The 461373-nt window shown below is 65.4% G+C and carries 407 protein-coding genes and 17 pseudogenes (2 of these 424 running past the window's edge); 239 read left to right on the top strand and 185 right to left on the bottom strand.

Annotated elements, in window-relative coordinates; translation table 11 throughout:
- Both JQT59_RS05940 and JQT59_RS05935 read right to left on the bottom strand, forming a co-directional pair.
- Positions 1-151, bottom strand: partial view of an SDR family NAD(P)-dependent oxidoreductase gene (locus JQT59_RS05940; RefSeq protein WP_213575345.1) — the 5' portion only. Its footprint begins 593 nt before the window's first position; the window shows 151 of its 744 coding nt (coding positions 1-151); it begins with the start codon at positions 149-151; its stop codon lies off the left edge, out of view.
- Positions 152-173: 22 nt separating this feature from the next.
- Positions 174-1112: a 3-oxoacyl-ACP reductase gene (locus JQT59_RS05935; RefSeq protein ID WP_213575343.1), complete on the bottom strand. Its 939-nt coding sequence runs from the start codon at positions 1110-1112 to the stop codon at positions 174-176.
- A 199-nt stretch (positions 1113-1311) separates the two neighbouring features.
- Between JQT59_RS05935 and JQT59_RS05930 the strand changes: the two genes are divergently transcribed.
- A complete protein-coding gene (locus tag JQT59_RS05930; RefSeq protein WP_213575341.1) occupies positions 1312-2784 on the top strand; it encodes an MFS transporter in 1473 nt (490 codons plus the stop codon).
- A gap of 54 nt (positions 2785-2838) precedes the next feature.
- Here the strand turns inward: JQT59_RS05930 and JQT59_RS05925 are convergent, their stop codons facing one another.
- From JQT59_RS05925 to JQT59_RS05910, 4 genes are all read right to left on the bottom strand, one after another.
- Positions 2839-3324 carry a nuclear transport factor 2 family protein gene (locus JQT59_RS05925; protein WP_213575339.1) on the bottom strand — a complete coding sequence of 162 codons (486 nt, stop codon included), beginning with the start codon at positions 3322-3324 and terminating at the stop codon, positions 2839-2841.
- A complete protein-coding gene (locus JQT59_RS05920; protein ID WP_213575337.1) occupies positions 3321-4220 on the bottom strand; it encodes a TIGR03619 family F420-dependent LLM class oxidoreductase in 900 nt (299 codons plus the stop codon). The genes JQT59_RS05925 and JQT59_RS05920 overlap by 4 nt, the downstream gene beginning before the upstream one ends.
- A gap of 836 nt (positions 4221-5056) precedes the next feature.
- Positions 5057-5845 carry an SDR family NAD(P)-dependent oxidoreductase gene (locus JQT59_RS05915; RefSeq protein ID WP_213575335.1) on the bottom strand — a complete coding sequence of 263 codons (789 nt, stop codon included), beginning with the start codon at positions 5843-5845 and terminating at the stop codon, positions 5057-5059.
- 105 nt (positions 5846-5950) lie between these two features.
- On the bottom strand, positions 5951-6985 hold the full coding sequence (locus JQT59_RS05910; RefSeq protein WP_213575333.1) for an ABC transporter substrate-binding protein: 1035 nt from the start codon (positions 6983-6985) through the stop codon (positions 5951-5953).
- Positions 6986-7231: 246 nt separating this feature from the next.
- Between JQT59_RS05910 and JQT59_RS05905 the strand changes: the two genes are divergently transcribed.
- From JQT59_RS05905 to JQT59_RS05885, 5 genes are all read left to right on the top strand, one after another.
- Positions 7232-8554 (top strand): FAD-dependent oxidoreductase, encoded by a 1323-nt coding sequence (locus JQT59_RS05905; RefSeq protein WP_213575331.1) that lies wholly within the window; start codon positions 7232-7234, stop codon positions 8552-8554.
- A gap of 465 nt (positions 8555-9019) precedes the next feature.
- Entirely contained in the window at positions 9020-9808 is a 789-nt protein-coding gene (locus JQT59_RS05900; protein ID WP_213575329.1) for an SDR family NAD(P)-dependent oxidoreductase, read from the top strand.
- Positions 9805-10971, top strand: a complete 1167-nt coding sequence (locus JQT59_RS05895) for an ABC transporter ATP-binding protein (RefSeq protein WP_213575326.1) — start codon at positions 9805-9807, stop codon at positions 10969-10971. Before JQT59_RS05900 ends, JQT59_RS05895 begins: the two co-directional genes overlap by 4 nt.
- A gap of 5 nt (positions 10972-10976) precedes the next feature.
- Entirely contained in the window at positions 10977-12668 is a 1692-nt protein-coding gene (locus JQT59_RS05890) for an ABC transporter permease (protein WP_397517710.1), read from the top strand.
- Between the two features lie 18 nt (positions 12669-12686).
- Complete coding sequence (locus tag JQT59_RS05885) at positions 12687-13451, top strand: SDR family NAD(P)-dependent oxidoreductase (RefSeq protein WP_397517696.1); 765 nt, start codon at positions 12687-12689, stop codon at positions 13449-13451.
- 107 nt (positions 13452-13558) lie between these two features.
- Here JQT59_RS05885 and JQT59_RS05880 read toward each other — a convergent pair whose 3' ends face one another.
- The 14 genes from JQT59_RS05880 to JQT59_RS05815 all read right to left on the bottom strand — a co-directional run bounded on the left by JQT59_RS05880 (position 13559) and on the right by JQT59_RS05815 (position 26869).
- Positions 13559-14575 (bottom strand): MBL fold metallo-hydrolase, encoded by a 1017-nt coding sequence (locus JQT59_RS05880; RefSeq protein ID WP_213575321.1) that lies wholly within the window; start codon positions 14573-14575, stop codon positions 13559-13561.
- Entirely contained in the window at positions 14572-14907 is a 336-nt protein-coding gene (locus JQT59_RS05875) for an EthD domain-containing protein (RefSeq protein ID WP_213575319.1), read from the bottom strand. The genes JQT59_RS05880 and JQT59_RS05875 overlap by 4 nt, the downstream gene beginning before the upstream one ends.
- Before the next feature lie 67 nt (positions 14908-14974).
- The gene (locus JQT59_RS05870) at positions 14975-15598 is read right to left on the bottom strand and encodes a TetR/AcrR family transcriptional regulator (protein ID WP_213575317.1); all 624 of its coding nucleotides are present in this window, start codon (positions 15596-15598) and stop codon (positions 14975-14977) included.
- 40 nt (positions 15599-15638) lie between these two features.
- The gene (locus tag JQT59_RS05865) at positions 15639-17135 is read right to left on the bottom strand and encodes a class I adenylate-forming enzyme family protein (protein ID WP_502939839.1); all 1497 of its coding nucleotides are present in this window, start codon (positions 17133-17135) and stop codon (positions 15639-15641) included.
- Between the two features lie 63 nt (positions 17136-17198).
- A complete protein-coding gene (locus JQT59_RS05860; protein ID WP_213575313.1) occupies positions 17199-18248 on the bottom strand; it encodes an alcohol dehydrogenase catalytic domain-containing protein in 1050 nt (349 codons plus the stop codon).
- The gene (locus JQT59_RS05855; RefSeq protein WP_213575311.1) at positions 18248-19036 is read right to left on the bottom strand and encodes an SDR family NAD(P)-dependent oxidoreductase; all 789 of its coding nucleotides are present in this window, start codon (positions 19034-19036) and stop codon (positions 18248-18250) included. Before JQT59_RS05855 ends, JQT59_RS05860 begins: the two co-directional genes overlap by 1 nt.
- A 17-nt stretch (positions 19037-19053) precedes the next feature.
- The gene (locus tag JQT59_RS05850; RefSeq protein ID WP_213575310.1) at positions 19054-19812 is read right to left on the bottom strand and encodes an SDR family NAD(P)-dependent oxidoreductase; all 759 of its coding nucleotides are present in this window, start codon (positions 19810-19812) and stop codon (positions 19054-19056) included.
- Entirely contained in the window at positions 19809-21011 is a 1203-nt protein-coding gene (locus JQT59_RS05845; protein ID WP_213575308.1) for an acyl-CoA dehydrogenase family protein, read from the bottom strand. Before JQT59_RS05845 ends, JQT59_RS05850 begins: the two co-directional genes overlap by 4 nt.
- A 29-nt stretch (positions 21012-21040) precedes the next feature.
- Positions 21041-22018, bottom strand: coding sequence for a phosphotransferase family protein (locus tag JQT59_RS05840; protein WP_213575306.1), 978 nt, complete (start codon positions 22016-22018; stop codon positions 21041-21043).
- Positions 22015-23223, bottom strand: a complete 1209-nt coding sequence (locus tag JQT59_RS05835) for an acyl-CoA dehydrogenase family protein (RefSeq protein WP_213575305.1) — start codon at positions 23221-23223, stop codon at positions 22015-22017. The genes JQT59_RS05840 and JQT59_RS05835 overlap by 4 nt, the downstream gene beginning before the upstream one ends.
- A 56-nt stretch (positions 23224-23279) precedes the next feature.
- A complete protein-coding gene (locus JQT59_RS05830) occupies positions 23280-24431 on the bottom strand; it encodes a thiolase family protein (RefSeq protein ID WP_213575303.1) in 1152 nt (383 codons plus the stop codon).
- Positions 24428-24805, bottom strand: a complete 378-nt coding sequence (locus JQT59_RS05825; RefSeq protein WP_213575301.1) for a Zn-ribbon domain-containing OB-fold protein — start codon at positions 24803-24805, stop codon at positions 24428-24430. Before JQT59_RS05825 ends, JQT59_RS05830 begins: the two co-directional genes overlap by 4 nt.
- Positions 24806-24842: 37 nt before the next feature.
- The gene (locus JQT59_RS05820) at positions 24843-25631 is read right to left on the bottom strand and encodes an enoyl-CoA hydratase/isomerase family protein (RefSeq protein ID WP_213575299.1); all 789 of its coding nucleotides are present in this window, start codon (positions 25629-25631) and stop codon (positions 24843-24845) included.
- A gap of 98 nt (positions 25632-25729) precedes the next feature.
- Positions 25730-26869, bottom strand: a complete 1140-nt coding sequence (locus JQT59_RS05815) for an acyl-CoA dehydrogenase family protein (RefSeq protein ID WP_213575298.1) — start codon at positions 26867-26869, stop codon at positions 25730-25732.
- A 94-nt stretch (positions 26870-26963) separates the two neighbouring features.
- Between JQT59_RS05815 and JQT59_RS05810 the strand changes: the two genes are divergently transcribed.
- From JQT59_RS05810 to JQT59_RS37975, 5 genes are all read left to right on the top strand, one after another.
- On the top strand, positions 26964-27338 hold the full coding sequence (locus JQT59_RS05810) for a nuclear transport factor 2 family protein (RefSeq protein WP_213575297.1): 375 nt from the start codon (positions 26964-26966) through the stop codon (positions 27336-27338).
- A 54-nt stretch (positions 27339-27392) separates the two neighbouring features.
- Positions 27393-27758 (top strand): hypothetical protein, encoded by a 366-nt coding sequence (locus tag JQT59_RS05805; RefSeq protein WP_249354547.1) that lies wholly within the window; start codon positions 27393-27395, stop codon positions 27756-27758.
- Positions 27759-27924: 166 nt separating this feature from the next.
- Positions 27925-29499, top strand: coding sequence for an MFS transporter (locus tag JQT59_RS05800; RefSeq protein WP_213575293.1), 1575 nt, complete (start codon positions 27925-27927; stop codon positions 29497-29499).
- Positions 29500-29566: 67 nt separating this feature from the next.
- Positions 29567-31498 carry an oxidoreductase gene (locus JQT59_RS05795; protein ID WP_213575291.1) on the top strand — a complete coding sequence of 644 codons (1932 nt, stop codon included), beginning with the start codon at positions 29567-29569 and terminating at the stop codon, positions 31496-31498.
- Positions 31499-31907: 409 nt separating this feature from the next.
- A complete protein-coding gene (locus JQT59_RS37975) occupies positions 31908-32546 on the top strand; it encodes a helix-turn-helix domain-containing protein (protein ID WP_349307001.1) in 639 nt (212 codons plus the stop codon).
- Between the two features lie 560 nt (positions 32547-33106).
- On the opposite strand, the gene JQT59_RS05785 is transcribed toward JQT59_RS37975, so the two are convergent.
- The 8 genes and pseudogenes from JQT59_RS05785 to JQT59_RS05755 all read right to left on the bottom strand — a co-directional run bounded on the left by JQT59_RS05785 (position 33107) and on the right by JQT59_RS05755 (position 41452).
- The gene (locus tag JQT59_RS05785) at positions 33107-33991 is read right to left on the bottom strand and encodes an MBL fold metallo-hydrolase (RefSeq protein WP_213575289.1); all 885 of its coding nucleotides are present in this window, start codon (positions 33989-33991) and stop codon (positions 33107-33109) included.
- Positions 33992-34383: 392 nt separating this feature from the next.
- A complete protein-coding gene (locus tag JQT59_RS36730; protein ID WP_249354543.1) occupies positions 34384-34575 on the bottom strand; it encodes a TetR-type transcription factor C-terminal domain-containing protein in 192 nt (63 codons plus the stop codon).
- 287 nt (positions 34576-34862) lie between these two features.
- Positions 34863-34985 (bottom strand): annotated as a pseudogene (locus tag JQT59_RS36725) (TetR family transcriptional regulator); the annotation flags it as partial.
- A 271-nt stretch (positions 34986-35256) separates the two neighbouring features.
- Positions 35257-36300, bottom strand: coding sequence for a dihydrodipicolinate reductase (locus tag JQT59_RS05775; protein WP_213575287.1), 1044 nt, complete (start codon positions 36298-36300; stop codon positions 35257-35259).
- Positions 36301-36468: 168 nt separating this feature from the next.
- On the bottom strand, positions 36469-37341 hold the full coding sequence (locus JQT59_RS05770; protein WP_283254047.1) for an NAD(P)-dependent oxidoreductase: 873 nt from the start codon (positions 37339-37341) through the stop codon (positions 36469-36471).
- 31 nt (positions 37342-37372) lie between these two features.
- Entirely contained in the window at positions 37373-38212 is an 840-nt protein-coding gene (locus JQT59_RS05765) for a phytanoyl-CoA dioxygenase family protein (protein WP_349307000.1), read from the bottom strand.
- A gap of 627 nt (positions 38213-38839) precedes the next feature.
- Positions 38840-39733 carry a phytanoyl-CoA dioxygenase family protein gene (locus tag JQT59_RS05760; RefSeq protein ID WP_249354160.1) on the bottom strand — a complete coding sequence of 298 codons (894 nt, stop codon included), beginning with the start codon at positions 39731-39733 and terminating at the stop codon, positions 38840-38842.
- 75 nt (positions 39734-39808) lie between these two features.
- Complete coding sequence (locus JQT59_RS05755) at positions 39809-41452, bottom strand: fatty acid--CoA ligase (RefSeq protein ID WP_213575282.1); 1644 nt, start codon at positions 41450-41452, stop codon at positions 39809-39811.
- 407 nt (positions 41453-41859) lie between these two features.
- Between JQT59_RS05755 and JQT59_RS05750 the strand changes: the two genes are divergently transcribed.
- Positions 41860-43311: an APC family permease gene (locus JQT59_RS05750; RefSeq protein ID WP_213575280.1), complete on the top strand. Its 1452-nt coding sequence runs from the start codon at positions 41860-41862 to the stop codon at positions 43309-43311.
- Positions 43312-43457: 146 nt separating this feature from the next.
- On the opposite strand, the gene JQT59_RS05745 is transcribed toward JQT59_RS05750, so the two are convergent.
- The 5 genes and pseudogenes from JQT59_RS05745 to JQT59_RS05725 form a co-directional block, all read right to left on the bottom strand.
- On the bottom strand, positions 43458-44066 hold the full coding sequence (locus JQT59_RS05745) for a TetR/AcrR family transcriptional regulator (protein ID WP_213575278.1): 609 nt from the start codon (positions 44064-44066) through the stop codon (positions 43458-43460).
- Positions 44067-44246: 180 nt separating this feature from the next.
- Positions 44247-44858 carry an AMP-binding enzyme gene (locus JQT59_RS05740; RefSeq protein ID WP_249354157.1) on the bottom strand — a complete coding sequence of 204 codons (612 nt, stop codon included), beginning with the start codon at positions 44856-44858 and terminating at the stop codon, positions 44247-44249.
- A gap of 729 nt (positions 44859-45587) precedes the next feature.
- On the bottom strand, positions 45588-46811 hold the full coding sequence (locus JQT59_RS05735) for an acyl-CoA dehydrogenase family protein (RefSeq protein ID WP_213575276.1): 1224 nt from the start codon (positions 46809-46811) through the stop codon (positions 45588-45590).
- Entirely contained in the window at positions 46811-47839 is a 1029-nt protein-coding gene (locus JQT59_RS05730; RefSeq protein WP_213577443.1) for a phosphotransferase family protein, read from the bottom strand. The genes JQT59_RS05735 and JQT59_RS05730 overlap by 1 nt, the downstream gene beginning before the upstream one ends.
- 140 nt (positions 47840-47979) lie before the next feature.
- Positions 47980-48113 (bottom strand): annotated as a pseudogene (locus JQT59_RS05725) (acetyl-CoA C-acyltransferase); the annotation flags it as partial.
- An 85-nt stretch (positions 48114-48198) separates the two neighbouring features.
- Here JQT59_RS05725 and JQT59_RS05720 point away from each other — a divergent pair.
- Positions 48199-48441, top strand: a complete 243-nt coding sequence (locus JQT59_RS05720) for a hypothetical protein (protein WP_213575274.1) — start codon at positions 48199-48201, stop codon at positions 48439-48441.
- On the opposite strand, the gene JQT59_RS05715 is transcribed toward JQT59_RS05720, so the two are convergent.
- Together JQT59_RS05715 and JQT59_RS05710 are read right to left on the bottom strand one after the other, a co-directional pair.
- Positions 48430-49305 (bottom strand): NAD(P)-dependent oxidoreductase, encoded by an 876-nt coding sequence (locus JQT59_RS05715; protein WP_213575272.1) that lies wholly within the window; start codon positions 49303-49305, stop codon positions 48430-48432. The two genes, JQT59_RS05720 and JQT59_RS05715, sit on opposite strands and share 12 nt — an antisense overlap.
- Before the next feature lie 121 nt (positions 49306-49426).
- Positions 49427-50881 (bottom strand): flavin-containing monooxygenase, encoded by a 1455-nt coding sequence (locus JQT59_RS05710; protein ID WP_213575270.1) that lies wholly within the window; start codon positions 50879-50881, stop codon positions 49427-49429.
- Positions 50882-51233: 352 nt separating this feature from the next.
- Between JQT59_RS05710 and JQT59_RS05705 the strand changes: the two genes are divergently transcribed.
- The 7 genes from JQT59_RS05705 to JQT59_RS05675 all read left to right on the top strand — a co-directional run bounded on the left by JQT59_RS05705 (position 51234) and on the right by JQT59_RS05675 (position 58783).
- Positions 51234-51851 (top strand): hypothetical protein, encoded by a 618-nt coding sequence (locus tag JQT59_RS05705; RefSeq protein ID WP_213575268.1) that lies wholly within the window; start codon positions 51234-51236, stop codon positions 51849-51851.
- Entirely contained in the window at positions 51844-53214 is a 1371-nt protein-coding gene (locus JQT59_RS05700; RefSeq protein ID WP_213575266.1) for a glutamine synthetase family protein, read from the top strand. The genes JQT59_RS05705 and JQT59_RS05700 overlap by 8 nt, the downstream gene beginning before the upstream one ends.
- The gene (locus JQT59_RS05695; protein ID WP_213575264.1) at positions 53211-54323 is read left to right on the top strand and encodes a Zn-dependent alcohol dehydrogenase; all 1113 of its coding nucleotides are present in this window, start codon (positions 53211-53213) and stop codon (positions 54321-54323) included. Before JQT59_RS05700 ends, JQT59_RS05695 begins: the two co-directional genes overlap by 4 nt.
- Positions 54320-55102, top strand: coding sequence for a gamma-glutamyl-gamma-aminobutyrate hydrolase family protein (locus tag JQT59_RS05690; protein ID WP_213575262.1), 783 nt, complete (start codon positions 54320-54322; stop codon positions 55100-55102). The genes JQT59_RS05695 and JQT59_RS05690 overlap by 4 nt, the downstream gene beginning before the upstream one ends.
- A 74-nt stretch (positions 55103-55176) precedes the next feature.
- Positions 55177-56427 (top strand): aspartate aminotransferase family protein, encoded by a 1251-nt coding sequence (locus tag JQT59_RS05685; protein ID WP_213575260.1) that lies wholly within the window; start codon positions 55177-55179, stop codon positions 56425-56427.
- A gap of 350 nt (positions 56428-56777) precedes the next feature.
- Positions 56778-58283 carry an aldehyde dehydrogenase family protein gene (locus tag JQT59_RS05680; protein WP_249354153.1) on the top strand — a complete coding sequence of 502 codons (1506 nt, stop codon included), beginning with the start codon at positions 56778-56780 and terminating at the stop codon, positions 58281-58283.
- 302 nt (positions 58284-58585) lie between these two features.
- Positions 58586-58783: a hypothetical protein gene (locus tag JQT59_RS05675; RefSeq protein WP_213575258.1), complete on the top strand. Its 198-nt coding sequence runs from the start codon at positions 58586-58588 to the stop codon at positions 58781-58783.
- A 765-nt stretch (positions 58784-59548) separates the two neighbouring features.
- Here the strand turns inward: JQT59_RS05675 and JQT59_RS05670 are convergent.
- Positions 59549-60595, bottom strand: a complete 1047-nt coding sequence (locus JQT59_RS05670; protein WP_213575256.1) for an alpha/beta hydrolase — start codon at positions 60593-60595, stop codon at positions 59549-59551.
- Between the two features lie 964 nt (positions 60596-61559).
- On the bottom strand, positions 61560-64805 hold the full coding sequence (locus JQT59_RS05665; protein WP_213575254.1) for a protein kinase domain-containing protein: 3246 nt from the start codon (positions 64803-64805) through the stop codon (positions 61560-61562).
- A gap of 1266 nt (positions 64806-66071) precedes the next feature.
- Here JQT59_RS05665 and JQT59_RS05660 point away from each other — a divergent pair.
- The 7 genes and pseudogenes from JQT59_RS05660 (at position 66072) to JQT59_RS36715 (ending at position 71773) form a co-directional block, all read left to right on the top strand.
- On the top strand, positions 66072-66755 hold the full coding sequence (locus JQT59_RS05660; RefSeq protein WP_213575252.1) for an MspA family porin: 684 nt from the start codon (positions 66072-66074) through the stop codon (positions 66753-66755).
- Positions 66756-66827: 72 nt separating this feature from the next.
- Positions 66828-67512, top strand: a pseudogene (locus tag JQT59_RS05655) (MspA family porin).
- 687 nt (positions 67513-68199) lie between these two features.
- Positions 68200-68454, top strand: coding sequence for an NAD(P)-binding domain-containing protein (locus JQT59_RS38290; RefSeq protein WP_502939786.1), 255 nt, complete (start codon positions 68200-68202; stop codon positions 68452-68454).
- Between the two features lie 205 nt (positions 68455-68659).
- Complete coding sequence (locus JQT59_RS05645) at positions 68660-70129, top strand: MFS transporter (protein ID WP_213575248.1); 1470 nt, start codon at positions 68660-68662, stop codon at positions 70127-70129.
- A gap of 79 nt (positions 70130-70208) precedes the next feature.
- A complete protein-coding gene (locus tag JQT59_RS05640) occupies positions 70209-70358 on the top strand; it encodes a hypothetical protein (protein ID WP_213575246.1) in 150 nt (49 codons plus the stop codon).
- Between the two features lie 96 nt (positions 70359-70454).
- A pseudogene (locus JQT59_RS36720) lies at positions 70455-70948 on the top strand (Glu/Leu/Phe/Val family dehydrogenase); the annotation flags it as partial.
- A gap of 33 nt (positions 70949-70981) precedes the next feature.
- On the top strand, positions 70982-71773 hold the full coding sequence (locus JQT59_RS36715; protein ID WP_349307030.1) for a Glu/Leu/Phe/Val family dehydrogenase: 792 nt from the start codon (positions 70982-70984) through the stop codon (positions 71771-71773).
- Between the two features lie 379 nt (positions 71774-72152).
- On the opposite strand, the gene JQT59_RS05630 is transcribed toward JQT59_RS36715, so the two are convergent.
- From JQT59_RS05630 to JQT59_RS05620, 3 genes are read right to left on the bottom strand one after another with little or no spacing between them, the layout of a single operon-like run.
- Positions 72153-72974 carry a gamma-glutamyl-gamma-aminobutyrate hydrolase family protein gene (locus tag JQT59_RS05630; RefSeq protein WP_213575244.1) on the bottom strand — a complete coding sequence of 274 codons (822 nt, stop codon included), beginning with the start codon at positions 72972-72974 and terminating at the stop codon, positions 72153-72155.
- Complete coding sequence (locus JQT59_RS05625; protein WP_213575242.1) at positions 72971-74341, bottom strand: glutamine synthetase family protein; 1371 nt, start codon at positions 74339-74341, stop codon at positions 72971-72973. The genes JQT59_RS05630 and JQT59_RS05625 overlap by 4 nt, the downstream gene beginning before the upstream one ends.
- Positions 74334-74990, bottom strand: coding sequence for a hypothetical protein (locus JQT59_RS05620; RefSeq protein WP_213575240.1), 657 nt, complete (start codon positions 74988-74990; stop codon positions 74334-74336). Before JQT59_RS05620 ends, JQT59_RS05625 begins: the two co-directional genes overlap by 8 nt.
- A 309-nt stretch (positions 74991-75299) precedes the next feature.
- On the opposite strand from JQT59_RS05620, the gene JQT59_RS37630 reads away from it, so the two are divergent.
- From JQT59_RS37630 to JQT59_RS05610, 3 genes are read left to right on the top strand one after another with little or no spacing between them, the layout of a single operon-like run.
- Positions 75300-75428, top strand: coding sequence for a hypothetical protein (locus tag JQT59_RS37630; RefSeq protein ID WP_283254046.1), 129 nt, complete (start codon positions 75300-75302; stop codon positions 75426-75428).
- A gap of 15 nt (positions 75429-75443) precedes the next feature.
- Positions 75444-76967 carry a flavin-containing monooxygenase gene (locus JQT59_RS05615; RefSeq protein ID WP_213575238.1) on the top strand — a complete coding sequence of 508 codons (1524 nt, stop codon included), beginning with the start codon at positions 75444-75446 and terminating at the stop codon, positions 76965-76967.
- A complete protein-coding gene (locus JQT59_RS05610; RefSeq protein WP_213575236.1) occupies positions 76964-78022 on the top strand; it encodes an alpha/beta hydrolase in 1059 nt (352 codons plus the stop codon). The genes JQT59_RS05615 and JQT59_RS05610 overlap by 4 nt, the downstream gene beginning before the upstream one ends.
- 457 nt (positions 78023-78479) lie before the next feature.
- Here JQT59_RS05610 and JQT59_RS05605 read toward each other — a convergent pair whose 3' ends face one another.
- A complete protein-coding gene (locus JQT59_RS05605) occupies positions 78480-79166 on the bottom strand; it encodes a TetR/AcrR family transcriptional regulator (protein WP_213575234.1) in 687 nt (228 codons plus the stop codon).
- Between the two features lie 310 nt (positions 79167-79476).
- On the opposite strand from JQT59_RS05605, the gene JQT59_RS05600 reads away from it, so the two are divergent.
- The 13 genes and pseudogenes from JQT59_RS05600 (at position 79477) to JQT59_RS05540 (ending at position 96071) form a co-directional block, all read left to right on the top strand.
- Positions 79477-81105: a class I adenylate-forming enzyme family protein gene (locus JQT59_RS05600; RefSeq protein WP_213575232.1), complete on the top strand. Its 1629-nt coding sequence runs from the start codon at positions 79477-79479 to the stop codon at positions 81103-81105.
- Between the two features lie 10 nt (positions 81106-81115).
- Entirely contained in the window at positions 81116-81919 is an 804-nt protein-coding gene (locus tag JQT59_RS05595; RefSeq protein WP_213575230.1) for an enoyl-CoA hydratase/isomerase family protein, read from the top strand.
- Positions 81920-81929: 10 nt separating this feature from the next.
- Positions 81930-83027 (top strand): Zn-dependent alcohol dehydrogenase, encoded by a 1098-nt coding sequence (locus tag JQT59_RS05590; protein ID WP_502939784.1) that lies wholly within the window; start codon positions 81930-81932, stop codon positions 83025-83027.
- Between the two features lie 26 nt (positions 83028-83053).
- Complete coding sequence (locus tag JQT59_RS05585) at positions 83054-84511, top strand: aldehyde dehydrogenase family protein (RefSeq protein WP_213575228.1); 1458 nt, start codon at positions 83054-83056, stop codon at positions 84509-84511.
- Positions 84512-84805: 294 nt separating this feature from the next.
- Positions 84806-85501, top strand: a complete 696-nt coding sequence (locus JQT59_RS05580; protein ID WP_213575226.1) for a transporter — start codon at positions 84806-84808, stop codon at positions 85499-85501.
- Between the two features lie 46 nt (positions 85502-85547).
- Positions 85548-86969 carry a flavin monoamine oxidase family protein gene (locus JQT59_RS05575; RefSeq protein ID WP_213575224.1) on the top strand — a complete coding sequence of 474 codons (1422 nt, stop codon included), beginning with the start codon at positions 85548-85550 and terminating at the stop codon, positions 86967-86969.
- A 56-nt stretch (positions 86970-87025) separates the two neighbouring features.
- On the top strand, positions 87026-88006 hold the full coding sequence (locus JQT59_RS05570; protein ID WP_213575222.1) for an NAD(P)H-dependent flavin oxidoreductase: 981 nt from the start codon (positions 87026-87028) through the stop codon (positions 88004-88006).
- Between the two features lie 68 nt (positions 88007-88074).
- Positions 88075-89733 (top strand): AMP-binding protein, encoded by a 1659-nt coding sequence (locus JQT59_RS05565; RefSeq protein WP_249354150.1) that lies wholly within the window; start codon positions 88075-88077, stop codon positions 89731-89733.
- A 735-nt stretch (positions 89734-90468) separates the two neighbouring features.
- Positions 90469-91041, top strand: coding sequence for a hypothetical protein (locus tag JQT59_RS05560; RefSeq protein WP_213575220.1), 573 nt, complete (start codon positions 90469-90471; stop codon positions 91039-91041).
- The gene (locus JQT59_RS05555) at positions 91038-91616 is read left to right on the top strand and encodes a hypothetical protein (protein WP_213575218.1); all 579 of its coding nucleotides are present in this window, start codon (positions 91038-91040) and stop codon (positions 91614-91616) included. Before JQT59_RS05560 ends, JQT59_RS05555 begins: the two co-directional genes overlap by 4 nt.
- A gap of 168 nt (positions 91617-91784) precedes the next feature.
- Positions 91785-92463 (top strand): annotated as a pseudogene (locus tag JQT59_RS05550) (transposase); the annotation flags it as partial.
- A gap of 513 nt (positions 92464-92976) precedes the next feature.
- Positions 92977-94521, top strand: coding sequence for an alpha/beta hydrolase (locus tag JQT59_RS05545; protein ID WP_349306999.1), 1545 nt, complete (start codon positions 92977-92979; stop codon positions 94519-94521).
- Complete coding sequence (locus JQT59_RS05540; protein ID WP_213575213.1) at positions 94518-96071, top strand: serine hydrolase domain-containing protein; 1554 nt, start codon at positions 94518-94520, stop codon at positions 96069-96071. The genes JQT59_RS05545 and JQT59_RS05540 overlap by 4 nt, the downstream gene beginning before the upstream one ends.
- 173 nt (positions 96072-96244) lie before the next feature.
- Here the strand turns inward: JQT59_RS05540 and JQT59_RS05535 are convergent.
- Both JQT59_RS05535 and JQT59_RS05530 read right to left on the bottom strand, forming a co-directional pair.
- Positions 96245-96938, bottom strand: a pseudogene (locus tag JQT59_RS05535) (IS6 family transposase).
- A 380-nt stretch (positions 96939-97318) separates the two neighbouring features.
- Positions 97319-97681: a WhiB family transcriptional regulator gene (locus tag JQT59_RS05530; RefSeq protein ID WP_213575211.1), complete on the bottom strand. Its 363-nt coding sequence runs from the start codon at positions 97679-97681 to the stop codon at positions 97319-97321.
- A 227-nt stretch (positions 97682-97908) separates the two neighbouring features.
- Here JQT59_RS05530 and JQT59_RS05525 point away from each other — a divergent pair, with 227 nt between their 5' ends.
- The 4 genes from JQT59_RS05525 to nudC all read left to right on the top strand — a co-directional run bounded on the left by JQT59_RS05525 (position 97909) and on the right by nudC (position 100542).
- A complete protein-coding gene (locus JQT59_RS05525; RefSeq protein WP_213578378.1) occupies positions 97909-98058 on the top strand; it encodes a hypothetical protein in 150 nt (49 codons plus the stop codon).
- A gap of 363 nt (positions 98059-98421) precedes the next feature.
- Complete coding sequence (locus JQT59_RS05520; RefSeq protein ID WP_213575209.1) at positions 98422-99165, top strand: alpha/beta fold hydrolase; 744 nt, start codon at positions 98422-98424, stop codon at positions 99163-99165.
- Positions 99166-99236: 71 nt separating this feature from the next.
- Positions 99237-99539: a Dabb family protein gene (locus JQT59_RS05515; protein ID WP_213575207.1), complete on the top strand. Its 303-nt coding sequence runs from the start codon at positions 99237-99239 to the stop codon at positions 99537-99539.
- Between the two features lie 76 nt (positions 99540-99615).
- Positions 99616-100542, top strand: a complete 927-nt coding sequence (gene nudC / locus JQT59_RS05510; protein WP_213575205.1) for an NAD(+) diphosphatase — start codon at positions 99616-99618, stop codon at positions 100540-100542.
- Positions 100543-100813: 271 nt separating this feature from the next.
- On the opposite strand, the pseudogene JQT59_RS05505 reads toward nudC, so the two are convergent.
- From JQT59_RS05505 to JQT59_RS05485, 5 genes and pseudogenes are all read right to left on the bottom strand, one after another.
- Positions 100814-101351, bottom strand: a pseudogene (locus tag JQT59_RS05505) (hypothetical protein); the annotation flags it as partial.
- Between the two features lie 58 nt (positions 101352-101409).
- Positions 101410-101902 (bottom strand): annotated as a pseudogene (locus JQT59_RS05500) (thiolase family protein); the annotation flags it as partial.
- A gap of 40 nt (positions 101903-101942) precedes the next feature.
- The gene (locus tag JQT59_RS05495) at positions 101943-102824 is read right to left on the bottom strand and encodes a crotonase/enoyl-CoA hydratase family protein (RefSeq protein WP_213575203.1); all 882 of its coding nucleotides are present in this window, start codon (positions 102822-102824) and stop codon (positions 101943-101945) included.
- Between the two features lie 19 nt (positions 102825-102843).
- Positions 102844-103818, bottom strand: coding sequence for an NAD(P)H-dependent flavin oxidoreductase (locus JQT59_RS05490; RefSeq protein WP_213575201.1), 975 nt, complete (start codon positions 103816-103818; stop codon positions 102844-102846).
- 2 nt (positions 103819-103820) lie between these two features.
- On the bottom strand, positions 103821-104720 hold the full coding sequence (locus JQT59_RS05485; RefSeq protein ID WP_213575199.1) for an SMP-30/gluconolactonase/LRE family protein: 900 nt from the start codon (positions 104718-104720) through the stop codon (positions 103821-103823).
- Between the two features lie 258 nt (positions 104721-104978).
- Between JQT59_RS05485 and JQT59_RS05480 the strand changes: the two genes are divergently transcribed.
- The 5 genes from JQT59_RS05480 to JQT59_RS05460 all read left to right on the top strand — a co-directional run bounded on the left by JQT59_RS05480 (position 104979) and on the right by JQT59_RS05460 (position 111873).
- Positions 104979-106586: a long-chain fatty acid--CoA ligase gene (locus JQT59_RS05480; protein ID WP_213575197.1), complete on the top strand. Its 1608-nt coding sequence runs from the start codon at positions 104979-104981 to the stop codon at positions 106584-106586.
- Positions 106587-106642: 56 nt separating this feature from the next.
- Entirely contained in the window at positions 106643-108433 is a 1791-nt protein-coding gene (locus tag JQT59_RS05475; RefSeq protein WP_213575195.1) for a sigma-54-dependent Fis family transcriptional regulator, read from the top strand.
- 147 nt (positions 108434-108580) lie between these two features.
- Positions 108581-109726 (top strand): acyl-CoA dehydrogenase family protein, encoded by a 1146-nt coding sequence (locus JQT59_RS05470; RefSeq protein ID WP_213577437.1) that lies wholly within the window; start codon positions 108581-108583, stop codon positions 109724-109726.
- Positions 109727-109941: 215 nt separating this feature from the next.
- A complete protein-coding gene (locus tag JQT59_RS05465; protein WP_213575193.1) occupies positions 109942-111588 on the top strand; it encodes a flavin-containing monooxygenase in 1647 nt (548 codons plus the stop codon).
- A 126-nt stretch (positions 111589-111714) separates the two neighbouring features.
- Positions 111715-111873: a hypothetical protein gene (locus JQT59_RS05460; protein WP_213575191.1), complete on the top strand. Its 159-nt coding sequence runs from the start codon at positions 111715-111717 to the stop codon at positions 111871-111873.
- A gap of 119 nt (positions 111874-111992) precedes the next feature.
- Here JQT59_RS05460 and JQT59_RS05455 read toward each other — a convergent pair.
- Positions 111993-112139: pseudogene (locus JQT59_RS05455) on the bottom strand (IS110 family transposase); the annotation flags it as partial.
- A gap of 253 nt (positions 112140-112392) precedes the next feature.
- On the opposite strand from JQT59_RS05455, the pseudogene JQT59_RS05450 reads away from it, so the two are divergent.
- Positions 112393-112692, top strand: a pseudogene (locus tag JQT59_RS05450) (IS701 family transposase); the annotation flags it as partial.
- 173 nt (positions 112693-112865) lie between these two features.
- Here JQT59_RS05450 and JQT59_RS05445 read toward each other — a convergent pair.
- Both JQT59_RS05445 and JQT59_RS05440 read right to left on the bottom strand, forming a co-directional pair.
- Positions 112866-114026 (bottom strand): iron-containing alcohol dehydrogenase, encoded by a 1161-nt coding sequence (locus JQT59_RS05445; RefSeq protein WP_213575189.1) that lies wholly within the window; start codon positions 114024-114026, stop codon positions 112866-112868.
- A gap of 12 nt (positions 114027-114038) precedes the next feature.
- Positions 114039-115529 (bottom strand): CoA-acylating methylmalonate-semialdehyde dehydrogenase, encoded by a 1491-nt coding sequence (locus tag JQT59_RS05440; RefSeq protein ID WP_213575187.1) that lies wholly within the window; start codon positions 115527-115529, stop codon positions 114039-114041.
- A gap of 113 nt (positions 115530-115642) precedes the next feature.
- On the opposite strand from JQT59_RS05440, the gene JQT59_RS05435 reads away from it, so the two are divergent.
- The gene (locus JQT59_RS05435) at positions 115643-116542 is read left to right on the top strand and encodes a LysR family transcriptional regulator (protein ID WP_213575185.1); all 900 of its coding nucleotides are present in this window, start codon (positions 115643-115645) and stop codon (positions 116540-116542) included.
- A 200-nt stretch (positions 116543-116742) separates the two neighbouring features.
- Complete coding sequence (locus JQT59_RS05430) at positions 116743-117636, top strand: IclR family transcriptional regulator (protein WP_213575183.1); 894 nt, start codon at positions 116743-116745, stop codon at positions 117634-117636.
- Positions 117637-117669: 33 nt separating this feature from the next.
- On the opposite strand, the gene JQT59_RS05425 is transcribed toward JQT59_RS05430, so the two are convergent.
- The gene (locus JQT59_RS05425) at positions 117670-118206 is read right to left on the bottom strand and encodes a flavin reductase family protein (RefSeq protein WP_213575181.1); all 537 of its coding nucleotides are present in this window, start codon (positions 118204-118206) and stop codon (positions 117670-117672) included.
- A gap of 196 nt (positions 118207-118402) precedes the next feature.
- Here JQT59_RS05425 and JQT59_RS05420 point away from each other — a divergent pair, with 196 nt between their 5' ends.
- From JQT59_RS05420 to JQT59_RS05385, 8 genes are all read left to right on the top strand, one after another.
- A complete protein-coding gene (locus tag JQT59_RS05420; protein WP_213575179.1) occupies positions 118403-119278 on the top strand; it encodes an alpha/beta fold hydrolase in 876 nt (291 codons plus the stop codon).
- Positions 119275-120978: an FAD-binding protein gene (locus JQT59_RS05415; protein ID WP_213575177.1), complete on the top strand. Its 1704-nt coding sequence runs from the start codon at positions 119275-119277 to the stop codon at positions 120976-120978. The genes JQT59_RS05420 and JQT59_RS05415 overlap by 4 nt, the downstream gene beginning before the upstream one ends.
- Positions 120978-121763 carry a 2-keto-4-pentenoate hydratase gene (locus tag JQT59_RS05410; protein ID WP_213575176.1) on the top strand — a complete coding sequence of 262 codons (786 nt, stop codon included), beginning with the start codon at positions 120978-120980 and terminating at the stop codon, positions 121761-121763. The genes JQT59_RS05415 and JQT59_RS05410 overlap by 1 nt, the downstream gene beginning before the upstream one ends.
- Positions 121764-121771: 8 nt before the next feature.
- Positions 121772-122677 carry an acetaldehyde dehydrogenase (acetylating) gene (locus tag JQT59_RS05405; RefSeq protein ID WP_213577435.1) on the top strand — a complete coding sequence of 302 codons (906 nt, stop codon included), beginning with the start codon at positions 121772-121774 and terminating at the stop codon, positions 122675-122677.
- A gap of 37 nt (positions 122678-122714) precedes the next feature.
- Positions 122715-123773, top strand: a complete 1059-nt coding sequence (gene dmpG, locus JQT59_RS05400; protein ID WP_213575174.1) for a 4-hydroxy-2-oxovalerate aldolase — start codon at positions 122715-122717, stop codon at positions 123771-123773.
- A gap of 40 nt (positions 123774-123813) precedes the next feature.
- Positions 123814-124992, top strand: coding sequence for an acyl-CoA dehydrogenase family protein (locus JQT59_RS05395; RefSeq protein WP_213575172.1), 1179 nt, complete (start codon positions 123814-123816; stop codon positions 124990-124992).
- Between the two features lie 88 nt (positions 124993-125080).
- Complete coding sequence (bphC, locus tag JQT59_RS05390) at positions 125081-125992, top strand: biphenyl-2,3-diol 1,2-dioxygenase (protein WP_213575170.1); 912 nt, start codon at positions 125081-125083, stop codon at positions 125990-125992.
- A 5-nt stretch (positions 125993-125997) separates the two neighbouring features.
- Entirely contained in the window at positions 125998-127143 is a 1146-nt protein-coding gene (locus JQT59_RS05385) for an alpha/beta hydrolase family protein (RefSeq protein WP_249354145.1), read from the top strand.
- 197 nt (positions 127144-127340) lie between these two features.
- Here JQT59_RS05385 and JQT59_RS05380 read toward each other — a convergent pair whose 3' ends face one another.
- Positions 127341-127568 carry a hypothetical protein gene (locus JQT59_RS05380; protein ID WP_213575166.1) on the bottom strand — a complete coding sequence of 76 codons (228 nt, stop codon included), beginning with the start codon at positions 127566-127568 and terminating at the stop codon, positions 127341-127343.
- 173 nt (positions 127569-127741) lie between these two features.
- Here JQT59_RS05380 and JQT59_RS38285 point away from each other — a divergent pair.
- Positions 127742-128011: pseudogene (locus JQT59_RS38285) on the top strand (aromatic-ring hydroxylase C-terminal domain-containing protein); the annotation flags it as partial.
- 153 nt (positions 128012-128164) lie between these two features.
- Here the strand turns inward: JQT59_RS38285 and JQT59_RS36710 are convergent.
- Together JQT59_RS36710 and JQT59_RS05375 are read right to left on the bottom strand one after the other, a co-directional pair.
- Positions 128165-128399 (bottom strand): annotated as a pseudogene (locus JQT59_RS36710) (helix-turn-helix domain-containing protein).
- A gap of 172 nt (positions 128400-128571) precedes the next feature.
- A complete protein-coding gene (locus JQT59_RS05375) occupies positions 128572-129606 on the bottom strand; it encodes an NADP-dependent oxidoreductase (protein ID WP_213575164.1) in 1035 nt (344 codons plus the stop codon).
- 286 nt (positions 129607-129892) lie between these two features.
- Here JQT59_RS05375 and JQT59_RS05370 point away from each other — a divergent pair, with 286 nt between their 5' ends.
- The 4 genes and pseudogenes from JQT59_RS05370 to JQT59_RS05355 form a co-directional block, all read left to right on the top strand.
- Entirely contained in the window at positions 129893-130375 is a 483-nt protein-coding gene (locus JQT59_RS05370; protein WP_213575162.1) for a nuclear transport factor 2 family protein, read from the top strand.
- A complete protein-coding gene (locus JQT59_RS05365; protein WP_159918545.1) occupies positions 130372-130833 on the top strand; it encodes a DUF3237 domain-containing protein in 462 nt (153 codons plus the stop codon). Before JQT59_RS05370 ends, JQT59_RS05365 begins: the two co-directional genes overlap by 4 nt.
- A gap of 176 nt (positions 130834-131009) precedes the next feature.
- Positions 131010-131198, top strand: coding sequence for a hypothetical protein (locus tag JQT59_RS05360; RefSeq protein WP_213575160.1), 189 nt, complete (start codon positions 131010-131012; stop codon positions 131196-131198).
- A 635-nt stretch (positions 131199-131833) separates the two neighbouring features.
- Positions 131834-131974, top strand: a pseudogene (locus tag JQT59_RS05355) (integrase core domain-containing protein); the annotation flags it as partial.
- 9 nt (positions 131975-131983) lie between these two features.
- Here JQT59_RS05355 and JQT59_RS05350 read toward each other — a convergent pair.
- Positions 131984-132922: an alpha/beta hydrolase gene (locus JQT59_RS05350; protein WP_213575158.1), complete on the bottom strand. Its 939-nt coding sequence runs from the start codon at positions 132920-132922 to the stop codon at positions 131984-131986.
- Positions 132923-133267: 345 nt separating this feature from the next.
- Here JQT59_RS05350 and JQT59_RS05345 point away from each other — a divergent pair, with 345 nt between their 5' ends.
- From JQT59_RS05345 to JQT59_RS05330, 4 genes are all read left to right on the top strand, one after another.
- Positions 133268-133831 (top strand): cupin domain-containing protein, encoded by a 564-nt coding sequence (locus tag JQT59_RS05345; protein ID WP_213575156.1) that lies wholly within the window; start codon positions 133268-133270, stop codon positions 133829-133831.
- 45 nt (positions 133832-133876) lie between these two features.
- The gene (locus JQT59_RS05340) at positions 133877-135385 is read left to right on the top strand and encodes a CoA-acylating methylmalonate-semialdehyde dehydrogenase (protein ID WP_213575154.1); all 1509 of its coding nucleotides are present in this window, start codon (positions 133877-133879) and stop codon (positions 135383-135385) included.
- Positions 135382-135852 (top strand): VOC family protein, encoded by a 471-nt coding sequence (locus JQT59_RS05335; RefSeq protein WP_249354141.1) that lies wholly within the window; start codon positions 135382-135384, stop codon positions 135850-135852. Before JQT59_RS05340 ends, JQT59_RS05335 begins: the two co-directional genes overlap by 4 nt.
- Before the next feature lie 173 nt (positions 135853-136025).
- Positions 136026-136895, top strand: a complete 870-nt coding sequence (locus JQT59_RS05330; protein ID WP_213575152.1) for a mycofactocin-coupled SDR family oxidoreductase — start codon at positions 136026-136028, stop codon at positions 136893-136895.
- A 142-nt stretch (positions 136896-137037) separates the two neighbouring features.
- Here the strand turns inward: JQT59_RS05330 and JQT59_RS05325 are convergent, their stop codons facing one another.
- Positions 137038-137712: a TetR/AcrR family transcriptional regulator gene (locus tag JQT59_RS05325; RefSeq protein WP_109325610.1), complete on the bottom strand. Its 675-nt coding sequence runs from the start codon at positions 137710-137712 to the stop codon at positions 137038-137040.
- Between the two features lie 585 nt (positions 137713-138297).
- Here JQT59_RS05325 and JQT59_RS05320 point away from each other — a divergent pair.
- The 4 genes and pseudogenes from JQT59_RS05320 to JQT59_RS05305 all read left to right on the top strand — a co-directional run bounded on the left by JQT59_RS05320 (position 138298) and on the right by JQT59_RS05305 (position 146610).
- On the top strand, positions 138298-139812 hold the full coding sequence (locus JQT59_RS05320; RefSeq protein WP_213575150.1) for a long-chain-fatty-acid--CoA ligase: 1515 nt from the start codon (positions 138298-138300) through the stop codon (positions 139810-139812).
- A 342-nt stretch (positions 139813-140154) separates the two neighbouring features.
- Positions 140155-141063, top strand: a pseudogene (locus tag JQT59_RS05315) (recombinase family protein); the annotation flags it as partial.
- Complete coding sequence (locus tag JQT59_RS05310; protein WP_213575148.1) at positions 141060-142874, top strand: zinc ribbon domain-containing protein; 1815 nt, start codon at positions 141060-141062, stop codon at positions 142872-142874. The pseudogene JQT59_RS05315 and the gene JQT59_RS05310, both read left to right, overlap by 4 nt.
- 457 nt (positions 142875-143331) lie before the next feature.
- Positions 143332-146610 (top strand): protein kinase domain-containing protein, encoded by a 3279-nt coding sequence (locus tag JQT59_RS05305; protein WP_213575146.1) that lies wholly within the window; start codon positions 143332-143334, stop codon positions 146608-146610.
- Between the two features lie 150 nt (positions 146611-146760).
- Here JQT59_RS05305 and JQT59_RS05300 read toward each other — a convergent pair whose 3' ends face one another.
- Together JQT59_RS05300 and JQT59_RS05295 are read right to left on the bottom strand one after the other, a co-directional pair.
- Positions 146761-146952, bottom strand: coding sequence for a hypothetical protein (locus tag JQT59_RS05300; protein ID WP_213575144.1), 192 nt, complete (start codon positions 146950-146952; stop codon positions 146761-146763).
- Positions 146953-147746: 794 nt separating this feature from the next.
- Positions 147747-150074 (bottom strand): ATP-binding protein, encoded by a 2328-nt coding sequence (locus tag JQT59_RS05295; RefSeq protein WP_213575142.1) that lies wholly within the window; start codon positions 150072-150074, stop codon positions 147747-147749.
- Between the two features lie 156 nt (positions 150075-150230).
- Between JQT59_RS05295 and JQT59_RS05290 the strand changes: the two genes are divergently transcribed.
- From JQT59_RS05290 to JQT59_RS05260, 7 genes are all read left to right on the top strand, one after another.
- Complete coding sequence (locus JQT59_RS05290; RefSeq protein ID WP_213575140.1) at positions 150231-151184, top strand: AraC family transcriptional regulator; 954 nt, start codon at positions 150231-150233, stop codon at positions 151182-151184.
- 40 nt (positions 151185-151224) lie between these two features.
- Positions 151225-153252, top strand: a complete 2028-nt coding sequence (locus JQT59_RS05285) for an acetoacetate--CoA ligase (protein WP_213575138.1) — start codon at positions 151225-151227, stop codon at positions 153250-153252.
- Positions 153253-153448: 196 nt separating this feature from the next.
- A complete protein-coding gene (locus tag JQT59_RS05280; RefSeq protein ID WP_213575136.1) occupies positions 153449-154360 on the top strand; it encodes an MBL fold metallo-hydrolase in 912 nt (303 codons plus the stop codon).
- Between the two features lie 431 nt (positions 154361-154791).
- Complete coding sequence (locus JQT59_RS05275; RefSeq protein WP_213575135.1) at positions 154792-155691, top strand: alpha/beta hydrolase; 900 nt, start codon at positions 154792-154794, stop codon at positions 155689-155691.
- 146 nt (positions 155692-155837) lie between these two features.
- Positions 155838-156278, top strand: coding sequence for a tautomerase family protein (locus tag JQT59_RS05270; protein WP_213575133.1), 441 nt, complete (start codon positions 155838-155840; stop codon positions 156276-156278).
- A gap of 108 nt (positions 156279-156386) precedes the next feature.
- The gene (locus JQT59_RS05265; protein WP_213575131.1) at positions 156387-157160 is read left to right on the top strand and encodes an SDR family oxidoreductase; all 774 of its coding nucleotides are present in this window, start codon (positions 156387-156389) and stop codon (positions 157158-157160) included.
- 1358 nt (positions 157161-158518) lie between these two features.
- Entirely contained in the window at positions 158519-159034 is a 516-nt protein-coding gene (locus JQT59_RS05260) for a Rossmann-fold NAD(P)-binding domain-containing protein (protein ID WP_213575129.1), read from the top strand.
- A gap of 461 nt (positions 159035-159495) precedes the next feature.
- Here JQT59_RS05260 and JQT59_RS05255 read toward each other — a convergent pair whose 3' ends face one another.
- Genes JQT59_RS05255 through JQT59_RS05245 form a run of 3 tightly spaced genes read right to left on the bottom strand, consistent with a single transcriptional unit; the run spans position 159496 to position 161705 of the window.
- Positions 159496-160287 (bottom strand): SDR family NAD(P)-dependent oxidoreductase, encoded by a 792-nt coding sequence (locus tag JQT59_RS05255; protein WP_213575127.1) that lies wholly within the window; start codon positions 160285-160287, stop codon positions 159496-159498.
- A gap of 22 nt (positions 160288-160309) precedes the next feature.
- A complete protein-coding gene (locus JQT59_RS05250) occupies positions 160310-160564 on the bottom strand; it encodes a hypothetical protein (protein ID WP_213575125.1) in 255 nt (84 codons plus the stop codon).
- Positions 160542-161705 carry a 3-ketosteroid-9-alpha-monooxygenase, oxygenase component gene (locus JQT59_RS05245; RefSeq protein WP_213575123.1) on the bottom strand — a complete coding sequence of 388 codons (1164 nt, stop codon included), beginning with the start codon at positions 161703-161705 and terminating at the stop codon, positions 160542-160544. Before JQT59_RS05245 ends, JQT59_RS05250 begins: the two co-directional genes overlap by 23 nt.
- Positions 161706-161889: 184 nt before the next feature.
- Here JQT59_RS05245 and hsaA point away from each other — a divergent pair, with 184 nt between their 5' ends.
- Positions 161890-163056, top strand: coding sequence for a 3-hydroxy-9,10-secoandrosta-1,3,5(10)-triene-9,17-dione monooxygenase oxygenase subunit (hsaA, locus tag JQT59_RS05240; RefSeq protein ID WP_213575121.1), 1167 nt, complete (start codon positions 161890-161892; stop codon positions 163054-163056).
- Here hsaA and JQT59_RS05235 read toward each other — a convergent pair whose 3' ends face one another.
- Positions 163057-164595 carry an FAD-dependent oxidoreductase gene (locus JQT59_RS05235; protein WP_213575119.1) on the bottom strand — a complete coding sequence of 513 codons (1539 nt, stop codon included), beginning with the start codon at positions 164593-164595 and terminating at the stop codon, positions 163057-163059.
- Positions 164596-164786: 191 nt separating this feature from the next.
- Here JQT59_RS05235 and JQT59_RS05230 point away from each other — a divergent pair, with 191 nt between their 5' ends.
- From JQT59_RS05230 to JQT59_RS05210, 5 genes are all read left to right on the top strand, one after another.
- The gene (locus tag JQT59_RS05230; RefSeq protein ID WP_201453489.1) at positions 164787-165398 is read left to right on the top strand and encodes a TetR/AcrR family transcriptional regulator; all 612 of its coding nucleotides are present in this window, start codon (positions 164787-164789) and stop codon (positions 165396-165398) included.
- Positions 165399-165569: 171 nt separating this feature from the next.
- Positions 165570-166733: a steroid 3-ketoacyl-CoA thiolase gene (locus tag JQT59_RS05225; RefSeq protein WP_213575117.1), complete on the top strand. Its 1164-nt coding sequence runs from the start codon at positions 165570-165572 to the stop codon at positions 166731-166733.
- A gap of 25 nt (positions 166734-166758) precedes the next feature.
- Entirely contained in the window at positions 166759-168948 is a 2190-nt protein-coding gene (locus JQT59_RS05220) for an acyl-CoA dehydrogenase family protein (RefSeq protein ID WP_213575115.1), read from the top strand.
- Between the two features lie 6 nt (positions 168949-168954).
- Positions 168955-169830, top strand: a complete 876-nt coding sequence (locus JQT59_RS05215) for a MaoC/PaaZ C-terminal domain-containing protein (protein ID WP_213575114.1) — start codon at positions 168955-168957, stop codon at positions 169828-169830.
- Positions 169827-170477 carry a PaaI family thioesterase gene (locus tag JQT59_RS05210; RefSeq protein WP_213575112.1) on the top strand — a complete coding sequence of 217 codons (651 nt, stop codon included), beginning with the start codon at positions 169827-169829 and terminating at the stop codon, positions 170475-170477. The genes JQT59_RS05215 and JQT59_RS05210 overlap by 4 nt, the downstream gene beginning before the upstream one ends.
- A 135-nt stretch (positions 170478-170612) precedes the next feature.
- On the opposite strand, the gene casG is transcribed toward JQT59_RS05210, so the two are convergent.
- Positions 170613-172274, bottom strand: coding sequence for a steroid-24-oyl-CoA synthetase (gene casG / locus JQT59_RS05205; protein ID WP_213575110.1), 1662 nt, complete (start codon positions 172272-172274; stop codon positions 170613-170615).
- Positions 172275-172429: 155 nt separating this feature from the next.
- Between casG and JQT59_RS05200 the strand changes: the two genes are divergently transcribed.
- A complete protein-coding gene (locus tag JQT59_RS05200) occupies positions 172430-173623 on the top strand; it encodes an NADH:flavin oxidoreductase (protein ID WP_213575107.1) in 1194 nt (397 codons plus the stop codon).
- Entirely contained in the window at positions 173620-175317 is a 1698-nt protein-coding gene (gene casI / locus JQT59_RS05195; protein WP_213575105.1) for a steroid-22-oyl-CoA synthetase, read from the top strand. Before JQT59_RS05200 ends, casI begins: the two co-directional genes overlap by 4 nt.
- A gap of 27 nt (positions 175318-175344) precedes the next feature.
- On the opposite strand, the gene JQT59_RS05190 is transcribed toward casI, so the two are convergent.
- Complete coding sequence (locus tag JQT59_RS05190) at positions 175345-176334, bottom strand: GlxA family transcriptional regulator (protein WP_213575103.1); 990 nt, start codon at positions 176332-176334, stop codon at positions 175345-175347.
- A 146-nt stretch (positions 176335-176480) separates the two neighbouring features.
- Between JQT59_RS05190 and JQT59_RS05185 the strand changes: the two genes are divergently transcribed.
- Positions 176481-177119: an isochorismatase family protein gene (locus JQT59_RS05185; RefSeq protein ID WP_213575101.1), complete on the top strand. Its 639-nt coding sequence runs from the start codon at positions 176481-176483 to the stop codon at positions 177117-177119.
- 43 nt (positions 177120-177162) lie between these two features.
- Here the strand turns inward: JQT59_RS05185 and JQT59_RS05180 are convergent, their stop codons facing one another.
- Both JQT59_RS05180 and JQT59_RS05175 read right to left on the bottom strand, forming a co-directional pair.
- Positions 177163-177696 (bottom strand): helicase associated domain-containing protein, encoded by a 534-nt coding sequence (locus tag JQT59_RS05180; RefSeq protein WP_213575099.1) that lies wholly within the window; start codon positions 177694-177696, stop codon positions 177163-177165.
- A 315-nt stretch (positions 177697-178011) separates the two neighbouring features.
- Complete coding sequence (locus JQT59_RS05175; protein ID WP_213575097.1) at positions 178012-179811, bottom strand: alkyl/aryl-sulfatase; 1800 nt, start codon at positions 179809-179811, stop codon at positions 178012-178014.
- A gap of 852 nt (positions 179812-180663) precedes the next feature.
- Between JQT59_RS05175 and JQT59_RS05170 the strand changes: the two genes are divergently transcribed.
- Both JQT59_RS05170 and mddA read left to right on the top strand, forming a co-directional pair.
- The gene (locus JQT59_RS05170; protein WP_213575095.1) at positions 180664-183924 is read left to right on the top strand and encodes a protein kinase domain-containing protein; all 3261 of its coding nucleotides are present in this window, start codon (positions 180664-180666) and stop codon (positions 183922-183924) included.
- Positions 183925-184059: 135 nt separating this feature from the next.
- Complete coding sequence (mddA, locus tag JQT59_RS05165; protein ID WP_213575093.1) at positions 184060-184842, top strand: methanethiol S-methyltransferase; 783 nt, start codon at positions 184060-184062, stop codon at positions 184840-184842.
- Positions 184843-184878: 36 nt separating this feature from the next.
- Here mddA and JQT59_RS05160 read toward each other — a convergent pair whose 3' ends face one another.
- The 5 genes from JQT59_RS05160 to JQT59_RS05140 all read right to left on the bottom strand — a co-directional run bounded on the left by JQT59_RS05160 (position 184879) and on the right by JQT59_RS05140 (position 189745).
- The gene (locus tag JQT59_RS05160; protein ID WP_213575091.1) at positions 184879-185685 is read right to left on the bottom strand and encodes an ABC transporter ATP-binding protein; all 807 of its coding nucleotides are present in this window, start codon (positions 185683-185685) and stop codon (positions 184879-184881) included.
- A 97-nt stretch (positions 185686-185782) separates the two neighbouring features.
- Complete coding sequence (locus JQT59_RS05155) at positions 185783-186559, bottom strand: enoyl-CoA hydratase (RefSeq protein ID WP_213575089.1); 777 nt, start codon at positions 186557-186559, stop codon at positions 185783-185785.
- Positions 186556-187470 carry a 3-hydroxyisobutyrate dehydrogenase gene (gene mmsB / locus JQT59_RS05150; protein WP_213575087.1) on the bottom strand — a complete coding sequence of 305 codons (915 nt, stop codon included), beginning with the start codon at positions 187468-187470 and terminating at the stop codon, positions 186556-186558. Before mmsB ends, JQT59_RS05155 begins: the two co-directional genes overlap by 4 nt.
- Positions 187467-188585: an enoyl-CoA hydratase/isomerase family protein gene (locus JQT59_RS05145; RefSeq protein WP_213575085.1), complete on the bottom strand. Its 1119-nt coding sequence runs from the start codon at positions 188583-188585 to the stop codon at positions 187467-187469. Before JQT59_RS05145 ends, mmsB begins: the two co-directional genes overlap by 4 nt.
- Positions 188582-189745: an isobutyryl-CoA dehydrogenase gene (locus JQT59_RS05140; protein WP_213575083.1), complete on the bottom strand. Its 1164-nt coding sequence runs from the start codon at positions 189743-189745 to the stop codon at positions 188582-188584. Before JQT59_RS05140 ends, JQT59_RS05145 begins: the two co-directional genes overlap by 4 nt.
- A gap of 225 nt (positions 189746-189970) precedes the next feature.
- Here JQT59_RS05140 and JQT59_RS05135 point away from each other — a divergent pair, with 225 nt between their 5' ends.
- Together JQT59_RS05135 and JQT59_RS05130 are read left to right on the top strand one after the other, a co-directional pair.
- The gene (locus JQT59_RS05135; RefSeq protein ID WP_249354136.1) at positions 189971-190513 is read left to right on the top strand and encodes a MarR family winged helix-turn-helix transcriptional regulator; all 543 of its coding nucleotides are present in this window, start codon (positions 189971-189973) and stop codon (positions 190511-190513) included.
- Positions 190500-191525, top strand: a complete 1026-nt coding sequence (locus JQT59_RS05130) for a LysR family transcriptional regulator (protein WP_213575079.1) — start codon at positions 190500-190502, stop codon at positions 191523-191525. The genes JQT59_RS05135 and JQT59_RS05130 overlap by 14 nt, the downstream gene beginning before the upstream one ends.
- A gap of 97 nt (positions 191526-191622) precedes the next feature.
- On the opposite strand, the gene JQT59_RS05125 is transcribed toward JQT59_RS05130, so the two are convergent.
- On the bottom strand, positions 191623-192837 hold the full coding sequence (locus JQT59_RS05125) for a CaiB/BaiF CoA transferase family protein (RefSeq protein WP_213575077.1): 1215 nt from the start codon (positions 192835-192837) through the stop codon (positions 191623-191625).
- A 36-nt stretch (positions 192838-192873) separates the two neighbouring features.
- Positions 192874-194376 (bottom strand): aldehyde dehydrogenase family protein, encoded by a 1503-nt coding sequence (locus JQT59_RS05120; protein ID WP_213575075.1) that lies wholly within the window; start codon positions 194374-194376, stop codon positions 192874-192876.
- 609 nt (positions 194377-194985) lie between these two features.
- On the opposite strand from JQT59_RS05120, the gene JQT59_RS05115 reads away from it, so the two are divergent.
- Entirely contained in the window at positions 194986-196683 is a 1698-nt protein-coding gene (locus tag JQT59_RS05115) for a PHA/PHB synthase family protein (RefSeq protein ID WP_249354133.1), read from the top strand.
- Here the strand turns inward: JQT59_RS05115 and mhpA are convergent.
- From mhpA to JQT59_RS05095, 4 genes and pseudogenes are all read right to left on the bottom strand, one after another.
- Complete coding sequence (gene mhpA, locus JQT59_RS05110; RefSeq protein WP_213575071.1) at positions 196647-198167, bottom strand: bifunctional 3-(3-hydroxy-phenyl)propionate/3-hydroxycinnamic acid hydroxylase MhpA; 1521 nt, start codon at positions 198165-198167, stop codon at positions 196647-196649. The genes JQT59_RS05115 and mhpA overlap by 37 nt on opposite strands.
- Before the next feature lie 125 nt (positions 198168-198292).
- Positions 198293-198988: pseudogene (locus tag JQT59_RS05105) on the bottom strand (AMP-binding protein); the annotation flags it as partial.
- On the bottom strand, positions 198985-199926 hold the full coding sequence (locus JQT59_RS05100; RefSeq protein ID WP_213575069.1) for a fumarylacetoacetate hydrolase family protein: 942 nt from the start codon (positions 199924-199926) through the stop codon (positions 198985-198987). The pseudogene JQT59_RS05105 and the gene JQT59_RS05100, both read right to left, overlap by 4 nt.
- Positions 199923-201056 (bottom strand): VOC family protein, encoded by a 1134-nt coding sequence (locus tag JQT59_RS05095; RefSeq protein WP_213575067.1) that lies wholly within the window; start codon positions 201054-201056, stop codon positions 199923-199925. Before JQT59_RS05095 ends, JQT59_RS05100 begins: the two co-directional genes overlap by 4 nt.
- 124 nt (positions 201057-201180) lie before the next feature.
- Here JQT59_RS05095 and JQT59_RS05090 point away from each other — a divergent pair, with 124 nt between their 5' ends.
- On the top strand, positions 201181-201849 hold the full coding sequence (locus tag JQT59_RS05090; protein WP_213575065.1) for a TetR/AcrR family transcriptional regulator: 669 nt from the start codon (positions 201181-201183) through the stop codon (positions 201847-201849).
- A 153-nt stretch (positions 201850-202002) separates the two neighbouring features.
- Here JQT59_RS05090 and JQT59_RS05085 read toward each other — a convergent pair whose 3' ends face one another.
- Positions 202003-202770, bottom strand: coding sequence for a DeoR/GlpR family DNA-binding transcription regulator (locus tag JQT59_RS05085; RefSeq protein WP_213575063.1), 768 nt, complete (start codon positions 202768-202770; stop codon positions 202003-202005).
- A gap of 189 nt (positions 202771-202959) precedes the next feature.
- Between JQT59_RS05085 and gnd the strand changes: the two genes are divergently transcribed.
- Genes gnd through JQT59_RS05065 form a run of 4 tightly spaced genes read left to right on the top strand, consistent with a single transcriptional unit; the run spans position 202960 to position 206778 of the window.
- Complete coding sequence (gene gnd, locus JQT59_RS05080) at positions 202960-203856, top strand: phosphogluconate dehydrogenase (NAD(+)-dependent, decarboxylating) (RefSeq protein WP_213575061.1); 897 nt, start codon at positions 202960-202962, stop codon at positions 203854-203856.
- Positions 203853-204857: a glucose-6-phosphate dehydrogenase (coenzyme-F420) gene (gene fgd, locus JQT59_RS05075; protein ID WP_213575059.1), complete on the top strand. Its 1005-nt coding sequence runs from the start codon at positions 203853-203855 to the stop codon at positions 204855-204857. The genes gnd and fgd overlap by 4 nt, the downstream gene beginning before the upstream one ends.
- Positions 204854-206509 carry a glucose-6-phosphate isomerase gene (pgi, locus tag JQT59_RS05070; protein WP_213575057.1) on the top strand — a complete coding sequence of 552 codons (1656 nt, stop codon included), beginning with the start codon at positions 204854-204856 and terminating at the stop codon, positions 206507-206509. The genes fgd and pgi overlap by 4 nt, the downstream gene beginning before the upstream one ends.
- Positions 206497-206778 (top strand): WhiB family transcriptional regulator, encoded by a 282-nt coding sequence (locus JQT59_RS05065; protein ID WP_159918606.1) that lies wholly within the window; start codon positions 206497-206499, stop codon positions 206776-206778. The genes pgi and JQT59_RS05065 overlap by 13 nt, the downstream gene beginning before the upstream one ends.
- A 135-nt stretch (positions 206779-206913) precedes the next feature.
- Here JQT59_RS05065 and JQT59_RS05060 read toward each other — a convergent pair whose 3' ends face one another.
- From JQT59_RS05060 to JQT59_RS05050, 3 genes are read right to left on the bottom strand one after another with little or no spacing between them, the layout of a single operon-like run.
- Positions 206914-207672: an SDR family NAD(P)-dependent oxidoreductase gene (locus JQT59_RS05060; protein WP_213575055.1), complete on the bottom strand. Its 759-nt coding sequence runs from the start codon at positions 207670-207672 to the stop codon at positions 206914-206916.
- Positions 207669-208481 carry an enoyl-CoA hydratase/isomerase family protein gene (locus JQT59_RS05055; protein ID WP_213575054.1) on the bottom strand — a complete coding sequence of 271 codons (813 nt, stop codon included), beginning with the start codon at positions 208479-208481 and terminating at the stop codon, positions 207669-207671. Before JQT59_RS05055 ends, JQT59_RS05060 begins: the two co-directional genes overlap by 4 nt.
- A complete protein-coding gene (locus tag JQT59_RS05050) occupies positions 208478-210106 on the bottom strand; it encodes an AMP-binding protein (RefSeq protein ID WP_213575052.1) in 1629 nt (542 codons plus the stop codon). The genes JQT59_RS05055 and JQT59_RS05050 overlap by 4 nt, the downstream gene beginning before the upstream one ends.
- Positions 210107-210224: 118 nt before the next feature.
- Between JQT59_RS05050 and JQT59_RS05045 the strand changes: the two genes are divergently transcribed.
- Positions 210225-210851, top strand: coding sequence for a TetR/AcrR family transcriptional regulator (locus JQT59_RS05045; protein WP_213575050.1), 627 nt, complete (start codon positions 210225-210227; stop codon positions 210849-210851).
- A gap of 181 nt (positions 210852-211032) precedes the next feature.
- Here the strand turns inward: JQT59_RS05045 and JQT59_RS05040 are convergent, their stop codons facing one another.
- Positions 211033-212895, bottom strand: a complete 1863-nt coding sequence (locus JQT59_RS05040; protein ID WP_213575048.1) for an acetolactate synthase large subunit — start codon at positions 212893-212895, stop codon at positions 211033-211035.
- Positions 212896-213386: 491 nt separating this feature from the next.
- On the opposite strand from JQT59_RS05040, the gene JQT59_RS05035 reads away from it, so the two are divergent.
- Positions 213387-213917, top strand: coding sequence for a YceI family protein (locus JQT59_RS05035; protein WP_213575046.1), 531 nt, complete (start codon positions 213387-213389; stop codon positions 213915-213917).
- A gap of 89 nt (positions 213918-214006) precedes the next feature.
- Here the strand turns inward: JQT59_RS05035 and JQT59_RS05030 are convergent, their stop codons facing one another.
- From JQT59_RS05030 to JQT59_RS05020, 3 genes are read right to left on the bottom strand one after another with little or no spacing between them, the layout of a single operon-like run.
- Complete coding sequence (locus JQT59_RS05030; RefSeq protein WP_502939781.1) at positions 214007-214261, bottom strand: DUF3263 domain-containing protein; 255 nt, start codon at positions 214259-214261, stop codon at positions 214007-214009.
- Positions 214262-214290: 29 nt separating this feature from the next.
- Positions 214291-215454: a 2-oxo acid dehydrogenase subunit E2 gene (locus JQT59_RS05025; RefSeq protein ID WP_213575043.1), complete on the bottom strand. Its 1164-nt coding sequence runs from the start codon at positions 215452-215454 to the stop codon at positions 214291-214293.
- 43 nt (positions 215455-215497) lie between these two features.
- Entirely contained in the window at positions 215498-217849 is a 2352-nt protein-coding gene (locus JQT59_RS05020; protein ID WP_213575041.1) for a thiamine pyrophosphate-binding protein, read from the bottom strand.
- A 272-nt stretch (positions 217850-218121) separates the two neighbouring features.
- Between JQT59_RS05020 and JQT59_RS05015 the strand changes: the two genes are divergently transcribed.
- Positions 218122-218598: an Lrp/AsnC family transcriptional regulator gene (locus tag JQT59_RS05015; protein ID WP_109325680.1), complete on the top strand. Its 477-nt coding sequence runs from the start codon at positions 218122-218124 to the stop codon at positions 218596-218598.
- Between the two features lie 90 nt (positions 218599-218688).
- On the top strand, positions 218689-219387 hold the full coding sequence (locus tag JQT59_RS05010; protein ID WP_249354131.1) for a GntR family transcriptional regulator: 699 nt from the start codon (positions 218689-218691) through the stop codon (positions 219385-219387).
- Between the two features lie 71 nt (positions 219388-219458).
- Here JQT59_RS05010 and JQT59_RS05005 read toward each other — a convergent pair whose 3' ends face one another.
- From JQT59_RS05005 to JQT59_RS04990, 4 genes are all read right to left on the bottom strand, one after another.
- Positions 219459-221459 carry an acetoacetate--CoA ligase gene (locus JQT59_RS05005; RefSeq protein WP_213575037.1) on the bottom strand — a complete coding sequence of 667 codons (2001 nt, stop codon included), beginning with the start codon at positions 221457-221459 and terminating at the stop codon, positions 219459-219461.
- A gap of 88 nt (positions 221460-221547) precedes the next feature.
- Complete coding sequence (locus JQT59_RS05000; protein WP_213575035.1) at positions 221548-223314, bottom strand: FAD-dependent oxidoreductase; 1767 nt, start codon at positions 223312-223314, stop codon at positions 221548-221550.
- On the bottom strand, positions 223307-224197 hold the full coding sequence (locus JQT59_RS04995; RefSeq protein WP_213575033.1) for a fumarylacetoacetate hydrolase family protein: 891 nt from the start codon (positions 224195-224197) through the stop codon (positions 223307-223309). Before JQT59_RS04995 ends, JQT59_RS05000 begins: the two co-directional genes overlap by 8 nt.
- A 58-nt stretch (positions 224198-224255) precedes the next feature.
- On the bottom strand, positions 224256-224828 hold the full coding sequence (locus tag JQT59_RS04990) for a VOC family protein (RefSeq protein ID WP_213575031.1): 573 nt from the start codon (positions 224826-224828) through the stop codon (positions 224256-224258).
- A gap of 308 nt (positions 224829-225136) precedes the next feature.
- On the opposite strand from JQT59_RS04990, the gene JQT59_RS04985 reads away from it, so the two are divergent.
- The 6 genes from JQT59_RS04985 to JQT59_RS04960 all read left to right on the top strand — a co-directional run bounded on the left by JQT59_RS04985 (position 225137) and on the right by JQT59_RS04960 (position 230395).
- Complete coding sequence (locus tag JQT59_RS04985; RefSeq protein ID WP_213575029.1) at positions 225137-226423, top strand: PucR family transcriptional regulator; 1287 nt, start codon at positions 225137-225139, stop codon at positions 226421-226423.
- A 220-nt stretch (positions 226424-226643) separates the two neighbouring features.
- Positions 226644-227141, top strand: a complete 498-nt coding sequence (locus JQT59_RS04980; RefSeq protein WP_213575027.1) for a flavin reductase family protein — start codon at positions 226644-226646, stop codon at positions 227139-227141.
- Between the two features lie 75 nt (positions 227142-227216).
- Positions 227217-227858 carry a 3,4-dihydroxy-2-butanone-4-phosphate synthase gene (locus tag JQT59_RS04975; protein WP_213575025.1) on the top strand — a complete coding sequence of 214 codons (642 nt, stop codon included), beginning with the start codon at positions 227217-227219 and terminating at the stop codon, positions 227856-227858.
- A 144-nt stretch (positions 227859-228002) separates the two neighbouring features.
- Positions 228003-229166 (top strand): acyl-CoA dehydrogenase family protein, encoded by a 1164-nt coding sequence (locus JQT59_RS04970; protein ID WP_213575023.1) that lies wholly within the window; start codon positions 228003-228005, stop codon positions 229164-229166.
- Positions 229167-229290: 124 nt separating this feature from the next.
- Positions 229291-229917 carry a malonic semialdehyde reductase gene (locus JQT59_RS04965; RefSeq protein WP_213575021.1) on the top strand — a complete coding sequence of 209 codons (627 nt, stop codon included), beginning with the start codon at positions 229291-229293 and terminating at the stop codon, positions 229915-229917.
- Between the two features lie 97 nt (positions 229918-230014).
- The gene (locus JQT59_RS04960; protein ID WP_213575019.1) at positions 230015-230395 is read left to right on the top strand and encodes a nuclear transport factor 2 family protein; all 381 of its coding nucleotides are present in this window, start codon (positions 230015-230017) and stop codon (positions 230393-230395) included.
- Between the two features lie 210 nt (positions 230396-230605).
- On the opposite strand, the gene JQT59_RS04955 is transcribed toward JQT59_RS04960, so the two are convergent.
- Positions 230606-231379, bottom strand: coding sequence for an SDR family NAD(P)-dependent oxidoreductase (locus tag JQT59_RS04955; RefSeq protein ID WP_213575017.1), 774 nt, complete (start codon positions 231377-231379; stop codon positions 230606-230608).
- Positions 231380-231620: 241 nt separating this feature from the next.
- Between JQT59_RS04955 and JQT59_RS04950 the strand changes: the two genes are divergently transcribed.
- The 4 genes from JQT59_RS04950 to JQT59_RS04935 all read left to right on the top strand — a co-directional run bounded on the left by JQT59_RS04950 (position 231621) and on the right by JQT59_RS04935 (position 235666).
- Positions 231621-233021 (top strand): MFS transporter, encoded by a 1401-nt coding sequence (locus JQT59_RS04950; protein WP_213575015.1) that lies wholly within the window; start codon positions 231621-231623, stop codon positions 233019-233021.
- Positions 233018-233905 (top strand): transketolase, encoded by an 888-nt coding sequence (locus JQT59_RS04945; protein ID WP_213575013.1) that lies wholly within the window; start codon positions 233018-233020, stop codon positions 233903-233905. The genes JQT59_RS04950 and JQT59_RS04945 overlap by 4 nt, the downstream gene beginning before the upstream one ends.
- A gap of 1 nt (position 233906) precedes the next feature.
- Entirely contained in the window at positions 233907-234899 is a 993-nt protein-coding gene (locus JQT59_RS04940) for a transketolase family protein (protein WP_213575011.1), read from the top strand.
- A 116-nt stretch (positions 234900-235015) separates the two neighbouring features.
- A complete protein-coding gene (locus JQT59_RS04935) occupies positions 235016-235666 on the top strand; it encodes a GntR family transcriptional regulator (RefSeq protein WP_213575009.1) in 651 nt (216 codons plus the stop codon).
- Positions 235667-235709: 43 nt separating this feature from the next.
- On the opposite strand, the gene JQT59_RS04930 is transcribed toward JQT59_RS04935, so the two are convergent.
- Positions 235710-236684 (bottom strand): NAD(P)H-binding protein, encoded by a 975-nt coding sequence (locus JQT59_RS04930; protein WP_213575007.1) that lies wholly within the window; start codon positions 236682-236684, stop codon positions 235710-235712.
- A gap of 242 nt (positions 236685-236926) precedes the next feature.
- On the opposite strand from JQT59_RS04930, the gene JQT59_RS04925 reads away from it, so the two are divergent.
- The 7 genes from JQT59_RS04925 (at position 236927) to JQT59_RS04895 (ending at position 243165) form a co-directional block, all read left to right on the top strand.
- Positions 236927-237427 carry a GtrA family protein gene (locus tag JQT59_RS04925; protein WP_213575005.1) on the top strand — a complete coding sequence of 167 codons (501 nt, stop codon included), beginning with the start codon at positions 236927-236929 and terminating at the stop codon, positions 237425-237427.
- Between the two features lie 103 nt (positions 237428-237530).
- Complete coding sequence (locus JQT59_RS04920) at positions 237531-238697, top strand: acyl-CoA dehydrogenase family protein (RefSeq protein ID WP_213575003.1); 1167 nt, start codon at positions 237531-237533, stop codon at positions 238695-238697.
- Positions 238694-239632, top strand: coding sequence for a bifunctional MaoC family dehydratase N-terminal/OB-fold nucleic acid binding domain-containing protein (locus JQT59_RS04915; RefSeq protein WP_213575001.1), 939 nt, complete (start codon positions 238694-238696; stop codon positions 239630-239632). Before JQT59_RS04920 ends, JQT59_RS04915 begins: the two co-directional genes overlap by 4 nt.
- On the top strand, positions 239632-240744 hold the full coding sequence (locus JQT59_RS04910; protein ID WP_213574999.1) for an acyl-CoA dehydrogenase family protein: 1113 nt from the start codon (positions 239632-239634) through the stop codon (positions 240742-240744). The genes JQT59_RS04915 and JQT59_RS04910 overlap by 1 nt, the downstream gene beginning before the upstream one ends.
- On the top strand, positions 240741-241175 hold the full coding sequence (locus JQT59_RS04905; RefSeq protein ID WP_213574997.1) for a MaoC family dehydratase: 435 nt from the start codon (positions 240741-240743) through the stop codon (positions 241173-241175). The genes JQT59_RS04910 and JQT59_RS04905 overlap by 4 nt, the downstream gene beginning before the upstream one ends.
- Positions 241172-242350, top strand: a complete 1179-nt coding sequence (locus JQT59_RS04900) for a lipid-transfer protein (protein WP_213574995.1) — start codon at positions 241172-241174, stop codon at positions 242348-242350. Before JQT59_RS04905 ends, JQT59_RS04900 begins: the two co-directional genes overlap by 4 nt.
- A gap of 2 nt (positions 242351-242352) precedes the next feature.
- Positions 242353-243165 carry a MaoC/PaaZ C-terminal domain-containing protein gene (locus JQT59_RS04895; RefSeq protein ID WP_213574993.1) on the top strand — a complete coding sequence of 271 codons (813 nt, stop codon included), beginning with the start codon at positions 242353-242355 and terminating at the stop codon, positions 243163-243165.
- Positions 243166-243170: 5 nt separating this feature from the next.
- Here JQT59_RS04895 and JQT59_RS04890 read toward each other — a convergent pair whose 3' ends face one another.
- Complete coding sequence (locus JQT59_RS04890; protein ID WP_213574991.1) at positions 243171-243953, bottom strand: SDR family oxidoreductase; 783 nt, start codon at positions 243951-243953, stop codon at positions 243171-243173.
- A gap of 116 nt (positions 243954-244069) precedes the next feature.
- Here JQT59_RS04890 and JQT59_RS04885 point away from each other — a divergent pair, with 116 nt between their 5' ends.
- From JQT59_RS04885 to JQT59_RS04875, 3 genes are all read left to right on the top strand, one after another.
- Positions 244070-244831, top strand: coding sequence for an SDR family NAD(P)-dependent oxidoreductase (locus tag JQT59_RS04885; RefSeq protein WP_213574989.1), 762 nt, complete (start codon positions 244070-244072; stop codon positions 244829-244831).
- 98 nt (positions 244832-244929) lie between these two features.
- Complete coding sequence (locus JQT59_RS04880; RefSeq protein WP_213574988.1) at positions 244930-245982, top strand: ferredoxin--NADP reductase; 1053 nt, start codon at positions 244930-244932, stop codon at positions 245980-245982.
- Positions 245983-246114: 132 nt separating this feature from the next.
- Positions 246115-247776 carry a flavin-containing monooxygenase gene (locus tag JQT59_RS04875; RefSeq protein ID WP_249354127.1) on the top strand — a complete coding sequence of 554 codons (1662 nt, stop codon included), beginning with the start codon at positions 246115-246117 and terminating at the stop codon, positions 247774-247776.
- A 73-nt stretch (positions 247777-247849) separates the two neighbouring features.
- Here the strand turns inward: JQT59_RS04875 and JQT59_RS04870 are convergent, their stop codons facing one another.
- Complete coding sequence (locus tag JQT59_RS04870) at positions 247850-248335, bottom strand: hypothetical protein (protein WP_213574984.1); 486 nt, start codon at positions 248333-248335, stop codon at positions 247850-247852.
- A 217-nt stretch (positions 248336-248552) separates the two neighbouring features.
- Here JQT59_RS04870 and JQT59_RS04865 point away from each other — a divergent pair, with 217 nt between their 5' ends.
- From JQT59_RS04865 to JQT59_RS04850, 4 genes are all read left to right on the top strand, one after another.
- Positions 248553-249713: a 3-ketosteroid-9-alpha-monooxygenase, oxygenase component gene (locus JQT59_RS04865; RefSeq protein ID WP_213577430.1), complete on the top strand. Its 1161-nt coding sequence runs from the start codon at positions 248553-248555 to the stop codon at positions 249711-249713.
- A gap of 28 nt (positions 249714-249741) precedes the next feature.
- On the top strand, positions 249742-250923 hold the full coding sequence (locus tag JQT59_RS04860) for an acyl-CoA dehydrogenase family protein (protein WP_159918644.1): 1182 nt from the start codon (positions 249742-249744) through the stop codon (positions 250921-250923).
- Positions 250924-250958: 35 nt separating this feature from the next.
- Positions 250959-251864 (top strand): biphenyl-2,3-diol 1,2-dioxygenase, encoded by a 906-nt coding sequence (gene bphC, locus JQT59_RS04855; RefSeq protein ID WP_213574983.1) that lies wholly within the window; start codon positions 250959-250961, stop codon positions 251862-251864.
- A gap of 162 nt (positions 251865-252026) precedes the next feature.
- Entirely contained in the window at positions 252027-252821 is a 795-nt protein-coding gene (locus tag JQT59_RS04850) for an IclR family transcriptional regulator (RefSeq protein ID WP_109325736.1), read from the top strand.
- Between the two features lie 31 nt (positions 252822-252852).
- Here JQT59_RS04850 and JQT59_RS04845 read toward each other — a convergent pair whose 3' ends face one another.
- Positions 252853-253608, bottom strand: a complete 756-nt coding sequence (locus JQT59_RS04845) for a GntR family transcriptional regulator (protein WP_213574981.1) — start codon at positions 253606-253608, stop codon at positions 252853-252855.
- A 161-nt stretch (positions 253609-253769) separates the two neighbouring features.
- Between JQT59_RS04845 and JQT59_RS04840 the strand changes: the two genes are divergently transcribed.
- From JQT59_RS04840 to JQT59_RS04825, 4 genes are read left to right on the top strand one after another with little or no spacing between them, the layout of a single operon-like run.
- Positions 253770-254657, top strand: coding sequence for a phosphate/phosphite/phosphonate ABC transporter substrate-binding protein (locus tag JQT59_RS04840; protein ID WP_213574979.1), 888 nt, complete (start codon positions 253770-253772; stop codon positions 254655-254657).
- The gene (gene phnC / locus JQT59_RS04835) at positions 254654-255439 is read left to right on the top strand and encodes a phosphonate ABC transporter ATP-binding protein (RefSeq protein WP_213574978.1); all 786 of its coding nucleotides are present in this window, start codon (positions 254654-254656) and stop codon (positions 255437-255439) included. The genes JQT59_RS04840 and phnC overlap by 4 nt, the downstream gene beginning before the upstream one ends.
- Before the next feature lies 1 nt (position 255440).
- Positions 255441-256262, top strand: a complete 822-nt coding sequence (phnE, locus tag JQT59_RS04830; protein WP_213574977.1) for a phosphonate ABC transporter, permease protein PhnE — start codon at positions 255441-255443, stop codon at positions 256260-256262.
- Positions 256259-256987 (top strand): tyrosine-protein phosphatase, encoded by a 729-nt coding sequence (locus JQT59_RS04825; protein ID WP_213574976.1) that lies wholly within the window; start codon positions 256259-256261, stop codon positions 256985-256987. Before phnE ends, JQT59_RS04825 begins: the two co-directional genes overlap by 4 nt.
- A 6-nt stretch (positions 256988-256993) precedes the next feature.
- Here the strand turns inward: JQT59_RS04825 and JQT59_RS04820 are convergent, their stop codons facing one another.
- On the bottom strand, positions 256994-257722 hold the full coding sequence (locus tag JQT59_RS04820; RefSeq protein ID WP_213574975.1) for a PadR family transcriptional regulator: 729 nt from the start codon (positions 257720-257722) through the stop codon (positions 256994-256996).
- A gap of 133 nt (positions 257723-257855) precedes the next feature.
- On the opposite strand from JQT59_RS04820, the gene JQT59_RS04815 reads away from it, so the two are divergent.
- From JQT59_RS04815 to JQT59_RS04795, 5 genes are all read left to right on the top strand, one after another.
- Positions 257856-258368, top strand: coding sequence for a flavin reductase family protein (locus JQT59_RS04815; RefSeq protein ID WP_213574974.1), 513 nt, complete (start codon positions 257856-257858; stop codon positions 258366-258368).
- A gap of 93 nt (positions 258369-258461) precedes the next feature.
- A complete protein-coding gene (locus JQT59_RS04810; RefSeq protein WP_213574973.1) occupies positions 258462-260129 on the top strand; it encodes an FAD-binding protein in 1668 nt (555 codons plus the stop codon).
- Complete coding sequence (locus JQT59_RS04805) at positions 260130-260384, top strand: hypothetical protein (RefSeq protein ID WP_213574972.1); 255 nt, start codon at positions 260130-260132, stop codon at positions 260382-260384. It begins immediately after the preceding gene.
- A 14-nt stretch (positions 260385-260398) separates the two neighbouring features.
- Entirely contained in the window at positions 260399-261208 is an 810-nt protein-coding gene (locus JQT59_RS04800) for a mycofactocin-coupled SDR family oxidoreductase (RefSeq protein WP_213574970.1), read from the top strand.
- Positions 261208-262038, top strand: coding sequence for a mycofactocin-coupled SDR family oxidoreductase (locus tag JQT59_RS04795; RefSeq protein WP_213574968.1), 831 nt, complete (start codon positions 261208-261210; stop codon positions 262036-262038). The genes JQT59_RS04800 and JQT59_RS04795 overlap by 1 nt, the downstream gene beginning before the upstream one ends.
- Before the next feature lie 29 nt (positions 262039-262067).
- Here the strand turns inward: JQT59_RS04795 and JQT59_RS04790 are convergent, their stop codons facing one another.
- A complete protein-coding gene (locus JQT59_RS04790; protein WP_213574966.1) occupies positions 262068-262859 on the bottom strand; it encodes an SDR family NAD(P)-dependent oxidoreductase in 792 nt (263 codons plus the stop codon).
- Between the two features lie 44 nt (positions 262860-262903).
- Positions 262904-263680, bottom strand: a complete 777-nt coding sequence (locus JQT59_RS04785) for an SDR family oxidoreductase (RefSeq protein WP_213574964.1) — start codon at positions 263678-263680, stop codon at positions 262904-262906.
- 225 nt (positions 263681-263905) lie between these two features.
- On the opposite strand from JQT59_RS04785, the gene JQT59_RS04780 reads away from it, so the two are divergent.
- Positions 263906-264850, top strand: a complete 945-nt coding sequence (locus tag JQT59_RS04780) for a tyrosine-protein phosphatase (protein ID WP_213574962.1) — start codon at positions 263906-263908, stop codon at positions 264848-264850.
- Positions 264850-265236, top strand: a complete 387-nt coding sequence (locus JQT59_RS04775; RefSeq protein WP_213574960.1) for a nuclear transport factor 2 family protein — start codon at positions 264850-264852, stop codon at positions 265234-265236. The genes JQT59_RS04780 and JQT59_RS04775 overlap by 1 nt, the downstream gene beginning before the upstream one ends.
- A gap of 9 nt (positions 265237-265245) precedes the next feature.
- On the opposite strand, the gene JQT59_RS04770 is transcribed toward JQT59_RS04775, so the two are convergent.
- From JQT59_RS04770 to JQT59_RS04760, 3 genes are read right to left on the bottom strand one after another with little or no spacing between them, the layout of a single operon-like run.
- Positions 265246-265893, bottom strand: a complete 648-nt coding sequence (locus JQT59_RS04770) for a nucleoside/nucleotide kinase family protein (RefSeq protein WP_213574958.1) — start codon at positions 265891-265893, stop codon at positions 265246-265248.
- 24 nt (positions 265894-265917) lie between these two features.
- The gene (locus JQT59_RS04765; protein ID WP_283254045.1) at positions 265918-266358 is read right to left on the bottom strand and encodes a DUF6114 domain-containing protein; all 441 of its coding nucleotides are present in this window, start codon (positions 266356-266358) and stop codon (positions 265918-265920) included.
- On the bottom strand, positions 266352-266921 hold the full coding sequence (locus JQT59_RS04760; protein ID WP_213574954.1) for a DUF6230 family protein: 570 nt from the start codon (positions 266919-266921) through the stop codon (positions 266352-266354). The genes JQT59_RS04765 and JQT59_RS04760 overlap by 7 nt, the downstream gene beginning before the upstream one ends.
- Before the next feature lie 230 nt (positions 266922-267151).
- Here JQT59_RS04760 and JQT59_RS04755 point away from each other — a divergent pair, with 230 nt between their 5' ends.
- The 3 genes from JQT59_RS04755 (at position 267152) to JQT59_RS04745 (ending at position 269811) form a co-directional block, all read left to right on the top strand.
- Positions 267152-268600, top strand: a complete 1449-nt coding sequence (locus JQT59_RS04755; protein ID WP_213574953.1) for an HNH endonuclease signature motif containing protein — start codon at positions 267152-267154, stop codon at positions 268598-268600.
- A gap of 48 nt (positions 268601-268648) precedes the next feature.
- The gene (locus tag JQT59_RS04750) at positions 268649-269368 is read left to right on the top strand and encodes a GAF and ANTAR domain-containing protein (RefSeq protein WP_213574951.1); all 720 of its coding nucleotides are present in this window, start codon (positions 268649-268651) and stop codon (positions 269366-269368) included.
- A 71-nt stretch (positions 269369-269439) separates the two neighbouring features.
- The gene (locus JQT59_RS04745; RefSeq protein WP_213574949.1) at positions 269440-269811 is read left to right on the top strand and encodes a hypothetical protein; all 372 of its coding nucleotides are present in this window, start codon (positions 269440-269442) and stop codon (positions 269809-269811) included.
- 21 nt (positions 269812-269832) lie between these two features.
- Here JQT59_RS04745 and glgX read toward each other — a convergent pair.
- Positions 269833-271944, bottom strand: a pseudogene (glgX, locus tag JQT59_RS04740) (glycogen debranching protein GlgX).
- Between the two features lie 143 nt (positions 271945-272087).
- On the opposite strand from glgX, the gene JQT59_RS04735 reads away from it, so the two are divergent.
- The 5 genes from JQT59_RS04735 to JQT59_RS04715 all read left to right on the top strand — a co-directional run bounded on the left by JQT59_RS04735 (position 272088) and on the right by JQT59_RS04715 (position 277222).
- Positions 272088-272474: an Hsp20/alpha crystallin family protein gene (locus JQT59_RS04735; protein ID WP_213574947.1), complete on the top strand. Its 387-nt coding sequence runs from the start codon at positions 272088-272090 to the stop codon at positions 272472-272474.
- A gap of 107 nt (positions 272475-272581) precedes the next feature.
- Positions 272582-274432 carry a molecular chaperone DnaK gene (gene dnaK / locus JQT59_RS04730; protein ID WP_213574944.1) on the top strand — a complete coding sequence of 617 codons (1851 nt, stop codon included), beginning with the start codon at positions 272582-272584 and terminating at the stop codon, positions 274430-274432.
- Positions 274429-275046 (top strand): nucleotide exchange factor GrpE, encoded by a 618-nt coding sequence (gene grpE, locus JQT59_RS04725; protein ID WP_213574942.1) that lies wholly within the window; start codon positions 274429-274431, stop codon positions 275044-275046. The genes dnaK and grpE overlap by 4 nt, the downstream gene beginning before the upstream one ends.
- Before the next feature lie 23 nt (positions 275047-275069).
- A complete protein-coding gene (gene dnaJ / locus JQT59_RS04720) occupies positions 275070-276245 on the top strand; it encodes a molecular chaperone DnaJ (RefSeq protein ID WP_213574940.1) in 1176 nt (391 codons plus the stop codon).
- A 95-nt stretch (positions 276246-276340) separates the two neighbouring features.
- The gene (locus JQT59_RS04715) at positions 276341-277222 is read left to right on the top strand and encodes a metallophosphoesterase family protein (RefSeq protein WP_249354125.1); all 882 of its coding nucleotides are present in this window, start codon (positions 276341-276343) and stop codon (positions 277220-277222) included.
- Between the two features lie 13 nt (positions 277223-277235).
- On the opposite strand, the gene folE is transcribed toward JQT59_RS04715, so the two are convergent.
- Positions 277236-277832 carry a GTP cyclohydrolase I FolE gene (gene folE, locus JQT59_RS04710; RefSeq protein WP_213574938.1) on the bottom strand — a complete coding sequence of 199 codons (597 nt, stop codon included), beginning with the start codon at positions 277830-277832 and terminating at the stop codon, positions 277236-277238.
- An 84-nt stretch (positions 277833-277916) separates the two neighbouring features.
- Positions 277917-278405, bottom strand: a complete 489-nt coding sequence (locus JQT59_RS04705) for a DoxX family protein (protein ID WP_213574936.1) — start codon at positions 278403-278405, stop codon at positions 277917-277919.
- Positions 278406-278497: 92 nt separating this feature from the next.
- Between JQT59_RS04705 and JQT59_RS04700 the strand changes: the two genes are divergently transcribed.
- Entirely contained in the window at positions 278498-279172 is a 675-nt protein-coding gene (locus JQT59_RS04700; protein WP_213574935.1) for a helix-turn-helix transcriptional regulator, read from the top strand.
- Between the two features lie 23 nt (positions 279173-279195).
- Here JQT59_RS04700 and JQT59_RS04695 read toward each other — a convergent pair whose 3' ends face one another.
- From JQT59_RS04695 to JQT59_RS04625, 15 genes are all read right to left on the bottom strand, one after another.
- Complete coding sequence (locus JQT59_RS04695; protein ID WP_213574933.1) at positions 279196-279324, bottom strand: ANTAR domain-containing protein; 129 nt, start codon at positions 279322-279324, stop codon at positions 279196-279198.
- 54 nt (positions 279325-279378) lie between these two features.
- On the bottom strand, positions 279379-279996 hold the full coding sequence (locus JQT59_RS04690) for a MerR family transcriptional regulator (RefSeq protein ID WP_213574931.1): 618 nt from the start codon (positions 279994-279996) through the stop codon (positions 279379-279381).
- A gap of 101 nt (positions 279997-280097) precedes the next feature.
- On the bottom strand, positions 280098-280592 hold the full coding sequence (locus JQT59_RS04685; RefSeq protein WP_213574929.1) for a hypothetical protein: 495 nt from the start codon (positions 280590-280592) through the stop codon (positions 280098-280100).
- Positions 280593-280681: 89 nt separating this feature from the next.
- Positions 280682-281017 (bottom strand): J domain-containing protein, encoded by a 336-nt coding sequence (locus JQT59_RS04680; protein ID WP_213574927.1) that lies wholly within the window; start codon positions 281015-281017, stop codon positions 280682-280684.
- 251 nt (positions 281018-281268) lie between these two features.
- On the bottom strand, positions 281269-281688 hold the full coding sequence (locus JQT59_RS04675; protein WP_109334788.1) for an Hsp20/alpha crystallin family protein: 420 nt from the start codon (positions 281686-281688) through the stop codon (positions 281269-281271).
- Between the two features lie 144 nt (positions 281689-281832).
- Positions 281833-283248 (bottom strand): MATE family efflux transporter, encoded by a 1416-nt coding sequence (locus tag JQT59_RS04670; RefSeq protein WP_213574925.1) that lies wholly within the window; start codon positions 283246-283248, stop codon positions 281833-281835.
- Positions 283245-284315: a PLP-dependent cysteine synthase family protein gene (locus tag JQT59_RS04665; RefSeq protein ID WP_249354123.1), complete on the bottom strand. Its 1071-nt coding sequence runs from the start codon at positions 284313-284315 to the stop codon at positions 283245-283247. Before JQT59_RS04665 ends, JQT59_RS04670 begins: the two co-directional genes overlap by 4 nt.
- A 9-nt stretch (positions 284316-284324) precedes the next feature.
- Positions 284325-285710, bottom strand: coding sequence for an alanine racemase (locus tag JQT59_RS04660; RefSeq protein WP_213574923.1), 1386 nt, complete (start codon positions 285708-285710; stop codon positions 284325-284327).
- On the bottom strand, positions 285707-286693 hold the full coding sequence (locus JQT59_RS04655) for an ornithine cyclodeaminase family protein (RefSeq protein WP_213574921.1): 987 nt from the start codon (positions 286691-286693) through the stop codon (positions 285707-285709). The genes JQT59_RS04660 and JQT59_RS04655 overlap by 4 nt, the downstream gene beginning before the upstream one ends.
- On the bottom strand, positions 286690-287736 hold the full coding sequence (locus JQT59_RS04650) for a TauD/TfdA family dioxygenase (RefSeq protein WP_213574919.1): 1047 nt from the start codon (positions 287734-287736) through the stop codon (positions 286690-286692). The genes JQT59_RS04655 and JQT59_RS04650 overlap by 4 nt, the downstream gene beginning before the upstream one ends.
- 228 nt (positions 287737-287964) lie before the next feature.
- A complete protein-coding gene (locus JQT59_RS04645) occupies positions 287965-289380 on the bottom strand; it encodes an ABC transporter ATP-binding protein (protein WP_213574918.1) in 1416 nt (471 codons plus the stop codon).
- The gene (locus JQT59_RS04640) at positions 289377-290183 is read right to left on the bottom strand and encodes an ABC transporter permease (RefSeq protein ID WP_213574916.1); all 807 of its coding nucleotides are present in this window, start codon (positions 290181-290183) and stop codon (positions 289377-289379) included. Before JQT59_RS04640 ends, JQT59_RS04645 begins: the two co-directional genes overlap by 4 nt.
- On the bottom strand, positions 290180-291184 hold the full coding sequence (locus JQT59_RS04635) for an ABC transporter permease (protein ID WP_249354121.1): 1005 nt from the start codon (positions 291182-291184) through the stop codon (positions 290180-290182). The genes JQT59_RS04640 and JQT59_RS04635 overlap by 4 nt, the downstream gene beginning before the upstream one ends.
- Entirely contained in the window at positions 291181-292707 is a 1527-nt protein-coding gene (locus tag JQT59_RS04630) for an ABC transporter substrate-binding protein (protein WP_213574914.1), read from the bottom strand. The genes JQT59_RS04635 and JQT59_RS04630 overlap by 4 nt, the downstream gene beginning before the upstream one ends.
- Before the next feature lie 378 nt (positions 292708-293085).
- Complete coding sequence (locus JQT59_RS04625; protein ID WP_213574912.1) at positions 293086-294096, bottom strand: 2-hydroxyacid dehydrogenase; 1011 nt, start codon at positions 294094-294096, stop codon at positions 293086-293088.
- A gap of 364 nt (positions 294097-294460) precedes the next feature.
- On the opposite strand from JQT59_RS04625, the gene JQT59_RS04620 reads away from it, so the two are divergent.
- The 11 genes and pseudogenes from JQT59_RS04620 to JQT59_RS04570 all read left to right on the top strand — a co-directional run.
- Positions 294461-296041, top strand: a complete 1581-nt coding sequence (locus JQT59_RS04620; protein ID WP_213574910.1) for an ABC transporter substrate-binding protein — start codon at positions 294461-294463, stop codon at positions 296039-296041.
- A gap of 67 nt (positions 296042-296108) precedes the next feature.
- Positions 296109-297035: an ABC transporter permease gene (locus JQT59_RS04615; RefSeq protein WP_213574908.1), complete on the top strand. Its 927-nt coding sequence runs from the start codon at positions 296109-296111 to the stop codon at positions 297033-297035.
- A 12-nt stretch (positions 297036-297047) separates the two neighbouring features.
- A complete protein-coding gene (locus JQT59_RS04610; protein WP_249354119.1) occupies positions 297048-298058 on the top strand; it encodes an ABC transporter permease in 1011 nt (336 codons plus the stop codon).
- Positions 298055-299083: an ABC transporter ATP-binding protein gene (locus tag JQT59_RS04605; protein ID WP_213574906.1), complete on the top strand. Its 1029-nt coding sequence runs from the start codon at positions 298055-298057 to the stop codon at positions 299081-299083. The genes JQT59_RS04610 and JQT59_RS04605 overlap by 4 nt, the downstream gene beginning before the upstream one ends.
- A complete protein-coding gene (locus JQT59_RS04600) occupies positions 299076-300086 on the top strand; it encodes an ABC transporter ATP-binding protein (protein ID WP_213574905.1) in 1011 nt (336 codons plus the stop codon). Before JQT59_RS04605 ends, JQT59_RS04600 begins: the two co-directional genes overlap by 8 nt.
- A gap of 144 nt (positions 300087-300230) precedes the next feature.
- Positions 300231-301571, top strand: a complete 1341-nt coding sequence (gudD, locus tag JQT59_RS04595) for a glucarate dehydratase (protein ID WP_213574903.1) — start codon at positions 300231-300233, stop codon at positions 301569-301571.
- Positions 301568-302548 (top strand): 2-hydroxyacid dehydrogenase, encoded by a 981-nt coding sequence (locus JQT59_RS04590; protein WP_213574901.1) that lies wholly within the window; start codon positions 301568-301570, stop codon positions 302546-302548. The genes gudD and JQT59_RS04590 overlap by 4 nt, the downstream gene beginning before the upstream one ends.
- 388 nt (positions 302549-302936) lie before the next feature.
- Positions 302937-306038, top strand: coding sequence for a DEAD/DEAH box helicase (locus JQT59_RS04585; RefSeq protein ID WP_213574899.1), 3102 nt, complete (start codon positions 302937-302939; stop codon positions 306036-306038).
- 328 nt (positions 306039-306366) lie between these two features.
- Positions 306367-306762, top strand: coding sequence for a low affinity iron permease family protein (locus JQT59_RS04580; protein ID WP_065488547.1), 396 nt, complete (start codon positions 306367-306369; stop codon positions 306760-306762).
- Between the two features lie 80 nt (positions 306763-306842).
- Complete coding sequence (locus tag JQT59_RS04575; RefSeq protein ID WP_213574897.1) at positions 306843-308396, top strand: succinic semialdehyde dehydrogenase; 1554 nt, start codon at positions 306843-306845, stop codon at positions 308394-308396.
- Positions 308397-308501: 105 nt separating this feature from the next.
- Positions 308502-309386 (top strand): annotated as a pseudogene (locus tag JQT59_RS04570) (alpha/beta hydrolase); the annotation flags it as partial.
- A gap of 100 nt (positions 309387-309486) precedes the next feature.
- Here the strand turns inward: JQT59_RS04570 and JQT59_RS04565 are convergent.
- Both JQT59_RS04565 and JQT59_RS04560 read right to left on the bottom strand, forming a co-directional pair.
- On the bottom strand, positions 309487-310272 hold the full coding sequence (locus JQT59_RS04565; RefSeq protein ID WP_213574895.1) for an enoyl-CoA hydratase: 786 nt from the start codon (positions 310270-310272) through the stop codon (positions 309487-309489).
- On the bottom strand, positions 310269-311258 hold the full coding sequence (locus JQT59_RS04560) for an NADPH:quinone oxidoreductase family protein (protein ID WP_213574893.1): 990 nt from the start codon (positions 311256-311258) through the stop codon (positions 310269-310271). The genes JQT59_RS04565 and JQT59_RS04560 overlap by 4 nt, the downstream gene beginning before the upstream one ends.
- A gap of 149 nt (positions 311259-311407) precedes the next feature.
- On the opposite strand from JQT59_RS04560, the gene JQT59_RS04555 reads away from it, so the two are divergent.
- The 6 genes from JQT59_RS04555 (at position 311408) to JQT59_RS04530 (ending at position 317178) form a co-directional block, all read left to right on the top strand.
- The gene (locus JQT59_RS04555; RefSeq protein WP_213574891.1) at positions 311408-312208 is read left to right on the top strand and encodes a crotonase/enoyl-CoA hydratase family protein; all 801 of its coding nucleotides are present in this window, start codon (positions 311408-311410) and stop codon (positions 312206-312208) included.
- A 140-nt stretch (positions 312209-312348) separates the two neighbouring features.
- The gene (locus JQT59_RS04550) at positions 312349-313542 is read left to right on the top strand and encodes a thiolase family protein (RefSeq protein WP_213574889.1); all 1194 of its coding nucleotides are present in this window, start codon (positions 312349-312351) and stop codon (positions 313540-313542) included.
- Between the two features lie 40 nt (positions 313543-313582).
- A complete protein-coding gene (locus tag JQT59_RS04545; RefSeq protein ID WP_213574887.1) occupies positions 313583-314344 on the top strand; it encodes a 3-hydroxyacyl-CoA dehydrogenase in 762 nt (253 codons plus the stop codon).
- Between the two features lie 53 nt (positions 314345-314397).
- Positions 314398-315000, top strand: a complete 603-nt coding sequence (locus JQT59_RS04540; protein WP_159926775.1) for a TetR/AcrR family transcriptional regulator — start codon at positions 314398-314400, stop codon at positions 314998-315000.
- A 23-nt stretch (positions 315001-315023) separates the two neighbouring features.
- Entirely contained in the window at positions 315024-316007 is a 984-nt protein-coding gene (locus JQT59_RS04535; RefSeq protein WP_213574883.1) for an NAD(P)H-dependent flavin oxidoreductase, read from the top strand.
- Between the two features lie 19 nt (positions 316008-316026).
- Positions 316027-317178 carry an acyl-CoA dehydrogenase family protein gene (locus JQT59_RS04530; RefSeq protein ID WP_213574881.1) on the top strand — a complete coding sequence of 384 codons (1152 nt, stop codon included), beginning with the start codon at positions 316027-316029 and terminating at the stop codon, positions 317176-317178.
- A 68-nt stretch (positions 317179-317246) separates the two neighbouring features.
- Here JQT59_RS04530 and JQT59_RS04525 read toward each other — a convergent pair whose 3' ends face one another.
- The 3 genes from JQT59_RS04525 to JQT59_RS04515 are packed head-to-tail and all read right to left on the bottom strand — an operon-like array spanning position 317247 to position 319389.
- Positions 317247-318206 (bottom strand): NAD(P)H-dependent flavin oxidoreductase, encoded by a 960-nt coding sequence (locus JQT59_RS04525; protein ID WP_213574879.1) that lies wholly within the window; start codon positions 318204-318206, stop codon positions 317247-317249.
- A gap of 24 nt (positions 318207-318230) precedes the next feature.
- Complete coding sequence (locus tag JQT59_RS04520) at positions 318231-318635, bottom strand: nuclear transport factor 2 family protein (RefSeq protein ID WP_213574877.1); 405 nt, start codon at positions 318633-318635, stop codon at positions 318231-318233.
- Positions 318636-318681: 46 nt separating this feature from the next.
- Positions 318682-319389, bottom strand: coding sequence for an SOS response-associated peptidase (locus JQT59_RS04515; RefSeq protein WP_213574875.1), 708 nt, complete (start codon positions 319387-319389; stop codon positions 318682-318684).
- Between the two features lie 133 nt (positions 319390-319522).
- Here JQT59_RS04515 and JQT59_RS04510 point away from each other — a divergent pair, with 133 nt between their 5' ends.
- Positions 319523-319972: a DoxX family protein gene (locus JQT59_RS04510; protein ID WP_208962998.1), complete on the top strand. Its 450-nt coding sequence runs from the start codon at positions 319523-319525 to the stop codon at positions 319970-319972.
- Here JQT59_RS04510 and JQT59_RS04505 read toward each other — a convergent pair.
- The gene (locus JQT59_RS04505) at positions 319953-320552 is read right to left on the bottom strand and encodes a hypothetical protein (protein WP_213574873.1); all 600 of its coding nucleotides are present in this window, start codon (positions 320550-320552) and stop codon (positions 319953-319955) included. The two genes, JQT59_RS04510 and JQT59_RS04505, sit on opposite strands and share 20 nt — an antisense overlap.
- A 20-nt stretch (positions 320553-320572) precedes the next feature.
- Positions 320573-321721: a zinc-dependent alcohol dehydrogenase gene (locus JQT59_RS04500; RefSeq protein ID WP_213574871.1), complete on the bottom strand. Its 1149-nt coding sequence runs from the start codon at positions 321719-321721 to the stop codon at positions 320573-320575.
- 249 nt (positions 321722-321970) lie between these two features.
- Between JQT59_RS04500 and JQT59_RS04495 the strand changes: the two genes are divergently transcribed.
- The 10 genes from JQT59_RS04495 to JQT59_RS04450 all read left to right on the top strand — a co-directional run bounded on the left by JQT59_RS04495 (position 321971) and on the right by JQT59_RS04450 (position 332147).
- On the top strand, positions 321971-323353 hold the full coding sequence (locus JQT59_RS04495) for an MFS transporter (RefSeq protein ID WP_213574869.1): 1383 nt from the start codon (positions 321971-321973) through the stop codon (positions 323351-323353).
- Positions 323350-324858, top strand: coding sequence for an aldehyde dehydrogenase (locus tag JQT59_RS04490; RefSeq protein ID WP_213574867.1), 1509 nt, complete (start codon positions 323350-323352; stop codon positions 324856-324858). Before JQT59_RS04495 ends, JQT59_RS04490 begins: the two co-directional genes overlap by 4 nt.
- Positions 324859-325035: 177 nt before the next feature.
- Positions 325036-325965 (top strand): VOC family protein, encoded by a 930-nt coding sequence (locus JQT59_RS04485; protein WP_213574865.1) that lies wholly within the window; start codon positions 325036-325038, stop codon positions 325963-325965.
- A complete protein-coding gene (locus JQT59_RS04480) occupies positions 325962-326744 on the top strand; it encodes an alpha/beta fold hydrolase (RefSeq protein WP_213574863.1) in 783 nt (260 codons plus the stop codon). The genes JQT59_RS04485 and JQT59_RS04480 overlap by 4 nt, the downstream gene beginning before the upstream one ends.
- Before the next feature lie 14 nt (positions 326745-326758).
- Entirely contained in the window at positions 326759-327265 is a 507-nt protein-coding gene (locus JQT59_RS04475; protein ID WP_109325877.1) for a cupin domain-containing protein, read from the top strand.
- 2 nt (positions 327266-327267) lie between these two features.
- Positions 327268-328017 carry a 3-oxoacyl-ACP reductase family protein gene (locus JQT59_RS04470; protein ID WP_213574861.1) on the top strand — a complete coding sequence of 250 codons (750 nt, stop codon included), beginning with the start codon at positions 327268-327270 and terminating at the stop codon, positions 328015-328017.
- A 16-nt stretch (positions 328018-328033) separates the two neighbouring features.
- On the top strand, positions 328034-328816 hold the full coding sequence (locus tag JQT59_RS04465; RefSeq protein WP_213574859.1) for an SDR family oxidoreductase: 783 nt from the start codon (positions 328034-328036) through the stop codon (positions 328814-328816).
- On the top strand, positions 328809-330458 hold the full coding sequence (locus JQT59_RS04460; protein WP_213574857.1) for a thiamine pyrophosphate-binding protein: 1650 nt from the start codon (positions 328809-328811) through the stop codon (positions 330456-330458). Before JQT59_RS04465 ends, JQT59_RS04460 begins: the two co-directional genes overlap by 8 nt.
- A complete protein-coding gene (locus JQT59_RS04455; RefSeq protein WP_213574855.1) occupies positions 330455-331585 on the top strand; it encodes an FAD-dependent monooxygenase in 1131 nt (376 codons plus the stop codon). The genes JQT59_RS04460 and JQT59_RS04455 overlap by 4 nt, the downstream gene beginning before the upstream one ends.
- 61 nt (positions 331586-331646) lie before the next feature.
- Positions 331647-332147 (top strand): MBL fold metallo-hydrolase, encoded by a 501-nt coding sequence (locus JQT59_RS04450; protein WP_249354115.1) that lies wholly within the window; start codon positions 331647-331649, stop codon positions 332145-332147.
- A 27-nt stretch (positions 332148-332174) separates the two neighbouring features.
- Here JQT59_RS04450 and JQT59_RS04445 read toward each other — a convergent pair whose 3' ends face one another.
- Positions 332175-332924 (bottom strand): IclR family transcriptional regulator, encoded by a 750-nt coding sequence (locus JQT59_RS04445; RefSeq protein WP_213574853.1) that lies wholly within the window; start codon positions 332922-332924, stop codon positions 332175-332177.
- A gap of 238 nt (positions 332925-333162) precedes the next feature.
- Between JQT59_RS04445 and JQT59_RS04440 the strand changes: the two genes are divergently transcribed.
- The 14 genes from JQT59_RS04440 (at position 333163) to JQT59_RS04375 (ending at position 347023) form a co-directional block, all read left to right on the top strand.
- Complete coding sequence (locus JQT59_RS04440) at positions 333163-334197, top strand: NrtA/SsuA/CpmA family ABC transporter substrate-binding protein (protein WP_213574851.1); 1035 nt, start codon at positions 333163-333165, stop codon at positions 334195-334197.
- A gap of 5 nt (positions 334198-334202) precedes the next feature.
- Positions 334203-335054, top strand: coding sequence for an ABC transporter permease (locus JQT59_RS04435; RefSeq protein WP_213577427.1), 852 nt, complete (start codon positions 334203-334205; stop codon positions 335052-335054).
- Positions 335051-335857: an ABC transporter ATP-binding protein gene (locus tag JQT59_RS04430; RefSeq protein ID WP_109334792.1), complete on the top strand. Its 807-nt coding sequence runs from the start codon at positions 335051-335053 to the stop codon at positions 335855-335857. The genes JQT59_RS04435 and JQT59_RS04430 overlap by 4 nt, the downstream gene beginning before the upstream one ends.
- Complete coding sequence (locus JQT59_RS04425) at positions 335854-336897, top strand: ABC transporter substrate-binding protein (protein ID WP_213574849.1); 1044 nt, start codon at positions 335854-335856, stop codon at positions 336895-336897. The genes JQT59_RS04430 and JQT59_RS04425 overlap by 4 nt, the downstream gene beginning before the upstream one ends.
- Entirely contained in the window at positions 336894-337994 is a 1101-nt protein-coding gene (locus JQT59_RS04420) for an LLM class flavin-dependent oxidoreductase (RefSeq protein ID WP_213574847.1), read from the top strand. Before JQT59_RS04425 ends, JQT59_RS04420 begins: the two co-directional genes overlap by 4 nt.
- A complete protein-coding gene (locus JQT59_RS04415; RefSeq protein WP_213574845.1) occupies positions 337991-339145 on the top strand; it encodes an LLM class flavin-dependent oxidoreductase in 1155 nt (384 codons plus the stop codon). The genes JQT59_RS04420 and JQT59_RS04415 overlap by 4 nt, the downstream gene beginning before the upstream one ends.
- Positions 339142-339849 (top strand): class II aldolase/adducin family protein, encoded by a 708-nt coding sequence (locus tag JQT59_RS04410; RefSeq protein ID WP_213574843.1) that lies wholly within the window; start codon positions 339142-339144, stop codon positions 339847-339849. The genes JQT59_RS04415 and JQT59_RS04410 overlap by 4 nt, the downstream gene beginning before the upstream one ends.
- 40 nt (positions 339850-339889) lie before the next feature.
- A complete protein-coding gene (locus JQT59_RS04405) occupies positions 339890-340831 on the top strand; it encodes an ABC transporter substrate-binding protein (protein ID WP_213574841.1) in 942 nt (313 codons plus the stop codon).
- A gap of 113 nt (positions 340832-340944) precedes the next feature.
- Positions 340945-341679 carry an oxygen-binding di-iron domain-containing protein gene (locus tag JQT59_RS04400; protein ID WP_213577426.1) on the top strand — a complete coding sequence of 245 codons (735 nt, stop codon included), beginning with the start codon at positions 340945-340947 and terminating at the stop codon, positions 341677-341679.
- Positions 341680-341810: 131 nt separating this feature from the next.
- Positions 341811-343952, top strand: a complete 2142-nt coding sequence (locus tag JQT59_RS04395; RefSeq protein ID WP_213574839.1) for a catalase — start codon at positions 341811-341813, stop codon at positions 343950-343952.
- 141 nt (positions 343953-344093) lie between these two features.
- Complete coding sequence (locus JQT59_RS04390) at positions 344094-345053, top strand: PDR/VanB family oxidoreductase (protein WP_213574837.1); 960 nt, start codon at positions 344094-344096, stop codon at positions 345051-345053.
- Between the two features lie 12 nt (positions 345054-345065).
- Positions 345066-345281, top strand: coding sequence for a recombinase-like helix-turn-helix domain-containing protein (locus JQT59_RS04385; protein WP_213574835.1), 216 nt, complete (start codon positions 345066-345068; stop codon positions 345279-345281).
- A gap of 2 nt (positions 345282-345283) precedes the next feature.
- A complete protein-coding gene (locus JQT59_RS04380; protein WP_213574833.1) occupies positions 345284-346315 on the top strand; it encodes a Rieske 2Fe-2S domain-containing protein in 1032 nt (343 codons plus the stop codon).
- 42 nt (positions 346316-346357) lie between these two features.
- Entirely contained in the window at positions 346358-347023 is a 666-nt protein-coding gene (locus JQT59_RS04375) for a TetR/AcrR family transcriptional regulator (protein WP_249354113.1), read from the top strand.
- Between the two features lie 36 nt (positions 347024-347059).
- Here the strand turns inward: JQT59_RS04375 and JQT59_RS04370 are convergent, their stop codons facing one another.
- Together JQT59_RS04370 and JQT59_RS04365 are read right to left on the bottom strand one after the other, a co-directional pair.
- Entirely contained in the window at positions 347060-347587 is a 528-nt protein-coding gene (locus JQT59_RS04370; RefSeq protein WP_109325913.1) for a MarR family winged helix-turn-helix transcriptional regulator, read from the bottom strand.
- A 138-nt stretch (positions 347588-347725) separates the two neighbouring features.
- Positions 347726-348091, bottom strand: a complete 366-nt coding sequence (locus JQT59_RS04365; protein ID WP_213574831.1) for a RidA family protein — start codon at positions 348089-348091, stop codon at positions 347726-347728.
- Positions 348092-348193: 102 nt separating this feature from the next.
- Between JQT59_RS04365 and JQT59_RS04360 the strand changes: the two genes are divergently transcribed.
- Complete coding sequence (locus JQT59_RS04360; RefSeq protein WP_213574829.1) at positions 348194-348838, top strand: UdgX family uracil-DNA binding protein; 645 nt, start codon at positions 348194-348196, stop codon at positions 348836-348838.
- A gap of 112 nt (positions 348839-348950) precedes the next feature.
- Complete coding sequence (locus JQT59_RS04355) at positions 348951-349868, top strand: NADP-dependent oxidoreductase (RefSeq protein WP_213577424.1); 918 nt, start codon at positions 348951-348953, stop codon at positions 349866-349868.
- Positions 349869-349899: 31 nt separating this feature from the next.
- Here the strand turns inward: JQT59_RS04355 and JQT59_RS04350 are convergent, their stop codons facing one another.
- From JQT59_RS04350 to JQT59_RS04330, 5 genes are read right to left on the bottom strand one after another with little or no spacing between them, the layout of a single operon-like run.
- Positions 349900-350838, bottom strand: coding sequence for a CopD family protein (locus tag JQT59_RS04350; RefSeq protein ID WP_213577422.1), 939 nt, complete (start codon positions 350836-350838; stop codon positions 349900-349902).
- A 5-nt stretch (positions 350839-350843) separates the two neighbouring features.
- Positions 350844-351377 carry a copper resistance CopC family protein gene (locus JQT59_RS04345; protein ID WP_213574827.1) on the bottom strand — a complete coding sequence of 178 codons (534 nt, stop codon included), beginning with the start codon at positions 351375-351377 and terminating at the stop codon, positions 350844-350846.
- Positions 351374-352039 carry a YcnI family copper-binding membrane protein gene (locus JQT59_RS04340; protein ID WP_213574825.1) on the bottom strand — a complete coding sequence of 222 codons (666 nt, stop codon included), beginning with the start codon at positions 352037-352039 and terminating at the stop codon, positions 351374-351376. Before JQT59_RS04340 ends, JQT59_RS04345 begins: the two co-directional genes overlap by 4 nt.
- A 45-nt stretch (positions 352040-352084) precedes the next feature.
- Positions 352085-352603 carry a hypothetical protein gene (locus JQT59_RS04335; RefSeq protein WP_213574823.1) on the bottom strand — a complete coding sequence of 173 codons (519 nt, stop codon included), beginning with the start codon at positions 352601-352603 and terminating at the stop codon, positions 352085-352087.
- 19 nt (positions 352604-352622) lie between these two features.
- A complete protein-coding gene (locus JQT59_RS04330) occupies positions 352623-353276 on the bottom strand; it encodes a DUF6474 family protein (RefSeq protein WP_159918729.1) in 654 nt (217 codons plus the stop codon).
- Positions 353277-353438: 162 nt separating this feature from the next.
- On the opposite strand from JQT59_RS04330, the gene JQT59_RS04325 reads away from it, so the two are divergent.
- Together JQT59_RS04325 and JQT59_RS04320 are read left to right on the top strand one after the other, a co-directional pair.
- Positions 353439-354995 carry a TM0106 family RecB-like putative nuclease gene (locus JQT59_RS04325; protein ID WP_213574821.1) on the top strand — a complete coding sequence of 519 codons (1557 nt, stop codon included), beginning with the start codon at positions 353439-353441 and terminating at the stop codon, positions 354993-354995.
- Positions 354996-355031: 36 nt separating this feature from the next.
- Positions 355032-355706 carry a YoaK family protein gene (locus tag JQT59_RS04320; RefSeq protein WP_213574819.1) on the top strand — a complete coding sequence of 225 codons (675 nt, stop codon included), beginning with the start codon at positions 355032-355034 and terminating at the stop codon, positions 355704-355706.
- 41 nt (positions 355707-355747) lie between these two features.
- Here JQT59_RS04320 and JQT59_RS04315 read toward each other — a convergent pair whose 3' ends face one another.
- From JQT59_RS04315 to JQT59_RS04285, 7 genes are all read right to left on the bottom strand, one after another.
- Positions 355748-356551, bottom strand: a complete 804-nt coding sequence (locus JQT59_RS04315) for a hypothetical protein (protein WP_213574817.1) — start codon at positions 356549-356551, stop codon at positions 355748-355750.
- Complete coding sequence (locus tag JQT59_RS04310; protein WP_213574815.1) at positions 356541-358826, bottom strand: TPR repeat domain-containing protein; 2286 nt, start codon at positions 358824-358826, stop codon at positions 356541-356543. The genes JQT59_RS04315 and JQT59_RS04310 overlap by 11 nt, the downstream gene beginning before the upstream one ends.
- Positions 358823-359158: a hypothetical protein gene (locus JQT59_RS04305; protein ID WP_213574813.1), complete on the bottom strand. Its 336-nt coding sequence runs from the start codon at positions 359156-359158 to the stop codon at positions 358823-358825. Before JQT59_RS04305 ends, JQT59_RS04310 begins: the two co-directional genes overlap by 4 nt.
- 54 nt (positions 359159-359212) lie before the next feature.
- Complete coding sequence (locus JQT59_RS04300) at positions 359213-359842, bottom strand: class I SAM-dependent methyltransferase (RefSeq protein ID WP_213574811.1); 630 nt, start codon at positions 359840-359842, stop codon at positions 359213-359215.
- 84 nt (positions 359843-359926) lie between these two features.
- Positions 359927-360694: an SDR family NAD(P)-dependent oxidoreductase gene (locus JQT59_RS04295; protein WP_213574809.1), complete on the bottom strand. Its 768-nt coding sequence runs from the start codon at positions 360692-360694 to the stop codon at positions 359927-359929.
- A 102-nt stretch (positions 360695-360796) separates the two neighbouring features.
- Positions 360797-361282 (bottom strand): LppA family lipoprotein, encoded by a 486-nt coding sequence (locus JQT59_RS04290; protein WP_213574807.1) that lies wholly within the window; start codon positions 361280-361282, stop codon positions 360797-360799.
- 104 nt (positions 361283-361386) lie between these two features.
- Complete coding sequence (locus JQT59_RS04285) at positions 361387-363039, bottom strand: alpha/beta hydrolase (RefSeq protein WP_249354108.1); 1653 nt, start codon at positions 363037-363039, stop codon at positions 361387-361389.
- A 79-nt stretch (positions 363040-363118) separates the two neighbouring features.
- On the opposite strand from JQT59_RS04285, the gene JQT59_RS04280 reads away from it, so the two are divergent.
- From JQT59_RS04280 to JQT59_RS04270, 3 genes are all read left to right on the top strand, one after another.
- A complete protein-coding gene (locus JQT59_RS04280) occupies positions 363119-363427 on the top strand; it encodes a type VII secretion target (protein ID WP_213574805.1) in 309 nt (102 codons plus the stop codon).
- A gap of 118 nt (positions 363428-363545) precedes the next feature.
- Entirely contained in the window at positions 363546-364136 is a 591-nt protein-coding gene (locus JQT59_RS04275; protein WP_213574803.1) for a dihydrofolate reductase family protein, read from the top strand.
- Positions 364137-364194: 58 nt separating this feature from the next.
- Positions 364195-364548 (top strand): hypothetical protein, encoded by a 354-nt coding sequence (locus tag JQT59_RS04270; RefSeq protein WP_213574801.1) that lies wholly within the window; start codon positions 364195-364197, stop codon positions 364546-364548.
- A 9-nt stretch (positions 364549-364557) separates the two neighbouring features.
- On the opposite strand, the gene JQT59_RS04265 is transcribed toward JQT59_RS04270, so the two are convergent.
- From JQT59_RS04265 to JQT59_RS04245, 5 genes are all read right to left on the bottom strand, one after another.
- The gene (locus JQT59_RS04265) at positions 364558-364905 is read right to left on the bottom strand and encodes a UBP-type zinc finger domain-containing protein (RefSeq protein ID WP_159918760.1); all 348 of its coding nucleotides are present in this window, start codon (positions 364903-364905) and stop codon (positions 364558-364560) included.
- Positions 364898-366346, bottom strand: coding sequence for an ATP-binding protein (locus JQT59_RS04260; protein ID WP_213574799.1), 1449 nt, complete (start codon positions 366344-366346; stop codon positions 364898-364900). Before JQT59_RS04260 ends, JQT59_RS04265 begins: the two co-directional genes overlap by 8 nt.
- 13 nt (positions 366347-366359) lie before the next feature.
- Positions 366360-368036 (bottom strand): NAD(P)/FAD-dependent oxidoreductase, encoded by a 1677-nt coding sequence (locus JQT59_RS04255; RefSeq protein WP_109334799.1) that lies wholly within the window; start codon positions 368034-368036, stop codon positions 366360-366362.
- Between the two features lie 100 nt (positions 368037-368136).
- A complete protein-coding gene (locus JQT59_RS04250) occupies positions 368137-368835 on the bottom strand; it encodes a TMEM165/GDT1 family protein (protein ID WP_213574797.1) in 699 nt (232 codons plus the stop codon).
- A 284-nt stretch (positions 368836-369119) separates the two neighbouring features.
- Entirely contained in the window at positions 369120-369647 is a 528-nt protein-coding gene (locus tag JQT59_RS04245) for a peptidase (protein ID WP_213574795.1), read from the bottom strand.
- A gap of 216 nt (positions 369648-369863) precedes the next feature.
- Here JQT59_RS04245 and JQT59_RS04240 point away from each other — a divergent pair, with 216 nt between their 5' ends.
- Positions 369864-371228 carry a YhgE/Pip domain-containing protein gene (locus JQT59_RS04240; protein ID WP_213574793.1) on the top strand — a complete coding sequence of 455 codons (1365 nt, stop codon included), beginning with the start codon at positions 369864-369866 and terminating at the stop codon, positions 371226-371228.
- Here the strand turns inward: JQT59_RS04240 and JQT59_RS04235 are convergent.
- Positions 371213-372649, bottom strand: a complete 1437-nt coding sequence (locus JQT59_RS04235) for an amidase (RefSeq protein ID WP_213574792.1) — start codon at positions 372647-372649, stop codon at positions 371213-371215. The genes JQT59_RS04240 and JQT59_RS04235 overlap by 16 nt on opposite strands.
- Before the next feature lie 124 nt (positions 372650-372773).
- A complete protein-coding gene (locus tag JQT59_RS04230) occupies positions 372774-373397 on the bottom strand; it encodes a superoxide dismutase (protein ID WP_109334800.1) in 624 nt (207 codons plus the stop codon).
- A 255-nt stretch (positions 373398-373652) separates the two neighbouring features.
- Between JQT59_RS04230 and JQT59_RS04225 the strand changes: the two genes are divergently transcribed.
- On the top strand, positions 373653-374846 hold the full coding sequence (locus JQT59_RS04225) for an acyltransferase family protein (RefSeq protein WP_213574790.1): 1194 nt from the start codon (positions 373653-373655) through the stop codon (positions 374844-374846).
- The gene (gene msrA, locus JQT59_RS04220) at positions 374806-375516 is read left to right on the top strand and encodes a peptide-methionine (S)-S-oxide reductase MsrA (RefSeq protein WP_213574788.1); all 711 of its coding nucleotides are present in this window, start codon (positions 374806-374808) and stop codon (positions 375514-375516) included. The genes JQT59_RS04225 and msrA overlap by 41 nt, the downstream gene beginning before the upstream one ends.
- Position 375517: 1 nt before the next feature.
- Here msrA and JQT59_RS04215 read toward each other — a convergent pair whose 3' ends face one another.
- Entirely contained in the window at positions 375518-375988 is a 471-nt protein-coding gene (locus JQT59_RS04215) for an anthrone oxygenase family protein (RefSeq protein WP_249354106.1), read from the bottom strand.
- Positions 375985-376815 (bottom strand): Rossmann-fold NAD(P)-binding domain-containing protein, encoded by an 831-nt coding sequence (locus JQT59_RS04210; protein ID WP_213574786.1) that lies wholly within the window; start codon positions 376813-376815, stop codon positions 375985-375987. Before JQT59_RS04210 ends, JQT59_RS04215 begins: the two co-directional genes overlap by 4 nt.
- 81 nt (positions 376816-376896) lie before the next feature.
- Between JQT59_RS04210 and JQT59_RS04205 the strand changes: the two genes are divergently transcribed.
- Together JQT59_RS04205 and JQT59_RS04200 are read left to right on the top strand one after the other, a co-directional pair.
- The gene (locus tag JQT59_RS04205) at positions 376897-377868 is read left to right on the top strand and encodes an AraC family transcriptional regulator (RefSeq protein ID WP_213574784.1); all 972 of its coding nucleotides are present in this window, start codon (positions 376897-376899) and stop codon (positions 377866-377868) included.
- A 100-nt stretch (positions 377869-377968) separates the two neighbouring features.
- Positions 377969-378562: an Rv1733c family protein gene (locus JQT59_RS04200; protein ID WP_213574782.1), complete on the top strand. Its 594-nt coding sequence runs from the start codon at positions 377969-377971 to the stop codon at positions 378560-378562.
- 12 nt (positions 378563-378574) lie between these two features.
- Here JQT59_RS04200 and JQT59_RS04195 read toward each other — a convergent pair whose 3' ends face one another.
- Positions 378575-379066, bottom strand: coding sequence for a metallophosphoesterase family protein (locus JQT59_RS04195; RefSeq protein ID WP_109325958.1), 492 nt, complete (start codon positions 379064-379066; stop codon positions 378575-378577).
- Between the two features lie 28 nt (positions 379067-379094).
- A complete protein-coding gene (locus tag JQT59_RS04190) occupies positions 379095-380024 on the bottom strand; it encodes an LLM class F420-dependent oxidoreductase (protein ID WP_213574780.1) in 930 nt (309 codons plus the stop codon).
- A 41-nt stretch (positions 380025-380065) separates the two neighbouring features.
- Between JQT59_RS04190 and JQT59_RS04185 the strand changes: the two genes are divergently transcribed.
- Positions 380066-380935, top strand: a complete 870-nt coding sequence (locus JQT59_RS04185) for a S49 family peptidase (protein WP_213574778.1) — start codon at positions 380066-380068, stop codon at positions 380933-380935.
- 17 nt (positions 380936-380952) lie between these two features.
- Here JQT59_RS04185 and JQT59_RS04180 read toward each other — a convergent pair whose 3' ends face one another.
- Positions 380953-382740, bottom strand: a complete 1788-nt coding sequence (locus JQT59_RS04180; RefSeq protein ID WP_213574776.1) for a hypothetical protein — start codon at positions 382738-382740, stop codon at positions 380953-380955.
- Between the two features lie 461 nt (positions 382741-383201).
- Here JQT59_RS04180 and JQT59_RS04175 point away from each other — a divergent pair, with 461 nt between their 5' ends.
- Genes JQT59_RS04175 through JQT59_RS04165 form a run of 3 tightly spaced genes read left to right on the top strand, consistent with a single transcriptional unit; the run spans position 383202 to position 385879 of the window.
- On the top strand, positions 383202-384173 hold the full coding sequence (locus JQT59_RS04175; protein WP_213574774.1) for a DUF4328 domain-containing protein: 972 nt from the start codon (positions 383202-383204) through the stop codon (positions 384171-384173).
- On the top strand, positions 384170-384931 hold the full coding sequence (locus JQT59_RS04170) for a glycerophosphodiester phosphodiesterase (RefSeq protein WP_213574772.1): 762 nt from the start codon (positions 384170-384172) through the stop codon (positions 384929-384931). The genes JQT59_RS04175 and JQT59_RS04170 overlap by 4 nt, the downstream gene beginning before the upstream one ends.
- 33 nt (positions 384932-384964) lie before the next feature.
- Positions 384965-385879: a DUF5926 family protein gene (locus JQT59_RS04165; protein WP_109325966.1), complete on the top strand. Its 915-nt coding sequence runs from the start codon at positions 384965-384967 to the stop codon at positions 385877-385879.
- Positions 385880-385947: 68 nt separating this feature from the next.
- Here the strand turns inward: JQT59_RS04165 and JQT59_RS04160 are convergent, their stop codons facing one another.
- The 5 genes from JQT59_RS04160 to JQT59_RS04140 all read right to left on the bottom strand — a co-directional run bounded on the left by JQT59_RS04160 (position 385948) and on the right by JQT59_RS04140 (position 390316).
- Entirely contained in the window at positions 385948-386493 is a 546-nt protein-coding gene (locus tag JQT59_RS04160) for a ferritin (RefSeq protein WP_213574770.1), read from the bottom strand.
- A gap of 144 nt (positions 386494-386637) precedes the next feature.
- Positions 386638-387189: a ferritin gene (locus tag JQT59_RS04155; protein ID WP_213574768.1), complete on the bottom strand. Its 552-nt coding sequence runs from the start codon at positions 387187-387189 to the stop codon at positions 386638-386640.
- 24 nt (positions 387190-387213) lie between these two features.
- A complete protein-coding gene (locus JQT59_RS04150) occupies positions 387214-388437 on the bottom strand; it encodes an LCP family protein (RefSeq protein ID WP_283254044.1) in 1224 nt (407 codons plus the stop codon).
- A gap of 264 nt (positions 388438-388701) precedes the next feature.
- Entirely contained in the window at positions 388702-389514 is an 813-nt protein-coding gene (locus JQT59_RS04145; protein ID WP_213574766.1) for a CPBP family intramembrane glutamic endopeptidase, read from the bottom strand.
- Positions 389515-389551: 37 nt separating this feature from the next.
- The gene (locus tag JQT59_RS04140; protein WP_213574764.1) at positions 389552-390316 is read right to left on the bottom strand and encodes a DUF2470 domain-containing protein; all 765 of its coding nucleotides are present in this window, start codon (positions 390314-390316) and stop codon (positions 389552-389554) included.
- Between the two features lie 93 nt (positions 390317-390409).
- Here JQT59_RS04140 and JQT59_RS04135 point away from each other — a divergent pair, with 93 nt between their 5' ends.
- From JQT59_RS04135 to JQT59_RS04120, 4 genes are all read left to right on the top strand, one after another.
- The gene (locus JQT59_RS04135) at positions 390410-391111 is read left to right on the top strand and encodes a hypothetical protein (protein ID WP_213574762.1); all 702 of its coding nucleotides are present in this window, start codon (positions 390410-390412) and stop codon (positions 391109-391111) included.
- A gap of 53 nt (positions 391112-391164) precedes the next feature.
- On the top strand, positions 391165-392082 hold the full coding sequence (gene pheA, locus JQT59_RS04130) for a prephenate dehydratase (protein ID WP_213574760.1): 918 nt from the start codon (positions 391165-391167) through the stop codon (positions 392080-392082).
- Complete coding sequence (locus JQT59_RS04125; protein ID WP_213574758.1) at positions 392079-392750, top strand: histidine phosphatase family protein; 672 nt, start codon at positions 392079-392081, stop codon at positions 392748-392750. Before pheA ends, JQT59_RS04125 begins: the two co-directional genes overlap by 4 nt.
- A gap of 64 nt (positions 392751-392814) precedes the next feature.
- A complete protein-coding gene (locus JQT59_RS04120; protein ID WP_213574756.1) occupies positions 392815-394209 on the top strand; it encodes a lipase maturation factor family protein in 1395 nt (464 codons plus the stop codon).
- Between the two features lie 17 nt (positions 394210-394226).
- On the opposite strand, the gene JQT59_RS04115 is transcribed toward JQT59_RS04120, so the two are convergent.
- The 5 genes from JQT59_RS04115 to JQT59_RS04095 form a co-directional block, all read right to left on the bottom strand.
- Positions 394227-395018 carry an ESX secretion-associated protein EspG gene (locus tag JQT59_RS04115; protein WP_213574754.1) on the bottom strand — a complete coding sequence of 264 codons (792 nt, stop codon included), beginning with the start codon at positions 395016-395018 and terminating at the stop codon, positions 394227-394229.
- Entirely contained in the window at positions 395015-396220 is a 1206-nt protein-coding gene (locus tag JQT59_RS04110; protein ID WP_213574752.1) for a PPE domain-containing protein, read from the bottom strand. The genes JQT59_RS04115 and JQT59_RS04110 overlap by 4 nt, the downstream gene beginning before the upstream one ends.
- A gap of 34 nt (positions 396221-396254) precedes the next feature.
- The gene (locus JQT59_RS04105; protein WP_159918788.1) at positions 396255-396560 is read right to left on the bottom strand and encodes a PE family protein; all 306 of its coding nucleotides are present in this window, start codon (positions 396558-396560) and stop codon (positions 396255-396257) included.
- 151 nt (positions 396561-396711) lie between these two features.
- Positions 396712-397062, bottom strand: coding sequence for a metallopeptidase family protein (locus JQT59_RS04100; protein ID WP_109326000.1), 351 nt, complete (start codon positions 397060-397062; stop codon positions 396712-396714).
- 1 nt (position 397063) lies between these two features.
- A complete protein-coding gene (locus JQT59_RS04095) occupies positions 397064-398170 on the bottom strand; it encodes a septum formation family protein (protein ID WP_213574749.1) in 1107 nt (368 codons plus the stop codon).
- Between the two features lie 81 nt (positions 398171-398251).
- Here JQT59_RS04095 and JQT59_RS04090 point away from each other — a divergent pair, with 81 nt between their 5' ends.
- The 5 genes from JQT59_RS04090 (at position 398252) to JQT59_RS04070 (ending at position 402095) form a co-directional block, all read left to right on the top strand.
- Complete coding sequence (locus JQT59_RS04090; protein WP_213574748.1) at positions 398252-398671, top strand: ankyrin repeat domain-containing protein; 420 nt, start codon at positions 398252-398254, stop codon at positions 398669-398671.
- 33 nt (positions 398672-398704) lie between these two features.
- On the top strand, positions 398705-399961 hold the full coding sequence (serS, locus tag JQT59_RS04085; protein ID WP_159918791.1) for a serine--tRNA ligase: 1257 nt from the start codon (positions 398705-398707) through the stop codon (positions 399959-399961).
- Between the two features lie 94 nt (positions 399962-400055).
- Entirely contained in the window at positions 400056-400238 is a 183-nt protein-coding gene (locus JQT59_RS04080) for a (2Fe-2S)-binding protein (RefSeq protein ID WP_208962940.1), read from the top strand.
- 77 nt (positions 400239-400315) lie between these two features.
- Positions 400316-400801 (top strand): bacterioferritin, encoded by a 486-nt coding sequence (bfr, locus tag JQT59_RS04075; protein WP_109326014.1) that lies wholly within the window; start codon positions 400316-400318, stop codon positions 400799-400801.
- 109 nt (positions 400802-400910) lie between these two features.
- On the top strand, positions 400911-402095 hold the full coding sequence (locus tag JQT59_RS04070; RefSeq protein WP_213574746.1) for an MFS transporter: 1185 nt from the start codon (positions 400911-400913) through the stop codon (positions 402093-402095).
- Between the two features lie 51 nt (positions 402096-402146).
- On the opposite strand, the gene JQT59_RS04065 is transcribed toward JQT59_RS04070, so the two are convergent.
- Positions 402147-403727 (bottom strand): Rieske 2Fe-2S domain-containing protein, encoded by a 1581-nt coding sequence (locus JQT59_RS04065; RefSeq protein WP_213574744.1) that lies wholly within the window; start codon positions 403725-403727, stop codon positions 402147-402149.
- Positions 403728-403838: 111 nt separating this feature from the next.
- Positions 403839-404717 carry a hypothetical protein gene (locus JQT59_RS04060; RefSeq protein ID WP_213577416.1) on the bottom strand — a complete coding sequence of 293 codons (879 nt, stop codon included), beginning with the start codon at positions 404715-404717 and terminating at the stop codon, positions 403839-403841.
- 90 nt (positions 404718-404807) lie between these two features.
- Here JQT59_RS04060 and JQT59_RS04055 point away from each other — a divergent pair, with 90 nt between their 5' ends.
- Positions 404808-405563: a lysophospholipid acyltransferase family protein gene (locus JQT59_RS04055; protein ID WP_213574742.1), complete on the top strand. Its 756-nt coding sequence runs from the start codon at positions 404808-404810 to the stop codon at positions 405561-405563.
- A gap of 204 nt (positions 405564-405767) precedes the next feature.
- Positions 405768-406589 carry an HAD family hydrolase gene (locus JQT59_RS04050; RefSeq protein ID WP_159918796.1) on the top strand — a complete coding sequence of 274 codons (822 nt, stop codon included), beginning with the start codon at positions 405768-405770 and terminating at the stop codon, positions 406587-406589.
- 33 nt (positions 406590-406622) lie between these two features.
- Here JQT59_RS04050 and JQT59_RS04045 read toward each other — a convergent pair whose 3' ends face one another.
- A complete protein-coding gene (locus JQT59_RS04045) occupies positions 406623-408785 on the bottom strand; it encodes an N-acetylmuramoyl-L-alanine amidase (RefSeq protein ID WP_213574740.1) in 2163 nt (720 codons plus the stop codon).
- A 236-nt stretch (positions 408786-409021) separates the two neighbouring features.
- Here JQT59_RS04045 and JQT59_RS04040 point away from each other — a divergent pair, with 236 nt between their 5' ends.
- The gene (locus tag JQT59_RS04040; RefSeq protein WP_213574738.1) at positions 409022-410584 is read left to right on the top strand and encodes a SpoIID/LytB domain-containing protein; all 1563 of its coding nucleotides are present in this window, start codon (positions 409022-409024) and stop codon (positions 410582-410584) included.
- Here the strand turns inward: JQT59_RS04040 and JQT59_RS04035 are convergent.
- Positions 410581-411690, bottom strand: a complete 1110-nt coding sequence (locus JQT59_RS04035; protein ID WP_213574736.1) for a glycosyltransferase — start codon at positions 411688-411690, stop codon at positions 410581-410583. The genes JQT59_RS04040 and JQT59_RS04035 overlap by 4 nt on opposite strands.
- Positions 411691-411837: 147 nt before the next feature.
- Between JQT59_RS04035 and glf the strand changes: the two genes are divergently transcribed.
- The 14 genes from glf to JQT59_RS03965 all read left to right on the top strand — a co-directional run bounded on the left by glf (position 411838) and on the right by JQT59_RS03965 (position 434537).
- Complete coding sequence (gene glf / locus JQT59_RS04030) at positions 411838-413085, top strand: UDP-galactopyranose mutase (protein ID WP_374432658.1); 1248 nt, start codon at positions 411838-411840, stop codon at positions 413083-413085.
- Entirely contained in the window at positions 413082-414998 is a 1917-nt protein-coding gene (locus JQT59_RS04025; protein ID WP_249354102.1) for a glycosyltransferase, read from the top strand. Before glf ends, JQT59_RS04025 begins: the two co-directional genes overlap by 4 nt.
- Complete coding sequence (locus JQT59_RS04020; protein ID WP_208962933.1) at positions 414979-415497, top strand: phosphatase PAP2 family protein; 519 nt, start codon at positions 414979-414981, stop codon at positions 415495-415497. Before JQT59_RS04025 ends, JQT59_RS04020 begins: the two co-directional genes overlap by 20 nt.
- Positions 415494-416399: a decaprenyl-phosphate phosphoribosyltransferase gene (locus JQT59_RS04015; RefSeq protein WP_213574734.1), complete on the top strand. Its 906-nt coding sequence runs from the start codon at positions 415494-415496 to the stop codon at positions 416397-416399. The genes JQT59_RS04020 and JQT59_RS04015 overlap by 4 nt, the downstream gene beginning before the upstream one ends.
- Position 416400: 1 nt before the next feature.
- Positions 416401-418317, top strand: a complete 1917-nt coding sequence (locus JQT59_RS04010; protein WP_213574732.1) for an arabinofuranosyltransferase AftB family protein — start codon at positions 416401-416403, stop codon at positions 418315-418317.
- Between the two features lie 334 nt (positions 418318-418651).
- Positions 418652-419662, top strand: coding sequence for an alpha/beta hydrolase (locus JQT59_RS04005; RefSeq protein ID WP_213574730.1), 1011 nt, complete (start codon positions 418652-418654; stop codon positions 419660-419662).
- Between the two features lie 280 nt (positions 419663-419942).
- A complete protein-coding gene (locus JQT59_RS04000; protein ID WP_213574728.1) occupies positions 419943-420938 on the top strand; it encodes an alpha/beta hydrolase in 996 nt (331 codons plus the stop codon).
- A gap of 143 nt (positions 420939-421081) precedes the next feature.
- Positions 421082-422971: an alpha/beta hydrolase-fold protein gene (locus JQT59_RS03995; protein WP_213574726.1), complete on the top strand. Its 1890-nt coding sequence runs from the start codon at positions 421082-421084 to the stop codon at positions 422969-422971.
- A gap of 107 nt (positions 422972-423078) precedes the next feature.
- On the top strand, positions 423079-423642 hold the full coding sequence (locus JQT59_RS03990; RefSeq protein ID WP_213574724.1) for a DUF732 domain-containing protein: 564 nt from the start codon (positions 423079-423081) through the stop codon (positions 423640-423642).
- 6 nt (positions 423643-423648) lie between these two features.
- The gene (locus JQT59_RS03985) at positions 423649-424629 is read left to right on the top strand and encodes a cutinase family protein (protein WP_213574722.1); all 981 of its coding nucleotides are present in this window, start codon (positions 423649-423651) and stop codon (positions 424627-424629) included.
- Positions 424630-424822: 193 nt separating this feature from the next.
- Positions 424823-425812: an LLM class F420-dependent oxidoreductase gene (locus JQT59_RS03980; RefSeq protein ID WP_213574720.1), complete on the top strand. Its 990-nt coding sequence runs from the start codon at positions 424823-424825 to the stop codon at positions 425810-425812.
- Between the two features lie 187 nt (positions 425813-425999).
- Positions 426000-427895, top strand: a complete 1896-nt coding sequence (gene fadD32, locus JQT59_RS03975) for a long-chain-fatty-acid--AMP ligase FadD32 (protein WP_213574716.1) — start codon at positions 426000-426002, stop codon at positions 427893-427895.
- 115 nt (positions 427896-428010) lie between these two features.
- On the top strand, positions 428011-432993 hold the full coding sequence (gene pks13 / locus JQT59_RS03970; protein ID WP_213577412.1) for a polyketide synthase Pks13: 4983 nt from the start codon (positions 428011-428013) through the stop codon (positions 432991-432993).
- Positions 432993-434537, top strand: a complete 1545-nt coding sequence (locus tag JQT59_RS03965; RefSeq protein ID WP_213574714.1) for an acyl-CoA carboxylase subunit beta — start codon at positions 432993-432995, stop codon at positions 434535-434537. Before pks13 ends, JQT59_RS03965 begins: the two co-directional genes overlap by 1 nt.
- 26 nt (positions 434538-434563) lie before the next feature.
- Here the strand turns inward: JQT59_RS03965 and JQT59_RS03960 are convergent, their stop codons facing one another.
- From JQT59_RS03960 to JQT59_RS03945, 4 genes are all read right to left on the bottom strand, one after another.
- Positions 434564-435601 (bottom strand): hypothetical protein, encoded by a 1038-nt coding sequence (locus JQT59_RS03960; RefSeq protein WP_249354100.1) that lies wholly within the window; start codon positions 435599-435601, stop codon positions 434564-434566.
- Positions 435602-435697: 96 nt separating this feature from the next.
- Positions 435698-439021 carry an arabinosyltransferase domain-containing protein gene (locus JQT59_RS03955; RefSeq protein ID WP_213574712.1) on the bottom strand — a complete coding sequence of 1108 codons (3324 nt, stop codon included), beginning with the start codon at positions 439019-439021 and terminating at the stop codon, positions 435698-435700.
- Positions 439022-439112: 91 nt separating this feature from the next.
- Positions 439113-442379: an arabinosyltransferase domain-containing protein gene (locus JQT59_RS03950; protein WP_502939778.1), complete on the bottom strand. Its 3267-nt coding sequence runs from the start codon at positions 442377-442379 to the stop codon at positions 439113-439115.
- A 107-nt stretch (positions 442380-442486) separates the two neighbouring features.
- Positions 442487-442756, bottom strand: coding sequence for a helix-turn-helix domain-containing protein (locus JQT59_RS03945; RefSeq protein WP_213574710.1), 270 nt, complete (start codon positions 442754-442756; stop codon positions 442487-442489).
- Between the two features lie 51 nt (positions 442757-442807).
- Here JQT59_RS03945 and map point away from each other — a divergent pair, with 51 nt between their 5' ends.
- Positions 442808-443572, top strand: coding sequence for a type I methionyl aminopeptidase (gene map, locus JQT59_RS03940; RefSeq protein WP_213574708.1), 765 nt, complete (start codon positions 442808-442810; stop codon positions 443570-443572).
- Here the strand turns inward: map and JQT59_RS03935 are convergent.
- Positions 443569-445374 carry a glycosyltransferase family protein gene (locus JQT59_RS03935; protein WP_213574706.1) on the bottom strand — a complete coding sequence of 602 codons (1806 nt, stop codon included), beginning with the start codon at positions 445372-445374 and terminating at the stop codon, positions 443569-443571. The genes map and JQT59_RS03935 overlap by 4 nt on opposite strands.
- Before the next feature lie 215 nt (positions 445375-445589).
- Here JQT59_RS03935 and JQT59_RS03930 point away from each other — a divergent pair, with 215 nt between their 5' ends.
- Positions 445590-446291: an MspA family porin gene (locus tag JQT59_RS03930; protein WP_109326058.1), complete on the top strand. Its 702-nt coding sequence runs from the start codon at positions 445590-445592 to the stop codon at positions 446289-446291.
- Here the strand turns inward: JQT59_RS03930 and JQT59_RS03925 are convergent.
- The 4 genes from JQT59_RS03925 to dprE1 form a co-directional block, all read right to left on the bottom strand.
- Positions 446288-446563: a hypothetical protein gene (locus JQT59_RS03925; RefSeq protein ID WP_213574703.1), complete on the bottom strand. Its 276-nt coding sequence runs from the start codon at positions 446561-446563 to the stop codon at positions 446288-446290. The genes JQT59_RS03930 and JQT59_RS03925 overlap by 4 nt on opposite strands.
- Before the next feature lie 108 nt (positions 446564-446671).
- Positions 446672-448510: a galactan 5-O-arabinofuranosyltransferase gene (locus JQT59_RS03920; protein WP_213577408.1), complete on the bottom strand. Its 1839-nt coding sequence runs from the start codon at positions 448508-448510 to the stop codon at positions 446672-446674.
- Positions 448511-448575: 65 nt separating this feature from the next.
- The gene (gene dprE2 / locus JQT59_RS03915) at positions 448576-449337 is read right to left on the bottom strand and encodes a decaprenylphospho-beta-D-erythro-pentofuranosid-2-ulose 2-reductase (RefSeq protein WP_159918813.1); all 762 of its coding nucleotides are present in this window, start codon (positions 449335-449337) and stop codon (positions 448576-448578) included.
- On the bottom strand, positions 449334-450767 hold the full coding sequence (gene dprE1, locus JQT59_RS03910; RefSeq protein ID WP_213574702.1) for a decaprenylphosphoryl-beta-D-ribose oxidase: 1434 nt from the start codon (positions 450765-450767) through the stop codon (positions 449334-449336). Before dprE1 ends, dprE2 begins: the two co-directional genes overlap by 4 nt.
- 99 nt (positions 450768-450866) lie before the next feature.
- Here dprE1 and JQT59_RS03905 point away from each other — a divergent pair, with 99 nt between their 5' ends.
- From JQT59_RS03905 to JQT59_RS03895, 3 genes are all read left to right on the top strand, one after another.
- Positions 450867-451343, top strand: a complete 477-nt coding sequence (locus JQT59_RS03905) for a GtrA family protein (protein ID WP_283254043.1) — start codon at positions 450867-450869, stop codon at positions 451341-451343.
- A gap of 133 nt (positions 451344-451476) precedes the next feature.
- Positions 451477-452334 carry a PIN domain-containing protein gene (locus tag JQT59_RS03900; RefSeq protein ID WP_213574700.1) on the top strand — a complete coding sequence of 286 codons (858 nt, stop codon included), beginning with the start codon at positions 451477-451479 and terminating at the stop codon, positions 452332-452334.
- 129 nt (positions 452335-452463) lie between these two features.
- Positions 452464-453501, top strand: coding sequence for an alpha/beta hydrolase (locus tag JQT59_RS03895; RefSeq protein WP_213574699.1), 1038 nt, complete (start codon positions 452464-452466; stop codon positions 453499-453501).
- Positions 453502-453504: 3 nt separating this feature from the next.
- Here JQT59_RS03895 and JQT59_RS03890 read toward each other — a convergent pair whose 3' ends face one another.
- The 9 genes from JQT59_RS03890 to JQT59_RS03850 form a co-directional block, all read right to left on the bottom strand.
- Positions 453505-454581, bottom strand: a complete 1077-nt coding sequence (locus tag JQT59_RS03890) for a S1C family serine protease (RefSeq protein ID WP_213574697.1) — start codon at positions 454579-454581, stop codon at positions 453505-453507.
- A gap of 29 nt (positions 454582-454610) precedes the next feature.
- The gene (locus JQT59_RS03885) at positions 454611-455018 is read right to left on the bottom strand and encodes a pyridoxamine 5'-phosphate oxidase family protein (RefSeq protein WP_213574695.1); all 408 of its coding nucleotides are present in this window, start codon (positions 455016-455018) and stop codon (positions 454611-454613) included.
- A 123-nt stretch (positions 455019-455141) separates the two neighbouring features.
- On the bottom strand, positions 455142-455951 hold the full coding sequence (locus JQT59_RS03880; protein ID WP_213574693.1) for an enoyl-CoA hydratase: 810 nt from the start codon (positions 455949-455951) through the stop codon (positions 455142-455144).
- A 98-nt stretch (positions 455952-456049) separates the two neighbouring features.
- A complete protein-coding gene (locus JQT59_RS03875) occupies positions 456050-457234 on the bottom strand; it encodes an alpha/beta fold hydrolase (protein WP_213574691.1) in 1185 nt (394 codons plus the stop codon).
- 90 nt (positions 457235-457324) lie between these two features.
- Positions 457325-457630: a hypothetical protein gene (locus JQT59_RS03870; protein WP_109326075.1), complete on the bottom strand. Its 306-nt coding sequence runs from the start codon at positions 457628-457630 to the stop codon at positions 457325-457327.
- 82 nt (positions 457631-457712) lie between these two features.
- Entirely contained in the window at positions 457713-459404 is a 1692-nt protein-coding gene (locus JQT59_RS03865; protein ID WP_213574689.1) for a PHA/PHB synthase family protein, read from the bottom strand.
- Positions 459401-459880 carry a MaoC family dehydratase gene (locus JQT59_RS03860; RefSeq protein WP_213574687.1) on the bottom strand — a complete coding sequence of 160 codons (480 nt, stop codon included), beginning with the start codon at positions 459878-459880 and terminating at the stop codon, positions 459401-459403. The genes JQT59_RS03865 and JQT59_RS03860 overlap by 4 nt, the downstream gene beginning before the upstream one ends.
- A 273-nt stretch (positions 459881-460153) precedes the next feature.
- Positions 460154-460534 carry a helix-turn-helix domain-containing protein gene (locus JQT59_RS03855; protein ID WP_213574685.1) on the bottom strand — a complete coding sequence of 127 codons (381 nt, stop codon included), beginning with the start codon at positions 460532-460534 and terminating at the stop codon, positions 460154-460156.
- A 9-nt stretch (positions 460535-460543) separates the two neighbouring features.
- Positions 460544-461373: the 3' portion of an acyl-CoA dehydrogenase family protein gene (locus JQT59_RS03850; protein ID WP_213574683.1), read on the bottom strand. Its footprint extends 340 nt past the window's final position; only the last 830 of its 1170 coding nucleotides appear in the window; its start codon lies beyond the right edge, outside the window — the gene reads right to left on this strand; its stop codon occupies positions 460544-460546.

The following is a 461373-nucleotide window of genomic DNA, read 5'->3' as shown; positions in this document are numbered from 1 at the left end:
CGCCGAGTTCCTTCTCGAGAGCCGTGCCGCGTTCGTCGTCGATGTCCACGAAGAGAACGTTGGCGCCCTCACGGACGAAGACCCGGGTGATGGCTCGTCCGATCCCGCCCGCGCCGCCCGTCACGATTGCTGTCTTGCCCTGCAGTCTCATGGTGTTCCTTTGCGCGTTCGGGTCAGACACCTACGGTCGCGGCGGTGGCCAGCGCCGCCTTCTCGAGCTCCGCCACGCTGAACGCGGCGTAGTTCTCGTACGGTCCGCGGCCTGCGAAATAGGGAGTCAGAAGTCCTTCGAGCTCCTCGGGTGAGAAGGCGGATCCCGCTGCATCGAAGCGATTCTCGACCTTGGGTGCCGCCATCAAGGCGACCATCTTGCCGTAGACAACGAAGACCTGCCCGTTGATCTCGCCCGAGGCGGGGGAGGCCAGGTAGTGGACGAGTGTGGCGACGCGTTCGGGCGAGAGGGGATCGGGTCCGGCGTCGCCGGCGGTATTCGCCCCGAAGGCGTCGGCCGTCATCGCAGTCCGGGCGCGCGGGCAGATGGCGTTGGCGCGCACTCCATATCGCGAGAGTCCCTGCGCCGTCGACAGGGTGAGCGCGGTGATCCCGGCCTTGGCCGCCGAATAATTGGGTTGGCCGGCCGAACCGAAGAGGAAGGCCTCGGACGACGTGTTGATCACACGTCCATACACCGGGCCTCCGGCGGTCTTGCTCGCTTCGCGCCAGTGCACCGAAGCCGCGCGCGACGTGGCGGCATGCCCTTTGAGGTGAACGCGAATCACGTCGTCCCAGTCGGATTCGGACAGGTTGAAGATCATCTTGTCGCGAAGGATCCCGGCGTTGTTGACGAGGATGTCCATCGATCCGAAGGTGCCAACTGCTTCCTGGACGAGGCGTTCTCCCAGCCTCCAGTCGGAGACGTCACCCGTGACCGCAATCGCCTGACCTCCGGCAGTCGCGATCTCCTCCGCCACGGTGTGTGCATTGTCGCCCATGTCGTTGACGACGACGGCGGCCCCGGCCGCGGCGAGGGCGAGGGCTTCGGCGCGGCCCAGTCCCGCACCGGCGCCGGTGACGACGGCAGTGCGTCCAGCCAGGTTCAGCGATTCCGTCATGCGTACTCCTCATGTAGAAAATTAGATTTCATTCTAGTTCTAACGTATGGGAGCACCGCATGTCACTACTCGAAGCGAAGTTTTGACAAGAATGATTTCTACTTTCCGCGAGGTCTCGCTCAGTGGGAATTGTGGTCGAGGTCACTGACGCGCATGCCAGGTTGAGCGTGCTGATCCTCTCGAAACACCGGAGCCTCATATGAACCACATTCCCCTGTCCCCAGGCGAGGCGGAGCGCGCACCGCTCTCGCGCGGGAAGTCGTACGCCCTACTGGCCTTGATCATTCTCCTGGTCGAAGTCATCCCCCTCGCCTACAACTTCGTCACCCCGGCACTGCCCGAGATTTCGAAGCACTTCGGAACTGCGAACGTCGGCTGGGTGATCACCATCGTCACGCTCATGCTCGCCGCCTCCACCCCGCTCGTCGGCAAGCTCGGTGACATCTACGGCAAGAAGCGGATGATGCTCGTGTCGGCCGCGGTGTTCGGTGCCGGGTCGTTGCTGGGCGCTCTGGCCCCGAACTTCGAACTCTTCCTGGTCGGCCGGGGGCTCCAGGGCGCGGGCATGGCCATTCTCGTCCTGGCCTACGGCTTGATCCGCGATATTCTGCCGCCCGCAATCATTCCCGTGGCGGTCGGATTCATCGCTACCGGCATGGGCGCCAGCACCATCCTCGGACCCATCATCGGCGGCTACCTCATCGATCACTTCGGTTATACGGGGGTGTTCTGGGCGCAACTGCTCCACGTGGCCGTGGTGGGGATTGCGGTCGCAATCTTCGTTCCCGAGACCACGTTGCGGACTCGCTCCAAGCTGGACGTACTCGGGGCGCTCATTCTCGGAGCCGGGGCGTTTCTGCTGCTGTTCGGTATCGGTAAGGCGTCCACCTGGGGATACACCTCGCCGCAGACGCTGCTCTTCCTCGGCGGGGGCCTCGCCGTCCTGGCCGGTTGGCTGGTCTACGAGCGCACCCCGAAGGAACCTCTCATCGATCTGCAGATGCTGCGGCACCCGCCCGTCGCGAAGACGTTGGCCGCCAGCGGTTTCGTCCAGTTCGTCCTGGTCAGCCACTCGATGCTGATCCCGATGTTCGTGATGACCGACCCCGACCTGGGGCTGGGGTACGGATTCGGCGCGACCGCACTTGCCGTCGCGATCTACACGGTGCCCACCGGCGTGGTGTCGATGATCGCGGGACCGGTGGGCGGGTACTTCACGCGTCGCATCGGCCCGGCTCCGGTTCTGGTGTTCGGCGGATTTGCGCTCGCCCTCGGGTCATTCCTACTTGCGACGCTGCATGATTCGACTCTTCAGCTGATGTTCGGGCAGTTGGTCATCGGACTCGGGCTGGGCTCCGCGTCGGCGACGCTCCCCAACCTGATCATGCGCACGGTGCCCGCCGAGACCCAGGGTATCGCCGGCGGGATGCTCAATCTGTCCGGTTCGCTGGGCAGCGCGATCGGCAGCCAGGTGATGATCACCATCCTCGCGATCCCCGGAGTGATGCTCGTGGGTCGTGCCTCGCACTTCCCGGAACAGGGTTTCGTGTACGCCTTCTTCACCCTCGCTGTCGCGGGTGTGCTCGCCGGAATCATGGGACTCCTGCTGACCCGCAACAGGATCGACCGTCCCACTGACGTCGCGGTACCGAAGTCCGAGATGGTGGCCTGACCCTGCCACCGACCGCGGGGCCCGCACTATGTGCGGGCCCCGCGGTCGTCTGGATCAGCTGAGGACGCCGGCGGCGAGCAGGGCCCGTGCCTCCTCACGCCCGTCGAGGAGCCGATTGGTCCGGCGGGTCACCTTCCACACGCCGTCGATCTTGGCGAGCTCCCAGCGGTTGGCCGTGATCCGGTGTACACGGAATCCGTCTTCGTCGCGAATGATCAACTGGGACTTACAGGTCGCCACCGCGGTGTCCCCATCGACCCGGATGTGTCCGGGCTCGAGCATGTGCGCGCAACCGCCGGCGATCCAGCCCTGGTGTGCCTGCGACTGCACCATCGCAGTGATGGCTGCGTGTCCGCGCAGCACGCCGGTGTCCACGTCGTACACACCGTCCTCGGTCCACAGCCGGGCCACCGCCTCGGCTGAGCCGCTGTCGATGGCGGGACCGTAGGCGGTCATCAATTCGAGGATCGCGAGCTTGTCCTCGAGCACGGCGACCCGTCCGAGGAGAGACTGGAGAAGTTGTTTTTCGGAGTCGGTCACGGATGTGTCCTGTCGTCGGGGGAAGAACTTCGGAAAGTGAGGCCGAGCTCGTCGCCGAGCTGCCGGAGGGCGCCCAGTTGCTCGCAGTAATGTCCGGCCCCGGTGGAGGCGAGGGTCGTGCTGACGATCGTGGTGCCGGCGTCGCGGCGTCGTTCGAGGGCGCGGCGCACGGTATCGGGATTACCGATCGGGTCGAGTGGTGCCCCAGCGCTGAGAACCACCTCGAAGCCGCCGGGTAGGTCGACCTTGCCGAGGAGTGCGCACAGTTCGTCGAGCGACAGACCGAACGGGACCCAGCCGTCACCGAAGGCGACCGCGCGCCGCAGAGAGCGGAGCGTGCGCCCGCCCACCCACAGCGGGACCCGTGGTTGCACGGCGTGCGGTTCCACAACCACGTCCTCGAAATCGTAGAAGGCGCCGTGATACTCCGGCCGGGAACGGGACAGCGACGCGCGCAAGGCGGCGAGGGCGTCGTCGGCCCGGTGTCCGCGGTCGTCGAAGTGGGCGCCGAGCAGGGCGAACTCCTCACGCAGGCTGCCTACGCCGAGACCGAGAACCAGGCGGCCCCCGCTGACGGCGTCGAGCGTGCCGTACCGCTTGGCGATCTCGAGCGGGTGGTGATAACCGAGCACCAGGACCTGTGTGGCGAGCCGGATGCTGCTCGTCCGTGCGGCGAGAAAGCCGAGGGTGGCGAGCGGGTCCCAGTACGTGGCGCCGCGCTCGGCCGCAACATCGATGGGCACAGCCACGTGCTCACTGCAGGTGAGGTGGTGATAGCCGAGGCGGTCCGCCGTTTCGGCTATCCGCGTCAATTCCTCGATCCCGGCGGCGGCCTCCCACTCCGCTACGACGGCGGGATGCTGGACGACGATGGGCGGCGCGATTCCTATGTGCATCTGCTTCGGTACTCCGTTGTAGGGGGATCGGTCCTGTCGGGGGATCGGTGTCCTCACCGTTGTAGTGGAGCTTCCGGCGCGGGGGTCGAGGCATTCCCGGTGACCGGACGCGGTGCCCCGTTGGTATTCGCATGTGTGGCGAGTAACGAGGCGGGCCATCGTCGGGGTTGCCGAGACTCGAGTGCATATCAGTCACATAGGTAACAGAGGACGAAACGCATGCGCCATCGGCCCAGACCGCTCTGCGCGGCAACCGTTTTCGCTAGATCTTTCCGAGGCCGCGGCGGGTGAAGCGGGGCTCGGTTGTGTGCTGTGACGACAGGACACCCTCGCGAGGGATACGCGCCTCCTGGTCGGTGTGGACACGCTCCTCGAGCGGACACTCCGCTGCCCAGCGGCAACCGGCTCGAATGCCCGAGGTGTAGACGTCGTCGACGTGCGTAAAGTCCTCCGGCGAGAGTTCCCGACGTGTCGCTGCCCCGAAAATCGCCGATGCGAGCGCAGCGACGCGGAAGACCCCGCCGGCCCCCGGAAGGAGGGCAACTTCACCGTATCGGTGCCGTATATGCTCATGGCTTCTTCTCTGGCGCGAGCGCACAGGCACCGATCCGGCAACGTCTCTGACATGGGTCAATAGGCTCGCCATCGAGTCACTTGTTTCCAGGAACCGCAGATATCCGGCCGGGCGACGCGACCTCGGCGATCATGAAATGGTCTCGGTGGGCGGGTAGGTCGGACAGATGACCCGATTTGCGGTGGTGATGGCGAAACTTCCGATGGGAGAATGCCGAGCCGGACGGTCTGTTACGGCTGTGGGGTTTGCTGTCGTTATGTTCTCAGACCGTGAAGCGACCACCGTTGCTCAACAGCACCGCGCCGACCACATTGGCTGCAGCGTCCGACGCCAGATAGAGGATGTTGTCGGCAATCTCTTCTGGTGTTGCGTAACCGCGGGCGCCACTCTTCGCCATCGTCTCCCGTAGATGTGCCGGGGTACGGCTGGCCATGCCGGTGTCCACCGGGCCGGGAGCTACGGTGTTCACGCGGATCCCGAATGGCGCAACCTCCTTGGCCACAGACTGACTCAGCGCGTGGACCCCGGCTTTGGATGCTGAATAGTGCGGGTAGCCGATGAGCGTGTCGAAGCCCGTCGACGAGCCGATCGTCACAATCGCTCCGCTTCCAATCGGTTTCATTGCGCGTACGGCCTCACGCAGAACGAAGAACGTTCCGTCGAGGTTGATGGACATGATTCGCCGCCAGTCGTCATCCTCGAGGTGCGCGAGGATATCGATCGGTTCGCCCTTCTCTGCGGCGTCGTACATGCGTTGCTTGCTCGTCGGATCATCGACGCCGGCGGCATGAACCACCACGTCGATCCGACCCTGGGCCGCTACGACTAGTCCGAAGGCGGTGGCGACCGCGGCCGAATCGCTGACGTCGAGGCTGATGGCCTGTCCCACGTCGATTGTGGCGGCTACAGCCTCGGCTGCGTCCTTGTTCACGTCACATAGATAGACGGCGAGGGCACCGCGATCGGCGAGCGCTCGGGCGGTTGCTGCGCCGATGCCGGATCCGGCGCCGGTTACGACGGCGATTTTTCCCGCGAATTGATTGTCGGTCATCAGTTTTCTTTCGGTTGGGGCCGGATCCTGGAAGTTCGGGACCTGGGCGCACGAACCCGCGTGTTGCCGGTGGTGAGAGCAGCACGCGGGGGAGCGAGCGCAGCTTCAGCTGAAGGTCTTCTCGAGTTCATCGCGGTAGCGTTGTGCACCATCGCCAGTGGTCACCTCGACGTTCTGGTCGGGGACACCCTGTGCGCGAGCCAACGATCCTTCGATGTCGGGTAGCACGGAGCTGTACCCGACAGAGGTGGCAGCCTGACCCGGCTGGCTCACCATGAAGTTGGCAAGGACTTGTGCGGCATTCGGGTGGGGCGACGTGCCCAGTGCGAACCCATACCACTTGGCACCCCAGATATGCTCACCGGCAGCCCACTCGACCGGCGCGCCGGCTTCCTTGTTGGGCAGCATCGGGTCTGCCATGAGCCCCGCGGAGATCTCACCGGAGGCGATCGCCTGGGCAAGCGGCTGATTGCTGGGATAGATGCGCGGATTCTGGTCTGCGATCTGTTCCAGCACTTTACGTCCGCCGTAATACTTTTCGATGTGTGAGTAGTAATCGAGGTATGTGGGCGACGTGGCGGGGTTCACGATGCCGATCTTGCCTTTCAGCGCCGGATCGAGGAAATCCTGAGGCGTCGAGATACCGCTCGGCAACAAGGACGTGTTCCAGCCGAATCCGAGGAGGACTGCTCCCTCGAGGAAGAAGCGGTCGGCAATGATGCTGGTGTCGCGCTCGTATTCTGGGTTGTCGAAGTTCGGACCGATCAGCTTGCCCGCAGCGTCGGTGTCTTTGTTGGCATCCATCCAGGAGACGTCGGTGATGACGGCGACGTCTCCAATGCCTTTGCCGGACTTGCTTTCGGCATCGACCTTGGACAGTAGGTCGGCGTCGACACCACGAACGACTTCGAGATCGATCGCCGGATAGGCGGCTTCGAATGCCGTCTCGAGTGCCGCGAGGCGCGGTGCGGCCTGCGTCGAATAGATCGTCACCTTGCCTTCCTCGTTCGCCGCGGCGATCACGTCGTCCCAGGAACCCGAAACCGGCTCGGATGTACCCGACGAGCCGCTACCGCACGCGGTCAGCGTGAGGGCGGCAACAGCCGCTGTCACCGCTGCGCGGATGCACTTGTGTTTCATGTCTGGTCCTTCCTGGACTGAAGTCAATTCAGTTCAACATAGAGTGATGCAGCACACAATGCAAGTGGTGTGTGTACTGGCGGTTCTCCTTTTGCCGGGGTGTTCGTTGACACGTCCCCATGTTCGTGAAAATCTAACTGAACCGAAATCAGTTCTAGTGCCGTAAGCTGCATGTCACGGCCCTATCGTGGTGGCTGGTCGGGTCGCAGGACCCGGTCGACCCGGCCGCCGGAAGTGAGGAAGATCATGTTCAGCGGAGCTTTTGACCTCCTGGTTATCGGTGCGGGTATGGCCGGGCTGACCGCCGCAGCCAACTCTGCGCGCAACGGCAAGAAGGTATGCGTGGTCGAGGTCAGCGGCGACGTCGGCGGATCCGCTCGGTTTGCCGGCTATGCCTGGACCGCGCCGACGTACGAGATCATGAACGCCGAGAACCCACGTGGAGACGAGTCACTCAAACGAGCTCTGGTTGATCGCTTCACCGACGGGATCGAGTGGATCCGATCTGTAGGTATCGACGTCGACGATGCCCAGCGCATCCTGGATTTCGGTGGTCAGGGTCATAAGTTCGACACCAACCATTACATCGACACCTGCCGGCGGATGGTCATCGAAGCCGGGGGAGAACTCATGCTCCGCGCGGATACCGAGGCTCTGCTCGTGGAGAACCGTGGTGTCGTCGGTGCGACGGTGCGCGTCGATGGCGTGATCCGCGAGATCCGCTCGCTCAACACATTGCTCGCGACCGGTGGATTCCAGGGCGACAAAGAACTTCTTGCCGAGCACGTGCACCCCGACGCCGGGAAGATGCAGCTCCGGTCGAACCCGAACAGCTGTGGTGCCGGGTACCGGCTGGCCTCGGCTGTCGGTGCTTCGACCGGATCTGAGGACGCAGGCTTCTACGGGCACCTGATTCCCAGTGGCGTCGAACTGGCCGACCCCTCTGACTTCGTGGACATGTCGCTCTACTACAGCGAACATGCACTGCTGTTCAACCTGAACAACGAACGCTTCGTCGACGAGACGCTCGGTGACCATCTGACGACTATGGCTCTCCTTGATCAGCCTGAGAGTCGTGGGCTGTTGATCGCGGACGCACGCGTCCATCGCGACTGGATGTTGGCGTCCTACGTCGAAGGCGCCATCGCTCTCGACAAGTTCGATCTCGCCAACAGGCGAGGTGGAAGGGTCGGTATGGCCGAAGATCTCGACGAGTTCGAATATCTACCGGAGGAGTGGGGATACGACGGCAAGGCCATCGCCGCGGCAGTCGCGGAATTCAACCGGGCCGCCGATGCCGGTGATCATCTCTCACCCAGCCGTACCCGTGATCGTGCGCCACTGGCGGAGGGGCCGTACTACTTCATCGAGGCTGCTCCTGCCATCACCTTTCCGTTCCATGGCATCCGGATCGATGATCACGCGCGGGTGCTGGGCGCGGACGGCGCTCCGATCGCCGGATTGCTGGCCGCCGGCTCCGACACCGGCGGCCTCTGGTATCGGGCATATGCCGGCGGGATCGCGTCCGCCTTGGTTTTCGGGCTGACCGCAGCCACCACCGCGTGCTGACCGAGCGGCTTCGCTCATTTCTGACCCGAAATGAGCGGCGCGTTCAGTCGTGCCAACTGCGATCTCTGACAAAATCGAAGCAGATTTACTTCAGTGGGGCGTTCGTGATTGACATCACAAAGATTGGCCGATAGTGTCAAACTGACATTAGTTCAGTTCAGTTCCTGCTCCGTTGTTCGTTGAAAACTCGCGTTCGGTTCGAAGGGATACGGATATGACGAGGGTGGGCCCTACCTGGATGCTGCGCAGGCGCTCGCGGACTTGCTGGTGGCCCGCGAAGGCCGGACCGCGCTGAGCGGCGGCGCCGCAGTCCTCCTCGATATCCCGGGTCCAGTTGTCCGGGCGAAGGACATCGCGTCGGCCAGGTCGCCGACCTGGCCCTGAGAAGGTCGGTCAGTACTCCCAAGGATGGGCGAATCTCTTCCCGAGCTGAGCACCGGTCAACACCCGAAAGGTATTACGACGATGGATGACATGGCGACGTCACTGCGTGGACGCACCATATTGGTGACCGGTGCATCCGGTGGTATCGGCGGAGCAAGCGCCGAACTCTTTGCCGCACAGGGTGCAACAGTGTATCTCAGCGATGTCGACGATGCTGCGGGACAGGCGCGGGCACATGCCTTGGGTCCGGATGCCCACTATCTCCATCTCGACGTGACGAGTGAAGAAGACTGGGCTGCCGCCACATCGGCGATAGCTGCCAACGGGCACGTGCTCGGGGTTTTGGTCAACAGTGCGGGGGCGGCCATCAAGGCTCCGCTCCAACAGACATTTTTGGACGGCTTTCGGAAGATGCTCGACCTCAACTTGATCGGTACATTCCTCGGGATCAAAGCCGCAGCCGAGGCCATGGTCGACGGCGGTTCCATCGTCAACCTGGCCTCCCTGCGGGGTGTTTTGGCCACCGCGGAACTCGGGGCGTACGGTGCCGCGAAGTCCGGCGTTCGGACGCTGACCAGGGTTGCCGCCCTTGAATTGGCCGACCGCGGAATCCGTGTCAACGCGGTGTGTCCAGGGAGCATCGAAACCGAGATCACTTCGGTGCCGGACTTCGCGGCGGACGACACCACCGCCTACGTGCGCAGCATCCCGATGCGGCGACGAGGTTCTTCGGAGGAGGTGGCCAAGACGATCCGCTTCCTCGCCACCGATGACAGCGCCTACATCACCGGGACCGACCTCATCATCGACGGTGGTCAGGCCGCCGGTGTACGTACACCAAGGATCTTCACAGAAAGCGTCTCTAAATGACCTCCCAATTCAAAGTTTCCGGTCTGAACAAGAGTTACGGATCGAATGTGGTCGTCGATGAACTCGACCTGGACATCGAGGAAGGCGAGTTCCTGGTCCTGCTCGGACCCAGCGGTTGCGGCAAGACCACGACCCTGCGTTGTCTGGCCGGTCTCGAGACCCCGCAAGGTGGGTCGATCGAATTCGGGACCCAGACGGTCTTCGATGCGAGCACCAAGGTCGATGTTCCCGCGCACAAGCGCAATATCGGGATGGTATTCCAGTCCTATGCGTTGTGGCCGCACATGACCGTTCGCGACAACATCAAGTACCCGCTCGAGGTCCGCAAACTCAAGAAGGCGATCTCCGGCGGAGCGGTGGAAGCGGCTGCGGACATGGTCGATTGCGGCGCGCTGCTCGATCGGTACCCCTCCCAGCTCAGTGGTGGTCAGCAGCAGCGGGTCGCGGTGGCCCGCGGACTGGTCGCCCAGCCGGACTTGATGTTGTTCGACGAACCATTGAGCAACCTCGATGCGCGTCTCCGGGATCAGGTGCGGTCGCAGATCCACCAGCTGCACCAGAAGATCGGATTCACAGCCGTTTTCGTGACGCATGATCAGGCTGAGGCCTTCGCGTTGGGCGATCGTCTGGCAATCATGAAGTCGGGCAGGATCGAACAGTATGACGCTCCCGAACGTGTCTTCGAGATGCCGGCGTCCGAATACGTCGCCGCCTTCATCGGGATGGGCAATCGACTCGAACTCAAGCGTGGCCACGAAGGCTGGAAGACCAACGCAGGTGACGGCATCGATCTCGGTGGCGCCGTGGTGCGTGACCGGGCCGACGAGGGCACCAGCGCAGTCGCCCGCTTCCGTCCGGACGACGTTTTCCTGCACGAATCGTTACAGGACGTCCCGGTGGGCAACGTTCCCCTCCATGCCGAACTCGTCGACTACGAATACGCCGGCCGATACTTCGACGTCTCGGTCAAGACCGGTACCGAGCCGTTGGCGTTGCGGGCCCGGGCATCCGACCACGGAGCGCGGTTGCGTCAGCTGACACCCGGTGCGCCGTTGGTGATCAGCTTCTCGCCCGACAGCCTGCGGGTTTACGGTGAACCCAATGGTTCTGTAGTCGCCGAGCCCGATCTGGTCGCGGCAGGCAGTGGAGGAACCGCGTCATGACGACTATGACTGCAGTGGCGCCCACACGATCGTTCTCGATCCCGACACATTGGCGCGCTCGAATCGGCTACATAGCCTTGCTCGCGGTGCTCGCGTACCTCGTTGTCCTGCCTATGATCCGTCTGCAAGTGCTGGCATTCGAGGACGGTGCTGCCGGCTACAAATCGCAGTACGGCCGATACGACATTGCCAAGACCCTCGGGACCACCGCCGCCCTGGCGGTCGGGTCGCTGGTGATCGCCATGGTTTTGGGCACGCTTCTTGCCTATGCTGCCAGTCGCCTTCCCTCGAGACTGGGATGGCTCAAGATGATCCCGATCCTGCCGATCGTCATGCCTGCAGTCGCAAGCATCGTCGGGTGGGCGTTCCTGCTGTCACCCGGACCCGGCTATCTCAACGTCTTGCTGCGCAAACTTCCGTGGTGGAGCAGTCTCGACTCCGGGCCCGTGGACGTCTACTCGGTGCCGTGGATCATTATTCTCACCGGTTTCGGCCTCACGTCTTTCGTGTACTTGTTCGTCAGCTCCGGGATGCAGAACATCAGTTCCGAACACCTCGAGGCCGCGCAGATCAGCGGGTCGTCAACCATCGGTATCTTCTTCAAAGTGGTTCTCCCGCTCCTGCGCCCGTCCCTGATCTACGGTGGTGGTATCGCGCTGTTGCTCGGGCTCGGGCAGTTCACCGGTCCATTGATGCTCGGGCAGAACAGTGGAGTCAAAGTTCTCACCACTGAGATGTACGAACGGGTCTCACAATCGCCGTCGGATTTCGCCGCCGCGGCCGCAGCAGGTTCGCCACTTGTCATCTTCGGCCTCGCGGTGGTCCTCATCCAGAAGGGCTTGCTCGGCGACCAATCCCGGTTTGTCACCCACGGTGGAAAATCGTTCGTGAACCCCACCGGCCGAGGAACCTGGGCAGCTGTGACCATCGCGGTTTTCTCCCTGTTCGCGCTGGTACTTCCATTGATCGGTTTGATCATCGTCTCACTGACGCCGTACTGGTCGGGATCGCTGGGCTGGGACCTGTTCACGCTCGCGAACTACAAAGAACTGTTCCGCACCAACGCCATAGTGGAATCGGTCATCACGAGCGTTGTGACATCCATCGGCGCCGTCGCGATCTGTATCCCCATCGGCTACGTGATCGCGAACCTGCTGATCCGTGGACGTCGATACAAGATCCTCGGCTTGATTGGAGATCTGATAACGGCACTACCGATGGGCATTCCTGCGGTGATTTTCGGTGTCGGATTCCTGATGGTGTACACCGAACCGCCATTTATCCTCTACGGCACCCGAACAGTGATAATCCTGGTGTACGTCGTCCTGATGCTGCCTTTTGCAGTCAGGATGCAGATGACCTCGATGTTGTCACTGGGCAACACCTACACCGAAGCATCCGCGACCAGTGGGGCCTCCCCGCTCGTGACGACTCTTCGAATCATGTTGCCGCTCATGCGTCCCACGATCTTCAGTGCTGTGGCACTGATCTTCATCCTGCTCACCCACGAGTTTGCGGCGTCACTCCTCGTCCGCGCGTCCACCACGCAGGTCATGGGTACCCTGCTCTACGACATGTGGCAGAACGGCTCGTACCCGATGGTGGCCGCGATGGCCTTGCTGATGACGGCGGTGACCACAGTAGGTGTAGCGATCGCAATGATCGTCGGTGGCCGCAATGTCCTGAGTAAGTTGTGACGGGAAGGGATCAGGACAGTGACTTCGATGGACACCAGACTCCGCGACAAAGTGGTGCTCGTGACGGGAGCCACCGGAGGGATCGGGATCGAGATCGTCGCGCGCCTCGCCGATGAGGGCGCCCACGTGGTGGCTACCGATGTCGACGCGCAGGCGTGCGAGAAGCTGGTGTCGGCGCAGGAACAGCCCGACCGACACCAGGGACTTGCTCTGGACATCACACAGGAGTCGCAGTGGCAGAGCGTGGTTGAGGCTGTCTCGGCCCGTTACGGGCGGCTCGACACCGTAGTGAACAACGGAGCGATCGGTAGCCTGGAGACCGTCGTCGATGAAGACCTCGACCGCTACAACCGGGTCATCGCGGTGAGTCAGACCGGAACCTGGCTCGGCATGAAGCACGCCGGCAATCTTATCGAACGGACGGGCGGCGGCTCCGTCGTCAACATCTGTTCGATCCTGGGTACCGTGGGCGGTCTGGGCAACAGCTTCGCCTACGCGGCCGCCAAGGGTGCAGTGCGCACGATGACCAAGAACGCTGCGTTGCACTGGGCCACCAAGGGCGTGCGAGTAAATTCGGTACACCCCGGTTTCATCGAGACCGAACAGCTGCTCGAACGTTTCGAGGGGACCGAACGTCATCGGGCGATGGTTGCGCACACTCCGATGGGACGGCTGGGCCGAGCGTCGGAGGTAGCCGCGATGGTGGCGTTCCTCGCGAGCGACGATTCGACGTTCGTGACCGGATCCGAACTCTACGTCGATGGTGGTTGGACTGCCGACTGAAAGAGTTTCATCCTCCCCGAGAGAGCAAGAATTCGTCCCCGTAGGGGTATCCCGGAAATCATGTACCCGGGCTACCCATACGGGGACGTAGGTGGTGTTCGACTTCCTCAGCTCATGCTGAAGACGTCCACGCCGTCTTCGGTGACTACCGACAGGAGGTCACGGTCGACGAGGACGTCGAGGTGTGCCAGTGTCTCGCAGGTAGCGACCATTTGATTGAAGCAATCGAGTGCGTCGAATGCGCGCTCGCGGCGCGTCCACCTAAGGGCCTGAGCGACTCGCAGACCGGTGCTCGGACCTAATCGTGCAACAACATTACGCGTTTGGTTCAAGCGGTGGTCGTGGTGTGCGAGCAGTTCCAGGCAGCGCGCGCGTACGTGGGTGCCGGCCGGACCGTGGGCCGGCAACATGACTCGTTCCGGCTCGTCGAGCATCAGCGTCAGAGACCGTAGGTACTGCCCCAGGGGTAGTTCCCAGTTGCCGAGTTCGAACCCGATGGACGGTGTGATCGTCGGCAGCACGTGATCGCCGGTGTAACACACACCTCGGTCGACATCGTGAAAGACCATGTGGCCCTTGGTGTGGCCGGGGGTGTGGGTGGCGATCAACGAGTGACCGGCGATGTCGACTGGGCCAGGGGACAGCCAGATATCGGGCTGTTCCCAGTCGGCGAGGGCGAAAGGCTCGGCGATCGCCGTCCGGTGCGTCTGCTCGGCGATGACGGTGTCGCCCGCACGATGAAGTTCGCGGAGCGAACTCTCGGGGACATTGCTGTTCAGCCTCGCGATAGCGGCGATTCCCGGGGCCTCGGCGCGGCCGAGGTGGATCCGGGATCCGTGGCGGCGTCGCAATTCCACCGCAAACGTGTAGTGGTCGCGATGTACGTGGGTGACGTAGATGTCGTGGATGTCCGCAGGCGAATATCCGATCCGAGTGAGCGCCGCGGAAAGTTCGTGGTGGGTCGACGGGCGGTGCCACCCACCATCGATCAGCGCCAATCCGTTGTCGGTCTCCAACGCGTACACGTTGATCGCGCGCAATCCGTCTTGCGGCATCTCCAGCGGGATTCGGTGGACGCCCTCGGCGACTTGGTGGGCACCGGCCTCGGCCCACTCGGAGGTCATTCGCCGGTGGTGACGAGGGGAATCATAGTTTTCTCGTCGCCGTACCACATCATTCGACGACCACCCATGGTTCCGACGTGGTCGACCGCAGCCTGCCATTCCGGGCTCGCCAACGCGATGTCGAGGCATTCACGTGATGCGAAGCTCAGGACCGAGAGGCCGTCCCAGCCTTCTGACCGACTGCCGAAGGATTCGAGAAGTTCGGTGTGCTGCCAACGCAGCAATCCGGGGAGCGGGTAGGTGACTTCGGCATGCTCTCCGCGCCACCACGTCATAAATTGCTCGTGGGTCCAGTCGGTGGGACGGGCGGCGATGAGAATGAGGTTGTACATCAAGTCTCCTAAGTGAATTCTGTTCATTTCAGCGCGGCGTCGGCAGGGCGCGCCGACCGCAAGATGCCTACGCGCGAACGACGCGTAGGGCCGCGTCGGTAACCAGCGCGGTAATCTCGTCGAGTGTGACCTTGCCGCCTGGGCGGTACCAGCGCCAGACGCTGATGACCAGCGCGAGTACCAAGCGGCCCTGTAGATGCGCGTCGGAATCGACGAAGTCGCCGGATTTGATCCCGCGGGTAATGAGATCGGTCCAGTCTTGTTCGATCTTGGCGACGAGTTCGCGAGACCGGAGACGCTCGGCCTCCTCTTTGACCGACTGCCGTTCGGTGGCCAGCAAATCCATATGGTTCTGCAGGATGCGACGCTGTAAGGCATCTGTCGGCGATGCCTCGAGGGACACGGCAACGGCTGCGCGTAATGCTTCGACCGGGTCGGACGTCTCGGCTGTGGCGGCGGTGAACCGTTCGGCCGATTCGGCCAACTCGAGTCGCATGATGGTCAGCAGACAGTGTGCCTTTGACTCGAAGTAGTGATAGAGCGCGGTCTGGCCGATGCCCACTTCGTCGGCAATGGATGCCCACTTGGTGTGTTCGTAACCCACCTTGCCGAATTGATCGATCGCGACCGACAGAATGAGACTGCGCTTGGACCGCGGGCTCTCCCGGCGAACCTCGGTATCAGTGCTCATGGGTCCCCCTGTAATTGGACAAGTACACGCGTGCTCGAGTCTACCTGCCCTGAGGTGAATTAGGGTCAATTTTAGTAGCCAGGGTAGACGCCATGCTCACCGCATCGGGTCGTGACAACTTACCAACACGGTTCTGAGGTAGGTCATCAACGGTGAAGACGTACTCGGGCCATTTGAACTTGGGGAAGTTTGCCGCAGCAAGCTGTTCTGTCACACGCTCGAGAGTGAGATTTTCACATTCGGTGACTACCAGCGCCGCAGCCCGCTCGCCGAGGAGGTCATCGGGAACAGGGACCACACATACTTGAACGACACCGGGAAGGTCGGCGATCGCCGACTCCATCTCGTTGACGTCGATGTTGCGGCCACCGCGGATGATGATCTGCTTTTTACGTCCTATCACCTGGACGGTGCCGTCGTTGCCGACCTCCACGAGATCGCCGGTGGGCAGGAACCCGTCCTGGGTCAGCGTCGGCGGGACCGGGATGCCGCCACGTGCGTAGCCGACAAACATCGATGGACCCTTCACCTGGGCGTCGCCGATCTCACCGGTGGGTACCGGGAGACCGTCGGAATCGACGGCCCGCACGATGGTGCCGGGAAAGGGGCGCCCGTCCCGGCCGAGGCGGACGGCCGGGGGATCGTCGAGCGCTGGTGTGGTGTGGCCCAGGCACTCGGACATCCCGAACACCCGCAGGAATGTGGTTCCCAGTGTTGTCTCGGCCTTCTCTAGTGCCCCCTCGTTCATCGGGCCACCGCCCACCGTCAGGGCCCGAACGGCCGAGAGCCTGCCTTCGGAGCTCTCGGTCACCGAGAGCTGTAGCGCCATGGTGGGCACCAGCATCGTCCACGCAACACCGTTCTTCTCCATCGCGTCGACTGCCCCGGCGGGCGACCACTTACCGATCGCCACGAGGGGTCCACCAAGGTAGGCCGGCAGATACATGCCGAAGCAGAATGCAGCTACCGAAGACAATGGGACAAACGCGCCGATCGCGTCACCCGGTTGCAGTCCGACGGTGTCGATCGTGCTCTGGCATGCGTACCGGATTGCCTCTTCGGACTGGACAACGCACTTGGGGCGTCCAGTCGAACCGGAGGTCATCGCAATCGCGGTGCCACCCTGCCAGCGTGCAATGTCGCCGAACCCTCGCGGAGCAGAACGTAGTAACAGCGTATCGAACGCCTGTTCGGAGTCGGGAAAACGCGCGGAGTCGATGCCCCATTGCGAAAGTGAGGTCGGATCGGCCACAACGATGTCAGGGGCGATGTCCTCGAGTGCCAACTCGAACTCGGCTTCGGTGGCGTGGGGGCTGAAGACGGCGACCAAGCCGCCCCGTAACCCGACGGCCACGGCGGTGGCCAAGGTATGCCAGGTGTTGTCGGCCTGGATGAGCGCGGTGGGCGGTGCCTCATCGATGCCTGCGATCCGGTCGGCGAGCGTACGGGCGGCATCGACAATCGACCCGATTGTGTGGCTCCCCAGCTGGTCGATGACGGCAACCGCATCGGGGTCGGACTCGGCCCGGGCGACCATCTCCTGTGCAAGTTGCTTCACTGCGCTGTCTCTTTCATCGTCGCGGTCGTAAAAATTATGAACTCAAAGGCCGGGGACAAGGACTCCGCGGCCGGCGAACGAGCCCGAACGTAGTTGTCGGTAGGCATCCGGAACTTCGGAGAAACCGAATCTCGTGACCTCAGCATGCAAGGTGCCGGCTTGTGCCATCGCAACCACGTTCCGGAGGTCGTCGGTAGTGCCCCAGAACGGGGCACCGACCTGCCAGCCGCTGGGGAAACCGAGGTCTTTGCCGACGGTGAGTCGTCCGCCGGCGCTGCCGACGACGACGATTCGCCCGCCGGGCGCAAGCAGCCCAGGTGCGGGTCCGATGGTCGGTGGTGCACCGACGAAGTCGAAGATCAGATCGGCTCCGCCGAGGGTCGCGATGTCGCGTGCAGCCCCCTCGAGTGTCAGATGGCATCCCTGCGCGCCCGATTCGATGGCCAGCGCGTGAGCCTGCTCGCGGGTGTCCACGGCGACGATTCGGCGGACACCGAGTGCCCGCAGGATCTGGACGGCCAGGTGGCCGAGTCCGCCTATTCCGACGACCACGGCAACAGTGTCACTGTCGATCAGGTCATTGTGCAGACGAATCGCGTGATAGGCGGTGAGTCCGGCGTCAGCCAGCGGTGCAGCCTGTTCGGCAGGCAGGGCGCCGGTGGGAACGAGTACGTCGGCAGACGGGACCACCATGAGTTCGGCGAGACCGCCGTGATGACCGAGACCGTTGCCCATCGGTGAGAGGCGACCGTCCTGCCGGGGGACGAGCTCGAGGCAGTAGTTCTGTCGACCACGTCGACAGTTCCGGCAAGCCTGGCAGGGCCAGATGCCGTGCACCACCACCGATTCGCCGATCAGGCTGCGGTCCCCTTCTGGTCCGGCGTCGATGACGACGCCGGCGACCTCGTGGCCGAGGGTCAGGGGTAGCGGATAATCGAACCGCCCGGCGGGGGAGTCCATGACGCCGAGGTCGGATCGGCACAATCCGGCCGCGCCGACCTTGATCAGGAGCTGTTTGCCGGTGAATGCAGGTTCGGGGATCTCACGAACTACAGGTGATTCGCCCCATGCTGTGAGCTGAACGGCCAACATCAGCGCGCGGTCCAGCCACCGTCGACGATGAGTGTCTGACCAGTCATGTAGATCGACGCGTCCGAGGCGAGGAAGAGCACGGCCCCGTTGATCTCACCCTCGATGCCGCCGCGGCCGAGCATGGTGTTCCGGCGTACCCAGCCTGCGGACTTGTCGTTGCTGAAGAGGCCGTCGGTCATCTCGGTATCGAACCACCCGGGGACAACCGCGTTCACACGGATACCCCGGCGGCCCCATTGACCGGCGAGTTCGCGGGTGAGTCCTAGCGTGCCTGCCTTGGATGCGGCATAACTTGCACCGCCGATCGGGGCGGTGGAGACCAAGCCGATCACCGAGGAGATGTTGATGTACGACGCCTGCTCGCCCTCGGCGAGGCGGCCGGCCGCGTATGTGGCCAGGTGGAATCCCGCCACCAGGTTGACCTCGAGAATCGAGTTGAACCCCTCGGCGGTCTCCTGTTCGGCTTGTGGGGGGCCGGGCTTGCCGGCGTTGTTGACCAGGATGTCGAGGCGGCCGGAGCGGTTGTAGCACTCGTCGACCAGGGCCTTGCGATCACTGTCGTCGGTGATGTCGCACTGCACGGGAACGATGCCGGGGATCTCGTCGGCAAGCGCGTGGAGCCGGTCGAGTCTGCGCGCGGCGGCGTAGACCGTGGCGCCGGCGCCGGCGAGTGTGCGGGCAAAGCCGAGTCCGAGTCCCGACGACGCACCGGTGACGATCGCGGCACGGCCGGATAGCCCGAACATCGAGGTGAGCATTGATTCGCGTGCGGAGCTGTTGTCGGTCATCACTTCTCCAGTCGGCATCAGTAGACCGCGGTTCGTCCACCATCAACGGGGATGATGGCACCGGTGGTGTAACCGGCTGCGTCAGAGGCCAGGTAGGTAACCACTCCGGCGATTTCGGCTGGTAGCCCGAGGCGGCCTGCCGGCAGTCGGTCGATGATCTTGCCGATGAACTCGTCGTCCCAGTTCTCTGCCATGTCGGTGGCGAAACCACCGGGCATCACACAGTTGACACGGACGGTCGGGCCGTACTCCTGTGCGAATGCGCGGGTGAGGGCGTTGAGTCCGTTCTTGGCCGCGGCATACATCGCCTCGGGCGGGCTGGGGCGCTCGGCACCGATACTCGAGATGTTGATGATCGATCCCCCGCGGGCGGCGACCATGCGGTCACCGGCAACGGCCATCAAGCGGAACGGCCCCTTGAGGTTGACCTCGATGGTTTTGTCCCACAGTCCTTCGGAGACCGAGGCCAAATTCTTCGCCAACGGTGCGATACCCGCGTTGTTGACGACGATGTCGATGCTCCCGAACTGCTCGATGATCGAATCGACGGCAGGTTCGATGCTGTCCCACTTGCCGACGTGCAGTGCAAACGGGTGGGCGGTGCCGGGGCCGGATTCATTCAATGCCGCAACGGCGCCCTCGCAGGCCTCGATCTTGCGGCTTGACACGATCACGGTGGCGCCGGCTTCGAGGAGGCCGCGGGAGATGGCCAGGCCGAGGCCCCGGCTCGCGCCGGTGACAAGAGCGACCTTGCCCGTCAGATCTGTTGTGTTCATCTGTGCTTCTTCACTTCCAGGCGTGCGATGGTCCGCAGGTGCACTTCGTTCGGGCCGTCGGCGATCTGTAGAGCACGCGTGATGGCGTGCAGGCGGGCGAGGATCGTGTCGTCGCTGACCCCTGCTGCGCCGTACGTCTGGACGGCGCGGTTGACCACGTTGTGTGCGACTTCCATCGCGGAGACTTTGATCGCGGCCACTTCTGATCGGGCGGCGGCGTTGCCCTTGGTGTCCATCAGCCAGGCCGACTTGAGGACGAGGAGACGAATTTGGTCGATCTCGATGCGGCTGCGAGCAATCCATTCGCGGACGACACCTTGGTCGGACAGCGGTCCGCCGAAGGCGATGCGCTCCAACGACCGTTTGCACATCATGTCGAGTGCGCGCTCGGCCATCCCGATTGCGCGCATCGCGTAGTGCATTCGGCCGGGGCCGAGGCGACCCTGGGCGATGGCGAAGCCGTCACCCTCGGCACCGAGCATGTTGCTCGCCGGCACCCGTACGTCGGTGAACTGGACCTCGCCATGTCCGAGGCGGTCTTTGAACCCGAACATCGGCAGATCGCGTAGGACCTCGATGCCGGGTGCGTCAGCCGGAACCAGGATCATGCTCTGCTGACGGTAGGTCGGGCCTTCCGGATCAGATTTGCCCATGAAGATGATGAGTTTGCAATCCGGGTCCAGGACGCCGGAGGTGTACCACTTGCGGCCGTTGAGCACGTACTCGTCGCCGTCACGGGTGATGGTCGAGGTGATGTTGGTGGCGTCCGAGCTGGCGACGGAGGGCTCGGTCATGGCAAATGCAGAACGAATGCTGCAGTCCAGCAATGGTTTGAGCCACTGCTGCTTCTGCTCCTCGGTGCCGAACATGGCCAGGATTTCCATGTTGCCGGTGTCGGGGGCCGAGCAGTTGATGGTCTCGTTGCCGATGATCGACCGGCCGACGACCTCGGCCAGTGGTGCGTATTCGAGGTTGGTGAGCCCGGCACCCAGGTTGTCGTGGCACATGAACAGATTCCAGAGCCCCTGTTCACGAGCGGTGTTCTGCAGCTCGCGCATGATCTGGGGTTGCAGGTGCGGGTTCTCGTTGGCCGCGATCTGTGCGTCGTACACCGTTTCGGCGGGGTATACATGCTCGGTCATGAAAGTTTCGAGCTTGTCCTTCAGTTCCTCGGTGCGAGGGGAATAGGCGAAATCCACGATGACTCCTGCGGTTTGAAGGTGCTCGTCTACGGACGCAGCAGGGCGGTACCGGTCTCGATCAAACGATTGATCGTGGCCGGGAGTCTTTCTTGATCCGGGTCGTGATGGCGGCCCTCGCGATGGCGACGCAGGTTGTGGCCCATGATGGCGGCCATCTTCAGCCGACCCAGTGCGTTGAACCACTTCTGGTCGGGCAGATTCGATGATCCACCGGTGTAGAGCGCGACGAGTTCCTCTTCGGTGGGCAGCCCAGGTACCTTTCGTCCCACACCGGGAAAGTTGCTGTCGTCGGCGAAGACGAGGAACCAGCCGAGTTCGACGCGTGGATCACCGGCACTCCAGATCTCCCAGTCGATCAGGGCGACCGGTTCGAGTCCCTGGGACAGAATGTTGCCGAGACGATAGTCACCGTGCACGAGGGTGGGGGTGACAGGCTCAGGTATATCAGCTTCGAGCTGGGTGAGCAGTGTGTCACCGCCGACCACGAGCTCGGGAGGCACCGCGCCCAGCGTCTTCGCCCATCGCGTCAATTCACCTTCGGGGGAGAGAGGTTCGGAGATCCCCGGTATCGAAGCGAGGTCGACCGCATGCAAGAGCGGGAGCACCTCGGCGGCACGACGCATACGCGCGGCGGCAAGCGTCGGCTCGACGGCAGGTTCGTCGAGTACCGGTTCCAGTGATTCGCCGGTGACGAACTCCATCGCGAACCAAGCGGGTTCCTGCTCGTCGACGGTGAGGATGCGGGGTACGGGAACGTCGGTGTGCTCGAGTGCCTGCAAGATTGTGGCCTGCCGCAGCATGTCATGCCGGCCGATCGAGCGCTGGCCTTCGGGAACGGCCTTGATCACCACGTCGGGCCCGGAGGTGCTGACCCGATAGGTGAGACCGGAGTGTCCTCCGGGAAGCACCTGGAAATCGGTCATGGTGAGCCCGCAGTCGGACTGTAGGCGCTGTGCGACCCTGAATTTAAGATCTGAGCTGATTGTGAGATTCGGGCCGGTCATGGTCGCGGCTCCCTCGGTAGCCCGAGCACTCGTTCGGCGATGATATTGTGCTGGATCTCGTCGGTGCCGCCGGCGATCTTGTACCCGGGGGCGCCCAGAACATGCTCACTCCAGGCGAAGGTTCCCCACCTCCCGGAATCGGCGGTGAGGTCGCGGCCGAGCAGCATCCGAGCGACCTCGGATGTCCGGGCCATAGTGTCGGTGGCCAGCAGCTTACCGAGCGAGGCCTCGGGGCCTGGATTGTTTCCGGCCACCAGGGCGCCTGCAACCCGCATGTTGCTGACACGCTGCAGGTAGCTGCGGGTGACGAGGTCGGCGACCTTGTCGCGCTCGATCTCGCTCAGTTCGCGACCGAGGTTCTGGGCCAGTGCCACCGCCTGATCGGCGTTGGCCAGGCCCAGATTGCCGCCGTCGAGACGTTCGGCCGCAAGTACGGTGAGCGCGACTTGCCAGCCCTTGCCGACCGGGCCGAGGCGGTAGGTGTCATCGAGGGTGACGGTGTCGAGGTAGACCTCGTTGAACGAGCTGCCGCCGGTCATCTGCCGGATGGGTCGGATGGTGACGCCGCGGGCGTCCATCGGGACCAGGAATACGGTAAGTCCGGCGTGCTTGGCGGCGGCCGGATCGGTCCGGCAGACCGCGACGCCGAAGTCGGACACCGAAGCGCCCGATGTCCAGACCTTGTGGCCGTCGATTTGCCATGTGCGGTCCGGATTCTGAACTGCCTTGGTGCGGACGGCCGCGAGATCGGAGCCGGCCTCGGTTTCGGAGAACAGCTGGCAGGCGATGAGATCGGTGCGCAGTAGAGCGCGCACGTAACGGGCCTTCTGCTCTTCGGTGCCCCACTGCGCGATAGTCGGTGCCACCAATTGTTGTGTCACCGAGAACATCTCGGTCCGACGAGGAATATCGAAGGCTTCTTCGGCCCGCCGGAAGGCGAGCACGTACGACAACGGTAAGTCGTGACCGCCATATTCGGTCGGCCAATTCAGTGCACCCCATCCGGCGTCGAACTTGAGCTTCTCGTAGCGCGAGATCTCGTCGGTGTGCTCCCGCTCCTGCTCAGCGGTCCAGTTCTCGAAGACCGCCACCGAGTCGGAACCGCTGCCCCAGACCGATGCGGTGCGGGGCGGGGCCACACTTTGAAGCCATGCGACTGCCTCATCGGTGAAGGTGGTCAGTGCGGGAAGGGTTTGTGCTGTCACTGAATTACTCTCTGTGCCCTAGTCGTAGCTGGCACGGTCATGTCGGATTCTGCGAATCACACTGTCAGAACGGTGCAGGCACTGATGCCGGGCGCACCGTACACGTGCGTGAAACCGACTCGGGGGATGCCTCGCACCTGACGGTCGCCGGCCTCGCCGCGCAGTTGGGTGACGATCTCGTGAACCTGCCGTAGGCCCGACGCACCGATCGGTTCACCGTTGGCGATGCATCCGCCGTCGGTGTTGATCGGGATCCGGCCACTGATCTCGGTGTCACCACGGGAGATCATCTCTTCTTGCTCGCCCGGCTCGCAGAAGCCGCACTCGGCCATGTGCATGATCTCGGCACCGCTCTCGGTGTCCTGTAGCTGGGCCACATCGACGTCCGACGGTGCAAGACCGGACTGTTCGAACGCGGCCCGGGCTGCGTCGGCGCTGACGCTGGTCGGTTCTCCACTGCCCTGGATTGCGGGGCTGAAGACCTCGAATGAACCGAAGCGCCTGGTGCGATGGGTGATTGCTCGCAGATGGACGGGTGTGCGATCGATGCGCCCGAGTGCCTCGGGGCTGGCAACCACGACCGCGGCGGCACCTTCACCCGGCGAGCAGAACATGTAACGCGTCAGCGGATCGTTGACCATGTCGGCGGTGGCGATGGTTTCGGCGGACATCGGTTCCTGCCGCCATGCGTTGGGATTGAGAGAGCCGTTGCGGTATGCCTTTTCGGCGACCCGGGCCAGGGTATCGGCAGAAATGGCGTACTGGCGCATATAGCGCGTGATCTTGGCGCCGAAGAACTGGGTGGTGACCATCAGGCCGGCATCACCGTAACCTTCGGGCAGGCCCCACTCTTCCGGACGGGGATCGAAGGCGCCGCGGGGGTGTTTGTCGAATCCGACCGCGAGTGCGATGTCGGCGGCGCCTGCCCGGACGGCATTGACCGCGGAGAACAGTGCGCTACCGCCGGTGGCGCAACCGTTCTTGACATTGGTAAACGGTATCCCGGTGAAACCCAATTCGGCGACGAGCGTGTCGGCCAGGCCGGATCCGTCGCTGCCGCCGAATGCGACCTGCACATCGGGCCACGACAATCCGGCATCGGCGAGCGCATTGGTGATTGCGGTGACCGCCATCTCGCGCCCGGTGACGCCGGGCTGCCTTCCGAACTTCGAGAGTCCGGCGCCGACGATGGAAACAGGCTGTGTCATTGGGAGACCCCTTGCGTGGTGAAGCGTCCGACCGTGAACCGGGGCACCGGTGAGATGGCAACCAAACTCACCGGTGCCCGGTCCAGTTCATCGAAATCATCGCAGTCGAGAATTGCCTCGACCTTGATGCCTTCAGGGAGTTCGACGTAGCCCACTGCATAGGGAGTGAAACCCTCTGCGGGGGGGACATACGGCGGCGACTTGGGCGGAAAGCGTTGGATCGTGTACGCCCACACAACACCCTCCGTACTGAGAGTCAGCGGATCCGCGGTCGGGGTGGCGCACTTGCTGCACATCGTGGACTCCGGGAATGCAACGGTGTCACATTTCGAGCACCTGCTGCCGCGGAGGACCACGGCCGACGACTCTTCCATTGTCTGTCCCTTCAGTTGAAGATCTCGTGCCGGTAGATCAGCGACCGACCCACTTCGGCTCGCGCTTTTCGAGGAAAGCGGTGACGCCCTCGCGGCCGTCTTCGGACTGCAGGGCGTTGCCCACTGCAAGGTGCTCCATGACCATGAGCGACTGGATGTCGGCGTCGAGGCCGCGGTCGATGGTCATCTTGGTGAGCTTCATCATGAACGGGCTCTTGTCCACCAGCGGTGCGATGAAGTCCTCGACCAGCTGATCGAGCTCTTCGGCGGGAGCCGAGGCGTTGATCAGATCGAAGGCGTCGGCCTCTTTGCCCGAGAGCAACTTGCCGGTCAGCATCAGCTCCTTGGTCTTGCGGATGCCGATCATGCGGGGCAGGCGATAGATGGGGCCGGCTCCACCGAACAGTGCGCGACGGATGTGGAAGTCGCCGATCTTGGCATCGTCCGCGGCGACTGCAAAGTCGCACGAGATCATCAGTTCGAAGCCACCGGCGGTAACGTAACCCTCGAGGACCGCGACCGACGGGGTGTTCATCGAGTACAAACGGTCACAGACCTTGGCCGAGAGCACGGCGACGTCCATCGCGTTGGTGCTCCCGACGTAATCCGAGAGCAGGACGTCGAGGTCGAAGCCCGAGCAGAAGGTGTTGTTGACACCGCGCAGAACCAGGACCTTGAGGTTCGGGTCGTTGTCGACCTCGACGATGATCTCGTCGAGACGGTGCAGCAGTTCGGGGGTAACGGCGTTCTTCTTGTGCGGCCGGTTCAGCCAGACGCGGGCGACGTCGCCGTCTTTCTCCAACAGGATGTGGTCGGTGTCGATCATCGTGGAGCCTTTCTGTCGATCTACAGGGAACTTGAACTGGATTCACTTCAGTATTGACCACCATGGCGACCTCCGTCAATACCCAACCTGAACTGAGTTCAGATTCCGATCAGGGAGGCGATCCGGGCGCGGTGCACCCGTGAATCACCCTGTAGAGCCTCGTTTCCCATGGCGCGACGGAAATAGGAGTGAGCGGGATGCTCCCACGTGAAGCCGACACCACCATGGAGTTGGACGGTTTCGGCGGCCGCATAGAGGGCGGCATCAGTGCAGACCGAGCCGGCCACAGCAATGGCCAGGCGGGCGGTGGCTGGGTCCTCGTCGTAGACGGCTGCGGCGTAACGGCAGGCCGAGCGCGCTCGCTCGAGCTCGACCAGGACATCGGCGAGGCGATGCTTGATCGCCTGGAACGATCCGATCGGCCGGCCGAACTGGTGCCGGGTCTGGACGTACTGCACGGTCATCTCGAGCAGCGCGTCGACGATGCCGGTGTTCTCGCAGGCCAGTGCGAGCGTCGCGAGATCCAGCAGCTGTGTGCAGACCTGGTCGTGGTCGGCCGCGGTGGTCAGTGCGAGCGCGGGGGCCTGCCGCAACGTCAAATCCGCTTGTCGCCTGGTCGGGTCGATGACCTCGCGTTCGGACGGCACCAGGTGATCGCCCGCAGTGGTGACGAACAAGCGACGCCCGGAGGCGGTGTTCGCGGAGAGGATGACCACATCGGCGCCGACGCCACCGAGCACGTGGGTCGCCATACCGGTGAGAGTCCACGCGTCGCCGGCCTCGCTCGCCTGGACGTCATCGGTCGCCGGTGTCAGTGAGGTCGCAGTGGCAATCATCGTGCCCTCGAGTACGTTTCCGAGCAGATCGGAGATGTCATCGGCGGTTGCCGCGAGGAGGGCGGACATTCCCACGACTGCCGAGGTGTAGACGGGCTCGCAGACCAGGTTGCGACCGCATTCTTCGAGGATGATCCCGAACTCGACCATGCCGTACCCCAGGCCGCCGCGGTCCTCGGGTACGGCGAGCGCGGTGATCGACATGTCCTCGACCAGTCGTCGCCAGAGGTCGGGTGAGTAACCGACTGCGGTCTCGGCCGCGGCGCGGACCTGCTCGATGCCGCTCCATTTGGTGAGCAGGCCGCGAATTGCTTCGCGAAGCTGTGTCTGCTCGACCCCTGGGGTCAGTGTGGACGGTTCCGAGCGAGGCCAGGGTGCTTCGACGGCGGTGGTGATGGGCATGACGCTCCAATTGACGTGACTTCAGTTTGGGTTAGAGCCACACTAACCCGGCGAACTCTCGACAAGAAAGGGTTTCCCGAACTAAGTTCATTTCATGAGTTGTAACATCGAGAAATACTATGCCGCCGTCGACAGCGGGCACCTCGAAGACGCCGTCGCGATGCTGGCACCGGACGTCGAGTTCGCCATGGTGCTACCTACCGGCATCACGCGCGACAAGGGGCGCGAGGTCATGCTCGGTTACCTCCAGGGGCGTCCCCCGGTGGATCGCAAGCACCACATCGAGCGGGTTGCGATTGCCGATGATCTGCAGTTCGCGCACGGTGCGGTCACCGATGACGGCGTCACAACCGGGTTCTTCGTCGGCGTGATGCACATCGGCCCTGATGGTCTGATCGACCGCTATCAGGTGTCCTTCGACGCCGAATTCTCGCTGCTGCCAACCGCCCTGACCTCCGAAGGAGCATGACCCGTGACCGATACCACGCTTTCGACCCCGATTCTCGCCCAGTGGTTCGAGTACATGGATTCCGACGATCCGGACCGGGTGCTCACCATGATTTCCGACGACTTCGAGATGTCGGTCCAGTTCTCGAAGGGCCGTGGCCAGGCAGCAGAATTCGTGGGTGACCGTGCCGGGTTGATCTTGTACCTCGCCCAGCGGGAGAAGAGCACTCTGGTTCACCACATCGACAAAGGCGCGCTGGTCGGCGATGTCGAACTGGTACTCGGGCGCACCACCCGCGGCGGTGAGTTCGAGGCATCGTTCAACGCGACTGCCCAAATCGACGACAACGGCAATGTGCGCCGGCTCCTCATCGCCCGCACTCCTGAGCTCGCGTTCGCCCAAATGCCCATCGTCGGCGCCGTGAAGAAGTCCATTGTGTAGTGGTCGTCGAGACCGTTGTTGCGGCGAGATATTCGTCTTTTCACCCGATTCCGCACGCATCGATGCCGGTCCGATTGCGGTGCACGCATCTCGTCTCGATACGACGAGATGACGTGCCCCAGATATCAAACAGCGAAGCGGATTTGAATCGAGCGAGGAGGCGGGTATGGCGGGCGTGTCGCAGATGGGGTTCTTTGCTCCCTTGCGGACCCGGCGCCTACGCCTGCTCTTGCTCGTGGAACTCGGCGCCAGCGTAGGCATATGGATACTAGTTCTTGCGGCCCAATGGATCCTGACCGAGGCGGGCGAATCCGCCACCACCGTATCGGCGGTCCAGTTCGCAATCAGTGTGCCGTTCTTCCTGTTTGCCGTGCCGATCGGCGCAATCGTCGAGTACACCAGTCATCGTCGGCTCCTGGTTGTCACGTCGGTGGTGCTACTTGCCGCATCGGTCGGCCTGGCCTTTCTGGACTTTCTGGGTCATGTAGGTGTCGCTGTACTGATGGGCAGCGTCTTCGTCGCCGGAGTGGGACTTGCGGTCGTCGCCATCGTCTGGCAAGCGTTGTTGCCCCACATTGTCAGCAAAGACATGATGGCCGTCGTCCCGGCCATCGATGGCGCCGTGTTCAACGGTGCGCGCGCTGTTGGACCGTTGATCGGCGGCGCGATTCTTGCCGGCTTGGGCTCCACCTGGGCGTTTTCATCCGTCGGTGCGATGTTTGCTGGGTGCGCGCTGATCGCGGCCCGGCAGGTACCGGCTAGCGCGGGCAGCGCTTCGATACGTCGCCCTCTCGGGCGGGCGGTGTCGAGCGGTTTGCGCTTTATCCGGTACTCCCGATGGACGCGACGGTTGCTCGTCCGGTTGACCATCTTTGGGATACCCGCGAGCTGCCTTTGGGCGCTCCTGCCACTGGTCGCCCACGACCGCCTGCACACCAGTACCTTCGAGTTCGGTGTGATGTCGGGCGCCATCGGGGTGGGAGCGGTCGTCGGCACGATCGCGCTGATGCCGCTGCGTGCCCGGATGACGTGGAATCGATATGTCGCATTGGGTTCGGCTGCCTATGCATTGGCACTTGGCGGGATGGCAGCCATCACCCGATTCGATTTGATGTTGGTACTGATGGTCGTCGCCGGCGCGGCATGGGTGGGGGTCCAGAGCACGTGGATGATCGCGGCGCACAAAGTCGTGCCGACGTGGATCAAGGCGCGTGTCATTGCGTTCATCATGTTGATGTTCCAGGGCAGTCAGGCGGTCGGGGCGATCTTGTGGGGTGTGCTGGCCGATGTCGTCGGCCTGGTTCCTGCCGTCGCGACCGCGGCCGTGCTCATGCTCGTGGCTGCCGGCGGGGTATTGCGGCGTGGCATCTTCCCCAGCGAGGGGATTGCGCCGGATCCTGCAGAGGTCGAGAATCCGGCTGCGCCTTCCGGTGACTATGGTGAGCGACGCGTGGTCATCGAGACGACTTACGTGGTCGCTCCTGCGAACCGGTCCGATTTCCTGGTCGGCATCCGGACGGTACAGCACTCACGGCTTCGGCTCGGGGCACTCCGATGCGTGGTGACGCAGTCTGCCGAACTGCCGGACACCTTCGTCGAGTACTGCATGTTCAGCGATTGGGCCGACTACATCTCGCAGGAGACCGAGCGACTCACGCGGCCGGAGAAACAACTACGTGAGCGGGTAGCGACCACGCTCGAGTCCAGACCGTCATCGCGGGTCTTGTTGGTGACCGACTGACCTCCACATCATCTACTTCGAGCACCAGGGATCGTCAGCGCGGCAGTGCGCAACGGAAGAAGGAATCATGGTAAGTCAGTTCCCGCATCTATTTTCGCCGTTTGAGGTCGGCGGGATCACCCTCAAGAACCGCCTGGTGGCACTGCCTGCCGGGACGAGTATGGCTGAGCGCGGTGTTCCCACTCACGGGGATACGGAGCATTTCGAGCGTCTTGCTGCAGGAGGCGTAGGGCTGATCGTCGGTGGTGCCACTGTCGTACACCGAACGACGACTCTGCGTTCGCGAAAGCTCGTCGAGGCCTACGGTGAGGAGTTCGTGCCTGCGACGGCGGCGAAGGTGGCGGTGATCCACCGTCACGGTGCCCGCTTTGTGGGGCAATTGTGTCACCTCGGAAGAGAATTCATCGGTGGGGAGTCGGATGCGCCGCCTTCCGCGCCGTCTCCGATCAAAACTGTGCGGGATGCTTACCCACCACACGAACTGTCAGTCGCCGAAATCGAGGACATCATCGAAGGGTGGCGTGTCTCGACGCAGAATCTGGTCGGGGCCGGCGCAGACGGGGTCGAAGTCCATGCGGCGCACGGCTATCTTCCCGCTCAGTTCATGTCGCCGTTGACCAACCAGCGAACCGATGACTTCGGTGGCTCATTCGAGAACCGGATGCGCTTCACACGGTTGGTCATCGAGGCGATGCGATCGGTCATGCCGGTTGGATTCGTCCTGGGAGTGCGCCTGAGCGGCGAAGAAGAGATTGTCGGTGGGATGGGGATCGACGAGTGCGTCCGAGTGGCGGAGAATCTGACCGAACTGGGCATCGACTACTTCAGCATCACCCACGGCACTCGCGGCAAGTATGTGAAGGACTCGTCGAACGAGGATGCGGTTGCCATCCCATCGGCCTCGAAGGTCCGGGCTGCGACAGGTGTGCCGACTCTTGTCGGCCAACGCATTCGGGATGCGGCCACCGCCGATCATGCCATCAAATCAGGTCATGTCGACATGGTCGGAATGGCGCGGGCACTGATCGCCGATCCTGATCTACCGGTCAAGTCGGAGACCGGCAGGTTGGACGAGATCAGGGGCTGCCTGGGTATCAATCAAGACTGCCGAGCGTTCGACCCCCATCTGCACTGCGCGGTGAACGCGGAAGTCGGGCGTGGCCGGCACCCGAACGTCGGTACCGCGCCGCCGCGGTCCAAGGAGGTATTCGTCATCGGGGGAGGCCCCGCGGGCCTCGAAGCAGCACGGGTAGCCGCCGGCCGTGGACATCGCGTCACCCTGTTCGAGGAGAACACGGTCCTCGGAGGCAGTGTTCGAGTGGCTGCGGCCTCACCCCACCGTGCCACGTTGATAGACATCGTCGATTATCTGGAACGGGAACTCAGACGGCTGAAGGTCGAGGTCAACCTCTCGGCGGGGATCGGGGCGGATGACCTGGACGAAATTCGTGCGGCAGCCGAGCACGTTGTCATAGCTACCGGGTCTCGGCCGGCGCAGCTTCCGAGCGGGTTGCGCGGACGGCCTGCGGCGACTGTCGACGACGTCCTGCTCGGCCGGGTGCCCGAGGTGGGAAGTCGACGGGCAGTGGTCTTCGATGAGGGGGACGGGTTCTGGCCGGCTTACAGCGCTGCCGAGGCCCTGGCGCAGCAGGGCTGGCACGTCACCTTTGTCACCCCGCTGACCGCGCTGGCCTCCCGCGTGCCGGCTGAGAGCGTGGGACCGCTGCTCGGTCGACTCGGGGACGCCGGGGTGGAGTTCAAGGTGGCGCACTCGCTGATGATTCCAAACGATTCCGCCGCGCCGTTACTCTTGCGTCCTGTTTTCGGCACCGGCGACGTCGCGTGTGATGAGGTACTGGCGGTCTGGCACCAACCGCGTGTTCCGGTGCCACTTGGGCTCGAACGTGATGAAACGGTTAGCGTCATCGGCGACTGCATCACGCCGCGGCGGATCGGTCACGCCATTGCGGAGGGTTACCGGATCGGCGCCGAACTATGAGCGCTGCGCTGTTATCGGGTGCTTGGTGCCCAACCCGCCTCATTTCCCGTCAGCCAGTTGCAGTTCGACACCGTCGGCCGGTGTTGCGAAAGCATGCTGGGTGGGACACCGTTTCTGGGCACGAGGGAAGGACGAACCCGTCCTGGAAGTTGACTCAGTTCCGGCGACCCGTTCGCGGGACTTTCGCACTCAGCTCCTGCACACAGGGCCGTGCCAGCGCTCATCGGAAATCGGAAACGCCCAACCTCGCTCTACGAAACTGTTCACCCGGTAACGCGGACCACGTCGCTACTGCTCGGACCAGCAGGTGCTCGAGGGAACGCAAGGTCTCAGCAAGCCAGGATGCGTTGGAACACGACCACGGTGATGCCTCGTCGGAAGATCCTGCCGAGGTGTCCCGCCGAGCACGATGCTGACGGAACACTGCGGTACTGCCACCACGGAAAGGCATCCGATGCCACAGTCGCAATGCACTAGATCGACACCTCCATGCTCGATCTCGGAACCACTTGCCCCCTCCGCGTCGTTCCGGGCCCGGACCTTGCTACCAGGACCGATGATCGATGCAGGGCTGTGCGACGAACGCAGGCGCTACGTGGGGACTGGGGCGAAGGCTGCGGCCGTCCCAACACGCGATCTCATCATGGCCCGAGGGCCCGGATGTCTCAATGAGGCCGAGGACGGCATCGGCTCCAGCACAGTCACTTCGCGAGTTCGGGACATTATTCGCGATTCACCGACGCCAGCTGTCTCCTGCGCGATGGTCGCGCAGGCGCTGTTCGTGAGCGAATCCCACCTTCGCCGACTTCTGGCGGCGGAGGGAAACTCGTTTCGCCGCATTCGTGACGAGCACAGGACTGGATTAGCTCTCGAGGCACTACAGAGTGGTCGACCCCTCGAGGTGTTGTCCAACGAACTAGGATTTTCAGATAAGCGAGCGTTCCGACGGGCCTTTCGTCGGTGGACGGGGGACAGCCCGACATCGATGCGTGCGTTGATGTCCAACGAAAGGTGCAGTCAGGCAAAATGTGCGTGCTGGTTTACCTAATATGAAGTATCGGCGTGTGGAAGTAATTGGCGGAAGGGTACTTTCAATTCTTTCAGTCTGCCGTCCTTGATCTGAGCGTTACGGTTCGGTCCAGCCCACGCGCCACGCACTCGCCAACGACTGCACTACCGCGCGCCGCTGAGTCTTGTCGAGCGACCATGAATGATTCATGATTTTGGTCAGAGGGCGTCGTCCGGTCCCGCGCAGAAGCCGAGTCGATCATCAGCAGCGTCGACACGTATCCCTTATGGCGGCTCGACCTCGATCAATCACCGCATCACTAACCTCGCCCTCTCTCCCCACGCGATCGAGGAGCGCTGTTCCCGGTCGGCGCACTTCGAGGAACATGAAATTTAGGTGGGCGTTAGGCGTATCGGTCTCGATGTAGGCCCGGACCCGCCGCCGTGCTGCGGACATCGTTTCGTCGTCTCTGCCCGGTGACCGTCGGAACGCTGCGCCGAAAGGACGGCAGCCGGCTTCGAAGGCCAATTGCCGGACCGCTAAAGCCTTCCGGCTTCGGAGGTGGCGTCGTTCTCTCCTGAAGCTGCGTCCCGCGATGGTCACGGTGCGCGCCGAAATTCTCCATCCTCGGCTGCGGTGACGACGCCTGCCGTTACGAGTCGTTCGAGGTGCAGTTGTGCGGTGCGCCGTTCGACGGCATCGACATACGGAGCCTTGACGTGCGGGCGGTATACGAGGCGGTGGGCCACGATATCGTCGATTGTCCGTGGCTCGCCGAGGAACTCGAGGAGTCGGTCCTCGCGGCGGAAGGTCTTGTCACGGTAGATGGTCAGTCGTTTACGAAACTCGTCGCTGCCCATGATCACGCCCTTGTGGTGGAAGGTGCCGTACCAGCGGGCGCCGATGGTCGCCGCGTGGTCGATCGACGCCAGGAAATCGTCAATGCTGCTGCCGAGGTCGCCGTACATCGGGCCGAACGACGTGAGATCGATATCGGCGACGTAGAGGAAACCGTCGGGCTCGATGAGAACGCCAGAATGTCCGGGGGTGTGGCCCGGTAGGTGGATGACCGTCGCGGTGCGGTCCCCGAGATCGAAGACGTGACCGTCGCCCACCTCGGCCACGCGTTCGTGGGTTGGAGGTATGCCGTACTCCTGGGTAATCACCCGCTCGACTTCGAGGCGCTCGGCGGGACCGAGTCCGTATTGCGTCAGCATCGTCTCGAGGGAGGCGACCGACGGCGCGTCGAGGTGGTGCGCGAAGGTCGGTGCGTCGAAGTGGCGCAGCCCCGCAAAGTGGTCTTCGTGGCCGTGACTGATCAGGACGAGGTCCGCGCCGACGGGGTCGCGGTCGAGTGCCAGCGAGGGGTCGATCACGAGTGTGCCTTCGGATCCGCGGACCACCACGGTGTTTCCGTACGGAACGACCCCACCATTGTCGGGGACGAGGACCGAGACTTTGCCGTAAGCCTGTGCGTTGAACATCTCCCAGTTCCCTTTCCGGCGACGATCGCGATGTCCGTGCGCCTCTGGCGGCCCAGGTCGGTACTGTCAGCATGTCCGGTCACGCAACATGTCCGGTCACGGAAGATCCGGTGGCGAGTGCCAGCTGAGTGCACCGTACAGAGATTCGGCATTTATAACAATAAATGCTATTTAATTTTTGTGACAGTGCAGGCGATCGGCTTCGTCAGTGGGCTGGCCAGGCGCTCGGTTACCAACGCGACCCTGGCGACCCGTCACGAGTTCACCCGCGGCGCGGGGAATTGTGCGGCGCAGGAGGCGTCAGGACCACGAAGAGGTGAAGCGCAGGGGTGTGGGCGCGACGATCGAGGAGATGGTGCGGACGCTTCGCCACGTTGGGCCGGTGGCCGGGCTCAGCGGGCGCCGACGATGCGCAGCGCCATGTCGGCGTAGCGGTGGGCGATGTCTTCCGGGCTCCAGAGGTTGTCGTCGCGGTACCACCGGGCGATGTCGATGCCCAGCGAGAGTAGGGCCACACTGGCCATGCGCGGGTCGGGTGTGTCGAAGACGCGGTCTGTGACGCCGCGTGTGACGAGCTCGAGGATCTCCCCGTCGATGCTGGGCGGAGGTCGCGGATTTCGGCGTAGTGCTCGGGAGTGAGCGCGGCCAGCTCGTAGTTCACGATCCGTGCGCTGGTGTGTCCGCGAGCGTGGTGGACGGCGAAGTCGTGGACCACCGTGCGGAGTGCGGCGGCGGGGATCGTCCGAGGACGCGATCCCCGCCCGTACCAGCTGCAGCGTGTTCTCGTGGCGCCGGTCCGGGATATCAGGTAGAGCAGTTCCTCTTTGGACTTGTGGTGCACATAGAGCGCGGCGGAGCTCATCCCGGCGGCGGCGGTGGCGATGTCGCGTGTGGCGGTGCCGTGAAAACCCTTCTCCGCGAAAGCGGCTGTAGCCGCGTCTAGTAGGCGGGCGCGGGTGGCGTCGGCGCGGGGGAGGTCGGAGGTGTCGGTCATCGCGGATCCATTATCTCGTCTCGCTCGGAGATGAATACCACTGGGTGCAGGTGTGAGCTAGTTCAATTCAGCGCACTGCGCTACTTCGCGCTCGACGGCGCCGACCATGTGAGCCATCGCGCGTCGCGTCGACCGCCACGATGCCGAGCGTTGTATCGCGTGGGTCGACTGCGCTATTCGTCCTCCACTTCGATGTAGGTTCGGCGAGGACAGCCGCCGGTCCAGGTCGACAGCACTGCGCACCGTGTGCGACTTCGGTGTACCGCGGGTACTACGCCACGGTCGGGGACTGGATTCGATGGGCACCTTTCGACGCAACTGCCGCGACCGGAAGATCGGCCATGGTGCGCAGTCCCGGCATCGCATCGACGATCGCCGTGACCGCGTTGGACGCGACCGCGACCGTCGACTGCAGGCTGTCGAGCCCACGTGGCGCGAGGAACTCGAGAGTCTGCTCCTCGCCCTCGATGAGCCACCGGTCGCCGGGGACGACCGGATCACCGTCTTCGAAGAAGCCGAAATGGATGGCAACCTCGATGACGGGTTCGCCGTCTCGAATCCCCCGGGCGGCATGGCGGACCGCTGCAATAGTTCCTGGCGCCACAATGATGTGGTCACCGATCCGATCACTGTCGGTGAGAAAAGCCGGTGCCGGATTATCGACCTCGATCGTGTCCAGCACCCACCCCAGGCCCGATGCCAACGCGGCGACACTTTCGGTGAACCCGACATGGCCGATGACCCGCCCCTCGTCCTGGGCCTGAGCGAACTCCAGCTCGGTCAAGCCGATGCCGAACTTCCCAAGAATGTGGCCGTAATGCACCATCTGGGTGGCCCGCTCGATGTGCACGCTCTCGACGCGCTGAGTCAAGCTGCTGAGCAGCAACGGCAGGGTGTCCATCAGCATCCCCGGATTACAGCCGGTACCGACCACGCTGCGGCCGTTGACGCGGGCCACCTCGTCGACCCGCGCAGAGAACTCCGGATGAGCATGCGCCGGGTACCCCAATTCCTCACATATCGACACGACGTTGTAGCCATGCGAAAGCAACTCTGTGATCAGCGGCTCGATCGGCTCGACGAAGGATGTGGTCGCGACGAACGCCACATCCGCCCTCGGCAATGCGTCGATAGAGCCGACCACGACGCCCTGACGCCCATCCACGCCAAGTACCGCACCGACGTCGCGGCCATGCATGGCAGGCTGAATGTCCAGCGCGCCCACGACGACGCAGTCATCGCGTCGGCACAGCGTCCGACCGACGTCGACGCCAACACTGCCGAGTCCCACGAGGACAACTGATGTAGTGCGCATAATTTCTCCCGAATCTGTACGAGCCCAGCCGATCCGACGCGTCGCGTCACCGGGATCGGCAGGTCTTTAGCGTTGTGGCCGTGGGCCGGTGTCGCCCACAGCACGTTTGCGGGCACACCCGCGTGAATCTCTGATATGGATCTGATTGCTCGACATTTCAATTGTCGTCTAATTTGGCGGAAGCTTCGCCAGTACTGCGAGCGCCTGGTCGCCGTATCCGGCGGCGACGCCATCCGCCAGATTCTTCGTCAGCGCTCCGATCAGAACCGATCGGCTGCCGGCCGAGTCGAAAGCCTCCATGAACTTTTCAAATCCCTCGAGGTAGGTCCGCAGTGCGGCCTGATCAGTCTCGAAGTCACCGGCCTGGATCGCCCGAGCCGACTCGGCTATGCCGCTCTCGACAACGCCGAGTACCGTGTCGGTCACATCACCCAGCTTGTCGAGCGCGACGCCTTCGGACTGAACGAAGGCGATCGCCTCGATATACGCGGTGATGGCGCCGACGCAGAACCCACCCAATGCGGCGATGGTCGCCGCTGCGCCGCCAAGCTTCTCGCTGACCAGGCTGGATCGACCACCCAGCTTGACCAGCGTGTCCTCCAACTCGTTATAGATCTCCGACGATCCCGAGAAGACCAGGGCCCCATTCGCCGCGCCGATGTCCTGTGGGTACCCGGCGATGGCGCCGGCAAGATAACGCCCACCGCGCGAGGTGACCATCTCGCCCAGGCCGGCCATTTCGCCCGGCGTGCCGGTTACCAGGTTCACGACCGTCCTTCCCACCAGATCCACCCCCGCAAATGCGGCCTCGACGTTGGCGCTGGTAAGCAGCACGACGATTGTCACATCGGAGGAGGCCACCGCGTCGGCGACCGTGTCCACGGCGGTGATGCCCTCCAACTCAGCCAACACCTGCGCCTTCTCCGCAGTCCGGTTCCAGACGGTCACCGCGCAACCGGATTCCGCCAACACCCGGGCGATCGCGGCACCCATCAGCCCAGTTCCGAGTACCGCCACCGTGCGGGCAGCCGAGTCAGCCATGCATTCTCCTCCAGTTGGAAGTGTCTCCGGGTCAGTTGGTGCCGGGAGCTAAGTGCGGCCCGACGGACGCTTCTTCCTCATCCAGGCCCAGGTGGCCGGACAGCTCGCCGTAGTCGTACTGCCACAGGCCACCGGACATAGCCGGGTATTGCGAGCGGAAGCCCAGCAGTCGCTGCGCATGTGGCGTCATGGTCTTGACCAGATCCATGTCGACCATGAAGGGGTAGGCCTCCTCACCGACGAAGCAGCTCGAGTTGAAGGCAAATGCGACGGCGCGACGGTAGACGTCCGCGGTCTGGTTGGCGCCGCCGCTGTGGGCGGTCTTGCCGCTGATCAGCAGGGCATCGCCGGAATTCATGACGGCCGGGAGGGTGTCCTCGTGCTTACCGCGGTCCTCGAAGTCCGGCCAGTGGTTGCTACCCGGAATGACGCGGGTTGCACCGTTTTCCTCGGTGAAGTCGGTGAATGCGATCAGGAAGTTGATCGTGCCTTCCGGCCCCTTTCGGCCGAGCTCGAACAGCGGCCAGTAGTTCTCCAGGTCGCGGTGCATAGGCTGCAAGGGATTACCCGGGCCGATCTCGATGACCTGGGCGGCAGTCATCCAGTAGGAGCCGGTCTTCTCCAAGAAGGTGCGATCGGCGATCTCCTTCACCAGCGAATCGTTGATGACCTCGTTGCGGAAGGTCGCGCTGTGAGTCACCAGGTTGGTGAGACGCTTGGTGTTGACGCCGTGAAACGCCTGCATCATCTCGTTGTCATGCGTGGTTCCCGGATTCAAAGCCTGCATGGCCGGCTCGATCTCGCCATTGACACGCGCAACCTGATCCTGCGTGAATAGGCCCTGGATGACCACACCACCGTCACGTTCCATGATCTCGATGATCTCGGCAGCGGGGGTGCTGCGAGGTACGGAGACCAGCGTTTGAGTACTCGTCATGTTCAACCTCTTCAAGTTGTTCAAATGATTAATCACGCGACCTAATCGTAGGATCGCCTGGAGTGCGCGGTCAAGATTTTGAGTGACATCGGTCTCGATTTACCTCTAATAAGACTCCTGTCACACCCCGAGGTGTGCGGTGACCTAGGCCCGCCGAAGTTGATACGGTGACAACGTGTCCGAGCCCCTGCCGTCGCCCGCCACTCGGTGGAGTTCGCCTCTAATTGCGTTCTGGCAGAGCCGTTTTCTGCGGTGAGTGACATGACAAGAAACGTCGACAGGTGTGTCGGTGCGGGGTGGTGCACCAGTCGGGCCGCATAAGCGGGCGGCGACGATGCTGTCGACGAGAGCGAGAACTTCCTCGCCGCGGTGAGTTTGCGATGGGAAATCGGCAGGTCGGTATCGAGGCAGGAGGCGTTCCGGTCGGGTCCGGTCGCTGCGGAGGATCATCCCCAGATGTGAAAAGCAGCTCCGACGATCGACATCCACAATCCTGAGATTCCTGGCTCGGACGTTTCCGGTACACAGGGAAGGCTCAGGCAGTACACGGAACAGCGACCTCTACCCGGCATCGAGTTGGGCGTAGGAATTGGTGAACGACGCAGCGTCTTCCTTCAGCAAGAAGATCGGGTCGGCCATCGTTCCCTCGTGACCCACGAATCCGGTACCGGGCGGGCAGGTCGAGTAGCCCAGCAGCTTCTGAATATCCTCGTCGAATGTCTTGGCAATCTCCGGCGGGTACGTGAGGAAAGCGTTCTCCTCCTGACGCAGAAATCCGAGATCCAAACCCATGGTGAAGCCGATCCGGCTGCTGTCTGAGTTGTTGGTTCCGCCGCCATGGTAAGTACCGCCCACCCAGATCAACGCCGACCCCGCGGCCATCTCCGTCGGCAACGCTTCCTCGATCTTCGGTGCCCGGGTGTCGTCCCACCGATGACTGCCCGGAACCACCATCGTTCCTCCGTTTTCTGCGGTGAAATCGGTGATGGCAACCATCAACTGGACACGGGCCTGGTTGTAACCTTCGTGGTGGCGCCATTGCCACACGCTGTCATCCCGATGCAGCGGCTGCGCACCCTCGCCGGGGTGGATATCGATGATCGAAGTGACCCCGATCTGGTAGTTCGGCACCATCTCGACCCGGTCTTCACCCAAGCAGACCGGACGGGCGCGCTCGAGGTAGTGCGCAGCTACGCCGTTGTAGATCGGGTGACGCGCAGCCGTGGCGGCATGCTTGGTGTGCTTGAAAACGCCATACAGACGTTTGGTACGTTGCCCGGAGAAATCGTCCTGGCCCCAGGCCGCCGACTCCAGCGCGGCATCGATCTCCACCCGAGTCTCGTTCAGCGTTTCGCCGTCAAAATAGTCCCGGATGATGACGCCGCCATCACGCTCGATATGCGCGATCACCTCTTCCAGGGGGGCGCTTGCTTCCAGGGTAGTCAAACCAGCCACGATGGCTCCTTCATCAGATGTGCGTTCGGACGCATTGTTTCTTTCAACTGACTCGTATTAGTTTCAGCCACTCGTCTATTCAGAACTGAGAACCTCCAGGGCGCCGTCGGCGTACTGCTGCCGAAGCAGCTTCTTGTCGAACTTGCCGACACTGGTCTTCGGAACCTCGTCGAGGTAGACCCAGCTGTCGGGCAACTGCCATCTGGGGAGACGCCCACTCAGATGGTCGCGGAGCACCATCGGATCACGCCCCACTCCTTCCTCGAGGACGACCACCGCACATGGCCTTTCGTCCCACTTTCGATCGGGAATACCGAACACGGCCGCCTCTGAAACGTGCGGATGTGCCATCAGGTCGTTTTCCAGCTCGACGGACGAGATCCATTCGCCGCCGGACTTGATGACGTCCTTGGCGCGATCCACCAGCGTCAGATACCCGTCCGGTGACACGCGACCGACGTCGCCGGTCCGCAGCCAATCACCGTCGAAGCTCCCGGCGTACCGTTGCCGCTCCGCGTCATCGCGCGCGTAGTATGCCGCGGTGACCCACGGACCCCGCACCTGAAGCTCACCCAGTGAAACGCCGTCGTTGGCGACAACTTCGCCCGCGTCGTTCTTGAGCCGGTAGTCGACGAGCGGCGCGAATTGCCCCTGCGTCGCGCGATAGGCCCACGGATCGTCACCGGAATGCCCGGCAGGCAGTGCCGCGGTGGCAGACACCGCCGACGTCTCGGTCATACCCCATCCCTGGATCATCGTGACACCGAGCTCGCCCTCATAGGCCTGCAACAATGACAACGGTGCGGCCGATCCGCCGACGAACACCCGTTGCAGGTGTGTGAGGTCCTGCGGTGCGCGTGCGAGGGTCTGCAGTATGCCGGTATAGATCGCCGGCACGGCCGCGGCCACGGTCGGGCGTTCGGCCGCCAGCATCTCCAGCAGCGGTTCGGGTTGCAGGAAGCGATCGGGCATGAGTAACGACGCGCCCGACATCATCGACGCATACGGCAAGCTCCAGGCGTTGACGTGGAACATGGGCACGATCACCAGGCAGGTGTCCCGGGTACTCAATCCCATCCCCATGGACGTGGTGACGTGCAGCGCGTGCAGGTAGAGCGAACGGTGCGAGTAGACAACGCCCTTCGGATCTCCGGTGGTCCCGGACGTGTAACACATGGCGGCAGCTGATCGCTCGTCGATATCCGGCCAGCAGTAGGTTTCCGATTGGCCTGCGAGTAACTCGTCGTAATCATGCACCGTGACGTGTTGGGGCGCCTGGAAACGCTCGGCGGGGGCGCCTACCACGACGACGTGCCGCACCGTCGTCATTATCGTCAACGCCTGCTCGAACGCCGACACCAGCGAACCATCGACGATCACAACCTGATCTTCGGCATGGTTTGCCACGTAGCCCACTTGACTGGGCGAGAGCCGGATATTCAGAGGGTGCACCACCGCACCCATCGCAGGCACCGCCGCATACACTTCGAGGTGCTCGCTGTTGTTCCACATGAAGGTGGCCACCCGGTCCGACCGCTGGATGCCGAGGCCTTGTAAGGCATTGGCCAACTGTGCCATTCGGGGAGCCATCTCGCCGTAGGTTCGGCGCCGACAGCCGCTACCGGTCCAGGTCGACACTACTGCTGCGCTGTGCGCGGTGGTGGCATAGCGCAACAACCGTGCGAGCGACAGCGGTCCGTCATTCATTGTGCTGCGCATGATCTCGCCCTTCGAATTCGGTGCTCGTGGGCTCTGCGACGCTGTCGTGCATTTCGCCGCGACCGCCGCATCCGTCCATCGCCTACCGAGGACTCACCCACGACATCTACTGATCGTTTGCCCAAGTCGTGTGATTAGGGACACTATGCCGCTCAGGGCGACATTGTCAATGCCGGCGATCGCCCAGATTTGGCTCGTTTACACCCGACCTGCGACAACGGCAAGAAATGTCCACTGTGGTATTGACCACGGCCGACCGTGCTGCAATGCTCTGGAGGTCGGTTGACCTAATCGGTTGCACATCGTTCGGCACCTGCCGTCGCCGATTCGCTGTACCGACCCGGAGCCCCCGCAGGCCTCCCTTCACCTACGCGACGTCAGTCGCGAAACCTTCCAGGAGTAATCGCATGGTCGATACTGCATCACCGCATGGCAACGAGCATCCACATCAATCGGGGGTCGAAGATCTCGACACCGGTCATCTCGGGCGGGTACCTCTGGTGTCGTTGTCCCTTGCCTCGTTCATTCCGGCGGTCGGCATGGCGCTCGTACCGCTTCTGATGTTCGAGACCGCCGGCACCGCGGCATGGCCGTCCGCCCTACTGGGTGCGCTTGCGGTGATCTTCGTCGGGCTGTCCGTGATCACCTTTGCTCGCCGCTTTGTCAGCACCGGCTCGCTGTACAGCTATATTGCCGAGGTCTTCGGACCATGGGCCCGATATCTCACCGCAGCAGCACTCTTCGTCGGGTTCGTCCTGCAGGTGGGGGGTGTCGGTGCGGTCTTCGGCATCTTTACCGGTAGCTTCCTCATCTCGCGGGGATTCGAGAACGCTCTCGATTTTGGTCCGCAATCGGCGCTCATTCTCGCCGCGATCGTTATCGGCGCCATCGTCGCAATTCGCGGACTGGACACGTCGGTGCGGGTTGCGGTCGGACTCGCTGCGCTGTCGATTCCACTCGTACTCCTCATCACCACCGCGAGTGCCGTACATACCGGGCTCGACCTGTCCCAGCAGTTCGACTTCGACAACATCAGCGTCAGCGGGACCTTGCAGGGCGTGGCCGCCGGCACCACGTTCCTCATCGGCTTCGAAAGTTGCACGGCATTGGCCGCCGAAACACGGGATGCTCGACGCAATATTCCACTCGCGGTGATGTCCGTGCCCGTGGTGTTGGGTGTCCTGTACTTGCTCTGCACCATCTTGCAAGTGCCCGGGCTCATCGCCGCTTCGTCCGATCTCGAGGCCGGAATGTCGGCGCCGGCAGCGTTGGCACTCAATGCCGGGCTCGGGTCCGCGGTCGCCATGGCAACCGACCTGGTACTCGCCATAGCATGCTTCGCCGCGCTCATCGGGTTCATCAACTACGGCGCCCGGTTCGTCATGACACTGGGAATCGACAAGCTGCTTCCCGAACGAATCAGCTCGGTACACAACACATTCCGAACCCCGCACGTGGCGATCAGCGTCCTGTCGGTACTCGGGTTCGCAGCCATCGCAGCCGTCATGGCCGTCACGGGAACCGTGACAGAGGCCTACTACGCCAGCGCACCACTGATCGTGTACGCCTGGGTCGCCCCGTACGTCCTCATCACCGTCGGTGCCATCGTTCTGATGCTCCGCACCAAGACGAAACGACCCCTCGTCCTCGTGTGCTCCGCACTCGGCGGCCTCACGATGGCCTGGGTCTACTTCAACGGGGTGATCAATCCCCCGGCATCACCGGGCGATGCGATGTCATGGGTGATCATCGTTGTGATCGCACTCGTACTGGCGGTCTTCGCGATGTCCGGTCGGCGACGACGCTTGACCCCCTCCACGCCCGCCCCCATCCGCGGCGAGGAGGAAATCGCCCTCTGACGCGCTGACCACCTGAACCGGCCCTCGCGATCCGCGATCCACAATTGGGACGGTTAGACGGGAATCGCTCATCCCTCGCACAAGTGGCGACGGATGAGCGATTCCCGGTGCGGGCACACCGCACAATGCGTCCTCTCCCGGGCTTTTCAGCCGGCTGCCGTCGCCTGCGGGATTCGGTGCGCGTCCGCCAGGCGTTCCAGGGATTCGGCGATGACATCGACTGTTGTGTCACGCATGACCGGATCGGTGTAGGTCAACCACTGCGGAATCAGACCATCTGCCACCGAGGCGATCGTTCGAGCCAGAACCCCGACCAAGTTGACGTCGTCGTCGGGCCTCAAACCCTCACGCAGCAAGCTTTCGAGCATGTCGAGATAAAGCTGATACACCCGTTTCGCCAGATCACTGTCCTGCCTGCGGACCCAGAAGAACAATTCCAACTGGGCCTGCGCGTAGGTGTCGCTCTTTTCGATCCATGCTTTGATCTGGCGCAGAAGCCCAGCCGCTGCCCGGCCGAGTCCTGAGCCTTCGCGTACGTGAAAACCTTCACGGATCTGTGACGCGGACATGTCCTCATAGATGGCGAGGAACAGCTCTTCTTTCGTGTGAAAGCAGTAATGCAAGCTCGCGAGCGGTGCCTTCGCGCGTTCGGCGATGCGGCGGGTGGTCGCCCCATGTACACCGCGTTCGGCGATGATCTGCACCGCCGCGGTGATGAAGTCCCCTCGACGTTGCCCGGCTGGCAGACGTTCCATCTTCGCTCCTCGCTTATCCCATGAATTCGGTAGCCACCAGCCTACCCGATACTAGATCTTATGACTTGGTCATTGCGGCGACACGGGGACAGACCAATGTCGATCCACCCGACAACCTCTTCAAGCACCACGGTCGACCAGCCGAGTATGTTGTTGTTCGCGGCGACAGAATCAGCTGGTTCACGCATCCCCGCTCAGAGACAGCACGTTTCGAGGTGCAACACGGGGCTCGTGAGATTCACTGGTAGTTGCTACAAGTCTTCTCTGCTGGATTGCAGGCCCGAGGTCTTGTGTGATGATCGTCTGCATAGAGGCGGTGGGAGAATTCGCGCGCGGCGGGCGGCTCAGCTCGTCCCGCTTCTCGCGGAGCCGTGGTGTGACTTCCATTCGATGAAATCCGGGAGAATCGTCCGGAATTCGTCGTGCTCGGTGCCGAAAATGATGCACGTCACGGCGGATGTCCGGCGATAGTCGTCTCTGCGGATTTCGATTCGGAATCGCCTTTTGTGAGATCCGATCCTGCCCGAAGTATGAGCAGAGACAACCGACGTCCCCATCAAGCAGACACCTTCCGGGGTTGCTGCAGTCGATATCACCCTTGACGATCTTGCCGGTCGCCCCCTTCGGAAGTTGGTCGACGAACCGGACGATGCCTGGAATCATGTACGCGGAGAGCCTTTCCGGCTCCATGCGGTGACGTCCGCCTTGGCGAGATCGGAGCCGGGTCGGCGCCACGACCGCCATGACCTCGTCGCCGTAGTGGTCGTCGGGAACGCCGATGACGACCGCCAATGATATCGGGGTCGCTGGTAGAGGATCTCCCTCGACCTCACCGGGGTAAACGTTAGCCGCCTCGAATGATCAGGTCCTCGAGCCGGTCGACGATGCGCAGGTCGTTGTCGGTGTCGAACTCGCCGAGGCCCTCGGTGCGGAACCAGCCGTCGGTGGTGATGGCGGCGGGTCCGCCACCAGGTCCGAGTGCAGAGCCGGTGCCAGAGGCTGATCAGCGTCGCCCCAGGCTTTATGGCGTCGAGCTGGTCGGTCGACGGCGCGTTCCACGCCGAGAACGATGTCCGTGGTGAGGGCGTCTCCAATGGGAGGCACCCGCCTCGCGGTATGCATTGTCGGAGAAGGACGACGCGGCCCCGGTCGCCGGGTCGACGACCACCTCGTACCCGAGCGTCAGGCACTGGGGCAACTGTCGCTGGGGTTGCCGCCCTGGGGTTTCGCCGGACGGGCCTCCGTAAGACGCCGATCTCGAGGTTGGTGTTCCTCGCAGTGCATGTGGTGGAGGTGGGTGGCTACGCCGGCAGGTTCACCCGGTCGGCGAGCTGGCCGGTGGCCCCGGGGTGCCGAGGGCGCTCTGGTCGACCTTCGCGCGCTCGAGGTAGGGGTGTGCCGGGATTCCCATGCAGGCCAGGCCGGCGTCGTAACGGGCACGCAGAAATTCGAGCCGGTCGGTGTCGCCGGGTCGTGGGCGGCGAGGAACTCCTCGACGTGTCGCCGCAAATCAGTCGGCGGTCATCGTGCCTGTCTCTGCCGGCGCAGCTCCGTGCGGGCCAGCGCGTTTTTGTGCACCTCGTCCGGTCCGTCGGCGAACCGAAGGGTGCGGTTACGTGCGTAGGCTCCGGCGAGGGGAAAGTCCTGCGACAGTCCGCCGGCGCCGTGTACCTGGATGGCCTTGTCCAAGATCCACTGCACGGTGGCGGGGGTAGCGATCTTGATTGCCTGGATCTCGGTGTGCGCACCCTTGTTGCCGACCGTGTCCATCAGCCACGCGGTCTTCTGCACCAGCAGTCGCAGTTGCTCGAGGCGTACCCGGGATTCGGCGATCCAGTCCCGCACCATCCCCTGCTCGGCCAGTGGTTTACCGAATGCGACTCGTTCGTCCGCCCGCGCGCACATCAGTTCGATCGCCCGCTCGGCGACCCCGATCGCCCGCATGCAGTGGTGGATCCGGCCCGGGCCGAGTCGGGCCTGCGCGATAGCGAACCCGTCCCCTTCGCCGCCGATCAGATTCTCGGCAGGCACTCGCACATCGGTGAACGAGAGCTCCGCATGGCCGCCGTGCTCGTGGTCGTCGTATCCCATCACGTGCATCGCGCGGTGAATTTCGACGCCGGGGGTATCGCGTTCCACGAGAATCATCGACTGCTGGCGGTGCCGATCGGCGGACGGGTCGGTCTTGCCCATGACGATGAAGATCTTCGCGTTGGGGTTCATCGCCCCGGTGATCCACCACTTGCGGCCGTTGAGGACGTACTCGTTTCCGTCCCGCTCGATCCGGGTCGAGATGTTGGTGGCATCCGAGGAGGCCACCGCAGGCTCGGTCATCGCGAACGCGGACCGGATCTCGCCCTCGAGCAACGGCTCGAGCCACCGCTTGCGTTGCTGCTCGCTGCCGAAGAGCGAGAGCACTTCCATGTTGCCGGTATCGGGGGCGGCGCAGTTCATCGCCGCCGGAGCCAGATCGCCGCTGCGGCCGGAGATCTCGGCGATCGCGGTGTACTGCAGGTTGGTCAGCCCGCCGCCCTCGTCTCCGGGCAAGAAGAGATTCCATAGCCCGAGTTTGCGTGCCTGCGTCCGCAGTTCACCGAGGATCGGGGTGCGGTCCCATGCCCAGTGATCGTCGAGCTGGACCAGTTGGTCCTCGAAGATCTTCTCCGCCGGGTACACGTGGCTGTCCATGAACTCGCGCGTGGTCGCGCGGAGTTCCTCGGTGCGTGCATCGTAGGCGAAATCCATCAGTGGTACTCCTTCAGTGCGTCGAGACCGGCGTCGAGCAGGGGATGGACCGCGTCGCCGATGTCGAATCCGTCGCCGACGGTCTGGCCGCGCAGGTAGCGGAAGTGGATGCCTTCGCAGATCGCGGCGAGCTTGAACGCCGCGAGGCCGAGGTAGAACCCGAATCGGGACAGGTCACGGTCGCTGCCGGCGGCGTAGCGGGCGATGATGCCGGATTCGTCGAGGAAACCGGACGCTGACGAGGCGTCGGTGGTCGCGGTCGAGCCGAGCACGTCGCCGAGCCGGTGGTAGGTGAGCATCAACGCCAGGTCCGTGAGCGGGTCGCCGAGGGTGGCCATCTCCCAGTCGAGTACCGCGGTGGGGTGGTCGTCGGCGTCGATGAGCAGGTTGTCGAGCCGGTAATCGCCGTGCACGATGCCGGTGGCCGACTCCTCCGGCACGTCGGCGGACAGCCGTGCGTAGAGCTCGTCCGCCGCGGGCAGGTCCCGGTTGTGTGAGGCGTCGAGTTGCTTCTTCCAGCGGCCGACCTGACGAGCCAGGAACCCCTCGGGTTTGCCGAAGTCCGCGAGACCGACGGACCGCGGGTCCACCTGGTGCAGGACCGCGAGGGTGTCCACGAGCCGGGTCGAGATGATCCGGGTGCGGGCGGCACCGAGTTCGTTCAGGCCCGCCGCCCGCCGGTACGGTGTGCCCACGCAGCGTTCCATCACGTAGAAGGGGGCGCCGAGCACGCCGGGGTCCTGGCACAGCGCGTACGTGATGGGCACCGGGACCGCGGTGCTTCGCAGCGCCGACATCACCCGGTACTCGCGGCCCATGTCGTGTGCGGTGGCCAGCACGTGGCCGAGCGGGGGGCGGCGCACGATCCAAGTCGATCTACCATCGGTGACCTGGTAGGTGAGGTTGGATTTGCCGCCGGCGATCAGCGACGCTCGAAGCGGCCCGTCCGCCCCGGGAATTTCGGCGGCGAACCAGGCGCCGAGTCGTGCGAGGTCCAGGCCGGGTGGCGGTGTCGCGGTCGTGGACATCACGGAGCGAGCGACGCCGGCCCCGATGCCGCGGGCCGCGCCGGTGATGATGGCGGTGGGGGTGTTGGTCATCAATTCGCTCCACTTTCAAAGAGATTCGAACAGGCTGGCACGGCCGAGTGAGGAAGGACGGCGGTACTGAGTTCGGGCACCTTAGCCAGGGCGGCCCGCACCATCTGCACGGTCAGGCGTCCGGACGCAGGTCCTCGAGCGACCCCTCGCCGGCCCGGCCGATCGGCGAGCGGGCGGCGAAAACGATGACGGCTTCGGGCATCGCCTCTCCTCTCATGGTTGATTACTGAGCGCACTGTTCGCTCTGTTGCGGCGCCGCCCCGCTTGCTTAGCCTTTGTCATAATCAATGTCTCGGATCCGCACACCTTCTACCGCCACGCCGGAGCGTGGCTCACACGCCCGCGCGGTCGCAGCAAACTCCGACGTGGTCGGGCCACACCTACGCGAACTTGCCGGCAACGACACCGTTCCCACCGACTTCGCCTCGAGTGCCAACCCACTGCAGGGCACACCTGTACGGGCGCGGCATCAGCTGTACGGCCTTTACGCGGTCTCCGTGCGCCTGGCGATCGTGCTGCTATTCGGCTGAGAGCTTGACGACGGCGGCGAGGTCCTCGTTCGCGAGGCCGGCGGCGACTGCCCGGTCGAACACGCTCGTGGTGGCCCGAATCATCGTGGCTGGGCCGTGTGGTGCCATCGTGTCGAGGAAGCTCTGACCGGCCTCTTGGTAGACGGTGAGTGTCGCTCGCTCGGTGGCGAATGTGCCGGTGTCCACACGGTTCAGGATGTCGTGGATCTCCTCGGAGAACTGATTGAGGGCGTACGGCAGGAGGGACCGGAGCGCGTCGGTGCTGACACCGGCGTTGCCCATGTACCTTGTCGCCTCGATGAACGCCACCATGCTGGACATGTAGAAGGCGCCGACCAGGCCGGCGTCCATGACGTTGGCTGCGCCGTGAACGGTCCCGACATGCAGTGAACTTCCGGCCAGCGCCCGAACGATGTCGCTGTGCGCCGTCCAGAGTTGCTCGGGGCCGGCGACCAGGATGTGGGCCTCGGCGCTGCCGATCTGCTCGGGGAAGCAGAGGATTACGCCGTCCAGAAACGGCACGTCGTGTTCGGCCGCCCACGCCGCAAGTTCGTTGGCCTCGTCCGGCAAACCGCTGGTCAGGTTCAATATCGTGCCGGCGACCCGGGCGGGATCGATCTGCGCGAGCAGGGCGCGAACGTCATCGGTGGTGCTGACGCAGACGATGGTCAGGTCTGCTTTTTCGAACGCCGAGCTGACGTCCGTGAGGACGGTGGCACCGGCATCGACCAATCGCACGGTCCGCTCCGGGCTCCGATTCCAGATTGCGACCGATTGCTGCTTCGCGAGCGCGGCCCGGGCTATTGCGGATCCCATGTTTCCGCAACCGATCACGGCCACATCGAGCTGATTCGTTCCATCCATGCGCACTCCTCTTGTCAACCGAATAGAACAGATGAAATAGGCTTTCGTCCCGCGGACAGAGCTGCCGCCATTGGGAACTCGCCTCGGCCCAGCCGGCCTCTCGCAGACTGCCGGTGTACCGCTAAGCGAACTGAAGTACCCCGTCGTCGGGATCGGCGCTGAGGATTTCCTTGGTGAGCTCGTGGACCTGCGGGTTCAGCCACGGGAGCCGATCACCCTGCGACGGCATGTGATCGAGATACCGCAGGAAATATCCTGAGGTCACTCCGGTCATCCAGGGATCGCGCGGCATGTTTTCTTCGCCGGGACGCAACACCGGTGTCACCGAGCTGGCGCCCAGCTTGTCCATCGTGGTGAGAAGTGAACTCCAGAATTGGTTGACCAGTTCGAGTCTCAGCGTCCACGACGAGTTCAGGTAACCGTGCGCCTGCACGAGGTTGGGGACGCCGCTGAAAGCGACACCCTTGTAGGTGTAGGTACTGCTGAAGTCGACCGGGTTCCCGTCGACGGTGAACGCAACCTTGCCGAGGGTGCACAGGTTCAGTCCGGTGGCGGTGACGATGATGTCGGCCTCCACCTCTTCGCCGGACTCCATTCGAATGCCGTGCTCGGTGAACTCGGCGATGGTTCCGGTTGCCACGTCGGCCCGGCCGGCCTTGATCGCTTCGAAGAGGTCGCCGTTGGGGACCAGGCACAGGCGCTGATCCCACGGTTGATAGGACGGGGTGAAGTGCTTCTCGCGGAACTCGGGTCCCACAATCGCGTCGATCGCGTCGAACAGCGGTTTCTTGAACTCGTCGGGGTGGTTGCGTGCGTACTGGTAGTTGATCTGTTGCTGTTCCACGTTGCGCAGGCGCACCGTTTCGAACGCGGCCTCGTCGCCGATCTCCGCACGCAACTTGATGGCGTCCTCGTCGATGTCGCTGTCGATCGAGACGTACGAGGGCGAACGCTGCACCATGGTTACCTTGGCGGCGGTGCCGGCCATCGCCGGGATCAGCGTGATGGCCGTGGCCCCGGAGCCGATGACGGCGACTTTTTTGTCACCGTAATCGAGATCCTCCGGCCATTCTTGGGGGTGGACGATCGGGCCCCGGAAGTTCTCCTCGCCCGGGAATCGTGGTCGGTAGCCGTTCTCGTTGTCGTAGTAGCCCGAGGCCATGTACAGGAATGAGCACGTGATCGTCTCGTTGCCGGCGGACGACTCGACCTGCACCCTCCAGGTGCTGGTCTCGCTCGACCAATCTGCCCTCAGCACGCGTTGATTGACGCGAATGAAGGGACGTAGCTGGTGCTCCTCGACCGCTTCGTCGAGGTATTCGAGGATGGTCTGCCCGGCCGCGATCGACTTCTCGGCCCGCCATGGCTTGAAGCTGTAGCCGAGGGTGAACATGTCGCTGTCGGACCGGATGCCCGGGTACCGGAACAGGTCCCAGGTGCCACCGAGGTTGTCGCGCTTCTCGAGCATGACGAACGTCCGCTCGGGATGGGTGGTACGCAGTTCGACCGCGGCGGCGATGCCGGAAAGTCCCGCTCCCACGATTACGACGTCGACGTGCGAGTTTGTTGGCTCCATGAAGTCACTCCCTACCGAACGGGCCGGCTGCTATTGATACCAGTGTTTGCTGGTGAGACTCGGTGAATCCGGATCGACGGGGCGGGTTGCCGGCCGTGTGTCGACCGTTTCGGGACCGAGAGAAGAATCTATTGACCTAATCACTTGATCTGGCAGCTAGTGTGCAGCAAGACCGCCATCCGCGTCAACAGTATCTGTCGTATTCTGCGTCGGAAACTCCCGCACAAAGGTATTCCCTTCATGAGGACTCGCGGACCGTGAATGACTCTTGACGCAGCCGGTGATACCGGTCACTATTGATCAAATGACTTAGGCAATAGTCTTGGTCAGTCATCGAAATGAGGTCAAGTAGGTGAGTTCTCTGACTGCAGAAGATTTGCTGGTCGCGGTCGAGCCGGATCCGACGCCGCTGGTGTTGTCGGTGGCTCGGACGCTGAGGGCCAGCGCCGAGGTTCCCGAGTTGCGCGCGCTGATCAGCAGCGCTGCCGGGGCGGTGGCGCTCGCGTCGGTCGCCGATCGGCAGGCGGTGACGCTCGAGTTCGCCGACGGTCGCGTCCATGTGAGGCACGGTGTCGAGGAAGGCGTCGAGCCTCTCGAACTGCACTTCTACCCGGAGTACACGGTTGTCGGGGGAGGTGAGCTCGGGGAGGCGGTCGGCAGGATGCTCTCGCCGCCCCTGCCGGACTGGAATGTTGCTGCGCAGAAGTTCTGGGAACTCAACGCCGACACCGCCGGATTTCCCGAGCAGTTGATCATCGTGTGTACCGACGACGACGAGCGTCTGGTATGCGGCGACGGTGCTACCACATTCGAGATCCACGGGTCGGCCGAATCACTGTCGGCGGTCCTCGGTGGGCGGTTCGATTCATTTCTCATCGCGCTGGGCGTCGGTGCCGTCGCGGTAATCGGCACGGCCGCACAGATTTCTGTGATGTGCGGTGCACACTGGAAGGTACGGTTCCATGGCTGAAACAACGGGTGCCCAGGTTCGGCAGTGGCTCGAAGAGCGGGCCATCACGTCGATTCGCATCGAGGCCACGAACCTCGACGGCACGTTTGTGGGAAAGTCGATTTCCCCGAAAAAGTTTCTGAGCGGACTCGAGACGGGATTCCCGTTCGCCGATGTCGTCTTCGGCAACGATCTCAGTAACTTTCCGCAGTTCGGTTTCGCCTTTCCACAGTGGCGCGGTGATCTGCTGGACATCTTCTTGCGTCCCGACCTGGGGACGCTGATCGAATGGGCGCCCGGCAAGGCATCCGTCATCGGCGACTTCTGGACCAAGACCGGCGACCCGGTGTCGGTATGTCCGCGGAACCTCTTGCGCAAGGTGGAGCGGCAGGCCGCTGCGGAGGGCTACTCGGTCAGGGCGGCGATCGAGATCGAAGCTACCCTCTTCGAGGAGTCCGTTCACGAGGCGCGCCGCAAGGGATACAAGGATCTGACCCCGCTCGGCGGTTCGGCCGGCGGAGCCTATGTGCATGCCAAGTCGGGTGATTGGTGGCAGTTCCTGGACCGGGTGCAGCAGCGTCTGGAAGAGCTGGGACTGGAGTGGGAGGCGTGTAACGACGAGGCGGCCGTCGGCCAAATCGAGATCAACGTCGCCGTCGCCGACATCGTCACCACGGCCGACAACTGGGCCCGGACTCGTCAGGTCCTTCGCGAGGTCGCGAACGAGCTGGGTCGGTCGGTGACGTTCATGGCCAAGTGGTCCGACGCGTGGGGTCAGGCTTCGCATCTGAACATCTCGTTGGCGAACGAGGACGGCAACGCGTTCTTCGCCGAGAACGGGCCGTCCGACGTGATGCGAAACTTCATCGGCGGCGTCATGCAGACTCTGCCGGGGGCAACCTCGCTGGCACTGCCGTTCCTGACCTCCTACCGGCGGCAGATCCCGCTGGAAGGCCCGCCCACGACCGTCACGTGGGGGATCGACAACAAGACCACCGCCATCCGCGCGGTGACCCGCCACCCGCAGTACTCGCGCATCGAATACCGGACGCCGGGAGCAGATTCCAACGCGTACCTGGTAGCTGCGGCGGTGCTGGGGGCCGGTCTCTACGGCATCGTCAACGGCGTCGAGCCGTCGGCCCCGTTCGTCGGCATGGCCTGGTGTAACCCGGCCGGCACCGAGGCGCTGCCGCACACGATCACCCGCGCCGCCGATGCTCTCGCAGCAGACAAGGCACTGGTCGAGGTACTCGGGCAGGAGTTCGTCGACTACTGGATCGGAACCCGACGTTGGGAATGGCTGGCGTTCCACACCATGGGCGGCGGCGACCCCGACTGCGGGATCACCGATTGGGAACTCAACCGCTACTTCGAGCTCGTATGAGCACCCGGATCAAGGCGGCAGTGCTCAACTCCGCGCCGGGTACGTTGGATATCGAAGAACTGGTTATCGACGACCCCGGGCCCGACGAGGTGCTGGTCCGGATCGCGTACGCCGGTCTGTGTCATTCGGACCTGCACGAGATGGATGGAACCTTCGAGTCCGACACGCCGATCGTGCTCGGCCACGAGGCGGTGGGTGAAGTCGTCGGAGTCGGCAGCGCTGTGACGGAGTTCAGTCCAGGCGACACGGTCGTGACCTGTCTGTCGGTGTACTGCGGGTCGTGCGAATTTTGCCTGTCCGGGCAGCAGACCTTGTGCGTGCGCCGGGCACAGTTGCAGCAGGGCCGCGTCCGTCCCCGTCTGACGAACAGTCGGGGGGCGGCAGTGCGGGCGACGGCCGGGATCGGTGGGTTCGCCGAGATGGCGCTGGTCCACAAGAACAGCGTCGTCGGGATTCCGCCGGGGGTACGACTGCAGACGGCGAGTGTGCTGGGCTGCGCGGTGACCACCGGGATGGGCTCGGTGCTGCAGAGCGCCTGCGTTCGTCCCGGGCAGACCGTTGCGGTGATCGGGCTCGGCGGAATCGGATTCTCCGCGGTGCAGGCTGCCCGGCTGGCCGGCGCGGCGCAGATCATCGGCGTGGACGTCGTGCCGGAAAAATTGGAGCAGGCCAAGCTCTTCGGGGCAACAGACGTGGTCAATGCCCGCGAGACCGACCCGGTCGCGGCGGTACGTGCGCTGACCATCGGCGGCACCCACCACGCGTTCGAGGCAGTCGGCACCGGGGCGACCGCAGGGCAGGCGTTCGCGATGCTGCGACCGGGCGGCGTGGCCACGGTGATGGGCATGATCCCGGATTCGCATTCGATTCCACTTCGTGGATCCGAACTCTTCATGCAGGAAAAGAGTTTGCGCGGGTCGTTCATGGGTTCGAACCACTTCAAAGTGGACATCCCCATGTATCTGCAGTTCGCACGGGCGGGACTGTTGCAGCTCGACGAGCTGGTCACCGCTGAATACTCACTCGAAACAATCAACGCAGGCTTCGATGCCCTGGCGTCGGGCAAGGAAATCCGCGTTGTCGTGCGAATTGGGGAGGAGTCGAAATGAGACCTCTCATCGGTATTACCGGAAGGTGCTACCGGCTGGAAATGGTGACCGGTACGTCTCCACGGTTCACCGATCGGTTGACGAACTCGTTCTTCACCGACTTCGACCGGTGCGTGGCGCAGGCCGGCGGCATTCCGGTCAACCTGCCGTTCGTGTCGAGTTCGACGGGTGTGGCCGACAGGTTGGACGGGTTGATCGTGACCGGCGGGCAGGACGTGCATCCGTCGCGCTGGGGCGGCATGCGGCCGGTCGACCCGGACGCCGACCCGCGCCGGAACATCGACGTCATCGACTTCGAGCGGGACCAGTACGAGGCCGATCTGATCTCCGATGCGCTGGCGCTGGGCATCCCCATCCTCGGTGTGTGCCGCGGGCATCAGCTGCTGAACGCCGTCCTCGGCGGGACGCTGATCGAGGACATCGAGGAAACGTCCATCGTGCATTCTTCACCGAAGGCGGCGCCCTACGCCGGTGACGACAACCATGTCGTCGAATTTTCCTCCGGCAGTGTCGGACGCCAGATCTACGGTGCCCGTCGAACATCGAACTCCTGGCATCATCAGGCGGTCGACCTGCCGGGTGTCGGACTCGCGGTCACCGGCCGAGCCACCGACGGAATTACGGAGATGATCGAGCTCAGTGGCCGACCGGTTGTCGGCGTCCAATGGCACCCAGAATGGCAAACCGAGCGTGACCCGATCTTCGATTGGCTCGTCGAACGGTGCACGTGGGCCACGGACGAGCGCCGACAGGGCCAACCGGATAGGAAGGTGGGGTGACGCGCCCAGCGCGCGCATTGTCGGCAAGTTCGGGTTCTGGTTCGAGTTCAGCTATACGAGGAGTTTCACTGGGTATGGGTCTTCAATCTTCACTTGCCGCATTTCAGCGCTCCCGGAACAGCATCGGGGGCGGAGTCAGTTCGGGGTTGCGTGCTTCCATGCAGCCGCATCCGTTGTTCGTCCAGGAAGCTCGTGGCGCCCACGTCTGGGACCTCGACGGTGATCGCTATGTCGACTGTGTCATGGCCTGGGGTGCAATGGTGCTCGGTCACAGCGACGATCGGGTGGTCTCTGCCGTCCGGGGAGTTGTGGACCGCATGCAGGTGGTCGGCACCGGCCACGTCCTCGAGTATGCGGCGGCGGAAGCGGTGCTGGACGCGGTTCCGCACGGTGAGCGCCTGCTGTGGAGCAACACCGGCACCGAGGCCGTGCAGGTGTCGCTGCGGCTTGCCCGGGCCGCAACCGGACGTCGACGCATCGTCAAGTTCGCCAAGAGTTACCACGGCTGGCAGGATTCGGTCTATGCCGGTATGTCGGCGGACGAGTACGGCAGGCCGACGCTGACCGCAACAAAAGGTCAAAGCCCGAGCGTCCTCGACGACCTGATCGTCTCGGAGTTCAACGACGTCGACATGATCACCGGCATTCTCGAAGACGCGCGCGAGCTCGATATCGCCGCGGTCCTGCTCGACCCGATCATGAGCAACGCGGGTGTGACCGAACCGCTTCCGGAGTTCCTGCGGGCGGTTCGGACGCTGTGCGATGAGGCCGGCGTAGTGCTCATTTTCGACGAGGTCATTGCGGGCTTCCGGATCGCGCGCGGTGGTGCCACCGAGCGCTTCGGGGTACGCCCGGATCTATCGGTATTCGGCAAGGCGATCGCCGGCGGATTCACCCAGAGCGCGGTGGTCGGCCGCGCGGACTTGATAGATCAGGTTACCGACGGCGTCGTGCACGCCGGAACGTTCAACGGAAATCCGGTCGCGCTGGCCGCGGTCGAGGTGACGATGGGTGTGCTCACGGATCCGGCGGTGTATGCGACGCTGGAGAGCAACGCGGCGCGGTTCAATGATGCGTTCGATACGGTACTGACCGACGCCGGAGTCCCGGCGCATCTGAACCGGGTGGGGTCGTTGCTGCAATTCGTGCCGGAGGACGCGGCCACCGGGCTCCACGGAACCGGTGGCATCTGGGGGAAAGTCCTGGGCGGGATGCTCGCCGAAGGCGTGATGTTCATGCCCTCGGGAAAAATCTTCATGAGTACTGCCCACACCCCGGACGACATCGACTTCATTGCCGAGGCGCTGAGCCGCGTCGTCGGCTGAGCTGCTCGAGGTGGCCGGAGTCCTCCACCGGACAACGCGTTTGGTGCGATCGAAGTGAGTTCGATGTTCGGGCCAATCTGTTCTTGTTCGGCGGAGAATCCCTTGCCCTCGGCATGGTCACGCGATATGGTCAAGTGATCTGCGATCTGGAGATTGCCGAGACGCTGTCGCCGCGGGCGCAACGGCAGATCGGATTCCCCTCGCAGTACCCCGACGGTGGCTGGATTGTGGCAGCTCGATTACAACGAATTGACCGAGTCCTCGGACTCGATAGCTGAGGCCTCGCGATTCGTCGGATATTCGAGAATTCAAAGCAGCGGCGTCAAGCCGCGCGAAAGGCGGAATCAACTGTGGCAGCCGAAGTCAAGACTCCCGGACCGGCCACGCTCGGCGACTGGCTGGGCATCAAGGTGCAGACCGAGTTGCCGACCGCGATGTGGATCGACGGCGAGTGGGCAAGAGCAAACAGCGGTAAAACCACAACGCACACGAGTCCCCGTAACGGCGAGACAGTACAGGTGGCGAGCGCTGACGACGTGGATGTCGAGCGCGCAATCCAGGGCGCCAAGCGCGCCTTTCGAAGCCGGGTGTGGGCGGGCTTGGAGCCGCGTGAGCGCGGCGAGGCGCTGATCCGGTGGGCCGACCTGCTCGATCAGCATCGCGACGAGCTGGCGTTCCTTGTCGCGTACGAAATGGGTAAACCCGTCACGATCGCGTGGAACGTCGAGATGCGTACCGCGATCAACACTGTGCGCTGGTACGGCGAGCTGGCCGACAAGCTGATGGACGAATCGCCGCGCGGCCGCAACGGCGCGGTCGCGCTGGTGACCCGTGAGCCGGTCGGCGTCGTCGGCATTATCACGCCGTGGAACTTCCCGATGACGCTGGCGATGTTCAAGATCCCGGCCGCCCTGGTGGCCGGCAACAGCGTCGTCGCCAAGCCTGCCAGCCAGACGCCGTTCTCGTTGCTGCGGGCCGCCGAGCTTGCCTTCGAGGCAGGCATACCGGCGGGCGTGCTGCAGGTGATCACCGGCAGCGGCGCCAAGGTGGGTGAGCAGCTCGGCATGCACGACGACATCGCAACCCTGGCATTCACCGGATCTACCGACGTAGGGAAACAACTGCTGTCCTACGCGGGTGCATCCAACGCCAAACCGGTATGGCTCGAGCTGGGCGGCAAGTCGCCGAACATCGTGTTCCCCGACGCGCCCGACCTGGACAAGGCGGCGTCAACGGCCGCCTGGGCGGTGTCCTTCAACAGCGGGCAAATGTGCACCGCTGGATCGCGATTGGTTGTCCACGAAGACATCCGCGAGGAAGTGGTGACAAAAGTTGTCGACAAGCTGAATGCGGCGGTCATCGGTGATCCACTGGATCCGGCGACCACACTCGGTCCGCTCGCCTATGCCGCACATCGCGACGACGTTCTCGCCGAGATCCGCGGGGGCATCGACTCGGGCGCCAAGCTGGTACTGGGCTCGGATGCCAGGCGTGAGGACGGCCTGTACGTCGACCCCGCTGTCTTCGTCGACGTCGATCCCGACAGCAGGCTCGCCCAACACGAGATCTTCGGTCCGGTGATGGCGGTGCACACCTTCCGCACGGAAGAGGAAGCACTCGCGATCGCGAACAACACGGTATACGGATTGGGTTCAGCGGTGTGGACCGCGGATCTGGGCCGGGCACACCGGATGGCGCGCGGAATCGACGCCGGTATGGTCTGGATCAACTGCTACGAAGAGGGCGACTCCTCGGTCCCGTTCGGTGGCCGCAAGTTGTCCGGCCATGGTGCGGACAGAAGCAATCACGGTCTGGACAAATACACGCACCTCAAAACGACCTGGATCGAGCTGTAATCACAGGGGCGCCCGGCACATCGTCTCTGGAGTTCCGGCGGAAGCAGCCATCAGTTCGGAGTGCACGTCACCAGGGCATCGGGGCGCAGCACCGGTGTCACCCACGAGGAATCACGAACAACCGGACTGACCGGCCGATTTCGTCATGAGCGTTCGGCGTGTCCGGCCGGAAGGTCCCGACCACTGACATTTCGGGATCGTATCCGGCTGGTGCGCAGGCAGTGATGAGTTGTCCGAGATGCGTTTGTGGGCAGTTGGTCGGGAAAGAACTGCACCGGCAACGGTCGGTGACGAGACAACCCTTGACGACACCTCCCATCGTCAACGATCCAGTGTCGTTGAGGGTTGCAGATCGAAAAGCCCAGGCCCGAACCCCGGAGGTCGTGCTCGGCGCGACCTTCGGCTGGTTCTGGGCCGTCGACGCGCTCGAGGTGGCCGGAGTCGCGGTGAAGTTGGCACACCCACTGGCCAATCAGGGGTTTTCGGTATCCGAAGGATGAAGACCGACATACGAGATGCCCGGTGACTGGCGGGCGGTGCGGATGCACCGGCTGCCCGAGACCTGCATCGCCCGCCAGAGTCAAGCTCGTCACGCTGCGCTCAGGGCAGTATGGACAGTCGGAATCCCACAGCATCTACTACTGCAACGGAAGTTATGGCAGGTGGCCGCGGGTTCGATAGTGACAGATGCGGGCCTGGTGTTGTCGGCGTCTGTGCCAGTGTGACCAGGCAGACGTGCTCGTCGATAGCGATTCGGAAGACGACCGCTATATGTTCCGGCGCACGTCCTCCGAGCGGTTTCCACGGCAGAGCAAGATCGAGAATGTCGTTGTTGCTACGGTGCCACATCCCTTTTCCACTCTCGGGTCGGGTACTCGCACTTGCATATGAGCGTGAGATCTGTCGGAACGACTGTCGCCGCTGGAGCACGCCTCCATAGCGATTCAGTCAAAGGGGTTTGAATCTGGTCGTTCGCGGACGGTGCGGGTATGCCCGTGCCAAGCGTTGTATCTCTTCTGGGGCGCAGTTGGATTCTGGGATCTTCTGCCACAAGCGGTCGATGAACTGGAGTCTTGACAGCCCGAATTGAACGAGGATCTCGCCATCGCTAGCGCCCCCGTATGGTGCCCACATACTGGCGAACCCAATAAGGAGCGCCGTCTCTTTGTCACGATGCTTCCGCGTGCGATGGACCGCATCCTGTGTGGCGTGCCGCAGGTGTCCCCCTCTGCCGTGCTCGGCGGCGGTCGTTCTTTGGTCAGACATCACGCTGTGTGTCCTCCCCATTCGGCGACTCCTGAAACTGCGGCCGTATGAGGGCGGCTCGGGACATGTCGAATCGGCGCTGAGGGACCCAACCGGAAGGCCAACTGCAGGCTTTCGCATGCGTCCAGCACGGCGCGGCGACTCTTGGCGTAGGTTTGCACCTCCGGGAAGAACCCGTGGAACACGCCGGTGTATCGCTGGTGACGCACAGCCACGCCTGCCTCGTGGAGGCCGGCGGCGTATGCCTCGCCGTCGTCACGGAGCGGATCGACCTCGGCCGTGGCGATGTGAGCACGGGCCAGTCCTGCCAAGGTGTCGGCCTTCATCGGGACCGCGAGCTCGTTGAGGTCGGTGGGAGAATCACCGACGTACTGCTTCCAGAACCACTGCGCGGTTTCGGCGTCAAGCAGTGGGGCGTCCTTGAAGGCTATCCACGACGGCCGTGTGAACTGGTCGTCCACCGCCGGATAGACGAGCAGTTGCATCACGGGTTGAGGTATGCCGCGGCGGCGTAGGTCGAGGCACAGCGAGGCGGCGAGTCCGCCGCCGGCCGAATCGCCGCCGACCGCGAGGTGCGACGGGGCGACTCCCAGTTCGTCGGCGTTGGCCCGGAGCCAGTCGTAGGCCGCCCGGACGTCGGTGATCGCCGCCGGGAAACGGTGCTCAGGCGCAAGGCGATAGTCCACGGAAACGACAACGCAGGAGGCCTCGTCGGCGATGATCCGGCACAACTCGTCGACGCCGTCCAGCGAGCCGACGGTGAAGCCGCCGCCGTGGATGTAGAGCAGCGCACCGGCCCGGGTTGTGCTGTCGGGCTGGTAGATACGGACCGGAACCGAGACGTTCCCGGGCTCAGCGCCCCACGTGATGATCCGGTCCTCGACCGATGCCACCTGTGTCGTGCGGGGCGGGGGTGGTGGCGCAGCGAACGTTCGAATGCCGTCGAGCCCCAGCGTGTACAGCGGTCCCGGTAACAGTTCATCGAGCTGCTGGGCAACTGCCAGCGCATCCGGGTCCAGGACGTCCTGCCATTGCGAGTAGGTCATATGCAATCACTCTCCAATCGCGACGACGCTGGGGTGGGGTATCGGCCGCTACCGGCAGCCGACGTAAATAGGTCTGCGGCACCGAGGCCCGCGAATTCCCGAACATCGCCTCGCCTCGGGGTGTGGAAGGCGTTCGGAACGACCACGGCATGGATCGTGTCGGAGCCGAGTAGCCTTCGCCAGTCAGGGGCGGTCATCACTGTCCCGTCATCTCGAGGGTCGATCGATCACTTCGAACACGTTGGGTCTCCCGCAGTAGTTTTTGCCTGGCTGGGAGGTGGGCAACGTTGCTCTCGACCGGCGCACACCTGGGCGAGAGATCAAACGATCATGTCAGATGAACGAATATATGTCCACTGTCGGCTTGGCTTGGGCGGTGGCGGTGGTCGCAAGCTGAACCGCATACTCAAGTGGCTTACCACGGGGCTATTTCTCCAGTTAGAAGAACCTTCTGGATGCGGGGTCGGTGCTCTGGCGGAAAGCGCCAGGGGCATCGCGCGCCCCGCGAGGTTTGCTCGACCGGATGTGAATGATCTGATTGACCCAGTCGTATGAACACCGATTCTTATCGGTTTGCCGATGCCTCGGAACCAACAGGATTCGGAGGATCCCGCCTGCCCCGGAGGGATCGAAGGCGCCGTCCCCTTCACTGTCTGCACTACTGGCAAGCAAAAGTATGAAATTCGTTCACTGTAAAGTGTTCTCAGGCAGGGACTTTGTGAGGGATCATCCGCATCGGACCTCGGTACGGTCGCGGCTATCGCCTGACTCGTCTCGGCGGTCGTCCCCGTGATCGGTGGTGTTGCAGGCGTTGTCATCCAGTCGGCGGCCCAGCGACATCAAGGTAGGACGTAGCGGGTCGGTCTCGAGGTGCAGATGCGCTCATTCCGTCCCGAGGGCTGCACTGGCAATCGTCTCGACGGGGTAAGTCGCCTTCGCGTCCCTGTGTAGTAGCCGGAGGAACCTACGACGATTGCCGTTCTTCGACGACCCAGGCAGCGACTTGTGCGCGCGAGGTGAATCCGAGTTTGGTGAGTATGTGTTCGACATGCCCTTGGACGGTGCGTTGTGAGATGACGAGGCGGGCGGCGATCGCCTTGTTAGTCAAGCCCTCGGCGACCAGGTCAGCAACCTGTTGTTCGCGTTTCGTCAAGCGGGGGGAATCTGGGAAGGTCGGTTTCTCGGGTTGTTCGCGGAGTGCGTAGGCGACCGCGGAATCGATATCCATAGCCCCACCGTGCTGCCGGCTCTCCTCGAAGAGGTGTGCGGTGAGCATTCGGCGGGCGGACCGTTCGCATTCTTCGTGATAGACGAGCAGGTTGGGAACGAAAACGGAAGAGCTTCCGGCCGCGCGACCGAGCGCTTCCGCGGCTCCCATCAGCGTGCCGGCACGTCTGGGGTCACTGGTTCCGGCGATCCAGGCGAAAACTTCGATGCAATTTGCGCAACCAACCGGATCGTCGACGAGCCGGGCAAGCCGCAAACCCTGCTCGAGAAATTTGGTTACGCGACTCTGCGCGCCCAGTCGCCATTGTGCGACGGCCATGGCCCACAATGCGTACGACCGGTAGACAGATTCACCGTGCGCCTCCGTGATCGCGAGAACCTCCTCGTAGCATTCGATCGCCCGGTGCGGTTCGGCGTCGGCGAGTAGATACGTCAATCCCAGAAACGACAGACACTCGATCTGCAACGCAAGATCGTTCTCGGCCTGTGCGAACACTGACCGTGCCCGCTCCAGACTCGAGGCGGCCCGTGTGAGATCGGCGGTGAACAATCCGACGATGCCGTTCGTGTGGTCGACGATCGCGTGCGCTGTCGGGTCGGTCATCTGGTCGGCGAGGACCTGCGTCCGCTCGAGCAAGGCAGCACCTCTGTGGTGGTCCTGCTGTTGTTCGGACACCAGACAGTCGGCGTACAACGCCCGAATATAGGTGATGGTCGGGCGTGGTGTCTGGAGTGAGAGGAAATCGTCGAGCCAGCGCCTCGCCTCGCTGAGCTGGCCTCGTGACCCCCACAGTTGCAGCAAGGGGGTGGCAATCTGCAACCCGGTTTCGGCATCGTTTTCGGCGAGGCAGAAGTCCATCGCGTCCCGCAGGTTGGGCTGATCACTGCTCATTCGCGCGATCCATTCGAGCTGGCGGGGACTGATGAATTCGTCCTCGGCGTCGCGAGCCAGTTGTCGGTACCAGTCCCGGTGCCGCCGGCGCAGGTCGTGGTAGTCGTCGTTGTGCTGGCCTTTTTCCCGTCCGTAAGCACGGAGGGTCTCGAGCAGCCTGAAGCGGACCGTGCCGCGGTGTTCTTCGCGGATCAGGATCGACTTGTCGACGAGGGATGCCACCGAGTCCAGCAGTTCGCCGGGCTGCAGGTTCTGCCCGCACACATGTTCTGCGGCATCAAGTTCGAAGCTGCCGGTGAACACCGAGAGTCGTTCCCACGTCCGTTGTTCGAGCGGGGTGCACAGGTCGTAGCTCCAGTCGATGCATAACCGAAGCGTCTGCTGCCGCGACGGCGCGCCTCGGCTCCCGCGGGTCAACAGCGCGTAGCGGTCGGACAGCCGTTGCAGGATCTGTTCGGGCGACATCGCCCGCAACCGCGCCGCCGCCAGTTCGATGGGCAGGGGCAACCCGTCCAGCCGGTGACAGATCCGAGACACCGCGGATTTGTTGGTATCGGTCAACGTGAAGGTCGAGACTGCGGCGGTGGCGCGCTCGGTGAACAGCGACACGGCGTCGTAGCGGGGCAGACCCTGCAGCGACGACTCGCGGTCGGGGTCGGGGACCGTCAGTGGGGGCACGCGGAGCGTCGCCTCGCCGGCGATGGCAAGGGGTTCGCGGCTGGTGGCAAGGATGCGCAGATTCTGGTTCTGCTGCAGCAGAACCGCCGAGAGGTCGGCCACCGCGTCGACCACCTGCTCGCAGTTGTCCAAGATCAGCAGCAGTTCTCGCGACGACAGGAAGTCCAGCAGAATCTCGCGTAGCGACCGGTCGGTCTGATCCCGCAGACCGAGGGTTGCGGCCACCACGTCAATCAACCGAGTCGGGGTGTGAACCTCGTCGAGTTCGACGAACCATGCGCCGTCGGCGAACTCGCGGCGGATGCTCGATGCAAGCCGAAGTGCGAGCCGTGTCTTCCCGACTCCACCGATGCCGACCAGGGTCAGCAGGCGCGACGACGCCAGCAGATTCTTCGCTTCGGTGAGTTCGTGTCTGCGGCCGACGAAGCTGGACAATTCCAGGGGCAGGTTCCCCCGGCGGGAAGGGGTCGTGTGAAACTGCTCATCCGATGCTGGTTCCGGCACCGGCGTGGGCACATCGAGTGCCCTGTCGTCTGCAGATGTCCCGCGGCGACGTCGGATCTCGCGCAGATTCTCGCCCAATACCAATGCTGAGGGTTGCCGGTCCTCGGGGCGGGCGGACATTGCCTGCTCGATCACGGCAGCGACATCGTCTGCAATGCCGTGATCCCGTAGATCCGGTGCGGGTTCGTTGGTGATGCGGATGAATTGGGCGACCAATTGTTCGCCGCTGCGGCGCTCGAATGCGGCGTGGCCGGTGAGTGCGCAGAACAGGGTGGCTCCGAGTCCGTAGATGTCGGAGGCGGGAGTGGGGGTGGCGCCGCCGAGCACCTCGGGTGCGGTGAACGCGGGTGAACCGGTCACGATTCCGGTGGCAGTCTCGAAACCGCCGGTGATGTGCGCGATTCCGAAGTCCGTCAGCGCCGGTTCGCCGTAGTCGGTGAGGAGGATGTTCGCGGGTTTGATGTCGCGGTGGACGATGCCCTGGCGGTGGGCGGCCTCCAGCGCGTCAGACAGCCTTACGCCGAGCTGTAGTACCTCGTCCATAGGTAATGGACCGTGCCGACGGATGCGTGCGTCGAGGGAGCCCTGTGGGTGGTAGGGCATCACAATGAATGGTTTGCCGCTGTCGGTGACCCCGACCTGGAGGATATTGACGATGTTCGGGTGACCGGTGAGGCGCCCCATCGCGCGTTGTTCGCGGAAGAACCGTTCTCGATTTTCCTCCGCGATATTGTCGGTGAGCACCTTCACCGCGACAGTCCGGTCGAGGGCGGTTTGCCTGCACTGATACACGACACCGAAGCCGCCGCGCCCGATCTCCCGCGCACCGTCGAATCCGTCCGCTCGCAGCTCCGACGTGACGGAGGGGGTCACATCGGACTGGGTCTTGAACGGATCGAAGTCGGGCATCGTCGAGTTCGATTCATCCGGTCTGCGATACGTTCGACGGCATCCGCACAATTACCTCTCAGTGGCGTATTCCCAGGATATCGCTCGCTCTTCTCCGTTGCGTCGTGAACCCGTGGCGGGCTCTCGGCCGGGGAGCTGGACGCGGGAGGGGGTATGGCGTTGTCGTTAGATGCGGGGGCCGTTCACCGTGTGGCGCACGGGCCATCATCGTGGCCGGTAATGGAATGGGGATACGGCGTTGGCGATGGTATCCGGTGTTCACCGAGCTCGACGGAGTGGTCGATACCATCGGTCAGGCGCCGGATGGTGACAGGGGGTGACGTTGAGGGTGATTACTGCACTCGATTTCCTTTTCGCCGAGATTGCTCGTCGTTCCCTCCGAGCAGTGGACTGATCGGAGGTTGATGGTTCAGCGGCGTTGCGGTGCGGGCGGGGTCCCGCTGACCCCGGCGATGGTCGACGTCGACATGGTTCTGGATATCGCGACAACACCGAACGGCAAGATATGCAATAGCGAGGTCTGCGCGGGACCCTCGAAGCGCTCTGTCCCATCCTCGAAGCCAGGGCTGGCCGGGCCCCTCCGCCACGGATCTCGAGCAGCACGGCCGGACCATCCTGAGCCTCGTCCACGCGTCCCAAACTAGGGCGGGTTTGATTGCCCATCGGGGTCGTTGCCCGGGAACGGCGAGGCCGTGGACCCTGACCACGCCGTGGAGCGTTTACCCGAGGCCCTGGTCGCGCGGAGCACAAGGTGTTCGGCGTTCTGCAGGGTGTGCATCCGACCGAAGACCGGGTTGCCCAGCGGGGAACTGCCGGTTTCGATGACACACGGGGGAGCGGGGCATGGTGGTTTCGGTGTCGTATGCCGATGCTGAACCGGAGGCGAGACCGTCGTAAGCAGCGGGCGCGCTCGGCTCTTGATCATTTTCGTCGCATGCCCACGGGCTCGCACGCCCGGACAAGCAGGTAACCGCGACGATGGTCCGCATCTGGGCGGTACGACTTCACGTTCTCGACCTGCGCGGCATTTCTGAACGCCATTCCGCGACGCCGACACCGCGACGAAAACGGTTGACGTATAAGTCTCGTGGAATCTGAACGGCCGTAGAAGCAGCCCCGCGATGAGAACCAAATCCAATTGATGTGATGCGCGTCACAGTCAAGAAACCTGATCTTGATCTCAGGTTAAACTTCCTCGAAGTTTGGCGAATGCTCTCGATGAAACATTCTGCGAGAGTGCAACTTTGGAAGATTCCGAGGAAATAGATGAGCGAGAACCACAAGTCCGACTTGCGCTGCGCCGCCCGTGTTGCTGGCCTGGGTGCCGCTGCGGCTGTTGCACTCAGTGTGATGTCCACTGGTGTGGCGAGCGCGGATACTTTCATCCCGCTACCTGATGGTTCGAAGACCGGTCCGAATGTGACGGTGACGCGTACCGCGGAGAGTGCTCTGTCGTCGCCGTCGTTGGCTGCCAATGGCGCCGGCCGGGTGGCGTGGGTGTCGGGCACGGTGACTGCTCACGTCAAGGGCATCACGGAGGTCACCGACGTTCCGGACGCGAACAGCACGACGAACAATGCGGGTACCTACAACGGAACGAATGCGACGACGACGCACGGTGTTTCGCGGGTGTCGACCGGGTACATCGTGGGTTGCCAGGTGGACATCACCGGTCTGTCCGCGTCGCCGTCGTTCTCGGCGGATCTGGAGTCGTTGGCGCCGAGCCTGGGGCTGTCGGTTCCGTTGAACTCGGGTGAGGTCAAGTACGTGCCGGTCGCGGCGAAGGACATCAGAAAAGACGGCGTGTACGCGTTGCAGTACCAGGATGCTGAACTGCAGGTGCAGAAGTGCGGGGGGTTCGCGCAGGCTCGGTCGTACTCGGTGGTGGAGATCGTGGGTAACGACTACTCGAAGACCGTGCTGTACGGTGCGCCGTTCAGCATCGGCTGATTGTCGGTCTCTTTCGCTGCTCTTGCATCCACTTTCTCGCGTGTGCGAGATTTCCATCCCTGAGAGGGAACAATGATCATCAACCATAACAACGGAGTGCGTTTAGCTGCGATCGGTGCTGCTGCTGCCGCGACCATGGGCTTCTTCTCCGTCGGTGCGGCGAATGCCGATACTTTCGTTCCGTTGCCCGGTGGCAGCATCACGCAGACCCTGGCCGACGGCACCATGGTGCACGTGAATCTGACGGACGAGAGTGCGAACATTTCGCCGTCGATGGGTTCGACGCCGCTGCACCGCAACGTCTGGGTCTCGGGTAAGGCGTCCGTCGGCTTCGAGGGTGAGGGTGTGCAGAGCGCCTACATCTATCCAGGCTATGTGCTGGCATGCCAGGTCGACTTCGGTGCCGAGGTGGGTGCCGAGGGCGGAGCGGGGATGTCGTGGGCCGATGTTGCGGCCGGGACGGTCGGGAACCCACTTGCCGGGGGGGGCGAGTGGCGGAATCACTCTCGGCCCCGGTCAGGCGGTCCCGGTCGACATCCTCGACCAGGAATACGCCGATCCCTACGGCCGGGAGGCGCACTGGGGTGGCAACTACGTCGAGGGCCCCACCGGTTCGGTCTCGTGGAGTGACGCGACCCTCGGGGTGAGCGGGTGCGCCGGCTACGCGCAGGCGCGCGCCTTCGTCAACGTCGAGGTCGAGACAGAGAACGTCACGAGCACCGTCACCCTGTGGGGCCAGCCCTTCGGCATCGGCTGAGAATGGCCTCGAGGCGCTGGGATACGGGCATCAACATCGCGCGCCGCAGCGATCTGTGGGCAGAGAATGCCGACGACGGTTTCTCATGGTGCGTTGCCGTCGAGGCCGCGTCGGACCGCATTAACGATGTGAGTAGAGCATGTTTGAGAATGGTCAGGTTCCGGCGAGTCGCCTGTCGTGGTCGCGATAGCAGCGATGAGAACTATCGCTTCGTGATGTTCTGGTTTGCGACGACATTCGTCGAGCTAAGTGAAGGTTCGTTCCACCACCTCAACCAAGGCCCGGACGTGGAATCCGGCACTCCGAGGATCGCGCTTGTGGTCGAGACAAGGGGCCAGAACGCTTTTCGCCGAGCCGAGAGGGCGTCCCGAGTAGCCCCCGCGGCTTACACGAGCCGGACCCTTCCGGACCGCGCCCGCAGCCATCGCGCAGCGTTTCGAGAATGCGATCCCAGACCCGCCACGAATCCAACGCACGAAGATCGCGTAGACCGTGACGATCTCTTGCGCTAGTGGATGATCATTCGATATGGTCACGTGATCAAACAGCGTTACGCGGCACTCTGGAAGCTCTTCATCTGTCCGGATCCCCGCGTGGCCTCGACCATCGCCATTGCTTTGCGAATGATGCCGCGTCGACCCATGATTCGACTAGATATGACCATTCGAAAATTCTAATGGCTGTGTCATGGCCTCGCGAACCAGGAAGGCGCTAACCATGCACCACGCAATTTCATTCGTCGGCCTCGGTCTCATGGGCGCCGGAATAGCTCGCCGGGCCGTGGATACCGGCCATGCGACGACAGTTTGGAATCGCACGACGTCGAAGGCCGCCCCGTTGGCTCAGGCCGGCGCAAAAATCACCGATGGTCCTGCTGAGGCAGTGTTGGCGACTCGACGACGGCCTGCGTCTGCGGTGGTCATACCGCTATGTCCCATTTGACGTCTCATTTAGCTCACGAAGGGGTCGACTACCGTCGACTACCAAGTGGACTTCGGATTCTGCGGCATACCGCGTGTGTGAGCTTTGCGGGATGTCGCGCAGGTGCAGGCACACCTCGTCGACCGCCCGTTTCGCCTGCACGAACACACCGCTATCGGCGCCAGGTGCTTCAGGCCCGCGTCAGATCACCTAATCGGAGAGATTCATGACAGAGATCAATCAGGACGCCAGACTCGCCCGTGAGGCGACCGCTCGTCCTGCACCGAACAAGGCGGTGCTCATCGGTGTCGGCACGCTGCTGATCGTCCTGACCAACGCCGTCATCTTCATCCTGCCGCCGCTGTTGCCGACCATTCAGGTGCAGTACGGACTCGCCACAGTGGCGGCCACGACGTGGCTGTACACGGCGCTGACCCTCGGCGGGGGAGCGGGATTCATTCTGCTGCCGCGCCTCGCCGATCTGCACGGCGACCGCAACACGTCGGTGGCGGCGTCCGCATTACTCGCGGTCGGCGCGCTGATTCCGGCCGTCGGTGACTCGTATCCGACCGTTCTGGTCGGCTGCGCTCTGATGGGCTTCGGTGGTGCGGCGCAGCTGCTTCCGCTCGGTTTTCTGCGCCGCAATCTCGGTGAGGACGGCATCACGGTGGGTGTCGCGGTTCTCTTCATCGGCACCGGTGTCGGCATCGTCATGGGCATGGTCGGCGGCGGCTTCGTCGTCGAGAGCCTGTCGCTGCGGGGCTTTTTCGTCATCCTCACCGCAGTGTGCGCGGCTACGACCATCGCGTGCTATGTCTCGATCCCGCACGCCCCGCCTGCCGAGCGTGGCGGTCGCATCGCGGTACTCGGTACGGTGTGGATGATCGCGTGGGTTGCGGCGATTCTGCTGACTCTGACACAAGGCCTCATCTGGGGCGCCGTGGCACTGATTCCGTTGGTGGTCGGCGTCGTCGGTGGCATCGCCTGGGTGCGCGTCGAGCGCCGGTCGACGGCGGCGGTGTTCGACGTCGCGCTGATGAAGGCGCCTTTGGTCACCGCGTCGTGCCTGTGTATCGCGTTGTTCGCCGCGGTGAACTCGGCCTTCCTGCTCCTGCTCAGCACGTATACCCAAGTGATTCCCGGGGATCTTCGTCCCGACGACGCGTACGGACTCGGGCTCAGCGCGCTGGAGACCGGTTTGCTCATGGCACCGTTCGCGGCGGCGTTCCTGATCCGCGGGACCGTGCTCGACCGCGCCCTGTTCAACGGCCGTGGTGTACCCGTCTTCGTCATCGGAGCGCTTATCAGCGCATCGGGGCTAGCCTGGCTCGCGCTGGCGCACGATCAGCAGTGGCACTACCTCGTGGGCGCTGCCGTCGTGGGTCTCGGGACCAGAATCGGCTACACCGCGGGCTTCACGATGGTGCAGATGGCAGTGCCCCAGGAGAAGGCCGGGATGGCGGCCGGTATCGCCGGCACCTGCATGGCCGCGGGTTTCGCCCTCGGCACGGCACTGATCAGCGGAGATCTCAGCGCATCCCTGGTCCCGGTGGTTGGCACCGGCGTCGAGGTTGCCGCTGAGGGCCTCTACGGCATCGGCTACGCGCTCTCGGTAGTTCTCGCCCTGCTCGTCGTGGTGACCGTGCTGATCTCCCGCGCGCGGTCCGGTCGGCGCGTCGGAGGTGCCGCGTCCTAAATCATCTTTCCGTGAGGCGGCACCGTCGAATCTGGAATCCCTACCACCCGTCATTATCAGCGACGTACAGGGGAAGGGGATGCTGCTGGGGAATCGAATTGGCCACCGCGCCCGCGGCCGCCCCGGGACCCGCGCCACTCAACTTCGCGACGAAGCCATGGTCGTCGGCCTGCTCCTCTACACCACGACCGGCGGATTCGGCGCCGCGCTCCTGATCGCCCGCCGCTGACCACCATCGACGACTCCGAAACCGAGTACCTGATCGAGCGCCTCGATCGCGCCATCCCGACCGTCGAGGCAAAACACCAGCAAAGGCTGCCCTCGCATGACGATCACCGATCTCCACACCACCACCGAGTCGACCCCCACCGCTCCCGCGCCCATCGGCGCGCCGCCGTCCCCCGGCCAACTCGCCCACCGGGCAGCGTTGACCCAACTGCGCAACGCCACTGATCTCCTCGGACTCGACGAGGGACTCCATCAACTACTCGCCACACCCCGCCGATCCTTGACCGTGGCCGTGCCCCTGCGCCGAGACACCGGAACCACCGAGATCTACACCGGCTACCGTGTGCAGCACAACCTCACCCGCGGCCCCGGCAAGGGCGGTGTTCGGTTCCACCCCGCCAGTGACATCGAGGAGGTCACCGCGCTCGCGATGTGGATGACCTGAAGTGCGCCCTCCTCGGCCTACCGTATGGTGGGGCCAAGGGCGGCATCGCGGTAGACACCAGTGTCCTGAGCATGGCGGAAAAGGAACGACTCACACGCCGCTACACCCAGGAGATCCTTCCGTTCATCGGTCCCGACAAGGACATTCCCGCTCCCGATGTCAATACCGACGAAACCACCATGGCCTGGATGATGGATACCTACTCCGTCAGCGCCGGCTACTCTGTCCACGGGGCGACCACCGGTAAACCCCTGGCCGTCGGTGGGTCGAACGGCTGGGCCGGTGCCACCTCCCGTGGGATGGTCCTTGCTGCGCTGGAAGCGATGCGGCAGAAGGGGATCGACCCGGCCGGTGCGTCGGTGGCCATTCAGGGGTTCGGGAAGGTCGGTGCCCATGCAGCGCAGTTTTTCGCCGACGAAGGCTGCCGCGTGGTGGCGGTCTCGGACGTCACCGGCGGCTGCTACCGCGAATCCGGGCTCGAGATCGCAGCGATCCAGGAGTGGGTGGGTTGCGGTGGAACCCTCGACAGTTACGATGGCGCCGACCAGATCTCCAACGCGGAACTGTTCGCGCTCGATGTGGATGTCCTCGTCCCCGCTGCTATGGACGGTGTGCTGACCGGGCAGAACGCCGACACCGTCCGCGCGCGACTGATCGTCGAGGGTGCGAACGGGCCGACATCACCCGAGGCCGACACAATCTTCGCTGACAAGGGCATCACCGTCGTTCCGGACATCCTCGCCAACGCCGGCGGTGTCGTCGTCTCCTACCTGGAATGGGTACAGAACCTGCAGTCCTTCTCTTGGAGCAGCGAGGACGTGGACCGCAAGCTTATCGCGCTGATGCGCACAGCATCCCACTCGGTGTGGGCTCTCGCATACGACAAGAGAATCCCCCTTCGGTTGGCAGCCCATGTCTTGGGCGTCGGCAAGGTCGCCGAGGCACACCAGGTCCGTGGCCTGTACCCGTAGACCGGGAATGCCAAGACACGCTGTGGTGGGGTGGATCCAGTGGCACACCGAACTCACCCCACCAATGGTGATGACTCCACGCGCACCGGCGTCGGAACTCTCGAGTGTTATTTCTCAGCAAAAACTGTTGTGCCACAAGCTCATCCGGACAGGTTGTAACGGATTCAGCCCTCTGTAATGCCCGCCTTCAAAGACTCGGAGAGCACTGTTCAAGTTTCGCTCGTTTGGAATCGAGTCGCGGGCGATCAATCTGCGGAAACAGATAGACGACGTGGTCTCGACGGCATTGGCATCGAACCGTAAGCACGTGATGCTTCACCCATGCCGCTCCGGGTCCCCATTATCTTGCACTGCGGTCTGGACCCACTGACTCCGGTGTTTACCGGAGACGGTGGGATGGACGGCTGCTCTGATCGACTTGTTCCTGTCCACCAAGTTGGCGGCACGCCTCGGTGACGATCCACTCGAAGGCTGGATCGCTACTCTTCATCCACTCCGGGTGCCATTGGATTCCGAGTACCGAATGCCCGGGCACTTCGATCGATTCGACGACGCCGTCGCTGGCCCGACCCGTCACCACCACACCGACGCCACATCGGTCGACAGCCTGGTGGTGCCACGAGTTGGTGATCGTGTCGTCGCCGTAGATTCGAGCAACGATCGTTTCTTGTTCGAAGGACACGAGGTGGTCGAGGGCGCCATCTGTGGGAGCCGCTTCTGTCGAGAGGTGGCTCACTGAGCTGGGAGGGAGGTCTGGCACGAGTGTCCCGCCGAGCGCGACGTTGAGTATCTGCATGCCACGACAGACGCCGAGCACCGGGAGTCCTCGGTCTAGTGCGGCCCGGACGAGTGCTAATTCGTACTCGTCGCGGTTGATGTCGTGGACCATCGGATTCGTCCGCGGATCGATGTCGCGGACCACGGAGGTGTCTCCACCCCAGCACGCCGGATGTACGTCTTGCCCTCCCGTGATGACAACCGCTGACAGCCACTCGCAGACGGCTTCTGCTTCGGTTTCGTAGGCAAGCTGCACGGGCAGCCCACCCGCCTCCGCGATGCGGATCGCGAAGTCTGACATGGCTGTATCTATACAGCGATCGCCGTATCGGTCGTCGACCCCTTGTAGCAGCGCGAGTCGAAAGCGGCGCCCGGTGATACCGATGAGCGGCCGCCTCGCTGCAGCCTTCTCGCGCGCGTTCACGGGAACTCGAAGTAGCGGGTGGACTCCCACTGGGAGAGTTCGGCGAAGGGGTCGCCGCCTTTGGTGTGGAACTCCATCCACTCCCAGCGACGGGATGCGACCCAGAAGTCCACGAAGTCGTCGCCGAGATACTCACGCAGCAGCGGGTCGGCGGCCAGGGCTGCACTGGCCTTCGACATCGTGTCCGGGATCCGGACGACACCGCAGTCGTCGGGGAGGCACCAGGCCATGTCGGTGACCTGTTCGGGCGGTTCGATCTGTCGTTCAATGCCCGCGAGCACGCCGGCCAGCACTCCGGCGAGCGCCAGGTAGGGATTCACGTCGGCGCCCGGGAGACGGTATTCCAGGCGCGAGTACTTCGGGTGGCCGGTGATGGCTCGCACCGCTGCGGTCTTGTTGTTGATGCCCCAGCTCACCGTGGTCGGTGGCCCGGTGAGATCGACGAGGCGCCGATAGGAGGTGATCTGCGGTAGGGCGATTGAGGTGTTACCGGCCATGGTAGCGAGCAATCCGCCCACGGAGTGGCGCATCAGTTCAGAAGGTCCGTCCTCGGCGAAGTACTGGTTCATGCCATCACGCTGTAGTGACAGGTTGATGTGGGCGCCTTGGCCGAAACCTGCGGTCGGTTTCGCCATGAAGGAGACGGTGTGGCCACGCTCGAATCCGACCTCGCGCATGATCTGTCGGGTGCGTGCCCAGTTGTCGGCGACTGCGAGTGGCGTGGTCGGCGCCAGGTTCAATTCTGTCTGCCCGGGAGCGGCCTCATCGGTCCAGGCTTCCCAGGCAATCCCGATCTGGTCGAGCCGTTCGACCACGGCTTCCATGTAGTCGATCCAGTCCTTGGACCTCGCCAGGTGGTACGTCGCTCCCGTACCTCCACCGAGGGGTGTCAGGTCCCGGTAGCCGCGAGCGCGGGCATCCTGGATCGACTCCTCGAACAACGTGGCTTCGATCTCGACGGCCGCCGTCGCGGTGTAGCCGAGGGACTGGAGTCGATTGACCATCTTCCGTACCAGGTTGCGCGGGCAAATCGGGACGGGACTGCCGTCCGTGAGCCAGTAGTCACCGATGACCGAGTCCAGTCCCGGCTTCCACTCCACGAGGGTCGACATGTCGGGGATCATCTGGATGTCCCAGATGTTGCCGCGCCAGTCCGGGAAGGCATCGCCGAGGACAATCTCGTTGTTGAGGTCGATCGCGAACAGGATATCGGCGAAGGCGAAACCCGATTCCTTGCCCGCAGCGAACTTCTCCGAGGAGACGTTCTTGCCCAGCAGACTTCCCTCGTGGTTCGTGGCCTCGACACGAACTGCCCGACGGGCGGTTGAGTTGCCGGTGGAGCGGGCGGCTCGAGTGGGTTCAGACATCGAAGCGGACCTTCCACGAAGCAGCCATCAGGACCGACATTTGCGACAACGTGCCTCGAATCCGCATTCCAGCAGCCAGGGATTCGAGGAAGTCGTCAGCGCCTGAGAAAACACCCGCGAGGACGTTCTCGGGGCCGGCGATCAAGTACTCGCTCGTTCCTTCGCCGAACCGAGCTCGCTCGACGCCGTCCGCGCCATCGACCTTGACGATCAAAACGTCGGGGATGCGTGGGATGCCACGGGTCATCTCCCAGAATCGGGCAGCGGCGTCTCGCCAGTTCGGAAGCGGTGGCTGCAGTGCGCTCAGTACGCCGGCCGCGAGTGCGATGTCACCGGTCGGCTCCTCCACCAACGAGAAGCGTGTGTGGAGGTCGACGACCAGCGTTGCGTCGGGGGCCACGTGGACCCCACTGCACACCTCGACGGTGGCGCTACCGAAGGTGATCGTCGCTGACTGCGGGGTGTCGTGAGAACGGATCACGACGGTACCCGCTGTTCGGTTCAGTTCGTCGCGTGCATGACCGAGTCGGTCTGCGTCACGCAGAATACGCCCGATCAGGCGCACCAGCGGAGATGCATCGTCCTCGATCGCGACCCGTGATGCTTCCCGCGCCTTCGGCGGCTCGGTCATTGTCATGGTTTCGGCCATTGCTAGGTCCTCTCGGCCAGCAGAAATAACATTGTCATATGACTGTGTCAGATGGCTAAGATGGTGCGTGTTCCAGCTCACGTTGTCAACCGCTCCGGACGAAATCGAGAAAAAGTGGTCCGTAGACGAACGAAATGCGACCGAATGCTTGACGCGGCGTTACCTCTCCCACACACTTAGACAAACGACTTTATCAAATGACCGCTAAGGGATCGGGTCATTGACGAGCGACCATGAAGCAGCGCAACGGCCTGACAGTGAGGCTTGAATATCTCCGTTCGGACAGCGGTCACGCCGGCAGTCATCTCAGTGCCACTGATCGCAATGTCGTACGTCGCTCTTATCGCCGTGACCGTCGTCTTCGTGGCGTTCCTCGCGATCGCACTGCGCAAACCCGCCACTCCTACCAGCGCTCCCCGCGCGCCGCACCACCACTGAAGGGACTTACCCACCATGGAGCACAGCAGCACCACGGAATCGGCCGACATCGTCGTCATCGGAGCCGGTATCTCCGGCATCGGCGCGACCGAACATCTCAAGCGCGACCTCCCCGGCAAGAGCCTCCTGTTGTTGGAGTCTCGCCACTCGATCGGCGGCACCTGGGACCTCTTCCGATATCCGGGCATCCGGTCGGACTCAGACCTGCACACCTACGGCTACGAGTTCAAACCGTGGCGGCACAGGAGCGCGATCGCCGAGGGCCCGTTGATCCGCGACTATCTATCCGAGACCGTCACCGAGTTCGGCCTGGACAAGGTTCTGCGTCTGGGCCACCGTGTCATCTCCGCCGACTGGTCCAGCACCGAAGCGAAGTGGACACTGCACGTGACCGTCACGGACAAGAGCGGTGCTGCGACCACAAAGACGATCAAGGCCGGCTTCGTATTCAGCGCAACCGGCTACTACCGCTACGACCAGGGTTACACCCCCCACTTCGAAGGTCGCGAGAACTTCCAGGGCGACGTACTGCACCCACAGCACTGGCCGGAGGACTATGACTACAGCGGCAAACGTGTGGTGATCATCGGCAGTGGCGCGACGGCCGTAACAATGGTTCCCGCCATGCTGAAGGGCGACCGAGCGGCGGCGCATGTCACGATGCTGCAGCGAACCCCGAGCTACGTCGCCTCGCTCCCCCGAGTCGACAAGGTCGCACTCGCACTGACGAAGCTTTTCGGCGTCAGGGGTGGCTACGCAGCCACCCGGTTCAAGAACATCTGGCAGGACTACCTGTTCGTGTCCCTCTTCTCGAAGTACCCGAACTTCGGACGCAAGCAACTCCGCAAGTGGATGCTCAAGGAACTGCCGGCCAACTCGGGTGTGGACACCCACTTCGACCCGCCGTACGACCCCTGGGACCAGCGTCTCTGCGTCACGCCAGACGGCGAGTTCTTCGCCGCGCTCCGCCAGTCCAGCGCCGACGTGGTGACAGACCGGATCGACCGGTTCACCAAGGACGGCATCCTGCTGACGTCGGGCCGGACACTCGAAGCCGACCTCATCGTCACTGCCACCGGCATGATCATGCAGATGTTGGGTGGCATCGTGCCCACCGTCGACGGCAATGCGGTGACTGTCTCCGATTCCCTGCTGTACCGCGGGGCCCTGATCTCCGGGGTACCGAACTGGGCGATGATGCTTGGTTACACGAAGGCCTCATGGACCCTACGGCTGAGCAATGTGTGCCGCTTAGCCGCAAACGTCATCCATCATATGGACGCCAACGGCTACGACACCGCGATTCCCGTCGCACCGCGCGGTATGCCCACCCAGGATCTGCTCGATCTCTCCGCTGGCTACGTCCAGCGCGCAAAAGCAGATCTTCCACGTCAGGGCACCGCGCTGCCGTGGCAGATGCGCACGACCTTCGTGCAGGACAACAAACTGTTCAAAGGCCAGCTGATCCACCGGGACATCCACTTCTCGACCGGTGCCTCTGAGGCTGTCCACCGGGCCCGCGTGGGAGCCCAGTCATGAGTACACCGCAGTTCACTGTTAGCCAACGGGTCCAGCGGGCAGTTCTGATCGCGCTCAGCCGGATGCCCGCATTTTTGCAACAGGTGCTGGCCAAGCCACCTGTCAACAGTGCAGGCGACCGGATGCCTGCTGACATCGCCCTCCTGATGAAGCTCAGCGCGGGCGGTGACGACTACGCCGATATGTCAGCGACAGCCGGCCGTGAAACGACCGAGCGCGACCTCGCGCTCTTCAGCGACCACGTCGCGCCGTGTGCCATCGAAGAGGAGGTTCAAATCGGGAACGGACTCCTGGCGACCCGCTACAGCTCAGGTGGCAACCACCGCAGCCTCATCGTCTTCTTCCACGGTGGCGGATTCGTTCTCGGCAGTCGCGAAAGCTACACCACTCCCGCGCGGATGCTTGCCCACGGCACTCACGCCGACGTGCTCTCCGTCGAGTATCGACTAGCCCCCGAGCATCCGTTTCCGGCGGCGCACGACGACGCGCTCGCCGCGTGGCGGTACGTACTCGCACACGCCAGGAAGTGGGGCATCGACCCACATCAGGTGGCCGTCGCCGGCGAGAGTGCCGGCGGCAACATCGCGGCGGTGCTGTGCCAGCACGTGCGCGCAGATCCAGTGCAGCCAGTCCTTCAGGTGCTGATCCAACCAGTCACCGACATCTTGGGGCGTCGTCCCTCTCAGGACGAGTTCGCCAGCTCGCCTGCGCTGTCGGCCAAGCAAATCAACTGGTTCATGAAACACTATCTGCCCGCGGGAACTGACTACCGAGACCCGCGTGTCTCTCCGCTGCTCGCCCGCGACCTGCGCGATCTGCCCCCCACCATCGTCGCCATTGGCGGCTTCGACCCGCTGCGTGACGATGGACTGGCCTACGCGGAGGCGCTCCGCGAGGCCGGCGTACCAACCGACATCGTGCATGAACCTGGCCAAGTGCACGGCTTTCTCTCCTTCACAGCAGTGAGTCCGAGCTGCAAGCAAGCGACCGAACGAATCGTGCAGGCGGTTGCTGAAGCACTGAACAAGATCACCAGCACCACGAATAAGTGTTGAGCCATGCTTCGCGGGAGGCGCCGTCGCCGACAAACTCTCCTCACGGACGAGGAACTCGTCTCCGGGTTCACCGCCGACCTCCTGGGGCTCTACCTGGAACACGAAGGCAAGTTCGACGAAGGCATCGTGCGCCGTCATCCCCCGGGTGGTGCCGTTCTTGGCGTGAGCACAGCGCAGGCGGCACGCCGGACCCGGTCGAGGCAATATACCGCGGCAGCAAGATCGGCGAGATCTACGAGGGCGCCAACGAGAGCCTGAAATAGGTCTTCGCACGCAATATCTTCGGCAGAGAATGAGCCTTGTCGGCCGCACCCTACTCATGTCGGCCTGCCCACGGCGGTCACCTGAGGCATTGCCAACAAGAGCTCCGCGGTGCGGGCGCTCTCGCGGTCGCGGTCATTCGACTGTCAGCCGCCACCGAAGGTGTCGGCCGACAATGACTTCAGGTCAACGCACACTATCGCTCCACGCTCACCCAGGACACGAGCGAACGCAGGGCTTCCTCGGGCGATGCCGCCTTCGGCGCCGGGGCCGCCGGACCGGAGGCATCGCCGAGGTGGTCGGCCATCCAAGCGTCGAGCACGCCCAAGGTGAGCTCGATCTGCGGCTCCGCCGCTGTGCGGTTGGCGAACACCAGCCAGTTGAGCGCGAATCCGTCGGACAACACGGACACGATGTAGGTCAACTCGTCGAGGATTGCAGGGTCCACCGGCCGGACGTCCGTGGCGGCTGCGGCCTCGAGGATCGCCCGCAGGGTCGCGAAGGCCTCGTTGTACACCATCTCGGCCTGCCGGCCCTCCTGGCGCTTGCCCCAGCTGATCAGCTCGCCGGTCGCCGCGCCGAAGTCCGGATTCGCCAGGTACCACTCCAGCACGCCGCGCAGCAGAGCGCGGGCGGTGGTCGGTACGTCTCCGTGGATGTCGTTGCGCGTCAGCACTTCTCGATACTGTCTGCCGACGTGCTCGAAGACGGCCGCGAACAGCACCTCCTTCGTGGCGAAGCAGTAGTGCAGGGTGGCCAGCGGAGCGTTCGCCTCCTGCGCGATGCGGCGAGTGGTGGCGCCCTCCACGCCTTCGGCGGCGATCACGCGCACGGCCGCCTCCACCAGTTCGATACGACGTTCGGCGGCGGAAATGCGAGCCATGCGTCCTCCTGTCGAATTAGATATGAACAGATGATCAAGTCAGAACCCACGCTACCAGCCGGAGTGACGACCGGACTCCTAAATCCCGACGAAGAAGACCTCTAGGCTTGCCAGATCTACGCGAACATAGTCTATTGCCTTGATCATTTGACTGTGTTCTTCTAGGCTATGACCGCGGCCACAGTCCGGCGCCACCGGCGATCGGAAGGTCACGAGCCACGAGCCACGAGCCACGAGCTCACTGCGGATGCGCCGTCACGCCGAGAGATCGTGAGCTGCACCCGCATCGCACCCGACAAGCGTGAAGAGGATGACCATGACCGGAGTCGAATCAGTTCCCCGGGACCGCGCGATCGCGCTGGACCGCATGGCTGTGGACCCACCGATCGACACCCTCGTCGACCTGCTGGAGATCCAGGCCGCCCGCTTCCCCGACCGAGAGTTCCTCCGGTTCGAGGAAGGATCGTGGACCTTCGGCGAGATCGACGACTGGACCTCGCGCCTTGCACAGCGCCTGGTCTCCGAGGACGGGGTCCGCGCAGGCGATCGGGTCGCGATCATGCTGCCCAACGTCGTGCAGTGGCCGATCGCCTGGCTCGCGATCCTCGAGGCCGGCGGCGTCGCGGTGCCGGTGAACTCGTCATACCAGCGCGCCGACCTCGAATTCGTGTTGCGGGACTCCGGCGCCCGGGTGTTGTTCACCGACGCCGATCACGTCCCGCTCGTCGAGGAGGTGCGTGCGGCAAACAGTGATCTGGCCGACGTCCGGATCGTCGAAGCCGCGTCGCCCGATGATCTCGCGCAGTATCCAGCGGACAGGCCTGGGTTCGCCGTCACCGGCGACACCCTCGCGAACCTTCAGTACACCTCGGGGACAACGGGGTTCCCGAAGGCGTGCATGCTGACCCACGACTACTGGATCCGGCTGGGGTGGATTTGCGCGGGCGCGGCGGGCCTCGGGTCCGGCGACGTGGTACTTACGTCGCAGCCATTCTCCTACATGGACCCGCAGTGGAACACCGCTCTGTGCCTCACGATTGGCGCGCCCCTGGTGGTGCTACCCCGGTTCTCCGCCTCGGGTTTCATGGCGGACGTCCGCCGGCACCGGGCCACGTTCTGCTACGTGCTCGGCTCGATGCCCACGCTGCTGTTCAAACAGCCACCGAACCCGCAGGACCGCGACAACGACCTGCGCCTCGTGCTGTGCTCGGCCATCCCCGTCGCGCTGCACGACCAGCTCGAACAGCGTTGGGGCGCACCGTGGCGGGAGATCTTCGGCATGACCGAGAGCGGTGCCGATCTGGTCAGCCTCCCAGAGAGTACGACCGATGTCGGCAGCGGACGGCTGGGGCAGCCGGTTCCCACCAAGCAGGTCCGGGTGGTCGATCCGCAGGGCCGAGAGGTTGCCGAGGGCGAATCCGGAGAGCTGATCACGTCGGGCAGACCGATGATGCTCGGCTACTGGAACCGACCCGAAGACACCGCGCAGGTCCTGCGCGACGGCTGGCTGCACACCGGCGACGTCGCGGTCCGCGAGGCGGGCAGTTACCGCCTGGTGGGCCGGATCAAGGACATGGTCCGCCGCGGCGGGGAGAACATCGCGAGCGCCGAGGTCGAGCGCGTCCTCGAACGGGACGACGCCGTGGTCGCGGCAGCGGTGGTCGGCGTCCCGGACGAGCTGTTCGGCGAGGAGGTCAAGGCATTTGTGCAGCTGGCCCCTGGCGTCGAGGAGAGCCGCGCGACCGCGGAGCGAATCATCGACAGCGCACGAACCCAGCTCGCACGCTTCAAGATTCCGCGATACATCGAGTTCGTCGCCGATTTCCCACGCACCCCGTCCGAGCGTGTGTCGAAGCCGGCCCTGCAGGCGCGCTCCGCCGAGCGTCCCGGCATTACCTACGACCTGCAGCCGCCGCGCGCCGCCGGTAACGGCAACTGAGGAGCCAGACATGACCGACAACTACCTTGACGTGCACATCGACCGCGACGTCGCGGTGCGTGAGCACCGCGACGTCGCGGTGCTCACGCTGAACCGCCCCGCGAAGCTGAACGTGGTGGACGTGGCCACCCGGGTGCTGCTCGCGCAGACGATCCGCCGGTTCGGTACGGGTGATCTCGTCCGCGGGATTGTCCTCACGGGCACCGGGCGGGCTTTTTCCGCCGGGGAGGACCTTCAGGCGGTACCGACCGACTACGACGAGATTCGTGAAGCCTTTGCGACCTTCCACGACATCACCCGGGCGATTCTCGAGACGGAGGTTCCCGTCATTGCCGCCGTCAACGGGATCGCGGTGGGCGGCGCCTCGGAGATCACGCTCTGCTGCGACTCCCGGATCGGCAGCCCCGCCGCCGAGTACTACCAGCCGGAGAACCACCGCGGGATCATCATCTCGAACGCTGCGAGCTTCCTGATGGGCCGCCTGGTGCGCAACCACGCGATGCGAATCATTCTCGGCTCGAGCCGGATCGGCGCGGACGAGGCCCTGCGGATCGGGCTGCTCGATGAGATCGTGGCTCCAGAGGCGCTCGTGGACCGCGCGGTCGAGGTGATCCGGCAGTGGAACTCCGATCCCCGTACCACCGCACTGCACCTAAGTCTGCTGCGGCCGTGCCCCGAAGACATCGAGGCCGCGTTCGCCCGCGAGGACGACGCCGCCCGCCAGTCGTGGGAGTCCGGCGCCTTCACCGAGGGCATCGAAGGCTTCTGGGCATCGAAAAACGCGACGCCCACGGCGCCTGCGCAGAGCAATTGAGATCGGAGACATGATGATCACCACCGAAGCAGCACTTCTCACCGCGGTCAACGAACCGCTGGTATTCACCGAAATCCAGGTCGACGACCCGGAACCCAATGAGGTCCGCCTGGCAGTCTCGAACGTCGGCCTGTGTCACAGCGACCTGCATTACATGACCGGAACAGTCGGCACTGGCCTGCCCGTGGTGGTCGGGCACGAAGTAGCCGGTGTGATCGAGTCTGTCGGCTCCGCGGTGACCACCTTGCGTCCCGGCGACCGCGTCGTCGGCGCGCTCACGCCCTCGTGCGGGCTGTGCCGCAACTGCCAGGTCGGGCATTCGACCCAGTGTCAGCGACTCACTCAGATCCGGCAGCGTCCACGGCCCGCCTTCCAGCTGCCGGGAGGCCAAGGGGTCGAACGCCTCGGCGACATCGGCGCGTTCTCCCGCCACACCCTGATGCGCGAGAACGCCCTGGTCAAGGTGCCCGACGAGGTGGGACTGCATGTCGGCTGTCTGCTCTCGTGCTGCGTCATCACCGGCATCGGCGCCGTATTCCGCGCCGCGCAGGTACGCCCCGGTGCCACCGTTGCCGTGATCGGTTGCGGCGGTGTCGGGTCGGCCATCATCCAGGGCGCGCGGCTCGCCGGTGCCTCGGCGATCGTCGCCGTGGATCTCGACGAAGCCAGGCTCGCGGCCGCCCGCACCTATGGCGCCACCCAGGTCGTGAACGGCGCCGCCGACGTCGCCACCGAGATCCAGAAGCTGCTCGGCGACGGCGTGGACTACTCGTTCGAAGCCGTCGGCAGCGCGCGGACCGCGGCCACCGCGCTGGCGGTCCTGCGGGCCACCGGCACCGCGTGCATGGTCGGTATCGCCCCCGACGGCACCGACCTGACGCTGCCCGCCTGGAACTTCTTCTTCAGCGAGAAGCGCCTCATCGGCTCCTACATGGGCTCGGGCCAGGCGCACGAGGACATCACCCAGTTCGCCCGCCTGTACCTGCAGGGTCGCCTGCTGCTCGATGAGATGGTCAGCGATGTCATCCCGTTTCGCGAGGTGAACAAGGGTTTCGAGGCGATGAAGTCGGGAGAGGTGACCCGCATCGTCGCCGACCTCACCGTGTGAACCCCAACCCACCCAAGGAGCCCCGAATGCCGAATCCGCAACTGTCCCAGCCGGTCAACTACATCACCGATGAGTGGTCCGAGTGCCAGGCGATCCCGGACGCGTGGAATCTCGACCCCAACACCGGCCAACCCGTCCACCGGGCCGTCACCACAAGTCCGGACGACGTGGAGCGCGCGCTGCGCCATGCCGAACAGTCCTACGGCTTCGAACGCTGGGACGACGCGGCGAGCGAGGAACGTGCGGCGGTCATCGAGCGCGCAGCTGAGATCGTCGAGACCCGGATCGAGGACATCGCCCGGACCGACGCCCTCACCAGCGGTGTCCCGATCGCGAAGGCTCGGATGGTCGCGGCGTTCCTTCCTCACCGGATCCGTTCGGCGGCAGCGGAGTTGCGCGCCCTTCCGCGGCGCACGGCGCTGGCAGCCGGTGGCCGCGACGTGCGGCTGTACAAGGTCCCGTGGGGGCCCGCGGCCATCCTGACCCCGTGGAACGGCCCGACTTTCATTCCCGCCGCGAAGATGGTCAGTGCGCTGGCCGCCGGGTGCCCTGTCATCCTCAAGCCGTCGGAGCACGCGCCGAGCAGCGCCCAGATCATCGTCGAGTGCTTCGTCAAGGCCGGGCTGCCCGCGGGCGCGCTGCAGCTCGTCCACGGCGGGGGAGACGTGGGGGCGGCGATCACGGGCGATCCCCGCGTGAAGATCGTCTCGTTCACCGGTGGCCCGACCGCGGGCCGGGCCATCGCCCGCGCCGCCGCGGAAGACTTCAAGGTCCTCCAGCTCGAGCTCGGCGGCAACAACCCGGCCCTCGTCTTGGACGACGCCGACATCGACGTGGCCGCAGACGGGATCCTCGACGGGATGACCAAGCTCAACGGTCAGTGGTGTGAGGGCCCCGGAAAGGTGCTGGCGCACAAGAGTCTTGTCACGCCACTCCTGGACGCGCTGCTCGATCGGATCTCGCGCATCGACATCGGGCACTCGCTCGACGAGAACACCCAGCTCGGTCCGATCTCGAACGCCCCGCACTTCGCCACGCTGCAGAGCCGGATCGAAGGGCTGCGGGCACACGGCGCGACGATGCATCAACCAGCGCAGCTGCCCGAACTCGACGGGTTCTTCCTCTCTCCCACAATCGCTTCGGGAGTCGATGCGTCGGTGGCGACGGCCGAGCTGTTCGGTCCGCTCGTCAGCCTGCACGCCGTGGAGTCCGACGAGGACGCGCTGCGAGTGGCCAACGCCAACCCGTCGGGTCTGGACGCCTACGTGTTCGGCGGCGACCTGGAGCGCGCGATCGCGGTCGGCTCCCGGTTGCTGTCGGGCGAGGTGCGCGTGAACGGTGCCAAGGTCGCCGATCTCGCCGACGGTTCCGCGCAGAGCTTCTGGGGCACTTCCGGAATCGGCGGTCACGCTCCCGGCGAGTCTGTCCGCGTGTTCTGTGGCGACCGCGTGGTCGGCGTCGATTCACCCGACCTTCCGATGTAGCGACCAGGGACCTACTTTCGCGTCACCTCTTGACTATGACCGGGACCACTGGTTCTAGTTCATCCGATCCAGTCGAATGACTGCTTTGACGAAATCGGCAAAATCCATGGACTTCCCCTCCACTCGGATACCGGGATCGTCGATGTCATCGGCGTCGGCCGCAGACGCTTCTAGGCCAAGTTTCGTCAGCGACCCCGCGCTGTACGCGGCGTGGCTCGCAGACCGCGCCGCCGACCGCCTGGCAGCCCCTCACGAACTAACTATCGGCGCGAGCCACCCTCCAAGGAGAAAAGCATGTCCATCAAAGAACTGCTCTTCGCGGTCGCGGACATCTGGATGATCGCCGTCGGATTCACCTACGGCATCAAGTTCATCAGGAACTACAAGAACTACCTGCTCGGTATCGAGTGGATCATCGTCGCGACATCGGGTACGAATTTCCTGATCTACGGCCTCGTCAAGGCTGGTCACGACAGTCCGATGTACACCGCCGCAGCCTTCCTGGACGCCTTCTCCCGGTCGGTCGGCATCACGTTGATCCTGGTCCTGGGGCTGATGAAGGTCACCCACCGGTACAAGCCGTCCGTCGCGGTGGACATCGGTGCGTTCGCCCTCGCCGCCGTGGCGGGCTTCCTCCTCCTCGGGTACCAGCACCACATCGGCACCCCCGCCAAGATCTTCTTCATCGCCGTCAACGTGCTCACCACGATTTTCCTGATCTACTTCGTCAAGCGCTTGTGGGATATCGGTGAGCCCGGGCACGCGCTGTGGGCCGCCGTCGCCACCGCCTGCGGATTCGTCATCGCCTCGACCTACGACTTCGTCCACATCCCGGGCGACGACGCCGAGCACACGATCTTCTACATCTTCGCGCTGTCCACGTGGGGCCTGCAGATGTTCACGTACTACCGCGCCTACCGGGCCTTCGACGCTTACAACAAGCGCGTCGACGCCCAAGCGGTCAGCGGCAACGCTCCAGCCGCGGCCTGAGCGGACGCACCTTCCCTTGTGATCGATCGAGAGTCAGGAACCGAACATGACAACCTACGAAGTGCACGAAGAGACCACAGAGGTCGTCGTCGTCGGCGCCGGAATGTCCGGGCTGATGGCGGCCACCACGCTGGCACCGGAGACCGACGTCGTGGTCCTCGAAAGCGCCGATCGCACCGGTGGACGAGTCGAGACCATCCGGCAGGGCGACTACTGGATCAACGTCGGCACCCAATTCACCGAGGGCACCGGCACACTGATCGATGCCCTCGACCGGCACGGCATCGAGATGGGCTCGCTCGCAGGCAAGAGCATCGCGCTGCACCTGAACGGCGGGGTGGTCGACACCTCGAATCCCGTCGCGCTGATGTTCCGCACGCGAATGACCATGATGGACCGGCTCGGTATGGCCATCGTCGGTGCACGCATCCTCGCGGCCATGCCGTTCCTCGAATCGCAGAGCCGCATCGCGCAACGGGTGCGCGCCAAACTCGACACCAAGCTGGCGTCGTACCTACTCGGAGGCGTCCGGTCGGAGCTGGCCGCCGCAATCGTCCGGTCGTGGTCGGCGCAGTGGATGGGATGCGAGGTCGAGGAGACAGCTGCCACTCAATTCGTCACGTCCGTCGGTCTCGCGCTGGCCGACCCGGAGAAGATCCCGAACTTCTCGCTGCCGGTCGGTGGCAACCAGACGTTGACCGACGTGCTGACGGAAGATCTCGGTGGCCGGATCCGGCTGAATTCGGTGGTGCACTCGGTGCGGCAGAACGGTGACGGCGTGGTCGTCGACTACCACGACGGCGACCGACCGGTGCGGCTGCGGGCCAAGCGCGCCATCGTGACCGCACCCGCCGACATCGCCGAACGGATCATCCCGGACCTCCCGCAGCAGCACCGGAACGCTTTCAACGACATCACCTACGGCCGGTACGTGATCGTCGGATTCTTCACCGACGAAGTCGGGCCGCAGCGCTGGGACGATTACTTCGGAGTTTCGACGCCGCAACTGTCCTTCCAGGCGATGTTCAACCACGCCGCGGCCATGCGGCGTGGCGACGACCGCAAGCCGGGTGGAGCCCTGGCCTGTTTCGCAGGCGGCGCTCAGGCCGACGCACTGCTCGACCTACCCGACGACGAAATCGTGTCGCGATTCACGAAGGACCTGCTCGCAGTGTTCCCCGAGCTGGAAGGAAAGCTGGGCGAAATCATCGTCCGGCGGCACCGCCGGGTCGTACCCTTCTGGGCGCCCGGGCGGAGGAACTCGCTTCCGACGCTGCGTGATCCACTCGGAACCATCTACCTCGCCGGCGACTACCAGCTCGATCTGCCGTCGCTCGCCGACGCCGCCACCTCGGGCGAGCGAGCGGCGACGGCCGTACTGGCGAGCCTGAGGCAGGCCGCGACAAACGAGGACTCGGCGGTCCGGCGTGATCAGTCGCTTCGCCAGCTTGCCGGGGGCGCGGGGTAGTTGCCGAGTAGTCCGTCCTCCCGCTAGTAGGCGGGTCACCCCGAACAAGGAAGCACATGTTCACCAACACCTTCACCGAGACCTTCGGGATCGAGCACCCCATCGTGTGCGGCGGCATGACCGCTGTCGGCACCCCGGATCTGATCAGCGCCGTGGCCAACGCCGGGGCACTCGGATTCCTCACCGCCCTGACCCAACCCACCCCCGAGGCACTGGTGAAGGAGATCGCCCGCTGCCGCGACCTCACCGACAAGCCGTTCGGCGTCAACCTGACGATCCTGCCGACCCTCCAGCCGGTGCCCTACGACGAATACCGCGATGCCATCGTCGACAGCGGCATCACCATCGTCGAAACCGCAGGCGGCAACCCTGGGCCGCACCTCCCTTCGTTCAAGGCTGCCGGGGTGAAGGTGATCCACAAGGCGGTCTCGGTGCGGCACGCCCTCAAAGCCGAACGACTCGGGGTCGACGCCATCAGCATCGACGGATTCGAGTGCGCCGGGCACCCCGGCGAGGACGACGTCCCCGGGCTCGTGCTGATCCCCGCCGCGGCCCGGGAACTGTCGATCCCGATCATCGCCAGCGGCGGAATCGCCACCGGCGCCGGACTCGTCGCCGCCCTCGCGCTCGGCGCATCCGCGGTCAACATGGGCACCCGTTTCATGGCGACCACCGAGGCGCCCATCCACCACAACGTCAAACAACAGATCGTCGACAACACCGAACGCGACACCGTCATCGTCTTCCGCGAGTTCCACAACTCCGCCCGCGTTGCCCGCAACTCGGTCTCCGAGGAAATCGCGACCCTCTCCCGCGAACCGGGTGCGACCTTCGATGACATCGCCCATTTGGCCAGTGGCGCCCGCGGCCGCGAACAGGTTTACGGAAACGGTGACGTCGAAGGCGGCATGTGGTGGGCAAGTCAGGCCCAGGGACTGATCCACGACATCGGCAGCTGCGAGGAAGTGGTCGGCTCGATCCTCACCGAGGCTCAGCAGATCATCACCCGCACACTGCCCGATCAGCTCCGCCGCTGAATCAGCCCGGCAACCGTACTGCGATACCCAATTCCCCACTGCTGCAACATTTCGAGGGAGAGGCCCCAGTGAGCTTCAAGAGCCCGTTTCCGGACGTCGAGATTCCGAACCTCAGCGTCTACGACTTCCTCTTCGGCCAGGTCGGTGAGGCCGAGGGGGATCGGCCGGCGTTGATCGACGGTGCTTCCGGTGCGGTCACCACCTATCGGTCGTTGATCGGCCAGATCAACGGGGTCGCGGGGGCGCTCGCGGCGCGCGGGCTGGCCGTCGGTGAGGTGGCGGCGTTGCATTCGCCGAACGTGCCGGCATTCGCGTCGGTGTTCCACGGGATCCTGCGGGCCGGTGGGGTCGCGACCACGATCAACGCGTTGTACACCGCCGAGGACATCGCCAAGCAGCTCACCGACTCGAAGGCGAAGTTCCTGTTCACCGTCTCCCCGCTGCTGCCGCAGGCGAAGGCCGCGGCCGCGCAGGTCGGGATCCCGGCCGCGCATGTGATCGTGTTGGACGGCGCGGACGGGCACCCGTCGCTGAAGGATCTGCTGGCCGAGGGCGCGCCGGCGCCGGAGGTGTCGTTCGACCCGGGCACCCAGTTGGCGGTGCTGCCGTACTCCTCGGGCACCACCGGCCGGCCGAAAGGGGTGATGCTCACCCACCGCAACCTGGTGGCGAATGTCTGCCAGATCGACCGGCCGATCGGGATCCGCGCCGACGACAGAGTCCTCGCGGTGCTGCCGTTCTTCCACATCTACGGGATGACGGTGCTGCTCAACGCCGCCCTGCGTAAGCGGGCCGCGCTGGTGACGATGCCGAAGTTCGACCTGGTCGAGTTCTTGACGATCGTCGCCGAGCAGAGGTGCACGTATGTGTTCATCGCCCCGCCGGTGGCGGTGGCGTTGGCCAAGCATCCGCTGATCGATCAGTACGACCTGTCGAGTGTGCACTCGATCTTCTCCGGGGCCGCCCCGCTGGATCAGGAACTGGGCAAGGCGGTGGCGAACCGGCTCGGGTGCCGGGTGCGGCAGGGGTACGGGATGTCGGAGATGAGCCCGGTCTCGCATGTCATTCCGTTCGACCGGGATGACATTGCGCTGGACTCGGTGGGTCCGAGCATCGCGAACATGGAATGCAAGCTGGTCGATCCCGGGACCGGTGCGGAGATCGAGCAGCCGGCCGAGGGAGTCAGCGCGGCGGGGGAGTTGTGGTGCAAGGGCCCGAACATCATGGCCGGGTATCTCGGTAACGAGGAGGCGACCGCGGAAACCCTGGATGCGGACGGGTATCTGCATACCGGGGACATCGCGACGGTCGATGCCGAGGGGGTGGTGACGATCGTGGACCGGATGAAGGAGTTGATCAAGTACAAGGGTTATCAGGTGCCGCCCGCGGAGTTGGAGGCGTTGTTGTTGACGCATCCGCAGATCGCCGACGCCGCCGTGATCGGCGTCCTCGACGAGGAGGGTGAGGAAGTGCCCAAGGCGTTCGTGGTCCGCCAGCCCGGTGCCGACCTGGACGAGGACGCGGTGATCGCGTTCGTCGCCGAGAAGGTCTCCCCGCACAAGAAGGTCCGCAAGGTCGAGTTCATCGACCTGGTGCCGAAATCGGCCGCCGGCAAGATCCTCCGCAAGGACCTACGCGCCAGCGAAGCGGCAGGAAGCAGGCCGTCCGACAGGAAGAGCGCTGAACCGGCCGATGCCGCCATACAAGTAAGTCGATCGAATGACTGACTTGCTGGGAGGAATGACATGCACCACGTCGACGTCATCGTTGTAGGCGCCGGACTTCTCCGGCCCAACTCGTCGAGGTAGGGGAATCGCCGTGTACCGCGGCCCTGTGGGGACGACGATGACGCCGATTGCGGGGGATCCGGCTCCCCGTGCGGTGGCACGGTCATGACGGTGTTCTTCCGGCTGCTGGGGATGTGGCCGGTGCGCGCATGCGTCGTAGGTTCGGTACCGCTGCGACCCGAGTCCGGGAGAGGCTGCACCGCCGGAATGTGCGGCCCAGTCGTCGGTGAGTTGATGGTGGGCCGTAAGGCGCACACCCGCTCGCCGCCCTGAACACAGCCGGCACATTAAATCCTGAGCCGCTGAGACAGTTTCGGGATTGAGTTGGAGATTGGCCCCTGCCGTGGCGAGTCGCGCTCGTCGTGCATGAAGCTCGGGGATTGCGAGTGTGAGCTCCGAGAGGTCGTGGTGGTTCGCCCACATGGACAATGTCTGTAGACAGGCAGCGAAAATCTTCACACAGGGGACGACGAGCGGCGTCCGGCGTCGACTGTCCGGTGCGCAAAGCGACTATTTCGCGCGCACCAGGATGGCCGGCAACGCTGGACCCTTCGGAGCAACCGTTTGTCTCAGGCGCGCCGAGGGGGTCACCCGATTCGGCGGGGTGTGCAGCGCAATTGCGTTTCCGAACAAGCCGCGCGGGTATCCCGTTCGAGGGACGAGGAGGTCTGTGGTATGCCTGTTTGGGGATGGATCTTGATCGCGGTTATCGTCGTGATTGCCGTGGTCGCGGTCATCGTTGCACGCTCGGTCAGCAGTCGTCAGCGGACGGAACGGCTGAGGGGACGGTTTGGTCCCGAATACGAGCGAACTGTGGGAGAGGTCGGCAACCTAGACGCCGCGGAAGACGAGCTCGCCGCGCGCGAACGAAAGCGGAAGAAGCTCGATATCGTCGCGTTGACGCCCGAGGCGCACGCGAAGTACGCCGACTCGTGGCGGACGGTGCAGATCGAGTTCGTCGACAATCCGTCGAGCGCGGTGGGCGCTGCGGACAAGCTCGTCATCCAGGTCATGCGCGAGCGCGGCTACCCGATCGACGACTTCGATCAGCGGGCGGCCGACATTTCGGTCGACCATCCGAAGGTCGTCGAAAACTACCGAACTGCGCACGGCATCTACTTAGCGCAGGAGCAGGGCGACGTCGGTACCGAGGATCAGCGTGAGGCGTTCGTGCACTATCGGGCGCTATTCGAGCAGTTGCTCGAGACGGATGAGAACAAAGACAAGCCTAAGGAGACGCACTCATGACCACCCCAGATCAGCAAGCCGGGAGCGCCAGCGCGACCGGGCGGGTTGAATCACCGACGACGGCGCCCGGCACTACGGGTGGGGGAACCGCACCGCGGGCCGAAACAACCGAATCGTCGACCGAGGCTCCCGGCCCTGCAGCTGAGAGCACCGAGCGATCGACGGACGCCTCCAGCTCTCCAGTTGAGGACCAGCGGTCCACGGACACCTCTAGTTCTCCGGTTGAGGACCAGCGCTCGACTGATGAGCCCGTCCGCTCGACGGAGCAAGCCCAACCGTCCGCTCAGGAGACCGAATCAGCGTCTAATCATACACTTTTCGGTGAGGACGAGTTGTCGGTCCTCCGCTCGCGTTGGGACGAGGTTCAGTCGGGCTTCGTCGATGATCCCAAAGAGTGTGTGCAGAAGGCCGATGGTCTCGTGTCGGACGTTGTCGATCGGATAACCACCGGATTCTCGGAGGCCCGTTCGCGGCTCGAGGAGCAGTGGGCGCGGGGTGAAGAGGGCTCGACGGAGGATCTTCGTCTCGCGCTTAAGCGGTACCGCGAGTTTTTCCAGCGGTTGCTCTCACTCTGAGGAGCCGAGAGCCAGGACAACGGGCTGCGGAGTTACCCCGGAACCACCGCATCCTGCCGCAGTGTTGGCGTTCTCGGTCACCGAATCGCTCGGACACCTGATCGGCCCGAGGATTTCGGACAGTGGCCCCGCTTAGAATGGGGATCTACTGGAATGAGTCCTACCAGCATGAGCAGATCACGGCGATCGTTCTCGACAGAGTTCAAGGATGAACTGTGCCGGGAGGTCATCGAGTCGTCCAAACCGATCAGCGAAGTCGCCAAGGCCTACGGGGTCTGCGACGGCAGCCTGCGGCGATGGCTGACCAAGTACCGCGATACCCACGGAGGCGGTGCAGACAGTGAACTCACCCTCACCGAACGAGCCCGCCTGAACCAACTCGAACGCGAGAACCGGGAACTCCACGCCGAGACAGCATTCCTGAAAAAAGGCTGCCTCGTACTTCGCGCGGAAGCCACGGTAGTGGCGACGTACGAGTTCATCGATTCCTACGTCGCGGACGACTCCGCGGCAACACCGTCATCGACCGATGCCGCTGGCTCGGAGTCTCCACCTCAGGATTTTACGATTGGCGAAGCCGGCCGCAATCAGAGACATCAAGGCGTAGAGACGAACTGGCGCAACACGTTCAAGTTTTTTCGACGCATCACACGGTACCTACGGGTATCGGCGTATCCACGCAGACCTGCAGGCCGACGGTATCGAGTGTTCTCCGGAATTGGTGCGTTCGATCATGGGCGAACACGAACTGGTCCCGTGCCAACCCAGGCCGTTCCGCATCACCACCGAACCCGGCGCAGACGCGGGCGTGCCGGACCTACTGCAACGAGACTTCACCGCTGACCGTTACCGGTACTTCGAAAAAAGTGTGTATAAGCATTTGCGGTCTCGAGCTGGCGGTCGTGTGATCGACACACCTGTCAGTCTCTTCGGGCTGATCAGCTAGTTGGATCCGCACAGTGTGCGTCGCCTCGTCTTGGCACTCGTCCATCTCGCACGGGACAAGTTCTGCGGCCATAGGGACCATCATCGCCGGTGGGTGCGGCCCGACCGGGGAGCCGCGTCAGCTTCGAAGTTGGTGGCCGTTCGAGTGAGTGTCCTCTAAGGGGATCGTGAGCGGGACGGTGGGCGCGCGTATGGACAAGCGACTGGACGGGCGATCTCGCCCCGCCTATGGAATGCGTTTTCAACCGCGCTGGCCGAGCACGATTCGATTCATCACCGAGCGTCTGCCTAAGGATCGCCGGATTTCATCGGTTCTCAAACTTCCGGTATCGGGGTGTGCCAGGATTTATCTGGGTAAATACTCGGGCCGAGCCCGAACACAAGGTTCGGGCGGTCGCCATTCAGGGTGGTCGACATGCGGTTTGTGAGCCAGATAACGGCGATTGCGTTTGTCTTGATTCTCGTCAGCTCAGCGTGTGGCAACAATTCCGATCCGTCCAGTTCGCCACCGACGACTGTGGCTCATCCGCCGGCGGAGTTTGTCGAGGGTCCGTGCGCGAAGACGCCGAATCCGGTCCCACTGCTGGAGAATGCTCGCTGCGGGGACTTGTTGGTACCGGTGAACCGCACCGAAGAAGGCAGCGGATCCTTGCGCTTGGCAGTAGCGATCGTTCCGTCGGAAACGCAGCCGCCGACCAAGGCTCCGATCGTCTTTCTCATGGGCGGGCCCGGTCAGGATGCGGTTACGGATCCCCCGATCAACCCGGACGTCCCGCTGAACCGTGACCGCGATCTGATCCTGATGGGACAGCGCGGCAACATGACGTCCAGCAAGCCGTTGCCGTGCCCGGAGATTTTCGAGTTCTTCGCACAAAGGATCGGAATGGCGTGGAATGCTGAGTCCACACGGGATGCGTATGTAGAAGCGGTGACGGAGTGCCACGACCGCCTGGCTCCCACCGTTGACCTCTCGGCGTTCAATTCGACCGAGAGCACCCATGACCTGATTGATCTACGCAAGGCACTCGGCCTCGAGAAGTGGAATGTGTTCTCCCACTCGTATGGTACCGATCTTGCGCTGATCTACATGCGTCAAGACGCCGACGCTATCGAGTCGATCGTGTTCGACGGCGTGACGCCTCCATCGGCTGCTGCCCTGGGGTGGACCTGGGCAAGCGCTCGCCAAGCATTCGACAACATGGTCAAGGCGTGCGAGGACCAGCCAGCATGCAAGAAGCGCTATCCCGACCTGGGGGCCACGTTCATCCGACTGGTCAATGAGCTTGAAGCGAAGCCCATCACCACGACGGTCAACGTTGAGGGTGCAGGAGAGACGAAGGTTGTCGTCGACGGCGGAATGCTGCTGAACTGGTTTGTCCCCGTAGCTACCCATCTACCGAAAGAGTTCCCCTCAACGGTCGATGAGCTCGCAAACGGGAATGCGCAGCCCATCGCGTCGCGGTGGGCCGAGGTGTGGGGGCATCCGGAGAGGGGCGTCCTCCATTGGGGCCTCACCCTGAGCATTTGGTGCCGTGAATGGATCCCGTTCGAGACCGTCGAGCAGTCATTGCAACAGGCGGAAAAGGAATTCCCTGAACTCCCGGAGTCCGTTCGGGCCCAAGCGCCGCAGCTGCCGTTCCTGCGCGACGCCTGCGAAGTGTGGGACGTGCCGAAGGCCCCGGACTCGATCCGAGACATCACCGTGAGTGACATCCCTTCGCTTGTGCTGTCGGGAACCTACGACGGGCAGACCGGAGCGGTGTGGGGCGACTACATCGCGAAGGATCTCTCGCAATCCATAGTCGCAGTAGTGCCCGGAGCTGCACACGGTGTGTATGCAGAGCCACCGTGCGGAGCCGAGATAATCGCGTCGTTCTTCGACAATCCGGAGAAGCCGGACACATCCTGCACGGACACGACGCAACTGCCGCCATACGACATTCTCCCGCCACGCCGATGACCACCGAGGTGTTCGCCGTCGGTGGCCCGGAGTTGTCGCGCCGGGCGGTGCTTGGCGGGGCGGTCGCCGGGTTGGCGGCGCTCGTATCGCCGGCATGTTCGTCGAAGGAGTCGACCACCACAGTTACGAGCGTCCCGGCGAACGCGATGGAAGCGTTCAACGAGCTCGACGCCAAGATCGGCAAGGCGATGAAGGACTACGCGATCCCCGGGGTTGCGGTTGGCGTCATTGCCGACGGTGAGGAGTACATCAAGGGGTACGGGGTCACCAACGTCGACCACCCGACACCGGTGGACGGCGACACCCTGTTCCGGATCGGATCCACGACGAAGACGTTCACCGGAACGACCGTGATACGCCTCGTCGACGAGGGCAAGGTCGATCTGGAGGCACCGATACGCCAGTATCTGCCCGATTTCGCGGTCGCCGATCCAGAAGCCAGCGCCACGGTGACGGTGCGACAACTGCTCAACCACACGTCGGGTTGGCTCGGTGACGATCTCCAGGACTTCGGTCGAGGCGACGACGCGATAACCAGGTTTGTGGCGTCGATGACCCGGCTCCCACAAAAGACCCCGCCGGGCACGGTCTTCGCCTACAACAATGCGGGGCTGGTTGTGGCGGGGCGGATTGTCGAGGTCGTGACGGGATCGGTCTTCGAGGACGCCGTCCAGAAGATGCTGCTGGACCCGCTCGAGTTAAGTCACACTCGCTTCTTCTCGGACCAGATAATCGGCCGGAATATCGCCGCATCACACAACGTCGACGACGGAAAAGCCGTTGTGGATCCGGGTTTCTGGTTCTTCTCCCGCAGTTGCAACCCGACCGGGTCGTTGATTTCCAGCGTGCGGGATCAGGTGCGCTACGCGCGCTTCCACCTCGGCGACGGCACTACACCCGAGGGGGATCGGTTGATGAGCAAAGACTCGCTCATCGCCATGCGTTCCAATCCAGGCGTCGGCGGCACGCTTCAGGTCGAACTCACCGGGATGGGAGTGTCATGGATGCTGCGGCCGTCCGCGGAGAACGAGACGATTGTCCAACATGGCGGGACCTGGGCGGGTCAACGATCCGGGTTCTTCATGGTGCCCAGTCGCAACTTCGCCATGACCGTGCTCACCAATTCCGAGGGTGGAGGGAAACTGCTCAACGAACTGTTCGCCGAGGACTGGTCGCTTCGCCGCTTCGCCGGAATCAGTAACCTGCCCGCGACGCCCCAGAAGTTGAGCACGGCCGAGTTGGCGCCCTACGAGGGGGCGTATGCCACGGACGACATCGATCGATCGGGCACCCTGGGGACCGTCGTGATCAACTTCCGCGGCAGAGATGGCCAGCTCGTCGGCAATATGAGCGACGCCCCGGATGGCACCTACCTGCCGGATGAGCAGACAGCCCCGAATCTCGGCCTTGCGTTTTACAGGACCGACTATGGGCTCGACCTTGGCCCCGACCTCAAACCTACCGGCACCCGATCCAACTTCGTTCGGGGGTCCGATGGGAATGTCGCCTGGTTCAGCAACCACGGACGGCTCTACCGGCACCTGCAGTAAAGAGCCGACCTACCCCGGGGAAGCCGGTGGCGCAATGCGAAATATGAATCAGTGTGAACATCCCGGGTCTGATGCACACAGTGTTATTTGGGCACTGTCGACTTGTCTGGAAGGTGCGTCAGCGTAGTTGTTCTGGGATGAATGGTGTGACTGTTCGTGCTGCTGTTCGCGATTCAGGCGGCAGGGACGGTCCCGGTCGCGTCCTGCCAGGCCGCGAAGAGGCCGGCCATCTCAGCTCGCTATCCCGCCGCCGAGGGCAAATGCCGGCGCGGCCGGAAGTGCGGTGAGATCCCGCTGAACGCGGACAGAAACCGTTGCGCGTGACCGGGCGATTTGAACCGTTTCATCGCGCGTTCACGCTGCCTCGTCGGCTGATGCGAGTTCTCGGCGCGGTTGCTGAAGGTACTTCGACCGACGATGCTCGACCGACGCCAGCATCTGCTTGTGTGCGAGCTGGTAGCTGGCGAGCTTGTCGGTCACGATGACCCGCGGCACATACTGCAGCCCCTTGAGCAGTTTGCGGAGGAGCTTTATGGCGGCCTTGGTGTTTCGGCGGGACTGGACGAGGATGTCGAGCACGTTGCCCTGCTGGTCGACGGCGCGCCAGAGATAGTGTTGTTGGCCGTTGATGCGAATGTACACCTCGTCGAGGTGCCATTTATCGCCGGGTCGCGGTCGGCGGCGGCGCAGCCGGGCGACGTAGGTGTGCCCGAATTTGTGGCACCACTCCCGGACGGTCTCGTGGGAGACGACAACGCCGCGTTGCAGCATCAACTCCTCGACCTCGCGGAAGCTGAGCGGGAAGCGGTAGTACAGCCAGATGCAATGGCTGATGATCTCCGCTGGGTACCGAATCCCTTGTACGATACTTCTGCGCTGGTCACGACCAGGATCCTGCCAGCGCTGACCACACCTGCTCGAGTTGACAGTGCCGTTTCGGTGCGGGGTGTGCGAGGTCGGTGGGGAGGAGGGCGGCACCCGCAGCGGGCCAATCTTGCAAAGGCGACGGACATGGCCACCACGGATTCGGCGCTTTCGGGTATCCGAGGTGGTGGGATGACGTGGACGGTGAACTCTTCGCCGGACTGGTCGACGCCGAGATGGCGGCATCACACGATGTTCCGGCCCCGATCAGCCGTGGTGGGGAATTTGGGCGGGCCGGCGCCCCCGTGAGGGTCTGGATCCAACGTTTGCCTATGATTCGCTGTCGTTATCGGCAGCGGATGCTCTTCCGCACCTGGTGGCTGTCATCTGGCTTGATGTGTAGGGCCTTTGGGGTTGCCTTCCGTGGATTGTGATGTGGCAAGGTTCGTTTGTCGCCGGTCGCGGGCGGTGCGCCGTTTGCGGCGGTTGCGGTCGGCTTCGGACAGTCCACCCCAGATTCCGTAGGGTTCGGCGGCGGTGACGGCGTGGGTGCGGCATTCGGTGAGCACGGGGCAGTCCTGGCAGATTCGTTTGGCGGCGCGTTCACGCCGGGCGCGAGCGTATCCGCGTTCACCGTCGGGGGAGAAGAACATGTCGGTGTCGCTCCCGCGGCAGGATCCGCGGTGCTGCCAGTCCAACGCGGAGGCCCGGGTCGGTGTGGTCGGTGGGGATTCAAGCGTGTTCATCGTCTTTCCTGTGGGTGCAGTGAACGGGATGCGTACCGGACACGATCTCGGAGTTGTTGTGCGACATGACTTCTCTGCGTGTTGCACACCGCTGGGATGCCGTGGAGGCATGCAGGAACGATCAGCGGCGGGCGGGGCACTTCGAGGATTTCCGCGGCCGGGACACAACGAGGTTCGCGGGGGGAGGTCGCCGGGTTCGGTGCGCTGATGCCTGGTTTTTGAACGCGATGTTCACGAAGGCACGATCGTGGTACTGGGGCGCGAACGTGCCCGGCAACCCGACGCAGATGCTGAACTATTCGGGGGGTGTGCCGCAGTACTTCGCTCGCTGGGACGACGTCCAGGCCAACGGCTACGACGCCTACGAGACGAACTGATCGGAAGCAGTTCACGTGGGCCGCGGTGCATCATCCGTGGCCCACCGCCGTGGATGTACACCACGATCGGCAGCGGAGTTTCGGACTCCGGGATGGAGAGGCGAATTGCCTGGTACCGCAGGATCGAGTGCCATGGTGTGTTCTCCTTCGTGTCGTGGGCAAGTCTGTTCAGCCGACAGGTGGAGCCACCCTATGGGTGCGTTCGGCGCGGGAGTGTCCGAAAATCACACACGCATCCGCGCCCCCGGTGTCACGGGCGTGTGTTTCACAATCGGACACGCCGACGCCCTGCGGTTCTAGTTTGATTCAAAAGTGATCAACCGACGGTTGAAATTTCAGCGTCGCCGACAGAGAGGTACGGCAATGAACGCGATTGCAGCGATCGAAGGAAACGGTGACCATCGGGTCTTGGTGTTGCACGGCTGGGCGCTGGACAGCAGCGTGTGGCTCACCGCACGCGCCTTGACGGATCAGTCCCGCTTCACCTACGCGTACGTCGACTTTCCGGGATACGGGGTGAACCGTCCCGAGGCACCGGCCGACGGAATCGACGGGATGGCCGCGGTCGCCCTCGGCGCCGCCGATCAGCTCGGGTGGTCGACCTTTTCCGTTCTCGGACATTCGATGGGCGGCACCACAGCTCTTCGGGTGGCGACCCTCGCACCTGAACGCGTGACCTCGGTCGTCGCACTGACGCCCGTCTCCCCGGCGGGTACCCCTCTCGACCAGGCGACCTACGAATCTTTTGCCGCGGCCTGGGCAGATCCGGGTGCAGCCATCCGGGGCGCCTTGGCGCCATACATCGACGAGACAGATTTGAAGAACCTGGTCGACCGCAACCGCTCGACGATGGACCAGGCGACGTGGGAGTCCTACCTGAAGAACTGGACCAGTCCCGACTTCCTCGACCGGATGGGCACGTACGAGGGGCCTACCACCCTGATCGTGGGTGAAAGCGACCCGTTTGTCACGGCCGAATACCTCGGGGACACGTTGGCGGCGTTGAAGAACGGGAATCTGAAGACCGTTCAGGGCAAAGCCGGGCACTACCCCATGGTGGAGAACGCTCGGGAGACGGTGGCGTTGTCGGAGCAATCTCTGTACTGATCTGGCCGGGAACGCAACCCGGGTTCCGACCATGCCACGTTCGAGTCACGAATCCAGGGAGGATTCTCACCATGTTGAATCACGTTGTGACGTTTAAATGGAAGCAGGACATCGGTGACGAGCACATTCAGTCTTTTCACGACGCTCTGAGCGCAGTCTCGAAGAATATTCCGGAGGTCGTGGAATACCGTCACGGAAGGGATCTGGCCCTCAAGCCCGGCAGCGGCGACTACGCAATCTCCGCGACTTTCGAAGACGTCGCTGACTTTCGCACATACCTGGCACATCCCGATCATGTGCGCCTCGTCCAGGAATTCATTTCGGTGATGGCCGAATCGTATTCGTCCGTTCAGATTGAATTCGCCTCGCGATAGGCGCGACGGGACCGTCGTTCGTCGAACGACGGTCCCGTCTACAGTGTCGCTCGCTCGTTCCGAAAGCTGTAGTCCAGTGGTGTATGTCGAACACACCGGGCAGGCCACGTCACGTGGTGCCCTGCGTCGTCCCGTCTCGGTGCGTGACGACGCGGCTGCATGGGTGGAGGCGTGGCCGGATGCCCGAATACTTCGCGTGAACGGTCGCGGTCAGGTCCGGCTTGTCGACAGACAACTGATGCTGGAACCGGCCGCCGACCTGTACGCCGAGCCTCCCGCGCGTGCCGTGTTGCTCGGCGTCTGTGGCTCGGTCCACGAGTGGGCGGTGCGCGACGAGTTCCCCGATGAGGATTCTTCTGCGGGAACCGCGGTCGAACTCGGTGACCTGCGCTCACACGGAGCACTCCTCGACGCTGCCGACACTGACCGGTATGTCACAGCGGTGGCATTGCTGACCTGGCAAGACGATGCCCCCTTCTGCGTCAAGGATGGGGCGCCGGCAACGATCACCTCGGGTGGCTGGATGCGCGTGTGCACGGCGTGTGGTCGGGAGGAATATCCGCGTACCGATCCGGCGATCATTTGTCTGGTGCACGACGGGGCAGACCGAGTACTGCTGGCGCGTCAGGCGAACTGGACGGCACGGAATTTCTCGACGCTCGCGGGCTTCGTCGAGGCGGGCGAGTCTCTGGAAAGCTGTGTGGCACGGGAAGTTGCAGAGGAGGTCGGTCTCACGGTCTCCGATGTGGTCTATGTCGGAAGTCAGCCCTGGCCCTTCCCGCGCTCCCTCATGCTCGGATTCCATGCGACGGCCGACCCCCGAGACGAGCTCGTCTTCAGGGATGGCGAGATCAGCGAAGCTCTCTGGTGCACCCGCGCGGAGGTACGGGAGGCTCTGGCTGCCGGGGATTGGACGAGCCGGTCGGATGCGCACGTGTTGTTGCCCGGTGCAGCCTCGATTGCGAGGCGCATGCTCGAGGCGTGGGCGCGAGCCGGTGACTGACGCTCTGTCTCGGTCGGCACGGTTCCGTCATCGACTGGCGCTACTGCGGAAGGAACCGGCTTCCGTCGATCCCCAGGGCGCGCATTTTGCGGCAGAGGGTGGAGTGCGAGCTACCCAGACAGCGTCACCTGCCCCACCACCGCTTTCGAGCACGCACGGTGGACGATCCGCGGATTTTTGCCCTGCCCGACGCACGGTACCCCGGCTGGGTGTCTTTTTAGACAATTAACCCTCAGGGCAGGAGTGGGCCGTCGACCTGGTCCCACCACTGCAGTCGCAGCTGCCGCAGACCCGAGGGCGCGAAGTACCGGATGCCGTCCTCGATCTGCACACACGGGAACCGTCGTGCTGCGCCGGGGGGCGTCAGTTTCGGTTCGCCGCGGATGTGGGCGATCGCGAGTTCGGTGACGGTGCGGACGCGGCGCTCGATGTGGACGCCGCCCACCCCGGCGACGGAGATGAGCGCGAACAGGTGGTCGGCGCTGACGTCGGCTACCACCGGCAGGGTGTCCTCGCGGCGCGGCAGATCGGTGAGGTACACGACGATGTCTTCCGCTTCGACGGACGGATCGACCGTGTCGATGACATCGGCGAAATCTGCTTGCTCGTCTGAGAGGTAGAGCTTGCTGCGCACGCATGTCGTCCACCGGCGCTCGAGGTGGTCCCGGCTACCCAGGTGCTCCGGCAGGCGCTGCGCGATGCGTTCGGCGAGAGTCGCAGACTTGCCCGGATCCGCGATCAACAGCACAGAGACCTGCTCACCCGGCTGCCCCGGATCGCCCTCCCTGCAGGTACTCGCTTGGATCCACCGCCTTCGCTTACCCGCTAGGTCTGCCGCCATACTCCCGGCCGTGGATGCGAGTCGACGACGTTCTCGGCTGTGACGCCCATGTGCACATGTGGAACGGGTCGGTGAGCATACCCACGGTGACCTCGACAAGCGGTCGGTTCCCGAGCTTGCAGCCGTTGTGTGCTCCGCAGCCGTAGAACGGCATGCGGGACATGTTCTCGTCACCAACTGCGACCGTGATATCGGTGCCGCCCCAGCGCATCTGCATCGTCGCCGTCGGCCAGATCGCCTGCATGCCCGAACCGCACAGCCCGTTGACGGAGTATGCCGGGGGTTACCGGCGATCCCGCGACCAGGCGCACGCGGCGGGCTTGGTCGGCGTCGGGGCCGACCTGACCGATGCAGCCGATGACCACCTCGTCAATGTCCTCGCCGGCCACCGCGGCACGGGCGAGTGGCCTCCTTCACGGCGACTGTTCCCAGTTCGTGTGCGGGCACGTCCTTGAAGCCACCGAAACTGCCGATTGGGGTGTGTGCGGCGTCCACGACGAGGGTGTGGTCCGAGCTCATCTGCTGATCTGTTCTCCCTGTCCGCGGGGTGTGGCGGTGATCAGGTGGTGGCATCGATCCACTCCTGGTAGAACGGCGGCATCTCGGATGCCTTCCCGCGGAATGTGGGCGGGCGCTTGTCGAGGTAGGCACGCACCCCGTCGTCGCCGTCGCCGATGCTGGTGTAGAACATGGCCAGGGAATCGACGCGATGGGCATCGACGGGATGCGGCGCCGCCGAATTCCGCAGCAACATCTGGCGCATGAGTGCCACCGATACCGGCGACCGGTCGCGTGTCCACGCGTTCGCCAGCGCTCGTGCCGCACCGAGCAGCGCATCAGGTTCGTAAATGGCCTGCGCCAGCCCGACGGCGTGTGCGGCGGCGGCGTCGAGGATGTCGGCCCGGTAGACCAGATCGAGTGCCGCAGGCATGCCGACGAGCCGGGGCAGAAACCATGTCGAGCACGCTTCCGGCACGATCCCGAGTTTGCCGAACACCAGCCCGAACCGTGCTCGGTTCGATAGCAGGCGGGCATCCATCGCCAACGTCATGGTCGCGCCGATCCCGACGGCCGCACCGTTGATCGCGGCGATCACCGGTTTACGGCAGGCGTGGATCGCGAGGGTGACGCGGCCACCGGTGTCGCGGATCCGGCGCAGCTCCGGGTCGCCGAGATCGTCCATGTCGGCGAGGGATGGCGTCTTCGATTCGTCGAGCCCGAATACGTTGCCCGCGCTCGACAGATCCATGCCGGCGCAGAAGGCGCGGCCTTCACCGGTGACGATCACGGTGCGGACCGCATCGTCGTCGTTCACCGACACGAAAGTGTGCTCGAGTTCGTCTGCCATTTCGACGGTGAACGCGTTGAGGTTGTCGGGGCGGTCGAGGACGACGGTGAGGATGCCGTCCTCGATCTCGTGGCGGATGGTCTTGTACTTCATGGCAGCTCCTGTTTGCGCATCAGGTGAGGTCGGCGGCGATTCTGCGGATGGCGGTTTCCGCGTCGCTCACGATGTCCGAGATGATCGACTTGCACGGCAGAACGGCTTCGATGAGGCCCTGGGACTGGCCCGCCCACCACATTCCGCCGTCCATGTCGCCCTTCTGCAGTACCTCGGTGCGGCCGCGTGCCCCGGATGCGAGGTGCGCGATGTCGGAGAATTCTGCGCGAGGACGAGACGAGATGGCCACGATTTGTTCCGAGATTGCGTTGCGGGCGACACGGGCGGTGTTGTGGAACTCGCGGAAGACGAGGATCGTCTGGCGTTCGTCGTTGGCGACGATCTGGGCCTTGACGTTCGGATGCACCGGAGCCTCGTCGCTCGCGACGAACCGGGTGCCCATGTTGATCGCGGAGGCGCCCAGGGCGAGTGCTGCTGCCAGCCCGTCCCCGGTAGCGAATCCGCCGCTGGCGACGATCGGGATGTCGAGTACGCGGGCTGCGGCCGGGATGAGGACGAGTCCGGGGATGTCCTCGTTGCCGGGGTGGCCGGCGCACTCGAACCCATCGATGCTCACCGCGTCGACGCCCATGGACTGGGCCTTCAGTGCGTGCCGGACGGCCACGGCCTTGTGGACGACCTTGATTCCGGCGGCCTTGAACGCCTCGACGTGTTCGCGGGGATTGCTGCCGGCGGTCTCCACGATGGTGATGCCGCTGTCGATGATCGCGGCACGGTATTCGTCGTACGGTACGGGAGTGACCGTCGGCAGGAGGGTGAGGTTGACGCCGAACGGTTTGTCGGTCATCTCCCGGCACCGGATGATCTCAGCCGCGAGCGCTTCGGGTGTGGGTTGGGTCAGTGCGGTGAGGAAGCCGAGGCCTCCGGCTTCGGCCACCGCGGAAATCAGCTCCGCGGTGCCCACACCGGTCATACCCCCGCACACCACCGGGTGCTCGACACCGAAGGCTTCTGTGAAGCGTGTGCGCAGCATGGTCACGGCCTTCCCGCGTGCGGAACGTCGACGGTCGTCGAGAGGACCTTGGCCTCGCGTGCGGCACTGCGCTTGGTCTCGTCGAAGTCGGGGGCGACCGACAGGAATAATGTCCGTCCGTCGTGTCCGCCGAGGGCGACCGCGAACACGCCCAGCGGTGCAGTGCTCACCTCGTCGAGGACGGTCCCGCCCTCACCCAAGCGGACGGCCCGTTGGTTGACGCAGTCGGCGATCCAGACCGCGCCGTCGGCGTCGAGGGTCTGACCGTCTGGGGCAATCGTGCATGCCGCGAGCCGCTTCTCCACGCTCGGTTCGTCGGCGAGGTCGCCGAACGAGGCGAAATCCTCTCGGGGGCCGAGTGTTCCGTCGGGTTCGATCTCGAACTGGGAGATGCGGTTACCGAACAGTTCGTTGACGTAAAGTGTTTTTCCGTCCGGGGAGATACACATGCCGTTCGGGAATGACAGTCCGCCTGCGACCACGCGGGAGGTGCCGTCCGCCTCGACGAGGACGACGACACCGTTCTCGTGGTCGGCCCCGCCCATGAGGTCGAATCCGAATTCACCGACGTACGCTTGCCCGTTCGCTGCGACCACCATGTCGTTGGCGTAGCCGCGGCAGTGAGCGGAGATGTCGGCGTGCTCGACGAGCGCGCCGTCGGATTCTCTGCGCAGGACCTTGCGGTCCTTCATGGAGACAACGAGCATGCGTCCGTCGGGGAGCCAGCCGAGGCCCGACGGCTGGTGCTCGACGGTGCAAACCCGTTCGACGGATCCGTCCGGGTTCACGACGTTGACCGAGTGGGTGTAGAAGTCGACGAACCACAGTCGGTCCTCGTGCCAGCGGGGTCCCTCGGTGTAGGTGAAGCCCGCCGCGATCTCGGTGAGCTGACGATCGGACATGTCGGTACCTCTTCCTGAGCTTTCCTGAGCTCGGTCTTTGCCGTGCGTTGTGCCGTCGGTCGCAGGTCGATCGACCGGGGCCGGTGGTGTGAGCCCCAGTCTCGGGATTCGCGGTGCGGCGCGGGTGTCCCACAACGCAACAGTGAGTTCGCAGTGCGGCTCGGGGAGTTCGTTGTAGCGAATTCGGACGGTCCGCAGGGCGGTTCGACATGGACGCTGGTCGCACTCGCTCACCCACGGGATCCGGAGAAATACAGAATGTTCACCACGATGATGGATCGCCCACTGCTCGTCAGCTCGTTGCTGTGGCATGCAGAGAACGTTTTCGCCGACCGAGTCTGTGTCTCGTGTGACGGTGACCGCGGTGACCGGGAGTTCACCTATCGCGATCTCGGCGCGGCCACCCGCAGGTTCGCTGGTGCGTTCGACAACCTCGGGATCCGTTTCGGAACGACAGTCGCGACGCTGGCGTGGAACACATTCGAGCACCTCGTCGCCTACTATGCGGTTCCGGCGTGCGGGGCGATCCTGCACACGGTCAACCACCGACTGTCGCCCGACCACATCGCCTACGCGATGGACAAGGCAGAGGACGAAGTGGTGTTGATCGACGCCGATCTGCTGCCCGTGCTCACAGAGGTGCTTCCCAGACTGTCCCGGGTCCGGCACGTCGTGGTCTTCGGTGCATTCGACGGTATCGATCCCGCAGCGTCCGCGACGGTGACGTGGTGGTCATTCGACCGGCTCCTGCACGACGCCGTGCCGCTCGGGGAGTTCCCGGAGCTCGACGAGACCACCGCGTCGTCGATCTGCTTCACCTCCGGCACCACCGGATTGCCCAAGGGTGTCGTGTACAGCCACCGCAGCATTGTGCTGCACGCCATGGCTATCAGTGCCTCCGGTGGTGTCGCGATCGACGGGTCACGCTCGTATCTGCTGACTACGCAGATGTCCCACGTCCACAGCTGGGGTGTTCCGCATGCGGGTGTCCTGCAGGGGGCGCGCCTCGTCCTTCCCGGACCGCACCCGTCACCGGCCGAGCTGCTACGCATCACCACCGAGCAGACCCCCGATGTGTTCGTCGGTGTACCGGCTGTCGCGGCGCTCATGCGCGAGCGGTTCGACGCCGATCCCGGCCGCTACGACCTCGGGAGCCTGCGGACCCTGTGGCTGGGCGGCCAGGCGCCACCGTCGGGGCTGGTGAACTGGTGGGCGGCGCACGGAGTGTCGACCGTCAACGGATGGGGGATGACCGAGACCTCGCCTATGGGAACCTTCAGTCACGCCCCCGCAAACCACGGACGGCCCCTGCCGCTGTTCCAGGTGCGCATCGTCGACGAGGAGGGTCGGACTCTGCCGTGGAACGGCTTCACCACAGGTGAACTCCAAGCCCGCTCGCCGTGGGTGACCGGCACCTACCTCGACGACGACCGTGCTGCCGACGCGTTCGACGACGGCTGGTTGCGGACCGGTGACGTCGCTGTGATCCACCCCGACGGCCAGGTCCACATCCACGACCGCGTGAAGGACCTCATCAAAAGCGGAGGGGAGTGGATCTCCTCGGTCGAGCTGGAGAACAAGCTGCTGCTCCACCCGGCTGTCCTCGAAGCCGCCGTAATCGCTGTTCCACACCAGACGTGGCAGGAACGCCCCGTGGCGTGGGTCCGGCTCACCGGTGAGGTCACGGACGACGAACTGCGTACCCATCTGGCGGCGTCCCTACCGAAGTTCTGGCTTCCGGACTCCTTCGTGCGGGTCGGCCAGATCCCTACGACGTCGGTGGGCAAGCTCGACAAGGCACGGATGCGTCAACTGTGGCGCGAGGACGTGGGGTGTAGCGTTCTGGGACACTCGCAGCCCATGTGACCCCGGTTACATAATGGGTGTACTGGCGGTGAGGTGTTCCGAGGTGGTGACGGGGTGTGGTGACCGACCGGTCCTCCGCGCGTGCGGACGATCGTTCCCTTGACGCGGAGGAGGGTGCTCCGCTGAGGTTGCGACCGGAGATCGAACAGTCGTGGCGGCGGTGCCGCGCAATCGGGGCGGCGCCGGACGGCTCGCGGTTCAGGTTCATCGACGATACCCACACCGATTCGAAACTGGTTCGTGCCGCACGCCCCGTCGTGGATCGGCTGGCCGAACAGCTCGCCGATGCGCCGGTGACGATCCTGCTCGCGGATCAGGGTGCCACCATTGTCGACCGCCGCACCGGGCTGAGGTCACTGCTCGGGCGTCTCGACCGTGCCCAGGTGGCGCCAGGCTTCATGTTCTCCGAAGAGTACGCAGGCACCAATGGCATCGGCACGGCCCTCGAGGAACGCAAAGCGTTCCGGGTGCGCGGCGGCGAGCACATGCTCGAGTCCCTGCAGTCGCTGGCGTGCGTTGGCTCGCCGATCGTCGACCCGGTCTCGCGCACGGTGGCGGGCATCCTGGACATCACGTGCAACGTCGATCAGGCCAGCGACCTGATGGCGCCGCTGATCTTCTCCGCGGTCCGGGACGTCGAGGAGCGGCTCTTCGACCAGTCCGCCAAGAGTGAGCAAGTTCTGCTGCGCGAATACATGAGGAGCAAGCGCCGTGGCAATGCCGCGGTGGTGGCGATGAGTCCGGACACGGTGATCGCGACTCCGACCGCGTCTCGGCTGATGGACTCGACAGATCAGATGATGATCTGGGACTGGATCAGCTGCCATCTGGGCACGAAGCAGGAATGGGAAGGACCGCTGCGTTTCGCGGACGGTATCGACGTGCGGGTCCATGCGCGGCGGGTGAGCGAGTCGGGCGAGCAGCTCAGTGCGATTCTCGAGTTGCGTCCGATGGTCCCGTCCGCGGTATCCCGTCCTCACACGGCCGTGCTTCCCGCGTCGCGGCGTGCTCCCGCCACCGAGTCCGCGGGCCGGATCGTGGGCCGCAGCCTGGCCACGTACCGGCTGCAGAGCCGCATCGACGAGATCGCGGGCACGATGGGTCCGGTCCTGGTGACCGGCGAGTCGGGGGTCGGCAAGTCGCATGTCGCCCGGTACATCCAGCAACGCTGGGGCCACGACGGCGACATCCCCGTGGTCGACGCGTCCACCTTGACCCCCGAGACCGTCACAGACCTGCGCGCGCGCCTGTCGAGCAACGTCCCGTGGATCGTCGAGCACGTGGACGAGATCCCGGACGACGCGGTCGCTCCCACCCGCCGGCTACTGGACGCGGCCGCGACGATGTCCGCGCCGATCGTCGCGACTGCGACCTCGACGGCGCCGGACGGTTCCGGCCAGCAGGTGCACACCCATGTGCGCCGAAGTGTGTCAGTGTCGCCGCTGCGCCAGCGGATCGAGGATCTCGACGACCTCGCACGTGAACTGCTCGGCGCTCACCTCCCCGGGCGGCCCACCCCGCAGTTGCAGCCGGCAGCCCACCGGGCTCTGGTTGCCCACCACTGGCCGGGCAACGTCCGAGAGCTCGATGCCGTCCTGTACACAGCCGTGGCCCGGTCGATGGGATTCGACATCAGACTCGAACACCTTCCCGACGACTACCGCGCACTGGGATCGGGCCGGCAGCTCACCTCCCTCGAACGCAGCGAGCGGGAAGCGATCGTGCGTGCCCCCGACGAGGCCGACGGCAACAAGTCGCTCGCCGCCGATCGGCTCGGTGTTGCCCGGTCGACGCTGTACCGCAAGATCCGCGCGCTCGGGCTGGAGAACGAACGTTTCGGATCGTGATCCCGAAACCCCCTGTCGCGTATCGGGACATCCCAATCACATCCAGAGCGGAGACGATAGGCGCAGGACGGGCGACCCCAGTCACCCGGCTCCTCGCGCCGCCCCGCCGGGTGACGGCGGCGGACCGATCCGAAGGGATGATCAATGATGAAGCGCACCGTCTACGGCGACGACCACGAGGCGTACAGGGACTCCGTCCGTCAATTCCTCGCCCGGCACTTCGAACCGTGCGCCGACGACGTCCGTGCCGACAAGGCGCTGCCCCGGGACTTCTGGCTCGAAGCAGGCAAACACGATCTGCTGGGACTCGAGGTGCCGGCCGAGTACACGGGTGCGGACGCGGGTGACTACCGCTTCAACGCGGTGCTCATCGAGGAACTGGCCAAGGCCAACGCTGCCCTGGCGTCGAGTGTGAGCATCCACTGCGATGTCGTGGCGCCGTATCTAGTGGAACTGACCACCGACGCACAGAAGGAGCGGTGGCTGCCCGGTGTGTGTTCGGGTGAGATGCTCACGGCGATCGGGATGACCGAACCCGGCGGCGGTTCGGATCTGGCCGCGCTCAAGACCACCGCGGTACGCGACGGCGACCGGTGGGTGCTCTCGGGTGCAAAAACGTTTATCACCAACGGGTATTCGGCGGACCTGGTGGTGATCGCGGCGCGGACTTCGCCGGAGAAGAACGCCAAGGGCATCACCCTCTTCGGTGTCGAGACGTCACTGCCCGGGTTCGAGCGGGGCCGTAAACTCGACAAGGTCGGCCAGGACGAAGCCGACACCGCCGAGCTGTTCCTCGACAACGTGCGGGTCACCGACGCCGATGTCATCGGTGAGCTCGATCGCGGCTTCATCCACATGATGTCGTTCCTGCCCCAGGAGCGGCTGGGGTGTGCTGTCGCAAATCTTGCGCACGCCGCGCAAATCCTCGTCGAGACCATCGACTACTGCCGCGAGAGAAAGGCTTTCGGTCACTCGATCGGAACATTTCAGCACAACAAATTTCTGATCGCCGACCTGGTGACACAGATCGAGGTCACGCAGGCGTATGTCGACCGGTGCGTCGAAGCCCACGTGGCGGGTGAGCTCACCTCCGTCGACGCGGCGAAGGCGAAGTGGTGGACCTCCGACGTGCAGAACCGGGTGATCGACCACTGCGTGCAACTGTACGGCGGCTATGGCTACATGAACGAATACCGGGTGGCGCGGGCCTGGCGGGATGCTCGGGTCACGAGGATCTGGGCGGGGTCGAACGAGATCATGAAGGAACTGATCGGCCGCGACCTCGGTTTCTGACTCCCGGTCGGTGGCGCGCGCCCGGGAACAATCGTGGCTGCGGCCGCCTGGTCCGTCGTAAGGCGGTACTCGAATATCCCTGTGGTTCTTGAGAATATCTTGAAATTGATCGCACTCGTGATTCGATTTCGGACACTTCACATCACATGCTCGCTTCTAACGTCATGTTTGTCCGGGCGGGAATACACGTCCCGGGTAACCCCGAGGAGGAACAAATGACGGCATCCCAGGCCGACACGGCCACCCGCACCGGCTCGCATTCTGACAACGATGTGCTCGACGTCCTGATCATTGGCGGAGGCTTCTCCGGCTTGTATGCGCTGGATCGGCTTCGCGACCTCGGCTTCACCGTCAAGATCTGGGACGCGGCCGGGGGATTAGGCGGAATCTGGTGGTGGAACTGCTATCCCGGTGCACGCACCGATAGCACCGGACAGATTTATCAGTTCTCGCACAAGGACCTGTGGAAAAATCACGATTTCGCCGAATTGTATCCAGATTTCGCCGGAGTCCGGAAGTACTTCGAGTACGTCGACTCGCAGCTGGATCTCACGCGCGACATCGTGTTCGATACCTTCGCCGAGGCGTGCACGTGGGACGAGTCCTCACGCGAGTGGACCGCGCGGTCCGCGGACGGCAAGGTCCAGAAGACACGTCAGGTGATCGTCGCCACCGGATTCGGTGCGAAGCCGCTCTACCCGAACCTCGACGGGCTCGACTCGTTCGCCGGTGAATGCCACCACACTGCCCGCTGGCCGCAGGAGGGCGTGGACATGACCGGCAAGAAGGTCGTCGTCATGGGCACCGGCTCGAGTGGCGTGCAGGTGGTGCAGGAAGCCGGTCACGTCGCCGAACACGTCACGGTGTTCCAGCGCACCCCGAACCTGTCGATTCCGATGCAGCAGCGCGCGCTCAGCCGCGCCGACAACGAGAACTTCCGGAAGGGACTGCCCGAGCGGTTCGCGGCGCGCTACAAGGCTTTCGCAGGCTTCGACTTCGACTTCCTGCCGCAGAACGCCACCGACCTGAGCAAGGAGAAGCGTGACGCGATCTACGAGAAGATGTGGTCCGAAGGTGGTTTCGAGATGTGGCTCGGTAACTTCCAGGACATCCTCGTCGACGAGGAGGCCAACCGTACATTCTACGACTTCTGGCGCAGCAAGGTCCTCGAGCGGGTCACCGATCCGAAGAAGGCCGCGATCGTGGCGCCCGAGACACCGCCGCACCCTTACGGAGTCAAACGCCCGTCACTCGAGCAGGACTACTTCGACGTCATTAACCAGAGCAACGTCGATGTCATCGACTCCAACCTCACCCCGATCCGCCGGGTGCTGCCCCACGGGGTCGAGACCGACGAGGGCGTCATCGAATGCGACCTCCTGGTGCTGGCCACCGGCTTCGACAACAACAGTGGCGGAATCATGGCCATCGACGTCCAAGGTGTCGACGGCTTGAGCATCCAGGAGAAGTGGAAGTCCGGGGTCGACACCTGCATGGGCCTGTCTACCCGTGGGTTCCCGAACATGATGTTCCTCTACGGCCCGCAGAGCCCGTCCGGTTTCTGTAACGGTCCCACGTCCGCCGAGTACCAGGGTGAGATCGTCGTCGAGTTCCTTCAGTATCTGCGTGACCACAACCTCACCCGGTTCGAGAACACCTCTGAATCGGAGAAGCAGTGGCGTGAGCACGTCGACGAACTGTTTTTGAACTCGATGTTCACGAAGGCGCGATCTTGGTATTGGGGCGCGAACGTGCCCGGCAAGCCGGCGCAGATGCTCAACTATTCGGGGGGTGTGCCGCAGTACTTCGCTCGCTGGGACGACGTCAAGGCCAACGGCTACGACGCCTACGAGACGAACTGATCGGAAGCAGTTCACGTGGGCCGCGGTGCATCATCCGTGGCCCACGAGCTGACAGCCGGAGAGAAGAGCAGACCACCCGACCACTCTGACGATGAAACGGTTGCCGATACGCTTCCCGCCTCAACCATGACTATTCCGAGCGCGGTGACGGCGGCCGGCGCCGCCAGCCCGAGGCCGCGAGACCGCCCCCGCTTGTCGCTGCGCGGTGAGCTCTCCTCCTGCAGCAACGCGCTGAAGCTGAGGATTCCGATGAAGATCCCGGCTGCGGCGGTCGGTGACAGGTAGCGAGTCCGGCGATGGGCGCCGACGGGTGTCTTCTCGGTAGGTCGCAGGCGGCGCGTGTCGCGCCTAACCCTGTTGTTCGCCACCGATCAGTAAACGGGGGGTGTCACTGATGGTTCCTGTCAAGCCGCTGAGGGGAGCGGTGCCCGGTAGAGTTCCTTGTTTCTCAGCATGGCGTAGAGAACATCGCAGCGGCGTCGGGCGAGGCAGATCAGGGCCGCGTTGTGTTTTTTCTTCTCGGCGCGCTTTTTGTCGTGAAGAATCCGAGAGATCTCTCGGCCTGATCCGGGAACAAAAAGCTCAAACGAGCGCTGTTCCTGTCCGCATTGTCCGCCCCCATGACCCCACCAGTTGCGCCTACTTGCCGGTGGGGCGGGGACCAGCAGGCAGACGAGGCAGCCGAGGAGGGCGGTCGCACCGACGACTGGCGAAGACCGACCGAAGGGGAGGTCGGCGGATAGGAGAATTCCGCCGAGCAGGGGGCGGTGACAGCGCCCAGTCGTGTGAGTCCGAGGGCGGAGCCGCGGACACTGGCTGCTCGCCCGCCGATCCCTGTCGGATCCGACCGAGATCGCGTATTACATCTGCGCCGGACCCCGTCATACCACGCTCACCGAACTCGCCGCCGTCGCCGGATCGCGGTGGCGGGTCGAGGAGTGCTTCCAGCAGGCCGAGAACGAGGCCGGCCTGGACCAGTACCAGGTGCGCACCTACCGGGCCTGCTACGCCCACACCACCTTGTCGATGCTCGCCCTCGCCTGGCTAGCCGGGACGAAAACCGAAGCAGTAAAGGGGGAATCGGGATCGACGATCAGGGCATGATCGGGTATACGGTACCCGAAATCCGGCGGCTGCAAGTGCAGCTGATCCTGCGACACGCCCGCCCCGACGAGCACGTCTGGTCCTGGTCACGCTGGCGAATACGCCGACAGCACCAAGCCAGATCCTGCCATTATCGAACACGCGGACACGTCCCATAAGTGCCGTTGCAGTAATTAGCTGAAGACCTCCGAATACAGCGTCTCGATCTGGCCGGCGGTGGGGACGATCGGATTGTTGCCGGGCGATCCGGACGCCAGCGCCTGCTCTGCCATCAGCGGAATCATGCCATTCCACGCGTCGCGATCGATCCCGTATGCGAGCGGCGTCGGAACCTTCAGGTCGTGACACAGCGTGGTCAGGGTTTCGACGAGGAACTGCGCGGCGACAGAATCGCCGGCCGATTCCGGTGCAGCGCCGAACGCCCGCGCGCAGTCGGCGTAACGGCTCTCCGCTCCCTTCGCGGAGAATGCCGTGACCGCGGGAAGCAGCATGGCATTCGACAGTCCGTGTGCGACATGGAAATGCGCCCCGATCGGCCTGCTCATCCCGTGTACCAGCGCCACGCTCGAGTTGGAGAACGCCATACCGGCCTGCATGGACGCGACCATCATCGCTTCTCTCGCGGTGCGGTCTTCACCGTCCGCGTACGCCGTGCCGATGTGCTTACCAATGGTGCGGATCGCGGAGAGCGCGAGTCCGTCGGTGAACGGCTGGGCCTTCTTGCTGACGTACGCCTCGATAGCGTGGGTGAGCGCATCGATTCCGGTGTCGGCGGTCAACCGCGGGGGCATCGACATCGTGAGTTCGAAGTCCACGATCGCGGCGATCGGCAGGAAGGAGAGCCCGGGGCACAGCATCTTCTCGTCGGAGTCGCTGTCGCTGATGACGGTGAATTGCGTCGCCTCGGAGCCGCTTCCGGCGGTGGTCGGTATCGCGATGATCGGCAGAGCATTCCCGGTGTACACGTGCGGTGCCTTGTACGAGCGCATCTCGCCGCCGTTCGCGGACAGCACGGCCAGTGCCTTCGCGGTGTCCATCGGACTACCGCCGCCGAACCCGATCACCGAATCCGCGTTGTGTTCTGCGACGATCCTCAGTCCTTCCTCCAGGGAATCGGTAGTGGGGTCGGGCACGGTGCCGGAGAACAGTGCCGGCTCTTTGCCTGCCGACCTGAGGAAGCTCATGATCCGGTCGGCCGCGCCGGTGCCGGTCAGATAGGAATCGGTGACGAGAACCGGCCTCTGTAGACCCAATTGGTCGACAACCGAGCCGATCTCGTCGACTGCTCCGGCCCCGATCCTGGCGAAACGGGGGAGTGAGAGGTGTGCGGTCATGGGAGAGGTTCCTTAGTTGTTATGGGGGAATCCGAGGTTGAGGCCGCCGTGGCTGGGGTCGAGCCAGCGGGTGGTGACGACCTTGCCGCGGGTGAAGAAGTGCACACCTTCGGCGCCGTGGGCGTGGGTGTCACCGAAGAGGGAGTTCTTCCAACCACCGAAGCTGTAGTAGGCCATCGGGACGGGGATGGGGACGTTGATGCCGACCATACCGACCTCGACTTCGTTCTGGAACCGTCGGGCGGCGCCGCCGTCGTTGGTGAAGATGGCGGTGCCGTTGCCGAACGGGCTGGAGTTCACCAGTTCCAGGGCCTCGTCGTAGGAGTCGACGCGGATCACGGAGAGGACGGGTCCGAAGATTTCGTCGGTGTACACGCTCATGTCGGTGGTGACGTGGTCGATCAGGGTCGGGCCGAGCCAGAACCCGTCCTTGCCGCCATTTGCCTGCACCTGCCGGCCGTCGACGACGATGGTGGCGCCGTCGTTTTCGCCGGCGTCGATGTAGGAGGCGACCTTGTCGCGGTGCACCTTGGTCACCAGCGGGCCCATGTCGGAATCGAGGGTGCCGTCGCCGATCTTCAAGGTGTCGGTGCGGTCTTTGATCTTGGCGACGAGTTCGTCGGCGATGTCGCCGACCGCGACCAGGGCGCTGATGGCCATGCAGCGTTCGCCGGCGGAGCCGAAGCCGGCGTTGACCATGGCGTCGGCGGCGAGGTCGAGGTCGGCGTCCGGGAGGACGATGGCGTGGTTCTTCGCCCCGCCGAGGGCTTGGACGCGTTTGCCGTGGGCGGTGCCGGTGGCGTAGACGTATTGGGCGATGGGGGTGGAGCCGACGAAGCTGATGGCCTTGATGGCGGGGTGGGTGAGCAGTTCGTCGACGGCGGTCTTGTCGCCCTGCAGGACGTTGAACACCCCGGCGGGCAGGCCGGCTTCGGCCCAGAGTTCGGCCATCCAGATCGCGGCGGTGGGGTCCTTCTCGCTGGGTTTGAGGACGACGGTGTTGCCGGCGGCGATGGCGATGGGGAAGAACCACATCGGGACCATGGCGGGGAAGTTGAACGGGGAGATGATCCCGACCGGGCCCACGGGTTGGCGGATCGAGGAGACGTCGATGTTGGTGGAGGCGTTCTCGGTCATGCCGCCCTTGAGCAGGTGCGCGATGCCGCAGGCGAATTCGACGACTTCCTGGCCGCGGGAGACCTCACCCAATGCGTCGGAGACGACCTTGCCGTGCTCGGCGGTGATGATCTCGGCGAGTTCGCCCTTGCGGGCGTTGAGCAGTTCCCGGAATTTGAAGATCACCTGGGTGCGCTTGGCGAGGGAGGTGTCGCGCCAGGCGGGGAACGCGGCGGCGGCGGAGTCGATGACCGCGCGGGCGTCCTCGACGCTGGCGAGGACGACCTGACCGGTCACGGCACCGGTGGCCGGATTCGTCACCGGAGCGGTATCGACGCGCGTTCCGGGATAGGACTTGTTGTTGAGCCAATGCGAGATGACGGCCATAGGGTTCACTCCTGGAAGTTCGGGGGTGTCACCGAGTCTGGTCTGGCAACAATGCCGGGGTCAACGAGTAATCTGGCATTGGGAACTGCAAGAATGCCGGGGAGGTGCGGGTTGTGTTCACCGCCGACAACATGCGCTATCTGCTCGAACTGTCGCGGACGGGTCGTCTCGCGGATGCCGCGAAGCGTCTCGACGTCGATCAGACCACCGTGTCACGCCGAATCACCCGTCTCGAGAAGGACACCGGGACGCGGCTCTTCGACCGCGGCGCCTTCGGGTGGCAGCTCACCGAGGCCGGCCGCCGCCTGGTCCCCTATGCGGAATCGGTGGAGTCGACGCTGCTCGCCGCCCTCGACGTGACGTCGTCCGCGGCTCCCGGCGACCTGACCGGCACCGTCCGGATCCTCACCTCGGACGGGTTCGGGGCGTTCGTTCTAGTCCCGGGCCTGGCCACGGTCCGCACCGAGCATCCGGACCTGTTCACCGAACTCGTCACCTCCACCACGCACGACGTACTGACGGGCCGCGACTTCGATATCGCAGTGACCCTCGAACGCCCGTCACCGCGGTCCGTCGTGGTCCGCAAACTTGCGGACTACGACCTGCGTCTCTACGCCTCGCGGCACTATTTCGATACGCACGATGCCATCGCCTCGATCGACGACCTGCGCGCGCACACGCTCATCTGGTACGTCGACGCGTTCCTGGACGTCGAACCGTTGCGCATCCTCGACCAGCTTCTTCCGGATTTCCGGGCGCAGATCCAGACCAACAACATCGCAGGCCACTACCAGGCCGTGAAACATGGCGTCGGGATCGCGCCGCTGCCGAGCTACATCGGGGCGCCGGACGACGATCTCGTGCCGGTTCTCCGCGACGAGTTCATCGCCCACCGCACCTACTGGCTGGTCGTGCCGCGGGAATTGACGCGACTCGCGCGGGTGAAGGCGATCACCGAGGCGCTCTACTCCATCGTCGACGGAAATCCCGAACTGCGAGGCGCAACAGGATAACTTACTGATCGGCGGGCGCGGGGGCCGCCCGAGTCTGATCGCGTCCAAAGAGGTGAACGCGACGGACTCTCATGGGTGGACACCCCCGGGTCAGCGTTGTCGGTCTGCTTCCCCGCACCGCGGACAGCTGTTAGTATTTTAAGAATTCATTTCAGTTTTAGTCTGGTGCACGCTCGTGACCAGGATATTTGGAGGCGTCGATGACTGTCATCGATTCAGGCAATGCACCGTCGGTACCTGCCGTGAAGAAGGAGGTGCCGCCGTCGATGGTGGAACGGATGACGCTGATTCTCGACGCGTTCGACGGCCGCACCTGCCGCCTGACCCTGGAGGAAGTGGCGTGCCGGACCCGGCTGCCGCGATCGACCGTGCACCGCATCCTCGACCAGCTGGTGCGCCTGGACTGGGTGAATCACGCCAGCTTCGGTTACTGCCTCGGCCGTCGAGCGATGGGTGTGGGCGGCGGCGACAATGGCCACGGCCAGATCCGGGCGGCCGCGGCGCCGCTGCTGCACGACCTGCACATGCAGACCGGAATGGTCGTGCACCTGACCGTGCTGGACGGCGGGGACAGCCTGTACCTCGACAAGGTCGGCGGCCGGATGGCGGCCGCGCTGCCGTCCAAGGTGGGTGGGCGGGTTCCCGCCTACACGACGGCCGGTGGCAAGGCGATGCTGGCGTGGGTGGACCCCGAGGAGGTCGACAGCCTGTACGGGCAGCGTCTCGATAGGAGCACCGACCGCACCATCACCGAGCTCACCACCCTCCATCAGGAACTCAACCGGATCCGGCAGCGCCGGGGTCTCGCGTTCGAGCGCGGTGAGGCGGTTCGCGGCGTGGGCTGTGTCGGTGTCGCGGTCCGGAGCGCCGACGGCCCGGTCGCCGGTATCTCGCTGTGCGGCGATGCCCGTACGGTGCAGCTCGAGCGGGTCGCGCCCCTCGTCGTCGACGCCGCCCGGGCAGTCACGCGGGCTCTGCATCCCGAACCCGTGACGCCGCGTCGCGCCCGCCGGACCGCGGAGATACCGGAAACCTCGTGGTCCACCGAGGCGCTCGACCAGCTGCTGTCGGTGCAGTCGGGGCAATGGCTGTAGCGCCCGTGCGCGGTTGACGAGTCTCGGGACTCGTCAACCGCGCACGGGACGGGGTACGGCGCCCAGCCCGAACCCACCCCGGAAGAACACCAACGGGCGCTCGTCGCTGACCGATTCGAGGCCGAGGACCCGCCCGATCACGATGTCGTGGTCACCGGCGGCGTGCACCGACTGCACGTCTGCGTGCACGCGCATCAGTACGCCGGGGAGCGAGGGCGTCGCCCACGGCGACCTCTCCCAGTCGAGTCCGTCGAATTTTTCACCGCGGCTGGAGCCGAAGCGCATGCAGACGTCCGTCTGACTTTCGTGCAGAACATTGACGGTGAAGCGCCCCGACTCCTGGATGCGTGGCCAGGCGCGCCCTCGATGATCGGCGCAGAACAGGATCAGCGGAGGCGCCAGCGACACCGATGCGAACGACTGGCAGGTGAATCCGACCGGACCGTCGGCGTCGAGTCCGGTCACCACCGTGACACCACTCGCGAAATGGCCGAGATTGCGCCGCATTTCGTCGGGGGTGGGTGCGGCGATCTGCGTGCCGAGTTCGGGCCACGTCGGTTCGGTTGGCATCGGACCACCTCCACATCGTTTGCGACACCGACTGATTCGGTGATCGCTTTCGAGGCTAGGGACGCGGCAGGCAGGTCACGAACTGCCGTCTCGATCAGTGGAAGCCCCGGATCGAGGCGTCGCCGGGGCGGTGGACGTCTCGCTGACCGGGATCGCTTCTGTCCGAGCAGTGCACGCGCTGGCAACGTGATCGACCATGACGACTGACTCGAGTTACGAGGGCACCCTGAAGGAGCTGAACACCGACCTCGGCGTGCTTCGCTACCACGAGGCCGGCGACGGCCCGCCGCTTCTGCTGCTGCACGGCTCCGGCCCCGGCGTGACGGGGTGGCGCAACTTCCGCGGCAACCTCGACGTCTTCGCCGAGCACTTCCGGACCTTCATTCTGGAGTTCCCCGGCTTCGGGGTCAGTGACGACTTCGGTGGGCACCCGATGCTCACGGCCACCGACGCGGTCCTCCGCTTCCTCGACGGGCTCGGAATCGACGAGGTCGCACTCCTCGGGAACTCGATGGGCGGCATCGTCGCCACTCAGTTCGCCATCGCGCACCCCGACCGGGTCACCAAACTGATCACCATCGGTGGCATCGGCAAGAATCTCTTCAGCCCAGGCCCCGGTGAGGGCATCAAACTCCTCATGGAGTTCACGGACGACCCCACCCGGGAACGGCTGATCGAGTGGCTGCATTCGATGGTGTTCGACCCCGCAATGGTCACCGAGGAACTCGTCGAGGAACGCTGGACACAGGCCACCGAACCCGACACCCTCGCCAGCGCCCGCAAGATGTACAGCCGGGCAGCGTTCGAGGCGAACACCCGGGCGGCCCTCGAGTCCGACGCCACGCCCTACTGGGCGCAGCTGCACAAGGTGAAAGCCCCCACCCTCCTCACGTGGGGCCGCGACGACCGGGTGAGCCCCGTGGACATGTCGATCATCCCGATGCGGCTGATCCCGAAGGCGGAACTCCACGTCTTCCCGAACTGCGGGCACTGGGCGATGATCGAGCAGAAGACGGCGTTCGAGAGTGCCGTCCTCGCCTTCCTGCTCCGCAAGGAAGGTGGCGACCGATGAGTGCCGGCTCCCAGACCTTCGATACCACCGTCGATTTCCTCGTGGTCGGCAGCGGGGGCGGCGGAATGGCTGCCGCGATCACCGCCGCGCACCGCGGGCTCGACACCCTCGTGATCGACAAGGGCGCGACGTTCGGTGGGTCGACCGCGATCTCCGGTGGCGGAATCTGGATCCCGAACGCCCCCACCCTGCGCGAGAAGGGCGTCGTCGACTCCCGCGAGTCGATTCGCCGCTACCTCGACATCATCACCGAGGGCCGGGTGTCGGCAGACCGACTCGACGCGTTCGTCGACAAGGGCCCCGAGCTGATGGAACTGCTCGACCGCAGCCCGCACATGAAGCTCTACTGGGTGAAGGGCTACTCCGACTACCACCCCGAGTACGACGGCGGCCGACCCCTCGGGCGGACCATCGAATGCAAGCCCTTCGACACGAGGGCACTGCAGGACGACGAGCGGTACCAGCGGCCGAACAGCATGAAGGGCCCGCTCGGACTGTGGGTGACGTCCAAGGACTACCACGACCTCGCCATGGTGAAGCGCACCTGGAAGGGACGCAAGGCGTCGCTGGTGGCGGCCTGGCGGGTGGCGTCCAACGTGATTCGTCGTCGTCACATGGCGACAGGTGGACGCGCACTGGTGGCCAGGATGCGCATGGTCCTCAAAGATGCCGGGGTTCCGCTGTGGCTGCAGACGTCGATGACGGAACTGATCGTCGACGACAGCGGCGTTGTTTTGGGAGTGGTCGCGAAGCGCGACGGCAATACCGTCCGGATCGGTGCAAAACGCGGGGTACTCCTCGCGACCGGCGGCTTCGAACACAACGAAGACATGCGCGCCGAGTACCTGCCCAAGCACGGTGTCGCGAACATCAGCGCCGGAGCCAAGGAGAACACCGGCGACGGAATCCTCGCGGGCCAGAAGCTAGGCGCGGCAGTCGATCTCATGGACGATGCGTGGTGGATGCCGTCGGTGATGCATCCGATGGGCGCCGTGATCCCGCTGGTGTCCGAGCGGTGCATTCCGCCGTCCGTGATCGTGAACAGTCGCGGCGAACGCTTCACCAACGAGTCGTCGCCGTATGTGAACTTCGTGCACGATCAGCTCGACGGCGGCCATGTACCCGCCTGGTTCGTGATGGACTCCAAGGCGAAGTCGCGCTACCCGTTCGCGCAGGTTCTTCCGGGTGTGCCTTTCCCGCAGGGCTTTTACGACTCAGGTGTGGTGCACAAAGCCGACACCCTGCGCGACCTCGCGGATCAGATCGGCGTGAAGGCCGACACTCTGGTGGCGACGGTCGACCGGTTCAACGGCTTCGCCCGCACCGGTCGGGACGAGGATTTCGGCCGCGGCGACAGCGCGTACGACCGGTACTACGGCGACCCGACGATGAAGAACCCGTGCCTCGACGAGATCACCCAGGGCCCGTTCTACGCCATCCGCTGCGAGGCCGGCGACCTGGGCACCAAGGGTGGACTCGTCACCGACGCCGACGCTCGGGTACTCCGCGAGGACGGTTCGGTCATCGACGGCTTGTACGCCACCGGCAACACCTCGGCCTCGGTGATGGGCAACGAATACGCCGGTGCGGGCGCGACCATCGGTCCCGCCATGGTGTTCGGCTACATCGCCGCGCAGCACGCCGCCCAGGCCGGTGGCCTGCGGCGAGAGAATCGCTCACACGCGGGCGAGGTGGCCTGATGCTGAGCGAGCGGCAGAGGCTGGATGCGGCCCGATCGCTGAGGGACGCCGAACGGGACCGGGCACCCATCGAACCGCTCACCGCGACCTACCCGGACATCGACGTGGTCGACGCCTATGAGATCGCGCTGATCAACATCCGCGCGCGACTCGAGGCGGGGGAGACGGTGTACGGCCACAAGGTGGGCCTGTCCTCCGAGGTCATGCAGAAGATGATGGGCGTCGACGAGCCCGACTACGGACACCTGCTGTCGAGCATGGTGTACGCCGAGGAAACCCCTATCGACACCGCCCGCTTCTGTTCTCCGCGCATCGAGGTGGAGATCGGCTACGTGCTGGGCGAGACGTTGCCGGGGGAGTGGTGCACCGAGGCGGACGTTCTCGCGGCCACCGAATACATCGTTCCCAGTATCGAACTCATCGACTCGCGTATCACGGACTGGAAGATCGGGCTGGCCGACACGATCGCCGACAATGCGTCGTCGGCGGGAGTGATCCTCGGCGCCGGACGGGTGGAACCGTCGAGGGTGGATATCGGCGCCATCTCGGCCGTGCTCTTCCAGGGTGACGAGGAGATCGCCCGCGGTGAGGCGTCGGCGGTGCTCGGCAACCCGACGAAGGCCGTGGCCTGGCTGGCACGGAAGGTCGCGAGTTTCGGAGTGCGGCTCGAGGCAGGTCACATGATCCTGCCCGGCTCGTGCACCCGGGCGATCGATGCCCGGCCCGGCGACGTGTTCCGCGCCGACTTCAGTGACATCGGTTCCGTATCAGTAGAATTCAAGTAAGGGCGACAATTGTGACCAAGGCTCTCGCCGCGATCGTCGGATCCGGCAACATCGGCACCGACCTCCTGTACAAGCTCCTGCGTTCGGACATCATCGAACCGCGTTGGATGATCGGTGTCGATCCGGACAGTGAGGGACTGAAGCGTGCGGCCGATCGGGGCGTGATCGCCAGCGCCGACGGTGTCGACTGGCTGCTCGCCCAGGACGAGCGCCCCGACATCGTTTTCGAGGCCACGTCCGCCTACGTGCACCGGGTGAACGCCCCGCGCTACCGGGAACTGGGCATCCAGGCGGTCGATCTCACTCCCGCCGCGCTCGGTCCCGCGGTCGTGCCGGCCGTCAACATGGGCGAGCACCGGACTGCGCCCAACGTCAACCTCATCACCTGCGGCGGACAGGCCACCATCCCGATGGTGTACGCCGTCTCCCGGATCACCGAGGTGGCCTACGCCGAGATCGTCGCCAGCGTGGCGTCCCCGTCCGCCGGACCCGGTACCCGCGCCAACATCGACGAATTCACGTTCACCACGAGTCGGGGCATCGAGACGATCGGCGGGGCGAAGAAGGGCAAAGCCATCATCATCCTGAATCCGGCCGAGCCGCCGATGTTCATGAAGGACACCGTGTTCTGCGCCATTCCCGCCGACGCCGACCGGGATGCGATCAGCGCGTCGATCCACGACGTCGTGTCGTCCGTGCAGTCCTACGTGCCCGGTTACCGCCTGCGCGCCGAACCGCAGTTCGACGACCCGACACCGATCAGTGGTGGGCTCGCCCGGGTCGGCATCTTCCTCGAGGTCGAGGGCGCCGGCGACTTCCTGCCGCCTTACTCGGGCAACCTCGACATCATGACCGCCGCCGCCACCAAGGTGGGCGAGAGCTTCGCGACGCAGATCCTCGGCGCGAGCGTCTGAACGCGTCCGTTACCACTCACTCTTCGAAGGAATACCGATGCCCTACAGCGCCGATCTCGACATCCGGGTGACGGACTCGTCCCTGCGCGACGGTTCCCATGCCAAGCGGCACCAGTTCACCGTCGACCACGTCCGCTCCATCGTCGGGGCACTCGATGCCGCCGGCGTTCCCGTCATCGAGGTCACCCACGGTGACGGGCTCGGCGGTTCCTCGTTCAACTACGGCTTCAGCCACACCCCGGAGCAGGAGCTGATCAAGGCCGCCGTCGAGACGGCGAAGCAGGCGCAGATCGCCTTCCTCATGCTCCCCGGCCTGGGTGTCCAGTCCGACATCCGGGAGGCCGCCGACAACGGTGCGCGCATCTGCCGCATCGCGACCCACTGCACGGAGGCCGACATCTCCGTCCAGCACTTCGGGCTCGCCCGCGACCTCGGGCTCGAAACCGTCGGCTTCCTGATGATGTCGCACAGCCAGCCGCCCGAAGCGCTCGCGAAGCAGGCCCGGATCATGGCCGACGCCGGCTGCCAATGCGTCTACGTGGTGGACTCGGCGGGTGCGCTCATCATGAACGGTGTCAGCGACCGGGTCGCCGCGCTGGTGTCCGAACTGGGGGACGACGCACAGGTCGGCTTCCACGGACACGAGAACCTCGGCCTCGGCGTCGCCAACTCCGTGCTCGCCGTCGAAGCCGGCGCGCTGCAGATCGACGGGTCCACCCGGCGCTTCGGCGCAGGCGCGGGTAACACTCCGGTCGAGGCCTTCGCTGCCGTCACCGAGAAGCTCGGAATCCGCACCGGCATAGACACTCTGAAGATCATCGACGCCGCCGAGGACGTGGTGCGGCCGATCATGGACGACGATTGTGTTCTCGACCGGCTGTCCCTCACGATGGGATACGCGGGCGTCTACTCGAGCTTCCTCAAGCACGCCGATGCGCACGCCCGCCGGTACGGGGTGTCCGGTGCGGAAATCCTCATCGAGGCCGGCCGCCGCAAACTGGTCGGCGGGCAGGAGGACCAGCTGATCGAAATCGCGCTCGGTCTCACGGACCGGCAGGCCGCGAGCGCCGCTGTTGCCGAGAAGAAGTCCGCCTAGGCGCCTGACCGGGTGCCCAAACCAGAAAGCCGAGATCATCATGGGTCAGGTTCTTGACAGGATCGAACAGTTCGCGGACGAAATCCGCGCGGAAGGCGCCGAGGGCGACAAGCTGATGCGCCTGTCGGACACCTCCGCCAAGCGGTTGCGCGACTCCGGGGTGATGCGGATGCTGCAGCCCAAGGAGTACGGCGGCCACGAAGCCCATCCGCGCGAATTCGCGGAGACCACGATGGGGATCGGTGCCATCGACGGCGCAGCCGGGTGGGTCAGCGGCATCGTCGGCGTCCACCCGTGGGAACTGGCGTTCTTCGACCGCAAGGCCCAGGACGAGGTGTGGGGCGCAGACCCCGACATGTGGATGGCCTCCCCGTACGCGCCGATGGGTGTCGCCGTGCCGACCGAGGGTGGCTATGTCCTCAACGGACGCTGGTCTTTCTCGTCGGGCACCGACCACTGCGGCTGGATCATGATCGGCGCCGCAGTCGGTGATGCCGACGGCAACCGGGTGATGCCGCCGAAGATCCTGCACGTGCTCCTGCCCCGTTCGGACTACGACATCGACCAGGACAGCTGGAAGGTCGTGGGCCTGCGCGGCACCGGGTCGAAGGACCTGATCGTGAAGGACGCGTTCATTCCGCAGCACCGGACGTTGCAGGCGGACAAGGTGTTCGACGGGTCCGCGCCGAAGGAGTTCGGACGTACCCAGACGCTCTACAACTTCCCGTTCTCGTGCATCTTCCCGCTCGGGATCACCTCCTCGCTGATCGGCATCGCCGAAGGCGCGCTGGCGTGCCACCTCAACGCGCAGCGCGAACGCGTCACCGTCTCCGGCACCGCCATCAAAGAAGATCCATACGTATTGTTCGCGATCGGCGAGGCGGCCGCGGAGATCGCAGCGTCCCGCGCAGCCATCCTCGAGACGGTCGACCGGTTCTGGGACATGACGGAAAAGGGACAGGACGTCACGTTCGAACTGCGTGCCATCGGCAGACGCACCCAGACAGCGGCCGCCTGGCGTGCGGTCCGCGCAGTCGACGAAATCTTCGCCCGCTCCGGCGGCGGCGCGCTGCAGCTCAGCACGCCGATGCAGCGATTCTGGCGCGACGCCCACGCCGGACTCTCCCACGCCATCCACGTACCGGGGTCCATCTACCACTCTTCCGCACTCACCCAGCTCGGCGGCGAACCGCAGGGTGTGCACCGCTCCATGATCTAGGCGCTCCGCGCCCGTGAGTGGTTAAGGAGTCCAGAGACTCGTCAACCACTCACGGGTGGCGAAGCCTCCCCCAGGAAAGGGATTCTCCATGACAGACATTCGAGGACTCGGCTACCTCCGGATCCAGACGACGGACGTGCCGCGCTGGCGCGAGTTGGTGGTGGACGGGCTGGGTATGGCAATGGGTTCCGGCCCCGAGCCGGACGGCCTGTACCTGCGATTCGACGAGCGGCGGGCCCGACTGATCGTGCTGCCCGGCGAGAAGGACAAGGCTTTGGCCGTGGGGTGGGAGGTGCGCGACCAGTTCGCCCTGCAACGGGTGCGTGAGCAGGTCGAGAAGTCGGGTGTCGCCGTCGACGTTCTGTCCGAGGACGAGGCACGGTACCGCGACGCCGAGCAGGTCATCGCGTTCGACGACCCGTCCGGGACGCGGGTGGAAGTGTTCTTCGGGCCGGTTCTCGACCACAGTCCGGTGGTGACCCCGCACGGCGGCCGCTTCGTCACCGGCGCACAGGGTCTGGGACATGTGGTGCTTCCGACCCTGGCGTTCGAGGAGGCCTACGCGTTCTACACCGAGGTGCTCGGTTTCCTGCCGCGCGGTGCCATCCGCCTCGGGCCGCCCGACGCCCCCGGTCCCGCCCGACGGGTCCGGTTCATGGGAGTTAATCAGCGTCACCACAGTCTCGCCCTGTGCCCGGCACCGCACGGCGGCGAACCCGGGATGGTGCATCTGATGACGGAGGTCGATACCCTCGACGCCGTCGGCCAGGCACTCGACCGGCTCGGCAAGCTCGGATTCTCGATCTCCTCGACGTTGGGTCGCCACACCAATGATCGGATGGTCTCGTTCTACGTGCGGGCTCCCGGCGGCTGGGACCTCGAGTTCGGCACCGAGGGCATGCTCGTCGACGAAAAGTATTACACCGCTGAGGAAATCACCGCAGACAGCTATTGGGGCCACGACTGGTCCGGGTCCGAGCCACTGGCAGCGTTCTCGTGAACTCGGTGCGTACCGGGTTCGGGGCGGTGGCGGCCCTCGTCGTGCTCACCGGCGCTGCGTGCTCGACCGAACCGTCCGAGACGACGACGGAACCGGATCCGCTCCGGGCGGGCCAATTGCTCACGTCCAGTGCGGTGACCGACGCTCCGGCATTGCCCAGCGCCGCCCGCAACGAGCTGATCACCTACACCTCGCAGGACGTGAACGGTGATCCCGTGGTGGTGTCGGGCACCGTCGCATTGCCGCGCACACCGGCACCCGAGGGCGGGTACCCGGTCATCAGCTGGGCGCACGGCACCACCGGTGTGGCCGACGCGTGCGCGCCGTCGGCGGACTTCCCGGGCGGCCCCACCCACGCCTATCTGACCGAGGTCGACGCCTCCCTCGACGACTGGGTCGAGCAGGGTTTCGCCGTGGTCCGCACCGACTACCACGGGCTGGGTACGCCGGGTATTCATCCGTATGTCAACGGTGACACCGAGGTCAACGCCGTCGTCGACATCGTGCGGGCCGCGCGTGAGTTGGATCCGTCGGTCGGCTCCCAGTGGTTCGTCGTCGGGCACAGTCAGGGCGGGCAGGCGGCGCTGTTCACTGCCGCCCAGGCCGGGGAGCGGGCACCGGAACTCGAGCTGAAGGGTGCGGTGGCGATCGCGCCGGGCAGCGGCCTCGACCAGACGCCGCAGTACTTCCGGTCCGGTGTGCCCGGAATCGAAGCGGCGGAGGCGTTCCTACCGCTGATTCTTCTCGGGGCGCAGGCCGCCGACCCCGCGATCGACCCGTCGGCATTGCTGACCGAGCAGGCCCAGCCCCTGCTGGCGGCCGCGCGAACCGGTTGCCTCGACGACATCCGCAAGGTGCCACCGGTACCCGCCGGGCAGGTTTTCCGTCCGGACGCCGATCTTGGACCGCTCACCGAGTACCTGACCCGTCAGGAACCCTCGCAGGTGGACGTCCAGGTTCCGACCCTGATCACACAGAGCTCCGGTGACAGGGTGGTGAGCAAGCCGTCCACCGATCTGATGGTGAAGGCGTTGCGGGACAAGGGGAACGACCTCGAGTATGTGACGTACGAGGGTGCAGACCACCGGGCAACCATCGGGGCTTCGCAGGCCGACGCGCAGGATTTCGTCAACGGCATCCTGGACCGCTGAGGATGCCGGGCCTCGACACCACGACCGTCCAGGAAGTGATGACAACCGGCTGGTGATGGCCTGGGGTAGACGGGTGACTATCGACGACCCTGCACCCGACGACCGCGACGCGGAGGAAACCCGTGTCAGGCTGTTTGGCGCTGGTTTCTGCCAGGCGGCCAGTTCTCCACGATGCTGCTGCGTCGGTTTTTACGCTGTCATTGCGGTTCTTGAAACGAAGTCAACTTCGCGAGGCAGTGTTCCCGAAGTTGCTGTCTCATGGTCAGGTCGAGTCTGGAGGCGAGCCGCTTTTCCACCATCCACAGCACGCGTTGGTAGAAAGTTCTGGGGGGTATTCCGAACTCAGTGAAGATGTAATAGTCACCGCCACCATAGCCGCTCCACCGTAGGGCGAAGTCCAACAACGCATGGTCGTAGGTATCCATTTGGTTCTCCGTGGTGTCGATCTCGGTCGGCGTTAAGCCGAGGATGATGGCGAAAACTCCTAGAACCTTTGCCGGGTGTCCACTCCCAGGGGTAGGAGAACCAGGGGGTGTTCAGCCAGAGATGGGCAGGCCAATCCGGTACTGGATAGTCCGTACGCAACCATCGTGGCCTCACCGCTCGGCTCATCCGACCCGACGGCGTTGTCGCCTGGGTTGGTGCCACCGAAGACCACGACGACTTCGACCGTGCTGCCACCCGATGGTTCGCCACCCCCGGACAGGACAGCGTCGCGATGCATACTCGGCCGCAATGCACGCACGGCTTTTCTGGACGCGAGGTGCAGCGGTTGCACAGCGGGGAGCCGTCCTCGCTGCGGCTGCTGATCTCAGCCGACTTACCGCACCGTGAACACTCGTTCCGCCGGGCAGGCTCGAGGCCGTAACACGCGCGGCAGATCCGGCTCTCCTGGCGGCGGGCGACGATGCTACCGATCTGGCCACACCGCGCCCACGCTCGCCGCTCGACCCGTTCCATTCACCGCTCACAGCACCGGCCCTCGGGTGTGCGGCGTTTGAGGAGCCTTACCGGTGCGGCCTCACTTTCGGCCAGGCCTTCGAATCACGCTTCGACGTGGCTCACTACTGATCGAATCAGATTCAGCACCAACCGTTTTACGGATCTGCTGGTTGACGACCTCCGGTTCGATCAGATCATTCGGCGTCCAGCCGAGGATGTCACAGAGCGGGGACCAGCATATCCATGCTCAGCCGTTGTGGAGGCTGGGTCACCAGCCGATAGACCTGTTCTCGGGGGACCGCGTCATGGTCCATTTGTCGAGTCAAGCCTATGAGGCGCCAGCAAGCGGCAGAACACCATGAAGCCGAGGTAATCGATTGCCGCACTGAGGATTATTCAAGAGGGCCGGTGCGAAGCGGCCCCCGGGGGCGCTCGAGTGCTCAACCGCCAGCCGACTGGTACGCCCAGCCATCTACCGTCGTTCGGTTAGTCGGTGATCACCTTGACCACGACCTTCCCTTTGTTCTCGCCGGCGAGACTGCGGTTGAGAGTATGCCTCGCGTGCTCCAGACCGTCGACCACGGTCTCCGCGGAGCGCAGCGTGCCGGCACTGAGAGCCAGCGACAGCTGTCCAATGATCTCTGCGTACCGATCCACGTGATCAAAAACGATGAACCCTCGCAAAGTTGCCCGCTGCATAAGCAGCTGACTGACATTACGTAGGCCGCGTTGGGCGTTGTCTCCATTATAGTCGTTGTACTCGGAAACCAGCCCGCAGAGCGTGATTCGTGCCCCAATGTTCAGTCGGCCGAAAACGTGGTCCATGATCTCGCCGCCAACATTTTCGAAGTCCACGTCGATACCGTCAGGTGTGGCGTCGTCGAGTTGCTTCTGCCAGTCACCCGCATGTCGGTCAATACAAGCGTCGAACCCCAACTCCTCCACCAGGTATCGACATTTTTCGGCGCCACCTGCGATACCGACCACTCGGGCACCCCGACGCTTTGCGAGCTGACCTGCAATAGAGCCCACTGCCCCGGCCGCGGCGGATACGAAAAACGTCTCTCCCGGTCGAGGATCACCGAACTCAACGCCGAGGTACGCCGATATTCCGGTGTGGCCCATGACTCCGACGAACGCGGGGAGGGGGGCCGGTAGCGGATCGGGTAGGACTGTGAATGACATGTCTTCAGTCGCTGCATCAGCTACGCAATAGTCCTGCCAGCCCGTCAATCCCACAACAAACGAGCCGACAGGAAGATCGTCACGTCGGCTGGCGACGACCCGTCCCACACCGGCCCCGCGCATGACGGCGTTCAATTCGACCGGGGGGATATAGGAACGCATCGCACTCATCCACACACGATTTGTGGGGTCGACCGACAAGTAGTGCGTTCGGATCAGCGCTTGCCCATCACGGATATCGGCAACCGGCTCTTCCAACCATTCTAAATTTTCGGCAGTTACTTCCCCCTCCGGACGACTTCGCAATCGGTAGAGCCGGTTGGTCAAAGTACTCATCACATCTCCTTAAGGGGCGCATAAATGCCAAAGCGGAATGCCTCTCGAGCCCGCCGGAATACGGCTTCGCGGGCACTCTGTTCAGTCGCTCATTGAGCCGACCATCCTGAGATTAGACTCACAGTTGATGATAGTCAACACACCGTCCACAGTGCGGTGGGGACTCGGCGCGCTTGTCGGCGAATACTGTCGACACACTGTTGACTATCACCGACAGGACGGGCATTCTTTGAGGCTACGGCGGCTGGCACATCAGTCGTCGCCAGAGCCCACCAAGGAGGCGACTGTGAGTACACAAGCGGAGAATCGCAAGGTAGTTGATGGTTTTTGGGGCGACCTCGATAGCGGGCCGCCGACCGGAAAAGAGCTGGAGGCTTGGAAAGACTGGTTCGCGGAAGATGCTGTTTGGGAGATGCCGTTCGCCCCTGAGCCCCTAGCGAAATCGGTCCCCGGCCGCCACCTCATCGGCCACTTCATCGACTGGTTCTTCAAGTCCGTGCCCGACCTGAAGATCGACTCGCTGGTTGTGCACGACACGACAGATCCCGAGCTGTTTGTGCTCGAGCTACACGGAAAGGCGACCGTGACGCAGAACGGAAACGTGTACGCGAACACGTACTGCACACACATGCGAATCAGAGGCGGCAAGGTGGCCTTGATTCGCGAGTACTTCGATCCAAATATCGTCGAACAAGCCTTCGGCGTCGAAGTCATTGCGGAGGGTATGTCCCAGGTGATGGCAGCCGCAGGCCTGGAGGTAAGCAAGTGAAGCTCATCCCGGAATTTTCGTACACCGCAGAACTCGCTGCGCCGCAGGTCGTCGGTCCTGGGCCGTACGGCGTGCGGCAGGTCCTCCCCGTTACCGGCGGCACGGTTACGGGCGATCGACTGAGCGGTACAGCAGCCATCGGCGGCGGTGACTGGCTCCTGGCTGGAGATGACGGATTCGGGCGGCTGGATGTGCGCGCTCAGTTCAATACCGACGACGGTGCCGTCATCTACATGAGTTACCAGGGCCTGGTTGAGGTGACCGAAGCCGCTGCAGCCGCCTTGACCGGCGGGGACTCGAGCACGAACTTTGGTGACCACTACTTTGTCACCACTCCACGCCTCGAGTGCGGGGACGCTAGGTACGGCTGGGTCAACCAGACTATCTTCGTGGGACAAGGGCGAATTACACCCGGACCCGTCATCGAGTTTCAGGTCTTTCGCGTAGGCCTGCAGTAGGAGGAACCGGGACTGCAGCCGGCGGGCCGCACATCACATGTAAGTGTGAGGTGCGGCCCGCCGCTTTCGCGCGAAGTTGGAAGGCGTGGCATTGACCGCCAAGCAAGCCACTCAGCCTCTTAGCGAATCCGAGCCGCTGTGATGAGTGATGACGGCGTAGCTAGTCGTTGCGGGTCATGACGTTGTATTGGACGTCGACGGACTTGACTTGGCAGAAGCTGGCCAAGGAACTCGCGTCCGCCGATGGCTGTCTCGGCGTGCTCTCGCCGGTGCTCGGGAAGCGGGCGCTGTACGAGCGTTCCGGCCATCTGAGCAAATTCAGTCAGGACATGTTCCTGCCATGCGAATGGGCGACGACGAGCTGATGCTGCGGCCAGCGAACTGTCCTCTTCATGCGTTGATCTACACATCGACTCAACTGCGGGCAGCACTGCGTGCGCAGGAGACTTGGGGCTTCCCGTCGATTACGTCCGACTGTCGACGAGAGACAGCTCCTCGACATGGCTCGGCGCCGACGCCCAGTGGGAGCATGCCCAGGAGAACCTTCGCACCGCCGGGCAGTCTGTCCTTGACGAGTATGGACTGAAATTGGTCGAAGCCCCGGGTGGGGCTGCGTTTTACGCTCCGCCTCCCGTTCTGGACATTCTCGAGCTGATGGATGACGCCTATCTCAACCGCCGAACAGCCCCTCGACTGGTCGATCTGAAGGGGCGCATAGTCGCTCGGCGGTGCCGGGCGTTCGATCGCGAGACGGCAGCCCAGCCACCTCTGCGTCAAAGCTGACGCCGAATCACTCGCTGTGCCGGATCTGAGCGGGATGCTTGTGCGCGTCAGCAACTTACGCACTACAGACGCGAGTCCCGTCAGGGACCCACAGCAATGCCCCGTTGTCCGAAGAAGGCCGACGCCGACTCGTCGAACGCTGCCGCACGCACCCAATTACCCACGTCGCCGCCGAAAGGGGCACCTCCCGCACCCGCCACCAGTTCATCCGGCCCTACGACACAACGGCACGGTCGAGCGCTGCAACCGGGTTCTCCCCGAGGGGTTCCTCTACGCCCGCGACTGGATCAGCGAAACCCAACGATCAGAGGCCGTCGTCGTATGGAACGTCCATTACAACTACCGTCGACCCCACACTCCAGATCGCCTATCGCAGCAAGCTAGACAACCCTTCCGCGAAGCCAGTAATAGCACGCTCTCCCTCATCCACCACGCCGGCTAGCAGAAAGAAGCTGTGGGGCATGCCCGCATACTCGCGCTGGACGACTGCAACGTCCGAAGCATGCAATTTAGACGCATATCGACTGGCATCATCTGAGACTGGGTCGATCTCTGCGTTGACGATGAGCGCAGGCGGGGCGCTGTTCAGATTCTTACTGAACAACGGCGAGACTTCCGGCGACTCCCGAAGCCGCACGTCGGGCACGTACTGATCGATACACCATTCGAGTGCGGCACGCGAAAGAAGAGGCGCCGACCCGTATCGGTTCACAGAGTCACTACTCGAGGTCAGATCTAGCACTGGGCACAGAAGTCCCTGCGCCTTGACCGACGCACCGTCTGTACGTGCGCCGAGAGTCGCTGCGGTCGCCGCAGCGAGCATCCCCCCAGAGGAGTCTCCAGCAACCGCCAGCGCCTCGCCGTCAATTCTCAGCTCATCAGAACGATCGGCCACCCAGCAAAACGACTCGATCGCATCTGCGTGAGCGCTCGGATAGGTGTTTTCGGGCGCAAGGCGATACGCCACCGAGATCACGCGGAGAGCGCCCTGGACGCTCAACTCGCGGCACAGTCGGTCATGAGACTCCAGGCTGCCCCTGACGAAACCGCCACCGTGGAAGTACACGACACCCGGCACTGCTGCGGTTGCGCCTTTGGGAGAGTAACTCCGGGCCTTCACTACCCTCCCGGGAAGGGGAAGCTCTAAGTCCCTCACATCGCAATGTGGATTGAGATCACCCGCCAAGCCGATCAACTTTTCGCCGACCGCCCTGTACGCGGCTATGGATACCTCCCACGGCTGCACCGGCGGATTCGTTGATAGGGACGCCAGCAACTCGAGTACCTGAGGGTGCAGATTACTCATGAATGTCCTGCATGGATGTTCGTCGCGGCACCTACGCGCTCTCGTAGCGGACTCACCAGTCGCCTCCTGTCACAGCTGCTGTCAGATGCGTACGACCCTCGACTAGTCGGGTCACACGTCGGTGTAACAACTCTGCACTTAGCGTTGGCGTTCGTCAACATAGTGTCGAGTAATGCGCACCGGAGTCTTCCTAGTACTGGCCCGTCCCCGCTACCGCCACCCCTGAGCTGCCAGTTCTCCATTAACCGACATAGTGTTGACTCCTATCGACTGTGAGTCTAATCTCAAAAACGTCCGAGCCGTGACGTCACTCATCACCACGGCAAGCAACGAAAAGGGGCCCTCATGGTCACGAAGTCCGATGTCGACCAGATTCAGCCGACGACAAACCGAGACGGAGACAGCTACGTCTCCCACCGCAGCGATGTGCATTTCAACATGACCGGCGACTTCATGACCGGTGTAGATTTCTGGATTCATGCGACCGGTGAAACCACCAATGGCCAGCTGATCATCATCGAGACCAACTGGGTTCGCGGAACCGAGCCGGTCTGGCACATCCATCACCGCGAAGAGGAAGGCTTCTTCGTGATGGACGGTGAAATCAAGATCCACACCGAAGACGGGTCCTACAATGCCGCCGCGGGTCAATTCGTCTGGGGGCGAAAGGATCAGCGGCATACCTACGAGGTAGTCGGAGAAGAGGCGAGAATTCTCGTGATCTTCGTTCCGGGTCCCGACAGCAGCGGATTCGAACCCGGCGGCGGCATCGACAAGTACTTCTACGAAGCGCGCGATCGCGAATTGCGCACTCCGGAGCAGCTAGCCGCAGAGGTGGAGAATCTCAAGACGAACTATGGCTTGGAGATGTTCCCCGAGTTGCCGCACCCTCGGGACGCCAAAGCTTAAGCGGCCCAAAACATCAACTCGCCTCTACGTGACTATGGAGTTTCTGTGACTACAAACGATGTCCATCTTGCAACGGTGCCGCACTGGATCGCTGGCGCCCCCTCCAGCTTGACGAACGGGCGGAGGTCGGAGGTTGTCGATCCAGCCACGGGTCACGTACTGAGGCTTGTTGAGCTGGGCGGCGCTGCTGTCGTCGACGCGGCGGTGGCGAGCGCCCGGAGCGCTGCGGGGGCCTGGGCTTCGACCCCGGCCCCCGTCCGCGCGACCACTCTCCACCGCTTCCGTGCCCTGATGCTCGAACACAGTGAAGAGCTTGCATCGATCATCACCTCGGAGCAGGGGAAAACCCTCGCAGACGCAAGAGGGGAGGTCGCCCGTTCTGTCGAAGCTGTCGAAGTTGCGATATCTGTAGTGCAGCACCTCAAAGGTGAGTACGCAGAACAGGTCTCCAGAGGAGTCGACACGTACTCGTTCCGGCAGCCGCTCGGAGTGTGTGCTGGTATCACCCCATTCAACTTCCCCATCATGGTGCCGGTGTCAATGTTCGCGGCCGCGATCGCCTGCGGTAACTCGTTCGTGCTCAAACCGAGCGAGAGGGTTCCATCCGCCTCGGTGCGGCTGGCACAACTGCTCGCCGAAGCCGAGCTACCCGACGGTGTCTTCAACGTCGTGCACGGTGGCGTTGACACGGTGAACGCGTTGATCGAACACCCGGACGTCGCTGCCATTTCCTTTGTGGGCTCCACCCCGGTTGCGCGTGAGATCTACCGCCGATCCGCCGCTGCCGGCAAAAAGGTTCAGGCACTGGGTGGAGCGAACAACCATATGGTCGTCATGCCCGACGCCGACCTGGACGCAGCGGCGGACGCACTGGCGTCGGCTGCATACGGCGCCGCCGGCCAGCGATGCATGGCCGTGCCCATCGCGGTAGCGGTGGGGGAAATCGCGGACGAGCTAGTTGCCAAGACCGCGGAGCGGGCCACAGCCTTCCGTACCGGACCGGGGAATGTCGAAGGCACCGACATGGGGCCGCTCATCTCAGAGGTCGCCATCGAACGAGTTAGAGGTGCGTTGGAGGCGGCACCTAGCCAAGGCGCAAACGTCGTCGTAGACGGCCGTGTCAACCTAACGTCCGAAGCCGGCTATTTTATCGGCCCGAGCTTAGTCGACAACGTAAGCGTCGACAGCGACCTCTATCAGAAGGAGGTGTTCGGACCCATTCTGAGTGTGGTGCGCGTCGATGATCTCGACGAAGCACTTCGCATTGTGAACGCCAGCCCATATGGCAATGGTGCGACCATCTTCACCGCAAGTGGAGTGGCCGGTCGCCGGTTCGCTCACAGCGTCCAGGCCGGAAGCGTCGGGATCAACGTTCCCATTCCAGTTCCGATCTCTTGGTTCGGATTCGGAGGTTGGGGCGACTCGAGATTTGGCGATGACGGGCTCAACTACGATGCGTATCGCTTCTATACCAAGTCGAAGGTGGTCACCCAACGTTGGACTGAACCCCGAATGGGCGTGTCTCCTCATTTCGTCGCCGCGAGGCATCAATGACGATGATCGATCGCTCCCCATCCTCGCCTTCCGACGATGCTCGGGAAGAAAGCACTCCGCGGCTGGATCATGTGGGGATACTCGTCCGCGACCTCGAGTTGGCCACCACACGTTGGCAGAGCAGATTCAACGTCAGTATCGCGCACACTTTCGAGGCACCCTCTCTCTCCATCCGCGCGACGTTTCTCGCCATAGCGTCGGCCAATATCGAGCTATACACCATCGACGATCCACACGCTCTCGATCTCGCGCTGGGCCGAGCCTCGGCAAAGCTCGACCACATTGCGCTGCGGTTCGACGGAAACGCGCGAGAGTTCGATCTCGCTGGATGCACGATCCGCGGGCCCGGACGACCGGACCCGATCGGAGCTCCTTTCATCATCGCCGACTCAGAGCATGTATGGACCGAGCCACCTGGAATCGACGTACTGCTACAGCTCATAACCCCGACCGAAAGCACACCATAACGCTGCGAACGCTGCCTCCCGAATGCCTTCCACCATGTGTGAATGTGGGGTGAGAAACCGGGACCAGAACTACACCGCGAGTTGGCAATTCAATGTACACAAGCGGCCACCCGGTACGCCGATCGACCGGGAAGCACAACCAATCCGATTCACACTCACAAGAGGAGAGACCAATGGGACGCATGGACGGAAAGGTCGCCCTGGTAACAGGTGCGGCACGTGGAATGGGACGGGCGCACGCAATCCGGCTCGCTGAGGAGGGCGCCAATATCCTCGCCATCGACTGTCCGCCGGACACCGGGCTCCCGTATCCGACCGGATCAGCTGATGACCTCCAGATCACAGTCAAAGAGGTAGAAGCACTGGGACGACGAATCATTGCACACGAGGGAGATGTCCGGAAGCAGTCGTCACTCGACAAACTGGTTGCTGAGGGCGTAAAGGCATTCGGTGGTCTGGACGTTGCGGTCGCCAACGCCGGGATCTGGACCGTACACCCGTTCCACGATATCCCTGAAGACGAGTTCACAGCTGTTCTGGACGTCAATATCACCGGAGTGTGGCGCACCTTGAAGGCAGTGTCGCCGGCGATCAAGGAACGGGGCGGCGGTTCAATCATCGTTACCTCTTCCGGCAACGGCGTGGAGGGATCACCCCATTACGCCCACTATGTCGCGTCGAAGCACGGCGTTATAGGGCTGGCGAAAAGCGCTGCGCTCGAGTTTGGTCAGTACGGAATCCGAGTCAATATCTTGCTCCCAGGGCCGACTGATACTCCAGCCCTCGACTGGCAGGGCGGATATGATCTCTGCGCGGGTAAAGGTCCCGGTCAGGGTGTGAAAGAAGACCTTGAAGGCGCGAAGTACTGGTCTACCCTTCGCGATGTCGGGTTGCTCCCACCACGCGCCATGAGCGAAGCGGTGCTTTGGCTCGCGTCCGACGAGTCTCGTTGGACAACCGGACTCGAGATGCACGTTGACGGTGGCCATATGCTTATGCCAGGGCTGAATATGGCAAAGATGGCCGCCGATCAACCACAGTAACAACTCGACGTACCTTCGACTGGAGAGAACACACTTCCTGAAGGCCCGCATTTTCATGCGAGACAAAGCTGAATAGAACAAATCGATCGCAGCGAACCGGTGTTTTCAACCAGTTCGCTGCGATTGCACTGAACGACCCGAACTAATCGCTCTTCGAACGGCCTCTCCATTCCAAACCAAATACCGTTCTGAGCCACACTGTGGTGACCGTCTCAACCATGTCTTCGGTGCGGATTGCATTCTCGCTTCGCATGCTCATCAGCCCCAGGTTTCGTTCGCCCATCCACATTAGCGCTGCCGCCAGTGAACGAGCCGGTGGTCCATCAATAGCCACACCCGTAGCTCTGTCGCGCTCGATCGCAGCGGCCGCGGCATCGATAAAGCGACCGAGTATTTTGTCCCACTGGGCCTGCAGAGTGGGTTCGGCCGCCGCTGCATCACCGACCTCGCGGAGTACATGTCCATGCCGCTCCCACACGACCATGACCTCCGACACTGCATGCTCAATGGCAGCCTCCGGAGAAATTCCAGGAGGTCGCTCGAAGATCATTGATGATGCAGTGAACACATCGGCAGTCACACTCGACAGAAGCGCCGAAAGAACCTGCCATTTTGATTCGAAATAGAAATAGAAGGATGAACGCGACAACCCGGCCCTCTTGGCAAGGTCGTCGATCGACACGTTTCGTAACGGCTCGGTGCGCAGAATCTCATAAGCACCCTCGAGGATTGCTTGCTCGCGCATGTCGCCCTTGAGATTGCGCCTGCCAGTCCGAGGTTCGGATGCGTTGAGACCGTTTGAGAACGAAGTCGCCATGGCTACAGAGTAGGCTAGATCAACCTGCAAATGTAGCCGGGGGCACGACGTCCGTACACGATATGCATCGCAGCATCGCCCGAGACGGCCCTCTCGGATTGCACGGCAGTTCGGTAAAACAATCGGGGGCGAATTCCCAGGCCCGTCTTGACCAAGTTGGCATGCCGATCTGACTTAATGTTCATGTAGCAAGTCGACGACTGATGCGAAATTGGTGACGCGGCACCCATTACGCGATTCGACCCACGTCAGCCCATGAGCCTTGCGTGCAGGGCTCGTGGCCCGCGCGAGCGTCACCCATCGACGGCAAAGCGCCAAGTCGACCCTCCTCCCCATTGCGTAGGCAAGCATCTGGCTAAGTATCTCGACTGCACGTTGATCATACTCGACACATCGTTTATATTGTACGTACGTGAACTGCGACGGGCAATGTTCATCGGCACGCCGGCGAAACCCGCTCGCGGGCTATCTCGTAACTCGAAAATTCAGGTCGGTTCGCTCACTTGCGCGACGGTCCCTCATGTCCCGAAGCGCTGGCGCATCCGTAGCCTCCTGACGCCACGCCAATCCAGGAGAAGTCGTTCGATGTCATCAAATCTCGCAAACAATCTCGTCGAGACTGCTCGGCAACTAGGCGATCGACCCGCGATCCGGCTTGATGAAACCACCTTGAATTATGCAGAGTTCCACCGTGCCGCTGCGGCAGTGGCGGGCGACCTGCATTCGCGAGGTATTCGATCCGGCGATCGGGTCGGCATCGTACTGCCGAACGTCCCTGCGTTTCCGATCGTCTTCTACGGGGTTCTGATGGCGGGCGCCGTCGCAGTTCCGATCAACCCCATGCTCAAGGACCGGGAGATCGCATATTACTTGGAAGACTCTGGGATGGCTCTCATCTATGGCTCGCGATCTCGCGGGGATCTGGTTGCGAAAGCCGCACTAGCAAAGAAGATTCCCGCGCTCTTGGTCGACGACCGTGGTCCGAGTGACGCTGATCTGACCGGGAACCCGATTGATGAACCTGTGGAGCGTAGCCGCGACGACACCGCAGTTCTTCTCTATACCTCTGGGACGACGGGAAGTCCCAAGGGGGCAGAACTCACTCACGAGAATATGTCGACCAATGCTTCGACGACTGCCGAGACTCTGATCCAAACCGGGCCCAATGACGTCATCTTGGGGTGCCTGCCACTGTTCCACGTGTTCGGCCTGACCTGTGGACTGAATGCCGCGGTGAAGTCAGGAGCCCTCCTGACTCTGATCCCCAAGTTCGATGCGGAATCAGCCCTACGTGTCCTGATTCGAGATGAGGTTACAGTCCTCGAAGGGGTCCCCACCATGTACTCCGCGATGCTCAACTCTCCCGACGCCGACTCCGCCAAGCTATCCCATCTCCGCTGCTGCATCGTAGGGGGAGCGCCGATGCCCGTCGAGGTTCTCAAAGCGTTCGAACGAAGATTCGAATGCGACATATACGAGGGGTACGGACTTTCTGAAACCGCACCCATTGCTTGCTTCAACCAGCCCGGATACCCACGCAAAGCTGGCACGATCGGGATTCCCGTGCGCGGATGCACGCTGCGCCTAGTCGACGACGACAACGAAATTGTCGAATGTGATGAGGCCGGAGAAATCCAAATCCGCGGTGAGAACGTGATGAAGGGATACTGGGCTCGTCCGGCTGCCACCGCGGAGGCAATAAGCGACGGCTGGTTCCGCACAGGAGACATCGCCACACGAGATAGCGATGGCTACTACAGCATCATCGATCGAAAAAAGGACATCATTATTCGAGGTGGTTACAACGTGTACCCACGCGAAGTGGAAGAGGTTCTGTACGAGCATCCAGCTGTTGCCGAGGCAGCTGTTGTAGGTATCAAACACACGCATCTCGGGGAACAAATCGGAGCTGCCATATCACTCAAACGCGGAGCGCACGCCGAGCCGTCTGAGATAATCGAGTTTGTTCGCGCCAGGCTCGCCGCGTACAAGTACCCCCGGCAGATTTGGTTTGTCCCCAGCCTCCCAAAGGGACCGACCGGCAAAATTCTTCGCAGGCAAGTTGAGCCGCCCGCCGTAGTCTCTCAACAGTTGACGTAGTCTCTGATACCTCCTAATCCTGACTGCTACTCTCCGTTTCATGTGAATGGGTGAGGCCGCGGTGTAGCTGAAGTGGCAGTCGTGGGAGTTCGCAAGGCTGCATCGGAAGGCCGGGTGCCCTCACGGGGTACAGGGTTCCGGTCAAGAGTCTTCGATCGCGCTGACCTCGACGCCTATCTCGGCCGATCTGCCCCTGACAAGGTTCCGGTCGACCGGGTGGAAGCGTTGTACTGCCGGGTGTCCGGCTCGACTGGGTAGGAGTCCTCGCTCGCTAATCGGGAGAAGGTGTTGCGCGAGAGCGCCTGCGGGGTCGTGTATCGGGTGTAGAAGGATCGCGGTTCGGGTGTGTGGGAAGCGCGGGCCGGGTTGGACCGGATGCTCGACGACGCTGCCAAGGGTCACTTCACCGTGGTGCGGGTGGTGTGGCGGGATCGGTTGGTCAGGTTCGGTGTCGCCCGGATCGAAAGGTATTTGTCGGTGGTCGGGGTTACGGTCGAGGTCCTGCGGGAGCATGGCGACACATCGGTGGGGGAAGAGTTGATCGATGACTTCATGGCGTTGCTGGCGTCGTTTTCGGGCCGGTTCTGTCAATTGCGGTCGAGGCTGAATCGACGCCGTCTTCTCGGCCGATGCGGCAGCACGGTTTGCGGGGGTAATCCGATGAAGACGGTGGACACGCAGAAGCGGCAGCGAAAAGTAGTGGTCCGCGGCGATCGCGTGCTGTGTCAGGTGCGGGTCGTGGGCTGGCTGGGAATTCGCGTGCACTACATCGGTGCTGCGATGCGTGCCAGCGACATTGCCACACCGCTCGACATCACGACCGCCGAGGGTGGGGTCGGTGGCACCGAACCAGCGCGGGACTGGTTCGCCGAACTGCTCGCCGAGAAAGCGGCCCGCACCGCGCGCCGCGCCGCAGCGAAGGAAGCTCAGCCCCGCACAGACGCACAGGCGGAAAAGCTCCGCACCGACCGGGTGTATCAGCTGCTCGACGCCGGGAAGCTGCGGTCGCCCGACGACGAGATGCTTACCGTCGACGACGTCGTGTTCCGCGCGTCGAAAGACCTCGTCAAGGGAGCTGCGACGGAAGATCTGTGTGCGGGGGAACTGTCGGAGTTGCGGGTGGTCGGAGGGAACCCCCACGACCACCGGTGGGCGTGCGCTGGACGTTGCGACGGAACAGGACATTGCTGCTGTCCGAAGAACGAAGTCCCGCGCGGATCGCTGACTCTGGTACTCGGTGAGGCGGCATGACCGTTGCCGAGGCCGGATGTACCGTGCCGCGCCAGTTCTCGTACACGACCCGCCCGTATGCGGCGGTCGACGACGCTACCGGCGCCCTGATCGGGCTCGATACCATCGATATTCGTGTGCGGTGGATGCTCGAGTTGATCGGCGCCGCGCAATCGGAGTTGGTGTTCCGGTTGTGGCAACCGGCCACCTTCGATGCCCTCGCCGCCGGCCGCGACGGTCAAGGCCGGAAGCTCCCGGTGCAGGGGCATGTCGCTGCGGCGCGGTTGGGGTGGAACCCGTCCTACCCCACCGGTGTGTACGTGCCCTCGCGGGTGACCCGGGTGGTCACCTCCCAGGCGGTCGGCACGCTGCGCACCTTGGCGTACCGGGATACCGCCATCAGTGCCCTGTCGGCCAGGTTCGACCCCGTCACCGGCCGACTGACGCCGCCCACCACGGCCGGCGAGTATGTGCCGCCCGGCTTCGCACGCGGCGTGGCACGGCAACTCGCAGCGCGCGCCCGCCGCGCCGGAAGTGCGAGCCATGAACGCCTACGCATCACCGACGTACAGGAACCGCCGCAGACATCGATGATGGCCAGGCTTTCCGCCGCCGATCGACAACTCTCGCAGATCACCGTCGCAGACGGTGTGATGGTGTTGACGCTGAAACTTCCCACGCATGAGGCCCCGACTGGGCGGGCGCAGTGGCGGCGGGTCCGGTTGATCGCCGCGATCCCACCGCACCTGCACAGCAGAGCAATCACGGATTGGCATCTGCCGACCCTGGTCCTCGACCACCGAGGTGTGCTGCTGCGCTGCGCTGCCACAGAACAGATACCCACTGCTGATCTGAACGCGGCAACAACCGCGGTGGGAGTGGATTGGTCACCGGCCACGCTCGGTGCCGCCGCGATCGTCACCGAACGCCCGGACGGGTTGGTCTCGGACTACCGGGGCTTCACCTACGACGACCGGGGCCTGGGTATCAAGCTGGCCCGCTTGCAAGCGGAAGGTCAACGCCTGCACCGCAAGGCCGCACGCTTGATCCGGCTCGCTGCGACCGCACCACCCGAGGTGCGCGCCGACCTGGAAAACAAGATCGCGGTCCTCGACGCCCACCGCGCCGCGGTCGGTGTCAAACGGGGCAAGATCAACCGGGAACTCACCTTTCACTTCGGCCGGGAAGTGACCGACTACGCCGCCGCGGCCGGCGCGACGGTGATCGGGGTGGAAGATCTCAGCACCCTCGAAACCCGGGGACATGGCCGGGTGAACGACAACCGGGCCGCGCAGTCCGCACGCCGCAAAGCCGTCGACGCTCTCGCACACACCGCCGCAGGGGTCGGTGTGACGGTGGTGTCCGTCCCGGCCCGCGGCACGTCGGCGCTGTGCCCGGGCTGCAACGACACACTCTCCCGGCCGGGCGGTTACCACCAGGCGTGGTGCCCACGGTGCAAGGTCGGCGGCAATCGTGATCACGTAGCAGGGGTGAACCTCGCTAAACGTGCACTACTGGGGCGCCGCGCAGCAGTCCACAGGCGTGGCCGGAACCCGGAAATTCGGATCGCCGAACATGCGCCGGTCCGGCAGCGCCGCGACAAGACCAGTCCCACCCCGAGTCGGCCACGTCATCGCCGGGTCCGCCGCAGTGTTCCCACCGCGACACCACCGGTGGGGGTGAATCAGAAAAAGTTTGTTCCTGCACCTCGAGCGTCGGTGTGGGACACGGTCAAACCCGCACCAGCATCGCATGTTGTTACGGGTAGCCGTGAAGTACGTACTTCTCCAACCTCTGCCACATCAGTGGCAGGAAGTATGAGAGTTACGTAGACGCTGACTCTTCACAGATCCTAAGGGGTGGTGAGTTTGCAGGCTGTCAATCGTGAGACCGGCACGCCCGTCGCCAGGCGCGGCGCCACACGCAGGCCGACTGATTAACCGCACACCCTTCCGCGCCACACGAACTGATCGACCGCAGCTGCGGGTCAGTATGGCGGGACGGGGTGGCGTGTCGATGTACCCTCCTCCGGCGGTTACCAGGCCACCCCGGTGTCCCCGCGAGTCGAGCTGCGCCGCGCTCCGCCCTGGATCGTTCTTTTGACCTGCTGGTCTTGGCGATCCTTATCGACGAAAGCCGGGGATCAACCCGCAGCTTCAACGTCCTGTCGGCCTTTCAGTCCTCACAGCATCGAGGTGCGGAGTCGGCTAACTCTGCGCGGGTCGAAGTTGGGACGAGTAACTTCGAGTGGGCAAACAATCGACACGGTTCGGCAATCCGAGGGACTTCATGATGGAGTTTGATCCCTTCGCTACCCGTCCGGATGTGGCCGGGTCGGTCGTCGCGGACTTGGCGGCGGCTGGGTTCGCCGACGCCGCGGAGATCGGCCGCGGGGGTTTCGGGGTCGTGTACCGCTGTCGGCAGACTGCGCTCGATCGCACCGTGGCGGTGAAGGTGCTGACCGGGGACCTCGACGAGGACAGCCGTGCGCGATTTCTGCGTGAGCAGCGGGCCGCGGGCCGCTTGACCGGCCATCCCAACGTCGTCAACGTCCTCCAGGTCGGAGTAACCGAGCACGACCGGCCATATATCGTCATGCCCTTCTACACCCATGACTCCCTCGACGCCCGGATCCGAAGGCGGGGTCCGCTGACGTTGGAGGACGTGCTGCGCGTGGGCGTCAAGATCGCCGGTGCCCTCGAAGCCGCGCACGGCCTCGGGATCCTCCATCGCGACGTCAAGCCGGCCAATATCTTGCTCACCGATTACGGTGAGCCCGCGTTGACCGACTTCGGGATCGCGCACATTTCGGGCGCATTCGAAACCACCGCCGGAGTTGTGACGGGATCGCCGGCCTTCACGGCTCCCGAGGTCATCGCTGGCGGTGCCGCGAGTCCGGCGGCCGATGTGTACGGTCTGGGCGCGACCGTGTTCGCCGCCGTGACCGGGCACGCCGCGTTCGAGCGCCGGAGTGGTGAACAACTGGTCGCCCAGTTCGTCCGGATCACCACCGCGCCGACGCCGGACCCGAGAGAGCACGGCATCGCCGACGATGTCAGCACCGTGATCGAGGCCGCGATGACAAATGATCCTGCCGGTCGCCCATCCGTTGGGGAACTGGGCCAGCAGCTGCGGCACCTGCAACACGAGCACGGCTTTCCGGTCGACGACATGGCCGGCCGCACCTTTCACGACGAAACCGACAACAGCGCCTCCAGTCACACGCCACCAACGCAACCATCCCACGACGATGCGCCACGAGCCCCGCATCCAGGCCGCACCGGGGCGCTGCCGCTGGAGTTGACCAGCTTCATCGACCGTCGGGAGGAGACGGCGAAGGTCGCTAGCTTGCTGTCGACGGCCCGCATGGTGACCTTGACCGGGATGGGCGGGGTGGGCAAGACCCGACTGGCGCTGCGAGTCGCAGATCGAACGCAATCGCGTTTCGCTGATGGTGTGTTCCTGATCGAGCTGGGCGAGCTGCGCGACGACTCGCTTGTCGTCAACACGGTGGCGGATGCGTTGGGTCTCCGAGACCGAGCTGCGAGGCCACTTCTCGAGGTCCTCACGGAATTCCTTGCCCCGCGCGAAGTGCTCCTCGTTCTGGACAATTGCGAGCAGGTGGTCGACGCGGTCGCGAAACTCTCCGAAGCGCTGCTCCGCACCAGCCCGGGCCTGCGGATGCTGCTGACCAGCCGCGAGCCGATCGGTATCAGCGGCGAAATAGCGCTACCGATCGCCCCGCTTGCGGTACCCGACGCCGATCATCTGCCGAGACGGCTGCCCGGCAACGACGCGTTGGCACTTTTCGCCGAGCGGGGCGCCGCGGTCATGCCCGGCTTCGAGGTCACCGGCGACAACAAGGTGACCATCGCCCGGATATGCCAGCGCCTCGACGGCCTGCCGTTGGCGATCGAGCTCGCCGCGGCGCGACTTCGGGCGATCTCCCCAGAGGAGATTCTGCAGCGACTCACCGACCGCTACCGGTTCCTGACGCGCGGACGCAGAGACGCTCCGTCACGGCAACAGACCCTGCGGATGTGCATCGACTGGAGCTATGACCTGTGCACACCCCTGGAACAACTGATGTGGGTTCGCCTGTCCATGTTCGCAGGTAGCTTCGAACTCGATGCGGCCGAGCAGATCTTCGGGCAGGACCCGACCGTTGACGATTTCCTGGACACCGTCACCTTTCTCGTCGACAAGTCGATCCTCATTCGAGAGCAGTCGGCTCCGATCGCCCGGTTCCGGATGCTCGAGACGGTGCGCGACTACGGCCGGGAGAAGGTCCGTGCCGGCGCCGACTACTCCGAGCTACGTATCCGATACAGAAACTGGTACGTGCAGCTGTCCTCGGACGCCGAGGCTGACTGGGTCGGTCCGCGGCAACTCGAGTGGCTGACCCGATTGGTCGCCGAACTGCCGAATTTACGACAGGCACACGAATATTGTCTCTCCGAAGACCCCGAGTCCGGGCTTGGCATGGCCGCAGCACTGTTTCCTCTCTGGTTATCGCGCGGATTGTTGACCGAAGGACGGCGCTGGATCGACCGACTATTGGCGCTGTCGCCCAGCACCGTAGGCGTTGACCGCGCCAAGGCAATACTCTGGGCCAGCGTGATGGCGGGAGTGCAGGGCGACCTGCAGGCATCGACTATCCTCATCCACGCTGGACGGACGCTCGCCGATCGATCGGCCGATCCTCTGCTGCAGGCGCACATCGACCTTGCCGACGGTTACCGGGCCTTGTACGGCGGCGACATCGACTCTGCACAAGTCCATTTCGAAGCCGCACGACCAACCTACGCCGCCGTGCCGAGTGCACTTGCCCTCCACATCCTCTTGTTGCAAGGTCTCGGGTTCGCGTACGAGTTGCTCGATCACACGGAGAGCGCCATCGAATGTTACGAGAGTGCACTTACGGTCACCGAAGAGCGCGGTGAAGCAGTGCATCGGTCGTATTTGCTGTGGGCCCTGGCCGTGGTGTTGTGGCGACACGCCAATACCGAACGGGCGAACGACCTACTCCAACAGGCGCTCCGCGCTGCTCGGAAAGTCAATGAGCGGCTCGTCATCAGCATGTGCCTACAGGCACTCGCGTGGATCGCGGCCGAGGAAGGTGCTTTCGAACGAGCCGTGGTGTTGACCTCAGCTGCAGAAAACCTGAGCAACGCCATGGGGAGTTCCCCGATGTTCGTATCTGGGTTGGTCCAGTACCGCGAGAGATGTGAACGAGATACACGGAGGGCGCTGAGCGAAAAGGTATTTGCCGCAGCTCAGAGAAAAGGGAACAAGCTGGGAGTGGAGTCCGCGGTCGCCTACGCACTCGGTGAGCAAAGTCCGGCGTCATACACACCGATCACTGGACAGGTCGGACCGACTAAGCGGGAGCGTGAGGTCGCCGAGCTGGTTGCCGAGGGGTTGACCAATAGAGAGATAGCGTCCCGCTTGACGATATCTGTGCGTACCGCACAGGGGCACATCGAACACCTTCTTGCCAAGTTGGGCTTCACCTCGCGTGCCCAGATAGCTGCATGGGTAGTGGAATCACGGCGAACCATGCCCTGACACACTGTGGTACGGACGCTCAGACGTCTCTACAGGCGCCCGGAAATTCGTGACGTTGGAGTGACCGCGGGTCAGAGGAGTATTACCGCGGGGCCAGGCGAGTAACCAACTGAATACCGGTGAGGTCTCGTATTGCCTGGTCTCGAGTTCTTACCCGTCGTCGCGCAGCGCTGGGTACGTCGACCAGGTGGCACCAGCAGCCTGGGCGTGCCTCTCGGCTGTGGCGGCGTGGTAGCTGAACATGTCGGCCACGACGGCAGGCGGAATCTCGAGGACGAGCTCACGTAAAGCGCTGTTGCGGGCCCCTTGGAGATTGATTCCGATTTTCCGCAGTCCCCTCATTACGGATTGTGCATGCATATGCTTTCCGGGCGCGTATCCGGGAAACAACCAATTGGAATGTGAATTCGATGCAGTGTTCACGTTCGGTCTATTGGAGGCATATTCGCGGATCAGCTCTGCAAACGGTTCGTTGACAGGTACCCAATCCTTACCGAATCTGATTTCGAGACCGTCGACGGATATTGACACCTCGTCCATTCGGATCGAATATATCCGGGTAACCGGCTGAGCGTAGAGCAGAAGGAAGACGGCAGCGACACCGATGCAAAGATCAATGTCTGACGATTCGAGGAGTTGTCGGAGATGGGTTATTCTCTGATCGTTGCTGAGCATCGGCGTTGTGCGTGCAATACGGTAAGGAAAATTCACCGAGGGTATGTGCTTTTTGCTGATACACCAACGGACGAACGTCCGCGCGAGGCTGCGGGTTGTCGGACCAGTGCTCAGCCAGAGGTCGATGTCCGCCTGCTGACATTCACCGGCCGCTTTCCCACGAATATGCAGCCATTCAAGGAAAGTTCGCCAGCAGGTGGTTCCCCTCCCACGCCTACTCCGACCCAAGCATTATCGCGGCTCGCCACGTCGAACTCGCCCTTCGCATGGTCGGGTGCGGCGACCGGCAACCCCTCGACAAGCCTTCTTGATACGTGTTGCTGGACTGCAGGATTCGAGAACAGCTGTCACCGAAGTTGGCGAGACCTGCGCCGGAGAACAGCCCCGCCGCGGCGTCCGCCTAGATCTCGCGGCTCCGAGATCGCGAGGTCACCGTGTCGGCGACAGTCGCCGCCCAGCTATCACCGATTTGGCGATTCCGGCGCGCGCCGTTGTGCCACCCAGGTCGCGATCTGAGTGCGGGAGTTGAACCCAAGTTTTTCGAAGATGTGCTCCACGTGTACGTCGACGGTGCGTCGGGAGATGACCAGCTTGGCCGCCACCTCCTTGCTCGACATTCCCTGCGCCACCAGGTCCGCGACCTCGCGCTCTCGAGGTGTCAACAAGCTGTCGGCCTGTCGGGGCTCGACGGGGGAGACTCGGTGCTCTCGGAGCGCGAAGGTCAGCATGTCCTCGACGGTGAGCTGGCCTCCACGCGCAAACGCGGTGTCGAAGCCGGGGTTGCCCATCGCCTGCCGAGCCATGTTCTCGAACTGTTCGCGCCGCGCGAGCAGGTGTTTCGCTCCGAGCAGTGGGACGCCAATACTCTGCCAGGCCTGGTCCGATGCGCCGAGGAGCACGGCGGCCCGCTCGCAGTCGCCGCTCGCCGCGGCGGTCCAGGCGAGAACGTCCAGGATGAACGCCAGGCCCAGACTGTCCTGGGTGAACCGCTTGAGTTGGAGCGCCTCGCACAGATCGGCTTCGGCCTGCTCGAGCTCGCCCTGGAGGAGCCTCAAGAACCCCTTCGCCCACATGGCGTAGGACAACAGCCAACGCTCGCCGGCCTGCTTGCACTGTTCGCATGCCTCCTCGACCACGTCGGCGGCTCTGTCCAGCTCGCCCGACAGCAAGTAGGCAATGGTCAGTGCAGGCCGCACACTGTTGGGGTAGTCGGCGGGTACGTCGGCGCGCCCATATCGCTCGAGCGCTTCAACCAACAGTGGAATCGCAGCGCTCGGGTCGGTGCCCAGTTCGCGTAGGCCGAGCATATGGGTTGCGTAAGCCAGGCCCTGTGGGTCGCCCAGTCGGCCCGCCAGATCGTGGACGGCGTCGATCAGTGCAGTAGCAGCAGCCTCATCGCCCTGGAAGACGGCGATGTCAGCGGCGGTGCCCAGCGCCCAAACCCGCTCGAGACTCGGTTCTTGATCGATTGCCAACGCCCGGTCCAGCCACAGTCGGCCTTCGGTCATGAAGCCGAGCGCAGTCCAGAGGAACCAGGGCAGGCCCGCCATCCGCAGTCCGACGCGCACCTCGTCTGGCCGCGCGAGGCAGAATTCGAGCGCCGAGCGCACGTTCGGATGCTCCATACGGAGCAGGGCCGCCCAGGCCTCCTGACCCGGACCGAACCACTGCGCGGCAGCCTTCTCGATCAGCCGCCAGTACCAATCTCTGTGCCTGCGCTGCACCTTCGCTTCGGAGCCGGACTCTCGTAGTCGGGCCTGGCCGTACTCCCGGATAGTTTCCAACATGCGGAACCTGACACGCCCGCCGTGCTCGCCTCGGATCAAGATCGACTTGTCGGTCAGCCCGGCCACCGTGTCGAGAATGACCTCCTCGGCAAGCAACTCGTCCGCGCAGACAGCCTCGAGCGCGTCGAGACCGAACCCACCAGCGAACACTGATGCGCGCGCCCACAGCGTCTGCTCCGCCGGAGTACACAGCTCGTAGCTCCAGTCGATCAGTGCCTGAAGAGTCTGATGCCGCTCCGGCAAGTTACGACTGCCCTCGCGAAGCAGCTCGAACCGACTATCCAGCCGATGCGCGAGCTCCTCCACCGTGAGCACGCGCAACCGTACCGCTGCCAGTTCGATCGCCAACGGGATCCCCTCCAGCCGCTGACAGAGCCGGATGACCGCCTGTTCATTGTCGGGGATGATCTCGAACCCGGGAACGACCGCAGCAGCCCGGGCGGCGAACAGGTCGACAGCCGCGAACTGCGTCGCCGAGCCGGGAGCGAGACGGACATCGACGTCGGGCACCGGGAGCGTCGGAACCGGGTACACATGCTCACCGGCGATCATCAGCGCTTGTCGGCTCGTGGCGAGGATCCGCAGTTTCGGCGCCGCCCGGAGCAGCCGGTCCACCAGGTCCGCGGCTGCCTCGAGTATGTGCTCGCAGTTGTCGAGGACCAACAAGGTGTGCCGGGGGCGCAAGTAGTCGGTGAGGACCAACGGGGCAGGGGCTGACTGCTCGCGAATCCCGAGTGCATCTATCAGCGTGTGCGGCAGCAGGTCTGGGTCCTTCAGGGACGCCAGTTCGACCAGGCAAACCCCATCCGGGAAGGCGCGGCGGACATCACGGGCAACCCGCAGTGCGAGGCGGGTTTTGCCGACCCCGCCTACCCCGGTCAACGTGACGAGCCGGTCGGCGGAGAGAAGCTTTCGGACAGTCTGGGTCTCGGATCGACGGCCTAAGAAACTCGTCAGATCCGCGGGCAGGTTGTCCGGCTGGTTCGCCGACAGTGAAGCCATGGTCCGACCAGACTAACGCTCACGTCCGACCGGGAGCGGTCGGGCCGCAGCGCGAATAGGTAATGGAATACGTGATTCACACAATGCCCCCCGTGGTGGTCCACAGGCACGCTGTACAGGCACATCAAACCTAGTCCACTGCTTTGAGAGGCCCCGATGACCGCGACCGCAGCCACCGAAATCGAAGTCCTCGACGTCGAGGCGGCCGGGCCTGGGGCCCGCTGGGAGACTGCGGTCCGCGATGTCTCGGGGCCCATGACGGTGCAACACCGCAAGAGGTGGGGCAATGCCACTCGCTTGCATTCGCGAGACGTCGGCGACCTCCAGCTTGCGGACTGGGACTGCCCGCCCCTGCACAGCGTGCTGTCGCTGGGTAAAGATCGTGACGCTGAGCGCGATGTCGTCGTGGTCGTGGCAGGTGACTGGGGCGACGAGCGACTTTCCTTCGCGGGCACGGGTGCCGCGCTGGTGAACGGGACAGTGGTCGTGGCCACCGGCGGTTACGACGGTGACGGCTTCGCGGTGCCGGAGCGGGTCAGGAAACGCACGCTGACCCTGCCGCGGGCCGCGCTGCTGGCAGCTGGTTGCGACGCGAACATTCCCGGCTGCCTCGTGCTCGAGCAGGACCGGCCGCTGGTTGGCGTCCTGTTTACGACCCTTGACCAGGTCTGGAGCCGGCTACCAGCCATGCATCCCTCGGAGATCGAGGCGACCCGCCGGGCGCTGGTGGCACTGACTGTCGGCATCATCCGCGCAGAGACCGGCTCTGTCACAGGTCGATCGGCCGTGGCTGCTTTGCGCGCACAGATTGACAACTGGATCACGCGCAATCTTCGTAGCGGTCCGATCCACATCGAGGACCTTGCGGCCGCCCACAACGTCTCGACACGAACCATCCACCGGGCCTTCTCCCTGACCGGGGACACCATGACCGCGGTCGTGCGCGCACGGCGAATGGCCGCGGTCCGCGAGGAACTTGTGAACTCCAACATGACCATCGCGACGATCGCTCACCGGTGGTGCTACTACGACCCCAGCCACCTTCGCCGGGAGTTCCACCGCTGCTTCGGGGTCTCGCCGAGCGAGTATCGGGAAAGCCACGGCTGCTGATGCCCGTTCTGACTAGCAACGCGTGAAGAAGGGTGCAGATATGGATTTCGGAATGGACGCGACCGTGGAGGTGAGTGCGATCGGACCCGGGGACATCGCCTGGTCGCCCTCGGCAGAACGGATCGCCGACGCCCGGATCAGTGACTTCATCGACTGGCTGCAGGCGACCGGCCGATTCGAGGCCACCTCCTACCAGTCCTTGTGGGACTGGTCGGTGACCAGCCCGGAGGAATTCTGGGCGTCGATGAAGGAATACTTCGGAGTGCGCATGACCGGCGTTGGCCCGGTGCTGGCAACCCGGGAGATGCCCTTTACCGAATGGTTTCCCGGCAGGCGGCTGAACTATGTGGACACGGTGCTGAGCCACGCCCAGTCGTCCCGCCCAGCGATCATCGACGACTCCGAACCAGGCGGGGCCGGGCCGCGGACGGTTTCCTGGACCGAGCTCGCCCGCCAGGTGACCGCGCTGGCGAACTGGCTGCGCGCCCGGGGCGTCGGCGAAGGCGACAGCGTGGTCGGATACCTCCCCAACATCGCCGAGGCAGTCATCGCCTTCCTCGCCACCGCGAGCGTCGGAGCGACCTGGTCGTGCTGCGGACAGGACTATCAACCCGAAGCGGTTGTCGACCGCCTCGGACAGCTCCAACCGGTGGTCCTCGTCACGGCCGACGGTTACCGCTTCGGCGGGCGCGAGGTCGACCGGCTCGCGGCCCTGCCAGCCCTGCAGGCCGGGATGCCGACGCTGCGTGAGGTACTCGTCGTCGGCCGACTTCACTCGGGTACGAGTGTTCCCGCAGGCACCACGCCGTGGGTGGAGGCAGTCACAGGGGATGGGCCGGCCATGACCCCCGCGCACGTGCGGTTCGACCACCCCCTCTGGGTGCTGTTCTCCTCGGGGACGACCGGGAAGCCGAAGGGGTTTGTTCACGGCCACGGTGGAGTCGTGCTCGAGCACCTCAAAGCCCTGGCTCTCCATCTCGACGTGGGGCCTTCCGACACGTACCTCTGGTACACCTCGCCGAGCTGGATGGTCTGGAACTCCCTCGTGAGCGGCCTCCTCGTCGGCGCGACGATCGTCTGCTACGACGGAAGTCCGTCGTACCCGACCGACGACGCGCTGTGGGCGCTCGCAGCTCGGCACAAGATCACCGTGCTGGGCACGAGCCCGGCATACCTCCAGGCCTGCGCCCGAGCGGGCCGGTCACCCGGCACCGACCACGATCTGCGTCGACTGAGGACCCTCGGGGCCACCGGCTCCGTGGTCCCTCCCGAGCTGCACTCCTGGGTCAACGATCACGTCGGCCGCGATGTGCCGCTCGCCTCGGTGACAGGGGGCACCGATGTCGCCAGCGCATTCGCGGGCTTCGTGCCGATCCTGCCGGTGCGGGCCGGAGAGATCACAGCCCCATACCTGGGCGTGGCCCTGGACTCGTGGGACGCCGACGGCCGTAGCCTGCGCGATGCCGTGGGCGAGCTGGTGGTCACCCAGCCGATGCCGTCCATGCCGACCAGATTCTGGAACGACGGCGACGGGGCCCGCTACCGCGAGACCTATTTCGAGAGCTACCCGGGAGTCTGGCGGCATGGTGACTGGGTCACCATTACCGAACGAAACACCGTGATCGTCCACGGACGCTCTGATTCCACGCTGAACCGTAACGGGATCCGGTTCGGTACCGCCGACATCTATCGCGTCGTCGAAGAACTCCCGGAGGTAGCGGAAGCCCTCGTCATCGGGGCGGAGCAGCAGAACGGCGAGTACTGGATGCCGCTGTTCGTCGCACTGTCCGATCACGCCGATCTCGATGACGCGCTCCGCGAGCGCATCATCGGGCGGATCCGCGAGGCAGTCTCGCCCCGCGTCGTACCGGACGACGTGATCGTCGTCAGGGCGATCCCGCACACCCGAACGGGCAAGAAACTCGAAGTCCCGGTCAAGCGCATCCTGCAAGGAAACGACGTCTCCGCGGTCGCCGAAGCACGATCGATCGACGACCCGTCCCTGCTGGAAACCTTTGCCCGCTACGCAGCCACTCGTGCTGCGAACTCACCGTTGCAGGGCGCGTGACCAAGAACGACGACCCGCTGGCCGTGAGCCGGTCGGTTTCGTCACGTCCAGCGAATCGTGGCGGCCATGTACCGGTATTGGGCACGGTCGACCTATGCCCCCGGTAATCGCGCGCTCCTACCGTTGATCTACCGGTGGCGGGCCGCACGTCCCACCCGCAAGCCGTTGACCAAATCACCCAACCTGGAGGTACCTCGTGGATACCAACACCCGCCCGCCCGCCGCAGCCGCCCCGCCGATCCGAGCGACCGTGTACGTCGGTCGCTGGCCCGAGATCCCCGCGGGCGACTGGCCTGATATTCCCCGCGGGACGTTCTCGCCCACCACCGCGACCCTCATCAGCGGTCCGACCGAAGCTGTGCTCATCGACGCCCAGTACCTCGAGGATGACGTCCGGGACCTGGGGGACCTGATCGAGCGCACCGGGAAGCAACTCACGACGATCTACGTGACGCACGCCCACGCCGATCACTACCTGGGCATCGGTCCCCTCATGGAGCGGTTCCCGGACGCGAAGTGCGTTGCACTGCCCCACGTGGTCGAGGCCATGAAGGAATCCATGGAACTGCAGCAACAGCAGTGGGCGATGCTGTTCGGCGACGCCTGCGTCGTCAGTGATGCGCTCCCCGACCCGATCGACGTCAACACGCTCTACGTCGACGGCTCGCCTCTCAACATCGTCGAGGTGAAGCAGGCCGACATCCATCCCACGACGATCGTGCACATCCCGGAGATCGATGTCGTCGTGGCCGGTGACTCCATCTACAACGAGATCCACCCGATGCTCGGCCTGTCGACGCCCGAGGAATGGCAAGACTGGCTCGAGACCGTGGACCTGGTAGAGAAGCTGGCACCCAAGGTGATCGTCGCCGGCCACCGCAGGCCCGACGGCGACGACCACGCCGTCGATTCCATGATCGCCGAAACACGGGCCTACATCCATGACTTCGCCGCTGCCTACGAGGTTGCGGACGATGCGGAGGACCTGGTCCGCATCATGTCGGCGAAGTACCCGGGGCATGGAAACCTCTGGACCTTGCAGTTCTCTGCCATGAACGCGATCCAGCTTCGAGACGCAGGTTCGACCGCGGCGGACATCCGGCCGTAACTACCCGGGCAGGACCCCGCGCCCAGCGAACGACGCCGCAGCTCGGGACTCGCAGAACAGCGAGCCTCGAGCCTCGACGCGGGTCCCTCCTGCCCCGGCCCATCGCCGCGATGGGTGCAGTTCTAGGCGTTCGGCTCGAGCACCGCCACTCGATACCGCGCGGTGGCAGCGAGACATTGTGCGACTCGCTCACCGCGCAACGGCACCACGGTCGAGTCGTACGTCGCGCCGTGAAACCGGCCGGGCCGAACCGGATGCGTCTCGACGGCCGGCCCAGTCCCGAAGCGGATATCGATGGGATTTCGCGGCCGAGGTAACGGCAAACCGCACGTGGCGGACGTGTACTCGGATTAGGCGCAAGCATCCCTTCAACGGTGTGTCCCACGTCACTACCTTCTTCAACAAGCGTACAAATTTCGGAAGGATCTCTAATGCCACGTGAGGATATTGAATTCTCAGCGGACGATGTCACCTTGCGCGGATGGTTCTATCCCGCGGAAGGAGTCGTTTCCAAGGGCCCAGTGGTGGTGATGGTCCATGGACTGTCCGCCGTCAAGGAAATGTATCTCGACGACTACGCCGAGTCCTTTTCCCAAGCGGGACTGAACGTTCTGGTGTACGACCACCGAAACTTCGGCGCCAGCGACGGCGCTCCGCGCCAGCACATCGATTCGATCACCCAGGCCCGCGACCTTCGCCACGCCATCACGTATGCGACTGGCCGCGAGGACGTCGACCCCGGCCGTGTCGGCATCTGGGGATCCAGCCATGGCGGCGGCCTCGTGCTGAGCGTGGCCGCGGTCGATCGTCGGGTGCGAGCCGTTGTCGCCCAGGTCCCGTTCATCAGCGGGTCCGGCCAGATGACGCGGCTCGTTCGTCCCGACTTCCTGCCAACGGTGCGCGCCCAGCTGGACGGCGAACGACGCAACATATACGACGGCGGGGAGCCCACGCTCATGCCGGCCGTCGACGCCGATCCGCTGGCTCCCGCGCTGATGTCCAGCGCCGAATCCTGGGAGTTCTTCACCAAAACCGCGCAGGACAGGGCTCCGTCCTGGCGCAACGAGGTGACCCTCGGTTCGCTCGAGCGGATCGTCGAGTTCGAGCCCGGCGACGGAATCCACCGGATCTCACCGACCCCACTACTGATGATCGTGGCTGACCAAGACATCAGTGCATACGCAGAACTCGCCTTCGAGGCCTACGAACGGGCCCTGCAGCCCAAGCAGTTGCTCGTACTGCCCTGTGGCCACTTCGACGTCTACACGGGTGCCGCATTCGAGACGACGTCAAAGGCTGCGTGCGACCACTTCGTGCGCGCCCTGGCATAGGACCCGTCCGCGACTACGGGCCCATCAAGAACCTTCGGGCGGGCAACATCAGACCTCAGTTTGATGAGCCCATTCGGACCGCCCGACAGAAGCAATCGCTATCGCGGCACAAATCCCGCCGCACTCATCATCAGGAGGAACCCGCAATGCCGTACTGGGAGATCTTTGCGCCCGAGAACGCCTTCACCCCCGCGGACAAGGAGCAGCTGTCCGAGGCGATCACGTCGATCTACGTGGACTACGTCAACCTGCCACGGTTCTACGTGGTCGTCCTGTTCAAGGACATGCCGAAGGAGACGATGTATGTCGGGGGAAAGGCGAACAACAACTTCGTCCGGATCCGACTCGATCACATCGCCCGGCAGATGGAGACCGCAGAGGTCCGCGCACTGATGATGACGGTGGCCGAGGAGAAGCTCTCGCCCTTCATCAAGGAGCGCGGCTACGACTGGGAGATCCACATCGACGAGACCCCCATGGACCTCTGGCGCACGCAGGGTCTCGTGCCGCCGCCGCCGGAGTCGGACATGGAGAAGCTCTGGGCCAAGGAGAACCGACCCATTCCGTACGACGTCGCTGCCTCGTGACAGAGGATCCCGCGGTACGGCGGCGCTGTGCCCCGGGCCTTGTCGGTCCTCTCATCCCGCGGAACTCGAACTGGCTCAGTACATCGTCTAATGGAAAGGAAGGTGGCCATGCCTGCATCACTCGAAGGTAAGGTCGTGATCGTCACTGGATCGGGCGGCGGAATCGGCGCTGTGATTGCCGCCCGGTTCGCGAAGGAAGGCGCTCGGGTTGTCGTCTCCGATCGACACCGCGGAGCCGCCGAGGCAGTTGTTTCCCGCATCCCCGGCGCGATCGCAATTCCGGCTGATGTGACCCGCGAGCAGGACGTTTCTGCGCTGATAGAACGCACTGTCGAAGAGCATGGGGCTTTGCATCACGTGGTCGCCAACGCTGGGATAATCAGCGCATCGCATCCGATCGCGGAGACGCCGCTCGATGTTTGGCGATCCACCATGTCAGTGAACCTTGACGGTGTCTTCCTGACCATCAAGCACAGCGCGGCGGCTATCGCGAATTCCGGTGGTGGATCGATCCTCACCCTCTCGTCCATTTCGGGGACCGGGGGCACACCTCTCGCGGCGGCTTACGGGGCGTCGAAAGCTGCAGTTCGTAACCTCACCGCAACAGCTGCAGGTGAACTCAGAGCACAGAAAGTCCGAGTTAACGCCCTGGTGCCCGGCTACGTTGATACTCCGCTCATTGAGTCTGAAGTCCCAGTTTGGGAGTCCACCATGGGCCTCGCCTCTGGCGGTTTCGCTCAGGTAATCGACCAGAAGCAGGGGCGGTTGATATCCCCAGAGGATATCGCAGATGCGGCTCTTTTCCTCACTTCGGACCAAGCTTCGATGATCACCGGGAGTGCCTTGACCGTCGACGGTGGTTTCACGAGCCAATTGTTCTGAAAAGTTCACAGGATGGGTTGTGTCACGGGAGTCCAACGTGAGGTCACCATAATTCAATGCCCGGCGAAATACAGCGGACTGCCCGGGAAACCGTTCCCCGGGAACCGCGGCTCGACGGCAGTCCACAGGCGGCGAGACCCTCGACCGCTGACCCCTTCGGCCGAGGGCCGTCACCCGTCGCGCGTGGACCGAGGACGAATGATCGAACCCACCTCCTCGGGCCCCGCGCGGCCCGGCGCGAGATCATCCTCACCCCCTTCGATGAACTCCTTGAACTTCGACATGTCGTGGCGGTGAATTCCCTGCTCTGCCCGGCAATGTTGGGGTGGTGGTGGAATCGATCTGCCGAACCTCCTTCACCCCCTCCAAGAACTGAGGAAACGACAAGGGCACTGGGGAATGAGGAATCTGATGCAGATACGCGAGTTGACTGGATAAGGGACTTATCAAATTCTGTCGATCTCATGGCGGGGAGTCGCTCATCGTTTGGGGTGTTTGATCGCGGGGGTAGCTGACCTCGAACCGGAGCGAATCTTGCGGTCCGGCCGCAAGGGTGCCTTGGCGGTGTGGCGTGATGCGGTGGCGTTCAAAACCCTCTACGGAGGGGCCTGCGCCGCAACGAAGTCCGGCACCTGCAGCTGCGTATCACAAATGTCACCGCCTCACCCAATTCACCAGGACCGCAGGTGAATACCCTCGGAGACGGCAGCGGAGGAGCGTTGCCACGAGTGGTCGTATTCGCAGGCCATGCGAATAACCAAATTACTAGTTTACATAATAATTGCTATTGGGCAAATAGAAATTCCTGTCTGCCAGCGCATTTGGAAGGCGACACTGCCGAAATAGTCGTGATCGCCGCAAGGCCGGGACGGGCCGCGTCCAGGACCAGCCCTTCGCGGAGAACGCCTACGAGTTGACCGCTTTCTGCCGGCACGAATGCGCCCGCGACCGTCACGATCGATCTCGGGAACCGCCCACAGGCCGGAGCCGGACCGTCGGCCCGTGTCGGGATCAGTGCCCGGAGTCCGGACCGACAAGGCCCGCGGCACAGCGACGCCGTACCCCGGGATCCTCAGTCACGAGACAGCGACGTCGTACGGAATGGGTCGGTTCTCCTTGGCCCAGAGCTTTTCCATGTCCGACTCCGGCGGCGGCACCAGACCCTGCGTGCGCCCAGAGGTTCATGAGGGTCTCGTCGATGTGGATCTCCCAGTCGTAGCCGCGCTCCTTGATGAAGGGCGCGAGCTTCTCCTCGGCCAATGTCTTGCGTGCATCGCCTAGCAGTGCGGCCCGGTTTGGGTCGCACAGCTAGGACGCGATCCAGGCGGGCGCCTCTAGCCGAATCGGCCAGGGTGTCAATGGTTGAACCGGTCGATGGTATGAACGCCGTCTATTTCGCTTATCCGGTGAATAGCGGAATCGTCCCCGCTGCAGCGAATCTGGCATCGGCAATCCGCGCAGGTGCTGACGTACCGCGTGTTGTTGTCATGTCCATGGCCCCGGCGAGCCCGGATAGTCCGAGTCATCTAGGACGTGCGCAAGCGCTCGCGGAGGAGATTCTGACGTGGAGCGGTCTCGATCCGATCGTTCTGCGGGTGGCCGGGTTCTTCCACGAGAACGTGGAAGTGATGCACGGCGACACCATCAGAGATGCCGGCATCATCCGTAACAACTTCGGTGAGGGATCCGTCCCGTGGATTGGTGCTAGAGATGCTGCCGATGTCGGGGTGGCCGCCATTATCGACCCACAGTTGTTCGGCGGCGGAAATATTCACTATCCACCGGGCGCGGAGTTGTTGAACCATGGGGATATCGCTGCGATTTTGACGACCGAGCTCGAGAAAGAGGTGACGTTCGAGACTGTCGACCGATAGCGGTGGCATGACGAATTGATCGAGCGAGGCAGGTCGGGGAACACTGCCGTCAACGCCGACATGGCGTTGCATATCTCGACTCTCGGTGAAGCCCTGAAGTCGGGAGCCGCGCCGAAAGTCGCGCCTGACACGGGGAGATTGGAAGCGCTGTTGGGCCACCGGCCTCAGACGTTCGCCGAGTACGTTGCCGAAAACCGCTCCATGTTCGTCGCCTAGACGAGGTTAGAACCTCACTTACCCGACGGTGAGGAATCAGTCTGCCTCTACAAAGCGCCCCCGTATCGGGGCGCCGGTATGCGCGCGGGCCGCGATGCCGAGTGCACGGTCGGCGAACGTCGTCACGAGCCCGCATTGCACGCCGGGTGCTCGCGCAGTCGAGGTCACCGCGATCACCCATGGCGCGGACGCCTATCGGTCTCCTCGTCTTGACGTCGGGCGGCGACCGTTGCGGCCGCCCGCCGTCACCCGCGACCAAGCAGCTTCCGCATACCCGCGGCGGCACCTTGCACGAGTGTGTCGCGGGGGAATCCGCTCCGCTTCTGGGCTGCTTCGTAGTTGCCGCCCGCCACCCAGACGGGTCCGTCGGCTAGGTGTGCGAGTCCTTCACGCGCGACATCTTCGGGTTCGGCGACGTTCATGCCGGGGAGGTCGAAGTTCAGTCCGGCCCGCACCATCGCGGGGGTGCGGGTGACGCCCAGGACCAGTTCGAGTACGTGGACGCCGAACGGTGCCAGTTCGAGCCACAGGCTTTCCGCGAAGATGCGCCCGAAGGCCTTCGATGCCGCGTAGATGCTCTGGTGTTCGGAACCCATATATCCGGCCAGCGACCCCACCAACATGATGCCACCCCGCCCGCGTTCCTTCATTCTCGCGCCGAAGTGATGCGAAAGCTGCAGTTGCGACGTGATGTTCAGGTCGATGACGCCCTGGAATCCGGTCAGGTCGCCGCTGACGAATTCGTGCCCGTAACCGTTCGCCCCGGCGTTGAAGATCAGCAGGCCCACCTCGATGTCGTCGGTGGCGATGCGGATGCGGTCGGAGGCGTCCGGCGAGAGGAGGTCGAGCGCGAGCGTGCGGACCTCCACACCGTTCGCGCGAACCTTCGCGGCCGTCTCCTCGAGTGGTTCCGGCTTGCGGGCGATGAGCACGAGGCTGATTCCGGCGCGGCTCAGTTCGTCGGCGAAACCTGCGCCGACGCCCTCCGACCCGCCGGCGATCACGGCCCATGGCCCGTACTGGTGGGTGTCGATCATGGGGTGTCCTTTCGAAGGAAGTTCAGGAGACGACGATGGGGGTGGGAACCGGATGGGGGTCGCGCACCGTGATGTCGCCCCGCTCCGCCGCTTGGGTGATGGATGTGGTCAGTGCGTCGCAGCCCTTCCGGGGGGACCCGGGACGGCCGTCGCCGGAGCGGGCGATCTGGTGGCACCGGCCGCGGGCGAGGTCGTCCCACTGCACGGACGTGTGCTCCCAGCTGTTCTTCTGGACCAGCACCCGCGCACCGCACTCAGTGCACTGCAGCGGCTGCATCGGATTCCAGCGCCTTTCGTGCGAGATTGTCTTCCACTTCCTTCTTCCACGACTCCACCGGGCGCGTGGTGTCGAGCTCGAACTCGAACCGTTCGGTCATCTGCGGTGTCACGTTGGCGGCGTCGACGTAGAACTGTTCGTACCACCGGCGCAATTGGTAGACGGGGCCGTCTTCCTCACACAGCAACGGGTTCTCGATGCGGGTCTTGTTCTTCCAGATCTCGATGTCCTGCTCGAATCCCTTGGCGATGAAGGTGCCGAAGTTCTTCGCCATCTCGGTGGCGGCATCACCCTCGAGTTCTTTCGACTTCTTGACGATGATCCCGTACTGCAGCACGAACTCGTCTGCGCTGACCGGATAGTGGCAGTTGATCAGGACGGAGTCGACGTCGTGGGTCTCGTACTGGTAGGTGAGGTCGTCGACCATGAACGACGGGCCGAAATAGGTGGCATCCGAACGACTTCCCACCATCTTGGGTTGTCCGGAGGCGTGCGGGCGCATGTCCTCGCGGGCCTGGCCGCGCATGAACTGGCTGGCGACGTGGCCTTCGAAGACGTTCTTGAAATAGGTGGGGAACGAGTAATGGACGTAGAAGAAGTGCGCCATGTCGACGATGTTGTCCACCACTTCACGACAATTCGTGTTCACCGTGGTGCGGTACCAGACCCAGTCCGTCCAGTCGTCGTCGAGCGCCCCCTCGATTCGGGGAATCGTGACGTCGGCCGGCGGCAGGTTACCCTCCGGGTCGTTCCAGACGAACAGCATTCCGTCCTGATCGAGGGTGTGCCACGAGCGGGTACGAGCCAGCGGCGGTACGCGGCGGGCATACGGGATCTTCTTGCAGCGCCCGTTGCTGCCCCAGCGCCAGTCGTGGAACGGACACGCGACCTCGTCACCCTTGACGGTGCCTTGGCTGAGGTCGCCACCCATGTGCCGGCAGTAGCCGTCGAGTACGGCGAGTTTGCCAGAGCTGTCGGCAAAGACCACCAGTTTGGTGCCGAAGGCCTCGAGGGAATGCGGCTGGCCGTCCCGGAAATCCTGGGACAAACCGAGGCAATGCCAGCCGCGGGCGAATCGGGTCGGTGCAGCGCCCGCAACGATCTCGCGGACCTCGTCTCTGTCGGACTGCTGGGTGCTCACGATGCGTCCCGTCCTCTCCTGCTCGTTCGTACCTGTGGTGTTCAGCACGCTAGGTCAGTGGGAGGAGGCCGATCCGAGACGTCTCACTGGACGGGACCGGTTGACGTGTGGTGGGTGTGCGCACGCTTCCCGTTGAGCGAGACGGTCGTCCACGGTGCCCCGATCGCGCAATACCCTTCCGCAGATGGTCAACGAGGTGCTGCTGTCGGTCCGTGAATTGCTGCCCATGATCGCAGAGCGCGCCGACAAGGTGGACGAATCGCGACGCGTGTCCGAACAGGTGATCCGCGAACTCGGGGACGCCGGGATGTTCGCAATGCTGCAGCCCAAGCGATACGGGGGTGCGGAGTGCAATCCTGTTCACTTCTACGAGACGGTGCGTGCGATCTCGGGGGTCTGCGGATCGACGGGTTGGCTCGCGTCGGTGCTGGGTGTGCATCCGTGGCACCTGGCGCTGTTCGACGACCGCGCTCAGCGCGACGTGTGGGGCCACGACAATTCGGTGCTGCTGTCGTCCGCGTACGCCCCCGTGGGGCGGCTGACGCCTGTGGACGGCGGCTACCGGCTGTCCGGTGACTGGCACTTCTCCTCGGGTTGCGAGCACGCGTCGTGGGCGCTGCTCGGGGCGATGGTGGTGGGAACGGAAGGTAGGCCGGTCGATTTCCTCACCGTGCTCGTACCGAGGTCGGATTACCGCATCCACGACGTGTGGGACGTGGTCGGTATGCGGGGGACGGCCAGCAACGAGATCACCGTCGACGACTGTTTCGTGCCCGACTACCGGACCAAACGCAACTTCGAGACCGCGCAGTTACGGGGAGCGGGGCAGAAGGTGAACCGGGGACCGCTCTACCGCTTGCCGTTCGCCACCATCTTCACCACGGCCGTCACCGCCCCCGGTGTGGGTGTGGTGGCCGGCTGCTACGAGCGGTTCCTGACGGTGATGCGTGAACGCGTGCGTCTGAGCCTCGGGGGTGGCCGCTTCGTGGAGGACCAGTTCGCCCAGGTGTCGGTGGCCCGGGCGTCGTCCGAGATCGATGCGGCGATCCTGCAGATGGACCGCAACGTCCGTGAGCTGTGGGAGCTCGCGGTCGCGGATGAGGAACTTCCGATGGCGCTGCGGTTGAGAGTCCGTCGCGACCAGGTGCGGGCGACCGAGCGGGCGCTGGACGCGATCGACCTGCTCTTCAAGACTGCCGGGGGCAGCTCGCTGTCTCGGGGCAACGCGATCGAACGGGCCTGGCGCGACGCTCACGCGGGCAGCGTGCATGTGGCCAACGAACCCGAACGCGCCCTCGCACTGTTCGGCAGGGGCGCGTTCGGACTTCCGGTGGAGGACAACCTCGTCTGATCAGTTCCGCATGTGTTGCACTGCCCGGTAGGAGAACACCATTGCGGTGCCCAACGGGACCCCGGGGCCGGGATAGAAGCGTCCGCTCAATGACGCGCTGGTGTTCCCTGCCGCGTACAGCCCGTCGATCGGGCTGCCGTCCGCGCGAAGCACGCGGGCATCGGCGTCGGTGCGGACGCCACCCTTCGTGCCGAGGTCGCTGAGGATGATGCGGGCAGCGTAGAACGGCCCCTGTGCGATCGGTCCGAGCGCCGGATTCGGTGGTGCATCGGCACCCGTTCCGGGCGGGCAGAAGAAGGCGTCGTAGGGATCCTCGCCGCGGTGGAACGCCTCGTCGACACCGTGCTTCGCGTAGTCGTTGAACTGTTCGACGCTGCGCCGAAGCGTGTCGGACGGGACGCCGATCTTCTCTGCGAGTTCCTCGATGGTGTCGGCGGTGACCCAGGTGCCCGCCTCGAGGTGTTGCTGCGCCGGAATCGACGGGATGGAGATGGCCGGCAGAACGGGGCCGCCCTCCCTGGAATCGAAGACCAGATAATTGTTCGCACTTCGGTGTTCGATCATCGCGCGGCCGAACTGGTCGTAAGGCAGCGACTCGTTGAGGTACCGCTCCCCGGTGTCGTCCACCAGGATTCCGCCTCGCACACCCACCATGAAAGCGCCTGAGCAGTCTGGAAGTTCGACACCCGGGCACCACCAGGCCTCGTCGAGGAGTGCCGTGTCGGCGCCGACCTCCACGGCCGCCGCCAGCAGATCGCCGGTATTCGCCCCCCGCGGTCCCATGCTCCACTCGGCTTTCCCCGGCGTGCCGTTCTCGGTACGCAGACCGGCGTTGCCCTCGATCCCTCCGGCGGCGAGGAGAACGCCGCGCCGTGCACGTATGCGGATCGTCTGCCCGGCCGCGTCGGTGGCCGCGGCACCCACGACGCGACCGTCCTCGACGATCAGTGTGTGGGCCGCCGTCTCGGTGCGGAGCTCCGCATGGCCGGTCCCGTACAACGCCATCAGGAGACGCCCGATCAGCGCGCGGCCGCCGATCAGAGTTCCCTCGGGGTGCGGCTGCCCGGCGCGATCGACGTCGGCCTCCGGACGGATGACCTCACGAAGGTCACCGATCTCGTCACCGGGCAGATCGAGGGGATTGATCGCGCGGCCGGCGTCCATGCGGCCCGGCGCCTTGTAGTAGTCGGGGAAGGGACGCCACTCGAAGTCGAGGTGCGGGTTCTGCTCGAGGAAGTCGACGACCTCAGGGGCGGTGGCGACGTACGCCTCCTGGCGTTCGACCTCGGAGTCGCCGACCACGGCGCGCAGATAGGTGCGAGCCAGCTCGGTGGAGTCGCCGATGCCTGCCCGTTCCTGGACAGCTGTGCCCGGAAGCCAGACGGCGGCGCCCGAGTAGGCGGAGGTGCCGCCGAAGAGTGGAGTCTTCTCGAGGACGAGGGTGCGCATTCCCTGCGCGGCGGCCGTATATGCGCCGGTCAGCGCGCCGCCGCCCGAGCCGACTACAAGAACGTCGCACTCCGTTGTCCAGTCCTGCATCGTCGTGTCCTCCGTTGGGGTGGGTGATGCCTGTGGGTGTTGACTGACGCCCAGTCGTGGCGTCCACGCAATCGCATTCGGGCGACGTAATGCACCGCTGGTCCCACTCACCGGACGCATTTCGGCGCCGCCGCGATCGAATGCCAGAATTGGGCTGGATCCGAGGCTGCTCGGGGAGAAGGGGATCGAGGGTGCCGAGAATCGCGGAGGTCAGGGACGCTGCCGAACCGAGTTCGGAGGAACAGCGGGCGCGCCATGTGCGCATGCTGGAGGCGGCCGCCGAGCTTGCGTCCGAAAAGGAGCTCGCCCGGGTCCAGATGCACGAGGTGGCGAAGCGCGCCGGTGTCGCCATCGGCACGCTGTACCGGTACTTCCCGTCGAAGACGCACCTGTTCGTCGCGGTGATGGTCGACCAGATCGATCAGATGGGCGCCGGATTCTCGAAGGGTGTCGCGTCGGACACCACTCCCCAGGACGCCGTCTACAACGTGCTGGTGCGGGCCACTCGTGGCCTCCTGCGCCGGCCTGCGCTGTCCACGGCGATGATTCAGTCCACCAGCACCGCGAATGTTGCCACCGTCCCGGATGCCGGGAAGGTCGACCGAGCCTTCCGCCAGATCATGCTCGATGCGGCGGGGATCGAACACCCGACCGAGGGTGATCTGACCGCGCTCCGCCTCGTGGTGCAGCTGTGGTTCGGGGTGGTCCAGTCGTGCCTCAACGGCCGGATCTCGATTCCCGACGCCGAATCGGATATTCGCAAGGGCTGCGACCTGCTGCTCGTCGGTCTTTCCCGCCGCTGATCGTTCTCGGCACAAGGGTCGCGCACCGCCACGCCTAACGGGGTGCAATTCATTCTCGACGCCTCCGCACGGGCACTACGAGCCAGCGCATTGATCTGTCCTGATAAATAGAATACGTTTCAGAAATGCCGCCCTGGCGTGAATCCTGGCGGCTCAGCGAAGGAGCCAACAATGGGCAACGCAGTCATCGTCGACGCGGTCCGGACACCGATAGGTCGCCGGCGCGGCGCATTGTCCGGACTGCATCCGGCAGAACTGCTCGGAGCGGCGCAACGCGGCGTCCTCGAGCGGGCGGGAGTCCCCGCCGAAAACATCGGTCAGATCGTCGGTGGCTGCGTCACCCAGGCCGGTGAGCAATCCAACAACGTGACCAGGCAGGCGTGGCTGCACGCCGGTCTGCCGTATGGCACTGCCGCCACCTCCATCGATTGTGCGTGCGGGTCGTCGCAGCAGGCCGTGCACCTGGTGGCCGGCCTGATTGCCTCGGGGCAGATCACCGCGGGAATCGGATGCGGTGTGGAGGCGATGAGCCGGGTGTTCCTCGGTCAGGCGTTGACCCCCGAGACGGGAAGCCCCTATCCCGACGACTGGTCGATCGACATGGGCGACCAGTTCACGTCTGCGCAGCGCATCGCGGAACGGCGTGGAATCGCCCGTCGCGATGTGGACGCGTTCGGCCTCGAGTCGCAGCGCCGCGCCGCTCAGGCCTGGGCCGAGGGACGGTTCGACCGCGAGGTCGTCCCCGTCACCGCGCCCGTCGTGGACAAGCAGGGCGTGCGCACGGGTGAGAAAGCAGTGGTCACCCGGGACGGGGGACTGCGAGAGACGACGGCCGAGGCTCTGGCAGCACTGAAGCCGGTGATCGACGGGCACATCCACACCGCAGGCAATTCCTCGCAGATCAGTGACGGCGCCGCGGCCGTACTCCTCATGAGCGAGGAACGGGCCGGCGAACTCGGGCTGCGTCCGCGCGCCCGGATCGTCGCGTCGGGCATGGTCGGCTCCGATCCCTACTTTCACCTGGACGGACCGATCGAGTCGACGGCACTGGTCCTCGAACGGGCCGGAATGTCGTTGGCAGACATCGATCTCGTCGAGATCAACGAGGCGTTCGCCTCGGTCGTGCTGTCCTGGGCGCAGGTTCACGAGGCAGACCTGTCCAAGGTGAACGTCAACGGTGGTGCGATCGCCCTCGGGCATCCAGTGGGATCGACCGGTGCGCGACTGATCACCACGGCACTGCACGAGCTGGAACGGGCAGACAAATCCACCGCCCTGATCACCATGTGCGCGGGCGGGGCGCTATCTACCGCAACCATCATCGAACGCATCTGACACCCGAGAACTCGACGAGGCCGACATGACAATGGGATTGACCGAAGAAGAGCGGGACCTGCGCGACTCGGTGCGGGGATGGGCCGCTCGAACCGTGACGCCGGACGTGCTGCGGCAAGCGGTGGAAGCGAAAACCGAACAGCGACCGCTGTTCTGGAATGCGCTCGCCGGTCTGGGCGTGCTGGGGCTGCACCTGCCGGAAGAGGTGGGAGGCGCCGGGTGCGGCCTGGTGGAACTCGCGGTGGTCGCCGAAGAGCTCGGCAGGGTTCTGGCTCCCGGACCATTTCTGCCGACCGTGGTGACGAGTGCCGTCCTGAACGAAGGCGGCCACAGCGGTCGGCTGTCCGGGTTGGCCGACGGTTCGATGTTGGGAGCCGTGTCCCTGCAATCGGGTTCGTTGCGGATCTCCCGCCACGGCGACGAGGTAATCCTCGACGGCGAGTCGGGGTACGTCCTCGGCGGTCAGGTGGGTGATCTGTTCCTGCTGGCGGCGCGGGACGGCGACACGACGGTGTTCGTGGTGCTGCCACGCGAGCACCTCGACGTCACCGACCTGCCGAGCCACGACGTGGTGCGCCGCAACGCCGTCGCCGCCGCGCACGGCATCATCCTTTCGGAAGACGCGGTCCTGTCGATCGATTCGCGGCTTGTCCTCGATCTCGCGGCCACCCTCTTCGCCGCCGAGGCGTCGGGCATCGCCGACTGGGCCGTCGCTACCGCCGCGGACTACGCGAAGGCGCGGCACCAGTTCGCCCGACCCATCGGCCAATTCCAGGGCGTCAAGCACCGGGTGGCCCGTATGCTCACCCTCGCCGAACAGGCCCGGGTGTGCGCCTGGGACGCCGCCCGCGCCATGAGCCCGGACACTGTTCCCGCCGAGGCGTCGCTGGCCGCGGCGGTAGCCGGAGCCACCGCACCCGAGGCAGCGTTCTCGGTGACCAAGGACTGCATCCAGGTGCTCGGCGGCATCGGCTACACCTGGGAACACGACGCTCACCTGTATCTGCGACGGGCGCAGTCGTTGCGAATCCTGCTCGGGTCCACCGCGTCGTGGCGGCGTCGGGTCGCCCGTGCCACCCTCGACGGCAGCCGGCGCGTGCTCGGGATCGAACTGCCACCGGAGGCGGACCGCATCCGCACCGAGGTGCGTGCCGAGCTGGCTCCGGCGGTCGGTCTGGCCGAACAGGAGCGCAAGCGCTACCTGGCCGAAAGAGGCTATGCGACACCGCATCTCCCTGCACCGTGGGGGAGAGGCGCAGCTGCCGTCGAACAACTCGTGATCGCCGAGGAACTCCGCGCCGCTCAGGTGAAGCCGCACGACATGATCATCGGCAACTGGGTGGTCCCCACATTGATCGCACACGGCAACGAAAATCAGGTGCAGCGATTCGTGCCACCGTCGTTGCGCGGTGACCTCGTCTGGTGCCAGCTGTTCTCCGAGCCGGGCGCCGGGTCCGACCTCGCCGGACTGAACACCAAGGCCACCAAGGTCGACGGTGGCTGGGTGCTGCAGGGCCAGAAGGTATGGACGTCGATGGCCCGCGACGCGCACTGGGGCATCTGCCTGGCGCGGACGGCCCCGGATGCGCCGAAACACAAGGGCCTGTCGTACTTTCTGATCGACATGAAGTCCAGCGAGGGACTCGACATCCGGCCGCTGCGGGAGATCACCGGTGAGGCGCTGTTCAACGAGGTGTTCCTCGACAACGTCTTCGTCCCGGACGAGTTGCTGGTGGGTGAACCGGGTGACGGCTGGAAGCTGGCCCGCACCACACTGGCCAATGAGCGGGTCTCGCTTTCGCACGACTCCTCCCTCGGATCCGGCGGCGAGGCGCTGTTGACTCTGGCCGCCGACCTGCCCGGCGGGATCGACGACGAGCAGCTGACGGTGCTCGGCAAGGTGCTCTGCGACGCGCAATCCGGTGGCTTGATGGGGCTGCGCACCACCCTGCGCTCGATCGCCGGTGGGCAGCCGGGTGCCGAGTCCTCGGTCGCGAAACTGCTCGGCGTCGAACACATCCAGCAGGTGTGGGAGGTGGCGATGGACTGGGCGGGACCACGCGCCCTGCTCGGTGAGCAGGGCCGCACGTCGGACACCCAGATGTTCCTGAACGCGCAATGCATGTCGATCGCGGGCGGCACCACCAACGTCCAGCTCAACATCATCGGTGAACGCCTCCTGGGTCTGCCCCGCGACCCCGAGCCCGGAAAGTGACCTGACATGAGTATCGATGTGAACGTCGCCTTGACCGCGGAACCGGCAGTTCGGGAGGCGTCGTGGACCGAACGCGACGTCCTGCTCTATCACCTCGGCGTCGGGGCGGGCGGCAACGCGGTGGACCCCGCCGAACTGCGGTGGGTGTACGAGAAGAACCTGCGGGTGCTGCCCACGTTCGCCCTGGTGGCCGGGCAGGGTGTTTCTTCGGGATCGGCGCCGAGTGCCGGGCTGACCATGCCCGGCATCGATGTGGATCTGCGCAAGATACTGCACGGCGGGCAGACACTGACGGTGCATGCGCCGATCCCGTCCTCGGGCACCGCCCGGGTGTCCTCGCGAGTGGCCGACGTGTGGGACAAGGGCAAGGCTGCCGTCATCGTGCTCGAGCAGACGGCCACCGACTCGGACGACGGTCACCCGTTGTGGACGACGGGGATGCAGATCTGGGCCCGTGATGAGGGCGGGTTCGGCGGGTCCCCCGGTCCCGAGTCGGTGGCCACGCTGCCGGAGCGGAAACCCGACAAGGTGCTGGCGTCACACACCGGAACGGGACAGGCGCTGCTGTACCGGCTCAGCGGCGATATGAACCCGTTGCACGCCGACCCCCAGTTCGCGTCCGCCGCGGGGTTCGACCGCCCGATCCTGCACGGGCTCGCCTCGTACGGAGTGGTGTGTAAGGCCGTCGTCGACGGGATGCTGGACGGCGACCCCACCCGCGTGCGCACGTACTCGGCGCGGTTCGCCGGCTCCCTCTATCCGGGTGAGACGATCGACATCGCTGCCTGGCGGGACGGCGACGTGCTCACGCTGCGGGCGACGTGTCCCGAACGGATCGGACAGCCCGTCCTCACACACACCACGATGGAGATTCGCCCGTGAACACCAGCACGCATCCCACCTTCGAGAACAGCACCGCGGGAACAGTGTTGACGTCCCCCTCCGACGGGGCCGCGGTCGACCGGGCCACCGAGGCGGCGCGCCGCGTGATCGACGCCCTGCTGCGCACCGACCGAGCCAACGCCAACCTCGAGCGAGTGGCCGAGGAGTTGAACAGCATCGCCGAGCACCTCGAGGAGCACGCACCCGCGGTGGCCGAGCGGCTGATCGACATGTGGAACGGGGAGGGCGTTACCCGGCACGATCCGGTGACCGGACCGGAGAATGCGCTGGCACCACCCGTAGTCCTCGAAGGCCTGGCGGACGGCTCGGTGCAGGGCACCGTCACCTTGACCATCCCGTACCAGGGTCCGCCCGGGCATGTCCACGGTGGTGTCTCGGCGCTGCTGCTCGACCACGTGCTGGGTGTTGCCAACGCGTGGGGCGGAAAGTCCGGCATGACAGCACAATTGAGTACGCGGTACCACCGTCCGACCCCACTGTTCGAACCGCTCACCCTGACCGGAAAGCTGATCGGCGTCGACGGGCGGAAAATCTCCACCGTGGGCGACATCAGGACCGCGGACGGGCAGGTGTGTGTGTCGGTCGAGGGACTGTTCATCGACAGGACCGTCCCCAGGCCGCGCTGAGAGGGGCAGGATGCAGGACATGACCGAAGTCCTACGGTCCGAGAACAAGGCTGCATCCGCTGATCTCTTTTCCGCCCAATGCCCCAGTGGTGCAGTTATTCTGCACCACTGGGGCATTCGGCGTTCTCGGGGGGATCAGACCGCGATGTCGCGGCGCAGCATTTTCCCTGTCGCGTTGCGCGGCAGGAGGTCGGTGGTGATTCGCCAGCGGGTCGGGACCTTGAAGTACGACAGACGTTCGGCCGCGTAGTCCCGCAGCTCCGCCTCGGTGGTCGTGGCACCGGGCCGAAGTACCACCACGGCCGACACCTCCTGTCCCAGATCCTCATGCGGCGTTCCGATCACCGCGCACTCGAGGACACCGGGATGTTCGTCGAGGCACTGTTCGATCTCGGTGGGGTAGACGTTCTCGCCGCCGCGCAGAATCAGATCGGAGCGACGTCCCGTCAGCCGAAGCCGGCCGTTCTCGACAACGCCGTAGTCGCCGGTGCGCAACCACCGGCCCGGCGCGATTGCCGCGGCGGTGGCGGCCTCGTCCTCCCAGTAGCCGAGCATCACGAAGGGGCTGCGCACGCACACTTCGCCCTCGACTCCGTCCGGGAGCCACTTCCCGTACGGATCGCGGATCTCCATGCTGACCGTGATGATCGGCCTGCCCAGCGTGCCCGGGTACTGCTCGAGTTCGGGGCCGGCGGCCACGGCGATGGCCGTACTGCACTCGGTGAGACCGTAACTGTCCACCAGCGCGTCCCGGGCGAACGGCACCTTCTCCCGCAGCCGTTCCTTGAAGGCGACCGACGACGGTGCCGACGCCAGCGAGAACGCCGTCAGCGAGGACAAGTCGTACTTCTCCAGGTTGTCGAGTTCGACCAACCTCGACGCCATGGTGGGGACCGCACCCCAGTTGGTGACCCGTTCCCGCTCGATCAGGGCGAGCACGGCGTCCACGTCGAATCCGCCCTGATACATGACGACGGCGCCGCCGGTGGCGAGCCGCGGCACCACCAGGTTGTGCAGGCTCGCGATGTGGAACAGAGGGGACGTCAACAGGTAGCGCCGCGGGCTCGGGACGGCCGGGTCGGTGGGCGACCCCGTGAACTCGGCGACCACCGCGTCACTGAACCGGTGGTAGTCGACCACCGCGAGGATGTTGCGCTGCGAATGCAATGCGCCCTTGGGGCGGCCGCTGGTGCCACTCGTGTAGAGAATGGCGGCCGGATCATCCTCGTCGACGTCCGTGTGGGGCATCGGGGCGCCCGCGTACCGGTCGAAGATCCGGGGCAGATCGTCTTCCATGGTGAGAACCGGGACTTCCGTTCCGGCCGCGGCGAGCGTCTCGGCCCGCTTCGCGTCGACGATGACGACGGTGGGACGGCTGTGCGTCAGCCCGTACTCGACCTCACGCGGTACCCACCAGCCGTTGAGTCCCACGCTGATGGCGCCGAGCACCTGCGTGGCCCAGAAGGCGATCACCCATTCCGGAGTGTTGGCGGCGAGGATCGCGACCCGGTCGCCCTTGCGGACACCGTGCTCATCGCGCAGCGCGGTCGCGAGTGCCGCCACCGCCGCCGCGTGCTCGGTGTACGACAGCCGGCGGTCGGCGGTCACGAGGTAGTCCCGGTCTCCCCACTGCAACGAGGTGGCGAGCAGGTCGCCCACCGCCCGTCCGCGGTTCTTCATCACCGGCATGCGTGTGCCCAGTACGGGCTCCTCGACGATCTCGAACCGGCCACCGGGCCCCGTGAGGCGGGACATCACCTGATCCAGGTGCAGCAATGGATCTGTAGGGGCAGTCATGGGGCCGGCCTTTCGTCCTCGGGCACTCGTACCGACACAAGATGGCACGCCGTGGCGGGGCTTCGGTTGCGGTTACCACTCACTGAGACTGGCCCGATCCGCGGTGCCTCCGCGCCGTTACGTTCGTCAGCGAATCGCAGCTGGAGGGACACCTAATGACCATAGATCTCGACCCGCCCACCGTGAAGGTCGATCCACTCGGGCCGGCCAAGCTCGGGCCGATCACTCTGCGCAATCGCGTCATCAAGGCCGCGACGTACGAGGGACTCACGCCGAAAGGTCTGGTCACCGACGAACTGATCGAGTTTCATCGGCAGCCGGCGGCGGGTGGGGTCGGCATGACCACCGTCGCCTATTGCGCCGTCGCCGCCGATGGCCGCACGGCTCCCGGCCAGATCACCTGGCGTGACGACGCGATGCCGGGACTGCGGAAGCTGACCGACGCCATCCATGCGGAGGGGGCGGCGGTGTCTGCACAGATCGGGCATGCGGGGCCGGTGGCCGGCGCCAAGTACAACGGCGCCCCCGCGCTGGCGCCGAGCACCCAGTTCCGTCTGACGACGCAAACCTTGGCGCGAGCGGCAACCGTCGCCGACATCGAGCGGATCACCGCTCAGCACGTCGACGCCGCGAAGCGGGCCATCGAGGCCGGCTTCGATGCGATCGAGCTGCACTTCGGGCACAACTACTTCATCAGCTCGTTCCTGAGCCCCCGGACCAATCGGCGCAAGGACCGATACGGCGGCAGCCTCGAGAACCGCGCGCGGCTCGCGCGCGACACCGCGCGGGCCGTCCGCGACGCGGTGGGCGATCGGATCGCAATCCTCGCCAAGCTGAACATGGACGACGGTGTGGCGGGGGGTTTCTGGGTGGACGAGGCCATCCAGGTGGCGCAGTGGCTCGAGCAGGACGGCTCGCTCGACGCACTCGAACTGACGGCGGGCAGCTCGCTGCTGAATCCGATGTACCTGTTCAAAGGTGATGCGCCACTGCGAGAATTCGCGGCCGCCATGCCGCAACCCACCAAGCTCGGCATCCAGCTCGTCGGCAAGCATTTCCTGAGGGAGTACTCCTATCGCGACGCCTACCTGCTCGACGACGCCCGTCAGATCCGGGCGGCAGTCACCATGCCGCTGGTGCTTCTCGGTGGTATCACCGGCAAGGCGAGCATCGACCTCGCCATGGAAGAGGGCTTCCAGTTCGTGGCGATCGCGCGTGCATTGCTGCGTGAGCCTGATCTGGTCAACCGCATCACCGCGGAGACCCACAGGCCGGGCCTGTGCAATCACTGCAACAAGTGCATGACAGCGATCTACGGTGGCACCCATTGCGTGCTCCGGAAGCCATGACCGCGCACACGCCGTCGAGAGGAGAGCTCGAGTTGGAACGCACAACGATCGCCCAGATGCTGCTCGACCGGTTGGGTGACGAACGGCTGGGAGTCCGCACCCGCGAGCAAGATTGGACGTGGGACGCGGTGGTTCACGAGAGTGCGGCGCGTGCCGCACTCGCCGCGTCGTTGCGTCGCGGCGGTCCGTTCCACATCGGTGTGCTGCTCGAGAACACCCCCGAGTTCCTGTTCTGGCTGGGTGGCGCGGCGCTCGAGGGAGCGACGATCGTCGGCATCAACCCCACCCGCCGCGGGGCCGAACTCGAGGCCGAGATCCGGTACGTCGACTGCCAGCTGATCGTCACGGATGCCGCTGGCAAGTCGCAGCTCACCGGTCTCGACCTCGGATTGTCCGAAGACCGATTCCTCCTCGTGGACGATCCGATGTACGCGGATCGGGTGGCGTCCTGCTGGGGGGAGCACCCCGCAGCGGATCCGGCGATCGACGACTCGACGCTGTTTCTGTTGCTGTTCACCTCGGGCACGACGGGCACGTCGAAAGCCGTGCGGTGCAGCCAAGGTCGCCTGGCGCGCCTCGCCTACTCCAACACGGTGAAGTACGGCCACGTACGGGAGGACGTCGACTACTGCTGCATGCCGCTGTTCCACGGAAACGCCCTGATGGCGTTGTGGGCGCCCGCACTCGCCAACGGGGCCACCGTGTGTCTGCCGCGCAAGTTCTCGGCCTCGGGCTTCCTGCCCGACGTCCGGTTCTTCGGCGCCACCTTCTTCACCTACGTGGGCAAGGCGCTGGCGTACCTGATGGCCACGCCGGAGTTGCCGGACGATTCGGACAACACGCTCGTAAGGGGTTTCGGCACGGAGGCCTCGCCGGAAGACAAGGCCGAGTTCGTCCGACGGTTCGGCGCCGAACTGTACGAGGGGTACGGCTCCAGCGAAGGCGCAGGCTCGGTGACGCTCGACCCCGCCGCCCCCGAGGGTGCGCTCGGCAGACCCGCTCACGAGAACATCGTCATCGTCGACCCCGACACCCTCGAGGAGAAAGCCCGGGCCCGGCTCGACGAGCACGGCCGCGTCCTCAACCCGGACGAGGCGATCGGTGAGATGGTCGACAAGGCGGGAGCAGGGCGATTCGAGGGTTACTACAAGAACGAGGATGCGGTTGCGGACCGCATCAGGCACGGCTGGTACTGGACCGGTGACCTCGGCTACCTCGACGAGGAGGGGTTCCTCTACTTCGCGGGACGCAAAGGTGACTGGATTCGGGTGGACGGGGAGAACACCTCCGCGCTGATGGTGGAACGGATTCTGCGACGCCATCCCAAGGTGATCGCCACCGGTGTCTACGCCGTTCCCGACCCCCGGTCGGGCGACCAGGTGATGGCCGCCGTCGAGATGTCCGACCCCAGCGACTTCGACCCCGCGGACTTCGCATCCTTCCTAGCCGGCCAGGACGACCTGGGTACGAAGTCCGCGCCCCGCTTCATCCGCGTGTCCACCGACCTGCCCGTGACGGGATCGAACAAGGTGCTCAAACGTGCTCTACAGGAACAAGGTTGGCGGTGTGATGATCCGGTCTTCCGATGGGTGGGACGCGGCGCCCCCGAGTACCACGAAATGACCGAGAGCGAGAAGACCGCGCTGGAGCAGGAATTCCACACGCACGGGCGGCAACGGTTCCTGCAGGTGTGACGGTGAGGTGGGCACAAGATCGGGGGGTCATATCTCGGGTCGGGTGAGTGTCGTGTCGGCCATGTTGCCGCGCTGGTCCGCGAATTGCCGTCGGTACGCGGAGGGGGAAATCGCGAATGCTGCGGCAAATCTCTGCCGAAGGGTGACGCTGCTCCCGAAGCCGCATTTCGCGGCGATGGAGTCGATTCCCCAGTCGGTCGTTTCGAGTAGTGCCCGAGCTTCTTGCAGGCGGTGTTCGAGTATCCAGCGTGCTGGGGTCGTTCCGGTGGATTGCTGAAAGTGGCGTACGAAGCTGCGTCTGCTCATCCGCGCCTGGTCGGCGAGTCGGTCCACGGTGAGCGGCTCGTCGAGATGGTTGAGTGCCCATTCCTGCACTTCGGCCATGGTCGTGTCGGATACCGGCTGAGCCAGCGGGCGATCGATGTACTGTGCCTGCCCTCCTTCCCGGTGAGGGGCGACGACCAGGCTACGGGCGATCCGGGTGGCGACGGCAGACCCGAGATGTTTGCGAACCAGATGTAGGCAGGCGTCGATCGCCGAGGCCGTCCCCGCCGAGGTAAGGACGTCACCGTGATCGATGTAGAGCACCGAGGAGTCGACCTTGCTCCCGACGCTGCGTTCAGCAAGTAGCGGCATCACCTCCCAATGCGTGACCGCGGAACGTCCTCCGAGCAGGCCGGTGTCGGCGAGAGCGAAAGCGCCCAGGCACAGACCGACAATGGCAGCGCCGCGGGCATGCGCGGACGTGATCGCAGTCTTCAACTCGTCGTTGACCGGTGTGAGGGACTGAGGCCAGGAAGGAATGACGACGATGTCGGCCCACTCGACGGTGTCCGGCCCTGCCACCTCGCCGATTGGGTATCCCTCGATGGTGCGAACGGTTCCTGCACGATCCGACCACAAACGCGTCTGCCAGTCGGGTGCGAGCCCAAGGCGGCCCACCTCGCCGAACACCATCAGCGGTGCCGCCAGGTGGAACATCGTGATGTCGTCGAACGCGTAGACAGCGATACGCATGATGCCTCCGAGGTTGGCCTGATTCCATCGAAAGTATGCATCCATGCCACTCGTAGAGGAAACCGATGTGCCGAACACTGGGACGGGTCGCGTCCACACCATGGCGCGACCCCGTCAACAAGCAACGAAGCTGAAGGGGAAAACTTATGACCGCACCTCGCCGCGCCCTCGTCGTCGTCGATGTCCAGCAGGAGTACTTCGAGGGACCACTCGAGATCCAGTACCCACCGCGTGCGGAGTCACTCGCCAACATCGTGAACGCTGTGGAGACAGCCACCATGCGTGAGATTCCGGTTCTCGTTGTGCAGCATCAGATGCCGCAGGGCGCCCCCGTTTTCGTCGAGGGAACCGAAGGGTGGTCGCTGCATCCGGAGATCGAACGGCGCATCGAGCCGGCTACCAAGCGGGTGCACAAGCAGTACGGGAGCGTGTTCGCGGGTACGGATGTGGCGCAATGGTTACACGCGCACAACGTCGACACCATCACGATCGTCGGATACATGACCAACAATTGCGACCTCGCCACAGCGGTGGAGGCCGAAGGGCTCGGGTTCGCCACCGAAATCCTGTCCGACGCCACGGGTGCCATCAGTCTGGCCAACGAGGCCGGCACGATCTCCGCGCAGTCCCTGCACACGGCATTGATGGTGTTGCTGCAGTCGAACTTCGCTGCCGTGTCGACCACTGCACAGTGGATCGAAGCGCTGACGTCGGACTCGGCGCTGCCCAAGAACAACCTGGTGCAATCGGCCATCGACGGACGCTCGGCGGTCGCCCTCGCCTGACGGGGTGCCAGGCCAACGTGCGTGCAGCCAGCCGGATTGGTGTTCAGATCCGCGCTGGTGGCCGCCGGCCAGGGTGACGGACTGCCGATCCGGTGCGCTGGGCCGACGTACGCGGTCCCCGCGGGCGCGGACTGGGCGAGACCCCGAGAACAGTGAGCGGGCCGCGCTCGTCGTCCGGAAGTGCGTCGGCCCGCCACTTCTTCACCGCCCGATAGAGCCACTGACCGACCTGCTCCCCGTCCGCTGTGACGTAGTTCGCGGGAACCAGTGCGTTCCCGTGCTCTTCGCGGTACGCGGCGATTTCGGTGAGCATTCGCCGCCGCTTGCCGTCGATCCGGGACACGGTCGGCAGTGGGGTGTCGTCGTCGCTCCACACGAACCCGATCGCATCGAGTTCCGCAATGCGGTGCGGTGGCAGGGTGCCGAGCATGCGCGCCACCCTCTGGCGGTGTTGCCAACGACCGAGGTGGAACCCACTTTCGGTGACGTAGTCAGCTGGGATCGCGGTGTGGGGGTGTTGGCGGCGGAAGTCGGCGTAGAGCTGCACAGGGGAGGAGGCGGGCTGGTTCGCTGGCATCGGAATCGCACCCTTCCGGAGGCTCTCACACGTAATGGGGTTTGTCATCACGTCAAGTATGTCCACCAGTTGGACGATGTAGCAAGACAGTTGGCCCCGTTGTTCGCTGTGTCGGTGAGTTTCGGTGTTGGGTCGCGTCGGCACTGCGACCGAACTGCAAGCCTTCCGAACCGGGCGCGCGGGCGATCGACCGATCTGCACCTTCACCTGGTGAGCAAGTGCCACAGAAGAATTAGGTGGTCGAACTGTATGCCGCGGCCCGGCGAGGATTTTCGCCGGGCGCTTCAGGCAATCGATCGGTGATACTCGACGCGATCACGGGGTGACAATGGTGAAGGCCGGGTCGGGGGCGTCGGTCAGTTCGACGATCCTGGTGATGGCTGTCACGTCACCGTCCATCGTGACGGTGTCGGTTCCGGAACCGGCCAGAAGGCCGAGCAACTGCGGCTTCGTCAGCTTCACCACGAGGTCGGCCGGATCGGACCGCTTTGTCGGGAAGTGGATCAACACGCCGCTCGACAACTCCATGCGGTAGGTCTCGTCCACGTCGGTGAAGTGCCAGCGGATCGTCGCCGACACATCCCAGGCCCGCGGACCGTCGATGCGGATCGCGATGCTGTCGAAGATCTGCGTGATGGTGAGCGCGGTGGCCATGCCCGCTGCACTGACCTCGGCCGGATGCGGCGGGCCATCAACCTCGCTTGCGCCGACGAGGAAGTTGTTCCGCCACGTCGCGCACTCGGAGCCGTAGCCGAGTCGGGTCAGCACGTCGGTGAGCACCTCTTTGGCGCCGGCGTGATTCGGCTCGGCGAACACCGCATGGCTCGCGAGTTCGGCGGCGAAACGCAGATCGCCTTCGGCAGCGAACTCCCGGGCCTTCGCGACGGCGGCATCGATTCCACCGATCGCACGGACGTAGCGGGCGCCTGCCGCCTCCGGGGGGTGCTGCCACAGGTGCGCCGGGTTGCCGTCGTACCAACCGAGGTAGCGCTGATAGATCGCCTTCACGTTGTGGCTGACCGAGCCGTAGTAGCCGTGGGTGTGCCACGCGGCGTCCAGAGCGGGCGGCATCGGAAAGTCTTCAGCGATTTCGGTGCCCACCTGCCCTTGGTTGAGGCGGCGCAGCGTTTGATCGTGGAGGTAGGCATAGAGGTCGCGCTGTTCGGTGAGGTACCCGATCAGGTCGTCGGTACCCCAGGTCGGCCAGTGGTGCGAGGCGAAGGCGACGTCCGAGTCGTAGGCGAACATCTCGATCGCCTCGGTGAGGTACCGCGACCAGTTGCGTGCGTCGCGTACCTCCGCGCCCCGCAACGTCAGCAGATTGTGCAGATTGTGGGTCGCGTTCTCCGCCAGGCAGAGCGCGCGATGGGCGGGGAAGAAGAAGTTCATCTCCGACGGGGCCTCGGTTCCCGGAGTCACTTGGAACACCATGCGGACGCCGTCGAGCGTCTCCTCCTGCCCCGTGTGGGTGATATCGAGCGTGGGTGCGAGCAGTCCCACGGTTCCGTTCGATGTGCTGGGCCCGAGGCCCGCCCCCAGGGTGCCGGTCGCGCCGACGGGCAGCACGATTCCGGTGTGGAACATGCCGCGCCGCAGCATCGCACCGCCGGCGTAGACGTTCTCGGAGACCGCGTGCTCGAGGAAATGCTCGGGGGCGACGATCGGCACGGTGGTGTCGGCGTCGACGACACCGAGTACGCCACCGAAGTGGTCGATGTGAGAGTGGGTGTAGATGACAGCGGTCACCGGGCGGTCGCCACGATGCTCGCGATACAGCGCGAGCCCGGCCGCGGCGCACTCGGCAGAGACCAGCGGGTCGATCACAACCACCCCGGTCTCGCCCTCGACGAGCGTCATGTTCGACAGGTCGTAGCCACGGATCTGATAGATCCCCGCGGTGACCTCGAACAGTCCGTGGATCGCAGTCAGCTGCGCTTGCCGCCAGAGGCTCGGGTTCACCGTGTAGGGACAGTCACCGGTGGTCGCCGCGGCAAAGCCCTCGGCGTCGTACACCACCCGGCCGTCACCGGCGCGGACCTGCGCAGGTTCGAGCACGGCGACAAGACCGCGGTTGGCATTGTCGAAATCGGTGCGATCGGCGAAATCGGCGGACATCGGCACTCCTCGCAAAATGGGTCGTGGTGGGTTCCGCACCCACGGCCCCACTCTCCTGATTCGGGGCCGCCCCTGGCATCACCCTTCCTAGGTGAAGTCGACGACACCTGACTGCCACGAAGAACGCTGACGTGGGTCAGTGCCTTCACATGCGGCGATCTCGGAGGTAGCGCGCACGTTGGCGAGCATGGTGAGTTCGTAAGAGGTCTGGTCCGGTCGGTCACAGTGCCATGTGCCCACCAGTCTTGGCTCTGCGCAGCCAGTTCGGTTCCACCGGTCATGAGCGTGGTGTTCGAGCCCGCATCATTTCGTCATCGCGTCCCATCACTCGAGCGTGCTCGCATGTAAATTTCGGAGGGTGGCGGCAGCGGCGTCACCTTTTCTGCCGTCGCGGTGTACATCGCGTACGAGGCGCTTTCGACGGCCCGCGTGCCCCTCCAACAGAACAGATCCACCGAATGGAGAGTGTCCGGAATTGCTATATCAGACAAGCGATCGGCCGTTACGCGTGTAGTTGGGCGTCGACGTCTCGGGGGTGGAAGCACCGCTCGACCCCGGCGCCTACTACGACTGACAAGGAGACCGCGGTTGGGCCCAGCTACAGCTGGCCGCTGCTTGACACTAGAGCCCCTCGGATGTCTTCTTTTTTTCGCCCGGACGTTTGCCGTCCGACTCGCGCCCTGTGCACTCGGCGCGCCGGCCGCCCTGGAGTAGGCGAGTGCGCCCGCGTCGATCGACCGGCCTGATGTTGCGGTGTCGGATTCGACCGCGGTGAGGCCGCCTGGCGATATCCTTAGGTGCTACTCGAGAGGTTCTCGGGCAGTTCGACGTGCACCATGAAGAGATGTGTCGATGAACAACGAGGATCCTTTCGCGACCCAACGCGACGTGTCCGGTGCGGTCACGGCGGAACTCGCGGCGGCGGGGTTCGAGGATGCTGTCGAGATCGGTCGTGGCGGGTTCGGGATCGTGTACCGGTGCACGCAGGCGTCGCTCGAACGTTCGGTGGCTGTCAAGGTCCTGACTGCGGATCTCGACGAGGAGAACCGGGAACGGTTCATGCGAGAGCAGCGGGCGGCGGGCCGGTTGACCGGTCATCCCAACATCGTCAACATTCTCCATGCCGACGTCACCGACAACGGTCGCCCCTTCATTGTGATGCCCTACTGTGCCCGGGGCTCTGCCGACGCCCGAATCCGGCGCCACGGCCCGCTTCCGCTGGCCGATGTGCTCCGGCTCGGGGTGAAGATGGCCGGTGCCTTGGACGCCGCGCACAAGGTCGGCATCCTCCATCGCGACATCAAGCCCGCGAACATACTGCTCACCGATTACGGTGAGCCGGCATTGACGGATTTCGGCATCGCACACATCACCGGCGGGTTCGAGACGACCACCGGGGTCGTCACCGGGTCACCGGCGTTCATCGCCCCCGAAGTCGTAGCCGGACGCCCGCCGAGCACATCCGCGGACGTGTACGGGCTCGGCGCCACCCTGTTCGCGGCGCTCACCGGCCATGCCGCGTTCGAACGCCGCAGCGGGGAGCACCTGATGGCACACTTCGTGCGGATCACATCCGAGCCGGTACCGGACCCCCGCGAGCACGGCGTTCCCGAGGACGTCAGTGCAATCATCGAACAGACCATGGCCAGTGATCCCGAGACGCGCCCGTCTGCCGCGGAGCTGAGTCAACATCTGCGCGAAGCCCAGTTACGGCATGGATTCGCGGTCGACGAGATCGCTCTGCACACCACCGAGTCGGGAGCCGCGACCGATGCCCCTCCCGGGAAAGGTGCGTGGCCTGAACCGTCGTGGTCGGCCGATTCGGGGCGCGGGGGTCAACTCCCCCTGGAGTTGACCAGTTTCGTCGACCGACACACAGAGTTGACCGAGGCGAGGAACGCGTTGTCGAACGCGCGGCTGCTGACCCTGACCGGCACCGGTGGGGTCGGAAAGACCCGTCTGGCACTTCGTATAGCCGGCAAGGTGCGCCGGAACTTCGCCGACGGCACCACCCTTGTGGAGCTCGGGGAGTTGCGTGACGAGTTGCTGTTGGCGGGGGTGGTAGCGAACGCGCTGGGATTGCGCGACCAATCGGCGCGACCCATACGCGAGGTGCTTGTCGAATTCCTCGCCGGGCGAGAGCAGCTGCTGATTCTGGATAATTGCGAGCAGCTGGTGTCCGCGGTCGCCAAGCTCACCGAGACCCTGCTTCGCACGTGCCCGCGACTGCAGATTCTCGCCACCAGTCGCGAACCACTCGGCATCAGCGGGGAAGCGGTGCTGCTTGTGCCACCGCTCGGCGTCCCGAATCCCGACGACCTACCGCGCGGGATGGCGGGCAACGATGCGATCACGCTGTTCGCCGAACGCGGAGCCGCCGCGGCCCCTGGATTCGAGGTCACCGAGGAGAACAGGGTCACCATCGCTCGGATCTGCCAGCGATTGGACGGGCTCCCGTTACCGATCGAGCTTGCCGCCGCACGGTTGCGGGCAATGACGCCGGAACAAATACTGCAACGCTTGACCGACCGGTACGTACTGTTGACCCAGGGCAGCCGGGACGCGCCGTCGAGACAGCAAACACTACGGATGTGCATCGACTGGAGTTACGACCTGTGCACACCGGCGGAGCAGCGGCTGTGGTCGCAGCTGTCGGTTTTCGCCGGTAGTTTCGACCTCGACGCCGCCGAACAAATCTGCGACGCAGATCTGCCCGCGCAGGAAATACTCGACACGGTGACCTACCTCGTCGACAAGTCGATCCTGATGAGGGAGCCGGCCGGTGCCGAGATGCGGTTTCGCATGCTCGAGACCGTGCGCGATTACGGCCGAGAAAAAGCGCAGGAGAGCGGCGAGCATGCCGAACTGCGTCAGCGACACCGAGACTGGTGTGAACGCCTGGTGCTCGACATGGAATCGCAATGGATCAGCTCCCGCGAGCTTGCGTTGATCACCACACTCGTGCGCGAGCACCCGAATCTTCGGGACGCATTGGAATCCTGTGTCTCCGAAAGCCCAGCCTCCGGGCTCCGGATCGTTGCCGCACTGTACCCGTTCTGGCTTTCCCGGGGTCTGCTCTCCGAAGGCAGGCGGTGGCTCGACCGGCTTCTCGCCCATACACCGGCCGGGCCGACCGTCGATTACGCCAAGGCGCTCTACATCGGCAGCATGATGACTGGCGTCCAGGGCGACCTGCAGGCGGCGGCCGCCCTGATGAACGCGGCACAGGCGCTTGCCTCTTCGACACTCGACCCGTTGGCACGCGCACACACCGACAGTGCACTCGGCTACTCGGCCCTGTTCGGTGGACAACCTCTCGACGCACGTACTTATCTCGAGAAGGCTGTCCGAACCTACGCCGGACGTAACGATGTCGTCGAGGTTATAGCGCTCATCGGCCTCGGCCTGGCCGACGAGTTTCTCGGGGATACCGAACACGCCATCGAATGCTACGAGCGCGTTCTGGCGATTACCGATGCACGGGGTGAATCGGTGTTTCGGTCGTATTGCTTGTGGGGGCTGGCGGTCGCGGTATGGCGACGCGGGGAGCGTGAACGAGCGGTCGGACTACTCGAACAGGCACTGCAAGCCGACCTCGAGGTGAACGACCGGTTCAACGCCAGCTTGAGCCTGCAGGCGCTGGCATGGATCGCCGCCGAAGACCAGAACGCGCGGCGCGCGGTCGTACTGCTGGGAGCCTCAGAGAAGCTCAGCCGCTCCGTGGGAAGTCCAATCGTCGTCTTGCCCAATATGAGTGAGTACCAAGAAGAGTGCGAGCGAACGACCCGACACGCCCTGAGCAAAGAGGCTTACGCGGCCGCACATCGGGACGGGACCGGCTTGAGTTTCGACGCCGCAGTCGCCTACACGTTAGGTAAGCAGCATCCGACTGAATCTCAGCCCGCGGCTCCTGCCGCACACCTGACGAAGCGCGAGCGGGAGGTCGCCGAACTGATCGCCGAGGGACTGACAAATAAAGAGATCGCCACCCGGTTGGTGATCTCCCCGCGCACCGCTCAAGGCCACGTTGAACATATTCTGACCAAGTTGGAGTTCACCTCACGCACACAGATCGCGGCATGGGTTGTCGAACAACGCAGAGAGAATCTTTGAGCGCAATCCAAGATTCCGCGCGTCTTCAGACGTCCGCAGGGGTGCAGTGACTTTCACCCCAGGGTTCCTTGTTCCACTCCTCGCCCAATCGGAGACTTCGGTGCGTCGGAAAAATCCAGCGATCGGAGAAACACCATGGCCGAGATGGTCGAAAAGCCGCGGGCGCCGCACACGCGGGGAGTCGCCCGAACCCTGATCACCGCCTACGGAATGGTGGTCTACGCCATATTCCTGATCGTGTTCGTGTATGCGATCGGATGGGTCGAGGGCCTCGTCGTGCCTCACACGATCGACGATGGTCCGGGCGCTTCCGTCGTGGTCGCCGTGGTCATCGACCTGGTGCTATTGACTGTCTTCGCCATGCAGCATTCGGTGATGGCCAGGCCCTGGTTCAAGCGACGCTGGACGAGGATCGTCCCGCAGCCGATGGAGCGCTCGACATACGTATTGTTCGCCACGGCGGCGCTGGCGCTGCTGATGTGGCAGTGGCGTCCGCTGCCCGAGCTGATCTGGAACGTCGAGACCACCTGGGTCCGAATTGCACTGTATGCCGTGTCGCTCGGCGGATGGGCGCTCGTGCTGGCGGCGACGTTCGCTATCGACCACTTCGATCTATTCGGGCTGCGTCAGGTACTTCGGAATCAGAGCGGTAAGTCGGCTCTTCCCAGTGACTTTCGGACGCCGATGCTGTACCGGGTGATCCGGCACCCGCTGTACGCGGGTTTCGTGATCGCGTTCTGGGTGGCGCCGACGATGTCCTGGGGCCGATTGTTGTTCGCTGTCGGGACCACCGGGTTCATTCTGGTGGCGGTGCGCTTCGAGGAGCATGACCTGGTCGATACGTTCGGCGACGACTATCGCACCTACCAATCGCGGGTGCCGATGCTGGTCCCGCGGATCGGCTCTCGAGCGCGGTAGCGTCAGCGACGGCCGGCGCGGCGAAGTTCCACCCACTCAGCCGACGGTTACGGGAACCCGTGTCTGCGCCACCCAGCGTCCGTGCTCGTTGGAGATGGTGATGGAGTGGTCGAAGCAGTCGCTGATGTTGGCGGTCGTGAGGACGTCCGATACCGGGCCCTGCGCGACGATGACACCTTCCCGCACGAGAACGGCATGTGTGGTCGTGGTGGGGATTTCCTCGAGGTGGTGCGTGACGAGAATGCTGGCGCGGTCGGGGTCCTGGGCGCGCAGATCGTCGAGCGAAGTCAGAAGCTGTTCGCGCGCCGCAAGATCGAGGCCCGTCGCCGGCTCGTCGAGCAGCAACAGTTCGGGTTCGGCCATGAGGGCGCGGGCGATCAGGGCGCGGCCACGCTCACCCTGGGAGAGGGTCGGCCACAGCAGATTCAACCGTGACCCCATCCCGAGGGCGTGGACGAGTTCCTCCGCGCGGACAACCTGCGCGTCGGTCGGTGCCCACCGCGGAGGGAACTCGGGGGTGTTGGTCAGGCCGGTGAGGACGACGTCTCGCACGGTCAGCGGCGCCCGGACCACATGGCGCGGATTTACGTGACCGATGTGCGCTCGCAATTCCCGCATGTCGACCCGGCCCAGTCGGTGACCCAGAACGTGGACGGTACCGGCCGTGGGGTGCGCGGTCGCTCCGAGCAGCGAGAGCAACGTGCTCTTACCGGCACCATTTGCGCCCAACAGAACCCAGTGTTCGCCGCGCCGGACCTGCAGTGTGACGTCGCGCAGGAGGAACCTACCGTCACGGACCAGGTCGACGGATTCGACCCTCACGACGGGAACGGAATTCTCCATTAGCTGTCACCTTTCCAAAACATAGGCGCTCCGCGCCCGTGAGTGGTTAACGAGTCTAGACACTCGCGGACCACGCACGGGCGGCGGAGCCGCCTCACTAGCGGTGTTTGAAGACCGGTGGGCGTTTTTCGACGAAGGCCGCCATCCCTTCCTTCTGATCTTCGGTGGCGAAGGTGGAGTGGAAGACTCGTCGTTCGAAGCGGACGCCTTCGGTGAGGGTGGTTTCGAAGGACCGGTTGACGGCTTCTTTCGCCATCATCGCGACCGGTAGCGACATTTCGGCGATGGTGGTCGCGGTCTGCAGGGCCTCGTCGAGTAGGTCCGCGGCGGGGACGATCCGGGAGACCAGTCCGGCGCGTTCGGCCTCCTCGGCGTCCATGTTCCGGCCGGTCAGGCACAATTCCATGGCCTTCGCCTTACCCACCGCCCGGGTCAGGCGCTGCGAGCCGCCGATCCCGGGGATGACCCCGAGCTTGATCTCCGGTTGCCCGAACTTCGCGGTGTCGGCGGCGATCAGGATGTCGCAGAGCATCGCCAACTCGCACCCACCGCCGAGTGCGTACCCGGCGACCGCGGCGATCGTGGGGGTGCGGGCCGCCGCCACTTTGTCCCAGGCGGAGAAGAAGTCGTCGAGGTAGACGTCCATGTACGACTTGGGTTGCATCTCCTTGATGTCGGCGCCGGCGGCGAAGGCCCGATCGGAACCGGTGATCAGGATGGCCCCGATCTCCGCATCCTTGTCGAGTTCCTCGACCGCGGCGACGACCTCACCCATCAGCTGCGAGTTCAGGGCGTTGAGCGCTTTCGGACGGTTGAGGGTGATGATCCCGACCCGGCCCTTGCGGTCGAGCAGGATGGTCTCGAAGTCGGTCACTGGTTCCCCCCGGTCGGAGCGATGGCGGTGGTTGAGCGGTCGCGGATGTCGTTGACGATGGCCGAGAAGTCCTCGCCGCCGTGCCCGGCGGCGTGGAACCGGCTGTAGAGTTCGGCGGCCCGCAGCCCGAGGTCGGCCTCGACATTGTTGGTGGTCAGCGCGTTCGCGGCGAGACCGAGGTCCTTGTCCATCAACGCGGCCGCGAAGCCCGGCTGGTAGTCGTTGTTGGCCGGGCTGGTCGGTACCGGTCCGGGCACCGGGCAGTTGGTGGTCAGCGCCCAGCACTGCCCCGACGCGTTGGACGCGACGTCGAACAGGGCCTGGTGACTGAGCCCGAGTTTCTCGCCGAGGACGAACGCCTCGCTGACCGCGATCATCGACACCCCCAGAATCATGTTGTTGCAGATCTTCGCGGCCTGCCCGTTTCCGGGGTTTCCGCAGTGGACGACCTTCTTGCCCATCACCTCGAGCAGCGGCTTCGCGGCCTCGAAGTCCTCGTCGCTGCCGCCGACCATGAACGCGAGGGTGCCCGCGGCCGCGCCCATGACCCCACCGGAGACGGGGGCGTCGACCGAACGGTGCCCGGCGGTGACCGCCTCCTCGTGCGCGGCCCGGGCGTCCGCGACGTCGATAGTGGAGGAATCGATGAACAGGGTGCCCGGCTTCGCGGCCGGCAAAATTTCCTGGTACAGGCCGAGGACGAGCTTGCCGTTCGGCAGCATCGTGATCACCACCTCCGCCTCACGCACGGCGTCGACGGCCGACTCGGCGACGGTGACACCGTCTTTGGTGGCCTGCTCGAGGGCGGCGGGCGCGAGGTCGAAACCGACCACCGTGTGCCCGGCCTTGACGAGGTTGGCCGCCATCGGACCACCCATGTGGCCGAGTCCCAGAAATCCGATCGTGCTCATTGTGCAGTCCCTCCTGGACGCGTGTCGCTGGTCGAAGCCGCTGCCGGGACGGCTGCGGTGGGTGGGGTGAGACCGAGTTCGAGGTCCCCGAGCGGGGCGAAGAACGCGTCGACCTGCTCGTCGGTCACCTCGGCGAGGGTGGCGGGCGACCACTGCGGGTTGCGGTCCTTCTCCACCACCTGCGCCCGGATGCCCTCGACCAGATCAGGGGAGCTCAGGCAAGCCACCGACACCCGGAACTCCTCGTTCAGGACTTCCTCGAGGCTGCCCGCCGCCCGGGCCCGGCGCAACGATTGCAGGGTGACCGCGCACGCGGTCGGCGACTTCGACAGGATCTGCTCGGCCGCCTTCTCCGCCTCCGGCACCCCACTGCCGCGCAGGCGGGCAACGATCTCGGGAACACTGCCCGCGGAGTAGGCGGCGTCGATCCACCCCTGCTGCGCCAACAACTCCGACACGGGAGCGGGTTCGGTGAACCGGGCGAGGGCGTCGTCGATCGAGGTCTGTGTGAGTGCCTCGATAAAGCTGTCGATCTTCGCCGAGGGGATGTAGTGGTCGGCGAAACCGCACGCGATCGCATCCCCGGCACTCAGCCGGGCGGTGGTCAACGCGATGTGGGTGCCCAACTCGCCCGGGGTGCGGGCCAGCAGGTAGGTGCCGCCCACGTCGGGGACGAACCCGATCCCGGTCTCAGGCATGCCGATCATCGACCGTTCGGTGACGACCCGGACGCTGCCGTGCGCGGAGACCCCGACGCCGCCGCCCATCACGATGCCGTCCATGATCGCCACATACGGCTTGGGGTAGTTCGCGATGGCCGCGTTCAGGATGTACTCGTCGCGCCAGAACTCCCGCGACCCGGTACCGCCCTCCTGGGCGTCGTGGTAGATCGACACGATGTCTCCACCCGCGCACAAACCCCGCTCACCGGCCCCGGTGAGCACCACCGCCCGCACCCGATCATCGTCGGACCACGCGGCCAACGCCGCCGCGATCTGCCGCACCATCGAGTGGTTGAGGGCGTTGATCGCCTTCGGCCGATTCAGCACAAGCCGGCCCACACCATCGCTGGTGCTGATCAGGACCTCGGGGGTCGTGGTGGTTGTCTCGCTCATGCCGCTCCTTGTTTTCCGTGTCCGGCGCCCGCGACGACGCTGCGGGCGATGACGACCCGCATGATCTCGTTGCTGCCCTCGAGGATCTGATGCACCCGCAGATCCCGGACGATCTTCTCGATGCCGTACTCGGCCAGATACCCGTAACCCCCGTGCAGTTGCAGCGCCTTGTTGGCCACCTCGAAACCGGTGTCGGTGGCGAACCGCTTCGCCATCGCACACAACTCCACCACCTCCGGTGCCCCCTCCTCCAACGCGGCCGCCGCCCGCCACAACAGGGTGCGGGCCGCCTCGAGTTCGGTGCGCATGTCGGCGAGCTGGAACTGCAACGCCTGCGAGTCGAGCAACGGCGCACCGAACGCCTTCCGGTCCGCCAGGTACGCGACCGCCTTCTCCAGCGCGGCCTGCCCACCACCGACCGAGCACGCCGCGATATTGAGCCGGCCCCCGTTCAAACCGGCCATCGCGATCCGGAACCCACCCCCCTCGCTGCCCAGGAGGTTCGCCGCCGGCACCCGCACGTCCTCGAAGATCACCTGCCGGGTCGGTTGAGCGTTCCAGCCCATCTTCACCTCGTTCGGCCCGAACGAGAGCCCCGCCGACTCCTTCGGAACGATGAACGCGGAAATCCCCTTCGGCCCACCCTCCCCGGTGCGGGCCATCACCACATACACATCCGACGTCCCCGCACCGGAGATGAACTGCTTGACCCCGTTCAGGACAAAAGAATCACCGTCGCGGACCGCCCGGGTGCTCAACGCCGCCGCATCCGACCCGGCACCCGGCTCGGTCAGGCAGTAACTACCCAACTGATCCATCGCACACAACCCCGGCACGAACTCGTGGCGCTGCTCCTCGGTGCCGAACCGGTCGATCATCCACGTGACCATGTTGTGGATGGAAATGTAGGCGGCGATCGACGGACACCCCCTCGCGAGCTGCTCGAAGATCCGGGCCGCGTCCACCCGGGTCAGCTCCGAGCCACCCACATCCTCCCGAATGTAGATCCCACCCATCCCCAACGACGCCGCCTTCCGCAGCACATCCACCGGGAAATGCTTGGTCTGATCCCACTCCACGGCATACGGCGCCAGATGCTCGGCCGCGAAGTCACGGGCCGTCTCACTGATCGCCCGCTCGTCATCGGTCAAGGTAAACATACGATTCGACCCTTTCAGATCGGAGAAGTTGGAAGTACTATAGTTGGACATCCACGAACATTGCTAGTCCTCGTCCGGCAAGGGCGGCGAAGAGCCGGATCCTCCGAGTGTGGGATGGGGAGTTGTCCCGGAGGTCGGAGTGCCAGGGCAATTGGTCTCATCTGGGTCGATTGCCTGCCACAGACGTGCAGTTCGTCGTCAAGCATTGGTGAAAAGGAGACCTTCGTGACCGCTACGAAACCGGCCGCAACAGAGCAATCCTGCTCTGAGGCAAAGGAAGTTTCGGGGACAGCACTGATCGCGGCGGTACTGCAGACGCAGAAACTGATCGTTCGCAAGCTTGATGCCACCCTCAGCCCGTTCAAGCTGTCTTTTCCCCGGTACGAGGTCCTGTCGTTGGTCGAAGCGGCACCGAACGGAGTCATGTCCACCGCGCTTCTGTGCCGGACCCTGGACCGGCATCCCACCACGATCACGTCCTTGATCGACGGCTTGGAGCGCACCGGGTTGGTCACCCGTTCGACCAATCCCGTCGACCGACGCGAGACTCTCGTAACCATCACCGATCGTGGGCGGGCTGCGGCGGTGTCGGCCGCACGGGTCGTCGACGATGTCTCCGCCGTGGATCCTGAAGTGCTGCGTCGTCTGAGCATCGACCTACACACGCTGCTTGTCGCAACTTCGCATACACAGGCGCGGCAAGGCACCGCGCCGTCGGCTCACACTGCCGAGAGCGTTCGGGGGAACGGCCACGATGACCAGCGCTGACGCCCACGACGGTCGGCACGAGCAGGCATCCGAGAAGGGCAATGCCGAGGCCGCCCCGCCGGTCACGATCGATGCGAGAGGCATTCGATCAGATGACCTTCGGTATTTGCTCGCGGTCGCGCGGAGCGGGCGCCGTCGATCGGCGGCAAAGGACCTGGGTGTCGACCACACCACTGTCTCGCGGCGCGTGAATGCACTGGAGAAGGCTCTGGGAGTTCGTCTGCTGCAGCGCAGCGCGGACGGCTGGGAATTGACCGACGTCGGGCGGTCCGTCGCCGAAAAGGCCCGGCTCATCGAGGAAGCAGTCCAGGAGACCGCGGATGTGGTCGCCGGTATCAGTGAAAATACGCTCCGAGGAACCATTCGCGTCACCGCACCGGACGGGTTCGGACCGATGTTCGTCGCCCCGGCCCTGGCTAAACTTCGCATGAACCACCCCAATCTCGTTGTGGAACTCATCACCGCGACAAGGCAACTGAATCTGCAACCGGCGGGATTCGATATTGCCGTCGCTGTCGGAACCCCGATCAGCAGTCGACTTGTCTCGGAACGTATCTGCCAATACTCGCTAGGCCTGTACGCCAGCGAACAATATCTACGTGATCACGGTGAACCCGCCACCATGGACGAGTTGACAGCCCATCCGCTGATCTTCTTCGTCGACTCCCTCTTGCAAGTGGGAGACCTCGACCTCGAGCGGCACCTGCCCGGAGTGACCGCTAAATTCATGTCCACCAACATCTTTGCGCACGTTTCGGCAACGCGCGCCGGCGGCGGCATCGGATTGCTTCCCGCTTTCATGGCCGACCAGCATCCCGACCTTCGCCGGGTGATGGCCGACCTGGTCGATGTCCGCCTCTCCTTCTCCATTGCGGCGCGCAGGGCAAGCCTGACAAATCCGGCCGTGCAAGCAGTTCGACGCGTACTCCAAGAAGAGATCCTCAGCCGCCGAAACGAATTACTCCCGGAACCGCGACACCCAAAGCCCGCAGGCCCCGACACCTCGCAGTGACGCGCGACCCCTCGTGATCGGCGCCATGGCGGGCGCCGTATGGACGACGTTGCAGGACACTGTCTCCTGCAACGCCGCCCACCGACTTCCGCATTTGTTACGCCCGCGTGGTGATCTCTGAGTCGAACTGGTCGACCAGACTGCCACTACCGATCCAGTCGAGGATTTGCTCGGTGTGCTGACCGAGAACCGGAGGGGGAGCGTGCTGAGTACGGACCAATGACTGTCCGTCCGCGGTTTCCATTCGCAGCGAGGGACCCGGCAATTGCACCGGCCCGACCACTGGGTGGTCGACCTCGAGGAGGAGTCCCTGGCTACGGGTTTGTTCCCATTCGTAGACCTCGTCGATGGTGCGGATCGATCCCGCAGGCACACCGGCTGTTTCGAGGGCGGCGAGAACTTCGGCCCTGGTGCGGTTGGTGAAGTCCGCTTCGATAGCGGCGATGAGCGTGTCGCGGTTGGCGACCCGGTCCCGGTTGACGGTGAATCGGGGGTCATCCGCCGACAGCCCGGCGACGGGAGCGAATTTCGCCCAGATCGCCTCGCTGCCGACCGCGATCTGCACGTATCCGTCGCCGCACCGGAAGCTGCCGTACGGTGCGATCTGGGGGTGGTGGTTGCCGGACCGTTGGGCGACCTGTCCGCCGACCGTCCACTTGGTGCCCTGGAAGGTGTGGGCACTGACCGCCGCGGCCAGCAGCGACGTGCGCACCACCATGCCCTTGCCGGTCTTTTCCCGGGATGCCAGCGCCGCTGACACCCCCGCGGTTCCGTGCACGCCGGCGAGCACGTCCGCGATCGGCACCCCGATTCGGGTGGGCTCGCCGTCCGGGGTACCGGTCACGGACATCAGGCCGGCCTCGCCCTGGGCGATCTGGTCGTAGCCGGCGCGGGATCCTTCCGGGCCGTCGTGGCCGAATCCGGTGATCGACAAGGTGATCAGCCGTGGATTGAGCTCCTCGAGCACGTCGGTCGGAAAGCCGAGGCGGTCGAACGCTCCGGGCCGGAGGTTCTCGATCAGCACGTCCGCTCGCCGGATCAGCCTGCGCAGCGCCTCCCGCCCGTCCTCGCTCTTGAGGTCGAGGACGATCGATTCCTTGTTCCGGTTCGCCGACATGAAGTACGACGACTGCGGGTCGTCTTGCGGCCCGACGAACGGCGGTCCCCAGGTGCGGGAGTCGTCGCCGGTGCCGGGGGCTTCGACCTTGATCACCCGGGCCCCGAGATCGCCGAGCATCATGGCGGCGATCGGGCCGGCAAGCGCACGGGAAAGGTCGAGCACGAGGATGTCGTTCAGTGGTCCGACAGTCATGGAATTCCGTTCAGTCCAGAGTAAGGAAGCGAGGGGTCAGAGTGTGCGCAGGCGCACGTTGACCTGCTTGGTCTGGGTGAAACCGGCGATCATGCCTTCGAGCGACACTTCGCGGCCCAGGCCACTCTGCTTGTAGCCGCCGTAGGACTGGCCCACCATCTGGCCGCCACCCTGGTTGACCTGCACCCACCCGGTTTCCAGCGCGTGGGCAGTGGACAGCGCCAAATCGAGATTGTGTGTCCAGACGTAGGCGGCGAGCCCGTAGTGCGAGTCGTTGGCCATCGCGACGACGTCGGCGTGATCGGTCCACGGGATGGCGACGAGGGCGGGACCGAAGATCTCCTCCCGGGACAGGCGCCAGGAGTTGTCGGCTCCGGAGAACACGGTGGGGCCCATGTAGTAGCCCTCGGATTTGCCGACCTTGTCGGGGGAGCCGTCGAGGACCGTCGAGACCTTGTTCGAGCTGAGGCCGTCGTCGAGGAAACCGCAGACCGACGCGAACTGGGCCTCGTTGATGATGGCGCCCATGTCCGTGGCCTCGTCCAACGGGTTGCCGACCTTCAGCCCGGCCAGGGTGGTGACGAGCCGGTCGAGGACGTTGTCGTAGATGTCCTGGTGCAGGAACAGTCGGGAGCCGGCGGTGCAGCTCTGGCCCTGCCTGTGTACGCGGGTCGAGAGCAGCAGCTGGTTGATGAAGTCGTCGTTGATATCGACGTCGGGGAAGACGATCGACGGATTCTTACCGCCCAGTTCGAGGGAGACGTGTGCGAGGCGGCCACCGGCTTCACGGGCGACGTGTCGCCCGACCTCGGTGGAGCCGGTGAAGGAAACCTTGTCGACGTCCGGGTGCTGGACCAGCGCCTCGCCGGCCACCGAGCCCTTTCCGGTGATGACGTTGAGGACACCGGCCGGCAGATGCTCGGCGCAGATCTCGGCGAGGAGCAGCACGCTCAGCGGGGCTGCTTCGGCGGCCTTGACCACGACGGTGTTGCCCGCGACGAGGGCAGCGGGGATTTTGAATCCGGCGATCATCAACGGGGAGTTCCAGGGCAGGATGCAGCCGATGACGCCGAGCGGCTCCTGGCGGGAGTACTGAAGCTGGTCATCCCCGGCGGGCAGAACCGTGCCCTTGATCTCGCCGGCGACACCGGCGAAGTAGCGGAACAGATTCGCGAGGGTCTGCACTTCGGGACGGGCCTGGGTGCGCAGCGCGTTTCCGGTGTCGAGGGCGGTCAGCCGCGCGAGCTCCTCGGCCCGGGCGTCGATGGCGTCGGCGATCTTCGACAGAATCCGGGCGCGGGCGGTGAAGTGCTGAGACTTCCAACGCGGGAAGGCCTTGTGGGCAGCACGGACGGCCCTGTCGACGTCCTCGGCGCTCGAGGTCGGGACACGGCCGATCACGTGCTTCCGCAGAATAGGAGTGGTTACCTCACTCCACTGACCGTCGAGAGCTTCCACCCACGCCCCGTCGACGAACATCGGGTAGTCGCGGGCTTCGGGAATCTGAAGGTCCGCGAGGGAGGTCTGGGTGGAAGTCATAGGGCGTCTCCTAGCTGTATCGTGCTCGGGCAGCATGAGCACGGCTCATGCGTCGGGCAGGACGTAAGTCAATGAATCGCCGTCGAAACTCCGATGGCGCTGGGTGATACATCCACGATGCGGTGCGAGTCCGCGCCGGTCAATCACCAGATCCGCTACCCGGGTGCGCAAAAATGCGCCACCACTGCGCGCGGCCCCCCACACATCCGCAGGTGCCCCGTCCGGTGTCCGCGAGCGGGCTGAGCGTCGCAAGCATCGGAACGGGTGCCGGAAACCGCACCTCGGTTTCTATCGGTGATGGGGCGTTTCTTCCGGAATGCATTTTTGCCGAGCGCGCAGTAACACCCGCCGCCGAATACTTACCCGTACCTGGCGGTTTCATATATTAATGAATTACGACGCGAAAAGGCCCGCCGCCGAACATTTTTCGGTCACCAGCTCGCCTCGAGTACGTGAATTCGACACAAGTACCAACGGTGTCGAAAATGATCTTGCTCGAAATTCTGGATTACGCGCGAGTAACCATTAAAGGCGTTTATGCTGCGGTCCACACTGGGACTTATCCCCGCCACGGGGTGCTGGTGTCCAGGTACAGACGAAGGAGAACCGTTGACCAAGACAGCGGAGCCGAAGATCGCACTCGTGATACCCGACGCCACCCCCGAGGGGGAGGACCGTGCGGGCGGGTTCGGCGCACGGAACGCGCTGAACGCAGTGACGGGAGTCGTCGGGCAGGGCCGAGTGGTCATCGAGGAGTCGCTCCGCCTCGGGCGCGAGCTGACGAAGATCACCGTGGGCCGCTCGGATGTAGGGCCGGCCGCGGGCGATCGGCGGTTCACGGATCAGGCCTGGACGAACAATCCGATCTACCGCCGTGTGCAACAGACCTACCTTGCTTCCGTCGACGCGGTCGAAAGTGTCGTCGACGACTTGGGTCGACGGGTCGATGACCGCCACGCGCGGGAAGCGGCGTTCGTATCGACCGTCCTCACCAGCGCGCTCGCACCGACGAACTACTTGCTCACCAACCCGGCGGCCGTGAAAGAGGCGTTCGACACCGGTGGGATGAGCCTGGTTCGTGGCGCCCGCAACTATGTGTCCGACCTGCGCCACAACGGTGGGATGCCGCGGATGGTCGATCCCGACGCCTTCACGCTGGGCGTCGATCTCGCCGTGACGCCGGGTGCCGTCGTCGCCCGCGACGAGGTCGCCGAGGTGCTGCAGTACACGCCGACCACGGAGACCGTGTACGAGCGCCCCGTGCTCGTGGTGCCGCCGCCGATCGGCCGCTACTACTTCCTCGACCTGCGCCCCGGTCGCAGCTTCGTCGAGCACGCCGTGTCCCGCGGACTGCAGACGTTCATGCTGGCGTGGCGTAATCCGCAGGCAGAACAGGGTGACTGGGACCTCGACACGTATGCGCAGCGGGTGTCGGACGCGATCGACGAGGTCCGGGAGATTACCGGCAGCGATGACGTCAACGTGATCGGTTTCTGCGCCGGCGGCCTCATCACCACCGCCCTGCTCAACCACCTTGCCGCCACAGGGGACACCCGCGTGCACAGCATGTCGTACGCCGTGACAATGCTCGACTTCGCAGACCCGGCGGGGCTCGCGGCATTCTCGGGACCGAGACTGCTGCAGCTGGTGAAGGGCCGATCCCGGCGGAACGGCATCATCTCGGCACGCGACATGGGCAGCGCCTTCACGTGGATGCGCCCGAACGACCTCGTCTTCAACTACGTGGTCAACAACTACCTCATGGGACGGACGCCACCGGCCTTCGACATCCTCGCCTGGAACGCCGACGGCACCAACCTGCCCGGGGCGCTGCACGTCCAGTTCCTCGACATCTTCGAGAACAACACCCTTGCGACGCCGGGAGCGATGACGGCGCTCGGCACGCCCGTCGACCTCGGCAGGATCACCGTCCCCACCTTCGTCTCCGGCGCGATTGCCGACCACCTCACGTCCTGGAAAAACTGTTACCGCACAACCCAACTGTTGTCGGGCGACACCAAATTCGTGCTCAGCTTCTCCGGGCACATCGCCAGCCTCGTCAACCCGCCCGGCAACCCGAAGTCCCACTACTGGGAAGACGGAGAGCCAGGACCCGATCCCGAGGCATGGCTCGACGCGGCGACGAAGAAGACCGGCAGCTGGTGGGAATCCTGGGCCGATTGGGTCTCGGAACGGGCCGGCGAGCGCATCGCCGCGAGTACACGCCTGGGCAGCGACGAGCACACCGTCCTCGGCGACGCACCCGGTCTCTACGTGCGCGACCTGAAAGCCGGTATTCCCGTGTAAAGGGCGGCCAGAGATCGCCCGGTCTGCATGACGGTGCGGTCGGGTCGCACGATCGCCGCGGTCGCGTGCCCGTCGGCGAGCCAGCGACCCAGGTCGGAGCCGGGCGGGGCGGGCACGACGACGGCGCCGCGACGTTCGATCTCGTAACGCTGGCCGGCGGACGGCTCGATCGTGGTGACGAGCAGGAACTGTGCGGGCGTGCTGTCGTCGAGTCGACGGCCCTTACCGTCGAGAACTGGGTTCGGGCACAGGGTTCCGGCCAGTCCACGCGTGGGCCCGGTCCGGTGGACGAATTCGGAGCGGCGCAGCGCTGGGGTGGTGCTGTCGGTGATCTTCGCATCTACTCCCGGTATCCGTCCGGCCAAGGGAGCGAGGCGCCGTCGCACCACGTTACCGACGCGACCGCCCTCGGTCATTGCCCAGCCGATCGTAGTCGCGAGTCGGATCATGTGGTGGGCGTGAGGCTTCCGTTCCTGCTCGTAGGTGTTCAGGCAGCTGTCAGGAAGGGTGCCGTCGAGGACGCCGGTAAGCTTCCAGGCCAAGTTCGCGGCGTCGCGAAGTCCGGCCCCCATCCCCTGTCCGACGAACGGGGGCGTCAGGTGCGCTGCGTCGCCGAGCAGGAAGACGCGGCGGTCACGCCACCGGTCGGCGACCTGCGCCTTGAAGGTGTAGTCGGTGACCCGGACCAGTTCGAGGTCGGTGTCAGGGACTGGCCGGGTCCAGGGAGCGATCAGGGGCCGCAGTGGGCCCAGGTCCTGGAAGTCCGCTGCGCTTTCCCCGGGCCGGAGCCGGAACTCCCACCGGTAGCGGTTGCCACCGATCCGCATGTACGTCGCGGCGCGGACCGGATCGCACACCTGATGAACACCTTCCCACTGGTGCAGGTCGGCGTCGGTGGCGATGTCGACGACAAGCCAGCGCTGCTCGAATCCGAGATCCTGCATGCGCGAGCCGATCGACGACCGGACCACGCTGTTCGCGCCGTCGCAGCCGAGGACGTACCCGGCTCGAACGAAGTGACGTTCGCCGGTGAGACGGTCGGTGAATGTCACTCGCGCAGAGTCACGTTCGTGCACGACCGCGGTGATGGCACTGTTTTCGCGCAAGCGCACGGTGTCGTACCGGGCCAGCCCGGTACGCAGCAGCTGTTCGAATTCCGGTTGGTCGAACATGTTGGCCTGCGGGAAGCCGTGCACGCTGCATGCCGGGTCGCGACGAAACTCGGCCAGCGTTCTCGTCTCGCGGTCGACGAGCCGTAAACCCTGCGCCGGGCGGGAGATGCGGGCAAACTCCTCGGCCAGCCCGACCCGGGCGACGATGCGGTAGACCTCATCGTCGAGGTGTACCGCCCGCGGCTGTGGATAGACGCCATTCCACCGGTCCAGCACCAGGACGTCGACGCCGTACTGCCCCAGCAGGGTGGCGGCGGTGATTCCCGTGGGTCCGGCGCCGACGATGACGACCGGGTACCACTCCTCGATCATGCCGTTGTCTCCAGTCGCCAGATCAGTGGGTAGCGATCGAGCGCGGGTCGGCCGGCGGCACCAGCGGCCGCGGCGACGGTGACGACGACCGAACCGTCCTCGACAATCGCGTCGAGCACGGTGACCGAATTCGGAGCAGCGGCGGGCAGCATGGATGCCCCGACGAGGCAGGCGCGCAGGCTGGAGATGTCGGCGTCGACCGGGCATTGCGCGAGCACGGCGTAGACGATGGGGACCGCGCTCATCGCGGTAAGTCGGTAGTGCTCGACGATCCGCCAGACTTCGCCGTACAGGGCGGCGTCGCGGTAGCCGAGCGGCCCGGCCCACACCACGTTCTGCCCCCGCAGCATCGGTGCGAGCAGCGTGACGATCAGCGCGTTGACGTGGAGCAGCGGCAGAGCCGCAAAGATCCGCGCACCGGAACGACGCAGCAGTTCGGCAATGTGCTCACCGGACAGGCCCGGGTTGATCGGGGCAGCGATACCGGCGACCTGCGCGGCGAGGGTGGCAGTAACCAGCTCGTCGCGGTTCGGCGACATCAACGCCACGGCGTCGTTCCGACGAATACCGGCCGCGTGTAGGGCAGTAGCGGCTCGGTGCACGTCGGCGATCAATTGTGAGTAGGCGCGCCGCACCGGTTCACGCCAGCGCGCAGCGTCGGGGAGGACGGTCAGCGCGGTGCGATCGGGCCACAGGTCGGCCGCGCGGACCAGCAGGTGGTAGGTGGACGTGGGTAGTCCTCGGGAGTCGAGCGGGACGGCTTCTATTGCGGGGAGATCGTCGGGATGGTCGTACGTCGGCCATAGTGCGGTAGCGGTCACCGGGCGAACCTGACCACGGTCCGCTGGATCCCCAGGTCCAGGACATTGTCGTCCGTGGCGATCGACAGCTCCATGACATCGCCGTCCTGCAGGTAGTGGGGGTTCTTCGCCTGCGCCTTGAAGAAGGACTTCCACTTGACCGCAGGCGGCAGCAGCGAGCCGATGATCTCGACCGGCTTGGACGGCGCCTTCAGAGCGGTGCCCCCGGGAGTGCCGGTGAGCAGCAGGTCTCCGGCATCGAGTCGCTGGAACTTGGTCAGGGCCTGCAGCGCCTGTACCGGCCGGTAGATCATGTCCCGTCCGACCGTCATGTTCTGCCGGACCTCGCCGTTGACGCGCAGTTGCAGTCGCAGATCTTCGAATCGCTTGACGTCGCCCTCCTCCAGAAGCACCAAAGCCGGGCCCACCGGGGTGAAGGTGGGATACGACTTCGCCTCGTAGAACTGCGTTTTCGGGAGCTGCACGTCCCTGGCGGACACGTCGTTCGTGATGACGAGACCGGCGACGAATTCTGCAATGTTGTGCTCGTCGATCGAGGTACCCACCGGAACGGGTCGGCCGAACACCAGTCCCGCCTCGACCTCGTAGTCGAGAAACCGGACATGGTCGGGTTTGAGCACGTCCGCGAACGGGCCACTGATCGAACCGGACGCCTTTCGGAAGAACGTCAGCGGGACGGTATTCGGGTTCATCCCCGAATCCTTCACGTGCGAGACGTAATTCGTCATTTGCGCCACCACCCGGCATGGGGCGGTGACCGGGGAGAGTAGCTCCAAGGTGTCAATCGGGATCGTGGCCGTGGCCGTGGCAGCGGCCTCGATCGCCGCCCGATCGGCGAGAAGTGCGGCCGTGGTGGTGGCAGCGGAGTCGACCGGGGCGGCGCCGCGTGGGGTCTGCACCCACCAGCCGTCGTGGGTGCGGAGGACGGAAATGCTCATGTAGAAGCTACTTTCAACAGGCCACGAAGGCGTTGGAGGTCGAACTCGTTGTCTCCGCGAAGCGAAGAGATCGTCGCGCGCAATTCGCGCAGGGACTCCCGGCCAGGGGCGATACCGAGAAAATCGCTGGTCGCCGGCGGGCCCCACTGCGCCAGACCGGAGGCGCTCATCGGCGCCCAGCCAGGTTCGAGGGCAGCGTCGAACATGTCACCGTCACTGAAATGCTCGACCAGGAAACCGTCCGGGTCGCGCCAGTAATCGAAAATCTGGCTGCCCTGGATGTGACGGCCGATCCCCCACGAGCGGCGGTAACCCCGCTCCCGCAGGTATTCGCCGCCTGCGGCCAAGGTGTCGAGGTCGCAGACCTGGTACGCCGAGTGCACGTAGCGATTGGACGGGCCGAGGGTGAGAGCCAAGGTGTGATGGTCGGCGGGGGTGCTGCCACGGTCGCAGCGGATGAAACTCATCACCGGCCCCCGCTGCCGTTGGCCGGGGTAGTACTGGAAATCGCTCACGATCATTCCCAGGTGCTGCAGATACCAATTCAGTGTCTCGAGGTATGTGGTGCTCTGTAGCACCACGTGACCCAACCGCTGCACCGACGCCGGCTCCCGTGGTGGGCGCTGCGTCGCGTTAGTCCGTTCCGCCGTGCGTCCGACGTTGAGGGTGACCGGAGTCTGCGCGGGCAGTGCGGGTAACCGGCGCACGCCGGAGACCACGCGCACCGAACTCCCATTCGGGTCGGCCAACTCGACGACGATGCCGCCCAGGCTCTCGGGCAGTCGGTCGACACGACGGCTGGTGGCCTCGGCCAGATGCAGCACGTCCGCGTCATCGGCGGCGAGGTACGCCGCTCCCAGGAATCGGGAACGGGGGCCCTTCTTGATGATCACGCACGGCGTTCCGGCGTCGGTTCCCCGTAGCTGCAGTTCATCTCGGGTCCGTGAGGCGGTGGTGAATCCGAAGGCGTGAGCGAACATTTCGGCCCGGTCGAGGTCGGGTTTCGTGAATTCCAGCCACGCGAGATCGTGCACCTTGACGGTCGGGTTCGGCGCCCGGCCGGGGTGTTCACCGCGCCGTGCGCCCTGTTCGCTGTGCAGATCGGCGTGAGCGTCGAAGTGTTTATTCATGAGCTCTCCTCAAGTGAATGACGATATCGTCACTCATGAGTGGTTCGTCGGTCAAGGTTCCTGACGAAATCATCATTTCTGAGCGTCGGTGTTATCGTGGGCGGGTCTACACACAACAGAGGCGGTGACACGGCCCTTGACCACCGACGACGCACCAGCGAGTCGACTGGAACGACGAAAAGCACGCACGCGGGCGGCTCTCATTCGTGCGGCGCAAACCTTCATCGCCGAGGGAAATCTGAGTGTTCCCGTACTCGAGATCACCCAGGCCGCCGACGTCGGAATGGGCTCGTTCTACAACCACTTCGACAGCAAGGAACAGCTCTACCGGGCAGCGGTGGACGCCGCACTGGAGGCGCACGGCCAACTCCTCGATCACCTCACCGCCGACCTCGAGGACCCCGCCGAGACGTTCGCGCAGGCTTTTCGGCTCACCGGCCGCCTCTTTCGCAAGGAGCCCGACCTCAGCCGCGTGCTGCTCAACAACGCACCCGACCTGATCACCGCCGACCGCGGACTCGCCCCCCGTGCCCTTCGCGACATCGAGGCAGCCACCGCGACCGGACGCTTCACCGTCCGTGACCCGGAACTGGCGCTGGTCCTGACCGCCGGAGCGCTCATCGGGCTCGGCCAGATACTGCACGCTCGCCCGGACCGTGACGCCGCCGAGGCCACCGACGCACTCGCCGAAGACCTGCTGCGCACCTTCGGGTTGACCCCGGACGACGCTCGCGAAGTCAGCCGCCGTCCGCTCCCCGACCTCGACAGCGTCGCAGGCGGATCCGCAGCCTGACATCAGCCGCACACCGTTCTTTGGTTCCAGCGATACCAGCTGCTCTCGGACGAACGCCGCCGCGGACGTGCACGCCGATGGCTTGCGGATCAGGGATACCGGACCAAGTTTCCGCAGCGGTGACTATGCCGTCAGCGCCAGGACCCGCAACCCTCAGTCGTCGGCCATCATCGCTCGGGCGACTTTACCGCCGTACTGTTCGGCCTGATCACTCGGAAGTCCGGAGTCGGTGAGAATCGTTTCGACTTCGTCTATCGCTGCGACTTTGGCGAGAGCACGGTGTCCGAACTTCGAACTGTCCGCGAGGACGATGGTGCGCGCCGCGGCCGAGATGATCGCTCGTTTGAGCGGTACTTCGAGCGTGTTGGTATTGGTGATACCTGCAGTCGGGTCGATGGCGTCTGCTCCGAGGAAGGCCCAGTCGGCCGAGTAGTCGGAGAGGAAGTCGACGGCGCGTTCGCCCACCAGGGTAAAGACGGATCCGAGTAGCTCGCCCCCGGTGACCAGCAGGCGGACGGCGGGGATGGTGGCTACGTACTTGCCGATGCGAAGGTCGTTGGTGATGATCGTCAGATCAGCTTTGTGACGAAGCTCCAGAGCAACCTGGTAGGTGGTCGACCCGCTGTCGAGGATGATCGTGTCGCCATCGGCCACATGCTGCGCTGCGCGACGTGCGATCGCGATCTTCTCGGGTCGCCGCTCGGTTTTCTTTACCGCGTAGGGGATTTCGGAGGATGCGCCTGTGACGGGCCGCGCCCCGCCGTGAGTTCGTTCGGCTTGACCGGAACGAACCAACGTGTCGAGGTCACGCCGAATCGTCGACGCGTCCACACCGAGCTCGCGTGAGAGAACCTTCGCCTCTACATAGCCGTCGACGTGAAGGCGTTGGAGTATTTCGCCACGTCGTGTGGTTGCGGACAAGAAACACTCCTTGAAACTCGGCTCGATGCACACACGGATCAGGTCTACCCGGATCCTACCTCCTTATGCGCGGTTATTGACAGTCCGAACGCGCAAACGGCATGATTGCACGCAAATCGTGCGCGATATCGTGCATCCGTGGGTCTGCGGCTTGGGGTCGGCGGTCGAGTAAACGTCAAGGAGTTCCCGATGCAGTTGGGTTTGATAGGTCTAGGGCGGATGGGCGGAAACATGCGCGAGCGTGTTCGCGCCGCGGGGCACGAGGTCGTCGGCTTCGATTTCGATCCCACCGTGCGTGACGTCGACTCGGTGGCCGAATTGGTCACTCGCCTCAGTGGCCCCAGAGTGGTGTGGGTGATGGTTCCGGCCGGTGAGCCGACCCGCTCCGTGATCGCCGAGCTGAGCGAGCTGCTCGGGCCCGGAGATCTCGTGATCGAGGGCGGAAACTCGCGCTTCTCGGACGATGAGTTCCACTCCGCTGTGCTCGGTGAGCGCGGAATCGGTTATCTGGACTGCGGCGTATCGGGCGGAGTATGGGGCCTGGACGAGGGCTACGGGCTGATGGTGGGCGGGGACGACGCCGATGTTGCACGCGCCATGCCGATCTTCGATGCACTCAGGCCCGAAGGGAAGCGGGAGGACAGTTTCGTGCATGCGGGGCCGGTCGGCGCCGGCCATTACGCCAAGATGGTGCACAACGGTATCGAGTATGGATTGATGCAGGCGTACGCCGAGGGATACGAACTCCTGGCCGCCGAACCCCGAATCACTGCCCCCGACGCTGTGATGGGTGCGTGGCGGCAGGGCACCGTGGTGCGCTCCTGGCTACTCGACCTTCTCGTCGCTGCGCTTCGGCAGGACCCGGGATTGAGCTCGATATCCGGATACACGGAAGATTCCGGCGAGGGGCGCTGGACGGTCGAAGAGGCCATCTCCCACGCCGTCCCGGTCCCGGCCATCTCGGCCGCCCTGTTCGCGCGTTTCTCCTCCCGCCAGCCGGATTCACCTGCTATGAAGGCGGTTTCGGCTCTGCGGCAACAATTCGGTGGACATCAGGTTCGGAGCATGGAGGCGGTGCAGTCGTGATAAAGCTGGGATACAAGGCGTCGGCGGAGCAGTTCGGTCCGCGGGAGTTGGTGGAGCTGGGTGTGCTGGCGGAGGCGCACGGGATGGATTCGGCGACGGTGTCGGATCATTTCCAGCCGTGGCGGCACGAGGGTGGGCATGCGCCGTTCTCGATTGCGTGGATGACGGCGGTGGGGGAGCGCACGTCACGACTGCAGTTGGGGACGTCGGTGATGACGCCGACGTTTCGGTACAACCCGGCGGTGGTGGCGCAGGCGTTCGCGACGATGGGGTGTCTGTATCCGGGTCGGGTGATGCTGGGGGTGGGTACCGGTGAGGCGCTCAATGAGATCGCGACGGGGTATGCCGGGGAGTGGCCGGAGTTCAAGGAGCGGTTCGCGCGGTTGCGGGAGTCGGTGCGGTTGATGCGGGAGCTGTGGCTCGGGGATCGGGTCGATTTCGAGGGCGAGTATTTCTCCACGAAGGGGGCGTCGATTTACGACGTGCCCGAGGACGGGATTCCGGTGTATATCGCGGCGGGTGGTCCGGTGGTGGCCCGGTATGCCGGCCGCAGTGGGGACGGGTTCATTTGTACGTCGGGTAAGGGTATGGAGTTGTATACGGAGAAGTTGCTGCCGGCGGTCGCGGAGGGGGCGGCGAAGGCGGAGCGTGAGGTCGCGGAGATCGACAGGATGATCGAGATCAAGATTTCCTATGACACGGATCCGGAGTTGGCGTTGGAGAACACCCGGTTCTGGGCGCCGTTGTCGTTGACGGCGGAGCAGAAGCATTCGATCGATGATCCGATCGAGATGGAGAAGGCGGCGGATGCGTTGCCGATCGAGCAGGTCGCGAAGCGGTGGATCGTGGCGTCGGATCCGGATGAGGCGGTGGCGCAGATCAAGCCGTATCTCGACGCCGGATTGAATCATCTGGTGTTCCATGCGCCCGGGCATGACCAGAAGCGGTTCCTGGAGTTGTTCGAGCGCGACCTTGCCCCCCGGCTGCGAGGACTCGCATGACACACAACGTCACCGCTACGCCGCTGTGGCAGAAACTGTCCGATCACCACTGGGAAGTCGCGGCCACGCACCTTCGGGAACTCTTCGACGCCGACCCTCGTCGGGGCGAAGACCTGAATGTCACGGCCGGCGATCTCTACATCGATTACAGCAAGCATCGTGTCACGCGCGAGACGGTCGGCCTGTTACTCGACCTCGCCCGGGCCGCCGGCGTGGAACGCCACCGTGAGGCGATGTTCACCGGCGAACACATCAACACCTCCGAGGACCGGGCTGTTCTGCACACTGCTCTGCGCGCGAGCCCCGAGCGCGAGCTGATCGTCGACGGACAGAACGTGATCGAGGACGTGCACGCGGTGCTGGGGCGGATGGGTGAGTTCACCGATCGTGTCCGGTCCGGCGTGTGGCGCGGGGCCACCGGCGAGCGCATTCGTACGGTGGTGAACATCGGGATCGGTGGATCCGACCTCGGTCCGGCCATGGCCTATCGCGCCTTGCGCCACTACGTCGACGGGCCCGAGCTACGGTTCGTCTCCAATATCGATCCCACGGATCTGTTGTCGAATCTGACCGACCTGGACCCGCGCACCACACTGTTCGTCGTTGTCTCCAAGACCTTCTCCACGCTGGAGACGATGACGAACGCATCCGCTGCCCGGCGCTGGATCACCGGCGCACTGGGGGAGGATGCGGTGCCCCGCCATTTCGTCGCGGTGTCTACCGACACTGCACGGGTCACGGCTTTCGGTATCACCGCCGACAACATGTTCGGCTTCTGGGAATGGGTGGGCGGACGGTACTCGGTCGGGTCCGCCGTCGGGCTTTCGGTCATGATCGCGATCGGACGAGAGCGGTTCACCGAGTTCCTCGGCGGGATGCGGGCGATCGACGAGCACTTCCGCACTGCACCCTTGGAATCGAATGCGCCCGTCATCCTCGGCATGCTCGGTGTGTGGTACTCGAGCTTCTTCGGTGCCGACTCGCGGGCCGTGCTGCCGTACGCGAACGACCTGGCCAGGTTTCCGGCGTATTTGCAACAACTGACCATGGAATCGAATGGCAAATCGGTGCGGGCGGACGGTACTCCGGTCGGCACCTTCACCGGCGAGGTTTTCTGGGGAGAACCAGGCACGAACGGGCAACATGCGTTCCATCAGCTTCTGCACCAGGGCACACATCTGATCCCCGTCGACTTCGTGGGATTCACGGAGCCGGTGGAGGATCTACCCACAATCGACGGCATCGGCTCCATGCACGATGTGCTGACTGCGAACCTCCTCGCACAATCGAAAGTCCTCGCGTTCGGCAGGACCGACGCCGAGATCACCGAAGACGGGACGCCCGCCGAGCTCGTCGCACACAAGGTGATGCCCGGAAACAGGCCCTCGACAACAATTTTGGGCACGAAGCTCACCCCATCGACTCTCGGACAGTTGATCGCCCTGTATGAACACCAGGTATTCGTTCAAGGCGTCGTCTGGGGAATCGACTCGTTCGACCAATGGGGAGTCGAGCTCGGTAAGACGTCGGCGCTGGAACTGGGTCCCGCCTTGTGGGACCAGGGCGGAGCACCGGAGGTCGGGGACAGCTCCACTGCCAGTCTGATCCGCGTCTACCGGCGAGCGAGGAAGGAACGCAGATGCCTGCCCTGACGGTGCGGCTGCCCGTCCCCATCGCCGAGGAGTGGGACTGGCAGCTGTCCGCGGCCTGCCGGGACACCGACCCCGCGGTGTTCTTCCACCCCGACAACGAACGAGGCGAACCCCGTGCGCGTCGAGTACGTGCGGCCAAACAGGTCTGCCGGCGGTGCCCCGTGCGGGACCGGTGCCTCGAATATGCACTCGGATCCTCCGAACGCCATGGCATCTGGGGTGGCTACACCGAGGACGAGCGCAAGAAGCTGCGAAGGTCAGTTCGCTGACTGCGCGGGGTGCGGGCGTCGGTGATTATGAGGTCGAACTCAGTCAGTGGCGCGAGGGAATAGAGGCGGGATTCCGGCTGATGGACTGAGGGTGGCGCCCACCCAGCCGAGGCGCTGGGGAGCTTTCGATCGGAGCTACCGGATGGAGGATCCGATGCCGAGGCCGCCGTCGACGTCGAGGACGATGCCGCTGACGTAGCCGGCGGCGGGGGAGCAGAGGTAGGCGGCGGCTTCGGCGATGTCGGTGGGGTCGCCGGTGCGCTTTTGGGGGACTTTGGAGACGAGTTTGTCGCGGGCGGGTCCGTTCATGGAGGCGAGCATCGGGGTTTCGATGAGTCCGGGGGCGATGGCGTTGGCGGTGATGCCGTCGCGGGCGGCTTCGAGGGCGATGGTGCGGGTGAGGCCGACGATGCCGGCCTTGGCGGCAACATAGTTGGCCTGTCCGAAGTTCCCGCGCCAGCTCATCGAGCTGAAGGACACGATCCGTCCGTAGGTGCGGGCGCGCATGTGCGGCAGGACGGCCTGGGCGCAGAGAAAGGACCCGGTGAGGGAGACGTCGATGACGGCGTGCCAGTCCTCGACGGTGATCTTCTCGATCCGGTTGTCGCGGATGATGCCGGCGTTGTTGACCAGGGCGTCGATGCGTCCGTGGGTGTCGGCGATCGTGTCGACCCAGTCCTGCACCTGCTCGGCGGAGGCGACGTCGACGGGGTGGCTGGTGGCGGGGCGGCCGTAGCGGTCGGTCAGCTCGGCGGCCAAGGCCTGGCCGGCGGTGTCGTTGATCTCGGCGATCGCGACGGTGGCGCCTTCGGCGGCGAACCGGTGGGCCATGGCGGCGCCGAGTCCTTGGCCGGCGCCGGTGACGAGGACGACCTGATCGGTGTAGCGGTTCATCGTGTTCCTGTCGGGGCGGGGTGGGTGTTGGGGTTGGTGGTCCTGCCGTGCAGGAAGTCGTTCAGGGCGGTGGGGACGTCGCTGGTCTGCCAGTGGGTGTCGAAGGCGTCGAGTTCATGAGCGAGGCCGTATTTTTCGTCGAGGCCGGTGAGGTCGGAGAGCAGCGATTTGTAGGCGTGTTGGGCGGGGCCGGCGTGTTCGGCGAGTTCGGTGGCGGCGGTCAGGGCTGCGGTGTGGAGGTGTTCGTGGTCGACGACCTCGTGTAGCCATCCGGTGCGCTGCAGTTCGGTTGCCGGGAGCAGGGCGCCGGTGAGGGCGAGCCAGCGGGCCATGGCGTCGCCGACCTTGCGGGGCAGGCGCACGCTGGCACCGCCGGCGGGAAGCAGGTTGTTGCGGACGTGTCCGTCACCGATGAGGGCGGTGGGGGTGGAGATGACGACGTCGCAGGCGAGCGCGAGTTCGAGTCCACCGGCGACGGCGTGCCCGTGGATCGCCGCGACGACAGGCAACCGGCTGGCCTCGAGTCGAGTGGCGAGGGCTGAGACGCCCCGAAGGAACCCGGTAGGGGCGTGCCCACGGGAGTGCAGGTCCAGAAAATACTGGAGGTCGGCACCGGCGCAGAAACTTTTGCCGGCGCCGCGCAGGACGACGGCTCGGGTGTCGCGGTCGGCCTCGGCGTCGGACAGCGCGGCGCCCAGTGCCTCGACCAGGATGTCGTTCAAGGCGTTTCGTCGGTCGGGGCGGTTGAGGGTGAACATGCGTGTCGCACCGTGCTGGGTCACGACCAGCGGTGTCCGGGCATCGGTCATGAGTGTGCTTCCTGTCGGGACAGTTCGGCGCGGCGCTGCTGGCGGAGCTGCGCGCGCTGGATCTTGCCGCTCGGGGTCTTGGGGAGGGTGTCGACGAAATGCACCCGGCGCGGGTAGGCGTGGGCGGCGTACTTGGTTTTCACCCACTGCTGCAGTTCGTGGGCGAGCGCGTCGCCGGGGTCCTGGTCGTGGTCCGGTGCAGTGATGACGTAGGCCTCGATCACTTCGCCGCGCACCTCGTCGGGTGCGGCGACCACGGCGCACTCACGCACTGCAGGGTGCTGCGCCAGTACGGATTCGACGTCGAAGGGGCCGATTCGGTAACCGGCCATGATGATGACGTCGTCGTCGCGGGAGGAGAAGTGCAGGATTCCGTCGGCGTCGATGCTGGCGGTGTCGCCGGTGAGGAAGTAGTTCTTGTCGGTGGTGAATCGGCCCGCGTCGCCGCGTCCGCCCGCGTACTCGGTGAACGTCATCAGCGGGCTGTCGGCGACCACCACCGCGAGCCGCCCGACCGTGCCGGCGGGTGCGGGCTCGTCGCGGTCGTTCTCGAGCAACTTCAGCGTCCACCCGGGCAGCGCGACCCCCATCGCTCCGGACACCACCGGCACTGCGACGTCGGGGTGATGCGGGAAACCGGCGGGCATCCCGAGTTCGGTCTGTCCGTAGTGGTCGTGGACGAGCAGGCCGAGTTCCTTCTCGGCCCAGAGGTTGACCTCGGGGGTGAGCGGTTCACCCGCGCTCGAGAGGCGGCGCAACGCGAGTGTGTCCGGACGAGTCAGTGTTTCGGCGCGCAGGCCCCGGTACACGGTCGGCGCTGCCGCGTAATCGGTGACCTCCAGTTGGGAGAGCACCGACCACGTGGAGGCGGCGGAGAAACCGCCGCGGGTCAGGATTGTCGGAACGCCGGCGGCCAACGGTGCGATGATCGCGGTGTAGAGCCCGTACGCCCAACCCGGGTCCGCCGCGCACCAGAACACGCTGTCGCCGCGGACGCCGAGTGCGAATTCGAGGTAGCTGTGCCATCCGGCGATATAGCGGACGGGATGGATGACGCCTTTGGGGGTGCCGGTGGTGCCCGAGGTGAACATGTGCACCAAGGGGCCGTCGCCACCGACCGAAGCGGACGGCCGGGCGTCGGCAGGAGTGGACACCAGCAGTGCTGTCAGCGTGTCCGCACCGTCACCCGAGACGAGAATGTCCCATGCGCCGTCGGAGGAGATCTTGGACCGGTACTGTGCGTCGACGACGACGAGCTTGGTCTCCGAATTGGCCAAGCGCGAGGTCACGGCGTCCTCGGCGAACGCCGTGAACAGTGGAACGTAGACGGCCCCGACCCGCCAGATGCCGAGAAGCACGGTGACCAGGTCGGTGCTCTTGCCCATCAGGGTCGCCACGCGATCGCCCCGGCCGATCCCGTGATCGGTGAGCACCTGCGCGAACCGGCGTGACGACTCGGTGAGGTCTGCATAGGTCAGTCGTGTGGTGGACAGATCCTCGTTCACGACCGTGAGTGCCAGGGATTCGGGTGGGTGCCGATCGCACAGTAGCCACGCCACGTTCGTGCCGTCACCGGCGTAGGACGACAGGATCTCGCGTACTCGCGCGTCGATATCGGCAGCCACGACAACTCCTAGCGGGTAATCTATTGGGTAATTGAGTACCTATCAATGTACCCAACGTGTGTCGGGAAGGGAAGCCCTGTGGATTCGAGGGGCCCGGGATTGTGGAACACTCGACCGCATGGCCCGTGCAGGAGCGACGCCGAACCGCGCGACGATGAATACCCCGCGGCGTCGGCGCGTCGACACCGCCCGCAGGGATGAACTGCTCGCGCGGATCGAGGAGATCTTCCTGACGGAGGGGTTCACGTCGGTCACCGTCGACGACCTGACGCAGCGTCTGCGGTGCTCCAAGGCCACCCTCTACAGCGTGGCGTCGACAAAAGAGCAACTTGTCATCGCCGCCACGAAACACTTCTTCGGCGCCGCCGCGGACGAGATCGAAGCCGCCGTTGCCGACGAGTCCGATCCTCGTAAGCGGATTACGACGTATCTCGGTGGTGTCGCCTCGGCGATGCGCCGCAACTCGCGGGCGTTTTACGAAGACATGGTTTCGTACGCACCGACGGCGGAGATCTACGGTCGCAATACCGCGCAGGCCGCGCAGAGGGTGCACGAATTGATCGACGAGGGCGTCGAAGCCGGGCACTTCCGCGCCACCGACGCCGCATTCGCCGCCCAGTTGGTGGCATTGGCGATCGACGCCGTCCAGTCCGGTGTGCTCCTCGAGCGCACCGGCCTGTCCGCCGCCGATGCCTTCGGCGAGCTCGGTGACCTTCTGCTCCACGGCTTGCTGCGCACCGACTGAGAGCGTTCACCGGCGGAATCCGCAAACTCCGGATTTTCAACACGGATGCGGCGCCACCTCCGAAACCGAGTGGGTCGTGTTTCGCGTAACGCTAGGAACCAATCTGGTTGACCTGCAACGTCGTTGCGAGCGGTCCTCACCGCGGCAGCGCGGTTGCCGACCGCCCAGTAGGTCCCGCCTTCTAGTGGCCGTCGATCCCCTCGAGCAGTCCGTGGATGGTGGCTGTTTCGGCGGCTTCCTCGGTGTCGTCGAACAGCGGCCGGATTCCTCGAGCGGCCATGATCTGGTCGTTGCTGGCGCCGGCGGCGATCATGGGCCAGACCAGGGCGTCGTCACCGACGATGAAGTCGATGACGACGGGGCGGTCGTTGATAGCCCGGGCTCGAGCGATCACCGCGTCGACGTCCTCCTCGCGTTCACAGCGCAGTGCGACACACCCGAGCGCCTCGGAGAGCTGCACGAAGTCGGGGATGCGGCGCGAATGGGTGGCCAGGTCGACGTTCGAGTACCGGCCGCCGTAGTGAATTTCCTGCAGTTGTTTGACCATGCCGAGGTTTCCGTTGTTGATCACGGCCACCTTGATCGGGATGCCCTCGATCGCGGCGGTCGCCAGTTCCTGGTTGGTCATCTGGAAGCAGCCGTCGCCGTCGATCGCCCACACCTCACGGTCGGGTGCACCGAGTTTCGCGCCCAGCGCCGCCGGCACCGCATAACCCATCGTGCCCAGACCGCCCGAATTCAGCCAGGTGCGCGGCTTTTCGTAACTGATGTAGTGGGCGGCCCACATCTGGTGCTGGCCGACGCCGGAGCAATAGATCGCATGGGGACCGGCGGCCTTGCCGAGAGCTTCGATGACGAACTCCGGTGACAGGGCTCCGTCGCGAGGGCGGTCGTAGCTGACCGGGTAGGTCCGGCGAATCCCGTCGAGGTAGTCGCGCCAGCCGGTCAGGTCGATTGGCCGGCCTTGGTTGCGGCGGGAACGCATCGCGTCGATCAGTGCTGTGATGGTCTGCTTGCAGTCACCGACGATCGGCACGTCGGCGAATCGGTTCTTGCCGATCTCGGCGGGGTCGATGTCGGCGTGGATGACCTGGGCGCCGGGCGCGAACGAGTCCGCTTCGCCGGTGACGCGGTCGTCGAACCGGGCACCGAGTGCGATCAGCAGGTCGCTCTTCTGGAGCGCGGCGACGGCGGCGACGGTGCCGTGCATGCCGGGCATCCCGTAGTGCAGGCGGTGGCTGTCGGGAAACGCTCCGCGGGCCATCAGCGTCGTCACGACGGGAATCCCGGTCAGCTCCGCGAGCAGCGCCAGTTCCACCGACGCCTCGGCCTTGATCACACCCCCACCGACGTAGAGGACGGGCGCCTTCGCGGCGGCGATGAGGTCGGCGGCCGCACGGATCTGCTTGCCGTGTGGTTTGCTGACCGGCCGGTAGCCGGGCAGGTGGGTCGCCGGTGGCCAGGCAAAGGTGGTGGTGGCCTGCAGGACATCCTTGGGGATGTCGACGAGCACCGCGCCGGGGCGTCCGGTGGCGGCGATGCGGAACGCCTCCGCGAGGGTGCGGGGGATGTCTTTGGGGTCGGTGACCAGGAAGTTGTGCTTGGTGATCGGCATGGTGATACCGCAGATGTCGGCTTCCTGGAAGGCATCGGTGCCGATCAAGCCGCGTCCGACTTGCCCGGTGATCGCCACGATCGGCACCGAGTCCATCTGCGCGTCGGCGAGCGGGGTGACCAGGTTCGTCGCGCCCGGGCCGGACGTTGCCATGCACACGCCGACCTTGCCGGTGGCTTGGGCGTAGCCGGTGGCCGCATGTCCAGCGCCCTGCTCGTGTCGCACCAGCACGTGACGCAGCCGCTGGGAATCGATCAGCGGGTCGTACACCGGCAGGATCGCACCACCCGGGATACCGAAGACCACCTCGACGGCAAGCGCTTCGAGTGAGCGCACCACCGCTTGGGCGCCGGTCACCCGGATCGGGTGGTGTTCGGGGAGAGCAGTGGCTGCTGCGGCAATCCGGCTGGGCGGCTCGCTGTCGCACATCGCCGGGAGGGTTCGCTGCGGAGCGGAGACAGAAGATTGCACAAGAAGTCCTCGAGTCGGATCCGTGCTGCACATGGTGCGCACAGTTTGCGGTTACGGGTCGGACCCGCCATTTACGATGCGTCGAAAACCGTGCGGCGGTGTCGTTGTCCGGGTCTCCGGCCTCGTGAGCTCTCCCGGTAGGCGATCGAGAAACGGCGTGTCTTTCTCGTGCCTGCGTGATCTCAGTCAAGCAGCGACCGGCAGATCCGGCAACCAGCACCCATGAGAGTGAGCAATCTGCACGCCGATGCTGATACTGAAGCAGAATCCGGTGGTCATCCTGCCCACCGTCGACGCTGTCGGACGAAACGGCCGCCCTCCGAACGTGATCGGCGTGGGCGTCGGGCCGGGCAGCGAAGATTTCGATCAAACCTTGCACATTCAGGACAACTGTTATCAAATATTTCAACTGCCATTCGGCGAAAGCATCTTTTCCGAGGAGTCCACCTATGCCCGACATCCATTCCGCGTCCTCGGACCCGGCCTCCACAACCATTCCCTCTGGTACGTATGCCATCGATACCGGGCGATCGGCGGTGACATTCCGGGCCAAAGCGTTCGGGTTGATGTGGGTGCGGGGCCGTATCCCGGTGCGGGAGGGTTCGATCACGGTCAGCGGCGGCCGCATTACCGGGACCGGTCTGCTTGCTGCCAACCGCATCGATACCGCATTGGGGCCCCGTGATTGGCACCTGCGGTCCGCGCACTACCTCCACACGGATAAGCACCCCACGATTAGGGTGGCGATCGATGGTGCCGCCCTGTCGAGTCAGTCCGTTCCGTGCGAGGTGACCGTTCGGGGGACCACGGCTCCCGTGCGGTTGCAGCTTCGGGCGATCGAGGTGGCCGACACACTCCATATTACTGCGGAGACGACGGTGGATCGCACCGTCTATCCGATGCTGGGCCCGTGGGCCGGGGTGTCACGCCGTGCGAACCTGGTGATCACCCTCGTCGCCCGGCCAACCGGGAACGAGTAATCCACCGAAGATGTTCGTGGAGAGACTCTCTCGCAACGATGTAACCCGGAAACCGGTGGCCGCCATTGTGGGGCGGCCACCGGTGTGGATCACACGGCCACGCGTGTCATCGCAGCAGTGCCCGAAGCCGGGCGGGCGAGTTTGCTGGAGCAGAAGTCCCTCAAGTATGTCCGGGTTGAGAAGTCGACGTCGTTGATCAGGGTGGACGTCACCATCGTGAGAAGGCGTTGGTAGAACACCTGCGGGGTGATGCCGAACTCGGGGAGGATGTATTCGTCTCCTCCGCCGAATCGGGACCATTTGGCGGCGAACGCCAGCATGGCCTGATCGTCTCGCGTCATCATTGCTCCTTCGGCGTGTGTGCCGGTGCCGATCAGGCGAGATCGGCGGCTGTGAAGCCGGTTTCGAGCCGGTTCTTGACGGTGGTGAGGAATCGGGCGGCGTCGGCGCCGTCGACGATGCGGTGATCGTAGGAGATGGACAGGTAGGCCATCGACCGCACGTCGATGCGGAGCTCGCCGTCCTGCCCTGTCGGGATCAGCCGCTCGACCACTGCACCGACACCGAGGATGCCGGTCTGGGGTTGGTTGATGATCGGGGTGTCGAAGAGCGCACCCCGGCTGCCGGTGTTGGTGAGGGTGAACGTGCCGCCGGATAATTCGTCTGCGGTGATCTTTCCGGTGCGCACCTTCTCGGCCTTGTCCGCGATCGCCCGGGCGAGCCCCTCGATCCCGAGATTCTGCGCATCCCGGATGACCGGCACCATCAACCCTTTTTCGCTGTCGACGGCCATACCGAGGTGGCAGTGGTCGTAGTAGGTCACCTCGGTGACGTCGGCGTTCAGTGAGGCGTTGAGGACCCGGTGCTCGGTGAGCGCGTCGACCGCGGCTTTGGCGAAGAACGGCAGGAACGAGAGCTTTAGTCCGGTGCGAGCGAGGAAGTCGTCCTTGTGGGCGGCCCGCAGCCGGGCGATCGCGGTGACGTCGACCTCGAGGACGGTGGTGAGCTGGGCCGAGGTCTGCAACGACTCGACCATCCGCTGAGCGATGGTGCGCCGAATCCGCGGCAGCTTCTCGGTGACGGAGTCGTCCGAAGCGGCCTGCTCCCGCTGCGCCGGGGGTGCGAGCGTGGGTTCCGGGGTGGGTTCCGGTTTCGGCGTCGGGGGAACGGTCGGCGCCGAAACCGGAGGCGCCGCAGCTGCGGTGGGTGCCGAAACCGCAGGCGGTGCCTGAACAGGAGGAGCCGGCGAAGCGTTTGTCGGTGCGGCGGCCGCACCGTCCGACGAATCGGTGATGACAGCGAGCTCGGCGCCGACTGTCACCACGTCATCCTCGTCGGCGAGGATGCGCTGGAGAATTCCGCCGACGGGGGACGGTATTTCGGTGTCGACCTTGTCGGTGGCAACCTCGAGCAGTGGTTCCTCGGCCTCGATGCGGTCGCCGGGTTGTTTGAGCCACCGGGTGATGGTGCCTTCGTCGACGTTTTCCCCGAGCGCCGGCATCCGCACCGTGGTGCCTTCGAGTTGTTCGGTTGTCATGGTGTGGTGTGCTCCTGGCCTGTGGGCGTGCGGGTCTCGGTGATCAGGGGAGGATGTCGAGCGAGGCGCGGACGATGCTGTCGGTGTCGATGCCGTGGTAGCGGTAGACGTCGTCGAGGGAGCCGACCTGCCCGAACTTGCTGACCCCGAGGCAGGTGCTGCGCACGTGGTTGATGCCGGCGAGGAATGCCAGGGTGTGCGGGTGCCCGTCGAGGACGGTGACGATCGGGGTCGCGCGATCGGCGGGGAAGAGCTGGTCGAGGATCCAGCTGTCACCGGGCCCGCGACCCTGCCGTGCCTGGATCGCTTCGAACAGCAACCCGGGGCTGGTGACGCAGACGACGTCGGCCGGGATGCCCTGTTCGGCGAGGCGATCGGCGGCGGCGAGGGCTTCGGTGATCATCGCGCCCATGGCGACGATGGTGACCTGGGCACCATCCCGGCGCACCAGCGGATACCCGCCGGCCACCACCTGCCGGCGGCGGCGTTCGCGGGCCGCCGGGTCGGTGGGCACCGCGGCCAGGGTTTGATCGACGGGGCGGGTGGACAGCCGCAGGTACGCGGAAGTGCCGTCGGGGCGGCCGAGCCGGCCGATGCTGGCCAGCAGGGTCCACTCGGTGTCGATCGCGAACGCGGGTTCGTAGCTGATGCACCCGGGCTGCTCGAGGCCGATCGACGGGGTTTTGATCGACTGGTGCGCACCGCCTTCGGCGGCCAACGTGACACCGGAGGGGGTACCGACCAGAATCGACTGGCCGCCCGCGTAGATGCCGTAGGACCACGGTTCGAGGGCGCGTTCGACGAACGGGTCGTACATCACTCCGATGGGGAACAGCGGTTGTCCCCACCGGCTCCAGGTGGCGCCGAGTTCACCCATCAGCCCGACCAGGTTGGTTTCGGCGATGCCGAGTTCCATGTGCTGCCCGGTGGGCCGCTCATTCCAGTGCATGATGGTCTCGCGGTCGTCGTCGAACCAGTTGCGACGCTCGGCCGCGGACCACACGCCGACCTTGTTGACCCACCCGCCGAGGTTGGTCGTCGAGCTCACGTCCGGGCTGACGGTGACCACCCGTTTCGCGGCATCGGGTGCTTCGCGGGTCAGATCCAGCAGCACCCGCCCGAGCGCGGCCTGGGTGGTGGCGGTGCCCTTGGGGGTGCGGCCGATGTCGGTGGGAATCGTCAGCGCGGGCGCATTCGGGACCGGGTCCCGGCGCAGCCGCTCCGCGTTGCTCGCGCACCGCTTTCCCGCCGCGGAGTCGGCGGCGAACCGGCCCCACGGATTGACCGGGTCCATGCCCAGATCGGCGGCGAGCGAGGCGTATTCCTCGACCGACAGCAGCGAGGAGTGGTTCTGCGGGTGTCCCTGGGTGGGCAGCCCGTAGCCCTTGATGGTGTAGGCGATGATCACCGTGGGCCGGGTGTCGTCGATCTGCCGGTACGCGGCCGTCAGCGCGGACAGGTCGTGACCGCCGAGGTTACGGATCGCCGCAATCAGGGTGGCGTCGTCGAGGCCGGCGATCAGGCCGCTGATCTCGGAGCTACCGGGGCCGTCGCCGGGCAGTCGGGTGCGAACCTCGTCGGCGCTGCACCGCAGCAACCGCTGGTACTCCGGGTTGGGCATGTCCAGGATCCGGGTGCGCAGCGCCTGCCCACCGGGGCGGGTGAACAACTCTTCGAGCAGCTTGCCGAATTTGACGGTGATCACCTGCCACCCGGCGGCGTCGAACATCTTCTCCAGCCGGTTCGCGGCGATGTTCGGGATCACCCGGTCCAGGGACTGCCGGTTCAGGTCGACTATCCACACCACCTCGCCGAGGTCGGCGATGCCGGGGTCGAGGATTGCCTCCCACACCGCGCCCTCGTCGAGTTCGGCGTCTCCGACGAGGGAGTACTGGCGACCGGTGCCTGCTCCGCCGGTGGTGGTCTGCACGTAGCGGCGGGCCATGGCCCCCCAGATCGGGGCGGTGGCGCCGATGCCGACCGAGCCGGTGGAGTAGTCGACGGTGTCGGGGTCCTTGGACCGGCTGGGGTAGGACTGCAGGCCGCCGAATTCGCGCAGGGTGGTCAGATATTTTTCGTCGAGTTCACCGAGCAGGTAGTTGATGCCGTGGAGCACCGGGGAGGCATGCGGCTTGACCGACACCCGGTCACCCGGTTGGAGCTGTTCGAACCACAGCGAGGTCATGATCGAGACCATCGACGCACAGGACGCCTGGTGACCACCGACCTTCAGGCCGGTGGGATTGGGCCGGATCCGGTTGGCGTGATGGATCATCGAGGTGGAAAGCCACAACACTCGCTGCTGGATCGCTTCGAGTGTCTCCAGGTCCACCGAACCGCCGGCTTCTGCGACGCGGGTCGCGGTCCCGGGGGCGACGGGCAGGGTGTTGTACATCGGATTCTCTTTCCTCACATGTGCGAATCGCTGCGGACGAGCGCAACTACAAGAACAGCTCCGACGGGGTGGCCGAGGAGCAATCCGCTCGACCGGTGACGGGTGCGTGCGGTCGGATGCGGTTTCGGAAATGCGGCGGTGCTGGTCTGGTCTGACCGCCGCCCACCTGTTATAACAGTGGATCAGGAATTTGCCGCCTGCGCAATAGTCGGTGCCGAGAATGAGCAGAATGCACACCGGCGGGGCACTCGAGGAAAGGTGGAATTGGCAAAATGCCAAGCACGCACAAAGCGGACCAGATCGATGCCCGGCTACTGCTCGCGCTCGCCGAGTCACCGCGGGCCACGACCATCGCCCTGGCGGACCGGATAGGACTCTCACGCAACACCGTTCAGGCCCGGATGGGCAAGCTCGACGACTCGCACGCGCTGCGCACATTCGAGCGCCGCATCGACCCGGCGATCCTCGGCTACCCCCTGCAGGCGTACATCCTGACCAACGTCACCCAGCGCAAACTGGCTCGTGTCGGGGCGGCGCTCGACGGCATTCCCGAGGTGCTCGAAGTCCTCGGCCTCAGCGGTGTCGCGGATCTCCTCATCCACGTCGCCGTCCGGGACGCCGACGACTTGTATCGGGTGGCGGGGGACATCCTCGGAATCAAGGGGGTCAAACGCACCACCACCGCTTTGGTCATGCGCGAGATGGTCGACTACCGGATCGCGCCGTTGGTCGAAAAGCTCATCGACTGACACCGGTCGATCCACGCCCGGACCTGCGCGGACCCGGTGTTATAACATGCCATTGAAGGGTGACGCGATGTTGAAGAGACGGAGGTGGTCGTGACAACGAGCACGAGAAACCCGCAACCGCTGGTGCGGTCGCTGACTCCGACCTCCGTTCCCGAACAGGTCGCCAAGGAAATCCGGCGCTCGATTCTCTCCGGTGAACTCCGTCCGGGACAGACGTTCTCGCTGCGGGAAATTTCCGGGCAGCTCGGGGTGAGTTTCATCCCGGTCCGGGAAGCACTCAAAGAGCTCGAAGCGCAGGGTTTGGTGGTGACCCGCCCCGGGAAAAGCGCGATGGTCGCCCCGCTTTCGCACGACGACCTGCACGGTATCTATCGGCTACGACGGCAGCTGGAACCGGAAATCGCCGGGCGCGCCTGCAAAATGCTCGACGATTCAGACTTGCGTCGCCTCGACGGCTACGTGGCCGTGTTCGGCGACGAGAGCCTCGACCTCGACGACATCTACCAGGCACACCACTCCTTCCACTACGAGCTGCTCCGGCCCGCCGCCACCGCATGGGACCTGCGCGTGCTCGACGGCCTGTGGCACGCCGCCGAACGGTATGTCCGGCTGGCATTCTCGGGCCGTGAGGCGGATCCGGACGAGCACGAGCGGCGGGGACATGCGCATTCGGAGGTACTCACCGTCGTGCGCACCCGCAATATGAGGAAGGTCGCCGCAGCGACACGGCGGCACCTCGACGACAACGAACAGATCGCGCTTCGTGCGCTCGACCCGATTGCGCCCTGAACATGGCCGCCCCGGCGCATGTTCATGCCTGCTCTGTGGCCGCCGATGCACCCAGCCTCGGCGGCCTGTCCTCAGGTGAGCGTGGAGGATCCTGCGCGGTGGTGCTGGAACCGCTCCGCGTAGTCGATGTACCAGTCGAGGGCGTCGGTGTCGGCGACGGTGGCCCGGTTGATCGCGGTCTCCGCAGGGACACCCTGGATCAGTTTCTTGACGGGGATTTCGAGCCGCTTGCCTGTGCGGGTGGTGGGAATCGCCGGCACGTCGAAGATTTCGTCCGGGACGTGCCGAGGTGAAGCCTCACGGCGGATAGTGGTTCGAATTTTCTCCACGAGTGCCTCGTCGAGGTCGTATCCGTCGCGCAGTACCACGAACAGCGGCATGTGGTAGCCCCCGTTGGGGAGTTCGGCACCGATCACGAGGGCCTCGGCGATCTCGGGAAGCGCTTCGACGGCCTGGTAGATGTCGGCCGATCCCATCCGGACCCCGCCGCGGTTGATCGTCGAGTCCGATCGACCGTGAACGACGCAGCCGCCGTCGGCTTCAATGGTGATCCAGTCGCCGTGCCGCCAGACCCCGGGATAGACCTCGAAATAGGCTTCGCGGTAACGGATCCCGTCCGGGTCGTTCCAGAAGTAGATCGGCATCGACGGCATCGGTGCGGTGATTACCATTTCCCCGACCTCCCCGACGACCGCTTCACCGTTCTCGGTCCAGGCCTGCACGTCGACCCCCAGATAGGGGCCCTGAAGTTCGCCGGTCCGCACCGGGCTCAGCGGGTTGGCTCCGATGAAGCCGGTGGCGACATCGGTGCCGCCGCTGTCCGAGCCCAGATGAACTTCGCTGCTGACCGTGTCGTAGATCCACCGCCAGGTGCTGTCCGGCAGCGGGGAACCGGTCGACATGATCGACCGCAACCCCGACAGGTCGAAATCGGTCCCGGGCTGGGTGCCGGCCTTCTCACACAACGTCAGGTAGGCGGCACCGGTGCCGAATCGGGTGGCCCCGTACCGGGCGCAGATCTCGAATTGGTGATCGGGCCGCCCGAAAGTGGGGCTGCCGTCGTAGGTGATGATTGTCGCGCCGGTGACCATGGCGTCGACGAGCATGTTCCACACCACCCAGGCGGTGCTGGCGGCGATGAATACCCGATCTTCCGGGCCGAGGTCGTAGTGCAAGGCGTTGGCTTTGAGGGCTTCGAGGAGGATTCCGCCGTGCGAGTGCACGATGCCCTTGGGTAGGCCGGTGGTGCCGGAGCTGTACAGGATCCACAGCGGGTGATCGAACGGCACCTGCTCGTACTCGGGTTGGGCGTCCCCGTCGACGAGGTCGGCGTAGTCGGCGATACTCTGCCGGTGCTCCCCCTCGTAGGGCAGGCCGATATTGTCGACCATGATGGCGTGCCGCACGGTCGGGAGCTGGTCCAACAGGGCGGCGAAGACGTCCCGGCGGTCGACGCGTTTACCGTTGAACTGGTAGCCGTCCACCCCGATCAGCACGGTCGGCTCGATCTGCGCGAATCGGTCGACCAGTCCTTTCGCACCGAAATCCGGTGCGCAACACGACCACACCGCACCGACGCTGGCCGCGGCGAGCACCGCGACGACGGTGGGCGCGATGTTCGGCAGCATCGCGGCGATCCGGTCGCCAGGGCGCACCCCGATCTTCCGGAAGTGCGCGGCGAGGTTGGCGACCTGTGCGACCAGGTCGGCCCGCGAGAGTTCGCCGGTGGTCCCGGTTTCGTCGACCGAGATGATTGCGGGCCCGGCCTGATCGGTATGGCGAAGCAGGTTTTCGGCCCAGTTCAGCCGGGTGCCGGGGAACCACCGCGCCCCGGGCATCTTGGGGTCGGCGAGCGCCGTCTGCGGCGGCGCCGAGGCGATCACGTCGAAGTACTCCCAGATCGAGAGCCAGAACTTCCCGAGGTCGCTGATCGACCAACACCACAGCGAGTCGAAGTCGGTGGTGGAGACGTTCTTCTCCGCCGCGAGCCATCGTTGGTACCGGCTCATGTTCGAGGCGAAGACCCGCTCTGGTGGCGGGGTCCACAACACTTCACGTCCTGGCGCGGTCATTATTGGTGCGTCCTTTCCGGCTCCCCCCGCCACGGGCAGACGACGTTGCCCTGGACTGCCCGTGGCGGGAGGGTTTCGTGCGGTGGTGTCAGCGTGCAAGCACGGTGCCGAGGGCCCGGGTGAGCTCGTCGGCGGGGTCGGCGGCGCCGCCGGCGGCGCGCCAGGCGACGTGGTTGTCCGGGCGGACCAGGATCGCGCCGGTGTCGTCGATCTGGCGGAGCTCGGCCCAGCGGCCGGTGGGGTCGGTGTAGTCGGCACCGTCGCCAATCTGGGCGACCTTGATCTGGACCCCGAACTTGTCCTTGGCCAACCGGGCGGCGTCGGACCAGGCGGCTCCGTCGCCGGCGGTGATGAGCACGAAGTGCGCGTTCTTGCCGGTGAGATCATGGGTGGAGATCTGCCGGCCGTCGTGCTCGAGCCACGCATGCGGGAGGCGGTGCCCGGGGCGGGTGGTTGGGTGGTAGTTGTGCCCCATCGGGTCGCGCGGCGGTGCCTCGGTGCCGTCCGGGACGAGGGCCCCGTCGCGGTAGGCGAAGCCGATTTCGAGGTCGTGGGCCTGGAACTCGGTGCGCTGGGTGTTGATCACCTCGGCCGCACGGGCGCGGCGGGTTTCGCCCATCGGGGTGTCGGAGAAGTAGTCCCGGAACACCTGGATCTGGGCCTCGAGCGGTTGACCGGGGATCAGGCCGAGGCCGGCGTCGACGACCATGTGGTTGAGGAAGGTGAACATGGCCCAGTCGACGTTGCGCATGCCGACGAGCCGGCGTTCGGGCTCGTAGGTGTCGAGCAGGGCAGGGGCGGCGTCACCCTCGAGCACCGCGGCGAGCTTCCAGACCAGGTTGTGGGCGTCCTGGATGGCGGTGTTCAGGCCCAGACCCGTGGTCGGCGGGTGCCTGTGGGCGGCATCACCGGCGAGGAAGATCCGGCCGACCTGGTACTTGTCGGCGAGGACGCCCTCGAGGATCCAGTGGCTGACCTTGTGCACCTCGAGTTCGAGGTCGGGCAGCTTGAGGAGTTCGCGCAGCCGCGGAACGATCGCTTCTTCGTCGAACCGGGCCGGATCGTCGGGGCGGAAGGTGAAGTGCAGGACGAATTCTTCGGAATGCTTGCCCCACGTAGGGCCCATGGCGGCCATGGCACCGCTGTTCCAGGACCCGGCGCCCTCGGGGTTGAGCAGCCAGGTGATCAGGACGTCGTCCTCCCACCACTGCGACAGGTCGGCGGTGAAGTGGGTGCTGACCATGTCGAGAATCCCGGTGGGGCCCTCCATCTTGACACCGAGTTCGGGGCCGACGGTTTTGCCGCCGTCCGCGGCGACCATGTACTGGGCGTGGACGGTGTAGGTCTCCTGCGTGTCGCGGTTCAAGACGACCGCGTGGACCCCGTTCTCGTCCTGCTCGAACGAGACGAGTTCGCGGCCGAAGTGAATCGAGTCCGGTGCCCGCTTCTCCGCGTGCTCACGCAAGAGGGGTTCGAGCCGGATCTGCGGGTAGTTGGTGGACGGGCACGGGCTGTCGACCGCGTAGGCGCTCTCGAGTCGTCCACCGCCGAACGATTCGAGGGTGTACAGGGTGCGCCCGTCCAGTTCACCGTCGCCGCCGAGCGAGGTGACCCACCGGGTCTTGCCCATGTTCTTCGGTGGGGTGCCGACCTCGTAGATCGAGTCCGCGACCCCGACCTGGCGCAGCACCTCCATGGTGCGCTGGTTGAGGTAGTGGGCCTTAGGCAGGTGCGAGGTGCTGGTGTGCCGCTCGACGAGATGGTGGTCGATGCCGTGCTCGGACAGCAGGATCGAGGTGGTCAGTCCACACCCGCCTCCGCCGACGATGAGGACGGGAACGGTGATGTCAGACATGGCTGGTGCTCCTGGAAACGGTGGTGAGTGGGTGTGGACGGGTTGCGGCGGTGAAGTGGTGGCGCATCTCGCCTATGGTGTCGGCCCGGCTGACGAGTTCGTCGTCGACGCCGATGAGCCGTTTCGGGTCGCGGGTGAAGCCGATACCCGACGGGGTGCCGGTGAAGATGAGGTCGCCTGGGCGCAGCGGCAGAATCGACGACAGGTAGGACACGAGGACCGGGATCGGGAAGATCAGGTGCCGGGTGCGCGAGTTCTGCATCAGCTCGCCCGACAGGATCGTGCTGACCTCGATGTCGTCGGCGTTCTCGAATTCGTCGGGGGTGACCAGCACCGGTCCGATCGGGGCGAATCCGGCGAACGACTTGCCGAGGCCGAATTGCTGCGGTGGGGGACCGGACAGCTGCAGGTCCCGCTCGGACAGGTCCTGGCCGAGGGTAAGCCCGGCAACATAATTCCAGCCCTCGGAGACGGGGACGTGTCGGGCTTCCTTGCCGATGACCACCACGAGTTCGACCTCGAAATCGACTGAGCCGCCGGGGTGTTCGATGGTGTCATAGGGGCCGGTGATCGACGCGGGGAACTTGGTGAACACGAACGGAGCGTCGGGCAGCGTCAGCCCGGACTCCTCGACGTGATCGGCATAGTTCACGCCGATGGCGAAGATCTGGCCGGGCCGGGGAACCGGAGCACCCAGCTCGGACTCGACCACCGGTGTTCCGTCGGTGAAGTCCACCGTGGTTGCCCATGAGGTGAACTCGTCCCACCGGTCGAAAATCTGCTGGGGTTCGGCGGAAAAACGACCCCCGCTGGCCGTCTCGACGTCGACGGCGATCCCGCCCGCCACGACCTGGAGTCGGCCGGCTTGGTTTGCCACGCGCATGAGAAAAAGTCCTTAGTTGAGAGTGGAGTGCCGCTGGGTCGGGCTGAGCGCGATCAGCTCAGCTGGTCAGTGCCGCCATCGGGTCGGGCAGGTCCGGGCTGGTCTGCAGAGCCCAGGAGTGGGTGGTGATCTCCGAAACCGGAGTGCCCTGGGCGAGTGCTTCGCGCATCCGCTCCGGGACGAACGACACGCCGACCGGGTTGCTGCCGTACTCGGGGCCGTTCATGTACGCCGTCGCCTCGTCGGGCGTGGTGAAGTTGTCGATCTGCAGCTCGACGAAGTTGCCGTCCGGATCCTGGTAGTACAGGGACGTCGTGACGCCGTGCTGGATGGGCACCTTCGGCTCGATGCCCTTCTCCTTCAACGAGTCGTACCGATCGAGAAGATCCTCGAGAGCGTCGAAGGTGTATGCGGTGTGGTGCATGCCCGCCGCACCCGGATTGCGGGGTTCGAGCTGAACCGGGGCGCCGAGCAGCGCGACCCGGTGATGCTCCTCGTCGAAGGTGATGAAGCACAGTCCGTGCCCTTCGTAGACCACGTGCGCATCCAGCACGGTGCAATACCAGTCGCGCATCTCCTCGAACCGGCTCGTCTGCAAGACGACGTGCGCGAACTTGGGGGTGGCGGTCATCGTTGACTCCTTCGATTCCAATCACGGTCGGGTGACCGCGAGGGATGTGTGACACCCGGATTCGAAATGCCGTTCCACAGCTATGGTGGATTCCTACCGGGCAATGTTTGACAACAGCTCGCGTTGCCGCGAACCCCTCACAGAGACACATTGCTGTGGTCCCCGTCACGTTGTGGTCTTCCCATTTTCACGAGAATCGGTCGCGGATGGCTAGTGGCTGGGCAACAGGAAGTTGGAGGGAAATTGGTTCACAGCCCAATTCGGGAGATGTGTTCGCTGTAGCGTTGAGGCGGTAGAAAGGATGTCGGGTGCCGCACTGGACTGGTCAACTTGCGGGAACACGCGCCCCGCAATCGGAGCTCGAGTGGCTCAGCCCGGACGCCGAACGCGTTCGAGCCGTCCTCGGCGACGGCGCGGTGACCTGGGCCGTCGAAGTCGGCCAGGACATTGCCGCAAAAATCTCTCGGAAAGTCCCTGCAATGGGCGACGGAGCGCCACCCCTGGACGCGATTCGGCGAGCCACCACGGCGACCGCGTTTCGGGCACTGACCCTAGTCGCGGGAATCGGCGAGTCGGAACCCACTCTGGCCAGTGCCGAGGTGGAGGACATCGCCAGAGACTTCGCCCGCCGGGGTATGGAGCTCGACGATCTGCTCCGGACCATCCGCGTCGGGTATGCCGTTTTGGCGGCCGCACTTCTCGACGGAGCCACCCGGCTGGTGGTGCCGACCGAGAGCGGCGCCGAGATTCGTCGCATCTCCCTGCTCCTCTTCGAGGTGCTCGACGACTTCACCGGGGTGGCCGCCGCGGCCTTCCTCGATGAGCAGAGCGCGTGGGCAGCGGGGGTGTCGGCGGCCCGGCTCGACCTCGCCACCAAGATCATCGCTGCGGACCCCATCGAACTCGGCCACGCCGAACAGGTCCTCGGCTACCCACTCGGTGGGCACCACGTGGCCATCATTGCGTGGAGCGGTCCGCACTCGAGCCACGACCTGCGGGCCGTCGTCGACCCGGTGCTCCGGCACTGGGGAACGCCGACAGCAACACTGGTGATACCCATCGGCCTCCAGGCGATCTGGGCGTGGGGAGCGATCACCCCGGATCCGACCCGAGCCCTGACCTCCTCCCTACCCGACTTCGGTGACACCTTCGTCGTCGCCGGCCAACTCGGCTCCGGGATGGAAGGATTCCGCCGAAGCCACCTCGAGGCCAGGGCCGTCGAGCGACTGGTTCGACTCCGTTCGGGCCATCCACCCACCACCACCGCTCACGAGCACATCGGTCTGGAAGTGCTCCTGCTCGCCGACCCGGAAGCCGCGGTGCAGTTCGCCTCCCGCCTGCTCGGCCCGCTCGCCGGTGAAGACCCCCGGATGGCCGACCTGCGGTCGACTTTGAGCCTCTATCTCGACATGGACCACAGTCTGGCCAAAGTTGCTTCGGCAGAGCATATTTCCAAGAACACGGTGACCTATCGAGTGCAGAAGGCCTTGAGCCTGTGCACGCCCCCCGGTGAATCGACCACGGACCTGCGTGCCGCGCTCCGCATTTATGAGTGGCTCCGAGACACCCCCATCGCTCAGTGGGAGCGATCGTAGGTCGATAGGCCGAACCCGCCACCCGACTGGTCCAGAAACCAAAAGTCGGCGACAACGCTGGGCTCTGCAGTAGTGCGATCTGGGCAACTTTTGCGGTCTACTTGTGGTGCAGAACACAGCGGGTGGTGAAAGCCCGAAGGCCAGCGGCACCCGTCCCGTCCCGCTCGTATTCCACGGTTCGTTGCGCTGAGAGCCGCAGTCGACAGAAGGAAGATTTACCATGCATACCCCCTCGAGTCCTGTCCAGGAAGCGTTCAAAGATGTGATGGCACACGTGGCCACTCCAGTCGCCGTCGTGACCTCCATGGACGGTGGCCTACCCTTCGGCACCACCGTCAGCGCCTTCACCTCCTTGTCGATGACACCGCCGATGGTCCTGGTCTCCTTGGACCGCGGCTCGGAGACGCTCGAACTGATCACGGCATCGAAGAAGTTCGGTTTGAACGTGTTGGGCCGCGACCAGCACGGCACGGCGCTGAAGTTCGCGAAGAAGGGCGGAGTAGGCAAGTTCCATGGCGTGCGGTGGGACCTCGACCACGAACTTCCCCGAATCGCCGGCGCCGCCGGCTGGATCGCCTGTCACGTCGAGCAGTTCGTCGAGGGCGGAGACCATGTGGTCGTGCTTGGCAACGTCGTTGCGGCAGAGAACAACTACAGCGACCCGCTCACCTATCACCGCCGCGTATTCGGCACGCACTCGGCGCTCGAATCCGCATAACTACCGGCCTCGATTACGCCGCCGCCAGAGCACTTCGACAGCACCCCCGAAATAACCTGCAAAGGAAGGCACGCCATGACGACCTCGTTAGCGCCCCGCGCCACGCACCATCGGTCATGGTCGACAATCGCAGCCGGTAGTCGCGCCCTCGCCGCCGGCGAGCTGATCATCCTGAGCCATCACCGCCGCGTCGTGCTCGTCGGGTGCGCCGGCGCCGCGACCACCGAGCAGATGGCCTTCCTGATCCGCCACACCACAGGATTCCTGCAGGTAGCGCTGCACGAACGGACCTGTGACCGTCTCGTACTGCCGGAAGCGACCCCCACGGTTCGGGCCAGCTCCACGCTCGGCCACGGCCAATGTGTCACCGTCGACGCCGCCGCCGGCATCACCACCGGGATCTCTGGCGCCGACCGGGCGCGCACGGCACGCATCCTCGCCGACCCGGCCACGGAACCAGGCGATCTCACCAGGCCCGGGCACCTGATCCCGGTTCGCGTGACACCCATAGAGTTCCGTACGCGCCTGACCACCGCGTCAGTCGCTCTCGCGCTCACCGACGCGGCTGAATCCCACTACTCGGGCGCGGTGTTCGCCGACCTCGACGGCATCGCCGACCCGACAGACGTCGGCGATCGAGACGATGCCGAGATCCTTGCCGACCGGTACGGGCTCACACTCGTCGCCGGCCCGGAACCCGAGGGCATCTTCCGCTGACACCCCCGCCGTGCCGTTCGCGACGCGACACGCACACCGAGCAAGCCGGCATCGACACACCTCAGGCGCGGTTCCGGCATGCCCAGAAGCACCCAGATCGCCCCCAGACGCTGAGAAACACCACCCCACACATCGGAGGAAACAATGGACATCACCCGCACCGAACTCATGGACCGGGTGCACGCCCTGGTACCTGCCTTCGCCGAACGCGCACAGAAGACCGAGGAGAACCGTGCTCCCCTCGACGAGACGATCACCGACCTCATCGACTCGGGAATCCTGGCCACGCTGACCCCCAAGGAGTACGGCGGACTCGAACTCGGACTCGACGTCGCCGCCGATATCGTCCGCACCATCAGCGCGGTCTGTCCGTCGACCGGGTGGGTCACCTCCTTCTACATCGGGGCAGCCTGGCGGGTGAACATCTTCACCGAACAGGCCCAACGAGAGGTGTTCGCCGACAAGCCCTACACCCTCACCGCAGGTACCGCGGCCCCGCTCGGGCAGGTGCAGAAGGTCGACGGCGGCTACCGCATCACCGGGCAGACGGCATGGAACTCCGGCTCGGTGCACGCGGAGTGGTTCACCTTCGCCGGTGTGGTGTTCGAGGAGGGCAGCGCCCCGACCCCGTTGTGGTTCCTGGTGCCCCGCGAGGACGTCAAGATCCTCGACACCTGGTACATCGCCGGCATGTCCGGAACCGGCAGCAATGACATCAGCGTCGAGGACGTGTTCGTCCCGGAGTACCGCACCGGGCCGTTCGCCCTCGCACTCGCCGGTGCCGCTCCCGGGCAGCTGATCCACCCCAATCCCATGTACCACCTGCCCTTCCTGCCGTTCGCGATGGCCGAGGTCACCCCGGTCGTCGTCGGTGCGCTACGCGGTGCGGCGGACGCGTTCGTCCAGCGCACCAAGGACCGGCAGGGAACAATCAGCCAGGAGAAGGCCTCCGGCAAGCAGGCCGCCCAGATGCGCCTCGGCCGGGCGCTGGCCGCGGCGGACGCCGCCGAAACCCTCCTCGACGCCTTCTTCGAGCGCCTCACCGCGCAGCGACCTGAGCAGTCCGACCCCCGCGATCGTGCCGAAATGAAGCTCAAGGCAGCATATTTGGCGGACCTGGCCCGCAACGCCCTCAACGACATGGTTCGCGGAATCGGTGGGGACGGGTACCGGACCTCAGCACCGATCCAGCGATTCTTCCGTGACCTGTCCGTGCTGTCGGTGCACGCATTCCTCGACATCGATACGGCCTCGGAAACCATTGGTCGGTTCACCCTCGACCTTCCTGTCGCCGATCCGCTCCTCTGACCGGATTGCTACCACCTCATCACGATCCTCGGTCGCCAGCTCGAACCGCGGTCGAGGCTCGGGAGGGGCAATCGAGCAACCGCACAGCACCCGATCCGCGTTCCCGCACCACCGCCTGCAAAGGATGAGGAAAAGAGCACCGGTGAACAACAATTCGACGATCGAACATCTCGACGACGCCGCCAGAGACCTGCTGTTCGCGGGCGCACGAACAGTCAACAACTTCGCCCCGGCCCCGGTCAGCGACGACGAACTCGCACGGATCTGGGAAATGACCCGCTGGGCGCCTACGGCAGCGAACTCCCAGCCGATGCGCGTGTACTTCATCCGCACTGACGCCGCGCGCCGCCGACTGCTCGATCATCTCGACGAGGGAAACCGTGAGAAGACGGCGTCAGCCCCCGTCACCGCAATTCTCGCGGTAGACAGCGAATTTCACGAGCACCTGCCCCGGCTGCTGCCCATCCGGCCACAGATCCGTGACGACTTCGCCGACAACGACGCGCTGCGCGAGCGCACCGGCAACTTCAACGCCGCCCTGCAGGCGGGGTACTTCATCCTCGCCATCCGTGCCGCCGGTTTGGCGGCCGGGCCGATGGCCGGCTTCGATCCGGCAGGAATAGACACCGAATTCTTGTCCGGAACCTCCTGGAGGTCCATCCTGGTCGTCAACATCGGGCACCCCGGCGAGAATCCGTGGATCGAGCGTCTGCCCAGACTCGATTCGGAAGAGACCGTGCACTGGGCCTGAGGGCGATAGACCGCTCTCCGAACGTGGCATCTCGAGTCCAGATCGACCCCACACAGTGCGGGGCCATCCCTTCACATCACCAGAGAAAGAGAGTTCGATGACCACAGCCACGACCGAGGTCGAGACCACCCGTAAACTCCTCGAAGCCGCCGACACCGACATCGCAGCGTTCTTCGACTTCTTCTCCGACGACTGCGTATTCCGGATGGGAAACAACGCCCCCGTCATCGGGAAGAGCGCGATCCAAGCCTGGGTAGCGCAGTACCTGACCTCTGTGGTGTCGATGCGCCACGAGATCATCGAAGAATGGTCGGAAGGCAACGTCGCCGCGCTCCGGGTGGAGGTCACCTACACCTTGCAGAACGGTGAATCCTTCACGCTCCCGGCCGTCACGCGCACCCGCGTCGAGAACAACAAGGTGACCGAGTACCTGATCTTCATGGACCCCAGCCCCGTTGTCTCGAGCAGCACGAAATAGGGGGTCCGGTGCCTGCCGGCCCCTAGTGGGTCGGCATCCTGAAAGCGACACCGGGCGTTGAGCCGGCTTGACCCTTGCGGGACAGACCGGACAGGTAGCGATCTGGGTCCAATGGCCGCAGTGGGTTCACCGCACGGGGGCATCGTTCGGCAGAACACGGACCATCTGCTGTGTGACGTCGAGCGATACCCCGTTGCCACGCCCGCCAACTCAGTGCAGGTGGCTGCCGCCATTGATGTCGACGGTGGTTCCGGTGAGGTAGGCGGCGTCGTCGGAGGACAGGAAGGTGATCACCGCGGCGACCTCGGTGGTGGTGGCGACCCGGCCGAGGGGAATGTCGCGGCACAGTGCGGCTTCCGTTTCGGCGGTGCTGCCGACGCGGATGCTGGTGTCGACCGCGCCGGGGGTGACGGCGTTGACGGTGACTCCGCTGTCGCCAAGTTCGCGTGCGAGGGACTTGGTGAAACCGAGGATCGCGGCTTTCGCGGAGGAGTAGGGCACCTTACCGAAAACTCCGCCACCGCGCTGGGCGGAGACCGACGACATGTTCACGACCCGTCCCCAGCCGTTGTCGATCATGGTCGGCAAGAACGCGCGGGTGACGAGGTAGGTACCGGTGGCGTTGACCGCCATCACCTTGTTCCACAGTTCCAGGGTGGTCTCGAGGAACGGTACCGGTGAGGTGATGCCCGCAATGTTCGCGAGCGCACCTACGGCGGGGAGGTTCCCGCCTGCAACTTCGGTGGCGACGGCGTCGTGCGCCCGCTGGACCGAGTTCTCGTCGGCGACGTCGATGTCGTGACCGAAGGCCGGGACACCGAACTCGTTGCCGATCTCGGCGGCGACCTTCGCGGACTTCTCGCCGTCGAGGTCGAGAACGACGATCGCCCAGCCGCCTTCGGCGTAGCGGCGGGCGGTGGCGAGACCGATGCCACGCTCGGAAGTGGCGCCGGTGACGACGGCGGTGCGCTGGATGGACGACATGATCGCTCCTCGTTGTTGGAAATCTGACCGTTCCCGGGTGATGCGATGGACAGGCGGAACCGGTCGACGATGCGGTAAGTGACTGCCACCACAGTAGGCAGATCAACTGTTAACAGTCAACCGTCATCGGGTGACGGTTGACATATGGACGTGGCTCGCATCACACTGTTGAGACGCCAATGTTGACAGTCAACAAATCGGCGGCAATCGTAGAAACCGGCAGCCCGAAGAGGAGTCACCCATGAGTACCGAAACACTCAGGATGCGAGGTCCTGTCCACGGCACGAAGGACGCCAAGCGCGTCGCAATCGGCTCCTCGGTGGGGGCGGTCATCGAGACCTACGACTTCATCGGGTTCGGCACGGCCGCGGCGTTGTACTTCGGTACGGCCTTCTTCCCCGGTGCCGATCCGGTCACGGGCACACTCGCGGCCTTCGCGACGCTGGGTGTCGGTTTCGCTGCGCGCCCGCTCGGCGGGGTACTCGGCGGGCACCTCGGAGACAAGCTGGGCCGCAAACCGGTTCTGGTGGCCTCGCTGATCGCGATGGGTCTGGCCACCTTCGCGATCGGACTGTTGCCGACCTATTCGCAGGTGGGGCTGATTGCGCCGGTGCTGCTGGTTCTGGTTCGTATCGTCCAGGGTCTCGCCTTCGGCGCCGAGTGGGGCGGTGCGATCTTGATGAGCTACGAACACGCCCCATGGAAGTCGAAGGGGAAATACACCGGCATCGTGCAGGCCGGCTTCCCCGTCGGGCTGCTACTCGCGAATCTGGTGTTCCTGTTCAGCGTGCACCTCGGCGGCGACTGGGCGTGGCGCGTGCCCTTCCTCGCGAGCATTGTCCTGGTCATGGTCGGGTTGGTCATTCGGTCGAAGGTTCCCGAGTCGCCGGTCTTCGAGGACGTGAAGAACGAGGGCGAGATCGTCAAGTCGCCGGTGCTCGACTCCATCAAGTACGACTGGCGCAACATCCTGCGCGGCATCGCACTCCGTGTTGCCGAGACCGCGGGCTACGCGGTGTCGATCACCTACATGATTTCCTACCTGCACAATGAGGGTCTCGCCGGAAAATCCGAAACACTTGTCGCCCTGTGCATCGCGTCCGCGATCGGCATCTTCGCCACCATGGCGTGGGCCCGACTCACCGACCGCATCGGACGCCGACCCCTCTACATCGGGTCCTGCGCGTTCGCGGCACTCTTCGGTGTCCCGATGTTCCTGCTGGTCAACACGGGCGTGTTCATTCTCATCATCGCCACCATCGTGATCTCCTACGCCGTCTGCCAGAACTCGCTGGCGGGGGCGCAGGGTGCCTGGTTCCCCGAACTGTTCGACGCCGCCCGCCGATCGTCGGGAGCCTCACTCGCGTACCAGATCTCCGCGATGGTCTCCGGCTTCACGCCTTTCGTCACCACGTTGCTGTTCGTCTCCTTCGGCTGGTGGGGGCCGGCGCTGCTGTTCAGCACGTACGCCCTGATCGGACTCTGGGCAGCGCTGATCACCAAGGAAACCTGGGGACCCACCGAGCGACGCCTCGCTGACGAGGCGGTGGTGAGCGCCGATTCCAAAAGCGCCGGCGCACCCACCACAACCACGAATACCGGCACGACGAACACGATCCGCAAGGAAAAGGAACTCCTGTGACCACAACAACCGCCGCCGCCGCGGCCGACGCCACCACCGGTGAAGCATCGCGGATCGCCGCTATCGAGCAGTTCGCCTACAGGATGCGGCACAACATCATCGACATGGGTGAGGAGCAGGGCCAGGGGTATGTCGGGCAAGGGCTTGGGGCCGCCGACATCTTCGCCACCGTCTACGCCGATCAACTCCGCTACCGCGCCGACGACCCGCACTGGGAAGGCCGGGATCGCTTCCTGCTCTCCACCGGCCACTACGCCATCGGCCACTACGCCGCCCTCGCCGAAGCGGGCATCATCCCGCGCAGCGAACTGGAAACCTACGGTTCCGACGACTCGCGCCTACCGATGTCGGCGATGTCCACCTACACCCCCGGCATGGAAATCTCGGGTGGATCCCTCGGACACGGACTGACCATCGCGGTCGGAATGGCGCTCGGGTTGCGTCACCAGCACTCCACCGCCCGCATCTTCAATTTCCTCTCCGACGGCGAACTCGACGAGGGCTCGACGTGGGAAGCGGCGATGGGCGCCCACCATCACCGGCTCGGCAATCTCACCGCGATGGTCGACATCAACGCCCTGCAGGCCGACGGGGCAACCTCGACCGTCCTGAGTACCGAACCGGTACACGAGAAGTGGGCGGCGTGCGGCTGGCACGTCGAGCGCGTCGACGGCAACGACGTCACCGCCCTCGTGGGTGCATTCGACAACGCCGCCGCCGAATCCGACGGCAAGCCGTCGATCATCCTCTGCGACACCAAGGTCGGTAAAGGCGTGCCCCTGCTCGAGACCCGGGAGAAGGCGCACTTCATGCGCATCGAGGAACACGAGTGGCAGATCTGCCGCGACCAACTGGCCGCCGGCTGCAACGACAAGGACGCCTGAGATGACCACCGCCAGTAAGCCGAAGCTCAAGACGTCGGCGATGATCGCCTCGTTCGTCGACGACGGCCAAAAGACCACCACGGCGCCGTTCGGACACGCCCTCGTGAAAGCCGCCCGGGAGAACGACAACATCGTCGGCCTGTCCGCCGACCTCGCCAAGTACACCGATATGCACATCTTCGCGCAGGAGTTCCCCGACCGGTTCTTCCAGATGGGGATGGCCGAGCAGCTGTTGTTCGGCGCCGCCGCGGGGATGGCCGAGACCGGGCTGGTTCCGTTCGCATCCACGTACTCGGTATTCGCCGCACGCCGCGCCTACGACTTCCTGTGCCTCGACATCGCCGAACCGAATCTCAACGTCAACATCATCGGCGGACTCCCCGGCCTGACCACCGGCTACGGTCCCAGCCACCAGGCGACCGAGGACATGGCCATCTTCCGTGGCATCCCCAACCTCACGATCGTCGATCCGTGTGACTCGGTGGACATCGAACAGGCCGTCCCGCAACTCGCCGCCTCCGACGGCCCCACCTACCTGCGGCTGCTGCGCGGGAAGGTCGCGACTGTGCTCGACGAGTACGACTACACCTTCGAGCTCGGCAAGGCGAAGGTGCTCCGCGGCGGCAACGACGTCGTCTTCGTCACCAGCGGGCTGATGACGATGCGCGCACTGCAGGCCGCCGCCCGACTCGCCGAGCACAACGTCGACGTGGCGGTCGTGCACACGCCCACGATCAAACCGTTCGACGCCGAGACCGTCCTCGCCGAGGTGAACACCGACCGGCTGGTGGTCACCCTGGAGAACCACACCGTGATCGGCGGGCTTTTCGAAACCGTGGCCGCCGCCGTCGTCACTGCCGGACTCGGTAAACGCATCGTGCCGATCGCCCTACCCGACCAGTTCCTCGACGCGGGCGCCCTGCCCACCCTGCACGAACGGTACGGCCTCAGCACGGACCGTATCGTCGCCAAGGTTCTGGGCGAACTGGCATGACCAGCTCGTACGGCCCTCGCCGCAGGCCCGGCGGCGGGGGCCGTACGATGGCTGTCAACAGGTTGCTGTCAACAGACCTTTGTCGACAGTTGATCGCAGATCCCACGGAGGCAACCATGGCCGGACAACCCGCCGCACTGCTCGGGCTGGAGAAGACCAGTCTCCGTCAGCAAGCCGTCGCCGCCTTGCGGGTCGCGATCACCAGCGGGGAACTCGCGCCGAGCAGCCCCCTCGTGGAGACCGAACTGTCCGAGAAGCTGCAGATCAGCCGCGGCACGCTCCGCGAGGCGATGCGGCAGCTCCAGCAAGAAGGATTGATCACGGCAGGCGCGCGCGGTCGCCTTTATGTCCGGCATCTCGATTCCAAGGAGATCCGCGACATCTTCGCCGTTCGCGCCGCACTCGAGGCGCTGGCGGTCCGGGAACTCGCCGGCCTGGCCGACCGCACCACCGTCATCGCGGAGTTGCGCGCTGCCCTCGAGGTCATGGACACCGCCGTTCTCGAAGCCCGCATCGAGGCCGATCTGAACTTCCACCGCACCATGTGCGCTCTCACCGGTAACGACACACTGGTGCACTCGTGGATCTCCCTCGAAGGGTCCATCCGGATGTCGATCATGTTCGCCGGCCTCGATCGCGCCGTCGGCAACATGGACGTCGGCCGCCACAGTGCCATCGTCGACGCCATCGAAACCGGTGATGCCGATGAGGCCGCCCGTGCGATCCAGACCCACATGGATTGGGCGGCAGCAAACCTCGTCGCCTGAACACCCCCCCGATGAACAGTCCGGCGAGCCGGATCTCAGCGGCCTATGTGGACGCCAGCTTTCGGATGCGCGGATGGTTCTCGAGGGCCCACTGCACGGTCTTCGGCGGACGCCCGAGAAGGGTTTCCAACTGATCGGTGCTGCCACGGTATCCCCCTCCCGCGATCAGCCGGGCCAAGGTCTTCAAGTGCTCCGCAATGTGCGGATACTCGGCCAGGGCGCTGTCCACGTAGGTCTCATTCCAGCTTTCGACCTCTTCGGGAACGTAGATCACCTCCCGTCCCAGCACGGCCGCGTAGTCCTTCGCGAATTCGTGCATGTCCTTCAGTTCCGGACCGGTGAGCTCGTAGGACTTCGAGATGTGCGGTGCAGGGTCGACCAGAATCTTCGCGCACAGTTCCGCCACGTCGAACGCAGCGATGGGTGCAAATCTCTGGTCGCCGAAGGGCAGGCGCAGTTCACCGTTGCTCAACGGGCCGAGCGCGAGCCAGGTCATGAGGGGGTTTTCAACGAAAATGGCTGCCCGCACGTTGACGGTCGGGATGCCTGACCAGTCCAGAACCTGCTCTGCGATCCAGTGGGCACGTTGCTGCGGCGACCAATCTGCAACGAGACCCCCGAGCCACGAACGTCGTTCTTCCTCTGGTGCAGAGAGCTTCTCGAAGGTCATGAAGGACTGCTCGTACTCGGAGATGTTGACGAAGACCTCGATGTCACCTCGATCTCGCGCCGCCGCGGCCATCAGCGTGACGGCGTCGGTGTAGTAGGGCGACAAGCTCATGCTGAAGTAGATGCGACTGCAACCCTTCAATGCTGTGGTCACGTCGGCGATGTTGAGTAGATCTCCGACGAAGACCTCCGCCCCGGCTTGGCGCAGGGAGTGTGCGCGTTCGTCATCCCGTCGCACGAATGCGCGCACAGGGTGGCCTTGGGTAAGCAGCATGTCGACCATCGTGCGACTCACGCCACCGATTTCGCCGGCGGCACCGGTGATCAGGATGGGATTGCGCTCAGGCATCAATGTGTCCTTTGTCGTGTCGGGCGGGGCACCGTGAGGGCCCGGTCGGAATGATTGACCACGGAGGCGTGCTTCAGTCGTGAACGCGCGCCGTTGGTGCAGGCGACACCACAGAGCCTTCGGCAGCTTCACTATTCCGTCGCCGCCATCGTAAACCGATCGGTTTTCTGTTGCAACCCCGCGAAGCGCGGGGCTCTAACGTGCGAAAACTACGGAAACCGATCGGTGTACCCTGTCTCGGCATGGAGATGGAACGAACACGCGGCGCAGGGGTCCTCGCGCAATTCGTCCGATTCGTCGTTGTCGGCGGATCGAGCAATATTGTTTATGCGCTCGTATTCCTCCTGCTCTGTTCCTGGGATGCGTTTGCGGCCAACGTGGCCGGTGCACTGATCAGTACCGCGCTGGCCAACGAACTCCACCGCAGGCTCACGTTCCAGGCCTCCGCGCGGGTTCACTGGTTCCACGCGCAGTGGGAGGGTGGCGGGCTCGCGATCCTCGGGCTGCTACTCAGCACCATTTCGCTTGCGCTGCTCGACCTTTGGCTGCCGTCAGCGAGCGGTCTCCCGCAGGCAATCCTGATGGTCGCGGTCAGCGCGTTCGTCGGCGTGCTCCGGTTCCTCGCGCTGCGCGGATGGGTGTTCTCGGAGCCTGCGCCCACTGACCGTCTTCGTCTCCACCACGCAGGCTGGCCCGGCCATCCCAGCGGGCCGCCGACCTCTGCTATGCCCACCTCCCGGTGACCGAGACATCGCCACCGAGGCGCCGGGCCGCTGGTTAGCGTCCAGAACGACGTTCGCTGCAGCCACGCGAACGAACGTAGCGACAGGCATGAGGAGAACGCTGATGGACTCGAGGGAATCGCCCGCGCAGCGGGAACTCCGGAGGGAGTTGCGGGCCTACTTCGCGGCACTGCTGCCCGAGGAGAAGCGGCGTATCGCGGGTGAGGAGGGCGTCGGCGGGGAGCATTTCCGCGAGATCGTGCGACTGCTCGGCAAGGACGGTTGGCTGGGTATCGGCTGGCCCGTCGAATTCGGCGGGCAGGGCCGGTCGGTCGAGGAGCAGTTCGTGTTCTTCGACGAGGTGCAACGGGCCGGGCTGCCGTTTCCCTTCGTCACCGTCAACACCGTCGGCCCCACCTTGATGAAGTACGGCACCGAGGAGCAGAAGGCACGGTTCCTCCCCGGCATCCTGGCCGGTGAGATCGTCTTCGCCATCGGATACACCGAGCCCGGCGCCGGCACAGACCTCGCGTCGTTGCAGACGCGGGCGGTCCGCGACGGCGACTCCTGGGTGGTGGACGGCAACAAGATCTTCACCAGCGGGGCCAATACAGCTGACTACGTGTGGCTCGCGTGCCGCACCGATACGACAGCGCTCAAACACCGGGGTATTTCAATTCTGATCGTGCCGACGGACGATCCCGGGTTCAGCTGGTCACCGATCTCCACGGTGGGCGGTCTGACGGTCACCTCCACCTACTACAGCGGAATCCGCGTCGGCGATCAGGACGTGGTAGGAGCCGTCGACGGCGGGTGGCAGCTGATCACCGCCCAACTCAATCACGAGCGGATCGGCCTCGCGGCCCTCGGTGGCCGCACACTCGGGTTGTGGCATCAGGTACTCGACTGGGCCAGGGCGACCGACGCCCTCGAGATCCCTTGGGTGCAAACTGAATTCGCACGCACCCACGCCAAGCTCGAGGCCATGCGCCTGATGAACTGGAAGATGACGGCCGCCGTCGCGAACGACACATTGTCGGGCGCTGACGCGGGCGCCACCAAGACCTACGGCACCGAAACGCACGTCGACGTGTACCGGGCGCTACTCGGAATTCTCGGTGCCGCCGGCCGGTTGCGCCCCGGTTCGCCTGGCGCCGTCCTGGCGGGGCAGATCGAACAGATCTCCCGGCAGAGCGTCGTCAACACGTTCGGTGGTGGAGTCAACGAAGTGCTGCGGGACATGGTGGGCACTCGAGGTCTCGGCCTGGTGCGCGAGAAGAGGGCGACGTGAGTGAGCTACTCGCCCGGTTACGCGCCTTCGAAGGCCGGACGATCGTCCCGGCCACGTGGGGCCCCGACCCGGTGAACACTCCGATGATCCGGCACTGGGCCGAGGCGATGGGCGACACCAACCCCGTCTACCTCGACGACGACGCCGCACGCGACACCGGACGTGAGGGCGCGATCGCCCCGGCGTCGATGTTGCAGGTGTGGACGATGCGCACGTACGCCGACAAGATGTCCGGTGCCGATCCGTCCGCCGTCTGGACCGAGCTGATCGAGACCTTCGACAGTGCGGGGTTCACCTCGGTGGTGGCGACAGATTCCGATCAGGAGTTCTTCGTCGAACTGCGTCCCGGGGAGCGGGTGAGCGCGACGGAGGTGGTCGAAGCCGTCTCCGAGGAAAAGCAGACGGGTCTCGGAGCGGGGCATTTCGTCACCACCCTCAAGACGTACCGAAACGGTGACGGTGTCGTCGTCGGGACCCAGCGGTGGCGGACCCTCCGCTTCCGGCCCACCCGGAAAGCGGCCCCGCGCGCGCTTCGTCCGCGCCCGGCCCTCAACGCCGACAATGCGTTCTGGTTCGAGGCCGCGCGCGAGCACCGCCTCGTGATCCAGCGCTGCGCCCGGTGCGGTGTGTTGCGGCATCCGACCGGACCCATGTGCGGGCAGTGCCGCTCCACGGAGTGGAACACCGTCGACGCGTGTGGTCGCGGCACCGTCTACACATTCGTCGTCAATCACCACCCGAAGATCGATGCCTTCGACTACCCCCTGATCGTGGCGGTGATCGAACTCGAAGAGGGCACACGCCTGATCGCGAACATGACGGACGTCGAACCCGAACACGTCTTTATCGGAATGCCGGTGGAGCTCGACTGGATCGACGCCGATCCCGAACTCACGCTCCCCACCTTCCGGCCCCAACGATCGAGGGAGCACTGATGGATTTCACCTTCAGCGAGGAACAGCAGGCGGTCCGCGGACTTGCCTCCGATGTGTTTGCCGCGAAGGCAACCCCCGAGCGGATCAAGCAGGTCGAATCCTCGGCGGAGCGCATCGACGGAGACCTCTGGCGTGAACTGGCCGGCACCGGTCTCCTCGGAATCGCCCTTCCGGAGAATCTCGGTGGCGGCGGTATGGGTCTGCCAGAGTTCTACGTCCTCCTCGAGGAGCAGGGCAGGCACGTGGCCCCGGTTCCGTTGTGGCCGCACGTGCTCGGCGCGCTCGCGATCTGCGAGTTCGGGACACCGGACCAACGGGATGCCCTTGTGTCCTCTGCGGCCGACGGCAGCCTGTTCCTCACCATCGGAATCGAAGAATTCGGGCCCTACGGAGACGGGGTCCCGTCGACGACGGCCACCGAGGTCGACGGTGGGTGGCGGCTGACCGGTGCGAAAGCCGCGGTGCCGGTGATGCACGCTGCCGAACGGGTCGTCGTGTCGGCCGCGACCCCGTCCGGTGTGGCGCTGTTCCTGGTCGACCCACGGTCGGAAGGAGTGACCGCCGAACGGGGTGCATCGACTACTCACGAAATCTGCGCGAACGTCACGTTCGACGCGACACCCGCGGAGCTTCTCGGTCCCGCGGACGGCACCCCACCCGCCTGGCTTCAGGATCGGGTCGAATTAGCGCTTGCCGCATTGCAACTGGGTGTCGGAGAGGACGCGGTGCGTCAGTCCGTGGCCTACCTGAACGAACGCAACCAGTTCGGTCGCCCACTCGCCACCTTCCAGGCAGTCACTCATCAACTCGCGGACTGTTACATCGATCTCGAGGCGATGCGGGTGACGTTGTGGCAAGCCGTGTGGCTCCTCGCGAACGGTGAAGACCCGGGAACTGCGGTGCTGGTGGCCAAGTGGTGGGCTACCGACGCCGGTCAGCGGGTGGTGCACCGAACCCAGCACGTGCACGGCGGCATCGGCGTGGACACGGACTACCCGGTGCACCGCCACCTGCTGTGGGGTAAACAACTCGCGGCAACCCTCGGCGGCTCCGCCTCCGACCTGGCACGGCTCGGGGCGTTGCTCGCATCCGGGGTCGAGGTGGTCGCATGAGCACCGCGACCGGTGCCCTCCGCCCCTTCACAAAGGTCGAGGTCGGGTCGGGCCTGCCCGAACTGGCAATTCCGCTGACCCGCACCCTCATCGTGGCCACCGCACTGGCCACCAGGGACTTCCAGGACGTCCACCACGATCCCGCACTGGCCGTGGAACGTGGTTCGAAGGACGTGTTCATGAACATCCTCACCACCAACGGCCTGGTGGGGCGGTTCGTGACCGACTGGGCGGGACCGCAGGCGTCGTTGCGACGCATCGCGATTCGCCTGGGTGCCCCGAACTATCCCGGCGACGTACTGACGTTGACCGGCGAGGTGATCTCGAACGAGGACGGGGTGGTCACCGTGAAGGTGCGCGGCGCCAACAGCCTCGGTGATCACGTGACCGGAACCGTCACCGTCGCCCGGGCCGCGGGAGGAGTTCAGTGATCAGCCCATTGTCGGGTGCGGCCGCCATCGTCGGCATCGGCGCCACCGAGTTCTCCAAGAACTCCGGACGCAGCGAACTCCAGCTGGCGTGTGAGGCGATCGTCGCGGCACTCGCCGACGCCGGCATCGACCCCGCCGAGGTGGACGGACTGTCCACCTACACCGCGGAAACCAACGGAGAGGTGCTCGTCGCCCGCAACACGGGCATCGGAGAGTTGAAGTTCTTCTCCCGCATCGGGTACGGCGGCGGCGCCGCCTGCGCAACCGTGCAGCAGGCGGCGATGGCCGTCGCCACCGGAATCGCCGACGTCGTGGTCTGCTATCGCGCTTTCAACGAACGATCCGGGGTGCGTTACGGACTCGGCCAGCACGACCGGCCTATGGACAGCACCGCCGACCGGGCCGCATATGCCTGGCTGACACCACAGGGACTGTCGACGCCGGCGCAGTGGGTGGCCATGTTCGCGCGTCGCTACATGCACCAGTACGGCGCCACCAGTGAGGATTTCGGGCGAGTCGCGGTGGTCGGACGCAAGCATGCCGCCGATAATCCTGCGGCCTGGTTTTACGGACGGCCCATCACGCTCGAGGACCATCAGAGCTCGCGGTGGATCGCCGAACCCCTGCACCTACTGGACTGCTGCCAGGAAACCGATGGCGGTCAGGCGCTCGTCATCGTGTCGGCGGAACGCGCTCGCGACCTGGCGCACAAACCCGCTTTCGTCGCGGGCGCCGCTCAGGGTTCCGGCAAGGACCAGCACATGATGGCGAGCTACTACCGGCCCGACATCACCGGAATCCCCGAGATGGGACTGGTGGCCCGGCAGTTGTACGGGCAGAGTGGTCTGACGCCGGAGGACATTTCGGCCGCGATCCTCTACGACCACTTCACCCCGCTGGTATTGCCACAGCTCGAAGAGCTCGGTTTCTGTAAGCCGGGCGAGGCCAAGGACTTCATCCGCGAGGGCAACCTCGAGGTGGGAGGGCGTCTGCCGGCCAACACCCACGGTGGGCAGATCGGCGAGGCGTACCTGCACGGAGTGAACGGGATCGCGGAGGCAGTCCGGCTGATCCGCGGAACCTCGACCACTCAACCGGACGACATTCGCAACGTGCTGGTGACCGCCGGCACTGCAGTACCGACCAGCGGCCTGATCCTGAGCAGTGAGGACTGAACATGACGAGCACACAAAATAGGTCTGCGGCGGCGTGGCGAGGCGAGGACCTCGGCACTCGTACCGTGGCCTACGACGAGCGGGACGCGATTCTGTATGCGCTGGCTGTGGGCGCCCGCGCCACCGAACTGGACCTCGTCTTCGAGGACCGGCTGCGGGTGCTGCCCACCTTCGCGTTGACTCTCGCGCAGTGGGCACCGGACGAGCTGGGATCACGTGGTGCCTTCGACACGAAGACCGCGCTGCACGGCTCGCAGAACCTGACGGTGCGCGCGCCGCTCCCACGCCGCGGTGACATCGCCCTGTCGGCATCGGTGGGTGAGGTGTGGGACAAGGGGTCGGCGGCGGTATTCGAGGTGCGCGTCGAGTCCGACTTCTTCGTGGCCACCTGGTCGCTGTTCGCGCCGGGGGCGGGTGGATTCGGCGGGGAGCGTGGGCCGTCGAAACCGGCTCGGCCAGAGGGTGAGCCGACCGTGGACGCGGTGGTGAACACTGCGGACAATCAGGCGGCGCTGTACCGGCTGACCGGGGACCGGCACCACATTCACCTCGACCCGGCGGCGGCCGCCCGGATCGGCCAGCCCCGGCCGATCATGCACGGGTTGTGCACACTGGCGGCGAGCACCCTCGAATTGGCGCGCCAACTGGGCGTACACCCCGCGGACCTGGTGGAAGTGGAGGGCCGGTTCGCCGCCCCGGTGTTCCCGGGCGACTCACCGGTTCTGCGGGCGTGGGGTGACGCGGCTGGCGCGTCGTTCGAGCTCGTCCACGGCGGGCACCCGGTGATCGCCGGGGCCCGCGCGGCGTTCGGCTAGCAGCGTCACGAGCGGTCGGGGTGGGTGGCGAGGAAGCGGGCCGGGTACTCGCCACCACCGTGAACGGCGAGATCGGCACCGTTGACGTACGACGCCAGCGGACTCGCCAGGAACAGGCAGGCGCCCGCGATGTCCGACGGCACCGCCATCCGGCCCATGGGCAGGGTACGGGTGACGGCGGCTCCACCGTCGTCGCCGTAGACCGTCGCGGCGCTGTCTGTGCGGATGAGCCCGGTGGTGATGTGGTTGATCCGCACCTTCGGGGCCCACTCGAGCGCAAGCGCCTTGGTCAGGACGAGCAGACCGGCTTTCGCGGCGCTGTACGCGGCGGTGCCGGGCTGGGGGTCGTGAGCGGAGACGCTTCCGATGTTGATGATGGCACCGCCCTCGGGCTGCTGCTGCATCACGGCATTGGCCGACTGGGCGACAGTGAAGGGCGCCAACAGGTTCAAGGCGATGATCTTCTCGACGAAGCGCGGCGAGACGGTGGCCGCGTCGGCGTCGGGGGAGCCGCCGGCGTTGTTGACGAGCACGTCCAGGCGGCCGAACCGGGTGACGGCGTCGTCGATCAGCGCGGCGGCGTCGTCGGCGTCGCGCACGTCGGTCGCGCGGAAATACACGGTGCGGTCACTGTGTGCCGGAAGCACATCCGGGCGAGTGCGCGCACAGACGAGGACGTCGGCGCCCGCCTCGAGGAACGACTGGGCGATGACGAATCCGATGCCCTTGGTGCCGCCTGTGACGACCACGGCGCGGTTCCGGAAATCGAGGGGGTTGGGGAGAGTCACGGTAGTCCTCTGAGATGGGGAGAGCGCGAGAAACACTGACGCTCAGCGGAAGTGGGGCCGGTCGTCGAACGACGGCCGGAGGTATCGGAACCGATAGTAGGCGAACAGGAGTGGGTATGGGCAAGCTGGACGGCAAGGTCGCGTTGATTACCGGCGCGGGGCAGGGGATCGGACAGGGAATCGCCCTCGCCCTGGCCAAGGAAGGAGCGGCCATCGCGGTCGCGGGCCGAACCGAATCGAAACTGGTCGGCACCTGCGAGCGCCTCACGGCGCTGGGGGCACACAGCGTGCCCGTCGTCTGCGACGTCAGCAGACGGGACGACATCGTGGCCGCCGTCGAACGCACCGTCGACGCTTTCGGTGGAGTGGACATCCTGGTGAACAACGCCAACGACTGCAAGCCGGGCCCGATTCTGTCCGTCCGGGACGAGGAGTACGAGCGGTCGTTCGCGACGGGACCGCTCGCGACGCTCCGCATGATGCAGTCGTGCCATCCGCACATGAAGGTCCGCGGTGGCGGCGTGATCGTCAATCTGGTGACCTCGGCGGCGGTGCGCTGGGACGCGAGCAATTACGGCGCCTACGGTTCGATCAAGGAGGGAATGCGCTCACTGACCCGGTCGGCTGCCTGCGAATGGGGCTCCGACGGCATTCGGGTGCTCTCCGTCGCGCCGCACGCGAAGACTCCGGCCCTCGAACGCTGGATGGACGACAATCCCGAGGAGGCAGCCGAGTTCGTGGCGGGTATCCCGCTCGGGCGAGTCGGCGACGCCGAAACCGACATCGGACGTGCCGTCGTCTTCCTGGTAGGTGAGGACGCCGGCTACCTCACTGGGGCGACGATCCCGCTGGACGGTGGCCAGTCCCGGTGGGGTTGACGGCTGATCCCGCCCACCGGGAAAGCCCACGGCCGCCGCCGCCGGTCTCCACTAGTTTCGGCAGGATCGAACTCCCATACCGAGAGGGCACCGTCGCGATGACGACCGTTACAACACCGCGCAATTCACGATCAGTAGTGGTGACCGTCGCCGCTGTGGTGGAGGAAACGTCCGAGGCGCGATCGTTGGTACTCGACGTTCCGCCCGAACGGCGAGACGAATTCGCCTACAAACCCGGCCAGTTTCTGACGCTGCGTATTCCGAGCGATCGATCCGGGTCGGTGGCGAGGTGCTACTCGTTGGCCAGCTCGCCGTTCACCGACGACCTCCCGAAGGTCACGATCAAGCGCACCGCGGACGGCTACGGTTCCCACTGGCTGTGCGATCACGTCGACGTCGGTGACCGAATCGAGGTTCTCCCGCCGGCAGGAGCGTTCACGCCGGTCGATCTCGACGAGGACGTGCTCCTGTTCGCCGCGGGCAGTGGGATCACCCCGGTGATGTCGATCCTGAAGTCCGCGTTGAGTCAGGGCAGCGGCAGGGTCATGCTTTTCTACGCGAACCGGGACGAGAGGTCGATCATCTTCGCGGCGGAGCTGCGCGAGCTTGCATCCCGCCACGACGATCGGCTCACCGTCGTGCACTGGCTCGAGAGTGTGCAGGGCCTGCCCACTGCGCGGCAGTTGGCGAGTCTGTCGGATCGGTGGCACGACCGCCGGGCCTATGTGTGCGGACCACGACCGTTCATGGGCGCAATTCACGAGGCGCTCGCGCTCGTCGGCATGCCCCGGAACAAGGTGCACGCCGAGGTGTTCACCTCACTGTCGGGTGATCCGTTCGCGCCTGGGGTCGAGCAAATTCCCGTCGGTGACGAGGGGTCGACGGCCACGGTCGAGGTGCAGCTCGACGGCGACACCCATAACCTCAGCTGGCCACGCGCAGCCACCCTGGTCGACGTCATGCTGTCCAAGGGGCTCGAAGTCCCGTATTCGTGCCGTGAGGGCGAATGTGGTTCGTGCGCGTGCACCGTGATCGAGGGAGAGGTCTCGATGGACAGTGCCGCGATACTCGATCCCGAAGACATCGCGAACGGCTACATTCTCGCCTGCCAGGCGCGGCCCGTCAGCGAACATCTCCGAATCGAATTCTGAGTACACCCAGCGTCGGCCAGGAGTGGGGACCGCTCACCGGGAACGGGTCTGGGGCGGCCTGCCCGTCTCCACCTACCGTCCCAGTCAGGCGTTTTGCCGGCTATGTCCATCGACTGGGAGAGGAGCGCGCCCGTGAGTGCACGCACCGAAGATGCTGCTCGTGCGAACCGGATCGACACCGTGGATGCGGTGGTCGTCGGCGCCGGATTCGCCGGACTGTACGCCGTGTACAAACTGCGGAGCCTCGGCCTGACCGTCCGGGGTATCGAGGCCGCCGCGGGTGTGGGCGGAACCTGGTACTGGAATCGCTACCCCGGAGCCCGCTGCGACGTCGAGAGCGTCGACTACTCGTACTCGTTTTCCCCTGAGCTCGAGCAGGAGTGGAACTGGAGCGAGAAGTACGCCACGCAACCCGAAATCCTGGCGTACATCAACCACGTCGCCGACCGTTTCGACCTCAGGGACCACTTCCTGTTCGAGACCCGGGTGATGTCGGCCGAGCTGGACGAGGAATCGTTGCGGTGGGAGGTGCGCACCGACCGCGGCGACATCCTGACGGCCCGGTACTGCATCTTCGCGACGGGTGCCTTGTCCACCGCCAATATGCCGAACATTACTGGGCGCGAAACCTTCTCGGGCGACACCCATCACACCGGTCACTGGCCACACGAGGGAGTCGATTTCACCGGTAAGAAAGTCGGGGTGATCGGCACCGGGTCGTCGGGGATCCAATCGATCCCACTCATCGCCGAGCAGGCGGATCACCTCTACGTGTTCCAGCGCAGCGCGAACTACAGCGTTCCCGCGGGCAATATGTCGTGGGACGACGAGATGCGGCGCGCGATCAAGGCCGGTTACGCCGAACGTCGCAGGCTCTCCCGCGAGAGTGGCGGCGGCTCGCCGTACAACGCGCATCCGAAGTCTGCGCTGGAGGTGTCCGAGGAGGAACGCCGCGCCGCCTACGAGGAGCGCTGGAAGCTGGGTGGGGTCCTGTTCGCGAAAACCTTTCCCGATCAAACCAAGACGGATGCCGCCAACGCCACCGCACGCGAATTCGCCGAGCAGAAGATTCGCCGGCTGGTCGACGACCCGGCGATTGCCGAGAAGTTGATCCCGAACGATCACCCCATCGGTACCAAGCGCATCGTCACCGACACCCACTACTTCGAAACCTACAACCGGTCGAATGTGACGCTGGTGGATCTGAAAGAGACACCGATCGAGTCCATCACCCCGTCGGGCATCACCACCACCGACACCGAGTACACCCTCGACACGCTGGTGTTCGCCACCGGTTTCGACGCCATGACCGGCGCCCTCGATCGAATGCGCATTGTGGGGCGGGCGGGTGTGTCCCTCGCCGAGTATTGGAGCGAGGGGCCCAAGACGTATCTCGGAGTCGGTGTTCCGGGGTTCCCCAACATGTTCGTCGTGACCGGCCCGGGTAGTCCGTCGGTGCTGGCCAACATGGTTCTCGGTGCCGAACAGCACATCGACTGGATCGCGGCCTGCATCGAGCACCTGTGGGAGAACGACTACGACGCGATCGAGGCGACCGTTCCGGCTACGGACCGTTGGGTGCAGCATTGCCGGGAGCTGGCGTCCGCCACTCTCTTCCCCCTGGCCAATTCGTGGTACATGGGAGCGAACATTCCGGGGAAGCCTCGCGTCTTCATGCCGTATATCGGCGGCTTCGGTGCGTACGGGAAGATCTTGGCCGACGTCGCGGACGAGGGATTTCGGGGTTTCGACTTCTGCCGGTCTCGAACTCGGTTGGCCGACCGGGTGGGGTAGTTGCCGAGACAATGGTCAGCCGCGCAGGCAATTGCCTGCGCGGCTCTTCATTTTGTCGGAAACCGCGCGAAAGTTAGTTGGGGAGAGCATAGGTGGCCCAGGCCTGAGCGAGCACGTCACCGCCGAGCGTGCACGTGACGGTGACGTCCACCATTCGGGCGCCGTCCTGGACGTAGGTCTGCTGCACGGCAGCGGAATACCGGGCGCCGGTGGTGATCTCTCGCCGAATACGGGTACGGAACCGGCGCAAGGTTCCGAAATGCCGATCGGCACAGTGTTGCTCGAGTAGGTCGGCTGCGGAGTCGGCGGGCCCTGAACCGACGACGTTGGACCAGAATTCGACAACGAGCCTCTCGTCGGAATCCCGGCCCTGTACCAGCACCTCGGTGCCGTCCGTCCGGGACCGCAGGCGAAGTTCCTCGCACAACTGATCCGGGTGAAGAAGGACATAATCCTGCTCGACGGCCCTCGTCGGAAGAGCTGTGCCGGGCGTGCGAGAGCCGTCGCAGAGGTGCCGAATCCAGGCTGTGCGGGTGTGAGTCGTGGTGGCGGCGGCCATCGGTCCTCCCGATGTCGAGGGTGTGCGTGAAGTGCACGCTAATCGTGCTGGGCCCGCGCGACGGCCGCGTTCCCTGTCAACGGGAGGGGAACCGGGTTCTTTGCGAAAGATTCTCGCTCAGTGGGAGAGCTGGGTACCGCACTGGACGCGACGAGCCGACTATGAGCTGCACCACACCCCGAGGGTGTTCTTGACGTACAGCGAGGCGGAGGTAGACATGGTGCGCAATGGTGCCGTAGACGGTGACGAAGTTCGGATGATCGAGGTAGGTTCTGCCCCGACGCGATTCGCGCGCGGGTGGCATTGCCTGGGTTTGGCCAAGACGTTCCGGGACGGCGCCCCGCATCAGGTCGATGCGTTCGGCACGTCCCTGGTGGTGTTCGAGACCTCCGACGGCACCCTCAGTGTGCTGGACGCGTATTGCCGGCACATGGGCGGCAACCTCGCGCAGGGCACCGTCAAGGGTGACTCCATCGCCTGCCCGTTCCACGACTGGCGTTGGGGCGGCAACGGCAAGTGCACGGGAATTCCCTACGCGCGACGCGTTCCCCCTCTCGCACGCACCCGTGCCTGGACCACGCTCGAGCGCAACGGACAGCTCTACGTCTGGAACGACCCGCAGGGCAACCCACCGCCGGCCGACGTGACGATCCCCGAGATCGACGGCGTCGGGTCTTCGGAGTGGACGGACTGGACCTGGAACTCCTTGCTGGTGGAGGGTTCGCACTGTCGCGAAATCGTCGACAACGTGGTCGACATGGCGCACTTCTACTACGTCCACTTCTCGTTCCCGCGCTACTTCAAGAATGTGTTCGAGGGGCACGTCGCCACCCAGTACATGCGGTCGACGCCACGCCACGACATCTCGGTGGGCACCAGCTACGACGACCCCAACTCCACGCTGCGCTCGGACGCGTCGTACTTCGGCCCGTCCTACATGATCGACAAGCTGTGGAGCGAGGCGAACGGGATGATGATCGAGACGGTGCTCATCAACTGCCACTACCCGGTGACGTCAAACTCGTTCGTGCTGCAGTGGGGCGCCATGGTCAAGAAGCCCGAGGGGCTGTCGGACGAGATGGCCAACGGCATGGCGGCCCAATTCGCCGAGGGCGTCGAACTCGGGTTCAAGCAGGACGTCGACATCTGGCTCAACAAGTCGCGTATCGACAACCCGCTGCTGTCGGAGGAAGACGGGCCGGTGTATCAGCTGCGCCGCTGGTACCAGCAGTTCTACGTGGATGTCGAGGACATCACCGAAGACATGACCAAGCGCTTCGAATTCGAGATCGACACCACCCGGGCGGTGCAGAGCTGGGAGGCGGAGGTTGCCGACAACCTCGCCAACGGCGTCGTACCGCTCGACACCCACGCCTGAGCGGGCTCAGAGACAAAGGACACGAACGATGACCTACGAGGTTCTCGACAACATCATGGCCATCGCGGATGAGCTCCGCGACCAGGCTCCCGAGGCCGAGCGAATCGGCCGGCTGCCCGACGACACCGCGAAGAAGCTCCGCGAGGCCGGGCCGATCAAGCTTCTGCAACCGGCGAATTACGGTGGCTTCGAGGCACATCCACGCGCATTCGCGGAAACAGTGATGGCCGCCGCCGCCCTCGACCCCGCCACGGGCTGGGTGTGCGGCATCGTCGGCGTCCACCCGTGGCAATTGGCATTCGCCGACCCGAAGGTGCAGGAGGAGGTGTGGGGCCGGGACACCGACACGTGGATGGCCTCGCCGTACGCGCCCACCGGCATCGCGACACCGGTCGACGGCGGCTACCTCTTCAACGGGCGCTGGCAGTTCTCGTCCGGCACCGATCACTGCGACTGGATTTTCCTGGGCGCCATGCTGGGCGACAAGGACGGCGCGATGGCGTTGCCGCCGAAGATGCTGCACATGATTCTTCCGCGCAGTGACTACGAGATCGTCGAGGATTCGTGGAATGTCGTCGGGCTGAAGGGCACCGGTTCCAAGGACATCATCGTCCGGAACGCCTTCGTCCCCGATTACCGGGTCATGGACGCCGACGAGGTCATGAACGGCACGGCGGTGCAGAAGTTCGGCCGCACCGAGACGCTGTACAACATGCCGTGGTCGACGATGTTCCCGCTCGGCATCTCCTCGGCCGTCGTGGGAATCGCGGAGGGCGCCCTCGCCGCGCACCTCGACTATCAGCGAGACCGTGTCGGGGCCCAGGGCACCGCGATCAAGGACGACCCCTACGTGCTGTTCGCCGTCGGCGAGGCCGCGGCCGACATCAATGCGGCGCGGCAGGAGCTCCTCGCGAACGTCGACAAGATCTGGGACCTGGTCGAATCCGGTAAGGAGGTCAGCTTCGAGGACCGAGCCGCCGGTCGCCGAACGCAGGTCCGGGCCGCATGGCGGGCGGTCACCGCCGTCGATCAGATCTTCGCGCGGTCCGGCGGTAACGCTCTGCGGATGGACAAGCCGCTGCAGCGGTATTGGCGGGACGCCCACGCCGGGCTGGCTCACGCCATTCATGTCCCCAGCACCGTGTACCACGCATCGGCGCTCAGCTCGCTCGGCCTCGACCCTGCCGACAACCTCAAGTCGATGATCTGACCGGCGTTACCGAAACACGGAGAAGGACAGACACTATGACCGATATCAAGGGACTGGGTTACGTCAAGATCCAGACCAACGACCTCGAACGGTGGCGCACGTTCGCGTTCGACGTCCTCGGGTTCGCCGAGGGCAAGGGCCCGGACACGGATGCCCTCTACCTCCGCATGGACGAGCGTGCCGCCCGCATCGTCGTCGTTCCGGGGGACACCGACGAGGTGGTCACCATCGGGTGGGAGGTCCGCGATCATGCGGGCCTGCTGCGCGTGCAGGAAGCGGTCGAAGGCGCCGGGATCGCGGTGAAGCCGCTGTCGGTGGAAGAAGCGGACGCCCGCCGCGTCGAAGAGGTGGTCACCTTCCAGGACCCGACCGGGGCGACGATCGAGATCTTCCACGGCGCCGTCCTCGATCACACTCCGGTGGTCACCCCGTTCGGCGCGAAGTTCGTGACCGGCGCGCAGGGACTCGGACATGTGGTGCTGCCGGTGATGGACATCAATGGGGCCTTCGACTTCTACACCGACGTTCTCGGGTTCCTGCCCCGCGGCGCCTTCCGGATCCCGGCGCCGCCCGAGTTCGGCCCGATGCGGGTCCGCTTCATGGGTGTCAACGAGCGGCACCACAGCCTGGCGCTGTGCCCCGCACCGCACGGCGGCGCCCCGGGACTGGTGCACATCATGGTGGAGGTCGACACACTCGACGCCGTCGGACAAGCCCTCGACCGGGTCGTGAAGGACGGGTTCTCCGTGTCCTCCACGCTGGGCCGGCACACCAACGACAAGATGGTGTCGTTCTACGTGCGTGCCTCCGGTGGCTGGGACATCGAGTTCGGCACCGAGGGCATGAAGGTGGACGAGAAGTACTACTCGGCCGAAGAGATCACCGCTGACAGCTACTGGGGCCATGACTGGTCCGGAAGCGAACCGCTGGCCGCCATGTAGCGGCTGCTCGAGGCCCGGTACCTGCGTCGATCGATGCGGGTACCGGGCCTTTTGCTGTCGGGCTGGCTGGCGTATTGCAAATAGGTATATGCCTATTTATAGTAAGTGTCGCCAGTCACACAACGCGTCGTTCTCCTGCACAGCGGCGCAACGGAGGTCCCCATGACTACGACACTCAGCCCCGCAACCCCCACCGCCGGCCTCGATCGGGCCGCTCTTCTCCTCGACGCCTTCGACGGTCCGGGACGGCTCACCCTCGCCCAGATCGTGCGCCGCACGGGACTGCCGCGTTCCTCCGCGCACAGGATGCTCGAGCGGCTGGTGCAGCTGAGGTGGCTGAGACGTGAAGGTCGCGACTACGAACTCGGTATGCGACTGTTCGAGCTCGGTTCGCTCGCCGTGCACCAGGACCGACTGCACCGTGCCGCGCTTCCTTTCCTGCACGAACTGCACCGCCTCACCGGCCATGCCGTCCATTTCGCCATCCTCGAGGGCATCGACGTCGTCTATCTCGAGAAGATCGCCGGACGCTTCGGGGTCGGCCTTCCGTCGCGGGTGGGCGGCCGCCAGCCCGCGCACTGTACGAGCGTGGGCAAAGTGCTGCTGGCCCATTCGTCCGAGGACGTGGTCGACCGCGTCGTCGACGCCGGTCTGCCGCGCAGCACCCGGTTCAGCATCGACTCACCGGCGGCCTTTCGCGCGGAGCTGCAGAAGACGCGTGAACGCGGAGCGGCGTACGACCGGGAAGAGGACCTCGTGGGCGTCAGCTGTGTTGCCGTGCCCGTGGGCACCGAGGGCAACGTGGTGGCGGCAATTTCCGTCTGCGGACCCAGCAGCCAGATCAAGCTCGACCACCGGCTGACCGCTCCGATCCGCATGGCGGCCAAGGGAACCTGGCGCAACTACATGGCGACTGCGACGCCGAGCGCAGGCCGTGCCGACCGGCATTCCGCCTGAACTCGAGCCGGGGCCTTTGTCGGCAGTAGATTTATGGCGCCGCGACGTAGTTGGCCACGAACCGCACTCGGTCGCTGCGGCACGAGCGGTTGATGTAGACGGTGGCCTTGCCGTCCTCGTCGAGATTCAGCCCATCGCGTAGGACGACGGCGGCGCCGGTGGGAATGTCGAGCAGCTCCGCGACCCGCGGCGTGGCCGCGCCGGCTCCGAACGAACGCCACGCGGCCCGAAGGCGCACTCCGTACGCGTCGTTCCACACCGAGTAGATCGGTGTTCCCTCGCCGAGGAGGCGAGTGATACCGCGAAAGCGCTTGTCGTCCAACCAGTAAGAGTTGACGAACCAGGGGTCGCCGTCCACCGCGAGGACAGTGTCGATGCGGCGGAGCCGGCACCCGGGCAGATTCTCCTCGGCTTCGGGGGCGGTGCCGCCCAGGACCACCTCACTCGAGACGAGGAACTCGGTGACGTGCCGCCCGACCGCGGCGAAGGCGTGGCTCATGCCGTCCGGATCGTTGATGTAGCTAGGCGTCAGCTCGATCGGAAAATGCTGCGGCGGCTGCGCGACGAACGTTCCGGCGCCCTGCCGTGCGACGACGCGGCCTGCCCGGGTGAGTTCACCGATGGCCTGGCGCACCGTCAGCCTGTTGACGCCGAGTTCGGCCGCGAGTTCGGTTTCAGGTGGCAACTTGTCGCCAGGGCGGAGCGATCCGCCGTCGAGCCGGCGCTCCAGCACCTCCTGCACCTGCCGGTAGAGGGGAACCTTGCTGCGACGAAGAGCGCTCGACATGCCGGAAGTCTAGATGAGTTCGGTCTGTCGAGGGGATCGGTGCGAGGTTCGATATATCTGTTGGGAAACGGTTCATCTGCTCGAAACCTCGATGGGTGCGAACGTCTACTTGTCTAGATGAATCTTCGATCACCCCCAATGACAGATTCGAGAGGCCTCCCGTGAGCAACAACCCGAGACTGCGCCGAGCCCTGGCGGCAGCGACCTGCGCTCTGACCGTCTGTGGCGCCGCCGCGTGCGGCGATTCGGCCGCGAACGGCGGTGCACCCGCGGTTCTGAAGGTCGGCCTACCGCCCTCCGAGGCCAACGCCGGCCTGCAGGCGAAGTTCGCGCCGATCACCGACTTGATCGCCACCGGTTCGGGTAAGCCCGTCGAGGTCAAGCCCACCAGTGACTACCTGTCGATCGTGGAGGCGATGCGTTCGGGACTGATCGATGTGGCCGCATTCAGCCCGTTCCCGACACCGCTGGCCGAGGCAGTTGCCGGTGTCACGCCTCTCGTGGTCGCCAAGGGCGCCGCGTACAGCTCGGTGTTCGTGTGTCGTACCGACACCGGCATCGACTCGATCGACGATCTCCGTGGACGCAAGATCGCCTTCGTCGACGCCGGATCGACCAGCGGCAACTACATCCCGAAGCTCCTGCTGAAGCGGGCCGGCATCAACCCGGACACCGACATCGAGGGCAGTTATGCGGGTGGCCACGACACCGCCCAACTCGCGGTGAAGCAGGGTTCGGTCGACTGCGCCGCCGATGCCCGATCGTCGTATCAGACGATGGTGGACAAGGGCGTCATCGACGGTTCGACGCAACGGGTGGTCGCCGAATCCGACCCGATCCCGGTGTCGCTGGTCATCATCGCCCGCAAGGACCTCGATCCGGCCCTCGAACAGGGCATCGTCGACTCCTTCGTCGACGGCGACAATGCGGCGGCGCTCGGCGTGGCGAACGCCACCAGCTTCGAAAAAGCGACCGCCGCCGATTTCGACCTCTTCCGGGACGCCGCCAGCGAGCTCGGCGTGGATCTCGAGGAGTTGTCGCGGAAATGAGCGACGTCGTTATGTCTCCGCGACTCGAGGCGGACGCCGTGAGCTACCGCTATCCGGACGGTACGACCGCCCTCCAGTCCGTGTCGCTGCGGGTTCACGCCGGTGAGATCGTGGCCGTCCTCGGCCGCAGCGGCGCCGGGAAGTCGACGCTGATGCGTTGCCTGGCGGGGCTCGAGATTCCGACGGACGGCCGCGTTCTGCACGACGGCGAGGACCGCGGCACGCTGCGCGGTCGGGCCCGGCGCCGCGCACATGCCCGGGTCGGTGTGGTGTTCCAGGAGTTTCAGCTCGTCGAGCGCGCGACGGTGCTGTCCAACGCGTTGATCGGGCGCCTCGCGTACCAGCCGGTGTTGCCCAGCCTCCTGCATTTCGTTCGGCGCAGCGACCGGGAGATCGCCGTCGAGAGCGTGCGGCGACTCGGCCTCGGCGAGCAGTTGCGTAAACGCGCCGATGCATTGTCGGGCGGACAGCGGCAGCGGGTCGCGATTGCACGAGCCCTCGCCCAGCAGCCGGACATGCTGCTGGCGGACGAACCGGTCGCGAACCTCGATCCCGTGCTCGCACGCGGGGTGGTCGACGACATCGTCCGTCTCGCGCGCGTCGAACGGCTCACCGCGGTCCTGAACCTGCACGACGTCGACCTGGCAAGGCATGTCGCCGACCGCCTGATCGGGCTTCGCGCGGGCCGCCTCGTGTTCGACCGACCGGTGGGTGACGTGTCCTCGTCCGACCTCGATCTCCTCTACGCCGATCCGGCTCGTTCTCCCGTGGGGGTGCAGTGAGATGACACTCGATACCGAACCGAAGCCGGAGGCAGTCGAGAGCACGGCCGACCTGGCGGCTCTGCGGAGACCGTCCTGGCAGACCGCGGCCGGGGTGGTCATCGTGTCGACCGTCCTTCTCTGGGCGGCAGGTGCCACCGAATTTTCGGTGGCCGCTCTGCTCGACGGCATCCCCAACATCGCCGATTTCGTCGGACGGATGTTCCCGCCCGACCTCGCCATCCTCCCCACCGCGATCGCCCTCATGGGGGAGACCCTGGCGATCGCCGTCATCGGAACCACGGTCGGAGTGCTCTTCGCCATACCGTGGGCGCTGCTCGCGGCACGCTCGGTGTTCGACCAGGCCTGGCTTCACCACGCCGCCCGCGGCTCGATCAACCTCACGCGCGCCATTCCCGAGCTGATGTGGGCGTTGCTGTTCGTCTCGGCCGTCGGACTCGGCCCACTCGCGGGAACGCTGGCGATCATCATCGGTTCCGCCGCCGGGATGGCACGTCTGTTCGCCGACATCTTCGAAACGACCGACATGCGCGCATGGGAAGCTGCGGCGGCGTCCGGGGCGAGCCGGGCGCAGCGCATCAGCTGGGTCCTCCTGCCGCAGAGCACACCGACCGTCGCGAGCTACACACTGCTCATGCTCGACGGGAACGTTCGCGCTGCCTCCCTTCTCGGTATCGTCGGTGCGGGCGGTATCGGAATGGAACTGACGCAGCAGCTCCGTCTCTTCGAATACGGCAGTGTCCTCACCATCGTTCTCGTCGTTCTCGTGGTGGTGGTTACCCTCGATCGCGTCGCCTCCCACCTACGGAAGAAGCTCACATGACCGTCGCCGAGACCGCCGTCCTACCGAATCTGCGTGACCTCGGTGGCTTACCGCTCCCCGACGGGCTGCAGACCCGTAGCGGGGTGCTCTACCGCAGCGCGCTTCCGGTCGACGGTGACGCATCGCCGACCGGCGTGGCGGAGTGGCCCGCGCAGACCGTCGTCGATCTGCGCAGTCCCCGGGAACAGGCGACACGCGCGCATCCGTTCGATTCGGCCGACACCGTGGTCCACCGAATCGCGCTGATGTCGGACAGCGAGGTCGCCCGGCCGGACCCGAATTTCCGACTCGCCGATCTCTACCTGAGGGTGCTCGACCGAGCCGGCGCACAACTGGCGGAGATCCTCGACGTGGCGGCCACCGCACCCGGCCCGATTCTCCTCCACTGTGCCGCCGGGAAGGACCGGACCGGCATCGCGGTCGCAATGCTTCTGCGTGTTGCGGGTGTCGGCGCAGCGGAGATAGTGGACGACTACACGGCGACCAACGACCACATGGACGCGGTGCTTGCCAGGATCACCCGATTCGCGCCCGAACTCGGGCGGGTTCATCCCACCAACCGGGACCTGGTCGGCGCCCCTCCCGAGGCGATCCAGGGTGTTCTCGACACGTGGGACGCGGAACCCGGTGGAGTGCGGACCTGGCTCCTGCAACGGGGAGCCACCGAGGATGCCCTCGAACGCTGGACTGCCCGTTTCACCGAAGACGACGACACTCGACGCTGAGTCGGGTCAGCCCTCCGCCTCTTCTGCGTCCCGCGCCGCCTTCATGGCAGCCTGGTACTCCTGCAGGGCGGCGCGGGATCTGCGGATGGCATGTGTTTCAGTGGGTTTGGGAACACCGGGGTGCTCCGGGGCGTCCTCGCCCCGGATCCTCCGGGTGGCCTCGTCGATGTCGGCGAGCATCTGTTTCGCGAGTTCGCCCTCGGCTGCGTAATAGCGCTCCGACCACTTGTTGACCATGTGCGCGAAGGCCCACGTCGGTTCGACCTCGGAGTCGCGGGCGTCGAGCCCGGCCTGTCTGCTCATGCCCTCCACGTACGAGATGTGCTCGCGGAGAGCTTCTTTGAGGTGATCGGGTTCGGTGAGATGGCCGAGCCACATCCGTAGCATCACACCGTGCTTGAGCACGGGCGGATCTATGGGGGCCTCACGCGCCCAGCTGCGGATAACGGCCATACCGGTGTCCGTGATCTTGTACAGCCGCTTGGGTTTCACGCGCGACTCGTCGTCGACGACGGTCCGCGACGTGACGTATCCCAGCTCCTCGAGCTTCTTGAGTTCCGAGTACACCTGACTGAACGACGGGCTCCAGTAGAAGAAGCGCACGCTGTACGACGCCCACTTCTTGAGGTCGTATCCGGACAGCTCCTCGCCGAACGACAAGATGCCGAGCACCGGCCAACTCGTCGACCGAAGGCCGGCGAATCCGGAGCTCTGTGGGGGGTCGGACGAAGGCATGTCCGGAGCCTATCAACCACCGACCTACGAAAGCCTGCCGCTGGGCGGGACGGACCGTTCCGGCGGAGGGCGGCGCCCTCCAGGCTGGAGGCAACCCGTCGAACTCTGTCGACTCGTACTGGTAGGAGGCACGATGACACGAACCGAGGAACCGGCACCACCGGTCGTCCGCGGCTTCGCACCGTCCGATTTCAAGTCCGTGCTCGGGCACTTCTGCACCGGCGTCACCGTCGTCACTGCCCACGACGGCACGAGCCCGCACGGTTTCACGTGCCAGTCGTTCGTCTCGTTGTCGCTCGAACCGCCGTACGTGTCGTTCTGCCCGGCCCGCACGTCGACGAGCTGGCCTCACCTGCGAGCGAGTGAACGCGTCTGCATCAATGTGCTCGCCCACGACCAGCGCGACGTGTGCCGAACCTTCGCGACCAGCGGGGGAGACAAGTTCACCGACGTCGGGTGGTCGTATGCCGACAACGGTGCACCCGCGCTGGACGGCGCTCTCGCCCAGGTGGAGGCCACCGTCGAAGTCGAACACGATGCGGGCGATCACACGATCGTCGTCGCGCGTGTTACCGGCCTGCGCGCGTTGCGTGATGCACCGCCGCTGCTGGTCTACCGCGGCGGACTCGGACTCTTCGTCGGATAGTCGGATGCGTCTCCCGCTCCGCGGGAAGAGTTGTGGGAAAGCGGGATCGACACCGGCAGAGTGTGATCGAGACCACTTCGGAAGGTGTGCACGATGAGCGTAGACGAGCAGGAATGGGACCGGGAAGTCGATCTTCTGGTGATCGGCAGCGGCGCGGGTGGCATGACTGCCGCGCTCGCCGGTGCCGGGCGGGGACTCGACACCCTCGTCGTCGAAAAGGCCTCGGTGTACGGCGGTTCGACGGCCCTCTCGGGCGGAGCCCTGTGGATTCCCAACTCGCCGGTTCTGCTCCGCGAGGGTATGACCGATGATCCGGGCGAGGTTCGGCGGTACCTGGACTCGATCGTCGGCGACAGCGTCCCGCCTGAACGCCTCGAGGCCTACATCGAACAGGGCCCGGCGATGATGCGGTTCCTGGAACAGGCGAGTTCTCATCTCCGGTTCTCCTGGTGCAAGGACTATTCCGACTACCACCCCGAGAACGTGGGTGGGCGCGCAGAGGGTCGTACCGTCGAGCCGCTGCCGTTCGATATGAACCTGCTCGGTTCCGACCGTGAGTTGCAACGTCCCAACGCGTTGGCGATGCCCGGTGGCCTGTACATGACGTCGACGGAGTTCCGTCACCTCAACATGTTCTTCCGGACGTGGGCCGGACGCAGAACCGCGCTCGGTGTCGGTTGGCGCTCGGTCGTCGCCATGGTGCGGCGCAGGCGAATGGAAACACTGGGGCAAGCGCTCGTGGGCCGTTTGCGGCTCGCGCTGAAGGAGGCGGGCGTTCCGCTCTGGCTCAACTCCCCGCTGAAAACCCTCGTCACGGACGCCACCGGTGCCGTCACCGGTGCGGTGGTCGACGCCGGGAAGCGTGAGCTGAAAATCCGGGCACGCCGCGGCGTGCTGCTGGCGACCGGAGGCTTCGAGCAGAACGAGCAGTTGCGGAAGAAGTATCTGCGTGAAGGCGGCAAGGACAACTACAGCGCAGGCTCACCCGACAACACCGGTGACGGGATCATGGCCGGTGAGCAGGTGGGTGCCGCACTCGACCTGATGGACGACGCATGGTGGATGCCGTCGTTCCGGCGTCCCGACGGCATCATGCACGTCCTGGTGTCGGAGCGCTCGATTCCCCCGTCGCTGATCGTCGATCAGAACGGTCGACGCTTCACCAACGAGGCGTCGCCGTACGTGTCGTTCGTCCACGACCAGATCGCTGGAAGGCACGACCCGGTCTGGTTCGTCTTCGACTCGAAGGCCAAGAGCCGCTACCAGTTCGGCGGTGTGATGCCCGGCCAGAAGTTCCCGACCGAGTGGTTCGAGACGGGGCTGATGTTGCGGGCCGATTCCGTCGCGGCGCTCGCGGAGAAGATGGGTGTTCCCGCCGGCGCCTTCGCGGCCGAGATCGACAGGTTCAACGGGTTCGCCCGCGCGGGAGTCGATTCCGACTTCGGACGCGGCGACAGCGCGTACGACCGCTACTACGGAGACCCACGACTGCCCAATCCGACGCTGGACGAGGTGGAGAAGGCTCCGTACTACGCGGTGCGGATGGAGGCGGGTGACCTCGGAACCAAGGGCGGTCTGGTGTGCAACGAGCACAGCCAGGTACTGAACTGGGGCGGCAACCCGATTCCGGGACTCTATGCCACCGGCAACACGTCGGCATCGGTGATGGGCAACGACTATGCCGGCGCGGGTGCGACGATCGGGCCCGCAATGGTGTTCGGGTGGATCGGGGCGCGCCACGCCGCTGGGGCGGTGAGCTGAATGCTGCCCGTCGAATGCCGTCGCTGCGGAAATTCGGTACTCGTCGAGAAGTACAGCGATGCGCACACCAGTGTGCAATGGCTCGGTGACGCCGAACGGTCCTGCCCGGAGTTCGCGCAACTCGCTGCGGCAGGGGAACACTCGATGTTCATCCCCACTTGCGGGGCCCTGCGCGGCTCGATCGACGACGCCGTGGACGACGGGCGGGTAGGGCTGTCGCTGCGCAGCTATCCGACGCCCGGACGCCTGGACTAGGAGGGAGCGGACGAATGGCGCGGATGGCAGGAAAGACCGCCTTCATCACCGGAGCCGGCAACGGCATGGGACGCAGTCATGCGGTCCGGCTCGCCGAGGAAGGCGCCGACATCATCGCCGTCGACCTTCCCGGAGACGAGGCGGCCGCGAGTCTGGCGGAGACTGCCCGACTGGTCGGCGAACTCGGGCGACGCGTGGTGGTCGCACACGCCGACGTGCGGGACCCAGCGGCCCTGCAGGAGGCGGTCGACGCAGGTGTCGCCGAGCTGGGTGCCATCCATGTGGTGGTCGCGAACGCCGGCATCGCCGACAATCCGGGACCGGCGTGGACCATCCCGGACGACGTCTGGAATCGGTCGCTCGACGTCAACCTCACCGGAGTATGGAACACCGTCAAGGCCGCGGTCCCGGCGATTCCCGAGGGCGGCGGTTCCGTCGTCGTGGTCAGTTCCACGGCGGGTATCAAGGCCGTCGCCGGCGCCGCACACTACTCGGCGTCCAAGACCGCCGTGGTCGGGCTGGCGCGGACCCTCGCCAACGAACTCGGCCCCCGGTTCATCCGCGTGAACGTGCTGCACCCCGGCGCGGTCGGCACCCGCATGACATTGAACCCGGCGACGATGTCCCGGCTTCGGCCCGACCTCGAGAAACCCACCGAGGACGACGTGATTCCAGTGCTGACCCGCAACCACCTGCTTCCGGTGCCGTGGCTGGACTCACGCGACGTCAGCAATGCGCTGCTGTTCCTCGCGTCGGACGAATCCCGATACATCACCGGCACCCAACTCGTGGTCGATGCCGGACTCACCCAGAAAGTGTCGTGATGACAGGTCGTGTAGAAGACACCGTCGTTCTGGTGACTGGGGCCGCCCGGGGAATCGGGCGGGCGCAGGCACTGCGGTTCGCCCAGGAGGGCGCCGACGTCATCGCCGTCGACCTGTGCGGACCGGTCGACACGGTGGTGACACCCCCGGCGAGTCCCGAGGACCTCGAGGTGACCGCAAAGCTGGTCCGGGACACCGGCCGCCGAATCGTGACCGCAAGGGTGGACGTGCGCGACGGAGCGGCACTCACCGAGACCGTCGCGGCGGCCACCGCTGAGCTGGGCGGACTGGACTTCGTCTGCGCCACAGCGGGTATCACGTCCTCGGGTGCCGCGCTGGACCTCACCACCGAAACCTGGCAGACCATGCTGGACGTCAACCTGACCGGCGTCTGGCAGACCTGCAAGGCTGCGGCGCCGCATCTGATCGAGCGCGGCGGTGGTGCGATGATTCTCACCAGTTCCATTGCGGGTCTGCGGGGCCTGGTCGGAGTTGCGCACTACACCGCCGCAAAGCACGGTGTCGTGGGATTGATGCGCTCGCTGGCCAAGGAGCTCGCGCCGCACCGGGTTCGGGTCAACAGCGTGCACCCCACCAACGTCGATACGGACATGATCCAGAACGACATGGTGCGGCGGGCGTTCCGGCCCGACCTCGAGCACCCCACTCGTGAGGAGTTCGCCGCGGCCGCAGGGACGATGAACATGCTGCCGATCCCGTGGATCGAACCCGTCGACGTCGCCAACGCCGCTCTGTTCCTGGCCTCGGACGAGGCGCGGTACATCACCTCCGTGGCCCTGCCGGTCGACGCGGGAAGCGTCAGTCGATAACTGAGCTGCCCGCGCCGAAAGGTCGGTGCTCAGGCGTGCGTGCCGCCGTCGATGCGGATCTCCGTGCCGGTGATGAAGGCGCCGTCGTCGGAGGCGAGCATGGCGACGACCCCGGCAACCTGTTCGGGTCCCCCCATCGCGGCGCCGCCGGATTCGAGGGTGGTGGGCAGGATGGGGGAGAGCTTGGAAAACAGAGCCCAATCGGCATCTGCGGGCACATAACCTGCTGTGGCGTCGGTGATCCCGGTTTTGATGCTTCCGGGGGCGACGCTGACCGCGCGCAGGCCCTGCTTGCCGTATTCGAGCGACAACGCATGGGTGAACGACTGGATTCCGCCCTTGCTCGCCGCATACGCCGCCATGTAGGGATGGGCGAAAGCGGCGGAGGTGGAGCTGAAGTTCACGACCACACTGCGCTCGCACCGCAGCAGCGCGGGCAGGCATTCGCGGACCACGAGGAACGTTCCGGTGAGGTTGATGCCGATCACCTGGTTCCACAGGTCGAGGGAGGTGTCGTGGGTGTGCGAGGCACGGAGAATTCCTGCCGCGTTCACGAGTACGTCCAGCCCGCCGAGCTTGCCGATGCTCTCACGTACGCCGTCGATCACCGACGTCTCGTCACCGATATCGATGGTTGTGGTGTCGAGACGCCCGGCGGTGCCCTTCGCCTCGGCCAGCGCCCATGTGTGCTTCAGGCCGTCGTCGGAGACGTCGGCGGCCACGACGGTGCCGCCTTCCTCGAGCAGGCGGAGGACTGTGGCCTGCCCGATTCCGGAGGCGGCGCCCGTCACCAGCACCCGGCGCTCTGTGAAACGATTCATGTCGATACTCCTCGATGTGGTCGGATGGTGCTGATTGATAGAAGTTATTGGCCCATCACATATTTGACTGTCGGTCCCGCGGTCCAGCCGCCGTCGACCGCCAGTTCTGCGCCGGTGACGTAGGCGGCAGCGTCGGACAGGAGGAAGCTGACGGCGCCGGCGATCTCCTCGGGTACGCCCACTCGCGCCATCGGGGTATTGGGATAGTTGCCGTCGCCCTGCTGGATCCCGAGGTCGGCGGTCATCGGTGTGTACGTCATGCCGGGGTGAACCGAGTTGACTCGGATCTTGTCGGTGCCCAGTTCGACCGCCGCGATCTTGGTCAGTCCGCGGACGCCCCATTTGGAGGCGCCGTATCCGGCCGTGAGGGCCAAGCCCATAAGGCCCGCTGCGGAGGAGATGTTGACGATGGATCCGCCCCCGGCCGCCCGCATCGGTGCAATCACGGCCTGGATGCCGTTGAAGACACCGGTGAGATTGATGTCGAGGACGCGGCGGAAGTTCTCGGCCGTCTCGTGTTCGATGTACTGCCCGGCCGAAATACCTGCGTTGTTGACGAGGCCGTCGACCCGGCCGAACTCGCTGACCGTCAGGTCGACCGCGTCCTGCCACTGCTGGCGGTCGGTGACGTCGAGATGGGCGTATCGGGCGCGTGCCCCCAGCTTTTCGGCGGTGGCGCGTCCCTCGTCATCGAGGACGTCCGCCACGACCACGCTCCCGCCCTCGTCGATGATCCGGGCGGCGAACGCGGCACCGAGCCCGCGCGACGCTCCGGAGACGATCACGACCTTCCCCGCTACCTGCTGTGGGATCTCGGTCATCTCAACTCACATCCTCGTCTCGTGACAAATTCCGTTCGTCGGCACGCCGGTGCCGACGGCCCGAGTCTGCTGCGGGTGTCTCCGCCCGGGGAACGGGTTCTCCCGGTCATCGGAATAACTCGTAGCCACGGGAAACGCCGGGGCACTGTGATGTGGATTACCCGCTGACGTTCCGCGCAAGCCGGACGGAAGCGGATCTCGCGACATTCCGACGAAAGGCTGTTCATGTCTCGAAGTGCAAAATCCACCGCCGCTGTGCTGATCACCGGTGGCGTCCTGTTCACCGGCCTGAGTGGTCCCGCGGCCGTGTCAGCGCAGCCGCTCTCGCCACCGGGAATCAGCCTCCCCGATTTCGGTTCCCTGGGTAATGCACGACCCGTCGTCGAAACACCGCGTCTGGCGTCGGTCGACAACTTCCGGGACGTCGGCGGAACCGGGCAGGGGTACGCCACCGGGGAGGGCGACCACGTCACGAGGGGTGTGTTCTACCGCTCTAACGCGCTCGTGCCCAACGACCAGGATCTCGCCGTGCTCACCGGCCTGGGCCTGACCGCCGTGTACGACGTCCGCACGGTCGAAGAGGTCGCCGCGAAGCCGGACAGGCTCCCCGCCGGACCGCGCTACCTCGGCATCCCCATTCTCTCGGGTGATCTGGGCGCCGCAGTGGCGCAATTGAAGTCACCCGCCGATGCGGTGGCGTTCATGCAGAATATGAACCGCAGCTTCGTCGACGACGCGGCCACCCGAGCGGGATTCGCCCAGTTGCTCACTGAAATGGCCCGTACGGCCGGGCCCCAACTGTTCCACTGCACGGCGGGCAAGGACCGCACCGGTTGGGCGTCCGCGCTGCTGCTGTCCATCGCGGGAGTGCCCGAGGGCACCATCTTCGACGACTACCTGCTGACCAACGAGTACACGGCCGCGTCGATGAAAGTGACGTACGACCAGATCGTGGCTTCTCGAGGCGAAACCGTCGCGCAGATCTATAAGCCTCTGCTGGGGGTCGACCGCAGTTATCTCGAGGCTGGGCTCGGCCGGCTCGCCGAGAAGTACGGCACAGTCGACCGCTACCTCACCGAAGGACTGGGACTGAGCCGAGGAACCATCGAAACGTTGCGGCACAAACTGATCACCGCACCGGCGCCGCAACCGAGAAACGGAAACAACTGATGACACATCAGGAACTGCTCACCGCCGACGTTATCCGGACCGCCGTCACCAACTACCTCGACGCCGTGTCCTCGGGCCCGTCCAGCACCATCGCCGCACTGTATGCGGAGGACGCCACCCTCGAAGACCCGGTGGGCGGCGAGGTCCGGGTGGGGCGCGAAGCGATCGAAGCCTTCTACGGCGCCCTCGACGGCGTCGACTGCAAGACTGAACTGCTGACGGTCCGGGTGAGCGGCAACAATGCGGCTTTCCATTTCCGGGTCGTCACAGAAATCGACGGTAACGCTTACGCCATCGAACCCATCGACGTCATGACTTTCGACGACCGCGGAGCCATCACCAGCATGCGGGCGTACTGGTCGCCGTCGGACACGACCGAGCTCTGAGCATCTCCGTCACCCGTTGTCGATGATCAGGTCCGCGCGTCCGCGCGTTTCGGCCACCATCGACGCGTTGATCTCGTCGGTGCCGTGAGCCCAGGCGTGGGCCGCGGGACCCGATTTACCGGCCGCGCGGTGCCGATCGATCAGACGCGCCAGCCTGAGCTCGCGTGGGGTGTCGAGATACCAGACCTCGTCCATCACCGAACGCGCGCGCGGCCAGGCACTTGAAGCAGCGAGCAGATAGTTGCCTTCGGTGAACACCACGTCGACGGCGCGCGGCACTGCGATCGAGGCAGCCACCGGATCGCCGAAGGCGTGGTCGAAGTCGGGCGCGTAGACGACGTCCTCGTCGCGGCTGCGCAGCCGCTCCAGCAGAACGGCGAACCCGGCGTCGTCGAAGGTGTCGACGGCACCTTTGCGATCCGCCGACCCCAGCGCGCGCAGCACGGTGTTGCTGAGGTGGAAACCGTCCATCGGGACCACCACCGTCCGAACCCGCCTCGGCAGGGCCGCCGCTACCTCGGTGACCAACGTCGACTTCCCCGTGCCGGGCGGTCCCGTCACCCCGACGATCAGGCGCTGCCCCGGCACCCGAAGTCCGAGCACACGCTGGGCCAGCTCGTGGGGGTCGGCGGAACCCGCGACCGCGTGGTTGTCCATGGTGCGCCCGTCTGATCGTGCCGGTCAGTCTGCGGTGAGAGTAGTCGGTGGTCTTTGTGGTGCGGTCGTCTCAGCCGGTGGCGCGCCGGAAGGATCAGTCCAGGCGAGGGTGGCACCGGCACCCAAAACACCCATGAGCGTTCCGACGCCGAAGCCGCCGAAATTGGCGGCCGGAAGCGCGACGAGAGCGAGGAGCATCGCGCCTCCACCTGCCGCGACCCGCGTCTTCGGCCGTACCAGCACCGAGCCTGCACACAACAGCATGGAGGCGCCGAGGAACAGCGTGGACACTCCCGAGATGGTGCTGATCGAAATCAGAAGATCACCGACCTCGACGGTGGAGTAGGCGGGAAGCAGGAGGAACACAGCGGAGACAGTGAGCAGGACCGCGCCCCCGAACGGGCGCATGCCGCGCCAATGCCGGAAGCGTTCCCTTCGGGTGAGGGGTGGTTCAGGTGTCAGCAACTCTTCGCACCCATCTCCGAGCTGATGGTGAAGTCGCGCAACGACAGTGAGGTCGCGGTGAGGGACACTCCTTCCAGGCGGGCACCCGTCATCGACAATTCAGCCGCCACCATCCCCGACGTGACCACACCCTGTACGTCCCCGGTAGCAGAGACATCAGCGCCCATCGCGACGTTCGAGATTCCGATCGAACCACCGACGACGGACGCATCGGCGACGAGATCGCGGGCGGTCGTGCCGTCACCCGGGACCCGCAGGAACATCGTGACGTCCCCGACCAGGGGCAGGCCGTGTGCGACCGTCGAGAGGCACACGTCGGTCAGTCGAGCGGACTCGATCAGGATCGCGACCGTGGGCACCTGCCCTGCCTTCGTCTCGACCTGGCGAGGAAAGACGGTGATGCTTTCGCCCTCCACCGCCGACATCGTCCCGACGAACCTCTGACCCGACAGCGCAACGTTCATAGGTAGTTGTCCGTCGGCTATCCCGGCGCCCAGGATCGTGGCGGCGAGCAACCCGCCGGACACGATCGCTGCGAAGCGTCCCTTACGTAATGCTCCCATTCGTTATCGCCGACTCTGGGGTGCTGAAGCGGAATTGGGCATGGTGGCGGTCATTAATCTCCTGAGTGAGCTGGCCGGCGTGGGAAGGGAGCGGGCTCCGTCCCGGGGCTGCATGCTCAACCGCGGCCGCAAGGCTAACAGCCGGCAAATCATGCCGCAAAGTCGACAGGGCTTGCGGTGGGATCGATGGGAGGGCTAAGGTAGAACATACGTTCGAATTGGGGGGTTCGATGGCGGGTGGGAATTCAATTGATGCACGCGACGCCGGGACGGTCGGTGTCGCTGACGTGCGCGCGGTGGTGGACCGCTTGCGCGTCGTCGAGCGCCACTGTGATGATGGTGTGCGGGTCGATCTACTGCGGGCGTTGGAAGAATTGAAAGCGGCCTGTGCGGGGGCTCAGGCTCGGGTAACCGCGGATTTCGCTTCCTCGCAACAGGAAGCAGCCGGGTCGGCGAAAGTCCCTGTGTCGCAGCGCGGGCGGGGAATCGCGGCGCAGGTGGGACTCGCGCGACGGGACTCACCTTGGCGAGGGAACCGGCACCTGGGCATGGCGACGGCGTTGGTACACGAAATGCCCTTCACTCTGCGGTTGCTCGAACGCGGACTGCTCAGTGAATGGCGAGCGACGTTGCTCGTCAAGGAGACGGCCTGCCTGTCCCGGGAAGACCGGACAGCCCTGGACCGCCAATTGTGTGAAGATCCGGCCACTTTGGACGGTCTCGGGGACCGTGCGGTCGCGGCCAAGGCCCGAGCATGGGCTGCAGAGGTGGACGCGGCAGCGGTGGTGCGCCGCGCCCGGCAGGCCCAATCCGATCGGCGGGTCTCCTGCCGTCCGGCACCGGACACGATGGCGTATGTGAGCGCCTTGTTGCCGGTAAAGCAGGGTGTCGCGGTGCAGACGACGTTGTCGCGGGACGCAGCCGCTCTCATCGCAGCCGGGGACGGGCGGGGTCGAGGTCAGATCATGGCGGACCTGCTCTTCGAACGGGTCACCGGCGCCGGTGCCGCTTCGGGATGTGCGGTCACGGTGAATCTGGTGATGTCCGACCACACCCTGCTCGCCGGCGGGTCCGAGCCGGCGCACCTGCAGGGGTACGGCCCCGTGCCCGCCGCACTGGCTCGGGAATGGGTCGGCAAGGGTGTAGGTGGCGAGGCAGCCGGAGGTGGCGAGGCAGCCGGAGGTCGCGAGACCGGGAGTCGTGATGCAGCTGGAGGTCGCGAGACCACGGGCGCAGCTCCGTCTGCCGAGCCAATGATGTTGCTGCGGAGGGTGTACGCGTGCCCGGAGTCGGGGGCGCTCACCGCGGTGGAGTCGCAGGCGCGGAAGTTCCCAATGGGGCTGGCGCGCATGATCGACCTGCGCGACCGCACGTGCCGCACGCCCTGGTGTGATGCGCCGATCCGGCACCACGACCACATCAGGTCGTGGCACAAGGGCGGGCCGACGTCGCTCGAGAACGGGGCAGGATTGTGTGCGGCATGCAATTATGCGAAGCAGGCTGTCGGCTGGCACGCGGCCACAGCGAAGCGGCGGCAGGGGGAGGTACACGCGTACGACTTCCTCACCCCGACCGGGCACCGCTACAAGTCGATCGCACCGCCTCTCCCGATACCGATGTCGGACGTCGTCGATCCGATTATCGGGGACCAACCCGTCGCGTACGACGAGTCGGCCTGATGGGAGGTAGGGCGTTTGCCCGACAGTGTGCCGGGGCACGCTGGAGAAATGACGCACGGAGAGGATCCAGCTCACCGCAACGACGATCCTGCGCTGATGTTGCTCGGCCGCACCCGTGCATTGTGCGAGGGGTGCCTGGACGCGGTAGGCGTGGATGGGTCGGCAATCGCCGTGTTCGCTGGTGACACCACTCGTGACCTGGTGTACGCCACCAACTCGACCGCCGAGCGCCTCGACGAATTGCAGTTCACCCTGGGCGAGGGGCCGTGCCTCGCCGCGTACCGCTCCCACAGGCCCGAGCTTCATGCCGATATGGCCGATCCCGCCGTATCGGCGCGGTGGCCGGCGTTCGCGCCGGAGCTGGTCGCGCTCGGGGTCCGCGGCATCTACGCCTTTCCGCTCGGACTGTGGAACGGGGGACGAGTCGGTGTCCTCGAGCTGTACAGCGACAAGCCCCGGACGCTCGACGGTGCCCAGTACCGCGCCGCCGAGGGCTGCGCCGCGATGCTCGGTCCGACCGTGCTCGAGGAGCTCGACCCCACTCGCTACCCGTCGGTCTGGACGGATCCGGCGTTGTTCCCCCACGGCAATGTGCATGTCGCGGCGGGCATGATGGCGAGCCAGTTACGTATCTCGCCGGCTGATGCGATCTCCCGGCTGCGGGCGATGGCCTTCGCCGAGGAGCGCAGGATCACCGTGCTTGCGGAAGACATTATCGCCGCTCGTGTGACATTTCCTCCCGAGGAGCCTCGTGGGGGGTGCGGATGAACCTGTGTGTGGGGCGCCGAAGGTGGGTAAGCGGTCCGTCGAGTCGGGTCCCTACACGCTCAGGAGAAATTATGCGCGAATTCGCAGCAGGCATCGCCGCGGCCGCACTGTCGGCTGGCATCATCCTCGTCGGAGCGGGTACCGCTGCCGCGGAACCTGTCCCCGACGGGACCTATCAGGGAACCACCGACGCGCCCGGAGGCGGACTGATCTGGAAGGGCAAGACCTTCCGGAACGGCACGGTCACCAACAATTTCGTGTTCGGTCTCAGTGGACTGAGCGGCAACTACTACGAAGATGCGGCGGGCAGAACCGTCATCGATTACGGCCCCTCGGGTCTCGGATTCCTCACTGACACGATGGTGGCCAACGGGGACGGCTCCTACACCGGCACCACGTACCTCAATGGCAATCAGGTCGGAGGTTTCCGGTTGGCGAGGTAGGACCGACAGTGCGGGCCCGGTTCAGTCGGTTCGCCTGAGCAGTAACACTGCGCGTGGGCCGACCTCGATGTCGGCTCCGGCGAGGAATATCGCCTTCGGCTGTTCGGCCTCGGGCAGTCGGGTGTCGACGACGAGCCTCCAGGACTTTCCGTACTAGATCGACGGCAGTGGAAAGGTGATGCTGTCGTGATGAGCGCTGAGGTACAGCAGGAACGAGTCGTCGGTGACGGGTAACCCGTAGTCGTCGGGGTCGGGAATGGCGTTGCCGTTGAGGAAGATTCCTACGGCACGACCGAAGTCGACGAGAGCCAGTCCTGCTCGGTCATCTCGCTTCCGTCCGGGCGCGGCCAGGCGATGTCGGGGAGGTGGTCGCGCCGTCGTTGCACGGGGCGGCCTTCGAAGAACCGTCTCCGGCGGAACACTGGGTGCTGGGTGCGTAGCTGCGCGAGCCGCCGGGTGAACGCGAGGAGGTCCTCGTCGGTTGCGGCCCAGTCGACCCAGGTGATGGCGTTGTCCTGGCAGTAGGCGTTGTTGTTGCCTTTTGGTTGCGGCCCAGTTCATCACCGTGGCTGAGCATGGGCACACCCTACGACAGCAGGAGGGTGGCGAGGAAGTTCCGGCTCTGCTGCGCGCGGAGCGCGAGTATCTCCGGGTCGGTTGTCGGGCCCTCCGCGCCACAGTTCCAGGAGCGGTTGTGGCTCTCACCGTCGTTGTTGTTCTCGCCGATGGCGTCATTGTGTTTGTGGTTGTAGCTGACCAGGTCGCGGAGCGTGAATCCGTCGTGGGCGGTGACGAAGTTGATCGAGGCGACCGGCCGTCGACGGGTGTGCTCGTACAGGTCGGCGGAGCCGGTAATGCGGGACGCGAACTCACCGAGCGTCCCGGGCTCGCCCCGCCAGAAGTCGCGGACGGTGTCGCGGTAGCGGCCGTTCCATTCGGTCCACTGGGGTGGGAAGTTGCCCACCTGGTACCCGCCGGGACCGAGGTCCCACGGTTCGGCGATCAGCTTCACCTGGCTGATTACCGGGTCTTGCTGCACGAGCTCGAAGAAACTCGCCAGCCGATCGACCTCGTAGAACTCGCGCGCGAGTGAGGCGGCGAGATCGAAGCGGAAGCCGTCGACGTGCATTTCCAGTACCCAATATCGGAGTGAGTCCATCAGGAGTTGCAGCGCGTGCGGGTGACGCACGTTGAGGGTGTTTCCGGTTCCGGTGTAATCCATGTAGTACCGCCGGTCGTCGTCTACGAGACGGTAGTAGGCGGCGTTGTCGACCCCGCGGAAGCCGAGGGTCGGACCGAGGTGGTTGCCTTCGGCGGTGTGGTTGTAGACGACGTCGAGGATGACCTCGATCCCCGCCTGGTGGACGGCCCGGACCATCGCCTTGAATTCCTGGACCTTTGGCCTGCCGGTGATCTGCTCATCGCGTACTTGGCGTCGGGCGCGAAGAAGCCAATGGTGTTGTAGCCCCAGTAGTTGGATAGTCCGCGCTCCTGCAGAAGCGCGTCGTCGGCGAAGTGGTGGACCGGCATCAGCTCGAGTGCGGTCACCCCGAGGTTGCGGAGATGTCCTAGGACGGCCGGGTGTCCGAGGGCCGCGTAGCTGCCTCTCATTTCCTCCGGTACGGCCGGATGCAGCGCTGTGAGCCCTTTGACGTGGGCCTCGTAGAGGACGGTGTCCGCGTAGGCATGCCGTGGAGGGCGATCGGTGCCCCAATCGAAGAAGGGGTTGATCACCACAGATTTCGGCATGTGCGCCGCGGAGTCCTCGTCGTTCCGGCTGTCGGGGAAGCCGAAGTCGTAGCCGAACAGTGACTGATTCCAGTCGAACCGCCCGTCGATCGCCTTGGCGTAGGGGTCGAGCAGAAGCTTGTTCGGGTTGCACCGGGCTCCCGCGGCCGGATCGAAGGGCCCGTGCACGCGGTACCCGTAGCGCTGGCCGGGTTCGATGCCCGGGAGGAAGGCATGCCAGATGAAGCCGTCCAACTCGACGAGTTCGATCCTCGTTTCGGTGCAGGCGGTGTCGAACAGGCACAACTCCACCCGTTCGGCGACTTCACTGAACAGGGCGAAGTTCGTGCCCGACCCGTCGTACGTCGCACCCAGCGGATAGGCGGAGCCCGGACGAAGCAGCATGTGCCCCCTTCGGTGGTCGGTCGAATGGAAATGAAGGCGTACGTCGAGCGAGTTTCCGGGCCGGAGGGGAATAAAACCTGAGTGTGATGCGCTCAACTTTGCACACGCTTCGCATTGACTCGTGGACGAGGAGGTCGAGGACGATGGCATCGCCAATTCGCCGACATGCCGATGTGGCACAGTCGGGCCCCTTCCGCATCTGGGACTCATGGACCCCGGCCGTGACCGTGGAGGAAACTGCCGACTCCTACGTGGTCGAAGCCGAGGTGCCCGGCGTTCCCCGCGAGAACATCGACGTGAACCTGAGCGGTAACGAGCTGTCGATTGAGGGTGAGATCACCGAACGCAAGCGTGTCGGTCTGATCCGCCATCAGACCCGACGCACCGGCCAGTTCCGCTACCGGGCGACCCTGCCGCGTGAGGTCGACGGCGACAAGGTCGCCGCTTCGCTCGAGGACGGGGTGCTGCACGTCGAAATCGGGAAGGCCGAGTCTGCGCGGGCCCGACGGATAGAGATCACCTCGGGCTGACTCGGGAGGGCTGGAAACCTTGACTGACCAGCTCGGGAGTCGGAAAATTGAGTCCAACAGGCTCAACTCTGAAACACGCAGTCTTTCCATAACTGAGGAGGAAAAAAATGGCACGCGCGGTCGGTATCGACCTCGGTACAACGAACTCGGTCGTGTCAGTGCTCGAGGGTGGCGACCCGGTGGTGGTTGCCAATTCGGAAGGGTCCCGGACCACGCCCTCCGTGGTCGCATTCGCCAAGAACGGTGAGGTGCTGGTCGGCCAGCCCGCCAAGAACCAGGCGGTCACCAACGTCAGCCGGACGGTGCGGTCGGTCAAACGCGAGATCGGCACGCCGTGGACGGTGGAGATCGACGGCAAGAAGTACACAGCGCAAGAAATCAGTGCCCGGGTTCTGATGAAGCTCAAGCGTGACGCCGAATCGTATCTGGGCGAGGACATCACGGACGCCGTGATCACCGTTCCCGCCTACTTCAACGACGCCCAGCGTCAGGCCACGAAGGAAGCCGGTCAGATCGCCGGCCTGAACGTGCTGCGCATCATCAACGAGCCCACCGCCGCGGCACTCGCCTACGGCCTCGACAAGGGCGACAAGGAACAGACCATCCTGGTGTTCGACCTCGGTGGCGGCACCTTCGACGTCTCACTGCTCGACATCGGCGACGGCGTCGTCGAGGTCCGCGCCACCTCCGGTGACAACCACCTCGGTGGTGACGACTGGGACCAGCGCATCGTCGACTGGCTGGTCGACAAGTTCAAGGCGCAGAACGGCATCGACCTGACCAAGGACAAGATGGCGCTGCAGCGCCTGCGTGAGGCGGCGGAGAAGGCGAAGATCGAGCTGAGCTCCTCGCAGAGCACCTCGATCAACCTGCCCTACATCACCGTCGACGCGGACAAGAACCCGTTGTTCCTCGACGAGCAGCTCTCGCGCAGCGAGTTCCAGAAGATCACCTCCGATCTGCTCGACCGCACCCGCGCCCCGTTCCAATCGGTGATCAGGGACAGCGGTATTGCGGTCAAGGACATCGACCACGTCGTGCTGGTCGGTGGTTCCACCCGCATGCCCGCCGTCTCCGACCTGGTCCGGGAGCTCACCGGCGGTAAGGAACCGAACAAGGGTGTGAATCCGGACGAGGTCGTCGCGGTGGGCGCTGCCCTGCAGGCCGGTGTCCTCAAGGGTGAGGTCAAGGACGTGCTGCTTCTCGACGTCACGCCGCTGTCCCTCGGTATCGAGACCAAGGGTGGCGTGATGACCAAGCTCATCGAGCGCAACACCACCATCCCGACCAAGCGGTCCGAGACCTTCACCACGGCCGACGACAACCAGCCGTCGGTGCAGATTCAGGTGTTCCAGGGCGAGCGCGAGATCGCCTCGCACAACAAGCTGCTCGGCTCGTTCGAGTTGGCGGGTATTCCGCCGGCTCCGCGCGGGGTGCCGCAGATCGAGGTCACCTTCGACATCGATGCCAACGGCATCGTGCACGTGACCGCGAAGGACAAGGGCACCGGCAAGGAGAACACGATCAGGATCCAGGAGGGCTCCGGTCTGTCCAAGGAAGAGATCGACCGGATGATCAAGGATGCGGAGGCGCACGCTGCCGAAGACTCCCGACGGCGCGAGGAGGCCGAAACGCGGAATCAGGCCGAGTCGCTGGTGTACCAGACCGAGAAGTTCATCAAGGACAACGAGGACAAGGTTCCCGATGACGTCAAGGGCAAGGTGCGGTCGGCGATCAAGGAAGTGCAGGATGCTCTGGCCGGCACCGACATCGGTGCGGTCAAGTCCGCGGTCGAGAAGCTGGCCACGGAGTCCCAGTCCTTGGGTCAGGCACTGTACGACACCCAGGCGCAGCAGGGCGGCGCGCCCGGCGGCGACGGGACCACGGGGTCCGATGGATCCGAGCAGGTGTTCGACGCGGAGGTGGTGGACGAACCCGGGAGGGAGGATGCGCGATGAGCACTGAGCGCACCAATGGGAAAGAACCACCGGGAGAACCGATTTCGATTACCGATAAACGCCGGGTCGATCCGGAGACCGGGCAGGTTCGAGAGCACACGCCCTCGCAACCCCCGGTCGCCGGCGGCCGGAGCCAGTCCGCCGCCGGTGGGAGGACGGGCGCGGCCGACGGTGGGAAGACGGGCGCGGCCGACGAGGAGCGAGTGGCGGAGCTGACCGCCGATCTGCAACGACTGCAGGCCGAGTTCGCGAACTACCGGCGGCGGGTCGAACGCGATCGGCAGGTCACCGCCGAGATCACGAAGGCTTCCGTAGCGGAGAAGTTCCTCGGGATCCTCGACGACCTCGACCGGGCACGCAGCCACGGCGACTCCGAGCACGGACCACTGCGCGCTATCTCGTCCAAGATCCGGGCAACGCTTGCGGACCTGGGGGTGGCCGCATTCGGCGAGGAGGGCGATCCGTTCGATCCGACTCTGCACGAGGCAGTTCAGCACGAGGGCGACGGGCACGAGCTCGTCGTGGGAAGTGTGCTGCGTCGCGGCTACAAATTCGGTGACCGCAAAGTGTTACGGACGGCGATGGTCACCGTGGTGGACGCTCACCGATCGTAGGCACTGTGAAAGGAGGATGCCCGGTGACGCAGCAGGAATGGTTGGAGCGGGACTTCTATGCCGATTTGGGCGTCCCCTCTGGTGCGTCGGCGGACGAGATCAAGAAGGCGTACCGGAAGTTGGCCCGCGAACTGCATCCGGACGCCAATCCGAACGACTCCCGCGCCGAGGAACGGTTCAAGTCGGTCAGTGAGGCGCACGCCGTGCTGTCGGACCCTGCCAAACGTAAGGAGTACGACGAGACGCGGCGGCTGTACAAAGCAGGAATGTTCGGTAACACGGGCTTCCGCCCAGGCCCGACCGGCACCTCGCGTATGAGCGATTTCGACCTCGGCGATCTTTTCGGGAACGGATCGCACTTCACGACTGCCGATGCCGGCTCGATGAGTGACGTGTTCGGTGATCTGTTCCGGAGTCGCCGACAGACCACCCGGACGCGCCCACGGCGGGGTAGCGATATCGAGACAGAGACGCATCTATCCTTCCGGGATGCGGTCAACGGTGCGGTCGTACCCTTGCGCATCAGTGGACCGACGGTGTGTACCACCTGTCATGGCAGCGGTTCTCGTCCAGGAACTCATCCGCGTCGGTGTCCCTACTGCGGTGGTTCCGGCGTGCTCAACCGGAACCAAGGCGGGTTCGGGTTCAGTGACGCCTGCGACGAGTGCCGTGGCACCGGCTCGGTGGTCGATTCTCCGTGCTCGGACTGTCACGGAGCCGGGGTCGCGAACCGCACCCGCACCATCTCGGTGCGCATCCCCGCCGGGGTGAGTGACGGGCAACGAATCCGGCTTCCCGCACAGGGTGAGCCGGGTCTGCGGGGCGCGCCGTCGGGCGATCTGTACGTGAATGTGAAGGTGGATCCCGACCCTGTGTTCGCCCGCGCCGGTGACGACCTGACGGTGACGGTACCGGCGACATTCAGCGAATTAGCTTTGGGCACAACGATCTCGGTTCCCACTCTCGACGGTCGTGTCAGCGTGAAGATTCCGGCTGGTACTCCGACCGGTCGCACGTTCCGATTGCGCGAGCGTGGCGTACCACGCCGCAGCGGACCACCCGGAGATCTGCTGGTGACCGTGGAGGTCGCCGTGCCGTCCCGGTTGGATCAGCATGCGGTCGATGCGCTGCGCACCTACGAGAAGGCCGAGAAGGCGGCGGGATTCGATCCGCGCGCCCACTGGCCCGGGCGCGGGTGATGCCCTAGCTTGCTGCAGTTCGGTACAAGGTTGGTACGCCGGCGGAATGGGTATCTCCTACACGATGATGGGGATTTCCGGAACGGAGGTGGGCTGTGGACAGCTTCCTGGCCACCCCAAGGCGGGTGGCGGTCGCGGGGGACTGGCACGCCGACACCGACTACGCCGTCGGCGCGATCGCCCGTGCGGGAGCACGCGCCGCCGATGTGATCGTCCAACTCGGCGATTTCGGTTACACGTTCCGCCCCACATACCTCGATAGCCTCGACGCCGCCCTCGCGGAGGAGGGCGTGGTCCTCGGCTTCGTCGATGGCAATCACGAGGACTTCGACTGGCTGTTGCAACAACCGATCGCCGACGACGGACTGCGGTACCTGCGGGAACGCATCGTCCACCTGCCGCGGGGGCTGCGCTGGCAGTGGGGTCAGCTGCGGTGCCTGGCGGTGGGCGGGGCATGCTCGCTCGACAAGATACTGCGGACCCCGCACACCTCGTGGTGGCCGCAGGAAGCCCTGAGCGCCGACGAGGTCGGCGCCATTACCGCCGCTGGTGGCGCCGAGGTGATGTTCTGCCATGACTGTCCCGCCGGAATAGCCGTCCCCGGGTCGGCTCGTCGTGAGGCCGGTGTGCCACCCGACGAGTTGCGCGCGACGGCAGAGAATCGGCAGCGACTTCGGAAGATCGTCGACGGTGTACGGCCGAACCGATTGTGGCACGGTCATTTTCACCAGCGCTATCAAAGTCTCCTCGACGCCGGGAACTATCGCACCGTCATCGACGGGCTGGGCCGCAACAGCGATCCGATCGATAACAATATGGTCGTCGTCGATATGGCGACGCTCGGCAGGCACCCCGCGGTGACACCCGCGTCCGGCGACGGGCGGGTCAACCCGTTCGCCGACGCGGACGCCGTTACCCCCACGCGGCCGCTCAACCGGGTTCTCGAGTCCAGGCACCGAGGAGAAACTCCGGCCTGACCGTGGGGCGGGGTCAGCTGTCGACACCAGCCAGGGAGAAGAACTCCTGGCGTGATCGGGGATCCTCGCGCAGCGCACCGAGCAGCGTCGACGTGACGGTGGCCGACCCCAGTGATTGCACGCCGCGCAGCGTCATACAACTGTGCTCGGCCTCGATGACGACCCCGACACCGCGGGGGCGTAGTTGTTCATCGAGCCAGTCGGCGATCTGCTTGGTCAGTCGTTCTTGGAGTTGTGGCCGGCAGGCGAAGTGTTCTGCCACCCGGGCGAGTTTGGAGAGCCCGATGATGCGCTCACCGGGGAGATATCCGATGTGGACGGTGCCGACAAACGGCAGGAGATGGTGCTCGCACACCGACCTGAGCGGGACGTTTCGGATCAGGACGAGCTCGTCGTAGTTTTCGTCGTTCGGGAAGGTCGTCAGATCGAACGCCCTGGGGGTGAACAACTCCGCATAGCCGTGGGCCATGCGCCGGGGAGTCTCACGCAGACTCTCGGAACTGAGGTCGACCCCGAGCGCTTCCAGGAAGGCCGCGGCCGCATCCTCGGCGGCAGCGAGGTTCCTTCCGGCGGCAGGGGGCAGAATGTGGAGTGTCGCGTTCGAGGTCATGACCGAGTCCTTCTGAGAGCAGTGGGGTGTCCACCCGACGGGCCCGGGGACTCGTCGAGTGGACGGGGAACTGAGGGGGTCCGGTTACGCGGCTGCGAAGTTCGTGGCCGGCGCAGTGCGTCGGTGCCACGCCGGGTCGTACACGTAGGCCAGTCGGCCGAGGGTGACTGCCGCGAGCATCAGGCCGAAGTCGCGCAGTGCGATGTCGTAGAAGCCTGGGTAGCTCAGCAGGTTGACGATGATCCCGGCGAGCCAGGCGGCGACGATATAGGCCGCGTATCGCGGTTTGATCGCGACAGCGATCCCGGCGACGATTTCGATCACTCCGACCACCAGCATGGTCTGGTGGGCGCTGAGGGGGACGATGTCGACGATCCACGGTGCCAGGTAGTTCTCCCAGGTGGTGAGCAGATTGGTGAACTTGTCGAGGCCCATGATGATCGGCAGCACGGTGAAGCCGATGCGTAGCAACAGGAATGCGCCATAGGCAGGGTCGCTGCGTGCGCGTTGCACGGCGGCACCGAGGGAATGTTCAGAGACTGCTGACGAGGAGCGTGGCGTCGGGGCGTTCATCACTGATCCTTCTGTAAAAGCAATAGGGACTGTTTTTAGAATCCGCCCGCCCGCACCTATTTGTCAATAGTTGTTGGTGATAGAGTCGAGGCATGTCCTCCACAGCCCGATCGGCTGCGCCGGCGGCTCTGGCGGCGCTGAGTAATCTGGACGATCCGTTGCGGCGCAAGCTGTACGAGTACGTGACCGAAAGCGCCACGCCGGTTTCCCGCGAGGAAGCGGCCGCGGCCGTCGAGATCGGTCGAACCCTCGCGGCCTATCACCTCGACAAGCTCGCCGATGCCGACCTGTTGACAATCAGCTACCAGCGGCCTGCCGGACGGAGCGGTCCTGGGGCCGGGCGTCCGGCGAAGCTGTATGCCCGGGCCACGAAGGAGATGGCCGTCAGTGTGCCGCCGCGGGACTACGAACTGCTCGCCCGGTTGCTCGTCTCCTCGGTGGAACAGGATGCCAGCGGAGCCGTTCGGAACGCGGTGAACGAGGCTGCGCTCGATGCCGGACGGCGATCTGCCGCCGAGTCCGGGGGCAACCTTCTGGCAGCGCTCCGAAGCTGCGGCTACCTGCCTCAGGTAGCTGACGACGGCCGAGTCGAGTTACGTAACTGCCCGTTCCATCTCGTCGCCCAGGACCATCTGGACGTGGTGTGCGGGCTCAACTTACGGCTCGTCGAGGGGCTGATCGCCGGAAGCACCGAACCCAGTGCGCGGGCCGTACTCGATCCGCGACCCGACCTGTGCTGTGTGGTGGTCGACCCTCCGGAGTCCTGACTGTCTGCCTCGACCCGAACAGCTCACGACGTCGGCGCGGTGAAGTTGCGCATGAAGTTCCGGGCTACTTTGTGAACTTTCGTGTTGGTGCGTTGGGAGATCTTGCCGAGCCGTTCGAAGGCCTGGTCGCTCGAAATTCCGTGGATGGCCATCAGTACGCCTGTGGGCGAGGCTGTTCCTCCGGTAGTTTTCTGCCGCGTCGAGGCCTATTCTTCGGCGACTTCTCGGTCGTCGTCCATGGGCACGGCGAAAGCTTGTTCCCACGCGTCGGCCTCGGGTGCGTCCCACCTGCCGGAGGTGGGCGGTATCAGCTCGGCGACTGGGGCTGCCGACTGCTGTTGTTCGAGTCTGTCGGCCTCGGGAGCGTCCCACAACGACCGCGAAGTCACGGGCTGCTCGTCGGCGATCGAGCGGCTCCCTGCATCGGTGGGGTCGGCGGGCTGTGCTTGCTCGAGCTGGTCGGCTTCCGGAACGGCATCGGAGAGGTCGATGTCCATGGTCGGTGTCCTTTCTGCTCGTAGCTGTGCGTTGTCGGCAGCGAGGCGGGTGTTGTCCCGTTGAAGTTTCTCGGTTCGTCGCTCGAGGTCCAGAATCCGGCCGATTCCGGCCAGGTTGACGCCGGCCTCTATCAGCTCGGAGACCCGCTGGAGGCGTGCTAGGTCGTAGTCGCTGTAGCGGCGGTTACCTCCGCTGGTGCGTGCCGGGGTGACCAGTCCGTACTGCTCGTAGAAGCGCAGCGTTTGGGCCGCGATGCCCGACAGTTCGGAGGCGACGGAGATGCCGTAGAGGCCGCGCCGGGATTTCGGAAGGATTTTCCTCGGCATAACGCCTCCTCGGGAGCGGAATTCTCGCTGCCTTCGATTTACCCGATAATACTACCTACACTGTAATAAACCTACAGTAAATGCTGCAGGGTATCTCGCCGTCACCGGGGCGGCAGGTCGGGGAATGTGGACGTCTCAGCCTCGAGCATGGCGTTGAGCCAGATCAGGGCCTCGACCAGAGTGGTGGCACGCACCGCTGGATCGGATTCGCGTTCGGCCGCCGCGAGCTGCGCACGGGCGGCGGCGCGATCGTCGGCCAACAACGCCAGCACCGACCGGCCTACCCGGCCCTGTCCGGGAGGCAGATCGCCGGCACCCACCGTACGGCCGGCGGTGGTACGGACCTCGAGGACGAAGGATTCTCCATCCGCCGCCTCGCCGAGGCGCGCGACGACCACGTCCGCAAGCGCGGTGACAACCCAGGTCAGTACATCCCCGTACAGGGCCGGCCCAGGCAGCGAACTCCCGGGCGACTGCACCAGCGGGGACAACTCCGCAGAGAGCGCCGCGTAGTCTCGATCGGCGACCAGCGCGATCAGATGTCCGGCGACAAACCTTGCCTCCGGATACGCCCGGCCACCGCCGTCCGAAGCCATGAGCGACGAATACCCATCTCGATGGGGAACACGCACCCAGGGCTGGATCAGGCAGTTTGATCAGGCAGGCGTTCGATACTGCACAGTCGTCAACGGTGACGCCGGACCGGCCCGGCCCGGAACATCGGTGTCGGGTCGCTCGATGCGTGGTGCCGGACGCGAATAATCGTTGGTGGGACCCCTGCACGCGGTGGCGCCACCAGGCTCTGCCGGTCGTATTCGGCGCGACGGAGCGGGTCACGGAGCACGGCGTACGCGGCCAGTAAGTGTTGCAGCGACTCGTCCGAAGGCTGGGTGTCGAGTGCGGCTTCGCGGGTGTCGGGGTGGAACTGCCGCAGTCTGCGCCGGTACGCGCTGGTGATCTCGCTCTGGGTTGCGGTGCGTGGCAGCCCGAGGATGTCGTAGAAGTCGGTGCGGGTGTTCATAATCGGCGTATCTCCTTACCGCCACCTCCACCCGCCCGCGGTCGCACTCCCCAACTCTTCGTCACGTCGGAGGGGAGCGCTGCTTTGCGCGGATCTCCGGCACCGGCGCCGCGGAAGGGGTCCAGGGTGCCGACGGGAGTGGGAGGGGGCGAGGCGAACCGGTCGTACCCACAGTCACCCACCTGAGCAGGACGACGGCCTGCGGCGTGATGTCTTCCGGTGTCATCGCGATCGCCCCTCCCCGGTCAGGGTCAGGCGTTGACTGCCTTCTTCTCTGTGTTGGTACCGATTTCGATCTTGCGCGGCTTGGCCTTCTCGGCGACTGGGATGGTCAGGGTCAGCACCCCGGCGTCGTAGCGAGCCTCGATCCGGTCGGTGTCGAGGTTCTCACCGAGGAACAGTTGCCGGCTGAACACGCCCCGTGGCCGTTCGGCCGCGACCATTTCCTTGTTTTCGTCCCGACTCGGCCGTTCGGCGTGCACGGTGAGAACGTTGCGTTCGACATCCAGGGTCAGCGAATCGGCGTCCACTCCCGGCAGGTCGAATTCGACGATGAACTTCTCACCTTCTCGCCAGGCGTCCATGGGCATCACTGCCGGGCGGGCAGCGGTACCGAGGATCGACTGGGTCAAACGGTCGAGGTCGCGGAACGGATCTGTGCGCATCAACATCGTGTCCACCTCCAGAAAACCCTCTCGTTGTGACAGGTTACCTGCAGCAGATGCTGTAGATTCGTTATAGCATCTGGCGTAGTTGAAAACAAGAGATCTGGCAAGAAAATTCCTGGTGGGAGTCCCTTTTCTAGTCCTTCCGGACTACGAAGCGGGTTGAGTCTCGATCGTTCGTAGACGCTGCTGAAACGTGCGCAGCAACATGATCGCCGCGGTCAGCAATCCGCAAGAAAGACCAATCCACATTCCGTATGTGTCGAGGCCGAAGCCGAAGGCGAACAGTAGGCCGACCGGCAGACCCACCAGCCAGTATCCGATGAGGGTGATCCCGAAGCTCGAGGCCGTATCGCCAACCCCGCGCAGCAGTCCGATACCGATGTTCTGGGCGGAGTCGGCGAACTGCTGGAAGATCGCGATCGCGAGGAGCACCGTCGCGATGGACACGGCGGTGGTGTCCGAAGTGTCCATGAACAGCGACAGCACCCAGGTCGGTGCCAGGAGATACACGACACCGACGACCGCGATGACGATTGCCGCGTGCGAGAAGGCGACTCGGGCGGTCAGACGCGATTTGATCGCCTCACCGAGTCCGACGAACCGACTGACCAGGATCGACGAACCGTGCGAGATGCCCACCGACACCTGGAAGACGATGTAGGTGAGCTGGTTGACCACGGTATGGGCGGCCAGAGCGGGAGCGCCGAAGCTGCCGATGATTACCGCGGTCACCGAGAACAGACCCGCCTCGCTGCCGTAGGTTCCGGCGATCGGGACCCCGAGACGGAGGATCGTCCGTACGGTCTCGGGCCGGGATCGGTGCATAGCGAGGCTGAGCATCGGCGACAGCACGTCGTCGCGGCGCACCATGGCCGCGAAGATCCCGAAGGTCAGCAGGTACACCAGCGAGGTGGAGACACCGATGCCCGGCAGGCCGAGGGCGGGAAGCCCGAAGGTGCCGTAGATGAAGGCCCAGTTGAGGGCGATGTTGAAGAGCACCGACAGGATGGTGATGACGAGCAGCGCCTTGGGCCGCCGCATGCCGACGGTGAACTGGCGGATCACCTGGAACCACAAACACGGCACCAGGCCCGGGGCGAGCGCGATGAGCATCGGCAACGCCATGTCGAGAACCTCGGCGTCCTGGCCGACGAACCGGAGACCGTAACCGAGCCCGACGAGCAGGATGCCGCCGAGGATTCCGGCGACCGTGGCGATGAGGAAGCTCGACCGGACGATGTCGCGAACCTCCTCCGCGGTGGCCTCGGAGGGTGTGGTGTCGCCCGTCCGCTCACCGCGGCCGACAGCCCCGGAGATGAGGTTGCCGACGGCTGTCACCAGCCCGACGCCCATGGTGCGTAACTGATTGAACAAGGTGATGGCCAGACCGCCTGCCGCGAGGGCCTGGATGCTGATCAAGCCCATCATGACGGTGTCGGTGGTGGTGAGCGCCACCTGCGCGAGCTGGGTCAGGGCGATCGGCGCAGAGAGATAGGCGAGTTCGCGACTGGTCTGCCGGTAACTCTGTGTGGGCGCGATGGTTCCTGTGCTTTCGTGTGTCATGCGTACTCGATCGGCGACTGCTCGCGGGCGGACCGGCTTGCCGGTACTCCGGCCGCATCGAGCTTCTCGTCCACGCGCAGCTCGGCGGTGAGGTCGAGGAGTTCGTGGCGTGTCATCCATTCGTCGTCGAAGACTGTATCAAGGTACTTCTCGCCACCGTCGCAGACGATCGTGACGACGGTGCTGCCGGCGGGCAGCGTCGGGAGGACATCGAGCGCGGCGAAGATGGCGCCACCGGACGAACCACCGACCATGAGCCCGTTCCGCCGGGCCAGAGCCCGAGCGGTCGCGAAGGCGTCGACATCGGACACCTTGACGCCCTGGTCGAGAAGCGAGTAATCGACTGCGGTTCCGATGGTTGCTCCGGGAGGAGTGCCGGTGCCCGACTGGTGGTACGGCCCACCGGGTCCGCCGAAGGCGATGGATCCGACGGGTTCGACACCGATGACGGTGGTCGACTGCCCGAGCCGCCGCAGTTCGCGCGCCGTCCCGAACAGCGAGCCGCCGGTTCCGACCGCGCAGACCAAGGCGTCGATCGGCGAGGCCGCGTCGTCGAGGAGCTCCGCGGCGAGGGCGCGGTAGCCCACGGCGTTGCTCGGGTTGTTGTGTTGCTCGGGGAACCACCCGTCTGGATCCGCCGCGGCCATCTGCTCGGCGAGGTCCTCACGGGCCGAGGTGGCGAGCTCGGTTTCGCCGTCCTCGGTGACGAAGTGCAAGTGGGCGCCCATTGCCCGCATGGAACGCAGCTTCTCGGCGCTGGCGTGGTTGTCGACGACGGCGGTGAAGCGGTATCCGCGTTCCGCCGCGACCACAGCCAGCCCCAGTCCCGTGTTGCCCGAGGTCGATTCGATGATGTGGCCTCCGGGACGCAGCAGCCCCGCGACCTCGGCATCGATCACCATCTGGCGCGCCATCCGGATTTTCATGGACCCGGTCGGATTGAACTGCTCGAGTTTGAGGAGATAGCGTGTCCCGTTCTCGAGGGTGCACAGCTGTAGCAGGGGAGTGGAACCGATCAGATCCGACACTCGGCTGACGACGCGGGCGGTAGTGGCAATGGTCTCCACTGTCTTCTCCTAATTGCTGGTGGGGCGGTCGAGTTCCCAGGCGGGTCGGCCGTCGACGAGTGTGATGACGACCTTGGGCGGGACGGGGGTGTCGTGAAACGCGGATTCGTTCGAGTCCATCTGGTAGCCCGCGGTGTTGTGGTACACCAGGAAATCGCCTGGGGCGGGTCGGTGCGGGAACTCGATCACTCGCCAGGTAAGCATGTCCGATTCCAGACAGGTCGCGGCCCCGACCGACGCGAAGAACGGGATGCGGTCATCGGTAGGCGTCGTTGCGGACACCAGCTGAGGGTCCGGGAGGAATTCGGTGTCGAACCACTGTTCGGACAGGCTCAGGCTCGTGCCGTTGACGACGATCATTCCGGGATCGCGTTCCTTGACTCCCAGCACGGGGAACACGGTGATCCCGGCGCGGTCCAACAGGGCGCGACCCGGTTCGGCGAAGAACGAGATGCCGTGGTCCTGGCTGAACTGGGCCAGCGATTTTCGTCCCGGCGCGGGTTCGGTGAGGATCGCGCGCAAGGCGTGCGCTCCGGTGATCGCCGAGTGGTACGGGTAGTAACTGTCGAAGCGCTTACCGGCATGAAATGCGTGGGCCGATTCGCCCGTGAATCGCTGCCAGTCCTCCTGCGGCACATAGCTGATGGGGTACCCGCCCCCGAGGCTGATGGTTCCGGGGGCGAGCCCCTGCGCGCGGGCGGCACGGAGGCGTTCGACCAGCTGGCCGGCCTGATCACGACGCTCGGGAATGCTGTACCCGGAGAGGTGGAAGCTGTACCCGAGCATCGTCACGTCAGCCGAGCGATCGAGCGCAAGCTGTTCGGCATACCGCAATTCGTCGTCGTTCATCCCGAATCGGCTGGTTTCCGGCTGCGGAAGAACACGGAAAAGGACCCGCACGCCCAGTCCGTCGGACAGGTCGGCGAGTGACCGGAGCTCGCTCGGGGAATCGATGGTGACGACGGCGTCGTGCCGCACGGCCAGAGCGAGAAGTTCGGCCGGCTTGGCGGGGCCGGTGATCAACAGGTCGCTGCCCCGCACCCCCGCCGCGAGGGCTTGACGAAATTCCCCGGCGCTGGCCACATCGATACCGAAGGTGCCCGAACGTCCGGCGCGGCGGTCGGTGGTGACGAGGTCGGCGACGGCATCGGCGAAGGCGTTCGCCTTGTTGGCCTTCTTCCCGAAGTAGACGGTCCCGTCCACCCCTGCCTCGTCGAAGACGGCCGCGAAGCTGCGGGCGTTGTGTGAAAATTGTGCCGGGTCGAGAAGATGCACGGGCCCGCCGCCGAATCCCCGCACGAGGGCGCGCAACAGCGAGCGGTCCGCGGTGACGGTGTCGGTCCAGGGGGTGGTCAATGCGGGCAGTCGCACCGACCGCAGGATGCTTCGGGTCATGACCACAACTCCAACGGGCTGCCGAGGCCTTGCTCACGTGCCTTGTGTGCGAACAGGAGCCCGAGCGCGATGTCGGTGACCACGAGTCCGCTGTTGTAGGCGAATACCCGGTCCGTCGCCGAAAGGCGGGGCAGCGCCCGGCCGGCCAGAATGTCGGGCAGTTCAGCATCCACCGAACGCAGGACTCCGTCCGGGCCGGCCATGTCGGTACCGGTGGTACGCATCTGTTCGGCGTTGGTGGCCACGACGTAATCCGCGCCCGACAGGGTCGACGGCGACAGACCGTAACCGACGAGGATGGTGAGCGCGCCAGGGGCGAGCCAGTCGGCTTCGATCCGCGCGGGCGTCGCTTCACCGGCCACAGCGAGGATCACGTCGGCCCGGCGGGCGGACGCCTCGAGATCGGTACTGACCGTGACCGTGCGGTCCGGGTACTGACGAGCCAATTCTTCTCGGACCGCAGCAATTCCGTCCGGATGTGTGCCGAAGAGTTCGAGGTGGGTGAACTGTGGGTGCGCCGTGAGCGCCAATGGCAGTGCGAACCGCCCCTGCGTTCCGGAACCGACGACGAGGACGGTGGACGCGCTCGGTGCCGCGCAGGCCCGGATGATCAGCCCCGATACGGCCGGCGTGCGCAGGGCGCCGATGCGCCCGCAATCCATCAGGGCGATCGGGAGTCCGGTGGCGTCGTCGTACAACGACAGCGTGGTGTAGTAGCGCTTGCTCGTACGATCCCGGTCCGGGTCGAACTTGTACGAGGTCTTGAACGCCACGGTGGAGCTCTGCCCGTCTCGGGCGAGCATCGAGTAGGCCACCGAGTGTTTGTCGGCGGGAGCGACGGTCAGCTTCCCGGGATTCGTCGACTCTCCCGCCGCCAGAGCGCTGTACGCCTGCTCGACAGCGGCGAGCACCTCACCGGAAGACACCTCGACCTTGTCGAGATCGCTTGCCGTCAGCGTCAGGATCGGATGTGGTGTGCTCATCGGTTCGCGCTCCTGACGGAGTAGATCGGATGAACTCCCGACGGGTCGACGACGTCCTCACCGTACCCGTCCTCGAAGTCCTCGGCGGGGGGTCGATGCCGGCCCGGGACCCGCACGTTGATGCGCTTGAGCCACCGGTCCGTGCCGTCGTAGCGGGGTGTGAAGGGAACCCGCCCGTGCACGATGACGTCGTTGTCGATCATCAGCACCTCCCCGGCGTCGAGGGAGATCGTGCGGGCATGGCGTGCGAGTTCGTCGGACAGTCGGGCGTAGGCGCGCCGATACCGTCCGGGAGCCGTGTCGAGTGGTGTGTAGGCCGGATCGTAGCGCAGGCACAGCCCGTCCTCGCCGACCCAGAGTGTCGGCAGCGCAAGGGCATTGCCGCCGGGGACCGCAGCGGGCACGCCCGCCGCCGGGTTGGTCTCGTAGGAAGCGTCCGGGAGGATCGGCACCGTGGCGCTCGCGAGTTCGACGAACTCGGCGGGTTCGAGTTCCACTTCCCGGATCGAGGAGATGGTCGTGCCGATCCGGTCGTGATTACGCATCCCGCCGAGCAGAAGGAAGTGGCACCGGCCCGGGTGGAATGCGTCCTCGGTGTGCGGTTCGAGCAGGACGGTACTGCTCGCTCCCGTCTGTTCCGTCTCGTGTCCCGGAGACGGGACGATGTTGTTGACCAGCCGGCCCTCCTGCTGGCCGGACCACCCGAAGGGGGCGCCGACGACATGCGCGAGAAGCAGCATCAGCACGTCCCACTCGGCCGTTCGGTGGGGATCCACGTCGTTCCATCGCGCGGGGGTGGGACCGATTGCCCGATCGTCGATCTCGAACCCGGACAGCACCTGGAATCCGAGTCCGCGCGGCTCCATGGTGCACGCCTCGCGGACCTCGGCGGGCAGCGTTTTCGCGATGTCCGCTGCCTCACCGATCAGATCGGGATTGTCGACGGTGCCGTACGCCGACACCACCGCCGCGAGAAGGTCTGCAGTGGCCGCCGCTCCGGCAACCGAGATGGCACGCGTGGTCAGTGTTGATGTTGTGGGCATGGAGTATCCAACTTTCGGTCAGACGATCGAGAACCGTCGTTGCTGAGAAGAAAGTGTTGTGTGAGTGCGAGATTCGAGAAGGCTCACGGCCGGAATCAGTGTATGGGAAGGCTAACCTCATTTGAGGCCAACCGAAACCCCTTGTGCGGCAGATCACAGCACCGACAGATCAACGTATTCCTATGTGGCAGTGTGCTTTAACGATTGATTACCTTCGGATTCGATGGGTCAGCTCAGCCGGTCGGCCGCGGCGTATGAGCCGGATTCGACTACCCGTCCGTCGTCGATCACGAGTACGTCCCGACAGTATCGGGCCGCGAGTTCCAGATCGTGAGTGATCACGATCAAGCTCGTATGTCGCTCGTGCATTGTCCCGCGAAGCACATCCATGACGGACTGCGCGGTAGCGGCATCGAGCGCGGATGTCACCTCGTCGCAGATCAGGACGTCGGGTTCTGCAGCCAGTGCGCGCGCGATCGAAATGCGTTGGCGCTGACCACCGGAAAGTTCGGAAGGGTAACGAGCGGCGAATGCCCCGGTGAGCCCCACGGTGGCGAGCAGCGCGGTGACCGTGCTGTCGAGGTGGGCCCTACCTCGGACACCCCGACGCCGCAAGGGACGGGCGAGGGTATGTCCCACGGTGTGAGCGGGATTGAGTGTCGACAGCGGGTTCTGCGGGATGAGCTGTATCCGGCCGCGCAGCGACCGTGGCCGGCGGGCGATCGGTAGTCGGAGCGGGGCATCGTGAAGCCGCATCGTTCCCGTCGCGGCCGGTTCGAGGCCGGCGAGCACCCGCGCCAAAGTCGTTTTCCCGGCTCCTGATTCGCCGAGGACCGCGGTCGCCTCACCAGGGTGGACCGAGAGATCCACACCCGCCAGAACAGCTCTACCGCCACGGACGAGACCGAGGCCGGATGCGGACAGCACGGCGGAACCGCGTGGAGTCTCTGCCGTCGTGGCAGTGGTGTGCACCCTGGTGGTGACGGGGACGCCCAGGTGCACGGTGTGATCCGCGAGTTCGTGCAAGACCGTGGTGTCGTGACCGGACACCGCGACTGCGACACCGGTATCGGCGAGACGGCGCAGGACGTCGGCGACTTCGTGCCGCACACGCCCGTCCAATCCGGCGAACGGTTCGTCGACAAGAAGCACGTCGACACCTCGTATCAGGGCCCGGGCGAGCGCCACCCGCCGCTGCTGGCCGCCCGAGAGGGCGCCCGGACGGCGATGAAGAACCGAGGCGGGTAACTGCACACGCTCCAGGACGCGGGCCGGTTCGTCGGGGTCGCGGGTGGCCGCGACTTCGCGGAGCAGCGCGCCCACTCGCATAGTGGGGTTCAGGGCCGATCCGGGATCCTGCCCCACGAAAGCCAGGTGTGCCCGGCGGAGTCGACGCAGGGGTTCGGGCTCCATCGTCAATACGTCGTGCCCCAGCACCCGGAGACTGCCGGACTCGCGGCGGGCTCCGGCCGGAAGGTATCCGACGACCGCCTGCAGAAGTGTCGTTTTTCCCGATCCGGATTCACCGGTGATTGCGGTGACCGTGCCGGGGCGCAGGGTGATCGACCCGTCCTGCAGGAGCGGCGCCGCCGTGTCGGCGGCGGTGATGGTCAGATGTTCAGCGACCACTGCCGGATCCGTCATACGTTTACCCCCTGCCGGCCGGTCCGGGCCGAGGCGATGGCGAGATTGACGCTGACCGCAAGCAACCCGATCGCGAGGCTGGGTGCGAGAACCGACCACGGGTTGAGCAGTGCCCCGGAGCTGTTCTCCCGCACCATCAGCGCCCAGTTGGAATCCCCGAGCGCCGTCGGCAACTGCAGGAACGCGGCAGTACTCACGAGGTACATTGCCTCCACGAATCGGAGGCCGAGCTGGGTGGTCACCGTGGCGCGCAGGTTCGGTAGGACTTCATGGAATACGAGATACGCCAGGCGCTCGCCACTCGCAGCGGCGACTTCGATGTATCCCGACGCGGCGACACCACTGGCGGCGGCGGCGAAAACCCGTGCGGTGTAGGGAGTACCGACGACCACGGCGATCAAAACCAGGCCGGCGGCGCCCGAACTCGGCCACGACAGCATCACCAGCAAAATCGCGAGGATCGGCGGAAGCAACATCAGGGCGTCGGTGGACCGTTCGATGATTGCGCCGACCCGGGGCCGCAGGGCCGCCACGGTACCGATGACGGCCGCCAGCGTGGTGACGAGGACGGCGATCACCGCGGCGAGCACGAGCAGTCCCCACCCCCCGACGAGGAGATGCGTCAGTACGTCCTGGCCGAGGTGATCAGTGCCCAAGGGCGCCGCCGCAGACGGCTCGGCGTAGGGAATGTCCACACCGGCGTCCACAGCATGCGGTGCGAAGAAGGGGCCGAGTACCGCCAGCGCGATGACGGCGGCAGCGGGCAGCGCGAGCAGCGCAGGACGCATCCAGGGCCGGCTCATGCACGCCCCCGGACCGACCACGCACGCAACAGGTCCGCGGCCAGCAGTACACAGGTGATAGCGGCACCGGTCAGGGCGACCACCGAGGCGACCAGTGCCGCGTCACGGTCGGCGACCGAACCGGACAGGACGGAGCCGATGCCGGGATAGTTGAAGATCGTTTCGACTACCAGCGCGCCCCCGAGCAGCATTCCGACGGAGGTGGCCAGGGAGGTGGCGATGGTCGGTAGCGCGATCGGCAGGATATGGCGTAGCAGTACGTGCCGGTGGGGCAGGCCGTCGAGGACGGCGGCGAGCACGTGTGGCGCCTGCGCGGCCTCGTGCAGGGCTGCGCGCGTCACCCGAATGTTCCACCCGGACTGGGGGATTGCGAGAGCGACGACGGGCAGCACCAGCATGGAGGAGTCCAGGGGGCCGCCTGCCGAATCGGTGATCGTCACGGCCGGAAACCAGCCGGTTCCCAGCGAGAAGGCAAGGACGAGCAGGGTGGCGATGACGAATTCGGGAACCGCGATCACCATCGTGGTGGCCGGTGACAGGACGCGGGCGCCGGCACTGCGTGGGCGCAACGCCCACAGGGCACCACCGAGCAGCGCCGCCATGGTGGTCAGGGCCAGGGCGAGCCCCCCGAGTAGCAACGTGCTCGGGAACTTGGACGCGAGTATCTCGGTGATCGGGGTGCCACGCACGGTGGTTCCGAGGTCACCCGTGAGCAGCCCCTTGAACCAGATCACGAATCGCACCGGCAGTGCCCGGTCGAGTCCCAGCGCCTGCTCGGCAGCCGAGATCTGTTCCTCGGTGGCATCGCGGCCGAGGGCTGCGCGCGCCGCGCTGCCCGGGAGGAGATCGATGGCGACGAACACGAGGACCAGGACGAGTACCAGGATCGACACCCGTTGGGCGAGCACCACCGAGACCCGCGTCCCGAGAGTGGTGAACCGACGGGCGTCGGCCGCCACGACTGTGGCGGCCGACGCGGCCGTGGTGGTGGACTCGCTCAACTCGACAGCCAGGTCTTTTCCAGTTGTACGCGTCCGTATCCGCCGAGTTGGGGCAGGCCCTGCACCTTCGAGGAGGCGACGTCGACTCCGTCGGCCATGCCCCACACCAGGTAACCGCCTCGTGCGTATTCGATCTCCTGCAGAGTGCGACTCGCCTTGGCGTAGGTGTCGTCGTCAGGAGCCGCCAGCGCCTCGAGGTAGGCGGCGTCGAACTCGGGATCGCGGAACCCGGATTCGTTCCACTTGGTGCCCGAATACATCACCTTGCTGGCGAAGAAGATGACCGAGTCGTTGGTGCCCCAGTTCGCCGTGTACAGCGGAGCCTTCAGCCACGTTTCGTCGTAGAACGCGTTGGCATCCTGCGTGACCACGTCGATCGTCACACCGATGTCCCGGGCCTGGGTCGCGAACAGCTTCGCGGAGTCGACCTCGCCTGCCGCTTCCTCCTTGGTGAACAGGGTGTACGTCCGGCCGGTATCGAAGCCGGCCTCGCGGAGCAGCTGCTTCGCCTTCTCGATATCGCGGCTGCGCTGTTTCAGCGACCAGTCGTAGGTGGGATCGCCGGTGCCCAGCACGTCGTTGGCGACGGTGCCGTACCCGGACGTCACCTGCTTGACCATGGCGTCCCTGTCTACGGCGAGTCGAAGTGCCTCGCGCACCCGGGGATCGGCGAACGGACCGTCGGACGTGCGCATCACGATCGGGATCACGACGTCGTTGGGACGGCGCACCACCGTGAGGTTGTCGCGCCCGTCGGCGGTGCGGCCCGCCACGGCTCCGACGTTGGAGGCGAGGTCGATCTGCTGAGCAATCACCGCGTTGGCCATCGCCGTGGTGCTGTCGAAGCGCGTCACCTCGATGGCCTCGAGTAGCGGGGTGCCACCGTGCCAGTTCTCGTTGCGCACCAGGCGCGCGTTCCCGTCGCGGTACGACTCCAGCTTGAACGGTCCCGTACCCACCGGCGTGGTGAAGTCGGTGGTGTCCTTCTTCACGACGAACGTCATCAACCGCAGCAGGAGGGGAAGCTCGCGGTTCGGTGCGGCGGTGGTGATCACGACGGCCGAGGGGCCGTCGGGGACGATGTCCTCCACGGAGGCAACAGGAACCTTGGTCTCGCCGGCGATTTCTCGCAGGCGCCGCAGCGACCACACCGCGTCCTCGGAGGTCACCGGTGTTCCGTCGTGGAACGTCGCGCCCTCGGCGAGCGTGAACTTCCACTTGCGGAGATCCTCGAGCTGGGTCCATTCGGACGCCAGGCGCGGTGCCACGTTGGGGTTTTCGCCGGGGACGGTGAGGGCGTCGTATACCAGCGAGGTGATCAGGAAGTCGCTGTCATTGCTCAGCGTCTGATGGGGGTCGCGTTCGATCTTCGACGGCTGCCCCAGTGCGCCGACCCGCAACGTGCCACCGGAACTGGGGTTTCCGGATCCCCCCGAAGACTCGGAGGAACTACAGGCAGCAAGGGCGATCAACGCCGTCGTGCCGAGTCCGGCAGAGATGAATTGCCGACGGGAGAAAGTCACGTGTGCACACCTTCGAGTTCAACGAACACCAACAAAGCATGGAATGCATAACCTAACTTGTCGGTGCATGTAAACAGGGCGGTACTTTCCGGCGTGATGCGCCGCCGGGGTCTCGCATGGGTGCAGTCGCGACTGTTTCGGGTGCGCCCCCGTTGCGTCGACGCAACGCGATGCCTGGCTGAGCGGGAAAAATCCCGAACGGCGTTCAAGTCACGCGTGGAACTGGACGGGTGACAAGGTTATGGCAGCTCGAAGTTCGACTGTGATCGAACTCACAGCACTCGACTTCGGTGGGCGGAAACCGAGACTTCGGTAATCCGTAACTTCGCCTCACCGGGTAGCGCCCTCGACCCCCGGTTCATCTATGAGCCCGGTGACTCAGCGGGCGAGTATCTTCGGCTGCACCACCGGGGTGGTCAGTGTGCCCGAGGTGAGGAAGTCGTCGAGGTTGCGCAACGTGAGCGCCTCCATGGCGGCTCGAGTTTCGACGGTGCCGCTCGCGACATGGGGAAGAAGGACGACGGTGTCGAGTGCTAGTAGCGCCTCGGGAGTGTGCGGCTCGTCGGTGAATACGTCGAGACCCGCCCCCGCCAGGCGTCGTTCGGTGAGCAACTCGACGAGTGCCTCTTCGTCCACGACCGTGCCGCGGGCCACGTTGATCAGATAGCCGTCGGGACCGAGCGCCTCGAGCGCGGCGCGGTCGACGAGCTTCGCAGTGCCCTGACCTCCCGCCGCTGCCACCACGAGTACGTCGACGCCAGCGGCGAGTTCCACGACCGAACCGACGTACGTGTACACAGAGCCGGGCACCTCGTGCCGATTGTGGTACGAGATCGAGCAACCGAATCCTTCGAGTCGGGTGGCGATCGCCGAGCCGATTCGCCCCAGCCCCACGATGCCGACCCGGGCGCCGCTCACCTTGCGGGTGAGGGGGAAGTTGCCGTCCACAGGCCATCGCCCCGCCCGCACGTAGCGGTCGGCGGCCGAGAACCCGCGAAGGGTGTCTATCAGCAGCCCGACCGCGGTGTCGGCAACGCAGTCGGTGAGGACGTCCGGAGTGTTGCTCGCTCCGATGCCGCGTTCCGCGGCGAGCGCGACATCTGTTGTGTCGTAACCGACTCCGAAGTGCACGATCGCCCCGAGTCGGGGGAGGGCGGTCATCAACGTCGCATCGACTCCGGTCCGGCCGGACGTGACCACCGCAGTGACGGACTCGGCGTGCTCGCGCAGGAAATTCGACTGCCCGGCGCCCATGGGGAGGTCGAGCGCGTCGTACCGTTCCGTCAGCGTCGCCGCGAGGGAGGGCTTCAGCGGTCCGACCTTCAGTACTCGGCCGAGGCGAACATCCTGGGCCGCAATCGAATTCGGAGAAGCCTCTGCCGTTGCCATTCAGTCCTCCTCGCACGAGGTGGAGCGAGTCTCCACGCATCGGGATACTCGAACGTTAAGCCGGGTCCCAATGCCTGTCCAACACGTAAATAACATGGACCGATACCGAAACGGCATGATTGTCGGCCACTCTGACGACGGCAAGAGGGAGCGCCACCGGATATCCGCCGGTCACGGGCCTGCGCGAGGGTGATCGCAGTCTCCTCGGCGGGCATCATGTGACGGGGCTCACCTGGCCTTTTGGCGAAGCAACCTCGACTTTCCGCTGTTGACGCTGTTCCGAGCCGCTTCTAGCGTGTGTCTACCGTCACAGGCGGGCCCTCTTCATTCGCGGACAGTCGCGACACATCCTACGGAGGACACCATGAGCCCTGCACGTTCGTTGCAGCAGGGAACCCGTTACCGCGCCGCCATTGCAGCCACAGCCGCGATGACGGTGTCGGCGCTGGCCGCCGGCTGCTCGGTGGCCAATTCGAACCACAGCGATGCCGCCAGCCCCGACACGCTGCGCATCGTGCTCCCCCAGGAGCCGCCCACGCTCGAACCCTGCGACGCGTCCCTCACTTCGACCGGTGTCGTGGTGCGGTCGAACATCACCGAACCCCTGGTCGAGCGCAACGCCGACACGGGCGACCTCGAACCGAAACTCGCCGAGTCCTGGGAGCAGACGTCCGGGAACGTGTGGACGTTCCGCATCCGCCCCGGTGTGACGTTCAGCGACGGCAGCGTGTTCGACGCCGCGGACGCCGCCTTCTCGATCGACCGGGCCGTCAACTCCACCATCGGCTGCGATGTGGACGGGTACGTCTTCGGTGACGACGCGCTGGTGGTCGCGGCGGTCGACCCCGGAACGGTAACGGTGACGACGCCCACCGCCGATCCCATCCTTCCGCTGCGGATCTCGTTCGTGGAGATGGTGCCCACCACCACGGACGCGCAGGACAAGGTGCGGGAACCCATCGGAACGGGTCCATACCGGGTGGACTACTGGGACCACGGTCAGCGCCTGTCGCTGGTCCGGAACGACACCTACTGGGGTGCGAAGCCCGAGTATGCGCGCGCGATCTACCAGTGGCGCACCGAGGGCAGTGTGCGCGCCGCCATGGTCACCAACGACGAGGCGGAACTGGCCACCTACCTGGGGCCGGAAGACGGGGCGGGCGACCTGGGGGTCGCGTACCCCAACAACGAGACGGCGGCGCTGCGGATGCAGGCGAACGAACCGCCGCTCGACGACTACCGCGTCCGCGAGGCGATCGATTACTCCGTCAACCGCAGCGGCATCGTCAAGGCGCTCTTCCAAGGGCTCGGCGATCCGGCTGCGCAGCTGGTCGGCAGCAGCATCGTCGGTTTCGATCCGGATCTGGAGCCCACACCGTATGACCCCAGCCGGGCGGCCGCACTCGTCGCCGAGGCGAAGGCCGACGGCGTCCCGGTAGACAAGGAAATTCGGTTGATCGGCCGCACCGGTCAGTTCCCGAAGATCAACGAGACCATCGAGGTCATCCAGAACTCGCTCAGCGAGGCGGGTCTCAACGTCAAGATCGAGATGATGGACACGGCCGGGCAGATGCAGTACCAGATCCGCCCGTTCCCCGACGCCGGTCCGGTGCTGCTGATGATTCAGCACGGCAACCAGGCGGGTGATGCGCAGTTCACCGTCGACCAGTACATGCGCAGTGACGGTTACCAAAGTTATTTCGGCACAGACACGTACGACGCGCGGATCGACGCGGCCGAAGCGCTCGTCGGGGACGCCCGCCAGGACGCCTTCGCGGCGGTTCTCGCGGACGAACCGACAGAGCTCCGCCAGTTCGCGTACATCGCGCACATGAATGCGGTGCTCGCCAAGTCGCCGTCCGTCCGGTACGAGCCGAACTCGGCGACGGGAGACGAGATGCGCTTGAGCGAGATGACCCGCGCCGACACCGATGCGAGCAGTTAGCCCTCTCCCCAGCCCACCCGGAGGAATCCTGATGTCCCGACCGATACCGTCCGAAAGGCGGTGACCCGTGTTCGCATTCCTGCGCCGACGCGTGTACACCAGTCTCGTTCCACTGCTCGTCGTGCTTTTCGGTGTGTTTCTCCTCGCCCGTCTCACCGGTGATCCGACCAACCTGTACCTGCCCGTGTCGGCCACACCCGATCAGCGGGCGGAGTTCGCCGCGGAGAACGGTCTGGACAAGCCGGTCCTGAGCCAGATGCTCGACTACCTCTCCGGGGTCGTCCACCTCGACTTCGGTGAGTCGCTGCGGACGGGCGAATCCGCCGCCGCCATGGCGTTGCGGGCCTTCCCCGCCACCCTCCAGCTCGCGTTCTTCACCATGCTGCTGGCGGTGATCGGTGCGGTCGTGATCGGGTGCTGGGCCGCGTACCGGCCCAACTCGCCGGCCGACCGGGTGTCGAGCCTGCTGTCGATGACTGCCGCCAGCATCCCCGACTTCTGGTTCGCCATCACCGGAGTGTGGATCTTCGCCGTGGTGCTCGGTGTGCTCCCCACGTCGGGAACGGGCAGTGCCCTGTCGTGGATCCTGCCGATCACCACGCTGCTGATCCGACCGCTCGGCGTGCTCACCCAGGTGGTGCGCGGTGCGATGGTGTCCGCCCTCTCCGCACCATACGTACGTCTTGCCCGCAGCAAAGGCGCCGGCGACCTGCGGGTGGTCACCCACCATGCGCTGCGCAACGCGGCCGCACCCGCTCTCACGGTGGCCGGCGACCTCACCGTCGGCCTGGTCAACGGCGCGGTGGTGGTCGAGGCGATCTTCGGGTGGCCCGGTATCGGCAAGCTGATGATCGACGCGATTCTGCAGCGCGACTTCGCGGTGCTGCAGGCCGCGGTCCTCGTCACCGCGGTCAGCATCTTCGTGCTCAACATCCTGATCGACGCCGGGTATGCGCTTCTCGACGCGCGTGTCCGCGAGAAGTCCAAGGTCTAGGAGGCCGCCGACATGTCCATCGACAACCCTCCCCGGGTGGACGAGCCCACCGCAGTCCCGTTGCCGAGCGAACCGGTCCCGACCGCACCCGGCAGGCCGGAGAAATCCGTGGCAGGGAAGATGCCGCTGTGGCGGCTGCTGCTGCGTGACCGGATGGCCACGGTGGCCGCGGCGATCCTGGTCATCGTGTTCCTGGTGGCAGTCTTCGGTCCCTGGCTCGTCGGTGACGCGGCCACGGACCAGGACCTCGAGAAATCCACCCTCGCGCCCTTCGACGTGACCAACGGCTGGATGAACATCCTCGGCACCGATCCGCTCGGCCGCAGCATGCTCGCCCGGCTCGTCGTCGCGTGCCGCACCACTCTTCTCGTGGCACTACCCGCGGTCGCGCTGTCCTGCGTGATCGGCTCGCTGGTCGGCATGTGGGCCGGCTACCACCGCGGATGGCGGGAGACGACGGCGATGCGAGTCGCCGACGTCATCATGAGCTTCCCCTCCCTGCTGATGGCCGTGGTGGTGCTGTACGTCTTCTCACCGAGTGCGGCGAACATCGTTCTGGTGCTGGCCATTACCCGCATTCCGATCTACCTGCGCACCGCCCGCGCCGAGTCGGCAGAACTACAGAGCCGGTTGTTCGTCGACGCCGCAAGGACTTTCGGCGCTCGCAGCGGAGCAATCATCCGGCGGCACGTGTTCCCGATCCTCCTGCCGACTCTCCTCACCGTCGCGACCCTCGACTTCTGCTACGTGATGCTCGCCGAATCCTCACTGAGCTTCCTCGGCATCGGCATCCAGCCACCGGACATCAGCTGGGGCCTCATGGTGTCGCAGGGCCGCACGTACCTGCAGACCGCGTGGTGGCTGTCGTTCTTCCCCGGTCTGGCCATTGTGATCACGACGGTGTCGGCCACCGTACTGGCCGCGTGGGCGCGCATTGCCACCGACCCGGGCCAGCGCTGGCGCCTGACCGTGCCCCGCTCGCGCCGTTCGCGCCTTCTCCCCACCCGAAAGGTCGTCTCATGAGCGCACCCGCAGCAGCCGTCGAATCTTCCGAGGTCGCAGAGACGGACCGTGTGGCCCTCCAGGTCTCGGATCTGACCGTCGACCTGCGTACCCCCGCAGGGACCGTCCGGGCCGTCGACACGGTGTCGTTCACCGCCCGCCGTGGTGAGACGCTCGCCCTGCTGGGCGAATCCGGGTGTGGCAAATCGATGACCGCCCAGGCACTCGTCGGTCTGCTCGAGCCGATCGCGGACATCACCAGCGGTTCGGTGCGCCTCGGGGAGGTGGATCTTGTCACCGCAAACACCAAGACCCGCCGCGCCCTGGCCGCCACCGAACTCGCCATCGTCTTCCAGGACGCACTGACCGCGCTGAACCCGGTCTACACCGTCGGTAAGCAACTGGCAGAGCCCTTTCGGCTCCACCGCGGTATGACGGCCAAACAGGCGCGCCGGGAAGCGATCGCCTTGATGCGCCGGGTGGGCATCCCCGAACCCGACTCCCGCGCCGACTCGTACCCGCACCAGTTCTCCGGGGGCATGCGCCAGCGACTGCTGATCGCCATGGCCGTCGCGCTCAGCCCGTCGGTACTGCTCGCCGACGAGCCGACCACCGCGTTGGACGTCACCGTGCAGGCACAGATCATGGCCCTGTTGCGCGACCTGCGCAGCGAACACGACATGGCGGTCGTCCTCATCACCCACGACCTCGCTCTCGTCGCCGAGGAAGCCGACCGCGTCGCAATCATGTACGCCGGCAACGTGGTCGAGACCGGCCCGGTGTCCGAGGTGTTCGCCCACCCGCGCCACCCGTATACCAAGGGCCTGCTCGATTCGGTCCCGGTGCGCGCGGTGCGCGGAGAAGATCTGAAGTCCATCGGCGGCACCCCGCCGGACCTGCATTCCATTCCCTCGGGCTGTGTCTACCAGGCCCGGTGCCCGCTGGCCCGCGATCTCTGCCGCACAACCCGGCCGCCGCTCGAGAAGGTCCGAGGAGCCGGCCGTCGATCCGCATGTCATTTCCCCGAGGAGGTAACCGGTGTCTGAGTCGATACTCGAAGTGCGGGGGCTGACCAAGACTTTCAAGGTCCCCGCCAACAAGGCAGGCAAGAACCAGCTACGCGCTCTCGACGGCATTCACCTCGACCTGGCTCGCGGTGAGACTCTCGGCCTGGTGGGCGAATCCGGTTGCGGCAAATCCACTCTCGCACGCACCTTGATGATGCTCGAGCGCCCGGACTCCGGTTCGGTGACGTGGGACGGGGTCGACCCGTTCTCGCTGCGGGGCAAGGATCTGCTGGCCCTGCGCCGCCGGGTGCAGATGGTGTTCCAGGATCCGTATGCCTCGCTGAACTCGCGCATGTCGGCGGGCGAGATCATCGCGGAACCGTGGCGAACCCACAAGAATCTGTACAAGTCGGGTCGGGACCGCACCGCACGGGTGCGGGAACTGCTGCAGCTCGTCGGGCTGCGGGCGAGTGACGAGAACCGGTATCCGCAGGAGTTCTCGGGCGGGCAGCGTCAGCGGCTCGGCATCGCACGCGCCCTGGCCCTGAACCCGAGCGTCGTCATCTGCGACGAACCGGTGTCGGCACTCGACCTCTCGGTGCAGGCCCAGGTACTGAACCTGCTGGGCGATCTGCAGAAGCAGCTCGGAATCTCGTACGTGTTCATCTCTCACGACCTGTCCGTGGTCCGGCACGTCGCCGATCGGGTGGCGGTGATGTACCTCGGGCGGATCGTGGAGACGGGTGCGACGGACGCCGTCTTCGACCGTCCCGCCCACCCGTACACGGAGGCGCTGATGTCCGCGGCGCCCAAGCTGGACGCCGCCTCGCGGAAACACCGGATCATTCTCGACGGCGAGGTGCCCTCGCCGCTGAACCCGCCGTCCGGCTGCCGGTTCCGCACCCGCTGCGCCCACGCGACCGACGTCTGCGCGAGCACGATTCCTCCGAAGGCGGTGGACGTGCGAGAGGCACACCACGTCGCCGAATGTCACCATCCCCGCGGTCGTGCGGAACTGGGCATGCCACTCGCGGTCGGGTGAGCGACGCCAGCCGGGGACGTCAGGTGACGTGATGCACGATGTGCATCGATCGATGCTCAACAAGTGTTGGACACGTATCGATGGCCGCCCATACGATTCTTGTGAGCCGCGTCACCGGCGGTCTCGTGTTTCGAAAGGTAGGGAATGAGAACAGTCGACACCCCGGTCGTCACCGACATGCGTGTGGTCCCGATTGCAGGTCGAGACAGTATGTTGCTGAACCTCTCCGGCGCGCATGCCCCGTACTTCACCCGCAACCTGGTGATCCTCACCGATTCCGACGGCAACGTCGGCGTGGGAGAGGTACCCGGCGGTGAACCGATCCGGAACACTCTCGAGGACGCCCGCCTGATCGTGACGGGCCGCAGCGTCGGCGAGTACAACGCCGTCCTCGCCGACATGCGCCGGACGTTCGCGGATCGCGACGCCGCCGGACGCGGCAATCAGACCTTCGACCTACGCGTGGCGATTCACGCCGTGACCGCGGTCGAGTCGGCCCTGCTGGATCTCCTCGGCAGGCACCTCGGTGTCCCGGTCGCGGGCCTGCTCGGTGACGGCAAGCAACGGGACCGCGTGCAGGCGCTCGGGTACCTCTTCTTCATCGGCGATCGGACGGCGACCGACCTCGACTACCTGTCCGGTGAGGGCGAGTCCGACGAGTGGCTTCGTCTGCGGCACGAGGAGGCCCTGACTCCCGATGCCATCGTCCTCCTCGCCGAGGCGGCCCATGCGCGTTACGGTTTCGAGGATTTCAAGCTGAAGGGTGGGGTGCTCGCCCCGCGCGAAGAGGCGGCGGCGGTGACCGCGCTGGCCGAACGGTTCCCGTCCGCACGCATCACGCTCGACCCCAACGGCGGCTGGTTGCTGGCGGAAGCGATCGAAACGTGCCGGGGATTGCGTGACGTCCTCGCGTACGCGGAGGATCCGGTGGGTCCCGAGGGCACCTTCTCCGGCCGTGAAGTGATGAGTGAATTCAAGCGGGCAACCGGACTGCCGACGGCCACGAACATGATCGCCACCGACTGGCGGGAGATGGGCCACACCATCCGCTCCGGTGCCGTCGACATTCCCCTGGCCGACCCACACTTCTGGACGATGGCGGGTTCGGTTCGGGTGGCGCAACTGTGCGACGCCTGGGGGCTGACGTGGGGTTCGCATTCCAACAATCACTTCGACGTCTCCCTCGCCATGTTCACCCATGTGGCAGCGGCCGCACCCGGTGACATCACCGCCATCGACACGCACTGGATCTGGCAGGACGGACAGCGGATCACGAAGGCGCCGTTCGCCATCGAAAACGGATACCTGACCGTGCCGACCACGCCCGGTCTCGGTGTGGAGCTCGACATGGATCGGGTGGAAGCGGCGCATGAACTCTATCTCCGTGAAGGTCTGGGTGCCCGCGACGATTCGGTGGGCATGCAGTTCCTCGTGCCGAACTGGACTTTCGACAGCAAGCGGCCCGCACTGGTACGCGGCCGGTGAAGATCGTCGTCGGCGACCGGAACCTGCTGCCACACAAGGAGCTGTTCGAACGCGGGCTGCCGTCCGGGGCTTCCGTGTCCTGGCATCAGAGGTTCGACGAACCGCTGATCGTCGCCGATCTGGCGGACGCCGACGTGTACGTCGGTGGCCGGTTCACCGCCGCGATGGCCGCCGCCGCACCGAAACTCCGTCTGGTGCACGTAGCGGGCGCGGGTACCGACAAGGTCGACTTCGACACCCTTCCCGCTGACACTGTGGTGGCCAACACCTTCCATCACGAAGATTCCATCGCCGAATACATCGTGTCGGCGGCGGTTCTGCTGCGACGCGGACTGCTCCATCAGGATCGTGCGCTACGCGGCGACCGATGGGCCAGCTCCGTGTACGACGACGCGATCCCGCAGCCGGCGTCGATGCACGACGCCCGCATCGGATTCGTCGGGTTCGGTCACATCGGCAGGCGGTCGTGGAACCTACTTCGAGCATTCGGTTCGTCCGGCTGCGCCGTCACCGGCCGGGGAGGTGTCGACGCCGGTGCGGAAGGACTCGTGTGGGCGGGTGATCACTCGTCGCTGCTGCGGCTGATGTTCGAGTCCGACATCGTGGTCGTGTCGGCGCCGCTGAACTCCGCGACCCGCGGGATGATCGGCACCGCGGAATTGGCGGCACTGGGAGCCGGTGGTGTGGTGATCAACGTCGGCCGCGGCCCGCTGATTCGGGAACAGGCGCTCTACGACGCTCTCGCGACGGGCGTCATCGCCTCGGCGGCGGTGGACGTCTGGTACGCCGACCCCGACCCGAACGGTCGGGGTGCCCCGGCCGCGCACCCGTTCCGGGAACTGCGGAACCTTCTCATGACACCGCATTCGTCCGGCGTCACCCGGCACACCTTCGTCGGACGGGTTCGGGACATCACCGACAACATCCGCCGGCTCGACGCCGGGCAGACCGTTCTGCGCACCGTCCGCCCCGGTTAGGACCTCTATCGAAACAGTGTCGGGCGGTTGAACCGCCTGATCAGGACCCGAATGGGTCAATTCTCGATGGGGGCACGTACGTAACTCGGCCCGCGACGTGATCCGTTCGGGGATACTCGCGCGTCCGTCTGACCCATCACGTTGTTCTCTGCAGCCATGCCGGGCGTTGACATCCGGTGCGACTCTGCGATCGCAGCGGGATACTGTCACCACCGCACATGTTGGGTCCGCCGCTCGAGTGGATCCAGCCGCGGCTGCGGCACGGACCGGCGGCAGCAACCGTGTGTGTCGGTCCCGCACGCAATACTGTCGGGTGATTCCGAAAGCGGGCACTATGACGGGGGTGGGGTAGACGGTGGGCGGGGACGCGAGAACAAAGGCCGACGTCGTGGCGTTCTGGAGAGCGATCGAGCTCTTCAGCCCACAGACGGTACCGATGGTCGACCGATTCGACACGCACGCGCCGGTCGAGAAGGTCACCGACGGGAAGCCTCTCCCGTGGGAGGCCGGCCATCGGCTGCGCGGGAAGTCCACCCGCCGTGGATACCAGCGCCAGCACATCTTGTACCTCGGCGTGTACCGCATCGACGACGTGTGGATGGCGGTCGACGATATTCTCGACCCCGGCACCGAGAACTTCGACCCGCGCCCGGCCGGTGACTGCGCGCTTGCCGCGATTGTCCTCGACGGCGACGGATGCTATCTGCCCGACACCGCGATTGTGTCCGGTCTCGCGTGGGCCGCCGGCCGGACTCGCAATCCGGGGCCGGGCGGCCCGACCTGGCTCATTGGATTCGGCGACGCGGCGACGCGGTTCCGGGAACTCGTCGACGAGGCCCAGCTCGTCGACGAGGACCATGGTGGACGCGCGCCACTTGACCACACCCAATTGTCCACGATCCGCACGAAAACCGAAGCGCTGCTCGGTGTCACCGGTCTCGTGCAGTGCACGGAGATCCGGGTGCGCTCGGTCGAGGTCCGCGAATCGGACGGTGTCGACAGCACCGATTTCCTCAACAGCTTCATCGCCGAGGACCTGGACCTGGTCCGGGCGGAGGTGGCGCAGGGACGGTTCGGCGCCGGGCTCGGCCGGTACCTCACCGAAGATGCGAACCTCGACCTCGAGCGTCGGGTCGACCTGTACGCCGACCCCGCCGCCTCCCTCGACGGCTGCCGGCCGAGCGCGACACCGCTCGGCCGCTGGCCGAGCGACCCGGACCATCCCCTTGCTTTGGGGCAGCAGTTCGCCGTCAACTCGATCATGAGCGAACTCGGCGACGGGGCAGGTGTGTTCGCCGTGAACGGTCCTCCGGGCACAGGGAAATCGACGCTGCTGCGGGATCTCGTGGCCGCGGTCGTCGTGGAACGTGCCAACCGCATCGCCGCGCTCGGGCATCCCCGCGACGCCTTCTTCGCGGTCCCGCACCGTTGGAAGGCCGGCGAATACCCCCGCATCGTCCAGCGGTGGAAACCGGAGTTCCATGGTTTCGAGATGGTCGTCGCGTCGTCGAACAACGGTGCGGTCGAGAACATCAGCCACGAGATGCCTGCCGCCGGGCAGTTCGACGAGGCCACTTTCGGCGAGGTGGACTACTTCGGTGACATCGCGACCGCGTTGCTCGGTGACGGGGCGGGACCCGCGTGGGCGCTGACGGCGGCGAGGCTGGGCCGCAAGTCGTACCGTTCGGACTTCGTCGCCACACTATGGTTCGACGAGAAGGCGCCCCGCGAGGACCACGACGGATCTGCCGATCAGGTGCGACGTCGGGGGATCCAGTCGATCCTGAAGGAACTCGAGACGGCGGGGCCTGGCCGACCGTGGAGGGATGCGGTCGCCGACTACGAGGCTGCGCGCGCCCACGTCGAGGCCCTGCTCGAGCAGCGTCAGCGCGCACACGACGAGCTCTCCGAGGTCGTCGGCCTCCGCCGACGGCTCGCCGAACTCGGCCCACAGCTGGATGTTGCGGTCGAACACCTCAGGAAGGCGCAGCAATCCGAGCTCACGCTGCGGGCAGCCGTCGACCGTGCGGACACCGGCCGATCGACCGTCGCTACAGAGATCGAGAGTCACGACCAAATCCGCCCGCCGTGGTGGCACATGCTGAGCAGACGGGCGCGTGCCGACCGTGACGGCTGGCAGGCGCGCCGGCAGCAGCTGACCGAAGCGTTGTCCCGATGGAACAGCGCCTATCAGAACGCCTGGGCCGCGCATCAGGAATCGCTCCACACCCTGCACGACGCCCAGAGCCGGCATGAACCGCTCGCGGACGAGCACCGGGGCATGAGTACACGGATCGACTTCCTGGACGTCGCGCTTGATCGGTACCGGGAGCAGTGGGGGAATGCCGTCCCCGGGCGCGACTGGCTCGACGACCCCGCGCAGCGTGAACTGGCCGCGCCGTGGTCCGATCCGAAGGTGACCGAGGCTCGGTCCCGGTTGTTCCTCGCGGCGTTGGCCTTGCATCGCGATTTTCTCGGCCATGTTCCGAAGCAGATGCGGCAGGCCCTGCAGGGGGCCACTGACGTCGTCGGCGGCAGCGCGCCGCGTGACATCGACCCGGCGGCTGTGGCGGACGCGTGGCGTGCGCTGTTCTTCGTCGTCCCATTGGTGTCGACGACGTTCGCGTCCCTGGGCAAGATGTTCCGCGGGCTCGGTGCGGAGAGCCTCGGCTGGCTGCTCATCGACGAAGCGGGGCAGTCCACACCACAGAACCCGGTCGGGGCGATCTGGCGGGCACGGCGCACCGTGGTCGTCGGTGATCCGCTGCAGCTCGAGCCCGTTGTCACCCTGCCTTTCCGGGCTCAGCAGGCCGTACGCCGAACATTCGGGGTGTCGGAACGGTGGCTGCCCGCCGCGAACTCCGCACAGTCCATTGCCGATAGGCTCAACCGATGGGGTACCACTCTCTCCGACGGTGAGAATTCGATCTGGGTGGGGGCGCCGCTCCGTGTCCACCGCCGGTGTGACGACCCCATGTTCTCTATCGTGAACGCCATCGCGTACGACGACACGATGCTGCATGGGCGCGACCCAAGTCCCCGCGATGACCACACACCATCGGCGTGGATTCACGTCACCGGACCGTCGTCCGGCCACTACGTTCGCGCCGAGCACGACGTCTTGCGCGAGCACCTCGACCGGCTGCGCGACAATGGGCACGAGATGAGCGAGGTCATCGTCATCACCCCGTTCCGTCAGGTCGCCAGCCGGATTGCCTCGCTCTCGGACCAGTACCCGGGCCTGTCTGCGGGCACGGTGCACAAGGCTCAGGGCAAGGAAGCCGACATCGTGTTCTTCGTCCTCGGCGGCGACCCGGCCAAGGACGGCGCCAAACGTTGGGCGGCAGCGAAACCGAACCTCGCGAATGTCGCGATCAGCCGGGCCAAGAAGCGGCTGTATGTCATTGGTGACTACGACGGATGGTCACGACATCCCAGATTCGATGTGCTGGCTCGTACGCTGCCGCGGCGTGAGGGAGGCGTGTTCTGACGAACTCGAATGCTTCCGAGATTCGCCGGCCTCTCGTCCCGACCATGCCGACCGAGTTGTCGGTCAGGCGATACAGTGCGGTGCTGCGGCAGAGATTCTTTCGGGGACGTGTGCAGGCTCGCAGGTCGGTGTAGACGCTCGAGTCGCGAGAATCGCCGCGATCGACAACCACTTCCGACGCAGGGAAGCCCGGCGGAGACCGCGCCGAGCGCGGCCCGGATGGCGCTCCACCGCGACGGCTGCTGAGCCGTCTTCCTCGACACCGTCATCGAGGCGACTCGGGTGAAACGGGCATATCGGGAGTGGTGGCTGCGCCTAGACTCCGAAGATGGTGCGCAACGCGAAGGCTGCACGTCAGCAGCCCACCGATCAGCGTTCGGCGTTCGATAGGTTCGTGGAGCAGATCGAACTCCGGGTCAGCCAGGCGCCGTTCTTCGGGATCTGCGCCGGAGTGGTCGCGCTGTGGGTCGTCAGCATTCCGCTCTGGAAGGACCTTCACGAGTGGCAGATCGCCATCCACACCGTCGGCGCCGTCTTCACGTTGCTCCTCGTGGTCCTGCTCGAGAATGCCAGCCGCCGTGCCACGGAGGCTCTGCAGGAGAAACTGAACGTGATCGCCGAGGCGCTCGCCGCCCTGCTCGATTCCTCCGCCCAGGACAACCCCGAGCTGAAGAAGGCGGAGGAGAAGTTGCGGGAGGCCGTCGGGCTCGAAGACCGGCACTAGCCATCCGCCCCTGTGACTTGGCGCACCAAGCAGGTAGGTTATGTGTAACCGCAAAAACTACTAACCAGTAGGGGTACGTCATGCCTGTTCCGTCCGCCGCCACATTCGCGCGGCTCGCTGATCTCATCGCCATCCCCGAGGCGGCGGATCGCCCGACCCGTTCCGTCGTCGAGGCATTCACGGGCAAGGAACTGGCGACCGTCCCGATCGGTACCGCCCAGGACGCCGTCGATGCCATCGCTCGTGCCCGGGTAGCGCAGAAGGACTGGGCACAGCGGCCGGTCACCGAACGGGCCGCCATCTTCCACCGGTACCGCGAACTGGTGCTCGAGAACCGCGACGCTTTGATGGACATGGCGCAGGCAGAGACCGGGAAATCGCGCACGGCCGCCCAGGAGGAGATCCTCGACATCTCGATGACGGCCCGCCACTACGCGCGTGTCGCACCGAAGCTGCTCCGCCCCCGCCGCGTCTCCGGGATGCTGCCGGTGCTCACCAAGACCGTGGTGCGATACCAGCCCAAGGGTGTCGTCGGCGTCATCTCTCCCTGGAACTATCCGATGACCCTCGCGGTGTCCGACGCCATCGCGGCCCTCCTCGCCGGCAATGCGGTGGTGCTCAAGCCGGACAGTCAGACGCCGTACTGCGCCCTGGCCTGCGTCGACCTGCTCTACAAGGCGGGACTCCCGCGTGACCTGTTCGCCGTGGTCCCCGGGCCGGGCTCGGTCGTCGGCACGGCGCTCGTCGAGAACACCGAGTACCTGATGTTTACGGGGTCCTCGCAGACCGGGCAGCTTCTCGCCGAGCAAGCCGGTCGCCGGCTCATCGGTTTCTCCGCAGAACTCGGGGGCAAGAACCCGATGATCGTCACTGCCGGTGCCAACCTCCGCGAGGTCACCGATGCCGCCGTGCGCGCCTGCTACTCCAACTCCGGTCAGCTGTGCATCTCGATCGAACGCATTTACGTGGAAGAATCCATCGCCCCCGAGTTCACCCGCATGTTCGGTGAGCGGGTGCGCAACATGTCACTGGGCGCCGGCTACGACTTCGGCATCGAAATGGGCAGCCTCGTGTCGGAGGCGCAGGTAAAGGCGGTGTCCAGCCACGTCGACGACGCCGTGGTCAAGGGGGCCACCGTGGTCGCCGGCGGCAAGGCGCGCCCCGATCTCGGGCCGCTGTTCTACGAGCCGACCGTCCTCACCGGAGTCCCTGAGGACGCCGAGTGCTACCGCGAGGAAACGTTCGGACCGCTGGTGTCGGTGTACCCGGTGGCGAACGTCGACGAGGCGATCGAACGTGCCAACGACACCGAATACGGGCTCAACGCCAGCGTGTGGGCGGGAACCAAGGCGGAGGGTGAGGCCATCGCGGCGCGTATCCACGCCGGAACGGTCAACGTAGACGAGGGCTATGCCCCCGCCTGGGGCAGCACCGGCGCGCCGATGGGCGGCATGGGAGTGTCCGGGGTCGGGCGCCGCCACGGTGCGGACGGGCTCCTCAAGTACACCGAACCCCAGACCATCGCCACCACCCGCATTCTCAATCTCGGCGGACCACGCGGATTGCCGCCCAAGGTGTGGGCCAAGATCATGCCACCGTTCGTGAAGGCGCTGCAGTACGTGCCAGGCAGGTAGCACGCACGACGGCGGCACCGGGACGCGGACTTCACCCCAGGGTGGTCGGTTTACCCATCCTGGGGTACCTGTCGCCGGTGGACGCCCGGGTGGAGGCTGTGGGTGATGGCTACACCCGCGGAGGCGCCCCTCATGAATTCTCGGCAGACACCAGCCGAACACCCCTGCCCTGACATCCGGCGTGAGAACGTGGAGTTCTCCTCCGGCGGACAGCGCTGCGCCGCCTGGCTGTACCGCCCCCCATCGCCCACCTCGGCGGCGCTTCCGTGTGTCGTGCTGGCGCACGGCTGGAGCGGCGTGCGCGAGCAACGACTCGACGCCTACGCCGAGCGGTTCGCGGCCGCGGGATTCGCGGTACTGGTATTCGACTACCGCTACTTCGGTGCCAGCGAAGGGCAACCCCGGCAACTCCTCGACCTCGACAGTCAGCTCATCGACTGGGCCAGCGCTCTCGACTACGTGCGCAGTCGTCCCGAGATCGACCCCGACCGCATCGCGATCTGGGGCACCTCGCTGGCCGGCGGTCTCGTCCTGACGACGGCTGCGCGGGATCACCGGGTGGCGGCCGTGGTGTCGCAGGTGCCGTACGTCGACGGGCTCACGAACCTTCGCAGGCTCGGCATCGCGGGGCTGGCCCGCATGTCGGTCGCCTACCTGCGGGATCGGCTCGCGCAGTTACGACGTCGGCCGCCGCACATGTTCCCCGTGGTCGGGCCGCCGGGGTCGTTCGCGGCCATCACCACCCCCGATGCGGAGGCGGGATACCGCGCCATGGACCCGCCCGGTTCGACGTGGCGCAACGAAACTCCCGGACGCGTCGCGTTGCAGGCGGCGCTCTACCGGCCGACCAGTGCGGTCGCGCAGATCGGCTGTCCGGTCTTCTTCGCCATCGCCGACAACGACGTCGTCACCTTCACAGGCAGTGCGCTGAAGACCGCGGCCAAGACCCCGGATGCCGAGGTACGCGTGTACCCGGGCGGTCACTTCGACGTCTACTTCGGTGATCTCTTCGAGAAGGTGGTGGCCGACCAGATCGACTTCCTGATTCGCACTGTGGGCGAGGGTCGGCCGCCGACCGTCTCGGAACTTCTCAGGCCCGGCCGAACACTGCCGGCCGCTTCTCCTGGAATGCCGCTACGCCTTCCGCGAAGTCGGGCGCGGCGAGCAGCACTTCCTGCCCCATGCGCTCGCGGGCACAGGCGCTGTCGAGTTCGGTCAGCGTGGCATCGTTGACGGCGTCTTTGGTGAAGTGGAGGGCCTCCGGCGGTCCGTCGGCGAGACGTCGGGTGAGGGCATCCACCGAGGCGGCGAACTCGTCGTCGGAATAGACGTCCGAGATCAAACCGGCGTCGAGGGCGTCCCTCGCCGGAAGACGTTCGGCCAGTAGGGCCATTCTCATGGCGCGGGCTCGACCGATCGATGCGGCGACGAGGGCGGTGGCGCCTCCGTCCGGCATCAGACCCACCTTCGTGAACGCCAGCAGGAAGTAACTCGATTCGGTAGCGACAACGAGATCGCAGGCCAGTGCGAGGGAAACACCGACACCGGCTGCGGGACCGTTGACGGCGCCGATCACGGGACAGGGGAACGCCCGGACCGCGGCGACGACGCGATTGGCGGCGTCGATCGTGGCGGTGGAGGGCGGGCCCGACACGTCGGTACTCGTCGCCAGGTCGGCGCCCGTGCAGAATGCCCGGCCGGCCCCGGTGAGTACGGCGACCCGCACCTCGGCGTCACCCGAGAATTTTTCCAACGCGTCCGCAACGGCGTCGAGTGTTTCGGTGGTGACGGCATTCATGCGGGAGGGCCGGTCGAGCGTGATGCGGAGGACGCCGTTGTCGACGGTCGTGTCCACACCTGGTAGGTCGGAAGTCATGAGGGTCCTTCGGTGTCGTGGGGGAGGAGGGACAGTGTGATCTTGCCTGCGGCCGAGCGAGTTTCGAGCGCACGCAGGGCATCGGCAGCGTGTTCGAACGCATAGATGGTGGGTTCGGTGATCTGCAGTGCACCGGATTCGAGTAGCGGTTCCAGGGCGGCCCACTGCCGTTTCGTGTAGCCGGGATCGGTGCGCAGGTACTCGGCCCACCCGGCCCCGAGGACCGAGATGTTTCGGAGGAGAAGTCGATTAACCTTGACCGTGGGGATCTCGCCGCCGGTGAAGCCGAGGACCACGAGTCGCCCGTTGGGCGCGAGGCTGCGCAGGCTGTCGGTGAACCGGTCGCCGCCCACCGGGTCGAGGATGATGTCGACTCCGCGGCCGCCAGTGATTTCCCGGACCCGGTCCTTCCATCCGTCGAGGAGGACGACGTGGTCGGCGCGGTGGGCCTTCGCGATGCCGGCCTTCTCCTCGGTGCTGACCACGGCGATCGTCTCGAGTCCCAGAGCGACCGCCACCTGAAGTGCGGCTACGCCGACACCCCCGGCGGCGCCATGGACCAGAACCGTTTCGCCGGCGCGGAACCGCGCGCGCTCGTCCAGGGCGAAGTGCACGGTGAGGTAGTTCAGAAGGAAACCGGCGCCGGCTTCGAGCGACACCGAGTCGGGCAACCGAAACACGGAGTGGGGTTCCACGGCCACGGTCTGCTGCCACGCGCCGCCGGAGGCGAATACCGCCACCCGCTGTCCGGCGTGAAAACCGCTGTCCGGAGGAGCTTCTCGCACCACTCCGGCGCCCTCGACACCGAGCACGCACGGAAGGTCGCGCACCACCTGGTAGCTGCCCGTGGTCTGCAACAGGTCGGGAAAGGCCACCCCGGCGGCGTGCATATCGACGACGACGAGACCGGATCCGTCGGGTTCGTCGATCTCGGCGAGCCGGACACCGCTCGGTCCGGATTGGGCAGTCAGTTGCTGGGCATACACGTGGTGATCTCCTCCGTCGGTCCCTGGACTATCCATACCAGACGCGACTTAACGTGCGCTAGGTAAGGTCCGCCATTGACCGTGACGCTGCGCCGTGGTACTAACTTTAACGAGCGATCAGTAATCATGCGTGAGTCGGAGGGTGAGACGTGCCGGAAATGACGGAGACGACGGAGGCAGCCGCATTGTGGGAGCGGCGTGGAGGCATCGGCATCATCACGCTGAACCGCCCCAAGGCGCTCAACGCAGTGAACGGCGCATTGTCGACCGCGGTGGGCAATCTGCTCGAGCAGGCCGAGAACGACCCCGAGGTGCGGGTCGTCGTGATCACCGGGTCCGGTCGCGCGTTCTGCGCCGGAGCGGACCTCAAGGAACTCTCTGTCGGTAAGGCCATCTCCGCGGAGGGGCATCCGGAGTGGGGTTTCGCCGGATACGCGCAGCACTGGATCAGCAAGCCGACCATCGCCGCGGTCAACGGGTTCGCCCTGGGCGGTGGCACCGAACTGGTGCTCGCCAGTGACCTCGCGGTCGTCGATGAAGGGGCGGCTCTCGGGTTGCCCGAGGTCAAGCGAGGATTGTTCGCGGCCGCGGGCGGAGTGATCCGTCTGCAGCAGCAGATTCCGAAGAAGGTCGCGCTGGAGATCGCGCTCACCGGCGAGCCGATCACCGCGGCGCAGGGCAAGGAATTGGGCCTGGTCAACCGGGTCGCCCCGGCCGGCACCGCCCTCGACGTCGCGCTCGAACTCGCCGAGCAGATCGCCGCGAACGCGCCGCTGTCGGTGCGCGAATCGAAGGCGATGATCCACCGGACCGCCACCGAAGACGACTGGGGCGACCGGGCGTGGGAGGCGAACAACGCCGCGATCGCCGTCGTGTTCTCCAGCGCGGATGCCAAGGAAGGGCCCACCGCGTTCGCCGAGAAACGCCAGCCGGTGTGGCAGGGCCGCTGACTGCGCCCTTCGGGCCTGTGAGTACTTCTTAACCGCGGGCGGTTAACAAGTACTCACGGCATCAGGACTCGGCCCGGTGTTCTGTCGACCCCGGACACCGGGCCGCAACCACTTTTTCTCCTCCTCGAAAGGGAACTCTCATGACCAACGCTGTCATCGTGGACGTCGTCCGCCTCGCCTCCGGCAAGGGCAAGCCGGGCGGCGCCCTGTCCGGCACCCACCCGGTCGAACTCCTCGCGCACGTGCTGCGCAGCCTCGTCGAGCGCAACGGCATCGACCCCGCGCAGGTCGACGACGTGATCGGCGGCTGCGTCGGTCAGGCCGGCGAGCAGGCTCTCAACATTTCCCGCACCGCGGTGCTGTCGGCCGGCTTCCCTGATTCGGTCCCGGCCACCACCATCGACCGCCAGTGCGGTTCGAGCCAGCAGGCGGCGCACTTCGCCGCGCAGGGCGTCATCGCCGGCGCCTACGACATCGTGATCGCCGCGGGTGTCGAGTCGATGTCCCGCGTGCCGATGGGCACGACGACCCTCGGGCAGGACACGTCCGGCCCGGGCATCGCGGCCCGTTACCCCGAGGGCCTGGTCAACCAGGGAATCTCCGCCGAACTGATCGCCGCCAAGTGGAAGTTCGACCGCGACACCCTCGACGCCTACTCGGCCGAGTCGCATCGCCGCGCCGCCGACGCCGCCGCGAAGGGGTTGTTCGACAAGGAAATCCTGCCGATCGAGGTGACCAACGCGGCCGGTGAGACGGTGACGCACCTCGTCGACGAGACCGTGCGCGCCTCGACCACCGCCGAGGGGCTGTCCGGGCTGAAGTCGTCGTTCTACTCCGAGAAGTACGCGGCCCGGTTCCCCGAGGCGCAGTGGCACATCACCCCGGGTAACTCGTCCCCGCTGACCGACGGTGCGTCCGGTGCGCTGATCATGAGCGAGGAGATGGCCGCCAAGCTGGGCCTGACGCCGCGGGCGCGGTTCCACTCGTTCTCCGTTGCGGGCGATGACCCGGTGTTCATGCTCACCGCCCCGATCCCGGCGACGAAGAAGATCCTCGCGAAGTCGGGGCTGAGCATCGACGACATCGACGCCTACGAGGTCAACGAGGCGTTCGCCCCGGTGCCGCTGGCGTGGGCACACGAGTTCGGTGCCGACCCGGCCAAGCTGAACCCCCGCGGCGGTGCGATCGCCCTCGGCCACGCGCTCGGCTCCTCGGGCACCCGCCTGCTCGGCACACTGGTCAACCAGCTCGAGGCCACCGGCGGACGCTACGGCCTGCAGACGATGTGCGAGGGCGCGGGCATGGCCAACGCCACCATCATCGAACGCATCTGATCACCGTTTCCGACAACTCCTGAATTTCGAAAGGCACAACATGATCGTCAACGACAGCGTTGCACTCGTCACCGGCGGCGCCTCCGGCCTCGGACTCGCTACCACCAAGGCCCTGCTCGCCGACGGCGCCAGCGTCGTCATCGTCGACCTGCCCTCCTCCAACGGTGAGACCGTCGCCAAGGAACTCGGCGACCGCGTCCGCTTCGCCGCAGGCGATGTCACGAGCGAGGCCGACGTGTCCGCTGCCCTCGACGTCGCGGAGTCCCTCGGCCCGCTGCGGGTGGCCGTCAACTGCGCCGGCATCGGCAACGCCATCAAGACCGTCAGCAAGAACGGCGCGTTCCCGCTGGCCGATTTCACCAAGATCGTCACCGTCAACCTGATCGGCACGTTCAACGTGATCCGTCTTGCTGCCGAGCGCATCTCGAAGAACGAGCCGATCGACGGCGAGCGCGGCGTCATCATCAACACCGCCTCCGTCGCCGCCTACGAGGGCCAGATCGGTCAGGCCGCGTACTCCGCCTCGAAGGGTGGCGTCGTCGGCATGACCCTGCCGATCGCCCGCGACCTCGCCTCGCTGCTGATCCGCGTCAACACCATCGCACCGGGCCTGTTCAAGACCCCGCTCCTCGGTTCCCTCCCCGAGGCCGCGCAGCAGTCGCTCGGACAGCAGGTGCCCCACCCGTCGCGTCTGGGCGACCCGTCCGAGTACGGCGCACTGGCCGCGCACATCGTGTCCAACCCCATGCTCAACGGCGAGACCATCCGACTCGACGGCGCCATCCGCATGGCACCGCGCTGATCGGCAACCCTGTGACCCTGCCGCGCGAGAACGGGACAATCACCACGGAGCCGATGTTCGCCGACTGGCGGACCTTCGAGGCGCTGCCGCTGACGCCCATCCTCGAGCAGGCACTGGAGTTGTTCAACGAGAACGGTTACCACGGCACGACGGTGCGGCAGATCGCCCGTCGTGTCGGGGTGACCGTCCCCGCCCTGTACTACCACCACGAGAGCAAGGAAGCCGTTCTCGTGGCACTGTTCGAACTGCAAATGCGCGAACTCAACGATCGCGCGGAGGCAGCCGCCCGCGAGGCCGGCGACGATGTGGTCGCGCAATTTTCCAACGTCGTCGAGGCGATCGTCCTGTACATGACGAACCGGGTGCGGCACGTCGGCCTCGACACCGAGTTGCGGCACGTCTCCGTGGACAGCCGAAGTCGGTACGCGGCCACGCGAAAACGCCTCGAGCTCATGGTGATCGACGTGGTGTCCGAGGGGGTTGCCGTAGGTGCGTTCTCGGCCACCAACGTAGCGGAGACCGTGCGCGCTCTCCTCGGGATGTTCCAGTCGATTCCGCGGTGGTACCAGCTCGGTGGGGCACTGACCCCCGAGCAGGTCGCCGAGCGTTACGTCGACATCGCTCTCCACACCGTCGGATACCGACCCGCCCACTGACCGTTTCCCAGAGGAGCCGTCCCATGCTTTCCACAGCGTTTACCGAAACCTTCGGCGTCCGCCATCCGATCGTTCAAGGCGGCATGCAGTGGGTCGGCCGCGCCGAACTCGTCGCCGCCGTCGCCAACGCCGGTGCGCTGGGCCTGCTCACCGCGCTGACGCAGCCCACTCCGGAGGACCTCGCCAAGGAGATCGCCCGCACCCGCGAGCTCACCGACCAGCCCTTCGGTGTGAACCTGACGATTCTGCCGGCGATCACGCCGCCGCCGTACGAGGAGTACCGGCAGGTCATCATCGAATCCGGAGTCAAGATCGTCGAGACGGCCGGTTCCAACCCCGCCCCCCATCTACCCGACTTCCACGCGGCGGGCGTGAAGGTGCTGCACAAGTGCACCAGCGTGCGGCACGCGATCAAGGCCCAGGACACCGGCGTCGACGGCATCAGCATCGACGGCTTCGAATGTGCCGGCCATCCCGGTGAGGATGACATCCCCGGGCTGGTGCTCATCGCGGCCGCGGCGGAACAGATCACCATCCCTATGGTCGCGTCGGGCGGGTTCGCGGACGCGCGTGGATTGGTCGCGGCACTCGCCCTCGGCGCCGACGGAATCAACATGGGTACCCGCTTCATGTGCACCGCCGAATCGCCGATTCATCAGAACATCAAGGAGGCGATCGTCGCCGGCAAGGAGACCGACACCGAGTTGATCTTCCGGCCGCTGCGTAACACGGCACGTGTCGCGAGCAATACCGTGAGCCGTGAGGTTGTAGAGATCCTCGATCGGGGCGGCAAGTTCGAGGACGTTCGTGAGTTGGTCGCCGGTGCCCGCGGGCGCACTGTGTTCGAGAACGGCGACACCGACGCGGGTATCTGGACCGTCGGCACCGTCCAGGGCATCATCCACGACATCCCCACTGCCGGTGAACTCGTCGAACGCATCGTCCGCGAGGCGGAGGCACTGATCGCGGAACGTCTCGCGGGCCTGTCGGTTTCCGTCGGCGTGTGACCGAATCCTAGGAGAGACCATGCAGCGCACTATCTTCGAGAAGGATCACGAGGCGTATCGGGAGACCGTGCGCGAGTTCCTCGCCCGAGAGATCGAGCCCCACTACGAACGGTGGGAGTCCGACAAGCTGATCGACCGATCGGCGTGGCTCGCGGCCGGCAAGTCCGGGCTCGTCGGACTCGGCGTGCCGGAGGAGTTCGGCGGCTCCGGCGTCACCGACTACCGGTTCCGGTACGTCGTTGCCGAGGAAATCGCCCGCACCGCGACGACGTCATTCGGGTCGGGCCTGAGCGTGCACGACGACATCGTCATCCCGTACATCGTGAACCTCGGCACCGACGAGCAGAAGCAGCGATGGCTGCCCGGCATGGCCGCGGGTGAGCTGATCGGCGCCATCGCGATGACCGAGCCTGGCGCCGGCAGCGACCTGCAGGGCGTGAAGACCACCGCGGTGCGGGATGGTGACGAGTGGGTGATCAACGGCCAGAAGACGTTCATCACCAACGGCATTCACTCCGACCTCGTCATCGTCGTCGCCCGCACCGACCCGAACGCCGGTTCCAAGGGGTTCTCGCTTTTCGTCGTGGAGCGGGGCATGCCCGGCTTCGGTCGTGGTCGCAAGCTGCACAAGGTCGGCTTGGCCGGTCAGGACACGGCGGAGCTCGTGTTCGAGGACGTGCGGGTGCCCGCGACCAATCTGCTCGGCAGCGAGGGGCGCGGTTTCATCCATCTCATGGAAAACCTTCCACTCGAACGTATTTCGATCGCGGTCAACGCGATCGCCGCGGCGAAGGCGGCATACCAGTGGACCAGGGACTACGTGTTCGAGCGGAAGGCGTTCGGCAAGCCGATCGGCGATCTGCAGAACACCCGGTTCGCGCTGGCGGAGATGCTGACCGAGATCGAGGTGACCGAATCGCACATCGACCGCTGCGTACTCGCCCTGAACGCAGGCGAACTCACCGCCGTCGACGCGTCGAAGGGCAAGTGGTGGGCCAGTGAACTACAGAAGCGAGTGGTCGACCGCTGCGTCCAACTGCACGGCGGCTACGGGTACATGATGGAGTACCCCATCGGCCGCGCGTACGTCGACAGCCGTATCCAGACGATCTACGGCGGAACCACCGAGATCATGAAGGAAATCATCGGGCGCGATATCGCGTCACAGTAGGCGGCTCCGCCGCCTGTGAGTGGTTAACGAGTCTCTGGACTCCTTAACCACTCACAGGCGCGAAGCGCCTAGAGCAGGCGGGACCTCGCGTCGGCGTACTCCCGAGTGAGCCGCTCGACAACCTCGGCCGCCGGGACGACTGCGTCCACCGCGCCGATTCCCTGACCGGCACCCCAGATGTCGCGCCACGCCTTGGACTCCGACTTTTCGTTGGTACCGAAATCCATTGCGCCGGCATCCGACACCGGGAGGGCTGCGGGATCGTATCCGGCCGCCTCGATGCTGCCGCGGAGGTAGTTTCCGTGCACGCCGGTGAAGAGGTTGGAGTAGATGATGTCCGAGGCGGTGGAGTCGACGATCATCTGCTTGTAGGCGGCGTCGGCGTTGGCCTCGTCGGTGGCGATGAAGGCGGACCCGATGTAGGCGAGGTCGGCGCCGGCGGCCTGCGCGGCGAGTACCGAACGTCCGTGGGCGATCGAGCCGGACAGCAACACGGGGCCGTCGAACCATTCGCGGATTTCCTGCAGCAACGCGAACGGTGACTGGGTGCCTGCGTGTCCACCCGCACCCGCGGCGACGGCGATCAGGCCGTCGGCACCCTTCTCGACGGCCTTCTTCGCGAACCTGTTGTTAATGACGTCGTGCAGAACGATGCCGCCGTAGGAATGGACGGCGTCGTTGACGTCGGTGCGGGCGCCGAGGGAGGTGATGACGATCGGGACCTCGAACTCGACGACGGTGGCCAGGTCCTCGTCGAGCCGGTCATTGCTCTTATGGACGATCAGGTTCACCGCGAAGGGCGCGGACGGCGACTCCGGGTTGTTGGCGTCGTGCTTGGCCAGCTCTTCGGTGACGCGGGTAAGCCATTCCCGCAAGACGGGCTGCGGCCGCGCGTTGAGGGACGGGAAGGAGCCGACCACACCCGAGGTGCACTGGGCGATCACCAGGTCGGGACCGGACACGATGAACATCGGCGACGCCACGACGGGCAGGCGCAACCGGTCTCGGAGAATGGCGGGCAGGCTCATGAAAGCTCCTTGCTGTGCGGGGTTCTAGGACTGGGAGAGCTGGGCGGCCATCAGCGGAATGAGCGCTTGCAGACCTTTCACCGGACGGACCATCACCGTGAACGACGTGATTTGGTCGTTGTCATTCCAGTGCACTATGTCGACGCCGTGCACATGAACGCCGTCGAGTTCGGTGGCGAACTCGAGGACGGCGGAGCCGTCGCCGTACCACTCCTCGCGGTAGTGAAAGCCGGTGCCGGTGAACACCGTGAGTGCCGCGCGCAGGTACGCGAGGACCTTTGCTTTTCCCTCTTGCGGTGTGAACACGGCGGGGGAGGAGAACACCGCGTCTTCCGCAATCAGGGCGTCGAGGGCGCCCAGGTCGTGGTTGTCGACCACCTGGTGCCAGCGGGTGACGACGCGCGGGGCCACTGGGAGTTCGGCGTTCATCCGGCCAGCATGACACGCCACCTGAACGAGCGCTGGAACGGACCCGTCACACGGGCTCGAGCAGTTCGGGTCCGTTGTTGCGCGGGGAGTTGACGGCGGTACTCACCTCGTACGGCTCGAGACGGGGCTCGGGAATCGACGCGATCAGGGCATCGACCTGTTCGCGCTCGGTCAGGGTGGGGTCGAGCCAGTGTTCCTGGAAGCTCGGTGGCAGGACCACCGGTGAACGGTCGTGAATGTGGCCGAGGACGTCGGTGGCCTGGGTGGTGAGCACCGTGGTGGTCCAGAGCCACCTGTTCGGGTCGTCCTCCGGAAGGGAGGGGTCGGGCCACAGTTCGTAGAGGCCGGCCATCGCCAGCACCCCGTCGCCGTGCAGGAAGTACGGAATCTTGGTGCCGTCGTCTCGCTTCAACCATTCGTAGTAACCGTCGGCGGGAATGATGCAGCGCCGTCGGACGGCGGCCTTCCGAAATGCGGGCTTCTCCGTGATCGACTCGGATCTGGCGTTGATGAGCTTGTTGCCGATCTTGACGTCCTTCGCCCACGGCGGCACCAGCCCCCACTTCGCCGTCCGGAGCTGACGGACGGGGTCGGCGTCGGGTTCGGCACGCGGTGGGCGTTCCAGCACGACCCGGACCTGCTGGGTGGGAGCGACGTTGTAGGACGGACCCAGCTCCTCACCGACGATTTCGGCGACCTCGAAGATGGACCGCAGTTCCTTGTCCGTGGTGGTGCTGGCGTACCGTCCGCACACTTTTCGGTCTCCTCGCTCGGGTTCTCGCCCCGGTCCGCGAGCCGCGATGAGTTTTCCTCGGCCCGGCAGTCTGTCTTTTCGAGGGAACGGAACACGCTCCCCACCCCGTCACCTTCTACCTTCGGAGATCGCCATGACCTCGACACCACATTCCACCGCAAAGACCGCCGGACCGCTCGGTTCTGCCGAGAACGCGGCACCGGTCGGGCGGAAGGCGAGGATCGCCGGGCTGATCATCACCGGTCTGGTCACCGCGTTCCTGCTTTTCGACGCGATCATCCACATCGCGAACATTCAGTCCGTCCGCGACGCGATGGCCGAACTCGGTTTCGACGAGAACATTGCCGTCGTGATCGGAATCGTGATGTTGGTGTGCCTCGTGCTGTACCTGGTTCCGGCGACGAGCATCCTCGGTGCCGTCCTCCTGACCGGATATCTCGGCGGCGCGGTGGCGACCAACATGCTCACCGAGCAACCGCTGTTCAGCACCATTCTGTTCCCCGTCTACGTCGGCATCTTCGTGTGGGGCGGGCTGTGGCTGCGCGACGCCGGGGTCCGCACGATCATGCCGATCCGGCGTTGAGGGGTCGGATGCGCCGGACTTTCTGCAGGGCGCCCGTCACGGCGTAGGCGACGCCGGCTGCGGACAGCACCCAGGGCGCCGCGACGATGAACGGGTCCATCCACTGGTGGTTCAGGTCGACGCGTTTCTTCCCCAGTCGGGACGACACACCGTGATGGGACAACTCGCTTCGAATGCCCGTCTGGGTGATGGGGTTGTCGGGATGCAGGGTCAGGAATGAGGCCAGATGGCTCTCGACCGCATCGACCCGGTCGGCGGCCAGCAGGATGAGCCAGTGCGCGGCCCGGCCCTCGCTGTATCGGAACGCGAATTTCCGCATGGTGCCGGAGAGGCCCTTGGGAGGACACGAGGTGCCGAATACGGGTGTCAGGAATTGGTGTTCGATCGACCGCTCACGCGGCCACTTCTCCTCCTGGCACTCCGGGAAATCCCAGTGGGCGCCCGTCGCGCCGGGGTCGAAACGCTCCTTCGGTACCGCGGGCCGGTCCTTGGGGTCGAGGTCCACACCCCATCCCGGAATGCGCGCGCGTAGTTCGTCGCTCGTCAGTGGACGCTTCGGCGTGTCGGCTGTATAGGCCATGATCGGGTCCTCCTCGTCGATCAGCCGGCGTTCGGCACGATGACCGGTTTGATGCAGTTGTCGAGCTTGGCCGAGAAGATGTGGTAGGCGTCGGCGATATGCTCGAGCGGAATACGATGCGTGACAATGTCGTTGGGCTTCAGATAGCCGTTGCGAATGTGCTCGAACAGGCGGGGCCACTGACGTTTCACGGGGCACTGGTTCATGCGAAGCGTCAGCCCCTTGTTCAGCGCATCACCGAACTTGACGGCACTGAACATTGGACCGTAGGCGCCCATCACAGAAACCGTCCCGCCCTTCCTGACGGAATCGATCGCCCAGTTGAGGGCAATCGGGGAACCACCCTGCAGCTTGAACTTGGCGGCCGTGACGTGTTGAAGGAAATTGCCGTCGGCCTCGGCACCGACGGCGTCGATGGCCACATCGGCCCCGAGATGGTCGGTGATCTTCTTCATGTGGACCACGATGTCGGCGTAGTCGGCGAAGTTGTAGGTCTCGGCATGCGCGAACGCGCGAGCCTTCTCGAGTCGGTACTCGAGGTGATCGATCACGATCACTCGCCCGGCACCCATGAGCCAGGACGACTTGGCCGCGTACAGCCCGACCGGCCCCGCTCCGAACACCACGACGGTGTCGCCTTCGACGATGTCGCCGAGTTGTGCACCGAAGTAGCCGGTGGCGAGGGCGTCGGTGAGGAGTAGCGCGTCCTCGTCGTCCATCCACTCGGGGATTTTGGCGGGGCCCACGTCGGCGAACGGCACGCGCACGAACTCCGCTTGTCCGCCGTCGTAGCCACCGCACGTGTGGGAGTACCCGTAGATGCCGCCCACAGCGGTGGCGTTCGGGTTCACGTTGTGACAGTTCGAGTAGAGGCCGCGTGCGCAGAAGTAACACGAGCCGCAGTACACGTTGAACGGGACCATCACCCGGTCGCCGCGCTGCAGGTTCAGTACCGACGGGCCGACCTCCTCGACGACGCCGATGAACTCGTGGCCGAACGTCATGCCGACCCGGGTGTCGGGCATCATGCCGTGGTATAGATGCAGGTCCGATCCGCAGATCGCGGCCAATGTCACCCGCACGATCGCGTCGTTGGGGTGCTCGATGGGCGGGACTGCCTTTTCTTCGACGCGGACCTTGTACGGCCCCCGGTACACCATCGCTCGCATCACGCCTCCTCGTCCGCGCCGATAACCTTGTCGAGACCCCGATAGCGGGAGCAAGTACCCGTGTCGGGCCGAACAAAACACGGATGTGGCGTGCCAGGGCGGAGGCGGCCCTGTGTTTCCGGTGGGTGGATGGATGTGACCAATATGTTTTTTCTAAAGTCAAGGGTTGACGGATGTCATGTGCGTGAGATTACATCTTAGCGGTAAGCCTTTGAGGGCTTAAGTAAATGCCTCGACCCGACCCTGAGGATGCTCATGACGACGGTATCGCCCGCCATGGCTGCCACAGCTGAGATGATCAGCGCCCGACTCGAACGCCTGCCGATGAGCAGGTGGCATATCAAGGCCCGCGTCATCGTCGGCGCCGTCACGTTCTTCGACGGTTTCGACCAGTTGATGATCGCGTACTCCCTCCCCGTCCTCATCCCGAAGTGGGGTCTGACCCCCGGCGACATCGCCTGGGTGATCGCCATCGGCGGCATCGGCATGCTCGTCGGCGCCCTCGCCGGCGGCTGGTTCGCCGACCGCGTCGGCCGGCTCAACGTCATCATCTTCTCGCTCGCCCTGTATGCGGTGATGAGTCTCGGGATGGCGTTCACCGACAGCCTGATGCTCTTCCTTGTCTTCCGATTCGTGCAGGGTATCGGCCTCGGCGCGGAGGTCCCGGTGGCAGCAAGCTACATCGGCGAGATCACCAAAGCCCACAAACGAGGACGCTTCGTCCTCCTCTACGAGGTCATCTTCCCCGTCGGCCTGGTCATGTCGGCGATCGTGTCTGCCTGGGTGGTGCCGAACTACGGCTACAAGATCCTGTTCGCCCTCGGTGCGCTGCCCATCCTGCTCCTGCCGTTGCTGTGGAAACTCCCCGAGTCGCCGCGCTGGCTCGCGTCCCGTGGCCGCTACGAAGACGCAAACAAGGCCATGACCCGCATCGAGAACGAGATCACCGGAAAGTACGGCAAGACGCTTCCGGCTCCGCAGCCGCTGCCCGCTGCCATCGTCGACGCCCGCCGCGGAACCTTCGCAGAGGCCTTCCGAGGCATCTACCTGCGTCGAACGCTCATGCTCGCGGCCATCTGGGGATGCGCCTACTTCGTCAACTACGGCATCGCCTCCTGGCTGCCGTCGCTTTACCACTCCACGTTCGACGTCAGCGTCGACACGGCGCTGCACTACAGCATCGTCACCAGCGTCGCCGGTCTGCTCGGCTGCATCCTCGTCGCGTTCCTCATCGACAACCTCGGACGCCGCATCTGCATCACCGCATCGATGGTCCTGTGCTCGTCGCTGCTGTTCCTACTGGCCGCGACCGGTGCGGACACCGCGACGAAGGTCCTGTTCTGGTCGGCCGGCTCCGCGCTGTTCGTCTTCGCGGTCAACATGGCGCTCTACGTCTACACCGCGGAGCTCTACCCCACCCGGATGCGGGCCATCGGCTGCGCCATCGGCGGCGCGAGCGGACGCCTCGGCATCATCGTCGGTCCTCTCGCCGTCGGCGCCATTCTCGACGGCGGCGGCACGCTGACCGTTGTCTTCGGAATGTTCTCCGCGGTCGCCCTGATCGGTGCCCTCGTCGTCGGCTTCTTCGCCGTCGAAACCCGCGAAAAGACCCTCGAGGAGATCTCCCAGTGACCGTTCTCGACTTCCGCGAAGCGACGCTGACGTTCGCTCCGATCGCGGATCAGATCTTCGTCGCCGGAACCTGGCGACAGGGGACCGGGCCGGCCTTCGAGGTCACCGACCCGTCCACCGGCGAGGTCCTGCAGGTCGTGCATCAGGCCACGACCACCGACGTCGACGAGGCGGTCCGTAAGGGCCGCGCCGCCGCCGCCGATCCGGCCTGGCGAAACCTGCTACCGCATCAGCGCGCGAAGTTCCTGCACCGCATCGCCGACGCGATCGAGGTGAACACCTCCCGGCTCGCGCTGTTGCAGAGCTACAACACGGGCAAGACCGTCGCGGAAACCACTGCGCTGGTCGGCAGCGCCGCGGGTACGTTCCGGTACTTCGCTGCAGTCCTCGAGACCGCCGACGAAGACCTGACCACGCCGCGCGGCAACTACCTCACGATGAGCGTCCACGAACCCATCGGCGTGATCGGTGCCATCGCACCCTGGAACTCGCCGGTGGCCAGCGACGCCCAGAAGATCGCGCCCGCCCTCGCCGCGGGCAACGCCGTCGTCCTCAAGCCCGCCGAGTGGACACCGCTGGTGTCGCTGGAACTGGCTCGAATTCTCGACGACAGCGGTCTGCCCGCCGGACTGCTGTCGGTGCTCCCGGGCAAGGGCTCGGTGGTCGGTGACGCGATCGTTCACCACCCCGATGTCGGGAAAGTGACGTTCACCGGCGGCACCAACACCGGCCGCGCCATCGCCCATGCCGCGGCCGAGAAGTTGATGCCCGTCTCGCTCGAGCTGGGCGGTAAGTCGCCGACCATCGTGCTGGACGACGCCGACATCGACGCGGCGATCAACGGCGTGATGTACGGAATCTTCTCGTCCACCGGGCAGAGCTGCATTGCCGGATCCCGGCTGTTCGTCGACCGCCGCATCTACGACGAATTCCTCGAGAAACTGGTGGCCAAGACGCAGCGACTGCGACTCGGTCCCGGCCGCGACCCCGACACCCAGGTGGGGCCGATGGTGCACCGCAAGCACCGCGACAGCGTCGCCGCGTACGTCGACCTCGCTCGCGAAGAGGGCGGACGAGTGCTGTGCGGCGGGGCGATCCCCGACGACGAACGGCTCCGCGACGGCGCGTACTACCTGCCGACGATCATCGACGGGCTCCCCAACACGTCACGCACGTGCCAGGAAGAGATCTTCGGGCCGGTGCTGGTGGTCCTGCCGTTCGACGGGGAGGCCGACCTCGTCGAGCAGGCGAACGACTCGGTGTTCGGGCTGGCGTCGGGAATCTGGACCGGCGACTATCGCCGGGCCTGGAAACTCGCCCGCCGACTACAAGCCGGGACGGTGTGGATCAACACCTACAAACAGTTCAGCATCTCCACGCCGTTCGGCGGCGTCAAGGAAAGCGGGCTGGGAGTCGAGAAGGGGCGCAGCGGTATCGCCGCCTACTCGCGGCAGAAGAGCATCTACTGGGGCCTCGACGAAGAGCCCAACCCGTGGGCAGATTGAGCGACCCGCTCGTGGCCAGACTGAGCGACCCGCTCGTGGGCAGACTGAGCGACCCGCTCGTGGGCTGATTGAGCGACCCGCTCGTAGATAGGGCGTACAGAAAAATCTCCCGCCAGCCCTGTACGCCCTAATACTTTAGCGCTAAGATATTGAGACCTAAGCAACTGGAGGCACGCGATGAATCAACCCATAGCCCGGCTGCGGTGCCTGCGCTCCGTGGAGCTGCGGACGCAGGCCAGCACGGAATCCACCGAGTTCTATTCGGAGGTCTGGGGCCTTCGCGTTGTCGATCAAGGCGCTACCGGCGCCTGGCTGCGGGGAACCGGTGAGCACCACCACGCGCTGCAGCTCACCCAGGCCGAGCGGAACGGCCTCGGCCGCATCACCTTCGCAGTCGCCACACCCGCAGAGGTCGACGAGGCCGCCCGCCGGCTCGAGTCCTGGGGTGTGCCGATCGTCAGCGGGCCGGGCCCCGTCGACGACCTCGGTGGTGGATACGGTGTGAGCCTCGTCGACCCCGAGGGTCGCGTCGTCGAACTGCTCGCCGATGCGCTGGCGGTCCCGAAGCTCGGCCGGGAGGACGCCGTCCCGGTGGGCGTCACGCACGTAGTCCTCAACACCGTCGACATCGACGCCGCGGTGAAGTTCTACTGCGAGGTCCTGGGCATGCGGGTCTCCGACTGGTCCGAGCACCAGATGGCGTTCCTTCGCTGCAACACCGACCATCACAGCATCGCGTTCAACCAGGCCGAGTGGACGTCGGTGAATCACGTCGCCTACGAGATGCCCACCGTCGACCATTTCATGCGCGGCATCGGCCGGCTACGGCACCACGGCACCGTGCCGCTGTGGGGTCCCGGCAAGCATGGCCCCGGCGACAACACCTTCTCGTACTTCGCCGACCCGGCGGGGCTGGTGTGCGAGTACACCTCCGGCATCGCGCAGGTCGACGAGGACCGGTGGCTGTGCAAGGTGTGGCGACGGGTGCCGGAACTTTCCGACCTGTGGGGCACCGCGGGCCCGCCGTCCAAGCAGGTCCGCGACCACATGGCCGGCATCCCCGACCCCGGCGCGTTCGAGCGGTTCGACCTCGGGCGGGCGTCGTGACGCACGTCGTCGAATCCGGTTCCGGCCCCGCGCTGCTGATGCTGCACGGCATCGGTGGCAGTGCAGACAGTTTCGCGCCGCAGTTCGACGAACTGTCGGACTCGCTGCGACTGCTCGCCTGGGACGCGCCCGGGTACGGCCGCAGTGAGGACCCGGGCCGTCCGTTCGACCTCGACGACTACGCCGACGCAGCGGCCGATGTGATCCGCGAACGCTGCGGTGACGCCGGAGCGCACGTCCTGGGCATGTCGTGGGGCGGGGTGATCGCGACCCGCATGGCCCTGCGTCATCCCGACCTCGTGCGCAGCCTCCTGCTCGGCAGCTCGACCGTAGGTTCGGGGGCCGACGACGATGCTGCCGGCCGGATGCGGACCCGGGCTGCAACGCTTGCTGAGCAAGGCGCCGAAGCCTTTGCGGCGGAACGCGCCCCACGACTGTTGTCCGGAACGGCCGGCGCCGAACTGACAGCGAAGGCTACGGCGATCATGGCCGTGTCGATCCGGCTCCCCGGCTACGGGTATGCCGCCGACTCCATGGCAGCCACCGATCACACCGCCGACCTCGCGAAGATCGACATCCCGACCCTGGTCCTGAGTGGAGACGAGGACACCGTGACGGGAATTCCTGCGAGCCAGGTGCTGGCCGGGGGTATTCCGGGCGCCGTCTTCGTGACCGTCAGAGGCGCAGGACATCTCGCGAACCAGGAGCGACCGGACGCCTTCAACGCCTGGGTCGAATCCTTCATCTTCATCACCGAACGCCTACGCAACCACCTCTAGAGAAGGAGCACGACATGACACTCGACTACGGCACCGCCGACCTGAAGGAATTCACCGATTCGCTGATCCTGACCCGTGGCTCCCGCCACGAGGACTGGGACACCCTCGGGTTCCAGGCCAAGGCCGGTGACCAGTTCAAGCGCGCACAGATCCGCTACGTCGGTTCCGGAGCCACCGGGAACCACGACAACGACAACCGGACCATCCCGTCGCGCGGATTCACCTTCTCCAACATGCTCCTTCCTCCCGGCGCCGAGGGCCCCGAGCACACTCACCACGACGCCGAAGAGGCTTTCTTCGTCCTCGAGGGTGAGGTGGAGGTCGGTGTTCACCGCGACGGCAAGGTGGAGAAGCGCACCCTCGGCTACCGCGACATGATCGTCGTCCCGGCCGGTGTGCCGCGCAGCCTGAAGAACAATGGCGACAAGGATGCCCTGTTCTGCGTCATCATCGGCGCGCAGAAGCCGCAGATCCCGACGTACCCCGAGACGTCGGCCATGCACGGTGTGACACGGGACTGATCGTGAATCTCGACGGGAAAACCATCGTCGTCACCGGTGCCGGGCGTGGCCTCGGTCTGGCTATCGCTCGCCGGCTCGGTGAGGACGGCGCCGACCTGTGGCTCGCCGACATTCGCGAGGACTGGGGAGAGTCGGCGGTGGAGAGCCTGCGCGCCGACGGCGTGAAGGCACAGTTCGTCCGCGTCGATCTGCGCGACGCCGAATCCGTCTCCGCGATGGCGGCCACCGTCACCTCCGGTGGCCCGCTGTACGGGCTCGTCAACAACGCGGCCCTCGCGGATGGAGTGGGCGGCAAGCCGATTCACGAACTCGACATCGACGAGTGGGACAAGGTGCTGGGCGTCAACCTGCGCGGCACCTTCCTCGTGAGCAGGGCGATCATTCCCGCCATCATCGGGAACGGAGGCGGACGAGTCGTCACCATCGGCTCCGACGCCGCCCTGTACGGCTCACCCCGTCTTGCGCACTACATCGCCTCCAAGGGTGGGGTGGCTGCCCTCACCCGGGCCATGTCCCGCGACCTCGGCCCGCACGGCATCACCGTCAACACCGTCTCGCCCGGTCTGACCGAAAGCGAATCGGCGCAGAAGGTTCCGGAGCACCGGCACGAGCTGTACCGGCTCAACCGGGCACTCGAGCGGCCGCAGCAACCGTCCGATCTGGTCGGTGCCGTCGCGTTCCTGATGGGGCCCGAGGCGTCGTACATCACCGGTCAGCAACTCGTCGTCAACGGCGGATTCGTCCTGCACTAGAGAAGGGGACCACGTCGTGGACCTGCAACTGAAAGACCGCACCTACCTGGTGACCGGCGGAAGCTCGGGAGTCGGGCTCGCCACCGTCGCGATGCTGCTCGAGGAGGGTGCCAACGTCGTCACCTGCGCGCGCGACCGCGACCGACTCGACGCCGTCATCGCACCGCTGCCCGGCAGCGACCGCGTCCTCACCGCGTCCTGCGACGTCCGGGACCCGGCCGCGGTCGCCGCACTCGTCGAGGCGGGGGTCGATCGGTTCGGCGGACTCGACGGTCTGGTCAACAACGCAGGCAAGTCCCGCATGGTCCCGCGCGGCGAGGCAACCCTCGACGACTGGCGCGACGAACTCGACCTCAAGTTCTCCAGCGTCCTCAACACCGTCGAGGCGGCCCTGCCACTGCTGCGCAAGTCCGACGCCGCGGCCATCGTCAACATCTCGGCGGTGCTCGCGCGGCAGCCCGAGCCGCGGCTGGTCACCACCAGCGCCGCCCGGGCCGGACTGCTGAACCTCAGCAAGTCGCTGTCGCTGGAACTCGCGGCCGACGGCATCCGCGTCAACTCGGTGTCGCTGGGACTGGTCGACACCGGCCAGTGGCGGCGCCGCTACGAGGAATCCGGTACCGACGCCACCTTCGCCGAATGGGAGGCGGAGATCGCCCAGGACCGCGGCATCGGACTCGGCCGGTTCGGTCGCGCCGACGAGGTGGCGGCCATGATCGTGACCCTGCTGTCTCCCCGCTCGTCCTATGTGACGGGCACCAGCCTCGACGTCTGCGGAGGCGTCGCCCGTTATGTCTGAGAGGAACACCATGTCCGTAGGAAATGGGGGCGACCTGCTCGTCCAGGTGCTGCGCGAGGCCGGTGTCGACACCGTGTTCGGCATCGTGAGCGTCCACAATCAGCCCCTGGTGCAGGCGGTCAGCAAGCACCTGCGGTTCGTGCCGGTCCGGCACGAGGCCACCGCGGTCAGCGCGGCCGACGGGTATGCCCGGGCCACAGGCGGACTCGGCTGCGCCCTGACGAGCACCGGCACCGGTGCCGGAAACGCGGCCGGCTCGCTGATCGAATCGCTCAGTGCCGGCACGTCGGTGCTGCATGTGACCGGCAACGTCGAGAGCCGGTACCTCGGCTCGGGTCGCGGGTTCATCCACGAGACCAAGGATCAGCTGGGGATGCTGACGGCGACGTCGAAGCATGCCGCCACCATCCTCGATACCGACAGTGCGGGAAAGACGTTGCGGGAGGCGGTCGCTCAGGCTCTGGCAACGCCCGGCGGCCCGGCGAGCATCGAGTGGCCGATCGACCTGCAGTACGCCGAGCACGACATCGACGTGGTCGAGCAGGTGTCGGAGAGCGCCCGGACCCCCGACGCCGACGAACTCGCTGCTGCACTGTCGTTGCTGGCTGCGGCCGAGCGCCCCGTCATCTGGGCCGGCGGCGGCGTCACACGAGCCGGCGCCGAGCTGACCGAACTGGTGGAGCGGTGGGGAGTCCCGTTGCTCACCAGCAACTCCGGGCGCGGCGCCGTGCCCGAGGACCATCCGCTGTGCATCGGCAACTACGGCAACACGCCGGTGGGCCGGGAACTCCTCCAGGACGCCGACCTGCTGCTGTCGCTGGGCACTCACTTCCGGTCCAACGAGACCGGCGACTACTCCATGCCCGTCCCCGCCGTGCACGTGCAGGTAGACGTCGATGCCGCCGCGATCGGCCGTGTGTACCCCGCACAGGCCGGGGTAACCGCCGATATCGGAACGTTCCTGCGGACACTCACCGATTTGGCTCCGGTCGACGCCGCCTGGACCGAACGTGCCCGCACCACCCGTGAACTCGTCCGCAGCAAGCAGCGCGCCGGACTCGGCGATCACGCCGTACTGTGCGACGCCGTGCGTGCCGCGTTCCCACAGGATTCCGTCATCGCCCGCGACGTCACCATTGCGTCGAGTTCCTGGGGCAACCGGCTGCTGCCGATGTTCGACCCCAAGTCCAACGTCTTCCCCCGCGGAGGCGGCATCGGGCAGGGTCTGGGCATGGCCATCGGCGCGGCACTGGCCGACGAAACCCGGCCCACCCTGGCGCTCGTCGGCGACGGCGGCCTGGCCGTCCACTTCGGTGAGATCCTCACCATGGCGCAGGAGAAGCCGTGGCTGGTGCTCCTGGTTTTCAACGACGGCGGCTACGGCGTGCTCCGCAACATGCAGAAGGGCGGCGGTGACGACACCTACGCCGTCGACCTCGTCACACCCGACTTCCCGCTGCTCGCCCAGTCGATCGGGGTGCCGTACCTGCGGATCGGCGGTGCCGCCGAAGCCCACGCCGTGCTCGAGGACGCGGTTTCACGCCAGGCGCCGGTGATCGTCGAGGTGGACCTCGCCGCGTACGGCGACATGCCTGCACCATTCACACCGCCCGTCACAGTGCCCGGAAAGGACGTCAAATGACCACGGTCGCGGTGTGCGGTGGCGGAATCGGGGGACTGGCCACGGCGATCGCTCTTCGCGAGCTCGGTTTCGATGTCACCGTGTACGAGCAGACGAAGCAGTTCGCGCGCGTCGGCGCCGACATCAACCTCACCCCGAACGCGGTCCGCGCACTCGACGGACTGGGCGTGGGTGCGGAAATCCGCGAGTCCGCGGCCCGGCCCCAGTTTCGGCTCAGCCGAACCTGGGACACCGGAGTCGAAACCTCGCGGCTACCGATGGGGGACACGGCGGAACAGCAGTACGGTGCACCGCAGTTGACGATGCACCGCGGCGACCTCATGACCGCCCTCGAGAATCGGCTGCCCTCGGGTGTCGTGGAAATGGGCCGGCGGGTCAGCGGCGTTGGTGACGGTCGAATCGAGTTTACCGACGGCAGTACGGTTTCCGCAGATGTGATCGTGGGTGCCGACGGCATCCACTCCGCGGTCCGGACCGCTCTCCTCGGACAGGAGCAGCCGACGTTCACCGGAGTCGTGGCGTTCCGCGCCGTCGTCCCCACCGAACGCGTCGGCGACCTCCCGAACCTCGACTGCTTCACCAAGTGGTGGGGGCCGGATTCGTCGACGCAGATCGTCACCTTCCCCCTCAACCAAGGCAAGGACATCTTCGTCTTCGCCACCTGCGGTCAGGAGGAGTGGACCGAGGAATCCTGGACCACCCCGGGTTCGGTCACGGAGCTGCGGGAACTGTACCGCGGCTTCCACCCCGAGGCACGAGCCCTGCTCGACGCCTGCGACGACGTCCTGAAATCGGCTCTCTACGTGCGTGACCCGCTGGAGTCGTGGACGGACGGACACTCGGTGCTCCTCGGCGACGCGGCACATCCGATGATGCCGTTCATGGCACAGGGTGCCGGCATGGCCATCGAAGACGCCGTCGTACTGGCCCGCTGCCTCGGCATGTTCGACGAACCCGCGGTCGCGCTGCAGACCTATCAGGACACCCGCCTGCAGCGCACCTCACGCATTCAGCGCGGCTCCCGGTCCAACGAATGGCTGAAGGTCGCGGGCAACGGCGACTGGGTATACGAGTACGACGCCTGGCGGGTGCCGCTCGAGTCGGCCGCCGCGCGGGCAGGAGCGTGAATGGAAACATCACGGCGGCACCAGATCTCGAGACGGGCAGCGGCTCACCCTGCATGACGTATTGCCCCCGGCGTCGGCGGGTGCGTCCGCCGACAACACGTCGCCGGACATGGAGCCGTTCCCCGTATTCGAAGACGACCGGGTGCGTGTCACCGCGACGCTGGTGCCACACGGGCCCGTCTTCCCGTCGTACGCGTACCGTTTCGACACCGAGGACGGAGCGGTGACGTTCTCCGGGGATACCGCGAAGTCACCCAACGTGGTTCGGCTCGCGACGGGATCCGACATCCTCGTCCACGAGGTGATCGACGTCGATTTCTACGCCGCCACCTCCGGTCCCGCCCTCGTCGAGCACATGATTCACGCACACACCACCGCTCAGGACGTAGGACGTGTCGCGGCCGAAGCAGGAGTCCGCCAGGTGGTGCTCTCGCACATCGGACCGGGCGACCCCCGTCAGGTCACCGACGATCAATGGACCAGTGGCGTGTCATCGACGTATTCCGGCACTGTGACCGTCGGGCACGATCTGGTGCAGGTCGGCGTCGGGCAGCGCCGCTGAGCGATTCTTGTCTGCCGCCCTGCCCTCTCACAACAGGACGGCGGCGATCTCCCCGGCTGTGACGCGGGCGAGTTCCACGAAGAACGGTATGCGTTGGTCGATCATGAGCTCGGTGGGTCCGCGCAGTCCGAGAGCGAACCGGACGACTCCGTCGGAGTCGCGTATCGGCAACCCGATGGTGCGGAAGTCTGGGGTCAGCTCCTCGTCGTTGAAACCGTATCCACGCTCACGAGTGCGGTGCAATTCCTCTCGAATACCGGCGACGTCCGTGATAGCGCGGGACGTGGTGGCCGTCCGCGGTAGCGAGGCGAGTTCGGCGTCGTCCGTGTCCGACCACGCGAGGAAAACCTTGCCCAAGGCGCTGGCGTGCAGGGGAAGCCGAACACCCTGCAGCACGTGCCCGTCACTTTCCCGCCACCGGCTGAAGCCCAAGAGCACGACCTCGTGACCGTGCCGCATGGCCAGTGAGGCGGACACCCCCGTGGTGGCCGCCAACTGCTCGAGATAAGGCTCGGACAGATAGATGCGGTGCTGCCGGTAAGAAATCTGACCGTACGCGGCCAGGGCACTTCCCAGGCGGTACCGGCCCGACGTCGCATCCTTGTCGAGGAAGCCGGCATCGACCAGGGACTGAAGCAAGCGATGGGTGGTGCTCACCGCGAGGTCCTGGCGCTTGGCGATCTCCGATACACCCAGCTCCTCACCCCCGCCGAAACAGGAGAGCATCGTCAGGGCCCGCGACACCGTCCGAACTCCCACAGCACGTGAGTCGGTCACCAAAGGTCCTTTCGTCGGCCGGAACGGCGTCCCGGGCAGAAGGCACCATACTTTCCGCCTGCCGGAAAACGGTGGGGATCGTGTGTGCCGAATCCCCATCGCACGCCGGTGAACTGGGTTTCCGGAACTTGTCAAGGTTTCCGATCTGTAGAAAACAAACAGGGGGAAATCGGAGGCGGGGGACATAGCGTCAACGGTCGTCACACCTGACGATTCATCCGTTGAAGGAGTTCCCCACATGTCCCGCTTACGCCGACTGCCACGAGCCGCCGCAGCGCTCGCCATGATCCCGCTGGCCGGGTTGGCGGTGGCGTGTGGGTCTTCCGAGGAGCCCGGAGGAGCCAGTGCCGGTGCGGACGTCACTCTGAAGGTCTTCGATCCGGGCAACTCGGGCGCCATCGCTGTCGGAAAGCGCGACGGAACCTACGACGAGGCCCTGGCACCGCTCGGTGCGAAGATCGAATGGGTCAAGACCACACCCGGATTCAGCTCCAACCTCAAACTTTTCAACACCGGTGAACTCGACATCCAGACCGGCGCGTACAGCCCGGTGGTGGGGGCGCTGTCCAAGGATGTGGGCGTGCGAATCTTCGCGACCTCCGACCCGTACAACAAGGATCAGGCAGGCATCATCGCCCGGCCCGAATCCGGGATCACGACGGTCGCGGATCTCGCCGGGAAACGGATCGCGGTGAACCCTGCCGGTAAGGGCGAGTACATCACCCTGAAGGCGCTGACCCAGGCGGGCGTTCCCATCGACTCCGTCGAGCGGGTGCCGTTGCAGCAGGCCGACGCCGCGTCGGCGTTCTCCACCGGGCAGGTCGACGCCTGGGCGTCGTTCCTGATCCCGTACCAGGAGGCGAAGGCGAAGGGGGCGGTCGAAATCACCACCGAAGCGGGCATCGGCTCGGTGGACAGCACCATCATCGCCGGCCGTACCGAGGTGCTCGAGGAACATCCCGAGGTGGTCGCGAAGTTCCTCGAAGTGACGCAGCAGCTCACGGAGAAGCAACGCCAAGATCCTGCGTCGTTCGAGAACGTCTTCGAGAAGACCGGGCCGCGGGCGCTCTCGGGTCAGCGACTCGACGACGCGATCGAGCTGGGCGGCCGCATCACCAACTTCCGGTACCCGACGGCCGCCGATGCCGCCGACCTGGAGTCCATCGCGGCGTTGTTCGCCGAGAACGGAGTCATTCAACGGCCACTGAAGGGCAGTGACGTCATCTTCGATCTCCCTGCCGCACTCGACAGCGCGTCGGCCGAGGGTAAGTGAGTTCGGTGGTGGCCCTGACGGAACCCGCGCGCGACACGGCACCGGGAACCCTGACACTGGAGACACCCCGCTATCGCCGCACGCGGGAACGGCCCCGCTGGATCTCGATTCCCCTCCGATTCCTCGTCCCCGCGCTGCTCGTGGCCGGGTGGTGGATCGGGTCTTCCACCGGCATCCTCAGCCCCGAGATCCTCGCCGGACCGCCGGCAGTGTGGCTGGCCTTCGCGGAGCTGTACGAGTCGGGCCAGCTACTCGACTTCGGTATCGCGTCGCTGCAACGCGCGGCGCTGGGTGTGGGCTGCGGCGTCGTCATCGGGCTCGTGCTCGGAGTGCTGTCCGGACTCTCCGCGCTCGGTGAGGAGCTCATCGACTCCACGATGCAGATCAACCGGGCGGTGCCGTTCCTCGCGCTCGTTCCGCTGTTCATCGCGTGGTTCGGCATCGACGAGACGTTCAAGGTCGTCCTCATCACCGTGGCGACCCTTGCTCCGATGTACGCGTACACCTACCTCGGAGTGCGCGGCGTCGACCGCAAGATGGTCGAGGCCGCCCGCGGGTTCGGGCTCACCGGCTGGCGGCTGGTGTTCGGCGCAATCCTGCCGACCGCACTGCCCGGAGTGCTGATGGGGTTGCGTATCTGCCTGTCGCTCAGCATCACCGGGCTCATCGCCGCCGAACAGGTGGGCACCCGCGAAGGCATCGGGTACCTCGTCACCCTCGCGCAGGAATACAACCGCACCGACTACATGGTTCTGTGCATCGTGTTGTATGCGGTTCTCGGTTTGATCTTCGACGCCGTCGTCCGGGTGATCGAGAAGTTCGCGATGCCGTGGCGGCAACTGTCGGTGACCCGATGAACACCACCGAGGCGCCGTTGCCGCCGCTCGCCCCCCGCGAACGCACCGCGACCACCGCAGCGGAACGACGAGCCGGCTCGCCACTAGCCGTGTCGCTGAAGGGTGTGCGGAAGTCGTTCGGCGACAAGCACGTACTCGCCGGAATCGACCTCGAGATCACCCGCGGCGAGTTTGTGGTCCTGCTCGGCCCGAGCGGTACCGGCAAGACGACACTCCTGCGACTGCTCTCGGGGCTCGAGCCACCGGACAGCGGCGACGTTCTGGTACCGCGGCAACGCACGGTGGTGTACCAGGAACCGCGACTGATCCCGTCCAAGCGTGTCCTGGCGAATGTGTCGGTCGGGCAACGTCGGTCACGCGTCACCCGCGAAAACGCCCAGCGTGCGCTGGCCGAAGTCAATCTCGGTGACAAACAGCGTGCCTGGCCCGCCACCCTGTCCGGCGGCGAAGCGCAACGGGTCGCACTCGCGCGTGCCCTGGTCCGCGAACCGGAACTGCTGCTGCTCGACGAGCCCTTTGCCGCGCTGGACGCGTTGACCCGGTTGCAGATGCAGGACCTCGTCGGTGACCTGGTGGCCCGTCACCGCCCGGCCGTTCTGCTCGTCACGCATGACGTCGACGAAGCGGTGCGCTTGGCCGACCGGGTGCTGATCCTCGACAACGGCGGCTTCGCGGTGGACGTCGACATCGATCTCCCGCGTCCGCGGGACAGAAACGATCCCGACTCGCTCCGCTACCGCGCGACCTTCCTCGCCCAACTGGGAGTGGGACGCCATTCCCCACCAGACAAGGACAACTCATGACTGTGACGACCGGACCTGCGCTCGACACCCTCTGGTACACCCGCTGCCCGGTACCCACGGCGAGCGGCCTCGCGAACAATCTCGGCTGGCTCGGGCGGACCGCGGACGCCGCCGGGGTCGGTTTCGGTGTCCTGCAGGACGCTGGTCCCGAACTGGCCGTGCGACATTTCGATCACCGACTGCCAGGCCTCATCCGTGAAGGCGGCAACGTTCCGGCCCTCGCCGCACGCGCCGAAGGTTCACCGACCCGGCTGATCGGACTCACCTGGATCGACGAGGCGCAGGCGATTCTCGTGCGCCCGGAGTCCGGCATCCGCGCGGCCGCCGAGCTGGCCGGGCTGCGGGTCGGCATCCCCGCCTGGGCCGCCGACCGGGCGCGGAGCTTCCCGCGTGCGATGGCACTGCACGGCGTCGCCTCCGCGCTGCGCCTCGGCGGGCTCTCCTTCGCGGACGTGAAGCTGGTGGAAGTTGCGACGACGGCGGCTCCGCAGGTGCGCACCGCCAATCCCGACCGCAACACCACCTGGGGCATCGAGTCTCTGCTGGCGGGTGATGTCGATGCCGTGTACGTCAAGGGCGCCCGCGCCCAGGACGTGGCTCGGCAGCACGGGCTGGTCGTCGCGGTCGACCTCGATTCCACTGCCACGCTGCGGGATCGGGTGAACAACGGCACCCCACGCCCGGTCACCGTGCACGCCGACCTCCTCGAACACCGCCCCGACATCGTGATCGGCTTCCTCGCCGAGAGCCTGCGTGCCGCGGATTGGGCGGCGGCGAACGTGGAACAGGTACGTGCCATCTTCCAGACCGAGACACAGTCCGGGCCGGAAGGCGTCGTCGCGGCGTACGGCGAGAACTTCCACGAAGGGCTCCACCTGAACCTGTCCGAGGAGCGGGTCGACCTTCTCGGCGTCCAGAAACAGTTCCTGTACGCCCACGGCTTCCTCGCCAGGGATTTCGTCCTCGAATCCTGGGTGGCGCGCGAACCCCTCGAGCAGGCCACGGCACAGCTCGCCGCGGAGAAGGAGCCCACGACGTGACGGACTTCTACTGGGAGTTACCGTCCCGCGGTGACGGACGCCGGGTCGCATCCGAGCTGAACACTCGCGGCGGCTTCGGGGCCGATCGTCGGGCGACGGTCGCCACCGACCTGCGCCCGGGCAAGCTCGGGCCCTTCGACGAACTCGCCCAGGTGATCCACGCCGCGGAACTGTCGGGAGTCGACGGAGTGATCGCTCCCTACGACCCGTCGGGTGAAGAATCCTGGGTGGTGGCCGCGGCGGCACTGCGGCAGACCCGGCACGCGCGGGTCGCGGTCGAATTCCATCCCGCATTCGGCACTCCGGTGTACGCGGCGAAGATGTCCGCGACCCTGCAGAGGCTTTCCGGTGGACGGCTCGAGTGGCGGCTGAAGGTCGAGACCGACCCAGCCGACGCCCGCGCCCGCGGCGACCGGGTGACCGGTCGGGACCGTTACGCGCGTGCGGACGAGTTCCTGACCGTGGCTCGCGGCGTGTGGAACGACAGCGAGGTCCTTCCGGGCGGATTCGGTGGCACCGGATACGAGTTCGCCGGAAACCACTACGACGTGATCGACGGCGGATTCCGCGGCATCCTCTCCGGGCTTCCCTTCCCCGTCGTGCACCTCACCGGGAATTCGGACGAGGCTGTGACGTTGTCTGCCAAGCACGGTGACGTCCACCAATTCGTGCTGACCGACACCGGGTACGAGACGTCCGTGCGCACCCTGGCCGACCGTGCACTCGAGCAGGGCAGGTCGGTGCGAAAGCTGTTGCGGCTGCCGATCATCGCGCGGGAGACGACGGACGAGGCGTGGGCGCGCGTGGAACGGCTGTGGCGGGAGGCGCACCCGGACGGTGTGAGCGGTGACAGCCGCGCTCTCGCACGCGAGAACTCCCAGTGGTCGGGGTTCGACCGCCTCGGCTACGACCAGCCCATCGGCCTGATCGGCAGCTATGAGGACGTGGCCCGCGAGTTGTCGTCGTTCCGGCATATCGACGGCTTCGTCCTCACCGGCCGACCACACATCGAGGAACTTCACCGGGCGGGCGAACACCTGCTCCATCTCGTCGACCCCGCCGGACGCACACTCGCCGGTCAGGAGGCACACGCATGAGTATCGACTTCTACTGGCGCATAGGCATGGAGGGCGACCACGCGTCACTGCGCACCCCCCGGCGCTACAACCGTGGCGATGCGGGCGGATACGGTCCCGGCAACATCGCGCCGGCGATCCGGAACGGTGAACTCGACGGTTACGGGTACATCGACCACATGGCGGCCGTCGCGAAGGCGTCCGAGTCTGCCGGCTTTCTCGGCGGTCTGCTGCCGTCGTTCCCCATGACGGACGATCCGTGGGCCACCGCGGCCGCGCTGGCCGCCGAGACCACCACGTACCGATTCATGGTCGCCTTCCAGCCCGGGTTCCTCCACCCCCTGCAAGCGGCGAGGATGTCGGCAAGCCTGCAGCGGGCCACCGGTGGGCGACTGGTCTACAACGTCATCAGCGGCGGTGGCGGTGCCCCGCAACTGTGGTGGGGTGACAAGGTCGATCACGACGACCGCTACACCCGGACCTCGGAGTTCCTCGACGTGCTGCGGGGCGTGTGGGACGGACGTCCGTTCGATTTCGACGGCCGCTTCTTCCGCACAGAGGGCGCCGCCCTGCCGCCCGGCCTCGCGGGCCAACCGTTTCCCGAGGTGTACTTCTCCGGTTCCTCCGGCGCCGCGGTTGCTGCCGCGGGAAAGCACGCGGACTACTACCTCTCCTGGCTCGAGCCGTACGCCGACCTGCGAGCCAAGTTCGACGGTGTGCGTGAGCATTCCGCGAAGCTCGGCCGCACACCGAAGTTCGCGGTGCGCATCGACGTCGTCGCTCGTCACACCGAGGAGGCCGCCTGGGCCGAGATCGAGAAGGGCTGGGCGTTCGTCGACAAGGGTGCCGCCGACCGTGCGGCGCAGGGTGATTCCGTCGGTGCGGCCCGCATCAAGGGGTGGGTGCCCGAACACATCACCGGGTACCGCGATCTCGAAGTCCAGCCGAACGTGTGGTGCGGGTTCAGCCTCATCCGCGGCGGCCCGGCGTTCGGACTGGTCGGCAGCTACGAACAGGTCGCCGAACGTCTCGACGAACTGCGTGCGCTCGGCGTGGACGCCTTCATCCTGGCCGGCAATCCCCACCTCGAGGAGGCATACCGCGTCGGTGAAGAAGTTCTTCCCCTCCTGCAACGCCAACCAATTCCCACTTCCGGACAGGACACACCATGACTACAACCGAAAATCGCGTGAACTCCGACGTCACCACCTTCGTGGAGGCAGCGCGGCGCGACGCAGACAAGGCTTTCGCCGTTTTCCGGCGCACCGGTACCGTGTCGGCCAACGGCACTGTCAATTTCGTCGAACGGGTCCCGGGCACCGAGATCGCCGTCGCGCTGAACGATCCCGGTCCGTGGGCTGATGATCCCCATGTGTCGCCGGTCGTGGCGACCTTCGACGGTGACGTGCTGTCGGGTAACGGTTCCGCTGGATTCGTCACCGGCTACGCCGCCGTCTTCCGGCAGCATCCCGAGATCACCAGCGTCGTCCACATCCACACACCGTGGCTCGGCGGCTGGGCGCAAACCCACCGCACCTTGCCGATCCGGTACGCGGCGTCACAGCGACTGACGGTCTCGCGTGAGATTCCACCGCACATCGATCGTTCGCAGTCGGCCGGTGACTTCATCCTCGAACGCCTGCAAGACGACCCGGATCTCGTGGCCATCTTCGAGGCCAACGGCGGTGTGAACGTGATCGGCCGCAGCGGCCTGCTCGAGCTCGCAAAATTCGTCGTTCTCCTCGAAGAGGGCGCACAATTCCAGGCCATCGCCGAATCTCTCGGCGGTTCTGTCGAATTCGACCCCTCGAACCTCGCCGTGCAGTGGGGACGCTCGGGCCTCGCCGACGAGGCCCGCCGACGCGGCCTCCTCTGATGTCCTCACCTTCCTCAACCGAACAGAACAGGTAACGGCCATGACAGTCCGTGTCGGATACTTCCCGCACAACAACTCCCTATTCGTCCTGCGGCACACCGGAATCCTCGAGCATCGGTTACCCGACGTCGAATGGGTGGATCTGCGCGACCTTCCGTCGAAGCCGCCCGTCGATCCCACCAACGCCCTTCCGACCCTGCATTCCGACTGGCTGTTCGAGGACGGCGGATACGACGTTATCGGCACCGGCTTCACTCCGCCGATCACCGGCCTGGCGCACGACCGCGACCTCGTCTACATCGGCATCTCCGGGCCCCGCATCGAGAACGGCCGCCTCGTCGTGAAGGCGGAGTCCGGCATCGACGCCGTCGAGGATCTTCGCGGAAAGCGCGTCGGCATCGCACACGGCTCATGGCAGACGACGCTGCTCCTGTTTGCGCTCGACCGGGTAGGGCTCACCTGGTCCGACATCGTGCCCGTCGACACCGACGTGCGCGGAGGCGGCGCCGAACTCGTCAGCGGAATCATCGATGCGTGGGTCGGCGCATACCCGGGGCTGGCGGAGATCGAAGCCGAGCACGCACTGCGCACGCTCGTCGAAACGGACGGACTCTTCAGCCACCCCTCGCTGTGGTTCACCCGCCGCGACTTCGCAGAAAACAACGCCGAACAGCTGCGGGCCGTCGTGGAGGCGCTGCAGGAGTCGGACGCCTGGATCGAGGCACACCCGCGCGAAGCGGCGCAGTTCTTCGTCGACGACGTCGAGCGGCGCGGCGGCACCGCCAGCCTCGATGCGTGGGAAGCGGCGCTGCGCGGCCGGCCCTTCGGCATCCACCCGGTGACCGACGAATTCCTGGACGAACAGCAACACGCGGCCGACCTCCTGCTGGCCAACGGACTCCTCCCGCGGTCGATCCGGGTCCGCGACGCCGTGGTCCCGGAGATCGGCGAGGTGGTCGCCGCCGATCGCGCCGCCGTGTAGGCGGGTCGACCTAGGCCAAGAGTCGGCGAGTCGTGCCGGTTCCCTTGTCTCCGCGGACGGGGAGGGGGAGGGTGGTGTTCCCAGACACCGTCATCCTTGCGGAGGTCGCACACATGGACACCACGATCACCGAGATCGCACCCGACATCTACCGCATGTCGACGTACATCGACGAGGCGAATCTGATCATGAACCAGTTTCTCGTCGACGGTGAGGAACCGCTGCTCTTCCACACCGGACAGCGGTTCCTCTTCCCCTCGGCATCCGAGGCGGTCGCTCGGTTGATCCCACTCGACCGATTGCGATGGATCACGTTCGGCCACGTCGAGGCCGACGAGTGCGGCGCGATGAACTCGTGGCTGGGGGTGGCGCCGCACGCCGAGGTCGCGCACGGGGCGATGGGCTGCTTCGTGCAGGTGAACGATCTGGCCGACCGCATGCCGCGGCCCCTCGACGACGGCGACGTCCTCGAGACGGGGACGCGGCGGGTGCGTCACATCGACACCCCGCATGTCCCGCACGGTTGGGATGCGGGACTCATGTTCGAGGAGACGACGTCGACCCTGTTCTGCGGAGATCTGTTCACCGCGTTCGGTCATCATCCCGCCCTGACCGAAGAGGAGTTGCTCGGTCCGGCACTGGAGGGTGAGGACAACGGGAGGGCGACGTGCCTGACACCGGCGCTCGAACCGACCATCCGCGCGCTGGCGGACCTCGAACCCCGAACCCTGGCACCCATGCATGCACCGGCCTTCACCGGCGACTGCGTCCAAGCGCTGCACGACCTCGCCTCCGCCTACGAGCAACGGTTCGAAGCCGAACGCGAACGGTACGCCGGCCGGCACTGACCCCGCGTCCCACGGGTGCGACCAGGGGATGGGTTGCGCGGCCCCGGTCTGGGCACTCTGCATCGAGAGCGGCGCCGTACAACAGCGATGCGGCACCGGCCTTGCTCGAGCGACAGCGAAGGGGAACTTACGTGTCCGAGAAGAAGCCGCTGATTCCAGGAACACCCGGATCGGGAACACCGTCGGTCGACGAGCCGACCGAGCCCAGAGAGCCGCTTCCACCGAAATCCGATCAGCGGTCGCCTGCATTGCGGACCGCGACGGGTGAGCCCGTCAAGGGTGCGGAGACGGCGAGGGGACAGAAGGGCGAGTACCTCACGACCGCGCAGGGGGCGCGTCTGTACGACACGGACCACTCGCTCAAAGCGGGGAAGCGGGGACCGACCCTCCTTCAGGATCACCATCTGCGGGAAAAGATCACCCATTTCGATCACGAACGGATTCCCGAGCGGGTCGTCCACGCCCGGGGCGCTGCTGCGCACGGTGTGTTCCGCGGCTACGGCGCCGCCGAGCCGATCAGTAAAGCCGCATTCCTCGGCAAGGACGTCGAAACACCCGTCTTCGTCCGGTTCTCGACTGTTCTCGGCTCGCGTGGTTCGGCAGACGCCGTCCGGGACACCCGTGGTTTCGCCACCAAGTTCTACACCAGCGAGGGCACCTTCGACCTGGTGGGAAACAACATTCCGGTCTTCTTCATCCAGGACGGAATCAAGTTCCCGGACATCATTCACGCGGGCAAACCGCATCCCGACCGCGAGATTCCGCAGGCCCAGAGCGCCCACGACACCTTCTGGGACTTCGTGTCCCTCCACACCGAGGCGACGGCGCACACGCTGTGGAACATGTCCGACCGGGGCATCCCGCGGTCGTATCGGATGATGGAAGGCTTCGGCGTCAACACCTTCCGCATGATCAATGCAGACGGCGAGAGCACTCTGGTGAAATTCCACTGGAAGCCGAAGCTGGGCGTGCACTCGCTGGTCTGGGAGGAAGCGCAGATCATCAACGGCATGGACCCCGACTTCCATCGACGCGATCTGGCCGATGCGATCGAAGCCGGTGCCTACCCGCAGTGGGAGCTGGGAATCCAGGCGTTCCCGGACACTCCCGACCAGATGTTCGACGGAATCGATCTCCTCGACCCCACCAAGATCGTGCCGGAAGAGTTGGCTCCGGTGCAGCCGATCGGCGTCATGACGTTGACGGCGAACCCGACCAACTTCTTCGCCGAGACGGAGCAGGTGGCGTTCCATCCCGGCCACCTCGTTCCCGGCATCGACGTGACCGACGATCCGCTGCTGCAGGCCCGGTTGTTCTCGTATCTCGATACACAGATCAGCCGCCTCGGTGGCCCGAACTTCGGGCAGATACCGATCAACCGTCCCCACACCGAGGTGAACGACATGCTGCGCGACGGCATGCATCAGACGGGAGTGCACCCCGGGGTCGCGCCGTACCGGCCAAATTCGCTCGACGGGGGTTGCCCGTTCCTGGCCGGAGCAGACACCAGTGCCTTCGTCGAGGTGCCGGTGCCGATGCCGGAGTCGACGAAACTCCGGGGCGCCCCCGCGAGTTACGACGACCACTTCTCGCAGGCCCGGCTCTTCTACGCCAGCCTCACCGACATCGAACGCGCCCACGTCGCGCAGGCGTACACGTTCGAACTGGGGAAGTGCTACGAGCAGGCCATCAAGGAGCGGACACTCCGCGTTCTCGCCGAGATCGATACCGGCCTGTGTGCGGAGGTTGCTGCCGGCCTCGGACTCCCGGCCCCCGAGCCGACCGTCGCCCACGAGGCGCCGCCGATCGTCAGCCCCGCGCTGTCCCAGGTGGGCGCCGAGTGGCCGGTCGACGGCCGGATCATCGGCATCGTCGCGGACGAGACGTCGGACCTCGCCGAGGTGGCCGCCGCCGTAAAGAAGATCGATGCGGGCGGGATGGTTCCGCTGGTCATCGGACCCCACGGCGGTCAACTCGGGTCGGGGAAGGAGGCGGTACCGGTGTCGCGCACGTTCCTGACGATGCGTTCGGTGGAATTCGATGCGATCCTCCTCGCCGCATCCCCGTCCGATCCTCGGCTTCTGGTGCTCGTCTCCGAGGCATTCCGTCACTGCAAGGCGATCGGCGGGTGGCCTGCCGGCCGCGATCTGCTCGTCAGCGCCGGCATCTCGGCCGATGTCCCCGGAATCGTCGTGGCGGACGAGACCGAGGAGCTGCTCGACGGCATGACGACGCTGATGCGGTCGCACCGGGTGTGGGAGCGGACCGTCTGATCGACAGCAGTACCAGGTGACCCGGCCCTACGGCCGGGTCACCGCTCGTTCGTAGGAACGAAATTCCTGCAACTGTGGCGCACGATACATCTTAGTGCTAAATTATTGAGCACTAAGGAAATGCCGAGTGCAGGAGTATCGATGACAACAGACGCAGACACCATCCCCATGATGGTCCGTCAGATGCGGGTCGAGTCCTCGGGCGTCGTCTCGCTCCGCCTCGAACGGCCCGACGGCGGGGCCGTCCACGAGTGGACCCCGGGTGCCCATCTGGATCTGCACCTGGGCGCCGGCACCGTGCGGCAGTACTCCCTCTGCGGCGATCCCGACGACAAGATCGGATACCGAGTCGCGGTCCTGCACGAGGCACACGGTCGCGGCGGATCCCGGCACATTCACGAGACGCTGCGTCCCGGCGACACCGTCCACGTGAGCCCACCGCGAAACAACTTCGAATTCCTCCCCTCTCCCCGCTACCTGTTCGTCGCCGGTGGAATCGGGATCACACCGCTCCTCGCGATGATCGGCGAAGCCACGCGGATGGGCGCCGACTGGGAACTGCACTACGGCGGACGCTCCCGCGCGTCGATGGCGTTCCTCGACGAACTGTCCGCGCACGGCGAACGGGTGCAGGTCGTCACCGAAGACGTGGACGGCATCCTCGACCTGAACGCTTTCCTCGGCGAGGTTCGCGAAAACACCCTCGTCTACGCGTGCGGACCCGAGGGCCTGCTCGCCGCCCTCGAGAACGTCGCCTCCGCGTGGCCCGAAGGGTCCATTCAGCTCGAACGTTTCGAAGCCAAGGAAATACCCGCCGACACGCTGGCCGGTGACCGGCCGGTCCGGGTCGTCTGCGAGCGGTCGGGCATATCCACCACCGTCGCCGCCGACAGGACCGTCCTCGACGCGCTCGAGGAAGCCGGTGTCGACGTCCCCAACTCGTGCCGGGAGGGCATCTGCGGTACCTGCGAAACCCGTGTCCTGTGCGGCACCCCCGATCACCGTGACTCGCTGCTCTCGAGCGCCGAGCAGGAGTCCGGCACAACCATGATGATCTGCGTTTCCCGCGCCCGCTCCGACGAGCTCGTGCTGGACCTCTAGAAGGGAAGAACCATGAGTCTTTACCTGCAACCACGGCAGGCCGGCACCGCGGGCCCCACTCCGTACGAGCTCAAGCTTGCCGGTGCCATCGAAGAGGTCTTCGGTACCGGTGTGCACCACCTCGAGGGATTGGTGAAGGGGTTGAACGACCTCGGTATCCGCAGCCCGAGTGGGGAACCGTGGACCCCCGACACGTTCACGGACGAGATGCGACGGATGGCGGCCTGAACATGGTGAATCGACTGAACAAGACGGCACTGACCGGCGACGAAATCTTCGCCACCGGCATGCGGAACCAATGGCACGCGGTCTGTCCCTCGGACTTCGTCGCGCGTGGCGACATGAAGAAGGTGCGACGCCTCGGCGAGGACTGGCTTCTGTTTCGTCAGTCCGACGGAAGCCTCCGCATGCTCGCCGACAGGTGCCCGCACCGCGGAGCACCGCTGTCGCAGGGACAGCACCTCGGTGACCGGGTTGCCTGCAAATATCACGGGGTCCAGGTCGACGGCGGCGGAACCGTCGTGTCCGTGCCGGGAATGCCCGGGTGCAATCTCGAGGGCAAGCGGCTCGTCACCAGCCTCCCGGTCCGTGAGGTGGCCGGCGCCGTCCTGGCATGGTTCGGCACCGATCCGGACGCCGAACCGGGTCCCCTCGAACTCCCCGAACGCCTCGTGGACGACGGTATTTCCCGTTTCCTCTGCTACGCCGAATGGAAGGCGCCCTGGCGCTTCACCCTCGAGAACCTCCTCGATCCGATGCACGGCGCGTTCCTGCACCGCGAGTCGCATTCGATGTTCGGCGGGGAAACGTCCGCCAAGTTCCGCATCCGGGAAACCGATCGCGGGTTCTTCTTCGAGAAGACCGACCAGCGCGGCGTGAACTTCGACTGGGTGGAATTCTGCCGGACCGGAGTCGACTGGGTCGACCTGGAAATCCCGTACCCGCCCACCGCAGGCCCCGGCGGATCGTTCGGCATCGTCGGGATGGGAACACCCATCGACGCCGAGACCACCGTCGTCTTCTTCTGGCGGTACCGCCGGGTGGAGGGCTGGGAGCGCGACGTCTGGCGCTTCCTCTACCGCACGAAACTCGAGGAGCGGCACTGGGCGGTTCTCGAACAGGACCGTGTCATGCTCGAGGCGATGGCCGCCGACGCCGACCAGGCCGAGAACCTCTACCAGCACGACCTCGGGGTCATCCGCCTGCGCCGTCTCTACCGGAGCCAGGCCGCAGCGCAGGCGGAGGCGCTCGCTGGAGCGTAAGGTCGCGCGGGTTGACTTGAATGAAGTGTCAACCAAGAATGTGTGACGGCCGACACGTCGGGAGCCGGCCGGTACGAGGAGGCGCGAGCGGTGCACGAAAACGACGGCGTTGCGGATCGGTGTGCGTTGATCGAGGCGGCGGGTCGTTGCTTCGCGGAGCTCGGATACGACAAGACCACGGAGGCGGTCATCGCGGAGAACGCCGGCAGGTCGGTGACAGACTTCCGTCGGCACTTCCGGTCCACGAAGGACGCATTTCATGCGGTTTCCGCCGCCGTGTTCGAGAAGTTCCTCGAAGCGCAGCGCACCGCGGTACCGCCGGACGCGGACCCTCGTACCGTGCTGGGCGCGGCAACTGCCGCATTCATCGACACCGTCTACAGCGTCGGCCGGCTCTTCACCCTTATCGAAGCGCGGGCGGCCGTCGACCCTGTGGTCGGTGAGCAGCTGTTGCAGGCGCACACCCGGATCCTGGCCCGGTACACCCGCTTCATCGAAGGGCTGGACGAGGCCGGGATCGCACGGCCCTGCGCCGAGGCCGCCCAGCTCGCCCGCAAACTGTCGGATGCGCAGTGGCGGGGAGCCGCCCACCTGATCGGCGCCTCCCCGGACGAGCAACGTCGGTTCATCGTCGAGATGACGGCCGCAGCCGAACGCTTCATCGGCTTCGACTGCGACACCGGACTCGTCGAGAGGCCGGCCTGCTGAACCAGGTCCCGAGGTGAGGGGCGTCTGGTTGTCTCCCTAGGTGAGGGGCGTCTGGTTGTCGACGATCGAATGTTCGAGTTTGCGGAGCAGTTCCGCGAGGGACGCCTGATCCTTCGCGGACATACCACTGAGAATTCGCGCCTCGTTCGCGAAGTGTGCCTCCGCCACCTTCTCGATCACCCTAAGGCCCTCGTCGGTGAGCTGTGCGTACACGATCCGGCGGTCTTCCGCGTCCCGCTCACGCTCGACGAGACCCGCCTTCTCCAGTCGGTCGACACGGAGGGTCACGCCCCCGGTGGTCACGAGCGCGGACTCCGCCAACTGCCCGGATGTCATCCGGTAGGGCGGACCCGAACGCCGCAGCGCGGCGAGCACATCGAACGACGCCATGTTGATGCCGTGCTCTTCGAACACGACAGCCAGCGAAGCCTGGTAACGCAGGTACGAACGGTGCAAGCGGCCGAGAACTTTCAGTGGACTCACATCCAGTTCAGGCCACTGGTGTGCCCACTGATCGACGATGTCGTCGACGGCGTCACGGTCGGGAACCGGGCGTTGCGTCACCGGGGCGCCTCCTGAACTTTGTGGTCCTGAACTGTTGAGTCCCAAGGTATCGGATTGTCGGGAGGAGGGGACGCGCCGCGGGTCCCCGTCCGGTGTGTCGAGGACGGGGACCCGCAGGCGTCTGGTCGGGGGAGTCGCTCAGCGGCTACCGACTGCGGCGACGGCATCGATCTCGGCGATCGCGCCGTACGGGAGGCTGCTCACCTCGAGGAAGGTGCGGGCCGGGCGCGGTTCGTCGAAGATGCGCTCGAACTGCCGGTTGGCCTCTTCACGCAGGGTCAGGTCGGTGACGTAGTAGGTCAGCTTCACGACGTCCTGAAGCTGTCCACCCACGGTGGCGAGGCGATCGACCATCCTGTCCACGGCGGCGTCGAGAGCTTCGGTGCGCCCGGGTACGGCAACGCCCTCGGCGTCGACGGACAGGGCACCAGAAACGAAGGCCAACCCTCCCGCGACCACGGCCGGGCTGTAGGGGTGATGGGCGGAGACTTCAGTCATGGACATGGGGACTCGCTTTCGAAGTAGGCGTCGATTGAGTATATCTTAGCGCTAAACTAATTGGCAGGTCCGGCGAATGAATACCCCTCCCGCGGGTACTCGACCCGCATGCCACGAGCCACGAAGCAGTCGGCAGCGCCGTTCGTGCCCGACACCGTCGACCTCGACGCGTTGTCGGACGCCGCCGGCGGATGCCGCGGCTGCGATCTCTACCGCGACGCCGAGCAGACCGTCTTCGGCGCCGGCAAGCGCTCCGCCCGGATGATGCTCATCGGCGAACAACCGGGGGATCAGGAGGACCGCGCGGGGCAACCGTTCGTCGGGCCCGCGGGCAAGCTGCTGAACAAGGCCCTCGAAGCGGCGGGCATCGACCGGGATCTCACCTACGTCACCAACGCGGTCAAGCACTTCAAGTACGTACCCGCCGAACGCGGTCAGCGCCGCATCCACAAGAAACCGAACCGCACCGAAATCGTGGCGTGCAGGCCGTGGCTCGTCGCCGAGCTGCACGCGGTACAACCCGATGTCCTGGTGTGCCTCGGCGCCACCGCCGCCCAGGCGCTGCTCGGACCGTCGTTCCGGCTCACCGAGCATCGCGGGGAGCGGCTGCATCTCGACGGTGAGGTGGACGTCGCCGGCGATCCCGACGTCTTCGTGACCATCCACCCGTCCGCCGTGCTGCGCGGACCGGATCGAGACGAGGCGTTCTCCGGACTCGTCGAGGATTTGAAGAAGGCCGCCCTTGCCCTGTGAGGCCCTGCCGTGAGTACTTATTAACAACCCGTTGTCGATAAATACTCACAGGGGTAGGCGAGCGACCGCCCTGCGAGACAACATGGTGGTTATGACGAATCCGAAGCAGACCATGAAGGCCGTCTCCTACTCCTCTTACGGTGGTCCCGACGTACTCGAAGTGGTCGACGTTCCCGTTCCGGAACCCACGGGGAACCAGGTGCGCCTCGCTGTCCGCGCCGCCGGGGTGAACCCGATCGACTGGAAGGTCCGGTCGGGTTCGATGGCCGAGGTGATGTCGGTGCAGTTCCCGAAAGTTCCGGGCAGTGAGGTGGCCGGCGTCGTCGATGCCGTCGGTCCGTCTGCGACCGGAGCTGTGGTCGGGGACGAAATGTTCGGCTGGTCCGACACCGGCGGTTACGCCGACTACGTGCTCGCCACCGTCATCGTCCCCAAACCGCGCGAATTGAGCTGGACGGACGCCGTCACGATCCCGGTGGCCGGGGAAGCCGCCGATCGCGGACTTCGACTGCTCGACCTGCGTGAGGGCGAGACACTCCTGGTGAACGGAGCGTCGGGAACAGTCGGAACCCTGGCCGTGCAATTGGCGCGGCAACGAGGAGTCACGGTGATCGGCACCGCCAGCGAACGCCACCATGACGCACTCCGCGCACTGGACGTCGTCCCGACGACGTACGGTGACGGCTTGGCCCAGCGGGTGCGTGAACTCGCACCGCAGGGTGTCGACGCCGTCCTCGATGCCGGAGTCGGGGGGCTGCCGGCCGCAGTCGAGCTGCGCGGCGGTACCGAGCGGATCGTGACGTTGTCCGACGGGGCGGCCTTCGAGCTCGGTATCACCTTCTCCTCCGGCACCTCCGACGACTGGAGTGCCGAAATCCTGCGACGCCTCGGTAGTGCGGCCGCGGCCGGCGCACTGGCACTGCCACCCGCCCGCACCTTTGCCCTCGCCGGCGCTGCGGACGCCCATCGTGAGAGTGAAAAGGGCGGCAGCCGGGGGAAGCTCGTTCTGACCCCTGTGAGCACTTATTAACAACGGGTTGTTGATAAGTACTCACAGGGGGTCAGGCAGTGGTGGCGAGGGCGGCGGCGAGACCGAAGGCCACCGCCATCGCCACCACCTCGACTGTGGCGCGCCGCAAGGAGTCGTCTGCGCTCATCCGGTGCGCGGCGGCTCGGCCGACCCAGGTGCGACGCCACCACCACCCCAGTGCGAGCAGTGCCGCGAGCACCACGGCCTTGGCGACCACGATGCGGCCGTAGCCGGTGTCGGTCAGGGCCGACACCCCGCCCAATCGGACAGCAGCGTCCACGACACCGGTCAGGGTGAGCAGACACACGCACCACACCGCGACGTCCGAGTACCGGGGCAGCCACCTCGACCAGTCCCCCCGTGAACGGAGCGTCAGTGCCAAGGCGGTCAGCAGACCGAACCAGGTGGCGGCTGCCAGGGCGTGAAGGGCGTCGAGTACCGAACCGAGGACCTGCTGCGACATGTGCCCGGTGACCGGGCGCGCGACGATGGCGAAGGCCGTCAAGACAGCGACCGCAACGGGAAGACGAGCCCCGGGATGCCGGAACGCGAACAGCGACCATGCGGTGACCGCGGCCGTGCACGCGAAGACGGCGAGGTCGATACGTCCGGCACTGATGTCGGTGACGTAGGCACCGAACCGGCCGACCGTCAATCCGGACAGGGGGAGGGCGTCGGCTTCCGCTGCCGTCATGGCGAACACGACCGCCTCGGCGGCCATCCACGATCCGGCCACGGCCGTCAACAGTCGCCACAGGTTGGCGTCCTGCACGAGGGGACGGGTGTCCGTCCGGCCCCACCACCCGAGTGCGGCCAGTCCCAGGACCACCGACCCCAGGATCACGCACAGAGCCCGCACAGCGCTCGATGGGCTGGGGTCTTCCGGTCGAGCCAGCGCCCACCCACCGGCAACACCCACGAGCGAGGTGGGCACGGCGAACAGCAGCCACCACTGCCGCGCCGTGCCCACCGTGCTCAGTTCCGCTCGCGCGGTGTGCGGAGCGCGAACCACAGCCCGGCACCGAACACGAGCACACCCGCGCCGACGAACGGCCACAACGGGATGCCTCCGGAGCCTGAATCACCTGAGCTGTCGGCGGGGGCGCCCGGTGTGCCCGACCCCGCCTGGGTGAGCGTGAACGTTCGGGTTCCGCTCACCGGATGTCCGTCGGCAGAGGTGACGCGGAAGGCGATGGTGTAGTCACCGGCCTGGCCCAGTTCACCGAGCTCCGCGCTCACGGTGGCCCCTTCGACCGAGGGGTCGCCCTTGGTCCACAGGTTGCCGTCGGGGCCCACCACGGTGAGCGACGCGAACGACTCCTGGAGCGCCTCGTTGAACGTGACACTCACCCGTTCGGGCGCTGCCGCGATCTGCGCACCGTTCTCCGGGTTGGAACTGAGCACCACCGAGTGGGCGGCGGCGGAGCCGACACCGAGCATGCTCGCCAGCATCGCCAGCAGTCCGACGGCGATCACCTTGGCCGAGGTGAGCGTTGCGCGCGCCATCATGAGCGACGACTTCGAACCAGTGCGCCGAGACCGAGGGCCGCACCCAGCGCGCCGAGGACGAGTCCGACGCCACCCAACCAACGGGCGGTGTCGTCGGTTCCCGCGGCCGCCACCTCGTGGTCATCGGCCGACGAGGACACGGCGTCGTGGCTGCCGTCTTCCCCGCTGGACGCCGCGAGGGTGAGCGTGGGTGCCGGCTTGTCCGGTTCGGCACCGTCCGGGCCGGCGGGCTGATCCCAGTTGACGACGTTGCCGTCGCTGTAGGTCTGTGCTGCCGGGAACGACACCTCGTCCTGTTCGGGCAGAGGTCCGGCCGACAGCACGAATTGCTGGAATTGGCCGGGTGCCACCCCGACACCGGGATCGGCCGTCCACGTCACCGAGGTCGCGAGCTTGGATCCCGGGTCCTTGGCGACGACGGCCGTCCAGCCCGGCAGCGGTTCGGTGCGAGCGGATTTGAGGCCGGGAAGTGTCACGGTGAGCGCGGTGGTGGACGCCGTTTCGGATTCGGTGGGCACCCGGAACGTCAGGACGGAGTAGCCGCCCTGTTCGGCGCCCGGAGCCGCGACCGTCACGTGTGCGGCGGCAACACCGGCCGTGAGCAGCATGGCAACACCGGCGGCGCCGGCGGTGAAAAGGGCACGCGAAACTAGGGAGTTCATCGAAGAAAGGTCCTTACTGGTCTGAAGGCGAAGTGAGATGAAGGTTCAGACCAGAACAGGGGGACCGCGACGGGAGATGCTCGCTCGGAGCAGTGCGTCGACGGGGTTTCTGCGGGGGACGGGGTGAGGGAGGGCAGCAGCGACCGCGACGGGTCGAGGTTCCCCGCGTAACACCACCCGCCATACGTGGACCAGCGAACGGTAGAGCTGTTCGGCGCTGGCAATGAGCAACGCGCAGACGACGGTGGCGGCTGCGTGCGCCAGCAGCATCGGAGCAGCGGGGAGAACTGCGTGCACGTGTGCTGTAGCTGCGAGCGTGAGGTGGCCGGCGACCTGTCCGAAACCGAGCGCGCCGAGAAGGGCCGAGTTGCTGTGGAAACGTGGCGGCAGGTTCGCGGTGATCGCGCCCACGCCGCTACAGGCGAGGAGCAGCAACGTCAGTGCTGCCGATGCGGGAAATCCGCCCCCACCCGCGCCGTGCGCCGCGACCGCGAGACCGGCCGAGAGCGCACCGACGGCCGCGCCTCTGAGGGTGGCGGTCGCGTCGGAGCGGGCGGGGGACATGAAAGTGCGTCGAAGTCGGTCAGCGCACGCCGAGGCGGGCGAGGAGATCCGCTTCGACACCGTCGAGTTCGGACGAGATGGCCTGGTGAGCGGCCTTCCGGCGCGCCTGGGGCATTTGTTCCGCCGCGCGGACGGCGGTATTCAGATCACCGAGGCGCTCGCGGATTGCGCCGGCGAACTTCTGCGTCTCGGCGTCGTCAGGCTTCTGACCGAGAATCTCGGTGGTGGAGCTTTCGGCACCGGCGATGCGGGCGCTGAGCTTGGCACCGTGACCGGTGAAGTTGGCGAGCTGGTCGATGCCGACGCCCATGCGATCGGCGCGCCTGGCGTCGATCTGGCCGCGCACGACGGTTGCGGCGCGGTAGACGATGGGAAGCAGCACGGGCGTGAGGAGCCGCGCGACACCGAGATACTTGCGAACGGAGGCTACGGTGAAGCCCTTCTGGGCGGCCGCCTTCTCCTGAGCTTTGAGGGTAGCGATCTGAGCCTTCTCGATCTTCTTCTGTGATTTCAGTTCGGCAGCTTCGAGCTTGCGCGCGGACTTGAACGCGGCCTTGTCCCGCCTGCGTTCGTTGCGTGCCTTCAGCTTCGCTTCCACTCCCGCCTTGTGCTTGAGTGCCTTCGCTTCTGCCTTACGGGTGGCTCGGGACTTACGTTTCTTCAACAACCCCATCGAAAAGACCCCTTTTCCTGGTGTTTCTGCGCAGCCCACGCTACCAACTGCATCCGGTGCTTCGGGATCAGCCTAGGGGAGCACATAATCTTCGTCATCGTGTGTTCCCATATCGGTCAGCAAACAGAACCCGGCGCCTCTCCCGGACAGGTGCCCGGGCCGGTGATCGATGCCAGCGCACTGACGCGGTGTCGTCACCGTGTGCATCTCGACGCAGCCTTCCCCGCCGCCCTGGCCGCTGCGCCGGAGGACATCGGCGTCCGTCAGCGGCAGGAAGCGGCCGCCGCCCGCCGCGAAGACATTCGTCGGCTTCTCGTCGAACACGATCCCGAGCGGTGGGTAGTGATCGACGCCGAACGCAGCATGCGCACTCGTGCCGAAGACACGGTGGCCGCGTGCAGGGCAGGCGCGGACCGGATCTGGGGCGCCGTGCTGCCGCTCGAACGGGACACCGGCCGCAAGGCCCGTTGCGAGATCCTCATCCGCGACTCGGACCGCGGCGGGTACATCCCCGTGATCGTCGTCAACCACAAGGTCACCGATCCCGGTCGAGGCGCGACGACGTCCGGCATGTTCGAGTGGGAGCCACGCGAGGATCCGAGCAGGAAGCCCCGCAGCCAGGTCCGCGACCAGATGCGTGTGGCACAGGTGTACCGGATGCTCGAGCGGCACGGGTTGGCCAGTCCGGCCCGCCTGGCCGGGGCGATCGGATACGGCTCCGACGTGATCTTCGTGCACGATCTCAGCACCATCCTCGCCGACTACGACGAGCGTTTCGCCGACCGACTGTCCGTGGCGCGGGGGGAATCGGCGACGGTGCCGTCCCGGATCGGCGAATGTCGGTCGTGCCCCTGGTGGCCCGGTTGCGAAGAACAGTTGACGCTGACGCACGACGTGAGCCTGGTGGCCACCGGGTCGCGGGCCGACATGCTGCGCGAGGCCGGTTGTCACACCATCGACGACCTTGCCGCCTGGGACCGCGAACCTCTCGAGGACTGGCCGCACGGTGCGTTCGAGGACGCTGTGGTGACCGCAAAAGCATGGCTGGCGGGTGCGCCACTGGTCCGGCGCTTTCCGCAGATCCGGGTAACCCGCGCCGACATCGAGATCGACGTCGACATGGAGAGCTACCAGGAACACGGTGCCTACCTGTGGGGAACGTTGCTCAATATGGACGGGGTGTCGGTATATCGACCATTCGTCAGCTGGGACCCCGTGCCGACACAGGACGAGGCGCGGTCATTCGCCGAGTTCTGGACGTGGCTGATGGCCGAACGGGAGGCTGCAGCCCTGAGCGGCAAGACGTTTGCCGCCTACTGTTATTCACGTGCGGCCGAGGACAAGTGGTTGCTCGATTCGGCCCGCCGATTCGCCGGAGTCCCGGGCATCCCCACCGAGGCCGAGATCCGCGAGTTCATCGACAGCCCGCAATGGGTCGACATCTATCAAGCGGTCAGCGATCAATTCATCTGCCCGGGGGGCAAGGGACTGAAGAAGATCGCTCCCGTCGCAGGTTTCAGGTGGCGTGACGCCGACGCCGGCGGTGAGGCCTCGATGAGTTGGTACCGCGAAGCCGTCGGCTACGACGGTGAACCCGACCTCACCCAGCGCGAGCGGCTCCTGCAATACAACGAAGACGATGTGATCGCCACGAAAGTGCTGCGGGAGTGGATGTCGGATCGGGCGGAGTCGGAGATCCCGCTGGCGTCGGACCTCTAGGCTGCAGTACGGGTCCAATTCGGTAGGGGTGGTCAGGTGGAAGTGCCGAAGACATCCACGACGCTGCGGTTCGCTCTGCTGCTCACCGCCGCCGGCGGCTTCCTCGACGCCTACACCTACATCAGCCGCGGCGGAGTTTTCGCGAACGCCCAGACCGGCAATGTCATCCTCATGGCCATCGACCTGTCGGAGCGGCACTTCCACGCCGCACGGGCACACCTGTGGCCGATCCTCGCCTTCATCGTCGGTGTCGCATTCGCACACCTACTCAAAGGCGAACTCGCCCACAGCGTCTTCGATCACCCCATCCGGATCGCCATGGTCGCGCAGATCGTCGTCCTCGTCGCGGTCGCGTTCGTTCCCGCGAACGTCCCCAACGCGGCGGTGACCGTACCAATCTCTTTCGTGGCGGCCATGCAGTTCGGTCTGTTCCGCACCATCGGCTCACTCTCGTACATCGCTGTCGCCACCACGGGAAACCTCATGCGCTTCACCGAGTCGGCGTACGCCGGATACATCGAGAAGGTCCCCGAATCGCGCCAGCACACGCGGGTGTACGCCGCCATCGTCGGCAGCTTCGCCGGTGGAGCCGTCCTCGGGGCATTCGCCACCCGCTACTTCGGTGGGTCGGCCGCGTGGATCCCGGCCGCCCTTCTGTGCGGAGCACTCGTGCTGTTCTACATCGACGACCGGCGACGCCGCCGACTCTGAGCGGATGTCGAAGTACCTGCACTCGCGGGCGGTGACGTCACCTACTCAGGCGTCGCGGGTCCGATCCACTCCGGATACTGCACGGCCACCGGCATGGTGGGGGGTTCGAATCCGGGTGGAGCGGCCAGAGTGCCCGAAGGGTTCTCAGTGAAGGCCGGAAACTGCTGCCGCCACCAATCGGTGCAGCCCCGGGGGATGACGTCCCCGTTCAACTCGCGCAGGTAGTGAAGTCTGGTGATCTTCCAATCGCCGAACACGTTCCATGTCGGTACTCGGTGTGCGCGCGGGTTCTTCCTGGCGGGGTCGGTATCCGGGATGCCAGCCGGCCCGGCGTCCACCCCGGCTCGCTCGAGTTCGAAACTGAACGCCATGCTGAGCGGATTGAGCGAAATATTCGTCGTATCGTTTTCCGGAAAAAGGTAGTAATGGCAGACCGTTGCCGCAACCGAAGTCTCGGTGGACTGATAGGCAGTGATGTGCCCGAAGATCGTTCCTGGAGCCTGCGTTTCGGTCTGTACCTTTAGCGAGGTCATGAAATATTCGATGTCGGGATCGCCGTGGTGGGCCTCGCCGCGCACCGCTCTACCGAATCCCGGATACGAGTTCTCGAGACCCACGAAGGCCGTGTATTCGCCGGCCTCGTAGGTGGCTCGTACCAATTCGGCACCCCGGCTGAACAGATCAACTCCCGGATCCGCTGACCAAACGTGGGAATACAATACTTCTCGGTCTTGCGCGCCTAGTGTAGGTGCCGGTTCAATATGAGGCTCGGTCCCGCATCCTGATGCGAAAATCAGTGTCGCCACCGCGCTGCACACGATCAGCGCGCCCCGGTCAACCGTCATTGCGGACCACATCGTCGTAGCCGTTTCGGACGCGCTCGCCGTTGCCGTCGGCAGGGTCTCCTAGCTGGTTGAACATGGTCTGGTAACCATCTTTCATTTTCGGAGCCATATCGGGATTCGACTGCACGTCATCCCAGGAAAGGAGATTGCCGGACCCGTCGAACGCCCACGGAAACTTCCGGGGGAACGATTCGGGAAGGACGGGTGCGACTTGGAGAATGTTGTAGTAATCGCGGTAGAAGTCGGGTGCTTCGAGGGCGACTGACGGTGCCGGACCCGGTGCCTTGCCGATGATGGCGTCCTTCAGAGGGTCGCCGCCCGCGTCGATCATGGTGTTGATGTATTCACCGCCTGGGAGTCTGTCTATTCCGAGGCCTCCGAGGCTCGTCAGGGCGCCGTACGCCGCTGCTTTGCGGTCGTAGATGGCTTGCGCCTGTTCGGCTTTGTCGCTGTAGCTGTCCTCGGTCGAGAGGAGTAGTCCTCTGTCCATGAGGCCGTGGATTCGACCCGCTGTGGAGAGGTCGCCACCGGAGAGGGGCGCCGAGGGGTCGTGCGCGTACCGACCCTCTGCGGCGAGGATTTCCTGCATCGACGACTGGGTGAAATGTGTTCCTGCCTCCGGGTCGGTGTTGAGGACCGCGAAAACGTTCGACGAGCCGCCGAAGTGGTTGTTGTCGGCGGGATCTGCCCAGGTGCCGATATCGAATCCGGGCGTCTCGGGCCTCCCGGCACCGGCGAGGTCTCCGACATACGGGCTCATGCTGTGGGACACGGTCCGAAGTAGGTCCGGGTTGACCTGCCCGACGGATTGGCCTTCGGTACCGGGAATGTTCCTCAGCGTGTCCCAGTCGGTGCTCATGTTTTCCGCGACGGCCGACATGATGCTCCCGGTGCGGGTGGCGGTGGCGACGTTCGCCGGGTTGTTCGTGTCTTCGACGGTTGCATCACTAGCCCCGAACTCGAAGAGCGTCGAGGCTGCCTGCCCGTTGTCGGACCAATTGTGGACCAGCACATCGCGTACCAGTCCTTGGCCGGTGTCGGGATGAGTGACCGCATTCTCGACGGCGATCTTGTCGTCCGCGACGGCGGCGAAGATACCTTCGGTGATGGCCGTGTTCTCGGTGCCGCGGCCGTCGACGGTGAAGTACTCGAACTTGTGATTGGGGTCCTGTTCGTGCGCGACCTGGGCGTCGAGGTACTGGCGACCTACGTCGAGTAGGTGCTGATCGAGGCCGCTGCCGACCTGGTACTGCGGATCACCGGCCTCGACGATCTTCGCAATGGCCTGATTGTCCGCGACACCGTTGAGTTCGACGCTGGAGGCGCCCGAGGAGCCCACCATCTTGAAGTCTCGGATGACTAGGTCGTCCCGGGTGAGCGATTCCCGCATCTTGTCCGGCAGCAGGGCTCCTCCGCCCTTGGTCGGCACCTCGGAGTCGCCGGTGACGGTGGCCGTGACTTTCTCGTTCGAGATGAGCTGGAGCGAGTTTGCGAGAGAGCGTTGGGCGTCGGGCGGCAGCTTCTCCATGATGTGCTGGATCTCTTGCGGACTCTTCCCGTCGAGCGACCGGCTCACCTGGTTCAGGTACTCCATCTGGGACGCGGGGATGGTAGCGGCATTTCCGCTGTTCACTGCATCGAGCTGTGCGGGCGTCAGGGCACCCGCCTCGCCCAGCCTCCGGACCTGCTCCGGGGTCAACCCGCCAGGGTCGGACACGAGGTCGGCCGCATCGGTGCGGCCCTGATCTGCACCGAGTGCGGCGGCAGACGTGAAGGCCGCCCGCAGGCCGTCACGTGCCGTGTTCAGGGCGTCCCGGACAGTTCTGTCGGCATTCACTGTCGCTGTCGCTGCGTCGGAGAGGTCGCGTTGCCAGGCGGCCATGTCGTTCGCTCGGTCGGTGTCCGCCTCGGAATTGATCGGATCCGTCACGACCAAGTCCTCGGATACGTGGAACTGGGCCGCTTCCGCGCCGACGATCGCCATACGGGCGCGTTGCAATGGCGCATCCACTTCGTGGAAACCCTGCTTCGCCCGGTTGGCGAGCGCCTCGAGGTGATCGACGAGGGCGAGGGCGGTTTTCTTGTCGGCATTCGCCCGACCCTGGGCGGCCTCCGCGGTTTTGCCCTCCCAGTATGCGTCGTTCACCTTCGTGACGCCGTCGACGTAGCGGCCGAACAGGTCCTCGACCTTGACGCCGAGCGCAATCCACGCGTCACCGACCTCGGTCAGCATCGACGGATCCCACGATTCGAGCTGTGTGCGGGTGACGGTCATCCTTCTGCGTTCCAGTCACCCGTGGCGTCTGTGTACGCAGCGACGAATCGGTCGGCGGACGCTTCGTCCTGATCCCGGTATTCCCGGGCGACGTTGATCATCACTTCACCGGTTTCGCCGAGACGCTCCTCGAGAGCGGGAACGAGGGACCCCTCGATGAGGTCACCCGAGATGCTGCACGCCTCGAGGACGGAACTCATGACGCCGCCCGGGCTCGACATGAAAGGGCCTGCCGCGGGGCCGACTCGTAAACTGCCCGCCTCCCCGGCCAGGCCGCGCAATACTGCCCCCAGCTTTTCGAGCTGGTCCAGATCAGCTTTCAACGCCCCCACAAAAGGCCCCCTTCGACTGCCGGCCACTTCGGCCGGCTCCCCCCACCGTCAGCGCTAGAGCCTAGCGGGCGGTGCGGCCGCGTACCCGAGGGAGTAGGCGCCGACCACCTTGGGAGTGGACTTCTCGTAGAAGACGTCGAGTTCCCGAATGTCGAAACCGGCGTCGCTGAGCAGGGCGGGGATGTCGCGGGTGAGGTGGCAACCACCGGCCACGGTCTTTTGGATGGGCTCCAGCCGGTGCTGCCATTTCTGGACCCCGGCGTCGGGGGCGAGGCCGTGCTCGACGAAATGCAGGGTTCCGCCCGGCCTCAGTACTCGGCGTACCTCACGCAGTGCGGCGTCGATATCGGGAATGGTGCACATCGTCCAGGTGGATAATGCACTGTCGAAGCTGTTGTCCAGGAACGGGAGCGACTGACCGTCGACACCGGCGCGGTCGACAGTTACCGGGGACCCGCTCAGCCTTTTCGCGGCCAGCTTCCAGCCGAGATCGGCTGGTTCGACGGCGCTCACGGAATCGAGATCCGGTGGATAGAACGGGACGTTGAGGCCAGAGCCGAAGCCGATCTCCACAACGCGACCGTGCAGTCCGGCGCAGACCCGTCGGCGCGTCGGTTCCGTGAATTTCAATCCACAGCTGATGTCGACGAGCCGCGGAACGATCCGGTCAGTGTAGAAACCCATGCCGTCCTCTCACGTGCGCTTCGCGCCCCGTGCGCGGTTGAAGAGTCCAGAGACTCGTTAACCGCGCACGGGCGGCGGAGCCGCCTACCGCGGGGCCATACGCAGCGCACCATCCATACGAATGGTCTCACCGTTGAGGTAGTCGTGTTCGACAATCATCTGAGCGAGCTGCGCGTATTCGGCGGGCTGGCCGAGGCGTGAGGGGAACGGGACCCCGGCCTCGAGTCCCTTGCGGTACTCGTCGGTGACGCCGGCGAGCATCGGGGTGTCGATGATGCCGGGGGCGATGGTGTTGACACGGATGCCGAACTGGGCGAGGTCGCGGGCGGCGGGGACGGTCATGCCATGCACACCACCCTTGGACGCGGAGTACGCAATCTGGCCGATCTGGCCCTCGAACGCGGCGACGGATGCGGTGTTGATGATGACGCCGCGCTGCCCGGACTCGTCGACGGTGTCGGTCTTGGAGATGGCGTCGGCGGCCAGCCGCATGACGTTGAACGTGCCGAGCAGGTTGACGGTGATGACCGTGCGGAACAGTTCGAGGTCGTGGGGGCCCTTCTTCGACAGGATGCGGCCCGCCCAGCCGACACCGGCACAGTTGACGACGATGCGCAGCGGCAGTCCCGATTCGACGATCTTCTCGACTGCGGCCTGGACCTCGTCGCCGCTGGTGACGTCGGTGGCGAGGAGGGTCACGCCGTCCGGGACGGTGTCGCCTGCCCGCTCGATGGACTGCTGCAGGTCCAATCCGAACACGGTGGCTCCGGCGTCGACGAGGCGCTTGGCGGTGGCGGCACCGAGGCCCGACGCTGCTCCCGTGACCAGTGCGGCGGTTCCCTGAATTTCCACTGTTCGAATCCTTCTCTCCGGCGACCCGAGTTGGTCAACCCTGGTGACCTGCACCATAACGCGGCCAGCTCATGGCAGCAGAGGCAAGGTGTGCCCGACCGGCTACTCCGTGGACTTCCCGGAATCCGCTCGCAGGTAGCGGCACCCTGTTCGACCGCTGACCAGTGCGGCTCGCGCTGTGCCGAGACGAATCTCGTTGCCGTCACCGCTGTGGAGTCGCACGTTGTGGTCTCCCGGTCGATCTGCCCGTACCTCGATGTCCGCTAATCCATGTACCGACGCGATGTCTCGAGCCACCTGGAGCACCGCCGGCCACTCGGCGTCGGGGATGGGACTCGTCGAGTACATGTCGGGAAGAAAGACCGACATCCCCGCGGTACTCGCAAACGGCGCTGGGCAGCTTCCCTGAGTCCGCTCGCCCGCCGACACCCAGCGAAGCGTGGGCACGATGGTTGCGGCGGCGTCAGCGATCTGGTGCACCACGCTCGCGACCGTCGCTTCCGTGTCCTCGAGCGGAGGCCACTGGCGCATCCGCCCCTCTGCGGCCGCAATGTCGGCGGCAGTGCCGTTGTACGGGTTGTCTGTCATTGCACTCCCACATCCTGTGACGGCAGCAGATCCCGTGACGGCCGTCAAAAAAATTCCCACGGCAATTGCGGCGGCCCGGTGAGCCGGGCGACGGCGGTCGGCAATCACCGAACCACCCTCTCCGGCAGCCCGGCCACGATTGCCGACATGTTGTACTCCGACATGGTTCCCCGGTGCGGATACTCGCTGTGCCCCAGAGCGCCGTCGCGAAAAATTCCGTCCGGGCTCATTCCCTCGTCGACCGAGAGGTGTTCGAAACTTGCAGTACCCGGATCTGGGCCGAACCTGTGCGTCTTGCCTACCTCGGTGACGAACCGGTCGTCGGCGGCTTCCATCACGTATCCGTGCCCGTCGCGCAGCCCGAGGTCGGACTCGTCATCGGCGTTGACGCCAGGGGAACCGTAGAACACTGCGTCATCGACCGGCTGGCCGGGGCCGGGATCCTGGAGTGCCAGGCCAGTCGTGTAGGAACCATACGAATGTCCGAGTGCGGTGAGGTGCGGATCCGGTTGTCGAGAGGCGACATTCACTCCTTCATAGAAGGCGGCGAGCTTGACCGCTCCGGCAGCGGCCCGGTCGCTCTGTGTCACATCCAGCATGCCTCGAACCGTGTCGAAAGTCCCCGGTCCCATTGTCTGCGGCGGCTCGTATCCCAACCACGCGATCGTCGCGACCGTCTCGTCGTGCCGGCCCTGAAGACGCAACTGCTCGACGCTGGTGTCTCCCAACGAACGTGCCTCGCCGACCATTCCCTCGAACGAGTCGACGATGGTGGTGTTCAGTCCGGGCGTCGTCACCGAAATGTGCTCGGCGGTATCGGGGTCACCCACCGCGAAGGCCGCCATGCCCCGCTCTCCAGATTTCAGGTCGAGCAGCATCAGCCGGCCGTCCGGATTCTTCGCGACGACCTGCTCGAGTGTGCGCAGATCGCTCAGCTTCTGTTCGGTGTACCACAGCGCCGCATCATCATTGGTGAATGCGCCCCCGAACGGAGCGTCGTCGACGATCGACTGCAGCCGGTCGCGTTCTGCTGTCAGCCGGACCCGTTCGTCGTCGAACTGGTTGACGTTCGCCTGATGCCGCGCCGCAGAGGGGAGGCCGTCACTGCTTCCGACCCACTCGGGATGGCGCTCGAGTATTTCCCTGCGTTGCGACTCCGGCATTGCGTCCCAATATTTCCGGTTTTCCAGCGGGGAGGCGTTCTGCGGTGGCGCCGGGGCAGACAGTCTGCCCTGCTGATCGGCTGCTTTGAAGCCTCCGGCGCCCCGATCTCCGATGCCACCGCTCATCGCGTGTGTGAGCACGTGGGCTGCGTCGACGTCGATGCCCTCGGCCTCGAGTATCAGCGCCCGCGCATTCGCCTCGAGGTCGGCTCTGCGGGCGGCCCGAACTATGGACTCGTGCTGCCGCCGTTCGGAAGAATTCGGCGCATCGGTGACCGCGCCGGCATCGGACACAACGAACGCATTGTCGTCGGCCGTAGCCATCAGCGCGGCGACCTCGAGTTGGACATGCAGAACAGCGTCGAACGTGTCCGCCGTGACCCGCCGAACCGCGCCGATCACCGCACTCTCGTCGGCGAGGTCCTGCACTGCCACCTGAAAAGCACGTCGTGCTGCCTGCGAGGCTTCGCCCTCCCAACCGCGCAGATCACCGAGTTCGGTAATCCGCCGCCGCACGTCGTCGATGGCGGTGATGCGTGCCGACAGAGCCTGTTCCAACTGTTCGAGCGCGACGGTGTCCCACTCACGAATCATCTTCAGATCCACGGTCCCCCCGGGTGCCACTGTGCACGTAAGGTAGCGGAGCACGAGCGGATTCGTAAAGGGGGATGTCGTGGGGGAGTGGCAAACTGTGAACGTCGATGTCGTGGAACTGCGTCTCGCAGCAGGGCAGATGGAGGGGATGTTCACGGAGGCGAATACGGCGCTCGCGGCCACCGACGGGGTGATCGCCCGGTCATCTGCGGCGTGGGCTGCCACGTCGCGGGCGGCTTTCCCGCAGTTCTGCGCTTATCTCGATACGCGGCGAGAGGCGCTTCTCGGCGACCTCGCCAGAATCGCCGACAACCTCGCCGGTGCAGCCGCTCGCTATGACGGGCAGGACAGGGCCACTACCGACACCGTGTCGCGCGTCCTCTCCTGAGTGCGGAGAAGAGCCCGGATACCGTACTGTTCGCGGATACAGTGGGCGCGATGAGTTTCGAACGGCTCGATGGTCTATCCCTTCGTCATCCCCGTAACGAAAAAGAGGAGTGAGTCCCGTGCGCGTTGTGATCATGGACTTCATCAGTTTGGACGGTGTCGTGCAGGCGCCCGGCGGCCCGGAGGAGGACACCGACGGTGGTTTCGCCCACGGCGGCTGGTCGCATCCGTTCTTCGATCCGGAGGCGATGGGCAACGCTTTCGCCGACGCGTTGAGCGGGGCGAAGGCGTTGCTGTTCGGGCGGCGCACATGGCAGACGATGGCCGCGGCGTGGCCGGAGCGGGCAGGCGATCCGTTCGCCGACCAGATGAACGCCATCTCGAAGTATGTGGTGTCCTCGACACTCGGCGACGACGAGCTGACCTGGGAGAACACCACCCGCATTCCCGGTGACGAGGCTGTCGCAGAAATCCGGAAGCTGCGGGAGGGCGGTGACGGCTCGCTGCTGGTGATGGGAAGCGCCACACTGGCGCGGACCCTCCTGAGTGAAGGCCTGTTCGACGAGCTGCGTCTCATGATCGAGCCGGTGATCCTCGGCGGCGGCAAGTCGATCTTCCCCGAGAACGGCGGGCTCCGGACTCTCGAGCTGGTCTCCTCGGTCACGAGCAACACGGGCGTGCACGTGTGCACCTACCGGCCTGTGGAGTAGCCGGGTAGGTTGTCTTCGCGTGCGCACGGGAGGCGCAGGCAAAACGGTGGGGGGACGGATGACCGGGAATCAGATGGAAGTCGATCGCGAGGCGCTGCTGCGCTGCATCGCGGCGTGTGACGCGCTGGCGTCGGACATGGCGGAGTTGCGACTGCGGGCCTACCGGGAACTCGCGCCCGACAACTTCGGTTTGGGCGAAACGCATCTGCGGTCGGCGGCGGCGCTGGCCGAGCGCTTTCGGGCGACGGCCGTGGGCGGTTCCGGTGTGGCGTACGAGAACACCGCGGTCGGTGTTCTCGCCGCGCACGAACGCCACGCCGCGGCGATGAAGGCGACGTTCGAGGCGACGCTGGCCCGCTACGACGAACAGGACGCCGCGACCGCGGCACAAGTGAACAGTGCCGGTCTCTAGCTCGGCAGATCAGTGGATGTGTTTCTGCCAGTCCTGCGGCACGCGGTCGGCGGGGCCCGGAATGGTCTGCTCGAGCGGATGATGTTGCGGTGCAGCCAGTTCGGGGCCCTGGAACACTTGATCGGTGGCATAGTTCCAGAACCACGATTCGCCGGGCTCGAAGCTTTGCACCACCGGGTGACCGGTGTCGGCGGCGTGCCGGCTGGCGTGCTGCGCCGGCGAGGAGTCACAGCATCCGACGTGTCCGCACAGTGCGCAGCGCCGCAGGTGAACCCACCACCCACCGGCGGCGTCGCATTCGACGCAACCGGTACCGCTCGGTGCGACGCTCGTGTCGATGCCTTCCACTTCACCCATGCGAGTCTCCTTCCATCGCTGTCACTTCCGGCTCGATCGGGATGCGAACCTGGAAGCGGGTATCACCCGGCTCGGAGTGAACGCGGAGATCGCCGCGGTGTTTCTTCACCACGATGCGCCAGGAGATGTCGAGGCCCAGGCCGGTGCCTTCTCCGACGGGCTTCGTGGTGAAGAAGGGCTCGAAGATACGCGAGCGGATCTCTTCCGGCACACCGGGACCGGTGTCGCCGATCTCGATGAGCGCCATGTCGCCGTCCCGCCGGGTGCGGACGGTGAGAGTGCCGTGCCCCTGCATCGCGGCGACGGCATTGTCGATGAGGTTCGTCCACACCTGGTTGAGTTCCGCCGCATAGGCAGGAACCTGAGGCAGGGAAGCGTCGTAGTCCTTCACCACCGCGACCGAGTCGCCGATCTTGCGTCCCAGCATCACCAGCGAACTGTCGAGCAATTCGCGAAGGTCGACGCGCTGGTATGGGGCACGGTCCATCTGCGAATACTGCTTCGCGGCATTCACCAGAGTCGACACCCGGGCGGTCGAATCGGCGATCTCGTTCATCAGAAGCTCTGTCTCGATGGTGTAGTTGAGCCACCGGATCGTGCTCTCGACCACCGCGTCGTCGTCGACGCTCGCCACGATCCGCTCGAGCCAGGGGATGTCGAGGCCTGCCTGCACGAACGTGGGAGCGAGGTCCCAGCCGCCGGAGACGCCATGCGTGTCGAACCAGTCGCCGAGCTGGTCTTCGCGATCCGCGGCTTCCAGCGGTGTGAGTGTGGGGGCTTTCGCGACCAGTTCCGCCGCTTCCTCCTGTAACCGGATCAGTGTCGCGAGTGCCTGCCGGTCGTACACCCCGGACGCGATGACACCGAGCTTCTGCCGCATGTGCGACACCCGGTCGCGGAGCGAGGCCGTCGCCCGTACTGCGGCGGCCGCCGGGTTGTTGAGCTCGTGCGTCAGTCCCGCAGACAGTGAGCCGAGGGCGAGGAGCCGCTCGCGCTGGTCGACGATCTGACGGGAGTTCTCAGTGCCGAAGAACAACCCTTCGAGCAGGTGAACTGCCATCGGGAACCACTCGTGCATCAGGGCACCGAAGCGGTCGGCGTCCAACACGAAGAACCGGGACGGCGTCGTGACCCGCAACGATGCCGTGTACGTCTGAGGTGCGCGATCGCCGAGATACGACTGCCACGCCCCGGCATACACGCCGCGCTGAGAGGTTCGGTTGACCTCGATCTCCTCGCCCCCGGACAACTTGCCGAGGACCAGTTCGCCGTCCATCAGCACGTAGAAGCAGGTCGCGGCATCGCCCTCGGCGAAGACGGGACCCGGTTCGATCAGCTCGACGCGACCGCTTCCGCACAGCTGGCCGAGCTGGCGATCGTCGAGTTTCTCGAACAGGAAGAGCGTTCTGAGCTCTTCCGGGGAACAGGAAAGTGTGGTCACGGTCTGCCCCCGATCACGGTTGTCCGATGTAGCGGTGCACGAGCATGACAGCCATCGCCCCTTCACCGACTGCCGACGCCACCCGTTTGGCCGACTCCGACCGAACGTCGCCCGCGGCGAAGATTCCGGGGACGCTGGTTTCGAGGTGGTGCGGTAGCCGGTCGAGTGGCCAGCCGCTCGGCGCCTTCCCGTCCACGACGAGATCCGGGCCGGACACCACGAATCCGTGCTCGTCGCGAATCACCACACCGTCGAGCCACTCGGTGCGCGGGGCGGCCCCGATGAACAGGAAGAGGAACCCGGCATCGACGGTCTCCTCGTACCCACCCGCATTGTCGCGCAGCCGGATCCTCTCGAGGTGGCCGTCCCCTTCCACTCCGACCACCTCGGTGCACGGCCGGACGCGTATTCGCGGGTTCTGCTGAATCTGCTGGATCAGGTAATACGACATCGAGTCTTCGAGCGACTTCGCCCGGACCACGATCGTGACGGTGCGCGCGCCCCGCGCCAGGTACATCGCGGCCTGCCCCGCAGAGTTGGCGCCGCCGACGATGTACACATCCTGATCCGCGCAGCGGGCCGCCTCGGTGACGGCCGACCCGTAGAAGACCCCACGTCCGGTGAGCTCGTCGATCCCGGGCGCGGGGTGGCGCCGATAGGAGACCCCGGTGGCCAGAATCACGGTATGCGCGTCGATGGTGTGGCCGTCGGCGAATCGCACCGTGCGCGCCGAGCCGTTCACCTCGAGAGCCACCACGTCGCGCGTGGTGATCAGCTCGGCCCCGAACCGAGTTGCCTGCCGACGGGCGCGGTCGGCCAGCTGAGCGCCGGACACGCCGTCGGGGAATCCGAGGTAGTTCTCGATACGGCTGCTCTGACCCGCCTGCCCGCCGGTTGCCGTCCGCTCGACGAGCGCGGTGCGCAAACCTTCGGAGGCGCCGTAGACCGCGGCGCCCAGCCCGGCGGGACCGCCTCCGACGACGACGAGATCGTAAAAGTTCTCCGACGGCGACGTCCGTAACCCCAGCCGATTGCCCAGCTCGGTGTCGGCCGGCTCGACCAGGACGTCACCGTCCGGGCAGATGACGACAGGCAACCGAAGTCCGTCGGCACCTGCGGCGGCGAGAAGTCGCTCGCCTTCCGGTTCGTCCGACATGTACCAGCGATACGAGAGTTGGTTGCGTGCGAGGAACTCGCGCACCTCCGACGACCGGGCCGCCCAACGGTGGCCGATCACCTTGGTTTCCTCCACCGGGTGCCGCTCCGACGACGCCCAGGCGTCGAGCAGCGCGTCGACCACCGGATACAGCTTCTCCTCCGGCGGATCCCAGGGTTTGAGCAGGTAGTAGTCGAGGTCGATCACGTTGATCGCCTCGATCGCCGCATCGGTGTCCGCGTATGCGGTGAGCAGCACGCGCCGGGCCACCGGGTAGAGGTCCATGGCCTTCTCGAGGAACTCGATTCCGCTCATGGCCGGCATGCGGTAATCGGCGAGAATGACCGCGACGGGGTCGCCGCGCAGTTTCAGCTCGCGCAGCGCTTCCAGTGCGGATTCGCCGGACTCGGCGCGGATGATGCGGTACTTCTCGCCGTACCGGCGCCGCAAGTCCCGCGCGACGGCGCGAGACACTCCAGGATCGTCGTCGACTGTGAGAAGCGCGGGTTTGGCGCTCGCAACGGGATGGTTCACACACGCCTCTCGTCCGCGGAGAACATAGAGCAACTTTCGCGTCGAGTATCGCCCGTACTGCGTGACCTTGTCGACTCACCGGGAAGGCGCCGGACTGCGGTCAGTGCAGCAACTCCTGATCCTTCACCGGAGCGTGCGTCCGGCGACGGGACCACACGGTACGACCCGCTGCGACAGCGACGGCGGTGACGACGACGGCGCCGGCCGCGAGTGGGCCCGCCGCGCTGCCCGGTAGCAGACCTCCCAGCAGTAACCAGGCCCCGAAGGCGAAGAACGACACCGCGGCGCCGATCCGGATGACTCTCTCCGGCAGGTGCTTGCCCAGGACCGCGCCGAGCAGGATGGCCAGGGCGTCGGCCGCCACCATGCCGACAGTCGAGCCGATCCACACGCCGACCGTGTCGTGGTCGGTGGCGAGGGTGATGGTGGCGAGCATCGTCTTGTCGCCCAGTTCGGCGAGGAAGAAAGCGGATGTCACCGCCAGAAGCGCGGAACGGGCGGTGCGGCCGGCCTTGAGTTGCTCCTCGTCGCTGAGGCGGTCACCGCGCAGTGTCCACGCACCGAAGATCAGGAACGCGACCCCACCGACCACACTGATCGCGCCGGTGGGAAGGGCGACTCCGAGGCTGTGACCCACGGCGATCGACACCAGATGCACCACCGTCGTCGCGACCGTGATGCCCGAGATCACCACCCACCACCGGTAGCGCAGCGCGAACGTCATCGCCATCAGCTGGGATTTGTCACCCAGTTCGGCGACGAAGATCACCCCGAAACTCAGCAGCACCGCGGCCAGCACAACATCCTCCTAGAGCAGTCGGTCGGAGGATTGACAGGTGGGTCCCCCGGCGTGGCAGGCACTGACGCGCCCACTCGGCCGAAGGTCTCGCCCACCGGCACCGAGAGACGTCACGGTGCCGGTTCACCAGGCCGGGTCCGGTGACTCGCGTCACAGTACCGATATGTCGACACTGGCGATTGGGGGCTACTCCCCTTCGCTGACCTTCACGCTAGCGGGGAGGATCCGAAAACACAAAGGCGACAATAAGTTTGGACAACCGCGTCGTGAGGTTTCGGGAACCCTCACGACGCCAGCAGCATCGCCAAAACAGCGGTGTCGGGGTCGCTGATCGGGTCGATGCCGACTCGGCTGACCATGGAGGTGACCGTGCCGTCCGCCTCCGCCTCCACCCACGCCGCCCGGTGGTCGAGACCGAGGTGAGGCAGGCCGGGCAGCAGGACGCAACCGGATGCCGCACCTGCACATTCCGGCAACGACGGCGTGGTCTCCGACGGTGGGTGCAGCATCATCAACGCCGGTGGCTGATGGTCCGCGAACCGCCCGGGAGACAGCGCGAACTCACCGAGGACCGTGCCCTCGGCAACCACGAGGCCGACGGTCTCGGGCTCCGGTTCCTCCGGCAGATCCTCGCGGGCGCCGAACACCGTCGTGGTGTGCAGAAGCCCCGGAATGCACGCCACCCGAACGGCGAGGGCAAGTAGCTGCGCCCATTCCTTGGTGGTGTCGGGCCAACGCCCCGAAATGACGAACCCGCGCAAAGTACCTGCGGCCTGGAAGGGCGAGATGCCGATGTAGCCGTCCCTGTTCATCTCTGCCTCCTCGGTGTGAATGACGTGCTGGAAACATGCCTCGTGCGCACACCTCGTTGGGTACTTGAAGAATGCACCGAACAATGCCTGGCACACAAGTGCACATGAGTGCTAACGCACAGGAGTGCTCATCGGGCGGCGGACGGCGCCCGTTCCTCAGAGAACCCTCAGAAAGCCCACAAGCCCGCGCTATCAAAGCCTCCTACCCTCACCGGAATGACGTCTGAGCGCCCAGGGAAATCCGTCGGCCACCACGCCGCAACCGACACGATGCGACAGTTCTTCACGCCCCGGCGTACCGCCGCACTCGGCCTGACCGCGCTCGTCGCCGTCTCCGCGGCCGGCCTCGGCGCCCTGTTTCTCGGTGACGCGCCGGACAGCCGGACGGTGGCGATCGTGAACGCGGATGCGGGTGCCACGGTCGAAGGGGAGGCAGTGCGGGCCGGGGAATCCCTGATCGGGAATCTCGAAGCGAATCAGGATTTCGACTGGCGGGTGGTGTCGGCCGACGAGGCGGAGGCCGGCAACTATTTCGCCACCGTCACCGTGCCCGATGACTTCAGTGCTGCCGTGTCGTCGATCTGGGGTTCGAAACCACGGCAGGCCACCCTCGGTCTCGACGTGGAGGGCGCAGACGAGGTGGCAGCCATCAGGCTGTCCGAGGTGGTGTCTTCTCAGGTCGGTGCCGACGGTGTCGCCGACCTGCTGGCCGACATGTCGAAGTCGCGGACTGCCTTTCAGCAGGCGGGGATGGCAGCCGGACTTCTCGCGGCGGGCACGTCCGCGGCGGACGATGCGGCACAGCAACTCACCGCAGGCGCCGACACGCTGCTGCCGTACCTCGAGACGGCGCGATCGGGCGCAGTGCAACTCCTCGGTGTGGCGGATCAGGTAGCGGGTGTGGTCGACGAGACGGCCGGAACGGCGAACGACCTGGCAGATCGGCTGAGCGCGCTGGGATTGACCTTGGGTGAAGCGAACGACAGTGCCGTGCAGATGCGCACGAGAATCGATGCGGCGATCCGCGTTCTCGCGGCCACCCCCGTCGCGCCCGAGGTGGTTCCGGCCCTACAGCAGGTGAGTGCGGACCTGGGATTGCTTTCAGGTCAGTTGACTTCGGTCCCGGGGCTTCTGGGTGAGCAAGTCGGCCCCGACACCGACCTGGGTGAACTCGTCCGGGTGGCGATGGGACAGCTGACCGACGCAAGTGCCGAACTGAGCAGTGGCGCGCGCCAACTGAACGACGGCATCGTCCCGATCGCTGATCAGGCTCCCGAGCTGCTGGCCGGTGCCACCACGCAGATCGTCGACGGCTTTGCGAAATTGAAGGCACTGTCGGGGCAACTGTCGACCGACCTCAATGCCGGGGTGGCCGCCATGCCTGCCCGGTCCGGGGCGCAGCAGACGCAATTGGCGACAGTTCTCGCGGACCCGGTCGCGGTGTCACGCAGCGTCAGCGGCTCGACACCGATCCTGACCGCCGGTCACCTGGCCGTCGGATTCGGGTGCACGACGGTGCTACTCGCCGGCATCGTTGTCTGGATGAGCCTGCGAAGAGGTAACTTTCAGCGCGCATCCTGAATGCGTCGCCAGGGAGTTGCCTGCTCCAACTCGAACGCCAACTCGAGCAGGGTGCGCTCGTCCCCGTGGTTCGCGGAGAAATGCGAGGCGAGCGGAAGCCCCTGCGACGTCTCGTGCAGCGGAAGGGAGATGGCAGGGCCACCGGATGCGTTGTTGAGCGGCGTGAACGCCGTGTAGGCGATGAGCTTGTCGAACAGTTCCTCGAAACCTTGTCTGGGGGAGAGGTATCCGAGTTCGGGCGTCGTGTGTGCAAGAGTGGGTGAGAGCACCACGTCGTACGTCTGGAACACCTGGGCGTACTCGCGGTACGTACGACGCAGCCGGTACAGCATCTGGGGTGTCCTGGCCATTTTCTTTCGGTACATCGCAGCCAGCCCGCGTGTGAGGTTGTCGGTACCTGCTCGATCGAAATCCGGCCCGAGCATCCGCTTGCCGTTGTTGGAAATGACGAACGCGAGAAATCCCCAGTAGGTGCAGAAATCGTCGACGAAGGACTGGTTCACCGGCATCGGTGCTTCCTCGACGTGATGTCCCAGCGCTGCGAGCAGGTCGGCGGTGGCGTGAACCGACTTTCGCGTTTCGTCGTCGGTGGGAGACGTGGTGACGGAATCGACGACCACGCCGATGCGGAGCCTGGTGGTGCTGGGCCCCTCCACCAATCGGATGGGCGGCAGCGTCGGATTGCGGTAGTAGCGTTCGGCCGCGGCCATCCACCGAGCGGTATCGCGGACCGACCGGGTGACGGCGCCCTGCGAGATGATCCTGACGGGCAGCGTCTTGTCCATGGCATCGGGCACCGTGCGACCCCGGGACGGTTTGAGTCCGACGAGCCCGCAGGCCGCGGCGGGAATGCGGATGGAGCCGCCGCCGTCGTTCGCGTGGGCGATCGGAATCACCCCGGACGCGACGAGCGCGGCCGAACCGCCGGAGGAGGCGCCGGGGGAGTACGCGAGGTTCCACGGGTTGTGCACCGGTTCTGCGTCCATGAATTCCGTCGAGGCACTGAACCCGAATTCCGGTAGCCGGCTCTTCCCGAGCGAGACGATTCCGGTGGACAGGTATTGCGCCACGAAGTCGCTGTCGGCCCGGGCCGGGGTGGCGGTGAACGCTGCGCTGCCGTGCTGGGTGGGCTGGCCGGCGACGTCGACGTTGTCTTTGATGACCGTCGGCACCCCGGCGAACACGCCTTCGTGGGGGCGTCCCGATTCTGTCAGGGCGCGGTCGAAGTCGGGGAACGCCAGCCCGCACAGTAATGGTTCGACCGACTCGGCTCGGGCGATTGCCGCTTCGGTCACCTCACGGACCGAGACTTCCTTGGACGCGATCCGCTCCGCGATACCGGTGGCGTCCAGATCGCCCAGCGCATCGTCGCGGAAGGCGTGGACGGCGGAGTCTTTACGTGGCGTGCTGTTGTCGGTCACGGATCAAGGCTATTGGACGCACGGCCAACTCGGACGAATTCCGGAGTGGTGAGGGTACCGGAACGGCACGAGCGCACAGAAATGCCCGGAGGCGTTCTGTGCGCTCGTGAGAGAAGAGAGGAGATCAGCCGATGAGGCCGGCGCCCTGGGTGCGGGCGCGGGTGAAGCGTTCCTCGGCGTCTGCCCAGTTCACGATGTTCCACCAAGCCTTGACGTAGTCCGGCTTGACGTTCTGGTAGTCGAGGTAGAAGGCGTGCTCCCACATGTCGAGCATGACCACGGGGATCAGCGCGGCGGTGATGTTGCCGTGCTGATCGGTCATCTGCTCGATGACCAGGCGCTGGCCGATGGTGTCGTAGCCGAGCAGTGCCCAGCCCGAACCCTGCAGGGTGGTCGCGACACCGGTGAAGTGAGCCTGGAACTTGTCGAACGAACCGAACTGGTCGTCGATCGCGGCGGCCAACTCGCCGGTGGGCTTGTCGCCACCGTTGGGCGAGAGGTTCTTCCAGAAGATGGAGTGGTTGGTGTGTCCACCGAGGTTGAAGGCCAGGTTGCGGGAGAGCAGCAGCGCCTTGTCGGCGATGGTGCCGTCCTCGCGGGCTTCGGCCATCTTCTCGAGGGCGGTGTTGGCGCCCTTGACATAGGTGGCGTGGTGCTTGTCGTGGTGCAGCTCCATGATCTTGCCGGAGATGTGCGGCTCGAGAGCTGCGTAATCGTAGGGGAGTTCCGGCAGCGTGTATTCAGACACGAGGGTCCCTTCTTTGTGGGCGTGTGGCCCTGATTCTTCCGGGTGCGAACGCCGCGTGAGCATGCGTCACGCACCCGCCTTTTCCAATCGTTCTCGGGTGTATACCCAATCTCATTGGTACACCGTGCGCAACACCGGGGCACAGGGGGCGATTCCCTCACAGTAAAGTTCGGCTACCCGAAAAAAATCTGACACGGCGGCTCCGGCGGTCGTGAAAATTCGTCTGCCCGGTGAACGGAACCTTAAGCTGTCGCGGTGCCTTTGCTGATACCTGTTGCAGATTCACACGCGGCCGCACCGCGCGTGGAGCTCACGGGCGCGAATCTGCTGCGTTTCTTCGCGGTCCTGACCGTCATCTATTCGCACATCTCGTTCTATCTGATCGACGATCTCGGAACGGGATGGTGGTTCATCGACGTCGTCTATCAGATATTTATCGAACGGGCCGGACTGAATCAGCATTTGTCTTTTCTCGGTGTCGCCGTATTCATGATGCTGACCGGTGTGTTGATCACCCGTTCGGCTATTCGTCACCCTCCCGGGCGATTCCTGTTCAACCGGCTCGGGCGCATCCTGCCCGCATTCTGGGTGGCGATTCTCGCCGCCGTTGTCCTGGTACGCCTGGGAATCAACGGCATGTTCAGCGGGCAGGACGGAATCTCCAACGTCGACGCCCTCCTGAGCTTCGTGCTCGGCGGATTCTTCCTCAAACCGGAAGTCGCGGTACTCGGCGTCACGTGGACCCTGGCCGTGCAGATTTTCTTCTATGTGGCCTGCGTCGCCGCGCGGCCGGTCCTACGCGCCACACCCATTGCGATGCCTCTCGCCGGCGCCGCGATCTGCTCGCTGATCCTGCTCTACAACCTGTACGTACCGCAGCCCTACACGGTCCCGATGCTGTCCAAGATCGCCGCGACGATGCCCGCCGTGTTGCTCGGTCAACTCATCTACCTCGGCTGGGCCAGGCTCGCGGAGCCGCGATGGATCATCATCGCCGGGCTCGCCCAGGTGAACGTCATCCACCTCGCCACCGACTTCCGGGTGTACTGGGCAGGGGAGCACTACCTGTGGACATTCGCCGTCGTCACCGCGTGCGTCGTGCTCGTCGGCCGGTACGACGGACCGGCCGCCCACTGGGCCGTCGTCCGCTGGACGGCGACGCGCAGTTACGCGATCTACCTCGTCCATACGCTCGTTTTGTACCGGGTGTACGAGCACACCGTCGGCCATTTCGGCGCGACCGGTGCCATCGTCGTCTTCCTCCTGGTGACCGCGCTGATCTCGGAGGCGCTGTACCGATGGGTGGAATTGCCTGCCTCGCGGTGGGTCGCCGCTCGCGTTCCGGACCCGGGTGAAACGGCGACATCGGTCGAGGAGACGCCTGCGACTGCGCGCGTAGCATCGAGTCATGTCTTGGTACGACGAGCTGCTGGGTCGGGCAACCGCTAAGTCGACGATGGTCACCGCCGAGGGTGCGCTCCCCGGCCGGGATCGGCCGATGCCGGTTCCGGCGACGCACTTCGTGAACGGTCATCCGCTGCAGCCGCCGTTCCCCGAAGGAATGCAGACCGCGGTGCTGGGGATGGGATGTTTCTGGGGCGCCGAGAAAGAGTTCTGGCAGCTCGACGGCGTGTACACGACCGCTGTCGGATACGCAGGTGGCTATACCCCGAATCCCACCTACGAGGAGACCTGCTCCGGCCGTACCGGGCACACCGAGGTCGTGTTCGTGGTGTTCGATCCGCAGGTCATCTCGTACGCCGAAGTTCTGAAGGAGTTCTGGGAGAATCACGATCCCACCCAAGGCATGCGGCAGGGCAACGACCAGGGCACGCAGTACCGGTCCGCGATCTACACGATGAATGAGTCGCAGGTCGAGATCGCGGAAGCGACGGCCGAGGCTTTCGAAAAACGCCTCGCCGAAGCCGGTTACGGGGCAATCACCACCGAGATCGCCCCGCTCACCCAGTTCTTCTACGCGGAGGACTACCACCAGCAGTACCTCGCCAAGAACCCCGGCGGCTATTGCCCGGTGCACGCCACCGGAGTCAGCTGCCCCGTCGGAGTGCTGAAGCAGGACGAGGTCCCCTCTCAGACGGACGTGCTTCCGCCGTCGTAGCTCAGGTTCCGGTCGCCGCCCATACGAGCACCGCCGAGGCCGACAGTGCGCTGACCGTGCGCACGTGGTTCCATGCAGTCCACCCGGGCACGTAGTTTCCCCAGACGTCCGCTGCGTCGTTCCCGCCGGGATCGACCGCGTCCAGCGCGTTGTTGCGCGGGACGTGATAGACCACCGTCAACACGATCCCGGTGAGATAGAGAACGCACGCAACCACTGCGTAGCTCGCCGACGCGTCGTGCCGGACCACCGTCGCCACCGCCAGCGCAATCGAGGTCACCGCCGTACCGAACAACGCAGTCATGAAGAACGCATTCGGCGCTGCACGGTTGATTGCCTGCATGGCCGCGATGCCCTGTCGCGGTTCGAGGCGGCTCAGTGCCGGCATGATGAATGTCGAGAACGCGAACATCACACCGCCGATCAACCCCGCCCCCACGGCCGTGACGATCAGCAGTGAACGCACCGTCACCTCTCCTTCCAGACGCCCGCTGCCGCCGCGGCGCGGGCGTAGTCGGCGAAGTCCTTCGGTGCCCGTCCGAGAGCCCGCTCCACACCGTCGGTGAGATATGCATTTCGCCCGTCGAGAACGTCCTCGAACAGGTAGGTGAGCAGACCGATCGCATCGGTGGCCAACCCTGCCGCGGCCAGCAGTGACGCATAGTCCGCCGAAGTGGTGGCGACATAACGGAAGTCGCGCCCCGTTGCCTCCGAGATTGCGGCGACGGCGTCGGCGAACGACATCAAGCGGGGGCCGGTCACCTCGTACAACTCGCCCGCGTGTCCGTCCTCGGTGAGTGTGGCGACGGCGATGTCGGCGAGATCGTCGGCGTCGACGAAGGGTTCGAGGACGTCGCCGACGGGCAGAGTGAGAGTTCCGGTGCGCAACGAGTCGGCCATGAAACTCTCACTGAAGTTCTGGCTGAACCAACTCGAGCGAAGGATGGTCCACTCCACGCCCGACTTCTGCACCACCTGTTCGCTCCGCTCCGCCTCCGGTTCGCCCCGGCCGGACAGCAGAACCAGCCTTTGCGCTCCGGCCGCCACCGCAGTCTCGGTGAATTTCTCGACCACCTCGGCGGCCCCCGGCACGGCGAGGTCCGGGTAGTAGGCGATGTACACCGAGGTGATGCCCTCGAGCGCGGGCGTCCACGTGTCTTCGTCATCCCAGTCGAAGGGCGGGTTGCCGGATCGTGAACCACTGCGGGCGGACGCTCCCGCGGCGGCGAGTCCGCGGAGAACGCGACCGCCGATCTTGCCGGTGCCGGTCAGGACGAGGGTGGAGGTTGTCGTTGTCATGCGTCCAGTCAAGACGGAAGTGATGAGACTATCCATGGTCGAGAAGCGCTCATCCATACGCCAGCGTCTACGATCGCGACTATGGATCCCCTCGCCGGTCTCATCAGCGGACCCCGTGCCACCGGAGCCTTCGTGCTCCGCTCGATCATGGAACCACCGTGGTCACTGCAGATCGACGACCGTGCACCGCTCAGTCTCGTGGCCGTGGGCCGCGGCGAGGCGTGGATCTCCCCCCATGCCGGCGAACCCATCCGGTTGACCGAGGGGGACATCGCCGTCGTGCGTGGACCGGAACGCTACGTCGTCGCGGATGACCCGGCGAGGGCGCCGCGCGTCGTCATCAATCCCGACCAGAGCTGCACGACGCTGCACGGGGAACCGCTCGCCGAATCGATGGATCTGGGCGTCCGGACGTGGGGAAACAACCCCAGCGGCCGCACCGTGCTGTTGACCGGAACGTATACGACTCCCGGCGAAATCAGCCGCCGTCTGCTGTCGGCGCTGCCCCCGCTGGTGGTGCAACGCCGCACCGACTGGGACTCCCGGCTGGTCACCCTTCTGCACGACGAGGTGGTGCGCGACGAGCCCGGTCAGGAAGCGGTTCTCGACCGGCTGCTCGATCTACTGCTCATCGCCGTGCTGCGTGTGTGGTTCGCCCGGCCTGCGGTCGAGGCGCCGTCGTGGGTGCGGGCACAGACCGATCCGGTGGTCGGCAAGGCGATGCGCATCCTCCAGAACAATCCGGCGCAACCGTGGACCGTCGCTTCGCTTGCCGCCGAGACCGGGATGTCCCGGGCCGGCCTTGCTCGCAGGTTCACCGAACTGGTCGGGGAGCCGCCGATGACCTACTTGGCCCACTGGCGGCTTGCTCTGGCCGCCGATCTGCTCCGCGAGCCCGACGCCACCGTGGCCGCGGTTGCCCAACGAGTCGGGTACGGCAGCGGTTTCGCGCTGAGTGCGGCATTCAAGCGAGTACGGGGCATGAGCCCCAAAGAACACCGGGAAGTGGCCCTATGCGGACGAACCCCGGGAGGAGTATCAGTGGAGGTGTAATACCACACAGTGCCCAAACACACACCTCGATGACTTGATCTGGTTTGCAAAGCGTACGACCCTGGAAGCAGGAGATTGTCGGCGAGAGGACCGGAACGACATGTGGAAGAACTCTCGAGCGGGAGGGCTGCCGCTGCGGCCCGGCTCCACCCGGCGCAACCCACTGATGCGACGTTCCGACCGCATCGAGAACCTTCTCACGCTTGCAGTGATCGTTCTCGCCTTCGCGATGCTTCCGCTCGCCATCTTCGCGGGTGCGAAGACCGCCGCCAGCCAACAGGTGCTGGCCGAGCAGCAGACCTCCGAGTTCCGGACCGTCACCGCGACCACCCTCGCCGACTCCACAGGAGTGACGATGTCCTCCGATGTCGCACCGTCCGGAGTCGACACCGCCCCGGCCAAGTGGACGTGGGGTGACCAGACCCGCCGCGCCGACATCACCGTCGATCCCGCCACCCCCGCCGGCACCGAGGAACAGATCTGGGTCGACGGCGAAGGGAACTTGACCACGCAGCCGATGTCGGCGTCTGCCGCACGAGTGGCCGGAGTGATCGCCGGACTGTTCACCTGGTTCGTGGTGATGATGATCGCGATGTCGGGTTTCCTCATCACCCGGGCGTCCCTCAACCGTGCCCGCGACGCCCAGTGGGACCGCGACCTCCGCCAGTTCCTGGACTCGACCACCCGCCACTGACCGGGCGGCCCGTCACAGTCGGTGCAGTTCGACCTCGCGCAGTTCCCCGTCCCGAACCTCGGCCGTCATGTAGGTGCAGAACGGCTGACGACGCCGATCCGTGGGTGACCCCGGATTGAGCAGTCGCAGACCCGTGTCGGAGACCGTGTCCCACGGAATGTGGCTGTGCCCGAAGACGAGAACGTCGGTGTCGGGGTATGCGGCGGACATCCGCTTGTCCCGGCCGGTGGACGCCCCGGTCTCGTGCACGACAGTGAAGCGGACCCCCTCCAGTGTCACCTCAGCCGTCTCGGGCATCCGCGCCCGCAGGTCGTCGCCGTCGTTGTTTCCCCAGCAGGCGACGAGCCGGGTGGACCGTTCCTCGAGGGCATCGAACAGCGCCACGTCCACCCAGTCCCCGGCGTGAATGACCACATCGGCCTTGTCGACCTCCTCCCAGACGAGGGCGGGGAGATCCCGCGCACGCTTGGGCACATGGGTGTCGGCAAGAAGCAGCAACCTCATACCTCGATTGTGCTGTAGTTGTCCTGGTTCAGCTCAGCTGCGGAAGTACCTCGCTCGCGACCAGTTCGAGGTGGTCGAGGTCGCTCAGGTCGAGGGTCTGCAGGTAAATCCGCTGTGATCCCGCTTCGGTGTAACGGCCGATCTTGTCGACCAATTCGGCGGGCGACCCGGCGAGTCCGTTCTCCCGCAGTTCGCTCACCTCACGACCGATGTTCGCGGCCCGTCGGGACACTTCCTCCTCGGTGCGGCCGCAGCACAACACCAGCGCGTTGGAGTACACCAACTCGGTGGGATCGCGGTCGATGGCCTTGCACGCGAGATGGACTCGTTCGATGATGTCGCGCGTGTCCTCGATGGAGGCGAAGGGAACGTTGAACTCGTCGGCGTACTTCGCGGCCAGAGCCGGTGTCTTCTTCTTGCCCGCACCGCCGATCACGACGGGAGGGCCCTCCGGCTGTCGGGGTTTGGGAAGGGCAGGTGAGTTTTCGATCTGAAAGTGCTTCCCGCTGTACGAGAAGGACTCACCACGAGGTGTGCGCCACAGCCCGGTGATCACCGCCAGCGACTCTTCGAGTCGTTCGAAACGCTCTTTCAGAACAGGGAACGGAATGCCGTACGCCTTGTGCTCTTCCTCGAACCAGCCGGCGCCGATCCCGAGGTCGACGCGTCCGCCACTCATGTCGTCGACCTGCGCCACCGAGATGGCCAACGGTCCCGGATGTCGGAAGGTCGCGGAGGTGACGAGGGTGCCCAGCCGGATGGTGGAGGTCTCCCGGGCCAGAGCGGCCAAGGTGATCCACGCGTCCGTCGGGCCGGGCAAGCCCTCGCTGTTCATCGCGAGGTAGTGATCGGAGCGGAAAAATGCGCCATAGCCGAATTGTTCGGCGGCCTGCGCCACGGCCAGAAGGTCGGTGTAGGTAGCGCCTTGCTGAGGTTCGGTGAAGATTCGCAACTCCATGGCAGCCACTTTGCCCGATGCGTCGTCGGTACGCTGAATTCATGGCCAAGAAGATCCCGCTCTCCCTGCCGAAACCGCTGGCCGACAGGTTGCCCGACGCACTCGGTGGCGGCGGTGCGGGCGTGGTCCCGGTGGTGCGCATGCACGGAATGATCACGTCGGGAGGCGCCGGTTTCGGGCGGGTCCTGAGCGCGGAGTCGGTCGAGGAACCGCTTCGCCGGGCCTTCACCGCACACGGCGCCAAGGCCGTGGCACTCCTCATCAACAGTCCCGGTGGTTCGCCGACGCAGAGTGAGTACATCGGCGCCCGCATTCGGCAGCTCGCGTCCGAGCACGAACTGCCGGTGCTCGCGTTCTGTGAAGATGTCGCGGCGTCCGGCGGATATTGGCTCGCGTGTGCGGCCGACGAAATTTATGCCACCGCGACGTCGGTGGTCGGTTCCGTCGGCGTGATCTCGGCGGGGTTCGGATTCTCCGAACTGATCGACCGCATGGGCATCGAGCGGCGGCTGCACTCCGCAGGTGAGGCGAAGGCCCGCCTCGACCCGTTCTTCGCCGAGAAGTCGGAGGACGTGCGGTGGCTCGAACAGATCCAGGAGGGCATCCACGACGAGTTTCGGAACTGGGTGATCGAACGTCGCGGTGACAAGCTGAAGGCGACCGAGGAAGAGCTGTTCAACGGCGAAGTGTGGCTGGGGCGACGGGCCGTCGAACTCGGCGTCGTCGACGGAATCGGTACCCTTCGCGAGGTGGTGGAGAAGCGATTCCCCGACGCCACCATCGAACTGACGGGCCCGCGCCGGTCACTTTTCGCCAAACTCGGTGTGCCCGCCGCCGGATGGGACGACGCCGTGGCAGCCGTGGTCGGGGCGACGAGGGCCCGTGTCGCCTGGTCCCGGTACGGCCTCTGATCTCCCGGGACGCCCGGCTACTTCGGTACGACGACCCCGACCGGGCCCACACCCACACACACCGACAGGTCAGGAGTCAGCGTCTTCACCCGCAGACTCTGCCCGCCGCCCGTGAGGCGCACATACACCGAGTTGAGCCCGCGGTGCACCGGCACCCGCACGGGATCACCGACCTCCATGGCCACGGAGAGCTCACCGTCCGCACTGGCGAGATAGTTCAGCTGGGCCGTCCACTCCCATCCCGTCAGCGGGCCGTCGAGAGCGACTGGGACGAAGCTGCGCTGGTCCACCAGATGCCCGCAGTCCGGTACCGTCCCGGGCTCGAGCGACCGCACCCACGTCACCTGCGCGTCGACCAACTTCCCGGAGTCGTCGAGCATCCGTAGCCGGTCGGTGCTGTCGGCGAATGCAGGACGGTCCGGGAGGGGCGCGAAGACCCTGCTGACCAGATTGTTCGGATAGGCCACCGGAAGCAGCACCCAGATCGACACCGGTTGTTCGAGCAGAGCGGCGTCCTGATGCTCGGCCAGGGAGGCGCGGGCCGTGGTCAGGTAGTCGGTGGTCGGGTTCTCCGTCCAGCTCCGCGTGAACGTGTACGTCGACCACAGGCTGCCGACCACGAACGCGGCGACCACGGTCGCCGCCACGACCGGCCGGGTGAGGAACGGGACCGGGACGGGTCCCCGCGCGGGTGCCCGCACGATCAGCGCGGTACCGATCGCCAGGACGACCGCCGTGTCGGTGAAATAACGCAGAGTCTGGGCCAGCTCGTAGGTGGTGTCGGCACCCCACCGGGTGACCACCATCGCGGCCACCGACAGCAGGAAATACCCCGCAGTGAGAATCCACACCGCACCGATGCGACGCTTCGATCGCATCGTCGCGACCACCACCGCGAGAAGAACCAGCCAGCTCACCACCACGAGAGCCGGGGACGGAGACGCCCACGGCGGACTCGGAATCCAGCGGTCCCACGTCCACGGCCCCCCGAGCAGCGTCGGCACGAGACCCAGCGAGGTCGCGTGGTGGAACAACTGGAACGCCCGAGACGGTCCTGCCCACTCGAACTGCGACTCCACGGTGAACAGGTAGAGCGCCGCCCACCCACCGAGCACCACACCCGAACCTATCCACAGGAGAGCGCCGCGCCGCAGTGTGGACCACAGCGGTCGAGGAGCGCCGTCGACGTGCGCGAACAACGCCACGGTCGCGAACGCCACGAAAGGCACCACCACAGACTTCTCGAAGAAGAGCAACCCCGCGACGGTGACGAGGATGGCGGAGATCGCGTATCTGCGTCGTCCCGTCCGGCACAACTCCAGTGCGTCACCCGCTACCCAGGCCAGCGCGATCTGCAGAGGTAGTGCGTTGAGCGCCGCCGCCCACCACGCGAACGCGGGCACCGTCAACGGCGTGAACAGGTACAACGCCAGAGGGATCAGCACCGCGGGCCGCAGTCCCAGGAGCTTGCGCAACAACCGGAAGACCGCGTAGGACGCCGCCGCCTGAAGCGCGATCATCGTGATCATCGGCAGGACCCACTGGTAGGGCGCGATTCGTGTCGCGATACCGGCGACCAGGAAGGCACCGGGCATCAAGTGACCGTCGTGGTCGTAGACAAGAAGGTCGGCTGACAGGAGCGGCAGGCTCCCGCCCCGCCCACTGAGGATCAGATCGTCCCAGTAGAAGTCGCTGCGAGCTGCCACCCACGACCGGACGACTAGCGAAACGGCGATGAGGCCCAGAGCCAGGTGGAGGACGCGGGCGGGTCCGAGCTGCCACCGCGATCCGACGTCGTCCGTCATCGTTTTCCGAGATTACAGATCGAGTGGAACCAAACGGCGCCGGGCTGCGTCAGATCAGGTGTCGGGGAAAATCTGCCCCGGCAGGCGGTGGGGGAGAAGACGGCCGGTCCGGAGTTTTCGGGTTGCTTCGCGGGCAACCCGGCATGGAGGGGTAATTCCGGGCCGCGCCGTCGCCCAGCCGAATCGCATCGTTCACCGACCTGCGGTGTCAAGTTCATCCACGGTTGTGGACCGTTCATGTCGAGGCTGTCAACAACGGAGATTGTCCACGCCTTCTGACCAGGAATTGCGCGGTGTGAGCAGTGTTCATAACTGTGGATGAACCTGTGGAAACTGTGGATAACTCGAGAATCCCCGTGGCGCAGCTCACAAAATTGGTGGGAAAAGGACGAATCGGTCGCTGCCCGACCCCAACAGGTGTGTCGTGACAGAATCGGATCTGTGAAGTGGGTGCGGACGGCATGAGCGTCATTCAGGTGTGCGCACGATGCGCCGGCCGGTGGCCAGTTCTCGGCGCCCCGGCACAGTGGTGTCCTCGCTGTCACGGCGTGCTCCTCGCACCGATCCGGACCGAGCAGCAGCTTTCTCCCGATCAGCGAGGCTTCCGCTGGGTGGCGCGACCACCGCTCCGGCGTGGGGGGCTGGCCGCTGATCCTCCTGCGCCCAGTCCGACACCCCACTACACCGACGTTCCGCGTTGGGGACTTCACGACCATGTCGATGCGTCTCGTGGGGGGAGGAACTGGCCGGAAGCACTCGCCGACAAGGCCGCCACCTTCCTGATCGTCACCGCCGGCCTGTACGCGCTGGCCGTGCCGGCCGAACTGGGTCGCTACTCCGTCCTCGTCTGGAACAGGACCCGTTTGGTCGACCCGACCGTGCTCGCCGTCTCGGACGCCGCCGTCTTCGTCACCCAAGCCGGTGGAATGCTCTTCGCCCTGCTGTCCGGCATCGGTGGCGTGTGCTGGCTGCTGCGGATCCGCCGCCGCACTTTCGCCCGGGAGCGAAGGTCGGATCCGCGTTCCGCCGGTGAACTGATCGTCGGTTGCGCCGTCCCCGGGCTCAATCTGGTGATGCCGGGTGTGTTCCTACTGGAGGTCGTTCGGCGAGATCCCCGAGCTGTCACGCTCGTGCGCGCCTGGTGGGCCATGTGGGTCTTCGGTGTCGTCCTCCTCGTCTTCAACTGGTTCTGGCGGTCCCGTCCGGGGTTGCAGGCCATGGCCGACGGCGTCCTCCTGTCTGCGTTCACCGCAATGGTCGCGGCGGCCACCGCGCTGCTCGCCCTGCTGGTTCTGCGCAGACTCGAGGGCCGCACTCTGAAGGGGACGAAGGAAGCGGTCACCCGTTGGGTGATTGCCACCGATCCGCCGTCCGAATCGGAACCACCGGCGAAGAACTCGGGAACACCTGATCAGGAAGCGTTCGCCTCGTGAGCCCCGATCGGCGCGGACCGCTCGTCGTCGCGCATCGTGGTGCGTCCGCAGCCAAGCCCGAACACACCCTCGCCGCGTACGAACTCGCGCTGAGAGAGGGTGCCGACGGGCTCGAATGCGATGTGCGGCTCACGAAGGACGGCCACCTCGTGTGCGTCCACGATCGCACGATCGATCGCACCTCCGACGGCGTAGGCGTCGTCAGCGAGATGACGCGCGACGAGCTGGCCCAATATAACTACGGCACCGCGGAAGAGCCCGCCGAACTTCTCGAATTGAGTGCGCTCATCGAGCTCGCTCTCGACTCGGCGAGGCCCGTGAAGGTGTTCATCGAAACCAAGCATCCCGTCAGGTTCGGCGGGCTCGTGGAAAGCAAGGTCCTGGCCGAGTTGCAGCGGTTCGGCATCGCGTTCCCGCCGTCGGCCGACCACTCGCGCGCCGTCGTGATGTCGTTCTCGGCCGGAGCCGTGTGGCGGATCCGGAGATCGGCGCCGATGCTTCCGACCGTGCTGCTGGGGGAGTCGGCCCGTTATCTCGGCGGAGGAGCGGCCACGACAGTCGGCGCCACCGCGGTGGGTCCCTCGGTCAAGACCCTGCACGAGCACCCCGACATGGTCGACAAGGCCGCGGCCGCGGGGCGGGCCACCTACTGCTGGACCGTCGACGATCGGACCGATGTCGCTCTGTGTCGCGAACTCGGTGTCAGCTGGGTGGCTACCAACCACCCCGGGCGCACCAAGAATTGGCTGGCCTCCTGACCGAGCCTCTTCAGGCGTGTAGGTTTTGGCGTCGTGGCAAAGAAGAGCAAGAGAAACAGTGGACCGAAGCCCGACAGTGCCCGCGCCGAGAAGCTCGCGCAGCGGAAGGCGGAACGGGAAAGTGCCGCCGCGGCCGTGACGCGACCCTTCGAAGGCCTCGCCGCGGAATGCGACCTCGTCGCGCTGCGTGAATTCGTCCCCTCCGCAACAGCACCGCTGCCGGTGAAGGACTCTTCGCGTCCGGTGACGTTGGCGACCGTCCTGCCGGGTGCCGTGGCGGCGCTCGTCCGTGACGAAGGCGAGGACGCCACCGGGTTCGTCGGTGTGCAGGTCCAGGCACACTCTGCGGACCTCGGTGCCGACTTGGCGGCCTCCGTCGTATGGGTTCGAGACGCCGCGGCCGGAGAATCGCTGGCCTCCGCCAACCCCGGTGCCGACACCCCCGCACCGGCCGAGGTGATCGACGCGGACGCTCTGCTCGACATCACGGTGCACCAGGATTTCAACTGGTGGATCCCTGAAGGGGTGGAACCGGCACCCGAGGTCGCGACCACGGTGCAGCACGCCAACGCGGCAATCATGCCGTCCGCGCGGGTCGAAGCCGAAGGCGTCGTGGCGGCGTGGTGGGTGGATGCGGGTGAAAAGGCGCACATCCGCTGGGTGCGTCCCGAGAACGAGGACGACCTGATGCTGGCGCTGGCGCGGGTCCACGCCACCGGCGGGCTGCACCTGGGTGAAGGGTCGCGCTATGCCGGCTCTTTCCGGACGCACGGCCTTCTCGTTCCGGTCTTCGACCTGGATCGAGAGAAGCACCCCAACGAGTGGGCAGCCGCCACGGTCGAGCTCGGTGACCGCCTCGCGCAGGCGCTGGCCGTCGATGCTCCGCTCACCACCGACGAGCGACGCGCCCGCGACGGCCTCCGCGGTCGCCAGGTCACGTTGCGCTAGGCCCTCCGGGCCCGTGAGTGGTTAAGGAGTGCGGACACTCGTTAACCACTCACGGGCGGCGGAGCCGCCTAGATGGCGCCGCCGGCAGCAGCAGGCGCTCCGGCGGTGTCGTCGACGACGCTTATCTCGCGAGCGACGAAGTCCTCCAGATGGAACAGGTTGGCGCCCGCGCGGTCGGCGATGGCGAGCAGGGTGGTCATGCTGGCGACCTCCTCGACCTGTTCCTTGAGGAACCACTGCATGAACTGCTCGCCGAGGTAGTCGCCCTCTTCGCGGGCGGTGCTCGCGAGCTGCACGATCTGCTCGGTGACCGTCTTCTCCTGCGTCAGAGCCAACGCGATCGGCTCACGCGCATTCTCGAAGTTGCCCTTCGCGGCGTCGACACCCGACAGCTCCACGTTGATTCCGCGATCCAGGAAGTACTGGATGATCATCATCGCGTGATTGCGTTCCTCGACTGCCTGCTTGTAGAAGTGCTTGGCCAGCTGCGGAAGGTCCGCATTATCGAAATAGACGGCAGTCGCGGTGTACTGGTGTGACGCGTTGAATTCGTTGCGAATCTGGTCGTGCAGCAGGGCGTGGAATTTTGTCTTGTGCGCGTCAACGGAAGTCATGGGACACACGATATAGCTGGTCAGACGGCGTTGTCATGCAAGTTCTGCCTAATTATGGCAAGGGTTCCCAAACTTAATGCGGCCTAATTCGGCACGAATTCCACCGAATTATCGCGCACCGTTTCGGGTTTATCAGGGGTGCCTTCAAGCTCCGCTACCTGCGGTCTTGGGCGCGGTCGGATCGGCGCGCGGGGCGGCGTTCATCTCCCGGGCGACGAAGTCTTCTATGTTGAACACATCGTGGCCCGCGCGGTCGACGATGGTCAGCAGGGTGTTCATGCCTGCAGTTTCCTCGACCTGCTCCTTGAGGAACCATTGCATGAACTGCTCGCCGAGGTAGTCCCCGTTGTCGCGGGCGGTGCGGGCGAGCCTGGTGATCTGCTCGGTGACCGCTTCTTCCTGTTTCAGCGCCAGTTCCACCGGTGCCCGCACCGAGTCGAAATCCGTGATCACGTCGTCGATACCCGGAACGGTCACGTCCACGTGATTGTCGAGGAGGTACTGGATCATCATCATCGCGTGGCGGCGTTCCTCGGTGGCCTGCGTATAGAACCGCCTCGCCAGCTGCGGGAGATGATGGGAATCGAAGTAGACGGCCACCGCGATGTATTGCTGTGACGCCGTGAATTCGTTGCGGATCTGCTGCTGAAGCAGGTGGTGGAATTCACTGGGTTTCGTAGGCGCCGACTGTGTCATGCGGCTCAGTTTACGGATGCGGCGTCACTGGCCTGTGGTGACCAGTTCGGCGGGAACCTGCCGATCCTCGGCGAGAGCGCCGAAGAACTGCGAGGCCCGTTCGTCGTCCCACACCAGCACGTTCCCCGAACCGTCGACGTCCTCGAAGCCGGCCACCGGGACCGTGGTGGTGACCATGTCACCGCGCACGGCCCAGGCGAGCATTGCGAGGTTCCAGATGTGATCGCCCTCGTCGACGCGCAACGACTTGGCTGTGTCGGTGACCAGCGGCCACACCCGGAACGGGTTCAGCCACGTTGCCGGGCTGGTGGCTTTCGCCATCAGCGCGGCCATGAACTTCCGCTGGTGGTTCATGCGGTCGATATCGGCGAGCGCCGTTGCGCGAGTGCGGACGAATCCGAGGGCGTCCGAGCCGGACAGCTCCTGGCAGCCGGGCGCCAGATTGATGCCGGCGAGGGGGTCGTCGATGGGGGCATCCAGGCACATCTCGACACCACCGATGGCGTCGACGATCCCGGCGAAACCGCCGAACCCGATCTCGGCGTAGTGGTCGATGTGCAGCCCGGACGCTTCCTCGACCGTCTGCACCAGCAATTGCGGACCACCGAATGCGAACGACGCGTTGATCTTGTCCTCGCCGTAGCCCGGTATGGATACGTAGGAGTCGCGGGGGATGCTCACCATGGTCGCCGGCCCGCCACTGCTCGGGAGGTGCATCACGATGATGGTGTCGGTGCGGTCGGGACCGCTGTTGCCGCCGGTCGACAACTCCTGCTCCTGTTCCGGTGTCAGCCCGGTGCGGCTGTCCGACCCGACCAGCAGCCAGTTGGTGCCGGGGGTGTCGCCGACCCGGCCGTCGTAATCGGCGAGTGCGTCGACCCGGTTCAGGGAGGTGTCCAGGTAGTAGGTCATGCCGGCGAGGGCAAGGATCAACACCAGAAAGAGGATGCCGATGCGACTGCCCCAGTTTCGCCGGCGTCTGGGTCTGCGTTGACGCGGTGGTTCGGGGTTGCGGGGAGGTGCGAGCGGGGGCGGCGGGTTGCGAGGGGTGCGCCGATCCGGGGCATACGCCTGTCGGTTCTGCGGCGCCTCACGATACTGCGGTGGCTCACGATAGGGCTGCGGCGTCTGGGTGGGCGCGTAGCCGTCCGGGCGAGGAGGCGCGGACCGCGACAATCGCGGTTCGGGCGCCTGCGACCACGCCTGCTGCGGGGCGGGTGGGGTGCCTCGCCCGTCTCGCCGGATCACCTGGGTTCCCTCCGGAGGCGGACCTGCCGGGCCGGGGCGGGGCGCCGGGTGCCGGGGTCGCGGCGGCGGCGGTCCCGGAGATCCTCGTGGCGGAACGCGAGGAGGCGGAGGCGGGGCGGAACCGTGCGGGCCGGGAGGTGGGGTCCGGCGGTTCGGCGACTGCGGCGCGGGTCCGCCGCCCTGCGTCCGCCGAGGCGGACGGGGTGGCAGCGGTGGATAGGGTGCGTCGCCGGTCACCCGCACGACTTTACTGGTCTCGAAGGATTACGGAATCCAGCCGACGTGGCCACGCAGGGCCGCGTAGCCGACGAAAGCCACCGAGTCGATGGTGGCGTGCGCGATCACGAGTGGCCACAGCCGGCCGGTCTTCTGCCAGTACCGGCCGAACACCACACCCATCGCCACATTGCCCAGCCCGCCGCCGAAGCCCTGGTAGAGGTGGTAGGTGCCACGCAGCAGCGCCGACGCCAGCAGGGACGAGTTCTCGCTCCACCCCAGTTGCCGCAGTCGGGTGACGAGATAGGCGACGACCAGTACCTCCTCGGCCCCCGAGTTGGCGATCGCCCAGAGGACGAGGACGGGAAGCCGCCACCAATGGTCACCGATCGTGCTCGGGACGACGGTCAGGTTGGCGCCCACCGCACGCGCCAGCAAGTAGAAGCCGAGGCCGGGGAGCCCGATCAGCGCAGCCAGCCCGACACCCTGTACCGCGTCGGGTCGCCACCGGATCCGCCCCAGCCCCACCGAGGCGAGACTGATGCCGCCACGCCACAGGAGATACAGACCCAGCGCCGCCCAGGACAGCAGTTTCACGACACCGAGCAGTTGCCGTGCCGCATCGATGGACTGGTTCTCCGCGCGTGCGACGTTCAGCGCCACCGCTTGGTCGGCGAGGTCACCGGGCGTCAGCAGGGACTCGGTCAGCGACAGCAATCCCGACAACCCGCTGGTCCCGAAGGTGACGAGCAGGACGATCGTGATTTCGATCCACAGCCCGCGGCGTTCCCTCGCCGGCACCACCGGTATCTCGGGTGATGCGGGGCGTAACCAGGAGTCGAGCGTTGTCCGCGAGATCACGCGGCAACGCTAGCGCGCGGGTCCGTGGTTTTGCCGATCAGCCGCGGGCGCGCAGACCGTTGACGAAGGGGCAACCGACGAGCAGTCGTATCGCCCGGCTCAGCGACAGGGCGTCGTCCACCGGATTCGCGAACGGCATCCAGATGTCGCGGTCACCGTTGTCGCTCTCGACGCGCAACCGCAACCCGTAGCGGTCGATGCCGAGCGGACGGATGCGTCCCTGCCGCATGTGCGGCGGAAGCTTGCGGGAGAGCAGGTCGATGAGGTCGGTGTGATCCTCGTCGAGGTGCTGAAGCCAGGCCGTTTCCATTTCCCAGAACGGGTCGGGTTTGGCCGCGAGCAGTTCGGGAAGGGAGACGGGTTCGGCGCCGGTCGAGTCGGCGACGACGGCCGATTCGAGCCGTAACTGCAACAGCGTGGCGTCATGCCCGACGTCGAGCAGTCCGGGATGCGGGTATTCGGAGGCGACCTCGTCCGCGAGGGCGCGGGTGTGCGCCTCGCACAGGGAGTGGAGGGTGCCCCGTAGCCAGACGAGTGATCGCACGGGTTCGCGGAGTGGGAGCGGTGAGTTGTCGGTCAGCTCCAGGACTGCGGGGATTCCGCCGCCACCGGCCAACCAGGACAGGGTGGCTGCCGCCGAGTCGGTCGGCACCGCGACGACGACGTCTCCGCCGGCGCGCAGGTGGTGGACGGACGTGACCGTAGGAGCGCTGCCCTCGACAGCGAGTACTGCCTCCTGGGTCCGTGCGCACGAACTACGCACACGCTCGGCGGTGGTCGGTCCGGTAGTCGTGACGGGCATGGAGCCTCCTTCGGGAGCAGCGGTAATGAGGTAAACCTAACCTAATGTGACGTGCGTCGGTTGGCAAGACCACCGCAGGATTACGGTGTGAAGGTGGCAATTCCTCTTTCACTCGGAGTTCCGCGTTCGCGCGGACCGCAGTCGCTGCTCGAAGGCCTGCTCAGCGGGGCACCCACCGCCGGAATATCCGCGGACCCCGCGGACACGGTCGAAGGAACAGTCGGGCCCCGGGTGGTTCTTGCGTCCACTCTGATCGGCAGCCACGGCACCGACGCGGGCCGCATCATCGTCGGCCTCGACATCGACCCCGCCGAGCTGCGTACCCGAGAACAGGCGTCCTACGAGGCGGTCCGATTCCACCTCGACTGCCCCGCGGCGCAGCTCGGCGACGCACTCGCGTTGCGACTGCCCTCGCCGCTCGCCGTGTTCGTCGGCGACGGCGACCTCGGACTCGCAGAATCGGCGCAGCAACTCGCCGACGCCGGACGCATCCCCGGCCTGGGCAGTGGATTCTCCATCGGGGAGGTGGCCGATTTTCTGGCGGTCCTCGCCCATGCGGATGTCGGATACGTGGCCAGAGCGCGTGACGCCGCCGAGGTGCTCGCCCTGCTGTCCGGCACCGTCGCGTCGCTGCGCGGAGACAACGTCCGGTCGGCTCTCGCCGACCCGACCGCGGAGAAGCTTGCGGCGCTCGGTCCGGAGGCGGCCGAGGCAGTCCGGGAAGTGCTGCTGGGCATCGAGGTGAGCGATCCCGCCCGGGTGAGTCGCGAACTCGCCGCCGCCGGGTTGCGATAAAGATTCACCGCATAGCGCCGGGCCGTCAACTCTCGGTGCGTAATCTCATAGGCGTGCCAAAGATCGCGTACTTCGGACCCTCGGGAACCTTCACGGAAATGGCGCTCGCCGAACTCGAGGGGGCGGGCGCCTTCGACGGGCCGGTCGAACGCGTCGCCGCGTCCAGCCCCCCTGCCACGCTCGAGCTGGTGCGCGACGGTGTGGTCGACGGTGCCGTCGTCCCCATCGAGAGTTCTGTCGAAGGGGCTGTGGTGCCCACGCTGGACTCCCTCGCCCTGGGCGAACGGCTACAGATCGTCGCCGAGACCGAACTGGACGTGGCCTTCGAAATCCTGGGTCGACCCGGAATCGAGCGCCTCGACCAGGTGCGGACCGTGCGCGCGTATCCCGTCGCCGCCGGCCAGGTGCGGACCTGGCTGGAGAAGAACTGCCCCGGCGCCGAGATCCAGACCGCATCGTCCAATGCGGGTGCGGCCGAGGACGTCTCGCATGGTCTCGCCGATGCCGCGGTATCGACCGCGCTGGCCGGCAGGCGTCTCGGATTACACGCACTGGCCAGCAGTGTCGCGGATGTCGCCGGCGCGCGGACGCGGTTCGTGCTCGTCACCGCCCCGACGCGGGTCCCGCCGCGCACCGGTAGCGACCGGAGCTCCGCGGTTCTGCAGCCCGACAACGAACCCGGATCGCTCGTCAGCGTCCTCTCCGAGTTCGCCACTCGCGGAATCGACCTCATCCGCATCGAATCCCGGCCCGTTCGCACCGAACCCGGCTCCTACCGGTTCTTCGTCGACTGCATCGGTCACCTCGACGATCCGCTGGTCGCCGAGGCGTTCCGCGCGCTGCACCGCAAGTCGACCGTGCGGTTCCTCGGCTCGTGGCCGGCCGCGAACCCGAGTGGTCCGCCCCCGCCGTCCGACGGAGACGCGGCGGACTGGATCGAACGAATCCGTCAGGGAGACAGGGAACTGTGAGCGGCAAGCTGATTCTGGTACGGCACGGACAGACCGAGGCGAACGTCGAACGCCGACTCGACACCCGTCTACCCGGCGCACCGCTGACACCCGAGGGGCAGGCCCAGGCCGACGCTCTCGGGGCCCGGCTCGCGGCCCGTGCGTCGCTCGCTGCGCTCGTCAACTCGGAGGCCCTGCGCGCCCGGCAGACGGCGGGTGCGGTCGAACGTGCCACCGGGCTTTCCGCCCAGACCCGCGAGGGGTTGTACGAGGCGCAGGCGGGTGAACTCGAGGATCGCCGTGACGATGAATCGCACGCTCTGTTCATGAAGACTTTCCACCTGTGGCACGCGGGTGAGCTGGGAGCCCGCGTACCCGGTGGCGAATCCGCTCACGACATTCTCGACCGCTACGTGCCGGTCGTCGATGCCCTCCGCGCGGAGTATCTCGACGATCCGGACCGATCGGGAGATGTCGTCCTCGTCAGCCACGGCGCCGCGATCCGCCTCGTCGCCGCACAGCTGGCGGATGTTCCCGGGCTGTTCGCCGCCAATAACCACCTCGCGAACACGGAGTCGGTCGAGTTGGTACCGACCCCCGGCGGAGGCTGGGAATGTGTGCGGTGGGGAACGATCGAGCCGCCGTTCGAACATCGCGTGATTCCCGGGGCCGACGACCCGATGGGGTGAATGCGTTGCGGACTTCCACCCGCTGCGCGACGATGGAGAAAACCGTCCTCGAGGAGTGACGGCAATGGAATGGTTCGTAGCCGAAGACTATTCCCTCGGGCGGCTGCTCGTCACCGAGGGGCTCGCGGCGATCTACCTTGTCGCCTTCCTGGGCGCGGTGCATCAGTTCAGGCCGCTTGTCGGTAGTGACGGAATGATGCCGATTCCGCGGTTCCTGAGGGCAGTCCCTTTCGCGCGTGCACCTAGTGTCTTCCAATTCCATTACTCGGATCGGTTCTTCGCGGCAGTTGCCTGGACCGGCGCCGGGTTGGCACTCGCGACTCTGCTGGGCGCGACGCAGTTCATCCCGCTTGCCGCCTGCATGCTGGTGTGGTTGGTGCTGTGGATCCTCTACCTGTCGATCGTCAACGTCTCGCAGATCTGGTACAGCTTCGGCTGGGAGTCGCTCCTCCTCGAAGCCGGGTTTCTGGCGATTTTCCTCGGTAACTCCTCCGTCGGTCCGCCGATTCTGGTGTTGATCGCGGTGCGGTGGTTATTGTTCCGGCTCGAGTTCGGCGCCGGACTGATCAAGATGCGCGGTGACAAATGCTGGCGTGATCTCACCTGCCTCTACTATCACCACGAAACCCAGCCGATGCCCGGACCGCTCAGCTGGTACTTCCACCGATTGCCGAAAAGATTCCACCGGCTGGAGGTGTTGGGGAATCACTTTGCGCAACTAGTGATGCCGTTCGGGCTGTTTGCGCCGCAACCGGTGGCCGCGATTGCCGCGGCCGTCATGATCGTCACCCAACTGTGGCTGGTGGCGAGCGGTAACTTCTCCTGGCTGAACTGGATCACGATCGTGCTGGCCCTGTCGGTCATCCCGGACAGTGTGTTCGAGATGCTTGTTCCGGTATCGCTCCCGGAGGGAAGTTCGTCGGCGCCGTTGTATTTCGTCGTCCTGGTGGTCGCCGTGACAGCGTTGGTCGTGGTGCTGAGTTACTGGCCGATCCGCAACATGATCTCGCACGGTCAGCGGATGAATGCGTCGTTCAACTCGTGGCATCTGGTGAACACCTACGGCGCCTTCGGCAGCGTCACCAAGGTTCGGTACGAAGTGATTGTGGAGGGGACGTCCGACTCGGCGATCACTGCGCAGTCCGAATGGAAGGAGTACGAGTTCAAGGGAAAACCGGGCGATGTGAATCGCCGGCCACGGCAGTTCGCGCCGTACCATCTGCGGCTCGATTGGTTGTTCTGGTTCATTCCGATCTCACCGGGCTACGCCGATCCATGGTTTCCCGACTTCGTGGAGCGGCTGCTGAGGAACGACCGCGACACGCTGAAACTGCTGCGGCACAATCCTTTCCCTGACTCTCCTCCGCAACATGTGCGTGCACGTCTGTACCGCTACCGGTTCACTACCTGGAAGGAGCGCCGCGAGACGGGGGCGTGGTGGAAGCGTGAACCGGTATAACTCAGTGCAATCTGAGCTCAGTGCAATCTGTCGGCCAGGAACTCGAGGGCCTGGCGCAGACGTTGTGGTGTACCCGGGCTCAGAGAAGACCAGGCGACGCCGTGCGCGGACACGCTGGACGTGCCGACGATTCGCCCCTTGTGCGTGTCGAATACGGTGACGGGACCACCGACGGGGTCGTACTGCCCGTCGCCGTACACGATTCCCACTATTTCGGCGTAGGTGTTGCAGGTTGCCATCGCGGTGCCCAACGCGGTGGCATCGGACGGCGCGACACCGAGTGCGGTGAGGCCGGCCGCGAGAGCTTTACCGTCACCCCCCGCGTCGAACACCTCACCGAGTTGGGCAGTGGGTGCGTTGACCACGCCGAAGTCCATCGGCTCCGCGGTCCCGAGGGCAGCGATGACCGGCGCGAAGATGTCGACGCCGGCGTCCTGCACCACGTAGGTGTCGCCGGCGCGCATGGTGAGCACCGACATGATGTCGCCCCGGGACACACACAACCGCGAGATGCTTCCGTCGACGTACCAGCGCAGAGCAATTTCCCACCGCGGGCGGGCAAGAACCTGCAGTCCCGCAGCAAGCTCGGCGCGAACCTCACCGCCCGGGAGGAGATCCCGGGCGGTGAGGCCGGCGACGGCGTCGCGAAACGCTGTGTCCCTGGCTGCGTACGAGTCGTACCGCGGGCCGGCGTCGAGCACCACCGGCAGGACGTCGAGCGCGAGCCGGTCGACGAGGACATCCATCTCGTCGAGGCTCAGGGTCACCGCCGGCAGGGTCGGACCCGCCTGGGTGCCCAGGTCTATCAACGTCCGCTCTCCGGGTGGTCGGGGTTGGCGCCGATCACCGAAGGAATGACCGTACGTCCGTCGGCGAAGTGCTCGAAGTTCTTCAGATAATCGGGGGTGTCCCGTTCTTCGTCGTCTTGCGAACCGGCCGTACCCGCGCCGCGCCCGCTCATGATGGGTCCGCTACCCGTTGCTCCACGTGCCGCCGTAGCGGGATTCATGTCGGCCCGGACGTCTCCGATCACTGCGCCCGGTGTGGCCGCGGGCGCTCCGGGCCGAGCACCCTGGCCCAGGGCATCCGTCTTTCCCCAGCCGTCGGGAAGCGTCGCACCGCCGGCTCCCGTCCCGGCACCGAGCGCACCGGCCGACGTCCGTGCTGCCGCCGTCGACGTGGAAGCTGCGCCGCCACCGCTGTACGAGCCACCCGACAGCATCGGCGCACCAGCCATCATCGGGGTGGCCGCCGAGCTGGTGGCTGCGGACAGCGCCGCCCCACCGATGTTGCTCGCCGCCGACGTGGCGGTGGACACGGTGGTACCGGCGATACTGCCGACCTGCGATGCGGCGGTGGTGACCGCGGGATTCTGACCGGCCGCCATCAGCGCGGCGGCAGCGGCCCGTGTCGGGTCGAAGTTGCCGTCCTGCGGGACGTCCTCGAAGGTTCCGACCTCTTTGGAATCGGCCTTGGTGACGATGCGCGGGGGCTGCTTGTACGTGCGTTTGAGCGCGAGGATGTTGGATGCGGCCTCGTACCCCTCCATCACGAGCCCTGCCCGGATGTCCATCGCCCGGTCGGCCGCCTCGGCGACTGCCGCGGAACCGTTGAGGGCACCGCCCGTCGAGTAAGCGGTGGCCTTCGCGGTCTTGACCGCCACGATCTCGGGAATGCTGGGCATGATGAGGGCGGCCGTCGTGTATGCGCCCGCCTCGAGTCCGGCCTTGACGGCGGTGTCTGCCGCCAGTTCGGCGCACTCGGCCGTCCATACCGTGAACGGCGTGATCTTGGCGAGTGCGGCCACGGCCGATACACCCTGCCAGCCGGCGGCCAGCTCGGCCATCACCCGAACGAGCGTGAGGTTGGCGTCGACGAAGCTGGTGGACAGCGCAGTCCACGCAGCGCTCGCCACGCTGAGCGGCACCGGGCCTGCGCCCGCGATGAGCGTGGTCGAGTTGACGGTGGCCCCGCGGGGCAACCAGATGACACCTGTCAGTCCCATGGTCATGTGCGATTCTCCTACTGGTCTCGAGGCGTTCCGGTCACATGCCCGCAGCGAGCGACGCGCCCAGGGCAAGGTCCTCGGCGGCGTACAGAGCGGCTTGGGTGCGGAGCGTGTTCGCGGTCTCCCGCATCTCGAGAATTCCTTGGGCGACAGCAGGAGTGAACGTTCCTGCGACCGTGTTGAAGTAACCGGCGGCATGGAGGGAAACTTCTTCGCTCCCCGACGGGAGTACCCGGATTGCTGCGGAGTTCAGTGCGACCGAAGCCTCGAGGCGCGCGGCGAGCGCGTCGAGTTCCACGGCGGCGGCGACAAGAGCTTCGGGTGCGACGTGCAGAGCTGGCATTGCGTCGAACTCCTTCTGACCTAGGCGGGTGCGGAAGGCAGCTGCCCCCCGGCAAGCGAACTGCATGGTGCAGCGTCCCTACTTCCTTGGACGCCGCCACGCGCTCTTCGGTTCCCCCCGATCCCGAGAAAAAAATTCTCGGGAAAACCGTTCATCCCCAGCCGAGCTCGTGCAAGCGATCTTCTTCTATCCCGAAGTAGTGTGCAACCTCGTGGATCACGGTAACGGCCACTTCGTGAACGACTTCCTCCTCTGAACTGCACATTTCGAGGAGGGCGTCGCGGTAGATGGTAATCGTATCGGGTAGCGAACCGCCGTAATGACTGTCCCGTTCGGTCAGCGCTATTCCGTGGTACAGCCCGAGGAGATGCGGATCGTCTTCGTTGCGGTCGTCGACGAGGACGACGACGTTGTCGATTGCGGTCGCGAGTTGAGGCGGAATCAGATCGAGAGCGTCTCCCACCAATTCCTCGAATCGGTCGGGTGTCATCAGAACCGGCACGTCAGGGCCCGGGAACCGGAGCGGCGCCGGGAAGCGGCGTCGGCATCGACCGGCCCTCCGGAGTAGGCGGCGGCGGTACCGGCGCCGCGCCGTTGATCAGGATGTCGCCCTTGGCGGACCCGGTGATGGTCGAGAAGCCGCCGGTGTCGGTCTCCTTGCCCACCGAACAGTTGATGCGCCTGCTGCCCGCCAGCCAGCTGTCGAGTTCCAGGTTGTCCCAGAACAGGGTGAGGGTCTTGTTCCGCAACGCGTCCGCCGAGCCGAGAAACTCGTTGGACGCCTGGGTGCACACGCCCTCGAGGTACTTGTCCTGGTCTTCGACCGACGGCATCGAACCCGGGAACTGGGTGCCGAGATCGACCACGGAGATCACCTCGTACGCGTGAGGCTGCACGCAGTCGACGGGATCGGTGGGGACATTCTGATTGATGCCGATGCAGGTGCCGGGATCCCAGACATTGGATTGGTCCTGCTCGGCCACGCGCCCACTGAATGGAAGCAAAGTGCCTGCGGTGCCGGAGAATTGGAGACCGCACCGCAGGGTGCGCTCCCCGGCGGTCCAGCCTGCCTCGCTGGGGAACATGAGACCGACGCTGAACTTCCCGTAAGGGTCGAAACGCGCACCCAGGTAGGTCTCGACGGCGGGCACGCAATGCTCGTCCCGCAGTTCGGCGAACCGCAGGGCGCCCGGGTAACGCGACCCCGGCCCGAACTCTGCGCCCGGGTAGACACTGAGATCCAGTGGGGCCGCCACCTCGAAACGGTGCTCCTCGGCGCAGTCGACCTTCGCGACGTCCTTGCGATCCTCCTTCGGATCGTTCGACGGTGTCCAGTCGAGGCAGTCGCCGGCGACCGCCGATGCGAAAGCCTCCCCTTCCACCGATGCGGTGGCCTGTGGCCCGGGATCGCCCGAGTGGGTGGGCAGATTCTCGCTGCGGTCGAACCCACCTGAGATCGCGAAGGTCGCGATCGCCGCGACCACGGCGCCGATCGCGACAGCAGCGAGCGCGCGACGCGTCGTGGTCGCGGACATGGTGCGGGGTGCCTTGGTCGGTTGCCCGGCGTTCCCGGGCTGCGGTTCGGCACCGTTCGGCTGATCTGAGGACATCGTTTTCCATCATGCCCGTTCCGGTGCGAGAAGCAGAACAACTCCTTCGATCAGGTTCGCAGCGGGGTAGCTTCGAGTGCCATGAACGACCATTCGCAGCCCTCCGCCGAACCTGTGGATCCGGAACTCCAGGAACTCGCGGGCCGGGTGTTCGATGCCGCACGCGCGGGCGACGCAGTGGCGTTGGCCACGTACATCGACGCCGGGGTCCCGGTGAACCTCACCAACCAGAACGGCGACACCCTCGTCATGCTGGCCGCCTACCACGGCCATGCCGAGGCGGTCCAGGCTCTGATCGACCGCGGTGCCGACGTCAACCGACTCAACGACAAGGGTCAGTCACCGCTGGCAGGGGCGTTGTTCAAGGGTGAGGACGGGGTGGTGCGCACCCTCGTCGCGGGCGGTGCCGACTCCACAGCCGGGCACCCCACCGCGGTGGACGCCGCGCGGATGTTCGGCCGAGAAGATCTCCTGAGCCTGCTGGAACCGAAACCCGAATGAGCGCTCCGGAGGCGCCCGGTAGGGTTTGACACCGTGATTGACCTGAAGTTCCTCCGCGAGAACCCCGACGCCGTCCGCGAGTCGCAGCGCACCCGCGGTGAAGATCCTGCGCTGGTCGACGCGCTGCTCGAAGCCGATGCGTCCCGTCGCGCCGCGGTACTCGCCGGTGACACTCTGCGCGCCGAGCAGAAGGCCTTCGGTAAGAAGGTGGGCCAGGCGTCCCCCGAGGAACGGCCCGCGCTGCTCGAGGGATCCAAGGAACTCGCAGCCAAGGTCAAGCAGGCCGAGGCGGAGCAGCACGAGGCGCAGGCCGCGCTCGACGCCGCGCACCGGGCGATCTCCAATATCGTCCAGGACGGCGCCCCGGCCGGTGGCGAGGACGACTTCGTCACCCTGGACACGGTCGGCGATGTCCCCACGTTCGACTTCGAGCCCAAGGACCACCTCGAGCTGGGCGAGTCGCTGGGACTGATCGACATGGAACGCGGCGCGAAGGTGTCCGGCGCCCGGTTCTATTTCCTCACCGGGTTCGGCGCCATGTTGCAACTCGGAATGTTGCAGCTCGCCGCGCAGAAGGCAATGGCCAACGGGTTCCAGATGATGATTCCCCCCGTGCTGGTGCGCCCCGAGATCATGGCGGGCACCGGATTCCTCGGCGCCCACTCGGACGAGATCTACCACCTTGCCGACGACGACCTCTACCTCGTCGGAACCTCCGAGGTCCCGCTCGCCGGGTACCACTCGGGCGAGATCCTCGATCTTTCCGCAGGCCCGAAGCGGTACGCGGGCTGGTCGACCTGCTTCCGCCGGGAAGCAGGCAGCTACGGCAAGGACACCCGCGGAATCATCCGGGTCCACCAGTTCGACAAGGTGGAGATGTTCACCTACTGCAAGCCCGAGGATGCCGACGCCGAGCATCAGCGTCTGCTGTCCTGGGAGCGCGACATGCTGGCCGCAATCGACGTCCCCTACCGGGTGATCGACGTCGCCGGGGGCGATCTGGGTTCCTCGGCTGCCCGCAAGTTCGATTGCGAGGCGTGGGTGCCCACCCAGCAGGCGTACCGCGAGCTCACGTCCACCTCGAACTGCACGACGTTCCAGGCGCGGCGCCTCGGTGTGCGGTACCGCGACGAGAACGGGAAGCCGCAGACTGCTGCCACCCTGAACGGCACGTTGGCCACCACGCGATGGATCGTGGCGATCCTCGAGAACCACCAGCAGTCCGATGGGACCGTACGAGTGCCGGAGGCGCTGGTGCCCTTCGTCGGTACGGACGTATTGAAGCCGTAAAAGAATACTGTCCGTTATGCAAGGCTACCCTTGCATCTCCGCCCGAATGATGTAACCCTTACCTAATCAGATAGTTCGCGTAAGGGAGCTCCGCATGTTCGTGTGCATCTGCAAGGCCGTCACCGAAACCGAGGTGCACGAGCATGTGCACGACGGTGCCGACTCTGCAGATGCCATCGGTGAGCGATGTGGAGCCGGATGGGGGTGTGGAACCTGCGTCAACCGCCTCGAAGAAATTCTCTGTGCGTACGCGGAGCGTAATCGCACAGCTGCCTGACAACTGACACCACGATCCGCTGCGGAGAGTGGTCGAGCCTGATACGGTCGCATTAGTCCCGGCGACCGGAGGTTGTCATGCGCGGTAACGACGAGGTAATCGCTCTTCTCAACGAACAGTTGACGAGTGAGCTGACGGCAATCAACCAGTATTTCCTGCACTCGAAGATGCAGGCCAACTGGGGTTTCACCAAACTGGCGGCCAAGACGCGTGCCGAATCCATCGAAGAGATGATTCACGCCGAGATCTTGACCGACCGCATCCTCTTTCTCGAGGCGCTACCGAACTATCAGAAGCTGCTCCCGCTGCGCATCGGACAGGACCTGCGAGAGCAGTTCCACTCCGACCTCGCGGTCGAGCTCGAGGTGGTCGAACGCCTGCGTCCCGGAATTCAGATGTGCCGGGAGAAGGGTGACGCGACGTCGGCGAAGCTGCTCGAAGGCATCCTCGCGGAAGAAGAGGAGCACATCGACTATCTGGAGACACAGATCGAGTTGATGGACAAGATGGGCGACCAGCTGTACATGGCCCAGCTCGTCGATCAGCCACCGACGGCCGGGTAGTCGATCGACGAAAACCGCGCGACTCGTTGGGTGCTCTTGTAAAAATGGGCGCGTGAGATACCCCGCCGCTCAGCCTTGACCCAGCTCCCAGCGATCGCTCACCGTCCGCGTGGTCGGTTACACCGCCACGCGTGACCTCATTCCGCTTTTCGGTCTCTACGACCTGCTGTTCGCCGACCACGGTCTCAGCGTCGGTCAGATTTCGTCGCTACTCGTCATCTGGTCCGTCGTATCGTTCGTCGCCGAAGTGCCCTCGGGTGCCTGGGCTGACACCGTGTCCCGGCGTGGACTGCTCGTCTTCGCCTCCGCCCTGTACACCGCGGGATTCACCGTGTGGGTGGTGGCGCCGTCGTATGCAGGCTTCGCAGCCGGATTCGTGCTGTGGGGCATCAGTGGTGCCATCCAGTCCGGAACGTTCGAGGCGTTGCTGTACGACGAACTTGCCTCGCAGGGGAAGTCGGAGAGCTTCGCCCGGCTCCTCGGCTACGCCAACTCCGGCGCCATGGCGAGCAACCTCGTCGCCACGCTGACCGCCGCGCCGCTCTTCGTTCTGGGCGGTTACACACTCGTCGGATGGGCCAGTGTCGCTGCGACTGTGTTGCACGGAGGCTTCGCACTACTGCTTCCCGCTGCGCCGAGGGCAGCCGACGCGGACGAAACACGGGAAGTGGCCGGCGGGCGCGGACTGCTGTCCCGCTACGCCGGGATGCTCCGGGCGGGGGTCGGGGAGGTGTCGCACGACACGGTGCTCCGCCGAGGCGTCGTGCTGTCGTCGGTACTCGTCGGATTTCTCGCCTTCGACGAGTACTTCGGCCTGCTCGCCCGCGACGGTGGCACCGCGACGGCGGCTGTGCCGTTGCTGGTGGCCATCACCGTCGCCGGCCAAGTGGTGGGTACCGCGGTGGCCGGCCGGACAGCGTCGATGCGAGCGGTGACGATGAGCCGTGTCGTCGCAGCGGGTGCCGTACTGCTCTGTGCCGGAGCGCTTCTGGGTGGTGTCGCCGGGTTCGCAGCAATCGGCGTGGGCTACGGCATCCTCGGCAATGCCATGATCGTGTCGGAAGCTCGTGTGCAGGACGCGATCACCGGTCCGGCGCGGGCCACCGTCACCTCGGTGTCGGGGCTGTTCGGCGAGATCACCGCACTACTGATCTACGTGGGTTTCGCTGTCGGTTCGACGTGGTTCTCGGTCACCACACTCGTTGCAGCACTGGCTGTCCCGGTGCTGCTGTCGGCGGTCCTGGTGCGCCGGTGGCTCCCACCGGTTCGGCCGGACACACCCACCGCCGGGTGAATGTACCTTTGGACGCCTCAGATGCGCCGAAAGGTACATTCGCCCGCGCAATCAGAGCTTGCTGGACCGCAGCTCGTGGCCCTTCGACGTCTTGCAGCGACCCGACTCGAGGTCCCACTGCCAGCCGTGCAGGTTGCAGGTGAGATTAGTGCCGTCGACGACGCCGAACTTGGACAGGTCGGCCTTGAGGTGGGGGCAGCGACGCTGAATCTCGTAGCCGCCGAGCTCGATCGACGCCGAGTCGTCGTGGGCTTCTGCGAACCAGCCGTCGGCGTAGGCGATGCGCTCGTCGGTGAGGCACTTGAAGAAGGTGTACAGGAACTCGTTGTATCCGCCGACCCGCCACGCCTCGAAGCGGGTGGACAGGAAGATGGTGTTCACCCAGTCGGGTTCGTCGTCCCGGAGCACGGTGCGGACCAGTTCGGGCGCGATACGGAAGCCGTACCGGTACTTGCCGTCCTTCTCCCCGCGCGGACGGACGATGCGCTGCGGGAAGTCGAGGACGACGGTCTCGTCACCCATCACCAGACCGACCGGGTAGCCGATACCGTCGCAGATCAGATCGGACTGCTTCATGATCGGCTCGAACTTGACCTTGAGCGCCTCGAACAACGGTTCGCCCTCGGCCGGAGCCCACCCCGCCTTCTCGGCGGCCAGGACCGGAGCCATCCGCTGCGCCATGTCCTCGATGTACGCGGCCTTGTCGGCGAAGATCTTGTCGACCTCGGCGTCGGGAATGGGGTGCGTCAGGGTGAGCGCACTGCCCTTCACATCCGCGGTGGACCCCGGGATCATCAATATCCCGCCGTCGTTGCCGTGAATTTTCATCTGCTCGAGGAACGTGATCTGGTCGGGGAAGATGTTTCCCTCGTCGCCGCGGTCGTCGTTGAGGTAACGCAGCTCGTCGTCCAGGAACACCGGCGGACCTGCCGAAGGCACCACCCAGGTGGCATCGACCTGCTCGATGTAACTGCGACACCGATCCATGCCGCGCTGACGCTTCTGCTTGCCGAAGTTGGCCTTCGTCTTGGTGGGAATGTCGTAGACCATCGGGTACCAGATGGCGCCCGAGTACTGCAGCAAATGGATGTCGATCTTGCCGAACTGGTCGTGCAGGACGTCCATGTCGACGGGCCGGGCGTCGTTCATGTTGAAGCACGTCGTCTCGCCGTCGGACACCACGAGACCGGAGTCGCCGATCGGTCCGTCGGCGGGCGCCCGCAAGGCGATGATCATGATGTCCAGGTCGCCTGGCGCGAGCGGGGACTGCGGAGCGACCTCGATTCCTGCCCCGTTGATCCTGTGCTTGACCGAATCCTCGGTCTCGAAGAATTTATGGAATCCGAGTGCCTCGAGTTCCCGTTTGAGGTCCGGCACCGGATAGTCGGGGAGCAGAACGATGGCGTCCTTGTTGACGTGCTTGCTCAGGTTCTCCGGATCGAAGTGGTCCTTGTGCAGGTGCGATACGTACAGGTAGTCGCAGTTGCCGAGGGCGTCCCAGTCGAGCTGGGTGTTGTCCGGGAACGGGAACCACGCCCCGAAGTACGCGGGGTTCACCCAGGGGTCGCACAGGATCGATCCTGCCTCTGTTTGGATGTGAAATCCGGCGTGGCCGACGCTGGTGACCTGCACTGGTATGCCTCCTGAAGAGCTGAGCGACTGTTCCAGGGTAGGCGGCTGCGCCACCTGTGCGTCTTTCCGGTAGCCCCAACTACCGAAAAGGCGCACGCGCGGCGGAGCCGCCTATGTCACTTCGCCCAGGCAGTAGCCGTCCTGGCCGATCGACAAGGTGACCTGCTTGGTCTTCGTCACACCGGTGACATCGGTGACCGGGACCGTGACGTTCACGTAGTCGCCGCGGAGCGGTGTGGTGGTCATGTCGTCTGCCGCGAACGCGGTGGTGTCGGCCAGAACGTCGGGGTCCTGCTTCAGCGGTGGCTGTCCACCGTTCCCCGACCCGGAGGGGTCCCACGGACTGAACCCGGGGCAGATCAAGGGATAGGCGGTCTCGGTGTCGGCCGGGCTCACCGGTCGTCCCGCCTCCCGCGACAGGAACCTCGCCACCGCGTGTTCGGCGTCCGCCGGGGTGTAGACGTCGGCTGTCCCGGCGGGATGGACGTGCGGGCAGGCGTAACCCGACGCGATCTCGCTCCGCTTGACCGACACGGTGGTGCCCCCACCTGCCCAGGACACGGAGAACTGCCCGTCGACACCGGGTTGCGCGAGGGCCCGCAGCACTGCGCCGGTGTCCGCGTACTGTTCGGCCATCTGAGCCGGCGGCAGCGTCCAGCAGGTCGAGGTCAGCCCCTCGGGATCCGTGACGAGGTCGAGAGCCCAGGCGCGGACGGCGTCGGCTGCTTCGGGGTTGCCGGGGACCTCACCGACGACCACCTGCGGGGCCGGCCGGGCTGAGATGGGAGGCACGGTGCCGGGACCGTCGGCGGTGGAGGTGGGGTCAGCCGCGACTCCTGCCGCCGCGACTTCTCCCGCCGCAATGTCTGCCTCCGCGGCGTCCACGGGGATGCCGGACTGGGAATCGCAGGCCGCCGCTGAGGCGAGGATTCCGACCACGAGGGCGAATGTGTGTGCGGGCGCGAACGCCCCCCTGCCCGTGCGGCCCATTTCCTTCACACGCCCTCCTGCCGACTCCCCGCCGAGCGTCCGTCCCCGACTGCGGGCCAGATCGCCGATACCCGGCTACGCTAGCCGATTGTGGAACCCGTCTATCGAACCGTCATCGGCATTGCCCGCACCGTATTCGCCTTCGAGGGGCTGAAGTTCACGGTCAAGGGCGATCAGCACATTCCCGCGACGGGTGGGGCGGTGATCGCGATCAATCACACCGGCTACATGGACTTCACCTATGCGGGGCTCCCTGCGCGCAGAGTGAAGCGGTACGTCCGCTTCATGGCGAAGAAGGAAGTGTTCGACAACAAGATTTCGGGCCCGATCATGCGGGCCCTCAAACACATTCCCGTCGACCGCGGGGCTGGTTCGGATTCGTATCGGGCTGCCGTCGACCGGCTTCGCCGCGGGGAGCTGGTCGGCGTCTATCCCGAGGCCACGATCAGTCGCAGCTTCGAGATCAAGGAATTCAAGTCGGGCGCCGCACGGATGGCGATCGAGGCCGACGTGCCCATCATCCCGATGGTGATCTGGGGTGCGCAGCGCGTGTGGACCAAGGGGTTCCCGAAGCGCCTCGGGCGAACCAACACCCCCATCTCGATTGCTGTCGGTGAGCCCATCGCGCCGTTCGAGCCAGCCGCCGAATTGACGAAGAAACTCCACACCACCATGCAGGAAATGCTCGCCGACCTGCAGAAGGATTACGACCATCCCGCGGGCGCCTACTGGGTGCCCGCGCGACTCGGCGGCAGCGCGCCGACCTTGGAAGAGGCCGACAAGTTGGACGCCGTCGACGCCGAGAAGAGGGCGCAGGCTCGACAGGCCAGGGAGTCCGGGAGCTAGATCGGGTGGAACCTGTCTTGTCGATACGGCGGCCAGGGCGCTGTCCCGTTTCCAGGGACTGAGGATTTCTCGCACCGGACTCGACAACATCCCGGCGACGGACCACCGAGACGGACCGTTGCGAGACCGAGCTGTGACACCACCGGTAGCCCGCGCCCGGCGGCCGCTCGGCACGGGGAAGAACAGTGCAGGCAGAATGACCGGGTGAGCCCAGACCGACCGACCCTTGTAGCGTCCGATGTCGACGGCACCCTGATCGGGCCCGACGAACGGGTCAGTGCCCGCACCCGTGACGCCGTGCAGTCGGTGGTGGCGTCGGGAACCCCCTTCGTTCTCGCCACCGGCCGCCCGCCGCGGTGGATCCATCCCGTGGTGGAGGGCCTGGGTTATGCGCCCCTCGCCGTCTGCGCCAACGGCGCCGTCATCTACGACGCCGACAGTGACCGAGTGCTCAGCGCCGCGACGCTCGACGTGGACACCCTCACCTGGTTGTCGGAGATCGCTCTGGAGATGTTGCCGGGCGCGGGGCTGGCGGCGGAGCGTGTGGGCGTCAGCGCTCACGACGCAGCCACACCCCAGTTCGTGAGCTCTCCGGGCTATCAGCATGCGTGGCTCAATCCGGACAACACCGAGATGTCCGAGGACGAGGTTCTTGCAGCGCCCGCAGTCAAGCTGCTGATCAGAGTGCCCGGAATGTCGAGCCAGGCGATGGTCGACGTCTTGCGGCCCCACCTCGGCGCCCGCGCGGACCTCACATTTTCGACGGACAACGGTCTGATCGAGCTGTCGGCGTCGGGGATCAGCAAGGCGTCCGGCCTCGCGATCGTGATGGAGGAGCTCGGGGTCACGGCGTCGGGGATCGTTGCATTCGGTGACATGCCCAACGACATTCCGATGCTGAACCTCGCGGGTCGAGGAGTGGCCGTGGAGAATGCGCATCCGGACGCCAAGGCGGCTGCCGACGAGGTCACCGCCACCAACTCGGACGACGGAGTGGCAAAAGTACTCGAGCGCTGGTGGTCGTAGACCACCAGCGCCCGAGAGGGTGATGCAGTTCCGTCAGCCCACCGGAGCTGGTGCCGGAGCCGGAGCGGCCGGCGCAGGCTCGACCGGTGCAGGTGCAGGTGCAGGTGCAGGTGCCGGTGCAGCCGGTGCAGGTGCCGGCGGCAGCTGTGCCGGATCGGCGGGCGGTGCGGCGGGCGCTGCGGCGTCGACCCGGGCGCCGTCGCGGTACGCCTCCGCGTAGGCGTCGTTGTAGGTCTTCAACACCTTGGTGACGATGCCGGTGAGCTCGTTGAAGATGAGCGAGCCGTTCTCGAAATCGGTGCGCAGCCCACCCGGGATCGGGTATTCGTCCGAGGTCGGCAATCCCAGCTCGCCGTTGTCGGCGCCCAGGTTCTGCCAGGTCTTGAAGATCTGTCCGAGAACCGACCACACACCCCCGTTGGGGGAGGTGTAAATGGCTCCGTTGGTGAACTTCGCACCCTGGTTGCCGGCCTTCGCCTGCAGCAGTCCGGTGACGGCCTGCCCGAGGGGGCCGGTGTCACCGCCTTCGGCCACCCACTTCTGTGCGACGGGGGAGGGGTCCGTCAGCCGGAGAATTTCAGTGACCAGCGCCGGAATGCCTGCGCCGAGGCTCGAGCTCACATCCGTTCCCGGCGCGGACGCAGGCGGGGTCTCGCCCGGGGGAGGTCCCGAGGCGAGTGATGCGCTGTCGCCGCCGCCACCGGTATTCGCGGCCGCGATCTGACGGATCTCGTCCATGTGCGAGTACCCGGCATCACCGGGGCAGGAGGTGTTGCCGACGTCGCGGTGCGCGAAGATCACCGGCAGGTCGACGGCCTCACCCTGTGCGTACGGCGTGAACTCGGTGCCTTCCGAGTACATCGTGGTCTGGCCGAGCGGATCGAGTCCCGCCTTGGCGAGCTTCCATCCGAGGAACTTGCCGACGGAGTCGATCGTCGCCTGCGGCGGATCCTCGGACGAGAAGTCACCCATCATCGCGATGCCCATGGTGTTCTCGTTGAACCCGCCTGCGTGCGCTCCTTGAACCGGACGGTCCAGGCCGCCGGCGCGACCTTCGAAGATTTGCCCGTACTTGTCGACCAGCACGTTGTAGCCGACGTCGCACCAGCCCAGCGTCTGCGCGTGATACGCGTAGATCGCCCGGACGATTTCGGCCGACTCGGCCTTGGAGTAGTCGTTGGCGCCGGCGGTGTGGTGCACCGTCGCCCCTCCGATGAAGTCGTCGTACGTCGGTTCGTCGCAACGGATCGACTCGTCGGCGCCCCACTGGGAGCGGGTGATCACCTTGGGTCCGGATCCGCCGATCGGTGCCGCGATGTCACTCAGGGCTCCGTCGCCCGGTCCGCTTCCCGGCTCGATGAGCACGGCGGTGACGTCGTCTGCACCGGTCTGGGCCGGCTGTTGACGCAGCGGCCGGTCGACGGAAGCGGGTGTGTACCCCAGCGGCGCAGCACCCGCGGGCGCCGCTGCCGCCGGAGGTGCAGGTGCCGCCGGAGGTGCAGGCTGCGGCGCGACCGGAGCGGGTACCGACTCGGCGGCGGATGCCGGCGCAGACGTGGGCGTCAGGATCTGGATGGCCTTCGTCAACCCGACGTACACCGGTTCGGTGGCCACCGTGCCGTTCGACGCCGTGCTGTCGGTGCGCCGCGTGTCGATCATGTCGGGGGAGAACCAGTCGCCCCAGGTTCCGTCGGCTCGCAGGGCGCGGACCTTCGACTCGGCGGACGCCACGGTCTCGGAGGTGAGCGCCACCATGCTGAACGGGGTGTCCCGGGTGATTTCCTTGACGATGGCTCCCGGCTGTTGGTCGGCAGGCGGCAGGATCGCCGGGTCGGAGACGTCACCGGGAGCGGGAAGCTTCAGGGGGATCTGCAGGTTGGGGATCTGAATTCCGGCCGGCAGGGGCAGATTGCTCGGAATCTGGATGTACGGCGGGATCTTCACGTTGCGCAGATCGCCGATGTTGACGTCGGGCAGGTTCAGCCCCGTGAGTTCCTTCAGCGGAATCACGATGTCGGGAATCTGGGAGAGCACTACCTGGGCGATCTCCGTGGATACCGCGGAGGCAGAGGTCTCGTTGGTGGAGCGGACGTCGGAGGGGGCGCTGCTGATGCCGTAGACCGCAACGGGACTTGCGACAGCCAGAGCAGCGACAGCCCCGAGGACGATCGAGGGCTTCGGTCGGCGGTGCGGCAAGGGGACTCTCCTCAGTTGTAGTTTCCTGCGAGCAGGCCTCGCTCATCTGCAACTTGTGATGCCGATGTGACCTATGTGACTGATGTTGCCAACTCGAATCACTCTTGCCACACTAGTCACACAGGTCCATAACGCTCAACCTTACATTGAGACTTTACCCGAATTCTTCGGACCCGCCGGAGCAAGGCACTCACCGCGCTTCGGAGCTCGTTGTTTCAGCGCTGAGGAGTGCATTGATGTCCAAGACCGAATTCGGGATCCGCGCAGGGAGAACTGCCTGGACACGGAAAAGACGGTACATCGCGGGACGTCCCGCTCGGCGCGGATGGACGTCGTCGGTGGCGCGCGTGTCGACGCTCGGTATCGCTCCTCTCCTCGTGGTGGGCGCTGCGGGCATGGCGGTCCATCTCCGCTCGGCCGAGCCGGAGGTCCGGGAGTCGGTCGCCTCGGACACTTCGTTCACGCTCTCCGGGCACGGCAACGGGCACGGTCGCGGGATGGGCCAGTGGGGCGCCTACGGATACGCCAAAGACCAGGGATGGGCAGCCGAGCGCATCCTCGCCCACTACTACGGCGGAACCACCCTCGGCACGCTCGCGGACGCGCAGATCAGCGTGCGACTACAGGGCCGCGACGATCAGACACTCGACGTGTATTCCGCCGTCGGTGCGGTCGTGGCGGGCAAGCCCGTCGGGCCGGGTGAAGCCGTGCACCTCACGCCGACGGCGGGCGGTGGCGCCAACGTCGTCGTGACCCGGGGCTGCGCCGGGGAGGTGCTGTGGCAGGACGTCACGGACCACCCGTGGGTGGACCCGGTCGATCTCGGGCCCGACCGTCCGTCGAACGAGCACCTCACCTTCTGTGCCGGCGACACGCCGTACCGCGGTGCGCTCGGTGTCGCGCTGGACGGCGCAGCCGTGCGCACGGTCAACGTTCTCGGCATGGAGGACTACCTACTCGGGGTCGTGCCCGTCGAGGCGAAGGCCGAGTGGGCCGATACCGGCGGTGCGGAAGCCCTTCGGGCACAGGCGGTTGCCGCACGCTCGTACGCTGCCGCCGAGAGTCGTGAAGCCTACGCGCGGACCTGCGACACCCAGAGTTGTCAGGTCTATGGCGGCTCCGAGGTGGAGGATCCCCGCACCACGGATGCCGTGCGTTCGACTCAGGGCATGATCCTCGTCAAGGACAACAAGGCCGTTGCCGCCGAATTTTCCTCGTCGACAGGCGGATTCACGGCCGGTGGCGAGTTTCCGGCTGTCGAGGACCAGGGCGACACCGCGTCGCCGCACCACGATTGGACGGTCACACTGACGGCCGGCGATATCGCGACCGCGTTCGGTGTGGGCGAACTCCACACCTTCGAAGTGGTGACACGCAACAACTTCGGCGTCGACGGGGGCCGGGTCACCGGTGTGAAGGTAGTCGGTTCCGCCGGTACCACGGAGGTGACGGGGGCGCAGGCGCGGGCCAAGCTGAAACTGAAGTCCGACTGGTTCACGGTCGGCGAGGGCGTCGGGATACCGGGAGTGCCGCCGGCGCCGGGCGAACCCGACCCGAGTCTCGCCGACGACGACACCGTCGGCACCACCCCGGGATCGCCGATCGCCGAGAAGTACAAGGAACTGGGCGGAGTGAACAGCACGCTCGGTGCACCGGTCGGCCCGGAGATGATGCTGCCGTCCGAGGCGGGCAAGTTCCGGATGTACCAGAACGGAACCATCATCTGGACGGAGAAGTTGGGTGCGCAGGTGATCGACGCGAGTGTGCTCCGGGACTGGATCCCGACCGGCGGCAGCTAGCGGTCGTCCCCGAGCACCGCGAGCATTCCGTCGACGGATTCGGCCCAGCCGAAATCCTCGGCCCGACGCCTGGCGGACGCCCGCCGAGTATTCGCGGGAATCTCGAGGACGCTGCTGACCGCCTCCGCGAAGGCCGAGCCGCGGTTGCTCGCCAGGGCACCGCACCCCGGTGTGATGATCTCGGCCAACGCCGAGGACTGTGACGCAACTACCGGGGTGCCCGCTGCCAGCGACTCCAGCGCCGACAGGCAGAACGTTTCGTGCGGGCCGGGCGCCAGCGACACGTCGGCCGAGGCGAACAGGGCGGCGAGCCGCGACTTGTCGCTGATGAACCCGGTGAAGTGGACCGGGAGTCCGCGTGCCCGGGACTTCAGTGCTTCGCGCCGGGGTCCGTCACCGGCGATGACGAGGCGGGTGTCGTGCCCTTCGCGCCGAAGTAGGCGGACCGCCTCGATGCTCCGCTCCACCTGCTTCTCCACCGACAGGCGGCCGCAGTGCAGGAGGAAGCGCTGCGCGGGCCCGGCGTAGGAGTCGCGCATGCCCTGATCGTGTTTGCCGGGATGGAACATCGCCAGATCCACCCCCAGCGGCACCCGGTGCAGGTTGGGTGCCCCGATCCGGAGGAACTCCTCGCTTGCGAAGTCCGTCGTGCAGACGACGGCGTCGTAGTTGCGCGCCATGCGGCGGTTCGCGGCATCGGCCCACCCGGTTGCGAGACGACGCGGTGCAAACTGGCCGAGAAGTCGGTCGAGACGCTCGTGTGAGACCACGACACTGCGAATGCCGCGGTCGCGGGCCCAGCCGCCGAAACCACGCAACGTCAGCCGATCGGACACCTCGAGGACGTCGGGTCGCAGTCCTCGCACGACGTCGGCCACGCGCCGCGGATTGACGATGCGATAGCCCCCCGTCGCTGGGATCACCGGTGCCGCCCGCGTGATCCGCAGGACCCCACCCGGCAGAACCTCCTCATTGTCCCGCTGACCTGGGACGACAAGAACCACTTCGTGGCCGCGCTCGGCGTAGCCACGCCCCCAGTTGTGCAGGGCAGTGCGGAGCCCGCCCGACCGCGGTCCGTAGAAGTTGGCCAACTGGACGATGCGCACCCGATCATTGAGCTGGATCGGCGCGACGGCGGGAACAACGAGGTTCGCAGAAGCGGTGAATACCGGGAGAACTCCTCGTGCATGGCGAGGGTGTCCGTGCACCCCGTGGCCGCGCACGGGGGGCCGAGTCGCTTACCCTGGTTCACCGTGACCGCTGCAAACCCAGAGACCACTGCCCCCGCGAAGGCCGAGACGGAGCGCGACAGCGCGGCCGGATACGACCTCATCGTCGTCGGCTCCGGATTCTTCGGACTGACCATCGCCGAGCGTGCAGCAACACAGCTGGGCAAGCGTGTGCTGGTGCTCGACCGCCGCCACCACCTGGGCGGAAACGCCTACTCGGAGGCCGAGCCGGAGACCGGCATCGAGATCCACAAGTACGGCGCGCACCTGTTCCACACCTCGAACAAGCGCGTGTGGGACTACGTCACCCAGTTCACCGAATTCACCAACTACCAGCACCGGGTGTTCGCACTGCACAAGGGGCAGGCGTACCAGTTCCCGATGGGCCTCGGCCTGGTGTCGCAGTTCTTCGGCCGCTTCTTCACCCCGGAGGAGGCGCGGAAGCTGATCGCCGAGCAGTCCAGCGAGATCGACCCGGCGGAAGCGTCCAACCTCGAGGAAAAGGCGATCTCCCTGATCGGACGCCCGCTGTACGAGGCCTTCGTCCGGGACTACACCGCCAAGCAATGGCAGACGGACCCCAAGAACCTGCCTGCGGGTAACATCACTCGACTGCCCGTGCGGTACACGTTCGACAATCGCTACTTCAACGACACGTACGAGGGCCTGCCCGTCGACGGTTACACGGCATGGCTCGAGAACATGGCGAAGGACCCGAAAATCGAGGTCCGGTTGGAAACGGATTACTTCGACGTCCGTGACGAGCTGCGTGCCGCGAACCCGGACGCTCCCGTCGTCTACACGGGCCCCCTCGACCGGTACTTCGACTACTCGGAGGGTGAGCTGGGCTGGCGCACGCTCGACTTCGAGACCGAGGTCCTCGAGACCGGCGACTTCCAGGGAACACCGGTGATGAACTACAACGACGCCGACGTGCCCTTCACGCGCATCCACGAGTTCCGCCACTTCCACCCGGAGCGGGATTACCCGAAGGACAAGACGGTGATCATGCGCGAGTACTCGCGCTTCGCCGAGAGCGCGGACGAGCCGTACTACCCGATCAACACCCGCGAGGACCGCGAGAAACTCGCCGCCTACCGGGACCGGGCCAAGGCGGAGATGGCCGAGAAGAAGGTGTTGTTCGGCGGACGCCTCGGCACCTACCAGTACCTGGACATGCACATGGCGATCGCGAGCGCGCTGTCGATGTTCGACAACTCCCTTCGACCGCATTTCGAATCCGGTGCGGAACTCGTGGGGGACTCCGAATGAGCGCCCGCCACCTGCTCGAGGCTGAGAAGGGGACCGAGGACCCGTCGTTGCTGGGCAAGTCGTTGCTGCAGCGCATCCTCGTGCCCCGGCCGGGGGAGCCCCTCGACGTGCGCACCCTCTACGTGGAGGAAGCGAAGACCAACAGTCGTCGCGCCCACCCGCTGTCGCGGACGTCGCTGTCGGTCGGTGCGGAGTCCGAAGCCTCGTTCTGCACCTATTTCAACGCTTTCCCGGCGAGCTATTGGCGTCGCTGGACCATCCTGAAGTCGGTGGTGCTGCGGCTGGATCTGTCCGGCCACGGCCGCGTCGACGTGTACCGCTCGAAGGCCGACTCGTCCCGCATCCACGTCGAGGGACGCGAGTTCCTCGACGGCGACGCCGCGATGGAGTTCGAGATCGAGCTGGCGCCTTTCGAGGACGGCGGCTGGATCTGGTTCGACATCACCTCCGACACCGAGGTCGTGCTCGAGAGCGCCGGCTGGTTCGCTCCGATCGATGCGCCGGGCGAGGCCACCGTGGCCGTGGGCATCCCCACGTTCAACCGGCCCACCGACTGTGTGAAGGCGTTGGAAGCGCTCGCGTCCGACGAGCTGGTGCTCGATGTGGTCAAGGCCGTCATCGTCCCGGATCAGGGCACGCGCAAGGTCGTGGACGAGCCCGGGTACGAAGAGGCCGCAGCCGCTCTCGGTGATCGCCTCGTCATTCACGACCAGGCCAATCTGGGTGGCTCGGGCGGCTACAGCCGCATCATGTACGAGGCCCTGAAGACCACCGACTGCCAGCACATCCTCTTCATGGACGACGACATCGAGATCGAGCCCGACTCGATTCTGCGTGCGCTCGCGATGTCCCGGTTCGCCAAGTCCCCCATGCTGGTGGGTGGCCAGATGCTCAACCTCCAGGAGCGCAGCCACCTGCACACGATGGGCGAAGTGGTCGATCGCAGCATTTTCATGTGGACCGCCGCGCCCAACGTGGAATACGACCACGACTTCTCCAAGTACCCGCTCAGCGACCGCGAGAACTCGAAGAAGCTGCACCGCCGCATCGACGTCGACTTCAACGGCTGGTGGATGTGCATGATCCCCCGCCAGGCGGCCGAGGAACTCGGTCAGCCGCTCCCGCTCTTCATCAAGTGGGACGACGCCGAGTACGGGCTGCGCGCCCGCGCGGCCGGTTACCCCACCATCACCATGCCCGGCGCCGCCATCTGGCACATGGCGTGGAGTGACAAGGACGACGCCATCGACTGGCAGGCGTACTTCCACCTGCGGAACCGGCTCGTCGTCGCCGCCCTGCACATGCCGGGCAGCGTCCGCGGCCTCGTGGTCAACAGCGTGAAGGCCACCATCAAGCACTTGCTGTGCCTCGAATACTCGACCGTGGCGATTCAGAACCAGGCCATCGCCGACTTCCTCCAGGGACCCGAGCACATCTTCGAGTTGCTGCCCACCGCGTTGGGCAACGTCCACGCGATGCGTAAGGAATTCCCGGACGCCGTTGTCTTGCCGTCGTCGACCAGCCTGCCGCTGCCCTCCGGGGCCGAGGTCGGCGCCGTCGGTCTGCCCACCAACCCGCTGGCGAAGATCGTGCGCCTCGGCAAGGGCCTGGTTCACAACGTCAAGCCCGCGCACACGGAACACCACGAGCGGCCGCAGCTCAATGTCCCGACGCTGGACGCACGCTGGTTCCTCCTCTCGCAGGTGGACGGCGTCACGGTCACCACCGCCGACGGCAGGGGAGTCGTCTACCGCAAGCGCAACCCCAAGCAGGCCCTCGCGCTGCTGAAGGAAGCCCTGCGGCTGCGCCGTGAACTGGCTCAGCGGTTCCCCGATCTCAAACGTGAGTACCAGGACGCTGTTCCTGCCCTGACCAGCAAGGAGAGGTGGGAACGTGTCTTCGGCATCTCGTGAGGTGAAGATTCTGCGGTCCGTGCAGTCGACGATCGCGGGCAAGCCGGGAGTCGTCGCCACCGCCCGTGGGATGTCTCACTTCGGTGAGCACGCCTTCGGCTGGGTGGCCGTCGCCGGGATCGGTGCCGCGCTCGACAAGCCCCGCCGGCGTCAGTGGGCGGGAGTTGCCGTCGGCGCGGTGGGTGCCCACGCAGCGTCGATCGCGATCAAGCGCGTGGTCCGCCGGCCTCGGCCGATCGACCCGTCCATCCAGGTCAACGTGTCGACACCGAGCAAACTGAGCTTCCCGTCCTCGCACGCCACATCCACGACGGCGGCTGCTGTGCTGCTCGGCCGACTCACCGGGCTACCCTTGCCTGCGTTGTTGGTACCGCCGATGCTGCTCTCCCGGCTCGTTCTGGGAGTGCATTACCCGACCGATGTGCTCGCCGGATCTGCCCTGGGGGCCGCGTCTGCGGCTGCGGTACTCAAGGCCGAGCAGAAGTTTGGAGAAAAATGAGCGAGGAACCGGCCGTCGTCACGGGACCCCCGACATCCCTGGCCACAGGCATCGTCCGGGCAGTTCGCCCCCGCCAGTGGGTGAAGAACGTCCTGGTGCTGGCAGCTCCCATCGCGGCAGGAACGGCCACGGAGCCCGACGTCCTGCTGCCGGTCGCGCTCGCATTCGTGGTGTTCTGCATGGCAGCATCCGGCATCTACCTCGTCAACGACGCAATGGATGTCGAAGCGGACCGCGCACACCCCACCAAGCGATTCCGTCCCATCGCTGCCGGCGTACTCCCGGTCAACCTGGCATTCGCCATGGCGGTCGTCCTCCTGGTCGGTGCCATCGCCCTGTCGTTCCTGGCCAACTGGCAGCTTGCCGTCGTGATGGCCGTGTACATCGGTATCCAGCTGGCGTACTGCTTCGGGCTCAAACACCAGGCCGTCCTGGACATCTGCATCGTCTCGTCCGGCTTCCTGCTGCGCGCCATCGCCGGTGGTGTGGCCGCGGAGATCGCGTTGTCGCAGTGGTTCCTGCTGGTCATGGCGTTCGGATCGTTGTTCATGGCCGCCGGTAAGCGGTATGCGGAACTGCAGCTTGCAGAGAACACCGGGGCGAAGATCCGCAAGTCGCTCGAGAATTACACCACTACCTACCTGCGCTTCGTCTGGACCCTCAGCGCCACGGCCGTGGTGCTCTGCTACGGACTGTGGGCCTTCCAGCAGGACGACCTGAAGAACACGAATTGGTACGCCATCTCCATGGTGCCGTTCACCGTCGCGATCCTCCGCTACGCGGTTGACGTGGACGGTGGCGAGGCAGGAGAGCCCGAGGAGATCGCTCTGGGCGACCGCGTGCTCCAACTCCTCGCCATCGCCTGGATCGGAGTGGTGGGTGTCGCTGTCTACCTCGTCTGACGTGGTAGGAGGCACCGAACACTCGGATGCCGCCGCGGAGCAGACCGAACGCCACCGGAAGGCCATCCTCTCGAGGGTGGTCTTCCTCGGGGGTGTGGCCATCTCGGCTCTCCTGATGTTCTGGGGAGCCTGGGAGCGTCGGTGGATCGCCGACGACGGTTTGATCGTCCTGCGCACTGTGCGCAACCTGCTCGCGGGCAACGGTCCCGTCTTCAACGCAGGCGAGCGCGTCGAGGCGAACACCAGTACCGCCTGGACCTACATCGTCTACGCTTTCGGCTGGCTCACCCAGAGCCGGCTCGAGTACGTGGTTCTCACGATTGCCCTGGTTCTGTCCACGGCTGCCATCGTGCTCGCCATGCTGGGCACGGCCCGGCTCTACCGCGGTGGATCGTTCGGCTCGGGCGGGACGCTGTTCCTCCTGCCTGCCGGTGTGCTGGTCTACATCGCGGTTCCGCCTGCGCGCGACTTCGCCACGTCCGGCCTCGAAAGTTGCCTGGTCATCTTCTGGATCGCGCTGCTGTGGCTGCTGCTGATCCGCTGGAGCCAGACTGCTGCACCCTCCACCGGATCTGTGCTGATCCTCGCGTTCATCGCTGGAATGGGCCCGCTGGTGCGACCCGAGCTGGCTATTCTGGGCGCCCTGTCGCTGGCCATGATCTTCCTCGCACCCGGACTGACCTGGATGGCGCGCACCGTCATGGTGTTCGTGGCCGGCATCGTGCCGGTCGGGTACCAGATCTGGCGGATGGGCTACTACGCGCTCCCGTATCCCAACACCGCGGTGTCGAAGGACGCCGGTGGCGCCAAGTGGTCGCAGGGGTTCGCGTATCTGTGGAATCTTGTCGGCCCGTACCTTCTGTGGCTCCCGTTGCTGTTCCTTCTCGTCGGCGTCGTGTTCTCCTGGCGGGGTCGCGGCAAGTCTCTCGGCAATGGTGTTGCTCACACTCGCGGGAGCCGTGTCCGACGCCTACGCGCCCGGCTCCGGACGCAGAATGCGGTGGTTGCATTCATTCTCGGCAGTGGATTCATTCTGGGTCTCTATTCGCTGCGTGTCGGCGGCGACTTCATGCACGGGCGCGTTCTCCTTCCCGTGCTGTTCTGTTTCCTCGTCCCCGTCGCCGTTATTCCGGTGCGAATTCCCGAAAAGGTGTCGTGGGGGAGAAATCGCGAAACCTCACTGTTCTTCGCGATGGCATTCCTGTGGGTGGGCACTGTGGTGTGGGCATTCTTCGCGTCCAATACCACCGGAATGCCGGAAGGCGCCGTCGTCGGGCGATCCGGAATTGTCGACGAGCGCGCGTTCTACGTGCTCAATACCGGTCACGCCCATCCCATTCGCGCTGACGATTATCTGGACTATCCCCGGATGCGGGCCATGGCGGAAACCATTGCGGACACCCCGGACGGTGGCCTTCTCATCCCGTCGCCCGACTACACGTACTGGTTCGTCGTTCCTCCGCCCCTTCCGATCCCAGAGGGCGGTGCAGGCCACACGGTCTATTTCCTCAACCTCGGCATGACGAGCATGAACGTCGGGCTAGATGTGAAGGTTCTCGACCAGATGGGCCTCGCCTATCCGCTCGCGGCCCACACCGAGCGTCTGGACGACGGCCGCATCGGACACGACAAGAACCTCTATCCCGACTGGGTGGTGGTCGACACGGGAATGATCGACAAGCACCCTTGGATGCCCGGATTCCTCGACGAGGAATGGGTGACGGAAGCGCGCGTGGCGCTGTCCTGCCCAGAGACGCAGGAACTGTTGACCTCATATAGGTCCGAACTGACCTGGCCGCGTTTCAAGCAGAATTTCAAGGATGCGTTGGATTTCGCGAGTTACCGTTTCGATCGGGTGCCTGCATACGAAATTCAGCGGTGCAATCTGGAGCCACCTTTTCCGGAACCGGTGAAATAGGCCGAATCGGGCAGGCGCGGTCGCTGGTGGCTGACCTGCAGATCTCGATGCCAGAACGTCACATCTCGTTTGTGTAACGCGGGGCCCTTCGGTCACGATGTAAGTCGATGATGAGTCATCGGTGACGGTGGTCTGGAAAGTGCCCGGCAAATGCTCCGCGAGCGTTTGTCAGGGGACTTTGTGTGACATACAGTCCACCGAGCGCAGTGTGACTTGGAAGAGGTCCGCTGCCGACCCGGGATAGATCCGGGCCGGCAGGTCGCCTGTTCCCCGACGGAATCCGCCGGAACCGCCCCTTGGCGGAGTCCGCAGACGAAGAGAGAGAGCAGTATCCATGCGTTTTGCCAGAACGAGGTTGTCTCAGCGCCTCAAGCAGCGTGCGATGGCAGTAGGTGCCGCCGCACTGGTACTGCCTGTGGCCGCAGGAGTCGCTGGTGGAGCCGTCGCCGTGGCAGCACCCGCTCACGCCGCCCCCGTCCACACCGCACCGTCGGGTGGATACGAGGAGCTGTGGGTTCCTTCTTCGATGGGGAACATCAAGGTCCAGGTGCAGTGGGCAGCTCGTGGTGGTAGCGCCGCGCTCTACCTGCTCGACGGCCTGCGTGCCCGCAACGACCGCAACGCGTGGAGCTTCGAGACCAACGCGCTGGACCAGTACCGCAACGACAACGTCACCCTGGTCATGCCGGTCGGCGGCGAGTCGAGCTTCTACTCCGACTGGTACGCGCCCAGCAACTTCAACGGCCAGCCCATCACGTACAGGTGGGAGACCTTCCTGACTCAGGAGCTTCCCAACTTCCTCGCGAACTACGGTGTCTCCCGCACCAACAACGCGGTTCTCGGCCTGTCGATGGGTGGCAGCGCCGCTCTGACGCTCGCCGCGTACCACCGCGACCAGTTCAAGTTCGCCGGTTCGCTCTCCGGGTACCTGAACATCTCCGCTCCCGGCATGCGTGAAGCCATCCGGGTCGCCATGCTCGACGCCGGCCGGTTCAACGTCGACGCGATGTGGGGCCCGCCGTGGAACCCCGCGTGGCTGCGCAACGACCCGTTCGTGTTCGCCCCGCGTCTGCAGGGCCTGTCGATGTACATCTCGGCCGCCAGCGGCCTGCCCGGTGAGTTCGACCACCCGCGTGCACCGATCGACTACTACAACACCGCCAACGGCATGGGACTCGAGGCGCTCGCACTGGCCAACACCCGCGCCTTCCAGGTTCGCCTGGCCACCCTCGGTGTTCCCGCCCACTTCAGCTTCCCCGCCAACGGCACACACTCGTGGCCGTACTGGAGTTCGGAGCTGTGGAAGGCCCGCGGACAGATCCTGGACACGCTCGGCGCCTGGTGATCTGAGCTCGACATCGAATGCCGTCCCACCTTCCGGGTGGGACGGCATTCGTCGTTCGGGACCGGGTCTGTCCGGAGTGAGCCCGAACCGGGGGAACGGTCGGAATTCTCGTACCCGGGAGTGCGCAACGACATGTTTTGTCAGTAAGGTGATCCCGTCGAGACGCCACCCGCGCAGCGATCGCTGCGCGGGTGGCGTCTGTACGTGAGATTTTCACGAGAGTTCGAGTGGTTGCCGCGTCCGCGGCGCGCGAGGGATCAACCGGAGGGAAGACGATTTCATGCGAGTTGGGGGTTCGACGAGAACGAGCGGGTGGGCCAGACGCACCGCCGCCGCGATTGCTCTGGCAGTAGCACTGCCGCTGGGCGTGACCATGGTGGGCGGCGGCGCGACCGCATCCGCAGCCTTCGACCCTGCAGCCCAGGACTTCTGGGTCGACTCGAGCATGGGCCCGATCAAGAGCCGCATCTGGCGTGCAGCTGACGGCAACACCAGCCGTGTGGTGTACCTGCTCGACGGTCTCCGCGCCCAGGACGACCTCAGCGGCTGGGAAATCAACACCGACGCCGGGCCGTTCCTCGCTGCGCAGAACATCAACGTCGTCCAGCCGGTCGGCGGCCAGTCCAGCTTCTACTCGGACTGGGTGTCGAACTCGACCTTCAACGGTCAGAAGGTCACCTACAAGTGGGAGACCTTCCTCACAGAGGAACTCCGCAACGCGCTTGCGAACCGTCTCGGTTTCCAGTCCACCCGCAACGGTGTCATCGGCTTGTCGATGGGTGGCAGCGCCGCTCTGACGCTCGCCGCGTACCACCCGGACCAGTTCAACTACGCCGGTTCGCTCTCCGGGTATCTGAACATCTCCGCTCCCGGCATGCGTGAAGCCATTCGGGTCGCGATGCTCGACGCCGGTCGGTTCAACGTTGACGCGATGTGGGGCCCGCCGTGGAACCCGGCGTGGCTGCGTAACGACCCGTTCGTCTTCGCCAACAAGCTCCGGGACAACGGCACCCGCGTCTGGGTTTCCGCCGCGAACGGCATCCCCGCCCCCGGCGGCGCCGCCCCCACCGGGGTCATGGACGTGTTCAACGCCACTACCGGCGCGAGCCTCGAGGCGCTGTCGCTGGCCAACACCCGTGCCTTCCAGGTGCGGATGGCAACCATCGGCGCCAAGAACGTCACCTACAGCTTCCCGCCCCGCGGCATCCACAGCTGGCGGTACTGGCAGCAGCAGATCCACGATCTGGCGCCGGATCTCAGCAACACCATCGGCTAGCCGGAAATAGCTCGGAAGTAACAATTGCACCAGCGGTAACAGCGCGGCGCCCCCACTCGTCAGTTGATTGCGTGTAGAAAGAACCGGAACGTGAGGCAGTGTTCCGTGTTGTGGCCTCGACGCGCAGAGAGAGAGTGAACGTCATGCGAGTAGGCCTGCTCAGGGCAGAACGTCAGCGTGTGTCGGCCGGAGTGGTCCGCAGAAGGGTCCTCACCTCGCTCGCAGCTGTGCTCGTGGTGCCGGTGGCGGTCGGGTTCACCTCGACCGCCACCGCGTCCGCTGCGCCGGTTGCCGTGCACGCGGCTCCGGTGGCTACGCAGGCGCCGAGTGGAGCGACCATTCATCACGTCGACTGGCTGTCCGACCGCCGGGTCGCACTGTGGGTCAACTCTCCGTCCATGGGTGTGCCGATTCAGGTCCAGTTGCTGCTCGCCCGCGATTGGAATTCCAAGCCGACCGAGAAGTTCCCGTCGGTCTGGATGCTCGACGGCCTGCGGGCGCAGGACAACGAGAACGGCTGGACACTCGAAACCGACGCCGAATCGTTCTTCGCGGACAAGAACATCAACGTCGTCCTTCCCGTGGGCGGGCAGTCCAGCTTCTACTCCGACTGGGTGGCGCAGGACAACGGCCAGAACTACCAGTGGGAGACGTTCCTCACCAAGGAACTGCCGCCTATCCTCGAGAGCGACTGGCGTACCACCCAGACGCGTGGAGTGGTCGGGTTGTCCATGGGCGGGACATCGGCCATGTTCCTCGCCGCTCGCAACCAGGGATTCTTCGACTTCGCCGCGTCACTGTCGGGCATGTTGACCACCACGGCGCTCGGAATGCCGCAGGCCGTCGCTTACGCCATGAGTGATGCCGGCGGGTTCGACGCGAACGCCATGTGGGGACCTCCGACCAGCTCGGCGTGGGAAGAGCACGACCCGTACCTCCTGGCCGACAAGCTCAAGGGTGTCAGCCTGTACATCTCCAGCGGCAGCGGAACCACCGGCCCGTACGACCAGCCGTCGGGTATTCCGGGCGTGAGTACTAATTACGCGGGCATGGGTCTGGAAATTCTTTCGCGTCTCACCTCGCAGACGTTCGCCACCAAGCTCAACAAGCTGGGCATTCCCGCGCAGGTCAATTACCGCCCGTCCGGGACACACTCGTGGCCGTACTGGCAGTTCGAGCTGCACCAGCTGTGGCCGCAGCTGGCCGCCGCCGTGGGCATCGAGGCAGACAAGCCGGTGTGTGGCACGGGTGGCTCCATTGCCGGGGTCGCCGCGGCCAGCCCGTGGATCGGGGACTGCCTCACACCCGAGTACAGCCTCGCGGGCGGCACGGTGCAGGACTTCCGTTTCGGCAGGATCTTCGCCAAGTCCGACACGGGCACCCATCCGGTTGCCGGGGCCATCGGCGGCGCCTACCAGGCGGCAGGCGGTCCGACAGGGCCCCTCGGCTACCCGACCACACCCGAGCTGGGCACACCGGACGGTCGCGGTCGTTTCAATCACTTCGAGCACGGGTCCATCTACTGGACACCGCAAACCGGTGCGCATGCCATCCGCGGGGCCATTCTCGCGGAGTGGGCACGCCAGGGCTGGGAAGGCGGGCCGCTCGGTTACCCGGTGGCCGACGAGGTGCCCACCCCCGGCAAGGACGGTGTCGTGCAGGGCTTCGAGATCGGCGCCATGTATTACAGCCCCGTCCACGGCACGCACCGCGTGCAGGGGATGATCATGGGCAAGTACGCCGAGCTCGGGTATGAAGGCGGATGGCTCGGGTTCCCGAAGACGAGCGAGATCGCAGTCAAGGACGGCGGCCGGTTCAACGAGTTCGAGGGCGGCAACATCTACTGGAGCCCGTTGTCCGGCGCCTGGGCGATCGAGAACGGTCCGATCTTCGACGCCTGGAAGAGCGTCGGCTACGAAGCCGGCCGGATCGGCTTCCCGATCAGTGACAAATTCGTCATCCCCGGCGGTGTGCAGCAGAACTTCCAGACCGGCTACATCACCCTGATCGACGGTAAGGCCGAAGTGCACTGATGTGAGTAATGCAGCGGGCGGGACCGGTCCAGCGGACCGGGTTCCCGCCCGATCTGCGTCTGTACCCTGTCGAGAGACAACGACTTGGAAAACTAGGACGGAAATAGATGCCGCAGCATTCACGTATCAGCACCACCTTCGCACGAGCACTGGCGACCGGCGCGATTGCAGTTGCAGCAAGCGGATTGCTCGTCGGATGCGGCAGCGACGACTCCACGGCGACGTCCACTCCGTCCGCGACCACCACGGCAGCGGCCACGTCCAGTGCCACCGAGAGTTCGGCGCCTGCTGCCAGTGGAAGTGCCACCTCGTCGGCGCCGGTGACGAGCCCCGGCCAGGCGGCGACCGCGCCGCCGGAGCAGCCCGAAGAAGTTCCCGGTGACTTCCCCGGGCCCAGTGAGGTTCCTGTCAGCGCCGACGGTCAGCGGTTCCTCGCCGCACTGAAGGACAAGGGCATCGAACCGGCCGCCGACGGAACCATGGCCGTGAGCACCGCCGACTTCATCTGCCAGTCCAAGGCAGAAGGAAAGAGCGACGCCGACACGATGGTGTTCGTCACGGCGATGGTGGGCTCCGAGGCTGCTGCGGCGGGCAAGGAACTCAGCCAGGAGCAGGCGACGGCCGACGCGCAGACCTACGTGGACGTCGCGCACGCCACCTACTGCAAGTAAACGCCGATGACGGGGACCAGGCGCGGAACGCGGAAGAAGAAGAGCAGCCTCCTGCGCAAGCTCGTACTGCTGGGGGCCTTCCTGCTGGTGGTTCTGCTGGCACTGATCGCACTCTGGTATCTCCTTGCGGGGCGGCTCCCCGAACCCATCCCGAGCCCGCCCGGTCCGGATCGTCCCGATTCGCAATCCGCGAGCTGCCCGGACGTCCAGGTCGTCGTCGTCCCGGGAACGTGGGAGTCCAGCCCCACCGACGATCCGTACAACCCGACCGCGAACCCGGCGTCGCTGATGCTCAACGTGTCCCGGCCGTTGCAGCAACAGTTTCCGCCGTCGCGTGCCGACGTCTACACGGTTCCGTACGTCGCCCAGTTCTCCAATCCGGTCGCGTTCCCGCCGGACGGCCAGCAGTCGTACAACAACAGCCGGGCCGCAGGGATGGCAGCTGCCAACGACATTCTCATCCGTCGCCACGCCGAATGCCCGCTGACGAGCTTCCTGCTGACCGGTTTCTCGCAGGGTGCGGTGATCGCGGGCGACATCGCGTCGAGCATCGGCGCCGGTGACGGTCCTGTCCCGGAAGACCTCGTTCTCGGTGTCGGCCTCATCGCCGACGGCCGCCGGGACCCCTCGGCCGCCACGAATGTCGGTGCTCCGGTCGTCGGTGTCGGCGCCGAGTTGTCGCTCGCCGGGCTGCAGATTCCGGGCATCACGATGACCGGACCGCGTCCCGGTGGCTTCGGAGAACTCGCCGACCGCACGGTCGAGATCTGCGCACCGTCGGACGGCATCTGCGACGCACCCGCCCGGGCTTTGGCGCCGGGCAATTGGATCGGCAGCGCGCTACGCCTGCTCGAGTACAACAACAACCCTGTCCACGCGCTGTACAACTCGTACGTCGTGGACGGAAACGGCACCACGGCCACCCAGTGGATGGCGCGGTGGGCAGCGGAGAAGATCGCCGCCGCGCCGACGCCGCCGCACAGTTGAGTTTGTGACTGGTGGGTATGCCGAGGTCCCTGATCCGGAAATCGTCCCAAACAGAGACGCACGCCTCGTACTCGCCGGTAGTGTGCGTTTCTCGGCACCGGTAGAGTGCTGCACTGTTGCGGCACCACCCGTGCCCATCCCACCGATGTTCACGTCCTGTTGCGCGGGCGTTTCACCACAGGAGAAGCGATACATGAGTTCCGAGGCCAGCCCGCCCCGTAAGTTCCGATTCGCGGCCGGCGGCGAGGGCAATGCAGACGAGGGCGGCGCGCGCCGGTTCGTCAAACTGGCCCAGAAAGCCGAGGAACTCGGGTTCGACAGCTTCATGATCCCCGATCACCTGGGTAATCAGGTGGGGCCGATCGCCGCGCTCGGTGCGCTGGCCATAGCCACCGACAAGATCCGTTTGGGCACCGCGGTGCTCGCCAACGGCTTCCGGCACCCGGCGATCCTCGCCAAGGATGCGGCCACCATCGACGTGTTGTCGGGTGGACGCCTCGAGCTCGGTATCGGCGCCGGGTGGATGAAAGAAGAGTTCGACAAGGGTGGCATCGACTACGAGCGACCCGGCGTGCGCATCGCGAAGCTCGAGGAGTCGCTGCAGATTCTCGACACGCTGCTGCGCGGCCAGGAATGCAACTTCGACGGCAAGTACTACCAGATCAAGGGCCTGACCGGCAGTCCACGGCCCCGACAGGGCCCGCGCCCGCCGATCGCGGTCGGCGGTGGCGGCCCCAAGATGCTGGCTCTTGCCGCCAAGTACGCGGACATTATTTCCGTCGCCACCCCCACCAGCAAGGAAGGCAAGCTGCTGCTGTCGGGGGTCACGCTCGAGAAGACGATGGAACGGGTCGAACGGATCCGCGAAGCGGCCGGTGAGCGATTCGGCGACATCGAGCTGAACTGGACGATCACGACCATCGTCATCACCGACGACAGGGAGCAGACGGCCGAGATGGCACTCTCGGCGCTCGATCAGGGCTTCCCACCCAACATCGAGGTGGACGCCAAGCTCTCGGTCGAGGACATCCTCAACTCGCCCTACCTCGCGATCGGCAGTTTCGACGAGATCGCCGATCAGATCCGGATGGTGCGCGAGAAGACGACAATGTCCTACGTCGGCGTGTTCCCCACACAGATGGATGCGTTCGCGCCGATCATCTCGCAACTGAAGGGCGAGTAGACGCAGCGTAGCGAGGGCGGCGATGCCAATCTGTAACATATCGATGGTTTGGAATCGATGCACTTATTCGGGTGAGTCGCGTTTCGCGTGATTCCCCACGAGTTGTACAAGATCCGATTCGGCGAAGGAAGTCTGGGGCGCAGGCATGCCGGTGGCGTGCCTGTGTGATCGCTTCGGAGGAGATGGAATGAACGCGAAGTTCGATGATTTTATCGACGAGAAGGGCCATATCCGGCTCGACTCGGACAGTACGTTGGTCGACTATGTCCAGCGTCACACGCGAGAGAACTCGGACGAGTTGGCGTACCGCTACATCGACTATTCGCGGGACCGTGACGGCGAAGCCCACGAGCTGACCTGGGAACAGTTCGGTTATCGCCTGCGTGCTGTCGCTGCCCGCCTCCAGCAGGTCACCAAGCCGGGCGACCGTGTCGCCGTCCTCGCGCCGCAGGGTCTCGACTACGTCATCTCGTTCTTCGCCGCAATCCACGCCGGCACCATTGCGGTGCCGCTGTTCGATCCCGACGAGCCCGGTCACACCGACCGCCTCCACGCCGTCCTCGGTGACTGCAAGCCCTCCGCGATCCTCACGGCCACCTCCTCCGCCGCGGGCGTTCGCCAGTTCTTCCGGTCGCTTCCCGCAGCCGAACGCCCTCGCATCATCGCGGTCGACGCCATTCCCGACAGCGTCGGCGACAGCTGGGTTCGCCCCGAGATCGACCTCGACGACATCGCTTACCTGCAGTACACGTCCGGCTCCACACGTGTCCCCGCCGGTGTCGAGATCACCCACCGTGCCGTGGGCACTAACGCCCTGCAGATGGTCGACTCCATCGAGCTCAACGAGAACTCGCGCGGCGTCACGTGGCTGCCCCTGTTCCACGACATGGGCCTGCTGACGGTCATTCTGCCTGCGCTGGGCGGCAAGTACATCACCATCATGAGTCCGCGTGCCTTCGTGCAGCGTCCGTACCGCTGGATCAAGGAGCTTGCCGCGGTTTCGGACGGCGCGGGCACCTTCGCCGCTGCCCCCAACTTCGCCTTCGAGCACGCGGCCGCCCGCGGTCTGCCGAAGAACGGCGAAAGCCTCGACCTGAGCAACGTGATCGGCCTCATCAACGGCAGCGAACCGGTGACGACGTCGTCGATGCGCAAGTTCAACGAGGCGTTCGCGCCCTACGGTCTGCCCAAGACGGCGATCAAGCCGTCGTATGGCATGGCCGAGGCCACCTTGTTCGTGTCGGCGACCCGGCATTCGGACGAGGCCCGGGTCATCTACGTCGACCGCAACGAACTCAATGCGGGACGCGTCGTCAAGGTCGATCAGGACGCCGAGAACGCGATCCCGCAGGTGTCGTGCGGATACGTGGCGCGCAGCCAGTGGGCTGCCATCGTCGATCCGGAGACGGGCATCGAGCAGCCCGACGACCGGGTCGGGGAGATCTGGCTGCACGGTGAGAACATCGGCACCGGCTACTGGGGACGCACCGACGAGACCGCGGAAACGTTCCACAACAAGCTGACCAACCGGCTCGTCGAGGGCAGCCACGCCGAGGGCACACCCGAGGATGCCAATTGGATGCGGACCGGGGACTTCGGCGTCTACATCGACGGTGAGCTGTTCATCACGGGCCGCGTGAAGGACCTCGTGATCGTCGACGGCCGCAACCACTACCCGCAAGATCTCGAATTCTCCGCTCAGGAGGCGAGTAACGCCCTTCGGCCCGGTTTCGTGGCCGCGTTCGCCGTCCCGGCCAACCAGTTGCCGTCGGTCGTGTTCGAAAACACACAGTCGGGGCTGTCGTTCGATCCCGACGATTCCTCGGAGCAGCTCGTCATCGTCGCCGAGCGTGCTCCCGGCGCCGGCAAGGCCGATCCGCAGCCCATCTCCGACACGGTGCGGGCAGCCATCTCGAGCAGGCACGGTGTGACCGCACGGGACATTCTGTTGGTGCCGGCGGGATCGATTCCGCGCACGTCGAGCGGCAAGATCGCCCGCCGCGCCTGCAAGGCGAGCTACATCGAAGGGACCCTGCGTGGCGGATACACGCAGACGTCGTTCCCCGATAGCGTTTCCGACTAGTCCACTTTCTGACGGGTAGCTTGGTGAGTTGATGGCTGAATTGAATGAAGACCGGGGTAGCAGCGCGAGTGCGACCACCAGCGATGCGGACCGAGCGGCGGGGTCTGCCGGCGACATGACGGTTGCGCAGCTGCGTGAGTGGCTCCGCAACTGGGTCGCCGACGCCACCGGCCAGCCGGTCGCCCAGATCACCGACGACCGCCCGATGGAAGAGTTCGGCCTCTCGTCCCGCGATGCCGTCGCCTTGAGCGGCGAGATCGAGGAACTGGTCGGCGTGACGCTCACCGCGACGGTCGCCTATCAGCATCCGACCATTGCCTCGCTCGCCACGCGCATCATCGAGGGTGAGCCCGAGCAGATCGACGATTCGGTCGATGCCGCGTACTACGCGTCCGCGCCGACGTCGGACTCGCACGACATCGCGATCGTGGGGCTCTCGACCCGATTCCCGGGAGCGGGGGAGACCCCCGTCGAGATGTGGGAGATGCTCGCGCAGGGCCGCGACGGCATTTCCGACCTCCCCGAGGGCCGGTGGGAGGAATTCACCGCCGACCCGCAGATCAAGGCGGCGGTCGAGAAGGCCAACACGCTGGGTGGCTACCTAGACGACGTGAAGGGTTTCGACGCGGAATTCTTCGCGATGTCTCCGCTCGAGGTCGTCAACGTCGATCCGCAGCAGCGCCTCGCGATGGAGTTGACCTGGGAGGCGCTCGAGCACGCCCGCATTCCCGCGAGCGATCTCAAGGGCGAGCAGGTCGGTGTGTTCATCGGCAGCTCGGCCAACGATTATCAGATGCTGGCGGTCAGTGCCGAGGGCGGCGCTCACCCGTATGCGCTGACCGGCACGTCGACGGCGATCGTCGCGAACCGTGTCTCCTACTTCTACGACTTCCGTGGGCCTTCCGTCGCGCTCGACACGGCGTGCTCCTCCTCGCTGGTCGCCGTGCACCAGGCGGTGCGTTCGCTGCGGACGGGTGAATCCGACGTCGCGCTTGCCGGTGGCGTCAACATGCTCATCGCACCCCCCGGAACCCTCGGGTTCGACCAGCTCGGTGTGATGGCCGCCAACGGGCGCATCAAGGCATTCTCCGCTGACGCCGACGGCATGATCCGGGCAGAGGGCGGCGGACTCGTCGTTCTGAAGCGCCTCGAAGATGCCGAGCGCGACGGCGACCAGGTTCTGGCCGTGATCGCCGGCAGCGCGGTCAACCAGGACGGCCGCTCCAACGGTCTCGCGGCCCCGAACCCGGACGCTCAGGCCGATGTTCTACGACACGCGTACCGCGACGCCGGCATCAATCCTTCGGCTGTCGACTACATCGAAGCTCATGGCACCGGCACCATCCTCGGCGATCCGATCGAGGCCGACGCGCTCGGCCGCATCGTCGGGCGTGGACGTGCCGACGACAAGCCTGCGCTCCTCGGATCCGCCAAGACCAACTTCGGCCACCTCGAGGCAGCGGCCGGTGCGGCCGGCCTCATCAAGGTCGTGCTGGCAATGCAGGAAGACACCCTGCCGCCCACACTGAACTATGCGGGACCCAACCCGTACATCGCGTTCGACAAGGCACACCTGCAGGTCATCCCGGAAGGTGCGGCCTGGCCGCGCTACTCGGGCGCCGCGGTGGCAGGTGTCTCCGGATTCGGTTTCGGTGGCACCAACGCTCACGTCGTCGTGCGGGAATACACCGGGCCGGTTGCCGACGAGGAGACCACCGGCGCAGTCACCGACGACAGCGCCGACACGACAGACGTCGCCACGCAGGTCGATGAGACCGCGGTTGTGGATGAGACCGCTCCTGTGGAGCAGACCGTCGTCCTTCCGGTGTCGGGCGCGCTGCCCTCACGACGTCGCCGTGCCGCCGCCGATCTCGCCGACTGGCTCGAGACGGAAGAGGGCAGCACCACGCCTCTCGCCGATGTCGCTCGTGCCCTCGCGCGCCGCAATCACGGTCGTTCCCGGGCCGTGGTGCTGGCGAAGACGCGTTCCGAGGCGATCACGGGATTGCGTGCGGTCGCCGCGGGTAAGCCGGGTCATGGTGTGTTCTCGGCTGATTCACCGTCGTCGAAGGGTCCGGTGTGGGTGTTGTCGGGCTTCGGTTCACAGCACCGCAAGATGGCCAAGCAGCTGTATCTCGAGAATGCTGTGTTCGCTGCGGCCATCGACGAAGTGGACGCGCTGATCGAGGACGAGGCCGGCTACTCCATGAAGGAGAAGTTCCTCGACGACAGCGTCGACTACGACGTCGAGACGTCGCAGGTCGGCATCTTCACGATCCAGATCGGCCTGGCGGCGTTGCTGCGCCACCACGGCGCCGAGCCGGAGGCCGTGGTCGGTCACTCCATGGGCGAGGCCGCGGCGGCGTTCATCTCCGGTGGTCTGCCGCTGGAGGACGCAGTCCGGGTGATCTGCGCCCGTTCGCGTCTGATGGGTGAGGCCGAGGCCACGCTCGAGGGCGACGACATCCGTCTGATGGCGCTCGTCGAGTACAGCGCGGCCGAGATCGAGACCGTTCTCCCGGACTTTCCGCACCTCGAGGTCTGCGTGTACGCGGCCCCGACCCACACGGTGATCGGCGGACCCGAGTCCGAGGTCAACGCGATCGTCGCGCGGGCCGAGGGTGAGGAGAAGATGGCCAGGGTCCTTCAGACGAAGGGCGCGAGCCACACCTCGCAGGTGGACCCGCTGCTGGGTGAGCTGGCGGCCGAACTGGCCGGAATCGAACCCACCAAGCTGAAGTGCGGCGTGTACTCGTCGGTCGATCAGGACACCTTCTACCGCGCCGGCCACGAGCCGATCCACCGCGAGGAGTACTGGACCAAGGGTCTGCGGCACAGCGTGTACTTCACCAACGCCGTGCGCCTCGCCGTCGGAAGCGGGCACACCACGTTCGTGGAGCTCGCCCCGAACCCAGTGGCTTTGATGTCGGTGGCGGCCACGGCTTTCGACGCCGGTCTGCACGACATGCAGCTCATCCAGACGCTCAAGCGCAAGGAAGACGAGCCGCTCGGTGTGCTCGCCGCGCTGGCGCAGCTGTACGTCCACGGACACGCGGTCGACCTGTCGTCGTTGCTGCCCGCCGGCGACTACGCGTCCGTGCCGCGCACGGCGTGGCTCCGGAAGCCGTACTGGGTGCACAGCCGCATCACGTCGAGCGGCAACAACCGAGTTCCCGGTGCACACGTGTCTTTGCCCGACGGCCGCCACGTGTGGGAAGTCCAAGCCGACGCCGTCACCGACCTGCCCGCGCTGGTCACCGCCGCCGCGGCCCAGGTGCTGTCGGATGTCGCGCTGACCGCGTCGATTTCCCATGCCGAGGTTCCGGCCGATGGAACCCTCACCACCACGCTCACCACTCATCCCGGTGGTGCGTCCGTTCAGGTGCATGCCCGGACCGCGACCGGTTTCACGCTGCTGTTCGATGCTGCGGTCTCCTCGGGAGAGGTGCTTCCGGAGCCTGTCGCTACCGCGGCGCCGGCGGCGGAGCCGGTGGAGGAACTGCCCGAGGTCGTCGAAGACATCGGGGACAAATGGGACCCGAACGGTTCGCAGTCGCTGGACGATCGCCTGGCGTTGATCGTTGCGGAGTCGATGGGTTACTCACCCGAAGATCTGCCTGCCGAGATCCCGCTCATCGAACTGGGCCTCGACTCGCTGATGGCGGTGCGCATCAAGAACCGCGTCGAGTACGAGTTCGACATCCCGCAGCTTCAGTTGCAGGCCGTCAAGGACGCCAACCTCATGGAGGTGGGCAAGTACCTGCGATACGCGGTGGAGAACCGTGAAGAGGTGCAGGCGCTCGCCGACAAGCAGAAGGCCGAGAGGGAGGCCGCCGAGGCCGCCGAGGCCGCTAATGATGCCGAGGCCGCCGGGGCCGCCAACGGTTCGGAGTCTGTGACCGAACCCGCCGCACCGGTCTCCGAGGCGGTGACCGAACCCGCCCCACAGGAAAGCGTTGTCGCGAACGGCAATTCGATGGACAGCAAGGAAGCGTTCGCCGATGCGACCGGTTCGGACGTCCCACCGCGTGATGCGGCCGAGCGACTGACCTTCGCGACGTGGGCCGTTGTCACCGGTGAGTCCGCGAAAGGCATCTTCAACACGTTGCCGATCGTCGGCGACGAGGTGGCGGAGAAGCTGGCCGCACGCCTGTCCGAGCGTGCGAACGGGGAGATCACGTTCGACGACGTCCTCGATGCCACCACCATCGAGGAGCTGGCCAATGTGGTCCGCGGATTCCTCGAGGACTCCGGCAAGATCGACGGGTTGGTGCGCACACTGCGCGCGCGTCCCGAAGGGTCCACAGCCGTACCGGTATTCGTGTTCCATCCGGCCGGCGGTTCGACAGTCGTGTACGAGCCGCTGCTCAAGCGACTGCCCGAGGGCACGCCGATGTACGGGTTCGAGCGCACGGAGGGTCCGATCGAGAAGCGGGCCGCCGAGTACCTTCCCTTGATCCGTGAGATCCAGGGCGACGGGCCGTACGTGCTGTACGGCTGGTCGCTCGGTGGTGTGCTGGCGTATGCGGTGGCGAAGTTGCTGCGGGCGGAGGGTGCCGACGTCCGGATCGTCGGCTTGATCGACACCGTCATGGCGGGTGAAGAGGTGCCGGAGACTCCGGACGAGATCCGGAAGCGCTGGCAGCGTTACGCGGCGTTCGCGAAGAAGACCTACAACGTCGACTACCCGCTGCCGTACGACAAGCTCGCGGCGGCGGGCAGCGACGAGGAACAGGTCAAGATCCTGACCGAACTGCTGAAGCTGAGCGGCACCAAGATCCCCGGCGGCATCATCGAGCACCAGCGCACGTCGTGGCTCGATAATCGGGCCATCCAGACTGCCGAGCTGGAGCAGTACGACGGCGAGGTGGTCCTATACATGGCCGACCGCTATCACGACGACGTCATGCAGCTCGAGCCCGCTTTCAAGACTCGTAAGCCCGACGGCGGCTGGGGTGACGCGGTCGAGAACCTGGAAATCATCCACGTCGGTGGCGACCACCTGCAGATCGTCGACGAGCCGTACATCGCGAAGGTCGGGGCCGATCTCACCAAGAAGCTGGCGGCCATCTCCGCCGTCGGAATCGGAGCACAGTAGTGACCACGACCACCGCAGAGAAGCTGGCGGAGCTGCGCGAAAAGCTCGACGTCGCCAAGGAACCCGCGGGAGAGCAGGCGATCGCGAAACGTGCGAAGAAGGGCATTCCCAGCGCACGGGACCGCATCGACATGCTCCTCGACCCCGGGAGCTTCATCGAGGTGGGCGCGCTCATGCGCCAGCCCGGTGACCCCAACGCCCTGTACAGCGACGGTGTGGTCACCGGCCACGGCACCGTCGACGGATGCCCGGTCGCAGTGTTCTCGCACGACCAGACCGTGTTCGGTGGTTCCGTCGGTGAGATGTTCGGCCGGAAGGTCGCGGCGATCATGGAATTCGCGGCCAAGATCGGCTGCCCCTGCGTGGGCATCAACGACTCCGGCGGCGCCCGCGTCCAGGACGCGGTCACCTCGCTGGCGTGGTACGCCGAGCTCGGCCGCCGGCAGGAGCCGCTGTCCGGGATGTGCCCGCAGATCTCGATGATCCTCGGCAAGTGTGCCGGTGGGGCCGTGTACGCGCCCATCAACACCGACATCCTGGTGGCCACCGAGGAGTCGTACATGTTCGTGACCGGACCCGACGTGGTGCGGAAGATCACGGGCGAGGATGTCAGCCTCGAAGAACTCGGTGGCGCCCGGAACCAGGCGCAGTACGGCAACCTGCACCATGTCGCGGCCGACGAGAAGGCCGCCTTCGAGTGGGTGCGCAAGTACCTCAGCTTCCTGCCGTCGAGCTGCATGGAGCAGCCGCCGGTGGTCAACCCGGGTCTCGAACCGGAGATCACGGACTCGGACCGGGATCTGGACACCTTCATTCCCGACGCCGACAACGCCGGCTACGACATGCACGACATCCTGCTGCGAATTTTCGACGACGGCGAGTTCCACGAGATCGGCGGGCAAGTCGCGCTCAACATCATCACCGGCTTCGCCCGCGTGGACGGCCGCACGGTCGGGGTGATCGCGAACCAGCCGCTGGTCGCCGCGGGTGCCCTGGACGCGCAGGCCTCGGACAAGGCCGCGCATTTCATCCGCATCTGCGACGCGTTCGACATCCCGCTGGTGTTTGCCGTCGACACGCCTGGGTTCCTGCCGGGTCTCGAGCAGGAGCGGATCGGCGTCATCAAGCGGGGCGGCCGGTTCATCTTCGCGTTCGTGACGGCGACGGTGCCGAAGGTGACCGTCGTGATCCGCAAGGCGTACGGCGGCGCGTACGCTGTCATGGGCTCCAAGCAGCTCGGTGCCGACATCAACTTTGCGTGGCCCACCGCCCGCATCGCCGTCATGGGCGCCGAGGGTGCCGTCGATCTCATCGGCCGCCGTCAGATCGAGGCCGCCGGCGAGAACGCACCCGCGGTCCGGCGTCAGCTGATCAACTTCTACAACGAGAACATCGCAACGCCGTACATCGCCGCCGAGCGCGGGTACATCGACGCGGTGATCGAGCCCTCCACGACCAGGCTCGAGATCCGTAAGGCGCTGACGATGCTGCGCGACAAGACGGTGCAGCGCAATCCGCGCAAGCACGATCTGATGCCGCTCTAGCTGATCCGCGCCGATCAAGGCCGATGTCACACAGTCTGATTCGATTGCTGTGACATCGGTTCGGCGCCACCGCCGAACTCCGCGGGAAGTCCCGTCGACTGCCGAGTGTGCCCGGTGGCGGCGAACACCGAGGGACGCGGACGAGAAGCTGCGAGTGACCGGGCGGCGCGAAGGTCTGCCAGCACCGTCGCCGGTGCCGCCGAAATCTGCTCGGGCGAGTGACTGACCACGACGATGCCCTCCCGCTGCATGCGCGCCCGACGAATGATGGTGGCGTCGTGCAGTTCCGGGGAGAAGTGATACCTCGGCGAGTCGAGCTCCCATGCCAGGGCCACGTCGTCGAGCCACCCCTCCGGGCGGGCGAGCCACTGCCCCGTCGCGGAGAGCACGTCGACGCCCTGCTGCAGTGGCGGAAGGTCACTCGCGGCGTACAACATTCGGGCGTGAACCTCGGCGACGGAGTGCGCGTCTTCGCTCAGCTCCCGCAGTACCGCGCGCGGCACATGGCTTCCGCGGGGGCTGCCCGACGCCAGTTCGCGCGCCAGGTCGTCGACGGTGACGTTGCCGCGCCGGATTCCGTCGGCGAGCAGCGCACGACACCTGTCGGGTAGCAGGGTCCGCCGCGCCGCGTCCAGGAGGCTACGTTCGGGAGGTGCGAGCCGGAGCAGTCCGCGCTGGACCGGGGTGGGCATCCGCCACGTCCGCTCGACCTTCACGTACGCCCAGTCGCGTCGATGGCAGACAGACGGAACGAGCAGCAGCACATCGTTTCTCGACGCCGACCGGTTGTACCCGAGAGCGGTCAGCGCCGCGTGCCCGGACAGCAACGAGTCGGGCCCACCGTACTCGAGCGCCGCCAGGTTCCGTTGCAGCGTCGTCGGCGGTCCGTTGTGCAGCAGGACCACGCCGGGCAGGATGCGCTGCCACGGGCCACGCTCACCACAGCGGGCGGAGATTGTTCCCTTCGCGATGCCCAGCCGTTCCAGCTCGGCCGTCCGCACCACCGCGTCCCGGCTGATCGCGGTGATGGCGGAAAGGTCGTCGGCCCACGTTCCACGTCGCATGGATCAGAGCATGCCGGGCCTGCCGGGGTCACCTCCGGGAAAGTGCAGGTGGCACTGTTGCCCTGTGGATGAACCGGAAGTTGTGGATAACTCGCGCTACGGGCTGTCGTACACCCGCAGGGTGCCGGGCGACCACAGTCCGGACCTGGTGCTGGTGGCGGTGTCGACGGTGGCCGCGGTGGCGTCCGGGTAGTACCGGTCGAAACGCTCGAGCGAGCCCCAGTCCCGACCCCAGTCGTCCCGCATGTAGGTGGGGATGGCGGTGGCGCCTGCCAGCAGTCCGGTGAACCCGAGCGGGCCACCGTTCTCGGCGGACTGCCAGGTGTCGGTGGAGCTGACTGCGAGTGGCCGGTCGGGGAGGATGCGGTAGTTCGGCATCTCCGCGACCCCGTTCTGGTGGTCGAACGGTCGCTGGCACGGGAATTGAAGCCCCACGGCCCAGTCGAGGAGAACCGGCTGCGTGCTGCCGATCGTCGAGTTGAGCGTGTCGAGCGTCGGAACCCGCGGCGGGGTGAACGCGAGCCACTGGTCGCCGGTGAGGTTGGGATCGTTCGCGATGATCCGGACCGCGTCGGTGTCGGGGGCGAGCTCGTCGATGGGGACCCGCAGGTTCCGCCACGACGGCGCGGGCCCGATGTCCTTGGGCAGGTAGGTGCCCTGGATCTGCACGGTGCCGTCGGGCTGACGCTTGCCGTACTCGACGAGGAGGGACTGCCCGTAGGTGGTGGCGCCGGTCGGGTCGACCGACCAGATACGTCCCGCGGCCGACATGACGACGAGCGGGGAGTTCTCGCTGCGCTCGGGAAGGGCGTACCAGCTGGACGACAATGTGGCCGGCTCCTGGACGCCCTCCTGGTAGCTGCCCATGACCGGGGTGGTGCTGGGGTCGAGTCCGAACGGAAGCTTGGCGGTGCTGCCGTTGACGCCGACGCGGCCGGTGCCGCCGCTCGTGCCGGCGCTGCCGCCGGTCTCGAAGCTGGGGCCGACGCTCTGGTTGTCGGTGTTGCCCATGCCCTGTTTGACCTCGACGTAATCGGCGGTGAGGTCGGCGGGCACACCGTTGGGGGAGAAGCCGGTGGGCGCGGCGCCACCGAGTGGATCGGCGGGGTCGGCCAGCGGCGTCGTGGGGTCGGGGATGGGTGCGAGATTGCCGCCGTTGGTGTCCCCTTCGACGAGGACGTCCTCGGCAAGGCCGCACGTCTGACCGGCAACGGAGTCGAAGTTGGATCGTGCCAGCGAGTACGCCGGGTATTGGGACACCGCGCCCTTGAGCAGGGAGACCACCTCGAACAGCACCATGACCCCGGCAATGACGGTGAGCGGTGCGGCAGCGAACTTCCTGATGCGCCTTCCCTTTTCGGTGTTGGGCCGGACGGGCGGCGCAGCGAAACCTTCACGCAGGTACTGCCAGGCGGCGAGGGCCACCGCGAGTCCGAAGAGGACGAGGAAGAGGGTGTTCGACTCGCGGCCACCCAGCGACACCGTCTTGTCGAACCACGGCACCCCGAAGCTCGACACATACCAGTACCCGTTGATGCCGGCGAAGGTCAGCGCGAGCATCAACAGCAGTCCGGCGAGGAAGATGGTGCGGTTGCGACGCGACCGCAGCGCGGACGCCGACACCGCCACGGCGGTGAGCGCCGCGAGGGAACCGGCGATGCCCGCGTACGCCCCGAAGTGGTGGGTCCACTTGGTGGGGTTGAACATCATGAAGAAGATCGTTCCGAACACCACTCCGAGCAGGCGCCACGACGGTCCGGTGGCGGCACCAGGAATTCTCCTGCGCCGCAACAGAATGAACAATGTGGTGAGCAGGCACAGGATCATGGTGAGGAACGCGAACCGGCGAGCGACGGATCCGTCGACGGTCGGCACGAACAGGTAGTAGTAGCGCAGGAAGTCCTTGTACCACTCGAGGTTGGGGCCGATCAGAGTGCGGACCCGGGTGGCTTCGAGGACGGCCGCCAGGGTCTGATCGGCGAACACCACGACCAGGACGATGGTGCCGGCGGCGGCGATCGGCGCCAGCAACGGCAGCGTCCCCACCTGACGGTGCCGTTTGACGATGATGCGGACCAGCGGCCGGGTGCCGGCGAGGAGGGCGGCCACACACATCAGGCCGGTCGGGGCGGCCGCGAGTGTGAAGGCACCGATGAGCACGGCAACGGCTGCGGGCAGGAGCCGCCCGGTCGCGATCGCACGCTCGATGGAGCACCAGGTGAGCAGCGCGCCGAGGGCGACGATGGGCTCGGGACGCAGGCCGTTGTTGTAGGGCAGCCAGAACGCGAGGAAGACGAGACCCCCGGTCCACAGTGCCACCTTGTTGCGGCGCACGGAGCGGCCGAGGCGGGGAGCAACCTCGCGGCTGATCACCAGCCAGCAGAGAATTCCGGCGATCAGGGCGGGCAGGCGGATGAAGGGGCTGGCCGTCGAGATCTTCGCCATCGCGGCCAGGACGTCGTAATACCAGCCGAACGGCGCCTCGGGGACACCGAACCAGCGGAAATAGTTGGCCATGTATCCGGCGTGGTCGGACACCCGCGCCATGGTGAGCAGATATCCGTCGTCCGACGTGTTGGCACCGATGAAGTGCCAGACGACGAGGGTGCCGACGACGAGGGTGTCGAGGCCGGTGAACTTCCACCAATGCGACGGGAAGAAGTTGCGGTGCCCCCGTCCGTCCGTGCCGTCGAGTCTGCCGAGGGCGACCATGGCGATCGCGGTGGTGAGGAGGGCCACGATCATGGCGACGAGCTTGATGAGCGTGGGGCTCGACGAGAACCGCGAATCGACGTCCATCGTGAACGAGAGGCCGGCCGGGGCCGCGCCGTTCGGGAGATCACTGAAGACCCCGACCACCTGCGGCCGCAGGTCGCCGGTCAGCTGACCGGCGATGGGAACCCCGGTGGATGTGCGGAGGCCGACGAACTCAGCCGAGGTGGTGTCGATGTCGGACGTGATGCGGATCTCGGAGCAGGTGCCCGACTGCACCTGTTCGCGCGGTGCCGTCGCGATGGTGACGTTGCGGTCGAGGACGTCGACGGACTTGTCCGACACGCGCACGAACATCGCGTTCAACGCGGCGCCGTCACCCTGCGCGGGTGCGGTCGAGAGCAGGATGCCGCCCCGCTCGGGCAGCTCCGCGACCGCGGAGCACGGGATCGTGGCCGACAGGGCGACCGGCACCTGCGACATCAGCGGTGCCTCGAGGTCGCTGACCTGGCCGTTCTCCGGCCAGTTGACCGTTGCGGTGCTCTGCTCCACGGGCATGAACGGGGTGGCCAACGCCAGCACCAACCCGATGAGGCCGGTGACGACGGCGACCAGACGAGCGGTCCGGTACTCGTCCCGTCGGTCCTGCCGGGCAGGCGGCGGGGGAGCTGCGGGTTCGGACACAGGGATTGTCACGGCGTCGGGCACGGTTGTCGATGGTATGTCAGGAACCTGAGGAGTCATATCGGCGGTTCCCTACGCCAAGGAAGAACTTACCCGTCGGTAACGAGTGTGCAAACTAGTAGCGAACGGGTCCTGCCGACCAGGTGCCGGACCTGGTGACCTCTTCCGTGTCCACCTGCGCAGGGGTCGTGGCAGCATCGCGCGGCGTGAACCGCTCGAGAGAGCCCCAGTCGCGGTCCCAGTCGTTCGACAGGTAGGTCGCGAGGGTGCTCGCCGACAGGAGCTGGTCGGTCCACCCCAGCGGGCCACCGCCGATCCTGTCCTGCCAGGCGTTCGTGGACTCGGCGCCGATGCGGTCGGGCAGAACCCGCCACTGCGGCACCTCAGCGACGCCGTACCGGTGGTCGAAGGGGCGCTGGCAGGGGAATGCGAGCCCGACCGCCCAGTCCAGCAGCACCGGATCGGTCGATCCGACCACCGTCTGCAGTGTCTGCATCTTCGGCACCCGCGGTGGAGTGACGGCGAGCCACTGGCCGGGGTCGGTGTCCGGGTCCTCGGCGACGAGCCGGACGGCATTCGCGTCGGCAGGCAGCGACTCGAGCGGCACACGCAGGTTTCGCCAGGACGGCGACGGTCCGATGTCGATCGGATCGATGCTGCCCAGTGTGGTGACGGACCCGTCGGGGCCGGTGGAGCCGTACTCCACCTTCAGGATCTGTCCGGGCGTGACGACACCGTCGGCATCGACCGACCGGATGCGACCGGCAGCGGACAGGGTCACGATCGGGGCGTCGTCGGTGCGCTCGGGAAGGCCGTACCACCCCGTCGTCAGGGCGGCGGGCTGCTGTTCGCCGGTCTGGAAGCTACCGAGGACGGGCGTGCGGGCGGGGTCGAGTCCGAACGGCAGCGTGACGGTGCTCCCGTTGACGCCGGCGGTGGCCTCGGTGCCGCCGCCGGTACCGGAACTCGTGCCGGTGGTCGTCTCATCGGTGTCGGAGTCGACGGTGTTGGCCCCACCCTTGCTGATCTTCTCGGAGTCGGCGGTGAGGTCGCGGGCGATGCCGTTGGCCGTGAAGCCGTCGGCGGTGGTGGCAGCGAAGGCGCCGGCTCCGTCCGGGTCGGTGATCGGGGCCAGCGGACGCAGCAGTGCCGCGTTGGGGTCGGTCTCCACGAGTACCTCGTCGGCGAGGGCGCAGGTGCCGCCGGTCATCGACTCGATGTTCGCCTTCCCGATGGAGTAGCCGGGGTACTGGGCGACCACTCCCTTCAGCAGCGACAACACCTCGAACAGGACTACGGCGCCGGCGGCGATGGTCAGCGGTGACGGAGCCAGTACGCGCGCACGTTTCCCGTCGGGCTCGGTGTCTTTCCTGTAGGGCTCTCGGACGTGGTACCAGGCGGCGAGGAGCAACGCGAGCACGGTGAGACCGAGGAACAGGGTGGAGAAACCCTTCCCGGCCAGCATCGGCGGCTTGTCCCACCATGGGACTCCGTAGCTCGAGACGTACCACCAGCCGTTGGATCCGGTGAAGGCGACGGCGAGGATGAAGAGGATGCCCGCGGCGAACAGGGTGCGGTTGCGTTTGGAGCGGATGCTTCGGGCCCCGACGCCGACCGCGGCGAGCACGGCCACCGATCCGGCCAGCCCCGCGTACACGCCGAAGTGGTGGGTCCACTTGGTCGGCGTGAACATCATGAGCAGGAGCGATGCGAAGACGATGCCGAGAATGCGGCGTGACGGGCCGATCGCCGTGCCCGGCACCTTGCCCTTGCGTAGGATGAGCATCACGCAGAGGACGACGCAGAGCAGCATGACGAACACACCGAATCGGCGTGCGAGCGAGCCGTCGGGGGAGATGCCGAGCAGCGCGTCCCAGCGCACCCGTTCGTCGAACCAGGCAACGTTGGGCCCCACGGCTGTCCGCACGCGGGTCGACTCGAGCACGGTCGCCAGCGTCTGATCGGCGAAAACCGCCACGAGCACAACGGTGCCCGCAGCGAGGACGGGCAAGATCTGCGACGCGAACCCCACGCGGTGACCCCGCGCGATGACGATGCGGAGGATGGGCCTCGCACCCGCGATGAGCGCGGCGATGCAGATCAGACCCGACGGACCCGCGGCGAGGGAGAAGGCTGCGATCAGCACGGCCACCGCGCCGGGAAGCAGTCGTCCGGTCGCGATGGCGCGTTCGATGGAACACCAGGTGAGCAGGGCGCCGAGCGCGATCACCGGTTCGGGGCGCAGGCCGTTGTCGTAGGGCAGCCAGAACGCGAGGAAGACCAGCCCACCCGTCCAGAGGGCAGTCCTGTTGCGCCGCACCGCGACACCGAGGCGGGGAATGACTTCCCGGCTGATCACCATCCAGCAGAGCAACGCCGCGAGCAGAGTGGGGAGTCGCATCCACATGCTCGCCGTGCTCACCTTGACGAGGGCCGCGAGGAGCTCGTACGACCAGCCGAACGGTGCTTCCGGCACCCCGAACCAGCGGAAGTAGTTGGCCATGTAGCCCGACTGCTCGGACACCCGGGCCATCCCCAGCAGGTAACCGTCGTCGGACGTATTGGCTCCGATCACGTGCCACAGCAGCAACGTCCCGATCACCACGGCATCGACACCGGTGAATTTCCACCAGTGGGCAGGCAGGAAGCGGCGGGCGCGCCTGCCGTCGATGCCGTCCACCCGGTGCAGCGCGTACAGCGACGACAGGGTCGCGAGGACGCACACGATCATCGCGAGAAGTTTCAGCAGAGTCGGGCTCGACGAGAACCGGGAGTCGAGGTCGACGTGTACGTTCAAGCCGTCCGGGATGCTGCCGCGCAGATCGGTGAAGATACCGACCATCTGCGGGCGGGCGTCGCCCTCGACGGACCCTGCAACGGGATCCGCGGTACCCGTCACCTCGGCGGACGTGCGCTGGTGGTCGGAGGTGACTTCGATCCTGTCGCAACCCCGCACGTCGGCGTCGGTCGCGGAGATCAGCGTGTTGCCCCGCGCGACGACCTCCACCGTGCCGTCGGCGGCCGCCCGCACCACCAGCCCGGCCGACTCGGAGTCGGGTGCGCCGTTCGGCAGCGTCGAGACCAGGGTGCCGCCACCCTCGCCGAGTTGTGTCACAGCCGAACACGGCACGGAGACCTGCATGTTCAGCGGCGCGTAGGACACCAGAGGGGCGTCGACGCTACTGAGAGCACCGTTCTGTGGCCAGTCGATCGAGGCGGCGTCCTGCTCGACCGGCAGCAACGGGATGGCGAGTGCCAGTACGAAACCGAGCAGGCCGGTGACGATCGCGATGAGCCGGGAAGTGCGGATGCTTCGAATGTCGGGCAGCGGCCGCCGCTCCGACGGCGAACGTGTGGGCTTCTCTGCTACTTCGGACGGCACACGACGATGGTAGGCGGTGACTCCCCGTGGGTGCTCCGTCACCACGGCGTACGGGCCTCACGTCGTGTGGTGCACCGGAGGTCCGCTTCCGAGGCGGCCGACCGGCCTCAGGACGCGGCCATGCCTCCGGTTACCGAAGGGGTGAGGGAATCGGCCACCTTGTCGAGCGACAGGCCGAGGACCCGGGCCACTGCTGCGATGGTGAAGAATGCGGGAGTGGCGATACGTCCGGTCTCGATCTTGCGCAGCGTTTCGACCGAAATGCCTGCGTCGAGCGCGACGGTGACCATGCTTCTGTCTCCCCGGGTGGCGCGCAGCAGCTCGCCCAGTCTCTGCCCGCGTTCGAGTTCTTCGGCTGTCAACGGCACACGCACCATGTGCCATATAGTAATACCGGTATAAAAATTGCACACAGGTAAGGGTGGGTCGTGGTCGAGCTGAAGACGGCAGCCGAGGTGCAGGCGATGCGCGCGGCGGGGCAGGTGGTCGCTGCGGCACTGGCTGCGGTACGGAAATCGGCCGCGGTCGGGGTGAGCCTGCTCGACCTCGACGCCCTGGCCACCGACCTGATCGTCGGGGCGGGAGCGGTGCCGCTGTTTCGCGACTACCACCCGAGCTGGGCGCCCTCTCCCTTCCCTGGATCTCTGTGCGCGAGTGTGAATGATGCTGTCGTGCACGGAATACCGGGCCCGTATCGACTCCGCGACGGTGATCTGATCAGCGTCGACTGCGGGGCGCGGCTGGACGGATGGTGTGGTGACGCCGCGATCAGTTTCGTCGTGGGCACGGCGGACCTGGCGGACATCGCACTTGTCGCGGCCACCGAAGCGGCACTGGCTCATGGGATTGCGGCTGCGCGTCCCGGAAACCGGTTGGGTGACATCGGTGCGGCCATCGGACTGTATGCGCGCGGCGCCGGTTACGGAATGCTCGCCGATCACGGTGGGCACGGCATCGGCAGGCGTATGCACGAGGATCCACACGTGCCCAACGAGGGTCGCGCGGGCAAGGGTCTGCTGTTGCGGCCCGGAATGGTTCTCGCGATCGAACCGATGCTCATCGCGGACGGCAGTGACGACTACCGCTGCGACGCCGACGGATGGACGCTGCGCACCGTGACGGGAGCCCGCGCCGCACACAGCGAACACACGGTGGCGATCCGCGAAGACGGACCGGAAGTGCTGACCCGCTAACCGCTTTCCCGCGTCAGGGCGCGGACGTCCCACACCCAGACGCCGTCCACAGGCGTCGCCGGCTCGCCGATGAGCAGGCGGACCGTCTCACGCAGAACGCGATCGTTGTGGGTATGTGGGAGCACCAGGACGTCGGCGTTCCAGAAGCGCAGATCCGCCAGCGCCTGGGTCCGCGTCTGCTCGTCGATGTCGGGCACCTTGCCGGACTTCTGCGCCGACGTCAGCAGCAGTGCGGTCGGGCGATCGTCCGGCCCGTACTTACCCTTCGCGTCACTGCCGGCCGGGCCGACGAAGTACCCCCCGGCGATGGGGAAGGCGAGGTCCTGCTCGGTCTGCCAGCGCAGCATCCGCGCATTCTCCGGTGACGGGAGCGGCACGGTCACCACCGATCCGTCGGTGACGTACTGCTTCCAGGTCCCTTCGGCGAAGAAGTCGGGGGCGGTGTCCCGTTGTACGACGGCAAGGGGTGTGGGCGCCAATGGAAGCAGGGCGACGGCGAGCCAGCCGATCCACAGCAGGGTTATGGTTCGCTCCCCGGCCCGAGCGGACGCGAGGGCGCGGTCGGTGCCGAGTGCGAGGAGGAGCGCCGCCGCCGGGAGGCAGCCCATGGCGAAGCGTGACTCCAGAACGGATTCGAGGAGGGGAAGATGCGATACGTACTTCCAGGGGAGTGGGATGCCCGTATCGGTTCCGCCGATGGTGAGGGTGGATCCGAGCGACAGGACGCCCATCGCCGCAACGGTCACGGTGGCTGCGCGCGCGAGCGGCATCCGCCACAACCACAATCCCGACAGCGTGAGAAGAATCAGGAGCGGCCAGCCGAAGTAGGCGTTCTCCTCGGTGGAGTTCATGCTGAACTCGGCTGTTCCCGGGGCTCCTGCCAGTGAGGAAGTGGGGAAACCGGTGAACGCCTCCGTGTCGTTGCCCACCGGACCGTGCTCGAGTGCGCGGTAACTGTCCGGCCCGAAGAACTGCCACCACAGGGGCAGGGCGGCGATGGACAGGGCGACGCCGCCTGCGATGGCGAACCCCTTGCCGCCCCTGCGTACCGACGCCACAGCGGCGCGGGGACGGGTCGCGGCGAACGCGAGCCCGAACACCGTGAAGGCCAGCGCATAGATCAGAAGTGGTTCTTCACCCAGGAAGATCTGGTACGCGATCAGCAGGCCGAGCACGACACCGTCCCGCACCGGACGTCGTCCGCTGCCGAGCCGGATCACGCCGAGCGCGATGAAAGGAAGGAGGAACAGGGCGACGAAGTTGGGGTGCCCGTTGCTGTGCGAGATGAGGGCGGGGGCGAATCCGCACACGACGCCGCCGACGGCCGCTGCGAACCGCGAGGCGACGACGTGGCGGGAGAACAGCCAGTACCAGGCGATGGCCGTGCCGGACAGCCCCAGCGTGAGCGCGAGGGTGAACGTGACACCGGGGCCGAACAACAGGGTGACGGGCGCCAGGGGGATGCTGATACCGAACATCGCCGTGTTGCCCATGAGGTTCACGCCGAGGGGATAGTTCTGGAGGTCGCTCGACAGCGGATTCTCCAGGTGCACCACCGAGTGCGCGGCAACGGCGAAGAACCATTCCCACATGGTCTGGTCCTGGCCACTGCGGACGAGGTAGCCGGTCCCGAGATGTTTCCATTGTCGAACCAGCACGAACACAGCCAGGCCGACGAAGAATGCCACCGCAGCGACATCGGCGGGGTGGGGGCGAATTCGGGAGCGTGCGGGGCCGGGGGTCTCGGTGGGGGTGCTCAGGGACCGCTGCGTCGTTCCGACGTCGGTGAGTATCTCAGTCACGCAGGCGCGCCTCCGAATATCCGGGTCGATGTCGATCGACCGAGGGTACCGGAGGGTCTGATGGGGTACTCGTGGCGTGACGGCAGAAGTGTTGCCCATGTCACAGGAAGTTCATTTGTGAACTTCTGATCAATACGGGGATATTGTTCGCTTCCTGTGGTTACGCTCAGCTTGCTTTTTCGTATCGGTTGCAGTGCACTCTGAATGGGGTCGGCATGACGGACATCACCACATCTCGGTATGGATACAAACGGTTCACGCGCGCAGTGGCTGTTGCAGGAATTGCTGTGCTCGGCATGGTCATGGGCAATGGGACTGCCTCGGCAGGGGTCGACAATTCCAGCTCCGTCGTCGACGCCGGTGGCAATCGCATCGAAGTCCTCCAGGGAGATACCTCCTATCACACGGTTCCCCCGCTCGACGGCGTTCCGACGTCGGTCGAGTTCTTTCACGACGGGTACGCCGCGGTGAACATCACCGGGCCGAACGCCGCGGAGTTCGAAGACACGCAGCTCACCCTCGGCTATCAGATCGGCTACCCGGTGGCGCTCGCCGGTGCGACGATCGTCCTCAACACGCCCAACCTCGACTGGTTCATCGAATCGAACAACGGAATCGATCTCGGGCTGGTTCCCGAACTGGAACTCGGACTGAATGCCGGTACGGCCGCCGGTATCGGTGGCTCCATCATCCCGTCGCAGGAACTCGACATCGACCTCGAGCCGGGCGGTATCACCACCGTCCCGTTCCTCGAAGGCCAGGAGTTCGACGGACCTTCCGCTCTGGTGCGGATGCAGGGTATGCACGGGTTCATCTCCGGTGCGATCGGTCCGGTCACCATCCGGCCGTACGCGATGGCCGTCACGGCGAACGGTGACTCGGTGATGACCTACGGTGTGCCGCAAAAGCTCAACTAGGCAGCACGCTCGATCGAGTGACTGTGGGAGGCCGCCGGACCGACGTCCGGCGGCCTCTGCCGTGTGGTCTGGACGACGACACCACTGGTAATCCACAACGACACCCCGATCAGTGCGATGACGAACAGCGCCCAGTGCCCCACGTAGACACCCACGATCGCCCCGATTGTCAATGCGAGTCCGGCGTGCACCGCTACCTCACCACCCCCGGTGCCGAGCACATGATCTTCGGGACCGGAGAGGTCGCGCGGCGGCCTTCCTGCATCGGGCATGACCGCTCCTCGCCGCAACCTGCATTCCCCTCGAAGGGCGGATGGTTCCGCTCCTGGACTGGGTGCGGGGTTCCCTCGCTCGAGCCGGGATAAACGCGGACCGACCGATCAGTTTCGTGTGACCACCACGAAAGGTCCGGTTTCGGACACCGTGAATCGGGGGTCGTCGAACAGTTCCTTCGGGAACGTCACCGTGTAGCGGCGAACGTTCGGATCGTTGGGGTAGACGTCCTCCGCGAGGCGCAAGGTGTACCCGTCGGGGCCCTGGCGGAAAACGAAGGCGTCGGGTGCGCGCCACGGTGATGCGTCGAGGGCCGATACCAATTGGTCGGGCGTGTCGAGTTCACTCCAGTCGGCGATGGTCTGTGCTCGACCGGCGAAGTCGGCCAACGGGTTCGAATAGTGGGACGTCAGTGCCTGGAACCCGAGATACGGGTAGAAGCTGAGGAAGGTGGTGTCGGCGGTCAGGACCACTGTGTCATCACGTTCGCGCGGGATCTGGTCCTGCACGAGTTCGTCCACCGCTGCGAAATGCGCGGCCGCACCGGGCGGACGTTTGTCGGCGCGCTCCCCGTTGCCGTCGGTGTCGGTGTAGGCGACGGCGATGTCGGAATCGAGGTGCCGGGGAATGTTCTGGACGAAGGAGAGCCCGCCCAGCACGCCGATCACCAGAATTGCGCCACGAACTCGGGGATTGTCGCTGGTGGCCAGCAGGAGCCAGCCGGCGAACTCGACGAATCCGAACACACCTGCCGCACCGAGCAGGACGATCAACACCGGCTCGAGCCGGAAGGACAGGAGGGTGTTGCCGAGAGCGGCGAGAGCCATCGACATCATCGACCACACGTAGATGGCCACCACCCCGACCCCGAGCGCCTGCGCGCGACGCGACGTGGTTGCCCGGCCGACCAGCCAGATGGTCCCGAGTAGGCACAGGGCGCCCGTCAACGAGAAGTGGATCATCGGCAGGGGGAGACGCGCACCCGCTTCGGGCAGGTAGTGCAGCGCAGTTCCCGATGCGGCAGGCGAGCCGTGGATCACTTCGAGGAGATACGGACCCCAGACCAGGAGGGCAATGAGCCCGGACACCACCGCCGCCACGGCCAACCGGAGAAGCGGGTCGAGCGCCCCCCGCCACGTCTTCTGCGATCGCATTCGGAGTGCGGCGGCGAGCACTGCGAGCAGAGTCACCGCGAAGGCGGCCAGGCCGAGGTAGAGCGTGTAAAAGGTTGCGGCGAGACCGAGGAAGAGTCCGGTGCCGATCACCGCGCCCCAGCCGCCGCGCCCGGACGCCCGATGCAGCCCACCCCAAGCCAGAACGAGGGCGGGCCCGATCAGGAGTGCGATGATCGCCCCGTAGGGCTCGGGAGAACCGTATGCCACGACCAGCGCTGCGGTCGCGAGTGAGACGACGATCGCCAGGTCGTGCCGGATCAGGTTGCTCCACAACACGAGTGCTACCACGGCAGCCACGGCCAGCGACCCGATGGCGTAGGGCTTGAACGCTTCCCAGCCGTCCATCCCGAGGAGGTCGGCGACCCGTCCACCGACCCAGAACCACCCCGCCGGGTAGTACGGCGGCAGGTCCGCGTACGTCATGTCGCGCAACGCGGGGGAGTCGGTGAGCCGTGTCAGGTACTCGGTGCGGAATTCCTGATCGACGGAGACGCCGTGGAGGTACAGCCGGGTTGCGGCGAGCGGGAGGCCGAGCGTCACCGTCACGAACCCGGACAGGCTCGCCCACGACAGCAGCCTCGCGAACCGCACTGCCCGGTGGCGCCGCACGAGCAGCACCGACACGGCGATACCGGCGACGGCCAGCACCTGACCGACGGTGGTGACAGCCTGCGTCACATTGGACGAACTGAAGGCCGGCCACTGCACTCGCGCGAACGCGACGAGTCCGACCGCCGCGACCACTGCGGCGACGACCGCCGCCGAAAACATCTCGGCGGCGGTCGACAGTGCCCGACGGGCGGGGGCTACGCGTGCTTCCGTCACGAGGGCGAAGCTTAGATGGGCAGCTTCTTGAAGATGGGGCGCGGGATGTGCCGCAGGATCATCATCACGTACCGGAAGGCGCCCGGCGCCCAGACCAGCTCCTTGCCCTTCTCCGCCGACGCGACGGCCAGCTTGGCCACGTCTTCTTTGTTCACGGTGAGCGGGGCTTCCTTCACATCCGCGGACATCCGGGTGCGGACCTGACCGGGACGGATCACGAGGACGCGGGGCCCGAACTCGCGCAGTGCCTCACCGAGGCCCAGGTAGAAGCCGTCGAGTCCGGCCTTGGTGGAGCCGTACACGAAGTTCGACCGGCGTACACGCTCGCCTGCGGCGGACGACATGGCGATGATCTGGCCGTAGCCCTGCGCCTTCATCTTCTCGCCGACCAGCACGCCCACCGACACCGCTGCCGTGTAGTTGACCTCGGCGATCTGGACGGCCTTGCGCTGGTTCTGCCACAGTTCCTCGGCGTCACCGAGCAGGCCGAACGCGACGATGGCGACGTCGACGTCCCCCTTCGCCCAGGCTTCGTCGATGACCTTCGGGTGGCTCTCGGTGTCGACGGCGTCGAAGTCGATGACGTCGACGGCGTTCGCCCCGGCAGCCGTCAGCTGCGCCACTGCGGCGTCCCGGCCGGGGTCGCCGGGCAGAGCGGCGAGGATCACCCGCATCGGAGCCTTCTTCAGGTACTCCTCGCAGATGGCGAGGCCGATCTCGGAGGTGCCACCGAGGAGCAGGAGGGTTTGCGGGTTCCCGACGGCGTTGATCACAGTTCCAACCTTCTGGACATATCGGAGGCGAAGACATTGGTGGGGTCGTACTTGCGGCGGGTGGCGATCCACTCGTCGATCCGCGGGTACATGGAGTGGAAGGTCTCGGCGGTGGTCCGCGAATCCTTGGCGGTGTAGAGGCGTCCGCCGAACTTCAGCACGCGCTTGTCGAGTTCGGTGACGAACTCGTTCAGGCCCGGCTTGATCCGGAAGTCGACGCAGATGTTCCAACCGGGGATCGGGAAACTCAGCGGCGCCTGGTTGCCCTCACCGAACAGCTTGAACACGTTGAGGAACGAGTGATGTCCCGACTTCTGGATGTCGCGGATGATCGCCTTGAACTCGTCGACTGCCTCCGGCGGCACCACGAACTGGTACTGCAGGAAGCCGTTGGAACCGTACGCACGGTTCCACTCCCCGAACATGTCGAGCGGGTGATAGAACTGCGTCAAGTTCTGCACCTTGCCGCGGTATGTCCCGGACTTACGGAACCACAGCTCGCCGATCAGCGAGAAGTTGAACTTGTTGGCCAGCCCGTTCGGGAAGATATCCGGGAACGTCATCAACTGCGGTGCGTCGAACGCCAGCGGATTCTTCTGCAGCTTCTCCGGCAGCTGGTCGAGCTTGGCCAGGGAACCGCGGGAAATTGCGGCGCGGCCGAGCTTCGGCGGCGCCGCGATGGCGTCGAACCACGCGCTCGAGTACTCGTAGTTCGCCTCGCTGCCGTCGCTGTGCAGGGCGATCGTCTCGTCGAGGCTGCCCGTGACGTCGCCGTCGGCGATGAAGTACGCCGTCTCGGTCGGCGTCATCTTGATGGTCGCCCGGAGAATGATGCCCGTCAGGCCCATGCCGCCGATCGTCGCCCAGAACAGCGCGCCCTTGGGGTCGTTGCGGCCGCCCTTCGGCGTGAGCTTGCGCACCTGGCCGTCGGCGGTGAGCAGATCCAGCGAGACGACGTGGTTGCCGAAGCTGCCCGCGCTGTGGTGGTTCTTCCCGTGGATGTCGGAGCCGATGGCGCCGCCGATGGTGACCTGGCGGGTGCCGGGCAGCACCGGGACCCACAGGCCGAACGGCAGGGCGGCCTTCATCAGCTGGTCCAGATTGACGCCGGCATCGACGTCCACCAGATGGGTCTCGCGGTCGATGCGGTGAATGCGGTTCAGCGCATTCATGTCGATGACCAGGCCGCCGGCATTCTGCGCGGGGTCGCCGTACGAGCGGCCGAGGCCGCGGGCGATCACCCCGCGCTGCAGGTGAGAGGGCTTCGACTCGTTCTTCTCCGCGACCTGGGCGACCGCTCGAGCGATCACTTCGACATCGGGAGTGGACAGCACCTGCGCCGTGGTGGGCGCGGTGCGTCCCCAGCCGGTGAGGGTGCGGGTCTGTGTGGGGAGCGCCTGGGTGGGCGTCTCTTCTGCTGTCGTGGACATCGAGATAGAGGCTACCTGGCGGTAGGACCCACCGGCCCTGTGCGTACTTATCAACAGTGGGGGGTTAACAAGTACGCACAGGTGGTTACTCTCGTCGTCGTGTCAGAAACCCAGCCGAGTCACGAGCACGAACATCACGTTCCCCTCCCGGTCGAGATTCCCGTCACCGAGAACATCGCGGACGACGCACTGGACCTGAAGACGCAGATCGTGCGGTTCGTCCTGACCGGCGGGTTGTCGGCGATCGTCGACTTCGGCCTGTACTGGCTGCTCCTCGAACTGGTGGGACTGCCCGTCAACGTGGCCAAGTCGATCAGCTTCATCGCCGGCACGACCACGGCGTATCTGATCAACCGCCGGTGGACGTTCAAAGCGGAACCGAGCCGGGCCCGTTTCGTCGCGGTCGTGATCCTCTACGCGGTGACCTTCGCGGTGCAGGTGGGTCTCAACTGGGTCATGTACCAGGCATTCCCCGACGAATGGTGGCGCTTGCCGGTGGCATTCGTCATCGCGCAGGGGACGGCAACGGTCATCAACTTCGTCGTCCAGCGCGCGGTGATCTTCAAGATCGGCTGACCCTCCGGCCTCGAGACAGTTCTTGCGGTGCTTTCGTCGTGATCGAGCCTGCGGTGCTTTCGTCGTGATCGAGATTGCATAACGACCCGGCGACAGCTGCAGCGCGAGTGAGTTTCTCCTGCACAATCGGGCAATGCTCATCGTTCTCGATACATCGGCGGTCACGCGAGATTCGCGTTTCGAGACTTTCGTGCGCACGGCCGTGAACCGGGGTGTCCGGGTCGCGGTTCCCCGGCTCGTTCTCCTCGAGATCGCCGACCGGTACCAGCGGGAGTCGGCGGCGATGATCGAAGCGCTCACCGTCCAGGCCAGGATGTACGACCGGCTCGGACTGCGGGAGGACCTGTCGCTGTTCGTCGATGTGGCCCGGGCGAAGGCCGGTGGGTACGTGGTCGCCCTCGCCCGCGAATTGGAGAAGATCGGCGTCGAGGTGGTCGAGCCGGTGGGGTGCTCGCACGTGGAGATTGCCCAGCGCGCCGTCCAGCGCCGGCGCCCCTACCGGGAGAAGAAGAGGTACGACGGCTACGCGGCGACGGTGAACTGGCTGACGGTTCTCGATCTGGCCGATCGTCACCCGGACGGTGTCGTGTGGGTCAGTGCCAACACCCGATCCTTCGGGGGCGGTGAACCCCCGGTATGGCACGACGACATCGCAGCCGAACTACGGGAACGCCGACTGGACGGGCGTGTGTGGTGGGCCACCAGCCTGGCCGACGTGGATCTCCACACCGAGGACCTACCCGGCCCGGAGCCCGAACCGGTCATCCTCGACAGTTCGGTGCCGCGTTCTGCGCCGCCGGCGGAACAGGAGCGGCCGGGGGTACCCGACCCGCCGCCGGTCACCGTGCCGCGCCCACGCGCCGCACCTCAGCGCATTCCGCCGTCCGGGAAGGCAGACAGCGGTGGGCGCCGCGGCTTCGGGAAGATGATCGGGGGTCGCACCCGGCGGGTGAGCATCGTCGAGGAACTCGACGACGTCGATTTCGGCTGATCCGGCTCGCTACCCGCTGGTTACGACTCGATGCCGATGCGCCGATGTGGGACAAACGCGGCGCCGGATACTTCTACCGTGGAGAGACGCCCGTCAACGAAGACGGGCGTAGGCGACGAGGGAGCGGGCATGGAATCTGTGCCGAACGACCGCCACACACCTGCGGAACAGCGGATCGGGAAACCGACGGTGCAGTACCGGCCCGGTGCCCGACTCGCCGGGCCGAGTATTGAATCCCAGCTCCTCTACCAGGCCTGTCGCTGGTTTCTTCGCCCTGTCGTCCGAATGGCCCCGATCAACGAGTCCGCCATCCGCCGGGCGGCACTGCTCGATCTCGCCGCGGGAATGCGGCCCGCGTCCGGCATTCGCCGACAGAAGGTTCGACTGCCCGGTTTCGACGCCGAGGTCGTGCGCGCTCCCGGAGTCTCGCCGGACCTGAGCGAGGGCGTCGTTCTCTACCTTCACGGGGGTGGATTCCTCTGTTGTGGCCTGAACACGCACCGGCCGGTGGTGGCGACCATCGCAAAACTCACCGGACTGCCGGTGATGCACGTGGGCTACCGGCAGTTGCCCGACACGAACATCAGCGGATCGGTCGACGACTGCCTGACGGCGTACAAGTGGCTGCTCGAAAACGGTGCCCGGGCGGACGGGACGGTCTTTGCCGGTGATTCCGCAGGCGGGTTCCTGGTGTTCGCGACCGCGTTGAAAGCCCGTGAGGAGAACGTCGATCTGCCTGCCGGACTCATCGGATTGTCCCCGTTGCTCGATTTGGACTGCGCGGAGAAGTCGGTGCATGTCAACGCGGCGAAGGACGTGTTCGCACCGATCGAGGCGCTGGTCACCATCGGGAAGCTCGGAGCCGAGGTCGACGGCGTGCTCGACCCCGCGTTGTCGCCGGTGAACGGCAATCTGGTGGGAATGCCGCCGTCGTTGCTGATCGCCGCGGAAGGTGAAGTGCTGCGGTCGGATTCGGAGTTGATGGCGCACCGGCTCAGCGCCGCGGGGGTGGCGACCACGTTGCAGATCTGGGACGGGCAGGTGCATGCTTTTCCGGCGTTGTGGCCGGGGCTGCCGGAAAGTCGTGCGGTGCTGCGGAGGATCGCCAGATTCGTGGCCGTCCGTGTCCGGCGTGACGACGGGATGGTGCAGGGCGCCACGGCGTGACGGTCAACGCGGAGGACCCTCGTCGAGGACGATGGTGGCTGCCCGCGACTGCCCGCGGTCGTCGAGCCAGAGCACCGACACTGTGTCGCCGGGGTGTTTCGCGTTCATGCGTTCGCTCAGTTCGGTCGACGAGCGGACGGGTGCTCCATCGAAATCGGTGATGATGCTGCCGATCTCGAGTCCCGCGTCGTCTGCCGGGGTCCCGATGCCGACCCACAGCACTTCGGCGCCCCGCTCGTGGTTCGTGACATTGATGCCGAGAAGTGCTGTGTCACCGACGTGCACGGTGGATGACGTTCTACCGGCACGGACCTGATCGACGACGGCCATCGCGGTGGCGATGGGAACGGCATACGAACGTGGTTGCGCGGGTGGAGGGGTCGACGGATCGGAGTCCGCGTTGCCCGCGGTGTTGACGCCGATCACGGTGGCGGTGGCGTCGACGAGGGGGCCGCCGGAGTCGCCCGGGCGCACCGCGGCGTCCACTTCGATCAGACCGCTCAACCGGTTCCGGGAACCGTCTGTCGAGCTTCTAGCGGTGATCGACTGGCCTACATCGGTGACGAATCCTCTTGCCGCCACAGGATATCCGTTGCCCTCGGCGTTGCCCACGGCTGTGACGGGGTCACCGATCCGGGTGGCAGGGGACGTCGCCAGCGTTGCCGTGGGCAGCGAATCAGCACCCTGCAATTGCAGCACCGCGATGTCGCGCGAGCTGTCGTAGCCCAGGACGTCCACCACATATTCCGCACCGTCGGCGAGGGTGACTGCGCTGATGTCGAATGCACCGTCGATCACATGATGATTGGTGAGAACGACGCCGTCGGGTGTCAGCACGATGCCCGTACCTGCGGTGTCGACGAGTCCCGAATCCGCGACGAGCGTGACGATGACCGGTGCGACGCGTGCCTCGATCTCCTCGGGGGTGAGGACGATCGGCGGAGGTGGGGCGGGGGCGGCGGGCTGAGCCACGCTCACCGTGGGCACGCCCGCCTCCCGAACCGGCGGCGGGTTCAGGAGAACACCGCCGACCACCGCCACCGCCACGGCGACGACCGATGCGGTGCGGGAACTCGGCATGCCCGGCTACCTCCGTCGAGGGGTGCGGCTCACGACTGTTTCAGAGATCCCCAACCGTGCCAGGTGTCGATGTCGATCCACGCGCTCACCCGGGCCCGGTTCCGGACCGGATACGGGTTGCCGGTGCAGTGCCGGGCGATGCGGTCGATGTCGACGAGACTCTCGTCGTCGACCAGCTTGACCACCCGGCCCTGGACGCTGACGTGGGTGATCCAGTCCTGTGGGTCCATCGCAGTGAGGCTCACCCGCGGATCGTGGCGCAGATAGTCGAGCCGCTTGCGACCGGAATCCATGTTGACCAGCACTTTCCCGTCCTCGTAGAGGTACCAGGTGGCCACCGACACGGGCTGCCCGTCCGGTCGGACGGCGGTGATGGTGGCGTAATTGGGCCGCGCGAACATCTCGGCGGCTTCCTGCGGGAGGGGAGGCTTCGGCATGGTGACCTCTCGTCGGGTGCGCTCACGTTCCAGTGCGAAAGATACCCCGACTACCCCGCGCTCACTCGCGGACCGGGAACGGAAGTTCGCCCCCACCAGCGCAGCGCCGCGGATGTCCCGCGCCTAGCGGGTGTCGCGGAAGCGGGGAGTGCGGTCCTCCTTGCGGGCGGCGGTGGCTTCCTCGAAGTTGTCGGTGAGCAGCCGCACGAGGAGTTGCCCGAGACCTTCCTGGTGGATGTGGGACTCCAGCGATGCCGCGTCGAGTCCCGACCACAGGGTGCGCTTGGTCAGCTCCAGGCCCGGCCGGGAGAACGTCGCCATCCGCTCGGCCAGGTCGAAACACGCGCCCAGTAGGTCGTCGGCAGGCACACACCGCGACACCAAGCCGATCCGCTCGGCTTCCTCGGCGTGGACGTCCCGGCCTGACAGCATGATCTCGAAGGCACGGGACGAGCCGATCGCGCGAGGAAGTAGGTAGCTGAGTCCCAACTCGCTGGCGGTGAGCCCGTTGTTGATCCCGGCGGCCCGGAAATAGGCGGTATCCGAGGCGATCCGGACGTCGGACGCGAGCGCGAGGCACAGCCCACCGCCGATGGCGGCACCGTTGACTGCGCTGATCACCGGCTGATGCATGCGGCGAAGCGCAAGTACGACGTTGTCCAGCATCTCCATCGCGCGCAGGGCGACGGTCGGCCGGGTCAGGCCGTCGATGTGCGGCGGGCTGCCCGCGGACGTCTGGTCGGCGCCGGAAGAGAATCCCTTCCCGGCGCCGGTGACCACGACCGCTCGTATCGCGTTGTCGTGGCTGATCCGTTCCAGCGTTTCCCGAAACGGCACCATGACGTCGAACGCCATCGCATTCATGCGTTCCGGGCGATTGAGCGTCACCAGGGCGACGCCCGGCCGTGGATGGTCGACGAGAACGAAGCTCACAGCGTCTCCTAGGCGGGCGATACCGGCGTCCGGTCGCACTCCATACTAGAACACGTTTCAGTTGTTGGGGCTCTGCTGCCACTTTTCCCGATACGCGTTCATGGTGACGGTGAGTGGTCGCCCTCCGATGTCGCTGACAGCGCCGCCACCGAGCGCATCACCGGCCGCCACACTTCCTCGAGAACGGCGGGGTCGATGATCAAGCTCAGATGCCCACCGTTCACGAGACGCCGCGTGATGTGCTCCGGTGGGGTGGAGATGTGGCGTTCCAGCGCCCACACCTGCTCGGGTGGTGTGAACTCGTCATCGGAGCCCGCTATCAAGAAGACGGGACACGAAATCGACTCGAGCGTAACGATTCCCTCTTTCACGCGGAGCTCGTTCGAGATCAGCCGATTCGTCACGAACAGCTCCTCGATCATCCAGTCGCGGAATCGGTCCGGTAACTGCTGCGACCATGCGAACCACCGTCTACGCTCGATATAGCGTTCCACGGACTCCGGTTCATCAATGTGCGCAAGCAGCGTCATAGCGTGTTCGAACTCCGCAGCAGGTCTCCCCAGGGGGACGCCGGCCGCTTCGCCGAGTCGATACTGCAATCCGGCGATTGCCACGGCGCACGTTCGTAACCATGCGGCGCTCGGATCACGCAACCAGCTGCCCATCACCTCGACGACGTGCGGGCGTCCGGCGTGGAAATCGATCGGCGCACCTGCGGTGACGAGTGAGTGGGCCGCGGCGGGATGAAGAGCCGCGAAGATCGTGGCAAGCCATCCACCCTGGCTGAAGCCGACCAGGTTGATCCTGCCGCCGAGGAACTCGGTTGTCTCGGTGAGTAAGTCGAGGTAGTCGTCGATCGACGCGTTGGTGTTGTCGGGAGTGCGGCCGTGCCAGTCGAGGCAGTAGAGGTTGTCGATTCCGGCCTCGCGGAGCGTGTACATCAGACTCCGTCCGTCCGCATAGTCCACGATCGAGGAGGCGCGACCCGAGTGTGGTGGGATCACCAAGGTCGGGATCTGGTTGGTGGGTCCGTCGGCGGAGTAATTCCGGCAATCGGCCAGTCGACCCCGACGAGCAACGTCACTGTGATGCGCCCACTTCGGGCATTCGCGCGAGCTCACCGCCATCCAGAACGAAAGAACGTCGTCAGCTATGTCGAACGGATTCGCCCTTCGGCGACAGAGTCCTGTCAAGTACCCCGACCATCCCTCGACTGCCGCCGCCCCCACCTCGAGCGGGAAAAGGGCGAGGTCTCTCCAGTGCCTATTCCCTGCTGTCGTCATGCAGCTGGCTCCTGTCGGGTGCATGTGCGCGCTCTCACTGGCAGACGACGATGGCCGGGATGTGTCATCCCGGCCATCGCAGCTTTCACGTTATTTCAGCACGGAGCGTGCGGCGTCGGTGAACGCCGTGCTGATCCCGTTGACGAGGGACACCTGTGCCTTCGTGAGGCTACTGATCCACTCGACGTTGCTGCTGGTGCCGATCTTCTCCTGGAACTCGAGGACACTGCCGAGGGCCTTCTCGTAGGTGTCGAGCGAGAGGTTTCCGCTCTGCTTCGCGGCGTCGACCACTTTCTCGTTGAGGGATGAGATCCGCTCGGTCGATTCGTCGAGTGCCTTGCTGAGGCCGGCAGCCGCTGCGGTGGTGGCGTCGGTGACTGTCTTGGCTGTGGTCACGTTCTTACTCCTTGGGTGGGGGTAACGTCAGTAAGCACATTAGCAGGTTAGCAATCTGATTGCTAACGGACATGTCGCCTGATTACTGGGAGACGTATGTCCCGGGGGCATCGGCCAGAACGGGATGCTTGGCGCTGCCCATTGCCGGCGGTGCCACCATGTCGCCGGCGCGAGAAGCTGACCACTGTGTCCAGTCCTCCCACCACGAGCCGGAATGCTTCTCGGACAAAATCTGCCAGTCCGCCGGATTCGCGGGCATGGTCCGGCGTTCGCCTGAATCGGGTGCGCCGACGGCATGGAAGAAGCATCGGTTGTTCGGTGGATTGACCGCACCGGCGATGTGGCCCCCGTTGGTGAGGACGAAACGCACTTCTCCGCCGAGTAGATGCACACTCTTATACGACGAGGTCCACGGCACGATGTGGTCGTTGACGGCGCCGACGATGTAGGCATCGCACGTGACCTTCGTCAGATCCAGCTGCTGACCGTCCAATACGTATTCCCCAGAGGATAATTCGTTTCGGCCGTAGAGGGATCGCAGGTACTGGGCGTGCATCGTGGCGGGCATCCTGGTCTTGTCCTCGTTCCACGCGAGGATGTCGAATGCGGCCGGCTTTTCGCCCTTCATCCAGCGCGAGACCCAGTAGCTGAAGATCAACTCTTTGGCCTTGATCAGGTCGAAGGTGCCACTCATCTCTTCGCCGGACAGAAAGCCCTGCCGCCGCATACGCATCTCGACCCGGTCGAGGGTGTCTGGATCGACCAGAAGCCTCAGCTCGCCGACCTCGCTGTAATCGAGCAGTGTGTTCAGCATCGTCAGTGAGTTGATCCGGTCGTCCCCGGTTGCAGCGAGACGGGCTGCTCCCATCGCGGCCATAGCGCCACCGAGGCAGATGGAGAGGATGTCGATCTTTCCCGAACCGGTGACCTCTTCGACGACGTCCATGGCGGCAGCGAACCCGCGAAGGTAGTAGTCGTCCATCGTGATGTCCATCATGGACCGGTCGGGATTGCAGTAGGAAATCGCAAAGACCGTGCGCCCGTGAGCGACCGCCCACTCGATGAGGCTGCGTTTCGGCGCGAGATCGAGTATGTAGTACTTGTTGATCCACGGTGGGGAGACAAGGATCGGGACCGCATGCACGGAGGGGGTCTGCGGTTGGTACTGGATCACTTCGATCAAGTCGTTGCGAAAAACGACTTTGCCCGGCGTGGCTGCAAGGTTGTCACCGAGACTGAAGGCGGCCCGATCGACTTTGACCGGCTGCCCCTTCCGCTTGATGATGTCCTCGGCGGCGAAAAGGGCACCGCGAACGAGGCTCGCCCCGCCGGTGTCGAACGCGCGCGTCAGTACGCCCGGATTGGTGAGCGGGAAGTTGGTGGGCGACAGGGCGTCGAGCATCAAGTTCACGATTTGCCGTGCCTTGGCGTCCTGTAATTCGTCTCCCGCGCCCGCCTCTGTGAGGTCTTCCGCGAGTTCACGAGTCGCGAGATAGCTTTGGTGCAGAGAGAAGAACGCGGGATTTTCGCGCCACGCCGCGTCGGCGAACCTCTTGTCGCTCGGGTCGACCGGTACGGGAGGTTGGGGGTCGACGTCGTTGAACACTCGGACAGCAGCCGCCGGAATGTGGGCGAGGTGGGTGGCGTAGTTCGTCGATGCGGCGACGACGGCCTGAGGATTCTTTGCTGCGCGGCCGGCGACGGACGCCACCGCAGGGCCCCAGCCGATGGGGTCGATCCGCGAGGCGATCTTCTTGTGCAGGCTGTCGATCACACGTTGCTCCCCAAAAAACGAATCGTCATATCCGCCACGCACGCCGGACGTTCGGAGCCGTCGACGGACATGGTCAGTGCCGACGTCACCTGATAGCCGCCTCTACAGGCTTTGACGGTGGTGACCTCAGCGGTCAGACGCAGGTGAGAACCGACGGGAACGGGCGCCGTGAACCGTGCATTGCCAATACCGCAATTGATCACCTGCTCGCTGTCGACGACATCGATCAGTTGCCAGAATAAACTGGGTGCCAACGACAATGTGAGGAATCCGTGCGCAATCGTCGTCCCGAGCGGACCTTCTTTCGCGCGCTCGGGATCGGTGTGGATCCATTGGTGATCATTCGTCGCATCGGCGAACAAGTTGATCTGTTGCTGAGTGATCTGTACGGCACTCGACGTGCCGAGGTCGGTACCGACGAGGGTGGGGAGGTCTTCGAGTGCGACGGCGCGCGCGGTGGTGTGTTCTGTCTGCACGGTATTCCTGTGAGGTGATCTTGCTGCGGATCCCGCAGAGGCGAAGAGTGGGACGGCGCCGGTGGCGCCTGCTCACACGTTTACACAGGAATGTTTGAACTGCATATTACCGAGGGGTATACTGCACAGTCACTTGCGTCGGCGTACTACCACGGCTGCACGAGCCGGTCCATACGGCCTCTCTATCTGCGGGGACTCGTCGTCACACCTATGTTTACCAGTGCATGTGACATGCAACACAACTGCGGGTGGTCGGTGATGTGCGTGACGCAGTCAGTCTTGTGGTCCGGTGCTCGGACGCTTCCGTTTCGCGATGGTGAGCTGCCGGAAGGCCTCGTACATTTCCTCTATCGCCTTCCGTTGCGCATTGGTGAGGTCCGGGTCCTCCCGGAGCGCCGTTATCACTGCGGAAGCGGTGTCCTTCTGCGCTCGCGACGCCTCCGACACCAGCATGTCAGCGGACAGATGAAGCTGATCGGCGATGGCCTGCAGAACGCGGTCGCTCGGCTCCCGGAGATTCCGCTCGATTTGTGAAAGGTACGGGTTCGAGATTCCCACCATCGCAGCCAACTGACGCATCGGGAGTTCGGCCATCTCTCGCTGGCGCCTGATCAACTCACCGAGCGTCAGTCCGCGCGGAGCTTCTCGATCCATGAGTGCATTCTAGAGCGTGCGAGAGATGAGTTCCTTCATGACCTCGTTGGATCCGGCGTAGATGCGCTGGATCCGGGCGTCCGCGTACATCTGGGCGATGGGGTATTCGAGGATGTAGCCGTATCCGCCGAAAAGCTGTACGCAGCGGTCGATCACGGAGCACTGCTGGTCGGTGAGCCAGTATTTGGCCATTGCGGCCGTGGCGACGTCGAGCTCACCGCGGAGATGCTTGCCGATGCAGTCGTCGAGGAAGGTGCGCGCCACCCGGGCGATGGTGGCGCATTCGGCCAGTTCGAAGCGGGTGTTCTGCAGGTCGAACAGGGTCTTGCCGAACATCGTCCGGGACTTCGCGTACTCCACGGTGAGGGCGACAGCTCGTTCGATCGCAGCGACTGCGGCAACACCGCAGATCAATCGTTCCTGGGGAAGCTGCTGCATCAGTTGGACGAAGCCGGCACCCTCCGCCGGACCGAGGAGATTCTCGGCGGGCACTCGGACGCCGTCGAAGAACAGTTCGGTGGTGTCCTGCCCTTTCTGTCCCACCTTGTCGAAGATTCGTCCCCGCGTAAAACCCGGAGTGCTGTTGTCGACTTCGGCGACGATCAGCGACACTCCTTTCGCGCCGAGTGCGGTGTCGGTCTTGGCGGCGACGATGACCAGATCACAGTTGTAGCCGTTCGAGATGAAGGTTTTGGTACCGGTGAGGAGGTAGTCGTCGCCGTCCCGCACCGCTTTGGTCGTGATGCTCTGGAGGTCCGATCCGGTTCCGGGTTCGGTCATGGCGATCGCACCCACCCATTCGCCACTCGTGAGGCGGGGCAACCACCGTGACTTCTGGT

This window comes from Rhodococcus sp. USK13 (genome assembly GCF_018343855.1).
GTDB lineage: Bacteria > Actinomycetota > Actinomycetes > Mycobacteriales > Mycobacteriaceae > Rhodococcus_F > Rhodococcus_F oxybenzonivorans.
This window is presented reverse-complemented; position numbering and strand designations above follow the sequence as displayed.

Excerpts from the sequence above, each read along its gene's own strand:
- JQT59_RS05935 (WP_213575343.1), bottom strand. The coding sequence starts at position 1,112 with ATGACGGAATCGCTGAACCTGGCTGGACGCACTGCCGTCGTCACCGGC.
- JQT59_RS05930 (WP_213575341.1), top strand. The coding sequence starts at position 1,312 with ATGAACCACATTCCCCTGTCCCCAGGCGAGGCGGAGCGCGCACCGCTC.
- JQT59_RS05920 (WP_213575337.1), bottom strand. The coding sequence starts at position 4,220 with ATGCACATAGGAATCGCGCCGCCCATCGTCGTCCAGCATCCCGCCGTC.
- JQT59_RS05915 (WP_213575335.1), bottom strand. The coding sequence starts at position 5,845 with ATGACCGACAATCAATTCGCGGGAAAAATCGCCGTCGTAACCGGCGCC.
- JQT59_RS05910 (WP_213575333.1), bottom strand. The coding sequence starts at position 6,985 with ATGAAACACAAGTGCATCCGCGCAGCGGTGACAGCGGCTGTTGCCGCC.
- JQT59_RS05905 (WP_213575331.1), top strand. The coding sequence starts at position 7,232 with ATGTTCAGCGGAGCTTTTGACCTCCTGGTTATCGGTGCGGGTATGGCC.
- JQT59_RS05900 (WP_213575329.1), top strand. The coding sequence starts at position 9,020 with ATGGATGACATGGCGACGTCACTGCGTGGACGCACCATATTGGTGACC.
- JQT59_RS05895 (WP_213575326.1), top strand. The coding sequence starts at position 9,805 with ATGACCTCCCAATTCAAAGTTTCCGGTCTGAACAAGAGTTACGGATCG.
- JQT59_RS05890 (WP_397517710.1), top strand. The coding sequence starts at position 10,977 with ATGACTGCAGTGGCGCCCACACGATCGTTCTCGATCCCGACACATTGG.
- JQT59_RS05880 (WP_213575321.1), bottom strand. The coding sequence starts at position 14,575 with ATGACCTCCGAGTGGGCCGAGGCCGGTGCCCACCAAGTCGCCGAGGGC.
- JQT59_RS05875 (WP_213575319.1), bottom strand. The coding sequence starts at position 14,907 with ATGTACAACCTCATTCTCATCGCCGCCCGTCCCACCGACTGGACCCAC.
- JQT59_RS05870 (WP_213575317.1), bottom strand. The coding sequence starts at position 15,598 with ATGAGCACTGATACCGAGGTTCGCCGGGAGAGCCCGCGGTCCAAGCGC.
- JQT59_RS05865 (WP_502939839.1), bottom strand. The coding sequence starts at position 17,135 with ATGGTCGCCCGGGCCGAGTCCGACCCCGATGCGGTTGCCGTCATCGAC.
- JQT59_RS05860 (WP_213575313.1), bottom strand. The coding sequence starts at position 18,248 with ATGTTGGCCGTTCAGCTCACAGCATGGGGCGAATCACCTGTAGTTCGT.
- JQT59_RS05855 (WP_213575311.1), bottom strand. The coding sequence starts at position 19,036 with ATGACCGACAACAGCTCCGCACGCGAATCAATGCTCACCTCGATGTTC.
- JQT59_RS05850 (WP_213575310.1), bottom strand. The coding sequence starts at position 19,812 with ATGAACACAACAGATCTGACGGGCAAGGTCGCTCTTGTCACCGGCGCG.
- JQT59_RS05840 (WP_213575306.1), bottom strand. The coding sequence starts at position 22,018 with ATGACCGGCCCGAATCTCACAATCAGCTCAGATCTTAAATTCAGGGTC.
- JQT59_RS05830 (WP_213575303.1), bottom strand. The coding sequence starts at position 24,431 with ATGACACAGCCTGTTTCCATCGTCGGCGCCGGACTCTCGAAGTTCGGA.
- JQT59_RS05825 (WP_213575301.1), bottom strand. The coding sequence starts at position 24,805 with ATGGAAGAGTCGTCGGCCGTGGTCCTCCGCGGCAGCAGGTGCTCGAAA.
- JQT59_RS05820 (WP_213575299.1), bottom strand. The coding sequence starts at position 25,631 with ATGATCGACACCGACCACATCCTGTTGGAGAAAGACGGCGACGTCGCC.
- JQT59_RS05815 (WP_213575298.1), bottom strand. The coding sequence starts at position 26,869 with ATGCCCATCACCACCGCCGTCGAAGCACCCTGGCCTCGCTCGGAACCG.
- JQT59_RS05810 (WP_213575297.1), top strand. The coding sequence starts at position 26,964 with ATGAGTTGTAACATCGAGAAATACTATGCCGCCGTCGACAGCGGGCAC.
- JQT59_RS05805 (WP_249354547.1), top strand. The coding sequence starts at position 27,393 with ATGGATTCCGACGATCCGGACCGGGTGCTCACCATGATTTCCGACGAC.
- JQT59_RS05800 (WP_213575293.1), top strand. The coding sequence starts at position 27,925 with ATGGCGGGCGTGTCGCAGATGGGGTTCTTTGCTCCCTTGCGGACCCGG.
- JQT59_RS05795 (WP_213575291.1), top strand. The coding sequence starts at position 29,567 with ATGGTAAGTCAGTTCCCGCATCTATTTTCGCCGTTTGAGGTCGGCGGG.
- JQT59_RS37975 (WP_349307001.1), top strand. The coding sequence starts at position 31,908 with ATGCTGACGGAACACTGCGGTACTGCCACCACGGAAAGGCATCCGATG.
- JQT59_RS05785 (WP_213575289.1), bottom strand. The coding sequence starts at position 33,991 with ATGTTCAACGCACAGGCTTACGGCAAAGTCTCGGTCCTCGTCCCCGAC.
- JQT59_RS05775 (WP_213575287.1), bottom strand. The coding sequence starts at position 36,300 with ATGCGCACTACATCAGTTGTCCTCGTGGGACTCGGCAGTGTTGGCGTC.
- JQT59_RS05770 (WP_283254047.1), bottom strand. The coding sequence starts at position 37,341 with ATGGCTGACTCGGCTGCCCGCACGGTGGCGGTACTCGGAACTGGGCTG.
- JQT59_RS05765 (WP_349307000.1), bottom strand. The coding sequence starts at position 38,212 with ATGGAACGTGACGGTGGTGTGGTCATCCAGGGCCTATTCACGCAGGAT.
- JQT59_RS05755 (WP_213575282.1), bottom strand. The coding sequence starts at position 41,452 with ATGCGCAGCACAATGAATGACGGACCGCTGTCGCTCGCACGGTTGTTG.
- JQT59_RS05750 (WP_213575280.1), top strand. The coding sequence starts at position 41,860 with ATGGTCGATACTGCATCACCGCATGGCAACGAGCATCCACATCAATCG.
- JQT59_RS05745 (WP_213575278.1), bottom strand. The coding sequence starts at position 44,066 with ATGGAACGTCTGCCAGCCGGGCAACGTCGAGGGGACTTCATCACCGCG.
- JQT59_RS05735 (WP_213575276.1), bottom strand. The coding sequence starts at position 46,811 with ATGGATTTCGCCTACGATGCACGCACCGAGGAACTCCGCGCGACCACG.
- JQT59_RS05730 (WP_213577443.1), bottom strand. The coding sequence starts at position 47,839 with ATGTCCACGACCGCGACACCGCCACCCGGCCTGGACCTCGCACGACTC.
- JQT59_RS05720 (WP_213575274.1), top strand. The coding sequence starts at position 48,199 with ATGTCTCGGATCCGCACACCTTCTACCGCCACGCCGGAGCGTGGCTCA.
- JQT59_RS05715 (WP_213575272.1), bottom strand. The coding sequence starts at position 49,305 with ATGGATGGAACGAATCAGCTCGATGTGGCCGTGATCGGTTGCGGAAAC.
- JQT59_RS05710 (WP_213575270.1), bottom strand. The coding sequence starts at position 50,881 with ATGGAGCCAACAAACTCGCACGTCGACGTCGTAATCGTGGGAGCGGGA.
- JQT59_RS05700 (WP_213575266.1), top strand. The coding sequence starts at position 51,844 with ATGGCTGAAACAACGGGTGCCCAGGTTCGGCAGTGGCTCGAAGAGCGG.
- JQT59_RS05695 (WP_213575264.1), top strand. The coding sequence starts at position 53,211 with ATGAGCACCCGGATCAAGGCGGCAGTGCTCAACTCCGCGCCGGGTACG.
- JQT59_RS05690 (WP_213575262.1), top strand. The coding sequence starts at position 54,320 with ATGAGACCTCTCATCGGTATTACCGGAAGGTGCTACCGGCTGGAAATG.
- JQT59_RS05685 (WP_213575260.1), top strand. The coding sequence starts at position 55,177 with ATGGGTCTTCAATCTTCACTTGCCGCATTTCAGCGCTCCCGGAACAGC.
- JQT59_RS05670 (WP_213575256.1), bottom strand. The coding sequence starts at position 60,595 with ATGACCTACTCGCAATGGCAGGACGTCCTGGACCCGGATGCGCTGGCA.
- JQT59_RS05665 (WP_213575254.1), bottom strand. The coding sequence starts at position 64,805 with ATGCCCGACTTCGATCCGTTCAAGACCCAGTCCGATGTGACCCCCTCC.
- JQT59_RS05660 (WP_213575252.1), top strand. The coding sequence starts at position 66,072 with ATGAGCGAGAACCACAAGTCCGACTTGCGCTGCGCCGCCCGTGTTGCT.
- JQT59_RS38290 (WP_502939786.1), top strand. The coding sequence starts at position 68,200 with ATGGCCTCGCGAACCAGGAAGGCGCTAACCATGCACCACGCAATTTCA.
- JQT59_RS05645 (WP_213575248.1), top strand. The coding sequence starts at position 68,660 with ATGACAGAGATCAATCAGGACGCCAGACTCGCCCGTGAGGCGACCGCT.
- JQT59_RS05640 (WP_213575246.1), top strand. The coding sequence starts at position 70,209 with ATGCTGCTGGGGAATCGAATTGGCCACCGCGCCCGCGGCCGCCCCGGG.
- JQT59_RS36715 (WP_349307030.1), top strand. The coding sequence starts at position 70,982 with ATGGCCTGGATGATGGATACCTACTCCGTCAGCGCCGGCTACTCTGTC.
- JQT59_RS05625 (WP_213575242.1), bottom strand. The coding sequence starts at position 74,341 with ATGTCTGAACCCACTCGAGCCGCCCGCTCCACCGGCAACTCAACCGCC.
- JQT59_RS05620 (WP_213575240.1), bottom strand. The coding sequence starts at position 74,990 with ATGGCCGAAACCATGACAATGACCGAGCCGCCGAAGGCGCGGGAAGCA.
- JQT59_RS05615 (WP_213575238.1), top strand. The coding sequence starts at position 75,444 with ATGGAGCACAGCAGCACCACGGAATCGGCCGACATCGTCGTCATCGGA.
- JQT59_RS05610 (WP_213575236.1), top strand. The coding sequence starts at position 76,964 with ATGAGTACACCGCAGTTCACTGTTAGCCAACGGGTCCAGCGGGCAGTT.
- JQT59_RS05605 (WP_213575234.1), bottom strand. The coding sequence starts at position 79,166 with ATGGCTCGCATTTCCGCCGCCGAACGTCGTATCGAACTGGTGGAGGCG.
- JQT59_RS05600 (WP_213575232.1), top strand. The coding sequence starts at position 79,477 with ATGACCATGACCGGAGTCGAATCAGTTCCCCGGGACCGCGCGATCGCG.
- JQT59_RS05595 (WP_213575230.1), top strand. The coding sequence starts at position 81,116 with ATGACCGACAACTACCTTGACGTGCACATCGACCGCGACGTCGCGGTG.
- JQT59_RS05590 (WP_502939784.1), top strand. The coding sequence starts at position 81,930 with ATGATGATCACCACCGAAGCAGCACTTCTCACCGCGGTCAACGAACCG.
- JQT59_RS05585 (WP_213575228.1), top strand. The coding sequence starts at position 83,054 with ATGCCGAATCCGCAACTGTCCCAGCCGGTCAACTACATCACCGATGAG.
- JQT59_RS05580 (WP_213575226.1), top strand. The coding sequence starts at position 84,806 with ATGTCCATCAAAGAACTGCTCTTCGCGGTCGCGGACATCTGGATGATC.
- JQT59_RS05575 (WP_213575224.1), top strand. The coding sequence starts at position 85,548 with ATGACAACCTACGAAGTGCACGAAGAGACCACAGAGGTCGTCGTCGTC.
- JQT59_RS05570 (WP_213575222.1), top strand. The coding sequence starts at position 87,026 with ATGTTCACCAACACCTTCACCGAGACCTTCGGGATCGAGCACCCCATC.
- JQT59_RS05560 (WP_213575220.1), top strand. The coding sequence starts at position 90,469 with ATGCCTGTTTGGGGATGGATCTTGATCGCGGTTATCGTCGTGATTGCC.
- JQT59_RS05555 (WP_213575218.1), top strand. The coding sequence starts at position 91,038 with ATGACCACCCCAGATCAGCAAGCCGGGAGCGCCAGCGCGACCGGGCGG.
- JQT59_RS05545 (WP_349306999.1), top strand. The coding sequence starts at position 92,977 with ATGCGGTTTGTGAGCCAGATAACGGCGATTGCGTTTGTCTTGATTCTC.
- JQT59_RS05540 (WP_213575213.1), top strand. The coding sequence starts at position 94,518 with ATGACCACCGAGGTGTTCGCCGTCGGTGGCCCGGAGTTGTCGCGCCGG.
- JQT59_RS05530 (WP_213575211.1), bottom strand. The coding sequence starts at position 97,681 with ATGAACACGCTTGAATCCCCACCGACCACACCGACCCGGGCCTCCGCG.
- JQT59_RS05525 (WP_213578378.1), top strand. The coding sequence starts at position 97,909 with ATGTTCACGAAGGCACGATCGTGGTACTGGGGCGCGAACGTGCCCGGC.
- JQT59_RS05520 (WP_213575209.1), top strand. The coding sequence starts at position 98,422 with ATGAACGCGATTGCAGCGATCGAAGGAAACGGTGACCATCGGGTCTTG.
- JQT59_RS05515 (WP_213575207.1), top strand. The coding sequence starts at position 99,237 with ATGTTGAATCACGTTGTGACGTTTAAATGGAAGCAGGACATCGGTGAC.
- JQT59_RS05495 (WP_213575203.1), bottom strand. The coding sequence starts at position 102,824 with ATGAAGTACAAGACCATCCGCCACGAGATCGAGGACGGCATCCTCACC.
- JQT59_RS05490 (WP_213575201.1), bottom strand. The coding sequence starts at position 103,818 with ATGCTGCGCACACGCTTCACAGAAGCCTTCGGTGTCGAGCACCCGGTG.
- JQT59_RS05485 (WP_213575199.1), bottom strand. The coding sequence starts at position 104,720 with ATGTCCGATCGTCAGCTCACCGAGATCGCGGCGGGCTTCACCTACACC.
- JQT59_RS05480 (WP_213575197.1), top strand. The coding sequence starts at position 104,979 with ATGTTCACCACGATGATGGATCGCCCACTGCTCGTCAGCTCGTTGCTG.
- JQT59_RS05470 (WP_213577437.1), top strand. The coding sequence starts at position 108,581 with ATGAAGCGCACCGTCTACGGCGACGACCACGAGGCGTACAGGGACTCC.
- JQT59_RS05465 (WP_213575193.1), top strand. The coding sequence starts at position 109,942 with ATGACGGCATCCCAGGCCGACACGGCCACCCGCACCGGCTCGCATTCT.
- JQT59_RS05460 (WP_213575191.1), top strand. The coding sequence starts at position 111,715 with ATGACTATTCCGAGCGCGGTGACGGCGGCCGGCGCCGCCAGCCCGAGG.
- JQT59_RS05445 (WP_213575189.1), bottom strand. The coding sequence starts at position 114,026 with ATGACCGCACACCTCTCACTCCCCCGTTTCGCCAGGATCGGGGCCGGA.
- JQT59_RS05440 (WP_213575187.1), bottom strand. The coding sequence starts at position 115,529 with ATGGCCGTCATCTCGCATTGGCTCAACAACAAGTCCTATCCCGGAACG.
- JQT59_RS05430 (WP_213575183.1), top strand. The coding sequence starts at position 116,743 with ATGACTGTCATCGATTCAGGCAATGCACCGTCGGTACCTGCCGTGAAG.
- JQT59_RS05425 (WP_213575181.1), bottom strand. The coding sequence starts at position 118,206 with ATGCCAACCGAACCGACGTGGCCCGAACTCGGCACGCAGATCGCCGCA.
- JQT59_RS05420 (WP_213575179.1), top strand. The coding sequence starts at position 118,403 with ATGACGACTGACTCGAGTTACGAGGGCACCCTGAAGGAGCTGAACACC.
- JQT59_RS05415 (WP_213575177.1), top strand. The coding sequence starts at position 119,275 with ATGAGTGCCGGCTCCCAGACCTTCGATACCACCGTCGATTTCCTCGTG.
- JQT59_RS05410 (WP_213575176.1), top strand. The coding sequence starts at position 120,978 with ATGCTGAGCGAGCGGCAGAGGCTGGATGCGGCCCGATCGCTGAGGGAC.
- dmpG (WP_213575174.1), top strand. The coding sequence starts at position 122,715 with ATGCCCTACAGCGCCGATCTCGACATCCGGGTGACGGACTCGTCCCTG.
- JQT59_RS05395 (WP_213575172.1), top strand. The coding sequence starts at position 123,814 with ATGGGTCAGGTTCTTGACAGGATCGAACAGTTCGCGGACGAAATCCGC.
- bphC (WP_213575170.1), top strand. The coding sequence starts at position 125,081 with ATGACAGACATTCGAGGACTCGGCTACCTCCGGATCCAGACGACGGAC.
- JQT59_RS05380 (WP_213575166.1), bottom strand. The coding sequence starts at position 127,568 with ATGGATACCTACGACCATGCGTTGTTGGACTTCGCCCTACGGTGGAGC.
- JQT59_RS05375 (WP_213575164.1), bottom strand. The coding sequence starts at position 129,606 with ATGAGTACTTTGACCAACCGGCTCTACCGATTGCGAAGTCGTCCGGAG.
- JQT59_RS05360 (WP_213575160.1), top strand. The coding sequence starts at position 131,010 with ATGACGTTGTATTGGACGTCGACGGACTTGACTTGGCAGAAGCTGGCC.
- JQT59_RS05350 (WP_213575158.1), bottom strand. The coding sequence starts at position 132,922 with ATGAGTAATCTGCACCCTCAGGTACTCGAGTTGCTGGCGTCCCTATCA.
- JQT59_RS05345 (WP_213575156.1), top strand. The coding sequence starts at position 133,268 with ATGGTCACGAAGTCCGATGTCGACCAGATTCAGCCGACGACAAACCGA.
- JQT59_RS05335 (WP_249354141.1), top strand. The coding sequence starts at position 135,382 with ATGACGATGATCGATCGCTCCCCATCCTCGCCTTCCGACGATGCTCGG.
- JQT59_RS05330 (WP_213575152.1), top strand. The coding sequence starts at position 136,026 with ATGGGACGCATGGACGGAAAGGTCGCCCTGGTAACAGGTGCGGCACGT.
- JQT59_RS05325 (WP_109325610.1), bottom strand. The coding sequence starts at position 137,712 with ATGGCGACTTCGTTCTCAAACGGTCTCAACGCATCCGAACCTCGGACT.
- JQT59_RS05320 (WP_213575150.1), top strand. The coding sequence starts at position 138,298 with ATGTCATCAAATCTCGCAAACAATCTCGTCGAGACTGCTCGGCAACTA.
- JQT59_RS05310 (WP_213575148.1), top strand. The coding sequence starts at position 141,060 with ATGACCGTTGCCGAGGCCGGATGTACCGTGCCGCGCCAGTTCTCGTAC.
- JQT59_RS05305 (WP_213575146.1), top strand. The coding sequence starts at position 143,332 with ATGATGGAGTTTGATCCCTTCGCTACCCGTCCGGATGTGGCCGGGTCG.
- JQT59_RS05300 (WP_213575144.1), bottom strand. The coding sequence starts at position 146,952 with ATGAGGGGACTGCGGAAAATCGGAATCAATCTCCAAGGGGCCCGCAAC.
- JQT59_RS05295 (WP_213575142.1), bottom strand. The coding sequence starts at position 150,074 with ATGGCTTCACTGTCGGCGAACCAGCCGGACAACCTGCCCGCGGATCTG.
- JQT59_RS05290 (WP_213575140.1), top strand. The coding sequence starts at position 150,231 with ATGACCGCGACCGCAGCCACCGAAATCGAAGTCCTCGACGTCGAGGCG.
- JQT59_RS05285 (WP_213575138.1), top strand. The coding sequence starts at position 151,225 with ATGGATTTCGGAATGGACGCGACCGTGGAGGTGAGTGCGATCGGACCC.
- JQT59_RS05275 (WP_213575135.1), top strand. The coding sequence starts at position 154,792 with ATGCCACGTGAGGATATTGAATTCTCAGCGGACGATGTCACCTTGCGC.
- JQT59_RS05270 (WP_213575133.1), top strand. The coding sequence starts at position 155,838 with ATGCCGTACTGGGAGATCTTTGCGCCCGAGAACGCCTTCACCCCCGCG.
- JQT59_RS05265 (WP_213575131.1), top strand. The coding sequence starts at position 156,387 with ATGCCTGCATCACTCGAAGGTAAGGTCGTGATCGTCACTGGATCGGGC.
- JQT59_RS05260 (WP_213575129.1), top strand. The coding sequence starts at position 158,519 with ATGGTTGAACCGGTCGATGGTATGAACGCCGTCTATTTCGCTTATCCG.
- JQT59_RS05255 (WP_213575127.1), bottom strand. The coding sequence starts at position 160,287 with ATGATCGACACCCACCAGTACGGGCCATGGGCCGTGATCGCCGGCGGG.
- JQT59_RS05250 (WP_213575125.1), bottom strand. The coding sequence starts at position 160,564 with ATGCAGCCGCTGCAGTGCACTGAGTGCGGTGCGCGGGTGCTGGTCCAG.
- hsaA (WP_213575121.1), top strand. The coding sequence starts at position 161,890 with ATGGTCAACGAGGTGCTGCTGTCGGTCCGTGAATTGCTGCCCATGATC.
- JQT59_RS05235 (WP_213575119.1), bottom strand. The coding sequence starts at position 164,595 with ATGCAGGACTGGACAACGGAGTGCGACGTTCTTGTAGTCGGCTCGGGC.
- JQT59_RS05225 (WP_213575117.1), top strand. The coding sequence starts at position 165,570 with ATGGGCAACGCAGTCATCGTCGACGCGGTCCGGACACCGATAGGTCGC.
- JQT59_RS05220 (WP_213575115.1), top strand. The coding sequence starts at position 166,759 with ATGACAATGGGATTGACCGAAGAAGAGCGGGACCTGCGCGACTCGGTG.
- JQT59_RS05215 (WP_213575114.1), top strand. The coding sequence starts at position 168,955 with ATGAGTATCGATGTGAACGTCGCCTTGACCGCGGAACCGGCAGTTCGG.
- casG (WP_213575110.1), bottom strand. The coding sequence starts at position 172,274 with ATGACTGCCCCTACAGATCCATTGCTGCACCTGGATCAGGTGATGTCC.
- JQT59_RS05200 (WP_213575107.1), top strand. The coding sequence starts at position 172,430 with ATGACCATAGATCTCGACCCGCCCACCGTGAAGGTCGATCCACTCGGG.
- casI (WP_213575105.1), top strand. The coding sequence starts at position 173,620 with ATGACCGCGCACACGCCGTCGAGAGGAGAGCTCGAGTTGGAACGCACA.
- JQT59_RS05190 (WP_213575103.1), bottom strand. The coding sequence starts at position 176,334 with ATGCGTATCGCTGTCTACGCGTTCGACGACATCACGATGTTCCACCTG.
- JQT59_RS05185 (WP_213575101.1), top strand. The coding sequence starts at position 176,481 with ATGACCGCACCTCGCCGCGCCCTCGTCGTCGTCGATGTCCAGCAGGAG.
- JQT59_RS05180 (WP_213575099.1), bottom strand. The coding sequence starts at position 177,696 with ATGCCAGCGAACCAGCCCGCCTCCTCCCCTGTGCAGCTCTACGCCGAC.
- JQT59_RS05175 (WP_213575097.1), bottom strand. The coding sequence starts at position 179,811 with ATGTCCGCCGATTTCGCCGATCGCACCGATTTCGACAATGCCAACCGC.
- JQT59_RS05170 (WP_213575095.1), top strand. The coding sequence starts at position 180,664 with ATGAACAACGAGGATCCTTTCGCGACCCAACGCGACGTGTCCGGTGCG.
- mddA (WP_213575093.1), top strand. The coding sequence starts at position 184,060 with ATGGCCGAGATGGTCGAAAAGCCGCGGGCGCCGCACACGCGGGGAGTC.
- JQT59_RS05160 (WP_213575091.1), bottom strand. The coding sequence starts at position 185,685 with ATGGAGAATTCCGTTCCCGTCGTGAGGGTCGAATCCGTCGACCTGGTC.
- mmsB (WP_213575087.1), bottom strand. The coding sequence starts at position 187,470 with ATGAGCACGATCGGATTTCTGGGACTCGGCCACATGGGTGGTCCGATG.
- JQT59_RS05145 (WP_213575085.1), bottom strand. The coding sequence starts at position 188,585 with ATGAGCGAGACAACCACCACGACCCCCGAGGTCCTGATCAGCACCAGC.
- JQT59_RS05140 (WP_213575083.1), bottom strand. The coding sequence starts at position 189,745 with ATGTTTACCTTGACCGATGACGAGCGGGCGATCAGTGAGACGGCCCGT.
- JQT59_RS05130 (WP_213575079.1), top strand. The coding sequence starts at position 190,500 with ATGACCAGCGCTGACGCCCACGACGGTCGGCACGAGCAGGCATCCGAG.
- JQT59_RS05125 (WP_213575077.1), bottom strand. The coding sequence starts at position 192,837 with ATGACTGTCGGACCACTGAACGACATCCTCGTGCTCGACCTTTCCCGT.
- JQT59_RS05120 (WP_213575075.1), bottom strand. The coding sequence starts at position 194,376 with ATGACTTCCACCCAGACCTCCCTCGCGGACCTTCAGATTCCCGAAGCC.
- mhpA (WP_213575071.1), bottom strand. The coding sequence starts at position 198,167 with ATGATCGAGGAGTGGTACCCGGTCGTCATCGTCGGCGCCGGACCCACG.
- JQT59_RS05100 (WP_213575069.1), bottom strand. The coding sequence starts at position 199,926 with ATGAGCATTTCCGTCCTCCGCACCCACGACGGCTGGTGGGTGCAGACC.
- JQT59_RS05095 (WP_213575067.1), bottom strand. The coding sequence starts at position 201,056 with ATGAATAAACACTTCGACGCTCACGCCGATCTGCACAGCGAACAGGGC.
- gnd (WP_213575061.1), top strand. The coding sequence starts at position 202,960 with ATGCAGTTGGGTTTGATAGGTCTAGGGCGGATGGGCGGAAACATGCGC.
- pgi (WP_213575057.1), top strand. The coding sequence starts at position 204,854 with ATGACACACAACGTCACCGCTACGCCGCTGTGGCAGAAACTGTCCGAT.
- JQT59_RS05065 (WP_159918606.1), top strand. The coding sequence starts at position 206,497 with ATGCCTGCCCTGACGGTGCGGCTGCCCGTCCCCATCGCCGAGGAGTGG.
- JQT59_RS05060 (WP_213575055.1), bottom strand. The coding sequence starts at position 207,672 with ATGAACCGCTACACCGATCAGGTCGTCCTCGTCACCGGCGCCGGCCAA.
- JQT59_RS05055 (WP_213575054.1), bottom strand. The coding sequence starts at position 208,481 with ATGACCGATGCCCGGACACCGCTGGTCGTGACCCAGCACGGTGCGACA.
- JQT59_RS05045 (WP_213575050.1), top strand. The coding sequence starts at position 210,225 with ATGGCCCGTGCAGGAGCGACGCCGAACCGCGCGACGATGAATACCCCG.
- JQT59_RS05040 (WP_213575048.1), bottom strand. The coding sequence starts at position 212,895 with ATGTGCGACAGCGAGCCGCCCAGCCGGATTGCCGCAGCAGCCACTGCT.
- JQT59_RS05035 (WP_213575046.1), top strand. The coding sequence starts at position 213,387 with ATGCCCGACATCCATTCCGCGTCCTCGGACCCGGCCTCCACAACCATT.
- JQT59_RS05030 (WP_502939781.1), bottom strand. The coding sequence starts at position 214,261 with ATGATGACGCGAGACGATCAGGCCATGCTGGCGTTCGCCGCCAAATGG.
- JQT59_RS05025 (WP_213575043.1), bottom strand. The coding sequence starts at position 215,454 with ATGACAACCGAACAACTCGAAGGCACCACGGTGCGGATGCCGGCGCTC.
- JQT59_RS05020 (WP_213575041.1), bottom strand. The coding sequence starts at position 217,849 with ATGTACAACACCCTGCCCGTCGCCCCCGGGACCGCGACCCGCGTCGCA.
- JQT59_RS05015 (WP_109325680.1), top strand. The coding sequence starts at position 218,122 with ATGCCAAGCACGCACAAAGCGGACCAGATCGATGCCCGGCTACTGCTC.
- JQT59_RS05005 (WP_213575037.1), bottom strand. The coding sequence starts at position 221,459 with ATGACCGCGCCAGGACGTGAAGTGTTGTGGACCCCGCCACCAGAGCGG.
- JQT59_RS05000 (WP_213575035.1), bottom strand. The coding sequence starts at position 223,314 with ATGTCTGACATCACCGTTCCCGTCCTCATCGTCGGCGGAGGCGGGTGT.
- JQT59_RS04995 (WP_213575033.1), bottom strand. The coding sequence starts at position 224,197 with ATGCGCGTGGCAAACCAAGCCGGCCGACTCCAGGTCGTGGCGGGCGGG.
- JQT59_RS04990 (WP_213575031.1), bottom strand. The coding sequence starts at position 224,828 with ATGACCGCCACCCCCAAGTTCGCGCACGTCGTCTTGCAGACGAGCCGG.
- JQT59_RS04980 (WP_213575027.1), top strand. The coding sequence starts at position 226,644 with ATGCATACCCCCTCGAGTCCTGTCCAGGAAGCGTTCAAAGATGTGATG.
- JQT59_RS04975 (WP_213575025.1), top strand. The coding sequence starts at position 227,217 with ATGACGACCTCGTTAGCGCCCCGCGCCACGCACCATCGGTCATGGTCG.
- JQT59_RS04970 (WP_213575023.1), top strand. The coding sequence starts at position 228,003 with ATGGACATCACCCGCACCGAACTCATGGACCGGGTGCACGCCCTGGTA.
- JQT59_RS04965 (WP_213575021.1), top strand. The coding sequence starts at position 229,291 with ATGAGGAAAAGAGCACCGGTGAACAACAATTCGACGATCGAACATCTC.
- JQT59_RS04960 (WP_213575019.1), top strand. The coding sequence starts at position 230,015 with ATGACCACAGCCACGACCGAGGTCGAGACCACCCGTAAACTCCTCGAA.
- JQT59_RS04955 (WP_213575017.1), bottom strand. The coding sequence starts at position 231,379 with ATGTCGTCCATCCAGCGCACCGCCGTCGTCACCGGCGCCACTTCCGAG.
- JQT59_RS04950 (WP_213575015.1), top strand. The coding sequence starts at position 231,621 with ATGAGTACCGAAACACTCAGGATGCGAGGTCCTGTCCACGGCACGAAG.
- JQT59_RS04940 (WP_213575011.1), top strand. The coding sequence starts at position 233,907 with ATGACCACCGCCAGTAAGCCGAAGCTCAAGACGTCGGCGATGATCGCC.
- JQT59_RS04935 (WP_213575009.1), top strand. The coding sequence starts at position 235,016 with ATGGCCGGACAACCCGCCGCACTGCTCGGGCTGGAGAAGACCAGTCTC.
- JQT59_RS04930 (WP_213575007.1), bottom strand. The coding sequence starts at position 236,684 with ATGCCTGAGCGCAATCCCATCCTGATCACCGGTGCCGCCGGCGAAATC.
- JQT59_RS04925 (WP_213575005.1), top strand. The coding sequence starts at position 236,927 with ATGGAGATGGAACGAACACGCGGCGCAGGGGTCCTCGCGCAATTCGTC.
- JQT59_RS04920 (WP_213575003.1), top strand. The coding sequence starts at position 237,531 with ATGGACTCGAGGGAATCGCCCGCGCAGCGGGAACTCCGGAGGGAGTTG.
- JQT59_RS04910 (WP_213574999.1), top strand. The coding sequence starts at position 239,632 with ATGGATTTCACCTTCAGCGAGGAACAGCAGGCGGTCCGCGGACTTGCC.
- JQT59_RS04905 (WP_213574997.1), top strand. The coding sequence starts at position 240,741 with ATGAGCACCGCGACCGGTGCCCTCCGCCCCTTCACAAAGGTCGAGGTC.
- JQT59_RS04895 (WP_213574993.1), top strand. The coding sequence starts at position 242,353 with ATGACGAGCACACAAAATAGGTCTGCGGCGGCGTGGCGAGGCGAGGAC.
- JQT59_RS04885 (WP_213574989.1), top strand. The coding sequence starts at position 244,070 with ATGGGCAAGCTGGACGGCAAGGTCGCGTTGATTACCGGCGCGGGGCAG.
- JQT59_RS04880 (WP_213574988.1), top strand. The coding sequence starts at position 244,930 with ATGACGACCGTTACAACACCGCGCAATTCACGATCAGTAGTGGTGACC.
- JQT59_RS04870 (WP_213574984.1), bottom strand. The coding sequence starts at position 248,335 with ATGGCCGCCGCCACCACGACTCACACCCGCACAGCCTGGATTCGGCAC.
- JQT59_RS04865 (WP_213577430.1), top strand. The coding sequence starts at position 248,553 with ATGGTGCGCAATGGTGCCGTAGACGGTGACGAAGTTCGGATGATCGAG.
- JQT59_RS04860 (WP_159918644.1), top strand. The coding sequence starts at position 249,742 with ATGACCTACGAGGTTCTCGACAACATCATGGCCATCGCGGATGAGCTC.
- bphC (WP_213574983.1), top strand. The coding sequence starts at position 250,959 with ATGACCGATATCAAGGGACTGGGTTACGTCAAGATCCAGACCAACGAC.
- JQT59_RS04850 (WP_109325736.1), top strand. The coding sequence starts at position 252,027 with ATGACTACGACACTCAGCCCCGCAACCCCCACCGCCGGCCTCGATCGG.
- JQT59_RS04845 (WP_213574981.1), bottom strand. The coding sequence starts at position 253,608 with ATGTCGAGCGCTCTTCGTCGCAGCAAGGTTCCCCTCTACCGGCAGGTG.
- phnC (WP_213574978.1), top strand. The coding sequence starts at position 254,654 with ATGAGCGACGTCGTTATGTCTCCGCGACTCGAGGCGGACGCCGTGAGC.
- phnE (WP_213574977.1), top strand. The coding sequence starts at position 255,441 with ATGACACTCGATACCGAACCGAAGCCGGAGGCAGTCGAGAGCACGGCC.
- JQT59_RS04825 (WP_213574976.1), top strand. The coding sequence starts at position 256,259 with ATGACCGTCGCCGAGACCGCCGTCCTACCGAATCTGCGTGACCTCGGT.
- JQT59_RS04820 (WP_213574975.1), bottom strand. The coding sequence starts at position 257,722 with ATGCCTTCGTCCGACCCCCCACAGAGCTCCGGATTCGCCGGCCTTCGG.
- JQT59_RS04815 (WP_213574974.1), top strand. The coding sequence starts at position 257,856 with ATGACACGAACCGAGGAACCGGCACCACCGGTCGTCCGCGGCTTCGCA.
- JQT59_RS04810 (WP_213574973.1), top strand. The coding sequence starts at position 258,462 with ATGAGCGTAGACGAGCAGGAATGGGACCGGGAAGTCGATCTTCTGGTG.
- JQT59_RS04805 (WP_213574972.1), top strand. The coding sequence starts at position 260,130 with ATGCTGCCCGTCGAATGCCGTCGCTGCGGAAATTCGGTACTCGTCGAG.
- JQT59_RS04800 (WP_213574970.1), top strand. The coding sequence starts at position 260,399 with ATGGCGCGGATGGCAGGAAAGACCGCCTTCATCACCGGAGCCGGCAAC.
- JQT59_RS04795 (WP_213574968.1), top strand. The coding sequence starts at position 261,208 with ATGACAGGTCGTGTAGAAGACACCGTCGTTCTGGTGACTGGGGCCGCC.
- JQT59_RS04790 (WP_213574966.1), bottom strand. The coding sequence starts at position 262,859 with ATGAATCGTTTCACAGAGCGCCGGGTGCTGGTGACGGGCGCCGCCTCC.
- JQT59_RS04785 (WP_213574964.1), bottom strand. The coding sequence starts at position 263,680 with ATGACCGAGATCCCACAGCAGGTAGCGGGGAAGGTCGTGATCGTCTCC.
- JQT59_RS04780 (WP_213574962.1), top strand. The coding sequence starts at position 263,906 with ATGTCTCGAAGTGCAAAATCCACCGCCGCTGTGCTGATCACCGGTGGC.
- JQT59_RS04775 (WP_213574960.1), top strand. The coding sequence starts at position 264,850 with ATGACACATCAGGAACTGCTCACCGCCGACGTTATCCGGACCGCCGTC.
- JQT59_RS04770 (WP_213574958.1), bottom strand. The coding sequence starts at position 265,893 with ATGGACAACCACGCGGTCGCGGGTTCCGCCGACCCCCACGAGCTGGCC.
- JQT59_RS04760 (WP_213574954.1), bottom strand. The coding sequence starts at position 266,921 with ATGGGAGCATTACGTAAGGGACGCTTCGCAGCGATCGTGTCCGGCGGG.
- JQT59_RS04755 (WP_213574953.1), top strand. The coding sequence starts at position 267,152 with ATGGCGGGTGGGAATTCAATTGATGCACGCGACGCCGGGACGGTCGGT.
- JQT59_RS04750 (WP_213574951.1), top strand. The coding sequence starts at position 268,649 with ATGACGCACGGAGAGGATCCAGCTCACCGCAACGACGATCCTGCGCTG.
- JQT59_RS04745 (WP_213574949.1), top strand. The coding sequence starts at position 269,440 with ATGCGCGAATTCGCAGCAGGCATCGCCGCGGCCGCACTGTCGGCTGGC.
- JQT59_RS04735 (WP_213574947.1), top strand. The coding sequence starts at position 272,088 with ATGGCATCGCCAATTCGCCGACATGCCGATGTGGCACAGTCGGGCCCC.
- dnaK (WP_213574944.1), top strand. The coding sequence starts at position 272,582 with ATGGCACGCGCGGTCGGTATCGACCTCGGTACAACGAACTCGGTCGTG.
- grpE (WP_213574942.1), top strand. The coding sequence starts at position 274,429 with ATGAGCACTGAGCGCACCAATGGGAAAGAACCACCGGGAGAACCGATT.
- folE (WP_213574938.1), bottom strand. The coding sequence starts at position 277,832 with ATGACCTCGAACGCGACACTCCACATTCTGCCCCCTGCCGCCGGAAGG.
- JQT59_RS04705 (WP_213574936.1), bottom strand. The coding sequence starts at position 278,405 with ATGAACGCCCCGACGCCACGCTCCTCGTCAGCAGTCTCTGAACATTCC.
- JQT59_RS04700 (WP_213574935.1), top strand. The coding sequence starts at position 278,498 with ATGTCCTCCACAGCCCGATCGGCTGCGCCGGCGGCTCTGGCGGCGCTG.
- JQT59_RS04695 (WP_213574933.1), bottom strand. The coding sequence starts at position 279,324 with ATGGCCATCCACGGAATTTCGAGCGACCAGGCCTTCGAACGGCTCGGC.
- JQT59_RS04690 (WP_213574931.1), bottom strand. The coding sequence starts at position 279,996 with ATGCCGAGGAAAATCCTTCCGAAATCCCGGCGCGGCCTCTACGGCATC.
- JQT59_RS04685 (WP_213574929.1), bottom strand. The coding sequence starts at position 280,592 with ATGGCTTCGGACGGCGGTGGCCGGGCGTATCCGGAGGCAAGGTTTGTC.
- JQT59_RS04680 (WP_213574927.1), bottom strand. The coding sequence starts at position 281,017 with ATGAACACCCGCACCGACTTCTACGACATCCTCGGGCTGCCACGCACC.
- JQT59_RS04675 (WP_109334788.1), bottom strand. The coding sequence starts at position 281,688 with ATGTTGATGCGCACAGATCCGTTCCGCGACCTCGACCGTTTGACCCAG.
- JQT59_RS04670 (WP_213574925.1), bottom strand. The coding sequence starts at position 283,248 with ATGACACACGAAAGCACAGGAACCATCGCGCCCACACAGAGTTACCGG.
- JQT59_RS04660 (WP_213574923.1), bottom strand. The coding sequence starts at position 285,710 with ATGACCCGAAGCATCCTGCGGTCGGTGCGACTGCCCGCATTGACCACC.
- JQT59_RS04655 (WP_213574921.1), bottom strand. The coding sequence starts at position 286,693 with ATGAGCACACCACATCCGATCCTGACGCTGACGGCAAGCGATCTCGAC.
- JQT59_RS04650 (WP_213574919.1), bottom strand. The coding sequence starts at position 287,736 with ATGCCCACAACATCAACACTGACCACGCGTGCCATCTCGGTTGCCGGA.
- JQT59_RS04645 (WP_213574918.1), bottom strand. The coding sequence starts at position 289,380 with ATGACGGATCCGGCAGTGGTCGCTGAACATCTGACCATCACCGCCGCC.
- JQT59_RS04640 (WP_213574916.1), bottom strand. The coding sequence starts at position 290,183 with ATGAGCCGGCCCTGGATGCGTCCTGCGCTGCTCGCGCTGCCCGCTGCC.
- JQT59_RS04625 (WP_213574912.1), bottom strand. The coding sequence starts at position 294,096 with ATGGCAACGGCAGAGGCTTCTCCGAATTCGATTGCGGCCCAGGATGTT.
- JQT59_RS04620 (WP_213574910.1), top strand. The coding sequence starts at position 294,461 with ATGAGCCCTGCACGTTCGTTGCAGCAGGGAACCCGTTACCGCGCCGCC.
- JQT59_RS04610 (WP_249354119.1), top strand. The coding sequence starts at position 297,048 with ATGTCCATCGACAACCCTCCCCGGGTGGACGAGCCCACCGCAGTCCCG.
- JQT59_RS04605 (WP_213574906.1), top strand. The coding sequence starts at position 298,055 with ATGAGCGCACCCGCAGCAGCCGTCGAATCTTCCGAGGTCGCAGAGACG.
- gudD (WP_213574903.1), top strand. The coding sequence starts at position 300,231 with ATGAGAACAGTCGACACCCCGGTCGTCACCGACATGCGTGTGGTCCCG.
- JQT59_RS04580 (WP_065488547.1), top strand. The coding sequence starts at position 306,367 with ATGGTGCGCAACGCGAAGGCTGCACGTCAGCAGCCCACCGATCAGCGT.
- JQT59_RS04575 (WP_213574897.1), top strand. The coding sequence starts at position 306,843 with ATGCCTGTTCCGTCCGCCGCCACATTCGCGCGGCTCGCTGATCTCATC.
- JQT59_RS04565 (WP_213574895.1), bottom strand. The coding sequence starts at position 310,272 with ATGACTTCCGACCTACCAGGTGTGGACACGACCGTCGACAACGGCGTC.
- JQT59_RS04550 (WP_213574889.1), top strand. The coding sequence starts at position 312,349 with ATGACCAACGCTGTCATCGTGGACGTCGTCCGCCTCGCCTCCGGCAAG.
- JQT59_RS04545 (WP_213574887.1), top strand. The coding sequence starts at position 313,583 with ATGATCGTCAACGACAGCGTTGCACTCGTCACCGGCGGCGCCTCCGGC.
- JQT59_RS04540 (WP_159926775.1), top strand. The coding sequence starts at position 314,398 with ATGTTCGCCGACTGGCGGACCTTCGAGGCGCTGCCGCTGACGCCCATC.
- JQT59_RS04535 (WP_213574883.1), top strand. The coding sequence starts at position 315,024 with ATGCTTTCCACAGCGTTTACCGAAACCTTCGGCGTCCGCCATCCGATC.
- JQT59_RS04530 (WP_213574881.1), top strand. The coding sequence starts at position 316,027 with ATGCAGCGCACTATCTTCGAGAAGGATCACGAGGCGTATCGGGAGACC.
- JQT59_RS04525 (WP_213574879.1), bottom strand. The coding sequence starts at position 318,206 with ATGAGCCTGCCCGCCATTCTCCGAGACCGGTTGCGCCTGCCCGTCGTG.
- JQT59_RS04520 (WP_213574877.1), bottom strand. The coding sequence starts at position 318,635 with ATGAACGCCGAACTCCCAGTGGCCCCGCGCGTCGTCACCCGCTGGCAC.
- JQT59_RS04510 (WP_208962998.1), top strand. The coding sequence starts at position 319,523 with ATGACCTCGACACCACATTCCACCGCAAAGACCGCCGGACCGCTCGGT.
- JQT59_RS04505 (WP_213574873.1), bottom strand. The coding sequence starts at position 320,552 with ATGGCCTATACAGCCGACACGCCGAAGCGTCCACTGACGAGCGACGAA.
- JQT59_RS04500 (WP_213574871.1), bottom strand. The coding sequence starts at position 321,721 with ATGCGAGCGATGGTGTACCGGGGGCCGTACAAGGTCCGCGTCGAAGAA.
- JQT59_RS04495 (WP_213574869.1), top strand. The coding sequence starts at position 321,971 with ATGCTCATGACGACGGTATCGCCCGCCATGGCTGCCACAGCTGAGATG.
- JQT59_RS04485 (WP_213574865.1), top strand. The coding sequence starts at position 325,036 with ATGAATCAACCCATAGCCCGGCTGCGGTGCCTGCGCTCCGTGGAGCTG.
- JQT59_RS04475 (WP_109325877.1), top strand. The coding sequence starts at position 326,759 with ATGACACTCGACTACGGCACCGCCGACCTGAAGGAATTCACCGATTCG.
- JQT59_RS04460 (WP_213574857.1), top strand. The coding sequence starts at position 328,809 with ATGTCTGAGAGGAACACCATGTCCGTAGGAAATGGGGGCGACCTGCTC.
- JQT59_RS04455 (WP_213574855.1), top strand. The coding sequence starts at position 330,455 with ATGACCACGGTCGCGGTGTGCGGTGGCGGAATCGGGGGACTGGCCACG.
- JQT59_RS04440 (WP_213574851.1), top strand. The coding sequence starts at position 333,163 with ATGTCCCGCTTACGCCGACTGCCACGAGCCGCCGCAGCGCTCGCCATG.
- JQT59_RS04430 (WP_109334792.1), top strand. The coding sequence starts at position 335,051 with ATGAACACCACCGAGGCGCCGTTGCCGCCGCTCGCCCCCCGCGAACGC.
- JQT59_RS04425 (WP_213574849.1), top strand. The coding sequence starts at position 335,854 with ATGACTGTGACGACCGGACCTGCGCTCGACACCCTCTGGTACACCCGC.
- JQT59_RS04415 (WP_213574845.1), top strand. The coding sequence starts at position 337,991 with ATGAGTATCGACTTCTACTGGCGCATAGGCATGGAGGGCGACCACGCG.
- JQT59_RS04410 (WP_213574843.1), top strand. The coding sequence starts at position 339,142 with ATGACTACAACCGAAAATCGCGTGAACTCCGACGTCACCACCTTCGTG.
- JQT59_RS04405 (WP_213574841.1), top strand. The coding sequence starts at position 339,890 with ATGACAGTCCGTGTCGGATACTTCCCGCACAACAACTCCCTATTCGTC.
- JQT59_RS04400 (WP_213577426.1), top strand. The coding sequence starts at position 340,945 with ATGGACACCACGATCACCGAGATCGCACCCGACATCTACCGCATGTCG.
- JQT59_RS04390 (WP_213574837.1), top strand. The coding sequence starts at position 344,094 with ATGACAACAGACGCAGACACCATCCCCATGATGGTCCGTCAGATGCGG.
- JQT59_RS04385 (WP_213574835.1), top strand. The coding sequence starts at position 345,066 with ATGAGTCTTTACCTGCAACCACGGCAGGCCGGCACCGCGGGCCCCACT.
- JQT59_RS04380 (WP_213574833.1), top strand. The coding sequence starts at position 345,284 with ATGGTGAATCGACTGAACAAGACGGCACTGACCGGCGACGAAATCTTC.
- JQT59_RS04365 (WP_213574831.1), bottom strand. The coding sequence starts at position 348,091 with ATGTCCATGACTGAAGTCTCCGCCCATCACCCCTACAGCCCGGCCGTG.
- JQT59_RS04360 (WP_213574829.1), top strand. The coding sequence starts at position 348,194 with ATGCCACGAGCCACGAAGCAGTCGGCAGCGCCGTTCGTGCCCGACACC.
- JQT59_RS04355 (WP_213577424.1), top strand. The coding sequence starts at position 348,951 with ATGAAGGCCGTCTCCTACTCCTCTTACGGTGGTCCCGACGTACTCGAA.
- JQT59_RS04345 (WP_213574827.1), bottom strand. The coding sequence starts at position 351,377 with ATGATGGCGCGCGCAACGCTCACCTCGGCCAAGGTGATCGCCGTCGGA.
- JQT59_RS04340 (WP_213574825.1), bottom strand. The coding sequence starts at position 352,039 with ATGAACTCCCTAGTTTCGCGTGCCCTTTTCACCGCCGGCGCCGCCGGT.
- JQT59_RS04335 (WP_213574823.1), bottom strand. The coding sequence starts at position 352,603 with ATGTCCCCCGCCCGCTCCGACGCGACCGCCACCCTCAGAGGCGCGGCC.
- JQT59_RS04330 (WP_159918729.1), bottom strand. The coding sequence starts at position 353,276 with ATGGGGTTGTTGAAGAAACGTAAGTCCCGAGCCACCCGTAAGGCAGAA.
- JQT59_RS04315 (WP_213574817.1), bottom strand. The coding sequence starts at position 356,551 with ATGACGGTTGACCGGGGCGCGCTGATCGTGTGCAGCGCGGTGGCGACA.
- JQT59_RS04310 (WP_213574815.1), bottom strand. The coding sequence starts at position 358,826 with ATGACCGTCACCCGCACACAGCTCGAATCGTGGGATCCGTCGATGCTG.
- JQT59_RS04300 (WP_213574811.1), bottom strand. The coding sequence starts at position 359,842 with ATGGGTTTCTACACTGACCGGATCGTTCCGCGGCTCGTCGACATCAGC.
- JQT59_RS04290 (WP_213574807.1), bottom strand. The coding sequence starts at position 361,282 with ATGACAGACAACCCGTACAACGGCACTGCCGCCGACATTGCGGCCGCA.
- JQT59_RS04285 (WP_249354108.1), bottom strand. The coding sequence starts at position 363,039 with ATGATTCGTGAGTGGGACACCGTCGCGCTCGAACAGTTGGAACAGGCT.
- JQT59_RS04270 (WP_213574801.1), top strand. The coding sequence starts at position 364,195 with ATGACCGGGAATCAGATGGAAGTCGATCGCGAGGCGCTGCTGCGCTGC.
- JQT59_RS04265 (WP_159918760.1), bottom strand. The coding sequence starts at position 364,905 with ATGGGTGAAGTGGAAGGCATCGACACGAGCGTCGCACCGAGCGGTACC.
- JQT59_RS04245 (WP_213574795.1), bottom strand. The coding sequence starts at position 369,647 with ATGAACAGGGACGGCTACATCGGCATCTCGCCCTTCCAGGCCGCAGGT.
- JQT59_RS04240 (WP_213574793.1), top strand. The coding sequence starts at position 369,864 with ATGACGTCTGAGCGCCCAGGGAAATCCGTCGGCCACCACGCCGCAACC.
- msrA (WP_213574788.1), top strand. The coding sequence starts at position 374,806 with ATGTCTTGGTACGACGAGCTGCTGGGTCGGGCAACCGCTAAGTCGACG.
- JQT59_RS04210 (WP_213574786.1), bottom strand. The coding sequence starts at position 376,815 with ATGACAACGACAACCTCCACCCTCGTCCTGACCGGCACCGGCAAGATC.
- JQT59_RS04205 (WP_213574784.1), top strand. The coding sequence starts at position 376,897 with ATGGATCCCCTCGCCGGTCTCATCAGCGGACCCCGTGCCACCGGAGCC.
- JQT59_RS04200 (WP_213574782.1), top strand. The coding sequence starts at position 377,969 with ATGTGGAAGAACTCTCGAGCGGGAGGGCTGCCGCTGCGGCCCGGCTCC.
- JQT59_RS04195 (WP_109325958.1), bottom strand. The coding sequence starts at position 379,066 with ATGAGGTTGCTGCTTCTTGCCGACACCCATGTGCCCAAGCGTGCGCGG.
- JQT59_RS04190 (WP_213574780.1), bottom strand. The coding sequence starts at position 380,024 with ATGGAGTTGCGAATCTTCACCGAACCTCAGCAAGGCGCTACCTACACC.
- JQT59_RS04185 (WP_213574778.1), top strand. The coding sequence starts at position 380,066 with ATGGCCAAGAAGATCCCGCTCTCCCTGCCGAAACCGCTGGCCGACAGG.
- JQT59_RS04180 (WP_213574776.1), bottom strand. The coding sequence starts at position 382,740 with ATGACGGACGACGTCGGATCGCGGTGGCAGCTCGGACCCGCCCGCGTC.
- JQT59_RS04175 (WP_213574774.1), top strand. The coding sequence starts at position 383,202 with ATGAGCGTCATTCAGGTGTGCGCACGATGCGCCGGCCGGTGGCCAGTT.
- JQT59_RS04160 (WP_213574770.1), bottom strand. The coding sequence starts at position 386,493 with ATGACTTCCGTTGACGCGCACAAGACAAAATTCCACGCCCTGCTGCAC.
- JQT59_RS04155 (WP_213574768.1), bottom strand. The coding sequence starts at position 387,189 with ATGACACAGTCGGCGCCTACGAAACCCAGTGAATTCCACCACCTGCTT.
- JQT59_RS04140 (WP_213574764.1), bottom strand. The coding sequence starts at position 390,316 with ATGCCCGTCACGACTACCGGACCGACCACCGCCGAGCGTGTGCGTAGT.
- JQT59_RS04120 (WP_213574756.1), top strand. The coding sequence starts at position 392,815 with ATGGAATGGTTCGTAGCCGAAGACTATTCCCTCGGGCGGCTGCTCGTC.
- JQT59_RS04110 (WP_213574752.1), bottom strand. The coding sequence starts at position 396,220 with ATGACCATGGGACTGACAGGTGTCATCTGGTTGCCCCGCGGGGCCACC.
- JQT59_RS04105 (WP_159918788.1), bottom strand. The coding sequence starts at position 396,560 with ATGCCAGCTCTGCACGTCGCACCCGAAGCTCTTGTCGCCGCCGCCGTG.
- JQT59_RS04095 (WP_213574749.1), bottom strand. The coding sequence starts at position 398,170 with ATGTCCTCAGATCAGCCGAACGGTGCCGAACCGCAGCCCGGGAACGCC.
- JQT59_RS04090 (WP_213574748.1), top strand. The coding sequence starts at position 398,252 with ATGAACGACCATTCGCAGCCCTCCGCCGAACCTGTGGATCCGGAACTC.
- JQT59_RS04080 (WP_208962940.1), top strand. The coding sequence starts at position 400,056 with ATGTTCGTGTGCATCTGCAAGGCCGTCACCGAAACCGAGGTGCACGAG.
- bfr (WP_109326014.1), top strand. The coding sequence starts at position 400,316 with ATGCGCGGTAACGACGAGGTAATCGCTCTTCTCAACGAACAGTTGACG.
- JQT59_RS04060 (WP_213577416.1), bottom strand. The coding sequence starts at position 404,717 with ATGGGCCGCACGGGCAGGGGGGCGTTCGCGCCCGCACACACATTCGCC.
- JQT59_RS04040 (WP_213574738.1), top strand. The coding sequence starts at position 409,022 with ATGTCCAAGACCGAATTCGGGATCCGCGCAGGGAGAACTGCCTGGACA.
- JQT59_RS04025 (WP_249354102.1), top strand. The coding sequence starts at position 413,082 with ATGAGCGCCCGCCACCTGCTCGAGGCTGAGAAGGGGACCGAGGACCCG.
- JQT59_RS04015 (WP_213574734.1), top strand. The coding sequence starts at position 415,494 with ATGAGCGAGGAACCGGCCGTCGTCACGGGACCCCCGACATCCCTGGCC.
- JQT59_RS04005 (WP_213574730.1), top strand. The coding sequence starts at position 418,652 with ATGCGTTTTGCCAGAACGAGGTTGTCTCAGCGCCTCAAGCAGCGTGCG.
- JQT59_RS04000 (WP_213574728.1), top strand. The coding sequence starts at position 419,943 with ATGCGAGTTGGGGGTTCGACGAGAACGAGCGGGTGGGCCAGACGCACC.
- JQT59_RS03995 (WP_213574726.1), top strand. The coding sequence starts at position 421,082 with ATGCGAGTAGGCCTGCTCAGGGCAGAACGTCAGCGTGTGTCGGCCGGA.
- JQT59_RS03990 (WP_213574724.1), top strand. The coding sequence starts at position 423,079 with ATGCCGCAGCATTCACGTATCAGCACCACCTTCGCACGAGCACTGGCG.
- JQT59_RS03985 (WP_213574722.1), top strand. The coding sequence starts at position 423,649 with ATGACGGGGACCAGGCGCGGAACGCGGAAGAAGAAGAGCAGCCTCCTG.
- JQT59_RS03980 (WP_213574720.1), top strand. The coding sequence starts at position 424,823 with ATGAGTTCCGAGGCCAGCCCGCCCCGTAAGTTCCGATTCGCGGCCGGC.
- fadD32 (WP_213574716.1), top strand. The coding sequence starts at position 426,000 with ATGAACGCGAAGTTCGATGATTTTATCGACGAGAAGGGCCATATCCGG.
- pks13 (WP_213577412.1), top strand. The coding sequence starts at position 428,011 with ATGACGGTTGCGCAGCTGCGTGAGTGGCTCCGCAACTGGGTCGCCGAC.
- JQT59_RS03960 (WP_249354100.1), bottom strand. The coding sequence starts at position 435,601 with ATGCGACGTGGAACGTGGGCCGACGACCTTTCCGCCATCACCGCGATC.
- JQT59_RS03945 (WP_213574710.1), bottom strand. The coding sequence starts at position 442,756 with ATGGTGCGTGTGCCGTTGACAGCCGAAGAACTCGAACGCGGGCAGAGA.
- JQT59_RS03930 (WP_109326058.1), top strand. The coding sequence starts at position 445,590 with ATGACGGACATCACCACATCTCGGTATGGATACAAACGGTTCACGCGC.
- JQT59_RS03925 (WP_213574703.1), bottom strand. The coding sequence starts at position 446,563 with ATGCCCGATGCAGGAAGGCCGCCGCGCGACCTCTCCGGTCCCGAAGAT.
- JQT59_RS03920 (WP_213577408.1), bottom strand. The coding sequence starts at position 448,510 with ATGTTTTCGGCGGCGGTCGTCGCCGCAGTGGTCGCGGCGGTCGGACTC.
- dprE1 (WP_213574702.1), bottom strand. The coding sequence starts at position 450,767 with ATGTCCACGACAGCAGAAGAGACGCCCACCCAGGCGCTCCCCACACAG.
- JQT59_RS03900 (WP_213574700.1), top strand. The coding sequence starts at position 451,477 with ATGCTCATCGTTCTCGATACATCGGCGGTCACGCGAGATTCGCGTTTC.
- JQT59_RS03895 (WP_213574699.1), top strand. The coding sequence starts at position 452,464 with ATGGAATCTGTGCCGAACGACCGCCACACACCTGCGGAACAGCGGATC.
- JQT59_RS03890 (WP_213574697.1), bottom strand. The coding sequence starts at position 454,581 with ATGCCGAGTTCCCGCACCGCATCGGTCGTCGCCGTGGCGGTGGCGGTG.
- JQT59_RS03885 (WP_213574695.1), bottom strand. The coding sequence starts at position 455,018 with ATGCCGAAGCCTCCCCTCCCGCAGGAAGCCGCCGAGATGTTCGCGCGG.
- JQT59_RS03875 (WP_213574691.1), bottom strand. The coding sequence starts at position 457,234 with ATGACGACAGCAGGGAATAGGCACTGGAGAGACCTCGCCCTTTTCCCG.
- JQT59_RS03855 (WP_213574685.1), bottom strand. The coding sequence starts at position 460,534 with ATGGATCGAGAAGCTCCGCGCGGACTGACGCTCGGTGAGTTGATCAGG.